At 70.3% G+C, this 448,602-nt stretch carries 431 protein-coding genes, 4 tRNA genes, 8 pseudogenes and 1 riboswitch (1 of these 444 cut by a window edge); of the genes and pseudogenes, 188 read left to right on the top strand and 255 right to left on the bottom strand.

Features of this window, described 5'->3' with window-relative positions; genetic code table 11:
- From HMPREF1529_RS06860 to HMPREF1529_RS06850, 3 genes are all read left to right on the top strand, one after another.
- Positions 1-59 carry the final stretch of a GNAT family N-acetyltransferase gene (locus tag HMPREF1529_RS06860; protein WP_005049708.1) on the top strand. Its footprint begins 586 nt before the window's first position, so the window shows 59 of its 645 coding nt (coding positions 587-645); its start codon lies off the left edge, out of view; it ends in the stop codon at positions 57-59.
- 87 nt (positions 60-146) lie between these two features.
- A complete protein-coding gene (locus HMPREF1529_RS06855; RefSeq protein ID WP_005049707.1) occupies positions 147-317 on the top strand; it encodes a CsbD family protein in 171 nt (56 codons plus the stop codon).
- A 44-nt stretch (positions 318-361) separates the two neighbouring features.
- Positions 362-694, top strand: coding sequence for a DUF1622 domain-containing protein (locus HMPREF1529_RS06850; protein WP_084675228.1), 333 nt, complete (start codon positions 362-364; stop codon positions 692-694).
- 15 nt (positions 695-709) lie between these two features.
- Here the strand turns inward: HMPREF1529_RS06850 and HMPREF1529_RS06845 are convergent, their stop codons facing one another.
- The 3 genes from HMPREF1529_RS06845 to HMPREF1529_RS06835 all read right to left on the bottom strand — a co-directional run bounded on the left by HMPREF1529_RS06845 (position 710) and on the right by HMPREF1529_RS06835 (position 3,088).
- Positions 710-1,072, bottom strand: a complete 363-nt coding sequence (locus tag HMPREF1529_RS06845; protein ID WP_016464256.1) for a DUF2834 domain-containing protein — start codon at positions 1,070-1,072, stop codon at positions 710-712.
- 44 nt (positions 1,073-1,116) lie between these two features.
- Entirely contained in the window at positions 1,117-2,694 is a 1,578-nt protein-coding gene (locus HMPREF1529_RS06840; RefSeq protein ID WP_016464255.1) for a molybdopterin-dependent oxidoreductase, read from the bottom strand.
- Between the two features lie 82 nt (positions 2,695-2,776).
- A complete protein-coding gene (locus tag HMPREF1529_RS06835; protein ID WP_016464254.1) occupies positions 2,777-3,088 on the bottom strand; it encodes a hypothetical protein in 312 nt (103 codons plus the stop codon).
- Positions 3,089-5,081: 1,993 nt separating this feature from the next.
- Here HMPREF1529_RS06835 and HMPREF1529_RS06830 point away from each other — a divergent pair.
- Together HMPREF1529_RS06830 and HMPREF1529_RS06825 are read left to right on the top strand one after the other, a co-directional pair.
- A complete protein-coding gene (locus HMPREF1529_RS06830; RefSeq protein WP_016464253.1) occupies positions 5,082-6,401 on the top strand; it encodes an HNH endonuclease signature motif containing protein in 1,320 nt (439 codons plus the stop codon).
- A 42-nt stretch (positions 6,402-6,443) separates the two neighbouring features.
- Positions 6,444-6,770, top strand: a complete 327-nt coding sequence (locus tag HMPREF1529_RS06825; protein ID WP_016464252.1) for a hypothetical protein — start codon at positions 6,444-6,446, stop codon at positions 6,768-6,770.
- A 22-nt stretch (positions 6,771-6,792) separates the two neighbouring features.
- Here HMPREF1529_RS06825 and HMPREF1529_RS06820 read toward each other — a convergent pair whose 3' ends face one another.
- Positions 6,793-8,664: a DUF2207 domain-containing protein gene (locus tag HMPREF1529_RS06820; protein ID WP_016464251.1), complete on the bottom strand. Its 1,872-nt coding sequence runs from the start codon at positions 8,662-8,664 to the stop codon at positions 6,793-6,795.
- Between the two features lie 50 nt (positions 8,665-8,714).
- Here HMPREF1529_RS06820 and HMPREF1529_RS06815 point away from each other — a divergent pair, with 50 nt between their 5' ends.
- Entirely contained in the window at positions 8,715-9,143 is a 429-nt protein-coding gene (locus HMPREF1529_RS06815) for a MarR family winged helix-turn-helix transcriptional regulator (RefSeq protein WP_005049698.1), read from the top strand.
- 19 nt (positions 9,144-9,162) lie between these two features.
- On the opposite strand, the gene HMPREF1529_RS06810 is transcribed toward HMPREF1529_RS06815, so the two are convergent.
- The 3 genes from HMPREF1529_RS06810 to HMPREF1529_RS06800 all read right to left on the bottom strand — a co-directional run bounded on the left by HMPREF1529_RS06810 (position 9,163) and on the right by HMPREF1529_RS06800 (position 12,412).
- A complete protein-coding gene (locus HMPREF1529_RS06810) occupies positions 9,163-10,194 on the bottom strand; it encodes a DUF2804 domain-containing protein (protein WP_016464250.1) in 1,032 nt (343 codons plus the stop codon).
- Positions 10,195-10,311: 117 nt separating this feature from the next.
- The gene (locus HMPREF1529_RS06805; RefSeq protein WP_016464249.1) at positions 10,312-10,767 is read right to left on the bottom strand and encodes an Hsp20/alpha crystallin family protein; all 456 of its coding nucleotides are present in this window, start codon (positions 10,765-10,767) and stop codon (positions 10,312-10,314) included.
- A 139-nt stretch (positions 10,768-10,906) separates the two neighbouring features.
- Positions 10,907-12,412 (bottom strand): L-serine ammonia-lyase, iron-sulfur-dependent, subunit alpha, encoded by a 1,506-nt coding sequence (locus HMPREF1529_RS06800; RefSeq protein WP_005049694.1) that lies wholly within the window; start codon positions 12,410-12,412, stop codon positions 10,907-10,909.
- Between the two features lie 66 nt (positions 12,413-12,478).
- Between HMPREF1529_RS06800 and HMPREF1529_RS06795 the strand changes: the two genes are divergently transcribed.
- A complete protein-coding gene (locus HMPREF1529_RS06795) occupies positions 12,479-14,368 on the top strand; it encodes an amylosucrase (protein WP_016464248.1) in 1,890 nt (629 codons plus the stop codon).
- 16 nt (positions 14,369-14,384) lie between these two features.
- Here the strand turns inward: HMPREF1529_RS06795 and HMPREF1529_RS06790 are convergent, their stop codons facing one another.
- From HMPREF1529_RS06790 to HMPREF1529_RS06775, 4 genes are all read right to left on the bottom strand, one after another.
- Positions 14,385-14,909 carry a DUF4395 domain-containing protein gene (locus HMPREF1529_RS06790; protein ID WP_016464247.1) on the bottom strand — a complete coding sequence of 175 codons (525 nt, stop codon included), beginning with the start codon at positions 14,907-14,909 and terminating at the stop codon, positions 14,385-14,387.
- A 142-nt stretch (positions 14,910-15,051) separates the two neighbouring features.
- A tRNA-Arg gene (locus tag HMPREF1529_RS06785) sits at positions 15,052-15,124 on the bottom strand.
- A 40-nt stretch (positions 15,125-15,164) separates the two neighbouring features.
- Positions 15,165-15,767, bottom strand: a complete 603-nt coding sequence (locus tag HMPREF1529_RS06780; RefSeq protein WP_005049690.1) for a hypothetical protein — start codon at positions 15,765-15,767, stop codon at positions 15,165-15,167.
- Between the two features lie 61 nt (positions 15,768-15,828).
- Complete coding sequence (locus HMPREF1529_RS06775; RefSeq protein ID WP_005049689.1) at positions 15,829-16,209, bottom strand: DUF5684 domain-containing protein; 381 nt, start codon at positions 16,207-16,209, stop codon at positions 15,829-15,831.
- A gap of 156 nt (positions 16,210-16,365) precedes the next feature.
- Here HMPREF1529_RS06775 and HMPREF1529_RS06770 point away from each other — a divergent pair, with 156 nt between their 5' ends.
- Complete coding sequence (locus HMPREF1529_RS06770) at positions 16,366-16,566, top strand: hypothetical protein (protein WP_005049688.1); 201 nt, start codon at positions 16,366-16,368, stop codon at positions 16,564-16,566.
- 74 nt (positions 16,567-16,640) lie between these two features.
- On the opposite strand, the gene HMPREF1529_RS06765 is transcribed toward HMPREF1529_RS06770, so the two are convergent.
- From HMPREF1529_RS06765 to HMPREF1529_RS06755, 3 genes are all read right to left on the bottom strand, one after another.
- Entirely contained in the window at positions 16,641-17,621 is a 981-nt protein-coding gene (locus tag HMPREF1529_RS06765) for an aldose 1-epimerase family protein (RefSeq protein WP_005049686.1), read from the bottom strand.
- A 16-nt stretch (positions 17,622-17,637) separates the two neighbouring features.
- Positions 17,638-18,468 (bottom strand): sulfurtransferase, encoded by an 831-nt coding sequence (locus HMPREF1529_RS06760; protein ID WP_005049684.1) that lies wholly within the window; start codon positions 18,466-18,468, stop codon positions 17,638-17,640.
- Between the two features lie 72 nt (positions 18,469-18,540).
- The gene (locus tag HMPREF1529_RS06755) at positions 18,541-21,582 is read right to left on the bottom strand and encodes a carbohydrate binding domain-containing protein (protein ID WP_016464245.1); all 3,042 of its coding nucleotides are present in this window, start codon (positions 21,580-21,582) and stop codon (positions 18,541-18,543) included.
- Between the two features lie 484 nt (positions 21,583-22,066).
- On the opposite strand from HMPREF1529_RS06755, the gene HMPREF1529_RS06750 reads away from it, so the two are divergent.
- Both HMPREF1529_RS06750 and HMPREF1529_RS06745 read left to right on the top strand, forming a co-directional pair.
- Positions 22,067-23,686 carry an MFS transporter gene (locus HMPREF1529_RS06750; RefSeq protein WP_036282792.1) on the top strand — a complete coding sequence of 540 codons (1,620 nt, stop codon included), beginning with the start codon at positions 22,067-22,069 and terminating at the stop codon, positions 23,684-23,686.
- Positions 23,687-23,696: 10 nt separating this feature from the next.
- The gene (locus tag HMPREF1529_RS06745) at positions 23,697-24,542 is read left to right on the top strand and encodes an NAD-dependent epimerase/dehydratase family protein (RefSeq protein WP_016464244.1); all 846 of its coding nucleotides are present in this window, start codon (positions 23,697-23,699) and stop codon (positions 24,540-24,542) included.
- 42 nt (positions 24,543-24,584) lie between these two features.
- Here HMPREF1529_RS06745 and HMPREF1529_RS06740 read toward each other — a convergent pair whose 3' ends face one another.
- The 6 genes from HMPREF1529_RS06740 to HMPREF1529_RS15345 all read right to left on the bottom strand — a co-directional run bounded on the left by HMPREF1529_RS06740 (position 24,585) and on the right by HMPREF1529_RS15345 (position 29,896).
- Complete coding sequence (locus HMPREF1529_RS06740; RefSeq protein WP_016464243.1) at positions 24,585-25,217, bottom strand: response regulator transcription factor; 633 nt, start codon at positions 25,215-25,217, stop codon at positions 24,585-24,587.
- On the bottom strand, positions 25,211-26,320 hold the full coding sequence (locus tag HMPREF1529_RS06735) for a sensor histidine kinase (protein WP_016464242.1): 1,110 nt from the start codon (positions 26,318-26,320) through the stop codon (positions 25,211-25,213). The genes HMPREF1529_RS06740 and HMPREF1529_RS06735 overlap by 7 nt, the downstream gene beginning before the upstream one ends.
- Positions 26,321-26,330: 10 nt before the next feature.
- On the bottom strand, positions 26,331-27,098 hold the full coding sequence (locus tag HMPREF1529_RS06730) for an ABC transporter permease (RefSeq protein ID WP_016464241.1): 768 nt from the start codon (positions 27,096-27,098) through the stop codon (positions 26,331-26,333).
- 3 nt (positions 27,099-27,101) lie between these two features.
- Positions 27,102-28,034, bottom strand: a complete 933-nt coding sequence (locus HMPREF1529_RS06725; RefSeq protein ID WP_016464240.1) for an ABC transporter ATP-binding protein — start codon at positions 28,032-28,034, stop codon at positions 27,102-27,104.
- A gap of 87 nt (positions 28,035-28,121) precedes the next feature.
- Positions 28,122-28,718 (bottom strand): PadR family transcriptional regulator, encoded by a 597-nt coding sequence (locus HMPREF1529_RS06720; RefSeq protein WP_016464239.1) that lies wholly within the window; start codon positions 28,716-28,718, stop codon positions 28,122-28,124.
- A gap of 95 nt (positions 28,719-28,813) precedes the next feature.
- Complete coding sequence (locus HMPREF1529_RS15345) at positions 28,814-29,896, bottom strand: FUSC family protein (RefSeq protein ID WP_016464238.1); 1,083 nt, start codon at positions 29,894-29,896, stop codon at positions 28,814-28,816.
- Between the two features lie 82 nt (positions 29,897-29,978).
- Here HMPREF1529_RS15345 and HMPREF1529_RS06710 point away from each other — a divergent pair, with 82 nt between their 5' ends.
- Positions 29,979-30,680: a GTP pyrophosphokinase gene (locus tag HMPREF1529_RS06710; RefSeq protein ID WP_016464237.1), complete on the top strand. Its 702-nt coding sequence runs from the start codon at positions 29,979-29,981 to the stop codon at positions 30,678-30,680.
- 25 nt (positions 30,681-30,705) lie between these two features.
- On the top strand, positions 30,706-31,287 hold the full coding sequence (locus HMPREF1529_RS06705; protein WP_016464236.1) for a J-domain-containing protein: 582 nt from the start codon (positions 30,706-30,708) through the stop codon (positions 31,285-31,287).
- Between the two features lie 176 nt (positions 31,288-31,463).
- Here HMPREF1529_RS06705 and HMPREF1529_RS06700 read toward each other — a convergent pair whose 3' ends face one another.
- Positions 31,464-32,441, bottom strand: coding sequence for a Gfo/Idh/MocA family protein (locus HMPREF1529_RS06700; RefSeq protein ID WP_016464235.1), 978 nt, complete (start codon positions 32,439-32,441; stop codon positions 31,464-31,466).
- Positions 32,442-32,662: 221 nt separating this feature from the next.
- On the opposite strand from HMPREF1529_RS06700, the gene HMPREF1529_RS06695 reads away from it, so the two are divergent.
- On the top strand, positions 32,663-33,973 hold the full coding sequence (locus HMPREF1529_RS06695; protein ID WP_016464234.1) for an O-acetylhomoserine aminocarboxypropyltransferase/cysteine synthase family protein: 1,311 nt from the start codon (positions 32,663-32,665) through the stop codon (positions 33,971-33,973).
- 76 nt (positions 33,974-34,049) lie between these two features.
- The gene (locus HMPREF1529_RS06690) at positions 34,050-34,649 is read left to right on the top strand and encodes a flavin reductase family protein (RefSeq protein ID WP_005049661.1); all 600 of its coding nucleotides are present in this window, start codon (positions 34,050-34,052) and stop codon (positions 34,647-34,649) included.
- A gap of 27 nt (positions 34,650-34,676) precedes the next feature.
- On the opposite strand, the gene HMPREF1529_RS06685 is transcribed toward HMPREF1529_RS06690, so the two are convergent.
- The 6 genes from HMPREF1529_RS06685 to HMPREF1529_RS06660 all read right to left on the bottom strand — a co-directional run bounded on the left by HMPREF1529_RS06685 (position 34,677) and on the right by HMPREF1529_RS06660 (position 41,005).
- Positions 34,677-35,672, bottom strand: coding sequence for a class I mannose-6-phosphate isomerase (locus HMPREF1529_RS06685; RefSeq protein WP_005049660.1), 996 nt, complete (start codon positions 35,670-35,672; stop codon positions 34,677-34,679).
- An 11-nt stretch (positions 35,673-35,683) separates the two neighbouring features.
- On the bottom strand, positions 35,684-36,889 hold the full coding sequence (locus tag HMPREF1529_RS06680) for an ADP-dependent glucokinase/phosphofructokinase (RefSeq protein ID WP_016464233.1): 1,206 nt from the start codon (positions 36,887-36,889) through the stop codon (positions 35,684-35,686).
- Between the two features lie 28 nt (positions 36,890-36,917).
- Complete coding sequence (locus HMPREF1529_RS06675; protein ID WP_005049651.1) at positions 36,918-37,784, bottom strand: ketose-bisphosphate aldolase; 867 nt, start codon at positions 37,782-37,784, stop codon at positions 36,918-36,920.
- A 36-nt stretch (positions 37,785-37,820) separates the two neighbouring features.
- Entirely contained in the window at positions 37,821-38,666 is an 846-nt protein-coding gene (locus HMPREF1529_RS06670) for a carbohydrate ABC transporter permease (RefSeq protein ID WP_016464232.1), read from the bottom strand.
- 1 nt (position 38,667) lies between these two features.
- Positions 38,668-39,597: a carbohydrate ABC transporter permease gene (locus HMPREF1529_RS06665; RefSeq protein WP_016464231.1), complete on the bottom strand. Its 930-nt coding sequence runs from the start codon at positions 39,595-39,597 to the stop codon at positions 38,668-38,670.
- A 106-nt stretch (positions 39,598-39,703) separates the two neighbouring features.
- Positions 39,704-41,005, bottom strand: coding sequence for an ABC transporter substrate-binding protein (locus HMPREF1529_RS06660; RefSeq protein WP_016464230.1), 1,302 nt, complete (start codon positions 41,003-41,005; stop codon positions 39,704-39,706).
- A gap of 179 nt (positions 41,006-41,184) precedes the next feature.
- On the opposite strand from HMPREF1529_RS06660, the gene HMPREF1529_RS06655 reads away from it, so the two are divergent.
- Together HMPREF1529_RS06655 and HMPREF1529_RS06650 are read left to right on the top strand one after the other, a co-directional pair.
- A complete protein-coding gene (locus HMPREF1529_RS06655; protein WP_005049647.1) occupies positions 41,185-41,988 on the top strand; it encodes a DeoR/GlpR family DNA-binding transcription regulator in 804 nt (267 codons plus the stop codon).
- 28 nt (positions 41,989-42,016) lie between these two features.
- Positions 42,017-42,373, top strand: coding sequence for a DUF7882 family protein (locus HMPREF1529_RS06650; RefSeq protein ID WP_005049643.1), 357 nt, complete (start codon positions 42,017-42,019; stop codon positions 42,371-42,373).
- 5 nt (positions 42,374-42,378) lie between these two features.
- Here HMPREF1529_RS06650 and HMPREF1529_RS06645 read toward each other — a convergent pair whose 3' ends face one another.
- The 3 genes from HMPREF1529_RS06645 to HMPREF1529_RS06635 form a co-directional block, all read right to left on the bottom strand.
- The gene (locus HMPREF1529_RS06645; protein WP_232212074.1) at positions 42,379-42,675 is read right to left on the bottom strand and encodes a hypothetical protein; all 297 of its coding nucleotides are present in this window, start codon (positions 42,673-42,675) and stop codon (positions 42,379-42,381) included.
- A 102-nt stretch (positions 42,676-42,777) separates the two neighbouring features.
- Positions 42,778-43,104 (bottom strand): DUF7882 family protein, encoded by a 327-nt coding sequence (locus HMPREF1529_RS06640; protein WP_005049636.1) that lies wholly within the window; start codon positions 43,102-43,104, stop codon positions 42,778-42,780.
- 38 nt (positions 43,105-43,142) lie between these two features.
- The gene (locus tag HMPREF1529_RS06635; protein WP_005049635.1) at positions 43,143-43,418 is read right to left on the bottom strand and encodes a hypothetical protein; all 276 of its coding nucleotides are present in this window, start codon (positions 43,416-43,418) and stop codon (positions 43,143-43,145) included.
- Positions 43,419-43,564: 146 nt separating this feature from the next.
- Here HMPREF1529_RS06635 and HMPREF1529_RS15820 point away from each other — a divergent pair, with 146 nt between their 5' ends.
- A complete protein-coding gene (locus HMPREF1529_RS15820) occupies positions 43,565-43,720 on the top strand; it encodes a hypothetical protein (RefSeq protein WP_016464229.1) in 156 nt (51 codons plus the stop codon).
- A gap of 30 nt (positions 43,721-43,750) precedes the next feature.
- On the opposite strand, the gene HMPREF1529_RS06630 is transcribed toward HMPREF1529_RS15820, so the two are convergent.
- Positions 43,751-44,857 carry a fatty acid desaturase family protein gene (locus HMPREF1529_RS06630; RefSeq protein WP_005049633.1) on the bottom strand — a complete coding sequence of 369 codons (1,107 nt, stop codon included), beginning with the start codon at positions 44,855-44,857 and terminating at the stop codon, positions 43,751-43,753.
- A 163-nt stretch (positions 44,858-45,020) separates the two neighbouring features.
- Between HMPREF1529_RS06630 and HMPREF1529_RS06625 the strand changes: the two genes are divergently transcribed.
- The 4 genes from HMPREF1529_RS06625 to HMPREF1529_RS06610 all read left to right on the top strand — a co-directional run bounded on the left by HMPREF1529_RS06625 (position 45,021) and on the right by HMPREF1529_RS06610 (position 47,482).
- Positions 45,021-45,938, top strand: a complete 918-nt coding sequence (locus tag HMPREF1529_RS06625) for an ROK family protein (RefSeq protein WP_016464228.1) — start codon at positions 45,021-45,023, stop codon at positions 45,936-45,938.
- A 59-nt stretch (positions 45,939-45,997) separates the two neighbouring features.
- On the top strand, positions 45,998-46,450 hold the full coding sequence (locus tag HMPREF1529_RS06620) for a hypothetical protein (RefSeq protein ID WP_016464227.1): 453 nt from the start codon (positions 45,998-46,000) through the stop codon (positions 46,448-46,450).
- Between the two features lie 88 nt (positions 46,451-46,538).
- A complete protein-coding gene (locus HMPREF1529_RS06615) occupies positions 46,539-46,946 on the top strand; it encodes a DUF4383 domain-containing protein (RefSeq protein ID WP_016464226.1) in 408 nt (135 codons plus the stop codon).
- A complete protein-coding gene (locus HMPREF1529_RS06610; RefSeq protein WP_016464225.1) occupies positions 46,943-47,482 on the top strand; it encodes a hypothetical protein in 540 nt (179 codons plus the stop codon). The genes HMPREF1529_RS06615 and HMPREF1529_RS06610 overlap by 4 nt, the downstream gene beginning before the upstream one ends.
- A gap of 70 nt (positions 47,483-47,552) precedes the next feature.
- Here the strand turns inward: HMPREF1529_RS06610 and HMPREF1529_RS06605 are convergent, their stop codons facing one another.
- Positions 47,553-48,680 (bottom strand): Gfo/Idh/MocA family protein, encoded by a 1,128-nt coding sequence (locus tag HMPREF1529_RS06605; RefSeq protein WP_016464224.1) that lies wholly within the window; start codon positions 48,678-48,680, stop codon positions 47,553-47,555.
- Positions 48,677-49,501, bottom strand: a complete 825-nt coding sequence (locus HMPREF1529_RS06600; protein WP_016464223.1) for a sugar phosphate isomerase/epimerase family protein — start codon at positions 49,499-49,501, stop codon at positions 48,677-48,679. Before HMPREF1529_RS06600 ends, HMPREF1529_RS06605 begins: the two co-directional genes overlap by 4 nt.
- A gap of 135 nt (positions 49,502-49,636) precedes the next feature.
- Here HMPREF1529_RS06600 and HMPREF1529_RS06595 point away from each other — a divergent pair, with 135 nt between their 5' ends.
- Positions 49,637-50,254 carry a TetR/AcrR family transcriptional regulator gene (locus HMPREF1529_RS06595; protein ID WP_016464222.1) on the top strand — a complete coding sequence of 206 codons (618 nt, stop codon included), beginning with the start codon at positions 49,637-49,639 and terminating at the stop codon, positions 50,252-50,254.
- 9 nt (positions 50,255-50,263) lie between these two features.
- Here HMPREF1529_RS06595 and HMPREF1529_RS06590 read toward each other — a convergent pair whose 3' ends face one another.
- Positions 50,264-51,163, bottom strand: coding sequence for a LysR family transcriptional regulator (locus HMPREF1529_RS06590; RefSeq protein ID WP_016464221.1), 900 nt, complete (start codon positions 51,161-51,163; stop codon positions 50,264-50,266).
- A gap of 84 nt (positions 51,164-51,247) precedes the next feature.
- Between HMPREF1529_RS06590 and HMPREF1529_RS06585 the strand changes: the two genes are divergently transcribed.
- On the top strand, positions 51,248-52,405 hold the full coding sequence (locus HMPREF1529_RS06585; RefSeq protein ID WP_157533868.1) for a TDT family transporter: 1,158 nt from the start codon (positions 51,248-51,250) through the stop codon (positions 52,403-52,405).
- A 9-nt stretch (positions 52,406-52,414) separates the two neighbouring features.
- Positions 52,415-53,293: a PhzF family phenazine biosynthesis protein gene (locus tag HMPREF1529_RS06580; RefSeq protein ID WP_016464219.1), complete on the top strand. Its 879-nt coding sequence runs from the start codon at positions 52,415-52,417 to the stop codon at positions 53,291-53,293.
- Here the strand turns inward: HMPREF1529_RS06580 and HMPREF1529_RS06575 are convergent.
- The 3 genes from HMPREF1529_RS06575 to HMPREF1529_RS06565 are packed head-to-tail and all read right to left on the bottom strand — an operon-like array spanning position 53,288 to position 56,841.
- Positions 53,288-53,560, bottom strand: coding sequence for a hypothetical protein (locus tag HMPREF1529_RS06575; protein WP_016464218.1), 273 nt, complete (start codon positions 53,558-53,560; stop codon positions 53,288-53,290). The two genes, HMPREF1529_RS06580 and HMPREF1529_RS06575, sit on opposite strands and share 6 nt — an antisense overlap.
- 37 nt (positions 53,561-53,597) lie before the next feature.
- Positions 53,598-54,857: a cation:proton antiporter domain-containing protein gene (locus tag HMPREF1529_RS06570; RefSeq protein ID WP_016464217.1), complete on the bottom strand. Its 1,260-nt coding sequence runs from the start codon at positions 54,855-54,857 to the stop codon at positions 53,598-53,600.
- 7 nt (positions 54,858-54,864) lie between these two features.
- Positions 54,865-56,841 (bottom strand): bifunctional lysylphosphatidylglycerol flippase/synthetase MprF, encoded by a 1,977-nt coding sequence (locus tag HMPREF1529_RS06565; protein ID WP_232212073.1) that lies wholly within the window; start codon positions 56,839-56,841, stop codon positions 54,865-54,867.
- Between the two features lie 164 nt (positions 56,842-57,005).
- Between HMPREF1529_RS06565 and HMPREF1529_RS06560 the strand changes: the two genes are divergently transcribed.
- The 3 genes from HMPREF1529_RS06560 (at position 57,006) to HMPREF1529_RS06550 (ending at position 59,455) form a co-directional block, all read left to right on the top strand.
- Entirely contained in the window at positions 57,006-57,680 is a 675-nt protein-coding gene (locus HMPREF1529_RS06560; RefSeq protein WP_016464215.1) for a response regulator, read from the top strand.
- Entirely contained in the window at positions 57,677-58,792 is a 1,116-nt protein-coding gene (locus HMPREF1529_RS06555) for a sensor histidine kinase (protein ID WP_016464214.1), read from the top strand. Before HMPREF1529_RS06560 ends, HMPREF1529_RS06555 begins: the two co-directional genes overlap by 4 nt.
- A gap of 150 nt (positions 58,793-58,942) precedes the next feature.
- Positions 58,943-59,455: a DUF2076 family protein gene (locus tag HMPREF1529_RS06550; protein WP_016464213.1), complete on the top strand. Its 513-nt coding sequence runs from the start codon at positions 58,943-58,945 to the stop codon at positions 59,453-59,455.
- A gap of 30 nt (positions 59,456-59,485) precedes the next feature.
- Here the strand turns inward: HMPREF1529_RS06550 and HMPREF1529_RS06545 are convergent, their stop codons facing one another.
- Positions 59,486-59,977: a GNAT family N-acetyltransferase gene (locus tag HMPREF1529_RS06545; RefSeq protein ID WP_005049618.1), complete on the bottom strand. Its 492-nt coding sequence runs from the start codon at positions 59,975-59,977 to the stop codon at positions 59,486-59,488.
- A 128-nt stretch (positions 59,978-60,105) separates the two neighbouring features.
- Here HMPREF1529_RS06545 and HMPREF1529_RS06540 point away from each other — a divergent pair, with 128 nt between their 5' ends.
- On the top strand, positions 60,106-60,408 hold the full coding sequence (locus tag HMPREF1529_RS06540; protein WP_016464212.1) for a hypothetical protein: 303 nt from the start codon (positions 60,106-60,108) through the stop codon (positions 60,406-60,408).
- Between the two features lie 14 nt (positions 60,409-60,422).
- Here the strand turns inward: HMPREF1529_RS06540 and HMPREF1529_RS06535 are convergent.
- The 6 genes from HMPREF1529_RS06535 to HMPREF1529_RS06510 all read right to left on the bottom strand — a co-directional run bounded on the left by HMPREF1529_RS06535 (position 60,423) and on the right by HMPREF1529_RS06510 (position 64,914).
- Positions 60,423-60,514, bottom strand: a tRNA-Ser gene (locus HMPREF1529_RS06535).
- Positions 60,515-60,615: 101 nt separating this feature from the next.
- Complete coding sequence (locus HMPREF1529_RS06530) at positions 60,616-61,917, bottom strand: LCP family protein (RefSeq protein ID WP_051120824.1); 1,302 nt, start codon at positions 61,915-61,917, stop codon at positions 60,616-60,618.
- A gap of 35 nt (positions 61,918-61,952) precedes the next feature.
- Positions 61,953-62,037: transfer RNA gene (locus HMPREF1529_RS06525), tRNA-Ser, on the bottom strand.
- Between the two features lie 97 nt (positions 62,038-62,134).
- Positions 62,135-63,064, bottom strand: a complete 930-nt coding sequence (locus HMPREF1529_RS06520; RefSeq protein ID WP_005054555.1) for an HAD family hydrolase — start codon at positions 63,062-63,064, stop codon at positions 62,135-62,137.
- Positions 63,061-64,341, bottom strand: a complete 1,281-nt coding sequence (serS, locus tag HMPREF1529_RS06515; protein WP_005054557.1) for a serine--tRNA ligase — start codon at positions 64,339-64,341, stop codon at positions 63,061-63,063. The genes HMPREF1529_RS06520 and serS overlap by 4 nt, the downstream gene beginning before the upstream one ends.
- Before the next feature lie 81 nt (positions 64,342-64,422).
- Positions 64,423-64,914 carry a hypothetical protein gene (locus tag HMPREF1529_RS06510; protein WP_005054560.1) on the bottom strand — a complete coding sequence of 164 codons (492 nt, stop codon included), beginning with the start codon at positions 64,912-64,914 and terminating at the stop codon, positions 64,423-64,425.
- Positions 64,915-65,015: 101 nt separating this feature from the next.
- Here HMPREF1529_RS06510 and HMPREF1529_RS06505 point away from each other — a divergent pair, with 101 nt between their 5' ends.
- The 3 genes from HMPREF1529_RS06505 (at position 65,016) to HMPREF1529_RS06495 (ending at position 68,538) form a co-directional block, all read left to right on the top strand.
- Positions 65,016-66,035: a diacylglycerol/lipid kinase family protein gene (locus HMPREF1529_RS06505; protein WP_016464211.1), complete on the top strand. Its 1,020-nt coding sequence runs from the start codon at positions 65,016-65,018 to the stop codon at positions 66,033-66,035.
- Positions 66,036-66,097: 62 nt separating this feature from the next.
- Positions 66,098-67,444: a cryptochrome/photolyase family protein gene (locus HMPREF1529_RS06500; protein WP_016464210.1), complete on the top strand. Its 1,347-nt coding sequence runs from the start codon at positions 66,098-66,100 to the stop codon at positions 67,442-67,444.
- A gap of 14 nt (positions 67,445-67,458) precedes the next feature.
- Positions 67,459-68,538, top strand: coding sequence for an LLM class flavin-dependent oxidoreductase (locus HMPREF1529_RS06495; RefSeq protein WP_016464209.1), 1,080 nt, complete (start codon positions 67,459-67,461; stop codon positions 68,536-68,538).
- 17 nt (positions 68,539-68,555) lie between these two features.
- Here the strand turns inward: HMPREF1529_RS06495 and pheA are convergent, their stop codons facing one another.
- Positions 68,556-69,539, bottom strand: a complete 984-nt coding sequence (pheA, locus tag HMPREF1529_RS06490; RefSeq protein ID WP_005054570.1) for a prephenate dehydratase — start codon at positions 69,537-69,539, stop codon at positions 68,556-68,558.
- 23 nt (positions 69,540-69,562) lie between these two features.
- Here pheA and HMPREF1529_RS06485 point away from each other — a divergent pair, with 23 nt between their 5' ends.
- Together HMPREF1529_RS06485 and pgm are read left to right on the top strand one after the other, a co-directional pair.
- Complete coding sequence (locus tag HMPREF1529_RS06485) at positions 69,563-70,192, top strand: hypothetical protein (RefSeq protein ID WP_232212072.1); 630 nt, start codon at positions 69,563-69,565, stop codon at positions 70,190-70,192.
- Between the two features lie 33 nt (positions 70,193-70,225).
- Positions 70,226-71,869, top strand: coding sequence for a phosphoglucomutase (alpha-D-glucose-1,6-bisphosphate-dependent) (gene pgm / locus HMPREF1529_RS06480; protein WP_016464206.1), 1,644 nt, complete (start codon positions 70,226-70,228; stop codon positions 71,867-71,869).
- Positions 71,870-71,947: 78 nt separating this feature from the next.
- On the opposite strand, the gene HMPREF1529_RS06475 is transcribed toward pgm, so the two are convergent.
- Together HMPREF1529_RS06475 and HMPREF1529_RS06470 are read right to left on the bottom strand one after the other, a co-directional pair.
- Positions 71,948-74,923, bottom strand: a complete 2,976-nt coding sequence (locus HMPREF1529_RS06475) for an RICIN domain-containing protein (RefSeq protein WP_016464205.1) — start codon at positions 74,921-74,923, stop codon at positions 71,948-71,950.
- 314 nt (positions 74,924-75,237) lie between these two features.
- Positions 75,238-76,335: a glycerate kinase gene (locus tag HMPREF1529_RS06470; protein ID WP_005047659.1), complete on the bottom strand. Its 1,098-nt coding sequence runs from the start codon at positions 76,333-76,335 to the stop codon at positions 75,238-75,240.
- A gap of 85 nt (positions 76,336-76,420) precedes the next feature.
- Between HMPREF1529_RS06470 and galE the strand changes: the two genes are divergently transcribed.
- Positions 76,421-77,398: a UDP-glucose 4-epimerase GalE gene (gene galE, locus HMPREF1529_RS06465; protein ID WP_016464204.1), complete on the top strand. Its 978-nt coding sequence runs from the start codon at positions 76,421-76,423 to the stop codon at positions 77,396-77,398.
- A 139-nt stretch (positions 77,399-77,537) separates the two neighbouring features.
- Here the strand turns inward: galE and HMPREF1529_RS06460 are convergent, their stop codons facing one another.
- Positions 77,538-77,951 carry an alpha-L-arabinofuranosidase C-terminal domain-containing protein gene (locus HMPREF1529_RS06460; protein ID WP_005047663.1) on the bottom strand — a complete coding sequence of 138 codons (414 nt, stop codon included), beginning with the start codon at positions 77,949-77,951 and terminating at the stop codon, positions 77,538-77,540.
- A gap of 64 nt (positions 77,952-78,015) precedes the next feature.
- Positions 78,016-79,026 carry a LacI family DNA-binding transcriptional regulator gene (locus HMPREF1529_RS06455; protein ID WP_016464203.1) on the bottom strand — a complete coding sequence of 337 codons (1,011 nt, stop codon included), beginning with the start codon at positions 79,024-79,026 and terminating at the stop codon, positions 78,016-78,018.
- A gap of 55 nt (positions 79,027-79,081) precedes the next feature.
- On the opposite strand from HMPREF1529_RS06455, the gene galT reads away from it, so the two are divergent.
- Genes galT through HMPREF1529_RS06435 form a run of 4 tightly spaced genes read left to right on the top strand, consistent with a single transcriptional unit; the run spans position 79,082 to position 83,079 of the window.
- Positions 79,082-80,278 carry a galactose-1-phosphate uridylyltransferase gene (gene galT, locus HMPREF1529_RS06450; RefSeq protein ID WP_016464202.1) on the top strand — a complete coding sequence of 399 codons (1,197 nt, stop codon included), beginning with the start codon at positions 79,082-79,084 and terminating at the stop codon, positions 80,276-80,278.
- Positions 80,275-81,474: a galactokinase gene (galK, locus tag HMPREF1529_RS06445; RefSeq protein ID WP_016464201.1), complete on the top strand. Its 1,200-nt coding sequence runs from the start codon at positions 80,275-80,277 to the stop codon at positions 81,472-81,474. Before galT ends, galK begins: the two co-directional genes overlap by 4 nt.
- A 46-nt stretch (positions 81,475-81,520) precedes the next feature.
- Entirely contained in the window at positions 81,521-82,372 is an 852-nt protein-coding gene (locus HMPREF1529_RS06440) for an alpha/beta fold hydrolase (protein ID WP_016464200.1), read from the top strand.
- Positions 82,369-83,079 carry a YdcF family protein gene (locus HMPREF1529_RS06435; protein ID WP_016464199.1) on the top strand — a complete coding sequence of 237 codons (711 nt, stop codon included), beginning with the start codon at positions 82,369-82,371 and terminating at the stop codon, positions 83,077-83,079. The genes HMPREF1529_RS06440 and HMPREF1529_RS06435 overlap by 4 nt, the downstream gene beginning before the upstream one ends.
- Here HMPREF1529_RS06435 and HMPREF1529_RS06430 read toward each other — a convergent pair.
- From HMPREF1529_RS06430 to HMPREF1529_RS06415, 4 genes are all read right to left on the bottom strand, one after another.
- Complete coding sequence (locus HMPREF1529_RS06430; protein ID WP_016464198.1) at positions 83,052-84,569, bottom strand: carboxylesterase/lipase family protein; 1,518 nt, start codon at positions 84,567-84,569, stop codon at positions 83,052-83,054. The genes HMPREF1529_RS06435 and HMPREF1529_RS06430 overlap by 28 nt on opposite strands.
- Positions 84,511-85,419: a DNA-methyltransferase gene (locus tag HMPREF1529_RS06425; RefSeq protein WP_016464197.1), complete on the bottom strand. Its 909-nt coding sequence runs from the start codon at positions 85,417-85,419 to the stop codon at positions 84,511-84,513. Before HMPREF1529_RS06425 ends, HMPREF1529_RS06430 begins: the two co-directional genes overlap by 59 nt.
- Positions 85,416-86,465, bottom strand: a complete 1,050-nt coding sequence (locus tag HMPREF1529_RS06420; protein WP_016464196.1) for a lipoate--protein ligase family protein — start codon at positions 86,463-86,465, stop codon at positions 85,416-85,418. Before HMPREF1529_RS06420 ends, HMPREF1529_RS06425 begins: the two co-directional genes overlap by 4 nt.
- A gap of 63 nt (positions 86,466-86,528) precedes the next feature.
- On the bottom strand, positions 86,529-87,410 hold the full coding sequence (locus HMPREF1529_RS06415; RefSeq protein ID WP_016464195.1) for an alpha/beta fold hydrolase: 882 nt from the start codon (positions 87,408-87,410) through the stop codon (positions 86,529-86,531).
- Positions 87,411-87,469: 59 nt separating this feature from the next.
- Here HMPREF1529_RS06415 and HMPREF1529_RS06410 point away from each other — a divergent pair, with 59 nt between their 5' ends.
- The 4 genes from HMPREF1529_RS06410 (at position 87,470) to HMPREF1529_RS06395 (ending at position 92,574) form a co-directional block, all read left to right on the top strand.
- Complete coding sequence (locus HMPREF1529_RS06410; protein ID WP_016464194.1) at positions 87,470-89,089, top strand: DHA2 family efflux MFS transporter permease subunit; 1,620 nt, start codon at positions 87,470-87,472, stop codon at positions 89,087-89,089.
- Between the two features lie 78 nt (positions 89,090-89,167).
- On the top strand, positions 89,168-89,620 hold the full coding sequence (locus tag HMPREF1529_RS06405) for a MarR family winged helix-turn-helix transcriptional regulator (protein ID WP_036282783.1): 453 nt from the start codon (positions 89,168-89,170) through the stop codon (positions 89,618-89,620).
- Complete coding sequence (locus HMPREF1529_RS06400) at positions 89,617-90,969, top strand: MFS transporter (RefSeq protein WP_016464192.1); 1,353 nt, start codon at positions 89,617-89,619, stop codon at positions 90,967-90,969. The genes HMPREF1529_RS06405 and HMPREF1529_RS06400 overlap by 4 nt, the downstream gene beginning before the upstream one ends.
- A gap of 186 nt (positions 90,970-91,155) precedes the next feature.
- Entirely contained in the window at positions 91,156-92,574 is a 1,419-nt protein-coding gene (locus tag HMPREF1529_RS06395) for an HNH endonuclease signature motif containing protein (RefSeq protein ID WP_232212100.1), read from the top strand.
- A 99-nt stretch (positions 92,575-92,673) separates the two neighbouring features.
- Here HMPREF1529_RS06395 and HMPREF1529_RS06390 read toward each other — a convergent pair whose 3' ends face one another.
- Positions 92,674-93,306 (bottom strand): TetR/AcrR family transcriptional regulator, encoded by a 633-nt coding sequence (locus HMPREF1529_RS06390; RefSeq protein WP_232212071.1) that lies wholly within the window; start codon positions 93,304-93,306, stop codon positions 92,674-92,676.
- Between the two features lie 13 nt (positions 93,307-93,319).
- Here HMPREF1529_RS06390 and HMPREF1529_RS15595 point away from each other — a divergent pair, with 13 nt between their 5' ends.
- Positions 93,320-93,496 carry an SDR family oxidoreductase gene (locus HMPREF1529_RS15595; protein ID WP_232212070.1) on the top strand — a complete coding sequence of 59 codons (177 nt, stop codon included), beginning with the start codon at positions 93,320-93,322 and terminating at the stop codon, positions 93,494-93,496.
- Between the two features lie 24 nt (positions 93,497-93,520).
- Here the strand turns inward: HMPREF1529_RS15595 and HMPREF1529_RS06385 are convergent, their stop codons facing one another.
- Positions 93,521-94,522: a LacI family DNA-binding transcriptional regulator gene (locus HMPREF1529_RS06385; protein WP_016464189.1), complete on the bottom strand. Its 1,002-nt coding sequence runs from the start codon at positions 94,520-94,522 to the stop codon at positions 93,521-93,523.
- An 85-nt stretch (positions 94,523-94,607) separates the two neighbouring features.
- Between HMPREF1529_RS06385 and rhaI the strand changes: the two genes are divergently transcribed.
- From rhaI to HMPREF1529_RS06370, 3 genes are read left to right on the top strand one after another with little or no spacing between them, the layout of a single operon-like run.
- Positions 94,608-95,774, top strand: a complete 1,167-nt coding sequence (rhaI, locus tag HMPREF1529_RS06380; RefSeq protein ID WP_016464188.1) for an L-rhamnose isomerase — start codon at positions 94,608-94,610, stop codon at positions 95,772-95,774.
- A 1-nt stretch (position 95,775) separates the two neighbouring features.
- Positions 95,776-97,812: a bifunctional rhamnulose-1-phosphate aldolase/short-chain dehydrogenase gene (locus HMPREF1529_RS06375; RefSeq protein WP_036282779.1), complete on the top strand. Its 2,037-nt coding sequence runs from the start codon at positions 95,776-95,778 to the stop codon at positions 97,810-97,812.
- Positions 97,809-99,230, top strand: coding sequence for a rhamnulokinase (locus tag HMPREF1529_RS06370; RefSeq protein ID WP_016464186.1), 1,422 nt, complete (start codon positions 97,809-97,811; stop codon positions 99,228-99,230). Before HMPREF1529_RS06375 ends, HMPREF1529_RS06370 begins: the two co-directional genes overlap by 4 nt.
- On the opposite strand, the gene HMPREF1529_RS06365 is transcribed toward HMPREF1529_RS06370, so the two are convergent.
- Both HMPREF1529_RS06365 and HMPREF1529_RS06355 read right to left on the bottom strand, forming a co-directional pair.
- The gene (locus HMPREF1529_RS06365) at positions 99,231-99,812 is read right to left on the bottom strand and encodes a DUF1349 domain-containing protein (protein ID WP_016464185.1); all 582 of its coding nucleotides are present in this window, start codon (positions 99,810-99,812) and stop codon (positions 99,231-99,233) included.
- Positions 99,809-101,727: pseudogene (locus HMPREF1529_RS06355) on the bottom strand (beta-galactosidase). The gene HMPREF1529_RS06365 and the pseudogene HMPREF1529_RS06355 overlap by 4 nt, the downstream one beginning before the upstream one ends.
- 201 nt (positions 101,728-101,928) lie before the next feature.
- Here HMPREF1529_RS06355 and HMPREF1529_RS06350 point away from each other — a divergent pair.
- Together HMPREF1529_RS06350 and HMPREF1529_RS06345 are read left to right on the top strand one after the other, a co-directional pair.
- Positions 101,929-102,531 carry a TetR/AcrR family transcriptional regulator gene (locus HMPREF1529_RS06350; RefSeq protein WP_016464182.1) on the top strand — a complete coding sequence of 201 codons (603 nt, stop codon included), beginning with the start codon at positions 101,929-101,931 and terminating at the stop codon, positions 102,529-102,531.
- A gap of 45 nt (positions 102,532-102,576) precedes the next feature.
- Positions 102,577-102,933, top strand: a complete 357-nt coding sequence (locus HMPREF1529_RS06345; protein ID WP_016464181.1) for a hypothetical protein — start codon at positions 102,577-102,579, stop codon at positions 102,931-102,933.
- Positions 102,934-102,976: 43 nt separating this feature from the next.
- Here the strand turns inward: HMPREF1529_RS06345 and HMPREF1529_RS06340 are convergent, their stop codons facing one another.
- Both HMPREF1529_RS06340 and HMPREF1529_RS06335 read right to left on the bottom strand, forming a co-directional pair.
- The gene (locus HMPREF1529_RS06340; protein WP_016464180.1) at positions 102,977-103,315 is read right to left on the bottom strand and encodes a hypothetical protein; all 339 of its coding nucleotides are present in this window, start codon (positions 103,313-103,315) and stop codon (positions 102,977-102,979) included.
- Entirely contained in the window at positions 103,312-103,638 is a 327-nt protein-coding gene (locus tag HMPREF1529_RS06335) for a DUF7882 family protein (RefSeq protein ID WP_016464179.1), read from the bottom strand. Before HMPREF1529_RS06335 ends, HMPREF1529_RS06340 begins: the two co-directional genes overlap by 4 nt.
- A gap of 150 nt (positions 103,639-103,788) precedes the next feature.
- Here HMPREF1529_RS06335 and HMPREF1529_RS06330 point away from each other — a divergent pair, with 150 nt between their 5' ends.
- Entirely contained in the window at positions 103,789-104,277 is a 489-nt protein-coding gene (locus tag HMPREF1529_RS06330) for a MarR family winged helix-turn-helix transcriptional regulator (RefSeq protein WP_016464178.1), read from the top strand.
- Here the strand turns inward: HMPREF1529_RS06330 and HMPREF1529_RS06325 are convergent.
- A complete protein-coding gene (locus HMPREF1529_RS06325) occupies positions 104,262-104,753 on the bottom strand; it encodes a MarR family winged helix-turn-helix transcriptional regulator (RefSeq protein ID WP_016464177.1) in 492 nt (163 codons plus the stop codon). The two genes, HMPREF1529_RS06330 and HMPREF1529_RS06325, sit on opposite strands and share 16 nt — an antisense overlap.
- Before the next feature lie 75 nt (positions 104,754-104,828).
- On the opposite strand from HMPREF1529_RS06325, the gene HMPREF1529_RS06320 reads away from it, so the two are divergent.
- Genes HMPREF1529_RS06320 through HMPREF1529_RS06310 form a run of 3 tightly spaced genes read left to right on the top strand, consistent with a single transcriptional unit; the run spans position 104,829 to position 108,914 of the window.
- The gene (locus HMPREF1529_RS06320; RefSeq protein WP_157533864.1) at positions 104,829-106,439 is read left to right on the top strand and encodes a carboxyl transferase domain-containing protein; all 1,611 of its coding nucleotides are present in this window, start codon (positions 104,829-104,831) and stop codon (positions 106,437-106,439) included.
- Positions 106,440-106,443: 4 nt separating this feature from the next.
- Positions 106,444-108,426 carry an ATP-binding protein gene (locus HMPREF1529_RS06315; RefSeq protein ID WP_016464175.1) on the top strand — a complete coding sequence of 661 codons (1,983 nt, stop codon included), beginning with the start codon at positions 106,444-106,446 and terminating at the stop codon, positions 108,424-108,426.
- A complete protein-coding gene (locus HMPREF1529_RS06310; protein WP_016464174.1) occupies positions 108,423-108,914 on the top strand; it encodes a MaoC family dehydratase in 492 nt (163 codons plus the stop codon). The genes HMPREF1529_RS06315 and HMPREF1529_RS06310 overlap by 4 nt, the downstream gene beginning before the upstream one ends.
- A 9-nt stretch (positions 108,915-108,923) precedes the next feature.
- On the opposite strand, the gene HMPREF1529_RS06305 is transcribed toward HMPREF1529_RS06310, so the two are convergent.
- Genes HMPREF1529_RS06305 through HMPREF1529_RS06290 form a run of 4 tightly spaced genes read right to left on the bottom strand, consistent with a single transcriptional unit; the run spans position 108,924 to position 113,014 of the window.
- Complete coding sequence (locus tag HMPREF1529_RS06305) at positions 108,924-109,514, bottom strand: TetR/AcrR family transcriptional regulator (protein WP_016464173.1); 591 nt, start codon at positions 109,512-109,514, stop codon at positions 108,924-108,926.
- Positions 109,515-109,557: 43 nt separating this feature from the next.
- Positions 109,558-110,403 carry a transglutaminase family protein gene (locus HMPREF1529_RS06300; protein WP_016464172.1) on the bottom strand — a complete coding sequence of 282 codons (846 nt, stop codon included), beginning with the start codon at positions 110,401-110,403 and terminating at the stop codon, positions 109,558-109,560.
- Positions 110,400-111,332 (bottom strand): alpha-E domain-containing protein, encoded by a 933-nt coding sequence (locus HMPREF1529_RS06295; protein ID WP_016464171.1) that lies wholly within the window; start codon positions 111,330-111,332, stop codon positions 110,400-110,402. Before HMPREF1529_RS06295 ends, HMPREF1529_RS06300 begins: the two co-directional genes overlap by 4 nt.
- Complete coding sequence (locus HMPREF1529_RS06290) at positions 111,326-113,014, bottom strand: circularly permuted type 2 ATP-grasp protein (RefSeq protein ID WP_016464170.1); 1,689 nt, start codon at positions 113,012-113,014, stop codon at positions 111,326-111,328. The genes HMPREF1529_RS06295 and HMPREF1529_RS06290 overlap by 7 nt, the downstream gene beginning before the upstream one ends.
- A 176-nt stretch (positions 113,015-113,190) precedes the next feature.
- Here HMPREF1529_RS06290 and HMPREF1529_RS06285 point away from each other — a divergent pair, with 176 nt between their 5' ends.
- Positions 113,191-114,726, top strand: a complete 1,536-nt coding sequence (locus HMPREF1529_RS06285; protein ID WP_016464169.1) for a molybdopterin-dependent oxidoreductase — start codon at positions 113,191-113,193, stop codon at positions 114,724-114,726.
- 13 nt (positions 114,727-114,739) lie between these two features.
- On the opposite strand, the gene rocD is transcribed toward HMPREF1529_RS06285, so the two are convergent.
- Both rocD and ddaH read right to left on the bottom strand, forming a co-directional pair.
- The gene (gene rocD, locus HMPREF1529_RS06280) at positions 114,740-115,963 is read right to left on the bottom strand and encodes an ornithine--oxo-acid transaminase (RefSeq protein WP_016464168.1); all 1,224 of its coding nucleotides are present in this window, start codon (positions 115,961-115,963) and stop codon (positions 114,740-114,742) included.
- A complete protein-coding gene (gene ddaH, locus HMPREF1529_RS06275) occupies positions 115,960-116,802 on the bottom strand; it encodes a dimethylargininase (RefSeq protein WP_016464167.1) in 843 nt (280 codons plus the stop codon). Before ddaH ends, rocD begins: the two co-directional genes overlap by 4 nt.
- Positions 116,803-116,908: 106 nt before the next feature.
- Between ddaH and HMPREF1529_RS06270 the strand changes: the two genes are divergently transcribed.
- Complete coding sequence (locus HMPREF1529_RS06270; RefSeq protein ID WP_016464166.1) at positions 116,909-117,670, top strand: hypothetical protein; 762 nt, start codon at positions 116,909-116,911, stop codon at positions 117,668-117,670.
- 160 nt (positions 117,671-117,830) lie between these two features.
- Here the strand turns inward: HMPREF1529_RS06270 and HMPREF1529_RS06265 are convergent, their stop codons facing one another.
- Both HMPREF1529_RS06265 and HMPREF1529_RS06260 read right to left on the bottom strand, forming a co-directional pair.
- On the bottom strand, positions 117,831-118,016 hold the full coding sequence (locus HMPREF1529_RS06265; protein ID WP_016464165.1) for a GNAT family N-acetyltransferase: 186 nt from the start codon (positions 118,014-118,016) through the stop codon (positions 117,831-117,833).
- 36 nt (positions 118,017-118,052) lie between these two features.
- Entirely contained in the window at positions 118,053-121,778 is a 3,726-nt protein-coding gene (locus HMPREF1529_RS06260; protein WP_016464164.1) for a proline dehydrogenase family protein, read from the bottom strand.
- A gap of 137 nt (positions 121,779-121,915) precedes the next feature.
- On the opposite strand from HMPREF1529_RS06260, the gene HMPREF1529_RS06255 reads away from it, so the two are divergent.
- Positions 121,916-122,797 (top strand): LysR family transcriptional regulator, encoded by an 882-nt coding sequence (locus HMPREF1529_RS06255; protein ID WP_016464163.1) that lies wholly within the window; start codon positions 121,916-121,918, stop codon positions 122,795-122,797.
- Between the two features lie 19 nt (positions 122,798-122,816).
- Here the strand turns inward: HMPREF1529_RS06255 and HMPREF1529_RS06250 are convergent, their stop codons facing one another.
- On the bottom strand, positions 122,817-123,377 hold the full coding sequence (locus tag HMPREF1529_RS06250) for an acyl-CoA thioesterase (RefSeq protein WP_005047748.1): 561 nt from the start codon (positions 123,375-123,377) through the stop codon (positions 122,817-122,819).
- Between the two features lie 143 nt (positions 123,378-123,520).
- Here HMPREF1529_RS06250 and HMPREF1529_RS06245 point away from each other — a divergent pair, with 143 nt between their 5' ends.
- Positions 123,521-124,039 carry a GNAT family N-acetyltransferase gene (locus HMPREF1529_RS06245; RefSeq protein WP_005047751.1) on the top strand — a complete coding sequence of 173 codons (519 nt, stop codon included), beginning with the start codon at positions 123,521-123,523 and terminating at the stop codon, positions 124,037-124,039.
- Positions 124,040-124,194: 155 nt separating this feature from the next.
- On the opposite strand, the gene HMPREF1529_RS06240 is transcribed toward HMPREF1529_RS06245, so the two are convergent.
- The 3 genes from HMPREF1529_RS06240 to HMPREF1529_RS06230 are packed head-to-tail and all read right to left on the bottom strand — an operon-like array spanning position 124,195 to position 127,566.
- Positions 124,195-125,766: a cytochrome b/b6 domain-containing protein gene (locus HMPREF1529_RS06240; RefSeq protein ID WP_016464162.1), complete on the bottom strand. Its 1,572-nt coding sequence runs from the start codon at positions 125,764-125,766 to the stop codon at positions 124,195-124,197.
- Entirely contained in the window at positions 125,766-126,755 is a 990-nt protein-coding gene (locus HMPREF1529_RS06235) for an electron transfer flavoprotein subunit alpha/FixB family protein (RefSeq protein ID WP_005047756.1), read from the bottom strand. The genes HMPREF1529_RS06240 and HMPREF1529_RS06235 overlap by 1 nt, the downstream gene beginning before the upstream one ends.
- 34 nt (positions 126,756-126,789) lie before the next feature.
- Positions 126,790-127,566, bottom strand: a complete 777-nt coding sequence (locus HMPREF1529_RS06230) for an electron transfer flavoprotein subunit beta/FixA family protein (protein WP_016464161.1) — start codon at positions 127,564-127,566, stop codon at positions 126,790-126,792.
- Between the two features lie 153 nt (positions 127,567-127,719).
- On the opposite strand from HMPREF1529_RS06230, the gene HMPREF1529_RS06225 reads away from it, so the two are divergent.
- Positions 127,720-128,238 carry a MarR family winged helix-turn-helix transcriptional regulator gene (locus HMPREF1529_RS06225; protein ID WP_016464160.1) on the top strand — a complete coding sequence of 173 codons (519 nt, stop codon included), beginning with the start codon at positions 127,720-127,722 and terminating at the stop codon, positions 128,236-128,238.
- Here HMPREF1529_RS06225 and HMPREF1529_RS06220 read toward each other — a convergent pair.
- Together HMPREF1529_RS06220 and HMPREF1529_RS06215 are read right to left on the bottom strand one after the other, a co-directional pair.
- Complete coding sequence (locus HMPREF1529_RS06220) at positions 128,225-129,001, bottom strand: enoyl-CoA hydratase-related protein (protein ID WP_016464159.1); 777 nt, start codon at positions 128,999-129,001, stop codon at positions 128,225-128,227. The two genes, HMPREF1529_RS06225 and HMPREF1529_RS06220, sit on opposite strands and share 14 nt — an antisense overlap.
- A 4-nt stretch (positions 129,002-129,005) precedes the next feature.
- Positions 129,006-130,160, bottom strand: coding sequence for an acyl-CoA dehydrogenase family protein (locus tag HMPREF1529_RS06215; protein WP_016464158.1), 1,155 nt, complete (start codon positions 130,158-130,160; stop codon positions 129,006-129,008).
- A 172-nt stretch (positions 130,161-130,332) separates the two neighbouring features.
- Between HMPREF1529_RS06215 and HMPREF1529_RS06210 the strand changes: the two genes are divergently transcribed.
- On the top strand, positions 130,333-131,151 hold the full coding sequence (locus HMPREF1529_RS06210; protein ID WP_016464157.1) for an ROK family transcriptional regulator: 819 nt from the start codon (positions 130,333-130,335) through the stop codon (positions 131,149-131,151).
- Here HMPREF1529_RS06210 and HMPREF1529_RS06205 read toward each other — a convergent pair.
- The 6 genes from HMPREF1529_RS06205 to HMPREF1529_RS06180 all read right to left on the bottom strand — a co-directional run bounded on the left by HMPREF1529_RS06205 (position 131,085) and on the right by HMPREF1529_RS06180 (position 138,336).
- Positions 131,085-132,254, bottom strand: coding sequence for a thiolase family protein (locus HMPREF1529_RS06205; protein WP_016464156.1), 1,170 nt, complete (start codon positions 132,252-132,254; stop codon positions 131,085-131,087). The genes HMPREF1529_RS06210 and HMPREF1529_RS06205 overlap by 67 nt on opposite strands.
- Positions 132,255-132,260: 6 nt before the next feature.
- Positions 132,261-133,463, bottom strand: coding sequence for a bifunctional 2-methylcitrate synthase/citrate synthase (locus HMPREF1529_RS06200; protein WP_016464155.1), 1,203 nt, complete (start codon positions 133,461-133,463; stop codon positions 132,261-132,263).
- A 1-nt stretch (position 133,464) separates the two neighbouring features.
- On the bottom strand, positions 133,465-134,367 hold the full coding sequence (gene prpB, locus HMPREF1529_RS06195; RefSeq protein ID WP_016464154.1) for a methylisocitrate lyase: 903 nt from the start codon (positions 134,365-134,367) through the stop codon (positions 133,465-133,467).
- Positions 134,367-135,893: an MmgE/PrpD family protein gene (locus HMPREF1529_RS06190; protein WP_016464153.1), complete on the bottom strand. Its 1,527-nt coding sequence runs from the start codon at positions 135,891-135,893 to the stop codon at positions 134,367-134,369. Before HMPREF1529_RS06190 ends, prpB begins: the two co-directional genes overlap by 1 nt.
- Entirely contained in the window at positions 135,890-136,519 is a 630-nt protein-coding gene (locus HMPREF1529_RS06185; RefSeq protein WP_016464152.1) for a GntR family transcriptional regulator, read from the bottom strand. The genes HMPREF1529_RS06190 and HMPREF1529_RS06185 overlap by 4 nt, the downstream gene beginning before the upstream one ends.
- A 107-nt stretch (positions 136,520-136,626) precedes the next feature.
- Positions 136,627-138,336, bottom strand: coding sequence for a PucR family transcriptional regulator ligand-binding domain-containing protein (locus tag HMPREF1529_RS06180; protein WP_232212069.1), 1,710 nt, complete (start codon positions 138,334-138,336; stop codon positions 136,627-136,629).
- Between the two features lie 73 nt (positions 138,337-138,409).
- On the opposite strand from HMPREF1529_RS06180, the gene HMPREF1529_RS06175 reads away from it, so the two are divergent.
- The 3 genes from HMPREF1529_RS06175 to HMPREF1529_RS06165 are packed head-to-tail and all read left to right on the top strand — an operon-like array spanning position 138,410 to position 142,723.
- The gene (locus HMPREF1529_RS06175; RefSeq protein ID WP_016464150.1) at positions 138,410-139,897 is read left to right on the top strand and encodes a CoA-acylating methylmalonate-semialdehyde dehydrogenase; all 1,488 of its coding nucleotides are present in this window, start codon (positions 138,410-138,412) and stop codon (positions 139,895-139,897) included.
- A 25-nt stretch (positions 139,898-139,922) separates the two neighbouring features.
- Positions 139,923-141,290 carry an aspartate aminotransferase family protein gene (locus HMPREF1529_RS06170; RefSeq protein WP_016464149.1) on the top strand — a complete coding sequence of 456 codons (1,368 nt, stop codon included), beginning with the start codon at positions 139,923-139,925 and terminating at the stop codon, positions 141,288-141,290.
- Positions 141,287-142,723, top strand: a complete 1,437-nt coding sequence (locus HMPREF1529_RS06165) for an aminobutyraldehyde dehydrogenase (protein WP_005047782.1) — start codon at positions 141,287-141,289, stop codon at positions 142,721-142,723. The genes HMPREF1529_RS06170 and HMPREF1529_RS06165 overlap by 4 nt, the downstream gene beginning before the upstream one ends.
- Here HMPREF1529_RS06165 and HMPREF1529_RS06160 read toward each other — a convergent pair.
- Positions 142,704-143,300 carry a TetR/AcrR family transcriptional regulator gene (locus HMPREF1529_RS06160; RefSeq protein WP_016464148.1) on the bottom strand — a complete coding sequence of 199 codons (597 nt, stop codon included), beginning with the start codon at positions 143,298-143,300 and terminating at the stop codon, positions 142,704-142,706. The genes HMPREF1529_RS06165 and HMPREF1529_RS06160 overlap by 20 nt on opposite strands.
- Before the next feature lie 109 nt (positions 143,301-143,409).
- Here HMPREF1529_RS06160 and HMPREF1529_RS06155 point away from each other — a divergent pair, with 109 nt between their 5' ends.
- From HMPREF1529_RS06155 to HMPREF1529_RS06135, 5 genes are all read left to right on the top strand, one after another.
- Complete coding sequence (locus HMPREF1529_RS06155; protein WP_016464147.1) at positions 143,410-144,456, top strand: agmatine deiminase family protein; 1,047 nt, start codon at positions 143,410-143,412, stop codon at positions 144,454-144,456.
- Positions 144,453-146,165, top strand: a complete 1,713-nt coding sequence (locus HMPREF1529_RS06150; protein ID WP_016464146.1) for an amidase — start codon at positions 144,453-144,455, stop codon at positions 146,163-146,165. Before HMPREF1529_RS06155 ends, HMPREF1529_RS06150 begins: the two co-directional genes overlap by 4 nt.
- On the top strand, positions 146,162-147,538 hold the full coding sequence (locus tag HMPREF1529_RS06145; protein WP_016464145.1) for a pyridoxal phosphate-dependent decarboxylase family protein: 1,377 nt from the start codon (positions 146,162-146,164) through the stop codon (positions 147,536-147,538). The genes HMPREF1529_RS06150 and HMPREF1529_RS06145 overlap by 4 nt, the downstream gene beginning before the upstream one ends.
- Positions 147,539-147,724: 186 nt before the next feature.
- On the top strand, positions 147,725-148,207 hold the full coding sequence (locus HMPREF1529_RS06140; RefSeq protein WP_016464144.1) for an Lrp/AsnC family transcriptional regulator: 483 nt from the start codon (positions 147,725-147,727) through the stop codon (positions 148,205-148,207).
- Entirely contained in the window at positions 148,204-149,586 is a 1,383-nt protein-coding gene (locus HMPREF1529_RS06135) for an aspartate aminotransferase family protein (RefSeq protein ID WP_016464143.1), read from the top strand. Before HMPREF1529_RS06140 ends, HMPREF1529_RS06135 begins: the two co-directional genes overlap by 4 nt.
- An 87-nt stretch (positions 149,587-149,673) precedes the next feature.
- Here HMPREF1529_RS06135 and ald read toward each other — a convergent pair whose 3' ends face one another.
- A complete protein-coding gene (gene ald, locus HMPREF1529_RS06130) occupies positions 149,674-150,747 on the bottom strand; it encodes an alanine dehydrogenase (RefSeq protein WP_016464142.1) in 1,074 nt (357 codons plus the stop codon).
- A gap of 141 nt (positions 150,748-150,888) precedes the next feature.
- Between ald and HMPREF1529_RS06125 the strand changes: the two genes are divergently transcribed.
- The 6 genes from HMPREF1529_RS06125 (at position 150,889) to ppsA (ending at position 159,014) form a co-directional block, all read left to right on the top strand.
- Positions 150,889-151,362: an Lrp/AsnC family transcriptional regulator gene (locus tag HMPREF1529_RS06125; RefSeq protein ID WP_232212068.1), complete on the top strand. Its 474-nt coding sequence runs from the start codon at positions 150,889-150,891 to the stop codon at positions 151,360-151,362.
- A 220-nt stretch (positions 151,363-151,582) separates the two neighbouring features.
- Entirely contained in the window at positions 151,583-152,941 is a 1,359-nt protein-coding gene (locus HMPREF1529_RS06120; protein ID WP_016464140.1) for an APC family permease, read from the top strand.
- A gap of 79 nt (positions 152,942-153,020) precedes the next feature.
- A complete protein-coding gene (locus HMPREF1529_RS06115; RefSeq protein WP_016464139.1) occupies positions 153,021-153,938 on the top strand; it encodes an ABC transporter ATP-binding protein in 918 nt (305 codons plus the stop codon).
- Positions 153,935-155,551, top strand: coding sequence for an ABC transporter permease (locus HMPREF1529_RS06110; RefSeq protein WP_016464138.1), 1,617 nt, complete (start codon positions 153,935-153,937; stop codon positions 155,549-155,551). Before HMPREF1529_RS06115 ends, HMPREF1529_RS06110 begins: the two co-directional genes overlap by 4 nt.
- A gap of 148 nt (positions 155,552-155,699) precedes the next feature.
- A complete protein-coding gene (locus tag HMPREF1529_RS06105; RefSeq protein WP_016464137.1) occupies positions 155,700-156,518 on the top strand; it encodes a pyruvate, water dikinase regulatory protein in 819 nt (272 codons plus the stop codon).
- Between the two features lie 63 nt (positions 156,519-156,581).
- Positions 156,582-159,014: a phosphoenolpyruvate synthase gene (gene ppsA, locus HMPREF1529_RS06100; RefSeq protein ID WP_016464136.1), complete on the top strand. Its 2,433-nt coding sequence runs from the start codon at positions 156,582-156,584 to the stop codon at positions 159,012-159,014.
- On the opposite strand, the gene HMPREF1529_RS06095 is transcribed toward ppsA, so the two are convergent.
- The 3 genes from HMPREF1529_RS06095 to HMPREF1529_RS06085 form a co-directional block, all read right to left on the bottom strand.
- Positions 158,954-159,712: an MBL fold metallo-hydrolase gene (locus tag HMPREF1529_RS06095; protein WP_016464135.1), complete on the bottom strand. Its 759-nt coding sequence runs from the start codon at positions 159,710-159,712 to the stop codon at positions 158,954-158,956. The two genes, ppsA and HMPREF1529_RS06095, sit on opposite strands and share 61 nt — an antisense overlap.
- Before the next feature lie 157 nt (positions 159,713-159,869).
- Positions 159,870-160,280 carry a GNAT family N-acetyltransferase gene (locus tag HMPREF1529_RS06090; RefSeq protein ID WP_016464134.1) on the bottom strand — a complete coding sequence of 137 codons (411 nt, stop codon included), beginning with the start codon at positions 160,278-160,280 and terminating at the stop codon, positions 159,870-159,872.
- A gap of 44 nt (positions 160,281-160,324) precedes the next feature.
- Positions 160,325-160,582, bottom strand: coding sequence for a hypothetical protein (locus HMPREF1529_RS06085; RefSeq protein ID WP_016464133.1), 258 nt, complete (start codon positions 160,580-160,582; stop codon positions 160,325-160,327).
- A 57-nt stretch (positions 160,583-160,639) separates the two neighbouring features.
- Between HMPREF1529_RS06085 and HMPREF1529_RS06080 the strand changes: the two genes are divergently transcribed.
- On the top strand, positions 160,640-161,185 hold the full coding sequence (locus HMPREF1529_RS06080; protein ID WP_016464132.1) for a ribonuclease H family protein: 546 nt from the start codon (positions 160,640-160,642) through the stop codon (positions 161,183-161,185).
- Here the strand turns inward: HMPREF1529_RS06080 and HMPREF1529_RS06075 are convergent.
- The 4 genes from HMPREF1529_RS06075 to rlmN form a co-directional block, all read right to left on the bottom strand.
- Positions 161,182-161,544, bottom strand: coding sequence for a VOC family protein (locus HMPREF1529_RS06075; RefSeq protein ID WP_016464131.1), 363 nt, complete (start codon positions 161,542-161,544; stop codon positions 161,182-161,184). The two genes, HMPREF1529_RS06080 and HMPREF1529_RS06075, sit on opposite strands and share 4 nt — an antisense overlap.
- Before the next feature lie 191 nt (positions 161,545-161,735).
- Positions 161,736-162,224, bottom strand: a complete 489-nt coding sequence (locus tag HMPREF1529_RS06070) for an NUDIX domain-containing protein (protein WP_016464130.1) — start codon at positions 162,222-162,224, stop codon at positions 161,736-161,738.
- A gap of 34 nt (positions 162,225-162,258) precedes the next feature.
- Positions 162,259-163,272: an aldo/keto reductase family protein gene (locus tag HMPREF1529_RS06065; RefSeq protein ID WP_016464129.1), complete on the bottom strand. Its 1,014-nt coding sequence runs from the start codon at positions 163,270-163,272 to the stop codon at positions 162,259-162,261.
- A gap of 197 nt (positions 163,273-163,469) precedes the next feature.
- Entirely contained in the window at positions 163,470-164,702 is a 1,233-nt protein-coding gene (gene rlmN / locus HMPREF1529_RS06060; RefSeq protein ID WP_016464128.1) for a 23S rRNA (adenine(2503)-C(2))-methyltransferase RlmN, read from the bottom strand.
- 172 nt (positions 164,703-164,874) lie between these two features.
- On the opposite strand from rlmN, the pseudogene HMPREF1529_RS15590 reads away from it, so the two are divergent.
- The 4 genes and pseudogenes from HMPREF1529_RS15590 to HMPREF1529_RS06040 form a co-directional block, all read left to right on the top strand.
- Positions 164,875-165,624 (top strand): annotated as a pseudogene (locus HMPREF1529_RS15590) (PRD domain-containing protein); the annotation flags it as partial.
- Positions 165,625-165,697: 73 nt separating this feature from the next.
- Complete coding sequence (locus HMPREF1529_RS06050) at positions 165,698-167,566, top strand: beta-glucoside-specific PTS transporter subunit IIABC (RefSeq protein WP_016464126.1); 1,869 nt, start codon at positions 165,698-165,700, stop codon at positions 167,564-167,566.
- Between the two features lie 25 nt (positions 167,567-167,591).
- Complete coding sequence (locus HMPREF1529_RS06045) at positions 167,592-169,013, top strand: glycoside hydrolase family 1 protein (protein WP_016464125.1); 1,422 nt, start codon at positions 167,592-167,594, stop codon at positions 169,011-169,013.
- On the top strand, positions 169,010-169,840 hold the full coding sequence (locus HMPREF1529_RS06040) for a Cof-type HAD-IIB family hydrolase (RefSeq protein WP_016464124.1): 831 nt from the start codon (positions 169,010-169,012) through the stop codon (positions 169,838-169,840). The genes HMPREF1529_RS06045 and HMPREF1529_RS06040 overlap by 4 nt, the downstream gene beginning before the upstream one ends.
- Positions 169,841-169,870: 30 nt before the next feature.
- Here the strand turns inward: HMPREF1529_RS06040 and mmuM are convergent, their stop codons facing one another.
- Positions 169,871-170,743: a homocysteine S-methyltransferase gene (gene mmuM / locus HMPREF1529_RS06035; protein WP_016464123.1), complete on the bottom strand. Its 873-nt coding sequence runs from the start codon at positions 170,741-170,743 to the stop codon at positions 169,871-169,873.
- 73 nt (positions 170,744-170,816) lie between these two features.
- On the opposite strand from mmuM, the gene HMPREF1529_RS06030 reads away from it, so the two are divergent.
- On the top strand, positions 170,817-171,455 hold the full coding sequence (locus HMPREF1529_RS06030; protein WP_016464122.1) for a LysE family translocator: 639 nt from the start codon (positions 170,817-170,819) through the stop codon (positions 171,453-171,455).
- A gap of 61 nt (positions 171,456-171,516) precedes the next feature.
- Entirely contained in the window at positions 171,517-172,380 is an 864-nt protein-coding gene (locus HMPREF1529_RS06025) for a Cof-type HAD-IIB family hydrolase (protein ID WP_016464121.1), read from the top strand.
- A 41-nt stretch (positions 172,381-172,421) separates the two neighbouring features.
- Here the strand turns inward: HMPREF1529_RS06025 and HMPREF1529_RS06020 are convergent, their stop codons facing one another.
- From HMPREF1529_RS06020 to HMPREF1529_RS06005, 4 genes are all read right to left on the bottom strand, one after another.
- Positions 172,422-173,249, bottom strand: coding sequence for an SDR family oxidoreductase (locus HMPREF1529_RS06020; RefSeq protein WP_016464120.1), 828 nt, complete (start codon positions 173,247-173,249; stop codon positions 172,422-172,424).
- Positions 173,246-174,031: an enoyl-CoA hydratase/isomerase family protein gene (locus HMPREF1529_RS06015; protein WP_016464119.1), complete on the bottom strand. Its 786-nt coding sequence runs from the start codon at positions 174,029-174,031 to the stop codon at positions 173,246-173,248. The genes HMPREF1529_RS06020 and HMPREF1529_RS06015 overlap by 4 nt, the downstream gene beginning before the upstream one ends.
- A complete protein-coding gene (locus HMPREF1529_RS06010; RefSeq protein WP_016464118.1) occupies positions 174,028-174,789 on the bottom strand; it encodes an SDR family NAD(P)-dependent oxidoreductase in 762 nt (253 codons plus the stop codon). The genes HMPREF1529_RS06015 and HMPREF1529_RS06010 overlap by 4 nt, the downstream gene beginning before the upstream one ends.
- 96 nt (positions 174,790-174,885) lie before the next feature.
- Complete coding sequence (locus HMPREF1529_RS06005) at positions 174,886-175,293, bottom strand: hypothetical protein (RefSeq protein ID WP_016464117.1); 408 nt, start codon at positions 175,291-175,293, stop codon at positions 174,886-174,888.
- A gap of 52 nt (positions 175,294-175,345) precedes the next feature.
- On the opposite strand from HMPREF1529_RS06005, the gene HMPREF1529_RS06000 reads away from it, so the two are divergent.
- Positions 175,346-176,071 (top strand): aminoglycoside 3'-phosphotransferase, encoded by a 726-nt coding sequence (locus tag HMPREF1529_RS06000; protein ID WP_016464116.1) that lies wholly within the window; start codon positions 175,346-175,348, stop codon positions 176,069-176,071.
- A gap of 123 nt (positions 176,072-176,194) precedes the next feature.
- Here the strand turns inward: HMPREF1529_RS06000 and glpK are convergent, their stop codons facing one another.
- The 3 genes from glpK to HMPREF1529_RS05985 all read right to left on the bottom strand — a co-directional run bounded on the left by glpK (position 176,195) and on the right by HMPREF1529_RS05985 (position 180,361).
- Positions 176,195-177,709 (bottom strand): glycerol kinase GlpK, encoded by a 1,515-nt coding sequence (gene glpK / locus HMPREF1529_RS05995; protein ID WP_016464115.1) that lies wholly within the window; start codon positions 177,707-177,709, stop codon positions 176,195-176,197.
- 47 nt (positions 177,710-177,756) lie between these two features.
- Complete coding sequence (locus tag HMPREF1529_RS05990) at positions 177,757-178,515, bottom strand: MIP/aquaporin family protein (RefSeq protein WP_016464114.1); 759 nt, start codon at positions 178,513-178,515, stop codon at positions 177,757-177,759.
- Between the two features lie 118 nt (positions 178,516-178,633).
- Positions 178,634-180,361, bottom strand: a complete 1,728-nt coding sequence (locus HMPREF1529_RS05985; RefSeq protein ID WP_016464113.1) for a glycerol-3-phosphate dehydrogenase/oxidase — start codon at positions 180,359-180,361, stop codon at positions 178,634-178,636.
- A 155-nt stretch (positions 180,362-180,516) separates the two neighbouring features.
- On the opposite strand from HMPREF1529_RS05985, the gene HMPREF1529_RS05980 reads away from it, so the two are divergent.
- Positions 180,517-181,503, top strand: a complete 987-nt coding sequence (locus HMPREF1529_RS05980) for a sugar-binding transcriptional regulator (RefSeq protein WP_005047847.1) — start codon at positions 180,517-180,519, stop codon at positions 181,501-181,503.
- Here HMPREF1529_RS05980 and HMPREF1529_RS05975 read toward each other — a convergent pair.
- From HMPREF1529_RS05975 to HMPREF1529_RS05965, 3 genes are all read right to left on the bottom strand, one after another.
- A complete protein-coding gene (locus HMPREF1529_RS05975; RefSeq protein ID WP_005047850.1) occupies positions 181,484-182,278 on the bottom strand; it encodes an energy-coupling factor transporter transmembrane component T family protein in 795 nt (264 codons plus the stop codon). The two genes, HMPREF1529_RS05980 and HMPREF1529_RS05975, sit on opposite strands and share 20 nt — an antisense overlap.
- Positions 182,275-183,657, bottom strand: a complete 1,383-nt coding sequence (locus HMPREF1529_RS05970; protein WP_005047851.1) for an ABC transporter ATP-binding protein — start codon at positions 183,655-183,657, stop codon at positions 182,275-182,277. Before HMPREF1529_RS05970 ends, HMPREF1529_RS05975 begins: the two co-directional genes overlap by 4 nt.
- Before the next feature lie 91 nt (positions 183,658-183,748).
- Positions 183,749-184,405: an ECF transporter S component gene (locus HMPREF1529_RS05965; RefSeq protein WP_005047853.1), complete on the bottom strand. Its 657-nt coding sequence runs from the start codon at positions 184,403-184,405 to the stop codon at positions 183,749-183,751.
- Positions 184,398-184,507: riboswitch (TPP riboswitch) on the bottom strand. It overlaps the preceding gene by 8 nt.
- Before the next feature lie 33 nt (positions 184,508-184,540).
- Between HMPREF1529_RS05965 and HMPREF1529_RS05960 the strand changes: the two genes are divergently transcribed.
- A complete protein-coding gene (locus HMPREF1529_RS05960; RefSeq protein ID WP_232212066.1) occupies positions 184,541-185,950 on the top strand; it encodes a D-alanyl-D-alanine carboxypeptidase in 1,410 nt (469 codons plus the stop codon).
- A 17-nt stretch (positions 185,951-185,967) separates the two neighbouring features.
- Here HMPREF1529_RS05960 and HMPREF1529_RS05955 read toward each other — a convergent pair whose 3' ends face one another.
- Genes HMPREF1529_RS05955 through HMPREF1529_RS05935 form a run of 5 tightly spaced genes read right to left on the bottom strand, consistent with a single transcriptional unit; the run spans position 185,968 to position 190,976 of the window.
- Positions 185,968-187,563, bottom strand: coding sequence for an SLC13 family permease (locus HMPREF1529_RS05955; RefSeq protein WP_016464111.1), 1,596 nt, complete (start codon positions 187,561-187,563; stop codon positions 185,968-185,970).
- A gap of 32 nt (positions 187,564-187,595) precedes the next feature.
- Entirely contained in the window at positions 187,596-188,543 is a 948-nt protein-coding gene (locus HMPREF1529_RS05950; RefSeq protein ID WP_016464110.1) for a J domain-containing protein, read from the bottom strand.
- A gap of 8 nt (positions 188,544-188,551) precedes the next feature.
- On the bottom strand, positions 188,552-189,079 hold the full coding sequence (locus HMPREF1529_RS05945) for a hypothetical protein (protein WP_016464109.1): 528 nt from the start codon (positions 189,077-189,079) through the stop codon (positions 188,552-188,554).
- The gene (locus tag HMPREF1529_RS05940; protein ID WP_016464108.1) at positions 189,076-189,912 is read right to left on the bottom strand and encodes an LssY C-terminal domain-containing protein; all 837 of its coding nucleotides are present in this window, start codon (positions 189,910-189,912) and stop codon (positions 189,076-189,078) included. Before HMPREF1529_RS05940 ends, HMPREF1529_RS05945 begins: the two co-directional genes overlap by 4 nt.
- A complete protein-coding gene (locus tag HMPREF1529_RS05935) occupies positions 189,909-190,976 on the bottom strand; it encodes an enoyl-CoA hydratase/isomerase family protein (protein WP_016464107.1) in 1,068 nt (355 codons plus the stop codon). Before HMPREF1529_RS05935 ends, HMPREF1529_RS05940 begins: the two co-directional genes overlap by 4 nt.
- A gap of 123 nt (positions 190,977-191,099) precedes the next feature.
- Here HMPREF1529_RS05935 and HMPREF1529_RS05930 point away from each other — a divergent pair, with 123 nt between their 5' ends.
- Together HMPREF1529_RS05930 and HMPREF1529_RS05925 are read left to right on the top strand one after the other, a co-directional pair.
- Positions 191,100-192,188 (top strand): ATP-binding cassette domain-containing protein, encoded by a 1,089-nt coding sequence (locus tag HMPREF1529_RS05930; protein ID WP_036283036.1) that lies wholly within the window; start codon positions 191,100-191,102, stop codon positions 192,186-192,188.
- Positions 192,185-193,009, top strand: a complete 825-nt coding sequence (locus HMPREF1529_RS05925; protein ID WP_016464105.1) for an ABC transporter permease subunit — start codon at positions 192,185-192,187, stop codon at positions 193,007-193,009. The genes HMPREF1529_RS05930 and HMPREF1529_RS05925 overlap by 4 nt, the downstream gene beginning before the upstream one ends.
- A gap of 7 nt (positions 193,010-193,016) precedes the next feature.
- Here the strand turns inward: HMPREF1529_RS05925 and HMPREF1529_RS05920 are convergent, their stop codons facing one another.
- Positions 193,017-193,406 (bottom strand): hypothetical protein, encoded by a 390-nt coding sequence (locus tag HMPREF1529_RS05920; protein ID WP_005047872.1) that lies wholly within the window; start codon positions 193,404-193,406, stop codon positions 193,017-193,019.
- Positions 193,407-193,531: 125 nt separating this feature from the next.
- Between HMPREF1529_RS05920 and HMPREF1529_RS05915 the strand changes: the two genes are divergently transcribed.
- Complete coding sequence (locus HMPREF1529_RS05915) at positions 193,532-194,509, top strand: acetylxylan esterase (RefSeq protein WP_016464104.1); 978 nt, start codon at positions 193,532-193,534, stop codon at positions 194,507-194,509.
- Positions 194,510-194,530: 21 nt separating this feature from the next.
- On the opposite strand, the gene HMPREF1529_RS05910 is transcribed toward HMPREF1529_RS05915, so the two are convergent.
- The 5 genes from HMPREF1529_RS05910 to HMPREF1529_RS05890 all read right to left on the bottom strand — a co-directional run bounded on the left by HMPREF1529_RS05910 (position 194,531) and on the right by HMPREF1529_RS05890 (position 198,216).
- Positions 194,531-195,325 carry a uroporphyrinogen-III synthase gene (locus HMPREF1529_RS05910; RefSeq protein WP_005047876.1) on the bottom strand — a complete coding sequence of 265 codons (795 nt, stop codon included), beginning with the start codon at positions 195,323-195,325 and terminating at the stop codon, positions 194,531-194,533.
- 233 nt (positions 195,326-195,558) lie between these two features.
- Positions 195,559-195,831, bottom strand: coding sequence for a hypothetical protein (locus HMPREF1529_RS05905; protein ID WP_005047879.1), 273 nt, complete (start codon positions 195,829-195,831; stop codon positions 195,559-195,561).
- A complete protein-coding gene (locus HMPREF1529_RS05900; protein WP_005047881.1) occupies positions 195,821-196,231 on the bottom strand; it encodes a phage holin family protein in 411 nt (136 codons plus the stop codon). The genes HMPREF1529_RS05905 and HMPREF1529_RS05900 overlap by 11 nt, the downstream gene beginning before the upstream one ends.
- Position 196,232: 1 nt before the next feature.
- Positions 196,233-196,628, bottom strand: a complete 396-nt coding sequence (locus HMPREF1529_RS05895) for a hypothetical protein (RefSeq protein WP_005047884.1) — start codon at positions 196,626-196,628, stop codon at positions 196,233-196,235.
- 109 nt (positions 196,629-196,737) lie between these two features.
- Complete coding sequence (locus tag HMPREF1529_RS05890; RefSeq protein ID WP_016464103.1) at positions 196,738-198,216, bottom strand: protoporphyrinogen/coproporphyrinogen oxidase; 1,479 nt, start codon at positions 198,214-198,216, stop codon at positions 196,738-196,740.
- A gap of 71 nt (positions 198,217-198,287) precedes the next feature.
- Here HMPREF1529_RS05890 and HMPREF1529_RS05885 point away from each other — a divergent pair, with 71 nt between their 5' ends.
- Complete coding sequence (locus tag HMPREF1529_RS05885) at positions 198,288-201,134, top strand: ATP-binding protein (RefSeq protein WP_016464102.1); 2,847 nt, start codon at positions 198,288-198,290, stop codon at positions 201,132-201,134.
- On the opposite strand, the gene HMPREF1529_RS05880 is transcribed toward HMPREF1529_RS05885, so the two are convergent.
- The 3 genes from HMPREF1529_RS05880 to HMPREF1529_RS05870 form a co-directional block, all read right to left on the bottom strand.
- Positions 201,116-201,949: an ABC transporter permease gene (locus HMPREF1529_RS05880; protein ID WP_016464101.1), complete on the bottom strand. Its 834-nt coding sequence runs from the start codon at positions 201,947-201,949 to the stop codon at positions 201,116-201,118. The two genes, HMPREF1529_RS05885 and HMPREF1529_RS05880, sit on opposite strands and share 19 nt — an antisense overlap.
- Positions 201,946-202,965: a daunorubicin resistance protein DrrA family ABC transporter ATP-binding protein gene (locus tag HMPREF1529_RS05875; RefSeq protein WP_036282767.1), complete on the bottom strand. Its 1,020-nt coding sequence runs from the start codon at positions 202,963-202,965 to the stop codon at positions 201,946-201,948. The genes HMPREF1529_RS05880 and HMPREF1529_RS05875 overlap by 4 nt, the downstream gene beginning before the upstream one ends.
- A 98-nt stretch (positions 202,966-203,063) precedes the next feature.
- The gene (locus HMPREF1529_RS05870; RefSeq protein WP_051120823.1) at positions 203,064-203,327 is read right to left on the bottom strand and encodes a hypothetical protein; all 264 of its coding nucleotides are present in this window, start codon (positions 203,325-203,327) and stop codon (positions 203,064-203,066) included.
- A gap of 47 nt (positions 203,328-203,374) precedes the next feature.
- Between HMPREF1529_RS05870 and HMPREF1529_RS05865 the strand changes: the two genes are divergently transcribed.
- Complete coding sequence (locus HMPREF1529_RS05865) at positions 203,375-203,941, top strand: HhH-GPD-type base excision DNA repair protein (protein ID WP_016464098.1); 567 nt, start codon at positions 203,375-203,377, stop codon at positions 203,939-203,941.
- A gap of 160 nt (positions 203,942-204,101) precedes the next feature.
- Here the strand turns inward: HMPREF1529_RS05865 and HMPREF1529_RS05860 are convergent, their stop codons facing one another.
- Together HMPREF1529_RS05860 and HMPREF1529_RS05855 are read right to left on the bottom strand one after the other, a co-directional pair.
- Positions 204,102-204,827 (bottom strand): GNAT family N-acetyltransferase, encoded by a 726-nt coding sequence (locus HMPREF1529_RS05860; RefSeq protein WP_016464097.1) that lies wholly within the window; start codon positions 204,825-204,827, stop codon positions 204,102-204,104.
- 193 nt (positions 204,828-205,020) lie between these two features.
- Positions 205,021-206,409, bottom strand: a complete 1,389-nt coding sequence (locus HMPREF1529_RS05855) for a glycine--tRNA ligase (RefSeq protein WP_016464096.1) — start codon at positions 206,407-206,409, stop codon at positions 205,021-205,023.
- Between the two features lie 124 nt (positions 206,410-206,533).
- Here HMPREF1529_RS05855 and HMPREF1529_RS05850 point away from each other — a divergent pair, with 124 nt between their 5' ends.
- On the top strand, positions 206,534-208,105 hold the full coding sequence (locus HMPREF1529_RS05850; RefSeq protein ID WP_198013026.1) for a class I SAM-dependent methyltransferase: 1,572 nt from the start codon (positions 206,534-206,536) through the stop codon (positions 208,103-208,105).
- Between the two features lie 147 nt (positions 208,106-208,252).
- Here the strand turns inward: HMPREF1529_RS05850 and HMPREF1529_RS05845 are convergent, their stop codons facing one another.
- Positions 208,253-208,936, bottom strand: a complete 684-nt coding sequence (locus HMPREF1529_RS05845) for an NUDIX hydrolase (protein WP_016464094.1) — start codon at positions 208,934-208,936, stop codon at positions 208,253-208,255.
- Between the two features lie 89 nt (positions 208,937-209,025).
- On the opposite strand from HMPREF1529_RS05845, the gene HMPREF1529_RS05840 reads away from it, so the two are divergent.
- Together HMPREF1529_RS05840 and HMPREF1529_RS05835 are read left to right on the top strand one after the other, a co-directional pair.
- Complete coding sequence (locus tag HMPREF1529_RS05840) at positions 209,026-210,054, top strand: SPFH domain-containing protein (protein WP_016464093.1); 1,029 nt, start codon at positions 209,026-209,028, stop codon at positions 210,052-210,054.
- A gap of 1 nt (position 210,055) precedes the next feature.
- A complete protein-coding gene (locus tag HMPREF1529_RS05835; protein ID WP_016464092.1) occupies positions 210,056-210,943 on the top strand; it encodes an NAD(+)/NADH kinase in 888 nt (295 codons plus the stop codon).
- 14 nt (positions 210,944-210,957) lie between these two features.
- On the opposite strand, the gene HMPREF1529_RS05830 is transcribed toward HMPREF1529_RS05835, so the two are convergent.
- The 3 genes from HMPREF1529_RS05830 to HMPREF1529_RS05820 form a co-directional block, all read right to left on the bottom strand.
- Complete coding sequence (locus tag HMPREF1529_RS05830; protein WP_442852579.1) at positions 210,958-212,382, bottom strand: sugar porter family MFS transporter; 1,425 nt, start codon at positions 212,380-212,382, stop codon at positions 210,958-210,960.
- Positions 212,383-212,517: 135 nt separating this feature from the next.
- The gene (locus HMPREF1529_RS05825) at positions 212,518-213,297 is read right to left on the bottom strand and encodes a bestrophin-like domain (RefSeq protein ID WP_232212065.1); all 780 of its coding nucleotides are present in this window, start codon (positions 213,295-213,297) and stop codon (positions 212,518-212,520) included.
- A gap of 43 nt (positions 213,298-213,340) precedes the next feature.
- Positions 213,341-213,712 carry a DUF4870 domain-containing protein gene (locus HMPREF1529_RS05820; RefSeq protein WP_036283032.1) on the bottom strand — a complete coding sequence of 124 codons (372 nt, stop codon included), beginning with the start codon at positions 213,710-213,712 and terminating at the stop codon, positions 213,341-213,343.
- Between the two features lie 133 nt (positions 213,713-213,845).
- Here HMPREF1529_RS05820 and HMPREF1529_RS05815 point away from each other — a divergent pair, with 133 nt between their 5' ends.
- A complete protein-coding gene (locus HMPREF1529_RS05815) occupies positions 213,846-215,213 on the top strand; it encodes an SPFH domain-containing protein (protein WP_036282765.1) in 1,368 nt (455 codons plus the stop codon).
- A gap of 172 nt (positions 215,214-215,385) precedes the next feature.
- Here HMPREF1529_RS05815 and menC read toward each other — a convergent pair whose 3' ends face one another.
- The 5 genes from menC to HMPREF1529_RS05790 all read right to left on the bottom strand — a co-directional run bounded on the left by menC (position 215,386) and on the right by HMPREF1529_RS05790 (position 218,880).
- Complete coding sequence (menC, locus tag HMPREF1529_RS05810; RefSeq protein WP_016464088.1) at positions 215,386-216,525, bottom strand: o-succinylbenzoate synthase; 1,140 nt, start codon at positions 216,523-216,525, stop codon at positions 215,386-215,388.
- Positions 216,526-216,761: 236 nt separating this feature from the next.
- Entirely contained in the window at positions 216,762-217,184 is a 423-nt protein-coding gene (locus HMPREF1529_RS05805) for an organic hydroperoxide resistance protein (RefSeq protein WP_005047915.1), read from the bottom strand.
- 55 nt (positions 217,185-217,239) lie between these two features.
- Positions 217,240-217,692 carry a MarR family winged helix-turn-helix transcriptional regulator gene (locus tag HMPREF1529_RS05800; protein WP_016464087.1) on the bottom strand — a complete coding sequence of 151 codons (453 nt, stop codon included), beginning with the start codon at positions 217,690-217,692 and terminating at the stop codon, positions 217,240-217,242.
- A gap of 55 nt (positions 217,693-217,747) precedes the next feature.
- Entirely contained in the window at positions 217,748-218,143 is a 396-nt protein-coding gene (locus tag HMPREF1529_RS05795) for a hypothetical protein (protein WP_016464086.1), read from the bottom strand.
- Positions 218,140-218,880: a hypothetical protein gene (locus HMPREF1529_RS05790; protein WP_016464085.1), complete on the bottom strand. Its 741-nt coding sequence runs from the start codon at positions 218,878-218,880 to the stop codon at positions 218,140-218,142. Before HMPREF1529_RS05790 ends, HMPREF1529_RS05795 begins: the two co-directional genes overlap by 4 nt.
- Before the next feature lie 91 nt (positions 218,881-218,971).
- Here HMPREF1529_RS05790 and HMPREF1529_RS05785 point away from each other — a divergent pair, with 91 nt between their 5' ends.
- Both HMPREF1529_RS05785 and HMPREF1529_RS05775 read left to right on the top strand, forming a co-directional pair.
- The gene (locus tag HMPREF1529_RS05785) at positions 218,972-220,372 is read left to right on the top strand and encodes an MFS transporter (protein WP_016464084.1); all 1,401 of its coding nucleotides are present in this window, start codon (positions 218,972-218,974) and stop codon (positions 220,370-220,372) included.
- Between the two features lie 201 nt (positions 220,373-220,573).
- Positions 220,574-221,752 (top strand): cobalamin-independent methionine synthase II family protein, encoded by a 1,179-nt coding sequence (locus tag HMPREF1529_RS05775; protein WP_016464083.1) that lies wholly within the window; start codon positions 220,574-220,576, stop codon positions 221,750-221,752.
- 24 nt (positions 221,753-221,776) lie between these two features.
- Here HMPREF1529_RS05775 and HMPREF1529_RS05770 read toward each other — a convergent pair whose 3' ends face one another.
- Complete coding sequence (locus HMPREF1529_RS05770; protein ID WP_016464082.1) at positions 221,777-222,385, bottom strand: TetR/AcrR family transcriptional regulator C-terminal domain-containing protein; 609 nt, start codon at positions 222,383-222,385, stop codon at positions 221,777-221,779.
- 127 nt (positions 222,386-222,512) lie between these two features.
- On the opposite strand from HMPREF1529_RS05770, the gene HMPREF1529_RS05765 reads away from it, so the two are divergent.
- The 3 genes and pseudogenes from HMPREF1529_RS05765 (at position 222,513) to purU (ending at position 226,472) form a co-directional block, all read left to right on the top strand.
- Entirely contained in the window at positions 222,513-223,982 is a 1,470-nt protein-coding gene (locus HMPREF1529_RS05765) for an APC family permease (RefSeq protein WP_016464081.1), read from the top strand.
- Positions 223,979-225,563: pseudogene (locus tag HMPREF1529_RS16485) on the top strand (amidohydrolase). The gene HMPREF1529_RS05765 and the pseudogene HMPREF1529_RS16485 overlap by 4 nt, the downstream one beginning before the upstream one ends.
- A gap of 27 nt (positions 225,564-225,590) precedes the next feature.
- Complete coding sequence (gene purU, locus HMPREF1529_RS05755; protein ID WP_016464077.1) at positions 225,591-226,472, top strand: formyltetrahydrofolate deformylase; 882 nt, start codon at positions 225,591-225,593, stop codon at positions 226,470-226,472.
- Between the two features lie 24 nt (positions 226,473-226,496).
- On the opposite strand, the gene HMPREF1529_RS05750 is transcribed toward purU, so the two are convergent.
- The gene (locus HMPREF1529_RS05750) at positions 226,497-227,444 is read right to left on the bottom strand and encodes a serine hydrolase (RefSeq protein WP_232212064.1); all 948 of its coding nucleotides are present in this window, start codon (positions 227,442-227,444) and stop codon (positions 226,497-226,499) included.
- Between the two features lie 89 nt (positions 227,445-227,533).
- Entirely contained in the window at positions 227,534-229,531 is a 1,998-nt protein-coding gene (locus HMPREF1529_RS05745; RefSeq protein WP_016464075.1) for a M13 family metallopeptidase, read from the bottom strand.
- A gap of 178 nt (positions 229,532-229,709) precedes the next feature.
- Between HMPREF1529_RS05745 and HMPREF1529_RS05740 the strand changes: the two genes are divergently transcribed.
- A complete protein-coding gene (locus HMPREF1529_RS05740) occupies positions 229,710-231,029 on the top strand; it encodes an MATE family efflux transporter (RefSeq protein ID WP_016464074.1) in 1,320 nt (439 codons plus the stop codon).
- A gap of 12 nt (positions 231,030-231,041) precedes the next feature.
- Here HMPREF1529_RS05740 and HMPREF1529_RS05735 read toward each other — a convergent pair whose 3' ends face one another.
- A complete protein-coding gene (locus HMPREF1529_RS05735) occupies positions 231,042-231,707 on the bottom strand; it encodes a TrmH family RNA methyltransferase (protein WP_016464073.1) in 666 nt (221 codons plus the stop codon).
- A gap of 259 nt (positions 231,708-231,966) precedes the next feature.
- Here HMPREF1529_RS05735 and HMPREF1529_RS05730 point away from each other — a divergent pair, with 259 nt between their 5' ends.
- Both HMPREF1529_RS05730 and HMPREF1529_RS05725 read left to right on the top strand, forming a co-directional pair.
- On the top strand, positions 231,967-233,235 hold the full coding sequence (locus tag HMPREF1529_RS05730; RefSeq protein ID WP_016464072.1) for an Nramp family divalent metal transporter: 1,269 nt from the start codon (positions 231,967-231,969) through the stop codon (positions 233,233-233,235).
- 22 nt (positions 233,236-233,257) lie between these two features.
- On the top strand, positions 233,258-233,902 hold the full coding sequence (locus tag HMPREF1529_RS05725) for a metal-dependent transcriptional regulator (protein ID WP_016464071.1): 645 nt from the start codon (positions 233,258-233,260) through the stop codon (positions 233,900-233,902).
- A 117-nt stretch (positions 233,903-234,019) separates the two neighbouring features.
- On the opposite strand, the gene HMPREF1529_RS05720 is transcribed toward HMPREF1529_RS05725, so the two are convergent.
- Positions 234,020-234,955: an SDR family NAD(P)-dependent oxidoreductase gene (locus tag HMPREF1529_RS05720; RefSeq protein WP_016464070.1), complete on the bottom strand. Its 936-nt coding sequence runs from the start codon at positions 234,953-234,955 to the stop codon at positions 234,020-234,022.
- 68 nt (positions 234,956-235,023) lie between these two features.
- Between HMPREF1529_RS05720 and HMPREF1529_RS05715 the strand changes: the two genes are divergently transcribed.
- The 7 genes from HMPREF1529_RS05715 to HMPREF1529_RS05690 all read left to right on the top strand — a co-directional run bounded on the left by HMPREF1529_RS05715 (position 235,024) and on the right by HMPREF1529_RS05690 (position 240,759).
- Positions 235,024-235,833, top strand: a complete 810-nt coding sequence (locus tag HMPREF1529_RS05715; RefSeq protein ID WP_005051875.1) for an HAD-IIA family hydrolase — start codon at positions 235,024-235,026, stop codon at positions 235,831-235,833.
- Entirely contained in the window at positions 235,830-236,891 is a 1,062-nt protein-coding gene (locus HMPREF1529_RS05710) for a LacI family DNA-binding transcriptional regulator (RefSeq protein ID WP_005051873.1), read from the top strand. Before HMPREF1529_RS05715 ends, HMPREF1529_RS05710 begins: the two co-directional genes overlap by 4 nt.
- Before the next feature lie 161 nt (positions 236,892-237,052).
- Positions 237,053-238,366, top strand: coding sequence for an MFS transporter (locus tag HMPREF1529_RS05705; protein WP_005051871.1), 1,314 nt, complete (start codon positions 237,053-237,055; stop codon positions 238,364-238,366).
- A gap of 27 nt (positions 238,367-238,393) precedes the next feature.
- Positions 238,394-239,203 (top strand): alpha/beta hydrolase family protein, encoded by an 810-nt coding sequence (locus HMPREF1529_RS05700; RefSeq protein WP_016464069.1) that lies wholly within the window; start codon positions 238,394-238,396, stop codon positions 239,201-239,203.
- The gene (locus HMPREF1529_RS05695; RefSeq protein ID WP_016464068.1) at positions 239,200-240,417 is read left to right on the top strand and encodes a GDSL-type esterase/lipase family protein; all 1,218 of its coding nucleotides are present in this window, start codon (positions 239,200-239,202) and stop codon (positions 240,415-240,417) included. Before HMPREF1529_RS05700 ends, HMPREF1529_RS05695 begins: the two co-directional genes overlap by 4 nt.
- A gap of 34 nt (positions 240,418-240,451) precedes the next feature.
- Positions 240,452-240,580 (top strand): hypothetical protein, encoded by a 129-nt coding sequence (locus tag HMPREF1529_RS16395; protein WP_016464067.1) that lies wholly within the window; start codon positions 240,452-240,454, stop codon positions 240,578-240,580.
- Positions 240,577-240,759, top strand: a complete 183-nt coding sequence (locus HMPREF1529_RS05690; protein WP_016464066.1) for a hypothetical protein — start codon at positions 240,577-240,579, stop codon at positions 240,757-240,759. Before HMPREF1529_RS16395 ends, HMPREF1529_RS05690 begins: the two co-directional genes overlap by 4 nt.
- Positions 240,760-240,893: 134 nt before the next feature.
- On the opposite strand, the gene pyrE is transcribed toward HMPREF1529_RS05690, so the two are convergent.
- On the bottom strand, positions 240,894-241,469 hold the full coding sequence (pyrE, locus tag HMPREF1529_RS05685; protein WP_016464065.1) for an orotate phosphoribosyltransferase: 576 nt from the start codon (positions 241,467-241,469) through the stop codon (positions 240,894-240,896).
- Between the two features lie 149 nt (positions 241,470-241,618).
- Between pyrE and HMPREF1529_RS05680 the strand changes: the two genes are divergently transcribed.
- The 3 genes from HMPREF1529_RS05680 to HMPREF1529_RS05670 all read left to right on the top strand — a co-directional run bounded on the left by HMPREF1529_RS05680 (position 241,619) and on the right by HMPREF1529_RS05670 (position 245,773).
- Positions 241,619-243,175, top strand: a complete 1,557-nt coding sequence (locus HMPREF1529_RS05680) for a Re/Si-specific NAD(P)(+) transhydrogenase subunit alpha (RefSeq protein ID WP_016464064.1) — start codon at positions 241,619-241,621, stop codon at positions 243,173-243,175.
- Between the two features lie 32 nt (positions 243,176-243,207).
- Positions 243,208-244,617 (top strand): Re/Si-specific NAD(P)(+) transhydrogenase subunit beta, encoded by a 1,410-nt coding sequence (gene pntB, locus HMPREF1529_RS05675; RefSeq protein WP_198013043.1) that lies wholly within the window; start codon positions 243,208-243,210, stop codon positions 244,615-244,617.
- 316 nt (positions 244,618-244,933) lie between these two features.
- Positions 244,934-245,773 carry an exodeoxyribonuclease III gene (locus tag HMPREF1529_RS05670; protein ID WP_016464062.1) on the top strand — a complete coding sequence of 280 codons (840 nt, stop codon included), beginning with the start codon at positions 244,934-244,936 and terminating at the stop codon, positions 245,771-245,773.
- A 16-nt stretch (positions 245,774-245,789) separates the two neighbouring features.
- Here the strand turns inward: HMPREF1529_RS05670 and HMPREF1529_RS05665 are convergent, their stop codons facing one another.
- Positions 245,790-246,212 (bottom strand): VOC family protein, encoded by a 423-nt coding sequence (locus HMPREF1529_RS05665; protein WP_016464061.1) that lies wholly within the window; start codon positions 246,210-246,212, stop codon positions 245,790-245,792.
- A gap of 93 nt (positions 246,213-246,305) precedes the next feature.
- On the opposite strand from HMPREF1529_RS05665, the gene HMPREF1529_RS05660 reads away from it, so the two are divergent.
- Both HMPREF1529_RS05660 and HMPREF1529_RS05655 read left to right on the top strand, forming a co-directional pair.
- Positions 246,306-247,604, top strand: coding sequence for a sensor histidine kinase (locus HMPREF1529_RS05660; RefSeq protein WP_016464060.1), 1,299 nt, complete (start codon positions 246,306-246,308; stop codon positions 247,602-247,604).
- On the top strand, positions 247,601-248,317 hold the full coding sequence (locus tag HMPREF1529_RS05655) for a response regulator (protein ID WP_016464059.1): 717 nt from the start codon (positions 247,601-247,603) through the stop codon (positions 248,315-248,317). The genes HMPREF1529_RS05660 and HMPREF1529_RS05655 overlap by 4 nt, the downstream gene beginning before the upstream one ends.
- Positions 248,318-248,379: 62 nt before the next feature.
- On the opposite strand, the gene HMPREF1529_RS05650 is transcribed toward HMPREF1529_RS05655, so the two are convergent.
- Positions 248,380-249,747 (bottom strand): hypothetical protein, encoded by a 1,368-nt coding sequence (locus tag HMPREF1529_RS05650; protein WP_232212062.1) that lies wholly within the window; start codon positions 249,745-249,747, stop codon positions 248,380-248,382.
- A gap of 251 nt (positions 249,748-249,998) precedes the next feature.
- Here HMPREF1529_RS05650 and HMPREF1529_RS05645 point away from each other — a divergent pair, with 251 nt between their 5' ends.
- Positions 249,999-250,883, top strand: coding sequence for an ABC transporter ATP-binding protein (locus tag HMPREF1529_RS05645; RefSeq protein ID WP_016464057.1), 885 nt, complete (start codon positions 249,999-250,001; stop codon positions 250,881-250,883).
- Positions 250,880-251,968 (top strand): ABC transporter permease, encoded by a 1,089-nt coding sequence (locus HMPREF1529_RS05640; protein ID WP_005051855.1) that lies wholly within the window; start codon positions 250,880-250,882, stop codon positions 251,966-251,968. Before HMPREF1529_RS05645 ends, HMPREF1529_RS05640 begins: the two co-directional genes overlap by 4 nt.
- 10 nt (positions 251,969-251,978) lie before the next feature.
- Here the strand turns inward: HMPREF1529_RS05640 and HMPREF1529_RS05635 are convergent, their stop codons facing one another.
- On the bottom strand, positions 251,979-253,292 hold the full coding sequence (locus tag HMPREF1529_RS05635; RefSeq protein ID WP_016464056.1) for a cation:proton antiporter domain-containing protein: 1,314 nt from the start codon (positions 253,290-253,292) through the stop codon (positions 251,979-251,981).
- A gap of 108 nt (positions 253,293-253,400) precedes the next feature.
- Entirely contained in the window at positions 253,401-253,868 is a 468-nt protein-coding gene (gene rraA, locus HMPREF1529_RS05630) for a ribonuclease E activity regulator RraA (RefSeq protein ID WP_016464055.1), read from the bottom strand.
- Positions 253,869-254,053: 185 nt separating this feature from the next.
- Between rraA and HMPREF1529_RS05625 the strand changes: the two genes are divergently transcribed.
- Positions 254,054-254,635 carry a nitroreductase family protein gene (locus tag HMPREF1529_RS05625; protein ID WP_016464054.1) on the top strand — a complete coding sequence of 194 codons (582 nt, stop codon included), beginning with the start codon at positions 254,054-254,056 and terminating at the stop codon, positions 254,633-254,635.
- Between the two features lie 100 nt (positions 254,636-254,735).
- Here HMPREF1529_RS05625 and HMPREF1529_RS05620 read toward each other — a convergent pair whose 3' ends face one another.
- Positions 254,736-256,958, bottom strand: a complete 2,223-nt coding sequence (locus HMPREF1529_RS05620; RefSeq protein WP_016464053.1) for an ATP-dependent Clp protease ATP-binding subunit — start codon at positions 256,956-256,958, stop codon at positions 254,736-254,738.
- 141 nt (positions 256,959-257,099) lie between these two features.
- On the opposite strand from HMPREF1529_RS05620, the gene HMPREF1529_RS05615 reads away from it, so the two are divergent.
- The 5 genes from HMPREF1529_RS05615 to HMPREF1529_RS05595 are packed head-to-tail and all read left to right on the top strand — an operon-like array spanning position 257,100 to position 260,530.
- Complete coding sequence (locus HMPREF1529_RS05615) at positions 257,100-257,393, top strand: type VII secretion target (protein WP_016464052.1); 294 nt, start codon at positions 257,100-257,102, stop codon at positions 257,391-257,393.
- Positions 257,390-258,796: a hypothetical protein gene (locus HMPREF1529_RS05610; protein WP_016464051.1), complete on the top strand. Its 1,407-nt coding sequence runs from the start codon at positions 257,390-257,392 to the stop codon at positions 258,794-258,796. The genes HMPREF1529_RS05615 and HMPREF1529_RS05610 overlap by 4 nt, the downstream gene beginning before the upstream one ends.
- Positions 258,793-259,386, top strand: coding sequence for a hypothetical protein (locus tag HMPREF1529_RS05605; RefSeq protein ID WP_005051840.1), 594 nt, complete (start codon positions 258,793-258,795; stop codon positions 259,384-259,386). The genes HMPREF1529_RS05610 and HMPREF1529_RS05605 overlap by 4 nt, the downstream gene beginning before the upstream one ends.
- Positions 259,387-259,394: 8 nt before the next feature.
- Positions 259,395-259,964, top strand: a complete 570-nt coding sequence (locus HMPREF1529_RS05600) for a hypothetical protein (RefSeq protein WP_016464050.1) — start codon at positions 259,395-259,397, stop codon at positions 259,962-259,964.
- An 11-nt stretch (positions 259,965-259,975) separates the two neighbouring features.
- Positions 259,976-260,530, top strand: coding sequence for a hypothetical protein (locus HMPREF1529_RS05595; RefSeq protein WP_016464049.1), 555 nt, complete (start codon positions 259,976-259,978; stop codon positions 260,528-260,530).
- Between the two features lie 9 nt (positions 260,531-260,539).
- On the opposite strand, the gene HMPREF1529_RS05590 is transcribed toward HMPREF1529_RS05595, so the two are convergent.
- The 10 genes from HMPREF1529_RS05590 to HMPREF1529_RS05545 form a co-directional block, all read right to left on the bottom strand.
- Positions 260,540-261,523: a GlxA family transcriptional regulator gene (locus tag HMPREF1529_RS05590; RefSeq protein WP_005051835.1), complete on the bottom strand. Its 984-nt coding sequence runs from the start codon at positions 261,521-261,523 to the stop codon at positions 260,540-260,542.
- A 200-nt stretch (positions 261,524-261,723) separates the two neighbouring features.
- A complete protein-coding gene (locus tag HMPREF1529_RS05585) occupies positions 261,724-262,776 on the bottom strand; it encodes a LacI family DNA-binding transcriptional regulator (protein WP_016464047.1) in 1,053 nt (350 codons plus the stop codon).
- On the bottom strand, positions 262,773-264,161 hold the full coding sequence (locus HMPREF1529_RS05580) for a glycoside hydrolase family 13 protein (protein WP_016464046.1): 1,389 nt from the start codon (positions 264,159-264,161) through the stop codon (positions 262,773-262,775). Before HMPREF1529_RS05580 ends, HMPREF1529_RS05585 begins: the two co-directional genes overlap by 4 nt.
- A 2-nt stretch (positions 264,162-264,163) precedes the next feature.
- Positions 264,164-264,985, bottom strand: coding sequence for a carbohydrate ABC transporter permease (locus tag HMPREF1529_RS05575; RefSeq protein ID WP_016464045.1), 822 nt, complete (start codon positions 264,983-264,985; stop codon positions 264,164-264,166).
- Complete coding sequence (locus tag HMPREF1529_RS05570; RefSeq protein ID WP_005051828.1) at positions 264,982-265,926, bottom strand: carbohydrate ABC transporter permease; 945 nt, start codon at positions 265,924-265,926, stop codon at positions 264,982-264,984. The genes HMPREF1529_RS05575 and HMPREF1529_RS05570 overlap by 4 nt, the downstream gene beginning before the upstream one ends.
- Positions 265,927-265,934: 8 nt before the next feature.
- The gene (locus tag HMPREF1529_RS05565; RefSeq protein ID WP_232212061.1) at positions 265,935-267,188 is read right to left on the bottom strand and encodes an ABC transporter substrate-binding protein; all 1,254 of its coding nucleotides are present in this window, start codon (positions 267,186-267,188) and stop codon (positions 265,935-265,937) included.
- Positions 267,189-267,224: 36 nt separating this feature from the next.
- Positions 267,225-268,952 carry a glycoside hydrolase family 13 protein gene (locus tag HMPREF1529_RS05560; protein WP_016464044.1) on the bottom strand — a complete coding sequence of 576 codons (1,728 nt, stop codon included), beginning with the start codon at positions 268,950-268,952 and terminating at the stop codon, positions 267,225-267,227.
- A 71-nt stretch (positions 268,953-269,023) separates the two neighbouring features.
- Complete coding sequence (locus HMPREF1529_RS05555; RefSeq protein ID WP_016464043.1) at positions 269,024-270,898, bottom strand: alpha-amylase family glycosyl hydrolase; 1,875 nt, start codon at positions 270,896-270,898, stop codon at positions 269,024-269,026.
- A 178-nt stretch (positions 270,899-271,076) separates the two neighbouring features.
- Positions 271,077-272,177, bottom strand: a complete 1,101-nt coding sequence (locus tag HMPREF1529_RS05550) for a glycosyltransferase (RefSeq protein WP_016464042.1) — start codon at positions 272,175-272,177, stop codon at positions 271,077-271,079.
- A 1-nt stretch (position 272,178) separates the two neighbouring features.
- Positions 272,179-273,390 carry a glycosyltransferase gene (locus tag HMPREF1529_RS05545; RefSeq protein WP_016464041.1) on the bottom strand — a complete coding sequence of 404 codons (1,212 nt, stop codon included), beginning with the start codon at positions 273,388-273,390 and terminating at the stop codon, positions 272,179-272,181.
- A gap of 119 nt (positions 273,391-273,509) precedes the next feature.
- Between HMPREF1529_RS05545 and HMPREF1529_RS05540 the strand changes: the two genes are divergently transcribed.
- From HMPREF1529_RS05540 to HMPREF1529_RS05525, 4 genes are read left to right on the top strand one after another with little or no spacing between them, the layout of a single operon-like run.
- A complete protein-coding gene (locus HMPREF1529_RS05540) occupies positions 273,510-274,115 on the top strand; it encodes a hypothetical protein (protein WP_016464040.1) in 606 nt (201 codons plus the stop codon).
- Positions 274,112-277,315 (top strand): GH92 family glycosyl hydrolase, encoded by a 3,204-nt coding sequence (locus HMPREF1529_RS05535; protein WP_016464039.1) that lies wholly within the window; start codon positions 274,112-274,114, stop codon positions 277,313-277,315. Before HMPREF1529_RS05540 ends, HMPREF1529_RS05535 begins: the two co-directional genes overlap by 4 nt.
- Before the next feature lie 28 nt (positions 277,316-277,343).
- Positions 277,344-278,081 (top strand): potassium channel family protein, encoded by a 738-nt coding sequence (locus tag HMPREF1529_RS05530; RefSeq protein ID WP_016464038.1) that lies wholly within the window; start codon positions 277,344-277,346, stop codon positions 278,079-278,081.
- Between the two features lie 4 nt (positions 278,082-278,085).
- A complete protein-coding gene (locus tag HMPREF1529_RS05525) occupies positions 278,086-279,447 on the top strand; it encodes a DUF2252 domain-containing protein (protein WP_036282758.1) in 1,362 nt (453 codons plus the stop codon).
- A gap of 9 nt (positions 279,448-279,456) precedes the next feature.
- Here HMPREF1529_RS05525 and HMPREF1529_RS05520 read toward each other — a convergent pair whose 3' ends face one another.
- From HMPREF1529_RS05520 to dnaK, 4 genes are read right to left on the bottom strand one after another with little or no spacing between them, the layout of a single operon-like run.
- Positions 279,457-279,897, bottom strand: a complete 441-nt coding sequence (locus HMPREF1529_RS05520) for a heat shock protein transcriptional repressor HspR (protein WP_005051817.1) — start codon at positions 279,895-279,897, stop codon at positions 279,457-279,459.
- A 2-nt stretch (positions 279,898-279,899) separates the two neighbouring features.
- Positions 279,900-280,883, bottom strand: a complete 984-nt coding sequence (locus HMPREF1529_RS05515; protein WP_005051816.1) for a DnaJ C-terminal domain-containing protein — start codon at positions 280,881-280,883, stop codon at positions 279,900-279,902.
- A 15-nt stretch (positions 280,884-280,898) separates the two neighbouring features.
- On the bottom strand, positions 280,899-281,495 hold the full coding sequence (locus HMPREF1529_RS05510; RefSeq protein ID WP_005051815.1) for a nucleotide exchange factor GrpE: 597 nt from the start codon (positions 281,493-281,495) through the stop codon (positions 280,899-280,901).
- A 12-nt stretch (positions 281,496-281,507) separates the two neighbouring features.
- Positions 281,508-283,394 carry a molecular chaperone DnaK gene (gene dnaK / locus HMPREF1529_RS05505; RefSeq protein ID WP_016464036.1) on the bottom strand — a complete coding sequence of 629 codons (1,887 nt, stop codon included), beginning with the start codon at positions 283,392-283,394 and terminating at the stop codon, positions 281,508-281,510.
- Positions 283,395-283,612: 218 nt separating this feature from the next.
- Here dnaK and HMPREF1529_RS05500 point away from each other — a divergent pair, with 218 nt between their 5' ends.
- Positions 283,613-285,004, top strand: coding sequence for an MFS transporter (locus tag HMPREF1529_RS05500; RefSeq protein ID WP_016464035.1), 1,392 nt, complete (start codon positions 283,613-283,615; stop codon positions 285,002-285,004).
- Position 285,005: 1 nt separating this feature from the next.
- On the opposite strand, the gene solA is transcribed toward HMPREF1529_RS05500, so the two are convergent.
- From solA to HMPREF1529_RS05455, 10 genes are all read right to left on the bottom strand, one after another.
- Positions 285,006-286,166: an N-methyl-L-tryptophan oxidase gene (solA, locus tag HMPREF1529_RS05495; protein WP_016464034.1), complete on the bottom strand. Its 1,161-nt coding sequence runs from the start codon at positions 286,164-286,166 to the stop codon at positions 285,006-285,008.
- A gap of 54 nt (positions 286,167-286,220) precedes the next feature.
- Positions 286,221-287,357 carry a tyramine oxidase subunit B gene (locus HMPREF1529_RS05490; RefSeq protein WP_016464033.1) on the bottom strand — a complete coding sequence of 379 codons (1,137 nt, stop codon included), beginning with the start codon at positions 287,355-287,357 and terminating at the stop codon, positions 286,221-286,223.
- A gap of 26 nt (positions 287,358-287,383) precedes the next feature.
- Positions 287,384-288,400: an ABC transporter permease gene (locus HMPREF1529_RS05485; RefSeq protein ID WP_016464032.1), complete on the bottom strand. Its 1,017-nt coding sequence runs from the start codon at positions 288,398-288,400 to the stop codon at positions 287,384-287,386.
- A 46-nt stretch (positions 288,401-288,446) separates the two neighbouring features.
- The gene (locus HMPREF1529_RS05480; protein ID WP_016464031.1) at positions 288,447-289,946 is read right to left on the bottom strand and encodes a sugar ABC transporter ATP-binding protein; all 1,500 of its coding nucleotides are present in this window, start codon (positions 289,944-289,946) and stop codon (positions 288,447-288,449) included.
- Between the two features lie 19 nt (positions 289,947-289,965).
- Positions 289,966-290,721, bottom strand: a complete 756-nt coding sequence (locus tag HMPREF1529_RS05475; RefSeq protein ID WP_016464030.1) for a sugar ABC transporter substrate-binding protein — start codon at positions 290,719-290,721, stop codon at positions 289,966-289,968.
- Entirely contained in the window at positions 290,700-290,852 is a 153-nt protein-coding gene (locus HMPREF1529_RS16070; RefSeq protein WP_016464029.1) for a hypothetical protein, read from the bottom strand. Before HMPREF1529_RS16070 ends, HMPREF1529_RS05475 begins: the two co-directional genes overlap by 22 nt.
- Positions 290,853-290,995: 143 nt before the next feature.
- On the bottom strand, positions 290,996-292,645 hold the full coding sequence (locus HMPREF1529_RS05470) for an amidohydrolase (protein ID WP_016464028.1): 1,650 nt from the start codon (positions 292,643-292,645) through the stop codon (positions 290,996-290,998).
- A 184-nt stretch (positions 292,646-292,829) separates the two neighbouring features.
- On the bottom strand, positions 292,830-293,420 hold the full coding sequence (locus tag HMPREF1529_RS05465) for a TetR/AcrR family transcriptional regulator (protein ID WP_016464027.1): 591 nt from the start codon (positions 293,418-293,420) through the stop codon (positions 292,830-292,832).
- A gap of 6 nt (positions 293,421-293,426) precedes the next feature.
- Positions 293,427-295,259 carry a DEAD/DEAH box helicase gene (locus HMPREF1529_RS05460; protein WP_232212060.1) on the bottom strand — a complete coding sequence of 611 codons (1,833 nt, stop codon included), beginning with the start codon at positions 295,257-295,259 and terminating at the stop codon, positions 293,427-293,429.
- 26 nt (positions 295,260-295,285) lie between these two features.
- Entirely contained in the window at positions 295,286-295,795 is a 510-nt protein-coding gene (locus HMPREF1529_RS05455; protein WP_016464025.1) for a DUF427 domain-containing protein, read from the bottom strand.
- A gap of 36 nt (positions 295,796-295,831) precedes the next feature.
- On the opposite strand from HMPREF1529_RS05455, the gene HMPREF1529_RS05450 reads away from it, so the two are divergent.
- Complete coding sequence (locus HMPREF1529_RS05450) at positions 295,832-296,428, top strand: LON peptidase substrate-binding domain-containing protein (protein WP_016464024.1); 597 nt, start codon at positions 295,832-295,834, stop codon at positions 296,426-296,428.
- A gap of 9 nt (positions 296,429-296,437) precedes the next feature.
- Here HMPREF1529_RS05450 and HMPREF1529_RS05445 read toward each other — a convergent pair whose 3' ends face one another.
- The 4 genes from HMPREF1529_RS05445 to HMPREF1529_RS05430 form a co-directional block, all read right to left on the bottom strand.
- Complete coding sequence (locus tag HMPREF1529_RS05445) at positions 296,438-296,635, bottom strand: hypothetical protein (RefSeq protein WP_232212059.1); 198 nt, start codon at positions 296,633-296,635, stop codon at positions 296,438-296,440.
- Between the two features lie 180 nt (positions 296,636-296,815).
- Entirely contained in the window at positions 296,816-298,468 is a 1,653-nt protein-coding gene (locus HMPREF1529_RS05440) for a BCCT family transporter (RefSeq protein WP_016464022.1), read from the bottom strand.
- 90 nt (positions 298,469-298,558) lie between these two features.
- A complete protein-coding gene (gene dcd / locus HMPREF1529_RS05435; RefSeq protein WP_016464021.1) occupies positions 298,559-299,164 on the bottom strand; it encodes a dCTP deaminase in 606 nt (201 codons plus the stop codon).
- 40 nt (positions 299,165-299,204) lie between these two features.
- The gene (locus tag HMPREF1529_RS05430; RefSeq protein ID WP_016464020.1) at positions 299,205-299,795 is read right to left on the bottom strand and encodes a TetR/AcrR family transcriptional regulator; all 591 of its coding nucleotides are present in this window, start codon (positions 299,793-299,795) and stop codon (positions 299,205-299,207) included.
- 162 nt (positions 299,796-299,957) lie between these two features.
- Here HMPREF1529_RS05430 and HMPREF1529_RS05425 point away from each other — a divergent pair, with 162 nt between their 5' ends.
- The 3 genes from HMPREF1529_RS05425 to HMPREF1529_RS05415 are packed head-to-tail and all read left to right on the top strand — an operon-like array spanning position 299,958 to position 301,791.
- Positions 299,958-300,554 (top strand): DUF6230 family protein, encoded by a 597-nt coding sequence (locus HMPREF1529_RS05425; RefSeq protein ID WP_016464019.1) that lies wholly within the window; start codon positions 299,958-299,960, stop codon positions 300,552-300,554.
- Positions 300,545-301,057, top strand: a complete 513-nt coding sequence (locus HMPREF1529_RS05420) for a DUF6114 domain-containing protein (RefSeq protein WP_016464018.1) — start codon at positions 300,545-300,547, stop codon at positions 301,055-301,057. The genes HMPREF1529_RS05425 and HMPREF1529_RS05420 overlap by 10 nt, the downstream gene beginning before the upstream one ends.
- Positions 301,054-301,791: a hypothetical protein gene (locus tag HMPREF1529_RS05415; RefSeq protein WP_016464017.1), complete on the top strand. Its 738-nt coding sequence runs from the start codon at positions 301,054-301,056 to the stop codon at positions 301,789-301,791. The genes HMPREF1529_RS05420 and HMPREF1529_RS05415 overlap by 4 nt, the downstream gene beginning before the upstream one ends.
- A 46-nt stretch (positions 301,792-301,837) precedes the next feature.
- On the opposite strand, the gene HMPREF1529_RS05410 is transcribed toward HMPREF1529_RS05415, so the two are convergent.
- On the bottom strand, positions 301,838-302,674 hold the full coding sequence (locus tag HMPREF1529_RS05410) for an alpha/beta fold hydrolase (RefSeq protein ID WP_016464016.1): 837 nt from the start codon (positions 302,672-302,674) through the stop codon (positions 301,838-301,840).
- A gap of 153 nt (positions 302,675-302,827) precedes the next feature.
- On the opposite strand from HMPREF1529_RS05410, the gene HMPREF1529_RS05405 reads away from it, so the two are divergent.
- From HMPREF1529_RS05405 to HMPREF1529_RS05395, 3 genes are all read left to right on the top strand, one after another.
- Positions 302,828-302,901, top strand: a tRNA-Gly gene (locus HMPREF1529_RS05405).
- A gap of 34 nt (positions 302,902-302,935) precedes the next feature.
- Positions 302,936-303,814 carry a hypothetical protein gene (locus HMPREF1529_RS05400; RefSeq protein ID WP_016464015.1) on the top strand — a complete coding sequence of 293 codons (879 nt, stop codon included), beginning with the start codon at positions 302,936-302,938 and terminating at the stop codon, positions 303,812-303,814.
- A gap of 124 nt (positions 303,815-303,938) precedes the next feature.
- Positions 303,939-305,099 (top strand): low temperature requirement protein A, encoded by a 1,161-nt coding sequence (locus HMPREF1529_RS05395; RefSeq protein ID WP_016464014.1) that lies wholly within the window; start codon positions 303,939-303,941, stop codon positions 305,097-305,099.
- Here the strand turns inward: HMPREF1529_RS05395 and HMPREF1529_RS05390 are convergent.
- The 3 genes from HMPREF1529_RS05390 to HMPREF1529_RS05380 form a co-directional block, all read right to left on the bottom strand.
- Entirely contained in the window at positions 305,072-305,731 is a 660-nt protein-coding gene (locus tag HMPREF1529_RS05390; RefSeq protein WP_232212057.1) for a peptidase M23, read from the bottom strand. The genes HMPREF1529_RS05395 and HMPREF1529_RS05390 overlap by 28 nt on opposite strands.
- An 88-nt stretch (positions 305,732-305,819) precedes the next feature.
- Complete coding sequence (locus HMPREF1529_RS05385) at positions 305,820-306,707, bottom strand: EamA family transporter (protein WP_016464013.1); 888 nt, start codon at positions 306,705-306,707, stop codon at positions 305,820-305,822.
- Positions 306,708-306,742: 35 nt separating this feature from the next.
- Entirely contained in the window at positions 306,743-308,005 is a 1,263-nt protein-coding gene (locus HMPREF1529_RS05380) for a serine hydrolase domain-containing protein (protein ID WP_016464012.1), read from the bottom strand.
- A gap of 147 nt (positions 308,006-308,152) precedes the next feature.
- Between HMPREF1529_RS05380 and HMPREF1529_RS05375 the strand changes: the two genes are divergently transcribed.
- Both HMPREF1529_RS05375 and HMPREF1529_RS05370 read left to right on the top strand, forming a co-directional pair.
- On the top strand, positions 308,153-308,464 hold the full coding sequence (locus HMPREF1529_RS05375; protein WP_005051782.1) for a DUF2470 domain-containing protein: 312 nt from the start codon (positions 308,153-308,155) through the stop codon (positions 308,462-308,464).
- Between the two features lie 83 nt (positions 308,465-308,547).
- Positions 308,548-309,207: a biliverdin-producing heme oxygenase gene (locus HMPREF1529_RS05370; RefSeq protein WP_016464011.1), complete on the top strand. Its 660-nt coding sequence runs from the start codon at positions 308,548-308,550 to the stop codon at positions 309,205-309,207.
- Positions 309,208-309,235: 28 nt separating this feature from the next.
- Here the strand turns inward: HMPREF1529_RS05370 and HMPREF1529_RS05365 are convergent, their stop codons facing one another.
- Positions 309,236-310,621 carry an AAA family ATPase gene (locus HMPREF1529_RS05365; RefSeq protein ID WP_036282757.1) on the bottom strand — a complete coding sequence of 462 codons (1,386 nt, stop codon included), beginning with the start codon at positions 310,619-310,621 and terminating at the stop codon, positions 309,236-309,238.
- A gap of 47 nt (positions 310,622-310,668) precedes the next feature.
- Between HMPREF1529_RS05365 and HMPREF1529_RS05360 the strand changes: the two genes are divergently transcribed.
- Positions 310,669-311,766, top strand: coding sequence for a hypothetical protein (locus tag HMPREF1529_RS05360; protein ID WP_016464010.1), 1,098 nt, complete (start codon positions 310,669-310,671; stop codon positions 311,764-311,766).
- 20 nt (positions 311,767-311,786) lie between these two features.
- Here HMPREF1529_RS05360 and HMPREF1529_RS05355 read toward each other — a convergent pair whose 3' ends face one another.
- The 6 genes from HMPREF1529_RS05355 to HMPREF1529_RS05330 form a co-directional block, all read right to left on the bottom strand.
- A complete protein-coding gene (locus HMPREF1529_RS05355; protein ID WP_036282754.1) occupies positions 311,787-313,775 on the bottom strand; it encodes a cytochrome c oxidase assembly protein in 1,989 nt (662 codons plus the stop codon).
- Positions 313,776-313,874: 99 nt separating this feature from the next.
- Positions 313,875-314,153 carry an HU family DNA-binding protein gene (locus HMPREF1529_RS05350; protein WP_005051774.1) on the bottom strand — a complete coding sequence of 93 codons (279 nt, stop codon included), beginning with the start codon at positions 314,151-314,153 and terminating at the stop codon, positions 313,875-313,877.
- Positions 314,154-314,513: 360 nt separating this feature from the next.
- Positions 314,514-314,819: a 30S ribosomal protein S14 gene (gene rpsN, locus HMPREF1529_RS05345; protein ID WP_005051773.1), complete on the bottom strand. Its 306-nt coding sequence runs from the start codon at positions 314,817-314,819 to the stop codon at positions 314,514-314,516.
- A 4-nt stretch (positions 314,820-314,823) separates the two neighbouring features.
- Positions 314,824-314,994: a 50S ribosomal protein L33 gene (gene rpmG / locus HMPREF1529_RS05340; protein ID WP_005051772.1), complete on the bottom strand. Its 171-nt coding sequence runs from the start codon at positions 314,992-314,994 to the stop codon at positions 314,824-314,826.
- Positions 314,994-315,230 (bottom strand): 50S ribosomal protein L28, encoded by a 237-nt coding sequence (gene rpmB, locus HMPREF1529_RS05335; RefSeq protein WP_005051771.1) that lies wholly within the window; start codon positions 315,228-315,230, stop codon positions 314,994-314,996. The genes rpmG and rpmB overlap by 1 nt, the downstream gene beginning before the upstream one ends.
- A 211-nt stretch (positions 315,231-315,441) precedes the next feature.
- Positions 315,442-316,686 carry an MFS transporter gene (locus tag HMPREF1529_RS05330; protein WP_016464008.1) on the bottom strand — a complete coding sequence of 415 codons (1,245 nt, stop codon included), beginning with the start codon at positions 316,684-316,686 and terminating at the stop codon, positions 315,442-315,444.
- Positions 316,687-316,769: 83 nt separating this feature from the next.
- On the opposite strand from HMPREF1529_RS05330, the gene HMPREF1529_RS05325 reads away from it, so the two are divergent.
- Positions 316,770-317,642, top strand: a complete 873-nt coding sequence (locus tag HMPREF1529_RS05325; protein WP_005051768.1) for a LysR family transcriptional regulator — start codon at positions 316,770-316,772, stop codon at positions 317,640-317,642.
- Between the two features lie 4 nt (positions 317,643-317,646).
- On the opposite strand, the gene HMPREF1529_RS05320 is transcribed toward HMPREF1529_RS05325, so the two are convergent.
- The 8 genes from HMPREF1529_RS05320 to HMPREF1529_RS05285 all read right to left on the bottom strand — a co-directional run bounded on the left by HMPREF1529_RS05320 (position 317,647) and on the right by HMPREF1529_RS05285 (position 324,645).
- Positions 317,647-318,318, bottom strand: coding sequence for a DNA-3-methyladenine glycosylase (locus HMPREF1529_RS05320; protein WP_016464007.1), 672 nt, complete (start codon positions 318,316-318,318; stop codon positions 317,647-317,649).
- The gene (locus HMPREF1529_RS05315) at positions 318,315-319,739 is read right to left on the bottom strand and encodes an Ig-like domain-containing protein (RefSeq protein ID WP_016464006.1); all 1,425 of its coding nucleotides are present in this window, start codon (positions 319,737-319,739) and stop codon (positions 318,315-318,317) included. The genes HMPREF1529_RS05320 and HMPREF1529_RS05315 overlap by 4 nt, the downstream gene beginning before the upstream one ends.
- The gene (locus HMPREF1529_RS05310) at positions 319,729-320,529 is read right to left on the bottom strand and encodes a TIGR03943 family putative permease subunit (protein WP_016464005.1); all 801 of its coding nucleotides are present in this window, start codon (positions 320,527-320,529) and stop codon (positions 319,729-319,731) included. Before HMPREF1529_RS05310 ends, HMPREF1529_RS05315 begins: the two co-directional genes overlap by 11 nt.
- Positions 320,522-321,532, bottom strand: coding sequence for a permease (locus HMPREF1529_RS05305; RefSeq protein WP_016464004.1), 1,011 nt, complete (start codon positions 321,530-321,532; stop codon positions 320,522-320,524). Before HMPREF1529_RS05305 ends, HMPREF1529_RS05310 begins: the two co-directional genes overlap by 8 nt.
- On the bottom strand, positions 321,522-321,944 hold the full coding sequence (locus HMPREF1529_RS05300) for a Fur family transcriptional regulator (RefSeq protein ID WP_005051758.1): 423 nt from the start codon (positions 321,942-321,944) through the stop codon (positions 321,522-321,524). The genes HMPREF1529_RS05305 and HMPREF1529_RS05300 overlap by 11 nt, the downstream gene beginning before the upstream one ends.
- 69 nt (positions 321,945-322,013) lie before the next feature.
- Positions 322,014-322,874, bottom strand: coding sequence for a metal ABC transporter permease (locus HMPREF1529_RS05295; RefSeq protein WP_016464003.1), 861 nt, complete (start codon positions 322,872-322,874; stop codon positions 322,014-322,016).
- Complete coding sequence (locus HMPREF1529_RS05290) at positions 322,871-323,677, bottom strand: metal ABC transporter ATP-binding protein (protein WP_016464002.1); 807 nt, start codon at positions 323,675-323,677, stop codon at positions 322,871-322,873. The genes HMPREF1529_RS05295 and HMPREF1529_RS05290 overlap by 4 nt, the downstream gene beginning before the upstream one ends.
- Positions 323,678-323,706: 29 nt before the next feature.
- Entirely contained in the window at positions 323,707-324,645 is a 939-nt protein-coding gene (locus HMPREF1529_RS05285; RefSeq protein WP_016464001.1) for a metal ABC transporter solute-binding protein, Zn/Mn family, read from the bottom strand.
- A 161-nt stretch (positions 324,646-324,806) separates the two neighbouring features.
- Between HMPREF1529_RS05285 and HMPREF1529_RS05280 the strand changes: the two genes are divergently transcribed.
- On the top strand, positions 324,807-325,433 hold the full coding sequence (locus HMPREF1529_RS05280) for a manganese efflux pump MntP (RefSeq protein ID WP_005051751.1): 627 nt from the start codon (positions 324,807-324,809) through the stop codon (positions 325,431-325,433).
- A 74-nt stretch (positions 325,434-325,507) separates the two neighbouring features.
- A complete protein-coding gene (locus HMPREF1529_RS05275; RefSeq protein ID WP_005051750.1) occupies positions 325,508-325,738 on the top strand; it encodes a hypothetical protein in 231 nt (76 codons plus the stop codon).
- Between the two features lie 13 nt (positions 325,739-325,751).
- Here HMPREF1529_RS05275 and HMPREF1529_RS05270 read toward each other — a convergent pair whose 3' ends face one another.
- The 5 genes from HMPREF1529_RS05270 to HMPREF1529_RS05250 all read right to left on the bottom strand — a co-directional run bounded on the left by HMPREF1529_RS05270 (position 325,752) and on the right by HMPREF1529_RS05250 (position 331,125).
- Entirely contained in the window at positions 325,752-326,378 is a 627-nt protein-coding gene (locus HMPREF1529_RS05270; RefSeq protein ID WP_005051749.1) for a MarC family protein, read from the bottom strand.
- A gap of 31 nt (positions 326,379-326,409) precedes the next feature.
- Positions 326,410-327,732: a dihydrolipoamide acetyltransferase family protein gene (locus HMPREF1529_RS05265; protein WP_016464000.1), complete on the bottom strand. Its 1,323-nt coding sequence runs from the start codon at positions 327,730-327,732 to the stop codon at positions 326,410-326,412.
- 124 nt (positions 327,733-327,856) lie between these two features.
- Complete coding sequence (locus HMPREF1529_RS05260; protein WP_005051746.1) at positions 327,857-328,834, bottom strand: alpha-ketoacid dehydrogenase subunit beta; 978 nt, start codon at positions 328,832-328,834, stop codon at positions 327,857-327,859.
- Positions 328,834-329,961, bottom strand: a complete 1,128-nt coding sequence (locus HMPREF1529_RS05255) for a thiamine pyrophosphate-dependent enzyme (RefSeq protein WP_016463999.1) — start codon at positions 329,959-329,961, stop codon at positions 328,834-328,836. The genes HMPREF1529_RS05260 and HMPREF1529_RS05255 overlap by 1 nt, the downstream gene beginning before the upstream one ends.
- 93 nt (positions 329,962-330,054) lie before the next feature.
- Complete coding sequence (locus HMPREF1529_RS05250) at positions 330,055-331,125, bottom strand: histidinol-phosphate transaminase (RefSeq protein WP_016463998.1); 1,071 nt, start codon at positions 331,123-331,125, stop codon at positions 330,055-330,057.
- 79 nt (positions 331,126-331,204) lie between these two features.
- Between HMPREF1529_RS05250 and HMPREF1529_RS05245 the strand changes: the two genes are divergently transcribed.
- Positions 331,205-331,606, top strand: coding sequence for a phage holin family protein (locus tag HMPREF1529_RS05245; RefSeq protein WP_016463997.1), 402 nt, complete (start codon positions 331,205-331,207; stop codon positions 331,604-331,606).
- A gap of 16 nt (positions 331,607-331,622) precedes the next feature.
- Here the strand turns inward: HMPREF1529_RS05245 and HMPREF1529_RS05240 are convergent, their stop codons facing one another.
- A complete protein-coding gene (locus HMPREF1529_RS05240) occupies positions 331,623-332,951 on the bottom strand; it encodes a hypothetical protein (RefSeq protein WP_016463996.1) in 1,329 nt (442 codons plus the stop codon).
- Entirely contained in the window at positions 332,948-333,199 is a 252-nt protein-coding gene (locus tag HMPREF1529_RS05235; RefSeq protein ID WP_016463995.1) for a hypothetical protein, read from the bottom strand. Before HMPREF1529_RS05235 ends, HMPREF1529_RS05240 begins: the two co-directional genes overlap by 4 nt.
- Before the next feature lie 128 nt (positions 333,200-333,327).
- Here HMPREF1529_RS05235 and HMPREF1529_RS05230 point away from each other — a divergent pair, with 128 nt between their 5' ends.
- Entirely contained in the window at positions 333,328-333,831 is a 504-nt protein-coding gene (locus HMPREF1529_RS05230; protein WP_036282749.1) for a low molecular weight protein-tyrosine-phosphatase, read from the top strand.
- A gap of 10 nt (positions 333,832-333,841) precedes the next feature.
- Positions 333,842-335,278: an adenylosuccinate lyase gene (purB, locus tag HMPREF1529_RS05225; RefSeq protein WP_016463993.1), complete on the top strand. Its 1,437-nt coding sequence runs from the start codon at positions 333,842-333,844 to the stop codon at positions 335,276-335,278.
- Between the two features lie 18 nt (positions 335,279-335,296).
- On the opposite strand, the gene HMPREF1529_RS05220 is transcribed toward purB, so the two are convergent.
- The 4 genes from HMPREF1529_RS05220 to HMPREF1529_RS05205 form a co-directional block, all read right to left on the bottom strand.
- Complete coding sequence (locus HMPREF1529_RS05220; RefSeq protein ID WP_005051738.1) at positions 335,297-335,632, bottom strand: hypothetical protein; 336 nt, start codon at positions 335,630-335,632, stop codon at positions 335,297-335,299.
- On the bottom strand, positions 335,629-336,321 hold the full coding sequence (locus tag HMPREF1529_RS05215; protein ID WP_016463992.1) for a hypothetical protein: 693 nt from the start codon (positions 336,319-336,321) through the stop codon (positions 335,629-335,631). The genes HMPREF1529_RS05220 and HMPREF1529_RS05215 overlap by 4 nt, the downstream gene beginning before the upstream one ends.
- A gap of 109 nt (positions 336,322-336,430) precedes the next feature.
- Positions 336,431-336,868 carry a hypothetical protein gene (locus HMPREF1529_RS05210; RefSeq protein ID WP_016463991.1) on the bottom strand — a complete coding sequence of 146 codons (438 nt, stop codon included), beginning with the start codon at positions 336,866-336,868 and terminating at the stop codon, positions 336,431-336,433.
- Between the two features lie 12 nt (positions 336,869-336,880).
- Positions 336,881-337,861, bottom strand: coding sequence for a Gfo/Idh/MocA family protein (locus HMPREF1529_RS05205; protein WP_016463990.1), 981 nt, complete (start codon positions 337,859-337,861; stop codon positions 336,881-336,883).
- A 67-nt stretch (positions 337,862-337,928) separates the two neighbouring features.
- Here HMPREF1529_RS05205 and HMPREF1529_RS05200 point away from each other — a divergent pair, with 67 nt between their 5' ends.
- Positions 337,929-338,852, top strand: coding sequence for an NADP-dependent oxidoreductase (locus HMPREF1529_RS05200; protein ID WP_016463989.1), 924 nt, complete (start codon positions 337,929-337,931; stop codon positions 338,850-338,852).
- A gap of 25 nt (positions 338,853-338,877) precedes the next feature.
- Here the strand turns inward: HMPREF1529_RS05200 and HMPREF1529_RS05195 are convergent, their stop codons facing one another.
- Positions 338,878-339,246 (bottom strand): sterol carrier family protein, encoded by a 369-nt coding sequence (locus HMPREF1529_RS05195; RefSeq protein WP_016463988.1) that lies wholly within the window; start codon positions 339,244-339,246, stop codon positions 338,878-338,880.
- A 54-nt stretch (positions 339,247-339,300) separates the two neighbouring features.
- Here HMPREF1529_RS05195 and purD point away from each other — a divergent pair, with 54 nt between their 5' ends.
- Entirely contained in the window at positions 339,301-340,575 is a 1,275-nt protein-coding gene (purD, locus tag HMPREF1529_RS05190) for a phosphoribosylamine--glycine ligase (protein ID WP_016463987.1), read from the top strand.
- Positions 340,576-340,798: 223 nt separating this feature from the next.
- Here purD and HMPREF1529_RS05185 read toward each other — a convergent pair whose 3' ends face one another.
- Together HMPREF1529_RS05185 and HMPREF1529_RS05180 are read right to left on the bottom strand one after the other, a co-directional pair.
- Positions 340,799-342,283 carry a DHA2 family efflux MFS transporter permease subunit gene (locus tag HMPREF1529_RS05185; protein ID WP_016463986.1) on the bottom strand — a complete coding sequence of 495 codons (1,485 nt, stop codon included), beginning with the start codon at positions 342,281-342,283 and terminating at the stop codon, positions 340,799-340,801.
- A complete protein-coding gene (locus HMPREF1529_RS05180) occupies positions 342,280-342,912 on the bottom strand; it encodes a PadR family transcriptional regulator (protein ID WP_005051721.1) in 633 nt (210 codons plus the stop codon). Before HMPREF1529_RS05180 ends, HMPREF1529_RS05185 begins: the two co-directional genes overlap by 4 nt.
- Before the next feature lie 92 nt (positions 342,913-343,004).
- Here HMPREF1529_RS05180 and HMPREF1529_RS05175 point away from each other — a divergent pair, with 92 nt between their 5' ends.
- From HMPREF1529_RS05175 to HMPREF1529_RS05155, 5 genes are all read left to right on the top strand, one after another.
- The gene (locus HMPREF1529_RS05175; protein WP_016463985.1) at positions 343,005-343,331 is read left to right on the top strand and encodes a hypothetical protein; all 327 of its coding nucleotides are present in this window, start codon (positions 343,005-343,007) and stop codon (positions 343,329-343,331) included.
- Positions 343,332-343,375: 44 nt separating this feature from the next.
- A complete protein-coding gene (locus HMPREF1529_RS05170; protein ID WP_016463984.1) occupies positions 343,376-343,744 on the top strand; it encodes a PH domain-containing protein in 369 nt (122 codons plus the stop codon).
- A 40-nt stretch (positions 343,745-343,784) separates the two neighbouring features.
- The gene (locus HMPREF1529_RS05165; protein WP_016463983.1) at positions 343,785-344,732 is read left to right on the top strand and encodes a phosphoribosylaminoimidazolesuccinocarboxamide synthase; all 948 of its coding nucleotides are present in this window, start codon (positions 343,785-343,787) and stop codon (positions 344,730-344,732) included.
- Positions 344,733-345,058: 326 nt separating this feature from the next.
- A complete protein-coding gene (locus HMPREF1529_RS05160; protein ID WP_016463982.1) occupies positions 345,059-346,414 on the top strand; it encodes a uracil-xanthine permease family protein in 1,356 nt (451 codons plus the stop codon).
- Between the two features lie 185 nt (positions 346,415-346,599).
- Positions 346,600-347,901, top strand: coding sequence for an ISL3 family transposase (locus tag HMPREF1529_RS05155; RefSeq protein WP_016463282.1), 1,302 nt, complete (start codon positions 346,600-346,602; stop codon positions 347,899-347,901).
- 296 nt (positions 347,902-348,197) lie between these two features.
- Here the strand turns inward: HMPREF1529_RS05155 and HMPREF1529_RS05150 are convergent, their stop codons facing one another.
- From HMPREF1529_RS05150 to HMPREF1529_RS05130, 5 genes are all read right to left on the bottom strand, one after another.
- A complete protein-coding gene (locus HMPREF1529_RS05150) occupies positions 348,198-349,211 on the bottom strand; it encodes a LacI family DNA-binding transcriptional regulator (RefSeq protein WP_016463981.1) in 1,014 nt (337 codons plus the stop codon).
- Positions 349,212-349,214: 3 nt separating this feature from the next.
- Complete coding sequence (locus HMPREF1529_RS05145; protein WP_005051708.1) at positions 349,215-350,723, bottom strand: GH1 family beta-glucosidase; 1,509 nt, start codon at positions 350,721-350,723, stop codon at positions 349,215-349,217.
- A 29-nt stretch (positions 350,724-350,752) separates the two neighbouring features.
- Positions 350,753-351,658, bottom strand: a complete 906-nt coding sequence (locus HMPREF1529_RS05140) for a carbohydrate ABC transporter permease (protein WP_005051706.1) — start codon at positions 351,656-351,658, stop codon at positions 350,753-350,755.
- Complete coding sequence (locus tag HMPREF1529_RS05135) at positions 351,655-352,755, bottom strand: carbohydrate ABC transporter permease (RefSeq protein ID WP_005051704.1); 1,101 nt, start codon at positions 352,753-352,755, stop codon at positions 351,655-351,657. The genes HMPREF1529_RS05140 and HMPREF1529_RS05135 overlap by 4 nt, the downstream gene beginning before the upstream one ends.
- A gap of 88 nt (positions 352,756-352,843) precedes the next feature.
- On the bottom strand, positions 352,844-354,118 hold the full coding sequence (locus HMPREF1529_RS05130; RefSeq protein ID WP_016463980.1) for an ABC transporter substrate-binding protein: 1,275 nt from the start codon (positions 354,116-354,118) through the stop codon (positions 352,844-352,846).
- A gap of 344 nt (positions 354,119-354,462) precedes the next feature.
- Between HMPREF1529_RS05130 and purS the strand changes: the two genes are divergently transcribed.
- The gene (purS, locus tag HMPREF1529_RS05125) at positions 354,463-354,708 is read left to right on the top strand and encodes a phosphoribosylformylglycinamidine synthase subunit PurS (protein WP_016463979.1); all 246 of its coding nucleotides are present in this window, start codon (positions 354,463-354,465) and stop codon (positions 354,706-354,708) included.
- A complete protein-coding gene (purQ, locus tag HMPREF1529_RS05120) occupies positions 354,705-355,412 on the top strand; it encodes a phosphoribosylformylglycinamidine synthase subunit PurQ (RefSeq protein WP_005051698.1) in 708 nt (235 codons plus the stop codon). Before purS ends, purQ begins: the two co-directional genes overlap by 4 nt.
- 22 nt (positions 355,413-355,434) lie before the next feature.
- On the opposite strand, the gene HMPREF1529_RS05115 is transcribed toward purQ, so the two are convergent.
- From HMPREF1529_RS05115 to HMPREF1529_RS05105, 3 genes are all read right to left on the bottom strand, one after another.
- Positions 355,435-355,866, bottom strand: coding sequence for a DUF1761 domain-containing protein (locus tag HMPREF1529_RS05115; RefSeq protein WP_016463978.1), 432 nt, complete (start codon positions 355,864-355,866; stop codon positions 355,435-355,437).
- Between the two features lie 105 nt (positions 355,867-355,971).
- Positions 355,972-356,526, bottom strand: coding sequence for a nucleotidyltransferase family protein (locus HMPREF1529_RS05110; protein WP_016463977.1), 555 nt, complete (start codon positions 356,524-356,526; stop codon positions 355,972-355,974).
- Positions 356,523-357,614: an XdhC family protein gene (locus HMPREF1529_RS05105; protein ID WP_016463976.1), complete on the bottom strand. Its 1,092-nt coding sequence runs from the start codon at positions 357,612-357,614 to the stop codon at positions 356,523-356,525. The genes HMPREF1529_RS05110 and HMPREF1529_RS05105 overlap by 4 nt, the downstream gene beginning before the upstream one ends.
- A gap of 143 nt (positions 357,615-357,757) precedes the next feature.
- Between HMPREF1529_RS05105 and HMPREF1529_RS05100 the strand changes: the two genes are divergently transcribed.
- From HMPREF1529_RS05100 to HMPREF1529_RS05075, 6 genes are all read left to right on the top strand, one after another.
- Complete coding sequence (locus tag HMPREF1529_RS05100; protein WP_016463975.1) at positions 357,758-358,561, top strand: FAD binding domain-containing protein; 804 nt, start codon at positions 357,758-357,760, stop codon at positions 358,559-358,561.
- Complete coding sequence (locus HMPREF1529_RS05095; protein ID WP_016463974.1) at positions 358,558-361,314, top strand: molybdopterin-dependent oxidoreductase; 2,757 nt, start codon at positions 358,558-358,560, stop codon at positions 361,312-361,314. The genes HMPREF1529_RS05100 and HMPREF1529_RS05095 overlap by 4 nt, the downstream gene beginning before the upstream one ends.
- A 74-nt stretch (positions 361,315-361,388) precedes the next feature.
- Positions 361,389-362,483 (top strand): ABC transporter substrate-binding protein, encoded by a 1,095-nt coding sequence (locus HMPREF1529_RS05090; RefSeq protein WP_016463973.1) that lies wholly within the window; start codon positions 361,389-361,391, stop codon positions 362,481-362,483.
- A 22-nt stretch (positions 362,484-362,505) separates the two neighbouring features.
- Positions 362,506-363,318 carry an ABC transporter ATP-binding protein gene (locus HMPREF1529_RS05085; RefSeq protein ID WP_016463972.1) on the top strand — a complete coding sequence of 271 codons (813 nt, stop codon included), beginning with the start codon at positions 362,506-362,508 and terminating at the stop codon, positions 363,316-363,318.
- A 2-nt stretch (positions 363,319-363,320) separates the two neighbouring features.
- A complete protein-coding gene (locus tag HMPREF1529_RS05080; protein ID WP_016463971.1) occupies positions 363,321-364,127 on the top strand; it encodes an ABC transporter permease in 807 nt (268 codons plus the stop codon).
- A gap of 2 nt (positions 364,128-364,129) precedes the next feature.
- On the top strand, positions 364,130-365,020 hold the full coding sequence (locus HMPREF1529_RS05075) for an ABC transporter permease (RefSeq protein WP_016463970.1): 891 nt from the start codon (positions 364,130-364,132) through the stop codon (positions 365,018-365,020).
- A gap of 141 nt (positions 365,021-365,161) precedes the next feature.
- Here HMPREF1529_RS05075 and HMPREF1529_RS05070 read toward each other — a convergent pair whose 3' ends face one another.
- A complete protein-coding gene (locus HMPREF1529_RS05070) occupies positions 365,162-366,538 on the bottom strand; it encodes an amidohydrolase family protein (RefSeq protein WP_016463969.1) in 1,377 nt (458 codons plus the stop codon).
- Positions 366,539-366,631: 93 nt separating this feature from the next.
- Here HMPREF1529_RS05070 and HMPREF1529_RS05065 point away from each other — a divergent pair, with 93 nt between their 5' ends.
- Positions 366,632-367,249 carry a TIGR00730 family Rossman fold protein gene (locus HMPREF1529_RS05065; RefSeq protein ID WP_016463968.1) on the top strand — a complete coding sequence of 206 codons (618 nt, stop codon included), beginning with the start codon at positions 366,632-366,634 and terminating at the stop codon, positions 367,247-367,249.
- 130 nt (positions 367,250-367,379) lie between these two features.
- On the opposite strand, the gene HMPREF1529_RS05060 is transcribed toward HMPREF1529_RS05065, so the two are convergent.
- The 7 genes from HMPREF1529_RS05060 to HMPREF1529_RS05030 form a co-directional block, all read right to left on the bottom strand.
- Entirely contained in the window at positions 367,380-368,684 is a 1,305-nt protein-coding gene (locus HMPREF1529_RS05060) for a Zn-dependent hydrolase (RefSeq protein WP_016463967.1), read from the bottom strand.
- Positions 368,681-369,991, bottom strand: a complete 1,311-nt coding sequence (locus HMPREF1529_RS05055; RefSeq protein WP_016463966.1) for a pyridoxal-phosphate-dependent aminotransferase family protein — start codon at positions 369,989-369,991, stop codon at positions 368,681-368,683. Before HMPREF1529_RS05055 ends, HMPREF1529_RS05060 begins: the two co-directional genes overlap by 4 nt.
- The gene (locus tag HMPREF1529_RS05050; protein WP_016463965.1) at positions 369,988-371,571 is read right to left on the bottom strand and encodes an AtzH-like domain-containing protein; all 1,584 of its coding nucleotides are present in this window, start codon (positions 371,569-371,571) and stop codon (positions 369,988-369,990) included. The genes HMPREF1529_RS05055 and HMPREF1529_RS05050 overlap by 4 nt, the downstream gene beginning before the upstream one ends.
- Positions 371,572-371,935: 364 nt before the next feature.
- Positions 371,936-373,045 (bottom strand): acetamidase/formamidase family protein, encoded by a 1,110-nt coding sequence (locus HMPREF1529_RS05045; protein ID WP_016463964.1) that lies wholly within the window; start codon positions 373,043-373,045, stop codon positions 371,936-371,938.
- Positions 373,042-374,487: an allantoinase AllB gene (allB, locus tag HMPREF1529_RS05040; protein ID WP_016463963.1), complete on the bottom strand. Its 1,446-nt coding sequence runs from the start codon at positions 374,485-374,487 to the stop codon at positions 373,042-373,044. Before allB ends, HMPREF1529_RS05045 begins: the two co-directional genes overlap by 4 nt.
- A 37-nt stretch (positions 374,488-374,524) precedes the next feature.
- Entirely contained in the window at positions 374,525-375,334 is an 810-nt protein-coding gene (locus HMPREF1529_RS05035) for an aspartate/glutamate racemase family protein (RefSeq protein ID WP_016463962.1), read from the bottom strand.
- The gene (locus HMPREF1529_RS05030; protein ID WP_016463961.1) at positions 375,331-377,001 is read right to left on the bottom strand and encodes an NCS1 family nucleobase:cation symporter-1; all 1,671 of its coding nucleotides are present in this window, start codon (positions 376,999-377,001) and stop codon (positions 375,331-375,333) included. The genes HMPREF1529_RS05035 and HMPREF1529_RS05030 overlap by 4 nt, the downstream gene beginning before the upstream one ends.
- Positions 377,002-377,221: 220 nt before the next feature.
- Between HMPREF1529_RS05030 and HMPREF1529_RS05025 the strand changes: the two genes are divergently transcribed.
- From HMPREF1529_RS05025 to hpxO, 4 genes are all read left to right on the top strand, one after another.
- Positions 377,222-377,848 carry a helix-turn-helix domain-containing protein gene (locus HMPREF1529_RS05025; RefSeq protein ID WP_016463960.1) on the top strand — a complete coding sequence of 209 codons (627 nt, stop codon included), beginning with the start codon at positions 377,222-377,224 and terminating at the stop codon, positions 377,846-377,848.
- Positions 377,849-377,850: 2 nt separating this feature from the next.
- Positions 377,851-378,357 carry a 2-oxo-4-hydroxy-4-carboxy-5-ureidoimidazoline decarboxylase gene (gene uraD, locus HMPREF1529_RS05020; RefSeq protein ID WP_016463959.1) on the top strand — a complete coding sequence of 169 codons (507 nt, stop codon included), beginning with the start codon at positions 377,851-377,853 and terminating at the stop codon, positions 378,355-378,357.
- Positions 378,354-378,674: a hydroxyisourate hydrolase gene (gene uraH / locus HMPREF1529_RS05015; RefSeq protein WP_005051657.1), complete on the top strand. Its 321-nt coding sequence runs from the start codon at positions 378,354-378,356 to the stop codon at positions 378,672-378,674. Before uraD ends, uraH begins: the two co-directional genes overlap by 4 nt.
- Positions 378,675-378,908: 234 nt before the next feature.
- Entirely contained in the window at positions 378,909-380,102 is a 1,194-nt protein-coding gene (hpxO, locus tag HMPREF1529_RS05010; RefSeq protein WP_016463958.1) for an FAD-dependent urate hydroxylase HpxO, read from the top strand.
- 171 nt (positions 380,103-380,273) lie between these two features.
- On the opposite strand, the gene HMPREF1529_RS05005 is transcribed toward hpxO, so the two are convergent.
- The 6 genes from HMPREF1529_RS05005 to HMPREF1529_RS04980 are packed head-to-tail and all read right to left on the bottom strand — an operon-like array spanning position 380,274 to position 387,379.
- Positions 380,274-381,707: a MinD/ParA family ATP-binding protein gene (locus HMPREF1529_RS05005; RefSeq protein WP_005051649.1), complete on the bottom strand. Its 1,434-nt coding sequence runs from the start codon at positions 381,705-381,707 to the stop codon at positions 380,274-380,276.
- Between the two features lie 47 nt (positions 381,708-381,754).
- Positions 381,755-383,248: a sucrose phosphorylase gene (gene gtfA / locus HMPREF1529_RS05000; RefSeq protein WP_016463957.1), complete on the bottom strand. Its 1,494-nt coding sequence runs from the start codon at positions 383,246-383,248 to the stop codon at positions 381,755-381,757.
- 35 nt (positions 383,249-383,283) lie between these two features.
- Positions 383,284-384,243 carry an alpha/beta hydrolase gene (locus HMPREF1529_RS04995; protein WP_016463956.1) on the bottom strand — a complete coding sequence of 320 codons (960 nt, stop codon included), beginning with the start codon at positions 384,241-384,243 and terminating at the stop codon, positions 383,284-383,286.
- Complete coding sequence (locus tag HMPREF1529_RS04990; RefSeq protein WP_016463955.1) at positions 384,240-385,064, bottom strand: carbohydrate ABC transporter permease; 825 nt, start codon at positions 385,062-385,064, stop codon at positions 384,240-384,242. Before HMPREF1529_RS04990 ends, HMPREF1529_RS04995 begins: the two co-directional genes overlap by 4 nt.
- On the bottom strand, positions 385,064-386,026 hold the full coding sequence (locus HMPREF1529_RS04985; protein ID WP_016463954.1) for a carbohydrate ABC transporter permease: 963 nt from the start codon (positions 386,024-386,026) through the stop codon (positions 385,064-385,066). The genes HMPREF1529_RS04990 and HMPREF1529_RS04985 overlap by 1 nt, the downstream gene beginning before the upstream one ends.
- A gap of 3 nt (positions 386,027-386,029) precedes the next feature.
- Positions 386,030-387,379 carry an ABC transporter substrate-binding protein gene (locus tag HMPREF1529_RS04980; protein ID WP_016463953.1) on the bottom strand — a complete coding sequence of 450 codons (1,350 nt, stop codon included), beginning with the start codon at positions 387,377-387,379 and terminating at the stop codon, positions 386,030-386,032.
- Between the two features lie 149 nt (positions 387,380-387,528).
- Between HMPREF1529_RS04980 and HMPREF1529_RS04975 the strand changes: the two genes are divergently transcribed.
- Complete coding sequence (locus tag HMPREF1529_RS04975; protein ID WP_016463952.1) at positions 387,529-388,599, top strand: LacI family DNA-binding transcriptional regulator; 1,071 nt, start codon at positions 387,529-387,531, stop codon at positions 388,597-388,599.
- 1 nt (position 388,600) lies between these two features.
- Here the strand turns inward: HMPREF1529_RS04975 and HMPREF1529_RS04970 are convergent, their stop codons facing one another.
- A complete protein-coding gene (locus HMPREF1529_RS04970) occupies positions 388,601-389,119 on the bottom strand; it encodes an adenine phosphoribosyltransferase (RefSeq protein WP_016463951.1) in 519 nt (172 codons plus the stop codon).
- A gap of 84 nt (positions 389,120-389,203) precedes the next feature.
- Here HMPREF1529_RS04970 and HMPREF1529_RS04965 point away from each other — a divergent pair, with 84 nt between their 5' ends.
- The 4 genes and pseudogenes from HMPREF1529_RS04965 (at position 389,204) to HMPREF1529_RS04950 (ending at position 394,270) form a co-directional block, all read left to right on the top strand.
- Entirely contained in the window at positions 389,204-390,886 is a 1,683-nt protein-coding gene (locus HMPREF1529_RS04965; RefSeq protein WP_036282744.1) for a glycoside hydrolase family 13 protein, read from the top strand.
- 1 nt (position 390,887) lies between these two features.
- Positions 390,888-391,892 carry a LacI family DNA-binding transcriptional regulator gene (locus tag HMPREF1529_RS04960; protein WP_016463949.1) on the top strand — a complete coding sequence of 335 codons (1,005 nt, stop codon included), beginning with the start codon at positions 390,888-390,890 and terminating at the stop codon, positions 391,890-391,892.
- Between the two features lie 256 nt (positions 391,893-392,148).
- Positions 392,149-393,371, top strand: a pseudogene (locus HMPREF1529_RS04955) (amidohydrolase).
- Complete coding sequence (locus HMPREF1529_RS04950) at positions 393,368-394,270, top strand: hypothetical protein (RefSeq protein ID WP_016463947.1); 903 nt, start codon at positions 393,368-393,370, stop codon at positions 394,268-394,270. Before HMPREF1529_RS04955 ends, HMPREF1529_RS04950 begins: the two are co-directional and overlap by 4 nt.
- Positions 394,271-394,356: 86 nt before the next feature.
- On the opposite strand, the gene HMPREF1529_RS04945 is transcribed toward HMPREF1529_RS04950, so the two are convergent.
- Entirely contained in the window at positions 394,357-395,457 is a 1,101-nt protein-coding gene (locus HMPREF1529_RS04945) for a VanZ family protein (RefSeq protein WP_016463946.1), read from the bottom strand.
- A 72-nt stretch (positions 395,458-395,529) separates the two neighbouring features.
- Between HMPREF1529_RS04945 and HMPREF1529_RS04940 the strand changes: the two are divergent.
- From HMPREF1529_RS04940 to sufU, 3 genes and pseudogenes are all read left to right on the top strand, one after another.
- A pseudogene (locus HMPREF1529_RS04940) lies at positions 395,530-397,584 on the top strand (APC family permease).
- Positions 397,585-397,644: 60 nt separating this feature from the next.
- Positions 397,645-398,916, top strand: a complete 1,272-nt coding sequence (locus HMPREF1529_RS04935) for a SufS family cysteine desulfurase (protein ID WP_016463943.1) — start codon at positions 397,645-397,647, stop codon at positions 398,914-398,916.
- A gap of 1 nt (position 398,917) precedes the next feature.
- Positions 398,918-399,379, top strand: a complete 462-nt coding sequence (gene sufU, locus HMPREF1529_RS04930) for a Fe-S cluster assembly sulfur transfer protein SufU (protein ID WP_005051616.1) — start codon at positions 398,918-398,920, stop codon at positions 399,377-399,379.
- A gap of 46 nt (positions 399,380-399,425) precedes the next feature.
- Here sufU and HMPREF1529_RS04925 read toward each other — a convergent pair whose 3' ends face one another.
- The 3 genes from HMPREF1529_RS04925 to HMPREF1529_RS04915 are packed head-to-tail and all read right to left on the bottom strand — an operon-like array spanning position 399,426 to position 402,087.
- Positions 399,426-400,223 carry an alpha/beta fold hydrolase gene (locus HMPREF1529_RS04925; protein WP_005051613.1) on the bottom strand — a complete coding sequence of 266 codons (798 nt, stop codon included), beginning with the start codon at positions 400,221-400,223 and terminating at the stop codon, positions 399,426-399,428.
- 47 nt (positions 400,224-400,270) lie between these two features.
- Entirely contained in the window at positions 400,271-400,573 is a 303-nt protein-coding gene (locus HMPREF1529_RS04920; RefSeq protein WP_016463942.1) for a DUF427 domain-containing protein, read from the bottom strand.
- Positions 400,570-402,087 carry an MATE family efflux transporter gene (locus tag HMPREF1529_RS04915; RefSeq protein ID WP_016463941.1) on the bottom strand — a complete coding sequence of 506 codons (1,518 nt, stop codon included), beginning with the start codon at positions 402,085-402,087 and terminating at the stop codon, positions 400,570-400,572. The genes HMPREF1529_RS04920 and HMPREF1529_RS04915 overlap by 4 nt, the downstream gene beginning before the upstream one ends.
- Before the next feature lie 142 nt (positions 402,088-402,229).
- On the opposite strand from HMPREF1529_RS04915, the gene HMPREF1529_RS04910 reads away from it, so the two are divergent.
- Complete coding sequence (locus HMPREF1529_RS04910) at positions 402,230-403,150, top strand: DUF808 domain-containing protein (RefSeq protein WP_016463940.1); 921 nt, start codon at positions 402,230-402,232, stop codon at positions 403,148-403,150.
- Positions 403,151-403,267: 117 nt separating this feature from the next.
- Here the strand turns inward: HMPREF1529_RS04910 and HMPREF1529_RS15580 are convergent, their stop codons facing one another.
- From HMPREF1529_RS15580 to HMPREF1529_RS04890, 4 genes are all read right to left on the bottom strand, one after another.
- Positions 403,268-405,373: an HAD-IA family hydrolase gene (locus HMPREF1529_RS15580; protein ID WP_016463939.1), complete on the bottom strand. Its 2,106-nt coding sequence runs from the start codon at positions 405,371-405,373 to the stop codon at positions 403,268-403,270.
- A 256-nt stretch (positions 405,374-405,629) separates the two neighbouring features.
- The gene (locus tag HMPREF1529_RS04900; RefSeq protein WP_016463938.1) at positions 405,630-408,515 is read right to left on the bottom strand and encodes an aminotransferase class III-fold pyridoxal phosphate-dependent enzyme; all 2,886 of its coding nucleotides are present in this window, start codon (positions 408,513-408,515) and stop codon (positions 405,630-405,632) included.
- A 168-nt stretch (positions 408,516-408,683) separates the two neighbouring features.
- Positions 408,684-409,100 carry a hypothetical protein gene (locus tag HMPREF1529_RS04895; protein WP_016463937.1) on the bottom strand — a complete coding sequence of 139 codons (417 nt, stop codon included), beginning with the start codon at positions 409,098-409,100 and terminating at the stop codon, positions 408,684-408,686.
- 56 nt (positions 409,101-409,156) lie between these two features.
- The gene (locus tag HMPREF1529_RS04890) at positions 409,157-410,035 is read right to left on the bottom strand and encodes a LysR family transcriptional regulator (RefSeq protein WP_005051594.1); all 879 of its coding nucleotides are present in this window, start codon (positions 410,033-410,035) and stop codon (positions 409,157-409,159) included.
- 83 nt (positions 410,036-410,118) lie between these two features.
- On the opposite strand from HMPREF1529_RS04890, the gene HMPREF1529_RS04885 reads away from it, so the two are divergent.
- The 3 genes from HMPREF1529_RS04885 to HMPREF1529_RS04875 all read left to right on the top strand — a co-directional run bounded on the left by HMPREF1529_RS04885 (position 410,119) and on the right by HMPREF1529_RS04875 (position 412,743).
- Positions 410,119-411,351 carry an MFS transporter gene (locus HMPREF1529_RS04885; RefSeq protein ID WP_232212055.1) on the top strand — a complete coding sequence of 411 codons (1,233 nt, stop codon included), beginning with the start codon at positions 410,119-410,121 and terminating at the stop codon, positions 411,349-411,351.
- Positions 411,352-411,373: 22 nt separating this feature from the next.
- Positions 411,374-411,550, top strand: a complete 177-nt coding sequence (locus tag HMPREF1529_RS16065) for a hypothetical protein (protein ID WP_016463935.1) — start codon at positions 411,374-411,376, stop codon at positions 411,548-411,550.
- Positions 411,551-411,693: 143 nt separating this feature from the next.
- The gene (locus HMPREF1529_RS04875; protein WP_198013024.1) at positions 411,694-412,743 is read left to right on the top strand and encodes a zinc-binding dehydrogenase; all 1,050 of its coding nucleotides are present in this window, start codon (positions 411,694-411,696) and stop codon (positions 412,741-412,743) included.
- 25 nt (positions 412,744-412,768) lie between these two features.
- On the opposite strand, the gene HMPREF1529_RS04870 is transcribed toward HMPREF1529_RS04875, so the two are convergent.
- The gene (locus HMPREF1529_RS04870) at positions 412,769-413,443 is read right to left on the bottom strand and encodes a Type 1 glutamine amidotransferase-like domain-containing protein (RefSeq protein WP_016463933.1); all 675 of its coding nucleotides are present in this window, start codon (positions 413,441-413,443) and stop codon (positions 412,769-412,771) included.
- 68 nt (positions 413,444-413,511) lie between these two features.
- Here HMPREF1529_RS04870 and HMPREF1529_RS04865 point away from each other — a divergent pair, with 68 nt between their 5' ends.
- Complete coding sequence (locus HMPREF1529_RS04865; protein ID WP_005051583.1) at positions 413,512-413,940, top strand: NUDIX hydrolase; 429 nt, start codon at positions 413,512-413,514, stop codon at positions 413,938-413,940.
- Positions 413,941-413,965: 25 nt separating this feature from the next.
- On the opposite strand, the gene HMPREF1529_RS04860 is transcribed toward HMPREF1529_RS04865, so the two are convergent.
- Complete coding sequence (locus HMPREF1529_RS04860) at positions 413,966-415,474, bottom strand: SDR family oxidoreductase (protein WP_005051581.1); 1,509 nt, start codon at positions 415,472-415,474, stop codon at positions 413,966-413,968.
- Between the two features lie 75 nt (positions 415,475-415,549).
- Positions 415,550-416,224 carry a hypothetical protein gene (locus tag HMPREF1529_RS04855; protein ID WP_016463931.1) on the bottom strand — a complete coding sequence of 225 codons (675 nt, stop codon included), beginning with the start codon at positions 416,222-416,224 and terminating at the stop codon, positions 415,550-415,552.
- A gap of 75 nt (positions 416,225-416,299) precedes the next feature.
- On the opposite strand from HMPREF1529_RS04855, the gene HMPREF1529_RS04850 reads away from it, so the two are divergent.
- Positions 416,300-416,920: a TMEM175 family protein gene (locus HMPREF1529_RS04850; protein ID WP_016463930.1), complete on the top strand. Its 621-nt coding sequence runs from the start codon at positions 416,300-416,302 to the stop codon at positions 416,918-416,920.
- 3 nt (positions 416,921-416,923) lie between these two features.
- On the opposite strand, the gene HMPREF1529_RS04845 is transcribed toward HMPREF1529_RS04850, so the two are convergent.
- Together HMPREF1529_RS04845 and HMPREF1529_RS04840 are read right to left on the bottom strand one after the other, a co-directional pair.
- Positions 416,924-417,259, bottom strand: a complete 336-nt coding sequence (locus HMPREF1529_RS04845) for a hypothetical protein (RefSeq protein ID WP_005051574.1) — start codon at positions 417,257-417,259, stop codon at positions 416,924-416,926.
- Positions 417,260-417,450: 191 nt separating this feature from the next.
- A pseudogene (locus HMPREF1529_RS04840) lies at positions 417,451-417,999 on the bottom strand (alpha-amylase family glycosyl hydrolase); the annotation flags it as partial.
- 197 nt (positions 418,000-418,196) lie between these two features.
- On the opposite strand from HMPREF1529_RS04840, the gene lgt reads away from it, so the two are divergent.
- Positions 418,197-419,111 (top strand): prolipoprotein diacylglyceryl transferase, encoded by a 915-nt coding sequence (gene lgt / locus HMPREF1529_RS04835; RefSeq protein WP_016463928.1) that lies wholly within the window; start codon positions 418,197-418,199, stop codon positions 419,109-419,111.
- Between the two features lie 342 nt (positions 419,112-419,453).
- Here the strand turns inward: lgt and HMPREF1529_RS04830 are convergent, their stop codons facing one another.
- The 6 genes from HMPREF1529_RS04830 to HMPREF1529_RS04805 all read right to left on the bottom strand — a co-directional run bounded on the left by HMPREF1529_RS04830 (position 419,454) and on the right by HMPREF1529_RS04805 (position 426,198).
- Positions 419,454-419,789 carry a DUF6804 family protein gene (locus HMPREF1529_RS04830; RefSeq protein ID WP_016463927.1) on the bottom strand — a complete coding sequence of 112 codons (336 nt, stop codon included), beginning with the start codon at positions 419,787-419,789 and terminating at the stop codon, positions 419,454-419,456.
- A complete protein-coding gene (locus HMPREF1529_RS04825; RefSeq protein WP_016463926.1) occupies positions 419,786-420,829 on the bottom strand; it encodes a zinc-binding dehydrogenase in 1,044 nt (347 codons plus the stop codon). Before HMPREF1529_RS04825 ends, HMPREF1529_RS04830 begins: the two co-directional genes overlap by 4 nt.
- 43 nt (positions 420,830-420,872) lie before the next feature.
- Positions 420,873-422,006, bottom strand: coding sequence for a DUF998 domain-containing protein (locus tag HMPREF1529_RS04820; protein WP_016463925.1), 1,134 nt, complete (start codon positions 422,004-422,006; stop codon positions 420,873-420,875).
- 440 nt (positions 422,007-422,446) lie between these two features.
- A complete protein-coding gene (locus HMPREF1529_RS04815; RefSeq protein WP_016463924.1) occupies positions 422,447-423,022 on the bottom strand; it encodes a dihydrofolate reductase family protein in 576 nt (191 codons plus the stop codon).
- 77 nt (positions 423,023-423,099) lie between these two features.
- Positions 423,100-424,371 carry an alpha-hydroxy acid oxidase gene (locus HMPREF1529_RS04810; RefSeq protein ID WP_016463923.1) on the bottom strand — a complete coding sequence of 424 codons (1,272 nt, stop codon included), beginning with the start codon at positions 424,369-424,371 and terminating at the stop codon, positions 423,100-423,102.
- Between the two features lie 48 nt (positions 424,372-424,419).
- Positions 424,420-426,198 (bottom strand): L-lactate permease, encoded by a 1,779-nt coding sequence (locus HMPREF1529_RS04805; protein ID WP_016463922.1) that lies wholly within the window; start codon positions 426,196-426,198, stop codon positions 424,420-424,422.
- Between the two features lie 144 nt (positions 426,199-426,342).
- Between HMPREF1529_RS04805 and HMPREF1529_RS04800 the strand changes: the two genes are divergently transcribed.
- Positions 426,343-427,098 carry a FadR/GntR family transcriptional regulator gene (locus tag HMPREF1529_RS04800; RefSeq protein ID WP_016463921.1) on the top strand — a complete coding sequence of 252 codons (756 nt, stop codon included), beginning with the start codon at positions 426,343-426,345 and terminating at the stop codon, positions 427,096-427,098.
- On the opposite strand, the gene HMPREF1529_RS15570 is transcribed toward HMPREF1529_RS04800, so the two are convergent.
- Positions 426,984-428,216, bottom strand: coding sequence for a serine/threonine-protein kinase (locus HMPREF1529_RS15570; protein WP_016463920.1), 1,233 nt, complete (start codon positions 428,214-428,216; stop codon positions 426,984-426,986). The two genes, HMPREF1529_RS04800 and HMPREF1529_RS15570, sit on opposite strands and share 115 nt — an antisense overlap.
- A gap of 5 nt (positions 428,217-428,221) precedes the next feature.
- Positions 428,222-428,485 (bottom strand): DUF6458 family protein, encoded by a 264-nt coding sequence (locus HMPREF1529_RS04790; RefSeq protein ID WP_016463919.1) that lies wholly within the window; start codon positions 428,483-428,485, stop codon positions 428,222-428,224.
- Between the two features lie 141 nt (positions 428,486-428,626).
- Between HMPREF1529_RS04790 and HMPREF1529_RS15565 the strand changes: the two are divergent.
- Positions 428,627-429,145 (top strand): annotated as a pseudogene (locus HMPREF1529_RS15565) (arsenate reductase/protein-tyrosine-phosphatase family protein); the annotation flags it as partial.
- 23 nt (positions 429,146-429,168) lie between these two features.
- On the opposite strand, the gene HMPREF1529_RS15560 reads toward HMPREF1529_RS15565, so the two are convergent.
- Entirely contained in the window at positions 429,169-430,128 is a 960-nt protein-coding gene (locus tag HMPREF1529_RS15560; protein WP_084675221.1) for an IS481 family transposase, read from the bottom strand.
- Between the two features lie 591 nt (positions 430,129-430,719).
- Between HMPREF1529_RS15560 and HMPREF1529_RS04775 the strand changes: the two genes are divergently transcribed.
- Together HMPREF1529_RS04775 and HMPREF1529_RS04770 are read left to right on the top strand one after the other, a co-directional pair.
- Complete coding sequence (locus HMPREF1529_RS04775; protein ID WP_036282655.1) at positions 430,720-431,949, top strand: IS110 family transposase; 1,230 nt, start codon at positions 430,720-430,722, stop codon at positions 431,947-431,949.
- Between the two features lie 26 nt (positions 431,950-431,975).
- Entirely contained in the window at positions 431,976-432,293 is a 318-nt protein-coding gene (locus HMPREF1529_RS04770) for a hypothetical protein (RefSeq protein ID WP_016463917.1), read from the top strand.
- On the opposite strand, the gene HMPREF1529_RS04765 is transcribed toward HMPREF1529_RS04770, so the two are convergent.
- Entirely contained in the window at positions 432,260-432,925 is a 666-nt protein-coding gene (locus HMPREF1529_RS04765; RefSeq protein WP_016463916.1) for a DUF4386 domain-containing protein, read from the bottom strand. The two genes, HMPREF1529_RS04770 and HMPREF1529_RS04765, sit on opposite strands and share 34 nt — an antisense overlap.
- Positions 432,926-432,993: 68 nt before the next feature.
- On the opposite strand from HMPREF1529_RS04765, the gene HMPREF1529_RS04760 reads away from it, so the two are divergent.
- Positions 432,994-433,677, top strand: coding sequence for a TetR/AcrR family transcriptional regulator C-terminal domain-containing protein (locus HMPREF1529_RS04760; RefSeq protein WP_232212054.1), 684 nt, complete (start codon positions 432,994-432,996; stop codon positions 433,675-433,677).
- A 123-nt stretch (positions 433,678-433,800) separates the two neighbouring features.
- Here the strand turns inward: HMPREF1529_RS04760 and HMPREF1529_RS16390 are convergent, their stop codons facing one another.
- The 8 genes and pseudogenes from HMPREF1529_RS16390 to HMPREF1529_RS04725 all read right to left on the bottom strand — a co-directional run bounded on the left by HMPREF1529_RS16390 (position 433,801) and on the right by HMPREF1529_RS04725 (position 438,666).
- Positions 433,801-433,932 (bottom strand): hypothetical protein, encoded by a 132-nt coding sequence (locus tag HMPREF1529_RS16390; protein ID WP_269634098.1) that lies wholly within the window; start codon positions 433,930-433,932, stop codon positions 433,801-433,803.
- 31 nt (positions 433,933-433,963) lie between these two features.
- Positions 433,964-434,671 (bottom strand): GNAT family N-acetyltransferase, encoded by a 708-nt coding sequence (locus HMPREF1529_RS04755; protein ID WP_016463914.1) that lies wholly within the window; start codon positions 434,669-434,671, stop codon positions 433,964-433,966.
- A 199-nt stretch (positions 434,672-434,870) separates the two neighbouring features.
- Entirely contained in the window at positions 434,871-435,209 is a 339-nt protein-coding gene (locus tag HMPREF1529_RS16260) for a hypothetical protein (protein WP_005051528.1), read from the bottom strand.
- A 15-nt stretch (positions 435,210-435,224) separates the two neighbouring features.
- A pseudogene (locus HMPREF1529_RS16255) lies at positions 435,225-435,392 on the bottom strand (AAA family ATPase); the annotation flags it as partial.
- A 302-nt stretch (positions 435,393-435,694) separates the two neighbouring features.
- Positions 435,695-437,131 (bottom strand): Mu transposase C-terminal domain-containing protein, encoded by a 1,437-nt coding sequence (locus HMPREF1529_RS04740; RefSeq protein ID WP_016463913.1) that lies wholly within the window; start codon positions 437,129-437,131, stop codon positions 435,695-435,697.
- A gap of 9 nt (positions 437,132-437,140) precedes the next feature.
- On the bottom strand, positions 437,141-437,707 hold the full coding sequence (locus HMPREF1529_RS04735) for a recombinase family protein (RefSeq protein ID WP_016463912.1): 567 nt from the start codon (positions 437,705-437,707) through the stop codon (positions 437,141-437,143).
- 315 nt (positions 437,708-438,022) lie between these two features.
- On the bottom strand, positions 438,023-438,373 hold the full coding sequence (locus HMPREF1529_RS04730) for a DsrE family protein (RefSeq protein ID WP_016463911.1): 351 nt from the start codon (positions 438,371-438,373) through the stop codon (positions 438,023-438,025).
- On the bottom strand, positions 438,373-438,666 hold the full coding sequence (locus tag HMPREF1529_RS04725; protein WP_016463910.1) for a metal-sensitive transcriptional regulator: 294 nt from the start codon (positions 438,664-438,666) through the stop codon (positions 438,373-438,375). The genes HMPREF1529_RS04730 and HMPREF1529_RS04725 overlap by 1 nt, the downstream gene beginning before the upstream one ends.
- Positions 438,667-438,962: 296 nt before the next feature.
- Here HMPREF1529_RS04725 and trxA point away from each other — a divergent pair, with 296 nt between their 5' ends.
- On the top strand, positions 438,963-439,331 hold the full coding sequence (trxA, locus tag HMPREF1529_RS04720) for a thioredoxin (RefSeq protein ID WP_016463909.1): 369 nt from the start codon (positions 438,963-438,965) through the stop codon (positions 439,329-439,331).
- 10 nt (positions 439,332-439,341) lie between these two features.
- Here trxA and HMPREF1529_RS16245 read toward each other — a convergent pair whose 3' ends face one another.
- Positions 439,342-439,608, bottom strand: a complete 267-nt coding sequence (locus tag HMPREF1529_RS16245) for a hypothetical protein (RefSeq protein WP_232212106.1) — start codon at positions 439,606-439,608, stop codon at positions 439,342-439,344.
- On the opposite strand from HMPREF1529_RS16245, the gene HMPREF1529_RS04715 reads away from it, so the two are divergent.
- The 7 genes from HMPREF1529_RS04715 (at position 439,489) to HMPREF1529_RS04685 (ending at position 445,610) form a co-directional block, all read left to right on the top strand.
- Entirely contained in the window at positions 439,489-440,889 is a 1,401-nt protein-coding gene (locus HMPREF1529_RS04715; protein WP_232212098.1) for an MBL fold metallo-hydrolase, read from the top strand. The two genes, HMPREF1529_RS16245 and HMPREF1529_RS04715, sit on opposite strands and share 120 nt — an antisense overlap.
- 23 nt (positions 440,890-440,912) lie before the next feature.
- Entirely contained in the window at positions 440,913-441,683 is a 771-nt protein-coding gene (locus HMPREF1529_RS04710) for a sulfite exporter TauE/SafE family protein (RefSeq protein WP_016463907.1), read from the top strand.
- 17 nt (positions 441,684-441,700) lie between these two features.
- On the top strand, positions 441,701-442,222 hold the full coding sequence (locus tag HMPREF1529_RS04705) for a DUF4395 family protein (RefSeq protein WP_036282995.1): 522 nt from the start codon (positions 441,701-441,703) through the stop codon (positions 442,220-442,222).
- A 23-nt stretch (positions 442,223-442,245) separates the two neighbouring features.
- Positions 442,246-442,617 carry a rhodanese-like domain-containing protein gene (locus tag HMPREF1529_RS04700; RefSeq protein WP_016463905.1) on the top strand — a complete coding sequence of 124 codons (372 nt, stop codon included), beginning with the start codon at positions 442,246-442,248 and terminating at the stop codon, positions 442,615-442,617.
- A gap of 198 nt (positions 442,618-442,815) precedes the next feature.
- Positions 442,816-443,412: a recombinase family protein gene (locus HMPREF1529_RS15810; protein WP_036282733.1), complete on the top strand. Its 597-nt coding sequence runs from the start codon at positions 442,816-442,818 to the stop codon at positions 443,410-443,412.
- A gap of 6 nt (positions 443,413-443,418) precedes the next feature.
- Complete coding sequence (locus tag HMPREF1529_RS04690; protein WP_016463903.1) at positions 443,419-444,801, top strand: Mu transposase C-terminal domain-containing protein; 1,383 nt, start codon at positions 443,419-443,421, stop codon at positions 444,799-444,801.
- Positions 444,801-445,610 carry an AAA family ATPase gene (locus HMPREF1529_RS04685; protein ID WP_016463902.1) on the top strand — a complete coding sequence of 270 codons (810 nt, stop codon included), beginning with the start codon at positions 444,801-444,803 and terminating at the stop codon, positions 445,608-445,610. Before HMPREF1529_RS04690 ends, HMPREF1529_RS04685 begins: the two co-directional genes overlap by 1 nt.
- A 147-nt stretch (positions 445,611-445,757) precedes the next feature.
- Here the strand turns inward: HMPREF1529_RS04685 and HMPREF1529_RS04680 are convergent, their stop codons facing one another.
- The 3 genes from HMPREF1529_RS04680 to HMPREF1529_RS04670 all read right to left on the bottom strand — a co-directional run bounded on the left by HMPREF1529_RS04680 (position 445,758) and on the right by HMPREF1529_RS04670 (position 448,377).
- Positions 445,758-446,324: a phosphatase PAP2 family protein gene (locus tag HMPREF1529_RS04680; RefSeq protein WP_197461886.1), complete on the bottom strand. Its 567-nt coding sequence runs from the start codon at positions 446,322-446,324 to the stop codon at positions 445,758-445,760.
- A 119-nt stretch (positions 446,325-446,443) separates the two neighbouring features.
- Positions 446,444-447,136 (bottom strand): DedA family protein, encoded by a 693-nt coding sequence (locus HMPREF1529_RS04675; protein WP_016463900.1) that lies wholly within the window; start codon positions 447,134-447,136, stop codon positions 446,444-446,446.
- Positions 447,133-448,377, bottom strand: coding sequence for a COG4705 family protein (locus tag HMPREF1529_RS04670; protein ID WP_232212053.1), 1,245 nt, complete (start codon positions 448,375-448,377; stop codon positions 447,133-447,135). The genes HMPREF1529_RS04675 and HMPREF1529_RS04670 overlap by 4 nt, the downstream gene beginning before the upstream one ends.
- Between the last annotated feature and the right edge of the window lie 225 nt (positions 448,378-448,602).

Genomic DNA, 448,602 nt, shown 5'->3' with positions numbered 1-448,602 from the left:
TCGGCATGCTCCGCCCTCCCGCGGCTCGCACCCCGCGGGCGCACGCCGCACGCGCCTAGTACGGAGACCGCGCCCCGTCAACCCACTGCCCTCAGGCGTGCCGACTTCGTAGCGTCGAGACAGGAGTTCGCAGAAGGGAAGACACCATGGGTCTCGACGACAAGATCAAGAACGCAGCCGAAGACATCGGCGGCAAGGTCAAGGAGGGCGTCGGCAAGGTGACGCACAACGAGAAGCTCGAAGCGGAGGGCGAGGCCGACCAGGCCAAGGCCCGCGTGAAGAAGGCCGGCGAAGACGTCAAGGACGCGTTCAAGTAAGCCCCCGACCGACGCCCCCGCTCCTCGGCGAGCGGGGGCGTCGGCTGTGCGCGGACGGCGTCTGCTCACCGCGCCGCGACGCCTACCTCGTGCTGCGCAACACGCTCGGCGCCGCGATCCTGCTCGGGCTCGAGGTGCTCGTGTCCGCCGACCTCATCCGCACGATCACCTCGAAGCCTTCGATCGAAGACGCGGTGGTCCTCGGACTCATCGTCATCATCCGGACGGTGCTGTCCATCTCGATCCAGATCGAGATCGAGGGCACCCTCCCGTGGCGCCGCGCGCTGCTGACCAACGGCGGCCAGGTGCTCGCTCGCTCGATCGCGCGTGAGCGCGGGGCCGCACGGGCGGATGAGGCACCCTCCGCGACCGCCTGAGCCCTCCCCGCCGCCTCAGGTCGAGGCCGCGGCGCCAGCGGTCGGCGGCATCCGGCGCACCGCCAACGCCCGCTCACGCATCGCCAGGAACAGCGGGAAGACGACCGCGAACGCGGTCACCAGCGATACGACCACATACAACCAGGGACGACGCATCCCCAGCCGTCGTCCCTCGACGATGATCAGGATGCTGCCGGCGATCGCGGCGACCATGATGTCGACCCCGATCGATCCGACGGCGGGGCCCGACTGCACGAGGTCGAGCAGGTAGTTGCGCATGAGCACGACCGACCACACGTTGAGGGCGAACGTGCCGACCAGTCCGGCGATCGCCAGCACGAGGTAGGTGATCGCGAGCGGGGTCCAACGAGGTGTCATGCCGACATTCTCACGCGTGGGGCTCCGTCGCGGCGGACGAGCGCTCACGACGACACGGTGACGAGAACCCGGTGCCACCCCGTCGACCCGTTCGGGGCGACGGGGGCGCGCTGTTGCTCCTGCAGCTGGCCGTTCTTGTTCCAGGCGCGTACCGCGATGTAGTGGGTGCCGGGCGCGGCATCCCATTCGTACATCCACTGCACCCAGCTCTCGTCGTTCACCGGCGTGGAAATGGTTGCCGGGATCCAGCCGGTGTCGTCGATGTTCACCTCGACGCGGGCGACCCCGGTCGGCTGCGCCCATGCCATGCCCGCGACGGGGACCCGCCCCGGGGCGACGGGACTGCCGACCTTGGGCACGTCGACACGCGAGGAGAGCTTGATGGGCGCCTCGGCACTGTATCCCCGCGGCGTCCAGTACGCCTCGTCGGCCGCGAACGTCGTCACCTTCAGCTCGGTGAGCCACTTCGTCGCCGAGACGTATCCGTAGAGCCCGGGGACGATCATCCGCACCGGGAAGCCGTGCTCGGCCGGCAGCGGCTCACCGTTCATCGCGACCGCCAAGATCGCGTCGAGCCCGTCATCGGTGAGTGCCGACAGCGGCGTGCTCGCGGTGTAGCCGTCGATGCTGCGGGAGAGCACCATGTCGGCACCGGCGTGCGGTCCTGCCATTCGCAGGATGTCGCGGACCGGCACGCCGAGCCAGCGCGCGTTTCCGACCAGTCCGCCGCCGACCTCGTTCGAGACGCAGGTCAGGGTGATGCCGTACTCGTCCAGGCCCATGCCGACCAGATCGTCGAAGCTCAACTCGACGCGGCGCTCGACCATGCCGTCGACGACGAGACGCCAGGTCGACGGGTCGATGGCCGGCACGGTGAGCGCCGTGTCGACGCGGTAGAAGTCGGCGTTCGGCGTGAACAGCGGCGAGAGACCGGGAACGTCGAGCTCGGCGCCGGCGGGCACCGTCAGCGTTCGACGAGGCGCGGGCAGCTTCAGCGCATCGCGGATCGCGTCGACCGATGAGGTCGCTGCCGTCACGACGCGGGCCGTGACACCGACGATCACCGCGGAGATTCCCGCAACGCCTGCGAGGCGGAAGAAGCCGCGCCGGCCGAGGGCCTGTGCGTCGTCCGGGGCGGCGTCGATCGCGTCGGGGGCGGGCACGGGTCGCCGCCAGCGCCGCAGGCGGCGACCGAGCAGGACCAGGACGACGGATGCCGCGACCGCGCCGATCACAGGAGGAACGAACGACAGGGGCGTGACCCCGGTGCGCGAGACGACGGCCGCGGTGGACAACAGGCCGGCGATCGCGACGACCACCACGCCGAGGGGACTGCGCAGGTATTCGAGTACTCCGCCGATCGCCGAGGCGATGACGACGGCGAGACCGAGCCCCGCGAGGAGGGCGATCTTGTCGTTCGCCCCGAACGTCGCAATCGCGAACTCCTTGAAGGGCTGGGGAACGATGTCGATCACGAAGCCGCCGACCGCCAGGATCGGGCTGGCGCTGCGCGCGACGAGCAGCGCCAGCACCTCGGCGACACCGAGGAACACCGCCCCGCTGACGACACCCGCGAGCGCGGCGAGGGCGAGCGACGCGCGCCGTCCGGTGTGCGTGGTCACGATGATCTCCTGCCGCCGGGGTCGGGGTACCTGTGTTGTTCGGCACGGGCCGGAGATCGGATGGGTTCGGCGACCGGCGACCTCAGCGGGAGAGGTCCGGCGGGTCGGTGAAGGAGACCGGCGTGCCTGCTGCCCGCGCGTAGGCGATCTCCGCCGCCGTCGATGCACCGATGTAGCCGCCGGGATTGACGACGAGCACACGGTCGGCGAGATCGATCTTGTGCCGGTGGAGCGCATCGAGGACGGCCTTCTGCTCTGCGCTGACGGCGCCCTCCATCTCGCCGGGGGCGAGGACGATGACGCCCTGGAGGGCGAGGTCACGGTTCGCGTCGCGCATTTCGGCGACGAAGCGCGAGGAGCCGCAGATGCAGACGATGTCGGGGCGGACGGGCATGGCTCAGTGTCCCATCGCGGCGCTTCGCGACCCCCTCGCGCAGGGCTTCGCCGTCGCCGTGCGCCGCGGCGGGCGCTGCTGTCCGATGACAGTGATGTTGTCGTCTGTGCCATTGATTCTGTGTCGGAGACCTGCCGGACTTCGCCGGGCCTCTCCGAGCCGAGATCCACGAGTTGGGGGCGCCCGTGCCTTTGAATCTGTGATCTGTCGATACGGCAATACGAACCTCGGCGTGGGCCATTTCTTGGTTTGGCGAGCCTAGACACCGTCTCGGGAACTGGGGGCTTCAGCGAACCCCGCGCGTCGCGACGTTGATAGTTCCCGGGTCGTACGGAGAACGAGATATCCGCCGGAGATGTAGCCCACCGCAGGAAGGACTGCAAGTGCGGTCCAGGGCATGAGGGACATGCCGAGGACGACAAGGAGCATGCACCCAGCGGGAAGGGTCAACGACCACCGATCAGGGGTAAGCACGGATCGATCTGACAGGAGCATCACCGCTGCCGCAGCGGTCGACGCGCCATGGATTGCGATCGCAAGTTGGGAGGGCGCTGGCCCCAAAGGAGAGGCGAGAAGTATCTGAGCAGCGTTCACTGCCACAAGGAGCAAGCCGGAGATCGCCGCGATCAGGAAGGCGAGACGCCCGCGCGCGCGGTACGACAGCCCGACTGCGAGAAGCCCAACTGCGATGAGAAGTGTCGGAGCGAGAGCGACCACTGCTGCCGTGACCCGCGGTGCGGCGACCGACGGAAACACGAGCTGGGTGAGAACGACTCGGAGTACCTCGAGGGCGCCACCGACGATCACGGCGATTGCGCCCCAACGACGATGCCTCATAGCCGCACTCTGGCAAGGTCACCAGCGAGAATCAACAGCAAATCCATACGCTCCCGAGGTCAGGACGGGCCTCGGCCCCGGATCGATGCTCGCAGGGCGGTCGACTTGGCGTTGATCGACTGTGAGTCGCAACCATGTGCGGCCGGATGCCATCACCCCAGAATCCGAAATCGCTAGAAGACGGTGAGGTCCGGAGGTGGTTGCCCATTCAGTAGGCGACTTCGCGGAACGGCAAGTCCGGGCTGGTACGGCAGGATCTGGATCCGTACGGTGCTGAGGTGGCGCAGCAGGCAGGTGCGGTGTCGTTGCGAAGCGGCGATGAGCGCCTTCTCGAGCGCGGCGGGGCGTTTGTTGTGGGCACTCTGGCGCATGCCAAATGCGGTTTCGACGGCCGCCTTCCCCCGGGCGACGATGCTCTCCGAGGCGGGTGTTCGTGGAGCCACTCATGATCGTGATGCCTTCGGCTTCCTGTGCCCAGACCTGCTCGGCGAGACTGAATCGCGGACTGAGCAGGTAGCTCGCGAATGAAGGGTCGGTGAGCACGGTGGCCAAACGGACGGCCTCGGGGTAGGCGATGAGGAGGACGGAACTCACGTCGAGCGCCTCGACACCGATGGCAGACATGCGGTCTTCAATCCGCGCGCCCGTGAGCTCGTCGATCGCCCAGCGCCGGATGAGCGTTGCGGCCAGTTGCAGTTCCCCGGTCGCGAGTCCGACGCCCCTCTTCCAGAGCGCACCGGACAGGCAACGCTCCGAGTGCGCGTAGTCCGGGAAAGCTAAATGGCGCAGACGACGTGATCAACGTCATCGCCACAAGATCAATAGCACAGACACAGAATCACTGTCATCGGACACCGGCGCTGCCACCTTTCGACTTTCGTATGAAGTCACGAAAAGGTAACGGAAACCCCTTGTGGCCGTTATCTGGCCGTTATAGAGTGCTCGCACGGTAGTTGTTTTGCTGTGGCAGTTACCGGCATGTGATTGCAGGACACTCTTGGTGCAAGGGACAAGGGCCGGTCGGAAGCCTCTCCGACCGGCCCTTACTCTTGCGCCGATTCCTCCCCACACAGAGGCATCCGAGGGTTGTCCACAATGCGCCGTTGACCAGGCCTTATACCGCTCTGATGTCGGAGGTCGAGGGCAGAATTGAGTCATGGCCACCACCGAGTCCCCCACCGCACGCGAGGAGCGCGCGGTCGTCGGCGACATCGTCGAGGCCCTCGTCGACAGGCGTCGACGCATCGCGTCGCTGCAGGCCGAAGAGGCGGTGCTGCTGCACGCGGCGCAGCAGCATGCACTCACGCAGCGCAACGCCGCCTGCGCCGATCACGATGCTCCGGACGACATCACGATCCGGTCGATCGCCGCCGAGATCGGCGCGGCGACCCGGCAGTCCGATCGCACGATCCAGTCGCGGATGGATGAGGCCTCGACCCTCGTGACACGCTTTCCCGCGACGCTCGATGCGCTCACGAGCGGACGGATCAGCCGCGCGCACGCGGCGGTGATCGCGGATGCCGGGGCCCGCCTGACCGACGACGGCGCCCGCGCCGCCTATGAGACGGCGGTCCTGCCGGTGGCCGAACGCGAGACGGTCGGAAGACTGCGTCCCGTCGCCCGACGCCTCGCCGACGCCCTTCATCCGACGCCGATCGGTGAGCGCCACCACGACGCCCGCCGCCAGCGCCGTGTCTGGATCCACGACGGCGACGACGGTATGGCCGAGCTCGGACTCACCGGCCCAGCCCCTCTCGTTCACGGCGTCTACGACCGCCTGACACAGCTCGCACGCGCCGCCCTCGACGCACCTCGCCCCGCAGCAGCGGACGACGACACGATCATGGCGACCGCGGATGCCGCCTCCGCGAAGGCTCCCGACACGCGACGCGTGGATCAGGTTCGCGTCGACGTCGCGCTCGATCTCCTGCTCTGCGGACACGCCACCGCCGAGGCGAGCAGCGAGAGCATCGCCGCGGCCGATGCGATCCGTGCCCGCATCCAGGTCACGATTCCCGCGATGAGTCTCCTCGGCGCCGCGGATGCGGCGGCCGACCTGACCGGATACGGCCCGATCGACCCCGACCTCGCGCGGCAACTCGCGGGTACAGCCGCCGGGTGGGATCGGTTGTTCACCAGCCCGACGACGGGGGCCGTCCTCGCGATCGACCGCTACCGCCCGTCTCGCGACCAACTGCGCATGCTCCGCGCCCGCGACGAGCACTGCCGCTTCCCCGGATGCCGCCAGCCGCTCCCCCGCTGCGACGTCGACCACACCGTCGCACGCGAACACGACGGCCCGACCGCGGTGACCAACCTGGCGCACCTGTGCCGACGACATCACACACTGAAACACCATTCCGCCTGGCGGGTCCGCCAACGAGCGGACGGCACCCTCGAATGGACCAGCCCCACCGGGCGCGTGCACGATGACCGCCCCGCGCGCACTCTCGTGTTCGAACCACCACCGTTCTGAATCACAATGGGGAGGACCCCATCCCCGTGATGGAATGTCACCATGCCCGACGACGCCATCTCCCTGACCATCGACGGCACTCCCGACCTTCCGAGCGCGATCCTGCAGGCGCTGTATCGGATCACGGGCCGTTCGACGATCGAGCTGCGCCGCAGCATCCAGCAGGGCGAGCCGCTCTTCATCGCCGCCCTGTTCGGGCGCGAGCACATCGACGTCGTTCCCCGCCTCGAGAAGACCATCGCCTACCTCGACGAGCTGGGCCTGCCCTTCCTCCTGCACGAGCGGATCGACGGCGAGCGCACCACCATCGACGTGACGACACTCCGCAGCATCCTCGAGGCCGACATCGGCGACGACGACACAGCCTGACGCCGGCTCTTCAGACGGCGGCTCAGACCCCGCCGCCTCCGCCTCCGCCACCGCCACCGCCGGCAGAACCGCCTCCGCCCGACCCGCCCGAGCTCGACGACGACGACATCGCGGCGCTCGAGAGCGAACCGATCCCGGCGGAGAACGACGATGCGTCGAAGGCCCCGGATCCGTAGTACCAGTACGGTCCCGTCGCGCCCACCGCCGTGTACAGCACCGCAAGCTCCGCAGACCACTGCTTCTCCTGGCCGAACACGACCGCATACGGCAGCAGCTTCTCGTACAGATCCAGCTTCTGGCGCGGGTCGTTCACATCCACCGCGACGCGCTCGGCACCCGCCGGCGACTGCAGCATCCGAATGCGGTCGGCCTCGGCCCAGCGGATGAACTCCTCCAGTCCCCGCAGGTGATCGCGGGTCTCGGCCCCGAGCGCCGTCAGCGGCTTGCGGGAGCACACCCCGATCACCACGACCGCGATCGCCACGCTGATGCCGATCACCGTCCACGGAAGGACGGGCTGCACGTAGGCCGCGATCGCCACGAACCCCAACCCCAGAGCCAGTCCCGCACTCGCGACGGCGAGCAGGATCGGCAGCCAGCGGGCGCGAAGCGGCACCGCCCGCCGCAGCCCGCGTGCGGCCAGCTCCGTCTCCGCCGCCGCGAGGATCTTCTGCGCGACCTTGGAGAACCTGGTGTCCTGCTTTCCGAACTGGTACTGCGCGCCCGGCGCCCCGCCCGGGAAGAGTCCGTCCAGCAGCATCATCCCGTCGCCGTCCGCCTTCGACCGGTCGACGAGCTCCGCGATCAGCTTCGGCTTGCCCCAGCCGCGCCCGTCGGACTCCAGGATGCGGATCGACCCGCGCACCGCCTGCTCCAGCACTTCGGCCGGGATCGCCTTCGACGACTGCCCGAGCAGCACGGCGCTCTCGAGCGCGTCGACGATCCGTGGGGGGTCGTACTCCGCGATGATCGTCGGGCGACCGGGTTCATCGGCCAGCTCGCGTCGCCGCGCACGCAGACCCAGAGCACCCGCGCCGACGGCGAGCAGCCCCGCACCCAGCTGCCCCCAGCCGAACGGGGAGGCAAGATATCCGGAGTCGAAGGTCGCGAACGTGCCGTCCGCGAACCCGACGGCGATCGTGAGGGTCTGGTGCGGCTGCACGTCGTCGGCGACGGCGGTGATGACCGTACCCGCGCTGCCGCCCGCGGCATCCGGGGTCGACGAGATCGACGCGCACGATTCCTTCGCGTCCTGCACTCCCTGATAGCAGGACATGCGCCCCGTCAGGGATGCCGCCAACGACGCGTCCAGGTGCAGCCGAGCCGTCACACGGCCGAACGACTGTCCCCAGTCGACGCCGTTCACATCCCAGTAGAACTCGAGGCCGGAGTCACCGAACACCCACGTCACGTTCTCGAGCGTGTACGTGAGGACGAAGGTCTGCGCGCCGCGCAGGAACTCGTCCGACCGCGAGACGACCGAGAACACACCGTCCTGATCCTCCACCTCGCTCGGGCGCGGCGTGCCGTCGCCGTCCGTCACCGAGATGAGTTCGGGGCGGAGGGGCTGACCGTTGTACGAATCGGGAATCTGCCGACGGATGCCGTGATTCTGATCCGCATCCGGGAACTGCGCCACGATCGTCTCGACGACCCGCAGCCGGCTGGTTCCGTCGGCGGCCCGCGTCAGGGTGTAGTCGGCCGTCATCGACGAGAACGAGAAGTCGTCGACCCCCGCCGCGGCGACGGAGGCGACGGATGCCGGGGGTGCGACCTGTGCGGCCGCCGTCGCGGGTCCAGCCCATGCGGGGCTCGCTGTCCCGGCCGCCAGCGCGACCGCGACACCGGCGATCGCGAGTGCGGCTCCGACGATCCGTGCACGCGCGCGCCCCATGGGCTTCAGCCTATGGGGCGCCGTGCGAGTGGCGCACTACAGTTGACGCCATGACCGACCGCCGTCTCGCCATCTCCGCGTGGGAGAGTCTCTTTCGCGCGCAGCACGAGATCCTGCGCGAGATCAGCGGAGATTTCGGCGAGGACGAGCTGACCCAGGCAGAGTACGACGTGCTGCTCACCGTCGTCCGCGGTGACGACAACAGCGCGCGCCTGCGCGATGTGACCGCCAACATGCTCATCAGCCAGCCGAGCGTCTCACGGCTCGTCGACCGCATGGTCGCACGCGACCTCATCAGCAAGTGCGTCGACCCGCTCGACGGGCGCGGCGCGATCGTCCGTGCGACCGAACGGGGCGCGGCCGCGTTCCGGCGACTCGCGACAGTGCACGGTCGATCGATCGCCGAGCGGATGTCGGTGCTCAGCGACGACGAGCTGGCACAGTTGCAGCAGCTGACGGCGAAGCTGCGCGGCGCCTGACCGTCTCGTGCCGCCCCGGCTACCACCGGTTGCGGACGTCCTCTGCGAAGCCTTCGATGCCGTCGAATGCGATCACGCCGCCGTCCACGGCGAACGTCCCGGACCAGGTGCCGAAGCACTGGTCCGTGCGCGAGGAGACCACGCCGAGGTTCATGGCGGATGTCTTGTCGTAGAACGGGGTGAACACGGCATCCAGCCCTCCGCCGTGCACCCGCCAGGGGTGAAGCGGCGCGGCCAGATCGTAGATCCAGGACACCGGTTCGGAGATCTTGTGCAGCGTGCCGTCGAGCACGACGCCGTTCTCCGTCGACCCCGTCCCGTCGGTCCATCGTCCCCCGACCTGGATGCCGAGGCTGCGCCCGTCTGCGAGGGTGCCCGATCCGGCGCCCCAGTTCCATGACACGTCATAAGGCCAGCGCCCTCGCCCGTGATCCAGCACCGCCCACGATCCCGCCGGCACCTCGTAGTCGACGCCGTCGAGCGTCAGCACACCGGATGCCGGGAGCGCGACATCCTTCACGGTGTACTGGAACCGGCGCGACGACCACGGCACCACGACCGCCAGCAGCTCGTGTCCGGGCGGGCGGCGCACCGTGATGTCGAAGGACGCGTCCGGGATCTCGGCGTGCAGACGCCAGAGCGACCCGCGCTCGGCCGGCGTGATCGTGGCGGCGAGGTCGGCGTGCCGCGCAATCGTGATGCCGGTGCCCAGCGACGCGGGCAGGGACACCTCCCGCGACGGCAGCACCGTGACGCTGCGGCCCCACGAACGCGTCGTGGCCCGATCGTGGATCCACACTTCGTGCACGGCGGCGTAGTCCAGCGACGACACCGTGAGCGACACGATGTGCGTGGGCGTCATGACGTTCCAGTACTCCCACCTCTTGTTGCGACCCCACGTTCGGACGAAGCGTCCACGTCCGATGCCGCGGGTGTCGACGAGCGGCGAGCGGGCGAAGCCGATCGCCGCCGGGTTGAGGCGGCCGTCGGGGCCGGTGAGGGAGACGGGTTCGGTGATCTCGCGCTCGCGCGCGACGGGGGGTGCGGTCATCGGCATCCTTGCTGACGTTCCGAGTGCTGGTACTTCCGGCGGGTGCTTCGACACTAGCGTGCGCACGCGAACCGCCCCGGTCCTCGCGGACACGGGGCGGCTGCGCGCGGTGCGGGACTACTGCTCGACCGGCTGCGGCTCCTGCGCGGATTCATGCGCCTGGATCGTCGGCGCCGCACCATCGGCGACGACCTGAACCTTGCGCGGCTTCGCCTTCTCGCTCACGGGGATCGTGACCGTCAGCACGCCGTTGCTGTAGGTCGCGGCGATGCCATCGGTATCGATTCCCTGACCGAGGTTCAGCTGGCGGAGGAAGCTCGCGGTCTCACGCTCGCGCGTGATCCACTTCACGCCGTCGCCCTCGCTGAGGGTGCGCTCGGCACGAATGGTCAGCAGCTGGCCGTCCACATCGATGTCGACCGAGCCCGGGTCGATTCCCGGAAGGTCGGCGCTGAGCACGTAGTGGTCGCCGTCGCGGTAAAGGTCCATCGGCATCCGGCGGGGTCCCCGGCGCGTGTCGAAGAGGCCCGACGCGATGCGGTCGAGGTCACGGAACGGGTCATACGTGGCCATTGTTCTCTCCTTGTCGTGTGTCACTGTGATGGTCTGTCAAAGTTGAGCCTCATTGACTCAACTACCATCAGATTAGCACTCGCCCCATGAGAGTGCCAATGGTTCACGCATGGCGAACACGAGCGGTTGCGGGCGCCGTTCAGCACTCCACGACGTTGACGGCGAGTCCGCCCTCGCTGGTCTCCTTGTACTTGGTCGACATGTCGATGCCGGTCTGACGCATCGTCTCGACCACGGCATCCAGCGGTACGTAGTGCGTGCCGTCGCCACGCAGCGCGAGGCGCGCGGCGGTGACCGCCGTGGATGCCGCGATCGCGTTGCGCTCGATGCAGGGGATCTGCACGAGTCCGCCCACAGGGTCGCACGTCAGACCCAGATGGTGCTCCATCGCGATCTCGGCGGCGTTCTCGATCTGGCGGTTCGTGCCGCCCATCACCGCGGTCAAGCCGCCGGCCGCCATCGCGCACGCCGAGCCGACCTCGGCTTGACACCCGCCCTCGGCTCCCGAGATCGAGGCGTTGGCCTTGAAGAGCGAACCGAGAGCCGTGGCCGTCAAGAGGAATCGACGGATGCCGCGACGACGGTTCGCCTCGGCGAGCTCCTGCGCCGTGGCGATGACGCCCTCGGCTCGGTGGGCCGCATCGCCGGATTCGCCGCCCTCCGGACCGTGCAGCCCGAGAAGCGCCGAGCCGACGAGTTCGCCGTAGGGAGTGACCGCGTTCTCCGCCCCGATGCCCGCATCGGCGAGGAAGCGCCACCAGTACATCGCGACGGCCGGAAGGATGCCGGCAGCACCGTTCGTCGGCGCCGTCACGACCCGACCACCGGCGGCGTTCTCCTCGTTGACGGCCAGCGCGAACGCGCCGAGCCACTCACCGGGAAGCTCGCGCCCCGTCGCCTCGACGCTCTCCAGCTGCGCGCGGATCGCGCCCGCACGCCGCTTCACCTTCAGCATTCCCGGCAGCACCCCGTCGGCGTGCAGGCCCGCATCGACGCACGCCGCCATGGCGTCCCAGATCGCGTCGAGCCCGGCCGCGACGTCTGCTTCCGGTCGCAGCGCCTCCTCGTTGCGCCGGGCGACCTCCGCGATCGTGAGCCCGTAGGTATCGCAGACGTCCAGCAGCTGCGCCGCCGTCGCGTACGGCAGCGGGAAGGATGCCGCGGCCACCGCATCCGACTCGCCCTCGCGCCGGATGAACCCTCCACCGATCGAGTAGTAGGTGTCTTCGCGCAGCGCGATTCCGTCGGCATCACGCGCGACGAGGGTCATCGCGTTGGGGTGTCCGGGAAGACGCGTCCGCGGTGCGAGCGAGATGTCTGAGCGTGAGAAAGGGATCGGGATGCGACCATCCAGGAGGAGGTGCGCCCCGTCGACCCAATCGGTCCAGGCGCCCCGCACGTGCGCCGGATCCACGGTCTCGGCCGCGAACCCCTGCAGGCCCGCGACGACCGCGTCGGGCGTGCCGTGTCCGATGCCGGTGGCGCCGAGCGAACCGTAAAGGGCGCACTCCACCCGGAAGAGCCCCGGCAGATCCCCGACGCGGCGCGCGAAATCTCGGGCCGCGCGCAGCGGGCCCACCGTATGGGAGCTCGATGGTCCTACCCCGATGGAGAACAGGTCGAACGCCGAGACGTACGCACTCACGTGTGTGAGCCTACGCCGCCCGCCGCGCCGGGCCCTGCCCGATACGCTGAGACCGGAGGGCGAACCATGACCGCACTGACCACGTCCGACGCCGATCGCGTCGCGGCGCTCGAGGCCTGCGAGGCGGCAGGGCGCCTCGACGACGCGTTCCTCACCCGGTTCGATGAGCAGTTCCCGCGGTTGCACGGCCTCTTCACCCGCCTCTACGGCGAGCGCACCGACGGCCGCGAGCAGCTGGCGGCCACGGTGGCGGCGGCATCCGCCTCGTGGAATGCGCGCCCCCTCGACCTGAAGGTGCACGACGCGCAGCGCGCCGCCGCCCCCGAGTGGTTCCAGTCCGAGCGCATGCTGGGCGGCGTCTGCTACGTCGACCGCTTCGCCGGCAACCTCGCCGGCGTGCGCGAGCTGATCCCCTCGTTCCGCGAACTCGGGCTGACCTACCTGCACCTCATGCCGCTGTTCGACGCCCCCGCCGGCGACAACGACGGCGGCTATGCCGTCTCAAGCTACCGGCGCGTCAACCCGAGCCTGGGCACGATGGCGCAACTGGCCGAGCTGGCGGCAGAGCTGCGGCTGGCGGGCATCTCGCTCGTACTCGACTTCATCTTCAACCACACCAGCAACGAGCACGAGTGGGCTCAGAAGGCCGTGGCGGGCGACCCCGACTACGCCGACTTCTATCTGATCTTCCCCGACCGACAGATGCCCGACGCCTACGAGCGCACGACGCGCGAGATCTTTCCCGACGATCACCGTGGATCGTTCGTGCAGCTCGAGGACGGCCGCTGGATCTGGTCGACCTTCTACCACTACCAGTGGGACCTCAACTACGCGAACCCCGCCGTCTTCCGCGCGATGGCGGGCGAGATGCTGTTCCTGGCGAACCAGGGCGTCGAGGTGCTCCGGATGGATGCCGTGGCCTTCATCTGGAAGCGTCTGGGAACGTCCTGCGAGTCGCTGCCCGAAGCCCACCTGCTGCTGCAGGCGTTCAACGCGCTGCTCGCGATGGCCGCCCCCGGCATGGTCTTCAAGTCGGAGGCGATCGTCCACCCCGATGAGGTGGTCAGCTACATCTCACCCGAGGAGTGCGAGCTGTCGTACAACCCGCTGCAGATGGCGCTGACGTGGGAGGCGCTCGCCACGCGCGACGGCCGGCTCCTGCAGCAGGCGCTGGATCGACGCCACGCGCTGCCGGCCGGCACGGCATGGGTGAACTACGTCCGCAGCCACGACGACATCGGGTGGACGTTCGCCGACGAAGACGCGGCCGAGCTCGGCATCGACGGCCACACCCACCGACAGTTCCTCAACCGCTTCTACACGGGCCGCCACGAGGGAACGTTCGCGCGCGGCGTCGCCTTCCAGGAGAACCCCGTCACCGGCGATGCCCGCGTCACTGGGACGACGGCGTCCCTGGCCGGTATCGAAGCGGGAGATCCCGGCGGGGAGGATCGCGTGATCCTCGCGCACGCCCTGGCCCTGTCGACCGGCGGCATCCCCCTGCTGTACCTCGGGGACGAGGTCGCACAGCTCAACGACTACTCCTACGCCGACGATCCGGTTCGCCGTGGCGACACCCGCTGGGTGCACCGCGGCCATCGTCCGCGCGATGCCTACGCGCAGCGCGACGACGACACCACGCCGGCCGGGCGGGTGTTTCGCCGACTCACCAAGCTGATCTCGGTGCGCCAGCAGTCTCCGGAGCTCGCGGGCAACGCGCTCATCCCCTTCCATACCCCGCACCCCGCCGTGGTCGGCTACCAGCGCCCCGGTGAGACCAGCACGCTGCTGGTGCTGGCGAACGTCGGCGACGCCGAGGTCACGATCGATCCGCTCACGCTGTCGGGCTTCGAGCGCACCGCCTTCGACCCCGTACACGACGCGAGCGTCGACCTCGACGAGGGTCTTGCACTGCGCCCGCACGGGTTCGTGTGGCTGCGCGTCACGTCCGTCTGACGGGCGCGCTCGTCCCTCAGGCGCCCAGCAGCCCGCCCCGCGGGCGGAACACGCCGGCACGGGCGAGCGCGAGGTAGAGCAGGCAGCCGAGGCACACGCCGAAGGCGGCGTTGAGGAACGCGGCGATGAATGCGAGGGCCGCGGCGATCGGCAGGGCCCACGCGACGCCCGCGACATGCAGCACGAGGCCGACCGTCACGACGACGAATCCGATGACCTGCGCGAAGCGCGGAGGACGCGGGTCTTCGAGGTCGACCGGCGGCTGCAGGCGCGGACGGATGGCGACCCGGTACAGCGCACCCCACGGCGCCGTCCGCGGAGCGGCGAAACCCCACACGAAGAGGAGGTCGACGACGAGCAGCAGCAGGAACGCCGGATCGGCGAGCCTCTCGGCGAAAGTCGCGGCCTCGCGCACAGACGTTCCCAGCAGAGCGAGGAACGTACCGGCCAGCAGAAGCACGGCGGTGATGGATGCCGCGAAGCGCGGACCCCGGGGATCGATACCGGCGGGGCGGACGGAGGCGGGAACGGAAGTGGCCACGCAGATACGTTAGGTCGCCGCGCAGGCGTCGGGGCCGGGATCGTCACACTTCTTCACGCACGCGCGATCGCCGATGCCGCCGGAGAACGAGAAAGGCCCGCGGCATGCCGCGGGCCTTTCTCGTTACTGTCTCAACACAGTGTGCGCCCGAAGGGACTCGAACCCCTAACCTTCTGATCCGTAGTCAGATGCTCTATCCATTGAGCTACGGGCGCAGTTTCCGGCACCTCTGGGAGGGCCGAGGACCAGCTTAGCCTACGCGCCGGGATGTGACGAATCGGGGTCCTGCTGCTTCTGCTGAGCCGCGACGCTGCGCCGATGGGCGCGAAGTTTCGGAAGGTCCACGAGCCGCAGTGCCTGCATCCGCGCCGTGCGCATACGCTCGTAGTCCGGGTCGAGATCGGGGCGCGCGGCCTCGATCCGCAGCGTCCGATCGATGTTGCCGGCCACCTCTGCCCACGCGGCATCCCGCGCGTCCAGGACGAGCTTGCGCAGCTCTTCGGTGTCGTCGGCGCGACGCCGCAGCTCATGGGCGACGTGCAGCGACTGCTTCTGGCGGCGGCGGAGGTTGCGCACATCGCGACTGCGATAATCGTGCGTGCCGTCCGAGTCGGTGTGGCGGCCGCGGGCAGCGCGACGCTGCCGTTCGGTGCGCGCCGCATCGTCCTCCGCTTCCGCGGCGAGGGTCTCCAGGGCTTCCTTGGCCTCGGGGAGATACCGATCGAGGTCGAAGTCTTCTCCCTCGGCGAGGATGTGGACGAGGATCGTGTTCTTCAGGCTCAGCCGCGTCGCCGCGGACGCGATGTACAGCCCCTCCGCGACCACGTCACGGGTGCGTACGCGCTTCTCGTTGACCACGGCATCCCCTCCCCTCGATCCTAGGGAAGACCGACGCCGGGACGGAATGCGCGACGGGCGCTCAGGCCGGCGACGTGTACCGATCGGAGCTGAAGCCGATGATGAAGAACCCGATGGGGGCGAACAGCAGCAGCAGCACGATCGAGAAGAAGGCGCCGTGGCCGAAACCGCGGCCGATGCGGATCGCCACGATGATGAAGAAGATGACGTTGACGATCGGAACGATCGCCAACAACCCCCACCACGCCGAGAATCCTGCGATCTTCATCTGGATGAACCAGTTCACGATGGGGATGAGGGCGAGGATGCCGGGGTATCCGGCCTTGCTGAACACCTTCCACATCGCCACCGCGAGCAGCACGTAGTAGACGACGAACAGGACGAGACCGGTGCCGCCGCCGAAAGCCGCCTGCCACTGGTCCAGAGTGCCGGTGTTGTTCACGGCGCCGTCCTCGGGGTCGTGCGCGCCCGCCCACCAGCGCAGGCTGCGGCGATCGCGCAGGCTGCGGTTAGCACGGGCACGGCACCGGCGGCAAGCCCTTTCATGTGGCGCAGAGGGTTCGTACCGTGGAAGTCCGACCTGATGAAAGGAGTCGCCATGGGATTCATCGACGACGCGAAGGACGCGGCCGAGACGGCCGGCCGGAAGATCAAGGAAGGCTTCGAGGACACGGTCGACCGTGTCTCCGACAAGATCGACGAGGCGAAGGCCGACGCCGAGGTCAAGAAGGCCGAAGCCGAGCGCGACTCCGTCCACAAGCGCAACGAGATCAAGGAAGAGATCCGCGGCGACCACTGAGTCGTCTCCTCACGCCGAAGGGCCCCGACACGTCCGTGTCGGGGCCCTTTCGCGTGAGAGGGCGACTGCCGCAGTCAGATACCGACGGCGGCGATGCGCCAGGATGCCGAGACCGATCCGCCGGCCGGGATGACGATCAGGCCCGCGTCGTAGTCGTAGCGATCGGCGTTGAAGGCGTCCGGAGCGCAGGTCATCGGCTCGACGGCGAGGCCGGCGCGGTGACCGGGATCGGGGCTGCCGTCGGCCAGCGGCGGGCGGTCGGCCGTGTGGATCTGCACCCAGGGGCATGCCTGATCCCAGACCATCTCCACGCCGGTACCGGACGGGTCGACCAACCGCACGGTCGCCACACCGTCCGCGCGGGACAGCCCGGTGAACGCGTGATCGATCTCCACATCGCCGAGCACCCGCGGCGCGCGCCAGTCGAAACGATCCGAGCCGGCGACCTCGGCGAGCGCGATGGGAGCGAGCTGGTGGTCGGTGACCTCGAGCACCCGGTCGGCGGGCAGCGTCAGCGTCCACCCGTCCAGCGGCGCAGAACCGGCCACCAGATACGGATGCGGACCGGTGCCGAACGGCGCGGCATCCGCGCTCTCATTCGTCGCCGCCACGGTCTGGGTGAGACCGTCGGCACCCAACCGGTAGGTCGTCTCCACACGCACGCGCCACGGGTAGCCGGACTGCGGCACGATCACCGCCGCCAGCGTGACCGCGTCGGCGGTGTGATCGACGACGGCGAAGTCGAGCCAGACGGCGAGGCCGTGCAGCGCATTCGGGCGGCCGATGTCACTGAGCGCGAGTTCGTAGCTGTGCCCGCCGAAGGAATACGCGCCGTCGACGACGCGATTCGGCCAGGGGGCGAGAGTGGCACCGCGGAAGGCGGGGCGCACCTCGTCGGCAGCGAAGGGCACGACGAGGTCGCGCCCGTCGAACGTGAGCGCACGCAGCGACGCGCCGACGCTGGCGATGTGCGCTTCGTAGGCTCCGTGACGGAGGGTCACGTCGGTCCCCGAGGCGGGAACGGACGCGGTGGTCGGGGCAGGTGTCTGTGGCATCGTCAACATCGTAGTGTCAGGGGTGGTCGCCGGTGGCGACCGGCCGGTCGGGAGTATTCGACCACTGGCTCCAGGAGCCCGGGTACAGAGCCGCGTCGTGGCCCGCGACCGCGAGCGCCAGAACGGCGTGGGCAGCGGTGATGCCCGAGCCGCAGTAGACACCGACGGACTGTCCCTCCAGATCGGCGTAGCGGGAACGCAGCACGTCGGGGGCGAGGAGCCGGCCCTCGGCATCCAGGTTCTCGGTGGTCGGCGCGTTGCGGGCGCCCGGGATGTGTCCGGCGGCGGGGTCGAGCGGTTCGACGTCGCCGCGGTAGCGCTCCGGTGCGCGGGCGTCCAGGAGCACGCCGCTGTATGCAAGGGATGCCGCGGCGTCGATGTCGAGCCTGCGGCGCTGTCCCGCATGCAGCGTCACGGCGCCCGGCGTGGGGGTCACGTCGCCGGTCTCGAGGGCCCCTCCGGCGGCGCGCCACGCGCGGAGCCCGCCGTCGAGCACCCGGGCGGGAACGCCGGCGTCCGTGAGCATCCACCAGGCGCGGGCCGCGGCGAACGAGTTCCAATCGTCGTAGACGACGACGGTGTCGCCGTCATCGATCCCCCATCTGCGCACGGAACGCTCGAAGTCAGCCGGAGATGGAAGGGGATGACGCCCCTCGCTCGCAGCCCCGTGCACGGCGAGCTCGCCGTCCATGCGGACGTAGACGGCACCGGGCACGTGGCCGTCGCGGTACGCCTCCGCACCGTCGGGGGCGTCGAGACGGTAACGCACATCGAGGACGACCGGCGGCGTGAGAGAGCCCAGCTGGGCCTTCAGCTCGGAGGGGGTGATGAGGGGAGACATGCTCATGGGAGAGAGGTTACGCGCGAGCACGTACGGGCGGACGCCGACTTCTCGGCATCCGCCCGCACGCTCAGGGGATCAGTCCGAGACGCGGCTCAGGTGGCGGCGGCGCCAGATCACGGCCCCACCCGCCAACAGGAGCAGCACCCCGGCGAACGCACCTGCAGCCAGCCCGCCGGACTGACCGCCGGTCGCGGCGAGGTTCGAGCCGCCCGCCGCGGGTGCCGGCGTCGACGCACCTGGGCCCGTGCCCGGATCGCCGCCCGCGTCGCCGGCGGCGAGCACGGTGATCGCCGCGGACGCGACGACCTCACCATCGACCCGCACCTGGATGGTGTGGGTGCCCGGTTCGAGGTCGGACGGGATGACGACCGGCGCGGAGAACGCGCCATCGACGACATCCGCCTCCGCGAGCGCCCGGTAGGTGCTGGCCACACCGACCTCGACGCGCGGAACGGTGAAGTCGCTGCCCGTCACGGTGAGCGCGCCGCCGGCACGAACCTCGGTCGCGCTCAGGGCGATCGACGGGTCGTTATCGACGGGCGCCTGCGCGGCCGTGAACGTCCAGTTGTCGACCTCGAACAGCGGACCCGTGGCCTCGACCGCCGCGGACTCGGGCTGGGCGAACACGAAGAACACGTCGTGCGTGCCCGTCGCGCCGGTGACATCGGCGGTGACCGTGGTCCACTCGCCGGCCGTACCCTCCACCGGGAGCGTCGCGACGACCGGGCCGTCGACGTTGTCCAGGCGGACCTGCACCGAGGCGCCTTCGACCAGCGGCTTCACGCGCGCCGACACCGTCGCCGCGCCCTCGCCGAACGCGACCTGCGACAGCGCGGCGAAGTCACCGTCGTCGATGCTGGACAGCGCCATGTTGCCGTTGCCGTTGTGCTCCGGGAACTCGACCGAGGGCTGGGTCGTCGCCGTCGTCTTCACGCCGAGCTGCCAGGCCAGTGTCTCGGCCTCGAACGTACGGTACGGGTCGAAGTCTTCGACCTGCGCAACGCCGGCGCGCGTGCCGACGATGGGCTTGATCGTGCCGTCCGCATTGAACTCGAGCTTGTCGATGTGCACCGAGCGGTACCCCTGCGTCTGTCCCGCCGTGCCGAGGGCCTGCGCCCACGCGGCCCCGCGCGTCTGCGCGTGGTACGTGAAGTAGGTCTCGCCCTTGTAGGTGAACATGTCGGAGTGGTTGTTGCCGCCGTTGCCCGGTCCGAAGAACGTGCTCGGGTTCTGGAAGGCCACACCGGCGTACGTCGAGGCCGGCAGCTTCATCGGGTCATCGGTCATCATGTAGGCGATACCGCCGCGCGACGGATACTGCCCCGGGACCTCGTTCACCTGGAAGTTCGACGAGTACGAGTAGTAGTACTTGCCGTCCCGCTTGAAGATGGACGACGCCTCGAACATGCCGGGGCCGTCGATCTCGACGGGGTCACCGTCGAGGGTGACCATGTCGTCCTTCAGCTTCACGACGCGCGTCGACTTCGGGTTCTGCGGTCCCTGGACGTTGGCGCCCGAGCCGATCTGCGAGTTGCCGCCGAAGTACAGGTACGCCTGACCGTCGTCGTCGATGAACACCTCGGGGTCGAACAGCCACATGCCGGCGGGGAAGCCCCCGTTGTTGACGTAGTCGCGCGAGACGGTGTCGGGGATGATCTTCTTGCCGAGCGGATCGGTCCACGGTCCGAGCGGCGAACCGCCCACGACCACGGCGGTGCCGGTGCCGCTGTCGCAGAAGTACAGGTAGACCTTGCCGTCCTTCTCGATCGCCGCGGGCGCCCACGAGTTGCGCGCCCACGGAGCCGCGCCGCCCTCGCGAGCGATCGGCACGGAGCCGTGATCGACCCAGTTGACCATGTCGGTCGTCGACATGACGTTCAGCGTCGTGATCGCCCCGTACCCGTTCGACGCCGTCGGAAGCCCGTTGGCGTCCTTCGAGTTGGCCTCGTACTGCTGCGTGTCGTTGGTCGAGTAGATGTAGAGGCGACCGTTGTAGATGAGGTGGTGCGGGTCGGCGCCGAACTTGTGGCCCACCAGCGGGTTGTGGTCACCGATCGGCTTGGTCTGCACCTTCTCCAGCGAGGTGAAGCCGGGGCCGGCCGGAGCGTCCGAGATCTTGACGAGCGAGATCTCGTCGACCTGGAAGTCCTGGAGCGCGTTGGAGTTCCACGGGGTCTCGACGAACAGCCAGTCCATGCCGGGGTGGCGCTGGTCGGCGACGAAGTCCTTCGAGAACGATCCCCACTCGCCCTTGGTGAAGCTCTGACCACGATCGTCGCAGCCGTTGAAGTTGGCCGGGCAGAAGGTGAAGTTGAACTGCTGGGTGTCGGGGCCCTCGGTGTACTTGAGTTTCGCGCTCAGGCGGTAGCCCGCCCCGGCCTCGAGCTTGCCGGTGACACTGGCGAACGGACCGGATTGCGTGTTCGTGCGGCCTGTGACCTTCAGCGCGTTCAGGCCGCTCGCGGCATCCGTCGTCAGCGCCAGCGTGCCGCCGCGTGGAGCCTGCCACCCGGTGAAGCCGTCGACGAAGCGACCGTCGGGCAGCAGGTTGCCGGGGACGACCGGCACTTCCGGCACCGTGGGCGTCGTCGGCGTCGTGCTCTGAACCGTCAGTGATGCATCGTCGACGACGAAGGAGGCGACGGTCGTGTCCCACGGCGTCTCGACGAAGAGGTAGTCGTACGTGTCGACGGCCGGGGTGAAGGTCTTCGTGAGCGTGAGCCATTCACCCGACGTCGCCGTGCCACCGACCACCGGCGCGCACGCGCTGCGCGAGGCCGTGCAAAGGGTCACGTTGACGTTATGCGTCGCCGGCGTGCCGGTGTATTTGATCGACAGCGACAGATCGTAGGACCGATCGGTCTTCAGCTGCCCGGTCACGGTCGCGGCCGGCCCGGACTGGAACGCCGTCCGGCCGGAGATCTGGATGGCCCCGGTGCCCGTCCGGGCATCGCTGCTGGCCGCAAGCGTGCCGCCGAACGGTGCGCTCCAGCCGGCGATGCCGCCTTCGAACGTGCCGTTGCTCAACAGCTCGGTCGTCGCCGCCGTCGCCGGCGAGGTCGCGAGCGCCGACAGGACCAGCGCGCCGACGCCGGCGAGTGCGCCGAGACGGCGCACTCGCCGGCCGCGGAGAGGGTGTGGGTGGTTTTTTGTGATGACTCACGTCGATGACTCCTTTGATTGGGTACCTCGGTGCGCCCATCGGCAGGAGCCTCGACGTTCAGTGTGAGCACGCCTCGCGGGGTGTACACTTTCGCCGTTCCAGACCGAGGCGGCTTCGCCGCCCGTGCACAGTCGGGAACACTCCGACGACTCCTCGGACGGTGGGCGCACGCGAAGTGCAGTGCGAGAACGTGCCGGCATGCACGCTCTCCCGATCCCTGTCCGGGGAGTCGTCCGGTCTGTGCGAAGACGGCGGTGCTCGGGTGAGCGACACTGCCCCCGACATCCCGTTCGGATGGAACGTTCGCGATGTTACCGGTACCACAAAGGAGCGGCAAGCCCGCTCCCGCGGTTTCGATGCCCGTTTCGATGGGTTATCGATAACAGCCCCCACCCCGCCTCATAGACATCAACCGGGTCTCGGGTGCATACTTTCAGTATGACTGAAGGTATCGTCGACGCAGCGCCGTCCCGGCGCGAATGGATGGGCCTCGCGGTCCTCGCCGCCGGACTCGGCATGATCGTGCTGGATGGGACGATCGTCGGTGTCGCCATGCCCGACATCATCCGCGACCTCACACTCGACCTGACCGACGCGCAGTGGGTCTCGAGCCTGTACGCGGTGCTGCTCGCGGCGCTCCTGCTGTCCACCGGCAAGCTCGCGGACCGCTTCGGCCGCAAGCTCCTCTTCCTGCTCGGCATCCTGGTCTTCGTCGGCGGCAGTGTGTGGGCTGCGGCATCCACGACGGGCGGGGCGCTCATCTCGGCGCGCGCCGTGCAGGCCGTCGGTGCCGCGTTCATCATGCCGTCGACGCTCTCGACGGTGAACGCCGTCTTCCGGGGCCGCTACCGCGCCGCCGCCTTCGGGGTGTGGGGCGCGGTCATCTCGGGCGCCGCAGCGATCGGACCGCTGGTAGGAGGCGCGCTCACCCAGTACGCCTCGTGGCAGTGGGTGTTCCTGGTGAACCTGCCCTTGGGCGCGGTTGTCTTCGCGCTGGCACTGTGGGCCGTGCCCGAAACGCGAGGTGCCGGCTTCCGCCGCGGCGCCGACGTCGACGGCGCGTTGCTGTCGGCCATCGGTTTCGGCTCGCTCGTCTTCGCCGTCATCGAAGGACCCGATCTGGGCTGGTGGACGCCCAAGACCGACCTCGTGATCGCCGGCTGGGCCTGGCCCGCGTCGGCCCCGGTCTCGATCGTGCCCGTCTGCCTGGCCGTCGCCGCCGTCGCACTGACGCTGTTCGTCTTCTGGGAGCGGCACCGCGAACGCGTGCAACGCGACGCCCTGCTCGATCTGCACCTCTTCTCTCTGCGCACCTTCTCGTGGGGCAATGTGACCGCCGCCATGGTCGCCGTCGGCGAGTTCGCGATCATCTTCGTCCTCCCTCTCTACCTCACGGCGGCGCTCGGACTGTCGATCATGCAGACGGGTCTGGTCCTGGCCGCCATGGCGTTCGGGGCGTTCGCGTCGGGAGCGGCAGCACGACATCTCGCCGCGCGGTTCGGCTCCCCCGGCACCGTGCTGATCGGCCTGGCCCTGGAAGTCATCGGCATCGTGATCCTCGCCGGGATCGTCGCCGCCACGACGCCGGGGTGGGTCATCGCCCTGCCGCTCGTCCTCTACGGCCTCGGCCTCGGCCTCGCCTCTGCCCAGCTCACGGGCACGGTGCTGCGCGATGTGCCGGTGGAGATCAGCGGCCAGGGCTCGGCGACGCAGTCGACCGTCCGCCAGATCGGCACGGCGCTCGGCACCGCGTTCGCCGGGGCGGCACTGTCGGTCTCGCTCGCGCTGACCCTTCCCGGAGCATTGACGGATGCCGGGATCACCGGCCCCGCGGCGTCACAGCTCGCCGACGCGACGCGGACGTCGGCGGGCACCCTGATCTCACAGCTGCGCGCGGAGGGCTCCGCCAGCATGCTCGGAGCACAGACCGATGCCGCCGTGCACGCCCTTTCGGCAGGGTTCGCCGACGCGACCCGCTGGTCACTGCTGCTCGCATCGGTGTTCCTCCTGCTGGGTCTCGTCGGCGCCGCGCAGCTGCGGCGGTTCGCCCGGCGTTAGGCTCGGACCCATGCGCATCGCCGTGACCGGAGCATCCGGAAAGCTGGGAACCGTCGTCGTCCGCGAACTGCGAGCGGCGGGCCATGACGTCGTCGGAATGGACGTCGTCGGCACCCGCGGCGCCGGCTTCGTGCAGGTCGACTTCACCGACTACGGGCAGACCGTCGACGCCCTGCAGGCTGTCAACGACCAGCATCACGGGCTCGACGCGGTCGTGCACCTCGCCGCCATCCCGGCTCCCGGCATCCGCTCCGACGTCGCCACCTTCCACAACAACATCGCGGTCACCTTCAACGTGATGTGGGCGGCGATCCGGCTGGGCATCACCCGCATCGTCACCGCGTCGAGCGAGACCGTGCAGGGCCTGCCGTTCGACGTGCCGCCGCCGTACCTGCCGGTCGACGAGGAGTACGCCGCCCGCCCCGAGACGGTCTACTCGCTCGTGAAGCACCTCGAGGAGACCATGGAGAAGGAGCTCGTGCGGTGGCACCCCGAGGTGTCGATCACCGCGCTGCGCTTCTCGAACGTCATGGTGCCGGCCGACTACGCCGAGTTCCCCTCGTTCGACGCCGACGCGACCCTGCGCAAGTGGAACCTGTGGAGCTACATCGACGCCCGAGACGCCGCCGCCGTCATCGGCCGGGCGCTGGAGGTCGCGCCGGCCGGGTTCGACCACTTCCTCATCGCGAACACCGACACGGTCATGAGCCGCCCGAACGCGGAACTGGTCGCCGAGGTGTTCCCCGACGTCGAGGTCCGCGGCGACCTCGGCGTCAACGATTCGCTCTTCTCGACCGCGAAGGCGCAGCGACTGCTGGGCTGGACCCCCCAGCACTCCTGGCGCGACGAGGTCTGAGCCGCGCGCGGGGCGAACGCCGACGGAAGCAGAGTGCGGCCGCTACAGCCACCCCTTGTCCTGCGCGATCCGCACGGCCTGAGCCCGGTTCGACGCGCCGAGCTTGCCGATCGCGGCGGAGAGGTTGTTGCGAACCGTGCCGGCCGACAAGTACACCTCTGCGGCGATGGCGGGGGCATCGCGGCCGTCGGCGGCAAGGCGGAGGATCTGCCGCTCCCGTTCGCTGAGTGGGTTGGCACCGTCGAACAGGCTCGCCTCGGCGAGCTGCGGGTCGACGACCCGCAGCCCGGCATGCACTCGCCTCACCGCGTCGGCGAGGTGCTCGACCGATGCGTCTTTCACGACGAATCCGGCGGCCCCGGCATCCAAGGCGGCGCGAAGATAGCCCGGTCGGGCGAACGTCGTGACGATGAGCACCCGCGTATGCGGGCTCGCCGCCCGGATCGCCAGGGTCGCCTCGATCCCGTCCCGACCGGGCATCTGGATGTCCATGAGACAGACATCGGGCTGCTCGGCCTCGACGATGCGAAGGGCCTCGTCGCCGTCGCCGGCGACACCGACCACCCTCATGTCCGGCTCGAGATCGAGCAGCGCGGCCAGAGCCCCGCGGAGCATCGCCTGGTCGTCGGCGAGGACGATCCGAATGCCCCCGGCCCGATCTTCGACGCTCACCACGTCACCTCCACGCTCGTGCCGCCCGCACCTGCGGCCGTGATCGACAGCCGCGCCCCCGACATGGCGGCGCGCTCCCGCATCCCCCGCACACCGTTGCCCTCGGGTCCGCGTATGCCGCGCCCGTCGTCGGCCACGACGAGGCCGCCGGGACGGATACGGACCGACACGGCGGAGGCGGAGGCGTGGCGAAGCACGTTCGTCGTCGCCTCCCGGAGGATCCAGCTCGCAGTGAGAGCCTGTGCGGGCGAGAGCGCCTCGGCATCCCCGTGCACGACGAACCCGACACCCGCGGCGCGCAGCACGTCACGGCTCGTCGCCAGTTCGTCGGCGAGCGTCGCACTGCGGATGCCGGCGACGGTCTCCCGCACCCCCGACAGCGCCTCCGCGGTGAGAGCCTCGATGTCGGCGAGCTCGGCGTCGGCGCGCTCGGGATCGGTGGCGATGAGTCGTCGCGCGAGCTGCGCTTTCACGCGCACGACGGTCAGTGAATGGCCGATCAAGTCATGCACGTCGCGCGCGACGGCCTCCCGTCCCTCGCTCGTCGCGAGCTCGACTTCGAGCTGCTGCGCCTGCACGGAGCGGACGATGAGCGCCGTCGTGACGGTGTTGACGGTCGCCAGGAGCACGATGATCGCGAGCACCGCCACGTAATCGACGCCATCCGGCAGCAGAAGCACCGTCGCCGCCGCGACGCCGATTCCGCCCGCGACCGTCGCCCAGTGGGCCGGACGGGTGAGGCCGTAGGACGCGAACGACATGACGAACGGAACGAAGCTCAACGCGTTGCCCGACACCGCGGGGATGGTGAGCGCGGCGCACACGATCAGCGCGCCGAACGCCACCCACTGGATCGGCCTCGGCGGCGTGAGCAGCCCGCCGCCGTCGCCGCTCATGCCGTTGAGGAAGGCTGCGATGTAGATGAGCACGAAGGCGACGAGCGCGACCCAGCCTGTCACGATCCAGCCGGCATCGGCGGCCGATCGCAGCAGGCCGAGAATCGGGTAGATGAGGAAGACGAGCCACACGACGGCCATGACCCAGCCGTAGCGTTCCCAGACCGAGTCGGGGCCCCGCTCCCGCACGCGCCCTGCCTCGCGACTCATGCTCTCGACCCTACCGACGGGCGCGAGAGCGCTTCACGCCGACTCCGACCAGCGCGGCGAACACGACCAGCCACACGACGATGTTGAGGGCGATGCCCCACGGCTGATCGGTCTGACCGGTGGTGAGGACACCGTCGGTGAGCGGCCAGCGCGCGAGCGCCACCACACCGTACATCGGTGTGAACCGGGCGATGTCGAGCATCGTGCCGTCCAACGGCATGAAGACGTTTCCGAAGAATCCGAAGAAGGTCAGCGAGATCGAGGCGAGCGTCGCCGCGCCGTCCGAGCGGAACACGAGCCCCATCCCCAGCCCGTAGAGCCCGAACAGCAGCGCACCGCCGAGAACGAGAACCGCGGAGGCGGCCCAGCGCCATCCGTCCGACGCCTCCGCTCCCGTGGCGGCGCCGACCACGAAGACGAGCGCCACCGCGAGCGTCGCCGCCGCCAGCGCGGTGATCAGCTTCGTCGCCGCGTACCCGGCGGTGCGCAGCGGCGTCATGGCCAGCTGGCGTCCCCATCCCTGCGCCGCCTCGACAGCCGCCGTCGACGTCGCCGAGGTCATCGCCACCGCCGCACCGTAGGCCGCCATCGACACCATGACGTAGAAGCGGACGTTGCCGTGTCCGGCCGACATCCCGCCATAGGCGGCGCCCGCACCGAACAGCAGGTACATCCCCACCGGCATCGCGAGAGTGAACGCGAGCGTGTACGGGTTTCGCACCTGACGCAGCGCCTCCACGCGCAGCATCGTGGGCGAGATCGTGAACGCGTGAGCCATGGGTCAGTCCTCCGTCAGCGCCGTGAAGGCAGTCTCGAGTGTGGGAGCCGTGACCTCGAGGTCGTGGGCGCCGGCACGCAGCAGGGCGAACGCCGCGGCGTCGGCGTCGACGGCGCGCAGGTGAACGCGCCCGCCCTCCTCGCGCAGGTCGGTGACACCGTTCGTCGCAGCGAGAACGCCGACCAGCGCCGCGGCGCCGTCGGCGGGAAGGGCCGCGGCCACCGTGCGGGCGCCGAGGCTCGCCCGCAGCTGCGCCGTCGGAGCGTCCGCGACGATCCGCCCGCGGTGCATCACGACGGTGCGTTGCGCGAAGTGCTCCGCCTCTTCGAGGTAGTGGGTGGCGAAGACGATCGTGCGCCCGGCATCCGCCTGCGCTCGCATCACGTCCCAGAACCGCTGGCGCGCCGTCACGTCCATGCCCGCGGTCGGCTCGTCGAGCACGAGGATCTCGGGATCGGCCACGAGCGCCAGCGCGAAGCGCACCCGCTGCTGCTCCCCGCCCGAGCACTTCGACACCCGACGCCGAGCGAGTGGCTCCAGCGCCGTCTGCCGCATCACTTCCGGCACTCGTTGCAGGGCCGCACGCCCGTGCAGCGAGGCGATCACCTCGACGCTCTCGCGCACCGTGATGTCGCCGAGCAGCCCTCCGGTCTGCAGGACGGCGGCGATGCGACCGGATGCCGCGGCATCCGCCGCCCGCTGCCCGAGCACCCGCACCGTGCCCGCGGTGGGCTCGACCAGCCCGAGCAGCATGTCGAGGGTCGTGGTCCTGCCGGCGCCGTTGGGTCCCAGCAGGGCCACGATCTCGCCCCGGTGAACGGTGAGGTCGATGCCGTCGACCGCGCGCACGGTGCGCTCGCCCAGACCGAAGGAGCGCTCCAGGTCGTCGAGGCGGAGGACGACGGATGCGAGGGTGGCGGCGCGTGCGGTGGTCACACATCCACTCTGATCGCGCACGCCCGGAACGTCAGGAGGGCGCTGTCACGAGCGGAACATGACACGTGTCACGTCTCGGTGCGCCTCTCACGGAGTCGCGGCGGCGCTCCGCGCCGGCCGTCCCCGCTTGGGCCGCTCGGACGAAAGCCCCTGCGCAAGCGAGGCGATCGACGGGCTGGACAGCCGCTCTTCGACGTGTGCGAGCCAGCGCACCTCCGACTCGGCGGTGAACAGCGACGCCGACAGCGGCAGCGCTCCGACCACGGATGCCGGATCGTCGACATCCACGCCGGCGTAGCGCGCCGTCAGTTCGTCGAGCCGCCCCTGAGATGCCGCACGCTGCGCGCGCACCAGGTACAGCACATCGACTCCGGGCAAGGTCGCTGCGAGAGCGACCTTCACCGCCAGTTCGTCGCGGGCTGCTTCCCCCCGCTCGACAGGAGTGTCGAACCATTCGCGCACGGCCGCCGACCCGTCGTCCGTGATGCGCCAGTACACGTGGCCCTGGGCGTCGACGTCGTCTTTGGAGACGAGCCCGTCGCGCTCCAGGCGCTCCAGGGTGTTGTAGATCTGGCCGACGTTCAGCGAGCTCGCCCCGGTGCGTCGCGTGAACTCGGCGCGCAGCTGATACCCGTAGCACGGCGCTTGATCGAGGATCGCCAGCAGGTTGTGACGCACCGACATCTGTGCTCCCCCGACCTTCCAGTATGTAATTTCTCAGTATATGCATACGCGGAAAATCGGCCCGCGCAGGGCGTGCGGCTGGCGGCCGCCAGCCGTCAGTCCCCTGCGCGAAGCCGCACCGCGAGCGCCGCGGCCGTCCCCACCGCCGCCCCGACCACGGTGTCGACGATCCGTTCCAGAGCGAGCGGCAGCGTCTCGGCCGCGCCCGTCGCCGCGCCGATGAGCAGCAGCACGAGCGGCGTGATGAACACCAGCGCGAGCGCGTAGTGGCGCACCACCACCATCTCGATGGCGAACTGCAGCGCGCCCAGCAGCAGTCCGAGCGCCCAGATGGGCAGCGGCACGAACGCCAGCGCGAGATAGAGCCCGCCGCCGACCACGGTGCCGACGGTGCGGTGGATGCCACGCGTCGTCGCATCCCGCCGCCCCACCGGCAGCCCGACCACGGCCAGTCCCGCACACACGATCCAGTACGAACGAGCGGGGTCCACGACTGCGGCCGCGGCCACCCCCGCGACGGCGACGATCGCAGCGCGGAGCGTCAGCGTCTGGGCGAGCGCCGACCATCGCAGAGGAAAGAGCGTCCCCAGCGAACGCGGCTGCTCCCGGCGGTACCGCGGCAACAGCAGCGGCGCCGCGACGACCAAGCAGGCGAAAGCCCCCGAGGCGGCGACGATGGCCAGGTAGATCGCCGGATCGACGACGCGCACACCCCCGTGGGGCGAGGTGATCTGGGCCGACAAACCGAACACGAGCACGAAGAACACCGGTCCGGGCGGCCCGAGCGAGACCGCACCCGCCAGCGCCGATGCGACGATCGCCGTGACCAGCACCCCGCCGAGCATGAACGGCACGCCGCCCCCGGCCGCGAGGGTTCCCGCCGCGGCGCACACCCACAGCGCCAGCGCCACCAGCGGCGCGACGCGGGCACGCTCGCGCGGGCGCAGCCAGCCGCCGTAGATCACGGCGAAAGCCCCGGTCGCCGACAACAGGGCGAGGTGCGGATACCCGGATGCCGCGAGCGCCACGATCGGCACGGTCATCGCGAGCCCCGCCTGCAAGGCCAGCGGCCAGCGCCGGCCGCGCGCGGGCCCGAAGGTCGCGAGGCTCCGCGCGACGTGGGCCGCCTCCGCGCGCACGCGGGCGCCGAAGCGGGGCGACGGGGTGGACGACGACATCCCCTCATTCTCCCTCGCCGCTCGGGCCGACTCCCCCGGTTCGCACAGCCGGCGCCGAGGAGGGCTGGCTACGGTCGAGACCATGGAAGCGATTTCGCAGCCCCTGTCCATCTCGACCGACGAGGGAGTGACGACGTTCTCGGCCGAGCAGCTGCGGATGATGCGCGACGAGTTCCAGCGTTTCCTGCTCGAGTACCAGTTCGGCCTGCGGGAGGTCGAGACCAAGCTCGGCATCCTCCGCGACGAGTTCCTGCTGATGCACGACTACAACCCGATCGAGCACGTCTCCAGTCGGGTGAAGTCGGCCGACAGCCTCGTCGACAAAATCACGCGCAAGGGTGTCGATCCCAGCTTCGACGCGATCCGCGCGGCCATCACCGACATCGCCGGCATCCGGGTGACGACGAGCTTCACGAAGGACGCCTACCGCCTGTTCGACCTGCTCACGCAGCAGGACGACATCACCGTGCGGGAGGTGAAGGACTACATCGCCCACCCCAAGGCCAACGGCTACAAGAGTCTGCACGTGATCGTCGAGGTTCCCGTCTTCCTCTCGTCGGGCCGGGTCGATGTGGCCGTCGAGGTGCAGTTCCGGACGATCGCGATGGACTTCTGGGCGAGCCTCGAGCACAAGATCTACTACAAGTACGCCGGCGCGGTTCCCGACGGTCTGCTCGCCGAGCTCAAGGAGGCGGCAGACTCGGCATCCCTTCTGGACGCCCGCATGGAACGCCTGCACGGTCAGCTGCACGGGCCGGCGTCTGCGACGATCCAGGCCGTCTGAGTTCTCTGCCGCATAGCCTGGACGCATGAGCGAGGACCCGCGCCTGGAGGCGGCGCGCTACCGGATCGCGCGGGAGGCACGCGCATCCGGGGACAGCACCGCCGCAAATGGCGCCGACGATGCGCCTCCGACCGCGCGGGGCACGCCCACCGCCCACGAACGCGCCATGTACGTCGAGACGGCCATCCAGCAGGCGATCCGCCGCGGAGACTTCGACGACCTGCCCGGCGCCGGCAAACCGCTGGAAGGCCTCGGCGATCACCACGACCCCGACTGGTGGATCCGCCGCAAGATCCAGAACGAGCGTCTCACCGGCCTCGGACCCGCCGCGCTGATGCTGCGCACCGAGGATGCCGAGTTCACGCAGACCCTCGACGCCCTGACGCGCGACGCCGACGTGCGCGCCCACGTCGAGGACTTCAACCGCCGCGTGATCGAGGCTCGCCGCCAGCTCCAGGGCGGTCCGCCCGTCGTGACGGCCACCCGCGACGTCGACGCCGAGGTCGCCGCGTGGCACGAGCGTCGGCGGCAGCGCACCGCGGCGGCATCCATCCCGCCGTCGGAGCCCGAGCCTCGACGCCGGCGCGGTCTGTTCCGCAGGCGCTGAGCCCGCCCGGCCGGGCCCGCGCCGGATGACAACGGATGCGGAGACGGGCAACAGATGCGGAAAGGAGAATGCCCCCGCATCCGAATCCGTTGACGGTTTCCGCATTCGCGTGCGCCGACGCCGACGCCAGCGCCGGCGCAGTGCCGGATGCCGGGAGCCGAGTGCCGGGTGCTGGCTCAGCCGATCGCGGCTCGCCAGTCCTCGAGCAGGCGCGCCGTGGTGCGCGTCTGCGCCCACAGCATCTCGGGGGCCTCGGTGCGGCCGTCCCGCAGCGCCAGGATCGTCGCATCGGCCTCGACGGCCATGGGACTGGACGTCTGCGTGTGGATCCGCTCGACGGTGCCGTCGGGGCGGCGCAGCACGGCGTCGGCGGTCGAGACCACGCGACTGCCCCAGACGTTCTCGATCTCGAGCACACCCTCCGTTCCGTGCACCACCGCACGGCGGGGAAGGTCCGCGGTGATCGCGGTGGCGATGCGCGCCTCGAACCCGCCGAACGCGACGGTGGCCCGGGCCTGCTCATCAACAGCGCCGACGACGCCGTCGGCATCCACGATCACGGGCGGGCGGTCGATGCCCGCCCATGCGGCCAGCCCCACGGCGAGGGATGCCGGGTAGCACCCGACGTCGAGCATCGCGCCGCCGGCCGTCGCCGGGTCGAACAGACGCCCATCGTGCGCGTCGGCGGTGAAGCCGAGCGTCGACTCCACCGACCGCAGCTCGCCGATCGCGCCCGACGAGATGAGCTGGCGAAGACGCTCCGCGAACGGACCGAAGCGGTACTTGAACGCCTCGACGACGGGAAGCCCGACGCGCGCAGCATGGGCGAGCACGGCCTCCGTCTCGGCGACCGAGATGCCCAGCGGCTTCTCGCACAGCACCGCCTTGCCCGCATCGAGCGCGGCGTGGGCGAGCTCGGCGTGGGTCGTGTGGACGGTGCCGATGTACACGGCATCCACGTCGTCGCGCGCGAGCACCTCGTCGTACGTGCCGGCGACCGACGCACCGTGGCGGTCGGCGAACTCACGCGCCCGGATGCCGTCTCGCGCACCCACCGCGTGCAGAACTCCGTGTTCGGCGTGCGGCAGCGCCGCAAGGAAGTCGCCCGTGATGACGCCGGCGCCCAGGACCGCCCAGCGTGCTTTGTCGCTCATGGTTCCACGCTAGCGGCGCCGGGCCGCGCGCCGGTGTCGCGCGGATGCGGATGCGGATGCGGTCAACGGAAGCGGAGATTGCGCGGCGTATGCTCCGAATCCGTTGTCGCTGTCCGCATCCGTGCACGTGGCGCCTCCGCCGACGGACGACGCCGGCCGTCGCAGGGATGCCGCGAAGTGTTACGGCCGATCCGTCACAATCGCCCGCGCCGCCCTAATCTGTGCTGGTGAGCACGCAGCCCGAGAGCGCCGACTACGGTTTCGACACCCGACAGGTGCACGCGGGCGAGGTCGATGAGCGCAACCACGGTGCGCGCATCACCCCCATCTACCTGACGGCCGCCTACCGCTTCGACTCGTTCGCCCAGGCCGAGGACCGCTTCACGGGAGCCGAGACGGGTCAGCTGTACTCGCGCAACCTCAATCCGACGCACGAGGTCGCCGAGCGCCGCATCGCCTCCCTCGAAGGCGGGACGGGCGCGATCGTCGTGGGCTCCGGCCAAGCGGCGATCTCGGCGTTGCTGCTCGGGCTTGCCGGCGCGGGCGAACGCCTCGTATCCACCGCCAGCATCTACAGCGGCACGCGCATCCTGTTCGACCGCACCTTCGCCCGGCTGGGCGTGTCGACCGACTATGTCCGCGACCCGTCCGACGAGGCCGAGTGGGAGCGGCGGATCACGCCGCAGACGAAGGCGATCTTCGTCGAGACGATCCCCAACCCGAAGAACGACCTCGTCGACGTCGCCGCGGTCGCTCGCATCGCACGGCGGCACACGATCCCACTGATCGTGGACAACACCGTCGCGACCCCGTACCTCATCCGCCCACTCGAGCACGGCGCCGATGTCGTCGTGCACTCCTCGACGAAGTTCCTCACCGGGCACGGCGCCGCCCTGTCGGGTGTGATCGTCGACGGCGGCCGCTTCGACTGGGCCGGCTCGTCCCGCGACTACCCGGGGCTGACCGCGCCGGCCACCCCGGGCCGCCCCGCGCTCGTTGACAGCCACGGCGAGCGCGCACTCGAGGCCTACCTGCGCTTCGGCATCGTCAACGACCTCGGCGCCGCTCTGTCGCCGGTCAACTCGTTCCTGCTGCAGCAGGGCATCGAAACCCTGTCGCTGCGCATGGCGAAGCACCTCGAGAATGCCGAGATCGTCGCCGCGTGGCTGGCGACGCACCCCGCCGTGGAGAGCGTCGACTTCGCGGCTCTGCCCTCGAGCCCCTTCCACCGCATCTCGCGGGAGCGTTTCGGCGGCCACGCCGGATCGGTGTTCGCTTTCACCGTCCGGGGCGGACGGGCCGCCGCGGAGCGCTTCTTCGACAGCCTTCGCCTCATCAGCCGCATGACCAACATCGGCGATGTCCGCTCGATGGCCCTGCATCCGGCGACGACGACGCACGTCTCGTTCCCTCCCGAAGAGCGCGAGCGTCTGGGCATCGGCGATGGGCTCATCCGCCTCTCGATCGGCATCGAGACGGCATCCGACCTCATCGCCGACCTGGACCGGGCTCTCGCCGCAGCCTCTTCCTGACGGTTGACGGCTCCGGACATGTCGCCGTATTGCGTCTGACGGAGCCGGCCTGCGCCAGGGCGTTTACCGTGGATATATGACCTCGTCGCCCACCGCACCGATCGCCGTGCCGGTCGATGCCCCCGCGCACCACACCACCGACCTCACCTCACCGGGCTTCTCGTCGTCGCTGTCGGCCGACGAGTTCAAGGCGCTCTTCCGCGGCCACCCGGGCGGCGTCGCCGTCATCACCGCCGACGCCGGCGACGGACCGGTCGCGCTCACCGCGACGAGTGTCGCGAGCGTGAGCGCCGAGCCTCCCCTGCTGATCTTCTCGGTGTCCGCCCTGTCGTCGTCGGCCGCCGTGCTCGCGAAGGCCGAGACGGTCGTCGTCCATCTGCTCGACGCCCACGACCTCGACCTCGCCCGCCTCGGCGCCACCAGCGGCGTCGATCGCTTCGACGGGTCGCAGCCGTGGTCGCGTCTGGTCACCGGTGAGCCGGTCTACCACGACGTGCGCGCGTGGGTGCGGTGCGCCGTCATCGAGCGGATGGATGCCGGCGGCTCCACCGTGTTCGCGGCGCACGCGCTGCAGTCCCAGCTCGAGCGCGACGTCGCCCCGGGCGAGCCCGGCGACGCACTGGTCTACCACAACCGCACCTGGCACCGCCTCGGCGAGCACTCGCGCATCTCCTGACCCCGCCCGGGCACCGAACGCGACAGGTTACGGCGCCGGTGGCCGCGCGACCAGAAGCTCACCGCGGCCGCTGGCGACCACATCGCCCTCTGCCGCCGCGATCAGCCACGTCGTTCCCGCCCCGGCCTCAGCGCCGCCGATCACCACCTCTCCCGCCGTGACGACCACGACGGCGAAGCCCGCAGCGACGATGGCCGCGCCGTCGAGGACGTGACGCTCGAGGCGGAAGTACTCGTCCGCCGCTGCAGGAAGCACCGACCCCTCGTTCTCGGCCGGCGCCGGGTGGACGAGCCCGGCGATCTCGGCGGCGCTGCGCGCCCGACGGTTGACGGCGGTCAGGGCGCGGTCGAAGCCGATCCCCACGTGTCCATCGGCTGCTCCGTCCAGCGCGAAGCCGCGCCACTCGAGCAGGATCGAGAGGTCTTCGGGCTGCTGCAGCTCGAGCAGCAGCACCCCTTCGCCGATCGCATGCAGCTCTCCGGGCGGCACCCACACCACGTCGCCCGCGTGCACGTCCACGCGGTGCAGCAACGCCAGCATCTCGTCGGTCTCCTGACGCGCCACCATCCCTGCCAGGCGGTCGGCGTCGATGTCGTCGCGCAGCCCGAGGTGCACCGCTCCGCCGGAGAGGATGTACCAGGCCTCGGCCTTGCCGTGCGCGCGGCCGAGATGAGCGGCCGCGAAGGCATCGTCGGGGTGGGCGTGCACCGGGAGGCGCTGGCCGGCATCGAGGAGCTTCACGAGCAGACGCGTATCGGCGCCCCACCGTTGCGCGTGCGCACGGCCCAGCCAGTGCACGGGGTCGGCCGTGACGGCGTCGCGCAGCAGGATGCCGGCACCGCCCGGACCGTCGGGGAGCACCGTCAGGCCCGTCCGCGCCTCGCCGGCCACGGTCGTCGTGGAGGCGATCCAGTCCTCCGGCTCGCGTCCGGCCGGTGGCGGCTCGGCGCGGAACGCGCAGATGCGGGCGCCGCCGCGGTAGAAGCGGTCCGCGGGGCGGTTCGAGGGCAGCCGGATCGGCATGACGATCGCCGTCAGCGCGCCGACACCGCGTCGGCGGCGGCACGCGTGACCGACAGGAATCCGCCGACGAAGCTGTCGCCGAGACCGATGGTGGTGGGCGTCGCCGTGTCGACCACGACGGCGGCCACCCCCGCGGCATCGGGCCGGGACGCCTCGATCGCCGCCACGACGCGGACGCCGTCCGGATGCCGCGGCAGTCGCCCGGTGTCGTCGAGGTCGGCCGCGTCGAACACATCGCCGAGACGGTAGCGCGTCCCCGAGACCCGCACCGCCGCCTCGAGGGCGGAGCGGTGGCGCCGCGCGCGGGGGCCGACCGCGATCGACCAGAGGCGCGTGTGCACGACGAGCGCCGGCACCGGGATGAGCCGGTGCGCCTCGGCGAGTGCGGCGTCGACCTGCGCGGGATCGCGCAGGTCGACGGCCCGACCGACGTACTCCTGCAGCTCGTCTTCGTTCATGCCGTAGACGTCGATGCGCGACAGCAGGCGATCGCGGGCGATCGCGGCGAACTCACGGCGATAGAACCCGGCATCCTCGTAGTAGACCAACGCCTCGGCCGGAAGATGCCCCATCGCCGCCCACAGGTCGTCCAGACGCGCGGCCAGCAGGTCGGCATCCTGCATCGTGTTGAATCCCGACACGAGGAAGGCGTCGGCGTCGCGCAGGCGCTCGCCGAGCTGGGGGGCGATCGCCATCTCGCGGTTGGGGCGATCGTTGGCGACGATCACGCGGTTCGCCGACGGTGCCACGATCTCCCCGTCGGCGAGCGCGACGACGGCCCTCGCGGGGTACTGCACGATCAGGTGCGGGTCGAGGGTGTCCGCCGCGGCGGAGCACACCCAGTCGATGATCGGCGGCATGAGCCGTCGCACGTTGTCGTCGATGCTCACGAGGTGCTGCGTGCTCGGGATGCCGAGGTTCGCCAGCGCGATTCCCGCGCGCACACCCGTCCCGCCCAGCGTCACCGCCGTGTCGAAACGCGCCGCGAAGGCGTCGAGCAGGTCGGAGGAGGCGGCGAACCGCTCCCCTCCGACGCCGCGTTCGAGCAGACCGAGGATCGCGACGATGAGCGCACGCTCGTCCTCGATGGGCGCCGCGCTCACCAGCTCGTCCCGCCGCACGCCGTAGTGACGGGCCAGAGTGCTGATGACCGCGGCATCCCACCGGATCTCGTAGTCGACGGTGCCGCCGAGTCCGAGGACGAGTCGCGCGCTCATGGTGTCGATGATCTCCCGCCGGCCTCGGTCAGTACAGGTCGGCCTTGCCGGCGGCACCGAACAGGTCGATCTTCTCGGCGGCCGTCACCTTGAGGGCGGCGATCGGCTCGGGCTGGATGGCGTTCGGCTCGCGCAGACGCTCATCGGTGCCGAGGATCTCGCGCATGCGGTTGTGGTAGCTCACCTTGATGTCGCTGGAGATGTTGATCTTGTTGATGCCGAGCGAGACGGCGCGGGCGAGCTCCGCGTCGGGGTTGGCAGAGCCGCCGTGCAGGACGAGGGGGATCTTCACCGCGGCCTTGATCTGCTCGAGCAGGTCGTGACGCAGTTCCGGGTTCTTGTCGGACGGGTAGAGCCCGTGCGAGGTGCCGATGGCGATCGCGAGGCTGTCGACGCCGGTCTCGGCGACGAAGCGCACGGCGTCGTCGACGTTGGTGTAGATGATCTCCGCGGCGCCCGACTCGCCGTAGCTGTCGTTGGCGCCGATCGTGCCGAGCTCACCCTCCACCTGGATGCCGACGGCGTGCGCGGCCTCGACGACCTTGCGGGTGAGCGCGACGTTCTCTTCGAACGGCAGCAGCGACGCGTCGATCATGACCGACGTGAAACCGGCCTGGATGGCGACGATCATCTGCTCGTACGTGCCGCCGTGGTCCCAGTGGATCGCGACGGGCACGGGCGAGCGGTGCGCGCGCTCGCGGATGGCGACGATGAGGTCGGTCGTCACGTGCGAGACCTCGTCGGGGTGGATCGCGATGATGACGGGCGCGTTCTTCTCCTCGCTGATGTCCATGACGCCGAGGAACATCGCCCAATCGCTGATGTTGAAGGCCGGGATGGCGAAGTTGTTCTGGTTGGCGATGTCGAGGATGGACTTGCCGGTGTACAGCACCACGGTGGATTCTCCTGTGTTCGGTGGGGTGGGGTTCGGTCAGCTCTTCACCGAGCCGGCCGTCAGGCCGCTGATGAAGTAGCGCTGGAAGAAGAGGAAGAGGATGAGCACGGGGATCGAGCCGAGCACGCTCATCGCCATGATCTGGTTCCACTCGTAGGAGTGCTGACCCATGAGCAGCTGGATGCCGATGGGGACGGTGCGCATGTCGATCGTGCGGGTCAGCGTCAGGGCGAACAGGTACTCGTTCCACGCGATCATGAACGTGTAGATGCCCACCGACACGATGCCGGGCACCGAGATGGGCACGAGCACGCGCCACAGCGCAGTCATCGAGCCCGCGCCGTCGACGCGGACGGCTTCGTCCAGCTCACGCGGCAGGGTGTTGAAGTAGCCGGTCATCATGATGATCGCGTAGGGCAGCGTGAAGACCATGTAGGTGAGGATCAGGCCGGGATACGTGTTGTACAGGCCGAGGCCCACCATCAGACCGAAGTAGGGAATGAGCAGCGTGATCGGCGGCACCGCCTGCACGCTCACGATGATGACGTTGAGCACACGCTTGCCGCGGAACTCGAACCGGCTGAAGGCGTACGCCGCCTGGATGGCGACCAGCAGCGTCAGCACCGTCACGGCACCGGCGACGATGTAGCTGTTGAGGAAGAAGCGCATCGTCTCGGGGTTGGTGAAGATCGCGATGTACGCGTCGAACGAGAACGTGTCGGTGATCAGTCGTGGCGGCAGCTCGAAGATCTCGGTGTTCGACTTGAACGAGTTCGACAGCATCCACAGCACGGGACCGGCCGCGAACACCGCCCCGAGGATGAGGCCGAGGTAGATGCCGGCACGAGCGGTGCGCCGACGGGTCTGCACGGACATGGCCATCTCAATCCCTCGCCTTCTGGTGCCGCACGTAGAACACGGCCAGGACCATCGACATGAGCAGGACGAGCACGGCGGCGGTGGCCGCGAGCGAGAAGTCGTACGTGGCGAAGGCCAGTTTGTAGGTGTAGGTGCTGAGCACCTCGGTCACATCGATCGGGCCCCCGCCGGTGGTCATCCAGATGAGGGCGAACTGCTGAGAGGTCCAGATGAGGTCCAGCAGCAGCAGGCTCACGATGATGGGGCGCAGCTGCGGCAGGGTGACGTTCCAGAAGCGCTGCACGCTGCTCGCGCCGTCGACGGTGGCCGCCTCGTACAGGTCGCTGGGGATGCCCTGCAGGCCGGCCAGCAGGCTCACCATGAAGAAGGGGTAGCCGGCCCAGATGTTGATGAAGGTCACGGTGCCGAGGGCGAGCTGCGGGGAGGCGAGCCACTCGATCTGAGACTGGAGCAGGAAGTTGATGACGCCGTTGGGGGCGAGCAGCATGCGCCAGAGCACGGCGATGACGGCGACGGTGAACAGCCACGGCAGGACGTAGAGGCCGCGGAAGACGGCGCGGGAGAAGCCGCCGATGAGCGGGCTGTTCAGCATGAGGGCGAAGCCGAGTCCGAGCACGAGGTGCGCGGCGACGCTGACGACCGTGAAGACCACCGTGTTGGAGGTCGTCTTCCAGAAGGTCGCATCGCCGAGGACGGCGAGGTAGTTCTCCAGCCCGACGAACTCGCTGTGCTTGCTGAGGATGACGTTGCTCTGCAGCGAGTAGCCGATGACCATGACGATCGGGACGATCATCAGGACGAGCAGCAGGATCAGCGTCGGCGCAAGGAAGCCGTAGGACTCCGTGGTGCGCCGCAGTTGACGACGACGACGCGAGTGGGCGACGCCGGTCACCAGCACTTCGGTGTCCATCGAGACGGGTGTTTTGAGGGTCATGAGACCGCACGGCTCCTTGCGGGGTTCCGGGGGCACCGGAGGGGTGGGTGGACGGGTGCCGCACCGCTGTCGCTCAGCGATGCGGCACCCGGGTGGGCGGGACGACTCAGAACGCCGCGGCCCAGGACGTCTGCGCGTTCTTCAGCGCGTCGCCCATGGACTGCTGCCCGTCGAGGGCCGTCTGCAGCTGCTGGCCGAGCTGGCGCATGAGGTCCTCCGCGGTCGGCAGACCCGTGAACTCGTTCGCGGGATACCCCGCCTTGTAGATGTCGAAGGCCTTCTTGAACAGTTCGTCGCTGCCCGAGAAGTCCGGGGTGGACTGCGTGTTCCCGGGGAACGCCTTGGCGAGGGTCGACAGCTTCGAGTTGGTGTCCTTGCTCATCAGGAACGACACGAGCTTGAATGCGGCATCCTTGTGCGCGGAGTTCTCGGCGACGCCGATGCCCCACGACGCGTACGGGATGCCGCGCTCTCCGGTGTACCCGTCGGCGGCCGGGATGGCCGAGATCGAGAACTTCAGGTCCGGGTTCGACTGGCGGATCAGGTTGATGTGGGCGAGCGAGTCGATCATCATGCCGACGCGGCCGTTGGTGAACTCCTCGACCTTGTCCTGCTCCTTCATGGTGAAGGATCCGGAGGCGATGACGCCGTCCTTCCACAGCCCGTCGATGTAGTCCATCGCAGACGTCACGTCCTTGTTGGTGAGGTCGGGCTTGCCGTCCTTCAGCATCGAGCCGCCCGACGCCCACACCCAGGACATCACGTCGTTCTGCACGCCGTTCGGCGCCTCGAGCGACAGCGGGAGGACCCAGCCGGAGACGTCGCCGCCGAGCGCCTTGACCTTCTTCGCGGCGTCGGCGAACTCGGTGCGCGTGGACGGGGGTGCGGCCACACCGGCCTTGGCGAGGAGGTCGTCGTTGGTGAACATCGGGTAGACGAAGTTGACGACCGGGATCATGTAGGTGTTGCCGTCGACCTTGATCTGGCTGGCGAGCTGGCTCTCGTCGTAGGTGCTCTGCGTCATCAGGTCGGTGAGGTTCGCGATCACACCCTTGGAGGCGAAGTCGTTGACCCACGCGCCGTCCAGGCCGACGACGTCGGGCATGGTGCCGGATGCCGCGCCGGCGAACAGCTGCTCCTTCGTCGATGCGTACGGGCCGCTGACGAGCTTGACCTTGACGCCCGGGTTCTCGGACTCGAACTGGTCCATCAACGCGCGGAACTGCCCGTCGGGCAGCTCCGGCTCCCACCACTGCGCGAACTCGATCGTGACATCTCCGCCGGCGCCGCCGCTGCCGGACGGCGACGCGCTGCTGGAGCAGCCCGCCATCGCGACCAGCGTCACTGCCGCCGCAACCGCGCCGAGAACCGTGCGGGCCGTGCTGTGACCCCGCCCCACTCTGGACATCGTTTCTCCTCTTTGAGTTTGTGCGCCCTCCGCACCACTGCGGATTAATGCGTCTTTCAGCACCATTATGCCGTCTTTTGCCGCTAGGTCAAGAGGTTCTCTCCGCAAACTGCCATCTTCTGCTGTCTTATGCCGGTTATGGGCGCGAAAACGGCATGCGCTGTGCTAGGGATGAAGACATGGACAAAGCAGCCTCGCGTGGCCGTCGACTTCCCGCCGGCCGCAAAGCCGACCTCGCGGCCTATGTCGCCGAGCAGGGGCAGGTCACGGTGGCCGAGCTGTCGGAGCACTTCGACGTGTCGATCGACACCGTGCGCCGCGACCTCGACCAGCTCCATCGCGAGGGCGCTCTCATCCGCACACACGGCGGCGCCGTGAGCGCCACCGACGGCGCACTGCGCGACCGCGGTCTCGACGTGCGCCTGCGCGTGCAGGTGGAGGAGAAGGAGAAGATCGCCCGGCTCGCGGCCGAGATGGTCGACGACGGCGCGGTCGTCATGCTCAACGCCGGCACGACGACGCTCGCCGTCGCCCGTGCCCTCCGAGGACACCGTGATCTCACGATCGCGACCAACAATCTGAGGATCCCCGCGGAGATCGCCCCGTCGGCGTTTCGCGACCTCTACGTGTTCGGCGGAGCCGTCCGCACGATCACGCAGGCCACGACCGGCCCGGTGACCTTCGCGATGGCAGCGGGCGGGCGCGAACTCGACATCCGCTGCGACCTCGCGCTGGTCGCGGTCGGCGCCGTCGACGAGTCCGGGTATTCGACGAGCAACCTCGGCGACGCGACCATGATGGCGGAGATGATCGACCGCGCCGACCGGACGGCGGTGCTCGCCGACTCCTCCAAGCTCGGGCGTCGGCTCTTCGCCCAGGTCGCCCCCCTCGAGGGCGTCGATTACCTCATCACCGACGCTCCCCCACCTCCCCCTCTCGCGAACGCACTGGTGCAGGCCGGCGTGAGTCTCGTCGCTCCCTGATCGCCGCGGCACGGCCTACAATCGCACCGTGGGCACGATCTATTACGGGGGCTCGGCTACTCCGATCCATATCGAGGACAGGGTGCTCGCACACCTGAAGGTGGTCGTGGCCACCAAGCTCCGCCGCGGCGAGAGCTTCACCGTGTCGTGGCAGCACCCCGACGGCGAGACGCGAGGCCGCAGCACCATCTGGCTGCATCCATCGATCCCGTTGCGCTTCGTCTTCGACGATCCCGAGCCCACGGAGCTGAACCGTGCGTGGATCGAAGAGCTGGCCCAGTCAGCGAGCACGTCCGGCGGCATCCAGCTCACCGAGGAGCAGATCGAGTCGGTCGACGGTGACGCGGACAACGCTCCCCAGACGGTCGCCGTCGCGGACGACTGATCGCCTCAGAAGCCGCGCGCCGGAGGGAAGTGCGGGATCGGAACCGGCCGGCGCGATGTCGACTGTTCTTGCGCGCGGAGGATCTCCTCACCTCTCTCGACGCATTCCTCCAGCGACGACAGGCGTGATCGCCGAGCACCGCCTCTGATCCAGACCGTCTCGAACCCGCCGTCCGTGCGCTCGATGTAGGCCACGACGAACTCGGCGTCACGTGCGCTCACGCGCCGGTCGCACAATCGCCAGGCATCCTCATCGATCGGGAGGAGTTCGAGGTGGCCGCCGACATGCGCTGTCTGCGTCATCGCCGTCATCATCGTCACCGCCTTCTCACCCACTGTCGGGGAAGCCAGCCGGCGGGGCGAGGGGATTGACAGGCCCCCGCGCCCGTGCGACGCGCGAGACCGTCAGCCGGTCAAGACCTCACCGGAGTATGGTCCCTCGGGCTCGGGGACGATCTGCAGCCCCGCCGTCGAGTTCGCGGCGTGCGTCAGCGCCTCCAGCCACGCCCGGTTCAGTGCAGGCTGGCGACTGCCGTGATACGAGTACACGATCGACGCGTGCGGATGGAGCCAGATGGCCGTACGCCCATCGCCGAGGCTCGTGTCGTTGCGCCACGTGAACGTGAATGTCTCGCCGCGGCGGAGCTTCTGACTGATGACGACCTGCAGGTGCGCGAGCACGCGATCGTCGAACTCCGCTTTGACACTGCCGTCGTAACTGAACCGTCCCACCGCTCCACAGTAACGCGCGCCCCGATCGACTCGAGCCGCTAGGCGAGCGCCGCCGTGCGTCGGGAGATCTCCGCGCACGCCCGGTCGGCGCCCAGGATGTCGGAGGCGAGCGAGGTCGTCGCGTCCAAAACGGCGACGGGGATGCCGCTGCCGAGGAGCATCCGGCAGACGCTGAGGGCGCCGTCATCGATGCTGGGGAACTCGACGATGTCGGTGGAGCCGGTCTGGTTCAGGCGTTGCGCGTACGTCAGCACCGCATCCGCGACGTCATCGGTCGTGAGGATGCGATGCCCCTCGATCAGGATGTCTTTCACGGTTCGACCTCGCCGGGGATCGTCAGTACGTGGGATGGTGATCCTCAGTACAGCCGAACCGGCCGGCCGCGACGAGGGGCTTGACAGCCTCCCGCGACGATGTCAACCCCCCGCGCCCGCGCGCGCGACGAGGGCACACTGAGCGCATGGCACTCGCACTCATCCTTCTCATCGTCGGTATCGTCCTGATCCTTCTCGGCGTCTTCGTCGAAGCGGCGAAGTTCCTGCTGTGGATCGGACTGGTCATTCTGCTCATCGCGATCATCGCGTGGCTCATGCGCGTCGTGAAGCGCAACGCCTGACGCGACCGCAGCCGGCGCCGCCGTGGGCCGTCAGGCGCGGCGGTAGCCGGCGACCATCGGGCAGTCGAACGGATCGCGCGCCGCGAGCCCCACCCGGTTGAGGTAGTCGATGACGATGGCGTACGAACGCCAGACGCTCGTCTCGGTGTACGGGATGCCGGCGCCCTTGCAGTAGTCACGCACGACGGCACGAGCGCGCGAGAGGTGCGGGCGCGCCATGCTCGGGAACAGGTGGTGTTCGACCTGGTGGTTGAGGCCGCCGAACATCCAGGTGGCCCACCAGCCGCCGTTGATGTTGCGGGACGTGCGCACCTGCTTGGTGAAGAAGTCCAGTCGGGCGTTCGCATCGATGACGGGCATGCCCTTGTGGTTCGGGGCGAACGATGCCCCCATGTACACGCCGAACACGGCGAGCTGGACGCCGAGGAAGGCGAAGGCCATCCCGAGCGGCAGGAGCAGGAAGACGGGGACGATGACGACCGCGAGTCGCGTCGTGATGAGCGCGAGCTCGAGTCCGCGCTTTTTCACCGGCTGCCGCGACAGCAGGTGGCGGATGCCGTGCGCGTGCAGGTTGAGCCCCTCCAGCGTCAGCAGCGGGAAGAAGAACCAGCCCTGGCGGCGGGTGATGAACCGGCGGATGCCGCGGGCCTGGACGGCATCCTCGACGAGGAACGAGATCGTGTCGACCTCGATGTCGGGGTCCTTGCCCACGCGGTTGGGGTTGGCGTGGTGGCGGGAGTGCTTGGAGTCCCACCACGAGTAGCTGATGCCGACGACGCCGGCGGCGAGGATGCGCGCAAGGCGATCGTTCGCCGGCCCCGAGGACAGGATCTGCCGGTGCGCCGCCTCGTGGGCGAGGAACGCGACCTGGGTCAGCACGATGCCGAGCGCCGCCGCGATGAGCAGCTGGAACCAGCTCTGGCCGAGCAGGACGAAACCGGCGACGCACCCGGCGAGGCAGAGGGCCAGCGCCGCGCCGACGAGAGCGTAGAAGACCGGAGCCCGGCGCAGCAGCCCGAGTTCCTTCACCACCTGCGACACCTGGGTGTACGAGCGCGCGACCGGCGGGAACGTCTCCGACGTCGCGTACGTCTGCCGGATCGGGCCGAGAGTGGATGCGGGGGTGAGTGTGGCCATGACCGGCTCCGTTGATCGGCGGTCCATCGCGGGAGACGATGCCCGTGGGGCGAAGCCAAAGGCGGATGCCGATCGCTGGTGCCGACACTACGCTTACGTCTATACGGCGCCCGGCATACTCCCGGCTCCGCCCCCCCTCTCGACGACTCCTCAAGGACGCGGCATGACTCTGGCACTGGCGATCGATCTCGGCGGCACAAAGATCGAGAGCGCCCTCGTCGACGCGGACGGCGCGATCGTCGAGGGCTCGCGCCACCGCACCCCGACCGGCGCGGGCGCCGCCACGGACGTCACCGTTCTCGAGCGCGGACTCACGGAGGTGATCGACGGATGCCGCGCGCACCCGCGGTGGAACGAGGTCGTCGCGGCGGGCATCGGCGCGGCCGGGCCGATCGACATCACCGCCGGCACCATCGCGCCGATCAACCTTCCCGCGGCGCACGGATTCGCCATCGTGGCGGCGGTGCGAACCGCAAGTGGGCTGGACGCCGTGACGCTGCGCCTGGACGGCACGTGCATCGCCCTCGCCGAGGCGTGGCGGGGTGCCGCACGCGGGGTGCGCAACGCGATCGTGTTCGTCGTGTCGACGGGTGTCGGCGGCGGCATCGTGTCGGATGGGCGGCTCGTCGCCGGTGGTTCGGGCAACGCGGGACACCTCGGGCAGATCCTCGTCGCCGACGTCGACGGCGAGCCGGCGGCATCCACCCTCGAGCAGCGTGCCTCGGGACCGCACACGGTCGCCTGGGCGCGCGCCCAGGGCTGGGCGGGCACGACCGGCGAGGAGCTCGCGGTCTCGTACCGCGCGGGCGAGGACGTGGCGGTCGCGGCGGTCGCGCGGTCCGCGCACGCGGTGGGCGTCGGTCTCACGAGCGCGGCGACCCTGCTGGATCTCGAGCTGGCGGTCGTCGGCGGCGGGTTCTCGTTCGTGGCGGACGACTATCCGGACCGCATCGAACGCGTCGTTCGCGACAGCGCCGTCAACGCCTACGCCGGGCGGTTGAAGGTCGTGCGTGCCGGGCTGGGCGGGGATGCCCCGCTCATCGGCGCCGGCGCACTCGTGCACCGCGCCGACCTGCTCTGAATCCGCCCCCTGCGCTCCGACGCCCCTCGACGTCTTGACGATGTCGAGGGTCGGTGCCGGTGCGCGCACTGTTCCTGTCCGAACCCCCGTTCCACTTCGGCGTCCACGAGCCGGCTCCCGATCTCCCCTCGCGCATCCAGGCGCTCGTCGACGCGGGAGATCGCGAGGAGGCCGTCGTCCTGTTCCAGCGCGAGGCGGTCGGACTTCCCGACGCGATGATCGCGCAGTTCCGCGCGACCGACGCCTTCGCCGGTGTGGTGCCGCTGGCACAGTCGACCGTCTACGACGCGACACTCGCGCGCGAGCTGTCCACGCCGACCGATGCCATGCTCGCCGTCGACGTCCCGGTGACGATCCTCTGCGGTGAGCAGACCTTCCCGTTCCTCAGCGCGGCTGCCGAGCGCCTCGCGGCGGCGATGCCGCACGCCGAGCTGATCGTCTCGCCGGAGTCGGTCGGTCATCGACTCGATGCGCAGGCGGCGACACGGATCGTGGCGGCGCGGCTCGCCTGACGCGCAGCCCGCCCGCCAATCCGTTCGGCGTCGCGCCTCGAACAACCTCCGTCACGACACCGGTCGCGACCCGAACAGGAGGTCCGTCATGAACTCGTCACCGAACCGTCTCGTCGCCACCGTCTTCGGCGCCGTCTACCTCGTCGTCGGCGCCCTGGGCTTCGCCGTCACCGGCGGCGTGGGATTCCTCGCCACCGACGGCGGACTGCTGCTGGGGATCTTCGCCGTGAACCCGCTGCACAACATCGCGCACCTTCTCATCGGTGCCGCGCTCGTGATCGCGGGCCTGAGCGGCGTGCGCGCCGCCAAGACGGTCAACGCCACCATCGGCGCCGCCTATCTGCTGCTGGGCGTGGTCGGCTTCTTCCTCGTCGGCACCTCGGCGAACATCCTCGCCCTGAACGTCCCCGACCACTTCCTGCACCTCGCCAGCGCGATCGTGCTGCTCGGTGTGGCTCTCGGCGCCGAGCGCGGCGCGCGGTCGGTCACGGCATGAGCGCGCCCTCCCGCGCGGCGGCCGCTCCGGGAGCCGGCCTGCGCGCCTGGACCGTGCCGCTCGCGTGGGGGGCGGGCCTGGTCTCGATCGGCATGGGCGCGGCCGCCATCACGGGTGAGGCGTCTTCGGGCGCGGCCCGCGGGTCGGGAGTCGTCCTCGCCGTGGCGGGACTGCTGTGGCTGGCCTGGGGTGCGGCGGCGCTGAGCGCCGGCCGCCTGCTCCTGCCCCGGACCGCGGCGGCGTCGACGCTCGTCACTGTCTTCGGCGTCGCCGCGCTTGTCGTTCTGACCGGGGGCCGCGCGAGCATTCTGGCCGCCGCGGTCGCGGTCGTCCTCCTGCTGACGGCGGCCGTGATGATCATCACCGACGCTCGCCGGCGCGTGGCACCGGCCGGCGCGATCCGCACGGTTCCCCTGCTGCTGGCCGCCGCCCTCGTGGCCGTCGTGGCCACACCGGCACTCGGCGCCGTGCAGGACGCGGCGCTCGTGCGCCCCGACGGCACCGTGATGGTCGTCGATCCGCACGCCGGCCACTGACAGGCGACGAAGAGGGGTGGATGCCGGTGCTCCCGGCATCCACCCCTCTCGGTGTGCGCGTGGCCGCGGCTCAGGCCAGCGTGCTCTGGAAGGGGTCGAACCCCTCGGGCAGAAGCGGCACGTCGGCGACGGTGCTGCCGATCGTCAGCGTCTCGCCGGTACCGGCGGACTCCTGCGCCGACAGCATGACGTCGAGCACGTGATAGCCGAGCTCGCCGGTCGCGACATGGGGACGTCCCTCCGCGATGGCGCGTGCCATATCGAGCACGCCGAGACCGCGACCGACGACGGTGCCCTCCTCGGGCACCTCGACCCACTCCTGCTCGAACCGCATGCCGTCACGGATCACGCCGAGCGGCTTCACGTACGCGATGCGTCCGGTGAACGCGTTCGGGTCGGGCAGCACGATCGTGCCCTCCGAACCGTGGATCTCGATCACACCGTGTCGCTCCAGCGCCGAGTCGAAGCTGAGCAGGTGGGTGCCGTGCTGTCCGCCCGCGAAGGAGGTCAGCACCTGGACGGTCGAGGGCACCTCGACGGGGAAGGTCTCCCCCGCGCGCGGTCCGGTGTGGATCTGGCGCGTCGTCTGCCAGCGCGAGCCGCGCGCCGTGACGCCGGCCACGGGTCCGAGCAGGCTCACGAGCGCCGAGAAGTAGTACGGCCCCATGTCCAGGAGCGGTCCCGCGCCCTGGGCGAACAGGAACGCGGGCTCCGGGTGCCACAGGTCGGGCCCCTGCGTCTGGAACGACGTCTGCACGAACAGCGGCGTGCCGATGACGCCCTCGCGGATGGCGCGCTTGGCGGTCTGGAAGCCCGGGCCGAGGATCGTGTCGGGGGCCGACCCGATGCGCACACCGGCCGCCTCGGCTTGCGCGAGCAGTTCACGCGTGCTCTCACGGTCCAGGCCCAGCGGCTTCTCGGTCCACACGTGCTTGCCGGCGGCGACGGCGGCCTTCGACACCTCGACGTGCACCGCCGGGATCGTGAGGTTGACCACAAGGTCGACGTCGGGATTCGACAGCACGTCCTCCCCCGTGCCCCAGCTGGGCACGCCGTGCTCCTCGGCCTTGGCCTGGGCGCGTTCGGGCAGGAGATCGCCCACGGCCACGACCTCGACGTCGGGGAACGAGGTCAGGTTCTCCAGGTAGGTCTGGCTGATGACTCCGGTGCCGATGACACCGACGCGCAGGGCGCTCACTGGACGTACCCCCCGTCGCGGAGGAAGGCGTAGCTGGCGGCGATGTCCTCGAACACGTCTCCGGGGGCCTTGTCGTACTCGATCACGGCGTAGCGGATCGCCGTACCGACCTTCAGCGCCTCCGCGAGAGGAACGTCGGCGGTGCCGGCGTGGCGCTGGTCGAGGCTGTCCGACCCGAAGGAACCGGCGCCGGGAGCCCAGGGGTTGGATGCCGGGACGACGCCGTCCTTGACGTGCACCGCGACGAGGCGGTCGCCGAGCGCGGACACGAGCGCGGGCACGTCCTGGCCGCCGGTGAGCGCCCAGAAGAGGTCGAGCTCGAGCTGGACGCGCTCGTCGGTCAGCGCGACGAAGCGCTCGTAGGCGGTGGCGCCGTCGAAGGAGGCGACGAACTCCTGGGCGTGGTTGTGGTAGCCGACGCTGAGGCCGAACTCCGCCGCCTTCTCGGCGGCGCGGTTGAGCCGGTCGGCGATGTCGGCGACACCGTCGGCCGTCAGCCAGCGCTCGGGAGCGACGAACGGGTCGATGACGGTGGTCATGCCGATCTCCGCCGCGGCGGCGAACACGACCTCGGGTGCCGGGGTCGGAATCTCGCCGTCCGGGGTCCAGAGGGTGTCGGACAGCAGCGGTGCATGTCCGGTGGGCGAGGCGAGTCCGCTGGCGTCCAGCGCGGCGCGGATCTGCGTGGGGCGGGAGACGAAATCGAACGCCTCCACGTTGCGCAGGCCGATCGCGGTGAGCTTGTCGAGTGAGCCTCCCATGTCGGCGGTGAACTCCTTGGCCAGCGTGTAGAGCTGGACGGAAGCGACGGGCAGTGTCATGACGTGCGTCCTTCGAACCTCGTTGTCTCGTGTGTGCGGCGTCGGCGGCGCATCGTCCGCGTGGCGCTGAGGCGACGGTATCACAAAACCTCCACATGGAGGTTTCTTCTTCGAGGATCGGCTAGGTTGGATGCCGTGAGCACGACGGACGGCACGGGCGACGAGGCGGTGATCGGGCGCCGCGGCCTGCAGCCGAAGGGGGTGGCGCGGCGCCAGGAGATCCTGGACCGCGCGATCGAGGTGTTCCGCGAGCGCGGGGCCGACGGCACGTCGCTGCGTCGCATCGCCGAGGCGATCGGCGTCTCGCATGCCGCTCTGCTGCACTACTTCGACTCTCGGGAGCAGCTGCTGGTCGCCGTCTACGCGCATGCCGAGATCCGGCGCAACGCCGCTGCGGACCCGATCGTCACCCCCGGCGTCGACACGATGATCGCTGCGGCGATCGCGAACGTCGACGTGCCGGGACTGGTCCAGCTGTATACGACGCTGCTGGCGGCCTCGCTGGAGGCGGGCAACGACGTCGGCCGAGAGTTCTTCTCGGCCCGCTTCGAGCGCGTGCGCGACGAGCTCACGTCATCGTTTCGTCGGCAGCAGGCCGATGGCGACATCCGCGACGACGTCCCCGCCGAGGACCTCGCGGCGCTCTTGATCGCCGCCTCCGACGGCCTGCAGATCCAGTGGCTGCTCGAGCCGTCGATCGGACTCAGCGAGACCCTCCGCACGTTCGGGCGCCTGCTGCAACCACCGCGCTGAGCGCAGCGGTCAGCCGATACCGAGCGTGTCGGCGATGACGGCGAGCAGGCGGGATGCCGCGGGCTCGGGCTCGCGACCGGCCCAGACGGCCGCGACCGGGCGCGTGATCACCTCACCGTCCATCTCGACGCGGACGAGGCGCCCCGAGTGGAGATCGTCGCGCACGGCGAGCGCGCTGACCGCGGCCGGCGCGAAGCCGGTGGCCGCGGTCGTGCGCACGGCCGACGAGGAGGGCAGTTCCGCCGCGGGAGCCGCCGTCAGGGGGGTGCCCGCGGCATCCAGCGCCGCTTCCAGAGCGCGGCGCGTGCCGCTGCCGCGCTCCCGCAGCACCAACGCGGTGCCGGCGACCTCCGCCGGATCGAGGCGGCGCCGCTGTGCCCATGGGTGCGACGGCGAGACCACGATCACGATCTCGTCCCGCGCGATCACGACGTTCCGCAGGTCCGTCGGCATATCCGGGGTCTCGATGAAGCCGAGATCCGCACCGCCGCGGCGCACCCGAGCGATGACGGCAGCGCTGTTCTCGGCATCCAGCCGAACGCCCGGCGCCGCCGGGTCCCGCTCCCGCCACGCCGCCACCCACGCGGGCAGCAGGTGCTCGGCGACCGTGAGGCTGGCGGCGACCCGCAACGTCCCCCGGCGCCGCTCCCGCAACGCGCCGACCGACTCGTCGAAGCGGTCGGCGGCGGCCATCACCTCCCGACCCCACCCCTCGACCAGCTCGCCCACGCGCGTGAGCCGCGAGCCGCGCGCAGAACGCTCGACCAGCACCGCACCGACGTCGCCCTCCAGCGCCCGCAACCGCGCAGACGCGGCCTGCTGGGTCACGCCCAGACGGCGCCCCGCCGCCGTCAGACTGCCGGTGTCGGCGAGTGCCGTCAGAAGACGCAGCGCCTCAATGTCGACCACGAACCCTCCAGCCACAAGCCGAGTTTGTACCCTGCCAAAGATACGGCTCTTCCGCGGCAGCGCAGAGCCCACGACGCTGGTGACATGACGATGTCGACTCCACGCACACGACGCCTGTTCCGCGATGTCCCCGGCGGGCGGATGCTCGTGTCGGCGATCACGCCCAACTGGTTCGCCTCCGTCATGGGTACCGGCATCGTCGCCACGGCGGCAGCGACGCTTCCCGGCTCAACCTCGGCGCTGCGGGTGCTCGCCCTGGCCGCATGGCTGGTCGCCGCGGCGCTGCTCATCGTGCTCCTCATCGCGTCGGCGCTGCACGCGGCATGGTTCCCCGAGATCGCACGCAGCCATCACCTGCACCCGGTGATCGCGCACTTCTACGGCGCCCCGGCGATGGCGCTGCTGACCGTGGGCGCAGGCGCCGTCCTGGTCGGCGCGTCGATTCTCGGCGAGACACTGGCCGTCGCCGTCGACGCGGTGCTCTGGACGGCCGGAACCATCCTCGGGCTCGCGACGGCGGTGGCGATCCCCTACCTCCAGTTCACTCGGCACGAGGCGACGGCCGACGCCGCCTTCGGCGGATGGTTGATGCCCGTCGTGCCGCCGATGGTGTCGGCGGCGACCGGAGCTCTGCTGATCGAGCATCTGCCTGCGGGACAGGCGCGCCTGACGATGCTGGTGGCCTGCGGACTCATGGTCGGCGTGGCCTTCCTGTCGACGCTGGCGATCCTTCCCCAGCTGTGGTCCCGGCTGGCCCAGCACAAACTCCCCGCGCCGGTGATGGTGCCCACCCTGTGGATCGTTCTGGGGCCGCTCGGTCAGTCGGTCACGGCGGCGAACCTATTGGCCACCCACGCGCCCGCCGCCGTCGGAGCGAGCGGAGCCGCCACCGTGACCGCCGCGGCGGTCGTGCTGGGCGTTCCGGTCTTCGGATTCGCCCTGCTGTGGCTCGCGATCGCGGCGGCGATCACGGTGCGCACCGCGCGCGCCGGCCTGCCGTTCACCCTGACATGGTGGTCGTTCACCTTCCCCGTCGGCACCTGCGTCACGGCGGCGAGCGGCCTGGCGCTGCACACCGGCTCGACGATGCTCGCGATCATGGCGTACGCGCTGTTCGCCCTGCTGCTGGCGGCATGGTTCACGGTCGCGGCACGCACCTTCCATGGCGCGATCGTCACCGGGCGACTGCTCGTCCCCGCGGCATCCTCGGCACCGGCCCCGACCGGCTTGGCGCGCCCGTAGCCTGAGAGGATGGCCGCACCCGAGATCCTCCGCTACACCGCCTTCAGCTCTGACCCCGCCGGCGGCAACCCGGCGGGCGTGGTGCTCGATGCCGGCGGGCTGGACGATGCCGACATCCAGCGGATCGCCGCCGAGGTCGACTTCGCCGAGACCGCCTTCGTGACCGGGATGCGCGAGGACGGGGCGCGCGCGGTGCGCTACTTCTCCCCCATCGCCGAAGTGCCGTTCTGCGGGCACGCCACGATCGCCACGGCCGTTGCCCTGGCCGAGCGCAGCGACGCCGATGCCATCGTCTTCGACACCCCCGTCGGCGACATCCGCATCGAGATCGAACGCGGCGCCGGCGGCATCCGCGCGGCCTTCACGAGCGCTCCGACCTCCGTGCGCGCCCTCGATCCCGATGACCGGGACGCGATCCTCCTGCTGCTCGGGCTCAGCAGCGACGAGCTCGACTCGACGCTGCCACCGCGCATCGCCGATGCGGGCAATCCGCATCCGGTCATCGTGCTGGCCGACCGCACCCGCTTCGATGCGTTCACGTTCGACCCACACCGCGTGCGGGCCCTCATGGATGCGCGCGGTTGGCCCGCGACGATCACCGTCGCGCACCGCGTGGCGGAGGATCGTTTCACCGTGCGCAACCTGTTCCCCGTCGGGCGGATCACCGAAGACCCCGCCACCGGCTCCGCGGCCGCCGCACTGGGCGCCTACCTGCGCGAGCTCGACGCCGTGCGCGTGCCGGCACGCGTCGCGATCGAGCAGGGCCTGCACGTCGGTCGCCCCGGCCTGCTCGTCGTCGACATTCCGGCGACGGGGCGCGTCCGCGTCTCCGGCGTCGCCGTGCCGATGACGGACGCCACCCGCCCGCGCGTTACCGCCGACTCATGAGAGCTGCGAGCGCGTCCTCGAGCACGAGAGCCTGGTGCACCTCGGTCGCCTGCGCATAGGACCCGCGAGCGCCACGAAGACGGCACCGACCACGTCGACGTACCCGACGACAAGGCCGTCGGCGATGACGCGGTAGCGGTCGATATCGTCGATGACCAGCCGATACGCCTCGTCTGCGCCGGCGGCGGGAGCGTCCGCACCGGGACCGGGTCGATGGCCCTCCTCCGGTCGCTCAGCGCGACGGGACGGCGTGGTGTCGATGGTCATGGTGCGCCTCCACCCCCGCCTCGCGCACATCACCGGATCACGCCGGGGGCTTGACGGATGCCGCCGCGGCACCTACCGGGGGCGGTGCGGCATCCGCTGCGCGTGCTCCCCACAGGCGCCGAACGAGCAGAGGCCCGCCGATCCCGTGGATCGCGACGCTTCCCAGCACGACCATGCAGGTCGCCGCCAGCACGAGAAACCCCTGCTCGCCGGGCAGGGCGTTCGCGGCGATGAGCCCGAACACGATGGATGCCGCGCCGCGCGGCCCCACCGCCGCGACGAAGATCCGCTCCTGGCGAGATGCCTCGCTTCCGAGCAGGGCGATGCCGACGGGGATGATCCGCCCGATGGTGAGCGCGACGAGCGCCAGGGCGATCGCCGGCCACCAGTCATATGTCTCGCTCAGCAGCACGACGGCGGCGAAGCCGAAGGCCAGCCACAGCAGCAGATTGGTCAGCCACGACACATCCTCCAACAGCGTGAGCTCAGCGCGGTCGAGCCCCTTCTCCCCGCGTGTTAGCCGGATGGCGATACCGGCGACGAACACCGCGACGAAGCCGTTGCCGTGGAGCATCACCGTCGCCGCGAAGACGATGAGCGGAGCGGCGATAAAGGCGATGCGCATGCTCTGCGGCTCGGTCCACCCGCGCTCGTCGGCGAAGCGGGTCACGCCGCCGATCGCTGCGCCCACCGCGGCACCGACGAGCACGGCGATGAGCCCGGCGGGGGCCGCGACGGCGAAGGCGCGCCCGGCGTCGCCCGTGGTTCCCGCCGAGGCGAATGCGAGCGCGGCGAGCAGGAGCGGAGAGACGAGGCCGTCGTTGTAGCCGCTCTCGACACTGAGCCAACGCCGCACGCGCGCGGGTATCCGCTCGTCGCGGACGAGCGACGTCTCCGGCGAGAAGTCGGCGGGCACTGAGATGCACGCGATGGCCAGCACGACGGCGACCGACAGGCCGAGCGGGAGAACCAACCCGACCGCCAGAACGAGCACGAGCGACAGGGGCAACCCGATCCCGAGCAGGCGCGCCGGCACGCCCGTGAACTGCGAACGCACCGACCCGCGCACGTCCAGCGCATCGACGAACAGCAAGAACGCGAGGACGATCTCCGCGAGGAAGAGCGTCGCTTTCGACTCCATGAAGAGGATGCCCTGGGTGGGCAGCACGGCCCCGGCGATCAGACCGAGCCCGGTCATCACGATCGGCCCGTTCACCGTCGCTCGCCGAAACGTCCGGCTCCACAGCGACCAGATCAGCAGCGCGACACCGGTGACGAGCAGGAAGGTCGTCAGCACAGTGCCCTCACGCCATCGCCTTCAGCGTCGCGACGATTCCGCGCAGGCGCAGGCCGGGAACATAGGCGCGCACCAGGGCCGATCCGATGCGCCCGAGCTGGAGACCCTCGGGGTAGCACATCCACAGCGGCCGATGCTCGGCACCGAACTTCGCCTTGAACCTCTCCAACGAGGAGAACCCGTAGGCCGGCTCCAGCGCGCGCACCACCCGGCGCGAGAGCCGCCCGGGCACGGCGCCCTCGTGCGGAGCGAGCGGCGTACCGGACAGGCTGATCGTCGGGATGCCGTCGGCCTCCGCCTGCCGGATGGTCGACACGATCGCGAACTCCATCGCTCCCGGCATGGCCGCGTCGGCGCGGCGCATGACATCCAGCGTCCATCCCACGACGACGCCCGCGCGGCGACGGGGAAGCCAGCTCGTGACGGCGTGGACGTGGCCGTCGGCGCCGATGACGAGCATCAGGCGCACCTCTTCGTCCTTCAGTTCGGCAAGACCCCCGAGCGTGAAGCCCATTTCCGGAAGTGCTTTGTCCTGGGCCCAGCGCCCGCAGATGAGGTCGACCTGCGCACGCGCAGCTCCGTCGAGATCGACGTAACGAGTCCACACGGCATCGACCGACTCGCGTGCGGCACGGTTGACGGCGGTCCGCAGGTCCTGGCGCCGCTTGCCGGAGAGGCTGAAACCGGCGGTCGTGAGCACCGCTTCGGTGCCGACGGGCATCGCGGACCAGCCCGCGCCGGCGAGATCGGCAGCGGTTTCGGCGTGGACGCTGTAGAAGACCGGCATCCATCCCCGCTGCTCGCAGAAGTCGGAGAATGCGCGGATGGTGGCGGCGCGGTCGGTGCAGATCGGGTCGCCGACCGTGATGGCCACGCCGCCGCGCACCCGATACGCGACCACCGCACCGTCGGGGCCGACCCACACGGAGTTGCCCGCCCAGGTCGCCATGTGGGCGAACGTGCCGGTTCCGAAGGCTCGCGCGGCGTTCCGCGCGGCGGCGCGGTCTTCCGCGGTCGCTGCCGGAGCCGCGCGCCGGACGATCGCACGCCCGCCGATCACCACGATCAGCGCGGCCAGCGCGGGAAGGACGCCGGCGAGAGCGATGACGATCTGCCACTCCATCTCGCCGCCGCTGATTCCGGACCACCAGAGCTCGCCCTCGACGAAGGGCGTGAGCAGCACCTCGACGAACACCACCGCAGCGACCGCGAAGAGCACGGCCCCGGCGAGCACGACGCCCACGACACGACCGAGGTCGATCAGCAACGCGCTGACCAGAAGGAGCGCGGCGGCCAGGGGCGCCAGGGACGCATCGACCGCGGCACCCGTCCAAGCCAGGATCCCGCTGGCGTCGGGGGTCACCGCCGCCAGCGCGAGGGCGCTGGCCATGACGACGAGCGCGGACGAGACGATGCGCCGCCACGTGCTGCGTGCTCCGGCCGGCCAGGGGCGCACCGCCGCCGACGGCGCCCACCACGCCGCCGCCGCGAGCCCTGGCAGCACCGCCGCCGCCCGGGCGAGATCGGAGGCATGGCCGTTCACCAGGAGCATCGCGACGATGACCGTGAAGGCCGCCCAGCGGACACTTCGTCGCGTCGCGGGACGCAGCGATCCCGAGGCGACCGTCACCAGAAGGGCGGTCGTGACCGAGGGGACCCACGGCTGATACTGCAGGGCCGTCACCGACAGCTCCTCCCCGAACGCGGCGAGGGTGGACAAGACGCCCCAGGCGAGCAGGACGGCCGTCGCGGTGCCCGCAGCCGCCACGAGCGCCGCCCGAACGCTTCCCATCATGCGCTCGACGATCACCAGCATCACGATCAGGCCGAGCCACGACAACACGCTGAAGACCGCCCCGTCCAGCGCGACCTCTCCCGCTGCGGTGACGTGGGCGACTCCCATCCCCAGCGCCCCCGCGGCGACGGCGAGCGACACAGGGTGGCGCAGCAGAGCGCGCGCAACGGCGAAGAGGACGGTTTTCACACCATCGAGCCAACCCTGGTCTGCGCGTCGACGCATCGGTCGGCAGGTGTCATCCGCCCCCGCCGATCGGCGGGTTGCCCTCCCGGCGGATGGCGGAACGTCCATCGATGTGAACGCCGCCGCGGGCACCATGATCTAGGTTCTGAGGGAGGGAGGTGGCGTCGATGATCCGTGTCGTCATCGTGGACGATGAAGCGCTCGTGCGAAGCGGCTTCACGCTCATCCTGAACGCGACACCCGACATCCGTGTCGTCGCCAGCGCCACGGGCGTCGATGCGCTCGAGGTGATCAAAGCCGAGAAGCCCGATGTCCTGCTGCTGGACATCCGCATGCCCCAGGTCGACGGCCTCACTCTCCTGAACGTTCTGAGCGCGCTGCCCCACCGACCGGCGATCGCGATGCTGACGACGTTCGACGCCGACGAGTACGTGCTCGCCGCGCTCAACGCCGGCGCCTCCGGGTTTCTGCTCAAGGACACCGAGCCCGATCAGCTCGCCCAGTACGTGCGCGCTCTCGCCGCCGGCGGCGTCGTGCTCGCCCCGCGCGCGTCGCGTCGCCTTCTCGACACGCAGCCCGGCCGCCTGGCGATGGATGCCGAGGCCGAGCGCGTCGCGACGCTCACCGTCCGTGAGCAGCAGGTGCTCACCCTCGTCGCCGAGGGGCTGTCCAACGCGGAGATCGGAGGCCGGCTCTACCTCAGCGCCGGGACCGTCAAAGACCACGTCAGCGCGATCCTCGCGAAGTTGGGCGTCGCCGGCCGCGTGCAGGCGGCGCTCGCAGCGCAGCGTGCGGGTCTGCTCGACACGCAGGACGGCGCCGAGCGGGGCGACACGGTGTGAACGCCATACGGGCTTTGTGGCGGCGGATCCCGCCGATCGTCGTCGATCTTCTCGCCGTCGCCGTGGCGGCCGCCGACGCGTACCTCTCGGCCAACACGGACGACCCCCTGACGCTCGGTGTCTGCATCCTCGGGTGTGCCGCACTGCTGCTGCGGCGGCGCTGGCCGGCGCTGGCATTCGTGCTCACCCTGCCGGCGGCGCTCATCGCGAATGTGCTCGCCGCCCCCGTCATCGCTCTGTTCAGCCTGTCGGCGCGCACGCGGACCCGGGGCCTGCTGGTTCTGGCCGGCGCGGCGTTCGCGGCGGCCGAGGCCATCGGGTGGCCGATCGTGGATCAGCTCATCGTCGACCAGAGCTGGACCGCCGTCACCTTCGTTTACCAGGCGGCAACCGCGGCGGCGCCCATTCTGCTCGGCCAGTTGCTGCAGACGACGGAGGATCTGCACGCCCGTCTCGAGGAGATCGAGGCGACCAAGCGCCATGAACGTGAGCTGTACGCGCAGACCGTCCTCGCTCAGGAGCGCAACCAGCTCGCCCGCGAGATGCACGATGTCGTCTCGCATCAGGTCAGCCTGATTGCGGTGCAGGCGGCCGCTCTCCAGGTGACGGCGACGGATGCCGCGGCGCGGGAGGGCGCGGCATCCATCCGGTCTTTGAGCTCGACAACCCTCGAGGAGCTGCGCTCGATGGTCATGCTACTGCGCGCGGCCGGCACCCGCAGCCCCGGGCTTGCGCCGCAGCCGACGATCGCGGAGCTGCCCTCACTGCTCGCGTCGACCGGCATGCCGTTGGCGGTCACCGGCGCCCTGCCCGACGATCTGGGGCCCGCAGCGCAACGCGCCGTCTATCGCACCGTGCAGGAGGCGCTGACCAACGTGCGCAAGCATGCGCCCGGCTCCCCGGTCGCCGTCACGTTCTGGCAGGACGATCGGTCGTGCGGCGTCACGATCACCAACGGCGCGATGACCGAGCGCCCTCTCGATCTGCCCGGCGCGGGTCTGGGGCTGCGGGGCCTCCGCGAGCGCGCCGAGATCCTGGGCGGGACCCTCGACGCCCATCCTCTCGATGACGGTTTCCTCGTTCGGCTGACACTGCCGCGCCGCGCGGACTGATCCGTCCCCGCCGCCGGGCGGCGGGCGCCAGCCAGCCGGCGACGGTTCCCGGCCGTTCGGCGGATGGGCCCGCGTCCCACCGCGACCGAGCATGGAAGAGCGCGGTCACGACATCCGACGCCGGATCCGCGCCGAACGAAAGGACATGCCATGCAGACTTCGGATGTGCGACTGATCGTCGATCTCGCCGACGCGGTGCGCGGTGCAGGACCGATCCAGAAGGATGCCGAGGCGGCGCGCCTCATCGATCAGCTGATCGGCACCCAGCCGGATGCTCTCTACTTCCTCGTGCAGACCGTGCTGCTGCAGAAGGAAGCGCTCGCCGCCGCGGCAGCACCCGCCGGCACCACGCCTCCGGCAGCCCCCGCGGCCGCCGCTCCCGCCGCTCCCGCCGCGGCGGAGGAGACCCCGCGCGGACGGTGGGGAGGCATCTTCGGCGCCCGGCGTGACGGCGGAGCGGACCAGCCGGCATCCGCCGGTGGCGGTGGCGGTGGTAGCTTCCTGCGCACCGCTGCCGCCGGGGCGGCGGGCGTCGCGGGTGGTGTGCTGCTCGCACAGGGCATCTCCAGCATGTTCACCCCTCCCCCCGCCGAACCCGCACCGTCTGCCGACAGCGGCTACGACGACGGTGACGACGGGTGGGACATGGGCGACGTGTTCTGACGGAGACCGTCCGCCGGCGCGGTGGAGATGTCACCCCCGGCCGGCATCCTCCACCGCGAGGTCCTTCTGCAAGAACACCTGCGCCGTGCCGTCGCCCTGATCGATACGTGCGCTCTCTCGATAGCCGAGGCTTTCGTACAACGAGATGTTCTGCGTGCTGAGCGATCCGGTGAACAACTCGGCGCGACGGCATCCGCTCTCGGCACCGCGCTGTTCGACGGCTTCCAGCAGTCGCGAGCCGATGCCTTCGCCTTGCTGGTCGGGCGCGATCGCGATCCGCCCGACCAGCAGCAGCTCGCCATCGGCGACGGCGCGCGCGACACCCACCAGTCGTGTGCCCGCGATGGCGACGCAGCCGAGGTTCTCGCGCAGTTCGAACTCGACCTCCTCCAGCGTCTGGGTGAGCGGCGCCATATCCGGGTCGCCGTAGATGAGTGCCTCGGCGACGAATGCCGCGCGCTGGACGGTCAGCACCTCGCCCGCGTCGGAGGGTGCGATCGGTCGGATGGTGAACGGGGGCATGAGGTCCATCCGAACCCGACGGAGCACGGCAGGTCAAGCCCCTCGACGCCGCAAGAGCATCCGTGAAGGGCGAATCGGCCGACATCAACCCCTCTCGCTCGGACGGCTCCGGCACATAGCGTGCTCACATGAAACGAGTCACGTACGACGATGCGACCTACCTGATCGCCGCGGACGCGGCCGAGGCGCTGAGTGAGTATGCGCGCGTGCTGGCTCACGCCGGCTCGGCGGACGCGGTAACCCTGCGGTGCCTCAGCTCCGACGGCGACGCCGTACAGGCGACCTTCCTGCTGCACGCGCACACCCCGCTGCTCGTGGAACCGACGTCCTGCGAGCTCGACGCCCCTGACAACGGCGACGCCATCGGGGAGCTGCGCGACCGCATCGATCGGATGCAGCATCCGGCGAGCCGTGGGAACGAACAGCCATGACTCGACTGCTCACATGGCGGAGACGGAGGGATTTGAACCCTCGGTCCCCGTAAGGGGACTCCACCTTAGCAGGGTGGTGCACTAGGCCTGACTATGCGACGTCTCCAGGCGTTCCCCGGCCGGAGCCGCGCGAACGCACCCCGCAATCATAACGGGTTCGCACCGCCCTGCCGAACCGGATGCCGCGGCATCCGGTTCACGGCACGATCAACGCTGGGCGACGGTGCAGGTGACCTGGGCAGCGGTCTGCCCAGTGATGGACGACGGCAGCTGCACGGCCTCCTGCGTCGGCGTCGGCGCCGCGGCGGTCGCCCCCGCGTCGCCGGTGGCCGTCGGGCTGGGGGTGGCGCCCGGATAGGCGGGCGTGGGTGTCGCCTCACCGACGACCTCGGTGCCGTAGCCGTCGCTGGTCGAGCCGGTCAGCTGGATCGGCTGGTTGTTCGCGAGCGCGTCGAAGAGCACCTTGGCCGCCGAGGTGACGGGGTCCACGCGGGAGCCGCCGGTCGCGTACACCGTGGGGTACTGCACGAACGCGATGTCCTGGTAGGGGACGCTCCGCACGGCCATGGCGATCTGCACCATCCGCTGCGGGTTCGCGAGCGTCGAGCTCAGCACCACCTGCGGCGGATCCGCGGTCACCTGCGAGATCGCGGTGTTGGCGAGGTTGAACAGCGTTGCGGGGTTGCCCAGCACGCCCTCGGACTGCAGCTTGCGCACGAGCGAGCTGAGGAACTGCTGCTGATTCGAGATGCGCCCGAGATCCGATCCGTCGCCGATGCCGTGGCGGATGCGCAGGAATTGCAGCGCCTGCGCACCCTGCAGTGTGTGGGTGCCCTTTGTGAGACTGAGGCCGGTGTTGCCGTCGCTGATGTCATCCGCGACGCAGACATCGACCCCCCCGATCGCGTCCGACAAGGCGATGACGCCGGTCCACCGCGTCGCGGCGGCGAACTGGATGTCGATACCGGTCAGCTTCTCGATGGTCGCGACGGTGCAGGACAGGCCGCCGTACATGTACGACGCGTTCAGCATCTGGCCGCTCATCGCGGAGTACTGGGTACCGTCCGGGCCCGTGCACGAGGGAATGGGCACGATCATGTCGCGCGGGAACGACACCACCGTCACGCGGCGCGGCGCGTCGGAGATGTGCACGAGCATCGTGACATCGTTGCGCTCACCCTCGGTGTCGTGGTTCTCACAGGCGCCGGACAGCGCGGCGTTGGGCCCCTCGCACGAGTCGGTGCCGACGACGAGCATGTTCACGCCGCCCTCGATCTCGCCGAGCGTGGGCGGAAGCTGAGTGTCGTCCCCACCGATCGAGACACCGGCCGCCTGGACGGCGCGGGCGGCATCCCACACATAGAACGCACCGACCGCCGTCGTGCTGACGACCGCCACCGCGACGATCGCCGCGAGGATCGCGAGAACCTGCGTGAGCGGGTGCGGTGATTTCAGGATGCCGTGGCGGGCGACGGGCTGCCGACGAGGGCGCTCGGGGCGTGGACTCACGGGGGACCTTTCGACAGCGGGCACGACCGCTTCTGCGGAGGGTGTGGGATTCGAACCCACGGGACATCTCTGCCCACCGGTTTTCAAGACCGGGTCCATCGGCCGCTCGGACAACCCTCCCTGACGGATGCCGCGGCATCCCTCAGACAGGCGACGAGTCTAGTCGACGCACGATGCCCATCATCGCGCCTCGTCCTGGGCGGTGGCTGAAAAGGTGTCAGAGATCGCGCAGGATGTCGGCGACGCCGCCGGCGTGAACCGAGGCCGCGACCTCGCCCGCTTCGCGGCGCACCTCGTCGGGCCCCTGTCCCATCGCGATGGCACGGCCGCCGTGATCGAGCGCCCAGCGGAACATCCCGAGGTCGTTGCGTCCGTCACCCATCACGAGCACGCGGTCGGGCTCGACGCCGAGCCAGGTGCGCACGCGCTCCAGCGCGGTCGACTTGTCGACGCCCTGCGGGGCGATGTCGAGCCACGCCGACCAGCCCACGGCGTACGACACCTTGTTGAGGCCGATGCGTTCGACCAGGGCCAGGAAGTCTTCGTCGGTGTCATCGGGCGAGACCACGACGACACGGCAGACGGGCTGCGCGACGAGCTCGGCGAAGTCGACGCGGCGCGCGTGCGCGAGGTTCCAGTCGTCGAGACGTTCGGTGTAGAGCCGCTCGCCGTCGGCGAGTTCCACCATGTACTTGGCATGCGGCAGGTGCGCACGCAGCAGCTCGACGACCTCCGACGGATCGAACGTCTCGACGTGGAAGCGCTCGTAGCGGCCTTCCTCCGCGAAGTCGCCCCCGACGCGCTTCATGATCACGGCGCCGTTGGAGCAGACCGCGTACTCCGGGGCGAGCTCGAGCACGTGCTGGATACCGCGGGTGCCCTCCCAGCTGCGACCCGTGGCGAGCATCACCTCGTGTCCGGCTCGATGAGCGTGAGCGATCGCGTCCACGACGCCCGGGCTGAGGGTCTCGTCCTCCAGCAGCACCGTGCCGTCGACGTCGAGCGCGATGAGGAGGCACTCCGTGGCGACGGCGGGGTTCTCGGCATCCGTCGCCAGGTCGTCGACGAGGTGCGCGGCCTCCGGCGCGTCGACGACCTCGATCGCCCCCGTGGGCGGCAGACGGTCTTCGGCGCGCGCGCCGCTCATGCGATCGGCTCCGCCACCTCGAGGCCGCCGAGGTAGGGACGCAGCACCTCGGGGATCACCACCGAGCCGTCGGCGCGCTGGTGGGTCTCGAGGAGAGCCACGATCCATCGCGTCGTCGCGAGCGTGCCGTTGAGCGTCGCGACGGGAGCGGTCTTGCCCGCGCCCCCACCCTCGACGGCCGGGCGGTGACGGACGTCCAGTCGGCGCGCCTGATAGGTCGTGCAGTTGCTCGTCGAGGTGAGCTCGCGGTACGCGCCCTGCGTGGGTACCCAGGCCTCGACATCGTACTTGCGGGCGGCGCTGGATCCGAGGTCTCCCGCCGCGACGTCGATGACGCGGTAGCTGAGGCCGAGGTCCTGCAGCATCTGCTCCTGCAGCGCGACGAGGCGCAGGTGCTCCGTCTCGGCATCCTCGGGCGTCGTGTAGACGAACATCTCGAGCTTGTTGAACTGGTGCACCCGGATGATGCCGCGGGTGTCCTTGCCGTACGAGCCGGCCTCGCGGCGATAGCAGGTCGACCAGCCGGCGTAGCGTTTGGCGCCCGCGGTCAGGTCGAGGATCTCGCCCATGTGGTAGCCGGCGAGCGGCACCTCGCTGGTTCCGACGAGGTACAGGTCGTCGGCCTCGAGCTTGTAGACCTCGTCGGCGTGCTGCCCGAGGAAGCCGGTGCCGCGCATGACCTCGGGCCGCACGAGCGTCGGGGGGATCATGGGGATGAACCCGGCATCCACCGCGCGCTGGAGGGCCAGCGACATGAGCGCGTACTCCAGGCGCGCGCCGATGCCGGTGAGGAAGTAGAAGCGACTGCCCGAGACCTTCGTGCCGCGCTCCATGTCGATGGCGCCGAGCTTCTCGCCGAGGGCCAGGTGATCGAGCGGCTCGAAGTCGAAGGATGCCGGTTGCCCGTGGGTTCGCACGGTGACGAAGTTCTCCTCACCCCCGGCCGGAACGCCGTCGATGACGATGTTCTCGATGCGCGCGAGGGCCGCGTCTGCCGCCTCTTCGGCGGCCGTCACGGCCTGCTGCGCCGCCTTGACGCGGTCGCTGAGCTCCTTGGCCTGGGCGACGAGCGCCGGCTTGTCCTCCTTGGGCGCGGCGGCGACGGTCTTGCCGTGGGCGTTCTGCGCGGCGCGCAGCTCCTCGAAGGCGGTGATCGCGGCGCGTCGTGCACGGTCGGCCTCGATCGCCTCGTCGACCGTGTCGGGCGACTCGCCGCGGGCCTGCTGCGAGCGCTTGACGAGGTCCGGGTTGTCACGGAGGAGAGCGAGATCGATCACCCGACAAGTCTAGTTCGCGGCATCGCGCGCGCTCAGCCGTCGGGCATGTCGCCTCGAGGAGTCGCCACACACGAAGTGTTCCTAGAGACGATGCTTCGCCGCGAGGCGGAACACGAGGATCAGCGATGACACGATGTACGCGGCCATGCCTCCCGCGGAGGCGAAGAGAAGCCATGCGTTCACGGGTTGCGACGGATCCCACGGGAGCACGAGTGCTGTCGCGGCGATCGCGACCACAGCAAGCAGGGTCATGCCGAAGTGGACGGCGTCGGCGCGTTGCGCGCCGCGAAGCGCGCCGCTGCGAGCTATCCCCGCAGCCGCGATCCCTGTGGCGGATGCGAAGAGGGTGAGGACCAGGGCGGTGCCGATCCAACCGTAGGCCGTGAGCTGTGCGGTGGTGGGTTCGCACGTCGCGAGCAACGGCGCGAAGCTCCATCGCACGCTCTCGCAAGACGGATTCCTGAACACCGCCATGGCGACGAGGGAGTTCCCGAGCGGGATCGCGAGGCTGAGGAACAACGCGATCCACCCCGTCCAGCGAAGGGCGGGGTGGATCTGTGGTGTCTGCTCCATCCCTCCGTTCTACCGTCCATCGCCACGGCACCAGTGAAGGCCGCGGCGGCACGACCCGCCCGCCCCGCCGCTGGTGTTCAGCTCCGGGTATGTTTAGCCGCATGGCCCCCGCTGACGCTGCCGCCCCTTCCGACGACGGTTCGCGCCGTCGCGCGGCGCTCGTCTACAACCCGATCAAGGTCGAGGTCGACGAGCTGCGCGATGCGGTGACTCGGCACTCGGCTGATGCGGGATGGGGTGAGCCCTTCTTCTTCGAGACGACCGTCGACGAACTCGGCGACGGACTGGCGCGCGAGGCGATCGCGGCGGGAGCCGACGCGGTGCTGGTCGCGGGCGGCGACGGCACGGTCCGCGCGGTGAGCGAGGCGATGGCGGGCACCGAGGTGCCCCTGACGATCGTGCCGAGCGGCACGGGCAACCTGCTCGCCCGCAACCTGCAGCTTCCACTCGCCGATCCCGACGCGATGATCGCAGCGACCTTCGAGGGCGACGTGCAGGCGATCGACGTCGGGTTCGCGGTGATGGTTCGTCCCGACGGCGAGCGCGAGGAGCGTGCGTTCGTCGTGATGGGCGGCATGGGTCTGGATGCCGCGATGATCGCCAACACCAGTGGCGACTTGAAGAAGAAGGTCGGCTGGGTCGCGTACGTCGACGGTGCCGCACGTTCGCTCGTGAAGGCGAAGCCGTTCTCGATCATGTACCAGGTCGCGGGCCACCGGATGCACCGCGCACACGTGCAGAGCGTGCTGTTCGCGAACTGCGGCTCGCTGCCGGCCGGGCTGGAGCTGATCCCGGAGGCGTCGGTCGCCGACGGACAGCTCGACATCGCGATCTTCCAGCCCAAGACCGCGTTCGGCTGGCTCGCGGTGTGGCGCCGCGTCGCGTGGGACAACAGTGTGCTGCGCCGGTTCCGCGCCGGCCGGCGGATTCTGCGGCTGCGCACGCGCGACAACTCCATCCGGTATGCGCGAGGCACCGGCATCCAGATCGCGGCCGGCGTCGCCACCCCCGTGCAGCTGGACGGCGACGAGTTCGGCGAGGCTACGGCCGTCGACGTGCGCATCCACGCCGGCGCGCTCCGGATCGCCGTACCCACCGGGCACACCTCCCCCACGCACTAGCCCGCCGGACACCGCATACGCAAGGGCTCGCCGCAGCCCGACGCACCCGGCACGATGGAGCCATGCCGGCATCCCCGAGCCTCGTCTGGTTCCGCGACGACCTCCGCCTCGCGGACAACCCTGCTCTGCGCGCGGCCGTCGATCGCGGCGAGCCCATCATCGCGGTCTCCGTGCTCGACGAGCAGTCCGCCGGCGTGCGTCCCCTCGGCGGCGCCGCCCGGTGGTGGCTGCATCACTCCCTCACCGCGCTCGGCGAGCGCCTGCGCGAGAAGGGCACCCGCCTCGTCCTGCGCCGCGGCGCCGCATCCGAGGTCATCCCTTCACTCGCCCGCGAGGTCGGCGCCGGCGCGGTGTTCTGGAACCGGCGGTACAGCGCGCCCGAGCGCGAGGTGGATGCCGGGCTCAAGACGTCGCTGCGAGCGGGCGGCCTCGAGGTGAGCTCGTTCGCGGCGTCGCTGCTGTTCGAGCCATGGACCGTCCGCACCGGCGCGGGCACCCCCTACGGGGTGTTCACGCCGTTCTGGAAGGCGTGCCGGCAGCTGCCCGCTCCGCGCGAGCCCCTGCCGGAGCCGCGCGAGCTGCGCGGGGTGTCGAGCTACCCGGCATCCGACGACCTCGACGACTGGGGCCTCCTGCCGACGAGACCGGACTGGGCGGGCGGGCTGCGCGAACGCTGGACACCCGGCGAGCTGGCCGCGCGCCGCCGCCTGCGGGAGTTCCTCGCCGAGGATGTCGCCGACTACGACCGCGCCCGCGACGAACCCGCCGGAGGCGCGACCTCGATGCTGTCGCCGCGGCTGCGCTGGGGAGAACTCAGCCCCCACCAGGTCTGGCACGCCGCGGTGGCGTCGGGAGCCCACGTCGGAGGCTTCCTCTCCGAGGTCGGCTGGCGCGAGTTCGCCTGGCACACCCTTTTCCATGCCCCCGACCTCGCGGCGAAGAACCTGAAGTCCGCGTACGACGCCTTCCCCTGGCCCCGGCTCAAGCCCTCCCTGCTGCGGGCGTGGCAACGGGGCGAGACGGGCGTGCCCCTCGTGGATGCCGGGATGCGCGAGCTCTGGGTGTCGGGCTTCATGCACAACCGGGTGCGGATGGTGACGGCATCCTTCCTCATCAAGAACCTCCTCATCGACTGGCGCCGCGGCGAGGAGTGGTTCTGGGACACCCTCGTCGACGCGGATGCCGCGAGCAACCCCTTCAACTGGCAGTGGGTCGCCGGCTCGGGAGCCGATGCCGCCCCCTACTTCCGCATCTTCAACCCGGAGCTGCAGGCGAAGAAGTTCGACCCCGACGGACGGTACGTCCGCGAGTGGGCGCCGGATGCCGCGGACAGGGAGCCCCTCGTCGATCTGAAGGCATCGCGCGACGCCGCGCTGGCGGCCTACGAGGCCGTCAAGAACGCCCGGTGAATCCCGGCTGTGGAATGCGGCGGGCGGTCGCGGGGTTGTCTCCGTCGATGTCTCCCGCGCTCTCTGTTCTCGACCTCGTACCCGTCCGTACCGGCCAGACCAGCACGCAGGCGGTCGCCGCCTCGCTGGCTCTGGCACAGCGCGCCGATGATCTGGGCTACCGCCGCTACTGGTTCGCGGAGCACCACAACATGCCGGCTGTCGCGTCGACCACCCCGCCCGTGCTGATCGCCGCCGCCGCCGCACGCACGTCGCGCATCCGGGTCGGCTCCGGCGGCGTGATGCTGCCGAACCATGCGCCCCTCGTCGTCGCGGAGCAGTTCGCCGCCCTCGAAGCCATCGCTCCCGGCCGCATCGACCTGGGCCTCGGGCGGGCTCCGGGAAGCGACCCGGTCATCACCCAGTTGCTGCGCATGAGCGGCACCTCCAGCGACGTCGACCGCTTCCCCGATCACGTGCGCGACATCGGCGCACTCATGTCGCCCGAGGGTGCGACGGTGCGCCTCACGGGCCGCGCCGGCGACGACGACCGCTACGGCATCCACGCGACGCCGGCGGCGACGGGCGCGCCCGAGGTGTGGCTGCTCGGATCGAGTGACTACTCGGCGCAGCTCGCGGCCGCATTCGGGCTGCCCTACGTGTTCGCCAACCACTTCTCGGGCGAGGGCCTCGAGCGGGCACTAGACCTCTATCGCGGCCAGTTCCAGCCCTCGGCGCACCTCGACGCGCCCCGCACCTTCCTCACCGCCAACGCGGTCGTCGCCCCCACCACCGCCGAGGCCGAGGAGCGCATGCTGCCGCAGGCACGGATGATGGCGCGTCTGCGCGGCGGGCGCCCGCTCACGGCTCTGGAGAGCGTCGAGCAGGCCGCGGCGGCGGAGGCGGAGGACCGTCTCGCCGGCCCTCTTCTCGACGCGCTGCGGCGGCGCTGGTTCGTCGGCACCGGCGACGACGCGCGCGGGGCGATTTCGGCCTTCGCCGATCGCCACGGCGTCGACGAGGTCATGGTCTCGCCCGTGTCGGGTGCGTACGACGAGGAGGCGATGGATGCCGCCGCCGGCCGTATCCAGACCCTCGAGCTGCTCGCGGCCTGAGGCGCGCGGCGGGAGGCTCAGGCCTCCGGTGCGCCGGAGATGAGCGCGCGCAGCCAGTCGCGGGCCTCGACGAACACCTCATCCGAATAGCGCTCCGGATAGTGCACGATCGCGCGGTCGGCACGCGGATAGGAGCCCAGATAGATCATCTTCGGGCTGAACCGCCGCAGGCCCAGCAGCGCGTCGGCCATGCGCTCGTCCTGGATGTGCCCGTCCGCGTCGATGACGAACCGGTAGCGCCCCAGGGCGTCGCCGATCGGTCGCGAGGCGAGCAGCGACAGGTTGATCCCGCGCGTGGCGAACTGCTCGAGCATCTCCATCAATGCGCCCGGGTACTCCTCGGGCAGCTCGACGATCAGCGAGGTCTTGTCGGCGCCGGTCGGCGCGGGCGGCGCCACGGTGCGGCCCACCAGCACGAAACGGGTGACGGCGTTGGCATTGTCGCCGATCTCCTCGGCGAGCAGCTGAAGGTCGTGGTGTTCGAGGATCGCGGGCGGCGCCACCGCGGCATCCGCGTCGCTCACACCCTCCAGCATGTCCACGGCCGAGGCGACATTGCTCGACGCCGGCAGGTGCGCATGGTCGGGCAGATGCGCCGACAGCCACCGCAGGCACTGCGCGTAGGCGACCGGGTGCGCGGCCACGAGGGTGACGTCTTCGATGCGGGTTCCCGGGCGGGCGACGAGCACGAAGTTCACGCGGACCAGATACTCACCGATGATTCTCAGCCCGGGCATCGTGGCCAGCGCATCCTGCGCCGTGGACACTCCGCCGTCGACCGAATTCTCGATCGCGATCATCGCGGCATCCGACCGGCCCTCGACGACATCGGCGAGCGCTTCGGCGACATTGCGCACCGGACGCCAGATCTGATCGCGCGCTTCGGGCACCTGCGCCAGCGCCGCTTCGGTGAAGGTTCCGGCCGGTCCGAGATAGCTGTAGGTACGGCGCGCGGGCACGGATGCCGCAGACGCCCCGGTCGGCGAAGGCGCGGAAGTCACGGGTGACAGCCTACGCTGAAGGGGTGATCCGCCGATTCTCCCCCCTCGCCGTCGTCACCGCCGCCGTCCTCGCGCTCGGGTTGAGCGCATGCGCCCCCGTCGAGGAGAAGCCGGCGACCCAGCCCACGCCGACCGGTTCTGCGAGCGCCACCCCCACGCCGACGCCGAGCGCGACACCGTCACCGTCGCCCACGGCCGACCTCGCCTGCCTCGTCGGCGCGTGGCACATGGGCCAGGACCAGGTCACCGCGTTCTACAACGACGTGAACTCGCTCATGGCGGGATCCGGTGCGAAGTTCACTCCCGTCGGCACCGCGGATCTCATCCTCCGCAAGGACGGGACGTACAAATGGACCCCGGCCGAGCAGGTCACCGCGAACGTGTCGGGAACGACCATCCTGATCAACTTCAAGGGCTCGATCACGGGAACCTACACGGTCACCGGCAACGGGATCGGCAGCCAGACCCAGGACACGTCGGGCTTGGAGATCGTCGCGACGATCGACGGCAAGGGCACGGATGCCGGCGCCATCAGCCAGCAGATCTCGGTCGCGCCGATCAGCGACGCGAAGTACGGGTGCAAGCCCGACACGCTCACGCTCATCAACAAGCTGTCCGACAGCACGGCGACATCGGTCCTGCACCGAGAGTGAGCACGGGCGCCGCGGCAGTGACAGACTGTGGACATGAGCCGCGCAGGACAGCCAGCCGAAGCCTCCGACCTCGTCGACATCGATGAGCTCATCGCCGCCTACTACGATCTCAAGCCCGATCCGGCCGTCGCCGAACAGCGGGTCGCCTTCGGCACGAGCGGTCACCGCGGCTCGTCGCTGAGCACGAGCTTCAACGAGGACCACATCCTCGCCACCACCCAGGCGATCGTCGACTACCGCACGGCACAGGGCATCCGCGGTCCCCTCTTCCTCGGTCGCGACACGCACGCTCTGTCTCTTCCGGCGGAGCGCACGGCCGTGGAGGTTCTGGTCGCCAACGGTGTGGACGTGCGCACCGACTCCCGCGACGCGTGGGTGCCGACCCCGGCGCTCAGCCACGCGATCCTGACCTACAACCGCGATCTGGCCGCCGACGACCCCGGCCGGGCCGACGGCATCGTGGTCACCCCCTCGCACAACCCGCCCCGCGACGGCGGCTTCAAGTACAACCCGCCCCATGGCGGCCCGGCCGACACCGATGCCACCGGCTGGATCGCGGATCGCGCGAACGCCCTCATCGCCGCCGGTCTCGACGGCGTGCGCCGCACGCCCTTCAAGGACATCGACGCCGACACCCTCGGTTCGTACGACTTCCGCGAAGGGTACGTCTCCGATATCGCCACCATCATCGACGTCGCCGCCATCGCGAAGGCGGGCGTGCGCATCGGCGCCGACCCGCTGGGCGGCGCCTCGGTGGAGTACTGGCAGCTGATCGGCGAGCGCTACGGGCTCGACCTGACCGTCGTGAACCCCGAGGTCGACCCGACATGGCGATTCATGACGCTCGACTGGGACGAGAAGATCCGCATGGATCCGTCGTCGCCGTCCGCGATGGCGGCCCTCGTCGCCCGACGCCACGAGTACGACATCCTCACCGGCAACGACGCGGACGCCGACCGCCACGGCATCGTCACGCCCGACGCCGGCCTCATGAACCCGAACCACTACCTGGCCGTAGCCATCGACTACCTGTGCGCGCACCGTCCGCAGTGGCAGACGGATGCCGCGGTCGGCAAGACGCTCGTGTCGTCGATGATCATCGACCGCGTCGTGGCCTCCCTCGGCCGCCGGCTGCTCGAGGTTCCCGTCGGCTTCAAGTGGTTCGTCCCCGGTCTGCTCGACGGCTCGGTCGTGTTCGGTGGCGAGGAGTCCGCCGGAGCGTCCTTCCTCCGCTTCGACGGCTCGGTGTGGACGACCGACAAGGACGGCATCCTGCTGTGTCTGCTGGCGGCGGAGATCCTCGCGGTGACCGGCAAGACCCCGTCGCAGCGCTACGCGGAGCTGGAGGCGGAGTTCGGTGCCTCCGCCTATCAGCGTGTGGATGCCCCCGCGACGCCTGCTCAGAAGGCAGCCCTGTCCAAGCTCGCCCCGGAGGCCGTCACCGCGACGGAGCTCGCCGGCGAGCCGATCACCGCGAAGCTCTCGCACGCGCCGGGCAACGGGGCTGCGATCGGCGGCCTGAAGGTGCAGACGGAGCACGCCTGGTTCGCCGCTCGTCCTTCCGGCACCGAAGACGTCTACAAGCTGTACGCGGAGTCGCTGCGGGGCGAGGAGCACCTGCGCGACGTGCAGGCCGAAGCCCGCGCCGTCGTCGCGGCCGCGCTGGGCGACGCCTGACACGCGGCGACGCCTGACCGCACGAACGACAGCGGCCCCGGCCCCTCACAGAGAGGGACCGGGGCCGCTTCCGCTCACTCAGCCTCGCGCGGGACGCCGACGCAGGACCAGCGCCGCTCCGGCGAGGACCAGGAGCATGGCGATGGCCAGAGCCACACCGAACGGGGCCGTGGCGCCGGTCGTCGCCAGCGCCGTCGGCGCGGCCGTCACCGTGACCGCGTAACACCCGATCACCGCTCCGGAGGCGTCGGTCACCGCGAGGCGGTGCGCGCCCGCCGGGGCATCTGTCGGAACGGTCACGGCGATCGTTCCCGCTGCCGAGACGGTTGCGGTGCCGAGGGCTCGCGGCGTCGAGAACAGCCACGCACCGACCGAACTTCCCGCACGATCGGTCCCGACCTGGATCGACACGGTGCTGCCGGCGGTGATGGTCGCGGGGCCCGAGATCGCCCCCTGCAGCGCCGCCGTGAGGTCGTCCTCACCGGGCGCGCCCGGTCCGGCGGGTGCCGACGGGGACGGCGATGCAGAACCGCTCGGGGACGGCGTCGGCGTGGTCGGCGCATCCTGGCCCGTGACGGCGTCGGAGACCGCGGTGGCCGCCGTGAACCCGTCGGCGGATGCCGTGAGTGCGACGCTCAGCGCGTGACCGACGTCGGCGGTCGTCACGGTGTACTGCGCCGACACCGCTCCGCTGATGGGCACGCCATCACGACGCCACGCGTACGTCACCTGCGCCGTCGACGGGTCGACCGTGCCCGCGACCGCCGTCAGGCTCGCGCCGACCGTGGGGGTGCCGGTGATCGTGACCCCCGAGACGACGACGTCGCGCGCGACGGCGACCGTGTACACCTTCTGGGCACCGGAGACGGCGGTGACGCGGACCATCGCCCCCCGCGTCGGCGGGCTGGACGATCGCGACCGTCGCATCCTCACGATCAGGTGCGTGTTCGGGTAGGCGTTCATCACGACACGGATCTGATCGGCCGATGCCGCGCCGACCGGGACGTCGACGGAGGGATCGCCGGTCGCCGGGGTTCCGACGGTGATCGTGTCTCCGGTGACCCGGGGGCCCGAGCCGAGTCGATAGTCGACGTGCATCGTCCGGGCCCACGAGGTGCCGCCGTCGCGCTTGAAGTACACCTTCACGTGCGGGACGGGAACCGCAGCTGACAGGGGGTAGGTCAGCGTGTCGGCGGCGTTGTCCTCCCTCGGCACCGTGACGATGACGCTGAGCGTGGCCGGGAGCGTGCCCCCGCCTGCGACGCTCGCACTGCCGCTGATCGAGACGATGCCCGGCTGCGCGAACGCGGCATCCGTCACGCCCGACCACGACCAGGTCACCGGCGCCGAGGCCGTCGCTCCGCCGGCGCGCACCTCGAGAGGCACCGTCGTCGGCGCCACGGCGGCGACCGTGCCCGCGGAGGCTCCCGTGTGCGTGGTGAGCGAGACGGGCAGTGCCGCCGTATAGGCGCCGACGTCGACCACCGCCCGCACGGTGAACGGCGTACCGAACAGATCGGTGCCGCTGCCGGCGACGATGGTGGTGCCCGGGGCCCAGTCGTGGCCGTCGAGGCTCCACGTCACGGCCGCCGTGCGCGTGCCGCCGCCCACATAGCGGATCGGCACCGTGGCGGGCAGCACCGGCGCGACGCCCGCCGCGGTCGTGACCGTCACGTCGGGCACACTCTGCACCGCGGTCGGGGCGAGCGTCCAGGCCTGGTTCGCACCGTTGTTCGAGGTCCACAGCCCCACACTGGTGCCGTCGGCCGTGCCGGCGCCGTTGACGTCGAGCACGCGGGTGGCCGCGACGTTCAGCAGCGAGAATCCGCGGCCGTCCAGCGTCGCGGGAATCCACTGCGCCGCCGGGTTCGCTGCGGCCTGTTCCGGCGTCGCGCTGATCACCGTCAGGTTCGTCCCGGACGATGCCAGGTAGCGCCCGTCGGCTGCCCGCAGCAGCACGCGCTGGCGGTCGGAGCCGGCGCCGGTGAGCGAGGTCGCCGTCCAGGTCTGCGCCGTCGCGGCATCCGCCGTCGTCGCCGCACTGCGGATGGTGAGCGCCGTCCCCTGCACGGTGAGGGCCTTGCCGCTATGCACGCCGAGGAGCTGGTAGAGCGCACCATCCTTCACCTGCGGGGCGGACGCGGCCACGGCGGAGCCGCGAACGAGCGCGTTCTTCTCGACATCGTCGGCCGGAGACTGCGTCGTGACGACCGGCGTCACCGTCGCACCCGGCGCGAGGGATGCGAAGTTCGACAGGTCCAGCCGCACGGTGCGCGCGGTGGTCTCGGTGTTGACGTGCACGAGGTTCACGCCGGTCCCGGATGCCGTGACGGCAGCGGTGGTCTGCGTGTCGTTGGTGGGGACGATGTGATCGCCGGGGCGGATGAAGTGCGTGAAGTTGCGCACCGTGTTGTACTTCGCGTTGGTGACGACCATGCGCGAGGGGTCGGCGTCACCGTCGGCGAGACGCCGCTTCGAGTTGCCGTCGGCGTTGCAGTCGAAGTCGACGATGCCCAGGCCGTTGTCGATGTTGGTCTGGTTGAAGCCGGCCTTCGAGGTGTCCCAGTCGCCCTCGACCTCGCTCATCCACAGCGGCTTGTCAGCGGTCTTGGCGATATCGCGCACCATCGTGCGGTCGGAGGTGCCGTAGGTGTGCACGTTGAGCTGGGCGACGGCATCCTTCGACGGCTGCGACCACCCGTTCCAATCGGTGACGAAGGTCGAGGGGTTCGTCTCGTCCATCGCGGAGATCGGCACCTTCGTGGTGGTGCCGGGGGCGGCGAGGCGTGCGGCGAGCGCCTGGATCATCTGGTCCTGGCGCTGCGGGCCGATGTGCGCCCCCTCCTGGCGGCTCGCCGAGCTCGGCCAGGTCGCACCCTGCGGGATGGTCGTGCCCCAGTAGTTCGTGTTCGGCTCGTTGAACGGGTCGAGCGAGTCGAAGGTGATGCCGTAGGTCTGCTCGGCGGTCGCGTTGTTGATCCCGCCGGAGCGCGGTCGCCGTACGTCGAGGTGATCGGTCCGGAGCCGTCGCTCTTGCCGAGATCGGGATTCCACCACCCCTCCACGGCGCCGCCCGGCCGGAGGTAGGACGGCACGTCGGTCGCGTTGCCGCCGCCGATGTTGTAGCGGGCGATGTTGAGGTTGAGCCCCTTCTCGCCGAACACCTTGTCCAGGAGGTCCTGGCGAACCGCCTCCGGGTAGCCACCGGTGGCGTTCGCGAACCAGACCAGGCTGGTCCCCCACCCTTCGAAGGGCTCGGAGGCGTAGGCGGGGTTGGGGGTGATCGTCACAACGGGGGGCGCAGATGCCGCTGCCGTCGCGATGTTGACGTCAACACGCGACGTGCGCGGCGCGGCGGCGCCCCCTCATCAGGCCACGCGTGCGACGCCCGCTGCGAGCCGCGCCCCGGCGGCGCGCAGCCACCGTGCGGGATCGGCGAGCGCCGCGTCCGCCGACCCGGCGAGGTCGGTGAGCGCGATCGCCGCGCAGAACGCGGTCGCATCCGCCGCGGGGGCGACCCGTCCGGCGACGAGCGCCGTCGGCACTCCGGCCGCACCGGCCGCCGCGGCGACCACGGAGGGGGCCTTTCCGGCCGCGGACTGATCGTCGTAGGCCCCCTCACCCGTGACGACGAGATCGGCGGTCGCGGCGGCCTCGACCAGCCCCACGAGGCGGGCGATCTCCTCGGCGCCCGAGACGAGCCGCGCACCCCAGGTCAGCAGGGCGAAGCCGGTGCCTCCCGCCGCGCCCGCGCCGGCCACCATCGGATCGAGCGGGAACAGCGACGCGGCGTGCGTGAGACCCGCCTCTGCGCGGGCGACGTCGTCGATGCCCTTCTGCGGACCGAAGACCGCGGCCGCACCCGAGGGACCGAGCAGCGGAGTGGTCACATCGGAGAGCACGACGATGCCGCCGGCAGGAGGCTGTCGCAGCGCAGCGGTGTCGACGTGGGCGATCGCCGCCAGCCCGCCGGCGCCGTCGGGCACCGCGGCTCCGGCGCCGTCGACGAACCCGGCACCGAGCGCCGAGAGCATACCGACGCCGAGATCGGTGGACGCGCTCGATCCGATGCCGAGGACGAGGCGCTCCACACCGTGCTCGAGCGCGGCGGCGATCGCCTCGCCGAACCCGCGCGTCGACGCGTCCCAGGGACGCAACCGGCCGCCGAGCAGTTCGATCCCGCTCGTCGCCGCGAGCTCGACGACCGCGGTACTGTCCGGCAGCAGCAGCCATGCGGTGTCAACGGGCGTTCCCGCGGGCCCGGTGACCGTGAGCGGCATTCGCGTCGCGCCCGGGACGGCAGCGGCGAACGCGTCCAACGTCCCCTCTCCCCCGTCGGCCATCGGCCGCAGCACCACGTCGTCGGCCGGTCGCACCGACCGCCACCCGTCGCGCAGTGCGGCGGCGGCCGCGGCGGCGGGGATCGAGCCCTTGAAGCTGTCGGGGGCGAGGACGACGCGGGTCATGGGCGCGATGCTACGCGTTCACCGGCCCGCGGCATCGGGCACCGGCCCGCATCGGGCACCGGCTCGCATCGGGCAGGATGGACACATGACGTGGCTTGTGACCGGCGGAGCGGGATACATCGGTGCGCACGTGGTGCGCGCCCTGCAGGCGGCGGGCATCGCCCCGGTCGTCGTGGACGACCTTTCGAGCGGCCACGCGTCGTTCGTGCCCAAGGGCGTGCCGTTCGTGGAGGGCACGATCCTGCATCGCGCGCTGTTGGCCGACACGATGCGCGAGCACGGCGTCACGGGCGTGATCCACGTCGCCGGATTCAAGTACGCCGGCGTCTCGGTGCAGCGCCCGCTGCACACCTACGAGCAGAACGTCGAGGGCACCCGCGTGGTGCTGGCGGCCATGGCGGATGCCGGTGTGCACAACATCGTCTTCTCCTCATCGGCCGCGGTCTACGGCACCCCTGACGTGCCGCTGGTGACCGAGGACCTGCCCAAGCGCCCCGCGTCGCCCTACGGCGAGTCGAAGCTCATCGGCGAGTGGCTGCTGCGCGACCAGGGCGTCGCCACCGAATCCGATGAGCACCCGCTGCGCCACACGTCGCTGCGCTACTTCAACGTCGTCGGCTCCGCCGACCCGGCCGTGTACGACACGAGCCCGCACAACCTCTTCCCAATCGTGTTCGAGAAGCTGCTCGCCGGCGAGACCCCGCAGATCAACGGCGACGACTACGACACCCCCGACGGCACGAACGTGCGCGACTACGTGCACGTCGGCGACATCGCAGCCGCCCACGTCGTCGCGGCACAGCGGCTCGAGTCGGGCGCGCCCATCGAGACCGCCTACAACCTCGGCTCGCAGAACGGGCTCAGCGTGAAAGAGATCATGGATGCCATGGCGCGCGTCACCGGCATCCCCTTCACCCCCGTCATCGGTCCGCGCCGCGCCGGCGACCCCGACCGCATCGTCGCGACCGGCGAGCTCGCCGCGCGCGACCTCGAGTGGCAGAACCGGTACACCGTCGACGAGATGGTGCGCACCGGCTGGGAGGCGCGCCGCAACGCGCGCTGATCCCGGCGCGGCGCTGCGTTTCGACTCTGCGTTTCGACTCGCTGCGCTCGCTCAACGAACGGCGCTCGCTCAACGAACGCGGGAAGCGGTGCTTTCCGGTCGTTGAGCGAGGAGCGCAGCGACGAGTCGAAACGCCGTCTCAGGCGGTCAGGCGGATGACCGCCCACGAGACGGCCGGCAGTGACACGCGCAGCTCGTCGCCATGACGGATGACCTCCAGCGACTGCGGCCTCACCCGGTAATCGGCATCGGTGATCATCCACGACTCGACGACGGCGAGGGATGCCGCGTCGAGCTCGCGCAGATCGATCACGAGCTCCGCGGCATCCGACACCGAGCGGTTCACGAAGAACACGCTCGTGCCGGCGTCGTCGGTCGTGGCGACCGCGTTGACGGCGGAGACGTCGCCGAAGCGCGCGCTCTGCACGCGCGGCGCGCCGTCGATCTCGACCCGCCGCGCGGTGCCGCGGCCGAGGCGGGACGTGAGCGAGAAGGGGTAGAAAGTCGTCTGGCGCCGCGCGGGACCGCCGGGCTCCGGCCGCCGGTGCTGCAACCGCAGGCCGCGGCGCTGATCGACGCCGTCGCCGTCGACTGACCTCGCGAACGTCGCCCCGCGATCAGACCGGCGCGGGGCCCGTGCTGTCGCGCACGATGAGGGGAGCCGGCATGACGGCGCGGGTCGCCCCGGTCGCCGACGTGGACTCGAGGTCGTCGCCCTCGTCGAGAAGAGCGGCGACGGCCTGGGCGCCGAGCCGGTCGAAGTGCTGGCGCACCGTCGTGAGAGGAGGGCGGTAGTTGGCCGCGTCGTCGACGTCGTCGAAGCCGACGACGCTGACGTCTTCGGGCACCCGCGCACCGTGCTCGGCGAGGGCGCGCAGCGCCCCGAGGGCCATCTGGTCGTTGGCGACGAACAGGGCGGTGCCGACGGCGCCGTCGCCGATGAGCGTCTGGGCTGCCTCGTAGCCGGATGCCGAGGTCCAGGAACCGCGCACGAGCGCGCCGACGGGACGCCCCGCCGCCTCGAGGGTGTCGCGCCATCCGCGCTCGCGCTCGGCGGCCGCGTAGGAGGTCGTCGGCCCGGCGATGTGCGCGACCGTGGCGTGCCCGAGTGCGAGCAGGTGCGCGGTCGCGCCGGCCGCTCCCCCGGCATGATCGGTCTCCACGCCGGCGAACCGGTCGTCGGGCGCCGAGTCGACGACGACGAGTCGAAAAGCGGTCGGCAGATCCGCCGAGCGGACGAGAGCGGAGGCTTCGTTGATGACGACCACGCCGTCGACTCCCTGCTCGTTGAGCCGCTGGAGTGCTTCGGCGGCGTCTCCGGAGCCGAGGGTGACCACGGCGACGTCGTGCTCGCGTTCGGCGGCGGCATCGGTCACCGCCTCGAGCATGAGCGAGTTTCCGACGGTCGCGAGCGTGGAGACGACGACGCCGATCGTGCCGGACCTTCCCGTGCGCAGGGCCCGGGCGGCGCGATGGATGCGGTAGCCGCTGCGTGCCATCGCCTCCTCGACGCGGGCGCGCGTGGCGGGATCGACCCGCGGGCTGGCGTTGACGACGCGTGAGACGGTCTGCGCCGACACCCCCGCGATCCGTGCGACATCCGCCATCGACGCGCGTTTGTGTGCCATCCCGACCTCCGTGTTGACGATAGCACGCACATAGCCGTATCGTGTTATCGTGAACATGCCGGAGCCGCCTCCTCACCTCGCCCCCGCGACACCGCCGACGGCCCCCGCGACGCCGCTCGGGGCGGGCGTCGTCAAGCGCGCCACCCACCTCGCCGACGGGCGCGATCTCATCTACTTCGACGACCCCGACACGACCCTCGGACCCGATCGAGCCCTCGACACGCGCAGCCTCGACCCCCGCCCGGCAACGGCGACCATGCGCCAGGACATCCTCACGGGAGACTGGATCTCCGTCGCCGCAGCGCGGCAGAACCGCGCGTTCCTGCCGCCCGCCGAACTCGATCCGCTGGCGCCGCAGACGGCGACCAACCCCTCCGAGATCCCCTCCCAGTACGACGTCGCCGTCTTCGAGAACCGCTCCCCCTCCTTCGGTCCGGCACTGGCCGAGGCGACCGGAGACGCCCCCGCGGCATCCGATCCCCCGCGCGGACTCGACGATCTCGCGCACCTCGGCCTCGGCCGCACCCGGACGAGCGTCGGCCGCTGCGAGGTCGTCTGCTTCTCACCCGAGCGCAGCGGCTCGTTCGGCACGCAGACTCCGACACGCGCACGCACGGTGATCGAGGCGTGGGCCGACCGCACGGCGGCCCTGTCGGCACTGCCCGGCGTGCAGCAGGTGTTCCCGTTCGAGAACCGCGGCGAGGCGATCGGCGTCACGCTGCAGCACCCGCACGGCCAGATCTACTCGTACCCGTACATCACGCCCCGCACGACCCGCCTCCTCGACACGATCGACCGCACCGCGCCCGATCTGTTCGCACGCATCCTCGCGTTCGAGCAGGAAGGCCCCCGCGTGCTGCTGCGGGGTGAGCACTGGACCGCCTTCGTGCCGTTCGCCGCACGCTGGCCGATCGAGGTGCACCTGCTCCCCCACCGTCACGTGCCGGACTTCGCCGCCCTCGACGACGCCGAGCGCGACGAGCTCGCACCGATCTATCTGCGACTGCTGCGCGGCATCGACGCCCTCTACGGCGACCCGACGCCCTACATCGCCGCGTGGCATCAGGCACCCGTCCACGCCGGTCGTGACACGGTGCGCCTGAACCTGCAGATCACGAGCCCGCGCCGCGCGGCCGACAAGCTCAAGTTCCTCGCCGGATCCGAGGCCGCCATGGGCGCCTGGATCGGCGACGTGCCCCCCGAGACCGCCGCCGACCGGCTGCGTTCCGCCATCGAAGGAGTCCAGCTGTGACGACCACGGCCACACCGCGCACCGATGCGCACGACCTGTTCGGCGAGCTCACCGGCGCGGAGCCCGCGGGTTACTGGTCGGCTCCGGGACGGGTGAACCTGATCGGCGAGCACACGGACTACAACGACGGCTTCGTCTTCCCCTTCGCCATCGACGGCCGGACGATCGCGGCGCTGGGCACGCGCGGCGACGGGCGCATCCGTGTCGTGTCGACGTTCGATCCGGTGCCGGTGGAGGTCCCTCTCGCCGACCTCGATGCTCTGTTCCCCGCCCGCCGCGACGAGATCGTCGAGTGGGCGCGTTACCCGCTCGGGGTGGCGTGGGCGCTGCGGGATGCCGCGCGTGCCGCCGGCCGCGACGCTGACGCCCTCACCGGGGTCGACATCGCTCTGGCCTCCGACGTCCCCGTCGGCGCAGGGCTCTCGTCATCGGCGGCGATCGAGGGCGCCACGGCATCCGCTCTCAACGACGTATGGCAGCTCTCCCTCTCGCCGGTGGATCTCGCCCAGGCCGGTCGCCGCGCCGAGAACCTGGCGGTGGGAGCCCCCACCGGGATCATGGACCAGATGGCGTCGATGCTCGGCCGCGCCGACGCCGGCATCTTCCTCGACTGCCGGTCGCTGGATGCCGATGTCGTGCCGCTCGGGTTCGCCGACGCCGGTCTGGAGGTGCTCGTCATCGACACCCGCGTGAGCCACGCGCACTCCACCGGCGGCTACGGCGAGCGCCGCGAGGCCTGCGAACGCGGAGCCGAGATCATGGGCGTCGCGGCCCTGCGCGACCTCGTGCCGGCCGACCTGGACCGCGCCCGTGCGCTGATGGACGACGTGACCTTCCGGCGCGTCCGCCACGTCGTCACGGAGGACCAGCGTGTGCTCGACGCCGTGCGCCTGCTGCGCGCGGAGGGACCGCGGGCGATCGGCGCGCTTCTCGACGCCTCGCACGCGTCGATGCGCGACGACTTCGAGATCTCCACGCCCGAACTCGATCTCGCTGTGGAGACCGCGCGCGCGGCAGGGGCCGTCGGCGCACGCATGACCGGCGGAGGCTTCGGCGGCGCCGCGATCGCGCTCATCGATCGCGCTCTCGTCGAGGAGGCGGCCGCCCGTGTCGCCGCCGCGTTCGCCGCCGCCGGCTTCGGCGCGGCGCACGTGTTCACCGTGCACCCCTCTGACGGCGCGCACCGGGACGGGTAGCGTCGAGGGCGGGAGGCCGACCCGCGGCATCCCGGAAGGAGCGCTCGTGGCCTACATCACCGTCGGGACCGAGAACTCGACCGACATCGAGATCTTCTACACCGATCACGGTCCGTCTGAGGCTCAGCCGGTGGTGCTGATCCACGGCTTCCCGCTGAACGGCGAATCGTGGGACCTGCAGCAGCGCGCTCTGCGCGACGCCGGGTACCGCGTCATCTCATACGACCGCCGGGGCTTCGGGGCCTCGAGCAAGACGGCCTCGGGCTCCGACTACGACACCTTCGCCGCCGACCTGCACGCGCTCATCGAAGACCTCGACCTCGACGACGTCGTTCTCGTCGGCTTCTCGATGGGAACGGGCGAGATCGCCCGCTACCTCTTCCGCTACGGAACGGCGCGCATCGCGAAGGCGGCCTTCCTGGGCTCGCTCGAGCCGTTCCTGCTGATCACGGACGACAATCCCGACGGCGCCGGCGACCAGGCCTTCTTCGACGACACCGCGGCGGCGGTCGTCGCCGATCGTGCCGCGTTCCTCACGGGCTTCTTCCGCGACTTCTACAACCTCGACGACCTCCTCGGTCGGCGGATCTCGCAGGAGGCCGTCGACGCCTCCGTGCAGGTCGCGAACCAGGCCGGCAACGCCGCGATCGCCGCCGCTCCCCTGACGTGGCCGACAGACTTCCGCGGCGACATCCCGGCGATCACCGTCCCGACGATGATCCTGCACGGCACCGCCGACAACATCCTTCCGATCGACAAGACGGCCCGGCGCTTCAAGGATCTGATCCCGGAGGGCACGGCGCTCACCTACGTCGAGATCGACGGCGCCCCGCACGGGCTGCTGCGCACCCACGGCGCCGAGGTGAACGAGGCGCTGCTCGCCTTCCTGAGCACATGAGACCCCTCGGGTGGATGCCGTGGCTCGCGGCGGCGGGTGCGGCCGTGCTCGCGTTCGGTGAGGTGCAGGCGTGGCGCACCTCCCGCCGCGCCTACCCCGCCAGCCCGACCATCGGCCCGACCGACGGGCGCGATGTGGTGCTCGTGCTGGGCTTCCGCTCGCGCGAGGACGGTCGCCTCAACGCTCTGCAGGCGTGGCGGACGCGCATCGCGGTGCGCTCGGCCCCACCCGCACCCGGGGCGTTGTTCGTCTTCTCGGGCGGCACCGTACGCGGGAGCGAGCCGGAGGCGGTCGTGATGGCGCGCCACGCGACCCTCCGCCTCGGCGTGGAACCGGATGCCGTCGCCATCGAGGCGGCGGCCGAGAGTACACGGGAGAACCTGTCGTTCAGCCTGCCGTGGCTGCGCGAGGCCCGCACCATCCGCATCGCCTCGAACACGGCGCACGCCCACCGCGCTCGCGGCTACCTGCGCGAGCTCGACCCGCGGCTGTGGGAGCGCCTGCGCCGCACCCGCGACTTCCGCCCGCTCGAGCTCGGCCCCCTCCGACTCGCGCTCACCTTCTACGACGCCGTCGCAGCGCGGTCGGCCGGCCGCGCCGCCGCCATGGCAGCCGCGAACCGACCGGTCGAAGGCGCGCGTGCGCGTACCGGTGCGGACGACGGTGCGTTCGCGGGTGGTCAGCGCAGCGGTGCGACCGACGCGTAGGCGCCGACCCGCTCCGAGACCGGTACGTCGTAGATCCGCGCCGGCTGCGCCGCACTCCACCTGTCCCATCCGGGATCGCCGCCGGCGATGAAGGCGACCGCGTCGGCGTGCACCGCGTCGGCGAGCGTCTGCGGCGGCTCGTCGCCGGCCAGCGGGGCGATGCCCTCGGCATCCAGGCAGTCGAAGAAGAAGGGCACATCGAGGCAGTGCTCGGCGAATCCGAAGCGTCCCGACGGCCACGAGAAGCGGTACATCCAGGTGGGCGCCGCACCGCGCGCATCGGCGAGCTGCACATTCTTCTCCCGGAACATGTGGTCGGTGAGGTAGCGGCCGGCCACACGCGCGGTGCCGTGCGCGACGACGTCGCGGTTGGCCGCGAGGTAGGCGCGGCGGCGCCCTCGCTCCAGTCCGAGACGGCCGAGAACGATGCTCGCGGGCACCCAGCGCAACGCCCGGGGCGCGCCCGCGAAGATCATCGTGAACTCGTCGTCGGCCGTGCCCAGCACGAGCGGCTTGTCCGCCCCCACCCCCGCCGCGAACGAGGCGCCCGTCGCGCGCGGCAGCAGCTCGCCGTCGATCTCGGGACCGAGAGCGAGGCCGGCTGCCAGCGTCTGCGCTGCCGCCTTCGGGTCGATCGCGGTCGCCTGCTTCTGCAGGGCGAGCAGTCGTTCTTCGGGGATCGATGCGAACCCGTCGCGGTCGGCGGCCACCCCGGCTGCGGCCGCGATGGCGGCGGTGAGGGTGCGAGCCCGCTCGGGCTCCACGTCGCCGAGAGCGCCCGACAGCGACCACGCCCGGTAGAACAGGTGCTGTGCCGACGGCATCCCGAGGAGGGTCAGCACGGCACCGCCGCCGGCCGACTGGCCGGCGATCGTCACGCGCGCGGGATCGCCGCCGAAGGCCGCGATGTTCTCCTGCACCCACTCCAACGCCGCGAGCCAGTCGCGCACGCCACGGTTGGACGGCGCACCGTCGATGTGGCCGAAGCCGTCCACGCCGAGCCGGTACGAGATCGTCACGGTCACGGCGCCGTCGCGCGCGAAGGCACGTCCGTCGTACCAGGGGCTGGCGGGCGAGCCGGAGAAGAAGCCTCCCCCGTGGATCCACACGAGCACCGGAAGTCCGCCGGCCCCCGGGTCGGGAGTGAAGACATTGACGTTGAGTGTGCCGTCGCCGGGGATGCTGGGCTCGGGGATGAGGGTGATCCCGGGGTCGCCGCGCTGCGCCGTCGCCCCGAACGCGCCCGCATCCCGTGTGCCCTCCCACGCCGCGACGCGCACCGGCGCGGCGAAACGCCGCTCTCCCACCGGCGCCTCCGCGAACGGGATGCCGAGGAACGCGGCCGATCGGCTCCCGTCCGCCGCTGTCCGCCAGCGGCCGCGCACACGTCCGGCGGTGATCAGGATCTCGGGATCGCTCTGCACGGTCTGATCATGGCACGGGCTGATCACGGCACGGGCGACCGCGGCCCGGCGCCACGATGTGCGCATGCGGCATGCGCCGGCGCATCACCGCGATCGCCTCGGGGTTGTCATCGACGAGCACCGCGTCGCGCCCCAGCGCACTGCACACCGCTCCCGTGGTGCCGCTGCCGGCGAACAGGTCCAGCACGCGGTCACCGGGTCGGCTGGAGGCCTGAACGATCCGGCGAAGGATGCCTTCCGGTTTCTGCGTGGGATAGCCCGTCTTCTCGCGACCGCTGGTCGGCACGATCGTGTGCCACCACACGTCGGTGGGAAGTTTGCCGCGGGCCGCCTTCTCGGGCGTGACGAGACCGGGCGCCATGTAGGGCTCGCGGTCGACGGCATCCGAGTCGAACCAGTATCCGCGCGGGTCCTTCACGTAGACCAGGATCGTGTCGTGCTTCGTCGGCCACCGGCGACGACTCTTCGCGCCGTAGTCGTAGGCCCAGATCAGCTCGTTGAGGAAGCACTCGCGCCCGAAGAGCGCATCGAGCAGCACCTTCGCGTAGTGGGCTTCGCGATAGTCGAGATGCACGTAGAGGGTGCCGTCGGCGGCGAGCAGTCGCCACGCCTCCCGCAGGCGCGGCTCCAGGAACTCCCAGTAGTCGTCGAAACGGTCGTCGTAGCGGCGCAGATCGCCGCGCAGGCGCGCGTAGCTCGTGCCGCGAAAGCCGGTCTTGACCTCGCCGCGCACGCCCCCGCGGTCGGCGGACTCGATCGCCTTGCCCTGGAGCCGTCCCGTGTTGAACGGCGGATCGAGGTAGATCAGGGTGAACGCGGCATCCGGGAGTGCGCGCGCGACCGCGAGGTTGTCGCCATGGTGGATCTCGACGGCGCCGGGAACGTCGACGGTGCCGGATGCCGGTGCGTGGGTCACGGAACGCGGTGCAGCCACGCGTCGGTGGAGAACTTCTCCTCGACGAGCGCCTCGGCCTCGGCATATTCCTCTTCGGTGATATAACCGGGCTCGGCGCCATAGAGCGTGGAGAACGTCTGCATGAACCGCTCGATGATCGCCTCGCGCGGCAGTCCCGTCTGGCTCCGCAGCGGGTCGACGCGCTTGGCCGCCGAGACGGTGCCCTTGTCGCTGAGCTTCTCGCGGCCGATGCGCAGCACCTCGGTCATCACCTGACCGTCCATGTCGTACGACAGTGTCGCGTGATGCAGTACGCCGCCGTTCGCGAGCCGCTTCTGCGCGGCGCCGCCGATCTTTCCGGCCGGCGAGGCGATGTCGTTGAGCGGCTGGTACACGGCATCCACGCCGAGCGAGCGCAGCGCCTGCAGGGCCCAGTCGTCGAGGAACGCGTAGGAGTCCGCGAAGGTGAGGCCGGCGACGAGCGCGGCGGGCACGTAGAGCGAGTAGGTGACGATCGAGCCCGCCGCCATCAGCATGGCGCCACCGCCGGAGATGCGCCGCACGACGTCGAATCCGTGCCGCGCCGCGCCCTCGGGGTCGACCTCGTTGCGGTACGACTGGAACGAGCCGATCACGACGGCCGACTCGTTCCACTCCCAGATACGCAGGGTCGGCTTGCGTCGCCCCTCGCCCACCCGCGTCGTGAGCACCTCGTCGAGCGCGAGGTTCATGGCGGGCGAGACCGCCTTCTCGTGCACGACCTCCCACTCGAAGTCGCGCCAGCCGGGAGCGGTCACGAGCGCCCGGCGCACGGCCGTGCCGACCGACTCGGGCGTGAACCCGAGCAGCTGCGCACCGTCGGGCAGCGCCCCGCGGACGGCGGCCGCGATGCCCGCGGCATCCGTCTCCACGGGAAGCCCGGTGACGGCGGCGTCGATGTCGGCCAACGCGTCGTCGGGCTCGAGGAAGAAGTCCCCCGCGAGGTGGAAATCGGCGATGCGCCCGCTATCGACCTCGAGGTCGACGACGACGAGCTTGCCGCCCGGAACCTTGTACTCCCCGTGCATGACTCCAGCGTACGAGGTCGAGGCAGCCCTCCGGCGCACCGTCGGCGCGACGCGATCGGGCTGTCACGCCGCGTGCAGCAGGTGCCGGTCGATCCATGCGATCAGGTCCGCGATCACCTCGTCGCGTGTCACGTCGTTGAACACCTCGTGGCGGATGTCGGGGTAGATGAGTGTCGTGACGTCGGTGAGGCCGGAGCGCCGCCGGTACGCCTCGGCGAGACGGTGGATGCTGCGCGGACCGCCGACGGTGTCGTCGCGCCCGATCATCAGCAACAGCGGCACGTCGCGGGGAAGGTTCTTCGCGGGCTTGCCGATCAGGCGCAGCGTGTCGAGCGGCCCGAAGAGCTTCGCGAGCGGCTCCGAGGTCGTCAGCGGGTCGTCGAGGAACGCGCGGCCGACCGCGAGGTCGGAGGACAGCCACTCCGATCCCATCGCATCGGGCGCCTTCCACGGCGCGTTGAGGTCACCCGAGTTCAGGGCTCCGGGCCAGCGCAGGGCCGAGCCGGTGAGGACGACGGCGTCGTAGTCCCGCGGATGCCGGTCGAGCAGCATCTGCGCGAGGAACGAGCCCCACGAGTGCCCGACGAGGATGAGGGGCAGCCCGGGGTGGTCGGCGCGGATGATGCTGCTCAACTGAGCGCAGGCCGCGACGGCGGCCCGAAGCCCACCGGGGCCGAGTCGACCCAGCCGGCGCACGTCGCCTCCGTGCTGCTCCAGGCCGGTGCGCCCGTGCCCGCGGTGATCGTCGGCGTAGACGAGATAGCCGGCGGCCGTGAGCGCCTCGGCGACGTGGGCGTAGCGGCCCGCGTGCTCCCCGACGCCGTGGAGGATCTGCACGACGCCGCGGACGCGGGCGGCGTCGCCGCCCGGCTCGTAGACGTCGTAGATGGTGCGGATGCCGTGAGGATCGATGAAGGAACGTTCCTCGCGCTGCGCCGCTGCCATGGCCCGAGTCTAGGACCGGCGGTTGGCAGCCGGAAAATTGCTAGATAAGCTAGCTATTCATGAAGGACGTCACGTCACGCCGCTGGATCGGCCTGGTCTTCATCAGCCTCGCGGTCGCGCTGATCATCGTGGACTCGACGATCGTCAACGTCGCGATTCCGGCGATCGTCGACGACCTGCGGATCACCTCCACACAGGTGCAGTGGGTGCAGGAGGCGTACACGCTCGTGTTCGCCGCGCTGCTGCTGCTGTTCGGGTCGCTCGCCGACCGCATCGGACGGCGACGCCTGCTGCTGATCGGCGTCGCATTGTTCACGGTCGCGTCGGTGATCGCCTCGTTCGCGCCGACGGGCGACCTGCTGATCCTCGCCCGTCTCGTGCAGGGCGTCGGCGGTGCGATGATGCTGCCCAGCACGCTGTCGCTGCTGAACGCGACCTTCCAGGGTCGTGAGCGCGGCATCGCCTTCGCGGTCTGGGGGTCGACGATCGGCGGAATGGCGGCGGTGGGGCCCCTCCTCGGCGGCTGGCTGACGACCTCGTTCTCGTGGCGGTGGGCCTTCGGCATCAACATCCCCCTCGGCGTGATCATCGCGATCGGCGTGCTGTGGGCGGTGGGCGAGTCGCGCGCCCAGAACGCGCCCGCGATCGACGCGCTCGGCGCGGTGCTGTCGGTCCTCCTCTTCGGAGCGCTCGTCTTCGGACTGATCGAAGGCCGCACCCTCGGATGGTGGGACGTCGACGCCCCGTTCACCGTCGCCGGCTGGAGCTGGCCGTTCTCCGTCTCGCCCGTACCGGTCGCCTTCGCGCTGGCACTGTTGGCGGCGGTGGGCTTCGTGACGTGGTCGCGGCGCCAGGCGCGTCGGGGACGACCGACCCTGCTCGATCCCCGCCTCTTCTCCATCGCGAGCTTCCGCAGCGGCAACATCGCCGCGCTCGTCGTGGCGCTGGGCGAGTTCGGGATCATCCTGTCGCTGCCGCTGTGGCTGCAGTTCGTCCTCGGATTCGACGCCCTGCAGACCGGCCTCATCCTCATCGCGCTCGCCGCGGGCTCGTTCGTGGCCAGCGGGTTCGCGGGAGCCTCCAACGGCAAGGTCAGCGCGGTGCTGATCGTCCGCGCCGGACTCGTCGCCGAGATCGTGGGCGTGGTCGCGGCGGGCCTCGTCGTCGGCGCGGATGCCGGGACGCAGTCGGCCTGGCTGTGGCTGCTGCCCGCGCTGTTCGTCTACGGCTTCGGCGTGGGACTCGCCACGGCGCAGCTGACCGGAGTCATCCTGCAGGACGTGCCGGTCGAGCTGTCCGGACAGGGGTCGGGGACGCAGTCGACGGCCCGACAGGTCGGCTCGGCGCTGGGGATCGCGATCCTCGGAACGGTGCTGTTCACCGGCACCGCCGGCATCCTGTCGTCGTCGCTCGACGACCGCGGCCTGCCGCCGCAGCAGCGCGATCAGATCGTGTCGGCCGTCGTCGACAGCTCCGGCGGCGCCATCGCGGGCCTCGCCGCGAACCCGGCGACCGCGCCGATCGCCGCTGACGCGAAGGCGGCGTTCTCCGATGCGACGCGACTGTCGGCGTTCACCGCGGCCGGCTTCCTGGTGGTGGGACTTCTCGCGACCATTCCGCTGGGCCGCGAGCGGCGGCGAGGCGAGACGGATGCCGAGGAGCCGCCCGTGCGGAGCTGAGAACCGGCGCCGGCGGCATCCGCCTGACACCGTCCACGTGATACTTAGCAAGACTAATGAGCTATGCTAAGTATCAGCATGAGCACCGACAGCACGCCCGCACCCGCCGCACCCGCCCTGTCCTCACCCGCCGCAGATCTGCGCATGGCGACCTTCCGTCTGGCACGACGACTTCGCTCCCAGCGGGCGGTCGACACCATGAGCGACGCGCAGTTCGCCGTGCTCGCCGCCCTGTCGGTGCACGGGCAGCACACCCTCGGCGAGCTCGCCGACCGGGAGCGCGTCTCGGCGCCGTCGATGAACCGCACGGTCAACTGCCTGGAGGAGTCGGGCTACCTCACGCGCACCACCGACACCGACGACCGTCGCAAGGTCAACATCGCGCTCACCGACGCGGGCCGCTCGGTCGTGGAAGAGACCGTCCGGCGCCGCGACTCGTGGCTCGAAGACGCCTTGGCAGAGTTGACGCCGTCGCAGCGCGACGTGCTGCGCTCCGCCGCCGAACTGATGCGGGAGGTGGCCGCCAGATGAGTTCGTCCCCCCGCGCATCGAACGCGATGTTCCGCTCGTTCTCGGTCTTCAATTATCGCATCTGGTTCATCGGCGCACTGGTGTCCAACATCGGCGCGTGGATGCAGGCCACGGCTCTCAGCTGGGTCGTGCTCACGCAGCTCACGCACAACGACGCCGGGGCGATGGGCGTGACGATGGCACTGCAGTTCGCGCCTCCCCTGCTGCTGGTGAGCGTGACGGGCTGGGTCGCCGACCGGTTCGAGCGGCGGCGGCTGCTGATGGTGACGCAGAGCTCGCTGCTGGTGCTCGGTGCGACCATCGGCATCCTGATCCTCAGCGGCGTCATGACGCTGCCCCTCATGTACGTCTTCGCCTTCGCGCTGGGCCTCGTGGCCGCCTTCGACAACCCGACGCGCCAGGCGTTCGTGTCCGATCTCGTCGACCGCGAGAACGCCTCGAACGCGGTGGCGCTGAACGCGGCATCCTTCAACGGTGCCCGGATGATCGGGCCCGCCGCCGCCGGCGTCGTCATCGTCGCGGTCGGCACCGGCTGGGTCTTCCTGGTCAACGCGGTGACGTTCCTCGCGATGATCGTGGCCCTGCGACTGATCCGTTCCGACGAGCTCGTGCCGCGCATCACCGCGCCCGGCGCGTCGCGCCTGGCCGACGGCTTCCGCTATGTCGGCAGCCGCCCCGACCTCATCGTGACGTTCGTGATGGTGTTCCTGCTCGGCGCCTTCGGCATGAACTTCCCCATCTTCGCCTCGACGATGGCCCTCGAGTTCGGACGGGATGCCGACGGCTACGGGCTGCTGAGCTCGATCCTGGCCATCGGCTCACTCGCCGGGGCCCTGCTGGCCGCCCGGCGGGATCGTGCGCGGATGCGTCTCGTGATCGTGGGCACCGGCATGTTCGCGGTCGCGGGAACGGTCTCGGCGTTCATGCCGGACTACTGGCTGTACGCCATCACGCTGATGTTCACCGGGTTCTCGGTGGTCACGACGCTGACGACGGCCAACGGCTACGTGCAGACGACGACCGATCCGGCGCTGCGCGGGCGCGTGCTCGCGCTGTACATGGCAATCCTCATGGGCGGCACGCCGATCGGCGCTCCCATCGTCGGCTGGGTGGCCGCGGAGTACGGGGCGCGTGCCGCCATCCTGCTCGGGGCCGCGGCGGCATTCGTCGCCTTCGCCGTCGGCTTCGGATGGCTGCTGTGGTCGGGGCGCCTGCACCGTCACGAGTCGCGCCGCTTCGCCCTCTCGCTGGACGAGACCCGGCCCCTGTCGATCGTGACCCCGGAGGAGTTCAGCGACGAAGTGGCGGGAACGACGCCGATCTCGCTGCCCGATCCGACACGGCGGTAGCACCACCACGAACCGGCCTCTGCCGCCACCCATCATGCATCGCACCCCGTCGCGAATCACGACATGTGCCAATTGTCGATTGCAATATTCGAATCTTTGTTCTATTATTGAAGGAGAGAAGCCCCGCGTATCCCCCCGATCCTGATGCGGGTTCTGCGCTTCCGGCCTGTCCGGAGCGAGGGGATGATGCACGTGAGCGCGCACCGGGAAGACGTGGCCGACATTGGCCGTGTGCTCGATACGCCGTGGCCGGCGCTGGACCGGCTGGTCGCCGATGTGCTGGATGCGCGGCGGCGGATAGCCGAAGTCCAGGCCGAGGAAGCTCGACTGCTGGCCGACGCGGTCGGACTGGTCGCGGATCGGACCGCGTTGCTGCGACAAGAGGCTCAGCAGCAGGGCAGCTCACTCCTCCGGTCGAGCGACGCGGACCTGCCGCTTCGCGAAGTGGCGCTGGAGTTGGGCATGGCGATGCGCGCCTCAGACCGGGGCGTGCAGCGACGGATGTCCGAGGCGTATCTGCTGACCACGCTGTTTCCTCGCACCCACGCGTCATGGGCCGATGGCGAGATCGACGCCGGCCATGCCTGGGCCATCGCGCGAGCGGGCGCGGTGCTGCGGACGAGCGAGGATCGCGCCCGCTTCGAAACCCTCGCGCTCGAGGCGGCACGGACGGAATCTCCCTCGCGAATGACCCAGGCGGCGAAAGCCATCGCGGCGACCATCGACCCGGCGGCGTTCGACGAGGCCGTGCACCGGGCAGCGGACGAGCGATCCGTGCGCCTTTTCGACCTCGACGACGGCATGGCCAGACTCATCGCCGACCTGCCCGCGCCGATCGCGTACGCGATCTACGACTCGCTCACGACACGCGCGCGGACGATCGTCGACCGGATCGACACCGACACCGACACCGACACTTCCAAGGATGCGTGCGGCGAGCCCCGGCGAGCCCGAGGCGACGATGCCGACACCGTCGTCACCAGCCGATCCGCCGACGCGGAGCGCCGCACCCTCGCGCAGGTTCGCGCCGACGTCTTCGGCGACCTGCTGCTGACCGCAGCACCATCGACGACCGCCACCGGTGCGGGCGTGGACGCCATCAGCGCTCGCATCCAGGTGACGGTCCCCGCATTGACTCTCGCCGGGGACCCCGCGGGCGGACCTGCCATGCTGGCGGGTCACGGACCCATCGACCCGGCGATCGTCCGCCGACTCGCGGGGCTGGCACCCGGCTGGGATCGTGTGTTCACCGATCCGCACACCGGCATCCCGGTCGCCGTCGACCGCTATCGCCCCAGCGCGGAACTCTCCCGCTACCTCGCCGCGCGCTACGAACGGTGCCGCGCGCCCGGTTGCACCCGGCCGGCCCACGGATGCGACCGCGACCATACGACCGCAGCGGCAGACGGCGGCGCGACCGCCCACGAGAACCTGGCGCACCTCTGCCGACGCCACCACACGATGAAACACCACACCGCCTGGCGTGTGCGGCATCTCGGTGGCGGAACACTCGAGTGGACCGGCCCCACGGGGCGCCGCTACACCGACCGGCCACCGTCACTGGTGAGGTTCGTTCCCGCGACCGAGGATCCGCCCCCGTTCTGAGCGAGATGGGCACATGTCAGCGAGCAGTCACCGCTTGCGCGACGACGCGCACGACGGCGGGCACGTACCCGGGCGCGTCAGCAGTGACGGCAACCCGCTTCACAGCGAGGCGACCGCGCCGGCACCCTCGCCGTTCACGAGGGATCCGGCGGCGCGCGCGTCGAGCAGCTGCTCGAGCGCGTCGAGGTCGTACCCGCGCACGTAGCCGCGGAAGAACTCTGCCAGGGCGTCGGCCATATCGGTGGACGTCGGATCCAGCAGCCACTGCACCTGCAGCCCGTCCATCATCGCCGTGGTCGCGACGGCCGCCCGATACGGATCGATCTCGCGGATCAGCCGCCCCTCGTCGGCGATCCTCCGAAACGCCACCGTGATGCTCTCTCGCACGTACTCGTATCGGCGCAGGAAATACTCGTGGGCCGGGTGCGACGGCGACGTCGCCTCGGCCGACAGCGTGCAGAAGAGCTCGATGACACCCGGGATCGACGCGTTGTACCGCGCGAGTTTCACCAGCGCGCGCAACGTCTCGACGCCGTCCGCGTCGTCGAAGTTGACGATCTGGCGCGATTGTTCGTCGCGATGGTCGAGCACGGCCAGCAGCAGTGTGCTCTTGTTCTTGAAGTGATGCAGCAGTCCCGCTTCACTCATCCCGACGCGTTGAGCGATCTCCCGCAGCGATCCGGCGCGGTACCCGCCTGGCATCCGGGTGAACACCGTCGTCCCTGCGTACACGGAGACCTCCCTCGTGTCGACCATCACGAGCGACCCGCGCGCACGCGACGCGATCATCGGCCGCATCCCGCTCGGCCGGGCCGGTACCCCCGACGATGTCTGCGGGATCATGACGTTTCTCGCGTCGGACGACGCGGCCTTCGCGACCGGAGCTATCTTTGCCGTCGACGGCGGGATGACGACCCTCTGACGGGTGCCGTTTCTCACGCGCTCTTCACGCGTCGGTGGAGTCTCGCCTCACCAGTTCGGGGCGGAAGCGCACGGCGCGCGTCGCGGTGGAATCCGCGATCACCTCGAGCAGCAGCTCCACCGCGGTCGCCCCCATCCTCCGCGCCGGCTGGCGGACGGAGGAGAGCGGCACGACGGCCGTCGCCGCGAAGTCGATGTCGTCGTAGCCGATGAGGGCGAGCTCTTCGGGAACCCGGATGCCGCCGAGAATCGCCGCCCCCTGCAGCAGCCCGACAGCGAGGAGATCGTTGGCGCAGAACACGGCATCGGGCCGTTGCGCGGGCGGGCGGGCAGCGAGCGCGTCGCCGACGCGGCGCCCGGCACGCACCGTGAGAGCGTCGACGTCGATGACCTCGAGCGCGGCATCCGGCGCGGCGGCGAGCGCCCGGTGAGCGCCGGCGAGCCGGTCGGCGACCTGGCGCACGTCGGCAGGCCCGCCGACGAAGGCCAACCGACGACGTCCGAGCGAGAGCAGGTGAGCGGCCGCGAGGAATCCCCCCTCGACGTCATCGACCGCGACGGAAGGCGCACCGAGGTCGTGGTCTTCCGCGTCCACGAGCACCACCGGGATGCCCGCGGCCCGCAGCCGCTCGAGACGCGCGGCGTCACGCACGGTCGGGGTGAGTAGCACGCCGTTGACGCGCTGCTCACGGAACAGCTCGAGGTAGGCCTCCTCCCGGTCGCGCAGATGATCGCTGTCGCCCAGCAGCACCGCGAGCCCCTCGGCCGCGGCGCGCTCCTGCGCCCCGCGGGCGACCTCGGCGAAGAAGGGATTGGCGATGTCGAGCACGACGAGACCGATCGAGCGACTGCGGCCGGCGCGCAGCTGGCGCGCCGCGTCGTTGCGTACGAACCCGAGACGCGCGATGGCCTGCTGAACGCGGGCGACGGTGTCGGCGGCGACCTTCTCGGGCCGATTGAGCACATTGGAGACGGTGCCCACCGAGACGCCGGCGGCGGCGGCGACGTCTTTGACACTGACGCCCATCTTCCCTCCCTGCCGACCTTGACGAATCGTTTCAACGACACTAGCGTTTGAAACGATTCAAGTCGCTGTCGAGAGAAGTCCGAGCATGACGTCGCTGTCACCAGAGAACCTGTCCACCCTCGCCGAACAGGCCATCGAGCTGCCCTCCTGGGCATTCGGCAACTCCGGCACCCGCTTCCGCGTCTTCGCCACGTCGGGCACACCGCGAGACCCCTTCGAGAAGATCGCGGATGCCGCCCAGGTGCACCACCACACGGGCCTCGCCCCGAGCGTCGCGCTGCACATCCCCTGGGACGCGGTCGACGACTACGGTGCGCTGCGCCGCCACGCCGAGGACCACGGCGTGCGCCTGGGCACCGTCAACTCGAACACCTTCCAGGACGAGGACTACAAGTTCGGCGCGCTGACGCACCACGACGCGCGCATCCGCCGCAAGGCCGTCGACCACCACCTCGCCTGCATCGACATCATGGATGCCACGGGCTCGCGCGATCTGAAGATCTGGCTGGCCGAGGGGTCCAACTACCCGGGCCAGAACGACATGCGCGCCCGCCAGGATCGCCTCCACGACTCGCTGCAGGAGATCTACGCGCGCCTCGGCGACGACCAGCGCCTCGTGCTGGAGTACAAGTTCTTCGAGCCGGCTTTCTACCACACCGACGTTCCCGACTGGGGCACCTCCTACGTGCAGGTGGCGGCGCTGGGCGAGAAGGCGATGGTGTGCCTCGACACCGGCCACCACGCCCCCGGCACCAACATCGAGTTCATCGTCATGCAGCTGCTGCGCCTCGGCCGGCTCGGCTCGTTCGACTTCAACAGCCGGTTCTACGCCGACGACGACCTCATCGTCGGGGCGGCGGACCCCTTCCAGCTCTTCCGGATCCTCGTGGAGGTCATCCGCGGCGGCGGTCTGAACAGTCCCGATGTCGCATTCATGCTCGATCAGTGCCACAACATCGAAGACAAGATCCCCGGCCAGATCCGCTCGGTGCTCAACGTGCAGGAGATGACGGCACGCGCACTCCTGCTCGATCGGGAGGCGCTGAGCGCTGCGCAGGCGGCGAACGACGTACTGGCGGCCAACGCCCTCATGATGGACGCCTTCCAGACCGACGTTCGACCGCAGCTGGCCGCGTGGCGTGAGGGGCGAGGACTTCCCGCCGACCCGATGGCCGCCTACGCGGCATCCGGATACGCAGAACGCATCGCTGCCGAGCGCGTCGGCGGCGCGCAGGCGGGATGGGGTGCCTGAGATGACGAACCCCACCGTCGCCGCGCTCCTCGCCCGCAGCAACCGCCTGGGCGCCGACCCCGCGAACACGAACTACGCCGGCGGCAACACGTCTGCCAAGGGCACAGACATCGACCCCGTCACCGGCGCGCCGGTCGATCTGCTGTGGGTCAAGGGGTCGGGCGGCGATCTCGGCACCCTCACCGAGAGCGGGCTCGCGGTGCTGCGCCTCGATCGCCTGCGCGCACTCGTCGACGTCTACCCCGGCATCGAGCGCGAAGACGAGATGGTCGCCGCGTTCGACTACTGCCTGCACGGGCGCGGCGGGGCGGCCCCCTCGATCGACACCGCCATGCACGCGCTCGTGGATGCCGCGCACGTCGACCACCTGCATCCCGATGCCGGCATCGCGATCGCCACCGCCGCCGACGGCCCGGCCCTCACCCGCGCGATCTTCGGCGATCGCGTGGTCTGGGTGCCCTGGCGGCGCCCCGGCTTCCAGCTGGGAATCGACATCGCCGCGATCAAGGCCGAGAATCCGCAGGCGATCGGCACGATCCTCGGCGGCCACGGCATCACGGCGTGGGGCGAGACCAGCGCTGAGGCCGAGCGCAACTCCTCCATGATCATCGGGGAGGCCGCCGCCTACCTCGCCGAACACGGCGATCCGGCTCCGTTCGGAGGAGTTCGGGACGGCTACCACGCGCTTCCCGTCGCGGAGCGGCGTGCCCGTGCGGCAGCGCTCGCGCCCACCATCCGCGGTCTCGTCTCGACGGAGCGTCCGATGCTCGGTCACTTCACCGACAGCGACACCGTGCTGGACTTCCTCGCGTCCGCGTCGGCGCCGCGCCTGGCCGCGCTGGGCACCAGCTGCCCCGACCACTTCCTGCGCACCAAAGTGAAGCCGCTGCTGTTGGACCTGCCCGCCACCGCCTCGCTCGATGATCAGCTCGGCCGCCTGCACGAGCTGGTCGATGACTACCGCGTCGACTACCGGTCGTACTACGACGCGCACGCCGATGCCGACAGCCCCGCGATGCGCGGCGCCGACCCGCTCATCGTGCTGGTGCCCGGCGTCGGCATGTTCTCTTACGGCGCCACGAAGCAGACGGCGCGCGTGGCGGGCGAGTTCTACGTCAACGCGATCAACGTCATGCGCGGGGCCGAGTCGGTCTCCACGTACACCCCGATCTCGGATGCCGAGAAGTTCCGCATCGAGTACTGGGCGCTCGAAGAGGCCAAGCTCCAGCGGATGCCGAAGCCGAAGAGCCACCAGGGTCGCATCGCGTTCGTCACGGGAGCGGCTTCGGGCATCGGCAAGGCGATCGCGAGACGCCTCGCGGCGGAGGGCGCGTGCGTCGTCGTCGCCGACCTCGACCTCGAGAAGGCCCAGGCCGCCGCGGCGGAGCTGGGCGGGCCTGATGTCGCGATCGGCGTCGCGGCGAACGTCGCTGATGCCGCGGCCGTTCAGGCTGCGATCGACGAGACGGTCCTCGCCTTCGGCGGCGTCGACCTCGTCGTCAACAACGCCGGGCTCTCGCTCTCGAAGCCGCTGCTGGAGACCACCGAGAACGACTGGGACCTGCAGCACGACGTCATGGCCAAGGGCTCGTTCCTCGTGGCGAAGGCCGCAGCCAAGGCCCTCATCGAGCAGGGGATGGGCGGAGACGTCATCTACATCTCGTCGAAGAACTCCGTGTTCGCCGGGCCGAACAACATCGCCTACTCCGCGGCCAAGGCCGACCAGGCGCACCAGGTCCGCTTGCTCGCGGTCGAGCTCGGCGAGCACGGGGTGCGCGTCAACGGCATCAACCCCGACGGCGTCGTGCGCGGCTCGGGCATCTTCGCCGCCGGCTGGGGCGCCAACCGCGCCGCGACCTACGGCGTCGACGAGAAGGACCTCGGCCAGTTCTACGCCAACCGCACGATCCTCAAGCGCGAGGTCGTCCCCGAGAACGTCGCCGACGCGGTGTACGTCCTCACCGGGCCGGAGCTGTCGCGCACCACCGGCCTGCACGTCCCGGTCGACTCGGGTGTCGCGGCCGCGTTCCTGCGATGAGCGGCACTGCGCGGGCGGTCGCCGCGATCGATCTGGGGGCGACCAGCGGGCGGGTCGTGCTCGGCCGGGTCGGCCGCAGCATCCTCGACGCCGAGACGGTGGCGCGATTTCCGGACGATCCGATCCGTCTCGGCAACGGCCTGCACTGGAATGCCGCAGGTCTCTATGCCGCATCCGTGCGGGGGCTGCGCGAGGCGTTCCGCGCCGAGCCGCAGCTGACGAGCATCGGGGTGGACTCGTGGGCGGTCGACTACGCGCTGCTGCGGGAGGGCCGCCTGCTCGGCATCCCGTTCCACTATCGCGATGAGCGCACCGCGCGCGGTGTCGCGTCGGTGGAGGCCACCATCGCGCGCGACGAGCTGTTCGCCCGCAACGGGCTCCAGTTCCTGCCGTTCACCACGGCGTACCAGCTGGCCGTTGAGCTGCCCGAGCTGGTGGCGGTCGCCGACACACTGCTGCTGATGCCCGATCTCATCGCCTTCTGGCTCACCGGCGCGCGCCGCGCCGAACTCACCAACGCGTCGACGACGGGTCTGCTCGATGCTCGACACCGACGCTGGGACGACGAGCTCGTGGCCGCTCTCGGACTGCCCCGCGCGCTGCTTCCCGCCCTCATCGCTCCCGGCGAGCGGATCGGCGAGCTGCTGCCCTCCGTCCAGGCGGTCGTGGGCGGTGCGGCTCCCGTCGTCGCGGTGGGCTCGCACGACACGGCATCCGCGGTCGTGGCGGTCCCCATGCGCGCCGATGCCGCCGCGTACATCTCGTGCGGAACGTGGGGGCTGGTCGGCGTCGAGGTCGCCCATCCCGTCCTCACCCCCGCGGTGCGCGCGGCGAACGTCACCAACGAGGGGGGCGTCGACGGGCGCGTGCGCCTGCTGCACAACGTCATGGGGCTGTGGATCCTCAGCGAGAGCGTCCGCGGCTGGTCGCGCGGCGGAGAGGAACTCGATCTGGGGACGCTGCTGGCCGCCGCGGCGCAGGTCCCGGCATCCGCCGCGCCCGTGTTCGACGTCGACGACCCCCGCTTCCTCGCCCCCGGCGACATCCCGGCCCGCATCGACGCGTGGTGCGACGAGCACGGCGTGGCCCCGCCTCGCACGCGTGCCGCCTACGTCCGCGCGATCGTCGAATCGCTCGCGCAGGCCTTCGCGGATGCCGTGGCGACGACCTCCCGGCTGGGCGGCGTGGACGTGCGCACCGTACATCTCGTCGGCGGGGGTGCGCTCAACGAACTGCTCTGTCAGCGCACGGCCGACCGGTGCGGCCTGCCGGTGGTCGCGGGACCGGTCGAGGCGACGGCGCTCGGCAACATCCTGGTCCAGGCGCGCACGGCTGGCATGATCACCGGCGAGCTGGAGGAGCTGCGAGACCTCGTCGCGCGCACCCAGCAGCTGCGACGATACGAACCGCAGGCGTGATCAGTGCAGCGACGCGTCGGCGTCGGTGCGCAGCCACTCGGTGAACACGACCTCGAGGCCGGCACGCGTCGGCGCACACACCATCGGTCCCGCCTGCGCGTCGAGGTCGCCGCGGAACGGAGCGACCCGTACCAGTCGCATCGGCTCGCCGTCGACACCGGCGCGCACCGTGAGGGCGTCCTCGCCGCGGCTGACTCGTACGCGCAGTGGCCGCCCCGCCCACTCCGGTACGGCGCCGACCGACCAGTCCGACATCGTGTCGGTCACGACGGCGCCGACCCCGAGCACACCGTCGGCGTTCTCGACTCCGGCTTTCATCCAGCGTTCCTCGTCTGCGCGAACGAACAGTCCCGCCTGATCGAACTGCGCCGTGAAGTCGGCCTCGAAGACGACCTCCATCGCCGTGCCGACCGGCAGCGGCGCGATCAACGCGTGCTCGGTGTCGTGGATGAAGCCGTACGCGGTGCGACGCCACGCATCGCTGCCTTCGACGGCCGTGACGACCAGCGCGTCGCCCCGCGCGCTCACGGCAGCCGGCGGGGTCGTCCACGTTCCGCCGTCCCAGGCGATGCGCTCCCTCATGCGTCCATCCTGCCGTGCCCGGCACCGACGGCGGCGGCATCCGCCGGGCCCGCGTGCAGGGTCAGCACCTCGACCCCGCGCGGCGCGACGCGGGCGACATCGATGACGACCTCCTCGTCGGTGCGGTTGACGAGGAACACGTGCCGGATCGCCTCGTCCCTGCGGACGATGACCTCGAGCCGGCCTCCCGCCGCGAACGGGTCGGCTGCGAGCGCGTCGATCTCACCGGCGAGACGCTCGAGCAGAGCGCGGGTGCCCTCCCGGCCGAGGTCGGCGGAGACGTAGGTCGCCGACCCGGCGCCGACGCGGCGGTGGGTGACGGCCGGCATCCCGGCGAGGTCGCCCGCCGCGTAGGTGTCCAGCACCTCGACGTCGGCGCCGACGCGGGCGATCCGCTCGCTCCAGTGCGCCGCTCGGGCGCCGGAGGTGAGCAGGGACGACTCCTCGGGCAGAAGAGGCACGAACTCTTCCACCGTCACGCCGAGGACGTCGCGCAGGGCACCCGGGTAGCCCCCGAGCCACACCCGGTCGTGCTCGTCGACGATGCCGGAGAAGTACGTCGTCACGAGATGGCGCCCGCCGCGACGACATCCTCCAGCCGGGTGCGCAGCGCGTCGGGCACGACGTGCAGCATCGGCGCGATGACCACGTCGTAGTCGTCGAGGGATGCCGAGACCGGAACGACGTCGGCACGCACGCCCAGATCGAGCAGAGCCCGATACCAGGCCAGCGTCTCGTCGTCGTAGCGGATCGCGTCGGTGGGGTGCGAGTCGCGCCCACTGACCCACCAGGACTCGTAGTCGAAGACGACGGCGACGCGGGCACGCTCCCGGCGCGTCCCCGTGACCGCCGACAGCTCACCCAGGCGCGCGCCGAGCGCGGCGACGTCGCGGAAGACGCGGCTGTGCTCGCCGGCGTGCGGCACCATTCCGGAGTGGTAGCGCTCGCCCCCGGCGCGGGACTGCCGCCACTGGAAGAAGCACACCGCATCGGCGCCGTGCCCGACGTGGGTGAGCGCGTCGCGCAGCAGCACGCCCGGCCGCTTGGGCGGGTTCACCTCGCGCCAGTTGATCGCGCTCGGCGCATGCTCCATGAGGAACCACGGCCGCCCCTCGGCGATGTTGCCGGTGAGGTTCGCCCAGAAGGAGAGGTCGTCACGGCCTGCCTCCCCGGGACGCAGGTAGTGGTCGTTGGAGACGAAGTCGACGTCGCCCGCCCACGAGGGGTAGTCGATGTCGCGCACGTTCTGGGCGACCATGAAGTTGGTCGTGAACGGGATGTCCGGTGTCACCTCGGCGAGCACGGCGGCCTCGGCGCGGAGGTGATCGCGGACGGCATCCGAGGAGAAGCGCTCGAAGTCGAGCCGCTGGCCGGGATTGCGGTGCGTGGGCGCGGTGCGCGGGGGCAGGATCTGATCCCACTCGGTGTAGTGCTGCGACCAGAAGGCCGTTCCCCACGCGTCGTTGAGAGCATCGAGCATGCCGTAGCGCTGCCGAAGCCAGCCGCGGAAGGCGCGGGCGGCGTCATCGGAGTAGTCGTAGATGTTGTGGCAGCCCAGCTCGTTCGAGATGTGCCAGGCGATGATCGCAGGATGCTCGCGGTAGCGCTCGGCGAGGGCGCGCACCAGTCGCAGCGCGTGCTCGCGGAACACGGGAGAGGTGGGCCGCCAGTGCTGGCGGGCACCCGGCCACAGCACGGTGCCGTCCTCGGTGTGCGGAAGGATCTCGGGATGCCGCTGCGACAGCCAGGCCGGAGGCGAGGCCGTCGCCGTGGCGAGGTCGACGTCGATGCCGTTCTCGTGCAGCAGATCGATGACCTCGTCGAGCCAGGTGAAGTCGTATTCGCCCGGACGCGGTTCCAGCAGCGCCCAGGAGAAGATGGCGAGCGACACGACATTCACGCCGGCCTCGCGCATCAGACGCATGTCCTCGGCCCAGACGTCGCGCGACCACTGCTCGGGGTTGTAGTCGGCGCCATAGCGCATGCGCCGCGCCCCCGTCGCTCCGTCTCGGACCCAGCGATACTCCCGTGCCTGCGTTGCCATGACGGCATCCTATCTCGAATATCGTGCACATGCACGGTTTTTTCAACGGGCGCCACGGTACGCTGTCATGCCATGACGACCCCGACTCCGGCTCGCCGCGGTCCGTACGCGAAGTCGGCCGAACGGCGCGCGGAGATCATCGCGTCGGCGACGGCGATCTTCAGCGCCCACGGCTACCGCGGAGGTTCGCTGCGCCAGATCGCCGCCGAGCTGGGGCTCGGCCTGACGACGGTCATGCATCACTTCCCGACGAAAGTGTCGCTGCTGGCAGCCGTCTTGGAGCAGGAGGATGCCGCAGACGCCGACTTCCTCGCACGCACCCGTCGCGACGGCCTCATCCCGACCGTGCTGGGTATCGTCGAGCGCAACCTCGATCGCCGAGAGCTGGTGCGCATGTTCTCCATCGTCTCGGCGGAGGCGACCTACCCGGGACACGAGGCACACGACTGGCTCCGGCAGCGCTACGCTCGCGTCGTCGCCGACTACGCCGCCGCGATCGCGGCCGATCGCGCCGCCGGGAGGATCGATCCGCCAGTCAGCGACGACACCGCCCTGGCGGCTCTGGTCATCACGGGGTGGGAGGGCATTCAGATCCGCTGGCTCGCCGATGATTCGGACCCCGTGGCGGCCATGTCCCTGCTTCTGTCGAGTGCACTGCGACCACGGGCGGCATAATGGGTTTGTGCCTTCCGGCACGCTGAAGCCGAGAATCGAGGCCGCATGCCCTATCGCAATCAGGAAACGGTCGCCTCATGGGTGCGCGATTACCTCGAGGACCGCAACGTCGAGGCCTCCTCCGTATCGGTTCTCGAGAAGGACTTCACTCCGGGACCGGACTCCGGCCTCGTCGTCGTCGCCTTGAGCAACGCGTCCACGGTCACCTACATCCAGCCGGTCATCGCCGACGGCCACCCGCGGTGGATGGTGACGTTCGAGCCCCGGACCGAGGGTTTCGACCTCGATGCCACGGGCGTTGCGCGACTGTCAGCAGATCTGTCCGACCTCGCCGAGTTGTGCGGCTACCTGCAGGGACGCACCGAGCAGGCCATCGCCGAGGCAACCGCCGCCGAAGTCTGAGCATCGCAAGGCCCCTGGGATCTCGCGGTCGAGATCACGCGGTCTAGATCAGAGGAGTCGTGAGGACGGCGGTCGCCAAGGCTCCCAGCGCGACGACACCGCTCACCGTTGCCGCCGTCTGCCACAGCACCTGCGCCCGCGGCGACGACTCGACACCGGATTCGGGCCGCACCGCGTGCGCGGTGAACACAGCGCGCTGGGCCTCCGCAAGGCTCCCGTAGCGGCCCACCGGGGTCGATCGCGAGTCGAAGCCGACGAAGTGACCGTCGGGCGTGGCCTCCACACAGCCCACGTAGTCGCCGGCACGCGAGGCGACGAAGAAGCCCTCGCTGACGCGAGCCCAGGTGACGCGCCCCGGCGACGCGGGAGCGATGATGCTCATGCGACGGCCGCCAGCTCCGCGCGCGACGGGGCGGTGGTCAGCGCACGCTCCATCACCACTCCAGCCGCCGAAGCCGCCGCCTGGGCGATCTCGTTCACGCGTGCCGGATCGAGGCGGATCGGCTCCGCGTCGTCGAACTCGAAGCGCAGGGGAATCGCGCTGTGCACCCACAGAGCCGTCCGACCGTCGGCGGGCGACGAGAACGACAGGCTGAAGCCCTCCGACCTGCGGAGCTTGGTCATCGCGACCATCCGCAGATGGGCGAGGTCGACATCTTCGATCTCGATCGCGTCGGAGCTGTTGCCGTAGTACATGCGTCCCATCGTGACTCCCCTCGGTGTGGTGCGTTGCGCCCGGTCGGTTACGAGAAAGGTTATTCCGCAAATAAGTAGTTAGTCAAGCGAGATAATTCATGAGCTATATTGGTGGCACCGTAGCTTTTCGGCGACGACTTCTTCTGGGAGGTGAGCGAGGTGACGACCGCACACACGTCCGACGCAACCTCCGTGCTGGACGCCCTGGCGCGTTTCAGAGCGGCCGACGCGCAGATGCATCAGCGCGTGCGCACCCATGCCGCCCTCGGCGAGAACGAGCTGCGCATCCTTCAGTACGTTCTGGCCTGCGACCGCGCGGGCACCGACGTCAAGCCGAGCGAGATCTCGCGCCACCTCGGCATCAGCTCCGCGTCGACGACAGCACTCCTCGACCGGCTGGAGCGTCTCGGGAGCGTTCAGCGCGTCAACCATCCCACCGACCGGCGCAGCATCCTCATCGCTCCGACCGCGCGCGCGGCAGCCGAGGTCGCGACCTTTGTCGACGCCTTCGAGGACCGCGTGGCGACAGCCATCGACCGCCTGTCCGAGGAAGGACGCGCGGCCGTGGCCTCGTTCCTGGATGCCGCGACCGACGCCGCCGACGAGATCGCCGACCCTACGATCGCCCGCGACTACGCGTCGATGTGATCGACCGCGACGCGCATCGCGTCGAGGAAGCGGATGACCGTGTCCCGCTGATCCTCGTCCATCTCGCGGACGACGGCCATCATGCGCTCGTGCATCGCTGAGAGCGTGTGACGCACCTCGTCATCGGACTTCTCACTGGAACGGATGAGCACGCTGCGGCGGTCACCCGGATTGGGGGTCCGCGTGATGTGACCCGACTTCTCGAGCCGGTCCAGCAGGGCGGTCGTGGACGCGGACGTGATCCCGAGATAGCGGCTCACGGTGACGGGCGTCACATCCTCTTGGCGCAGGCGCGCGCGTGCGAGGAAGCGGAGGACGAGAAGCTCGTTCTCGCCCATGTCCATCGACTGCTGGGTCCTTCGCCGCATCGCGACCTCGGCGGCCCGGTAGGAACGCATGGCTTCCATGACCGACGTCGAACGCGCATCGTCATCCACGTACCAGTACGACGGCGACTGCTCGGCGGACGTGCTCATCGCAACATTGTGCCGCACGATCGCGCACGGACCCCAGATCAGCCGCGACGGTGGACATTCCCCGCCGCAGGCGCTATGTTCCTGATTGGGTTACTGCTTGATAACCGAAACGAGGATGCCGTGTCGACGACGACGGACGGGTACCGCGGGCTCGTGGCGACGCTGCGCGCCGCGCGCGAGACGGCCGCGCAGGGCGGACCCGAGAGCGCGCACCGGCGGCACATCGCCCGCGGCAAGCTGCTCGCTCGCGACAGGATCGATCTGCTGCTGGACCGGGCCAGTCCTTTCCTCGAGCTCGCCCCCCTCGCCGCGCACGGTCTGTATGACGGCGACGCCCCCGCCGCCGGGGTCATCGCCGGCATCGGTCTCGTCCACGGGCGCCACGTGATGGTCGTCGCCAACGACGCCACCGTCAAAGGCGGTACGTACTACCCGATGACGGTGAAGAAGCACCTGCGCGCTCAGGAGGTCGCCGCCGAGAACCGCCTCCCGTGCATCTACCTCGTCGACTCCGGCGGCGCATTCCTCCCTCTCCAGGACGAGGTGTTCCCCGACCGCGACCACTTCGGCCGCATCTTCTTCAACCAGGCTCGGATGTCGCGCGACGGCATCGCACAGATCTCGGCCGTGATGGGATCCTCGACCGCGGGCGGCGCCTACGTGCCCGCGATGAGCGATGAGACCGTGATCGTGCGCGACCAGGGGACGATCTTCCTCGGCGGGCCGCCGCTCGTGAAGGCCGCGACCGGCGAGGTCGTCACCGCGGAGGAACTCGGCGGCGGGGTCACCCACTCCCGCATCTCGGGCGTCACCGATCATCTCGCCGAGAACGATCACCACGCCCTCCAGATCGTTCGCGACATCGTCGCAACCCTGCCGCGACCCGCTGCCTTGCCCTACGACCGCGGCCCGGCCGATCCGCCCCTCCACGACGCCGAGACCCTCTACGACGTGGTGCCGGTCGAGCTGACCTCGCCCTACGACGCGCGCGAGATCATCACCCGGATCGTCGATGGCAGCCGGTTCGCCGAGTTCAAGCGCGAGTACGGCGAGACCCTCGTCACCGGCTTCGCCCACATCCACGGCCACCCCGTCGGCATCGTCGCCAACAACGGCGTCCTGTTCGCCGAATCGGCGTTGAAGGGGGCGCACTTCATCGAGCTGTGCGACCAGCGCGGCATCCCGCTGCTGTTCCTCCAGAACATCACGGGCTTCATGGTGGGGCGCGAGTACGAGCACGGCGGCATCGCCAAGCACGGCGCCAAGATGGTCAACGCCGTCGCCTGCGCCCGCGTGCCGAAGCTCACGGTCGTGGTGGGCGGATCGTTCGGCGCCGGGACCTACTCCATGTGCGGGCGCGCCTACTCCCCGCGCTTCCTCTGGCTGTGGCCGGGGGCGCGGGTATCGGTCATGGGCGGCGCACAGGCGGCATCCGTGCTCTCGACCGTGCGGGGCGAGCAGCTCAGCGCCGCCGGAACCGCCTGGACCGAAGATGAGAAGGCGGCATTCGAGGCACCCATCCGCGCGCAGTACGAGCGCCAGGGCAGCCCCTACTACTCCACCGCCCGACTCTGGGACGACGGCGTGATCGAGCCCGCGCAGACGCGCGACGTGCTCGGACTCGCTCTCGACGTGGTCTCCCGCGCTCCGATGACCGACGCCGGCTACGGCGTCTTCCGGATGTGATCGCATGACCACCATCACGAAGGTCCTCATCGCAAACCGCGGCGAGATCGCCGTGCGCATCATCCGCACCCTCCGACGGCTCGGCATCCGCTCGGTCGCTGTCTTCAGCGACGCCGACGCCGGCGCCGTGCACGTCCGCCTGGCCGACGAAGCGGTGCGTCTCGGGCCCGCCCCCGCCGCTCAGAGCTATCTGTCGATCGAGCGGGTGCTGGATGCCGCGCGACAGACCGGCGCCGAGGCCATCCACCCCGGATTCGGCTTCCTCGCCGAGAACGCCGCGTTCGCGAGCGCGTGCGCGGATGCCGGCATCGTCTTCATCGGCCCGAGCCCCGAGGCGATCGAGATCATGGGCGACAAGATCTCGGCCAAGCGGACGGTAGAGGCCAGGGGCGTACCCACGGTTCCGGGCCTGGCCCGCCCCGGCCTCACCGACGAGGAGCTGATCGACGGCGCTGCCGGAGTCGGCCTCCCCGTCCTCATCAAGCCCTCCGCGGGCGGCGGCGGCAAAGGGATGCACGTCGTCGAAGAGGAGGCGCAGCTGCCGGCGGCCGTCGCCGCCGCGCGACGCGAGGCCGCCGGCTCCTTCGGCGACGACACGCTCTTCCTCGAGCGGTATGTCACGACGCCCCGGCACATCGAGGTGCAGGTGCTCGCCGACACCCACGGCAACGTGGTTCATCTCGGCGAGCGCGAGTGCTCGCTGCAGCGACGGCATCAGAAGGTCGTCGAGGAGGCTCCCTCTCCACTGCTGGATGCCCCGACGCGGGCCCGCATCGGGGCCGCCGCGTGCGAGACGGCGCGCAGCGTCGGATACGTCGGCGCCGGCACGGTGGAGTTCATCGTTCCCGGCGACAGGCCGGACGAGTTCTTCTTCATGGAGATGAACACGCGCCTGCAGGTGGAACACCCGGTCACCGAGCTCATCACCGGCCTCGATCTGGTGGAGCTGCAGGTCAAGATCGCCGCGGGCGAGCCGCTGCCGTTCCGCCAGCAGGATGTGCACCTGAACGGCCACGCCATCGAGGTGCGCGTCTACGCCGAGGATCCGCAAGCGGGCTTCCTGCCCACCGGAGGCCGCGTCGAGCGGGTCGTGCACCCCTCGGGTCCCGGCATCCGCGTCGACACCTCCCTCGAGGACGCCCTCGACGTCTCCACCGACTACGACCCGATGCTCGCGAAGATCATCGCGTGGGCGCCGAACCGCGAAGAAGCGCGGCGTCGCCTCGTGGGAGCCATCGAGCAGACCGCGATCTTCGGATTCGAGACGAACCTCACCTTCCTGAGACTGCTGCTCGAACGCCCCGACGTCGCCGCCGGCGAGCTCGACACGGGCCTCATCGCCCGCGTCTTCGACGACCTGCCCTTTCCCGAGACCTCGGAGCGTACCTTCGCGGAGGCCGCCCTCATCATGCACGCGCAGCCCGAGACCGCGACCGGTCCGACCGGCCCGACAGGACCTTGGGCGCGTGCCGACGGGTGGCGGCTCGGTCCGGCGGCGCCGAGCGTGTTCGACCTCGAAACCTCTGCGCGGCGGGAGCGGGTGCGGGTGTGGGCGTCGCCTCTGCGCGTCGCGGTCGGTGACGGCGAACCGCGAGCCGCCACGGTCACCCTCGACGGAGGACGGGCAACGGTCGTCATCGACGGTCTCGGACGCTCCTTCGCGTTCGCGTCGGGATCGGGCGAGCTCTGGCTCCAGGCTGACGGCGACGCGGTCCACGTGCGCACGCATCGCGCGGTGCACGGGCGGGACCGCGCAGCCGACGCCTCCCCCACGCTCACCTCCCCCCTCCCGGGAACCGTCGTCGTGGTGGCGGTCGACGAGGGCGCCCACGTCGAGGTGGACGAGCCGATCCTGGCGGTGGAGGCGATGAAGATGGAGCACGTGCTGCGCGCCACGGTCGCCGGCACCGTGCGGCTGCAGGTCGCCGCCGGCGATCAGGTCGCCCGCGGCAGTATCGTTGCCACGATCGAGCGGGAGGACGCATGAGCGACGACATCGCTCCAACACGGATCGAGCAGCGGGGGCTCTACTTCGAGGAGTTCGTCGAGGGGGCCCTCTACGTGCACGCCCCCGGGCGCACCGTCACGGAGGCCGACAACGTGCTATTCACGACGCTCACCATGAACACGCAGTCGCTGCACCTGGATGCCGCGTGGGCGGCCGACACCGAGTTCGGGGAGCGCCTGGTCAACAGCATGTTCACCCTGTCGACGATGGTCGGCCTCTCGGTCGCCCAGCTCACGCAGGGAACGATCGTGGCGAACCTGGGCTTCGCTCAGGTGACGTTCCCGGCACCGGTGCGCGTCGGCGACACCCTCTACGCCGAGACGGTCATCGCCCGAAAGCGCCTGTCGTCGTCCCGACCGGGGCAGGGCATCGTGGAGTTCGCCCACACGATGCGCAACCAGCGCGACGAGGTCGTGGCCACCGCAACCCGCACGACCCTCATGCGGTGCCTGCCCGCGGCGCCGTGATGGGCGTGATCACCCCTCGACCAGGGCCCGGTGCGCCATCGCGGTGAGGATGCCGGCGGCCTCCTCACCGCTGGCGGGCGCGCTGTGGGGCGTGGAGTTGAGCAGTCCGAAGACCCCGAGCAGCCGCGTTTCGCGTTCGGCCGCACTCAGGCGAGGGACGGCCGCGGCGAGCACCGCGTCCCAGTCCTGGACGTATTCGCGCTGCAGCCGGCGTACACGCTGGTTCGTCTCGGCATCGAGTCCGGCGAGCTCTCGGTCCTGGATGCGGATGATGTCGGGGGCCGCGGTCGCGAAGCCGATGTGGAATGCGATGAGCTCATCCAGCGCAGCACGCGCCGCCGCGGCATCCGTCACCGGGGTGACACCGACGATCTCGCGGGCTCCCTGCAGCAGCCGCTCGCTCGCATCGAGCAGCAGCTCTGCGAGGATCGCGTCCTTGCTCCGGAAGTGCTTGTACAGGGCCGGGCCGCTCATCCCGACGGCTTCGCCGATCTCGACGGTGGTCACGGCGGCGAATCCGCGCCGCGCGAAGAGCGCGGCGGCCTCGCTGAGCAGGCGTGCGCGACGGTCCGCTTTCTGCGAGCTGCGCCACGTCGTCACCGGTTCAGCCTACCCAGCCGTCCCGAAGTCATCTCCGGAGGTCTCACGCCTCCCGGGTGATGGCGACCTTCACGTGGAGGTTGCTCTTGAACGGGCCGGCGTAGACGCCCCGCAGCGGCGGGACGTCGTTGTAGTCGCGGCCGCGGCCGACGAGCACGTGCCGGTCACCGATCTCGGCGTTGTTGGTCGGATCGAACCCCTGCCACCCGCCCGAGAACCATTCCACCCACGCGTGGGACTCGCCGGTCACGGGCACGCCGACCTCGGCATCCGGCTGCGGATGCAGGTACCCCGACACGTAGCGCGCGGGGATGCCGACTTCGCGGAGGGCCCCGAGCGTGATGTGGGTGATGTCCTGACAAACGCCCTTGCGCTCGGTCCACGCCTCCGCACCGGTCGAATGCACGCCGGTGATGCCGTGCATGTACTCCATCGCGTCGCCGACGGCGGTCGCGATCTCCAGCGCCGCGCGGGCGGGTTCGTCGTGACGGGCGGCGATGGCGCGGGCGAGATCGGCGACCTCGGGATGCGGGCTCGTGCGGGTCGACTGTCCGAGCATCTCGACCGTGCCGATCGAGCGCGCGCTCTCGGCTGCGAGCCGCTCCCAGCTCAGCTCGGGGAACTCGAGCGGACGCGGGCGCACCTCGACGAGCGAGCGGGCGGTGATCTCCAGCGACCGGTGGCCGGCGAGCACGTCGAAGGCGGCGACGCGGGTGCCGAAGTAGTCGAGGTAGTAGTTGACGCTCGTCGACGGGTCGATGTCCAGTTGCGAACTCAGCACGAACTGGCTGTCGGTGGAGATGGGCAGCATCCGTGCCTCGTTGTACGACGCACCCACGTCGCCCTGATAGGCGAAACCGGTGGTGTGCTCGATCCGCAGCCGCATCATGATGTCTCTCCGATCCAGCTCGGCTCGGCGTGCGTGGGGAAGAAGCGCCCGCGAATGGCCTCCGATGCCTCCCGCGTGACCTTCTGGACGCGCTCCATATGATCGGGCAGCTCGCTCAGGATCTCGCCGATGGGACGGTATTCCAGGTCGTTGCGGATGCGACCCAGCGCCCGCAGCACGGTGTTCGAGTGGCCGACCCGATCGGCCACGGGGTCGATCTCACGCATGCACGCCTCGGCCTGGGCGATCGAGTAGATGATCGAGCGCGGGAACAGCCGGTCCAGCAGCAGGAACTCGGCCGCGTTGGACGCGCTCGGCATCCCGCGGTACGTGCGCAGATACGCCTCGTAGGCGCCGCACGAGCGGAGGATCGTCGTCCAGGACGGCCCGGATGCCTCGGTCAGCGCACGCGTCGCGAGAAGTCGTGCGGTCATGTCCGTGCGCTCGATCGCGCGCCCCAGCGTCAGGAACTGCCACGCCTCGTCCCGGCTCGTGGAAGAGTCGGAGATGCCGACGGCGAGCGCCGAGCGCTCGCGCACCCACTGGAAGAACTCGTGCACCTTCTCGTTGTGCAGGCGCCGCGGCATCCGCGAGTTGGTCGTGTTCAGCGTCTCCCACAGCTCCGTCGAGACGATCTCACGCGCCCGACGGGCGTTCTCGCGGGACGCCTGCACGGCGTACGCGATGCTCGACGGGTTGGCGCGGTCGACGGCGAGGCTGGTGAGCACGTCGGAGCGGGTCACCTCGACGGTGGGCGGCGGCGGCACCGAACCCATGACGCCCATGAGCGAGCGGCACGCGGTGTCCTCGTCGATCCAGGGGTCCTCCAGCAGCAGCTGGAGGTGCACGTCGAGGATGCGAGCGGTGCCGTCGCTGCGCTCGATGTAGCGTCCGATCCAGAACAGGCTCTCGGCGATCCGGCTCAGCATGGCGTCACCTCCTGCGCATCGCGTCCCTGTTGCTGCTGCTCCTGCTGCTCCTGCGTGCTCAGGGGACGATCCTGCGGCGAGTGCGACTGCTCGCCCTGCGCGTCGTAGATGATCGGGATCGCCTCGGTGACGGAGGCCTGATCGGCGACCAGCCCCGCCAGTCCGCCCGCGGTCTGCACGACGCGATCACCGCGGTGCGGGGCGTCGCCGCCGACGATCCAGGTGTCCTTGGACCCGCCGCCCTGCGAGGAGTTGACGACGAGCTGGCCTTCCGGCAGCGCCACGCGCGTGAGTCCTCCCGGCAGCACCCACACCTCGTCGCCGTTGTTGACGGCGAACGGGCGCAGGTCCGCGTGGCGCGGACGCATTCCGTCCTCGACGAGCGTCGGGATGGTCGAGAGCATCACGACGGGCTGCGCGATCCAGCCGCGCGGGTCGCGGATGAGCTTCTTGCGCAGCTTCTCCAACTCCGCCGGCGAGGCATCCGGGCCCACCACGAGACCCTTGCCGCCCGAGCCGTCGACCGGTTTCACGACGAGCTCGTCCAGCCGGTCGAGCACCTCTTCGAGGGCGGCCGGCTCTTCGAGCCGCCACGTGTCGACGTTCTTGAGGATCGGCTCCTCCGCGAGGTAGTAGCGGATGAGGTCGGGCACGTACGTGTAGAGCAGCTTGTCGTCGGCGACGCCGTTGCCCACGGCGTTCGCGATGGTCACGTTGCCCAGACGCGCGGCGAGCATGAGGCCGGGAGCACCCAGCATCGAGTCGGCGCGGAACTGCAGCGGGTCGAGGAAGTCGTCGTCCACACGACGGTAGATGACGTCGACGCGGCGCGGTCCACGGGTCGTGCGCATGAAGACCTTGCCGCCGACGCACTGCAGGTCGCGGCCCTCGACGAGCTCGACGCCCATCAGCCGCGCCAGCAGCGTGTGCTCGAAATAGGCCGAGTTGTACACACCCGGCGTCAGCACGACGACGTTCGGATCGTCGATACCGGGCGGGGCCGAGGCGCGGAGGGCCTGCAACAGCTTGTTCGGGTAGTCGCCGACGGGACGCACCCGCATCGAGACGAACAGCTCGGGGAGCGTCTGGGCCATCACCCGACGGTTGGAGATGACGTAGCTGACGCCGGACGGCACCCGCACGTTGTCCTCCAAGACCCGCATCTCGCCGTTCTCGTCGCGGATGAGGTCGATGCCGGCCACCTGGATGCGCACACCGTTGGCCGAGTGGATGCCGGCGGCCTGGCGGTAGAAGTACTGGCTGGAGGCGATCAGGGCTGCCGGCAGCACGCCGTCGCGCACGCAGTGCTGATGGCCGTACGCGTCATCGAGGAACGCCTCGAGGGCACGCACCCGCTGCTGCACGCCCTTCTCGATGTGCGACCACTCGTCGTACCGGATCACGCGGGGCACGGCATCCAGCGGGAACGGCCGTTCCTCACCGGCGAAGTCGAACGTCACGCCCTGCGCGAGGTACGAACTGGCGAGCGACTCGGTGCGTCCGCGCAGCTCCTCCTGCGTCATCTTGGCGAGCGCCTGATACAGCTCGCGGTACGCCGGACGGGACGTCGCTGCGGCGCCGGCGGAGGCGGGCGCGGCGAACATCTCGTCGAAGGCCGCGACGCCGGAGACGGTCTTGCGCGGAGCCAGCGTCGAGCCGTATCCGTCGAACAGGTCACCCATGCCATGAGCCTAGCCCGGGCCGTGTTTCCTGAGTGTGACGACGGATGCCGCGGCTTCTGCCTCCAGACGCCGACCCGGCACAGGCAACCTGCCCGACCCAGGCACACCTCCATCCCACCTGCCTGTCCTCGGCAGATTGCCTCTCCTCGGCGGCATCCGCGACTTATGATCAGCGCATGCGCACGGGATCACGAGCTCGAGCCGCGCTCGCCGGAGCCGCCGCGGCGGCCTTCGGAGCGGGCCTCGCAGAGCTCACCGGCGCCATCGTCGGCGCGAGCCCGATCACCGCCGTCGGCGGAGCGCTCATCGACCTCGCACCTCCCTGGGGCAAAGACCTCGCGATCGCCCTGTTCGGCACCGGCGACAAGGCGGCGCTGGTCACCGCGGTCGCCCTCGGGCTGCTCCTGCTGGGCGCGGCGGCGGGCCTGCTCGCCCGCCGTTCGATGGGAGCCGCGCAGACACTGGTCGTCGTGCTGGGTCTCGTCGGCGCCGGAGCGGCCGTCACCCGGGCGGATGCCGCGGCCCTCGCCGTCGTGCCGCCGGCGGTCGGCGCCGGGGCGACCCTCCTCGGGCTGAGCCTGCTCGTCCCGCGGGCTCTCGCGGCCGCACCGCCACGGGCCGTGCCGGACGCCGCGATGCCTGCCGGAGCCACCCGCCGCACCTTCCTCCTCTGGACCGCCGGCGCGGCGGCGACGGGTGCCCTGGCCGCCGTCGGCGGGTGGGCGCTGCAGACGGGGGCCCGTGCCGCCACCGCGGTCCGTGCGGCGATCACCCTTCCGCGCGCGACGACGACCGTGAGCGTGCCGGACGGCGCCGATCTCGGTATCCCGGAGCTGGCGCCCGTCATCACCCCCACGAGCGCGTTCTACCGGATCGACACGGCGCTCGCGGTGCCGCAGATCGATCCGGCGACCTGGCGTCTGCGCATCCACGGCAAGGTCGACACCGAGGTGGAGATCGGCTGGGACGAGCTGCTCGCCCTGCCCCTCGAAGAGAGCGTGACCACTCTGACGTGCGTGTCGAACGAGGTGGGCGGCGACCTCATCGGCACCGCACGCTGGCTCGGCTACCCGATCCGTCACCTCCTCGCGCGCGCCGGCGTGCAGGCGGATGCCGACATGGTGCTCTCGACGTCGATCGACGGCTTCACCGCGGGCACCCCGCTGGAGGCGCTCACCGACGAGCGCAATGCGATCCTCGCCGTGGGCATGAACGGCGAGCCGCTGCCGATCGCGCACGGCTTCCCCGTGCGGATGGTCGTGCCGGGCCTGTACGGCTACGTGTCGGCGACGAAGTGGGTGACCGATCTGGAGGTCACGCGCTTCTCCGATGCGCAGGGGTACTGGACGCCGCGCGGATGGTCGGAGCGGGGCCCGATCAAGCTCGCGAGCCGCATCGACGTCCCCCGCCGGGGCGCCGCGGTGACGGCCGGCGACACGGTGATCGCCGGCGTCGCCTGGCAGCAGCACGTGGGCGTTCGCGGCGTTCAGGTGCAGATCGACGGCGGCGACTGGCAGGACGCGACGCTCGCCACCGCGATCTCGGCCGACACGTGGGTGCAGTGGTCCCTCCCCTGGCGGGCGACGGCGGGGCCGCACACGATCGTGGCACGCGCGATCGGGACCGACGGCCAGCCGCAGACGCAGACGGTCGCCCCACCGGCGCCGGACGGCGCGACCGGGTGGCCCCGGGTGTCGGTCACGGTGACCTGAAACCGCGCGGCTCTCAGCTCTCGAGGACGAGCCGCAGCTGCTCGACGGCCCAGTCGAGCTCGGTCGCACGGACCACCAGCGGCGGCGCGATGCGGATCGTCTGACCGTGCGTGTCCTTCACGAGCACCCCGCGCGCCAGCAGCCGCTCGGCGATCTCGCGTCCCGTTCCGCGCGCCGGATCGATGTCGACGCCGGCCCAGAGCCCGGCGACGCGGATCGCGGTGACGCCGTTGCCGACGAGCGGTGCCAGCGTGGCCTCCAGGTGCTCACCGAGCGCGGTGGCGCGCGTCTGGAACTCCCCCGATGCCAGCATCTGCACCACCTGCGCACCGATGGCCGCCGCGAGCGGGTTGCCTCCGAACGTGGACCCGTGCTCACCGGGACGGATGACGCCGAGCACGTCGCGGTCGGCGACCACCGCCGACAGGGGCACGATCCCGCCGCCGAGCGCCTTGCCCAGCAGGTACACGTCGGGCACGACCTGCTCCCGGTCGCAGGCGAACGTCGTACCCACCCGCGCGAGCCCGGACTGGATCTCGTCCGCGATGAACAGCACGCCTTCGCGGTCGCACACCTCCCGGATGGCGCGGAGGTACCCGTCGGGCGGGATGACGACGCCCGCCTCACCCTGGATCGGCTCGACCAGCACCGCGGCGGTGTTCTCGTCGATCGCGGCGGCGATGGCATCGGCATCCCCGTACGGCACGCGGACGAACCCGGGGGTGAACGGGCCGAAGCCGGCGCGCGCCTGCTCGTCGTCGCTGAAGCCGACGATGGTCGTCGTGCGACCGTGGAAGTTGCCGTCGGCGACGATGATGGTCGCGGCATCCGCAGCGACGCCCTTCGTGCGGTACGCCCACGCGCGGGCGACCTTGATCCCTGTCTCGACCGCTTCGGCGCCGGTGTTCATCGGCAGCACGAGGTCTTTGCCGCAGAGTTCGGCCAGCGCCGCGGCGAACGTGCCGAGCTGGTCGTTGTGGAAGGCGCGACTGGTCAGCGTCACCCGTCCCAGCTGCGCAGTCGCGGCGGCCAGGAGGGCTGGATGGCGATGCCCGAAGTTGAGGGCGGAATAGGCGGCCAGCAGATCGAGGTAGCGCTTGCCCTCGACGTCGGTGACCCAGGCCCCCTCACCCCGGGCGATGACGACCGGCAACGGGTGGTAGTTGTGGGCGACGTGCTCGTCCTCGGCCGCGATGAGGGCGGCGGAGGACTCGTCGATGGAGATGGCGGAGCTCATGTGTTTCCTCGCAGTTCGAGCGTGCAGCATTTGATGCCCCCGCCGCCGAGCAGCAGCTCCGACAGGTCGACGGGGACGGGAACGTAGCCCCGCTCACGCAGTTGGGCGTCGAACCCGGTGGCGCGCGGCGAGAGAAAGACGTTCCGCCCGTCGGATGCCGCGTTCAGGCCGAACACGGCGCCGTCCTCGTCCGACACGAGGATGGCATCCGGGTAGCGCTCTTCCAGCACCCGCAGCGACGCCTCGTCGAACGCGGAAGGCAGGTAGGCGATGTTCGCGGCATCCACCCCGCCCACACCCTCGACGGGATCGAGTACGCAGATCGCGGTGTCGAGGTGGTAGAACCGGGGATCGATCAGGCGCAGCGAGACGACCTCGCGGCCGAAGACGTCGGCGAGCTCGCGGTGGCTGTCGCCGACGGAGCGGAATCCGGTGCCGGCGAGGATCGTGTCACCGACGAGGAGGAAGTCCCCCTCGCCCTCCTGCACCTCGACCGGTTCGATCACCTCGAAGCCGGCGGCAGCGAACCAGTCCATGAACGGACGCTCCTCGCCGCGCCGTTCCGGCACACGAAAGCGCACTCCCAGCGCCCGGCCGTCGACGACGAAGCCGCCGTTGGCCGTGTAGACCATGTCGGGCAGCCCCGGCAGCGGGTCGATCAGTTCGACCTCGTGTCCGAGGGCGAGGTACGTGTCGTACAGCGTCTGCCACTGACGCACGGCTTTGGCCGTGTCGGTCGGTCGCGCCGGCTCCATCCACGGATTGATCGAATAACGCACCGTGAAGTGCTCGGGTCGGCACATCAGGTACCGGCGGTGATGGGCGATACGCTCGGGCATTCGAGATCCTCGTTCCTCGCCATCCCCATTGTGCCAGAGCGGCCTCGGCATCCGCCGAGGGTGTCAAGGCCATTGCGGGGTTCATTCCGCTGAGTAGATTCGTCCCATGGCCCGTCGCACGGGGGAGGAAACGCGCGCACTGCTGTTGCGCGTCGGCATGCAGATGCTGCTGGAGCGCGGCGTGGCGGCCGGCGTGCAGCACATCCGCCTGCAGGAAGTGCTGCGACGGGCCGGACTGACCACCGGCGCGGCGTACCGCCTGTGGGCCGATCAGAACGACTACCAGCGTGACCTCGCGGTGGCGATGGTGCGTCTGCGCATCCGCAGCGACCCCGCCGAGTATCCGCGCGGCGCGGTCGAAGACCTCGTCGCCGCAGGTGCAGAGGGTGACGACGTGATCCGTGTCGCGTCCGCTGCACACGTGCAGAGCATCACGGTCGACGCGGACGGCCCGTCCCACGATATCGAGACACAGCAGTTCCTGGTGGCCCTGGCTCTGCGGGCGGCCGCCGAGACCTGGCCGGAGCTGCTGGAGGCGACGCGAGAGCGTCGCCAGGGATCCACCGCAGCCTTCGCACAGTTCTACCTCTGGCTGATGGAGGCCTACGGCCTGCGCCTGCGCAGTCCGCTCACGATCGAGGGCTTCACCGAACTGCTGGCAGCGATGTCGGAGGGCTTCGCGTTGCGGGCGATCGAGGGCACCCCGCACCCGACCGTCGTGGCGACCGCATCCGACGACGTCCCCGAAGGCACGTGGACCCTGTTCGGTCTGGGCGTGCACGCGCTCGTCAAGGGGCTGATGGTGTCGGTCGAGACGGACGAGCGCGAACCCGAGGACGAGGACCGCGGGAGCTCTGGGGTCGAGTGAATCCCCGGCCCCAGAGCGACACTCCCCCCGGCGTGTCACAAGACGGTCGGATCGGACGCGCTCATGCGCGTGAGCCGATCGCCGTCTGGCGCTCCCCAGATGCGCCAGGATCATGCTCGCGTGCGAAACCTTCCATCGCCAGAAAGATAAGTTGTTTCTCTTATCGACCGCGCACGCGCAGTCCGCTCACCTCCGTGATGAGACGTTCGTCGGTTTCGGTGGCCGTGCGCGAGATGCCCTCGGCATCCACGTAGTCATAGCTGACCGTGGAGATCTCCCCCGTCCGCACGAAGCCCAACCGCTCGTACAGGCGTCGCGCGGCGGGGTTGTCCACAGCGACCGCCATGCTCAGCTGCGCGTGGCCACGCCTTCGCAGCGCCCGTCATATGACCTCGGCGCTCCAGTCGTCGGGGTTGCCGAAGCGGTGCGCGGTGATCGACACGGCCTGTTCGCGCAGGAACGGCAACAGTTCGATACGGCCGGCGGTGGTGACCTCTCCGGCGTACACGGGGATATCGACATCACCCTCGGTCGCGGTGACGAGTGCGTCGTGGATGCCCGCAACGGATGCCGAGGGCCCGACCAGCCGCACGCGCGGCGTCTCGCCGTCGGCGCGCGCTACCTGCAGTCGCTCGATCCACTGCTCGTCCGACTCGACGAACACGGCGACGTCGAGGTCGCCGAGCGCACGGCGCACTCCGGCCGGCAGCCCCACCGGCGCGCTGATGGTCATCGCGCCACCGGCGCGCACCCCGGCGACGACCACGCGCAGCAGAGCCTGCCACGCGGCATCCTTCGTCGCGCGCACCGCGACTTCGACGGGACGGTACCGGAAGAGGTTCCGCTCCACGCCCAGCCGCGACACGTCCTTGACGCGGCCGAACTCGCGGTCCCAGGCGACGGCGTCAGAAAGCGCCCCGCGACGCAGCCACTCGAAGGCCTCGTAGTCCAGCGACGGCTGGGCAGACTCGATGAGAGACGTGATGCGCCCATCCAGCCCGCGCAGGTGCAGCGTCGAGGACGGCGCACCTCCGCCCGAGGGACGCCACGAGCCGAGCCCGATCAGATAGTTCGGACCCCCGGCCTTGGTGCCGGCGCCCACCGAGGAGCGCTTCCAGCCGCCGAACGGCTGACGCTGCACGATCGCGCCGGTGATGCCGCGGTTGACGTAGAGGTTTCCGGCCTCGACCTGATCGAGCCACAGCTCCAGGTCGACCGGGTCCTGCGTGTACAGGCCCGCGGTGAGACCGTAGGCGACCGCGTTCTGCAGTTCGACGGCCTCCGACAGAGAGGAAGCGTGCATGATCCCCAGCATCGGGCCGAAGAACTCCTCGAGATGCGTGCGCGATCCCGGGCGCACCCCGACCCGGATGCCGGGCCGCCAGAGGCGCCCGGCGAGAGCGGCGGTGTCGCCGTCGGCCGAGCCGTCGATGAGCTCGGGCGCGACCAGCCAGCTCTCCCCCTCCTCGAGCGTGGTGAGGGCCCAATCGAGCTTGCCGCGCGGTGTCTCGATCACCGGCCCGACTTCGCTCAGCGGATCGGAGGGCGCTCCCACGCGCAGCGAGCGGACGGCGTCGATGAGCTGGCGCGCGAACCGCTCGGAGCGCGCGACCGGCCCCACCAGGATCGCGAGCGAGGCGGCGGAGCACTTCTGTCCCGCGTGACCGAAGGCGCTCTTCACCAGATCGGATGCCGCGAGGTCCAGGTCGGCGGACGGCATGACGATCATGGCGTTCTTGCCGCTCGTCTCGGCCAGCAGCGGCAGGTCGCGCCGCCATGAGCGGAACAGCTGCGCCGTCTCCCACGAGCCGGTGAGGATGACGCGATCCACGTCGGGATGCGCGATCAGCTGCTGACCCTGTTCCTTCTCGTCGATGTCGACGAGGGCGAGGATGTCGCGCTCGATGCCCTCGGCATCCAGCGCCTCCCACACCGCCTCGGCGACGACGGCAGCGCAGCGCCGCGCCTGCGGGGCGGGTTTGAACACGACGCCCGATCCCGCCGCGAGCGCGGCCAGCACCCCGCCGGCGGGGATCGCGACCGGGAAGTTCCACGGCGGAGCGACCACCGTGAGCGCCGCAGGCACGAAGACCGCACCGCTCACCCGGTCGAGCTCGCGCGCCGTCGCGGCGTAATAGTTTGCGAAGTCGACCGCCTCGCTGACCTCGACGTCGGCTTCGGCGAAGACCTTGCCGGTCTCGCTCGCGGCGACCTCGATGAGCTCGCCGCGGCGGCTCTCGAGCGCCCGCGCCACGGCCCGCAGAATCTTCGCGCGGTCATCCGCGGGCACGGCGCCCCACCGCACGCCGGCGGACCGCACCCGCGCGACCGTGTCTTCCAGCGATGCCGGGTCGTCGATGCGCGCTGCGGCGATGGTCGACTCTCCCGCCGTCGACGCGGCGACGCGGGCCAAGATCTCGTCGGCCCAGGCGCGGTTGGCCGGCAGCGCGGGGTCGGTATCGGGCGCGTTCGCGAACCCGGGCGCCCCCTCCGCGGCGGCAGATTCGCGCAGGTCGAAGACCGCGGTGTCGACGAAGGACTCGCCGTCGCCGCGTCCGTCGGCGATGCCGAGCACCACCTGTGTCAGATCGCCGTCGGCGGCGCCCTCTGCCATCTCGGGGGCGGGTTCCGGGCGGGTGAGGGCAGGGCGTCCGGCGGCGGCGGCAACGCCGTCCAGACGCGCCTGCGTCCGCTGAGGACCGACGGGAAGGGTGGGGTCGGCGGCCCGGTCCAGCGAGGCGAGGAAACGGTCGCGCTCCCGCGCGAACATCGCCGGATCATCGGCCAGGTCGAAAGCGGCGGAGAGGAAGTTGTCGCTCGATGCGTTCTCCTCCAATCGGCGCACGAGGTAGCTGATGGCCACATCGAACTCGTCGGGCCGCACGACCGGCACGTACAGCAGCACATGGCCGACCTCGCGCGAGACCGCCGCCACCTGTCCCTGCGCCATGCCGAGGAGCATCTCGAACTCGACGTCGTCCCGGACGCCGCGCTCCCCCGCCAGCAGCCACGCGTACGCGATGTCGAAGAGGTTGTGGCCGGCGACGCCGAGGCGCACCGCGCCGGAGTTCTCCGGCCGCAGCGCCTCGTCGAGGCATCGCAGGTAGCTGGCGTCGGCGTCGAGCTTGCTGGCGTGGGTCGCCAGCGGCCAGCCGTGCATGACGGCATCCACCCGTTCCATGGCGAGGTTCGCGCCCTTGACGAGTCGCACCTTGATGCGGGCGCCTCCGCCGTCCACGCGCTGCTGCGCCCAGGCGGTGAGCTGCCGCAGAGCCGGCAGGGCGTCGGGGAGATAGGCCTGCAGGACGATGCCCGCTTCGAGCTCGCGCAGCCGCGGATCCTCCAGCAGCCGCGTGAACACCGCGATCGTGAGGTCGAGGTCGCGGTACTCCTCCATGTCGAGGTTGATGAACGTCTGCGCCGACTCGGGCCCCGGCGAGGAGGAGGCCGTCAGGTACAGCGGGAGCAGGCGCTCGACGACGCGCTCGACGACCTCGTCGAAGGCCCACATCGAGATGTGGCTCGCGATGGCCGACACCTTGACCGAGACGTAGTCGACGTCGTCGCGGCGGATGAGATCGTGGATGCCGTCCAGGCGGCGCAGCGCTTCGGCCTCGCCGAGCACGGCCTCGCCCAGGAGGTTCAGGTTGAGGCGCGCACCCGAGGCGCGGATGGCCGTCAACGCCGGGCCCAGCTTGTCGGGGCGGGCATCGACGATGAGGTGGCCGACCATCTCGCGCAGCGCGCGGCGCGCGAGCGGCACCGTCGGCGCCGGAAGGAGCGGCCCCACGGCACCGGCGGTGCGCACCGCGGCCCGCAGGTACCAGGGCAGGAACTCGGGCACCAGCGGCGCGACGCGCTGCAGGTTCGCCGCGGCGGCGCTCAACGACTCGGGACGCATGACGCCGTCGACGAAGCCGATCGTGAACGGCAGGCCGTGGGGGTCCTTGAGCACGCCGGCGAGCCGTTCGGCGGCGGGATCGACGTCGGCCGCCGCGGACTCGTCCACCCAGCGTCGCGCGAGGGAGACGGCGCTGTCGGCGAGCCGGGATGCCGAGGGGGGCGTGGTGGTGTCGTCGGTCACGTCTCCAGAGTGCACTGTCTGCATGCGTCCAGCGTGAGGCACGCATATGATTCGGCAAAAGCGATGATCTTTGACGGATATCGTTCGATGACAGCGATGTTTTCTCCGGCGCGACCACGACGCAGCCGAGACGACGGCGACGGGTGACGGAAGGAGCGCGCGTGTTCGAGTTGAAACGCCTCCGACTGCTGCACGAACTCGCCCAGCGCGGCACGATCGCCGCCGTCGCACAGGCCTTGGCGTACAGCCCGTCCACGATCTCGCAGCAGTTGTCGCAGTTGGAGCGCGAGGCGGGAGTGGCGCTGCTCGCTCCGGATGGACGCCGCGTGCGGCTGACCGCGCACGGCGAGACGCTGGCCGCCTACGCGGCGCGCGCCCTCGATGCCGACGAGGAGATCCGCGGCGAACTCGAAGACACCCGCCTCGGGATCGCGCCGGTGCGTCTCGCCGTGCTGCAGACGGCCGCCCGCGCTCTCGTGCCCGCAGCCCTGACCCTGCTCGCCGAGCGGACGCCGGGCCTGCGCGTGGAGATCTCCGAGCTGCCGCCCGAAGAGGGGTTGTTCGAGCTCGGAGCGCGCGGCTTCGACCTCGCGATCGCCGAGCAGTACCCCGGGCTCACTCGCCCCCACCGATCGGCGCTCGATCGGGATCTGCTCGGCGTCGATCCGATCCGACTGGCGACGGCGGGGGCGAGCGGACCGCTCGCCGAGCTGGCCGAACGTGCCTGGGTGATGGAGCCGCGCGGCACGGCGGCACGTGAGTGGGCGCTGCAGCAGTGCCGCGCCGCGGGATTCGAGCCCGACGTGCGCTTCGAGCTCGCCGACCTCAGCGGACATGCCGAGCTGATCGCCGCCGGTCACGCCGTCGGACTGCTCCCGGATCTGCTGTGGGCGGGCGGCGCACCCCGGGTGCACCTGAGCGCGCTTCCGGGTGACCCGGCCCGCGAGATCTTCACGGCCGCGCGCCGATCCAGCCGCAGCCGTCCCGGCATCCGCAGTGTCCGCGAGGCTCTCGCCGACGCTTTCGTCGCCCGTCGGGTCTGACACGAGCGGTGCCGCGGGCTCAGTCCCACGCGCTCGGGGCGGGCGCTTTCGTCGAGGGCAGCGCACTGTCGCGGGCCCAGTCGGCCACCCACTGCGGCAATGGCGGCAGGTCGTCCGGACGCGCGAGCGCCTCGAAGAGTTCGTCGGTGTTCACCACGCCGCCGGTGCGCCGCAGGAAACGCGCACGGACGATCATCTCGGCATAGACCTCGCCGTCGACGACCGCGCGGTGCATCTGATAGACGGCTTTGTCGTCGTGGGCGTAGAGGCGCGACTCGACGGTGAAGCGCTGCCACAGCTGCAGCGACTTGCGGAAGGTGACCGTCTCGCTGGCCACGACCGCGTACCAGCCCTGCGCGTTCATCGCATCCCAGATGCCGGTGCGGATGAGCAGGTCGAAGCGTCCGAGATCGAACAGCGACGCGTACCGCCCGTTGTTCATGTGGCCGAGGAGGTCGATGTCGGTCGGGAGCGTCCGCAGCCTGATGCGCCCCACGGTGCGCGGCGGCAACGGGCCGCGCCGATGCAGCAGCACCTTCGCGCGCCAGATCGTCAAGAGGGTCCGCCACCATACATTCACGAAGCGCGATGCTAGCGGGTTCCCCGATGAGTGTCCGGCATCTGTTGTGGGAAACCCACAGTCCTCTGCACAGGGTCCGGAGGGGGTTGGCGCACGGCATCCGTCGATTTCGTGAATCCGAAGGGCCGCCGTAGAGTCTGGCCATGGAAGCCCCCACCGACATCTCAGCGCAGACCGACACCGTCGTCCGTCCCGTTCGTGACGTGGATGCCGAGGCCCTCGGACGGGTCCACGCGACGTGCTGGCACGAGACCTACGACCACCTCATCAGCAAGGCTGCTCTGGAAAACGTCTCACCCAAGCGCCTCGCCGAGCTGTGGACGCACTGGGCCCACCAGGGTCCCGAGTTCAAGATGTTCGCCGCCCTCGTCGGCGGCGAGATCGTCGGCTTCGTAGGATCCGGCCCGGCGCGCGACCGCGATGCCCCCCGCACGCGCGAGCTCTACTTCATCTACCTGCTCGACCAGTTCCACGGCACCGGCATCGGGCAGCAGCTGTTCGATGCCGCCGTCGAGCCCGACGAGGAGCTCTACCTCTGGGTCGCCGAGGACAACCCGCGCGCGCACCGGTTCTACGCGCGCAATGGTTTCGCCCTCGACGGCGCCAGCCACACCGAGCCGTTCTTGGGCGAGACGCTCACCGAGGTCCGCTTCGTCCGCTGACCGCCGTCACTGTCGCCGCGCCCGTCCGTGGCGCTCACCAACTCCGCAGATTCTGACGAACTCCGCATCCACATCGCCGATCGGATGCGGAGTTCGTCGCATTCTGCGGAGATGCTCGGCTGAGCGGCGGCCACTGTCGGGGCGGCGATCGCGCGTCAGCGCCCGCTGACCGTGCCGAACAGCCGGGCGATCGGGGCGAGCACGAGGGGCCGCGCCGCGACCCATGCGGCGGCGATGACGACCAGCGAGACGACGAACAGCCAGAAGCCGGTCCAGTTGTCGGCGTAGGCCGTCGGGTCGACCGAGCCCTGCGCGGCGTACATGTGGTTGAGGTTGCGCAGCGCCCCGGTCGCGAGCACCAGCACGACGTGGATGATGATGAACACGACGAAGAACAGCATCACCGGGAAGTGCACCTTCCGAGCCCACTCGATCGGGTAGGCGGCGCTGAGCTTGAGGTTCTTCTTCGGCCACATCCCGCTCATGCGGAACCCGGTGATCGCGGCGAGGGGGGCCGCGATGAACACGGTCGAGAAGTAGGCGAGCTGCTGCAGCGCGTTGTAGTTGACCCAGCCGTTCTCGGTCGGCCAGTCCAGCGACACGTACTGCAGCGCGGCGCTGAGCGCGTTGGGGAACACCTCCCAGCTCGTCGGCACGATCCGCATCCACTGGCCGCTGGCGAACAGCAGCACGATGAAGACGGCGCCGTTGACGAGCCACAGTATGTCCAGCGCCTGGTGGAACCAGATCGTCAGGCTCGTCTTGCCCTTGGGGTTGTTCTTCGGGGCCCAGAAGACGCTCGGCCGCTTCTCGCGGCGGATCGTGAGCCCGGAACGGATGATTAGCACCATCAGGAACACGTTGAAGAAGTGCTGCCAGCCGAGCCACGCGGGGATGCCGACGGGCGCGCCGTCCGGCAGGTGATACTCACCGGGGTAGGTCGCGAGGAACTCGCGCATGCCGTCAAGGCTCAGCAGGAACCGCACCGCGAGCACGGCCATGCCCGCCGCGAACAGGAGCCCGATCCCGCCGACGATGACGGTGCCCGCCCACTGCGTCCTCGTGAACGGGCCGATCCGCTGCAGTTCGGGTTTCGGCTGCGGCCGGCGCGACGCGGAACGCCCGGCCCAGGCGGTCTGCGGTACGGTCAGCGGCGCACGCGGACCCTCGGCGACGGCGGGAACGAGAGGGCGGTCGGCGGCGGGGGCGACCTCCGCGGAGGCATTCTCCTCACCGGGCGCCGACGCATCGACGGCGGCCGCGGCAGCCGGGGTCGAGGCAGCCACCACGATGTCGGCGGGTGGCCAGGCGTTGCCGCCCGTGACGCGGGGCAGCCCGCGTCGCACCGATGGGGCGCCGTCGTCCGCGGCGGATCGGGGCGTCGGAGCGGAGACCGCGGCCGCATCCGCGTGCGCCGCCTCGGTGTCAGCGGCAGCCGCGACGACGCCGGTGGGCCACGGCTCGCCTCCGGCGACGCGCGGCAAGCCCCGGCGTACGACGGTCTCGCTGCCGCGGGAGGGTGCGGAGGCGGCCACCGCGGTCGCCTGCTCCCCCGAGTTCGTCGGTGCGACAGCGGACGGCGCCATGCCTACCTCGGCGACAGTGCTCTCTGCGACAGGGGCCGCCTCCACGGCGACCTCCGCGGGTGCACTCGCGGCCGGCGGCCACGGCTCGCCCCCGGCGATGCGCGGCAGCCCGCGACGCATCGACGATCCGCCGGTCGCCATCAGGCCTTCCTGGCGTCGAGGGCGGCGATCAGCTGCGGGACGACCGTGAACACGTCCCCCACGATGCCGAAGTCGGCGATGTCGAAGATGGGAGCGTCGCCGTCTTTATTGATCGCGACGATCGTCTTCGCGGTCTGCATGCCGGCTTTGTGCTGGATCGCTCCCGAAATGCCGAGAGCGACATACAACTGCGGAGAGACCGATACGCCGGTCTGACCGACCTGGTGCGAGTAGGGGATGTACCCGGCATCCACGGCGGCGCGCGAGGCGCCGACGGCCGCGCCGAGGGCATCGGCGAGCTGCTCGACGAGTGCGAACTTCTCGGCCGAGCCGAGTCCGCGTCCGCCCGAGACGACCTTTGCGGCGCCGCGCAGCTCGGGCCGGGACGATGCCGCAACCTCGGCCTCGAAGCCGGTGATCCGCGCCGCCGGGGCGCCGGAGGCGGCGACCTCCAGCGGCACGACCCGCGGCTCGGTGACCGCGGCGGCACGGGCATCGACCGCGCCCTGGCGCACCGTGACGACGAGAGGGCCGAAGGTGGCGGCGCTCGTGACGTTGTACGCCCCGCCGTAGACGGAGTGCTGTGCGAGCACGCCCTCGTCGTCGCGGGAGACGCCGACGACGTCCACGGCCAGAGCCGCGCGCGAGCGCGCCGCGTACCGCCCGGCGATGTCGCGTCCCTCGATGGAGTTCGAGACGAGCACGGCATCGGGCTTCACCCGCTCGGATGCCGCGGCGACGGCATCGACCAGGGGCACCGTCAGGGATCCGTCCGCGCCGCCGAGTCCCGCGGTGAGCACGACCGCGGCGCCCAGCGCACCCGCCGCCGCGGCGAGGGCGGCATGCGCCTTCTCGTCGGCGACGATGAGCGCGACCGGCGTGCCGATGCCAGCGGCGGCACCGAGCAGTCCGGCAGCCGAGCTGGCCAGCTCGCCGCCCGGCGTGACATCCAGCAGGACGAGAATCGAGTCCGAGGCGACATCCACCATCACGTTCTCCACCGTCTTCTTCCCAGGGCCGTTCTCAGGCCAGTCGGTTCTCGACGAGGAAGGCCGCGAGCTTGTCCGCGGCGTCGCCCTCGTCGACGATCTTGATTCCTGCGCCGCGCGGGGGCTTTTCGGCGACCGCCGTCATGATCGATTGGGCGGCCACGGACGGGGCGACGTCGACGCCCAGGTCGGCCAGCGATACGGTCTCGAACGGCTTCTTCTTGGCCGCCATGATGCCCTTGAAGTTCGGGAACCGGGCATCCGGCAGAGCTTCGGTGATCGAGATCACAGCCGGCAGGGTCGCGCTCACCTGCGCAGTGCCGAAGTCGGTGGCGCGCGTGCCGGTGATCTCGCCCTCGCCGATCGTGACCGCCGACAGCGCGGTGACCTGCGGCACCTGCAGGTGCTCGGCGATCATCGACGGCAGCACGCCGCCGGTGCCGTCGGTGGAGAGGTTGCCCGTGATGACGAGGTCGAACCCGATGCGACGCACCGCGGCGGCGAGCACGACCGCGGTCACGCCCAGATCGGCGCCGGCCAGCGCCGGGTCGACGACCTGAAGCGCGGATGCCGCGCCCATCGCGAGCCCCTTGCGGATGGTGGCCGCGGCCTCCTCCGCTGCCATCGAGACGACGGCGACCTCCGTGCCGGGGTGGGCGTCGGCATACGACAGAGCCACCTCCAGTGCGCGCTCCCCGATCTCATCGAGCACGCGCTCAGAGGCCGAGCGCTCGGCGAGACCGGTCTCGAGGTCGAGCTTGCGGTCGCCGTAGGTGTCGGGGACTTCTTTGACCAGCACCACGATCTTCATCGGTTCTCCTTGCGACGCATTCATTCTAGAAGGTGCGACTCAGTATCGCATCCGTTGAGACTCAGGATCATCCGTGGGGCGGATCGAGGTCCGCGCTAGCGTGAGACCAGCGCGCACGGCACTCCGGGCGCCGAGCCGTTCGAGGAGATGCCCGTGAGCCGCACGCCGTCGTCGCCACGCGATCCGATCGCAGAGGCCCGCCGCCAGTGGGTGGCGCACGGCTGGGTCGACGCCGCGGCCGGGATGACGGCGGTGACGAGCATCATGCGGGCGCAACAGATTCTGCTCGCGCGCGTCGACGAGGCCCTGAAGCCGTTCTCGCTCACGTTCGCCCGCTACGAACTGCTGACGCTGCTGAGTTTCACCCGTGACGGACGGATGCCGCTGTCGTCGGCGGCGAGCCGCTTGCAAGTGCACCCGACGAGCGTGACGAACACCGTCGACCGCCTCGAAGCGGCCGCGCTCGTCGCGCGCGAGCCGCACCCCGGCGATCGTCGGGCGACCCTGGTCGCCCTGACGAGGGCGGGGCGTGACCTCGCGGCTCAGGCCACCGCAGCGCTCAACGACGCCGTGTTCGCCGCGCCCGGCCTGACAGCCGACGACGTGGAAGACCTCGTCGCGATCGTCGCCCGACTGCGCCGGTCGGCCGGCGACGTCGTCAGCGATTCGTGAATCGCGGCGGACGCTTCTCCCGGAAGGCGGCCATGCCCTCCTTCTGGTCGTCGAGCGCGAAGAGCGACGTGAAGACCTGCTTCTCGAAGCGCAGCCCCTCGGCAGCGCTGGTCTCCAGCGAGGCCCGCAGCGACTCCTTCGCGGCGTAGAGCACGGGCAGCGATTTCGCGGCGATCTGCTCGGCCATCGCCTCCGCCTCGGCGAGCAGGTCGGCGGCGGGCACGACGCGGGAGACCAGACCGGCCCGCTCGGCTTCGACGGCATCCATCATCCGCCCGGTGAGCACGAGCTCGGCCGCCTTGTAGTAACCGATCGCGCGCGGCAGACGCTGCGTGCCGCCGAGGCCGGGGATGACGCCGAGCGTGATCTCGGGCTGACCGAAACGGGCGGTGTCGGCAGCCAGAATGATGTCGCACGCCATCGCCAGCTCGCACCCGCCGCCGAGCGCGTACCCCGCGACGGCGGCGATGACGGGGGTGCGCACACGCGAGAAGGCCTCGAGACCGACGAAGGGGTTGCGCAGCGCCATCTCGACGGACGACGCGTCCTCCATCTGCTTGATGTCGGCTCCGGCGGCGAAGGCGCGCTCCGAGCCGGTCACGACGATGCACCCGATCTCTTCGTCGGCGTCGAATGCGACCGCCGCGGCGGCGAGTTCGTCGACCAGGGTCGAGTTGAGCGCGTTGAGCGCCTCGGGCCTGTTCAGGATGATCCAGCCGACGCGGCCGCGGGTGGAGACGAGGATCGTGGAGTAGTCGCTCATGTGCTCATGCTCCCAGAACGTCGCGGCCGATGATCACCCGCATGATCTCGTTCGTGCCCTCCAGGATCTGATGCACCCGCAGATCGCGCACCACCTTCTCGATCCCGTACTCCTGCAGGTAGCCGTACCCGCCGTGCAACTGCAGCGCCCGGTTGGCGACCTCGAAGCCGGCGTCGGTCGCGAACCGCTTGGCCATCGCGCACTGCACGGCGACATCGTCGGCCCCGTTGTCGATGGCGCGGGCGGCGTCGCGGACGAGCGCGCGGGCCGCCTGCAGCTGCGTGGCCATGTCGGCGAGCGCGAACACGACGCTCTGTCGTTCGGCGAGCGCCTCACCGAACGTGAAGCGTTCGTGCACGTAGCGCACGGCACGATCGAGAGCCCACTGGGCACCGCCGACGGAGCAGGCCGCGATGTTGACCCGACCCCCGTTGAGCCCGCTCATCGCGATGCGAAACCCCTCGCCGACGCTACCCAGCAGAGCGGATGCCGGGACCCGCACCTCGTCGAGGATCACCTGACGAGTGGGCTGCGCGTTCCACCCCATCTTGCGCTCGTTGGGTCCGAAGCTCAGGCCCTCGGCATCCGCCGGCACGAGGAAGGCGCTGATCCCGCGCGCGCCGGGCTCGCCGGTGCGGGCCATGACGGCGTAGACCGCCGCCTCTCCGGCGCCAGAGATGAACTGCTTGACCCCGGTGAGCACGTAACCGTCGCCGTCGGCGATCGCACTGGTGGTGATGGCCGCGGCATCCGAGCCGGCGCCGGGCTCCGTCAGGCAGTACGCGCCGAGGTCGCGCAGGGTCGTCAGCCGCGGCAGCCACTCGTGACGCTGCGCCGAGGTGCCGTGGGTGTCGATCATCCACGCGACCATGTTGTGGATGCTGATGTACGCGGCGATCGTGGGATCGCCCATCGACAGCTGTTCGAAGACGAGTGCGGCATCCTCGCGCGCGAGGGCCGTGCCGCCGACGTCCTCACGCACGTACAGCCCGCCGAGGCCGAGCTCGCCGGCCTCGGCGAGCTCCTCCCGCGGGAAGTGCTTGTCGCGATCCCATTCCAGCGCGTGCGGTTCCAGCCGCGTCCGGGCGAAGTCGCGCACGGCCTCGAGGATGGCTCCCCGCTCATCGGCGGAGAGGGAGGGGGCCACAGTCATGCTCATCGCGTCACGTCCTTGTGAAACAGATCGACAGCCGGAGGTGTGCCCGGTAGGGCACGGCGATCATTTTACATGGACGTCCTAGTATCTTGCGCGACGCTCCGATCGCCTTCCTGCGGGCACCCGGCTGTCCCGCGTACTAGCGTGAAGGCGCAGCGACCACGGGAGGAGGGCGATGATGCTCAGCACGCGCGGCTCGAATCTCCTCGGCGTGGGCAACTACAACCAGGCCCTGATCCTCGACCTCATCCGGCGCTCCCCCGACGGCATGAGCCGGGTGGAGCTCGCCGAGAAGACCGGACTGTCTGCGCAGACCCTCACCAATGTGACCCGCCGGCTCACGGCGGAGGGGTTCATCGCCGAGGCGGGAAAAGTCGGGACGGGCCCCGGCAAGCCCCGGACGATGCTCGCGCTCGAACCCTCGGCGCGCTTCGCGATCGGCGTGCACCTGGACCCTGCGGTGACCACGGTGGTGCTGCTCGACCTGGCAGGTCGCATCGTCCAGCACCGGGAGATCCAGCCGACCGGCGCCTCCAGCCGCCGACAGCTCCAGGCGATCAGCGCGGTCGCCGGCGACCTCGTCGACTCGTTGCCCGATCCGACTCGCGTCTTGGGTGTCGGCATCGCCGCACCCGGCCCCCTCGACACGGATGCCGGCCTGCTGCTGAACCCGCCCCTGCTGCCGGAGTGGTCGGACACGCCGCTGCGGGAGGAGCTGGCGATGACGACGGGACTGCCCGCGCTCTTGGAGAAGGACGTGATCGCCGCCATGGTCGGCGAGCTGTGGGTGACGCCGGCCGGCGATCTGGGCGACGCGCTGTTCTTCTACTACGGCGCCGGCGCCGGTGTCGGCCTGTCCCTGGACAGCACTCCTCTGCGCGGAGCGAGCTCCAACGCCGGGGACATCGCCCACCTGATCGTCGACCCCTACAGCCGTTCGATGATCGTGGCGTTGGCCATGCCGCCGCCCTCGCACATGGTCTGCAGCCCGTAGCGTCCCCCGGTGGCCTCGAGGTGCGCGAGAAGCGTGCCGAGCAGACGCGTACCGCTGGAGCCGAGCGCGTGCCCGAGGGCGATCGCCCCTCCCCAGGGGTTGAGCTTGGCGGCATCCGCGCCGAGTTCGGCGGCCCACGCGAGCGGCACCGGGGCGAACGCCTCGTTGACCTCGTACGCGTCGAGATCGTCGATCGTCAGCCCGCTGCGCTCGAGCACGCGGCGCGTCGCGGGAATCGGACCCGTCAGCATCATCAGAGGGTCGTCACCGACGACGGCGAACGCGTGGAAGCGCGCACGCGGCGTCAGCCCCAGCTCGAGCGCCTTCTGCTCGCTCATGATGAGCGCGGCGGAGGCACCGTCGGTCAGCGGCGAGGAGTTGCCCGGCGTGATCCGCCACGCGATCTCCGGGAAGCGCTCGGCCATCGCGTCCGTGCGAAACGCCGGCGCCAGCGCAGCCAGCCCCGCGACGGTTGTTCCCGCTCGCACCGTCTCATCGACCTCGACACCGTCGATGGACAGCAGCTGCGAGGCGAACCTGCCCTGTGCCTGCGCCTCGGCGGCGCGTTCGTGCGACTCGGCGGCGAACGCGTCGAGCTCCTCGCGCGAGAATCCCCACCGCGCCGCGATCAGCTCGGCCGACACGCCCTGGTTGACGAGCCCGTCGGGATAGCGGGCGTGCAGGCCCGGCGAGAACGGCGAGCCGGCCACCGACGCCGCGACCCCGAGCGGCACGCGGCTCATGGATTCGACGCCGCCGGCGATGACGATGTCGTACTGGCCGGCCATGACGCCCTGCGCCGCGAACTGCGCCGCCTGCTGACTCGACCCGCACTGCCGATCGATCGTCGTCGCCGGAACCCGCTCATCGAATCCCGCGGCGAGCACCGCCTGACGCGCGATGTTCATCGTCTGCTCGCCCACCTGGCTGACGCAGCCGAGCAGCACGTCGTCGATCTGCGCCGACTCCAGGCCGTTGCGCTCGAGGGTCGCCCGCAAGACGGAGGCGGCGAGGTCCACGGGGTGGATGCCGCTGAGGGCGCCACCCGGCTTGCCGCGGCCGGACGGGGTGCGGACGGCGTCGACGATGACGGCGGTACGCATGAGCGCTCAGCCCTCGGCTTCGGCGGCGCGGAGCGAAATCGTCGAGGTGCCGGCCTCGTCGACGAACCCCTCGATGTGGCGCTCGTCCACGCCGCTGTAGGCCGACAACGGACGGATGAGCGCGTTGGATGCCGCCTGCTCCATGATGTGCGCGGTCCACCCGACGACCCGCGCCGCAACGAACAGCGGGGTGAAGGTCAGGGTGTCGAAGCCCATCAGGTTGTACGCGGGACCCGACGGGTAGTCGAGGTTCGGGTAGATGCCCTTGCGGGCGACGAACTCGCGCTCGAGCGTCGCGTAGAGCGCCTCGACATCGGGGCGGTCGTAGTACGCGATGAGCGTGTCGAGCGCGGCCTTCATCGTCGGCACGCGCGAGTCGCCGTGCTTGTAGACGCGGTGACCGAAGCCCATGATCTTGCGCTTGTCGGCGAGTGCCCGATCAAGCCACGGCGCCACGTTGTCGGCATCCCCGATCTCGTCGAAGATGTGCAGCACGGCTTCGTTCGCACCGCCGTGCAGCGGTCCCTTGAGCGCGCCGATCGCACCGACCACGGCCGAGTAGAGGTCGCTGAGGGTCGAGGTGATCACCCGCGCCGTGAAGGTCGACGCGTTGAACGAGTGCTCCGCGTACAGGATCATCGAGCGGTTGAACGCGTCGACGACCACCGGGTCGAACTCCTCGCCGAAGGTCATCCACAGGAAGTTCGCCGCGTAGTCGAGGTCGTCGCGCGGGGCGATGAGCTCCTGTCCGCGGCGACGACGCTGACCGTACGCGACGATCGCGGGGAGGGCGGCGAACAGACGGATGCTGCGGGCCAGGTTCTCCTCTCGAGAACCGCTCGCGTCGAGCACCGATCCGGTGCCGGCGAGATCGCGCGCACCGAGGACGCTCACGGCCGAGCGCGCCTCGTCCATCGGATGCGCCTCCATCGGGGTCAGGTCGATGACGGCCCTGACGTCGTCGGCGAGCGCACGGTGCTGCCGCTCGGTCGCGCGCAGCTCGGCGAGCTGATCGTCGGTGGGCAGCTCGCCGTTCCAGAGCAGGTACGCGACCGCTTCGGCGGACTGCGTGGCGGCCAGCTCGTGCACGGGGTAGCCGCGGTAGAGCAGTGAGTTCGTCTCCGGGTTGACCTTGCTGATGGCGGTCGCGTCGGCGACGACACCGGCGAGGCCCTTGTGGATCTGGGGCTGGATCTGCTGGTCGCTCATGTCACTCCTTCGTGATCTGGAAGTTGAAGACGTCCGAGTCGAAATGGTTGTACGACTCGTAGTCGATCAGGTCGTACAGGTCGGCGCGGTGCTGCATCTCACCCAGACGCGAGGTCAGATGCCCCTCGTCGTTCAGCGTATCCAGCGCACGGGATGCCGCGCCCATCGCGATCCGCAGCAGCGAGACGGGCCAGATGACGATCTGCACGCCCGCGCCCCGGAGCTGGTCCACGGTGAAGAGGTCGCTCTTGCCGAACTCGGTCATGTTCGCGAGCACCGGCACGTCGACGGCGGCGCACACGGCCTCGAACTCGCTCAGGTCGCGCATCGCCTCGGGGAAGATCGCGTCGGCTCCGGCATCCACGAGCGCCTTGGCGCGATCGATGGCGGCGTCCAGGCCTTCGACGGCACGGATGTCGGTGCGCGCCATGATGAGGAAGTTCGGGTCGCGGCGGGCGTCGACCGCCGCGCGGATGCGCTGGAGGGCGGTGCCGGTGTCGACGACCTGCTTGCCGTCGAGGTGACCGCAGCGCTTCGGGTTCACCTGGTCTTCGATGTGGGTGCCAGCCAGCCCCGCGTCTTCCAGGGTCTGGATGGTGCGGGCGACGTTCATCGGCTCGCCGAAGCCGGTATCGGCGTCGATGATCGCCGGGAGCTCGGTCATGCGGGCGATCTGCTGGCCGCGCCCGGCGACCTCCGTCAGCGTCGTCAGGCCGATGTCGGGAAGGCCGAGGTCGGCGCTCAACACGGCCCCGGAGATGTAGACGCCCTCGAAGCCCTTCTGCTCGATGAGCCGTGCCGACAGGGGATTGAACGCGCCGGGAAAGCGCACGAGCTCCCCCGCCCGCAGCCGCTCGCGCAGGACGCGCCGCTTCTCGGATGCCGGGGTCTGGCTGTACAGCATCAGAACAGCCCCTTCGGGCTCGCCGCCGTGGCCAGCACGCCGTCGCGGGCGACGATGTTGAGCTCTCGCACCTCGTCGGCGGTCAGCTCGGGCAGTCGCTCGGCGAGAGCGAGGAACCGCTCGATCTCGGCCGAGGCGAGCACGGGCTCGGCGAGCAGGCGGAACTTGCGCACGTAGTCGGCGCGGGCGAACGGGCGCGCGCCGAGCGGGTGGGCGTCGGCGACGGCGATCTCGTCGACGAGCGTCGAGCCGTCCGTGAGCCGGATCTCCACGCGGCCGCCGAACGCCTTCTCGTCGGGGTCTTCGGAGTGGTAGCGACGCGTCCACTCGGCATCCTCCGCCGTCGTGATCTTGTGCCACAGCGCCACCGTGTCTTCGCGGGCGGCGCGAGCGGGCAGGTAGGAGTCGACGTGGTGCCAGCCGCCGTCCTGCAGCGCGACGGCGAAGATGTACGGGATCGAGTGGTCGAGGGTCTCGCGGGAGGCCTTCGGATCGTACTTCTGCGGATCGTTCGCTCCCGAGCCGATCACGTAGTGGGTGTGGTGGCTGGTGTGCAGCACGATGCTCTCCACGTTCGCGGGGTCGGAGAGCTCGGGGTGGCTGCCGTGGAGCTTTCGGGCCAGATCGATCCACGCCTGTGCCTGATACTCGGCGGAGTGCTCCTTCGTGTACGAGTCGAGGATCGCGCGCTTGGGTTCGCCGGGGGCGGGCAGGGGCACGTCGTACGCGCCATCCTTGCCGTCGAGCATCCAGGCGATGACGCCGTCTTCGCCTTCGTAGATCGGCGACGGAGAGGTCTGCCCGCGCATCGCCCGGTCGACGGCTTCGACCGCCATCTTGCCGGCGAAGGCGGGGGCGTGCGCCTTCCACGTGGAGATCTCGCCCTTGCGGGACTGACGGGTGGCCGTGGTCGTGTGCAGCGCCTGCGCGACGGCCTGGGCGATGGTGTCGGCGTCGAGTCCGAGCAGGGTGCCGATGCCGGCGGCCGCCGACGGACCGAGGTGCGCGACGTGGTCGATCTTGTGCTTGTGCAGACTGATGGCGCGCACGAGGTCCATCTGGATCTCGTAGCCGGTCGCGATGGCGCGCACCAAGGCCGCGCCGTCGACGCCGACGTGCTGGGCGACGGCGAGGATCGGCGGAATGTTGTCGCCCGGGTGCGAGTACTCCGCGGCGAGGAAGGTGTCGTGGTAGTCGAGCTCGCGCACGGCCACCCCGTTCGCCCACGCCGCCCACTCGGGACTGGTGCGCACCTCGTTCGGCTCGCCGAACACCGTCGCACCCGAACCTCCCCGCGAGACCGGGTGGTCGAGGGCCTGGGCGCGCGCCGCGGTGACGGGGCCCCGGGTGAGGGATGCCGCCGCCACGGACGCATTGTCGATGACGCGGTTGATGATCATCTCGACGACGGCGGGCTCGACGGCGACCGGGTCGGCGGCGACCTCGGCGATCTTGTGTGCGAGCTGGTCTTCGCGGGCGAGGTTCTCTTCGCTCCGGTGCACACGGACGTGGTGGATGACGGTCATGGGGTTCCTTCCAACGAGGCGAGGATGGCGACGAGCGCGTTGTGCAAGTGGACGTGGGTGGCGTGCGCGGCGAGCTCCGCGTCGCCTGCGGCGACGGCGGATGCGATCAGGCGGTGCTCGGCGACGGATGCCGCGAGCCGCGCCGGATTGTCGCGCGCGAGCCGGCGGACCCGGACGAGGTGGGTGCGCACGGTCTTCAGGGCCGCGGTCAGATAGTCGTTGGCGACGGCCGCGTCGAGCGTTTCGTCGAAGCGCGCGATGAGCGCGTAGTAGGCGTCGGGGTCGGCCGCGGCATCCGTGCGGGCGAACTCCCCGGCCAACGCCGCGAACAGCGCTCCCTCTGCCCCGCCGGCGGCGAGGCGCGCAGCCGTCTCCTCCAGGGCGCGGCGCACCTCGAAGAGCTCACGGATGTCGCCCGCATCGATGTCGCTGACCACCGTCAGTCGCGGCGACGGCTGCACGACGAGGCCGTCGGCGAGGAGGCGCCCGAGTGCTTCGCGCAGCGGCGTGCGGCTCACGCCCAGGCGGACGGACTGCTCGACTTCGGCGAGCACCGTGCCGGGCGCCAGATCGCCGGACTGGATCTCGTCGAGGAGCACCCGGTAGGCACGGTCACTGGCACGCACGCGGTCTCCTCTCGACACCCATAGTGTATACATCAGCGAGGCTGCGAGGAAGCGATGACCGCTTTCGGTGCCCTAATGCATACAGAAGGCAACAGCCGCGTGCGGATTCACCCGGCCGCGTGCAGCCGATGGGTCAGCACGGCGACGTGGAGAGCGGCGACCTGCTCCCCATCGTCGAAATCGACGCCGAGAAGGTCTTCGAGCAGGGCGATGCGCTGATAGAACACCGACCGCGACAGGTGCGCCGCTTCGGCGGCCGCCGTGCGGTTGGACGGATGCGCGAGCAGCGCCGTCAGCACCTCGAGAAGGTCGCCGCCCCGAGCGCGACCGTCGGCCAGCACCGGATCGAGCATCCGCTCCGCGTGCGCGACGAGGCGATGATCGTCGCGGAGCGCCGCCACCACCCGGGTGAGGGGACGCTCGGCCACGCGCCGGCCGTCCGCGCCGCGGCGGGAAGCGCCGCGCAAGCTGTCGTCGGCACCGACGAGGTCGATCGTCTCGCGAAGGCCCGCGACGAGCGTTCCGACCGCGCGCTCGTACTCGGCCGCGGGCTCGAGCGCGGGGATGACCGCGCCCGGGCCGAGCACGACCCGCGCCCGCGCCGACGTCGACCCCGCCCGCAGGGCATCTTCGAGTGCGACGGCGAAGGCGTCGGCACGGTTGTCGGCAGCGCTCGTCGCGCGGCCCGCGACCGCCAGGATCAGCGGCGTGCGCACCAGCGCCGACCCGTCGTCGAGGGTCGTGCTCGTGCCGCACACGACGCGCACGCCGATCGCCGCGGCGGCGATGTCGGCGGCGGCCGCGACCGTGACCGCGTCGCCGCCCCGGCCCGACGACACGAGGGTGACCACCGCGAAGGCCACCGTGCCGACGAGGGGCATTCCCGCGGCATCCAATCGCGCCGCCACCGCGGACAGACTGGTGAATCGTCCGTCGATCAGCGCGTCGACCACGCGCCGACGCCCCAGCCGCGACCACTCCTCGCCGCCGGAATCGGCGAGCCTGCCGAGGGCGAGCGCGGTGGCCGCCTGCTCGAGCACGGCGTCGCGTCCGGCGAGGTGGGCGGCGCCGGGCAGCGCCACGAGCCATCCCCAGCGGATGCCGCGGGCCTCCACCGGCACGATCGTGCGCCCCTCCCGGTCGGGCGCCGCGGCGGCGGCGCGGGACCGACGCGCCCAGTCGCGGAGCGTGCGGGTCTCGGCGGCACCGCCGACGTGGGCGACGACGACCTCGTGCCCGACGCTCTCCAGCACCACCGGGGCGGCCAGCGTGAGACCGACCTGCTCGACGATGAACTCCGTCGGCGCCCCGCGCAGCGCAAGTCCCGTGAACAGGGTGCGCACCGCGTCGCGGGCTTCCAGAGCCGCCGTCTGGTCGGCGATGATCCGGCGGTGCACGGCCTCGGTGATGGTGACGAACTTCACCTCCCGGTGCAGCACGATCAGCGCGATGTCGGCGCTGCGTGCGGCATCGGCCAGCACCGCCGGCACGTAGCGGTAGTGGGCGCCCAGCTCGAGCACGATGCCCGCAGCGCCCACCTCGGCCAGCTGCGCGACGAAGTGCGCCAGCCGTCGCGGATCGTCTGGCCATCCCGAACCGGTGGACAGGAGCAGCTCTCCGCCTTCGAGCAGTCGCGCGACATCCGCACTGTCGGAGACGTGCACCCAGCGCACGGACGCCTCCAACGCGGCTCCGCCGACCACGACGACCGGGGCGCCGGGCGCGAAGGCGTCGAGGGCCAGCACCTCGGAGACGGTCGGCAGAACGGCGGCCGGACGTTCTGTCCGAGAACCGTCCACATCGCGACGATCAGACACCTGCGTCTCCCCCCTGTTCTCCGTCAGCATAAGCATGTCACGACCCGGTCGAACTGTCCGAACAGGAGCCCTCATGGACCTCATCCGTCATCACATCGCCGGCCAGTCCGTCGGATCGACCGAACGCACCGGCCCCGTCTACGACCCCGCGACCGGTGCCGTGCAGGCCGAGGTCGCCTTCGCCTCGACCGCCGAGACCGATGCCGCGATCGCGGCGGCCGCGGCGGCCCTTCCGGCCTGGCGCGCGACGAGCCTCATCAAGCGGGCGGACGTCTTCTTCCGCCTCCGCCACCTGCTGGTCGAACGCGCCGACGAGCTCGCCGCGATCATCACCGCCGAGCACGGCAAGGTGCTCTCGGATGCGAAGGGCGAGATCAGCCGCGGCATCGAGAACGTCGAGTTCGCCGCCGGGCTCGTGCACCTGCTGAAGGGCGAGCATGCCGAACAGGTGTCGCGGGGCGTCGACGTGCACTCGGTGAAGCAGCCGGTGGGCGTCGTGGGCGCGATCACGCCGTTCAACTTCCCCGTCATGGTGCCGCTGTGGATGACGGCATCCGCCATCGCCTGCGGCAACACGGTGGTGCTCAAGCCGAGCGAGAAGGACCCCTCCGCCGCCCTCTTCCTGGCGCGTCTGTACGAGGAGGCGGGCCTTCCCGCCGGCGTCCTGAACGTCGTGCACGGCGACAAGGTGGCCGTCGACGCGATCCTCGACTCCCCCACCGTCCGTGCCGTCAGCTTCGTCGGCTCGACCCCGATCGCCCGCTCGATCTACGAGCGGGCCGCCGCGGCCGGCAAGCGCGTGCAGGCTCTCGGCGGCGCGAAGAACCACATGGTCGTCATGCCCGACGCCGATCTGGATGCCGCGGCCGACGCCGCCGTCTCGGCCGCCTACGGGTCGGCCGGCGAGCGCTGCATGGCCGTCTCGGTCCTCGTCGCGGTCGGAGACGACGTCGCCGACGCCCTCGTGGCGAAGGTCGCGGAGCGCATCGCCGGGCTGACCATCGGGCCGGGCACGGATGCCGCGAGCGAGATGGGACCGCTCATCACCCGCGAGCACCGCGACAAGGTGGCCTCCTACGTCGCCGACGCCGCCGCGGAGGGCGCGACGGTCGTCGTCGACGGCACCGCACAGCGCTTCGAGGGCGATGGCTTCTTCATCGGCGTCTCGCTCGTCGACCGGGTCGCCCCCGGCATGAAGGTCTACGACGAGGAGATCTTCGGCCCGGTGCTCTCCGTCGCCCGCGTCGCGACGTACGACGAGGCGGTCGCTCTCATCAACGCGAGTCCGTTCGCGAACGGCACCGCGGTGTTCACGCGCGACGGCGGCACCGCCCGCCAGTTCGAGTTCGACATCGAAGTCGGTATGGTCGGCATCAACGTGCCGATCCCGGTGCCGGTGGGCGCGTTCTCGTTCGGCGGGTGGCGCAACTCCCTGTTCGGCGATTCGCACATCTACGGCCCGGAGTCGATCCACTTCTACACGCGGAGCAAGGTCGTGACGACCCGCTGGCCCGACCCCAGCGAGAGCCAGATCAGCCTCGGCTTCCCGAGCAACCACTGAGTCCGCGGCATCCGGAGGAGACATCATGAGCACCATCGACCCGATCGCCGACCCGGCGGCAGACGCCGCCGTCCGCGGCGACGACCGCAGCCACGTCTTCCACTCGTGGAGCGCGCAGGCGCTCATCGACCCGCTGCCGGTCGCGGGAGGTGAAGGCGCGACGTTCTGGGACTACGCGGGAAACCGCTACCTCGACTTCTCGTCGCAGCTGGTGAACCTCAACCTCGGCCACCAGCATCCCGACCTCGTCGCGGCGATCCAGGAGCAGGCGGGGCGCCTCGCCACGATCCAGCCGTCGATGGCCAACGACACGCGCGGCGAACTGGCCCGCCGCATCAGCGAGATCGCTCCCGACGGCTTCTCGAAGGTGTTCTTCACCAACGCCGGAGCCGATGCCAACGAGAACGCGGTCCGCATAGCGCGTCTGGTCACCGGCAAGCGCAAGGTGCTGGCGATGTACCGCAGCTACCACGGCAACACCTCGACCGCCATCACCCTCACGGGCGACCCGCGCCGGTGGGCCAACGAGCCGGCCGACGCCTCCGTCGTGCACTTCTTCGGCCCGTACGCCTACCGGTCGCCGTTCCACGCGGACTCGCCGGAGCAGGAGGCGGAGCGTGGGCTCGCCCACCTCGAGCAGACGATCATCCTGGAAGGCGCCTCGACGATCGGCGCCATCATCATCGAGTCGGTCGTGGGCACCAACGGCGTGCTGATCCCGCCGCCGGGCTACCTGCAGGGAGTGCGCGAGCTCTGCGACCGCTACGGCATCGTCTACATCGCCGACGAGGTCATGGTCGGCTTCGGGCGCCTGGGCACCTGGTGGGGCTTCGAGAACTTCGACGTCGTGCCCGACCTCATCACCTTCGCGAAGGGCGTGAACTCGGGCTACGTGCCGCTGGGCGGCGTCGTCATCTCCGACCGGATCGCCGCGCACTTCGACACGGTCTCCTTCCCGGGAGGGCTGACCTACTCCGGTCACCCGCTGGCCTGCGCCCCGGGTGTGGCGACCTTCGAGGTCTTCCGCCGCGACGGCATCCTGGAGCGCGTCCGCGACCTCGGCGAGCGCGTCGTGCGCCCGCGACTGGAGCAGATGGCCGCGCGGCATCCGTCGGTCGGGGAGGTCCGCGGTCTGGGCCTGTTCTGGGCGATCGAGCTCGTGCGCGACCGGCGCAGTCGCGAGCCGCTCGTGCCGTTCAACGCGTCGGGGGCGGATGCCGCCCCGATGGCCGCGTTCGCGGCGGCGTGCAAGAAGGCGGGCCTGTGGCCGTTCACGCACTTCAACCGCGTGCACGTGGCGCCGCCGCTGATCATCTCGGAGGACGATCTGGTGCGCGGCCTCGACGTCATCGATCGCGCGCTGGAGGTCACCGACGCCGAGGTGGCGTCGTGACCGCGTCGACGGCGGTGCTCCGCAACATCATCGACGGCGTGCCGGTCGCGTCATCGGGTGCGGCTCTGCCGCTCGTGAGCCCCGTGACCGGCGAGGTCTACGGCCACGCTCCGGTCTCGACGGCGGAGGAGGTGGATGCCGCGTTCGCGGCGGCATCCCGCGCCTTCGACACGTGGAAGCGGACGACGCCCGCCCAGCGCCAACTGCTGCTGTTCCGCCTCGCGGACGCGCTGGAGGCGCATGCGGAGGAGTTCGCCGATCTGGAGTCGCAGGACACCGGAAAGCCGCGCGCGAGCCTCGTCGCCGACGAGATCGTGCAGTCGGTGGACCAGCTCCGCTTCTTCGCGGGCGCGGCCCGTGACCTCGACGGGCGGGCGGCGGCGGAGTACGCGGAGGGCTTCACGTCGTACGTCCGCCGCGAGCCGATCGGTGTGGTCGCGCAGGTGACGCCGTGGAACTACCCGCTGAACATGGCGGTGTGGAAGATCGGGCCGGCTCTCGCGGCGGGCAACACGGTCGTGCTGAAGCCGAGCGAGACGACGCCGCAGACCACGGTGCGCCTCGCCGAGCTCGCCGCCGGAATCCTTCCCGCGGGGGTTCTCAACGTCGTTCTCGGCGACCGGGAGACCGGTCGGATGCTGGTGGAGCACCCCACCCCGCAGCTCGTCGCGATCACCGGCTCGGTGCGCGCGGGTATGCAGGTCGCCGCCTCGGCCGCGCGGGACCTCAAGCGCGTGCACCTCGAGCTCGGCGGCAAAGCGCCGGCGCTCGTGTTCGCCGACGCCGACCTCGACCGGGCCGCCCGCGGCATCGTGGAGGCCGCGTTCTTCAACGCCGGCCAGGACTGCACCGCCGCGACGCGCGTGCTCGTGGATGCCGCGGTGCACGACGAGCTGGTCGCGAAGCTCGTCGCCCACACCCGCGATCACGCGAAGACCGGCGCGCCGGATGATCCGGAGGCCTTCTTCGGCCCGGTGAACAACCCCGACCAGCTCGCGCGGGTGCAGGGGTTCGTCGACCGGCTGCCGTCGCACGCGTCGATCGCGATCGGCGGGCGCCGGCAGGGCGACACCGGCTGCTTCTTCGAGGCGACGATCGTCACCGGCGTCCGCCAGGACGACGAGGTCGTGCAGCAGGAGATCTTCGGCCCGGTGCTCACGGTGCAGCCGTTCACGTCGGAGGAGGACGCCCTCGCGCTGGCCAACGGGGTACCGTACGCACTCGCGGCATCCGTCTGGACGCGCGAGCACGCGCGGGCGCTGCGGTTCTCCCGCGACCTCGACTTCGGCTGCGTCTGGATCAACGCGCACATCCCGTTCGTCTCCGACATGCCCCACGGCGGCTTCAAGCACTCCGGGTACGGCAAGGACCTCTCGGTCTACGGCTTCGAGGACTACACCCGCCTCAAGCACGTCATGGCGAGTCTGGACTGAGCGTCTCTGCCTCGATGCCCAGCAGCCCCGCGGCCGCACGGAGCACGGGCGCGACCGGCGCGATCGCCGGCCCCCAACCCACCAGCGCGTGCGCGCTGAGGCCGTCGATCATCGCGAGCAGATGCCACGCGAGGGGCTCCGGGTCGGCGGCGGGGATGGCCCCGTCCGCCATCCCCCGTGCGACCTCCTCCGCGATCACGGCGCGCCAGGCATCCATCGCCGTGCGCACCCGATCGGCCAGCGGAGCGTTGCGCGTGCCCAGCGCCCACGCCTGCACCCAGACCAGGGTGACGTCGCGGCGAGCGGGATCCAGGGTCGTCCGCAGCAGCGCACCGATTCGCACGGGAGCGGCAGCGTCGGGAAGCAGCGCGCGCACCTCGTCGAGCTCGGCCGAGACGATGTCGAAGAACGTGTCGGCGACCAGGTCGTCCATGCTCGGGATGTAGTGGGCGACCAACCCGGAGGCCACACCCACCCGCGCCGCGACGGCGCGCAGCGTGACCGCGTCCAGTCCCTCGGCGAGCGCGATCTCGCGCGCGGCGCCCGCGATCTGATCGCGCCTCTGATCGGCGCTCATCCGCGCCCGTCCGGCAGTTGACGTCGACGGCATCCGCTCGCTACCCTCCGATGAGTTGATCATGTGATCAATAAGCTACTCCAGGACCGGACGAGAGTCGAGGATGCCGATGGGCTGGCGGATGCCGAGCGAGACCGCGCCGCACGCGCGCACGTGGATGGCCTTCCCCGTGGAGGGACCGACCCTGGGCGACACCGACGCCGAGCGCGAAGAGGGCTACGCCGCCTGGACGGAGGTCGCCGCGGCCATCGCCCGCTTCGAGCCGGTGACGATGGTCGTCGACCCCGCCGAGACGGCGCGCGCCCGGCGGATGCTGCCCGGCGACGTCACGATCCTCGAAGCGCCCGTCGACGAGTTCTGGATGCGCGACCACGGCCCGACGTTCGTGATCGACGACGAGCGCCCCGGCGTCCTCGGCGCGGTCGACTGGATCTTCAACGGCTGGGGCGCACACGACTGGGCACGCTGGGAACGCTCCGCCGAGCACGCCCGCATCGTCGCGGCCGAGGTCGGCGCGGAACTCATCTCCTCGACCCTGGTCGCCGAAGGCGGCGGCTTCCACGTCGACGGCGAGGGCACGGTGCTGCTGACCGACACGGTGCAGCTCGACCCGCGGCGCAACCCCTACGCCGACCGCGCCCGGGTCGAAGCGGAGCTCGCCCGCACGCTCGGCACGACGACGGCGATCTGGCTGCCGCGCGGCCTCACCCGCGACTACGACGATTTCGGCACGAACGGCCACGTCGACATCGTTGCGACCTTCCCCTCCCCGGGTCGCGTGCTCCTGCACACGCAGCGCGACGCGGCGCACCCCGACCACGCCGTCAGTGCCGCGCTCCGCGAGCTGCTCGCCACTCAGACCGATGCCGCCGGACGCCGTCTCGAGGTCGTCGAGCTGCCCGCGCCGGCGACCCTGCGCGACGGCGAGGGCTTCGTCGACTGGAGCTACGTCAACCACCTCGTCGTGGGCGGCGGCGTCATCGCCTGCGGCTTCGGCGAGGACAAAGCGGACGCCGAGGCCCGCGCGATCCTCGCCGATGCCTACCCGGGGCGCGAGATCGTCACCGTCGACGCACGCCCGATCTTCGCGCGCGGCGGCGGCATCCACTGCATCACGCAGCAGCAGCCGGCCCTGCCGCGCGGGGTGACCTCGTGATCGACGTCGTCGACGCCTCGATCGCCGAGCTGCGCGCCGCCCTCGACGACGGGCGTGCGACGGCCGTCGAACTCGTCGAGGCCTACCTCGCACGCATCGACGCCTACGACGGACCCGACACCGCGACCGCCCTCAACGCGATCGTCGTCCGCAACCCCGACGCGCTCGCGGAAGCCGCGGCATCCGACGAGCGCCGCGCCCGCGGCGAGACCCTCTCACCCCTGGACGGCATCCCCTACACGGCGAAGGACAGCTACCTCGTGCGGGGACTCACCGCCGCGGCCGGCTCCCCCGCCTTCGCCGAGCTGATCGCCCAGCGCGACGCGTTCACGATCGAGCGCCTGCGGGCGGGCGGGGCGATCTGCCTGGGCCTGACGAACATGCCGCCGATGGCCAACGGCGGCATGCAGCGCGGCGTCTACGGACGGGCGGAGAGCCCGTACAGCGCCGACTGGCTGACCGCGCCGTTCGGCTCCGGATCGTCGAACGGGTCGGGCACGGCGACCGCGGCATCCTTCGCGGCGTTCGGACTCGGCGAGGAGACGTGGTCGAGCGGCCGCGGGCCGGCGAGCAACAACGCACTGTGCGCCTACACGCCCTCGCGCGGCGTCATCTCCACGCGCGGCAACTGGCCGCTCGTGCCCACGATGGACGTCGTCGTCCCCCACACCCGGACGATGGCCGACCTGCTCGAGGTGCTCGATGTGATCGTCGCGGACGACCCCGACACCCGCGGCGACTTCTGGCGCACACAGCCGTGGATCCCGCTGCCGGCGCCGTCCGCCGTGCGCCCGGACGACTACCGTGCGCTCGGCGCGGGCGCGTCGGTGGCGGGCCTGCGCCTCGGCATCCCTCGGATGTACATCAACGCCGACCCGGATGCCGGGACCTCCTCCGCCCCGGGCATCGGCGGCCCGACCGGCCAGCGCATCCAGACCCGCGCGTCGATCATCGCGCTGTGGGAGCAGACGCGGGCTTCCCTCGAAGCGGCGGGGGCGGAGGTCGTCGAGGTGGATTTCCCCGTGGTCAGCACCTACGAGGGCGACCGGCCGGAAGCGCCGACCATCGCGACGCGCGGATTCGTCTCGCCCGCCTACCTGCGGCGCGAGATCGTCGACCTGTCGGCGTGGGCGTGGGAGGACTTTCTCGCCGCGAACGGCGACCCCGCGCTGTCCTCGCTCACGAACGTCGACGGCGCGCGGATCTTCCCGCACCCCGAGGGGGCGCTCCCCGACCGCTACACCGGGTTCGATGACGACATCGCGACCTACCCCGACTGGGTGCGGGAGAACCCCGGCATGACCTGGCGCGACATGCCGGAGCTCGAAGACGGGCTGAGGGGCCTGGAGCGCACCCGGCGGGTCGACCTGGAGGAATGGATGGACGGGCTCGGCCTCGACGCGGTCGTCTTCCCCGCCGTCGCCGACGTCGGACCCGCCGACATGGACGTGAACCCGGCCTCCGCCGAGCTCGGCTGGCGCAACGGCGTCTGGGTCGCGAACGGCAACCTCGCGATCCGTCACCTCGGCATCCCGACGGTGACGGTGCCGATGGGGCTCATGGACGACATCCGGATGCCGATCGGCCTCACGATCGCGGGACGCGCGGGCGATGACGTCGCACTCCTGCGCCTCGGCTGCGCGATCGAGACACTCACCCCCGAACGACCGGTGCCGCCGCGCACCCCCGCACTGAAGGACCGCACATGACCGGCGCCGCCCGCATGCACGATGTCACCCCCGAGACGCGCCGCATCGTCGACCTCGTGCTCGACTACTCCCGCGAACGCCTGCTCGCGCAGGACACCCCGCTCGACAAGCCGCTGCCCGCCGCCGAGCTCAGCCGACTGGCGGGGCGGACGATCTCCGAAGAGGGGGTCGGCGCCGAGCGCGCGCTCGGGGTGTTCACGCACGTCCTGGCCCCGGCCTGCATCACGACCGACGACCCGCGGTATCTCTCCTTCATCCCGACCGCGCCCACGAAGGCGGCCGCGGCGTTCGACCTCGTCGTGTCGGCGAGCGCGCTCTACGGCGGCTCCTGGCTGGAGGGCGCCGGCGCCGTGCACGCCGAGAACGAGGTGCTGCGCTGGCTGGCCGACGAGTTCGGCCTGCCGGCATCCGCGGGCGGCGTCTTCGTGCAGGGCGGCACGCTCGGCAACCTCTCCGCCCTTGTCGCCGCGCGGGAAGCGGCGCGCGCGCACCGCGCCGACACCGGCGCCGCCGCGCCGACCCGCTGGGCGGTCGTCTGCAGTTCGCAGGCGCACTCCTCGATCGCCTCGGCGGCGCGGGTCATGGACGTCGACGTCATCACGGTGCCCACGGATACCGACGGGGTGCTGCGCGGCGACGCCGTCGCGGAGGTGCTCGTCGACGTACACGAGCGGGTGTTCGCCGTCGTCGCGACCGCCGGCTCGACCAACTTCGGCATCGTGGACGACATCGCCGGCGTCGCCGCGGCAGCCCACGCCCACGACATCTGGCTGCACGTCGACGGCGCCTACGGCCTCGCCGGCATGCTCTCACCCCTCGCCCGACACCTGTACGCCGGCGTCGAACAGGCCGACTCGGTGATCGTCGATCCGCACAAGTGGCTGTTCGCCCCCTTCGACGCCTGCGCTCTCATCTACCGCGACCCCGAGCAGGGCCGGCGTGCGCACACGCAGCACGCGGAGTACCTCGACACCCTGACCGACCGCTCCGACTACAGCCCGTCCGACTACGCGGCCCACCTCACCCGCCGCGCCCGGGGGCTCCCGCTGTGGTTCTCGCTCGCCACCCACGGCGCGGCTGCGTACCGCGAGGCGGTCAGCGCCTCGATCGTGCTCGCCCGGCGGATCGCCGACGAGATCGCGGCTCGGCCCGGGTTCTCCCTCGTGCGCGAGCCGCAACTGGGCGTCGTGGTGTTCGAGCGCGACGGCTGGACGCGCGCCGAGTACGAGGCGTGGTCGCAGCGCCTCCTCGACGTGCAGCACGCCTTCGTCACGCCGTCGAGCCACGAGGGCCGCGCCAACGCCCGGTTCGCGATCCTGAACCCCCGCACCACGTTCGAGGACCTCACCGGCATCCTCGACACCATGCGCTGACCGGGCGGCCCAATGGATGCGGCGGACGTCAACGGATGCGGAGACGGCGGCTGACGGCATCCGATTCTGCTGCACGTTTCCGAATCCGGTGAGGTCGGAGGGGCGGGGCGCGGCGGGCAGGCGTCCGTCGCGAACTTCTGATTCAGTCTTGATTATTCACTGCGGCGATTGATATCGTCGCCGATCATGCCCCAAACGACGGAAACCGCACCCTCGCGTCGACAGACCCTGGATGCCGCGTCCAAAGCGATCATCGAGCAGCTGCAGGAGGACGGGCGCCGACCGTACGCCGAGATCGCGAAGGCCGTCGGTCTCAGCGAAGCAGCGACGCGCCAGCGCGTGCAGAAGCTCGTGGACCAGGGCGTGATGCAGATCGTCGCCGTCACCGACCCACTCCAGCTCGGCTTCGCCCGCCAGGCGATGATCGGCATCCGCATCGCCGGCGACACCCGCGGCATCGCCGCGCAGCTGTCGACCCTGCCGGGGATCAGCTACGTGGTGTCGACGGCGGGATCGTTCGATCTGCTCGTCGAGGTCGTCTGCGAGAACGACGACGACCTCATGGACCTGCTCAACGAGCAGATCCGCGCCCTTCCCGAGGTGGTCTCGACCGAGACCTTCGTCTACCTCAAACTCCACCGTCAGCTCTACAACTGGGGGACACGATGACCATCGACGACGCCGACCTGCAGGCCAAAGCCCGCGACCACCTCTGGATGCACTTCGCACGCCAGTCGGTGATGACCGAGGGCCCCGGAGTGCCCATCATCGTCAAGGGCGAGGGCCACCACATCTGGGACTCGCGCGGCAAGCGCTACATCGACGGGCTCGCCGGCCTGTTCGTCGTCAACGCCGGCCACGGCCGCCGCCGCATCGCCCAGGCCGCCGCGAAGCAGGCGGAGGAGCTCGCCTTCTTCCCGCTCTGGTCGTACGCCCACCCGTCCGGCATCGAAGCCGCCGACCGTATCGCCAACCTCGCGCCGGGAGACCTCAACCATGTCTTCTTCTCCACCGGCGGCGGAGAGGCGGTCGAGACCGCGTTCAAGCTCGCCAAGCACTACTGGAAACTGCAGGGCAAGCCCACCAAGCACAAGGTCATCTCCCGGGCCATCGCGTACCACGGAACGACGCAGGGCGCCCTCGCAATCACCGGCCTGCCGGTCATGAAGCACATGTTCGAGCCGGTCACCCCGGGCGGCTTCCGCGTGCCCAACACCAACTACTACCGCGCGGCGGAGTCGGGCTTCGGCGGCGGCACGCCGGAGGAGTTCGGCCTGTGGGCCGCCGACCGCATCGAGCAGATGATCCAGTTCGAGGGACCCGAGACGGTCGCCGCCGTGTTCCTCGAACCTGTGCAGAACGCCGGCGGCTGCTTTCCCGCCCCGGCCGGCTACTTCCAGCGGGTGCGCGAGATCTGCGACCGCTACGACGTGCTGCTCGTCTCGGACGAGGTCATCTGCGCCTTCGGACGCCTCGGCCACTACTTCGGGGCTCAGGCCTACGACTACCAGCCCGACATGATCACGTTCGCCAAGGCGGTCACCAGCGGGTACGCGCCGCTGGGCGGCACGATCGTGAACGACCGCGTCTACGAGCCGTTCGCACACGGCGACCTGTCGTTCCCGCACGGCTACACCTTCGGCGGACACCCCGTCTCGGCGGCCGTCGCGCTGGAGAACCTCGATGTGTTCGAGGAGGAGAAGCTGCTCGAGAACGTGCGCGAGAACTCACCCGTGTTCCGCGCGACGCTCGAGAAGCTGCTCGACCTGCCCATCGTCGGCGATGTGCGCGGCGACGGGTACTTCTTCGGCATCGAGCTCGTCAAAGACAAGGCCACGAAGGAGACCTTCGACGACGACGAGTCCGAGCGGCTGCTGCGCGGCTTCCTCTCCAAGGCGCTGTTCGACGCGGGGCTCTACTGCCGCGCCGACGACCGCGGCGACCCCGTGATCCAGCTCGCCCCGCCGCTGACGATCGGCCCGGCGGAGTTCGATGAGATCGAGCAGATCCTGCGCTCCGTGCTCACGGAGGCCTGGGCCCGGCTCTGACCGGGATCACGAGCTCCGCAGAATGCGACGAACTCCGCATCCGATCACGCGATCGGATGCGGAGTTCGTTCGTATCTGCGGCGTTCGTCAGGCCAGGATGCGGGTGTCGATCACCTCGCCGCCGCGGATCGACAGGCCGGCCGCCAGCGAGGCGTCAGCGGCGAGCGCGGCGTCGGTGCCGAGGTCGGCGAGCGCGAGCGTGTAGCGCAGCGTCGCGTTCGTGAGCGCGAGGGTCGAGGTCAGCGGCACGGCCCCGGGCATGTTGGCGACGGCGTAGTAGATCGCATCGTGCACCCGGTAGGTCGGGTCGGTGTGCGTGGTCGCGTGCGTGCCCTCGAAGCAGCCGCCCTGATCGACCGCGATGTCCACGAGCACCGAGCCCGGGCGCATCCGCTCGACCATGTCGAGCGTGACGAGCTTGGGCGCCGCCGCGCCCGGCACGAGCACCGAGCCGATGACGAGGTCGGCGTCGGCGACGAGGTCGGCGATGGTCGAACGGGTCGACACCCGCGTGTCCACACGGCCGTCGAAACGCTCGTCGAGGCGGCGCAGCTGCGGGATCGACAGGTCGACGATCGTGACGTGTGCACCCAGTCCCACGGCCATCTGCGCGGCGTGGGTGCCGGCGACGCCGCCGCCGATCACGACGACCCGCCCGCGCGGGGTGCCGGGGACGCCTCCGAGCAGGATGCCGCGGCCACCGGCCGGGCCCAGCAGCTGCTGCGCACCGACCTGCACCGACAGTCGCCCGGCGATCTCGCTCATGGGCGCGAGCAGGGGCAGCGAACGGTCGGGCAGTTGCACGGTCTCGTACGCGATCGCGGTGGTGCCGGCATCCAGGAGCGCCTGCGTGAGCGCCGGCGCGGCCGCCAGGTGCAGGTAGGTGAACAGCGTCAGGTCCTTACGGAGGAATCCGTACTCCGGCGCGATGGGCTCCTTGACCTTGACGAGCAGGTCGGCGGCGCCCCAGACGTCGGCGGCGTCGTCGACGATCTCGGCTCCCGCGGCACGGTAGGCGTCGTCGCTGAAGCCCGACCCGACGCCGGCGCCGCTCTGGATCAGCACACGATGGCCGTGCGCCGAGAGCTCGTCGACGCCCGTGGGCGTCATGCCGACGCGGCGCTCGCTGTCTTTGATCTCTGCGGGAACACCGATGATCATGGGCGGGACTCCTTCAAAATGGTCCGCGGAAAGGGGAGTGGAGCGGTGCAGCGCGATCACGATGTCAGCCCGCTCGATGCACGACAAGCGCATCCGAAGATTCAGTGAAATCAGTCTTTCCGATCGAACTATGCTCGGCACATGGCCGTTTCTTCCGCAGATACATCGATGGATGCCGCTGATCTCCTACTCATCGACGAATTGCGCCGCGACGCCCGCCAGCCGCTGAGCCGCCTCGCCGCGACACTGGGATTGGCGGCATCCACCGTGCACGCGCGCATCTCGCGGCTCGTCTCCCGCGGGGTGATCCGCCGCTTCACGGTCGACGTCGACCCCGCCGCGCTGGGCTATCGCACGGAAGCGCTGGTGTCGGTACGCATCCGCCCGGGGGCGCGCGCGCAGCTGACCCGGTTCGCCGAGGAGCTGCGCACCCACCCCGACGTCGCCCAGTACTTCTACGTCGCCGGCGCGGAGGACTTCGTGATCCACTTCCGCGGGCGTGACAGCGCCGACCTGCGCTCCTTCGTCACCGACCACCTCTCCACGCACTCGATCGTCGCGGCGACCAACACGAGCCTCATCTTCGAGCGCACGGACGGGCTGCGCGGGGTCTGAGCCCGCACCCTTCGTCCGCGAACGGACGATCCCCGGTCGAATCGTCCGAATATGGCGCCGACGCGTCATCAGCGGTGACGGCGACGCTACACACACGAAACAGGCCGACCCTAGTATTTCGAGCACCCGAAACACCTCATCATCAGGAGGAATCACGAACGAGTCACTCGCCGCCACGTCGGCATCCTCTCGCTCCGCCACCCTTGCCCGCTCGCTGGGGGTGTGGTCGATCGTCGGCCTCGGCCTCGGCTACATGACGCCCACGGTCGTGTTCGACACCTTCGGCAACGTCGCCGTCGAGACCAACAACGTCGTGCCCGCCGCGTACGCCCTGGCCCTCGTGGTGATGGGCTTCACGGCGATCAGCTACGGCAAGATGGTCGGGGTCATCCCGAGCGCCGGCTCCGCGTACACGTACGTCCGCGAATCGATGCACCCGAGCCTCGGGTTCCTCGTCGGCTGGACGTCACTCATCGACTACCTGCTGCTGCCGATGGTCAACGCTCTGATCCTCCGCAGCTACATGGAGGCGCTCTTCCCCGACATCCCCGGCTGGGTGTGGGTCGTGAGCTTCACCGCGGCCGTCACCGGGATCATCTACCTGACGATGCGCGGCACCTCGAACGTCAACATGATCCTGCTGATCTTCTCGATCGTCGTCATGGCGGTGTTCGTCGTCATGGTCATCGTGCAGCTGGTGCAGGGCGCCGGCGCGGGCACGGTCGCCTCGGTGCAGCCGTTCTTCCACCCGGAGGTCGAGTTCGGCGCGGTGCTGGCCGGCGCGACCATCGTCTGCTTCTCGTTCATCGGCTTCGACGCCGTCACGATGTACGCGGAGGAGGCGAAGAACCCGAAGACCATGCCGCGCGCGATCCTGCTGACGGTGCTGGTCGGCGGCGCGATCTTCCTCGTCGCGGCCTACTTCACGCAGCTGCGCTTCCCGTCCAGCGACGCGTTCCCACCCGAGGCGATCGCCGACTCGACGCTGCCGGAGATCGGCTCGCAGGTGGGCGGCATCGTGCTGCAGTCGGTGCTGACGGCGGCGGGTTTCGCCGCCACGCTGGCGTCGTGGCTCGCCTCACACGCGTCGGTCGCCCGCATGCTGCTGGTGATGGGCCGCAACGGCGTGCTGCCGAAGCGTCTCTTCGGCTACATCAGCCCGCGCACCCACACGCCGGCGTTCACCGTGGTGCTGGTCGGCATCGTGAGCCTGGCGGCCATCGCGTTCACCCTCGACCAGATCGTCGACTACATCAACTACGGCGCCCTCATCGCGTTCACGTTCGTGAACATCTCGGTGATCGCCTGGTTCGCCGTTCGCCAGGGACGCCGTCGCACACCGCGCGACATCATCAACTACATCGTGATGCCCGCGATCGGCATGGCGCTCACGGGGCTGTTGTGGGTCAACCTCGATGACCACGCGCTCGTCGTCGGTCTCATCTGGACCGGCCTCGGGCTCGTGTACCTCATCTTCCTCACCCGTGGCTTCCGTCGCCCCGTGGTGTCGTTCGATGAGAACCAGCCGGTCACCGGCTTCAACAAGATCGTCGAGCCGGGGCCGCGCTCCCAGATCTGAGCGCCGTCCCCGACGCACCGGGGGAGAGGGCGGGTGTCGCATCTACCGCGGCACCCGCCCTCGGCGTAGCATCCGGCGCATGACCGCCGTCATCCGCACGGACGCCCTCACGAAGCACTACGGCCGCGTGCACGCCCTCGACGGGCTCGACCTCACGGTCGACGAGGGCCAGGTGCACGGCTTCCTCGGCCCCAACGGCGCCGGCAAGTCCACCACCATCCGCATCCTGCTCGGGCTGGCGCGGCCGACGTCCGGCACGGCGACCGTGCTCGGCGGCGACCCATGGGCGGAGGCCTCCCGCCTGCACCGCCGCATCGCCTCCGTCCCCGGCGACGTGAGCCTGTGGCCGAACCTGTCCGGAGGCGAGGCGATCGACCTGCTCTGCCGCCTGCGCACGGGCGGCAGAGGGGCGGACGCCGAGGTGCGACGCCGGCTCTGCGCGGACTTCGATCTCGACACCCGCACGAAGGGCCGCGCGTACTCGAAGGGCAACCGTCAGAAGGTGGCGCTCGTCGCGGCCTTCGCCGTCCCCGCCGACCTGTACGTCTTCGACGAGCCCACGAGCGGCCTCGACCCCCTCATGGAGGTCGTCTTCCGTCAGGAGGTCGCTCGTGTGCGGGATGCCGGGGCCACCGTGCTGCTGTCCAGCCACATCCTGTCGGAGGTCGAACTGCTGTGCGACCGCGTGTCGATCGTGCGCGGCGGGCGCATCGTGGATGCCGGGACGCTCGCCGAGATGCGCCACCTCACCCGGACGGAGGTGTCGTTCGTCGCGACGGATCGTGCGACGCTCGCGGCGGCGCGCGCGGTGCCCGGCGCCGAGGACGTCACGCAGGCCGCGGGCCGCATCTCGCTGACCCTCGCGAGCGACGCCGTCGCGGCGGCCCTGCCGCGCCTGGGCGCGCTCGGCGCCGAAGGGTTGCGGGTGGCTCCCCCGTCGCTCGAGGAGCTGTTCCTCCGCCACTACAGCGCACAGCCGGCCGGGGGATCGCGGTGACGACGCTGGCTCCGCTCCTGCGCCAACGCCTGCGCCGCGATGCCGTGCAGCTGAGCGTGTGGATCGGGGGCACCGCCGCCCTCGTCGCGGCCGGCTACCCCGGCGTGCGCGGCTCGTACGGCGACGAGCAGGAGCGCGTCGCGCTGTTGGCGACGGTGATAGCCAATCCGGTGATCCTGCTCTTCCGCGGGCTGCCGTCGGGGGCGGGCGAAGCGCAGATGGTCGCGTTCCTCCTGCTGCCGTGGCTGCTGCTGCTGGGAGCGCTGATGAGCTCGTTCCTCGCGGTGCGGCACTCCCGCGGCGACGAGGAGGAGGGCCGTCTGGAGCTGGTGGCGGCGACGCCGGCGGGCCGGTCCGTCCCGCTGGCGGCGACGGTGGTGCACGGGGCGGTCGCCGCGGCGGTGCTGGGGGTCGTGGTGAGCGCCGTGTTCGTCGCCAGCGGCGCTCCCGCGCTCGGATCGGCGCTGGTCGGGGCGGCCTGCCTCGTCGTGGCGCTCGTCTTCCTGGGCGTGGGGCTGGCGGCGGCGGAGCTGCTGCCCACCGCGCGCGGCGCGAACAGTCTGTCGGTCTGGGTGCTGCTCGGATGCTTCGTCGTCGCGGGCGTCGGCAACGCGCTCGGCACCCCGAGCGACGACCTCACGCGCATGACGAGCTCGGGCCTGGCCTGGGCGTCGCCGTTCGGCTGGGCCGAGAACGTGCGCCCCTTCGACGCCGACGATCCCCGGCCCCTGATCCTCGGCGCGGTGGTCGCAGCGGTCCTGATCAGTGCGGCGGCGGCGCTGCACGCCCATCGCGACCTCGGGGCCGCCTTCCTCCCCGAGCGGCGCGGTCGCGCGCACGCGCGGCCCGCCCTCGCCTCCCATCTGGCGCTCGTCGCCCGCCAGAGCCTGCCCTCCGTCATCGGCTGGACGGCGGCGGGGGTGCTCGTCGGCGTCCTCTCGACCTCGCTGGGCTCCGTGGCCGACCGGATCGGCGACGACAACCCGGCGGTCACCGCCGTCCTGCAGGCCCTCGGGGGCGCCGGCGCGGATCTCGCGCGGGGCATCGTTGTGGTCTTCTTCGTGATGCTGGGCGTCTTCGCGGCGTGCGCGGCGACGCAGACCGTCGTCCGCGCCCGCCAGGACGAGACCCGCGGCACCGCCGAGCTGCTGCTGTCGTCGGGGGTCGCGCGCCGGCGGTGGCTGGGCGATCACGTCGTCGTCGCGCTGGTCGCGGCGACGCTCACCCTCGTCGGCGGCGTCCTGGGGGCCGCCGCCGGCGCCCAGGCGGCGAGCGACGGCGCGGGGCTGGTGCGGGATGCGGCGATCGCGGGGGCGGGTCAGCTGGTGCCCGCCTGGCTGTTCGCGGGGCTGGCCGCCGTCCTCGTCGTGGTGCTGCCGCGACTCGCGCTCCCGACCGCGTGGGCCCTCGTCGCGATCGGCGCCGTCGTGGCGCTCTTCGGCCCGCTCTTCGGGATGAGCGCGGCGCTCGTGGACGTCGCGCCGTTCGCGTCCGCGCCGGTGCCGACGTCCGACGGCGTCGATCTCCGCGGCATCCTGCCCCTCGCTCTCGCCACCGCCCTCGCCGTGGCCGCTGCCCTGCTAGCGATGCGGCGCCGCGAGCTGCGCGCCTGAGGGCCGCACCCGATCGCGACTTCCTGACAGAGCCGTAAGAACGGAAGTTCTTTACGCGCCGAGCGCGCAGAGGGAAGGGTCATCTTTCGTAGCCTCGGAACAACCGGTCGATCGGCCGGTCTCCCCCGAGGCGACGAGGAGCACCCGCGTGACCCCCACGACGCCCCGCGCCGCCTACTTCGTCTCCGACTCGACGGGCATCACCGCGGAGACGTTGGGCCGTGCCCTGCTCGTCAACTTCCCGGGCGTCTCCTTCCGCCATCACACCGTGCCGTTCGTCGACTCGGCCGAGGGTGCGGCCGCGGTCGCCCGCGAGATCGACAGGGCAGCGGATGCCGGGATGCAGCCCATCGTGTTCCACACCGTGCGCTCGCCCGCGGTCGCACGCACGCTCGGTGGTGCTCGCGCCACCCACATCGACCTCCTGAGCGGCCACCTCACCGAGCTCGAGGCGGCGCTCGGTACGACGGCATCCGAACAGCTCGGCTCGTTCCACACCGTCGGCGACACCGAGCAGTACTTCGCGCGGATGCGCGCGGTCGAGTACGCCATCGAGCACGACGACGGGCAGAGCATGCGCGCCCTCGATCAGGGCGACGTGCTGATCGTCGCACCATCGCGCTGCGGCAAGACGCCGACGACCATGTACCTGGCGCTGCAGTACGGACTGCTCGTGGCGAACTACCCGCTGACGGACGACGACTTTCCCACCGAGGGACTGCCGCGAGCGATCGCCCCCTACGCGGCGCGCTGCTTCGGGCTGACCACGACGCCGCTGCGACTCAGCCAGGTGCGCCACGAGCGCAGGCCCGACTCGACGTACGCGAGCCTCGCGCAGTGCACCCTCGAGCTGCGCCGCGCCGAAGACCTCTACCGGCGCACCCACATCCCGTTCGTGAACTCGTCGACCAAGAGCGTCGAGGAGATGTCAGCGGTGATCATGCAGTCCCTCAAGCTCCGCACCTGACTCTTCCGCTTCCCCTTCCACCGCACACACCGCGCACACCGCACCCACCGAAAGGCTCGACACATGAGCAGCATCCTCTGGTTCGATCAGCTCGGCATGGCCGACCTCCCCGCCGTGGGCGGCAAGAACGCGTCTCTGGGCGAGATGGTGTCGCACCTGTCCGCCGCCGGCGTGAGCGTTCCCGGCGGCTTCGCCACGACCGCCGACGCCTATCGTGAGTTCCTCGCCGAAGGAGGGCTGCGCGAGCGCATCGCGGCGGCGATCGCCGAGGTCGACGTGGAGGATGTCGCGGCCCTCACCCACGCCGGCACGCAGATCCGGGCGTGGGTGGAGGAGCAGCCCTTCCCCGCGGAACTGGAGTCCTCGATCCGCACCGCGTACGAGCGGCTGACGGCGGAGCACCCCGGCGCCTCGTTCGCGGTGCGCTCCTCGGCGACCGCCGAAGACCTCCCCGACGCCTCCTTCGCCGGGCAGCAGGAGACCTTCCTCAACGTCGCAGGCATCGACAACGTGCTCGCCGCCATCCGTTCGGTGTTCGCGTCGCTGTACAACGACCGCGCCATCGCGTACCGCGCCCACCACGGGTTCGACCACGACGAGGTGGCCCTGTCGGCCGGCATCCAGAAGATGGTGCGCTCCGACGTGGGCGCGGCGGGCGTCATGTTCACCGTCGACACCGAGTCGGGCTTCGAGAACGCCGTGTTCATCACGAGTTCGTACGGACTGGGCGAGGCCGTCGTGCAGGGCGCGGTCAACCCCGACGAGTTCTACGTCTCGAAGGTGGCCCTGCGCGCAGGGCGCCCGGCGGTGCTGAAGCGCTCGGTCGGAGAGAAGGCCATCGCGATGCGCTACACCGATGCCCGCGAAGCGGGCGCGTCGACCAGGTTCGAGGATGTCCCGGCATCCGAGCGCCGACGGTTCTCGATCGATGACGCCGACCTGGTCGAGCTCGCACGCCAGGCGCTGATCATCGAGGAGCACTACGGCCGGCCGATGGACATCGAGTGGGGCAAGGACGGCATCGATGGACGGCTCTACATCCTGCAGGCCAGGCCTGAGACGGTCGTCTCTCGGGTGGAGGCCGGGGTCATCCGCCGCTTCGTGCTGGGCGCGCGGGGCGAGGTGGCCACGGCGGGCCGCGCGATCGGTCAGCGCATCGGCGCAGGGCCCGCGCGGGTGCTGCGCAGTCTCGACCAGATGGCCGAGTTCCAGCCGGGCGAGGTGCTCGTCGCCGACATGACCGATCCCGACTGGGAGCCGATCATGAAGCGCGCGAGCGCGATCATCACCAACCGCGGCGGGCGGACGTGCCATGCGGCGATCATCGCACGCGAGCTCGGCATCCCCGCCGTCGTCGGCACGGGGGATGCCACGGCCACCCTCGCCGACGGCGATGAGGTGACCGTCTCGTGCGCGGAGGGCGACACCGGGTTCGTCTACCGCGGCATCCTGCCCTTCGAGGAGGAGGTGACGCGGCTGGACTCGATGCCGGAGGCACCGGTGAAGATCATGATGAACGTCGGCACGCCCGATCAGGCCTTCTCGTTCTCACGGCTGCCGCACCGCGGAGTGGGGCTGGCGCGGCTGGAGTTCATCATCAACCGGCAGATCGGCATCCACCCGCGGGCGCTGCTGGAGTTCGACGCACTGGAGGGCGAGCTGCGCGACCGTGTGGCCGACGCGACGGCCGCCTACGACGCGCCGCGCGACTTCTTCGTGCGCCGAGTGGCGGAGGGCGTGTCGATGATCGCGGCGGCGTTCTGGCCGGAGCCGGTGATCGTGCGACTCAGCGACTTCAAGTCGAACGAGTACGCCAACCTCGTCGGCGGCGAGCTGTACGAGCCGCACGAGGAGAACCCGATGCTGGGCTACCGCGGCGCGTCACGGTACATCTCCCCCGACTTCCGCGCGTGCTTCGACATGGAGTGCGAGGCGCTGCGGTTCGTGCGCGACGAGATGGGCTTCACGAACGTGCAGGTGATGGTGCCGTTCGTCCGCACCGTCGGGGAGGGCCATGCGGTCGTCGAACTGCTCGCCGAGAATGGCCTGCGCCGCGGCGAGAACGACCTCAAGGTCATCATGATGTGCGAGCTGCCGTCGAACGCACTGCTCGCGGATCAGTTCCTGCAGTTCTTCGACGGGTTCTCGATCGGCTCGAACGACATGACCCAGCTGACCCTCGGGCTCGACCGCGACTCGGGGCTGGTGGCGTCGACGTTCGACGAGCGCGATCCGGCCGTGCTGCGCCTGCTGTCGATGGCGATCGCCGCCTGCCGCGCGGCGGGCAAATACGTCGGCATCTGCGGGCAGGGACCGTCGGATCATCCCGATCTGGCCGAGTGGCTCGTCGCGGAGGGCATCGAGTCGGTGTCACTCAACCCCGACACCGTCGTCGAGACGTGGCTGCGGTTGTCGAAGGCCGGCGGGACGTCGGGTCAGAACGCCAGCGGCACGCCCGCCACCGGCACGAGCAGCCTGTCGGCGAGCCCCGCGTAGGCGAACTCGCGCTCGAGGCGCTCACGCGTCTCGGTGAAGTGGTGCCACCCCTCGGCGTGCACCGGAACGATGATCGCCTCCCCCAACGCTCGCGCTGCCTCCACGGCGGTGCGGGCGTTGAGGGTGAGGTCGCCGTCGCCGAAGCGGCCCACGTTGGCGGCGCCGGTGAACAGGACGGCGATGTCGATCGTGCCGATGCGTTCGACGATCTCGGCGACGAGCGCGGTGTCGGCATTGTCGCCGGAGACGTAGACGACCGGGTGACCGGGGGCGCGCAGGACGAACCCCGTGACCGGTCCCGACAACTCCTCGGCACCCTCGGGCCCGTGCAGGGCGGGGACGGCAGTGATCTCGACGTCGCCGACGGTCGAGGTCTGCCACGACTCGAGGCCGTGGACGCCGGGGATGCGAGCCGACGCCGCGGGCGTGGACAGCACGGCACCGGCGCGCGGGAGGAAGGCGCGACCCGCGGCATCCAGGTTGTCGGGATGCTGATCGTGCGAGAGCAGCACGACGTCGATCTCGCCGACCTTGTCGGGACCGAGGGCCGGACCCGTGAGTTTGTGGAGCGTCACCGACCCCGAAGGATAGTCACCCGGCTCGTCGAACGTCGGATCCGTGAGCAGGCGGATGCCGGCGTACTCGATGATCGCCGTGGGACCGCCGACGAGAGTGAGCACGGGGCGCGGAGTGGTCATGGTGCCATTCTCGTCGCCCCGACGCGCCGCCAGGCCCGACGAACTCCGCAGGATGTGACGTACTCCGCACCCGATCACCCAGATGGATGCGGAGTTCATCGGTTTCTGCGGAGTTCGTGCCCCGCGATCCTGCGAATAAACCCGCTCACCGCACGGATCAGCCGCCGAGAACCATCATCCGCTCGGGATGCGGCAGCGGCACGAAACCGACTTTCTCGTAGACGCCGTGAGCGTCGGCGGTCGCGAGCATGGTCCGATTCAGTCCCCACGGCCGAACCGTGGCCGCGATCGTCTCGGCCAGCAGCGTGCCGACACCCTCACCGCGCGCGGAAGGCGTGACGAACACGTCGCAGACCCACGCGAACGTCGCGGCATCCGTGACGACGCGCGCGCAGCCGACCAGCATGCCGTCGGCATCCAACGCCCCGAAGTTCAGCGACGCCCGGGCGGCTCGCTCGACGAGCTCACGGCTGCGCCCGAGCGCCCAATACGCCTCCTCCGAGAGCCAGCGGTGGACGATGTCCAGATCGATTTCGTCCAGCTCTGTCGTCACGCGCAACGTGGTCATCCGGCCAGTGTATGGGCGCTGCAGAGGCGACCGTGACCGAGCGCCTATGTCACGATCGTCCAGCCGAACCGCCCCCGGAAGTCATCGAAGCACGCCGGGCAGACCCACGTCCGGTTGTCGTCCGCCGTGACCCATGCCTCCGAGAAATCGGCGTGGCTGGTCTCATCGTCAGAGATCTCCGCCCAGCAGAACTCGCAGTGGTCATGGTCCCAACCGGGTCGGTACGGCACCCACCGCGCGAGGCGCAGGGGCCGGCCGACGAGAGACGCCTCCTGTCCCGTCAGCCGCCAGTCCTCGCCCACGCGATCACCCTACGTCTCGCGGCATCCGCCGTCGGCCCCATCGAGTACCGTCGAACGGTGACTTCCGCGACCGACCCGACCGATTCGTACACCGTGGCCACCGACGGCGCCTGCAAGGGCAACCCGGGACCGACCGGCTGGGCGTGGGTCGGGGAGGACGGGCATTGGGCGGCCGGTGCGATCCCGGTGGGGACCAACAACATTGGTGAGCTCATGGGCCTGCTGAAGGCCATCGAGGACCACGCCGACATCGCACACCTGATCGTGCAGGCCGACTCGAAGTACGCGATCGACACGTACTCCTCCTGGATGGACGGACACCGTCGGCGCGGCTGGAAGACCTCGACCGGAGCACCCACCAAGAACCGCGACCTCCTCGAGCAGCTGATCGAGGTGCGCGACGCCCGGCGAGCGGCGGGCCTGCCCGACGTCGTGCTCGAGCACGTCCGCGGCCACCAGGGGCACGTGCTCAACGAGTGGGCCGACGAACGTGCCGTCCGCGGTGCCGAGCATGCGGCGAAGGGCACCGCGAGTGCCTGGTCGTCGCTGGGCGGCCTGCACCCGCAGCTCGACGTGTCTGCGGCGCCGAAGAAGAAGCGCTAGTCCTCGGTCGTCCCCTCGAACAGGCCGATGTGGTTGCCGTCGGGGTCGACGATCACCGCCCACCAGCTCTTCGCGGTGATCGGCTCCTTCCCCATGGCGACGGTCCCTCCCGCCGCCTTCGCCGTCGCGATGGTGTCGTCGATCGAATCGACCTCGACGTATGAACGCGGCTGGGTGAACCCGTCGCTGCGCGGCGCGAGTCCGCCACCGCTGATGCCGTTGGGGGCCGACCACATCGGGTAGCCCTCGAAGCCCGGCGGCTCCGCGATCTGCCAGCCGAACAGCTCGGAATAGAACGCCGCGGCCTGCGCCAGATCCGCGACCGGGATGTCGATGTGCGTGATGTCGCCGTGTGCCATGAGTGCCCCTTCCATCGCGCACAGTCTTCGCCGCCTGTGGCGCGGGCGCAAGAGGTCGCCGCACCGGCGCATGTGGCCGCTCGCGTTCCGCACCGCCGCGGTTCACAACTCCGGAAATGCGGGGCTCCAGGGTGACCTCACCGTCCCGACACGTTTGCGGCACCGCGAAACTCCGGAGTTATGAACACCGGTCAGCCGAGAAGCCCCTCGAGGGCGTCGAGCGCCGACCGCTGACCGGCCACCACGCGCCGACGGGCGTCGGAGAGCGGCATCCACTCGACACGATCGACCTCCGGAAAGCACTGGCGACGCCCCGACCGGGGTGGCCACTCCATCTCGAACTCACCGAAAACGAGCGCGGCGCGGTCGGCATCGGAGGTCAGGAATCCGGTACCGTCGCCGCAGAACACCGTGACGGTCTTCGCCCCCGAGGAGTACGCGAACGTGCCGAGCTCTACGTACGGCACATCGGGAGGGGCGACACCGAGCTCTTCGCGGAACTCGCGCGCCGCGGCATCCCACGCCGACTCCTGCGACGGGTCGAACTCTCCCTTCGGGATCGACCACGCCCCCTCGTCCCTGCGCGCCCAGAACGGACCGCCCATATGTGCGACGAGCGCCGACACCGCGCCGTCCGGTTCTCTCCGGTACAGCAGGATGCCGGCGCTCATCGTGGCCATGCGCGTCAGCCGCCGTGTCTCACCGTGAGACGGCTCAGAGCGGGCGCGAAGCGGGCGAGACCTTGTAGGTCTCCTCGGGGTCGGTGACCGCGGCGGGCGCGAGGGCCTCATCGATCGCCGACATCACCTCGGCGTCGAGCACGACACCGGACGCCTTGACGGAGTCCTCGAGCTGCTCGGGACGCGAGGCACCGACGAGTGCGGCCGACACGTTCGGGTTCTGCAGCACCCACGCGATCGCCAGCTGCGGCATGGTGAGGCCCGCCTGCTCGGCGATCGGCTTGAGCTTCTGCACGGCGGCGAGCGTGTCGTCGGTGAGGAAGCGCTTGATGAAGTTCGCCCCGCTCTTCTCGTCGGTCGCGCGCGAGCCGGCGGGAACGGGCTGTCCAGGCAGGTACTTGCCGCTCAGCACGCCCTGCGCCATCGGCGACCAGACGATCTGCGAGATGCCGAGCTCCTCCGAGGTCGGCACGACCTTGCCCTCGATGACGCGCCAGAGCGCCGAGTACTGCGGCTGGTTGCTCACGAGCTGGAAGTTCAGCTCCTTCGCGAGCGCGGCGCCCTCGCGCAGCTGCTCGGCCGTCCACTCGCTCACGCCGATGTAGAGCGCCTTGCCCTGGCGGACGATGTCGGCGAACGCCTGCATCGTCTCTTCGAGCGGGGTCTCGTAGTCGAAGCGGTGCGCCTGGTACAGGTCGACGTAGTCGACGTTCAGACGGCGCAGCGACCCGTGGATGCCGTCGAAGAGGTGCTTGCGCGACAGCCCCTGGTCGTTCGGTCCCTTCTTGCCGATCGGCCAGTAGACCTTCGTGAAGACCTCGTAATCGGTGCGTTCGAGGCCCTTCAGGGCGTCGGCCAGCACGACCTCGGCGGCCGTGTTGGCGTAGGCATCGGCCGTGTCGAACGAGGTGATACCGAGATCGAGTGCCTTGTGAACGGTGGCAATGGCGGCCTCATTCTCCACCTGGGAGGCGTGGGTCACCCAGTTGCCGTAGGTGATCTCCGAGACCTTGAAGCCGCTGTTGCCGAGATAGCGATAGTTGACCATTGGTCCACGCTACTGCCGCCGCCTATGGGCGGGGTCAGGCTTGACAGGGTGGTGCGGCCCCGGCATCCACCCCCGCGTGCACCGAACTGCAAGGGATGCCGAGCGACACGCCGCCGCTGGCCACCCCACACCGGCGGGTCGGGCAGCCGGCCTTGCAGTTCGGGTGCCGCGCGAGGTGCCGCGCGCGGCCCGCCGGGTCAGTCGACGGGAACGGATGCCGCGACGGCGCGGTCTTCCTCGGTGGCGACGAGCTGGCCGCAGGCCCCGTCGATCTCCTTGCCGCGGGTGTCGCGGAGGGTGGTCGGGATGCCGGCCTCGTTGAGGCGGCGCACGAACTCGCGCTGCACATCCTTTTCGGACGCCGTCCACACCGATCCGGGCGTGGGGTTCAGCGGAATCGGGTTCACGTGCACCCAGCCGCGGCCGCGCTCGTTGAGCTTGGTGGCGAGCAGGTCGGCGCGCCACGCGTGGTCGTTCATGTCCTTGATGAGCGCGTACTCGATCGAGACCCGGCGACCCGTCTTCTCGAAGTAGCCGCGCGCGGCATCCAACGCCTCATCGACCTTCCAGCGCGAGTTGATCGGGATCATCTCGTCGCGAAGCTGATCGTCGGGAGCGTGGAGAGACAGCGCGAACGTCACCGGGATGTCCTCGGCGGCGAGCTTGTTGATCGCCGGTACGAGGCCCACGGTCGACACCGTGACGCCGCGCGCGCTCATCCCGAGCCCGTGATCCTTGTCGACCATCGTGCGGACGGCCTGCATCACCCGGTTGTAGTTGGCGAGCGGCTCCCCCATGCCCATGAACACGATGTTCGTGACGCGCTCGTCGACGTGCTCGGCGGGGCCCAGCTCACCGGCGCGGATCGCCGCGTTGGCACGGACGACCTGCTCGATGATCTCCGCAGCCGACATGTTGCGGGTGAGCCCCGCCTGACCGGTCGCGCAGAAGGGGCAGTTCATACCGCAGCCGGCCTGGCTCGACACGCACAGCGTGATGCGGCCGGGGTAACGCATGAGCACCGACTCGACGAGGGCGCCGTCGTGCAGCTTCCAGAGGAACTTGATCGTGTCGCCGCGGTCGGTCTCGAGCCGTCGCACCTCGGTGAGCAGATGCGGCAGCAGCCCCGTGACGAACTCCTCCCGACCGGATGCCGGGAGGTCGGTCATCGCGGCGGCATCCGACGTGTAGTGCTGGAAGTAGTGCTTCTCGACCTGCTTCGCCCGGAACCCCGGCAACCCCAGCTCCTTGACCTTCTCGACGCGCTCCTCGGGCGTCAGGTCGGCCAGGTGCACCGGCGGCATCCCCCGCTTGGGCGCGGCGAACTGCAGCAGCGGTTTGCCGTCGGCGTCGAGCCGCTGGGTCCAGCCCTCCGCGCGCGGGCGCACCTGACGGGGACGGGTGGTGCGCACGGGGCGGGGCTCGGTCATGACTCCAGGGTACCGAGGCCGCCTGGATGCGCGGCGGGTTCTCGCACGGGCGCGGGCATGCGGCTCACCCCCGAGGGAGAGAACTCGCCCTCACGACTTCTAGACTTCTCGGCATGAGCACCCCGACGCCGCGGCATCCGCTCGGCGCACCCCTGCGACGCACGCCGTCCCGGTGCACAAGGTGCTCAACAACAACGTCGTCATCGCCATCGACGAGTCGGGGCGCGAGCGCGTGCTGATGGGACGGGGCCTCGCGTTCGGGCTGAAGCCCGATGATGTACTCGACCCGGCCAAGGTCGAGAAGACGTTCATCCTCGACAACGGCGCCGACGGCGAGCGCGAACGACGACTGCTGGCGGACGTGCCGTATCCGATCATCGAGGCGGCGACCCGGGCGGTCGACGAGGCGGAGCGCCGCCTCGGGCGCGATCTCGGGCGGCGCTTCACGATCGCCGTCATCGACCACGTCGCCTACGTGATCGAGCGGCTCGACAAAGGCATGCGGATCACGACGGCATCCATGCCCGAACTGCGCGTGCTCCACCCGCAGGAGTTTGCGACCGCCGAGCACATGGCCACCTCCATCGCCACGAGCCTCGACCGGGAGCTGCCCGCCGAAGAGGCCGTCTTCCTCACGACGCACCTGCTCAACGCCACGCGCGACGAGCCGAACGGCACGGCCGCGCTGCTGTTTCGCCGGGTGCAGCACGTCGTGGAGGTCGTCGAGCAGTCCCTCGGTGTGCGCCTCGACGTCGAGGGTCCCGACTACGCCCGCTTCATCCTGCATGTGCAGTTCCTGCTGCAGCGTCTCGTGAGTCGCACGATGCTGGCCAGCGGCGACACCTCCTTCTTCGAGTTCGCCAAGCACAGCTACCCCCGCTCCTACGAGATCGCCGAGCATGTGAAGGCGTACGTGCGCGGCGCGACCGGGTCGGATCTCACCGATGAGGAGCTGCTGTACCTCATCGTCCACGTCGAGCGTTTGAAGAGCCCCGATGGCGGATTACGCAAAGACCGCGGCCGGCGTCCTCGCCGGCGTCGGCGGCGAAGACAACGTCACTTCACTCGTGCACTGCGCGACGCGCCTGCGCTTCGTCCTCAAGGACGAGAGCAAGGCGGATGCCGGGGCCGTCAAGGCGGTTCCGGGCGTCATCACGGTCGCCCAGGCCGGCGGCCAGTACCAGGTGGTCATCGGCAACGACGTGCCCGAGGTGTTCGCGGAGATCGGCAAGATCTCCCGCGTCGGCGGTGGTCAGGACAGCGCCGCGGCGGAAGGCCCGAAGGGCAACCTCTTCAACCGCTTCATCTCGATGATCTCGTCGATCTTCACCCCGGCGCTGTGGACCCTCGCGGGCACCGGCCTGCTGAAGGCGTTCCTGCCGGCCGCCGCCACCTTCGGCTGGATCGACGCCGCGTCCTCGACCTACATGGTGCTCAACGCGCTCTCCGACGCGTTCATCAACTTCCTGCCGATGGTGCTCGCGATCACGGCTGCCCGGTACTTCAAGGCCAACGAGTGGACCTCGCTCGCCATCGCCGGCGCCCTGGTCTACCCGACGATCGTCGCACTCAACGGCGCCCCCGACCTCACGTTCTTCGGCATCCCGTTCACGATGGTCAGCTACGTCTCCAGCGTCATCCCGATCATCATCATCGTGTGGTTGCAGAGCCACGCCGAGAAGTTCCTCTACGCGAAGCTGCCGTCGGCGATCCGCCGGTTCGTCACTCCGATGATCGTCGTACTGATCGCCGTCCCGCTCGTGCTCGTCGTCATCGGCCCGATCTCCGACCTCCTCTCGCGCGGTCTCGGCGGGGCCATCGGCTGGGTGTGGCAGGTCGCCCCCTGGGCCGGCGGCGCCATCATGGGCGGCCTGTGGCAGGTGTTCGTCATCTTCGGGCTGCACTGGGGCTTCGTGCCGCTGTTCCAGGTCGAGCTGCAGACGACGGGTCACATCCTCCTGCTCGGCCCTCTCTTCGCCGCCGTTCTCGCTCAGGCCGGTGCCGTCGCCGGTGTGTGGGTGCGCGCCAAGAACAAGAACCTCAAGTCGCTCGCGGCTCCCGCGACCCTGTCCGGCTTCCTCGCCGGCATCACCGAGCCCGCGATCTACGGCATCAACCTGCCCCTCAAGCGCCCGTTCGCCTTCGGCGTCGTCGGCGGTGCCCTCGGCGGCGCGATCATCGCGCTCGGAGGCGTCTTCTCGCAGGCCTTCGTCGTTCCTTCCGGCCTCGCCATCACCGCTCTGCTCGGCAACGGCAACATGGTGATGCTCGGCCTCGGCCTGCTCGTCGCAATCGTGCTCCCGTTCCTGCTCGTCGTGATCGTCGGCTTCAAGGAGCCCGCCGATGACGCCGTCGCGACGGCCGCCCCCACCCCGGTCGCCGCGAACGACGTCACGGTGCTCGCTCCCGTCGACGGCACCGTCATCCCGCTGACCGAGGTGGCCGATGCGGCCTTCGCCGATGGCGCTCTCGGTCAGGGCGTCGCGATCCAGCCGCGCTCCGGTGCCGTCTACGCACCGTTCGCCGGCACCGTCGTCGCCGCCTTCCCGACCGGTCACGCGTTCGGCCTGCGCCACGCCGACGGCACCGAAGTGCTGATCCACATCGGCCTGGACACCGTCAAGCTCGGCGGCGCCCACTTCTCCGTGAAGGTGACCACCGGACAGCAGGTGGCCGCGGGCGACATGCTCGTCGAGTTCGACGGCGACGCCATCGAGAAGGCCGGCTACGACCTGACCACGCCTGTCATTGTGACCAACCCCGACCTGTACCCCGCCATCGCGGATGCCGCGACCGGCCCGATCGCCCACGGTGAGCCCCTGTTCACCGCCGTGTCGGTCGACTCGGTCGCCGCCACGAAGTGACAGCGGACCCGCAAGGAGAATCATCATGAGCACCACCGCATCCCCCTTCCCCGAGGGCTTCCTCTGGGGAGGCGCCACCGCCGCCAACCAGCTGGAGGGCGCATACAACGAGGGCGGCAAGGGGCTGTCGGTCCAGGACGTCATGCCCCGCGGCATCGTCGGCCCGCGCACCGCCGCCCCCACCGAGGACAACCTGAAGCTCGTCGGCATCGACCACTACCACCGCTACGCCGAGGACATCGCGCTGTTCGCGGAGATGGGCTTCACGACCTACCGGTTCTCGATCGCGTGGAGCCGCATCTTCCCGAACGGCGACGAGACCGAGCCCAACGAGGAGGGCCTGGCGTTCTACGACCGCCTTCTCGACGAGCTCGACAAGCACGGCATCGAGCCGCTCGTGACGATCTCGCACTACGAGACGCCGCTGCACCTCGCCGAGACGTACGACGGATGGACGGATCGCCGCCTCACCGGCTTCTACGAGCGCTACGCTCGCACGCTCTTCGAGCGCTTCGGCTCCCGCGTGAGGTACTGGCTGACGTTCAACGAGATCAACTCGCTGCTGCACGCTCCGTTCATGTCGGGGGGCATCAACACACCGAAGAGCGAGCTCAGCGAGCAGACGCTCTACCAGGCGATGCACCACGAGCTGGTCGCCTCGGCGCGTGCCACCCGCATCGCGCGGGAGGTCGCACCGAACGCCCGGATCGGCTGCATGGTCCTGTCGATGCCCGTCTACCCGCTGACCCCGTCGCCCGCCGACGCACTGGCGGTCATGGACTTCGACCACTCGAACCTGGTCTACGGCGACGTGCACACGCGCGGTGCCTATCCGGGCTACTTCCTGCGGACTCTTCGCGAGAAGGGCATCGAGCTCGAGATCACCGACCAGGATCGTGAAGACCTGCAGAACACGGTCGACTTCGTCTCGTTCAGCTACTACATGTCGGTCGCCGCCACCGCCGACCCCGCCAAGAAAGTCGCCGGCGAGGGCAACATCATGGGGGGCGTGCCGAACCCGACGCTCGAAGCGAGCGAGTGGGGCTGGCAGATCGACCCTGTGGGGCTGCGCATCGTGCTCAACCAGTTCTGGGACCGGTGGCAGAAGCCGCTGTTCATCGTGGAGAACGGTCTGGGCGCCAAGGACGAGCTCGTCGAGATCGACGGAGTGAAGACGGTCGTCGATGACTACCGCATCGCGTACCTGAACGACCACCTCGTGCAGGTCGGAGAGGCGATCGCCGACGGCGTGAACGTGCTGGGCTACACCTCCTGGGGATGCATCGACCTGGTCTCGGCATCCACCGCCCAGCTCAGCAAGCGATACGGCTTCATCTACGTCGACCGCAACGACGACGGGTCGGGCACCCTCGATCGCTACAAGAAGAAGTCCTTCCACTGGTACGCCGACGTGATCCGCACCAACGGCGGAGCCTTGACCGTATGACCCGCCCCTCCTCCGCGACGGTCGGCTCCGCCCGGACACGTGCGATCTTCCTGGACGTCGACGGGACGATCATGCACGGCGGCCGCCACATCCCGCCCACCGCGGTGGAGGCGATCCGCGCCGCCCGTGCTCGGGGACACCTGGTGTTCCTGAGCACGGGGCGCGGCACGGCCGAACTGCACGACGAGCTCATGGACATCGGCTTCGACGGCGCCGTGACCAACGGCGGCGCGTTCGCCAGCCTCGGCGGGCGGATCGTGTCCGCCACCCTGTTCACCCCCGACGAGGTCGCGCGCTTGCAGCGCTATCTGGTCGACAACGACCTGCACGGATACTTCCAGTCGTACGACCAGCTGTTCGGCTCGGCGGAGCTGTCCGCACTCTTCGCCGAGAGGTTCGGGGCCGCCGGCCTTCCCGGCAAGGTCTTCCGCGAGCCGCACGAGATCGATCCGACGCTCCTCGCGAAGCTCGTGTTCGTAACAGACGACGAGGATGCCGCGGCGCGCGCGCTGACCGAGCTGGCGGATGACTTCGAGGTCGTCGGGGGCACCATTCCGGTCGCGTTCGCGGCCTCGGGCGAGATCGCTCCCCGCGGCGTGCACAAGGGAGCCGCGATCCGCTCACTGCTCGCCGAGCTCGACCTCGACGCACGCGATGCGATCGGCATCGGAGACAACTGGAACGACGTCGAGATGTTCGCCGCGGTCGGCACCGCCGTCGCGATGGGCAATGCGGTCGACGGCGTGAAAGCGCTCGCCGATCAGGTCACCGCCGCGATCGACGAGGACGGCCTTTCCCTCGCGTTCTTCCGTAACGGCCTGGTCTGACCCGAGGCGCCGGACGCAGCGCGGTGATCGTCAGCGCAGCGACGCCGCCAGCGCCGCGATATGCGCCGGAGTCGTGCGGCAGCAACCGCCGACGAGTCGGGCCCCGGCCGCGATCCACGCGCTCGCCAGCGCGGTCGGCACACCCCCCTCGCCCACCCAGGTGCGGGCCTCGGCATCCCAGCGCTCACCGGAGTTCGGATAGGCGATGCCGGCAACGCCCGATGGCACAGCCGCGAGGGCGGGTGCCACCGCCTCGGGCGGGCAGCAGTTGACGCCCACGGCGACGACACCGGCGACCTCGGCCGCGTCGGCGAGCGCGGCGGCGAGATCCGCACCCACGAAGCCACTGCTGGCTGCGGAGAGGCTGATCCACACCGGCAGATCGGGGCGACCGAGACGGTCGAGCTCGGCGGCGAGCGCCTGCACCTCGAGTCGGCTCGGAATCGTCTCGATGGCGAGGGCGTCGGCCCCGGCATCGGCCAGCACCTCCAGCCGGCGGCGGTGGAAGGTGCGCAGCGTCTCGACGTCGACGTCGGACGCGCCGGTGTACTCGCTGCCGTCGGCACGGACGGCCCCGAATGGGCCCACGGATGCCGCGACGAACGCATCGCCCGCGCCCTTCGCGAGCGCGACGCTGCGGCGCAGCAGGTCGTCGACCTCGTCGTCGTCCATGCCGATGCCGTACGCGAGCTGATACGAGGACGTGACGAGCACGTCCGCGCCGGCATCCACGAACTCGACGTGGGCGGCACGGACCTCTTCGGGGTCGTCGCGCAGCAGCCGCGCCGACCACAGGCGACCGCTCAGGTCATTGCCGCGCGACTCGAGCAGCGTGCCCAGACCGCCGTCGAGCACGAGGGGACGGTCGCGGAGTGCGGAGCGCAGGTCTACGGAGGGAGCCATCGCTGCCACCGTAGCCGCTCTGGGCGAGAGGCGTGGGCGAGGAGGGGGCGCACCGCGCCCCTAGACTGACGCCATGGTGCCCTGGGAGAACCTGCTCGCGTTCACGCTGACGGCGCTGGTGCTGATTCTCATCCCCGGCCCGGCGGTGCTGTTCTCGGTCGGTCGCACCCTCGCGCTCGGGCGCACCGGCGGGCTGCTGAGCGTCGCCGGAGTGAGCCTCGCGCTCATCCCGATCGTCGCCCTCGTCGCGGTCGGGGTCGGCGCGCTCGTGGCGCAGTCGATCGTGCTGTTCACGATCCTCAAGGTCGTCGGCTCGCTGTACCTCGTCGCCCTCGGCATCCAAGCGATCCGCCACCGCAAGAGCGCGGCAGCGGCGCCCGATCTGACCGGGCTGCCGCGCGGGCACGCCCGTCAGCTCTGGCAGGGCTTCGTCGTGGGTGTCACGAATCCGAAGACGCTCGCCTTCTTCGTCGCGGTGCTGCCGCAGTTCGTCGATCTGAAGGCCGGCGCGGTGCCGCTGCAGCTCCTCGAGCTCGGCCTGGTGTTCGCACTGCTCGCGGTCGTATCCGATTCGATGTGGGTGCTCGCCGCCGCCGCGGCACGAACGTGGTTCGCGCGCTCGCCGACGCGCATCGAGCGGCTGACCGCGACCGGGGGCGGAATGATGATCGGGCTCGGCGGCATCCTGCTCGTCACCGGGCCGAAGCACTGAGGTTCGGCCCGGCGGCGGACGCGACACCGGACGTTCAGGCGCACCGGGGAGAATGGATGCCGTGAGCTCCTCGTCGATATCCCCGTCCCGCCGCCGCATCATCTTCATCGACATCGACGGGACGATCCTCGAACACGGGGCCCAGATGTCGGCCTCGACGCCGGTCGCCATCGCCGCCGCACGCGCGAATGGTCACCTGGTGTACCTGTGCACGGGTCGCGCCGCCGGCGACATCAACCCGAAGGTTCGCGCCATCCCCGTCGACGGCGCCATCACCAACGGCGGCGCCTTCGCCGTGCGGGGCGACGAGCAGATCGTCGCGCACCTCATGCCGCGCCCCCTCGTCGACCGGATGATCGCCTATTTCGAGGAGCACGGGGCGCACTACTTCCTGCAGACCGACGGCACCGTCTACGTCAGCCCCGGCGTGCTCGAGCACGCCCGCCGCTTCGTGCGGACCCATGCCCCGGTCGACGAACGCGCGGCGGCCGCCGCTTCGGAGGACGTCGCCCTCCTCAACCACTACCGGCCGCTCGACGAAGTCGACCTCGATGCCGTGGTCAAGGCCACCTTCCTCAGCACGGCCAGCGACACGCTCACCCGCGCCGCCGACGAGCTGGGGCCGCAGTTCCACGTGATCCCCGGTTCCATCCCGCTGCCCGGCGGCTCGAACGGCGAGATCTGCCAGCAGGGCGTCAATAAGGGCGCGGCGATCACCGAGGTGCTCGCGGTACTCGGGATGGATGCCGCCGACGCCATCGGCATCGGCGACAGCTGGAACGACGTCGAGATGTTCCATGTCGTCGGCACCTCGGTCGCGATGGGCGGTGCCGATCCCGAACTGCAGGCGATGACCGACATGGTCACCACCGGTGTGCTGGAGGACGGCGTCAGCAACGCCCTGACGCGCCTCGGCCTCATCTGAGACCGCGTCTCGACGCGCAGCGACGCGTCGAACCGAAGGACTCAGAGGAAGATGTCGGGGAACAGCTCGTGGTCGGGCGTCCCCGGCGTCGCGGCATACTTCGCGAAGTCGGTGACGCCCGCGTCGCGCAGCACCTGCTCCACGATGAGCGTCTGGCCCGTGTACTCCCGCGCCGGACGGGTGAGCACTTCGTACGCCGCGTCGGCGTAGACCTCGGGGGTGCGGCTGACCTTCATCATCCGGTCGCCGCCGAGGGCGAACTGCACGGCGGCCGTGGCGATCGTCGTCTCCGGCCACAGGGTGTTGGCCGCGATGCCGTCCTTCGCGAACTCCGCCGCCATCCCCAGCGTCGCCATCGTCATCCCGTACTTGGCGAGGGTATAGCCGGTGTGGGCACCCAGCCAGCGCGGCGTGATGTTCAGGGGCGGCGATAGCGACAGGATGTGCGGGTTCTCGGCATCCTTCAGGATCGGTACGGCCGCACGGCTGAGCATGAACGTGCCGCGGACGTTGACGTCCTGCATGAGGTCGTACTTCTTCGCGGCGAGCTCGAGCGAGCCCGACAGATCGATCACCGAGGCGTTGTTCACGACGATGTCGATGCCCCCGAACTCGCCGTGGGTCTTCATCACCGCCGCGGTGATGTCGTCGTCGTTGCGCACGTCGCCGACGATCGGCAGTGCTCGCCCACCAGCCGCCTCGATCTCGGCCGCGGCGCTGTGCACGGTGCCCTCGAGCTTGGGGTGCGGAGTGTCGGTCTTGGCCATGAGGGCGATGTTGGCGCCATCGCGCGCAGCCCGCAGTGCGATGGCGAGGCCGATGCCACGGCTGCCGCCGGACATGAGGATGGTCTTTCCGGCGAGGGTCATGCGCGTTCCTTGTCAGAGGTCGGAGAGGTGGATGCCGCGGCGAACGCGGCGACACGGGCCTTCGCCTGCGGGGTGTCGAAGCTGGCGCCGATCGTACGGGCTTCGTCGTCGAGGTTGTCGGCGAAGGCGCGCCGCGCGCCGGCGCGCACGAGGCGCTTGGCCTGCCCGAACGCGGCCGTCGCGCCGCCCAGCCAGAACCGGGCGAGCTCCGCGGCGCGAGCCCCCGGATCGTCGGCGATCTCGGTGATGAGACCCCACTCCAGCGCCGTGGGGGCATCGATCGTGACGTCGTCGAGCAGCATCCGCAGCGCACGCGTCTGCCCGATGGCCGCGGGAAGAAGCGTCGAGACGCCGAGGTCGGGGGTCAGCCCGATGTTGGCGTACTTGCTCACGAACCGCGCACGCGGTCCGGCGACGACGTAGTCGGCGGTGAGCATCAGGCCGAGTCCCCCACCGGCGACGGCGCCCTGCACCGCCGCGACGATCGGAATGTCGGACGCGACGAAGGTACGGATGCCGTCGTGGATGATGTGGGCCATGGCCGTGATGTCTTCGCCGCCCGAGCCGGAGGACGCCATCTCGACGACGTCGCCGCCGGCGCAGAAGGCGGGGCCCGCGGCATCCAGCACGATCGCGCCGACCGCCGGATCGGCGGTGATCTCGTGGGCGAGGTCGCGCCAGAGCGCGCCCATCTCGAAACCCATGGCGTTCAGCGACGCGGGGCGGTTGAAGGTGAGCCGCGCGAGCGCGCCGTCACGGGTGTGGATGATCGAGGCGGTCACTTCGGCGCCATCCGGATGGCACCGTCGAGACGGATCGTCTCACCGTTGAGATAGCCGTTGCGGACGATCTCGGCCACCAGACTCGCGTACTCGTCCGGCCTGCCGAGCCGGGCCGGGTAGGGCACCTGCTGCCCGAGGCTCTCCTGCGCGGCTTCGGGGAGACCGGCGAGCATCGGCGTCTCCATGATCCCGGGGGCGATCGTGACCACGCGGATGCCGTAGCGCGCCATCTCACGGGCGATCGGCAGCGTCATCGCGTGCACACCGCCTTTGCTCGCGGAGTAGGCAGGTTGGCCGATCTGACCGTCGAACGCCGCGACCGACGCGGTGTTCACGATGACGCCGCGGTCGCCGCCGTCGGCGGGCTCCGTCTTCGCGATGGCGGCGGAGGCCTGCGCGATGACGTTGTACGTGCCGATGAGGTTGACGCGGATGATGCGTTCGAAGTGGGCGAGGTCGCTCGGCGACCCGTCGCGCTCGAGCACCTTGGCGGGCGGCGCGATGCCGGCGCAGTTGACCACGACCCGCAGCGGTCCCTGCGCCGCGGCGGCCTCGACGGCGGCGGCGATCTGGGCCGGGTCGGTGACGTCGGCCGCCGCGAAGGTGCCGCCGAGTTGCGCAGCGCGGTCAGCGCCGGCCGAGGAGGCGAGATCGACGATCACGACGTGGGCGCCCGCATCGGCGAGCCGTCGTGCGGTGGCGAGGCCGAGGCCGCTGGCCCCGCCGGTGACGAGCGCGGATGCGCCGGCGATGTCCATGGATTCTCCTTCGAAGTCCGGGCCGGTCCCGCCGCTCAGCGACGGATCATGCTACTGAGTGCCAGCATACGCGGTACTACGTCTCACCATGCCATCTCAACGTGGGCGGAGGATCTCGCCCAGTCGCGACAGCAGGTCGTCGGGACGTGCGAGCCGCACCCGCGCGTAAGGAACGGCGACCACGTGATCGACGAGACGCGCCGCCAGCGTGGCATCCCGCCGCCGATATCCCGAGAGGTAGTGCGCCGTCGCGCGCCACTCCAGGACCGCGCCGTCGTCGGTCGTGACCCGGACGGGAAAGGTCGGTGTCTCGGCGATATCCCCCGACGAGCCGCCGAAGATGCCCTCGATCAGTGGAACGAGGGTGTCGCCGAGAGCGGGCTGGAGGCCGTCGGGACGCAGACGAACGTGGCGAGCCGCGGCATCACCGAGAGCCACAGCCGGCCCATCGGTGTCCTCGAGTGCGGTGAGCGCGCCGACACGGCGGGCGACGGAGGTGGGCACGCTTCATCTCACCACGGACACACTCGCGTGCGCGAGAGGCAGGATGGGTGCCGTGAGCATCCCCGGCGACGACATCGAGGTTCCCCCGTCCGTGCGCCGGCTCGCGGGAGGCGCCCTCCTCACGCCGGTCTGGCGCAACGCGATCGGCGGAGTCACCTTCTGCACCGACGACGGTCGCTACATCAAGTACGGACCGCGGAACGCGGAGACGACGATGGCCGGCGAAGTGGCGCGGCTGGCCTGGGCGGGCGCGTACACACCGGTGCCGCAGGTGCTGGTCCACGGCGCCGACGACCGGCACGAGTGGATGGTGACCCGGGCGATCCCGGCGCGATCCGCCGTCGACCCGCGGTGGGTCGGCGAGCCGGCGACCGCGGTGGCCGCCGTCGGCGCGGGGTTGCGGGCCCTGCACGACGCCCTCCCGGTCGCGGACTGTCCGTTCGACTGGTCGGTGCCGGCGCGCGTCGCCGCAGCCCGCCGCCGCGGCGTCCGCCTGCCCCTCGCGCTCACCGAGGGCCCCGTCGTCGACCGGCTCGTCGTGTGCCACGGCGACGCCTGCTGCCCGAACACGCTCATCGGGGGCGACGGACGCTGGAGCGGACACGTCGACCTCGGGGCGCTCGGCGTCGCCGACCGGTGGGCCGACATCGCGGTCGCCGCCATGAGCACCGAATGGAACTACGGGCCGGGCTGGGAGCACGCCCTGCTCGACGGCTACGGCATCGACGCGGATGCCGAGCGCATGAGCTTCTACCGCGACCTCTGGAACGCGACGTAATCCTCCGTGTTCCCGCCGGCACGGGACCGCCCCCGCACGCGAGATCGGGGTCGCATACGGCCGTCATTCCTCGCGAGAGGCGACCGTATGCGACCCCGATCCGGGTGTCGCGCGGAGGCGAGATCAGTTCACGTCGGCGTCGACCCAGTCCATCGACTTCGTGACGGCCTTCTTCCAGAGGCGCAGCTGGCGCTCACGCTCGGCGACATCGTCGTTCGGCGTCCAGCGCTTGTCCTCCTGCCAGTTCGCCCGCAGCTCGTCGAGGTCGTTCCAGAAGCCGACCGCGAGTCCCGCCGCATACGCCGCGCCGAGCGCCGTCGTCTCGGCGACGACGGGGCGGACGACCGGCACACCGAGGATGTCGGCCTGGAACTGCATGAGCGTGTCGTTGGCGATCATGCCGCCGTCGACCTTCAGCTCCGTGAGGTCGACGCCCGAGTCCGCGTTGACGGCATCCAGCACCTCGCGTGTCTGGAAGGCCGTGGCCTCCAGCGCGGCACGGGCGATGTGGTTGCGATTCGCGAAGCGGGTGAGACCGACGATCGCGCCGCGGGCGTCAGGACGCCAGTACGGCGCGAACAGGCCAGAGAAGGCGGGCACGAAGTACACGCCGCCGTTGTCCTCGACCTTGGCGGCCAGCTCCTCCACCTCGGGGGCGGAGGAGATGATGCCCAGCTGGTCGCGCAGCCACTGGATGAGCGACCCGGTGACGGCGATCGACCCTTCCAGCGCGTAGTGCGCCGGTCCGTCGCCCAGCTTGTAGCCGACGGTCGTGAGCAGGCCGTTCTCGCTCTTCACGATCTCGGTCCCCGTCTGGAAGATGAGGAAGTTGCCCGTGCCGTACGTGTTCTTGCTCTCGCCGGCATCGAACGCCGCCTGGCCGAAGGTCGCCGCCTGCTGGTCGCCGAGGATACCGGCCACCGGGGTCTCGCGCAGCAGCGAGGTGTCGCGCGCCTCGCCGTAGACCTCGCTGGAGGAGCGGATCTCGGGCATCATCGAGCGCGGCACACCGAAGTCGGCGAGGATGTCGTCGCGCCACTCGAGCGTCTTCAGATCCATGAAGAGCGTGCGCGAGGCGTTCGTGACGTCGGTCGCGTGTACGCCGCCGTCGGGTCCGCCGGTGAGGTTCCAGAGCACCCACGTGTCGGTCGTGCCGAAGATCAGGTCACCGGCTTCGGCCTTCTCGCGCGCCCCCTCAACGTTCTCGAGGATCCAGACGATCTTCGTGCCCGAGAAGTACGTGGCCAGCGGCAGGCCCACGATGTCCTTGTAGCGCTCGACTCCCGCGTCGCCCGCGAGCCGGTCGACGATGGGCTGGGTGCGCGTGTCCTGCCAGACGATCGCGTTGTACACCGGGATGCCGGTGTTCTTGTCCCACACGACGGCGGTCTCACGCTGGTTCGTGATGCCGACCGCGGCGATGTCGTGCCGTGACAGGTTCGCACGGCCGAGCGCGATGCCGATGACCTCGCGCATGTTGTCGCGGATCTCGATCGGGTCGTGCTCGACCCAGCCGGCGCGCGGCATGATCTGCTCGTGCTCCTTCTGGCCGACGGAGATGATCGAGCCCTTCTTGTCGAAGACGATCGCGCGGCTGGAGGTGGTGCCCTGGTCGAGGGCGATGATGTAGTCACTCATGAGTGGACGTCCTTGTCTAGGTGTCTGTGTTGAGGATCGGGAACGGATCAGATGTGCGCGAGGTGCAGCAGCGCCGGGGCGGCGAGCGCGGCGATCGTGCCACCGAGCAGCGGGCCGACGACGGGGACCCACGCGTACGACCAGTCGCTGGAACCCTTGCCCTTGATCGGCAGGATCGCGTGCGCGATGCGGGGACCGAGGTCACGGGCGGGGTTGATGGCGTAGCCGGTCGGGCCACCGAGCGAGGCGCCGATGCCGACCACGAGGAGGGCGACGGGGACGGCGGTGAGCGGGCCGAGGGCGCCCGGCGTGCCGATCTGGACGTCACCGTAGTCGGCGAACGCGAAGATGACGAACACGAGCACGAAGGTGCCGATGACCTCGGTGACCAGGTTCCAGCCGTAGGAGCGGATGGCGGGTCCGGTGGAGAAGACGCCCAGCTTGGTGGCCGCGTCCGGCTCTTCGTCGAAGTGCTGCTTGTAGGCGAGCCAGCAGAGCACGGCACCGATGAACGCACCGACCAGCTGCGCGGCGATGGCCACGAAGAACTGTGCGACGCCGATCTTCCCGGCGATCAGCAGCGCGATCGACACCGCGGGGTTCAGCTGCGCACCGGAGTACGACGAGACCAGCACCCCCGCGAACACCGCCAGACCCCAACCCCAGTTGATCATCAGCGTGCCGCCGCCGAAGCCCTTCGACTTGGCGAGAATGACGTTGGCGACGACGCCACCGCCGAGCAGGAGCAGCATCGCCGTCCCGACGAGCTCTGAGACGAAGTAGAGCCCGAGATTGATGTCTTGCATGTCAGCATTGACCTTTCTGCAGAGGTTCCCCCGGCGACGCCGCCGGGCGGGAAGAATGACCTGAAGGGGATGCCGGCGTCAGGCCGCGCCGGATTCTAGAAGCGGCTCCTCCTGCCTCTCATGCGCTCAAGGGCGCAAGGTGGGAGGTCTCGACGTCGATGCGGTGCCGCTCCTGGAGCACGCGGGCCGCGTCGTCGATCTGGGCACGAGTGGTATCGGCGTCCCATCCGAGAACCGGGGCCGCCGCCTCGGCGACCTCGGCGAGGGTCTCGGCGGTGACACCACCGACGAAGGCGATGTGCGTGCGGCGCAGGAGCAGATCGATGAGCGTGACCACCTCCTCGCGCTCGGCCAGGAAGGCGATCTCCTCCGCCGAGTAGCCCGGGGCGTGCTCAAGCGGACGCTGGTTGACCGGCAGCGTTGCGAGCATCTCGGTGGCGTAGGTGCCGTAGCGCTCCAGCATGCGATCGGCGAACGCGGCGCTGTGCGCTCCACGATGGGCCTCGAGCCAGCGCGAGCGGTCGGAGTCGGTGCGCGGGTATCCGGCGCCGCCGCCGATGGCGAGATCGAGCGTCGAGATCCGGCGCGGACGCCCGAGCGCGGCGAGCACCTCGGTGGACAGGTGCTCGGCGAGAGCACGGAAGGTGGTCCACTTGCCGCCGACCAGGCTCATCACCGGAACGCCGTCGGCCCCGCCCAGGCGCGCCTTCTCGATGCGGTAGTCGCGCGACACGAAGCCCGGCGCGAGGTCGTCGTGGCGCGGCAGCGGACGGATGCCCGAGAAGGTGTAGACGATCTGCGAGCGGTCCACCGTGATGTGCGGGAAGACCTGTGCGATGAGGTCGAAGAAGTACGAGATCTCGTCGTCGGTGCAGACGGTCGGGGTCGAGGGGTCGGCGTCGATGTCGGTCGTGCCGACCATGACGCGGCCCTTGAGCGGGTAGATCAGCACGATCCGACCGTCGGCCGCCTCGAAGAAAATCTCGTTGCCGCGGGTCGCCTCCAGCAGCTCCGCATTCTCGAGGACGATGTGCGAGCCCTTCGTGCCGCCCATGAATCGGGTGGGGGTGCCCAGAGCGTCATTGGTGATGTCGGTCCAGGGGCCGCTCGTGTTGACGACGACGTCGGCGGTGAAGGGGAACTCCTCGCCGGTGACGGCATCGTGGATGATGACCGCCTTCCCGTCAGCGCCGACGACGGGCGCGTAGTTCGCGGCGCGCGCGGACTCCTCCCGGGCGCCGTCGCGCAGCACGTCGAGCGCGAGCCGCTCGGGGTCGTGCATCGAGGCGTCGTAGTAGGTCGCGGTGTAGCGGAACCGGTCGTCGAGGTCGGGGAACAGCTCGCGCGAGCGGCGACGGCCGTGGAAGCGGTGGCGCGGCACGGCACCCCCGTCGCGCGAGAAGGTGTCGTACATGACGAGACCGAGCTTGATCAGCAGCGCACCGCGCTCGCTCGGCTTGCCGCGGCCGTGCGTGACGAGCAGACGGAAGGGCGCAGTGAGGATGCCCGAGATGGTGCGGTGGATCGGAATCGTCGTGGGCAGCGGGCGCACGAAGTGGGGCGCGTTGCGCACGAGCCGGTTGCGCTCGGTCACCGACTCCTTCACGAGGCGGAACTCGCCGTTCTCCAGATACCGCACACCGCCGTGGATCATGTGGCTGGATGCCGAGGACGCGCCGCTCACGTAGTCGTCGCGTTCCACGAGGGCGACGTCGACGCCCTGCAGCGCGAGGTCGCGGAACGTCGCGATGCCGTTGATTCCACCCCCGATGATGAGAACTTCCGCGTGGGGGCGGTCCTTCAGGGCCTGGATGTTCGGACGGATCGTCGCCTTCGACTCGGTCATCGCTCTTCCTTCCGCGGCTTCGCAGTGTCTCGCCGCGCGTTTTTCACGGTGGAACGGATCTACACTGAAACGTCGGTGAACGAACGCGCAAACGATCTGAACATACGTGCATCGTAGCCCGCACTCTGCACGAATGTGCATGATCAGGAGGACCCGTGAGCATCGAGACCGACGCCGAGGCGCGAGCCCGTGACGCGCTGCACGCCGCACAGCTGTATTACGTGCAGGACCAGACGATGGAGCAGATCGCCGCCGAGATGAAGCTGTCGCGATCGTCGGTCTCGCGCCTGATCGCGCACGCCCGTGAGATCGGCCTGGTGGAGATCACGGTTCATTCGCCGCAGGAGGCCACGAGCGTCGTCGCCCGCCGACTGTCCGAGCGCTACGGCATCTCCGTGCATGTCGTCAGCACGCCGCCGCGCTCGACCGACGCCGAGCGTCTGGAGCGCACCGCGCGCACCGCGGCGCACGTCCTGTCGACCACGCTCGACCCGCAGGCGAGCATCGGCATCGCCTGGGGCGCGACGGTGTCGGCGATCGCCCGCCACCTGCCCACCAAACGGTTGCACGAATCGCAGATCGTGCAGATGAACGGCGCCGCGAACGAGTCGACCTCCGGCATCAGCTATTCGGGTGCCATTCTGGAGCGCTTCGGCCAGGCGTTCGGCACGGACGTCCAGCAGTTTCCCGTTCCCGCCCTGTTCGACGACCCGCACACGAAGCAGCTGTTGTGGCGCGAGCGCTCCATCCGCCGCGTTGTGGACGCGCAGGCGCGCGTGCAGGTGTTCGTCTTCGGGCTGGGCTCGCCGCAGGCCGACGTTCCCTCGCACGTCTATGCGGGCGGCTACCTGACCGGGGAGGACCTGCGGATGCTGCTGCGCGACGGCGTCGTCGGCGACTGCGCCACCGTGTTCTACCGGCTGGACGGCTCGACCTCGGGCATCGAGCTCAACGACCGCTCGAGCGGGCCTTCCTTCGACGTCATCCGCCGCATCCCTCGTCGCCTGTGCGCCGTGTCGAGCCTGTCCAAGATCGATGCGCTGCGCGGCGCGCTGGCGGCGGGGCTGATCACCGAACTGGTCGTCGAGGAGGCGCTCGCCCGCCGCATCGTGGAGCTGCCGCTCAACGCGGGCCGAGGATGAAGTTCCACGTGCCCGCAGCGATCGCGACCGACACGGAGAGCGCCGAGATCGCGACGCCGACCGTCACGAGCATCCACTCCCGCCCGCCGAAGCGAGAGACGCGCGCCCACGTGCGGGGGCCGGGGGCGCCGAACCCGCGGGCCTCCATCGCGGTGGCGAGCTTGGAACCGCGCCGGATGGAGAGCACGAGCAGGGCGAACGCCATGCCGGCGAAGCGTCGAATCCGACCCTGATCGGCGATGCCGCGGGCCCGGCGGGCGAGTTCGAGAGCCCTCCAGTCCTCGAGGAACAGTCCGACCATCCGCAATCCCGCCAGCGCACCGAGCACGAAGCGCGCGGGCAGGTGCCAGACCTGGGCGAGCCCGTCGGCCAGATCGGTCGGATCGACGGTGACGAACAGCACGACCGAGGGCAGAGCCACGGCCAGCACACGGAAGAACGTCGCGACGGCGAGCGCGAGCGACCCCTCGCTGATGCGCACGACGAACCACTCGGCATAGATCTGCCCGGACGCCGCACCGTAGAGCGCGATCGTCAGGGCCGTCAGGGGCGCGGCCAGCCACACCGGCCACGTCCGCATCCAGAACTCGCGCCAGCGCAGCCCCGCGAACAGGAAGAGGACGCTCTCCAGCGCGAGCGCGACCGCAGCCGACACCCAGTCCAGCGTCACGATCAGGGGCAGGGCGATCACGGCGCTGGCGGCGAGCTTGGCGACCGGGTTGAGCTGTGCGACGATGCCGGGCCGGGTGCGCGTGTTCGCGGCAAGCAGGCTCATGCCGCCGCCTCCGCACCCAGGGCGAAACGGCGGGCGTGGAGCGCGTCGACGACGGCGTCGTCGTGGGTGATCGCCACGATCGCCGATCCGTCGTCGCGCAGGCGCGCGAGCAGCGCGACCAGCTCCGCCCACGTGCGCGCGTCCTGACCGAAGGTCGGCTCGTCCAGCACGAGCACACGCGGGGCGGTGGCGAGGACGGCGGCGACGGTGAGTCGGCGTTTCTCCCCTCCCGACAGCGTGTACGGGTTGGCGGCGGCCAGCGCGGTCAGCCGCAGGCGCTCCAGGAGCTCGTCGACGCGGGCGGCACAGGCGGCCGCGTCCATCCCGAGCGCGCGCGGCCCGACCTCGAGCTCGCCGCGCACCGACCGGGCGAGCAGCTGGTGCTCCGGGTCCTGGAAGACGGTGCCGATGCGGGTGAGAAGCTCACGTGAGCGCCACGCGATCGGCGCCGGCGCGGCCCCGGCGGCGAGCGGCGTGGAGGCCGACAGCTCGCCGGATGCCGGGCGCAGCAGTCCCGCGAGGGTGAGCCCGAGCGTCGACTTGCCGGCGCCGTTGGGCCCCGTGATCGCGAGCACCTCACCGGCGCGGACCTCGAGATCGATGCCGGTCGCGACCGGCACGCCGCGCACCCGCGCAACGGCCAGCTCCCGCGCGCGCAGCAGCCCCTCCCCCGCGCCGGCAGCGGGCGGGGGAGGAACGGCCGGAGGGATGCCGGGAACCCAGACGCCCGCATCGGCGAGTTCCGCGCCCCGCGCGCCGAGCACGCTCTGCGGGGAGCCATCGGCGAGAAGGCCGTCGGCCCCGAGCACGATCACCCGGTCCACGAGGGGCAGCCAGACATCGACGCGATGCTCCACGACCACGAGCGTCGCCCCCGTGGCGTCGAGGATGCGTCCCACGGCGTCGCGGACGTCGGCGACGCCCACCGGGTCGAGGTTGGCGGTCGGCTCATCCAGCAGCAGCAGCCCCGGGCGCATGGCCAGCGCGCCGGCGAGGGCGAGCCGCTGCTTCTGCCCGCCCGACAGCGCGTGCGTGGGCCGGTCGATGCCGACGTCCAGCCGCACGGCATCCAGTGCGGCGTGCACCCGCGGCCAGATCTCCTCGCGCGGCACGCCCAGGTTCTCGCATCCGAAGGCGACGTCGTCGCCCACCCGCGCCAGAATCACCTGCGCGTCCGGGTCCTGCAGCACGAGGCCCGCCCGTCCGCGCGCCGCCGCGGCCGGTGCCCCGTCGATCAGCAGCGCTCCCGCCGACTCTCCTTCTTCGTCGCCGCCCAGCACCCCGGCAAGTCCCTGGAGCAGGGTCGACTTGCCCGCGCCGGAAGCGCCGAGCAGGAGCACGCGCTCACCCGGGTCGATGCGCAACGAGACGTCGCGCACCGCCCAGGCCCGCCGTGACGCATGTCGCCAGCCCCATCCGTGGGCGCTGACCGCTGCCGGCGCGACCGATCCGCCGAGGTCGACCGCCACGTCAGACGAGGTCGCGGCGTTCGCGCCCCACGGCGAAACGATCCAGCGCACCGGTCGCGGCAAGGCCCCGGGCGAGCACCCACGACAGGGCTCCGGCGATGACGGCGCCCGAGAGGGTGGTGCAGATCATGTAGATCACGGTGAACGCGGCGTCGGCCCCGGCGTACCAGAGGATCAGGTTGTTGATGCCCCCCGCGATCGCCGCGCCGGCTCCGGCGAGGATCGCGACCGGCAGCTTCCACGCCCGGTAGAGGAACAGCAGGAAGACGAGCTCGGCTCCGAGCCCCTGGACCAGCCCGGCTTCCAGAGTGAGGAAGCCGCCCCACTGGTTGCCGACGAGGGCGGAGACGACGGCAGCGAGCGTCTCGGTGTACAGCGCCGCTCCGGGCTTGCGGATGATGAGCGCTCCGAGCACGCCGGCGAACAACCACGGACCGTCCAGCAGGCCCTGCATGCCGGGCAGCAGCGGGTCGAGCAGGCTCTTGGGGCCGAGGTAGCCGATGTTCCAGAGCAGGAAGATCAGGCCCGATGCGACGCCGATGACGCTGGCGACGACGATGTCGACGACTCTCCAGCGCAGACGGCCGACACCGATGCGGGAACGGGATGCCGCGGCATCCGACGAGGTGGCGGTGGACGGGGACGCAGACGCGTGCATATTCTCTCCTCCCTGCGCCGGCATGATCCGGATCAGGTTCGACGGTCGAAGCGTGGATCGCTTCCTCTCAGCCCGGCTCACCGGACTCCCGTGGTTGTGCGCTCGAGTATAGCGGCGAACGGGTACGTTGGGCGGGTGACCTCGGACGACGCGCCCCCGCCGTCGCGCCGCGCGCTGCGGGAGAGCACCGCCCCGACCGACACCATCGTCGTCCGCAATCGCGCGGGCCGCCGCGCGCTCGCCTGGGTCGACGACGAGACCGTCACCGACGCGGTGGACACGTCGGCGGCCTCCACCGCCGCGCCCGACCTGCTGCAGAGGCGTCCGCGGCGTTCGCCCTTGCGCGCCGGCGTGGTCGTGCCGCTGCTCACCGCTGTCGGTGTCTGCGGCGCCTACGCGGCCGCGACGCTCCTGTGGCCGCTGTGGGCCGTGGCGCCGACCGTGCGCGAGATCACGCCCGACGGTCCGGTGGCCACCGCGTCGGCCGTGGCGTGGCCGTCCGCGGGCGCCGGCGCCGTCGGCGTCGCGGGATTCGAGGCCGTCGCGGCATCCTCGAGCGCACCCGTCTCGATGGCGAGCATCTCCAAGGTCGTCACCGTCCTGATGATCCTCGACGAGATGCCGCTGAGCGTCGGACAGCCCGGGCCGGAGTTCACCTTCACCTCGCGGGACCGCCAGACCTACTGGGACTACCTGGCCGACGACGAATCGGCACTGGATGTGCCCGTCGGTGGCACGCTCAGCGAGTACCAGATGCTGCAGGGCATTCTGATGGGCTCGGCGGGCAACTACACCAAGCGACTCGCCAGCACCCTCTGGCCGACCGACGAGGTCTTCGCGCAGGCCGCACGGGCCTGGCTCGACCGGCACGGCCTCGGGGCGATCACACTGTCCGAACCGACGGGAATCGACCCCGCCAACACCGCCGAGCCGGCCGCCCTGGTCACCCTGGCACAGATCGCCCTCGCCCACCCGGTGGTCGCGGAGATCGCCCGCACCCGCACGGTCGAACTGCCCGGCGCGGGCGAGGTCACCAACACGAACGATCTGCTGAGCGATCCCGGCGTCGTGGGCCTGAAGACAGGCAGTCTGGCGGCGTTCTACAACCTGCTCGCCGCGAAGGACATCACCGTCGGCGCCACGCCGGTGCGCGTCTATGCCACCGCGCTCGGCCAGCCCACGGCGGAGGCGCGCGATCAGGAGACGGCGCGTCTGCTGTCCGAGGTCACCGCCGAGGTCTCCACACCCCTCACGCTGCCGGCCGGCACGCTCGCCGGCGTCGTGAGCACCGCCTGGGGGGCGACGGCGAACATCGTGACGGATGCCGACGCGGCCGTGATCCTCTGGAACGGCGCGGCCGCGACCACGACCACGACGCTCGATCTGGGACAGGCCCGCACGGCGAACGCCGCCGTCGGGCAGGTGCTGGTGCGCGGCCCCCTGGGCGGGGCCACCGTCGGGGTGCATCTGACCGCCGACATCCCCGACCCCGACGCGTGGTGGCGTCTCACCCACCCGCTGCAGCTCTGGGGACTCGCGACCTGAGCCCGCCCGCGGCGGCGTCAGAACGGCCAGATCAGCGGAACATAGAGCACAGCCACCGCGAGGTACACGAACATCAGCGGCAACCCGAGCCTGCCATAGTCGCCGAATCGATAGCCGCCCGGCTGCATCACCATGAGGTTCGCGGGCGTCGCGACCGGAGTGAGGAATGCCGCGGCTCCGGCGACGGTGAGCGCCATCATGAACGGCTGCACGCTCACCTCGAGCGACTGCGAGATCGCGACGGCGATGGGGATCACGACCAGGACGGTGGCGACGTTGGAGATGAACTGTCCGAGCACCATCGTCAGCACGCAGAGCACCAGCAGCGCCAGATGGGGTGAACCGGTGCCGATGACGCCGAGAACGGCGCCCGCGACGACGTCGGCGGCGCCCGTCGACACGAAGGCGGAAGACAGCGGGACCATCCCGGCGATGAGGATGACGGTGGTCCACGAGATGGCGCGATAGGTCTGCGGAACGCTCAAGACCCGCGTCAGCACGAGTGCGCCGGCCGCCAGCAGTCCCGCCACGGCCGCGGGAACCAGTCCCGTCGCGAGCAGCACGACCATCACCGCCAGGATGCCGATGGCCCGTTTGGCGCCCCGGCCGAGGGGAACCGCGCGCTGCAGGATCTGGGGAGGTGTGACGGCGATGACGTCGGGCGATTGGGTGTAGCGCATCAGCGCAGCCCACGGCCCCTGCACCAGCATCGCATCGCCCGCGCGCAACACGAGCGATCCGGCGACACCGGTGCCGCGTGAGGCATTCGGCCCGTCCTCCTCGCCGCGGCGGACGGCGAGGATCACCAGGTTCTGCTCGCTCGTGGTCATGCCCGCGGATGCGGTGCGCCCGATGAGGCGCGAACGGGGCGAGACCAGCACCTCGGCGACGCCCTCGCGCACGCTGAACAGGCGGCCGGTGTCGAGGTCGACGTCGTAGCTGTCGCGGAGGGTCTGAGCGTGCGCGCGCGGATCGGGGGCGAGATCGGTCAGACGTTCGGCAGCACGAGACGGCAGCAGCCGTCCTCCGCCGAGCGCGACGATGACGACGGTGCACACCACGAGAGGGATGCCGGCGAGCGCGAACTCGAAGAAGCCGAACTCCCGTCCGCCGGCGGAGACGGCGGCCTCACTGACCACGATGTTCACGGGGGTGCCGGTGAGCGTGAGCAGCGACCCCGCACTGGCGGCGAATGCCAGCGGGATCAGCAGTTTCGACGGGGCGATACCGGCACGTACGGCGACGACGACCACGACCGGCAGCAGTGCGGCGACGGCGCCGTTGATGGAGATGAAAGCGGTGAGAACGGCCGCCAGAGCGCCGATGACGACGGTGAGACGGGCCCTGCCCGCGCCCGCGCGGGTGACGACCTGATGGCCCAGCCAGGCCGTGACACCCGTGGCATCCAGCGCTTCACTCACGACGAACAGCGACGCGATGAACAGCACCGTGGGGTCGCCGAACCCGGCGAACGCCTCGCCGAGGGTGAGCACCCCGGTGGCCCAGAGCGCGAGCGCGACACCCACGGCGACCAGTGCCAACGGCACCTTGCCGCTGACGAACGCGATGACCGCGAGCGCGAGGATCACGAAGGTCCAGCCGGCGGGGTCCATGCCCTCACCCTAGACGGCGAGCAGAAAGCCCCTCAGACGAAGCGCACGGTCTGCTGCAGGCGCGTGCGCACGTCGAACAGCTCGTTGCCGCCGATGTCGCGGGCGCCGGTCAGGCCCCGCCGGAGCACCGTCGCCAACGCCGAACGGGCGACGACCGCCACCGGCAGCGAGCGCACCTTGCCGATCTCCTCGATCGCGCTGACGACGTCGTCGTCGGGCAGCACGACGATCGCGCCGCTGAAGCGGACACGCGCCGCGCGCGCCAGCACGCGCGCCCCCGTGACCAGGTCGGCGATCGGAGAACCCTCGACACCGTCACCGATCAGCTCACCGCGGCGCAGTCGCACCGGCCCACCGAGATCCTCACTGAGCAGAGCGTAGAGGCCGCTCGGTCCGAGCACGATGTGATCGACCTTCACGGACGCATCACGCGGGTCCACGGCGACGTCGTGCCACACCGTGTACCCCATTCCCAGGTCACCGATGACACGCGCACTGGCTTCTTCGGCGAGGGCATCGGCGAGCATCCGCTTCAGCTCGCGCGGGGCCGCGCGCACCAGCGCCGGGTCGTACGGGTCGGGCAGCGCGGTGCCGCGCCCCGCCCACTCGCGGATGAGATCCAGATAGCGCTCGCGGCGCCAGCCCCCGGGTTGACCGAACGAACGCGCCCGCGGGCGCGTGTCGGCCGGGCGCGACGGCGGACGCCAGCTCGTGCCGGCGCCGCTGCCGTCACCGTCCGGACCGTATGACGGCGCCGAGGCGCCGAAACCGTGACCGCGATCGTAGGCGCTCCGGGCATCCGGCGTGCCGACGAGCTCCCACGCGCGCTGCACCTGGACGAAGAGCGCGGCATCACCGCCGGTGTCGGGATGGGTCTGACGCAGCCGCAGGCGATACGCCTTGCGGAGCTCGTCGTCGGCGGCACCCGCGGCGACCCCGAGCACCTCGTAGGCGGACGCGGAAAGGGGACTGTCGAACACGGGACCTCTCAGCGCTTCTCGTTGCGACGGGCGTACGCCGCAGCGCTGCGGCTGGACAGGGCGAGCAGCACGAGGATGTCGAGCGCCAGGGCGGGCAGCGTCGTGAACAGCGTGATCTCCTGATCGCGCGCCCACCAACTCGCGAAGGCGCTGGCGATGGACAGGGTGGCGACGCTCATCACCGCGACGCGTGCGAGGTTGCTGCCGAAGAACAGCAGGATCACGCACACGAGCTGGATCACCACGGCCGCACCGAGCACGACGAGCAGGACCGCGAGAGAGGCGTCGGCCAGATCAGGGGTGACATCGCCGCCGTCGAGATCGAGGACGATCTGGCTCGCGTACCCCGTCCAGTTCACCGCGAGCTCGACCATCGAGGCGATCCCGACGAGCGCGCTCAGCAGCACCAGCGCGGCACCGGTCACCGTCGTCGACGGCCGCGGCATCTTCGGGTCATGGGCGATCGGCTGCAGCAGCCGGGTCACCGGCTCGTAGGACGGCCGCCGCTCGGGCCGCACGTGCCGCTGCCCGCTCATGCGACGGCCTCCGCGGAGATGCGCACGGCGCGCACGTCGACCACGGGCAGGTCGCCATCGGTGCGGATGCTGTCCCCGCCGCCGTTGCGGGCGTGGTAGCCCGTGGAGAAGTCCGCGATCACGTCCACCCGCACGGCCGGCTCGCCGGTTCGGAGAGTGGCGACGATGTGATCGCGCTCGACGTCGGTGTCGGCGTCGATGCGGTGGGTGACCTGCAGGGTGAACAGCGACAGCCCGACCGAGGTGTCGAACGTGCCCGCCGCCAGCCAGTCGACGCGGCGGCCCCCCGGCAGCAGCCACCCGTCCGGACATTTCCAGAAGCGCACGTGGTGGCGCTGCGCCGGGTTGCCGTCGACCTCTTGCTGATAGGCGAAGTCCTGCTGACGGCCGAAGAGGAACAGGGGGCTCACCGGGGCTTCGTGGTAGCTGCGGCGACGCAGGGTCGAGGTGACGATGCGCCAGGACGACGCGAAGGTGACGGGATCGGCCTTGGTCCACCCCGAGGCCCGCATCGCCCGCTCGATCTGCTCGCCGTCTCCCAGGAAGGCGAGGTTCACAGGGTCGCCGAGAAGCCCGTCGCTCGTACGGGCGCGACCGATGAAGTAGTCGGGCACGTAGATCGTCGTCAGGATCCGGTGCAGTCGGGGCAGCACGAGGTAGGCCAGCAGCAGCCAGAACAGCAGGAAGCCGAGGATGCCCCACCACCCGACCGCGAAGCTCTCGGTGAAGCCCAGATAGGCGAGCCAGATGGCCGCCAGCCCCGCGAAGACGAAGAAGAACTGGTCGATCGCGACGCCGATCGACCACCTGCGGTGCGCGCGCGTGCGCGTCATCGCGGCGCCCACAGCGCCAGTGGCGGCTCGAACGCCAGCGCCCGCTCGGCCAGCCCGTCCTCGAGGTCGGCGAGCGCGGCCGGATGCCAGTGCGGGTCGCGGTCCTTGTCGACCAGCTGCGCCCGGATACCCTCGGGCAGATCGGGCTGCGTCTGGGCGAACCACAGCACGAGGCCGTACTCCTGCGCGAGCGCGGCGCGAAGATCCGGCAACCGCCGGGCGGCACGGACGGCGGCCAGCGTGACGGTCAACGCGGTGGGCGCGAGCGCCGCGAGCGTCTCGGCGGTGGCCACGGCATCCGCCTCGGGCCGCGCACGCAGCCGCGCGATGATCTCGGCGACGGTGTCGGCCGCGAAAGCGTCGTCGATCCACGGACGGGCCGCGACGAGCCGAGACGGCCCCGACGTCTCGTCGAACAGCAGCACGATCTCGGCCGGGGTCCCGGGGTCGGCACGATCGGCCAGCGCCGCGCGCAGGTCTCCGATCCGCTCGCTCGGCACCAGCGCATCGGCGAAGCCGGCAGCGAGGGCGTCCGCGGCATCCATCGCCTCGCCGGTCAGCGCGAGGTACTCGCCGAGCCGTCCGGGCGCATGCGCCAGCAGCCACGAGCCGCCCACATCCGGAGTGAAACCGATCCGTGTCTCGGGCATGGCCAGGCGCGAGCGTTCCGTGACGACACGGACCGCCGCATGGCCGGCCAGCCCGATGCCACCACCCATCGTCACACCGTCGGCGACGACGACGATCGGCTTCGGATACGTGGCGATACGCAGGTTCAGGGCGTACTCGGCGCGGAAGAAGTGCGCGGTCTCATCGACCCGGCCGGCGACGATCCACTCGCGAAGGCCCCGCACGTCTCCCCCGGCGCACAGGCCCCGCTCGCCCGCACCGTCCAGCAGCACCACCTCGATGTCGGCGTCGTGCTCCCAGCGGTCCAGGGCGGCGGAGATCGTCTGGATCATGCCCAGGTCGAGTGCGTTGATAGCCCGCGGACGGTTGAGGGTCAGGTGGCCCACTCCCCGGACGGTGCGGACCAGCACGGTGGGTTCGGCGGCATCGCTCACGCTCGCAACGTTACCCGCGCCGTCGGTCTCGGCGCCTCCCGCGCGGGCACCCGGCCGGCGCGGGCCGATCGGGCAGGATGGAGGCAACGGCCGACGATGGTCGGCGATGACGAGAGGATGACGATGCCCGAAGGACACCTCCTCGAGTTCCGTGGGGTCACGAAGACATTCGGCGCGGTTCGCGCCGTCGACGACTTCACCGCCCGCGTCGAGCCCGGCAGGGTCACCGGCTTCCTCGGCCCCAACGGCGCGGGCAAGACCACGTCGTTGCGCATCCTGCTCGCGCTCGTGCGCGCCACCTCGGGCAGCGCCACCATCGGCGGCCGGCGCTACTCGGAGCTGCGCCATCCCCTGCAGACGGTGGGCGCCGCGCTCGAGGCCTCCAGCTTCCATCCGGGTCGCACCGCCGCCGGCCACCTCACCGTCGCCGTGCAGGCCGCCGGGCTCCCGCGCGGACGAGTGGACGAGGTCCTGGGCCTCGTGGGGCTCGCCGACGCCGCCGGTCGCAAGGTGGGCGGTTTCTCGCTCGGCATGCGTCAGCGCCTCAGCCTGGCGTACACCCTGCTCGGAGATCCCGGCGTGCTGGTGCTCGATGAGCCCGCGAACGGCCTGGACCCCGAGGGGATCAAGTGGCTGCGCGGCTTCCTCGGCCAGCTGGCCGGCGAAGGACGGACGGTGCTGGTGTCCTCGCACATGCTCGCCGAGGTGCAGCAGACGGTGTCGGCGCTGCTGGTCATCTCCCGCGGCCGGCTCGTGTACGAGGGTGACATCGGCGACCTGGTCGGCGCGGACGACGTGGCGACGGTCATCGATGCCCCCGACCGCACGGCGCTGGCGAATGCTCTGGATGCCGCGGGCATCGCGTACACGCCCCTGCGCTCCGGCTTCACCGTGCGCGGCGCCGAGCCGGCCCATCTCGGTGCCATCGCTGCGGCGGCCGGAGTCGCCCTGTCGCACCTGCAGCGGCGCGGTCCGGTGCTGGAGGAGGTGTTCCTCGAACTGGTGAACGGCACACGGGTGCAGGCGCCGACGCCGGCGGCTCCGGCGGCACCGGCTCCGGACCCGCTCACGCCGCCGCTCACGGCCGCTGCCGTTCCCGCCGCGACCGCGCCGGAGGACGCGGAGCCGGGCGTCGAGGACGCCGAGTACATCCACGCGGTCGAGGACGACCCCAGCGACACGGTCGCCGCCGAGGAAGGAGACCCGCGATGAGCCTCGTCAACGCGTCCCGTTCGGAACTCACGAAGCAGTTCACCACGGCGATGTGGTGGGTTCTCGCCGTCGTGCTGCTCGCCTATGTCGGCGTGACCGCCGGCGGCCTGTCCGCCGTGTTCGGCGCGGTCGCAAGCGGCACGCTGCCCGGCGGCACGACGAGCGGTGCCGGGGTGTCGCCGACGAGCCTACCTCCGCTCATCTACAGCCTCGCCACCTCGGTCGGCTACGTCTTCCCGCTGCTCATCGGCACGCTGCTCGTGACGAACGAGTTCCGGCACAAGACGCTGACGCCGACTCTCCTGGCCACGCCGCGACGCGGGGTCGCCCTCGGCGGCAAGCTGGCCGCCGGAGTCGTCATGGGCGTGCTGTACGCCGCCGTCGCGCTCGTCGCGGCGGTTGGGATCGGCGCGGCGGCGCTCGCGGCGTTCGGAATCGACACGCGGCTGGGCGAGACCGACACCTGGGCGATGATCGGGCGCATCGTGGCGAGCTTCGTCCTGTGGACGCTGATCGGCGTCGGCGTGGGCACGCTGGTGCGCAATCAGGTCGCCGCCGTCGTCGGCGTGCTGGCGTTCACACAGTTTCTCGAGCCCATCGCGCGCACCGTGGCGACGCTGGTCGACGGCGTGTCGGGGGTGACCGCCTACCTGCCCGGCGCGGCATCGGACGCCCTCGTCGGCTCCAGCATCTACGCGACGATGGGGGCAGGCGGGGCCGCACCCCTCGCATGGTGGGGCGGCGGCGTGGTGCTGCTGGCGTACGCCGCCGTGTTCCTCGGTCTCGGCTACCTGACGAGCTGGCGCCGCGACGTGGCCTGATCGGCCGTCAGGAGTCGGCGAGTTCGACGACGTCCGACGCGTCGTCGCCGTCGAGCCGCAACGCCTGGACGAGGGCGACGCCGTGACGAGTCGTCAGCACGAGACGCTCGAACTCGGCATCCTCGGAGAGATCGACGACCACCGCCGGGCGACGTCGGCGCACCAGCACGAAGTCGTTGCCGCTCGCGGAACGCCAGGTTCCCATCGCGACGGTGCCGCGCACCTGCGTGCCGGGGCTGGGCACTCCGCGCAGCCAGGTCCAGGCGTCGTCGGTCAGCTGCACCCGGAGGATGTGAGACCTGTCGACGCGCACGCTCTCCGATCGCCGCGACAGGGCGCGTTCGACGCCCGACAGCACGACCTCGAGCTGCGTCGAATCGAGCAGCAGGGTCACCATGACTTCAGTCTGCCAGCGCGACCATGTGCGGATGCTCACAGCCCCGCAACGATCCGGTCTCGGCGCGGGCGATATCGTGGAACGTCGGCCGCGATGCGCCGGCGTCACCCGACACGGAGTCCCCGATGCCACGATTCGATCTCGACCTCCCCGCCCTCGAAGCGTTCCGTCCCGCGGTGCGCGAGCCGGCCGACTTCGACGAGTTCTGGGCGCGGACGATCGCGCAGTCGCGCGCCGTCGGCGGTGAGATCGTCGTCGAGCCGGTGGAGACCGTGCTGAGCACCATCGACGTGTTCGACGTGACGTTCCCGGGGTTCGCCGGCGAACCCGTGAAGGCGTGGCTGCACACGCCCCGATACTCCGACGACGCCGCGGCACTGCCGACGGTCATCGAGTTCAACGGGTACGGCGGAGGTCGCGGGCTTCCGACCGAGCGGCTCGGCTGGGCCTCGGCCGGCTACGCGCATCTGTTCATGGACACGCGTGGGCAGGGATCCACCTGGGGCGCTCCGGGCGCGACACCGGATCCGCACGGCACGGGACCCTCGACCAACGGTTACATGACCCGCGGCATCGAATCGCCCGAGGACTACTACTACCGCCGCGTGTTCACCGATGCGGTGCGCCTCATCGACGCCGCCCGCACCCTTCCCCGGGTGGATGCGGCGCGCATCGCCGTCACCGGCGGCAGCCAGGGCGGCGGCATCACGTTGGCCGCGGCAGCGCTGAGCGAGGACCTCGTCGCGGTCATGCCCGACGTGCCGTTCCTCTGCCATTTCGAGCGCGCGATCGGGATGACCGACCGCGAGCCGTACCACGAGGTGGTGCGCTACCTGTCGGTGCACCGGGGCGCCACGCAGCGGGTGCTCGACACGCTCTCCTATTTCGACGGCGTCAACTTCGCTCGCCGCCTGAGTGCGCCCGCGCTGTTCTCCGTCGGCCTGCTCGACCCGGTGTGCCCTCCCTCGACCGTTTACGCCGCCTACAACCACATCGACCGCGGTGACAAGCAGATCCGCGTCTACGACTTCAACGAGCACGAAGGCGGTCAGGCCTTCCAATGGGAGGAGCAGGCGCGCTTCCTCGCGCAGATCCTCGGCTGAGGTCCGCGCGCGGACCGCGCGTCAGAGGTGGAACTCGTCCTTGGCGTGCGGCAGGGGGAAGTTCGACACCGCGGTGATGAGCCCCTCGACGGTCTGCTCCCGCGCCACCGCGCTCACACCGAGACCCACCTTGCGGGCGTCCTTCGCGGTGCGCGGTCCGATGGCGGCGATCACGGTGGCGTCGGGGATCTCCGGGAACTGCAGCCGTACCTGTTCGGCGACCGAGCCGCTGGTGACGAGGATCGCGTTGATACGGCCGCTCGCGACGTCGTGGGCGATCCGCTCGGTGACCGGCACACCCACCGTGCGGTAGGCGACCACGCTGCGCACGTCGTGCCCCGCCTCGGTGAGGCGGCGCGTGAGCACCGGCTTGGCGATCTCGCTGCGCAGCGTCAGGATGCGCCGCGGCGCGGGCTCGAGCTCGATCAGCTGCGAGGCCATCCCGGCCGCCGAGTTGTCCTCGTCGGGGACGAGGTCGACGCGATAGCCGACCGCGGCGAGCGCCGCGGCCGTCGTCTCGCCCACCGCGGCGACGCGAGTGGAAGCGGGGATGACGGCGCGGTAGGCGTAGAGGACGTCGACCGTGGTGGCGCTGGTGAGGGTCACCCAGTCGAAGGCGCCGGCGGCGAGATCGGCGAGCGCCTGCTCGAGCGTTGCCTGATCGGTCGAGGGCGCGAAGTTGATGAGGGGAGCGATGACCGGCACAGCACCCTGCGCCCGCAGCGTCGCCGCCACGGAGTCACCCCAGGGCCCCCCGCGCGGAACGAGCACACGCCACCCCTTGAGGGGCTTGGCGGCGTGCGGATCAGGAATCATGCTCGACTTTCGTGATGCTCAGTCGGGACGCACGGTTTCGCGCATCCGGCAACGGCGCTCGTGCACGCGCGAACGCGATGGCTGCGCGGCTCGGGTCGTCGTTGCCGGCAGCTTGCGCACCATTGCCGCTGCCTGAGACACGAGCATACCCCGGGCGACGCATAGCTCGAACACGGGGTTGACAGCGCCCGCGGCGCGGGTCAGAACGCGCGCGGGCGCGCCCCACGGGGGACTCAGCGCGTGTAGGCGCGGACGATTCCCCAGACGGCCAGTCCCACGAGGGCAGCCGCACCGAGCACGGCGAGCGAGGCCTGCGTGGGATTGCGCCGCGCGAAGCGACGCGCGTCGGCGACCCCGCGATCGGTGGCCTGCGCGACCCGCTTGGGCACGTTCGCCTTGACCTCGATCGCCGCCAGGGCGGCCTTCAGCTCCGCACGGGCGCTCTCCACCGGATCGGTGATGCCGAGGGCGACGGCGGTGCGCGGAATCAGCTGGTCAGAACTCATCGGCCACGTCCTTCACGATGCGCGCGTCGACCTTCACGGCGTCGACGGGGTTGGTCGAACGACTCAGATGCTTGAAACGCAGGAGCCCCAGCCACGCGAACACGGCGGCTCCGACGAGCGCGATGACGACGACGATGAGGCTGGCGAGCCACGCCGGCATCCACGACGACAGGCCGATGATGGCGAAAGCGGCCAACGCCGGCAGCGACCAGAAGAGGAAGAACAGAGCGACGATGAACCAGACACCGCCCATGCCGGCATCCTTGCCCGCCTTCTTGGCCCACGTCTTGGCCGAGTCGATCTCGGCGACCACCAGGTTGCGGACGAGCTCCGGCACCTCGCCGACGAGAGTCAGCAGGCTGTCATCGGCGCGGTCGCGGAATCCCCGAGGCGTCGCCATGTCAGTCGTCCGCTGCCTTCTTGGCCGCGGCCTTCGCGTCCGCGACGGCCTTGTCGGCGGCCTTCTTCACTTCTGCGGCCGTCTTCTCCGCTCCGCGGGTGACCTCGTCGGCCGAGGCCCGGCCCGCGCGGATCGCGGAGTCGAGCTTCTGCCCCGGAGTGCCGTTGCGGCTCGCCGCACGGGTGACCTTGATCGCTCCGTCCCACAGGGCGCTCGGCAGAGCGAGGGCGGCGCTCTTGCCGAGGTCCTTGACGGCGGCGACCTGCTTCTGCACCGGGGCGGTGTTCCAGATCTTGAGGTATCCCGCCTTGATCTGCTCGTAGCGCTCGCGGCCGGCGCGCGACCCGAGCACGTAACCCGCGGCGAGTCCCACGACGATTCCGATCTTGCCCTTCATGGCGTCTCCTCACGTCCGTGCCGGGAGTGCTTCGTGACTCCAGGGTAGTCGCAATATTCCGATTCCGGCATCCTCCGGTCACGGGGCTGTCCCTGAAGAGGGCCGTGTGCTAGAAGGAGCCCCACAGCACCTCGTGACGGACGCGTTCCACCTCGGCGAGGGTGTCGGCGACGATGGCGGATACGCCCCCGCCGGCGAGGTCCTCGCCGACCGCGATGAGACCGTGCCGGCGACCGATCGCCGCACGGGTCGCGGCGGTGCGCTGGGCGTGACCGAGGACGGATGCCGGCGGTGCGAGCGTCGCACGCCGTTGCGCGGCCGCGCGAACGCCTCCGATTCCGGGCCACAACTGCGCAGCGTCGGCGGCAGCGCGTGCGATGAGGTCCGTGGCATCGTCCGCCGGTGCCGCATCGAAGGTCAGCCGAAGCACCCGCCGACCGGGCCCGGCGTCGGCACGCACGCCCGCCCACGCGGAGCCGACGTCGATGACGGATGCCGCCGCCATCGCCCCCGGCACGGGATAGATCGTCGCGGGAGCGTCGAAGGCGGCGGTCCCGGCATCCATCACGAGGGTCACGACGTCGCGCACGGGCAGGGGCGCAGCCTCGAGGACGATGCCGTGATCGCGCACGAGCGCGGCGGAGGTCGCCGCGCCGGCGGCCAGCACCACGATGTCCGCGGGCAGCGGCTGGGCGGGTTCTCCCGCGGCAGCCGGGTCGGTCGGCTCAGCCGGGCCTGTTGGCTCAGCGGGGTCGGCGGGCGCGAGATGGACGAGCCAGCCGTCCGGCGTCTGCGTCAGGCTGTCCGCCCGGACGTTCACGCGCAGGTCGGCGTCAAGCAGCAGCAGCCGCTCGGTGAGGGCGGTGACGAGCTGCGTGAGCCCCCCGCGGAGCCGTGCTCGCCGCGGGCGTCTCGCCTCGGCATCGTCGTCCGGCAGCAGTTGGCCGACGGCACCGGCGAGCGATCCCGCGCGGGTCAACGCGGCGCTCAGGCCGGGGACGGCCAGGTCCACATCGATCCTGTCGGGGTCGACAGCCCACGTGCCCAGCGTGAGCGGAGCGACCAGCCGGTCGCGGACGTGCGCTCCCATGCGCGAGCGCACGAGCGCGCCCAGGCTCCGCTCGCGACCGATGGTCAGCGGCGGCCGCAGGCGATCGAGGTAGGCGCGCCAGACTCCGCGCCCGCCGATGAGCCGGCGCACGGGCTCGGCCCAGACGTTGGCCGGGATCCCGGCGCGGTTCGGTGGCAGCGTGACCACGCGGGGGCCGCCGGGAGTGGCCAGCGCCACACCCACCGAGCCATCGCGCGCCGGTTCGACCTCGGCGCGCAGTCCCAGCTCATCGAGGAGCCCGGCGAGCGCGGGCGCCGAGAGCGAGAAGGCTTCGGGAGCCAGATCGACGGTGATGCCGTCCAGCTCATCCGTCTCGATCCAGCCGCCGAGCCGCGGCGCCTGTTCGAGGAGCGTGACGGGCATGCCGATGCGGGCGCACTCCCAGGCGGCGACCAGACCCGCGATCCCCCCGCCGATCACCACGACCCGGGTGGTGCGGGCACGGGCGGCGAGGTCGGCTGCAGGCTTGTCGGACACGCCCCCATCCTTTCACCGGGCCACGGACATGCGCCGGAAGAGGCGTGGCGCCTCGGACCTAGAGTGGAGCCGTGCGGCTCACCTACTTCGGCGGACCGGCGTGGGATGCCGGGGCTCTCCCGGCGCGCGGTCGGGGGCAGGAGAGCCTGCTGTTCCGTCTCGCGGTCGACGCCGGCGCGGCGGTGTCCGTGCGCGCACTGTCGGACGACCTGTGGCCCGTCGATGCGCCGGATGATCCGCGCGCAGCCGTGCAGTCCCTCGTCTCTCGACTGCGCCGCGCCCTCGGCTCTGAGGCGATCGAGGCGGTGTCCGGCGGCTATCGCCTCACGCTCGGCCGGGATGAGATCGACCTGACCCGCTTCCAGGATCTCGTGGCGGCGGCTCGCCGCGCGGACGACCCGGCACGGGCGGCTGCGCTGGCGCGCGATGCGCTCGGCCTCTGGACGGCCGACCCGTGGGTTCCGGATGACTTCGACTGGGCGCGGCGCGATCTGCTCGAAGACCGGGCGCACGCCGAGCGTCTCGCCGGCGGTGACCACGCGCCGGTCGGGGCGGGCGCCGTGGGTGGCGAGCGCATTCCGGCGGCGCTGACGCCGCTGATCGGACGGGCCGACGAGATCGCCCTCGCCGAGGCCCAGCTGACCGATGAGCGGCTGCTCACCCTGATCGGCCCGGGCGGTGCGGGAAAGACGACCCTCGCGCTGGAGATCGCCCGCCGTCACTCGCCCGCGGTGTTCGTCGAGCTGGCACCGGCCGATGCCGGCGGAGTCTGGGATGCCGTCGCCACCGCTCTCGGACGGGGCGTCCGCCTGTCCGACGGCACCGTCGGCCAGGCCCAGGGCTCCCGCGAGCGCGCCCTCGCCGCCCTCGCCGGCCGGCCTCTGCTGCTCGTGCTCGACAACGCCGAGCACGTCGTGGCCGATGCCGCCCAGGTGGCGGCCGAGGCGCTGCGCGTGGCGCCGGCCCTGCGGCTGCTGGTCACGAGCCGTGAGCCGCTGGGGGTCCCCGCCGAGGCGTTCGTCAACGTGGGTTCGCTGCCGGAGGCGGATGCCGTGACCTTGCTGTCCGCACGCATCCGCGCCGCTCGCGGGTACGCGCCGGACGCCGGTGAGAGGGCGGCCGTCGCCCGCATCGCACGCCGCCTGGACGGGCTGCCGCTAGCGCTCGAGCTGGCCGGAGCGAAGGCGCGGGTGCTGTCGATCGCCGAGATCGAGGATGGCCTCGCGGATCGATTCGCGCTCCTGGACCGAGGACCTCGCACGGCGGAGCCGCGTCATCAGACGCTGCGCGCCGTCATCGACTGGAGCTGGAGCCTGCTCGACGAACCGGAACGCGATGCACTGCTCGCTTTGGCCGTCTTTCCCGACGGCATCTCCGCCGGCGACCTCCGGGAGGTCACGGCAGCGTTCGGCCTCCGCGAGACGGCGATCGACGACCTGGTCGACCGTTCGCTCGTGCAACGCTCACGCGGCCGCTACCGGCTGCTCGAGACGGTGCGCGAGTACGGACTGGACGCGCTCCACCGATCGGGCCGGCTGGAGATCGCCCGCGAGCTTCAGGCGACCGTGATGGCGCAGCTCGCGCTCGCGCAGGACCGCGCCCTGCGGACGGCGACGGCACGCCCGGCGATCGCTTGGTTCGACGCCAACGAGGAGAACCTCGCCGCCGCGACCCGCTTCTGCGCCGGCCGCGGCGAGCTGGAGGTGCGCCTGGCACGGGCGCAGCTGTGGATCTGGCAGCTGCGTGAGCGGTTCGACGTGCTGACGTCCGTGCTGAACGCGACCGCGGCCCCCGCGGACGCTCTCGCCAGCGAAGCCGACGTCGTGGTGGCGGCCATGGCGATGCTCATGCGCACCATGCTCGACCCCACGACCGCGCACCTGTCCGCGCAGAGCGTCGCGCGCATCGCCGACGCGGCGCGGGATCACGATTCGGAGCTGGCGGCAATCCTGCCCGTCGTCCTCCGCGGAGCTCTGCGGGCCCGCCAGGAGCGGCGTGGAGACGAACCGTGGTCGACGTACCTGCGGCTGGATGAGAGCGAGCTTTCGGACGGTCCCGTATGGAGCCGGGCGTTCGCAGCGGTCATGAACGCGGCCACCGCGCAGAACAACGGCGACATCGATACGCTCGGCGAGGCGAGCGGTCGCGCGCTGGACGCGTTCCGGCGGCTCGGCGACGCGTGGGGCACGGCCCTGGCCAGCCAGATGCAGTCGGAGTGGCTCATGCTGCAGGGACGACTGGAAGAGTCGCTGCGCATCGCCGACGAGTCGACGCAGGCTCTCGTGGGTCTGACCTCCGTCAGCGATCTGCTGCAGCAACAGGCGCTCTCGGTCTCGCTGCTGCTCCGGCTCGGTCGCGACACCGAAGCCCGCGAGCGCGTCGATGAGATGCTCGCCCGCGCTCAGGCCGACGGCTCGGAGCGTGCCGTCGCGCAGGCCGCCGCGACGGCGGCCGCGCTCGAGCTGGTGCGCGGCGACGGGGCTGCGGCGCTGCGGGAGCTGGAGCGCGCGGGCAGCCTCGAACAGCAGCAGGCGCTGGCGGGATTTCCTGCACAGGTCGCGGCGTGGCAGGAGAGCAAGCGCGCCCTGGCGCTGCTGCTGACCGGCGACGCAGCAGCGGCCGCGGACGCCCTGCGCCGCGCGGCACCGGTCGCCGTCCGCACGGGCGATCAGCCGATCATGTCGGATGTCGCGGTCGCCTTCGCCCGATGGTTCCTGGCGGCAGATCGCCTCCCCGACGCGGCGGCGGCACTCGCGGAAGCCGACCGGCTGCGCGGGCGCGCCGACCTCAGCGACCCGATCGCCCTGCCCGTGCGCGATGCGGTGAGCTCCGCGGGGCCGGATGCCGCGGCATCCGATCCCGCGGAGCTCACCGCACTGGTCGAACGTCTGGACGGGCGTCAGGCCTTTCGCATGTAGGCGCGCACCGTGAGCGGTGCGAAGACGACGACGATGACGGCGGCGCCCAGCAGCGACGCCCAGAAGTCGCCGGCGATGACCCCGGAGTTCGCGAGGTCGCGCACGGCGGTGACCAGGTGCGAGATCGGGTTGATGCTCGCGAACCACGCGAGCGGGGCCGGCAGAGAGTCGATCGGGACGTACGCGTTCGACAGGAACGTCAGCGGGAAGAGGATGAGCATCGAGATGCCCTGCACGCTGGAGGCGGTGCGGGCGATCACGCCGAAGAACGCGAAGATCCAGCTGATCGCCCACGAGCAGGCGATGACGAGCAGTCCTGCCGCAACGACCGAGCCGAGGCCCCCGGCAGGGTGGTAGCCCATGAGGAAGCCGACCACGAACGTGATGGTCGTCGCGATCGCATAGCGGAGGGTATCGGCCAGCAGCGCGCCCGACAGCGGCGCGATCCGGGCGATCGGCAGGGAGCGGAACCGATCGAACACGCCCTTGTCCATGTCTTCGCGCAGCTGCGTGCCGGTCACGACCGAGGTGGTGATGACGGTCTGAACCAGGATGCCGGGGATCAGCGCCGGCAGGTAGCTCTCGACGTTGCCGGCGATCGCGCCGCCGAAGATGTAGGCGAACATCAGCGTGAAGATGATCGGCTGCACCGTCACGTCGACGAGCTGCTCGGGCGTGCGACGGATCTTCACCAACCCGCGGTAGGCCATGGTCAGGGTGTTCTCGACGCTCTGGCGCAGGCTCGTGCGGTTGGAGAGCCGGCGCTCGGATGCCGGAGTGATGGGTGTCAGCGTGGTGGGGGCGATGGTGGTCATGCGCGAACCTCCGTGATGGCGGTGGGGGCGTCGCCGGACGCGGAGTCGGTGGCCGCGGCATCCGCCGGTCGACCCGTGATGGTCAGGAACACCTCGTCGAGCGTCGGCTTCTGCACGCTCATCTCGGTGAGGTGGATGCCGGCCTCGCGCAGCGTGATGAGCAGGTCGGTGACGCGGTCGGGGTCGGTCATGGGTGCGGTGATGCGCGCCGCTTCGGGCGAGAGGGTGCCGCGCACCCCGAGCACCTGGCCGATCGCGCGCAGGGTGTCATCGGCGTCGGCGGGATCGGACACCCGCAGGACCAGCGACGAGGTGCCCACGGAGGCCTTCAGATCGTCGGCCGTGCCTTCGGCGACCACTCGGCCGTGGTCGATCACGGCGATGCGGTCGGCGAGCTGGTCGGCCTCGTCGAGGTACTGCGTGGTGAGCACAACGGTGGAACCGGTCGCGACGAGCTCGCGGATCGTGTCCCACATCTGCCCGCGCGTGCGCGGGTCCAGGCCCGTCGTGGGCTCGTCGAGGAAGATCAGCGGAGGCTGGGCCAGGAGGGATGCCGCGAGATCGAGCCGGCGCCGCATGCCGCCGGAGAACTTCTTCAGCCGCCGCCGCGCGGCATCCGTCAACGAGAAGCGTTCGAGCAGGTCCTCGGACTTGGCTTTGGCTTCGCTGCGCGACAGACCCAGGAGCCGGCCGAAGATCATGAGGTTCTCGGTCGCCGACAGCGTCTCGTCGACCGAGGCGAACTGGCCCGTGACGCCGATGAGCTGGCGCACGACGTTCGGCTCGCGCATCACGTCGTGGCCGAAGATCTCGGCGCGGCCGCCGTCGGGCCGCATCAGCGTCGCCAGCATGTTGATGGTGGTGGTCTTGCCGGCACCGTTGGGTCCGAGCACGCCGTAGACCGTGCCGGCTTCGACGGCCAGGTCGACGCCGTCGACAGCGCGGTTGTCGCCGAAGACCTTCACGAGGCCCTCCGCGCGCACCGCGAGGGTGGATGGTGAGGTGGAAGTGGTCATGGCATCCACTGTGCGCCGGGGGCACTGTCGCGCTGCTGTCACGAGCAGGATGGCGCTGTCACGGCGCTGTCACGGGACGGTCGGCGCCCGCGATGCGCTCAGCGACGGCCCAGCACCGCGACGACGGCGCGGTGATCGCTGCCCGGGCGGGTGTCGGTGATCACCTGGAAACCGAGCACACTCCACGACGATCCCACCAGCACTGGTCGATCGGCGACGCGAGCCACGTCGACACCGTCGACGGCCTGAGCGACGAGCGGCATCCGCTGCAGGCCCAGGGCCTGCGGCCAGACCAGGAGCACCAGCACCCCGACCAGCAGGGTCACGACCAGTCCCCGCCAGGATGCCGTGCGCCCACTCACACGTGCCAGTCAACCACCATCGCCGGGGCGGGTGACACACTCGAAGGATGAGCCTGCACATCACCGACGACCCGGCCGCCGACACCCTGCTCACCGACAACCCGCTGGCGCTGCTGATCGGCATGCTCCTCGACCAGCAGGTCGCCATGGAGACGGCGTTCAGTGGTCCGTTGAAGATCCAGGAGCGCATCGGCGCCGTGGATGCCGCGACCATCGCCGGCTACGACCCCGACGCCCTCGTCGCCGCCTTCCAGCAGTCGCCGGCGGTGCACCGCTACCCCGGTTCGATGGCCGGTCGCGTGCAGACCCTCTGCCGCACGCTCGAGGAGGAGTGGGGCGGGGATGCCGCGGCCCTGTGGACCGAGGGCGACCCCGACGGGCCGACCGTGTTGAAGCGGTTGAAGGCCCTCCCCGGCTTCGGTGAGCAGAAGGCCAAGATCTTCCTCGCGCTGCTCGGAAAACAGTACGGCTTCACCGGCGCCGGCTGGCGCGAGGCCGCGGGCGCGTACGGCGAAGACGGCTCCTACCGCTCGGTGGCCGATATCGTCTCCCCCGAGTCGCTCGCCAAGGTGCGCGAGTTCAAGAAGGCAGCGAAGGTCGCGGCGAAGGGCTGACGGCCGGCGAGGCGCGTTTCGACTCCTCGCTACCCTCGTCGCTCAACGACCGGGAGTTGCGCACGCCCCGGTCGTTGAGCGATTGCAGCGCGTCGAACCGCGGCGGCACCCCCGGTCGTTGAGCGAGCGCAGCGAGTCGAAACGCCCCGAGCCCGCGGGCTCAGCCCTGCACGAACAGGTAGCCGCGCTCGTCGTCGAAACCGCCGATGACGAGCCCGCGACCGTAGTGCGAGAGCATCTCCTCGCGCACGCGCAGACGCCACGCCGCCGCCTCGGCCGCATCGGTGCGGCGCAGAGACTCGACGTCCTGGGGGATCTGGACGGTCGCGACGACATCCGCGGCATCCGGCTCACGCACCGGAGCCGACGCGAGCGCCCACGCGACCAGGAGGCGGTCGCTGTCGACACCCTGGCCGTTCTGGTCGAGCTCGGCGCCGTCGTAGGCCGAGCCGTACTGGTCGACGAGGTACTCCACGAAACGCACGCCGATCGTCTTGGCGTTGAAGTGGGCGTTGCGGCGCACGAGCGGGTCGAAGGTCCAGGTGACGGTCCCGATGTCGCGGGCGATCGCCCACTGGCGCTGCTGCTGCTTGAGCAGGCGTCCGAACCCGCGACGCTGGTACTCCGGCAGTACGCCCGTGACGTGGGAGTGCATGGCGTGCTGCTCCGGCGGGGAGAAGAACGCGACGGAGGCCCCGACGATGCGGTCGCCGTCGTACAGGCCGACCACGTAGTTGCCCGAGTACTGCAACGCGCGCATGAGCGGCGCGGGCATGGGGTCGCGGCCTCCCCAGATCTCCACGATCACCCGGTGGGCGGCGAAGATCTCGTCGAGCGTGTCGAGGTCGCGGATACTGAGGGTGGACTCGGATGCGCCGGATGCCATGCCTCCACGGTAGCCGTTCTCTCGCGCTCGGCCGCGTGCCCCTGGCCGCGAGACACGCGCGGCGCACCGAAACACCGGTGCACAACGCGCATCTCGGTGCGGTGCCGGTGTCTCGCGGACCGGACCGGACCGGACCGGAGCGGCGGCGGCGACGCGGCGGCGGCGCGGACGCCGGATCGACGGATGCCGAGGCTCAGGCGCCCCGCAGGCGCGAGCCGAGGTAGCCCACGAGCGCGTCGAGCGCGATGCGCTCCTGCGCCATCGTGTCGCGGTCGCGCACGGTCACGGCGTGGTCATCGAGCGAGTCGAAGTCGATCGTGACGCAGAACGGGGTGCCGATCTCGTCCTGACGGCGGTAGCGGCGTCCGATGGCGCCGGCGTCGTCGAAGTCGACGTTCCACCCCTGAGCCCGAAGATCGTCGGCCACCTCGCGCGCCAGCGGCGACAGGCGCTCGTTGCGCGACAGCGGCAGCACGGCCACCTTGACGGGCGCCAGGCGCGGATCCAGCGCAAGCACCGTGCGAGTGTCGGTGCCGCCCTTGGCGTTGGGCACCTCCTCCTCGCGGTACGCGTCGACGAGGAAGGCCATCATGGCGCGGGTGAGCCCGAACGAGGGCTCGATGACGAAGGGGGTGTACTTCTCGCCCGACGCCTGGTCGAAGAAGGTGAGCGACTGCCCCGACGCGTCGGAGTGGCTCTTCAGGTCGTAGTCGGTGCGGTTGGCGACGCCCATCAGCTCGCCCCACTCCTTGCCCGGGAAGCCGAAGCGGTACTCCACGTCGATCGTGCCGGCGGAGTAGTGCGCGCGGTCCTCCTCGGGAACGTCGAACCGCTTCATGTTCGCCGGGTCGACGCCCAGGTCGACGAACCAGTTCCAGCACGCCTCGACCCAGTGCTCGAACCACTCCTGCGCCTCCGCGGGCGGCGTGAAGTACTCGATCTCCATCTGCTCGAATTCGCGGGTGCGGAAGATGAAGTTGCCGGGGGTGATCTCGTTGCGGAACGCCTTGCCGACCTGACCGACACCGAACGGGGGCTTGCGGCGCGACGCCGTCAGCACGTTCGAGAAGTTCACGAAGATGCCCTGCGCCGTCTCGGGGCGCAGGAAGTACAGGCCCGACTCGTCGTCAACGACGCCGAGGTAGGTCTTCACCAGACCGGAAAACGCCTTCGGCTCGGTGTACTGACCCTTGGTGCCGCAGTTCGGGCAGGGGATGTCGGCGAGACCGTTCTCGGCGGCGCGGCCCTTTCGCGCCTCGAAGTCCTCGATGAGGTTGTCGGCGCGGAAGCGCTTGTGGCAGTGCAGGCACTCCACGAGGGGGTCGGTGAAGGTCGCGACGTGCCCGGAGGCCTCCCAGACGCGCTTGGGCAGGATGATGCTCGAGTCGAGGCCGACCATGTCGGCGCGTCCCCGCACGAACGTCTGCCACCACTGGCGACGGATGTTCTCCTTCAGCTCCGTGCCGAGGGGGCCGTAGTCCCAGGCCGACCGCGATCCGCCGTAGATCTCCCCGGCCTGGAAGACGAAACCCCGGTGACGGGCGAGGGCGATGACTTTGTCGAGGCGGGACTGCTCGGCCACAGGTGGCTCCAATGGTCGTGTCGCGAATGCGAAAAGGGTGTGGATGCCGACAGTTCCGGCATCCGTCGAGTCTAGTCTTCCGCCGCTGCGGCTTCCCGGCCGGCCCGTGACTAACGTGGGACGGGTGAGCGCACCTCGGCCAGAGATCCAGCACATCATCATCCCGGGGCGCCACCACCTGCTGACGCGGTTCCAGGCCACTTACCTCGGCGAACTGCTCGCCGGTGCCGCTCGCGACGAGGCGGGCGAGCCGATCGCGGTCGCCGCCGACGCGGTCGTCGTCTGGGCGGTCACGAGCGCGAACCACTCCGCGACGCGGCGCAACCCGTTCCCGGGGCACCGGCGGGAGGCGGCGATCGAGATCCTCGCGCACGTCGAGCGGATCCCCTCGATCGTCGTGCCGGTCGTGGATGTCGCCCCCACGCCCCGGTTCGCCGAGATCACGCTCAAGGAGATCGGCTACGCGACCGCGCAGGGGGTCATCCCCGCGCCCGAGACCGCGATCATCGCCACGTCGACGCCACAGGTCGCGGACATGTACCGCGCCCGCGGCTACCGCGTCGCGCCGATGGAGCGTGACCACCCCGACTCCCCGCGCACACCCTGGCAGCTGCTCGACGAGCTGATGACCGGATCGGACGCCTGGCGCGCGGATGCCCACCCGGCGAGCCTCGACATCGTCGACCGCTACGGACTGGCCGCGCAGGCACGCGAGATCGCCGCCGATCCCGTCATCGGCGACGAGGGCGGGCTCACCCAGACGCGCGACTACCGCACGTACAGCCGTTCGTTCGAGGACGCCGCGGAGCGCAAATGGGCGCAGGCGCGCCCCTGGATCGTGCCGGGCCGCGTGGTCGACCTCGGCTGCGCGACGGGGGCCATGCTCGAGCTCGCGTCGCGCGAACCGGCCCTGGCCGAATCGGATCTGATCGGGGTGGAGATCGCTCCGGAGCTGTTCGCGGCCTGCGAGCACAAGAAGTCCGAGGGCGCGTTCGCGAACCCGAACACGTTCTTCTACCGGCGCAACATCCTCGCCGGGCGCCTGTTCCCCGATCGCAGCATCGCGACGACGCTGAGCTTCGCGCTGACCCACGAGATCTACTCCTACGGCGACAGGATGCGGTCGCTGCGCGCGTTCGCGGCGGCGATCGCCGCCCAGACCGTGCCGGGCGGCGTGTGGATCAACTCGGACGTCTGCGGCCCGGCCGACCCCGATCGCGTCGTTCGCTTGCGCATGCAGGACGGCGACGTGACGACGCCCGCGCGTGAGCTGTCCGGCTCTAACGACGAGATCGCCGCGTACCTCGACGCTCTGCCGGTGGGCAGCAGGGTCGCGCAGTTCGCGCAGGACTTCCGCACGCTCAGCGGGGCGGCCTGGGAGTACGAGGTGCGCGACGAGCGGACGATCGAGCTGCGTCTGGCGGATGCCATGGAGTTCCTCGAGACCGTCTCGTACACCCGCAACTGGCTGTCGGAGATGCACGAGCAGTTCTGCGCCCTGTCGTGGGCCGACTGGCGAGAGCTGGTCGCATCGGTGGGGCTCGAGATCGACGAGCGCTCGGGGCCCTGGCGCAACGACTGGCTCGTGGAGAACCGGTTCGCGCCCGCGGCATCCCTTCTTGGGCTCGACGACGAGCCGCTGGACTGGCCCGACACGCACATGCTGCTCGTCGCGCGCCGCCCGCTCGACGCCTGAGGCGCGCGGCGCGGGCGGCGTCGGCCGCGTCGTCTTCCGCGTCGTGGATTCGGATCAGGTCAACAGAATCGGATGCCGCGCGCGCCGGCATCCGCATCCGTTCACATCCTCCGAATCTGTTGACGGGCCGTGCGGCGGCCCGGCCGCTCAGCGCTCGGGACGGGTGAACGGCGGTTGCAGCTGGCCCACGGGGCCGCGGCGGAACAGCTGCGCGGGGCGCCCACCGTCGCGGGCCATGCCGCCGGTGGGATCGACGAAGCCGGGAGCTCCGGTGATCTTGCGGTGGAAGTTGCGCGGGTCGACGGGCACTCCCCAGACCGCTTCGTAGACCGCGCGCAGCTGCGCGATCGTGAACTCGGGCGGACAGAAAGCCATCGCGAGCGCGGAGTACTCGAGCTTCGCACGCGCCCGCTCGAGGGCGTCGGCGAAGATCGCGACGTGGTCGAACGCCAGCGGCAGCACGCCGCCCTCGACATCCGCGACCGGCCACCAGCGAGCAGAGCGGGCATCCGATCCCGCCGCAGGTTCGCCCAGATCGGGCGCCAGGGCCAACCAGGCGACCGTCACGACGCGTCCGCGCGGATCGCGATCCGGCGCACTGTACGTGCGCACCTGCTCGAGGTGCACGCCGCTGGTCACCCCGGTCTCCTCGGCGAGCTCCCGGTATGCGGCGGTCTCGGCATCCTCGTCGGACAGCACGAACCCGCCCGGCAACGCCCACATCCCCGCCGCCGGCGCGATGCCGCGCTCTACGAGGAGGACATGGAGCGCGCGGTCGCGGATGGTCAGCACGACGAGGTCGGCCGCGACCGCGAAGGAGAAGGGGTCCACGCGCTCAGACTACCTCAAATCGTCATCTTGACGATAACTACCACGAGGGGTTATCGTCAAAATGACATTAACGAGAGAAAGGGGACATCATGGCCACCATCACCCACCGCCCGTTCGTCCGCCACCTGAGCACGACACCGACCATGCACGTCACCCACTTCCGCCGCGGCGGCATCCGTCACACCGGCGCCGGCCAGGCGTTCTGGTTCCGCCCGCTGGATGCCGCGATCAGCGAGGTGCCGCTCGACGACCGCGAGCTGTCGGTCGTCGTGAGCCTGCGCACCGCCGACCTGCAGCAGCTGTCGGCGCCGGTCACGGCGACGTATCGGATCACCGATCCCGAACTCGCCGCCCGCCGCATCGACTTCTCCATCGACCTGGCCACCGGAACGTGGACGGAGCAGCCGCTCGACGCGATCGCCGCTCCCCTGCACGGTGCGACGACCGCCGCCGTCGTGCACCTGCTGCAGCCGCGTACCCTCGACAACGCGCTGCGCGCCGACCTCGCCGAACTCGGCGCCGCCGCGACCGCCATGCTCGCCGCCGACGCGCGCCTGACCGACCTCGGCATCGCCATCGTCGGGGTGCGGTTCTCATTGCTGCGCGCCGAGCCCGACGTCGAGCGTGCCCTGCAGACCCCCGCCCGCGAAGCGATCCAGCAGGATGCCGACAAGGCCACCTTCGCCCGCCGCGCCCTCGCGGTCGAGCGCGAGGCCGCGATCGGCGAGAACGAGCTGTCCAACCAGGTCGAACTGGCCCGCCGCCAGGAGGAGCTCGTCCAGGCGCGGGGACGCAACTCGCGCATCGAGGCGGAGCAGGCGGCCGCGGCGGCCGCGATCGCCGTGGATGCCGAGGCCGAGCGCATCCGCACGAACGCACAGGCGCGGGCCGACGCCGACCGTGCGCTGGGCGAGGCAGCCGGCGCCGCCGAACAGGCACGCATGGCGGCGCTGCTCGACGTGCCCGTCGAGGTGCTGACCGCCCTGGCGATGCGCGAGCTGGCTGGCAACCTCCCCAGCATCGACCACCTGACTGTCACGCCCGACCTACTCACCGACCTCGTGGGACGCCTCGGCGGTCGGGCCGCCGCGCAGACGGCCCTGGCGACGGGACGCTGAGATGGTCGCCCCTCGAGCGGTCATCGTGCACCGGGCGAGCGAGCTCACCGAGCTGCTCGCCCGGCACGGCACCCGCGGCCAGGTCGCCTTCTTCCTCGATCAGCGGGGCCAGAGCCTCGCCGCCGTGGAGAAGCGGCACGAGCGCACCCGCGCCGCCCTCGCCGAGGTCTCCGCCGGGCTTCCCCTGGACTGGCGGCGGGCCATGGTGGAGCGCAGCGAGCTGTCGCGCTTCGTCTTCGAGCCCGACGACGTCGTCCTCGTCGTCGGGCAGGACGGGCTCGTCGCCAATGCCGCCAAATACCTCGGCATCCAACCCGTCATCGGCATCGACCCCCTCCCCGGCGTCAATCCCGGCGTGCTCGTGCCCCACACACCGTCGGCCGGCGTGGCTCTCGCCGTCGCGGCATCCGAGGGAACGGCCGCCGTCTGCGAACGCGTCATGGTGCAGGTGCGCACCGACGACGGTCAGTCGCTCACGGCTCTCAACGAGGTGATGATCGGCCAGCCCGGCCACCAGTCCGCCCGCTACACGCTGGAGGTCGACGGCCGCAGCGAACGGCAGTCGTCGTCGGGCGTCATCGTCAGCACGGGGACGGGGTCGACCGGGTGGTGCGCCTCGATCGCCCGCATCCAGGCGCCACGGCTTCCCCTTCCGACTCCCACCGAGAGCGCGCTCGCCTGGTTCGTCCGCGAAGCGTGGCCGTCGCCGAGCACCGGTGCCGATCTTTTCGCGGGCAGGCTCGACAACGGCGAGCTCACTCTTCGGGTCGAGTCCGACCGGCTCGTCGCCTTCGGCGACGGTATGGAGGACGACCGACTGGTTCTCTCCTGGGGGCAGCGGGTGAGCGTGGGGGTCGCCGAGCGGACGCTGCGCACCGTCACCGGGTGAGCGGACGGGCGGAGTTAGCGGGCCCGCGCGGCAGCCTTCGGCTTGCGAACGAAGAGGGTCTCACTCTGCTCGAGCGCCATGCCCTTCGTCTCGGGGATCTTCCACAGCACGAAGACGAACGACAGCGCGGCGAAGAGCGCATACATGCCGTAGGTGAACGGCAGCGAGAACGCCGCAAGCTGGGGGAAGGTCCACGACACGAGGAAGTTCGCGATCCACTGGGCACTCGCCGCGACACCGAGGGCCTTGCCGCGGATGCGGCTGGGGAAGATCTCCCCGAGCAGCACCCAGACGATGGGGCCCCACGAGGCGCCGAACCCGACGACGAACAGGTTGGCGGCCACGAGCGCGATCGGACCCCACGCACCGGGCAGGGTGACCTCGCCGTCCACGGTCTGCGCGAACGCGAAGGCCACCGCCATCGTGCCCAGCGACAGGGTCATCACCAGCGAACCGGTCATCAGGATCGGCTTGCGTCCCACGCGGTCCACGAGGAAGATCGCGACGAGGGTCACCAGCACGTTCGTCACGGACGTGAAGACGCTGATGAGCAGCGAGTTGCTCTCATCGAATCCGACCGCACGCCACAGCGTCGTCGAATAGTAGAAGATGACGTTGATGCCGACGAGCTGCTGGAAGGCCGACAGCAGGATGCCGATCCAGACGACGGGCTGCAGACCCAGCACCTTTCCACGCAGGGAGGCGCTCCGGTTCTTGCGGTCGTCTTCGATGCCGCTGATCAGCTCGTTCATCGTCTTGTCGAGGTCGGCGGCGGGAACGAGTCGCTCGAAGATCGCGCGCGCCTCGTCGTTGCGTCCCTTGGCGAGCAGGAATCGCGGAGACTCCGGCATTGTAAGGGAGAGGATGCCGTAGACCGCGGCCGGGATGACACCGATGAGGAACATCCACCGCCACGCTTCGAGGGCCCACCACAGCACGTTGTCGGCACTGCCGGCGGCACCGGCGAGCACCGCGTTGCTGAGCAATGCGGTGAAGATGCCGATCGTGATCGCGAGCTGCTGCAGAGAGGCGAGACTGCCGCGCACCTGACGCGGTGCGACCTCGGCGATGTAGGCGGGAGCGACGACCGACGCGATGCCGATGCCGATGCCGCCCAGGACGCGCCAGACGATGAGGTCGGGAACGCTGAAGGTCAGCGCCGAGCCGATCGAGCTCGCGAGGAACATGGCGGAGCCGAGGAGCATGACGCGCAGCCGGCCCCAGCGATCGGAGAGGGCTCCGGCGATGATCGCCCCGAGCGCGCAGCCGAGCAGGGCGACGGCGACGACGAACCCGGTGAGAAGAGCGTCCTTCGTGTAGGTGGACTCGATGGAGGAGACCGCACCGTTGATCACCGACGAGTCGAAGCCGAACAGGAACCCGCCCACCGCGGCGGCGACCGAGAGTGCCGCCGCCCTTCGCCCATACGGGCTCTTCATCGAGAACGTGCCGGCGGGGAGGGAGTCGGTCGAGGTCACTGGAAAACGATAGACCCGCCTCGCCCGGCAGAGGGCGCCCTCGCCGAATGTGCCCTGCGCGTGGTAGAGGCAGCGTCGCCGCCGCCGCGGATGCCGCTAGGGGACGCGCTGGAAGAGGCCGTCCAGCAGCGACTGGTAGTAGGCCGGGGTGACGGAGATCGGCCCGGAGTAGGGGCGGTCGAAGCTCGCGACGGCGTAGAGCAGCAGGGCGACGAAGACGGCGATGAGCCCCGCCATGATGAGGTGGATGCGGAGGTTTCGCACCTGGATGAGCGACAGCAGGATCGCGTTCAGCAGCGCCCCCACCCAGAGCACCGTCCACAGGATGCTGGGGAGGCCGAGATCCGTCACCTCGATCCGCTCGCGCCGCTGTCCGACGAACGCCTCGAAGGACTGCAGCGTCTGGGCCTGGACGTTGATCTCGCGGGCGTTTCCGGGGATGAAGCCCGTGATCGCCCGCTGGATGGCCGTCACGTCGGCATCCCCGCTCACCGGCTCGATGAGCTGCGCCTGCTGCGGCCAGTCGACCTCGATGACGTTCCGCGTGTACGTGACGAGCGCGTCCCGGAGCTCGGCCCGTTGCGGCTCGGGAAAGTCCTCCGCAGAGCGGTACAGCACAGCGATGGAGGAGGACTCATCGAGAGCGACCTGGTCCACATCGGCGTACGTGGAGTAGGAGGCGGCGGCGATGAGCGCGAGCGTGACGCCGTAGAACACCCCATAGGCGCCCACCGCGTAGCTGAGGACGCGATCCCACTCGGACTGATCGTGCGCCATGCGTGCGACCCACCGCCGCAGTGCCAGCAGAATCAGGCACGACAGGCCGACGAAGCCGACGCAGAAGACCGTCATCCCCAGCCACAGGGGCGCGTCCATCAGCGCGACGATCATGGTTCGGTGGAGCGTCGTCGGGCGCGGGTCAGCTGACGAACGAGATCGAGAGCGGGTAGGTGTACCACTCCCCCTTGTTCGCCGTCACGGCGGCGATGATCGAGAAGACGATGTTCACCACGTAGACGGCGAGAAGGATCACCAGTCCGATGCCGATGATGGAGAGCACGGTGCCGACCAGGGACGCGATCAGCATGGTGAGCTGGAAGTTCAGCGCGGTGGCCGTGTGTGCCCGCACGAACGGGCCGCGGTCCTTGAGGACGAGGTATCCGATCAGCGACGGCAGGAAGTAGAAGATGCCGCCGACGTGGATCAGGGTCGCCCACATCTTCTCGTCGGACGGGTTCATCGGCTGCGGGCCGGGCTGGGCCGCGGGCTGCGGGTACTGCGGAGTGGTCATGCGATCAGCGTAGGGGTCCGACGACGCCGACGCCGAGGGGGTTATCCCGAGATCCGCGCCGTCCTCGGCATCCTTGTGTCGCATTCGATACGGTCGAAGGACATCGGCAACACAAAGGAAGTGGGTTCGTTACGTGGATATTCTCGCCGCCGGAGGAGCACTGGTGATCGTCGGCATCGTCGTCGTCGCCGCCATCGTTCTCCTCGTTTTCCTCCTCATCATGGTCCGCGCCTGGTACAAGGTCGCCAAGGCGGACCAGGCCCTGGTCATCGTGGGAAAGAACCAGAAGAGTGCCAGCGGCGAGTCGTCGCGCATCTCGGTCATCACCGGCGGGGGCGCCCTGGTCAACCCGCTGACGCAGCGCGCCGAGATGATCTCGCTGCGCGCCCGGCAGATCAAGATGGAGCCGACGGCGCAGGCGTCCAACGGCGTGACGGTCAACGTCTCGGGCGTCGCACTGGTCAAGATCGGCTCCGACCCCGAGTTCGTCCGTCGCGCGGCGGAGCGTTTCCTCTCGCAGGACGGCGCGATCGAGCAGTTCACGACCGAGCAGCTCGAGGGCGCGCTGCGCGGCGTGGTCGCGACGCTGACCGTCGAGCAGCTCATGAAGGACCGTCAGAAGCTGTCCGACCAGATCGCCGAGGGCATCAAGAGCGATCTGCTGGCCCAGGGCCTCATCCTCGACTCGTTCCAGATCCAGGGTGTCACCGACAAGAACGGCTACATCGACGCCCTCGGCGCCACGGAGGTGGAGCGCGTGCGCCGCGAGGCCGAAGTCGCCCGCATCAACGCCGCGCGCGAGGTGCGTGCGCGCCAGATCGCCACCGAAGAGGCGAACCTCGTCGAGCAGACCGCGTTCGACAAGAACTCCGCCGCCGCGGCCGCCGAGGTCGGTCGCGCCCGCGCCGAGGCCGAGCAGGCCGAAGCACTCGCCCGCGCCGAGCGGGAGCAGGCGGTGCTGCTGCAGGGCGCCGAGAACAAGCAGGCGCAGCTGGATGCCGATATCAAGAAGGTCGCCGACGCCTCCCTCTACGAGCGTCAGCGCGCCGCGGACGCCGCGGCCTACGGCGAGGTCAAGGCGGCGGAGGCCCGCGCCCAGATCGCCGCGCAGGAGGCGGAGGCGACCCGCCTGCGCGCCCAGGCCGAGGCCGACGCGGTGCGCCTCGTCGGAGAGGCCCGCGCCGCGGCCATCGAGGCCGAGGCCGAGGCCCTCTCCAAGAATCAGGAGGCTCTTCTCGCCCAGCGCGCGCTCGAGGCGCTGGTGCCGATGATGACCGAGTTCGCGCGCGGCTTCGACAAGGTCGGCTCGATCACGGTGCTCGGCGGTGAGGGCGCGTCCAGCCATATGGCCGCCGAGTCGGCCTCGAGCATGCGGGCGAGCTTCGACGCGATCCAGGCGGCCACCGGCATCGACCTGCGCCAGGTCATCCAGGGCCAGGCCACGGGCCGCGGCATGGCGCAGGGGTTCCGAGAAGAGCAGCCGGTCACGACCGAGAGCTGACGCGTTTCGACTCCTCACTGCGCTCGTCGCTCAACGACCGGGGAAGCCTCACGCCCCGGTCGTTGAGCGAGCGCAGGCAATCTGCCCGGGGCAGGCCGACTCGCCGCGATTTCGCCTGTTCTCGGCCGATTGCCTCCGGTGGGCGGCGCTTTCCGACCGCTCGCCTGCGCGGTCAGCGTCGCAGTTCGACGCGCGCGACGGTCGCGTCTTCGAGCGCGACGGGATCGATCTCGACGCCGATGCCGGGCGCGGTCGGCACACGCACGTGCCCGTCATCCAACACGATCGGCTCGCGCACGATGTCGCGCGCGTAGAAGCGGTCGGATGCCGAGAGGTCGCCGGGCAGCGTGAATCCGGGGAGCGCGGCCAGCGCCGCGTTGGCCGCGCGGCCGATGCCGGTCTCCAGCATCCCTCCGCACCAGACAGGCACCCCCGCCTCGCGGCACAGATCGTGCACACGCACGGCCTCGAGGTAGCCGCCGACGCGGCCCGCCTTGATGTTGATGATCGCGGCGGCGCGCAGGGCGAGCGCATCGCGCGCCGCCTTGGCCGACACGATCGACTCGTCGAGGCAGATCGGCGTGCGAAGACGCGCGGCCAGCGCGGCATGGTCGACGATGTCGTCCTCCTGCAGGGGCTGCTCGATCAGTAGGAGGTCGAAGCGGTCCAGCTCGGCGAGGGTGTCGGCATCCTCGAGCGTGTAGGCGGAGTTCGCATCGACCTGCAGCGCAATCGCCCCGAACGCGTCACGTACCGCCGCGGTGTCGGCGACGTCGCGCCCGGGCTTGATCTTGATCTTGATACGCACGTAGCCGTCGTCGAGGTAGCCGCCGACGGCGTCGACGAGGGCCGACGGGTCGCGTTGGATGCCGACCGAGACACCGCTCGGCACGCGGTCGACCGTGGCACCGAGGTACTCGCCCAGCGGGCGCCCAGCGGCACGGAGGGCCGCGTCGAGAACGGCCAGCTCGAGCCCCGCCTTGGCCATGCGATGCCCGACGAACGGCGCGAGGACGGTCGATACCTGCTCGGGCGCGACACCCTCCGCCGCGGCATCCAACAGCGCCGGCGCGAGGAAGCGCTGGGTGACGTCCCACGCGCCCTGCGTGTACTCGCTGGAATAGAGGGGCGCCTGCTGGGTGACGATCTCTCCCCACCCGTCGCCGTCGCCGGTGCGAACGCGCACCACGATGACCTCGCGTACGGTCTCGGTGCCGAACGACGTCGTGAACGGCGAGACGAGCGGCAGGTGGAGCACCCGCAGCTCGACGGCGTCGATGCGCACGGGCGCGGCGGGGCGGACGATCGGCATGCGCTCAGGCTACGCCGCGCGCCCCGCGGGCACCCGGACGGCGCGCGCCGCCGGGCCTGCTCAGCGGGGCGCTCGCAGCAGGGCGAAGCGCGGGGCGACGTAGGTGCTGCGACGCGGTGGCCGCGGCAGCAGGGCTTCGGTGATGGCGGTGATGAAAATGCGCACGGCATCCGTCCTCTCAAGGTCTTCACTCAAGAGATGACGGATGCCGTGCGATATGACGCAGGTTCGCGAAATCAGTCGTCGACGACGGTGACGTTGACCTCGATGTTGCCGCGCGTGGCGTTCGAGTACGGGCACACCTGGTGCGCCGCGTCAGCGAGCTGCTGAGCCACGGCGAGGTCGACGTCGGGGATGTTGACCTCGAGCTCGACCGCCAGCTGGAAGCCCCCCTGGCCGTTCGGGCCGATGCCGACCCGGGAGCCGACGCTCGAGCCCTCGATGCTCACCTTCTGCGCGCGGGCGACGCTCTGCAGCGCGCTGTGGAAGCATGCCGCGTAACCGGCGGCGAAGAGCAGCTCGGGGTTGGGCGCCTCACCGGCACCGCCCATCTCCTTGGGGACGCGCACGTCGAAGTCGAGGATGCCGTCGGTCGTGCGGACGTGTCCGTTTCGGCCGCCACCGGTGGCGAGGGCTTCGGCGGTGTAGAGGGTTTCCATGGGTGTTCCTTTCGTGGAGGTGGGAGGGGCCGCAGCGACGTGCGTGGACCGGCGCTCAGGCGGCCGCGCGCAGGTCGGCGGCGAGCGCGCGCATGTTGGCGGTGATGGCGGCGAGCTGGTCGAGCAGGTCGCCGAGGTTGCGCCCGCTGTCGACGAAGGCCGGGACGAGGCAGCCGGCCGCGGCGACGACCTCGGCGTGCACGTCACGACCGGCGGCGGTGAGAGCGACCCGCACCACGCGCTCGTCGGCGGCATCCCGCCGGCGCGAGACCAGCCCGCGGTCCTCGAGCCGCCGCAGCAGGGGCGACAGGGTGCCGGAGTCCAGTGCGAGCTCCTCGCCGAGGCCGCTGACGGTGCGCTCGCCCGTGGCGAGCACGACCATCGCGAGGTACTGCGGGTAGGTGAGCTTCCAGGGCTTCAGCAGCTCGCGGTAGGCCTGCGTCGTCGCGTGCGAGGCGGTGTACATAGCGAAGCAGACGAACTCGTCGAGTGTGGCGGGAGCGGGCATGCGAAAAGCATTGCACACAATTCAGTTGTGCACAATATTTCGCGTGAGGCGCTCCTCAGCGCGACAGGGTGAACCCGTCCGGATCGCCCGGCCGCGGCGGACGCAGCTGCGGCGGCAGGGGCCACGGCAGCACGATGCCCTCGTGCGGCCGGCTCATGTCGCCGTAGTCGTCGACCTTGACGACGATCCGCGCCGGCGTCACCTCGACGAGCCGGACCCGCACCGGCGTGCCCTCGCCGCGCTCGAGCATCCAAGGCTCGGCAAGGAAAGCGAGGCCGCGCTGCTCGAGCGCCTCCTCGGCATCCAGCCACTCGACGGATGCCGCGACCACCCGCCCCAGCACGTCGATCGCCGTCCACGCGTCGCCGTCGGGCCGGATCCACCCCAACCGCTCGCCGTCGTCGCGACGGTGGGGAGTCCAGTCGTCGGGAACGGCCCCGCCTCCACTCACGACGCCACCCCGGGGCGCACGAAGAGGTAGCCGCGCTCGTCGAACCCACCCACCGTGAAGCCGTCCTCGGTCAGCCCGAGGAACGCCTCCCGCACGCGGTACCGCCAGTCCAGTGCCTCACCCGGGGCATCTCGGCGGAGCCGTTCGATGTCGGCGGGAACCTCCACGGTGGTGACGATGTCCTGCTCGCGCGGCGGGGCGGCGGGCGCATCCAGGTCCCAGACGGCGAAGATGCGGTCGGTCTCGTCACCGCGGTTCACGCCGTCGTCCATCGCGCCGTAGTGATCCACGTAGTACTCCCCCACCCGTGCGCCGAGCACGCGAAGGTTGAACGAGGCATTGCGGGCGACGAGCGGGTCGAACGTCCACGTGATCCGGTGGACGTCCCGCGCCAGCGCCCACTCGCGCTGGTGCTGCTTCAGCAGCCGTCCGAGCCCCCGCCCGCGATGGCCGTCGACGATGCCGGTGATGTGCGAGTGCAGCGAACGGTCGTCGGGGGCGGCGAAGAAGCCGACCGAGGCCCCGATCATGCGCTCCGATGCGGAGCCGGCGCCGGCGTAGAGGCCGACGGCGTAATTGCCGACGTGCGCGAGCGCACGCAGGAGGTTCGGCGGCATGCCCGTGCGGTCACCGCCCCACACCTCGCTGAGCACGGCGGATGCCGCCGCGATCTGCTCCATCGTGCGAAGGGGCCGGATGCGAAACCCGTCGAGGGTCCGGCTGTCGAGGTCCGCCATGCCGTCACCCTATGCCGGAGCCACCGCATCAGGCGGCCGATAGCCTGAAAGGATGCCCGCTGATGACGATGCCCGACGACGATTGACCCGGATGCCGCCGCAGGGCGCGATCGTCGCCGTGCTGGCCCTGGCTGGACTCGCCTCGTCATTCATGTTCACGCTCGTTGTTCCCATTCAGACGCGCCTGCCGGATCTGCTGCACGCGAACCGCGACGACACCGCATGGGTGGTCACCGCGACACTGCTCGCGGCCGCCGTCATCACGCCCATCGCCGGACGCCTGGGCGACATGTACGGCAAGCGGCGCATCGTCCTGGTGCTGCTGGCGACGCTGGTGGTCGGGTCGGTGATCGCCGCCGTGTCGACCGGACTGATCTGGCTGATCGTCGGCCGCGCCCTACAGGGCGCGGTGACCGGCGTGATCCCCCTGGGGATATCCATCCTGCGCGATGTGCTCCACGAAGACCGGGTCGACCCGGCCATCGCCCTCATCAGTGCGACTCTCGGCGTCGGAGGCGCGCTCGGGCTTCCCATCAGCGCGCTGGTGACGGAGAACGCCGACTGGCACGCGCTGTTCTGGACGGCCGCGGTCCTCGGCGCCGTCGTGTTCGTCCTCGTCCTTCTCGTCGTCCCCGTGAGCGTCCTGCGCACCGCGGGCCGTTTCGACTACGCCGGTGCGCTCGGGCTGGCGGTGGGGCTTCTCGGCATCCTGCTGGCGATCTCGCGCGGCGACGCCTGGGGCTGGGGGTCGGCGGCGACGCTCGGCTGTGGCCTCGGCGGGGTGGCGGTGCTGCTCGTGTGGGGATGGTACGAGCTGCGCATCCCGGAGCCTCTGCTGGACCTGCGGGTCGCCGCCCGACGCCCCGTCCTGCTCACCAACATCGCCTCGGTCGCGATGGGCTTCTCGCTCTTCTCTTCCAACGTCTCCTACCCGCAACTGCTGGAGCTGCCCGCGCCGACCGGGTTCGGGCTCACCCTGCTGGCGGCGAGCCTGGTGATCATGCCCTCCGGCCTGGTGATGATGGTGCTCTCCCCGTTCTCCGGGCGCCTCGCGAGCACCGTCGGCCCGCGCCGCCTGCTCATCCTGGGCGCGATCGCCCTCATCGCGGCGTACGGCTTCAGCCTCCTTCTCGCGTCCGCCGTCTGGCACATCCTCATCGCGAACCTCCTGATCGGCGTGGGGATCGGCTTCGGCTACGCGGCCATGCCCATGCTCATCATGCGCTCGGTCCCCCAGAGCGAGACGGGCGCCTCGAACGGCCTGAACGCCCTCTTCCGCTCACTCGGGACGAGTTCGGCGGCGGCGGTGGTCGGCGCCGTGCTCGCGAGCATGTCGAGCGTGCAGGACGGACGCACCGTTCCCACGGCCTCCGCCTTCCAGGTGTCGTTCTGGCTGGGACTGGTCGCCGCGGTGATCGCACTCACGGTCGCCGCCTTCATCCCGCTGCGCCCCGCCGCCGAGCACCACCCGGCGCTGCCGAACGGTCACTAGCGGCGCGCGCTGACCACGGCATCCGCGTTCCGGTGCCGTGTCACCCGGTGTCACACAGCCTCACGCACGCCCGTCGCGCCGTATCCTGACGACGGCTCGAAAACCGGAAGCCTCCGCCTTGAGCAGCCGGTGACCGTCGCCGCTGCAAGAGCCTTCTGACACCCGCCCGCGTCGTGGGCCATCGTCCTCAGGAGGAGAACCATGTCCGTCGCCACCACCACCTCCGGCAGCCTGCCGCGCACCGCCGCCCTCATCGAGGCGAACGCCGCCCGCAGCCTCGCCGACGACGGCTTCACGCTGCTGTCGACGCCCGAGTTCGAGACGCTCACGGCCCAGGCCGTCGCCGACGTCGTCGAGCGCCAGCGGGCCGCCGGCATCACCCTGGTCGGCGACGGCGAGTTCGGCAAGGCCATGTCGAACGCCGTCGACTACGGCGCCTGGTGGTCGTACTCGTTCCAGCGGGTGAGCGGCCTGTCGCTCACCGAGATCAACGCCTTCAACGAGCCGCCGGTGCGCTCCGAGCCGGGCGCGATCCGCCTGACGAGCTTCCTCGATCGCCGCGACCGCCAGCGGTTCCCCGCCGTGTACGCCGAGGCCGTCGAGGCCGGACGCACCGCGACCGCCTTCCCCACGACCACCGGACCGCTCGCGTACCGGGGCCAGGATGCCGTGGCCTCCGACATCCGCCACCTCACCGCGGCGCTGCGACCGGGCGAACAGGGTTTCCTCACCGCGATCGCGCCCGGATCCGCGGCGCGCGTGCGCAACGACTACTACGCCACCGACGAGGAGCACATCTTCGCGTGGGCCGAGGCGCTGCGCGAGGAGTACCGGGCGATCGTCGAGGCGGGTCTCATCCTGCAGCTCGACGACCCCTCGCTCGCCGAGAACTTCGACCAGATCTCCCCGGAGCCTTCGATCGCCGACTACCAGGCGTTCACGAAGATCCGCATCGACGCGATCAACCACGCCATCGCGGGGCTGCCCAAGGAGCAGGTGCGCCTGCACCTGTGCTGGGGGTCGTGGCACGGCCCCCACACCACGGACATCGAGCTGCGCCACATCCTGCCCGTCGTGCTGCAGGCGAACGTCGGCTCGATCTCGTTCGAGGCGGGCAACGTCCGCCACGAGCACGAGTTCGGCGCGTGGGCGGATGCCGCCGTGCCCGATGACCTCGTGCTCGTGCCCGGCGTCGTCAGCCACGCCACGAACGTCGTGGAGCATCCCGAACTGGTCGCGCAGCGCATCCGCCGCTTCACCGATATCGTCGGCGCCGACCGGGTCATCGCGTCGACGGACTGCGGCCTCGGCGGCCGCATCCACCCCGACATCGCCTGGGCGAAGCTCGAGACGCTCGGCGCGGGCGCGCGCTGGGTCTGAGCCGCGGGACCGGATGCCGGGGCGTCAGCCGCGCGCGGCGCGATCGATCGCGTCGAGCAGGGCCTGCAGGCCGAGCTCGAAGGCCGCATCCAGGCGCGCGTCGGCATCCGTCCATGCGCTGCTCGCCGCGGCGAGCGCGCCCGTCGCGGGAGACGTCCGCCACACCTCGGACGGGGCGGCACGTTCGAGCGCGACGCCCAGGGCGAAGCTGTCGAGCGCTTCGAGGTAGACCGAGACGGCGTGCGGGGCGAAGCCGGCGGCGTGCAGCGCCGCCGCCATCCGCTCGTAGATGCCGAGCACCGTCTCGGAGGTGATCGGGGTGCCGACGAGGAGGGCGACCAGACGCGGGTGGGCGGCGTAGCCGGCGCGCATCGAGCGGAGGATCGCCTCCAGCTCGTCGCGCCAGGGTCGCCCGCCCTCCGGCGCGGGGGGCGGGAAGTCACGCGCCATGCGATCGCGGATGAGGTCGACGAGGTGGTCGAGTCCGCCCACGTGGTAGTAGAGCGAGGGCGCGGCGACGCCGAGCCGTTTGCCGAGGGCTCGCATCGAGAAGGTGTCGCCGCTGTCGATGAGCGCGAGCGCCTCGTCGACGATGCCCTCGATCGAGAGCCGCGCCACCGATGGTCTGCCCACACGCACCTCCCGAAACAAGACAGTTACACAGCGTACTTGTCGGCGACGCATACGAGAGACATACTGCCTAACACCGTTAGATAAACCCGGCGCATCGACCGGGGCAGACTCACCCTTTGGAGGACACATGTCAACGGCGACGCCCACACCCTCCGCGACCGCGGAACCGTCCGGTGCCATCGGCACCCTGAAGAAGAACTCCCTCGACGCGAGGGGCATCACGTTCCTCGTCGTCTCGGCCGCCGCCCCGCTGACGGTCATCGCGGGAACCGTCCCGCTCGCCATCCTCATCGCCGGCCCCGCAGCCCCCACGGCCTACCTCGTCGTCGGCGTCGCGCTGGCGATCTTCGCCGTCGGTTTCATGGCGATGACCAACCGCATCTCCCGCACCGGCGGCTTCTACACCTACATCGCCGCCGCCCTCGGCAAGCACATGGCCCTCGGCGCCGGCATCCTCGCCCTCGTCTCCTACAACGCCATGCAGATCGGCATCTACGGCCTGTTCGCCGTGAACGCCAAGGCCATGCTCGCCACGGTCTTCGGCATCGACGTGCCGTGGCCCGTCCTCGCCGGCGTCGCTCTGGTCGGCGTGTGGGCGATGGGCTTCACCGGTATCGACATCGGGGCGCGCGTGCTGGGTGTGCTGCTCGTCGCCGAGACCATCGCACTCGCGGTGCTCGGCGTCGCGATCCTCGTCACCGGGGGCAGCCCCGAGGGCTTCGGCACGGGCGTCTTCGCCCCCGTCAACGTCTTCACGCCGCAGTTCGCGGTGGTGCTGGGCCTCGCCTTCGCCGCCTTCATCGGCTTCGAGTCGACGGTGCTGTACCGGGCCGAGGCGCGCACCCCCCACCGCACGATCCCGCGCGCGACCTATATCGCCGTCGCCGCCATGACGCTGTTCTACTTCGTGCTGACGTGGCTGCTCGTCCAGGCGTACGGCGAGAGCGCCGTGCAGGCCTTCATCGGCGAGAACGGCGTCGAGACGTTCCTGTTCGCCACCGCGGGCAGCCGGCTCGGCCAGGTCGCGACGAGCGTGTTCCTGCTGCTGATCGTCACGAGCGTCTTCGCCGCGCTGCTCGCCTTCCACAACTCGATCAACCGGTACACGTACGCCCTCGCCCGTGACGGCGTGCTGCCCGCCGCGCTCGGCCGCACCCGTCCGCGCAACGGCACGCCCTGGGTCGCCGGCCTCGCCCAGTCGGTCCTCGCCGCGATCATCGTCGGCGGCTTCGCCCTCGCGGGTGCCGACCCCTACCTCCAGCTGCTGATCTGGGTCAACACCCCGGGCGTCGTCGGCGTCGTCGTGCTGCAGATCCTGGCCGCGGCATCCGTCGTCGTCTTCTTCGTCCGCCGCGCCAGCCGCGCCGACCGGCCCTGGTACGCGGTGCCCGCGGGCATCGCCGGCGGCGTGCTGATGCTCGTCTTCCTCGTGCTGATCGTCGTCAACATCGGCGTCCTGACCGGCGCCGACGACACGACCAACGCGGTCATCATCGGTGTCATCCCGGTGGCGTTCCTCGTCGGGCTCGTGCTCGCCGAGGTGCTGCGACGCGCTCGACCGGCCGCCTACGCGGGCATCGGCGGTCCGGAACAGTGACCGCGGCCGACCTCGTCGTCGTCGCCGACGCGCTCCATGGCACGACCGGCGAGGCTCTGGCCGTCGCGGACGGGCGGATCGTCGCGATCGGCGACCGTCGTGACGCCTCCGAGTGGGGCGGCCGGGGAACACGCACCGTGCATCTGCCCGGCGTCGTCCTCCCCGGCCTCGTCGACGCCCACGCGCACCCCGTTCTCGGTGCGCGGGTGTCGCGCGGGCTCGACCTGCAGGGTGTCCGCACTCTCGGCGAGCTCCGGACGATCCTGACGCGCGCCTGCCGCGAGGCCGCACCGGGTTCTTGGGTGCTCGGTTGGGGGCTCTCCCACGATGTGTGGGAGGGCGCCCCGATCTCCGCCGCCTCTCTGGGCTCCGCGGTCGACGGCACCCTCGTGCTGCTGCGGATGTTCGACGCCCACTCCGCCCTCGCCAGCTCCGCGGCGCTCGCCCGGGCGGGCGTCGACGGTCCGCGCACGTTCCCCTCGGGCGCGGGCGTCGCGGTGGATGCCGAGGGCACCCCGACCGGGGTGCTGCAGGAGCACGAGGCGATCAACCTGGTCGAGCGACTCGTGCCGGTCGAACCGCTGGCCGACGTCGCCGAGCGCCTCGCCGGCCACCTGGAGCGCATGGCCGCGGCGGGTCTGACCGGCGCGCACGTCATGGACTTCGAGGGCGACCCGGCAGCCCTCTACGCGGCGGTCGAGGAGGCGGATCGGATGCCGCTGCGCCTGCGGATCCACCCGTGGGTCGACCCGTCGACGACGGAGCAGGAGTGGGACGCGCTCATCGGCGCCACCGGATCGGGCGGCAGGCTCTGGCGGCTGCACGGCGTCAAGTTCTTCCTCGACGGGACGATCGACAACGGCACGGCGTGGCTGACCCACGCCGACTGCCACGGACAGTCGGTGCGCAGCACCTGGCCGTCGCCGGCGCGCTACGCCGCGGCGATCGCGCGCTTCGCGGCGGCCCGGGTCCCCACGGCGACCCACGCGATCGGGGATGCCGCGGTGCGCCACGCCGCGGCATCCATCGCCGCCGCGCGTGCCGCGCACCCCGGCTCGCTGCACCGGATCGAGCACCTGGAGCTGACCGGCGACGACATCGTCGACGCCGTCGCCGGCAGCGGCGCGATCGCGAGCATGCAGCCCACCCACTGCACGCGGTTCATCCGCGCCGACGGCCGCGACAACTGGAGCGCGCGTCGGACGGGCGCGGGCGGGGCAGTCGTGGCGCACCCGCGCCCTCGCCGATCGCGGCGTGATGCTCGCCTTGGGCTCGGATTGGCCGATCGCACCGTTCGACCCGCGGGAGATCATCGCCGAGGCCCAGACGCGCCGGCACGGCGACGCCCCGCCGGTCGGAGCTGCCGAGGCGTTGTCGGCGGCGCAGGCGCTGGCCGGATACACGACCGGCGCGGCCGCCGCCGCCGGGCACGCGGCCGACGAGGGTCGGCTGGCGGTGGGCATGCGCGCCGACCTCACGGTTCTCGCCGCCGATCCGACGCAGTGCGCACCGGAGGACGTCCCGGCCCTGTCGGTCAACGCCACCGTGGTCGACGGGCGGGTGCGCCACCTGCGCGGGTGAGGCGCGCCGATCGGGCAGAATCGATCCATGCCTCCCGTGCACGATCCCCACCTCCCCGCCGACCACGCGTGCCTCATCGTGCACGGCAGCGACAAGCCCGGCATCGTCGCGGCCGTCTCGGCGATGATCACCCGCATCGGCGGCAACATCGTGGCATTCGACCAGTTCTCCGACGACCACCGCGGCGGGGCGTACTTCCAGCGCGTGGTGTTCCACCGCCCCGACTTCGCGCTCGAGCGCCCCGCGATCGAGATCGATATCGCCCGCACCCTCGCCGACTTCGAGCTGGAGTGGTCGCTGACCGACCAGTCGGTTCCCAAGCGGATGGCGATCCTGGCGAGCACGCAGGACCACTGCCTGCTCGACCTGCTGTGGCGCCACCGCCGCGGCGACCTTCCGGTCACCATCCCGATGGTGATCTCGAACCACACCACGACGGCCGAAGACGTCCGCAGCTTCGGCGTGCCGTTCTTCCATGTGCCCTCGGTCGCGGGGCCGGACAAGTCGGCGTCGGAGGAGGAGATCCTGAAGCTGCTCGTCGGCAACGTCGACTTCGTCGTGCTCGCGCGCTACATGCAGATCCTGTCGCCCGAGTTCCTCGAGCGGCTGGGGGTGCCGGTGATCAACATCCACCACTCGTTCCTGCCGGCCTTCATCGGCGCGGAGCCCTACAAGAAGGCCAAGGCGCGCGGGGTGAAGCTCATCGGCGCGACCTCGCACTACGTCACCGGCGACCTCGATGAGGGCCCGATCATCGAGCAGGACACCGTGCGCGTCACCCACGCCGAGTCGTCGGCGGAACTCGCGCGCCGCGGTGCCGACGTCGAGCGCCAGGTGCTCTCCCGCGCGGTGCTGTGGCACGCCGAGGACCGCGTCATCCGTCACGGCAACCACACGATCGTCTTCTGACGCGGTGCTGCCGGCGGGAAACCGTCAGTACACGTACTCCATGAGGTCGAGGCCGAGGGCGCGGAACGCCTCGTGCGCGCGCAGCCGATGCGCGACCGACAGGTCGTCGAAGCAGACGATCAGCGCGTAAGCGGCGCCGGCGCGGGGCCCGGCGATCACTCCGGCCTCCGCGCGGATGCCGTCGCCACGCCCGGTCTTGTTGACGAAGAGCAGCCCGTGGCGGTCGTCGTCGTGCGCGAACGGGTCCAGCGCGGTGCTCGCCGCGACGAGCGCCAGATCCTGGTTGAGGCTGAGCCACTCCGACACCTGCGCGCTGACCGCGGGCGAGACGACCTGCGCGTTCACGAGACCGGCGAAGAGGGTGACGAGTTCGCCCGTCGAGGCGAGGCCCACGTGTGGGGCGTCATCGAGGCCGCGCTCGTCGCGGAAGCCGTCGATCAGCGCCGTCTTGACGAGCCCGATCTGCTCGACACGGGCCCGCACGGCGTCGAGGCCGACCCGATCGAGCAGCGCATTGGCGGCGGCCGCGTCGGAGGCCGCGGCGGCGAGCACGGCCAGGTCGCGCACCGGCAGCGCGGGCGCAGCCAACCGATGCCAGAGGCCGCCGACCGTGACCGGCGGCACCGAGCTGCGCTCGATGATCTGCAGCGGATCGAGCGTGCCCGCGTCGATCTGCGCGGCGACCTCGATCAACAGCGGCACGACGCCGATTCCCGCGACGGGCAGCACGAGGTGCGCGTCGCCCGCGAGCACCGTCTCGCCCGAGTCCAGATCCGTGACGCACACCGAGACCTGCGCCCCCGCTGCGGCGACGGCGTCGAGCGCGGCGAGCGCGGCCGAGAACGAACGGGTACGGCCCGACGAGCGCCGGGGCGAGCGTCGCGTCGAGGGCCGTTCGCCCCGCGCCTCGCCACGCAGCGGTGCGCGCACCTCACCGCGACGTGGTGACGATGCTCGACCTGCACTGTCCACGCGAGATGCTCCGTTCTCGATGTTGTCGCTGCCGGCGGTGTCGTGACCCGGGCGCCGCGCCGACGATCGCCGGCCCGGCGACGCGGTGGTCACCAGATGGTGACGCGCTGGTCGGCGTCGAGCCACAGCGCGTCGGTCTCGGTGACGTCGAACGCGCGGTAGAACTCGTCGACGTTGCGAACGATCTGGTTGCAGCGGAACTCGTTGGGCGAGTGCGGATCGATGGTCAGGAGGCGAATCGTCTCGGCCTCGCGGCCCTTCTGCTGCCAGATCTGCGCCCAGCTGAGCAGTAGCCGCTGGATGCCGGTATACCCGTCGATCACGGGACCATCGGCATCCTCGTCGGTCGTGTCGGCGCCGAGCGAGAGGCGGTAGGCCTTGATCGCGATGCCGAGCCCGCCGAGGTCTCCGATGTTCTCGCCGATCGTGAGAGCGCCGTTGACGTGGTGCTCGGCGGCGAGGCCCTGCGGCACGAGGGCGTCGTACTGAGCGATGAGGGCGCCGGTGCGCTGCTCGAAGGCGGCACGGTCGTCATCCGTCCACCAGTCGCGGAGGGCCCCGGTGCCGTCGAAGGCCGATCCCTGGTCGTCGAAGCCGTGGCCGATCTCGTGGCCGATCACGGCGCCGATGCCGCCGTAGTTGGCCGCGGCATCCCGATCCAGCTCGAAGAACGGGTACTGCAGGATCGCGGCGGGGAACACGATCTCGTTCATCAGCGGGTTGTAGTAGGCGTTGACCGTCTGCGGGGTCATGTACCACTCGTCGCGGTCGATGGGGGCGCCGAGCTTGGCGATCTGCCGTTCGTGTTCCCACGCGTTCGTGCGGCGGACGTTGCCGATCAGATCGGCGGCGTCGACCTCCAGCGCCGCGTAGTCCTTCCACGTCACGGGGTAGCCGACCTTGGGCGTGAACGCGGCGAGCTTCTCGAGGGCGCGCCCGCGGGTCTCCGGCGTCATCCACTCGAGCGTCTCGATCGAACGCCGGTAGGCCTCGATGAGGTTCGCGACGAGCTCGTCCATCGCCTCTTTGGCTGCGGGCGGGAAGTGACGGTCGACGTAGACCTTGCCCACAGCCTCACCCATCGCCGCCTCGACGAAGCTGACGCCCCGCTTCCACCGTTCGCGATTGACGGGAACGCCCGTGAGCTCGGTGCCGTAGAACGCGAAGTTCGCATCGACGAAGTCGGACGACAGGAACGCTGCGGAGGCGCGCACGATGTGCAGGCGCAGCCACGCCTTCCAGTCCTCGAGGCGGTCCTCGACGAGCAGCGAGCCGAGCCCTTCGAAGTAGCTGGGCTCGTTCACGTTGATCTCGGCGAAGCCGTCGCGGCGGCCGGGGGCGACGGCATCCAACCACGGGGTGAGATCGACGCCGACCAGCTGCTGCACGTCGTCCCACGTCATGAGGTTGTACGTGGCGACGGCGTCGCGGGTGCGCACGTTGTCCCAGTGGTGGCTCGCCAGCTCGGTCTCCAGCGCCAGCACGCGATCGGCCTGCTGCCCGGCATCCTCACCCTGCGCACCTACGCCTGCGAGACCGAGAACCGTCTGCACGTACTCGCGGAAGGCGATGCGGGTCTTGTCGAAGTTGTCGAGGCGGTAGTAGCTCTCATCCGGCAGCGACAGACCGGACTGCACGAAGAACGCGACGTAGCGCTCGGGGTTTCCCGGGTCGGGCTCGATGTAGACGCCGATCATGCTGCCGACGCCCTCCCGCTCCATCTCGCCGACCGTGCGCAGCAGCGCCGGGATGGAGTCGATGGCGTCCACGCGTGCCAACTGGGCCGCGAGGGGCTCGGCCCCGAGCCGCTCGATGCGCTCGGTGTCCATGAAGCTCGCGAACAGGTCGCCGATCTTGCGCGCCTCCGTGCCCGGCTCCGCCGTCGTCGACTCCTCGATGATGGCCCGCACGTCCTTCTCGGCCTGCTCGGCGATCAGGTGGAACGAGCCCCAACGCGCCTTGTCGTCGGGGATCTCCGTACGTTCCAGCCAGGCGCCGTTCACGTGACGGAACAGGTCGTCCTGAGGACGGATGCCGGGGCTCAACGCGGACAGCTCGATACCCGAGCGAAGGGTGGGGGCGGTCATGCCGTACAGGATACGCGCCGGTCCTGTCCGCGCGATCCGTGTTCACCCGCCGTTCGCCCACCCCCGATCGTTGCGCGGCATCCCTCCCCCCGGTCGTTGAGCGAGGAGCACCGCGACGAGTCGAAACGCCCCGCCCCGACCGACGCGCCGCGTCGGCGCCCGCCCGTAGGCTCGACGCATGGCCGCGCCCACCCTCAACCGTGAGATCCTCCGGCTGGCGGTGCCGGCCCTGGGTGCGCTGGTCGCAGAGCCCTTGTTCCTCATCGTCGACGCGGCTCTCGTCGGCCATCTGGGAGTGGTGCCGCTCGCGGGCCTCGGCATCGCATCGGCCGTGCTCCAGACGATCGTCGGACTCATGGTCTTCCTCGCCTACTCGACCACACCCGCGGTGGCGCGTCGCTTCGGCGCCGGTGATCATGCCGACGCGGTGCGAGCCGGCGTCGACGGCCTCTGGCTGGCTCTCGGTCTGGGCGTCGTGCTCGCGATCGCCGGATCGCTGGCGACACCCGCGCTCGTGTCGCTGTTCGGCGCGGCGCCCGATGTCTCCCACCAGGCGCTCATCTACCTGCAGCTGTCGATGTGGGGCCTTCCCGCCATGCTCATCGTGTTCGCGGCGACGGGCCTGCTGCGCGGCATGCAGGACACCGTCACGCCGCTGTGGATCGCGGGGATCGGCTTCGCCCTCAACGCGGCGCTGAACGCCCTGTTCATCTACGGGTTCGGGTGGGGCATCGCCGGGTCGGCGGCCGGGACCGTTGCGGCGCAGTGGGGCATGGTCGGCGCCTACGCGGTCGTGATCGGCCGGCTGGCGCAGCGCCACTCGGCATCCCTGCGTCCGCAGCGCGACGGACTGCGCGGATCCGCCGCGTCGGGAGGCTGGCTGTTCCTGCGCACCGTGTCGTTGCGCGCGGCGTTCCTCGCGACCGTGTTCGCGGCGACCGCTCTCGGCACCGACGAACTGGCCGGATGGCAGGTCGCGTTCACGATCTTCTCGACCGCCGCCTTCGCGCTCGACGCGTTGGCGATCGCCGCGCAGGCTCTCATCGGCCGCGGTCTCGGAGCCGGCGATGAGCTGTTCGTCCGTCGTGTACTCGGCCGCACCGTCGCGTGGGGAGGGTGGTTCGGGGTGATCGTGGGCGCTGCGATCGCGGCGCTCTCCGGCGTGATCGGACTCGTGTTCACCGGGTCGCCCGAGGTCGCCGCTCTCGTGCAGCCCGCTCTCCTCGTGCTGGCGGTGGCGCAGCCGGTGTGCGGTGTGGTCTTCGTGCTCGACGGCGTGCTGATGGGAGCCGGCGACGTGCGCTACCTCGCGGCGGCGGGCGGCCTCAACCTCGTCCCGTACCTGCCGGCCCTCGCGGTGCTGTGGCTCGCGCGTCCGACCGGGGCCATCGGCCTGATGTGGCTCGCCGTCTGCTTCTTCGGGGTCTACATGCTGGCGCGGCTCGCGACGCTCGCCTGGCGCGTGCGGCGGCCGGAGTGGGTCACCGCCGGGGCGTGAGCGGCCGGGGCGTCACGCCCAGCGGCGGCACCACTCGTACATCACGACCGCGGCCGCCGCGCTCGCGTTGATCGAGCGGGTCGAGCCGTACTGGGTGATCTCGACGACGGCGGATGCCGCGGCGACCGCCTCGGCGGACAGCCCCGGCCCCTCCTGACCGAACAGCAGCACGCACCGCTGAGGGAGCTCGGCGCGGTCGACCGGCACCGACCCGTCGACGTTGTCGACGGCGATCACGGGAATCTCGGCATCCTCGGCCCAGGCCGTGAAGGCGGCGACGTCTTCGTGGTGCCGCACGTGCTGGTAGCGGTCGGTCACCATCGCACCGCGACGGTTCCACCGCCGCTTGCCGATGATGTGCACCTCCGCGGCGCCGAACGCGTTGGCGCTGCGGACGATCGAGCCGATGTTCATGTCGTGCTGCCAGTTCTCGATGGCGACGTGAAACGGATGCCGGTGCTCATCGAGGTCGGCCACGATCGCGGCCATCGTCCAATAGCGGTAGCGGTCGACGACGTTCCGGCGATCACCGTCGGCGAGCAGGTCGCGGTCGTAGCGGGGATCGTCGGGCCACGCGTCGGGTCCCCCCGGCCACGGCCCGACCCCGACGGGGAGCTGCGGCTCGAGCTCGGCACTGTCCGGGGCGGCCGCATCCGGCGGCAGCACGGACTCGGTCATCGCTCCAGGCTACCGACGACCTCGCCGACTCGCCTTCCGTATTCAGTCCGCACGGACGCGCCGCGGGCGATCGGTCCGTTCGTTCTGCGACCTCGTCGCGCTGCCGGACCACGCGGGACTGAGTACGGAACACGTCCGCGTGGGGCCGCCTCAGCCGCGCGTCAGGACGAGGCGTCGATGCGGAGGAGTTCGGAACGCGCTCAATATTTCGGTCACCCGAAATGTCTGGTAATTTTTCGGTGTGCCGAAAAGTCCCGGGGTGACCATCGAGGCGCCCGTCCGCGCGGCGACCGTGCCCTCCCGGACCCGGCGCGCGGCATGGCTGCTCGGTCCGGCGCTGGTCGCCGGCGTCGCCTACCTCGACCCGGGCAACGTCGCGAGCAACATGACCGCCGGGGCGCGGTTCGGCTACCTGCTGGTGTGGGTCGTCGTGCTCGGCAACGCGATGGCGTGGCTCATCCAGTACCTGTCCGCGAAGCTCGGCATCGTGACGGGGCAGAGCCTCGCCGAAACCCTCGGCGAGCGCCTTCGTCATCCCTGGGCGCGCCGCGCCTACTGGCTGCAGGCCGAGCTCGTCGCCGTCGCCACCGACGTCGCCGAGGTGATCGGCGGCGCGGTCGCCCTCTGGCTTCTCTTCGGCGTCCCTCTGCCCCTCGGGGGCCTCATCACGGGAGCCGTCTCGATCGCACTGCTGCTCATCCAGCAGCGCCGCGGCGCGCGCAGCTTCGAGTTCGTCGTGATCGGCCTGCTCGTCGTGATCTCGATCGGCTTCACCTACGGCGTCTTCATCGCCCCGCCGGATGCCGCGAGTGTCGCCGGCGGCATGATTCCGCGATTCGAGGGGTCGGAGTCGGTGCTGCTCGCGGCATCCATCCTGGGCGCGACGATCATGCCGCACGCGATCTACGCCCACAGCGCCCTCGCCCGCGACCGGTTCTCCTCCGCCGGCGCGCGCCCCGTCGATCGTGCCGTCACGACGCCGCGGCTGCTGCGCGCGACCCGCTGGGACGTGACGATCGCGCTGGTCGTCGCGGGCACCGTGAACCTCGCGATCCTGCTGCTCGCGGCCGCCAACCTCGCCGGCGTCGACGGGACCGACAGCCTCGAGGGCGCATACGGCGCCCTGGCGGCGGGACTCGGCGGCGTCGTCGCGACGATGTTCGCGGTCGGCCTGCTCGCGAGCGGCCTGGCGAGCACTGCGGTGGGCGCCTACGCCGGCGCGGAGATCATGCACGGCCTGCTGCGTGTGCGGGTGCCGCTGATCGCGCGGCGCCTCGTCACGCTCGTGCCGGCCATCGTGATCCTCGCGCTCGGGGCCGATCCGACCTGGGCGCTGATCCTCAGCCAGGTGGTGCTGAGCTTCGGCATCCCGTTCGCACTCGTGCCGCTCGTCGCGCTCACCGCCCGCCGCGACGTGGTGGGGCCGTACCGCAACCGCTGGTGGACGACTCTCGCCGGCGTCGCCGCCTCGGTGTTCCTCATCGCGCTCAACGCCTTGCTGCTGTGGCTGGTCTTGATCGGCGGATAGTTCCGGCCGGTAGCCTGAGAGCGTGGCTGCGAACTCCGTCGCGATCGACGACTACCTGAAGACGATCTACCACCACACCGAGTGGCAGCCCGCGCTCATGACGTCGTCGCAGCTGGCGGCCGAGCTGAAGCTCGCCCCGTCGACGGTCACCGAGATGGTGCAGAAGCTCGTCGCCCAGGGCCTCGTCGACCACCGCCCGTACGGACCGGTGGCCCTGACCGAGCGGGGTCGGCTGCGCGCGGCATCCATCATCCGCCGCCACCGTCTCATCGAGACCTGGCTCGTGCAGGAGTTCGGCTACGCGTGGGACGAGGTGCACGACGAGGCCGAGGTGCTCGAGCACACGATCAGCGATCGCCTGCTCGCCGGCATCGCGGAGCGGCTGGGCCATCCTCGCTTCGACCCGCACGGCGACGCGATCCCGGATGCCGACGGCAACGTGCACCGCCTTCCGTTCGTGCTGCTGTCGACCGCCGAGGTCGGGCACGCGGGCGAGGTGCTGCGGGTCAGCGACCGCGATCCCGAGCTTCTGCGGGCGCTGGAGGGCGCCGGCATCGATGTGGGGCACCGTCTCGTGGTCGCCGGAGCGGACGTGGTCCGCGTCGATGACGGTGCGACGGTCGCCCTGCCCGCCGGCGCGGCCGGGGCGGTCTGGCTGACCGCCTGACGGCGTCAGCGCGCCACCGCGACGCCGCAGATTCGGATCAGTACAACGGATGCGGGCCGCGGCGGTCGCGGCATCCGCATCCGTTCGCGGCATCCGCATCTGTTCACATGCTCCGCGTCAGCGCCGCCAGAGGCGCCGCGGACGGCTGGCCTTGAGGTAGGGCCAGGTGATGCCGGTGGCGTGCTCGCAGTAGTCCCAGAGTCGGGTCGCGATGTCCTCGCGCCGGGCCAGCTTGCTGGCCTGCCCGAGCGTGGGCGCGCCGGCCACCAGACGGGACGGTCCCCAGAACTGCCCACCGACCGCCTCCGGATCGACGAGCGCGCGCACGAGCGGCCACGCCCCGCGCTCCTTGGACTGCGTGATCGGGGCCTGCAGATTGTCGACGAAACGCGTCATCCGGGACGGCTCGTTGATCCCCAGGATGCCGCGCGTGCGGCCGCTGATCGCGTACCCGGGGTGCGCGAGCAGACTCGCGATCGGCACGTTCGCGGCGCGGAGGCGCCGGTCGGCCTCAAAGCCGAGGGCCGTCGTCGCGACCTTCGACTGCACATAGGCCCGCCACGGCGAGTAGTTCGTCTCCAGCTCGGGGTCGACGGGGTCGTAGTTGCCCATCGCGGTCGACATCGACCCGACCCACACCATGCGGCCGCGACCGGCGGCGAGCGGCAGCAGCAGCTCACCGGCGAGCGCGTAGTGCCCGAGAGCGTTGGTCGCGAAAACCACCTCGTGCCCGTCGGCGGTCGTCTCGCGATGGCGCGGCGGGTGCACGACGCCGGCGTTCAGCAGCAGCCCGTGCAGCCCCGCACGACCGCGCACCGTCGCGGCGGCGGCACGCACCGAGCCCAGGTTGCTCGTGTCGAGCAGAAGGGTCGTGATCTCGGCATCCGGCACCTGGCGCCTCACCGCGATGCGCGCGGTGGCCAGCTTGTTGGGGTTGCGCCCGGTCATGATGACGTGGGCACCGGCACCGGCCAGCTGCAACGACGCGAAGAAGCCGAGCCCGGCCGTCGATCCGGTGACGAGGTACCGTCTGCCGGACAGGTCGGGGAGCATCATCGGGTCCCAGTCGTCGCGTGCCACGCGTCGAGACTACGGCCGGATCGCCCCGCTAGGCTGGCCCCATGCGGACACGCGCCGATATCGAATGCTGGCTCACCGACATGGACGGCGTCCTCGTCCACGAGAACAAGCCGATCCCGGGGGCTGCCGAGCTTCTCGCGCAGTGGCGCGATGCGGGCACACCGTTCCTCGTGCTGACGAACAACCCGTTCTACACACCGCGTGATCTGAGCGCGCGCCTGCGCATCTCGGGCCTGGAGGTGCCGGAGGACCGCATCTGGACCTCGGCGCTGGCGACGGCCGAGTTCCTGCGCTCGCAGCATCCGGGCGGCACCGCCTTCGTCATCGGCGAAGCCGGCCTGACGACCGCCCTGCACGAGGCGGGATACGTCCAGACCGAGACGCAACCCGACTACGTCGTGATCGGCGAGACGCGCAACTACTCGTTCGACCGCATCACCCAGGCGATCCGCTTCATCAACAACGGGGCGCGCTTCATCATCACGAACCCCGATGCGACCGGGCCGACCCCCACCGGTATCGTGCCGGCGACCGGCTCGTTCGCCGCGCTCATCACGCATGCGACGGGCAAGGCCCCGTACGTGGTCGGCAAGCCGAACCCGATGATGTTCCGCTCCGCGATGAACCGCATCGGGGCCCACTCGGAGAACACCGGCATGATCGGTGACCGCATGGATACCGACGTCGTCGCCGGCATCGAAGCCGGACTGCACACGATTCTCGTCCGCACCGGCATCTCCGACGACGCCGAGATCGAGCGCTACCCGTTCCGCCCCGACGAGATCCTCGACTCGGTCGCCGACCTGCTCGCCGACGAGCCGGCGGAGTCCGAGATGCCCGAGGGGCTGTGACGGAGCGCAGCTCCGGCCGGCGGGTCACCCTCACCGAGGTCGCAGAGAGGGCGGGCGTGTCGCGCTCGGCGGCCTCGTTCGCGTTGAACGGTCGCCTCGACCAGCGCCTGTCCGTCGAGACGATGGCCCGCGTCCGCCGGGCGGCCGACGAGCTCGGCTATCGCGCGAACGTCACCGCGAAGACCCTGCGCACGGGCCGCTCCGGCACGGTCGCGCTGGTCTCGGACTTCGTCAGCTCGACCTCCTTCGCCAACTCGATGGTGCGCGGCGCGCTGGAGCGCCTGCGCGAGGCGGGGCTGCTGCTGTTCACCGTCGACACGCAGGGGGATGCCGAGATGGAGCGCCGCTTCCTCGACGACCTCGTCGCGCGCGACATCGACGGCATCCTGTACGCGTCGATGTTCACGCGGCGCGTGACGCCCCCGGCGTCCGCTCGGCACACCGCGCTGGTGCTCATGAACTGCGAGGCCGACGACGCGGCGATCAGTTCGATCGTCCCCGACGAGCGTGCCGCGGGCGCGACCGCGGCACGGCTGCTGCGGGAGGCCGGTCACGATCGCGACATCTGGTTCGTCGGAACGCTCGCGCCCGGCCGCACCGGGGGCAGCGCCTGGCACGAGTGGGGTCCAGTCGCGCTCCCTCGTCGCCTGGAGGGCATCCGCGCACAGCTCGCCGCCGCGGGCACGCAGCTCGCCGGCGAGGTCGCCGTGGACGACGACTGGACGGTGCACGACGGGCGGGATGCCGCGGAGCGCCTGCTCGCGTCCGGCGTGCGCCCGCGCGCCGTCATCTGCGTCAACGATGCCGTCGGGGTCGGCGTGTTCCAGGCCCTCCGCCGAGCGGGGCTGCGGGTGCCCGACGACGTGTCGCTCGTCTCCTTCGACGGCGGCGTGCTCGCCGAGGCGACCGATCCGCAGTTGGTCTCCCTGCGCCTTCCGCAGGCGGAGATCGGCCGTCGCGCCGCCGATCTGCTGCTCTCCCCCGACGAGGGCGTGCGCCACGAGCTCGTCGAGATGCCGGTCAGCGCCGGCGCCTCGATCGCCGCGCCGCGGTTCTGACGGGCGGCATCCGGAGTCGGATTTATCCGGCCGATGGGGCGAAACTCCTGCTTGCCCCGGTGGCTATATCGGTATAGCTTGAGACGCGACGGCGGCGGAGCCTTCGGGAACACCGCACTGTCGTCCACCTTCGTCACCCGCACGTACAAAGGAGTATGACCATGAGCGCACCCCTCGCTCGCACCGCCCCCAACCCCTGGTGGGTGGGCTTCGTCTGCGGAATGGCGACGTTCGTCGACGCCGCCGCGACCACCGGCATCGCCGTCGCCCTCGTCCTCTTCCAGTCGTTCGCCCCCGGGACTCCCGGACTCACGCCCGATCAGGTCGGCCTGCTCACGGGCGTGCTGACCGCGGGCGTCGCGATCGGCTCGCTCGTGGGCGGGCGCCTGGCCGACCGCTTCGGCCGTCGCCGCGTCTTCCTCGTCACGATGACCCTCATCGTGCTCGGATCGCTGACGCCGTTCTTCGGCGTCTCCTTCGGGCTGCTCCTGCCTGGCATCGCACTCATCGGCCTCGGCGTCGGCGCCGACCTGCCCGCCGCCCTCGCCTCGATCTCCGAGGCGGCCACCGACCGCAACCGGGGCAAGATCCTCGTCTTCTCCAACCTGCTCGGCGGCTTCGGCATCCTCCTCGCGGTGCTCATCGGCATCTTCTTCGGATCCCTCGGCGAGGCCGGTGGGCGCATCATGTTCGCGGCCTTCGGCGGCGTCGGCCTCGTCGTCCTCGCGCTGCGGCTGACGATCCCCGAGTCGGCCGACTGGCTCGCGGCCCGCGACGAGCGCCGCAGCGGCGTGCAGACCGTCCGTGCCGAGCGCGGCCGCCTCCGCGACTTCGGTCGCCCGCAGTACCGCCGCCCCTTCGTGACCCTGCTCGTCTACTACACGCTCGCCTCGATCGCGATCAGCGTGGCCGGAAGCTTCGGCACCTTCGTGGCGGTGAACGTCGCCGGCATCCCGGTGAACGAGTACCAGACCTGGACCCTGCTGGCGATGCCCGCCGCGATCCTCGGCGCCGTCTGGTTCATGGCCGTCGCCGACACGACGTTCCGCATGAGCTACTACGTCGCCGGCGCGATCGCGGTGGTCGTCGCGAACCTGGTGCCGGTGGTGTTCGGCTTCACGCTGCCCGCCCTCATCGTCTCGGTGGTCGTGACGACCTTCGCCGGCGCGTTCTGTTTCGAGACGATCATGAAGGTGTGGACGCAGGAGTCCTTCCCCACCATGCTGCGCTCCACGGCGCAGGGCACCGTCTACGCCGTCGCGCGGTTCGCCACCGCCGCGTTCAACGTCGTCACCCCGGCCCTGCTGCTCCTGAACCCCAGCGCCGTCTACGTGGCCGTCTCGGTGGTCGCCGCCGCCGGCTTCCTCATCGGCTGGATCGGCTTCCGCCGTGGCGTGACGAACGCGTTCGACGTCGAGGCGGACATGCTGCCGGCATCCGACACGGACGCGCCCGCCGCGACACTCGCCCGCTGATCCGGCTGCCCTGACGAAAGAACTCCCATGCGACTCGTTCCCTTCGAGACCACCGTCCGTGCGCTCACGCTGCGCGGCACGCACTACCTGCCGGATGCCGCGGCGGGCGCCGGCCCGGCGCCGCATCCGACCGTCGTGCTGCTGCACGGCTTCGGCGGATCTCGAGTGGAGACGACGGGGGTCTTCGTGACGCTCGCTCGTGCGCTGGTCGGGGCCGGTTTCGGGGTGTTCGCCTTCGACCGGGCCGGGCACGGCGAGAGCGACGGGGAGTTCTTCGACACGACGGCGTCGGGTGACGTCGCCGACACGGCCGCCGTGCTGTCGGCGATCCGGCAGGCCGACGAGGTGGATGCCGACAACCTCCATCTCGTCGGCATGAGCCTCGGCTCCGTGATCGCCGCGGTCGTCGCGGCGGAGGCGGGAGCCGGCGGCATCCGCTCGCTGACGATGTGGTCGACGGCTGCCGTGTTCGTCGACGACATCCGCTCGGGACAGATCCAGGGGCGCTCGCTCGCCGCGCTCGACGGGCCGGACGGGTTCTTCGACTTCCTCGGGATGCGACTGGGCCCGGCGATGCGCGCCGACGCTCTCACGTTCGATCCGTATGCGCGAGCCGCGGCCTACGACGGTCCGGCCCTGCTGCTGCACGGCACGGCCGACTTCGTCCCGGTGCGCTACGCCGAGCGCTACGCCGACGCGCACGTGTTCGGCGAGCGCGCCGAGGTCGTCGTCGTCGAGGGGGCCGATCACGGGTGGGCCGAACTGCCCCAGCGTGACGAACTGATCACCCGCACCGTCTCGTTCATCACGGCCCACTCCGAGAGGACCGCATCGTGACCACCCCCCTCATCCCGTCCCGCACCGGCATCGGCGAGGTCGTGCGCCTCGGAGACGCCGAGGTGCTGCTGGAGGGCCACCTCGACCTCGACGACAGTCGCGGCATCCGCCCCCTGCGCCTGCCGCGGAGCACGTGGGCGCACTTCCCGCCGAACGGGGAGATCCTGCGCGCGATCACGGCCAACGCGAGCGGTGTGCGCGTGCGCTTCACGACGGCCGCGACCACGCTGAGCCTGACGCTGCGGTGCACGCAGCTGTTCTTCGCCGAGCTCGCCGGACCGGTCAACGACGTGGTCGTCGAGGTCGACGGCGAGCCGGTGCACGTCGTGCGCGCGCCCGTCACCGACGTCCGTCGGCTCTCATGGACCGGGGACGCCGCGACCGATGAGCCGCTGACCGAGCCGGCCACACTGGAGGTCGCGCTGGGCGGCGCGGGCGGGCCGGGTGCGCGTGCCGTCACCGTGTGGCTGCCGCAAGGGATGATCGTCGACCTGCTCGATCTTCGCGCCGACGCCCCCATGATCGCGGCAGAACCGTCGCACGCACCCGTGTGGATCCACCACGGCAGCTCGATCAGTCACTGCGTCGAGACACCCTCGCCGACCGGGGTCTGGCCCGTCATCGCGGCGCGCACGAGCGACCTGTCGCTCGTCAACCTCGGCTTCGGCGGACAGTGCATGCTCGACCCGTTCGTCGCCGACACGATCGCCGTCACGCCCGCCGACGTCATCACGCTCAAGGTGGGCATCAACATCGTGGGGGCGCGGTCGCTCGATCAGCGCACGTTCACACCCGCAATGCACGGCTTCCTCGACCGCGTGCGCGCCGGGCATCCCGACACCCCGATCGTGCTGGTGTCGTCGATCCTCTGGCCCGGAAGCGAGGACACACCGGGGCCCTCGGACGTGGAGTTCTTCGACGACGGTCACGTCCGCTGCTACGCCGCCGGAGACGCCGCCGACGTCGCCCGCGGTGCGCTGACCATGACCGAGTCGCGGCGACAGCTGGCCGAGGTGGTGCGGGTGCGCGCGGCATCCGGTGAGCGGATCGCGTACCTCGACGGGCTGAGCCTGTACGGCGCCGACGACGAGGAGCGCTACACGCTGCCCGACAGCCTGCACCCCGACACGGAGCTCTACGCCGAGATCGCGGCACGCTTCTCCGCCGCTGTCTTCGGTGCCGACGGGCTCGTGCCGCGCGCCGGGCTAGGCTGAGACTGCCCGCCTCCGCGCGGGCGGAGGAGACAACGTGAACGCGACCGAGCAGACCCTGCTGTTCGCCTCGACCGGCATCGTGCTGGCCGGGACGCTCGTGGTGTTCGTCGTGCAGTTCCTCCGCGGTCGCCGGCGCGACGGCGGCGACGGGAGCGACCAGTGATCGCCATCGTCTTCGTCGTGACCGCGATGGTGCTGCTGATCGTCGCGCTGGTGCTCTTCGTGCGGGGCCGCCGCGATGCGCCGCAGGGGACCCCCCTGCCGAACGGCCGCGGCATCCTGTTGCTGACCCTCGCGGGCCTCGTGCTCGCGCTGGCGTCGCAGCTGCCCGTCTTCCGCTGAGCGCGCCGTCGTCCGGTCGCCGCCGGCGCTCCCAGAATCGGATGCCGAGAACGGATTCGGATCTGTCGGCCGGCGGCATCCGAATCTGCTGCTCATCTCCGCATCCGGTTCACGGCCGGGGGCAGCAGCGGGCCCTACTGCGCCTGCAGGCCCAGGTCGTCGAGGTCGATGATCGAGCGCCACTCGTAGCCGGCGGCCTCCACCGCCGCCTGGGCTCCGGTCTTGCGGTCGACGACCGTCACGACCGCGACGATCTCGGCGCCCGCCGCGGCAGCGACCTCGGCGGCCTTCAGGGGCGAGCCGCCCGTGGTGGAGGTGTCCTCCACGATGACGACGCGCTTACCGGCCACCTCGGCGCCCTCGATCTGGCGACCGCGGCCGTGGTCCTTCGGCTCCTTGCGCACGACGAACGCATCGACGGGGGTGCCGGCGGCGACCGACGCGTGCATGACGGCGTTCGCGATCGGGTCCGCCCCCAGGGTGAGTCCGCCGACGGCATCCACGTTCAGGTCGCGCACCGCGTCGAGCACGAGCCGGCCGATCGCGGGGGCCGCGCGGTGGTCGAGCGTGAGCTTGCGCATGTCGACGTAATAGGTCGCCTTCTTGCCGCTGGACAGCGTGAAGTCACCGTGGAAGACGGCCTCGGCGGCGATGAGGTCGATGAGGGCGCGGCGCTCGGACTCGAGCTCGGGCGTGGAGGCGGCGGTCATGCACACGAGTCTACGGAAGCGAAGAACCGGGATTATTTCCGCAGCGTCTCCGCCCGCGGCATCCGTTCCGCGCTCTAGAGTCGGGAACGTCACCCGGCGCGGTGCCCCGGCGCGCCCGGAGGCCCGCCGGACCCGATCGAAGGAGCACCATGGCCCGCATCGGCATCGTCCGCGAGCGGGACGGCGAGACCCGCGTCGCCGCCTCCCCCACCACCGTCGGCAAGATCCGCGCGCTCGGCTACGACGTGAGCGTCGAGTCCGGCGCCGGCGCCGCATCCTCCTTCCCGGATGCCGCCTACACCGCCGCCGGTGCGACCATCGCCACCCGCGTCGAGGCCTGGGGCGCCGATGTCGTCCTGTCGGTCGCGGCCCCCACGGATGCCGAGATCGCGCTCCTGCAGCCGGGGGCGACGGTCGTCGGCATCCTGAGTCCCGCGCTCAGCCCCGACCTGCTCGCCGCCCTCGCCGCCCGCGGCGTGACGGCACTCGCGATGGATGCAGTGCCGCGCATCTCGCGCGCGCAGTCGATGGACGTGCTCAGCTCGATGGCCAACATCGCCGGCTACCGCGCGGTCGTCGAAGCGGCGAACGAGTTCGGCCGCTTCTTCACCGGGCAGGTCACCGCCGCCGGCAAGGTGCCGCCCGCCAAGGTGCTGGTCGCCGGGGCCGGCGTCGCGGGTCTCGCCGCGATCGGCGCAGCCTCGAGCCTCGGCGCGATCGTCCGCGCCACCGACCCGCGCCCCGAGGTCGCCGACCAGGTCGCCTCGATCGGCGGCACCTACCTCGAGGTCGTCGTTCCCGACGAGCAGAAGGAGGTCTCAACCGACGGCTACGCCAAGGCCACCAGCGCCGCCTACGACGCCGCTGCCGCGAAGCTCTACAGCGACCAGGCCGCCGACGTCGACATCGTCATCACGACGGCCCTCATCCCGGGTCGCGCCGCCCCGCGCCTGCTCACGGCCGCCGACGTCGCCGCCATGAAGCCCGGCAGCGTCATCGTGGACATGGCTGCCGGCCAGGGCGGGAACGTCGAGGGCTCCGTCGCCGGCGAGCGCGTCGTCACCGCGAACGGCGTCATCATCCTCGGCTACACCGACCTCGCCGGACGCCTCCCCCAGCAGGCGTCGCAGCTCTACGGCACCAACCTGCTGAACCTGCTCACCCTGCTCACCCCCGGCAAGGACGGGCAGCTCGTCATCGACGACACCGACGTCGTGCAGCGCGCCGTCACCGTCACGCGGGGCGGCGCCGTCACGTGGCCACCGCCCCCCGTGCAGGTCTCGGCCGCGCCCGCGAAGCCCGGGGCGGATGCCGCGGCATCCTCTCCCGCTCCCGCCCCCAAGAAGGGGCTCTCGGCGGGCGCGAAGACCGGCCTGATCGTCGCCGGCGTCGCCGCCCTGTTCCTCGTGTGCGCCGTCGCGCCCGCGCCCCTGCCGCAGCACATCCTCGTGCTGACCCTCTCGGTCGTGATCGGGTTCTACGTCATCGGTAAGGTCGCCCACGCCCTGCACACGCCCCTGATGAGCGTCACGAACGCGATCAGCGGCATCATCGTCGTCGGCGCGATGAGCCAGATCGTCGTGCCGAACCCCGTCGTGCAGGTGCTCGCCGCGATTGCGGTGCTCCTGGCATCCATCAACATCTTCGGAGGCTTCGCGGTGACCCGTCGCATGCTCGCCATGTTCCAGAAGGGTGACCAGAAGTGACCGACGCCTACATCGGAGACCTCGGCGCCGTCATGCTCGCCCAGTCCGTGTCCACCGCTGCCTACATCGTCGCGGCGCTGCTGTTCATCCTCGCCCTCGCTGGCCTCAGCAAGCAGGAGACCGCCCGCCGCGGCGTCGTCTACGGTATCGCCGGTATGACGATCGCCCTGCTCGCCACTCTCGTGCTCGTCATCGCGAACGGCACCCTCGTGGTGGACGGTGCGTCCGCCGCGCTCGGGATGACGCTTCTCGTGGCCGCGGTCGTGGTCGGCGGCACCATCGGCCTCTGGCGGGCGCGCGTGGTCGAGATGACCGGCATGCCCGAGCTCATCGCGCTGCTGCACTCCTTCGTGGGACTGGCGGCCGTGCTCGTCGGCTGGAACGGCCACCTCTACGCCGAAGGCATCGCGCCCGAGCTCATCGGCATCCACCACGCCGAGGTGTTCATCGGGGTCTTCATCGGCGCCGTCACCTTCACGGGATCGATCGTCGCCTTCCTGAAGCTGTCCGGGCGGATGTCGTCGAAGCCGCTGATGCTGCCCGGCAAGAACGCCCTCAACATCGGCGCCCTGGCACTCTTCCTCGTGCTGACCGTCTGGTACGTTGCGACCCCGTCGATCTGGCTGCTCGTCGCCGTGACCGCGCTGGCCCTCGCCCTCGGCTGGCATCTGGTGGCCTCGATCGGCGGCGGCGACATGCCCGTCGTCGTCTCGATGCTCAACAGCTACTCCGGCTGGGCCGCGGCCGCCGCCGGGTTCCTCCTGAACAACGACCTGCTCATCGTCACCGGCGCCCTCGTCGGCTCGTCCGGTGCGTACCTGTCGTACATCATGTGCAAGGCGATGAACCGGTCGTTCCTCTCGGTCATCGCCGGCGGATTCGGCATCGAAGCTCCCCGCAGCGCCGACGCCGAGGAGGGTGAGCACCACGAGACGGATGCCGCGGCCGTCGCCGAGCTCCTCCGCGATGCCCGGTCGGTCATCATCACCCCCGGGTACGGCATGGCCGTCGCCCAGGCGCAGTACCCCGTCGCCGACCTCACGAAGCGGCTGCGCGAGCGGGGCGTCGAGGTGCGCTTCGGCATCCACCCCGTCGCGGGGCGCCTGCCGGGCCACATGAACGTGCTGCTGGCCGAGGCGAAGGTGCCGTACGACATCGTGCTGGAGCTCGACGAGATCAACGACGACTTCGCCGACACCGACGTGGTGCTGGTGATCGGGGCGAACGACACGGTCAACCCGGCCGCGGCCGAAGACCCGGGCTCGCCCATCGCGGGCATGCCGGTGCTGCACGTGTGGGAGGCGCGCAACGTCGTGGTGTTCAAGCGATCGATGGCCTCGGGCTACGCCGGGGTGGCGAACCCGCTGTTCTTCCGCGACAACACGCAGATGCTGTTCGGCGACGCCAAGCAGCGGGTGGAGGACATCCTGCGGGCGCTGTGACCCACCGCCCGCGTGGGTGGGCGTTCCGTATTCAGTCTGATTGCCACCGGCGGGCGCCGCCCAGCCCACGATTCCGCCGGTCGGGCCAGCTTCATGCCCGTGCAGACTGAATACGGGACATGAGGGTGCCCGCGCCCTTCGGCGGCCTGCACAGCCGGCTCCTCCTCAGGACGTGTTCCGTATTCAGTCTGGTTGCGATGCGGCGTGGTGACGCAGCGCGCCAAGACGGGCCGGAGCGGGATGCCGCGGGCCGCGGAGACTGAATACGGAACGGCGGGGCGCCGACCCCAGCGCGGGGGCCAATACGCTGGATGCCATGCGCATCGCCACCTGGAACGTCAACTCGATCCGCGCCCGCGTCGTCCGCACCGTCGACTTCGCCGTCCGCGAGGGCATCGACGTGCTGGCGATGCAGGAGATCAAGTGCAAGCCCGAGCAGTTCCCGTACGAGGCGTTCGAGGCGGCGGGCTACACCGTCGAGGCGCACGGTCTCAACCAGTGGAACGGCGTGGCCATCGCCAGCCGTGAGCCGATCGAGGACGTGCAGATCGGCTTCCCGAACATGCCCGGCTTCGCGAAGGGCCACGACGGCCCCGGCGCTCCGCTCGAGGCGCGCGCACTCGGCGCGACCATCGGCGGCGTCGAGGTGTGGAGCCTCTACGTGCCCAACGGGCGCGGCCTCGACGATCCGCACTACCGCTACAAGCTCGACTGGCTCGAAGCGCTCCGCGGCTACACCGCAGACACGCTCGCGGCCGATCCCGACCGGGCGCTCGCGCTCACCGGCGACTTCAACATCGCCCCCACGGATGCCGACAACGGCGACCCGACGGTCGTCGAAGGCGTCACCACGCACGTCTCCGTCCCCGAGCGGGCCGCCTTCCAGGCGCTCCTGGATGCCGGGCTCTCCGACACAGTCCGTCCGCTCGTGCCGACCGGCTACACCTACTGGGACTACAAGCAGTTGCGCTTCCCCCGCAACGAGGGCCTGCGCATCGACTTCATCCTCGGCTCGCACGCCTTCTCCGACGCGGTGACCGCGGCCGCCATCCACCGCGACGAGCGCAAAGGTGAGATCCCGAGCGATCACGTCCCCGTCGTCGTCGACCTCGACCTCGAGGGCCCCGATGACGACGACCGCCCGATGATCTGGTGACCGGGCCCGCCGCGCATCACGCGGTCTCTGCCGGAGGACCCTGCTCGGCCGCGACGGGGTCCATGTACAGGAAGCCGAGGCTGTTGCCGTCGGGGTCGTCCAGGTCGCGGCTGTACATGAAGCCGTAGTCCTGAGCGGGGTGCGGCTCGGTGCCACCGGCAGCCACCCCAGCCTCGACGATCGCGTCGACGTCGGCACGCGAGTCCCGCGCGAACGACAGCGACACCTGTGCCCACTCCTTGGGCTCTCCGAGGGGCTTGTCGGTGAAGGTCGCGAAGAACTCCCGGCGCAGCACCATGAAGAAGATGTCGTCCGACCAGACGACGCACGCCGCATTCTCGTCGGTGAAGTTCGGGTTGATCGCGCAGCCGAGTGCCCGGTAGAAGGCGATGCTGCGGTCGAGGTCACTCGTCGGAATGTTCACGAAGATGCTCGTCATACGCAGAGCATGCACCCGCGGCGCGATGACGTCGAGGCCCCTCTCCGTCCCACGGGGGATGCCGCGGCATCCGGCTCCCCCTAGCGTGGAAGGATGAGCTCGGCCGCCCTCATCCGCACGACCACCCCCGCGCAGCGTCGCAACGATGTGTGGCTCGCGCTGGCGCTGCTGATCAGTGCCGTGATCAGTGCGTGGCTGGGGAAGGTGGCCGGCTTCTACGGCGAGAGCACGCCCGCGTTCGGCTGGGCGCTCGTCTACGTCGCGGCCCTCACCCTGCCGCTCGCCGTGCGCCGGCGCTTTCCCGAGCTGACCCTCGTCGTGGTCGCCCTCGCCTTTTTCGTCGGGGTGTCGGTGCGCATCCCCGAGGTCTATGTCGGCAATGTCGCGCTGTTCATCGCGATGTACACCGTCGGCGCGTGGGTCGGCCACCGGCGTCGCGCGACGATCGTGCGGCTCGCCGTGATCGTGGGCATGTTCGTCTGGCTGCTGGTCGTGATGTTCCAGAGCGCGATCGACCCGGACGGCGACGGACCGTCGCGTGCGGGGCTCTTCTCCCCCTTCGCGGCTTACATGATCATCCAGCTGCTCGTGAACGCCGCCTACTTCGGGGGCGCGTACTACTTCGGTGAGCGCGCGTGGGCCGACGCCCGCTCGCGCTCCGTGCTCGAGGACCGGACGGCGGAGCTGGAGCGAGAGCGGGAGCTGACGGCCGCGCAGGCCGTCGCCCTCGATCGGGTGCGCATCGCGCGCGAACTCCACGACGTCGTTGCCCACCACGTATCGGCCATGGGCGTGCAGGCGGGGGCGGCGCGCACCGTACTCGACGACGACACCGCCGCAGCCCGGGAGGCGTTGGTGACGGTGGAGACGTCGGCGCGCGAGGCGCTGACCGAGCTTCGTCAGCTGCTCGAGACCCTCCGCACACCCGACGCCGAGACGCCGGCTGCATCGACAGTGCGTCTGGATTCGATTCCCGAGCTCGTCGCCCACGCGAATGAGAACGGCATGCCCACGACCTTCGCCGTGGTCGGCGCTCCGACTGATCTGCCCGAGCTGGTGCAGGTGAACCTGTACCGCATCGCGCAGGAGGCGCTCACGAACGCGCGGCGTCACGGTGGGCCGGATGCCGCGGCCGACGTCCGTCTGCGCTTCGACGACGATCACGTCGAGCTGGAGGTCGCCAACCGCGGCCGTGAGCACGTCGCCGGGCGGGCGGGGCTCGGCATCGTCGGGATGCGCGAACGCGCAGCGGCATCGGGCGGAACACTCGAGGCAGGGCCGCGGCCGCGGGGCGGGTTCCTTGTGCGCGCCCGCGTGCCCGCGCGGCTCGGAGGAGTCTCGACCCGAACATCACCGCCCCGCGCGGCACGGACCGCGGAGGCAGGGCGATGAGTGAGCCGGTGCGGGTGCTTCTCGTCGATGATCACGCCGTCATGCGAGCCGGCTTCCGCATGATCCTGGAAGCGCAGCACGACATCACGGTCGTGGGCGAGGCCGCGACGGGATCAGAGGCGGTGGCAGCGGCGTCCGCTCTCCACCCCGACGTGATCTGCATGGACGTGCAGATGCCCGACATGGACGGGCTCGAAGCGACCCGTCGCATCGTCGCCGATCCGTCGGTCACGGGTGTCGTCGTCATCGTGACCACGTTCGACCGTGACGACTATCTCTTCCAGGCGCTGCACGCGGGCGCGAGCGGCTTCCTCCTGAAGAATGCCGGCCCGGAGGAGCTCGTCACCGCCGTGCGCGTCGCCGCTGCGGGCGACGCGCTCCTGTCACCGGCGGTCACCCGCCGCGTCATCGAGCGGTTCGCGGCGTCACCGACCGACCCCGTCGACGCGCCCACCGCCTCGATGGCGGCATCCAGGGCGACGAGCTCGTCCGTCGCGGCGCCACGCACGGCCGCGGCGACGATCGAGCTCACCGAGCGCGAGGATGACGTCCTGCGTCTGCTCGCCGAGGCGTACAGCAATGCCGAGATCGCCGCCGCCCTGTTCATCGGGGAGGCGACCGTCAAGACGCATGTGTCGAACGTGCTGCAGAAGCTCGGCGCCCGCGACCGCGTGGCCGCCGTGGTCTACGCCCACCGTCACGGCATGGTCTGACGCGAACTGCCGGCCTCGCACCACCCCGGGGCGGAGCGAGGCGGGTGACCCGCCGTGTCAGGTCAGCGAACGGCGACCGGGATCGACCCCGTGGTGGCCGTCGTCGCGGCGCGCGCCAGGCGCTCGCGCAGCGAGACCAGAGTCGCGTCGGGACGCCACAGCACCACGAGGCTCCAGCCGAACATGCCGACCAGCAGCACGTTACGAGCAAGAAGCACGCCGGCGGCGAACGGATGAGCATCGATCAGCGGCAAGTACAGCACCGGGAACACGAGGGTCGTCAGAAAGCACGTGACCGCCAGCCAGACGGCGATCGACGTCCACGCCTTGCGGTCGATCAGCAGGCCGGCGGCGACGACGGGGGCAAGCCACAGCATGTACTGCGGCGAGCCCACCTTGTTGAACACGATGAGAGCCGACGTCAACGCGAACGCTCCGCGAAGGATCAGGTGCTGCTCGCCGATGCGGGACAGGGCGCCCGCCTGGAGCGCACGACGACGCGCACGCCAGAGCAGGACGAGGATCACCATGAAGGCGATCGGCATGGCGTAGCCGACCAGCACGCCCGCGGCGGTGGCGCCGGGACCGGCGACCTCACGCGTCGCCAGGACGTAGTTCTGGTGGATCTGAGCCCCGGGAAGACCCAGCACCGTCGCCCACACCCAGGGGGTGGCGACGGGAGCCTCGAGCTGCAGGGCGCGGTCGCCCTGGATCGTGGCGAAGCTGAAGAGGTTGGAGGCGCCGCCGAAGGCGACCACCACGCCGGCTATGGCGGCGCTCAAGGCCAGTCCACCGGCGATGATGCGCATGCGCAACGACGAGACGGCGACGGCGGCGGCGGCCAAAGCCGCCGGGGCGACCTTGATCCATGTCGCCGCGGCGATCAGCACCCCCGCGATGAAGGGGCGACGGACGAGCCAGACGAGACCGGCGATGGCCAGCGGCGCGGCGAAGCCCTCGAGGCGCAGCATCGAGACGGGCGCGAGCAGCACCTGGATGGCCAGCCAGTACCAGGCCGCGACGTAGCCCTTGCGGTTGCGAAGGTTGTCGGTGAGAGCGAGGACGGCGAAGAAGTTCGCCGCCACCATCATGAGCAGCCAGACGAGCTGGTAGTTCCAGGGGCCCGCGACGATCGCGGCCATGATCGGCGCGAGAGCACCGGCCGGGTAAACCCACGGCATGTCGATCACGGGCCAGTGCCCGTGGGCCGCCTGCTCCGCCCACAGGCGGTACAGCGGCAGGTCGCCCTCCGTGCCGCCGAAGATCATGACCTTCAGCAGAGCAAGGAAGAAGAGGGCGTGCACGACGGCGAAGCCGATGAGCAGGCCACGACGGGTGAACGCGAAGTGCAGGGCACGGGGCCACCACTCGCGGGCACGGTCGGATACACGGGCGCCGAGGGCGCGGGTCACCTCAGGAGCGCTCGTCACTCGACAGAGTTTAGGAGAGCTCGCCTGAGCAAATGGTGGACGCGGTGTTACCCATTGCTGGGAATTCACCGAGTGCCCCGCGCTCCTGCGCCGTGAGAACTGCGGAACACACACTCCCCCGCATGGGGGATGCCGAGGCCCGGCAGATGCCGCCGCGCAGCGGATTGCGCTACGGATTCCCGCCTCAGGGGGGAGGTTTGCGGCATCCGCGCTTCCTAACGTGGAGTCAACGGCAAGTCGAGGAGGAGAACATGCTCGAACTGAACGGCATCACCAAGAGCTACGGCGTGAAGCGGGTGCTCGACGACGTGAGCTTCCGGGTTCCGTCCGGGCGCCTGACCGGATTCGTGGGCGGCAACGGCGCGGGCAAGACGACGACCATGCGCATCGTGCTCGGCGTGCTCGGCCGTGACAGCGGCGAGGTCACCCTCGACGGCGCCCCCGTCACCGCGGCCGACCGACGCCTCTTCGGCTACATGCCGGAGGAGCGCGGGCTGTACCCGAAGATGCGGGTGCTGGAGCACATCGTCTACCTCGCCCGTCTGCACGGGTTCGACAAGGTCGAGGCCACCGGCCGCGCCGAGGCGCTGCTCGTCGAACTCGGTCTCGGCGAGCGCCTGCGCGACAACGTCGAGACCCTCTCGCTGGGCAATCAGCAGCGCGCGCAGATCGCCGCCGCTCTCGTGCACGACCCGCAGGTGCTCATCCTCGACGAGCCGTTCTCGGGCCTCGATCCGCTCGCCGTCGACGTCGTCGCGGGCGTGCTGCAGGCCCGGGCGGCCCAGGGTGCGGCCGTCCTGTTCTCGTCGCACCAGCTCGACGTCGTCGAACGGCTCTGTGACGACCTGGTCATCATCGCGGACGGCACGATCCGCGCCGCCGGTACCCGCGACGCTCTCCGGGCCGCGCACGCTCAGCACCGCTACGAGCTGATCTCCGGCGGCGATCTCGGCTGGCTCCGTGACGAGCCCGGCGTGGACGTTCTCTCGTTCGACGGTGGCTACGCACTGTTCGACGTCGATGGGGATGCCGCCGCGCAGCGGGTGCTGCAGCGCGCGGTCTCCGCGGGCGATGTCGCCAGTTTCTCGCCTCAGCAGCCCTCTCTCGCCCAGATCTTCAAGGAGGTCATCCAGTGAACGTCAGCGCTCCATCCTTTGCCCAGAGCACGTGGCTCGTCGCCGAGCGCGAGGTGGGATCCAAGCTCCGCAGCAAGGCGTATCTCATCTCCACCGGCATCCTCTTCGTGCTCGCGCTCGTCGGTGTGCTGTGGGGAGGCTTCTCGGCGCAGTCCGACAGCCGGACGCCGGTCGCCGTCACCGCCGACACCGCCGCATCGGTCGCCGACAACCCGCTCGTGAAGACCACCGAGGTCGCCGATGCCGACGCCGCACGCGCGCTCGTGCAGGACGGCACCGTTGACGCCGCGCTCATCCCCGGCGGCGCCGCGCCGTTCGAGTACACCGTCGTCGCGAAGGAGACGGCCCCGTCGTCCCTGCTGCAAGCGCTGAGCCTCACCCCGCAGGTGGAGCTGCTCGACCCGTCGAGCGTGCACCCGGGACTGCGCTACCTCGTCGCGCTCGGATTCGGGCTCATCTTCTTCATGGCGGCACTGACCTTCGGCTCGACGATCGCGCAGTCCGTCGTGGAGGAGAAGCAGACTCGCGTTGTCGAACTGCTCATCTCCGCCGTCCCCGTGCGGGCGCTGCTGGCCGGCAAGGTCATCGGCAACACGATCCTCGCGATGGGCCAGATCATCGGCCTCGCCGCGATCGCGATCATCGGCTTCACCGTCACCGGGCAGAGCAGCCTGCTCGCCGGGCTCGGCGCCCCCATCGCCTGGTTCGCCGTCTTCTTCCTCTTCGGCTTCATCCTGCTCGCTGCGCTGTTCGCCGCCGCGGCGGCGATGGTGTCGCGGATGGAGGACATCGGCTCGACCACGACGCCGCTGACCATGCTGGTGATGGCGCCGTACTTCCTCGTCATCTTCTTCAACGACAACCCGCTGGTGATGACGATCATGTCCTACGTGCCGTTCTCGGCCCCCGTCGGCATGCCCGTGCGCATCTTCCTGGGTGACGCGCAGTGGTGGGAGCCGCTGCTGTCGCTCGCCATCATGCTGGTCACCTGCGCGGCGGCCATCTGGGTGGGCGCGAAGATCTACCAGAACTCGCTGTTGCGGATGGGGGCGCGCGTCAAGCTCTCCGAGGCCCTCGCCGGATGAGCCCGTCGGGTCAGTGATCGGCGGATGCCGGTGCCGTCGCGGGCTGCGCGAGCACCGGCATCCGTCGATTGACGAACTGCGGAACGGCGATGCCGTGCAGCAGGATGCTGCCGACGACGGTGAACACCATGATCGCGAGGACGTCGTACGCCTCCGCGTCGGGCAGCTTGTTGAACGCCAGCAGCCCGAACACGATCGTCGCGGTGCCGCGCGGACCGATCACTCCGATGAGAGTGCGCGACCCCCACGGGATGGGCGATCCCAGCATCGACACGTACACCGGCACGATGCGGAACAGCGTGAGCGCCAGGGCAACGAGCACGAGCAGACGCCAGTCCACGCCGTTGACGATGACAACGGTGGTCATGGCCCCCAGGACGAACCACACGATGTTGGCGGCGAGGGTGCCGGCTTCTTCGACGAGAAGGATCTCGGCGTGCGGGATGGTGCGCTCATCGGTGCGCCTCGTCCGTGCGATGCGGTAGACGATGCCGGCCACGAAGGCCGCGACGAAGCCGTTCGCCGCGACGTCGCTGAGTGTCGCGACGCCGAAGGCGATGAGCGGAACGAGAAGCATGACGTAGCGGATGCCGGGGGCGTCGGCCCAGCGCCGGCGCGACGCCCAGCGCACGCACAGGCCGAAGGCTCCGCCGACGATCGCTCCGACGAGGATGGCGATCGCGGTGGCCGGAACCGCCCCGAAGAACGCCTCGAAGAACTCACCCAGCCTCTCCTCGAGCTGCGACTGGTTCTCGGGCGACAGGTTGTCGGAGTTGACCGCCGCCAGGATCGTCGGCCAGGCGATCGCCGCGGCCAGTGCCATGCCGAACACCGGCGAGACCAGCCCGTCGTTGTAGCCGCTCTCGACATTCAGGATCTGGCGCACGCGGGCGGGGATGCGCGGCGAGCGCAGCAGCGTCGCCGCCGGCGCGAAGTCGGTCGGCATGATCACGCACGCGATGACGATCAGGATGAACAGGCTGAGGTGGGGCAGCAGGAACAGTCCGCTCACCACGACCGCCAGGATCGACAGCGGCAAGGCCACGAGCACCAGCCGGGCGATCGTCCTTCCTTCGCCGCCGAAGACGCCGCCGCTCACCTCACAGGCGTCGACGAAGAGGAGGACGGCGAGGATCAGCTCGACCACGTGCTCAGCGGCGTCGCTGCCGACGGCATCCGAGAATCCGCTCACGTCGATGAGCACGAGCGCGGCACCTGCCAGCGCCAGCACGGCAGGACCTGCGACCCCGGTGCGCTCGAAGCGGTGCGCGACGGTCGACCACAGGCCGATCACGACGAATCCCAGCAGGAAGATCAGCGGCACCGTTCACCCTCTCCTCGGCCGTGTCGGGCGGGCGCGCAGCCCGTTCGGGGATCAGTCTGCCAGTCGGCGTCGACGCTGCGTGTCAGCGCGGCCTGTCAGCGCGGCCTGTCAGCGCTCGACGAGCACGCCGTCGGCATCGGCCCACACATGGGCACCCGGGCGGAAGACGACGCCGGCGATCTCGACGGGAACGTCGAGCTCTCCCGTCCCTTCCTTGGAGCTCTTGCGCGGATTCGAGCCGAGCGCCTTGACGCCCAGCGCGAGCCGCCCGATCGCCTCACGGTCGCGGATCGCGCCGTGCACGATGATCCCCGCCCAGCCGTTGTCGACCGCGGAGGCCGCGATCAGATCGCCCACGAGCGCCGACGCGAGCGAGCCTGCGCCGTCGATCACGAGCACGGCACCGGCGCCCGGTGTCGCGAGTGTCGCCTTCACCAGCGCGTTGTCGCGGTGGCACCGCACGGTGCGGATCGGGCCGTCGAACGCGACTCTGCCGCCGATGTCCTGCAGCTGCAGCGCGAGGGAGTCCAGCGCGTCGCCGCGCTCGTCGTACAGGTCGGCGGTGGGAGTGGTCATGACGCCACGCTAACGAGGCTCGAGGCCCCAGTCCCCCGCCATGAGCGCGGAAGTTCCGGCATCCTTCCGCCGCCAGCAAACTCGTAGGCCCTCGCGGGAACAACACTCCCGGTGCATACGGTTGCATCGAGCGGGCCGAAGGCGTCCCCCGACAACCGTTACCCAACTTTTTTCAGGAGACGATCATGAGCACCATCGCCGCTCACCCCGCCGACACCGACGCGCCGATCCTCGACGTGCTCGCCGAGCGCTGGAGCACCCGCATCTTCGACCCCGCGACGCCCATCGACGAGCAGGCCCTGGCCAGCGCGCTCGAGGCGGCCCGTTGGGCGCCGTCGGCGAACAACTCGCAGCCGTGGCGCTTCGTCGTCGCTCGCCGCGGTTCGGCCGCACACGCGCAGATCGTCGACGCGCTCATGGGCTTCAACCAGTCCTGGGCCGCGGATGCCGCCGCCCTCGTCGTCTTCGCCTCGGCCGCCGCGCTCGACGGCAAGCCGCTGCCGTGGGCCGCGTACGACACCGGCCAGGCCGCCGCTCACTTCACGGTCCAGGCGCACGCGTCGGGGCTGCACACCCACCAGATGGGCGGGTTCGACCGCGACGCGATCGCGCAGGCGTTCGGCTTCGGCGACGACCTCGTGGCCGTCACCGTGATGGCCGTCGGCGCCCTCGGTGACATCGAGGCCGCTCCCGAGGCGCTGCGTGAGCGCGAGCTCGCCCCGCGCGTGCGTCGCCCCATCGCGGACTCGCTCGTCGTCAACGACTGACACACGTTCGCGCCTGCGCCACTCCGCGAGAAACCACTCCCCGCACGAGAAACACGTGCAGGAGTGGTTTTTCGCATGCGGAGTGGTTTTTCGGGGCGGGTTAGTCGTCGAGCAGTTCGGCCTCGATCACGTCGTCGTCGGATGCCGCGCCATCCGCGCTCTCCTCGGGCGACGCTCCGGCGCTGGTGAGCACGAGGCCCGAGCCGTCGGCGGCGACGTCGACACGCACCAGGTCGCCGTCGCGTACACCACCGGACAGCAGTGCCATCGCCAGCCCGTCCTGGATCTCGGACTGGATGAGGCGGCGCAGCGGCCGGGCGCCGAAGATCGGGTCGTAGCCGCGCTCGGCCAACCAGGCACGGGCGTCGGGTGTGACCGCGAGCGTCAGCCGGCGATCGCGCAACCGTCGCTGCAGCGCGTCGACCGACAGCTCGACGATCTGCGCCAGGTCGTCCTGGCTGAGAGCCTGGAACATCACGATGTCGTCGAGCCGGTTGAGGAACTCGGGACGGAATGACGTGCGCACAAGAGCCATCACCTGCTCCCGCTTCTGCGCGAGCGTCAGCGTCGGGTCGATGAGGATCGGCGAGCCGAGGTTCGAGGTCAGCACCAGGATCGTGTTGGTGAAGTCGACCGTGCGTCCCTGCCCGTCGGTGAGGCGACCGTCGTCGAGCACCTGCAGCAGGATGTCGAAGACCTCGGGGTGCGCCTTCTCGACCTCGTCGAGCAGCACGACAGAGTACGGGCGGCGACGCACGGCCTCGGTCAGCTGGCCACCCTGCTCGTAGCCGATGTATCCCGGAGGGGCGCCGACCAGCCGCGCGACGGCGTGCTTCTCGCCGTACTCGCTCATGTCGATGCGCACCATGGCGCGCTCGTCGTCGAACAGGAACTCGGCGAGCGCCTTGGCCAGCTCGGTCTTGCCGACACCGGTGGGCCCGAGGAACAGGAACGAACCCGTCGGCCGGTTCGGGTCGCTGATGCCGGCTCGCGAGCGGCGCACGGCATCGGACACCGCCTTCACGGCATCCTTCTGCCCGATCAGACGCTTGCCGAGTTCGGCTTCGAGGTGCACGAGCTTCTCGCTCTCGCCTTGCAGCAGGCGTCCGACGGGGATGCCGGTCCAGGCAGCGATGACGGCGGCGATATCGGCATCCGTCACCTGATCGCCGACCATCCGCTCCCCGCCCTCGGCGGCCTCCGCGTTCTCGGCCTGCGCGACCTGCCGCTCGAGCGCCGGAATCTCGGCGTAGTACAGCCGCGATGCCTTCTCGAGGTTGCCCTCGCGCTGCGCGCGCTCGGCCTCCACGCGCGCCTGGTCCAGGAGCGTCTTGAGGTCACCGACCGCGTTGAGCGAGGCGCGTTCGCGCTCCCACCGGGCCTGCAGCTCGTCGAGGCGGGCCTGTTCGACCGTCAGCGTGTCGCGAAGGGTCGCCAGACGCTCCCTCGATGCGGCATCCTTCTCGCGCTTGAGAGCCAGCTCCTCGAGCTTGAGCCGGTCGACGTGACGACGCAGCTCGTCGATCTCCAGCGGTGCGGAGTCGATCTCCATGCGCAGCCGAGAGGCGGCCTCGTCGATCAGGTCGATCGCCTTGTCGGGCAGTTGGCGCGACGGGATGTAGCGGTTCGACAGGGATGCCGCGGCCACCAGCGCCCCGTCGGCGATCGCGACCTTGTGGTGCGCCTCGTAGCGTTCCTTGAGGCCGCGGAGGATCGCGACGGTGTCCTCCACGCTCGGCTCGCCGACATAGACCTGCTGGAACCGGCGCTCAAGCGCGGCATCCTTCTCGATGAACTCGCGGTACTCGTCGAGCGTCGTGGCACCGATCAAGCGAAGCTCGCCACGCGCGAGCATCGGCTTGAGCATGTTGGATGCCGCGACCGACCCCTCGCCGCCTCCCGCACCCATGAGCACGTGCAGCTCGTCGATGAAGGTGATGATGCGCCCCTCGGACTCGGTGATCTCCTTGAGGACGCTCTTGAGGCGCTCCTCGAACTGTCCGCGGTACATCGCACCGGCGACGAGCGCGGAGATGTCGAGGGAGACGAGCTCCTTGTCCTTCAGCGACTCGGCGACGTCGCCCGCGACGATGCGCTGGGCGAGGCCTTCGACGACGGCGGTCTTGCCGACGCCGGGCTCGCCGATGAGGACGGGGTTGTTCTTCGTGCGGCGCGTGAGCACCTGGCTGACACGTCGGATCTCGCTGTCGCGGCCGATCACGGGGTCGAGCTTGCCTTGGCGCGCACGGTCGGTCAGGTTGATGCCGAACTGTTCGAGGGCGCTCTGCTGCTCCTCCTGACCGGGCTGCGGTTGTGCGTTCATCGCTTCTCCTTGAAATCTTCGAGGCTCAAACTTGAGCCCTCTGGACTCAACTTTATCAAAACGTGATGCGCGCGGCAAGCGGTGCGGCGATGGGCAGTCCTCCCCATCGCGACGATTCCGGGGCTCACCTAGAGTGACGGCGTGGCCGATCTCGTCGTCAATACGGAGAACCTCCGAAACCTCGCGAACCAGCTCGCGACCGTCCACGGCACCCTCACTGCCGCAGACGGCGACGCGCGCGACCTGTCGGGGATGATCCCGCACGCCGGACTCGCGTCCGCCGTGGACGAGTTCACGTCAGGATGGGACCGGCGCCGCAAAGACCTCGCCGATCGCGTGGACCAGCTCCAGAAGCGCGCCGACGGTGCCGCCGATGCGTTCGAAGGCGTCGACAGCCAGCTGGCCGACAAGCTCACGGAGGGGAGCAACGGATGAGCATGACACCCATCGGCGGCGACGTCGCCGGCATTCGCGGACACGCCTCGCGGTACAGTTCCACGGCCCGCGCAGTGTCAGAGGCGGTGGAGATGCTGCAGGCGGTCATCGACGCGTCGCAGCAGGAGACGAGCGACGCCGTCGACGCCCTGGCCGGCACGATCGGCGACACGAAGACCTACCTCGCCCGCATCCGCGAGCGCTACGAGGTCGCGGGCTCCGCGCTGAGCACCTTCGCGAACGAGCTCGAGCAGGCGCAGCAACAGGCGGCATCCGCCATCGCGGCGCACGACGACGCGCAGCGTCGGCACAGCTACGCGCAGCGCCATCTCTCGGAGGCCCGCGACGCGACCCAGCAGACCGTCGACCCGGGCGAGCTCGCCGAGGCGACGGATGCCGCGCGGCGCTACTCCTCGATGAGCACGACGGCCGCGACGGACCTCTCCCACGCTCAGGCCGCGTACGACGCCGCGCTCGAGCGCGTGCAGCGCGCCGGCGACACCGCGGCATCCACGATCTCGCAGACGGTGTCCAGCGATGAGCTCAACGATTCGTGGTGGGACAACGTCCTGGACTGGGTGAACCAGAACGCGGAGTGGCTGAAGGTCGTCAAGGACATCCTGACGGTCGTCACCGCCATCGTCGGCGTGCTGTCGATCTTCTTCCCCGTGCTCGCACCGATTGCGCTGGGGCTCGCCGTCCTGTCGATGGGTCTCAGCTTCCTCTTGGCCTCGTCGGGCGACGGGTCATGGTTCGACTTCGCGCTGGATGCCATCGGCGTGTTGACCTTCGGTGTCGGCAGCGCCGCACTTGCCGGCATCAAGCTCGGCACGGTCGCCCTGCGCGGCGGCCGTGCGGCCACGCTGGCGGTGCGCAGCCCGGGGATGGTCTGGGGCAACGGCGCTCGCCAGGTCATCGGCAATCTGCTCGATCGGGGCCTGGTCGGCTCGGTCCGTCAGCCGATGCGGATGGTGGCCGAGGAGAGCGCGAGCGTGCTGTCTGCGCGGCCGAACTTCGCGCAGGTGGTCACGCACTGGGGCGACGACGCGATGAAGGCCATCCGCGAATCGGACAGCATCATCATCTCGGAGTTCGACCAGATCGCGTCGCAGGCACGGCTGGGCGCCGGGGGCGCCATCGACAACCTCGTGACGAGCAGTGTCGACAGCCTGAAAGGCGTCGTCGGCACGATGGGCAAGATCGGCTCGTCGCTCGACGCCTACAACATGGTCGGAATCGGGATCAACCGCAGCGACCAGCTGGTGGACTGGGTTCAGGACCAGAGGGGAGTCCAGACGCCGCTGGGCACCCTCACCAGCGGCCTCAACGAGGCGTACGGATTCGTTCCGGGGCTGTTCGAGGCGCCGATGGGGGCAGCGTGGAGCCTGCCCTCGCTCAAGTGAATCTCCCACGTCGGGTCGCGTGGGAGGCCCGCTTCGGCGACGGCCTGTTCCTCGCCACCATCCTCTGGATCATCTTCGGTGCGCTCCCGACGATCGGCTTACTGGTAGGACAGCTCGTGACCGGCTCGTTCGCGAACACTGGCAACGTGCCCGACAGCTTTCCCGCCTTCATGCCGCCGTGGTGGGCGGCATACCCGATGACGCTGCTGCTCGTGGCGCTGACACTAGGTTCGCTGCCGCTGCCGCTGCGGGGCCTGCGGGCAACGACGCGGAGCACACTTCTGACGGTGCTCGTGCTGACCTTCAGCACGACGCTCTACATCGCCGCGGCCGCCGCGGCGGCGGAAGCCCACCAGGGCCGACTCAACTTCTTCGGGGTCGACAACCTCGTGTTCATCCAGTTCTTCCTGATCATCATCACCGTCGCACGCATGCTGCTGAGCGGAATGCGCCTGGTGCCGCGAACGTGGCGGGAGTACATCGACGAGGACGGTACGGTGGTGCCGCCGAAGGAGATCGTGCGTCGCGCCCCGCGCCGCCCGTGGGACTGGAATCGCAACCGGGCGCGGCGCCGTCCGCCGCGACAGTGAGGGACACCATGAACGAGATCGCGCCCCCGCGCTACCGGCTCGTGCTGCCGCCGGGCTTCCTGCTCATCCCCGTCGCCCACTCCACAGACGACGACATCGCCGACCTCGTCCGTCGGCATTATCGGGACCTGCCGCGCGACAGCTACGGCCCGCAGATCGACCGGACCGCCGCTCAGCTCGTCGCCTCCGCACGCAGCGCCCGCGAGGCCGGCGTGCTCGACCTCATCGTGCCGATGGGAGTGCCGTGGCGCGCGCCGGTGTCGCTGGCGATCGCGATCAGCACCGGTCCGGCACCGGATGCCGACGAGACGGAGCCCTCGGCATCCGAGGTCAGCGAGACCGTGACGACATCCGCGGGTGAGGCCGTGCGGGCGACCGCGAGGTTCGCCGTGCCCGCGAGCGCCGACGAGATGGCACCGCTCATGCGGGTGCGCTTCCACTGGCCCATCCCGGGCAGTGACCGGCAGCTGCTCGCCGTCTGCACGATCAGCGGCACGGTCGACCCGCAGCTCGCGCCGATCGTCGACGCCCTCGCGGAGCTGGGCGATCTGCTGCTGCAGACGCTCCGGTGGGACTGAAAGGAACCCTCATGGCCATCGACATGGATTACGACCTCGACCGCTGGGTCTACGTGCCGAACCTCTTCCCCTGGGAGTCGTTCGGCGACGAGGAGCAGTGGGCGGATGCCGTCGCGCGCGCCTTCGGCGGCGAAGGGCGGACGGCCGCACCGGCGGAGCTGGTCGACTGGCTGCGCGCGTACCTGGTCGGCGCGGTGCGCAGCAACCGGTCGGGAACGATCCGCTTCGTGCATCTGCCGAACATCACCGCGCCGCACGCGATCGTCGACGTCTACGACATGCCGCATCGCGACGATGTCGCGCTGGTCGACCTCACGCACGAGACGCAGGGGCCCGCCGTCCGGGAGCCCGAGGTGGTGCCGTTCGACTCGGAGCGTCTCGGAGCGGGGATCAAATCCACCCGGTGGGTGCGCACCGAGGCCGACACGATCGTCCGGGCGACCAACTGGGTGTGGCGAACCGCCGAGCGCGACATCGTCGTGATGACCGCCAGCTCCGACCTTCCCCTCTCCGAGGCTCTCGACCCAGTGGTCGACGAGCTGGCCCGCACGATCCGCCTGGCCTGACGCGGGCGGTCAGGAGGCCATCGCCTCCAGCTGCGCGGGCGGCGTCGTGCACGTGAAGCGTGCGCGGTAGGCGGTGGGCGTGAGCGCCAGGGTGCGCGCGAAGTTCTGCCGTAAGACGGCCGCGGAGCCGAACCCGCACGCCGACGCGATGGCATCCAGGCCCAGATCGGTCTGCTCGAGCAGACGCTGCGCGTGGATGATGCGCTGGCGTCCCAGCCAGGCCGCCGGCGTCGTGCCGTAGTCGGCTTTGAATCGACGGGCGAAGGTGCGCGGTGACATGTGTGCGCGGGCGGCGAGCTGGTCGACCGACAGATCGAGGGTGAGGTTCTCCAGCATCCACTCGGTGACCGGCGTCAGCGACATCGAGGTGGATTCGGGCAGCGGCTTGGCGATGAACTGCGCCTGCCCGCCGTCGCGCTGGGGCGGCACCACCATCCGCCGCGCGATCGTGTTGGTCATCTCTGCGCCGAGCTCGATGCGCAGCAGATGCAGACAGGCGTCGAGGCCGGCCGCCGTGCCGGCGCTCGTGATGATGCGCCCGTCTTGCACGTACAACACGTTGGGGTCGACGTCGATGTTCGGGTACATCTCAGACATCGTGTCGGCGTAGCGCCAGTGCGTCGTCGCGCGTCGCCCGTCGAGAACGCCCGCGGCGGCCACGACGAACGCGCCGCTGCAGACCGTGAGCACCCACGCCCCGCGCTCGACGGCGCGGCGCACCACGGCGGACACGCGTTCGTCGACGTGCGCCCACTGATCGCGCGGGATCGGGGTGATGACGACGAGATCGGCCTCGTCCGCGAACGAGAGGTCGTCGTCGACGTTGATCGAGAAGCGCAGGTTGCTCGGCACCGCGCCCGGGTCGGGGGCGACGACGCGGAAATCGAAGTTGGGGATGCCGTCGTCCGACCGGTCGAGGCCGAACGCCTCGCACGCGAGTCCGAACTCGAACGGCGCGAACCCGGGCTGGACGACGCAGGCGATGGTCTTCATGGCAGGAATCCTACTCCTTTGTGCAGTCCTGCCACTCGCGACACTTTGGCTACGTGCATATGTTTTCTGCCATGCTCATCTTCTTCCTCGTTCTCGCACTCGTCATCGTCGTATCGGTCGGCGCAACCGTTCGCGCCCTCATCACCGACGACTACCGGCCAGTGCCGACCGACCGGTCGCGCCTGCCGTGAGGCAGCCGCCTACCCGGCGGGCGCCGGGCCCGTGGACTCACGAACCAGCAGCGCCGTGCTCAACCGCCGCTGATGCACGTCGATGGTCGTCTCGTCTGACGCGGCGATAGCCTCCACGAGATACTCCGCCGCCAACCTGCCCTTCGAGACGATCGGCTGGCGCACTGTCGTGAGAGTCGGGCGCGTCCATCCCGCTTCGATGAGGTCGTCGAATCCCGAGACGGACAGGTCGCGCGGAACGTCCACCCCCGCGTCTCGCGCACCGTCGAGCACGCCCACGGCCAGGATGTCGCTGAACGCCACGATGGCCGTCGGACGACGAGATGCCTCCCACGCGCGACGGAATGCGGACGCGCCGCCGGCACGCGTATTGGGCGCTTCGACGATGTCGATCCCGTCGTCCAACAAGTCGATACCGACCTTCGCCAGCGCGCGGACCGCCCCGTCCAAACGCTGTCGGACGGCGCCCCGCCACGCCGCGCGGCCCCCATCGGCCTCCGTCTCGAAGGCGACGAAGGTGAATCGGCGATGTCCGAGACCGACGAGGTAGTCGACGACTTCCTCCATCGCCGCACCATCGTCGATGTCGACGCGGGAGACACCATCGTGATCCTCACTGTCGACAAGCACGAAAGGCACTCCCCGCTGTTGCAGCGCCGTCACTTCGCCCCGATCGAACTCCAGACCGCAAACGATGAAGCCATCCACGGCCGCGTAGGGGATGGCTTTGAGCATCGATCCGCGCAGGGGCGGAGCCAGCAGCAGAGTGAAGCCCTCGCGCTGACACACCTGCCCGATCCCCTGCATGAAGAGCGTGTAGTAGGGGTTTTCCAGAACACGGTCGAGTTGCTGCGGCAGCAGCAGACCGAGGCTGTCGGTACGGCGCCGACGCAGCATCCGGGCGGCCGGATCCTGGGAGTACCCGAGCTCGGACGCCGCGGCGAGAATGTTCTCGAGCGTCGTCGCAGAGAGCTTCCGCGGGTCGTTGTAGGCCAAAGAGACGGCCGACTTCGAGACCTTGGCGCGGTCCGCGACGTCCTGCATCGTCGGTCGCCGGTTCATGCGCCGGCCCCGCCGAATGGGCGGCGTGCCATCAGCGCGCCGCCGGCGCGAATGCGCCAGTTCCGGGCCGAGACGTCTCCGTCGACGTCGACGACCGTCCAGTCCTGATCTCCGCGCAGCTCGGCGTGCGTCGCCGGGTCGACGTCGATGCCCTGCCCCCGATGCACGATCGCCACCACCTGCTCATCCTCCCAGAGACGCGACACGAGAACGGTGTCGGCATCCAGCGCTGATACCTGCTGCGTTCCGCGACGCAGCGCCGGCCACTGCGCTCGCCGTCGCGCAAGCGCACGGACACCCTCGTACAGGGCCGTCGACCAGCGCTCGCGATCCCACACCATGCCCGCTCGGCATCCCGGATCGTTCTGCCCGCGCATGCCGACCTCGTCGCCGTAATAGACCATGGGCGCTCCCTCGGCGGCGAACAACAGCGTGAATGCAGCGAGAGTCGACTGCTCGTCATCGCCGTGTCGCGTCAGCAGGCGTTCCGTGTCGTGGCTGCCGAGCAGGTTGAGCATTCCGCGATGGAATCCCTCCGGGATGCGAGCGCGCAGGCGGTTCATTCCCTCCGCGAACGCGAAGCCGTCGATCGTACGATCCGCGGTGAAGCCGAGCACCAGGTCGCGCAGGGTGTAGTTCATGGTCCCGTCAGCGAGGTCACCCGTGAGCCACTGCTCGGGCTCGCGCCACTCCTCCGCGACGATGTAGAGGTCATCATCGCGGTCCTTCACGATCCGGTGGAATTCGCGCCAGAAGCTCTGGTTGATGAAGTAGGGGACATCGAGCCTCCACCCGTCGATTCCCTGGTCGATCCAGTAGCGCGCCACATCGCCGTGGTGCGCGCGCACCTCGGGGTTGTAGGCGTTCCACTTGGGGAGGTACCAGCAGCCGGAGCACGTGCGGTAGTTGGGGTTGCCCTCCTCGACGTTCACCGGAAAGCCTTCGACGGAGAACCAGTTCACGTAAGGGGAGGCCGCCTCACGCTCGACGACGTCACGGAATGCCCAGTGTCCGTCGCCGCAATGGTTGAGCACGGCATCGAGCACGACGCGGATGCCGCGCGCGTGAGCATCGTCGATGAGCGATCGGAACGCATCGAGGTCGCCGAGACGATGGTCGATACGAAAGTAGTCGACCGCGTCGTAGCGATGGTTGGTACCTGCCTCGAAGATCGGCGTGAGGTAGATCGCGTTCGCTCCCACTGCGGCGATGTGATCCAGGCGTGCGCGGATGCCGGCAAGATCCCCCCCGAAGAAGTTGTCGCGCGTCGGCTCGGCATCCCAGGCCACCACGTCCGGCGGGTTCAGCGACGGATCCGCGTTGGCGAAGCGGTCGGGGAAGATCTGGTAGAAGACGGCATCGGCGAGCCAATCGGGAGCGGGCATGGTCAATCCTTCAATCCGGTGGTGGAGATGCCGCGAACGAGCGCGCGCTGGAAGACGAGGAACACCACGATGGCCGGGATCGTCGCCGTCAACGTGCCGGCCATCAGATAGTTCCAGCTCGTGCCGTAGCGACCGACGAACGACGAGAGCCCGATCTGGATCGTGCGGAAGTCATCGGTGTTGGTGACGAGCAGCGGCCAGAGGAAGTCGTTCCACGCGAAGAGGAAACTGAAGATCGCGAGGGTGGCGAACGCGGGCCTCGACAGTGGCACGATGATGCGGAAGAAGGTGCCGATCCGGCTGCAGCCATCGATGCGCGCGGCATCCTCGAGCTCGGTCGGAATCGTCGAGAAGTACTGGCGCAGCAGCACGATGCCGAACACGTCGGCCAGGCGCGGCACGATCAATCCGGCGTACGAGTCGATCCATCCAAGATCGGCCACGATGGCGTACGCGGGGATCACGGTCACGAACGTCGGGATCAGCAGCATCGCGAGCAGGACCACGAAGAGCGAATTGCGTAGCGGGAAACGCAGGCGCGCGAACGCATAGGCCGCGAGCGCGTCGAGGACGAGGTGTCCGAGCACGATGCCCACGGTCATGATGATGCTGTTGAGGTAGTACTGGGCGAACGGCGCAGCCTGCCAGGCTCTGACGTAGTTCTCCCAGTGCCACGAAGTCGGCAGGATCGATGTGTTGGTGTAGGTCTCCGCACGACTGAGTAGCGAAGTCGTGAACATCCACAGGAACGGGACGACCACGACCACGGCTCCCAGAACCAGGACGATGTGGCGCGCCGCGCGTACACCGAGCGATTGCCTCATCGCGTGTCCTTCCCCGAGCCGCTGACCCGCCACTGCACGAGGGTCACCCCGAGCACGAGCAGCAGCGTCACGAACGCGATAGCTGTGCCGTAGCCGAAGTCCCCGAGCCGGAATGCCGTGCGGTACATGAACATCCCCAGCACGTCCGTGCCGCCGCGCGGGCCACCTTCGGTGAGGACGTAGACCAGGTCGAACGCTTGGAAGCTGGTGATGAGCGCCTGGACCACCACGAAGAACGTCATGGGCGACAGCAGCGGAATCGTCAGGAACCGCAGCCGCTGTCGTGCCGACGCACCGTCCAGCTGTGCGGCCTCGTAAATGCCGTGTGGGAGGGCCTGCATCGCCGTCAGATACAACACCGCGTTGAACCCGATGTTCTTCCAGACCGTCAACAGGGTGAGTGCCCCCAACGCGAGCCAGCGGTCCTGCAACCAGTCCGGCCCGTCGATGCCGATCTGAGCAAGGAGCGCATTGACGAAGCCCGACGGGTCGAGCATATAGCGCCAGACGATGGCGGCCGCGACCGAAGACGTGACCGCCGGAAGGAAGTAGATCCCCCGGTAGAGACCGCGCCCGCGCAAGGGCGCGTCGAGCAGCAGGGCCACCGCGAGCCCCGTGACGACGCTCAGGACGCAGACGCCCGTCGCGTAGAGCACGGTGACGAAGAGGCTGTTCCAGAACTCGGGATCCTGCGACAGCCGGAGGTAGTTGCCGACACCGATGAACTCCTTCGTGGGGTCGAAGCCGTTCCAGGCCGTGAGACTGATGTACCCGGCCGAAACGATCGGGTAGAGGACGAAGATCGCCAACACGACGAGGGCGGGCGCGAGAAACAGCGCCGCCGTGAACACCTGCTCGCGGTCGTAGCGATGCCTGACGCGGGGGTGGGACCCGCCCGACGTCGCAGACGTCGGACGGGTCCCTCGGGTCGTGATCGTCACCGCAGCTCTCAGCCCTTTGCGATGACGGCGTTGACGGCTTTCTCTGCCGCTGCCAACGCGTCCGACACCGTCGCCTCGCCCGCGAGCGCCTTCTCGATCTGCTGCGCGAACGCGAGCGAGATCTGGGGGTAGAGGGGCGTATTGGGCCGGGCGTGAGCGACAGCCATCTGCTCGACGAACGGTCGCAGCAGGGGCTGAGTCTTATCCACCCAGCCGAGGTAATCCGAGCCCGTGGCTACCGAGTTCAGCACGGGGAGCATGCCGGTCTTCTCGCTCCAATCGGTGACCTGCGCGGGCTGGAGGAACCATCCCAGGAAGTCGGCCGCCGCCTTCGTCTTGGCGTCGGAGTTCTGGAAGACCATCGCCTGCTCGCCGCCGAGATTGGTCGCCGGGGCACCATCCTTCGGATACGGCACCTGCGCGGCGCCGAACTCGAACGGCGGGTCGGCGGCCCAGATGCCGACCATCCACGAGCCCTCCTGCGCGGACCCACCCTGCCCCTTCTCGAACTCGCCCCACCGGGCGTAGGGGCTGGCGCCGGAGGAGATCAGATCGACCCAGTACTGCAGGGCCTTCGCACCCTCTGGGGTGTTGAAGGCCGCCGCCGAGTTGTCGGCAGTGAGGAACTCGCCGCCCGCCTGCCACAGGTTGACCTGGAAGTTCCAGGTCAGACCCTCGCCGTTGTCGCCGGCCTGCGTATACAGGTCGTACCCGGGCATGCCGGTGGCGTCGAGGATCTTCTTCGCGTCAGCCTTGAGCTCATCCCACGTGGTCGGGGGCTTGTCCGGATCGAGGCCCGCCTTCTGGAAGAGGGTCTTGTTGTACATGTAGCCGAGGTTGTTGGCCGAGACAGGAACGGATACCTGCGACCCGTCGATCGTGCCGAAGCCGGTGAGCGCCGGATTGATGTCCGAGAGCGTGTCGGCGGGCAGGAGAGTGGACAGATTCGCAAGCGATCCGATCTGCGCGATCTGCGGGACCCAGACGAGATCGCCGATTGCGACATCGGGAAGCGTCTTCGAGGTCGCGGACGCCCGGAGCTTGGTGAGGAAGTCGGCGTTTGGGACGTTCGTGGTGACGATCTTCACACCTGGATGAGAGGCGTTGTAGGAATCGACCATGGCATCGAAGGTGTCGGCGTTCGTGCCGTCCCAGTAGTGCCAGATCGTCACGGTGGTGGTGTCGGTGGCCGCGCCGGTCGACGAGGAACAGCCGGCGAAGGCGAGGGTGCCGGCCACCCCCACGGCGAGTGCGGCGGTCATTCTGCGGTGCATCATTGCTCCAATCGGGTGGTGTTCTCAGTGGTGTTCGGGGGAGGTCGAATCGGACGTAGCCGGCGAGCGCACGGGCAGCGCGTACCAGGCCGTGCTGTCCGAGGCAACGTTGTCTGGTGCGGCCGGAGCCGTGGCGAGGATGCGCTCGCCGGTGGGCCAGATCTCGGGGACGACGAAAGCGTCCGGCCCCGTGTTGACGACGCACAGCGTGCAACCGCGTTGGAACGCGAGCACGTTACTCACGCCGGTCTCGAGCCAGAGGAGCGGGTCGGTCGGCGCAAACCGTTCGCGGCGCCGCCGGAGAAGCGTGCGGTAGAGCGAGAGCATCGAATCGGGGTCCACGTCCTGCGCCGCTCGCGCGTAGGCTCCGAACCACGCCGGCTGCGGAAGCCAGGTGGCGCTCGCCCCGCTTCCGAAGCCGAAGTCGCCGGGGTCCTTCGTCCAGGGCAGCGGGACGCGACATCCGTCTCGGCCAAGATCCGCGCCCTCGGAGCGGAGCCAGATCGGGTCCTGTCGCGATGCCTGCGGCAGATCGAAGACCTCCGGAAGCCCCAACTCCTCGCCCTGATAGAGGTACACGGCGCCGGGCAGCGCCAGCAGCATCGCGACCGCCGCGGCAGCGCGGCGAGACCCCAGAGCGATGTCGACCGATCCGGTGCGGCGTGCCGCCGAGATCATGTCTGACGGATCGACCGCGTCCAGCAGCTGGGCCTGCCCATATCGGGTGACGGTGCGGTGCACGTCATGGTTGGACAGCGTCCAGGCAGGCGGGCCCTCGGATGCGGCGAGCCCCGTCGAGATCGCCTCCCGGAGGCGGGCCGCGTCCCACGGCTGGACGAGGAGATCGAAGCTGAACGCCTGATGCAGCTCGTCCGGTCTGAGGTAGGCCGAGAGTCGGCTCGCCGAAGGCACCCAGACCTCACCGACGAAGTACTTCGGGTCGGGGTAGGCATCGCCCACCGCCCGCCAGTCCCTGTAGATCTCGTGCACTTCCGGCTGGTCCCACATCGCTGCATTGTGACCGCCGGTGCCGTCGTCGGCTCCGGGCCAATCGGGCAGCCCCAGCGCTTTGACGTGGCCGTGCGCGACATCGATCCGGAAGCCGTCGACCCCGCGATCGAACCAGAACCGCATGACGTCGCGGAAGTCCTCGGCAACGACGGGGTCACGCCAGTTGAGGTCGGGTTGCGCGGAGTCGAACGAGTGCAGGTACCACTGGCCCGGTTGCCCGTCGGCTTCGACGATGCGCGTCCACGCAGATCCGCCGAACACGCTCAGCCAGTTGTTGGGCGGGCGCTCGCCGTCAGGCCCGGCGCCGGCGGCGAAGTGGAAGCGTCGACGCTCTCGGCTGCCCGGCCCCGCCCGCAGGGCCGCTTGGAACCAGGCATGCCGGACGGAGCAGTGGTTGGCGACCATGTCCATGAGGACGCGGATGCCGAGGCGATGGGCGTGCGCCACCAGCGCGTCGAAATCCTCGAGCGTGCCGTAGGTGGGGTCGATCGCACGGTAGTCCGCGATGTCATAGCCGTGATCAGCCTGGGGCGAGACATAGCAGGGGTTGAGCCAGATGGCGTCGCAGCCGAGGGCGGCGATGTCGGTGAGACCGGCGATGAGTCCGCGGAGGTCACCGATGCCGTCTCCGTCGCTGTCGCGGAACGACCGCAGGTACACCTGGTAGACGACGGCCCCCTGCCACCAGGCAGGGGTGGGAGTGGCGGTGTCGGTGACGACGCGTGGTTCGAGAAGAGTCATGGAGATTCCTGAGGTGGTGCCCGGGCGGCGCATATGGCGGCCGCACCGCCCGGGCGGCTGTGTCCTTCCGCTCAGAAGGTGGGATAGATGTCGATCGTGCTTCCGCCGGTGCCGGTGAAGTTGCCTCCGCTGGACCAGGTCGCGTCGTCGATCAGCGGTTTGAACTGGAACGTCTGTCCTGCGGGGATGCGCTCGAGTTCGAACTCCCACACGTCACTGGCGACGTTCCTGGCGCCGCGACCCGCGGTCCAGGTGAAGGGATAGGCGTCGCCGCGGATCGCGATCGAGTGGCCGAGCCCGGTGTTGTAGTGCACGCGGATCTTCGTCGTGTTGCGCGCGGCGGGCGCGTAGGCCGATACGGGCGTCCCCGGTGCGTACACCTTCGACTCGTGCTCACCGAGGCTCACGGTGATCTGCTTGCCCGTGGTGCCACCGGCGGTCACCGTGACCGTGTCGGAGGTGTTCATGAGGTTCGTGAGCACCGTGCCGACGGGCAGCGAGCTCTCGGCGCGCAGCGGGATCGTGCGGGTCTGCGTGTTCCATGAGTTGGACGAGATCGTGATGGCCTCCGCGCCCGTGGAATCGACCCGGCGCGAGAACCCGTAGACGTTGGTGTCCGCCCACATCTCGCGCTGAGTGCCGACCTGCAGGGCCGGGTACGCCTTCTTGATCGCGGTCAGACGCTGGATGTGCGTGTAGATCGGAGAGGTCTGGCTGAAGCTGGACATGTCCTTGCGGTTGTCCTTGTTGGCGATCGGCACCTCACTCGCATTTCCGTTGCCGTTATCGGCCTGCTCGGTGCCGTAGTAGATCACCGGCACGCCGCGAGAGGTCAGCAGGAACGTGAGCGAGGAGCGCAGGCGCTGATAGTTGTCGTCCGCCCAGGTCAGAAAGCGCGCCCGGTCGTGATTGTCGAGGAAGGTCTCGAGCCGGTTCGGATTCTGGTACTTGTAGTCCTGCGCGAACAGGGTGCTCAGTCCCGTCATGCTCGTGTCAGCGGCGAAGGCGCTGCGGGCGGCGAAGAAGTAGGGGAAGTCGAGGACGCCCCACTCGTAGTTCTGATAAGGCGCGACGTAGTCGACATCGCCGACGAAGACCTCACCGAACGTGGGAACGCCCATTGCCGTCTGGAAACTTGCCAGCCACGACTGGGGGATGGAGCGCGCGGCATCGACACGGATGCCGTCGAAGCCCATGTCGACCCAGTCCTTGTACGTGTTGATCAGGTAGTTCGACACCGTGGGGTTCGACTGGTCGAGATCGTCGAGTCCACCCAGGTCGCAGTTCTCGATCTGCGTCTGGGTTTCTGTGCCGTTGAACAGGCAGTCGCCGTTGTGATGGAAATAGGCCGGGTTGTCCAGCGGCGACGCGGGCTTGTAGGTGCTCGGGGAGTAGGTCGTCGCCGTACCCGCGAGGTAGTCCGCTGTGTGGTTCGGGACGACGTCGAGGATCATCTTCAGGCCTTTGGCGTGCGCCGTGTCGATCAGGGTCTGAAGTTCTGCGGTGCTGCCGAAGTGCTGGTTGGGCGTGGCGAAGTTCTTGGTGAAGTAGCCGTGGTAGCTGGCCTCCAGCCCGTCGCGCGACAACGGCTGTTGCTCCGACACCGGCGAGATCCAGATGGCCGTCACGCCGAGCCCGGCGATGTAGTCCAGCTTCTGGGTGAGGCCCTTCCAGTCTCCGCCGTGGTAGAAGCCGAGATCCGACGGGTTGTACTCGCCGGTGCCCTGGTTGTTGTTCGTCGAGTCGCCGTCGGAGAAGCGGTCGACGAGGACCTGGTAGATGACGTCGCCTTCCGCGAGCGGGCCGGGCGACGGGACCGTGGTGGTGGCGGCGGCGGGTGCACTGAGCGCGGGGGTGATGAGCAGAGCGGCCACGAAGGTGGCGATCGCCCCGAGGCCGAGCACCTTTCGACGTTTCGTCGGAACGGTGGTGTCTTCACGGATCATGCGGTGGACTCCTTACGACATCGCTGTCGGAGTGCGTACCGGCCGCCAGGCTTGCACGTGTTTACTGGATCGATGCAACACCCCCGAGCCCGCCGCTGTCAAGATGCAGTTCCTGACGCTGTTTCGACTCTGCGGCGCGCCTGCCTCGACCACCGGCGGACCCGGGGCCGGCGGGGTGTCAGCGCCGGCGCGGGAGGCGGTCGAACGCGTCGAGCAGCACGTCGGCCGAGCGCTGCCACGAGAAGCGCGCGATATGCACCGCTCCCGCGGCGATCACGGCGTCGCGACGCGCGGGATCGTCCAGCTCGCGCACCGCGGCGGCGAAGGCTGCGGCATCCACGCCGGGCGCGTACAACGCGCCGTCACCGGCGACCTCGCGGAAGATCGGCATGTCGGTGACGACAGCGGGCACACCCAGCGCGAGCGCCTCGGCGACCGGCAGGCCGTAGCCCTCGTCGAGGGATGCCGAGACCAGCACGGCACGGTCGGCGAGCAGCGCCGCATACTCGGCATCCGTCACGCCGTTGTGGAAGCGCACCGCTCCCCCACGACCGTCGATGAGGCGCTCGAGCTCGGCACGTCGAGCGGGCGAGATGCGCGACAGCAGGTGGAGCGTCCGCCCGGGCAGTTCCGCCATCGCCCGAATGAGGGTCTCGACGTTCTTGTACCCCATGAACGAGCCCATGTAGACGAGGTTGTCGGCACCGGACTCGACACGCTCACCCGCCGGAAGCAGCTCGGCGAGGCGCTGCGGCGCGTTCGGGATGACGACGACGGGTCGCTTCGTCAAGCGCACGCGGGCGAACTCTGCCGCGCTCGTCTCACTGACGGTGGCGACCAGATCGGCGGCATCGAGGGTGAGCCGCTGCGGAACGTAAGAGAGATGGAACAGCCGCCAGCCGACCCGGACGTACCACGGCAGGTTCCGCGGCGGCGTCCGGTGCCGGTAGTAGATCGTGTCGTGCAGGGTGAGGATCAGTCCGAAGCGGCGCCCGAGCGCGCCGATCGTCTGCATCGGCGAGAACACGGCATCCGGGCGATACCTGTTCAGCAGCAGTGCCGTGAACGGCTCGCGCACCGCGGTGGGCGCGTGAATCCGCAGCACACGTGCGCCCTCCGGCAGGAGAGCTCGCTGCGCCTCGTCGTGGATCAGGAACACGACCTCCACACCCCGCGCGGCTGCGCCACCGCCGACGGCCGCGGCGAGCTCGGCCGAGTACCGGCTGATGCCGTCGTGGAAGTCGGTGCGGATGTACCGCGCGTCGAACAGCAGGCGCATGTCAGCCGCTGAGGGGCTCGCCGCGGTAGAGCTTCTCGAACGTGTCGAGGGTCTTCTCGATGTCGTGGATCTCCACCCCGTCGAGCGACGCCTGCTGCATCCTCAGGTACTCCTCCGGCGAGGCCGTCAGCACGCGACGCAGCTTGTCGGCGAGGTCGTCGACGTTGCCCGGCTCGAACAAGTACCCGTTCTCCCCGTCGTGGACGAGATGCGGCAGCGCCACGGCATCGGCGGCGACGATGGGAAGACCGGAGGCCATCGCCTCCATCGTCGCGATCGACTGCAGCTCAGCGATCGACGCGATCGCGAAGACATCGGCGCGCGTGTACGCGGCGCGGAGGTCCTCCTCCTCGACGCGGCCGTAGAAGGTGACCCGCTCCTGGATGCCGAGGCGTTGCGCGGTCTGCTCCAGCGCGCGGCGCTGGTCGCCGCCCCCGACGATGTCGAATGCGATGTCGGGCAGTTCCGGCGCGAGCTTCGCGATCGCCGCGAGCGTGACCTCGACGTGCTTCTCGGTGGTCAGCCGGCCGACGAACAGCACGCGGTTGTGGGGCCGCGGGGCGAGGTTCGGCGTGTAGTTGCGCTTGTCGATGCCGCAGCTGATCGGGATGACACCCGTGATGTCGATCGTGTTCTCGAGGAACTCCGCGGCCTTGCGCGTCGGCGTGGTGACCGCGCGCGACATGTCGAAGGTGCGCTTCGCGTCGTCCCAGGCGAGCTTGACGACCACCTTGTCCAGCAGAGGCGGCAGCGTCGTGAAGTCGAGGATGTTCTCGGCCATGACATGGTTGGTGGCGATCACGGGGATGCCGCGCTGGCGTGCGATGCGGGTGAGCGCACGCCCGAGGACGATGTGCGACTGACTGTGCACGACATCGGCCGGCACCTCGTCGAGGAGTTTTCGGGAGTAGTGCTTCGCGAACCACGGCAGCACGAAGCGCAGCCAGTCGTGCGGAGGCCAGCGCCAGCCGGGCGGTCGATGCACCGTGATCCGCTGGCCTTCGATGACCTCGTGGAAGGTGCCGTGCACAGAGTGCTTGACGCTCGGCGTCATGACGTGGACGTCGTGGCCCCGTCCGGCAAGGCCCGCGGCGAGGCGCTCGGCGAAGCGGGCAGCACCGTTGACGTCGGGGCTGAACGTGTCGGCAGCGATGACGATCGTGAGCGGCCGAGGAGCGGGGTTCGGATCGTCGGGTGTCGCGGAGTCGGTCACGGGGTGCGAGGCCTATCTGTGCGGCGGTGGCAAGACCGCGGATCGCGGAGCCACCCCGGGAAGTCTACCCGAGGGGCCTGTTGCGGCAGGGAAGGACCCGTCCCGCGTAACGTGGTGTCATGGCCCGACTGACCGCCGATGCCGACCAGACGCGCTGGGTTCCCGTCACCGACTCGTTCGGGCTGCGGGGACGTCGCGCCCGCAAGAAGGCGATCCGGATGCTGCTGGGTCAGGCCAACGGCATGCTGGGCGCCGAGGCGCGCCCGGGCGGTGCGTTCGCAGCCTGGGCGATGAGCCAGGCGGCGCCCGCGCTCATGCGTAAGGCCGCCGGACGCGTCCTCGTGTGGGTGTGGAGGTCCGACCCCGAGCTGGTCGTCGTCATGGCGCAGATCCAGCAGCTCACCCCGCAGTTGCGGACCGCGCGCGCCATGATGCCGATGGAGTACGACGACACCGAGGACTTCCGCGGCACGTACCTGGGGACGGGAGAGCGGCTGGTCATGCCGACTCCGCCGACCCGGGACGGTGCCGCGACGCCGCCGCCGTTCGCGACCTACACGTGGGACACCGGGACGCATCTGATCACCGTGACGGCGACCGGGGGCGATCGGGAGCGCTTCGGCACGGTGATCCCGGCGGTCGACGAGCTCGCCCGATCGCTGCGGGTCGTCGACGACGTGGTCGCCGGCGAAGCGGGGCCGGTGCTGCGGATCGACCCCGCATGATCTTCCTGGAGCCGGCGGACGGCCCCGCCGATCCGCCCTCGTCGCGCCCGCACGCAGGCGTCCTCGGGGGCCGGGTGTTCCGTTTCGGCTTCCGGCCGGGCGAGGGTGCACAGCGCGTCGCGGTGCCCGGGCTCGACGCGGTGGTCTGCACCGTCGACACGGTGCTGCACTGGGCGTTCTACGCCGACGGGGATGCCGCGGTGCACGCACCGTGGGCGCCGCTCGCGGTGACGGTCGACGCCCGCGTCGGCGAGGAACGTCTCAGCGACGATGTCCGCGTGCGCGACCGCTACGGCTTTACTCTCGATGCCGAGAGTCAGTTCGCGGCGGCGTGGAGCATGCCCGAGCAGTGGAACGCCGACACCGTGAGCCTCGCTCCCTTCGCCGGGCGGACCGTGGCGGTCGAGATCGTCCTGGGGACGACGGCGCTCGCGCCCGACGCCCGCACCCCCGAGGAGGTGACCGGGTTCGTCGAGGTGCGGATCGAGGAGGCACCGGCATCCACCCCTTCGCCGGCCGAACGCGTGGACACCCGGCGCGGCTCGCACGCCGGCGACCGCTTCTCGCGCGGCAACACGATCCCCGCGGTCGCGGTGCCGCACGGGTTCACCTTCCTCACCCCGGCGACCGATGCCCGCGACCAGCGCTGGCCGTACCGTCCCTTCGTCCACGACGACGAGCGCGGCCGGCGCCTCGAGGCCGTGCAGTTCTCGCATCAGCCCAGCCCGTGGATCGGCGACCGCGGAGTGCTGCAGGTCATGCCCTTCGACGGCATCCCCGTCTCGGCGCCGACGGCGCGGCGACGCTGGATCGCACCGGGCAGCGAACGCGCCCACCCGCATGTCTGGTCCGCGACACTCGACGGCGACCTGCGCGTCCAGGCGACGGCGACCGACCACGTCGGACTCTTCCGGGTCGAGGGCCGCGACCCCGACGCCGACGTCGGCTTCGTCATCGACCAGCCGGGAGCCCACGGCGCCGTCGCCGCCCACGGTGACAGCGTGCAGGGCTGGGTCGGCGAGGCCGATCCCCGGTGGGGCAACGGGCCGCGGACGTTCTTCGCGGGTGTCGTGCGGGGGGCTCGGGTTCACGCGGGACGCCTCGACGACGACGGGCGGGGCGAGCGCGCCGGCTTCCTCGCCGGCACGGGCTCCCTCGAGCTGCGCATCGCGATCTCGTTCATCTCCGTCGAGCAGGCGCAGCGCTCGCTCGCTCTGGAAGCGCCCGCGGGGGTGACGTTCGACGACATCCGCGACCGCACGCGCAGCGCCTGGGACGCGGTGCTCGACCGTGTGCAGATCCCGCCGCTCCCGGCATCCGAGCGCCCCTTCCGGGGCCTCGCCGACGCCGACACACGCGCACAGCTCGCGTCGGCGCTGTACCGCCTGCACCTGTACCCGAACGCTGCGCAGGAGAACGCCGGATCTGCCGAGAGCCCGCAGTGGGTCTACGCCGATCCGTTCGCCCCCGCCGGCGCGCACACCGATACGCACACTGGAGCGCCGATCGTGGCCGGACGCCTTCCGGTCAACAACGGTTACTGGGACACGTACCGCACCGCATGGCCGATGATGAATCTCGTCGACCCCGTTCGGGCTCGTGAGCTGCTGGACGGCATCCTCGAGCCGCAGCGACGGCACGGCTGGATGCCGCGGTGGACGGCACCCGGCTACGTGGACGCGATGGTGGGCACCTCCAGCGACCAGATCCTCGCCGACGGCGAAAGGTGGGGACTGCTCGACGACGCCGAGACCGCCCTGTCGTCCGGGTGGCGCAACGCCGCCGAGCGCGCGCCCGACGCCCGCCGGGGACGCAAGGGCATCGGACGGGGGCGTTTCCTGGGGTTCATCCCGCGCGACATCCACGAGGGCATGAGCTGGAGTGTCGAGAACGCCATCAGCGATGCCGCGCTGGCGCGGCTGGCGCAGCGCCTGGCGGCGGCCTCGGCGGGCGAGGACGCCGCACGCCATGAGGCGTTGTCGCGCTGGCTGGGAAACCGCGCTCTCGCCTATCGGCAGTTGTTCGATCCGGCCGTCGGGTTCTTGCGCGGACGCGACGCCGACGGCCGCACGGCGGGCGGACGCTTCGACCCGCGCGTCTGGGGCGGCGACTACGTCGAGACGAACGCGTGGGGGATGTCCGTGAGCGCCGTGCACGATCCGGCCGGACTCGCCGAGCTGTACGGCGGGCCGGCGGCGCTGCGCGCACACCTGGACCGCCTGTTCGCCGAGCCCGAGACGGCCGAGCGCGCATTCTCTGGGGCGTACCACCGGGTCATCCACGAGCAGCGGGAGGCGCGCGCACTGCGCAGCGGCATGTGCGCTGTCTCGAACCAGCCCGCGCACCACATCCCGTACATGTACTCCGCGACCGACGAGCCCTGGCGGGCGGGCGCGGTGGCGCACGCACTCGCGCGACGCCTCTTCACCGGCGGGCACATCGGCCAGGGCTTCCCGGGCGACGAGGACAACGGCGAGATGAGCGCCTGGTGGCTGTGGGCCGCGCTCGGCCTCTACCCGCTCGATCCCGCGTCGGGCTCCCTTCTGATCGGTTCGCCCCTGTTCGACGACGTCACCGTCCGCCGTTCCGACGGCTCGCGGATGCGCATCCGCAGCCGGCGGGCGCACGCCGACGCGCACGTGCTGCGCTCCGCGCACGTCAACGGAATCCCCCTGCGCTCCGCCGCGCTGCCGGTCGATGTCCTCGGCGCCGACGTGGACATCGAGCTGGAGTTCGACGACGCGCCGGGCCGGGCGCTCTGGGCGGGCCCGGCGACGACGAGCGAGATCGCGCCGTGGCATGCGGATCTCACCGCCCGTGGCGGCGTTGCCGTCCGCACCCGTGGCATCTGGCACGCGGCGCGGCTCTTCGACGACGGGGCCCCGCGGGGCGACCGCGGCACCCGACTGCGGGCGGGAACCTGGGCGGGCTGGGTCTTCCCGCGTGCGATGACAGTGACCGATGCGACCCTCACGTCCGTGGATGCCGCCGACGCCGACGCACTGGAATGGGAGGCGAGCGAGGACGGCACGTCCTGGCATCCGGTCGCCGTCTCCGCCCGCGTCGCGCTGCACCCCGACCGGACGACCCCGTTCCGCTTCACCCCCGCGGTCACGGCGCGCGGCGTGAGAGTGCGCGCCCGCCAGCCGGTGCGGCTGCGGCAGATCGAGCTCTTCGACCTCGGCGACGCGCCCGGATGATGCCGGCGACGCCCGCTATCGTGGCCGCATGAGCGAGAGTGCGCGCCCCCGGCCGACGCTGTCGCCGCGTCTGCTGCGGTGGGAAGATCGCACCGCGTGGCCGATGTTCGCGCTGTCGCTCGCTTTCTTCGGGGCCTGGATCTGGAGCCTCGGCGACGACACGCTGAGCGCGACGCACCAGAATGTCCTGCTCGCCGTCGTGGGCGTCGCCTGGCTGATCTTCATCGCGGACTTCCTGGTGCGTCTGGCCATCTGCGGGTCGCGGCGCGAGTTCCTGCGCACCCGCTGGATCGAGGCGGTGTCGCTGGTGGTCGTCTACCTCCGGCCTTTCGTGATCCTCGCCTACCTCTGGCGACTGCCGTGGTTCCGCACGAGCCGCTCGCGGCAGCGGCTGCGCCTGATCATCCTCGTCTCGCTGTTCACGCTGCTGTTCGTCGTCACGGCGTCGGCGCTCGTGTGGATCGCCGAACGGCACGACCCGCACGCGAACATCCTCACCTTCGGAGATGCGGTGTGGTGGGGGTTCGAAACCGTCGCGACCGTCGGCTACGGCGACTTCGTGCCGGTCACCCCGCTCGGCCGCACGATCGCGGTCGGCCTCATGATGGGCGGTCTGGTCGTGCTCGGCGTGACCAGCGCGACGGTGGTATCCGCCCTGACCGACCAGATGCACCGCGTCGGGGAGCGCCTCGCCCACGAACGCGCGGGGGCATCCGGCGAAGAGGCGTCACCGGATGTCGCCCCGGACGCTCCAGTGTCATCATGAGCGCATGACGAACGCCGTGTGGACGGTTCCGCTCTCCCGGCAGAGCGCCCACGAGGAGGGCCGCCGCCGGCGTCGGGAGCTTCCGCGCAGGATGCTGGCCGAGCTTCCGACCCGCACGCGCGATCCCCTCGGCATCCTCGCCGCGCAGAACGCCGCACGCGTGCCCGAGCTCGTGCCGCTGCGGGAGGAGCGGATGTCGGCGAGCCCGTTCGCGTTCTACCGCGGCACCGCAGCGCTCATGGCCGACGACCTCGCTGCCGGGCCTCGCAGCGACATCCTCGTCGCCTCCTGCGGGGATGCACACGTCGCGAACTTCGGGTTCTATGCGTCGCGGCAACGCACACTCGTCTTCGATCTGAACGACTTCGACGAAGCGGCCTGGGCCAGCTGGGAGTGGGACCTCAAGCGGCTCGTCACGAGCATCGTCGTGGCCGGTCAGGCGACCGGCCGTGACGACGCCGTCACGCAGGATGCCGCGCGTGCGGCGGTGCGGCGCTACGCGCGCGCCCTCAGCGCGGGCGATACGGCGACGCCGCTCGACCGCTTCTACCAGCACTTCGACGCCGCCGGCTCACTGACCGCGATGGACAAGGCGTCGCGCAAGGTGCTGCGCGCCGCCATCGCCGACGCGGAACGGCGCACCGGCGACAAAGCAGTCCGCAAGATGACGCTCGTCGGCGCGGACGGACGGCTGCGCTTCGTCGAGCAGCCGCCGACCATGACCCATGTCGACGAGCAGACCGCCGCCGGGGTCGACGCCGCGCTGGGGCAGTACATCGCGACGACCCGGGCAGATGTGCGTCTCCTGCTGTCGCACTACGCGTTCTCCGACATCGTCCGCCGCGTTGTGGGTGTGGGCAGTGTCGGCACGCGCTGCTTCGTGACGGTCCTCGTCGACGGCGACGGCGCCGCCCTGCTGCTGCAGGTGAAGGAAGCGGGTCGCAGCGTGCTGGAGCAGTACGGCCACTGCCCGCAGCCGGAGGAGATCTCGACGTTTGTCGCCGCGCATGGCGAGGGCGCCCGTGTCGTCGGCATCCAGCGCATTCTCCAAGGGTCGTCGGATCCCTTCCTCGGCTACTTCCGCGGTCCCGCCGCCGACTACTACGTGCGACAGTTCCGTGACATGAAGGGGAGCATCGACGCCGAGACGCTCGAGGACGGCCCGTTCCGCCGGTACGCGCAGGCGTGTGCGACCGTGCTCGCCCGCGCTCACGGGCAGTCGCCGAACGCCGCGCGCATCGTGGGCTACCTCGGTGCGGGCGGCGCCGCGGCCGAGGCGATCGTCGAGTGGGCGTACGGCTACGCCGCGCTCTCCCGCGCCGACTACGGAGCCTTCGTCGAGGCGACCTCCGGCCGCACCGCGTAACGGCGCCTGTTACTCGAGGTCGGTCTCCGACGGCGGAAGCGGACGCCAGAGCACCACCTCGGTCGCCCGGCGCACGCGCGTACCATGACGCAGCGTGACCACCGATCCCGTCGCCCCCGCCGCGAAGACGCGGGAGCGACGGGCCAGTTCCTCCTGCAGACGCTGTTCGAGATCGGCGACGCGGCGTCGCAGACCGCGCGCCTCGTTCTCCAGCTCGATGAGTCGGGCGATGGCCGGAAGGCTCATCCCCTCGGCGGACAGCGCGGCCACTTCGCGCAGCTGCTTGACGTGCCGCAGCGAGTAGCGCCGCGATCCGCCTTGCGTGCGCCCGGGAACGACGAGTCCCAGCCGGTCGTACTGACGGAGGGTCTGCGGGTGCATGCCGGCAAGCTCCGCGGCGACGGCGATCGCGAAGATCGGCGCTTCCTCATCGGGTTGCTCGTCGGCCATGCTCACTCCCGAGCCTTGGCCATGAGGTCGGCGCGCGGGTTCTCCTTCGGCTCCAGCTCATGGAAGCGCTGAAGCGCTTCCATCGCCTGATCGTCCAGATGCGACGGCACCGCGACCTGCACCTCGGCGAGGAGGTCTCCGGTGCCCTTCGCGGTGTGCACGCCGCGACCCTTGACCCGCAGCACGCGCCCGGAGGGCGTGCCCGGCGCCACACGCAGCTTGACCGGATCTCCGCCCAGGGTCGGCACCTCGATCGTGGCGCCGAGCGCGGCTTCCGTGAAGGTGACCGGAACCGTGACGCGCAGGTTCAGTCCGTCGCGGACGAACACCGGGTGCGGGCGCACCGAGACGCTCACGACGATGTCGCCGGGCTCACCGCCGTCGGGCGATGGGCGCCCGCGGCCACGCAGACGGATCTTCTGGCCGTCGGCGACGCCGGCGGGGATCTTCACCTTGAACGGCTTGCCATCCTCGCCCGCGAGGGTGATGGTCTCACCCTTCACCGCGGTCTGGAAGTCGAGCGTCGTGCGTGCCGTCACATCGGCACCGCGCTGCGGGCCGCCGTAGCCGCGGAATCCACCGGTGGACTGCCCGAATCGGCCGGAGCCGAAGCTGCCGCCTTGGCCGAACATCGAGAACAGGTCGTCGAAGTCGGCCGACTGGGCCGAGCCGCGCGACTGGCCGAATCGGCTGAAGACGTCCTCGAAGCCGCCGCTGCCGGCGCCGGGCGCCTGGAAGCGCGCACCCCCGGCGCCCATCGCGCGGATCTGGTCGTACTCCTCGCGCTGGCTCTTGTCGGAGAGCACGGCGTACGCCTCGCTCATCTCCTTGAACTTCGCCTCTTTGGCAGGATCACCCTGCGTCGAGTCGGGGTGGTACGTGCGGGCAAGCTTGCGATACGCCTTCTTCAGGTCGGCCTCGGACACGTCCTTGGAGACGCCCAAGACCTTGTAGAAGTCCTTGTCGAACCAATCCTGACTGGCCATGGACACCTCCTCCCGTCAGTCAGCGGAACCGGCGACGACGACCTTGGCCGGTCGCAGCTCGATGGTGCCCAGGCGGTAGCCGACCTCGACGACGTCGAGGATCGTGCCGTCCTCCACCCCTCCGGGGTTCGGGGCGTGGAAGATGGCCTCGTGCTGCTGCGGGTCGAACGCCTCGCCCGCCACACCGTAGGTCTCCACCCCGAGGCGTGCGACGACGGCGCGCAGCTTCTCGGCGATGGCCAGTAGCGGCGACCCGTCGACCAGGTCGCCGTGCTTCTCGGCACGGTCGAGATCGTCGAGCACGGGCAGCAGCCCCTTGGCGACCGATCCCTTGGCGCGGGCGATCTCCACCTCGCGCTGGTCCTCGGTACGACGGCGGTAGTTGGCGTACTCGGCCTGTACCCGCTTGAGATCCAGAATCAGATCGCGGTCCTCGGGCGAGGCCTCCGCGACGGCGGCCTCGTCGGTCTGTGCGGCGTCGAGGATGTCGTCGACGGTCAGGTCATCGCCCTCACGCTGGTCCCCCTGCGAGTCGGGGCCGGAGGCGTGTGCCTCCGACCCCTCGTCACCGGGGACTTCGTCGATGGGCTCTTCGAAGTCCTTGTTCGTCATGGTTCGATTCTCTTACTTTCCGGTTCCCGGCTTCTTGTCGTCCTCGTCCTCGACGACCTCGGCGTCGATGACGTCCTCCTCGGGGTTCGGCACGCTGCCGTTGCCCGGGTCGGCGACCGTGGGGTCGGCCGGCTCGCCGGCGGCCTGCGCCGAGGCGTAGATGGCCTCGCCGAGCTGCTGCTGCGACGCGTTGAGCTTGTCGAACGCGTTCTTGACGGCATCCTCGTCATCACCGGCGAGCGCGGTCTTCAGCGCATCCACGTCGGCCTGGACGGAGGTCTTCACCTCGGCGGGGAGCTTGTCCTCGTTGTCCTTGATGAGCTTCTCGATCGAGTAGGAGAGGGTCTCGGCCTGGTTGCGGACCTCGGCGGCCTCGCGGCGCTTCTTGTCCTCGGCGGCGTGCTCCTCGGCCTCGCGCACCATGCGCTCGATGTCGTCCTTGGGCAGCGACGAGCCGCCGGTGATCGTCATCGACTGCTCCTTGCCGGTGCCCTTGTCCTTCGCGGACACGTGCACGATGCCGTTGGCGTCGATGTCGAAGGTGACCTCGATCTGCGGGATGCCGCGGGGCGCGGGCGCGATGCCGGTCAGCTCGAAGGTGCCGAGCGGCTTGTTGTCACGCGTGAAGTCGCGCTCGCCCTGGAAGACCTGGATGGCGACCGACGGCTGGTTGTCGTCGGCGGTCGTGAAGGTCTCGCTGCGCTTGGTCGGGATGGCCGTGTTGCGCTCGATGAGCTTGGTCATGATGCCGCCCTTGGTCTCGATGCCGAGGCTCAGGGGGGTGACGTCGATGAGCAGCACATCCTTGCGCTCACCCTTGAGGACACCGGCCTGCAGGGCGGCGCCGACGGCGACGACCTCGTCCGGGTTCACGCCCTTGTTGGGCTCCTTGCCGCCGGTGAGCTGCTTGACCAGCTCGGTGACCTGCGGCATACGGGTCGATCCACCGACGAGCACGACGTGGTCGATGTCGCCGACCTTGATGCCGGCCTCGGCGATGACGTCGTTGAACGGCTTCTTCGTGCGGTCGAGGAGATCCTTGGTGAGGTCCTCGAACTTGGCACGCGTCAGCGTCTCCGACAGCGACACGGGGCCCGAGTCGGTCAGCGAGAGGTACGGCAGGTTGATGGAGGTGCTGCTGGAGCTGGAGAGCTCCTTCTTCGCCTGCTCGGCGGCCTCCTTCAGACGCTGCAGGGCGATCTTGTCGCCCGAGACGTCGACGCCGGTGGTGTCCTTGAACTGCTTGATGAGGTAGTCGACGACGCGCTGGTCCCAGTCGTCACCGCCGAGGCGGTTGTCACCGGCGGTGGCGCGCACCTGGATGGTGGAGAAGTCGTCGTCCTTGCCCACCTCGAGCAGGGACACGTCGAACGTGCCGCCACCGAGGTCGAAGACGAGGATGAGCTCGTCCTCCTTGCCCTTGTCGAGGCCGTACGCGAGGGCCGCCGCGGTGGGCTCGTTGATGATGCGCAGGACGTTGAGGCCGGCGATCTCACCGGCATCCTTGGTGGCCTGACGCTCGGCGTCGTTGAAGTAGGCGGGGACCGTGATGACCGCGTCGGTCACGCTGTCGCCCAGGTACTCCTCGGCGTCGCGCTTGAGCTTCTGCAGGATGCGCGCGGAGATCTCCTGCGGCGTGTACTGCTTGCCGTCGATCGCCTGCGTCTTCCAGTCGGTGCCCATGTGGCGCTTGACGGAGGACAGCGTGCGGTCGACGTTCGTGACGGCCTGGCGCTTGGCGGTCTCGCCGACGAGCACCTCGCCGTCCTTCGTGAAGGCCACGACCGACGGGGTCGTGCGGAAGCCCTCGGCGTTGGCGATGACCTTCGGCTCGCCGCCCTCGAGGACGGAGACGACGGAGTTCGTCGTCCCGAGGTCGATACCCACTGCACGTGCCATTGTGTTCCCTTTCGTGAAACGGATCTGAGGAAGTCTGCGGGGTTGAGTCTTAACGGCTCAACTTCGATGTGTTCCACGATAGTCGCGGCATCCCCGACTGTCAAACGCAAGTTGATATGAATCGGCTCAACTTTTCGACCGGATGCCGGGAGTAACGTGACCTGCACGCGCGACGACGCGCCACCCGGTGTTCACCGAAGGGACATAACGTGACGAACATGTCACTGCCCGACCTGCCCGCTCCCGACTCCCTCGCCGCCACCGGCGCCCGAGCCACCGCCGCAGACCGGCGGGGCGTTCTCGCGTGGGCGCTCTGGGACTGGGGTTCCGCCGCGTTCAACGCGGTCGTGACGACCTTCGTGTTCAGCACGTATCTGTCCAGCAGCTACTTCATCGACCCGGCGATCGTGGCCGCGGCCGGCGGCGACGACAAGAACCCGGCGCTCGTCGCGGCGAAGGCCGACAACGCATCGCTGATCGGGGTCGCGCTGATGATCGCCGGCATCCTCGTCGCCCTGCTCGCCCCCGTGCTCGGGCAGCGCTCCGACGGCTCGGGCCGGCGCAAGCTCTGGCTCGGCATCAACACGGGCATCGTCGTGCTCGCGATGGCCGCGATGTTCTTCGTGGAGGGCACGCCCGGCTACCTCGTCGTCGGGGCGATGCTGCTGGCGGTGGGCAACGTCTTCTTCGAGTTCGCGGGCGTCAACTACAACGCGATGCTCGTCCAGGTCTCCACGCGCCAGACGATGGGACGCGTCTCCGGCTTCGGGTGGGGCATGGGCTACGTGGGCGGCATCGTGCTGCTGCTGATCCTGCTCGTAGGCTTCATCGGGCTCACCTCCAGCCCCGGGCCCCTCGGCATCACGACCGACGGCGGACTGCACATCCGCCTCGCGGTGCTCGCCTCAGCGGTGTGGTTCGGGGCCTTCGCGATCCCCGTCCTCGTGCGGGTGCCGGAGATCCCGGCATCCGATCGGCGCGTGAGAGTCGGCTTCTTCCGCTCGTACGCGCTGCTCTGGGGCACCCTCCGCGGTCTCTGGCAGGGCAACCGCCAAGTGCTGCTGTTCCTGCTGTCCAGCGCCGTGTTCCGCGACGGCCTCACGGGCGTGTTCACGTTCGGCGCGATCATCGCCGCGCAGGTGTTCGGCTTCAGCTCGGCGCAGGTGCTCTACTTCGCCGTCGCCGCGAACGTCGTCGCGGGAATCTCGACGATCTTCGCCGGTCGCCTGGACGACCGCTTCGGACCGAAGAACGTCATCCTGGTCTCGCTCGTCGGACTCGTCGTCGCGGGCACCGCGGTGCTGTTCCTCGGCACCGCGCAGCTCGGGTTCTGGATCGTCGGGCTCGTGCTGTCCATGTTCGTGGGGCCGGTGCAGTCGGCATCCCGTTCGTTCCTCGCCCGCGTCACCCCGGAGGGTCGCGAGGGCGAGATCTTCGGGCTCTACGCCACGACCGGTCGCGCCGTGTCGTTCCTGGCCCCAGGCCTGTTCGCCCTGTTCGTCTCCCTCAGCGGCGACACGCGCCTCGGCATCCTCGGGATCGTCATCATCCTCCTGGCCGGTCTGCTGCTGATGCTGCCCGTGAAGACCGCCCAGGTCGAGATCCGCTGAGTCATCCCGCCGCGTCGTGCTGGCGATGCGCGGCGATCGTGAACAACGGGTTCTGCCAGTCGCTCCGGCCCTCGATCGCGAGCTGGGCGAGTGCCTCTCCCCACACCGGTGAGAACTTGAAGCCGTTGCCGCTCAGCCCGGTGGCGATCACGATGGCTCCGTCGGCGACGGTGTCGATGATCGGAAGCCGCGCAGCGGTCTGGGAATCGGGATGCACAGACCAGCGCACCGGGTCGGGCACGAGATCGGGGATCATCCGCTGGGCCTGCTCCCCGATCCACCACAACTGGTCGGGCGTGAGCTCCGTGAATCGGTCGGCGTAGTCGCCCACCTCGGGAAGGATGACGTGCGGGCAGATCTTGATGCTGAAGCCGTCGAGCGTGGGGACTCCGAAGGCGTGCACGTCGCCGAGGTCGCGCATGAAGCCGGGGAAGCGATCGGGCGTGAACCACTCGATGTGGCGCGGCATCAGCCACGTCAGCCCGAAGGATGCCACGGTCACCAGATCGGCGAGCTCGGGGACGAGTCGCGTCGTCCAGGAACCGGTCGTGACGATCACCCGGTCGGCGATCACCTCGCCCCGCGCCGTCAAGATCCGCACGCCGTCGCCGGTGGAGACGACATCCAGGACCTCCACACCGGTCCACACCTGTGCACCGAGGCGCTCCGCAGCCTCGATGCCGGAGAGCACCGATGCCTCCGGCCGCGAACCGCCGCCGAGCGGGTCGAGGATGCCGACGTCATCGCTCTCGATCGCGAACTGCGGGTAGCGGCGACGGAGCCCGTCGGCGTCGAGGACCTCGGCCTGCAGATCGAACTCGTCGATCGCCCGCAGCGTCGCCGCGATGTCGGGATGGTCGCCGGGTGCGAGGCTCAGCGCACCCGCCTCCAGAAGCAGCGTTCGCCCGCTCTCGGACTCGAGCTGATGCCACAGTTCCCGCGAACGCAGCAGCGCGGGGGTGAAGAAGCGCCCCTCCTTCGCGGCGACGCGGAACAGCCGTGATTCCCCCGTGTACGAACCGGCGGCGTGCAGGGGCCCGTACTGCTCGATGCCCAAGACGGTCTTGCCGGTTCCGGACAGCGCGAGCGCCGTCCGCCACAGCGCCATCGCGCCGATGCTCCCGAGCCCGACGACGGCCACATCCACTCTGGTCTGCGACATTTCCGATCCTCTTTCCTGTGTTCTGTTCGTCCAGGTCTTCTCCGGCGATGCGGCTCAGGCCAGCGCCGGCGTCTGCCACAGGTTCAGGCTGACGCCGATGCCCCGCTCGACCGCACGCCGGTAGAGGACGGTGCCCCACGCGACGTCCTCCACCGGCATCCCGCCGACCGAGAGGATCGCGATCTCCTCGTCGTCGCGTCGCCCGGGGGCTGCCCCCGCGGCGATCGCGCCGAGGTCCTCGAGGGCTGCGGCATCCATCCGCCCCTCGGCGATGAGGTCCATGAACTTGCACCCGATCACCGGGACGTGGTGGTGCGCGGGGGCGGGGAGCTCGTCGGCCCACGCTTCGTAGAGGCCGATGTTGTCGGCGACCTTGCGCACGTCGGCCGCCTCCATCGCCTCGTCGATGTCGGCGCTCGCGGGCATGCTGAGGAACGCCCCCGGCTTGACCCACTCGCGCTTGACGAGGGGGTAGGTCGACGGGTCGCCGGTCTCACCCGAGGTGCAGAAGGTGACGATGTCGCTTCCGCGCACGACGTCTTCGATCGTGTCGACGGCGACGACGTCGACCTGCGGGTACTCGTCCGCGGCCCAGGCTCGGAAGGCCTCGAGGCTGCGGGTCGAGCGGCCCTTCACCTTGACGGTGCGGATGCCGGGGCGGACGGCGAGGAACGCCGCGAGCGACGTGCGTGCCATGACCCCGGGGCCGAGGATGCCGACGACGTCGACGTCTGCCCGCGCGAGGTGACGGGCGCCCACGCCCGGGATCGCGCCGGTGCGGTAGGCCGACAGGAGGTTCGCCGACATGAACGCCAGCGGCGCTCCGGTGTCGGTGTCGTTCAGTGTGAACATGAGGATGGAGCGGGGAAGGCCCTTCTCGCGGTTCGCGATGTTCGACCCGTACCATTTGCAGCCACTCGTGCCGAACGAGCCGCCCAGGTAGGCGGGCATCGCCATGAAGCGGCGGTCGGCCGTGGGCTTCGGCATCGCGGGGAACGGCGAGTCCTCCGGGAAGACGATCATCGCCCCGTGCGAGTCGTTGTTGGCGCCCGCCATGCGGTAGTCGCCGGCGTGCAGGAGCGTCAGCATCTCCTCCATCGTGTCGACGCAGGCGGCCATGTCGGTGACCCCCGCGCGGATCATGTCGGGCTCGGACAGGTAGAGGAAGTCGATACGAGGTGACGTGCTCATTGTGGTTCTCCGGGGTGTGTCAGGGGTCAGGTGGAGGTGGCGGGGGTCTCGCGCGCGATGCGCTGGGCTTCGCGCGCCTGGAGCCTCAATCGCAGACGGTGCGTGCCGGCGCCGATCGCGATCGCGGCGACCAGGGCCACCCCGCTCGCAACGTTCTGCCAGAAGCTCGTGACGCCGAGCTGGACGAGGCTGTTGTTGAGGATGCCGAGGAACAGCACTCCGACGAGGACGCCGAACATGCTGCCCTCCCCGCCGGTGAGGGCGACGCCCCCGAGGAGGATCGCGGTCAGCACGGTGAGCTCGAAGCCGAGGCCGAGTTGGCCGGCCGGGGCGGAGTTGAGCCGCGCGACGGTGATGGCCCCGGCGAGCCCGGCGGCGGCGCCCGAGACCAGGTACAGGATGAACGGCATCCGTTTCACATTCACGCCGGACAGGTGGGCCGCACGGGGGTTGACCCCGATCGCGTAGACGTGCCGCCCGGCCGGGGTGAACACAAGGAAGAGGGCGCCGATGACGAGGCCCGCCGCGGCGATCCAGACGGCGATCGGCACCGCCAGGAACGTGCCGACGCCGAGCAGGCCGAAGCCCCCACCGAAGTTGTTGGCTCCGAGGGGATTGACCAGCTGCGCGACACCGCGCACCGCTGTCAGCGTGCCGAGCGTGGTGATGAAGGCGGACAGCCCAAACAGAGGACTGGCGATCGCGTTGATCAGCCCCACCGCGAGTCCCACACCGACGGCAGCGAGCACTGCGAGGGCAGGCGATCCGTGCCCTCCGGCCATGATCGACCCGGCGACGATGCCGCCGAGGGCGAGCGTGGAGCCCACCGAGAGGTCGATATAGCCGGCGATGATGAGCATCGCCCCGGGAATCGCGACGATCGCCACGATGGCTCCGTCGAGAAGGATGCCGCGGAGGTTCACCCAGTTCAGCAGGGTCCCTCCGGTGGCGATCGCAACGGCGACGATCATGACGACGAGGAGGACGAACAGGGGGTTGGCGACGAGCGCGTTCGCCAGACGGTGACGCAGGGTGGGTTCCATGAGGAGCGGGCTTTCTGTGTGACGGTGGTGACCGCGGCGACGGCGCTCAGGCCGCGGAGCTCTGGGAATGGATGAGGGCGAGGAGGTGCTCCTCGCTGCTGACGCGGGCGTCGATCTCATCGATCGGTCGGCCCTTGTGCATGACGAGGACGCGGTGGGCGAGGGCGATGACCTCTTCGGGCTCGTTCGTCGCGAAGACGACGGCCGCGCCGTTGTCGGCGGCGAAGGAGCGGATGACCTCGTAGATCTCGGACCGTGCGCCGACGTCGACCCCTTGAGTCGGGTCGTCGAGCAGGAGCACGCGCACGTCGCTGGTCGGGTTGACCCACCGACCGAACAGGAGCTTCTGCTGGTTGCCGCCGGAGAACCGGGCGGCGGCGAGACGCGGCGTCGCCGGGCGCAGGGAGAGATCGGCGGCGGCGCGCGCGAACACGTCCGCCTCGCGGCCTCGCCGCCGCACGCCGCCGCGAGACAGTGTCTGCATCGCCCGTACGACGAGGTTGTCCATCGCCGGCAGTGTGCCGAACAGGCCCTGCGTCGTCCGATCCCCGGGAACGAGCGCGATGCGCGAGGACAGCGCCGTCTCGGGGGAGGAGAGCCTGGCCGGCCGGCTGTCGACGAGCACCTCCCCCGAGTCGTGCCTACGCGCGCCGAACAGCATCTCCAGCAATCTCGTGCGGCTCGATCCGACGAGGCCGTAGAGCGCGACGATCTCGCCCGGGCGCACCGCGAGATCGATCGGCCCGAGTCCCGGACCGCGGAACTCCCGCACGGTGAGCACCGCGGCGGCATCCTCGTCGATCGGCGAGGGGGCCGGATGCTCGCCGGCGTGACCGTCGCTGATCGCCGCGACGAGCTGAGGCTTGGTGAACGTGCGATCGGACGCCGTCCAGACCACCCGACCTCCGCGGAGCACGGTGACCCGGTCCGCGAGACGCATGACCTCTTCCAGCAGGTGTGTCACGTACAGGATCGCGATGCCCTGCGCGGCCAGTGATTCGACGAGCGCGGCGAGGTTGGCCGCCTCCACGGGCGAGAGCGCGGCGCTCGGCTCGTCGAGGACGAGGAGCCGAGCGTCGCGCTGGAGCGCTTTGGCGATCTCGACTAGCTGACGCTGCCCGATGGACAACTCCCCGACGAGGTCGTGCGGCTGGCAGGCCGCGCCGACCCGCTCGAGCGAGAGCCGTGCGAGGCGGTTCTGCTCGCTGCGGTCGAGGACGATACCGCCTCGGGTGAGCTCCTGCCCGAGGAACAGGTTGTCGGCCACCGTGAGCCCCTCGACCAAGGACAGGTGCTGATAGATGACCGCGATCCCGTTGTCGATCGAGGTGCGCGGGGTCAGTGCACCCACACTCACGCCGTCGATATCGATCTCACCGCCCGATGGCGTGGTGCCGCCGCCGAGGCAGCCGATGAGGGTCGACTTGCCGGCGCCGTTGTGCCCGAGGAGCGCGTGAACGCTCCCGGACGCGATCTCGAGGTCGACGTCGTCAAGGGCGAGCGTCGCGCCGTAGCGCTTGGTGAGGCCGGTGATCGTGACGGTCATCGCGTGCTCCGCTTCCGGTTCAGCCGCCGAAGGCGGTGATGAGGGCGTCCAGGCCGGGGTAGTCGGCGGTGACGAGGGCGACGTCGACGTTGAAGACGCCGTCGGGCAGGGTGCCCGCGGCCTTGTCGAGCGGGACGTCGATGACGGCGTTGCCGATCTTGACCGGGTCGATCGTGGTCAGCGCGCGGACGAACTCGCCGCGCTTCATCGCCTGCAGCAGCGAGAGGTTGCCGTCGAGGCCGCCGACGTAGGTCGACGCATCGTTCGCCGCACGGCCCGCTGTGATCAGCGACTGGTAGGCCCCCTGAGCCGCGTCTCCGGCCGCAGCGAGCACGATGTTGACATCGGGGTTCTGCGACAGGACCGAGTTGGTCACCGACATCCCCTGTTCGGGAGTGATGCCCTGCTGTTTGGCGACCACCTGCACGCCGGGCGCGGTCGCGGTCAGACCGTCGACGATGCCCCGGGACCGCTCACGACCGAGCTGAATGGTGTCGTCGATGAGCAGCAGCACCTTGCCCTTGCCGGCCAGGTGGGCGTTGGCCCACTCACCGGCGTTCTTGCCCAGCGCATAGCCCGAGTCGTAGAAGCTGAACTGCAGCGACGCGTCCTGGTTCTGGAGGTCGCCGCCGTACGTCACCCAGATCGACCCCTGACTGCGAAAGCCGGCGGCGATGCTCTCGATGGCGGCCGGATCCATCGGGAAGCTGACCACCGCTCCCGGCTTCTTGGTCAGCCAGGTGTTCAGGTTGCTCACCTGGGCGGACAGGTCCATGTTGTCGTTCGTGAGCTCGTGGTGGCGCCGGTGGCGGCCGGTTCGGTGGTCGTGCCACAGGCGGTGAGTGCGAGAGTCGCCGTGGTGAGGGCGGCGAGGGCGAGGACGCCGCGACGGGTGGAGGTGCGCATGCGTTTTCCTTTCCAGGATCGATGAGGGCGGCGATCGGCGGGCACGCCGAACACCGGTGGTGCCGTGGAGCGGATGGTGCTGTGGTGCGGATGACGCTGTGGTGCGGGTGAAGAGCCCGTGCGAGCGGGGCGGATGCCTCGGGTCAGGCGGGTGCGTACACGAGCGCCCCGGCGAACCAGGTGCCCAGCGTGACGGTGGTGGCAAGCTCGGCCGGCGCGACCGCGAACGGATCGCGGTCGATGACGACGAAGTCGGCGGACTTCCCGGCCTCGATCGAGCCGATGCGATCGGCGAGACCGAGGGCGCTCGCCCCACCACGCGTATAGGCGTAGAGCGCTTCGCGCACGGTGATCGCCTGATCGGCCGCCACCGTTCCCGGCACGAGGCCGTACGGATCGGCGCGCGTGACGAGGCTGCTGATGGCGGCCCACGGGTTGGGGTCGGGAGAGACGGGCCAGTCCGAACCGCACGCCACGGTGGTCCCGGCATCCAGGAGGTCACGGTTGGGATGGATGCGCGCCATCACGTCCGGCTCGAGCACCGAGTCGAGCGCATCCATGATGACGCTCGGCGACCAGAGGGCGGGGGAGATCTCGGCGACCACGCCCAGCGCGGCCAGTCGCGGAACGTCCTCGGGAGAGACGAACTGGCCGTGCGCGATGTGGAAGACGGCATCGATGCCCTCCGCGCGCACCTGCTCGACGGCGTCGAGGACATACCGCACCGAGGCGTCGCCCGTGCAGTGGACCTTGACGCCGATGCCCTGGCCCCCCGCGGTCCGCAGCCATCCGAGCAGTTCTTCCGGAGGCATCGTCGTCGTGCCGTGGAAGCACGCGCCGTGCGGCCCGCCGTCACGGTAGGGCTGGAGGAAGGCGGCCGTGTAGGCGGGCGGCACACCGTCCAGGAAGATCTTCGCGAAGTCCGGCAGGTGGTGCGCCGTACGGAACTGCTCGCGCATAGCGAAGAGGTCGGTCCCCAGCACCGTGGTGCCGAAGATGAAGTCGTTGACGAGCATCGCCGACACAGCCCACGCGGACAGCTCCCCGCGCTCGTCGAGAAGTGCAAGGCCTGCCATGAGGTCCTCGGATGCCGAGGCGTCCATGAACGCCGTGATGCCGCGCTCGTTCATGATCTCGACGCCGCGCCGCGAGCAGCGCGCCCAGAAGTCCGCGCCCGCGGGAGCGGACTCGGCGCGTGCCGCCTCCACGAGTGCTCCAGCGGCCTCGATCAGGACGCCGGTCAGAGCTCCCGACGCGTCGCGGAGGATCTGACCTCCGCGCGGATCGGGCGAGTCGGCCGTGAGTCCCGCCGCCGCCATGGCCGCCGTGTTGGCCCAGCGGTTGTGCAGCGAGTCGTCGGACAGCAGCACCTTCTTGCCGGCGCTGGCCGCGTCCAGCGCCGCGAGCGCGGACGGGTCGGCGAGCGCGGAGAACAGGCCCGATCCCCACGATCCGCCGACGATCCACTCGTCGTCCGGATGCTGCTGCGCCCACGCCGCAATCGTCGCGACGATCTCATCGACGCCGGCGGTGTCGGGGAACGAGCACTCGAACAGCTCCGCCCGCCCCGCCGTCGAGTGGTGGTTGTGGGCGTCGACGAGGCCCGGGATCACGACGGCACCGCCGAGGTCTTCGACGAGCGTCGCGGGCCCGATCAGGGCGGAGAGCTCTTCGTCTGTGCCGACGGCGACGATACGGCCGTCGCGCACGGCGAAGCCCTGCGCGACGGTCTCGGTGTCGTCGAAGGTGTGCACGCGCGCGTTGCGGACGACCAGGTCGACGGGATCGCTCATTCTCACTCCTCGACCGCTGCGGGTTTTTCTTATACAGCGGTAGAGCCAAAATGACATCGCGGCGTCGTCAGTGCAATGCGCAGAAGCGGTCTGGGCCGAGATTTTGCACGGCTGTTACATGCCGAAACGCGATGGGCACACGGCCGGCCTCAGATGACCGCCGTGTGACGATGACCGTGGCGGCTCAGCGGGCCGCGAGCAGCAGGGAGTCGATGAGCGCCGAGAGGCGGTCAGGCGTCGCGGTCTCGGGCATCAGGACCGCCGATGCCTGCACGCCGTTGGTCGTGGCGAGCAGATGATCGATGTAGGCGCGGCGATCACCCGGGACCGAGATCTCCCCGGCATCCGACATCTCCGCCAGAAGATCCGCGAACTCGCTCTCCCACTGGCTCATGAGTTGCAGGTAGAGCGCCCGCATGTCGGGATCGTGCGCGGCGTACTCGAGGAAGGGGATGACGATGCGCGACTCGAGCAGGCGCTCCTCATCGAGGGGGAACAGCTGCTCGAGGAAGGCGCGCAACGCCGCCGCCCCGCGCAGCCCTCGGGCGCGCTCGTCGGCGTAGCGCCGGCTGGTGACGTCGAAGATGTGGCGGAACGCGGCCGCGAGGATCGCCCGTTTGCTGGGGAAGTAGACCGCGAGCGCGCCATTGGCCACACCGAGCTCGTCCGCGAGTCCCCGCATCGTCGTGGCCTCGATGCCGTTGCGGGCGATGACGCGCCAGGTCGCCTGCACGATCTCGGCACGCCGAGCATCGTGATCGACGATCTTCGGCACGACCGGTCAGTCCCTCCGCGGACGACGCTCGCCGCGGTCGCGGTCGTCGCGGTCCGGACGCTTCGCGGAGCGCTGGAAGCGGTCGGGCTTGATCTCGATGAGACGGCCGCTGATGCGAGTGTCCTCCAGTCGCTTCAGGGTGTCGCGTGGAAGGTCGGCGGGCAGTTCGACGAGCGAGAAGTCGGGACGGATCTGGATTGCGCCGAAGTCCTCGCGGCGCAGGCCTCCCTCGTTCGCGAGTGCACCGACGATCTGACGCGGCTCGACCTTGTGCCGACGCCCCACTTCGATGCGGTAGGTCGCGGTAGGCCCGCCCGAGCGACGCCGATCGTCGCGGCGGGGACGATCGTCACGGTCGCCGCGATCACGGTCGCCGCGGTCGTCACGGTCGAACCGTTCACGCCGCGCCGGCGCGGGCTGGTCCTCGTCGAGCAGCAGCGGGGTCTCGCCCTGCGCGACGACGGCGAGCGCCGCTGCGACATCCGCCTCGGGCACGTCGTGGTGGGTGACGTAGTGGTTGATGATGTCGCGAAAGCGGTCGATGCGCTCGGTCTCGGCGAGCGCCGCCGTGATCGCGTCGTCGAAGCGGGTGAGGCGCGTCGCGTTGACGTCCTCGGCGCTCGGCAGCGACATCTCGGTGAGCGGCTGTCGCGTCGCCTTCTCGATCGAGGCGAGCATGCGCCGCTCACGCGGGGTGACGAAGCTGATCGCGTCGCCCGAGCGGCCGGCGCGGCCCGTGCGGCCGATGCGGTGGACGTACGACTCCGTGTCGATCGGCAGGTCGAAGTTGACGACGTGGCTGATGCGCTCGACGTCGAGGCCGCGCGCGGCGACGTCGGTGGCGACGAGGATGTCGAGCTTGCCGTCCTTGAGCTGATTGACGGTGCGCTCGCGCTGCACCTGCGCGACGTCGCCGTTGATGGCGGCCGCCGCATAGCCGCGGGCGCGCAGCTTCTCGGCGAGGGTCTCGGTCTCGTTCTTGGTGCGCGTGAACACGATCATGCCCTCGAAGTTCTCGACTTCGAGGATGCGGGTGAGCGCATCGACCTTCTGCGGGTACGACACGATCAGGTAGCGCTGCGTGATGTTGGTCGCCGTCGAGGTCTTCGCCTTGACGTTGATCTCCTCGGCATCCTTCAGATACGTGCCCGCGAGACGGCGGATCTGGGCGGGCATGGTCGCGGAGAAGAGCGCGACCTGCTTGCCGGCGGGGGTGTCGGCGAGGATCGTCTCGACGTCTTCGGCGAAGCCCATCTTGAGCATCTCGTCGGCCTCGTCGAGCACGAGGAAGCGCAGCTCGGAGAGGTCGAGCGTGCCCTTGTCGAGGTGGTCCATGATGCGGCCGGGGGTACCGACGACGATGTGCACACCGCGGCGGAGCGCCGACAGCTGCTGACCGTAGCCCTGGCCGCCGTAGACGGGCAGCACGTGGACGCCGCGGAGGTGACCCGCGTACGACTCGAACGCCTCGCACACCTGCAGCGCGAGCTCGCGCGTCGGCGCGAGCACGAGCGCCTGCGGCGTCTTCTGCGAGAGGTCCAGCTGCGACAGGATCGGCAGCGCGAACGCCGCGGTCTTGCCCGTTCCCGTCTGCGCGGTGCCGAGGACGTCGCGACCGGCCAGCAGCGGCGGGATCGTCGCGGCCTGGATCGCCGACGGCGTCTCGTAGCCCACGTCCTTCAGCGCTTTGAGGACCGCGGCGTCGAGGCCGAGATCGGCGAAGCCGGGGGTCGACGGCGCAGCGGTGGATGCCGGGGCGGATGCCGAGGAATCGGCGTCGGTCTGGGTGTCGGGCGCGGGCGCGGCCTCGAGGGGATCGGTCAAGCTGTCAGAGGCCATAGACCCACGGTAGCCGCCCGACGCCGTCACCACCCCATCGAACCCGGGATGCCTTTGTACGGCCCGAGGATGTTCGCCGTGATCCAGCCGCCGTAGAAGCCTCCCGGCTGCGGCGTGACGACCTCGCCGTCGACCGTGCACTCGTCCATCGCGGCGGCGTACACGGCGACACGGTCGCGCAGCACTGCGTACCCCGGCGCGGGATGCGGATAGTTCCACGCGGCTCCCGCCCGCGTGATGCCCCCGCCCACGACGTCGAGATAGCGCGCGGCGCCCTTGAACTCGCAGAACGAGGTGCCCTCGGCATCCACGAGGGAGCCGGGGGCGAAGTCGGAGATCGGCAGGTAGTAGACGGGCGGATGGCTGGTCTCGAGCACGCGGACGGCGTCGTGGGTGTCGGCGATGAGCTGGCCGCCGAGGCGGATGGCGACACGCACAGGGACCGGCTCGACGCGCGGCGGACGCGGATAGTCCCAGACCGACTCCTGTCCGGGGCCGGGAACGTCGGGGCGGATCGAGGCGGGAAGGCGAGGCACGCGCCCACTGTACGTCCGTCGGTGTTGACTGGGCGCATGACCGTCATGCCGATGTTTCCTCTCGGATCGGTGCTCTTCCCCCACACGCCTCTGCCGCTGCGCGTCTTCGAGCCGCGCTACCTGCGTCTGATGGGCGAGCTGCTCGACAGCGACGATCCGCAGTTCGGGGTCGTGCTCATCGACCGCGGGCACGAGACCGGCGGCGGCGACCAGCGCTCCGGCATCGGCACGCTCGCCCGTCTGGTCGATGTCGCCGCCGGGGCGGACGCCCTGCAGGTGGTCGCTGTCGGCACCGACCGCTTCACCGTGGACCGCTGGCTGGACGACGACCCCTATCCGCGGGCGGAGGTCACGCTGCAGGAGCCGCTGCCGTGGAACGATGCGCTGACGCCGTTGCGCACGGAAGCCGAGGCCATCGTGCGTCGCGTGCTCGGCCGGTTTCCCGACGCCCCCTGGGGAGCGCACATCGAGCTGTCGTCCGACCCCGTCGCCGCCGCCTGGCAGATCGCCGCGATCGCGCCGCTCGTGGAGTACGACCAGCAACGCCTGCTGCGCGCGACGACGATGGGCGGCCTGCTTCAGCAGATCATCGACCTGACCCTCGAGGTCGACGAGATCTGGCCCGAGGAGTGAGCTGCGACCTCAGCCGCGCGGCCAGGCCGCCGCGAGCTTCGTGAGCAGCCGGGCGAGCTCCGCCGCGCCCTCTGGCACGATCGCGCGCAGGCCCTCGGCGCGGAGGGCGACCCCGATGAGGGCCACCACCCACGCCACCGTGGAGGGTTCGGCCCCCGCGTCCGCCGCTTCGGTCCGCACCGGCACGGCTTCGGACCCGGCGGACACGGTTTCGGGCGCGGCGTCCACATCGATGCCGAACGCGACGGCGACGGATGCCGCGACCGCTCACCCCGCCACCGTGACGCCGAGGGCGCCTACGAGCGCGGCTTCGCGGCCGGATTCACCGAGGGACGCACCGCCGCGAGCGCGTGAGCGTCCCGCGCGTGATCGCGTGCGCCGGCAGGCTCAGCGTGGCGTGCGTCGCCACCATCCCGGCATCCGCACGCCCTGCTCGTTGCCGCGTTCGACGTCGAGCCCGTAGTGCTCGCCGACGTAGTCGACGAGCTGGGCCCGCTGGGCACGGTCGTAGACCCGTCGCTCCCGCCGGAAGGCGATCACCGTCGACCAGCAGATGAGGAGCATGACGACACTGAACGGCAAGGCGATCGTGACCGCCGCCGTCTGCAGCGCCGACAGGCCTCCGGCCAGCAGCAGGGCGACCGCCAGCACCGCAGTCGCGAGCGTGAAGAACACGCGCACCCACCGCTTCGGCTCGACGTCGCCGCCGGTGGCCAGCATCCCCATCACGAGCGCACCCGAGTCCGCCGAGGTGACGAAGAAGATGCCGATGAGCAGGATGGCGCCCACCGTCAGCACCGGTCCGGCCGGCAGGTGGGCGAACAGCTGGAAGAGCGCGCCCTGCAGATCGACCGTCCCGTCGGGTGCGCGCATCGATCCCGGCACCGTCAGTTCCTGGTACAGCGCCGAGCCTCCGAGGACGGCGAACCAGAGGATGCCGACGAGCGTGGGCACGATCAGCACGCCCAAGACGAACTCACGGACCGTGCGCCCCTTGCTCACCCGGGCGATGAAGATGCCGACGAACGGCGCCCACGAGATCCACCAGCCCCAGTAGAACGACGTCCACGAGGCCTGCCACTGCTCGCCGGCCTCGCCCTGGAAGGCGCTGACCGTGAAGCTCAGGCCGACGAAGTTCTGCAGGTAGGCGCCGATCGACTGCACCCACTCCCGCAGGAGGTACTCGGTGTGCCCCGCGATGAGGATGAACACGAGCAGCGCTGCTGCCAGCAGCAGGTTGAAGCTCGACAGCCACTTCATGCCCTTGCCGACGCCCGACAGCACGGACAGCAGCACGAAGATCGTGATGACGCCGATGATGACGATCTGCATCGTCGTGTCGGGAGTGCCCAGGCCGGCGCTGGACAGGCCCGCGCCGATCTGCATGACGCCCAGCCCGAGCGAGGTGGCGACGCCGAAGACGGTGCCGACGAGGGCCAGGGTGTCGATCGCGTTTCCCCACGCCCCGCGTACGCGATGACCGAGGAGCGGCTCCAGCGCCCAGCGGATGGAGATCGGCCGGCGCCGACGGTGGATCGCGTAGGCGAGGGCGACGCCGATCACGACGTAGATCGCCCACGCCTGCACACCCCAGTGCAGGTAGGTCTGGATGAGCGCGCTCTGCGCCAGCTGCGCATCGGTGCCGGTGACGCCCGGGCGCGGTGTGACGTAGTGGCTGAGCGGCTCGCTGACGCCGTAGAACACGAGCCCGATGCCCATGCCCGCCGCGAACAGCAGCGAGAACCAGGCACCGAGGGAGAACTCCGGCTCGTCGTCGTCTTTGCCCAGCTTGATCTCGCCGAAGCGGCTGAAGCCCAGGACGAGCGCGAACGCGACGAAGAACGCCGCGATCAGGACGTAGTACCAGCTGAAGGTTCGGATGATCGCGCCCTGGATGGTCGCGAACGCGGTCTCTGCGGCCGAGGGGAAGATCACCGCGAATGCGGCAACGGCGACGATGATGACGGCGGCGGGCCAGAACACCCAGCGCGCGAGCGGACGGGGGGCGAGCGGATCGGCGGCCGGGGCAGTCTCGGTCATCGTTTCAGGGTAGCCACGCACGCGGCGACGGCCGAGTCCTGGCCCCTTCCGGGCAACTCTGATAAAGCTGCGGCGGCGGTCGGCGCGCGCTCAGGCCCCGCGAGCGCCCGCGTCCGTCGCGCCGACGTCGGTGCGGTGGAAGTTCTGGAACGAGCGCGACGCCGTCGGGCCCCGCTGCCCGTGATAGCGGTTGAGGTAGGGGCCGGTGCCGTAGGGGTTCTCCGCCGCAGAGGACAGCCGGAAGAAGCACAGCTGACCGATCTTCATGCCGGGCCACAGCTTGATCGGCAGCGTGGCGACGTTCGAGAGTTCGAGGGTGACGTGACCGGAGAATCCGGGGTCGATGAAGCCCGCGGTCGAGTGGGTCAGCAGGCCGAGGCGTCCGAGCGACGACTTGCCCTCCAGGCGTGCGGCGATGTCGTCGGGGAGCGTCACCTGTTCGAACGTCGAGCCGAGGACGAACTCGCCCGGGTGCAGGATGAACGCCTCGTCGGGGCGCACCTCGATGAGGTGGGTGAGGTCGGGCTGGTCTTCGGCGGGATCGATGAAGGGGTACTTGTGGTTGTCGAACAGCCGGAAGTAGCGATCCAGACGCACGTCCACACTCGAGGGCTGCACCATCGCGGCATCCCACGGGTCGAGTCCGACGCGGCCGGAGGAGATCTCGGTGCGGATATCGCGGTCACTGAGCAGCACGCGGCCAGCCTACTGTCCGCGGCGGGCGAGCGCGGCGCGCTCAGTGGTCGACGGATGCCGCGATCGCCAGCGCCGAACGCGACAGGAAGGCGACGATCTCGCCGGCGGGCCGGTCGGACTCGAGCCCGAGCTCGATGAGCACGTCCTCCGCGAACGCGACCCAGGCGCGCGCGGCCACCGACAGCAGGGGCGAGTCGGCGTGACCCAGCTCGTGGAAGACCTCGACGATGCGATGCGCGTTCTCGTCGCGGGCCTCATCGACGAGTTCGCGGACGACGGGGTCGCCGCTGGCGACGCCCCGCACCAGCGAGTAGAAGGTTCCGCGGTGGGCGCGAACGAACGCGACGATCCGCTCGATCGTGTCGTCGAGGCGGGCGCGCGGCGGCAGCTCCGCGCGGGGGGCGGATGCCGCGATCAGCGCGTCGCGGGCGGTCGTGACCACCGCGGTGTGCAGGCCCTGGCGCGTGCCGAAGTAGTGGAAGACGAGTGCGCGCGAGACGTCCTCCCGTTCGGCGAGCGCCTCGATGGTCAGCTCGTCCAGCGGCTGCGACGCGAGGAACGCGACCCCCGAGGCGATCAGCTGGGCGCGCCGATCCTCCCGCGACAGGCGCCGCCGCTGCTCCGTGGACATGTCCTCGACCCTACCGACGAGGTGGGCACGGTCCCACGGGCAGTTTTCGTGAGATTTCTCTCACAGTGACGGCATCCTTATTGACTGATTGTCAATTGAGGCGCACAGTCGATGATCGAACGCGTCGGCAGCGGAGCCGGCGCCCCGGCATCCGGAGGATCGATGAGACTCTCGAACCCGACTCGCTCCCGCGCGGGACGCATCACCCTCGCCACCATCCCCGTCGTCCTCGCCTCGACGTTCCTCCTCGGAGGCGTCGCACAGGGCGCCGTTCCGGTCTCGTTCGCGGTCTCCGGCAGCCAGTTCCAGATCAGCGCGTCCAAGCTCGAAGGCACCGGCTTCTCGCAGTACGCGGGCGTGACGCAAGACACCGCGGGCGGCTCGCACAACGTCGCGATCGCCAACATCGCGTCGGCGCAGCTCTACGACCTCTGCCAGTCGGTGATCTCCGACACCCCGCTGGGCAAGGTGGGCGTGCTCATCACGGCGGGCGGCGGCGGCAACCCGGCCACCGCGAGCGACCTGCAGATCGGCATGACCGACCTCAAGGGCGATTCGTCGTTCTCCAACATCCGCATCGGCGTCGACGCCTCGACCGTGAACACGGCGGCGAAGGGCTCGGCGGGCGACTTCGCTCAGGATGCCGACAGCGTCACGATCAACAACCTCCAGCAGATCTCGTGGAGCACGCAGGCCTCGGTCTTCACGCTCACCGGGATGTCGCTGAAGCTGACGGACGGATCGAGCGGATGCTTCTGACACGCCGGGCCGCGCGCACAGCTGAGCCCACTGCCGAGTCTGCATCCGAGCCCGAGGACCGGACAGAGCCGACGCCCACGGCCGATCGACCGGCGCGCGCCTGGCGGAAGGATCGGCCGCTCGTCGGCGGCATCCTGCTCATCGTCGGCGGCCTCGCGATGTTCGGCTCGAGCCAGCTCGACTTCGGGCGCCTGCACATCCACCTCGGCATCGAGGGTCTGCAGGCGGTCGTGATCCCGCTGCTGCTCATCGTGCTGGGCGCCCTCGTCATCGCGACCCCGGCGCACCGCATCCTGTACGGAGTGATCGCGCTGGCCACCAGCGTCTACTCGATCGTGGGGGTGAACCTCGGCGGGTTCCTGATCGGGTTCGTGCTGTCGGCGATCGGAGGCATCCTCGCGGTGTCGTGGATGCCGAGAGCCGCGCGCACGGCGGAGTCGGAGCAGACGGCTGAGGCGGATGCCGAGGAGGCGATCGTTTCCGACGAGGCGGTCACGCGATGACCGCGCGGCGTGCTCGTTCCGCGCTGCGGGCGGCCGCGCTCCTCGCGCTGGTGCCGAGCGTGATCGGCACCGCAGCCCTTCCGGCGGCGGCCGTGGAGACCTCTGGCGCGCAGCCCACCGAGTGGTGCATCCCGATCATCATGCCCTGCCACTCGTCGCCGTCCCCGACGCCCAGTCCGTCACCGTCGGCGAGCGCGTCGGTTCCCGGCATCCCGAGCCTGCCGACCGTCCCCGGTCTTCCGGAGCCCGGGCAGCCCTCGCCGTCTCCGTCGCCGTCGGAAGGTACCACCCCGCCGGCGGTGGCGCCCATCGCCGACGAGCAGGGTCCCGTCTTCACGCAGCCGTCGGCCCAGCTCGGGTCGAAGTCGCTGTCGTTCAGCGGGCTGCGCGGCATCTCGGTCGTGACCGTTCCCCTCGCCGACGGGTCGCGGACGACGGCGTTGAAGCTCGAAGCCGACCGCATCACGATCTCCGGATTCAGCCTGACCGTCCGGCGCGACACCGGCCCCATCTTGACGACGACGGCCGACACGATGACCCTCGACGGGCACGTGGCGGTCTACATCAACTCGCTCAGCGCGACCCTTCCGGGTGGAAAGTTGCTCACGCTGGGCGCCGACACCCCGCCGCCCGCCGAAGGCCTCGACTCGATGTTCGGCGTGACCCTCGGCCTCGTCGGATCGACGGCCGATGCGATCACCTACACGAACACGGTGCAGCACCTGTCGGAGTGACGGGGAGTGCGGCGCCCAGCGCAGCGGGCGGTTCGCGAACGGACGGTCAGGACTGGATGAACGCGAGGATGTCGGGGTTGATGACGTCCGCGTGCGTGGTCAGCATGCCGTGCGGGTAGCCCTCGTAGATCTTGAGGGTCGAGTTCTGCAGCAGCTCGTGCTGCAGAAGCGCGGCGGCCTTGTACGGCACGACCTGGTCGTCGTCACCCTGCAGCACGAGCACCGGAACGGTGATGGCCTTGAGGTCTTCGGTCTGGTCGGTCTCGGAGAACGCCTTGATGCCGAGGTAGTGGGCCTGCGCGCTGCCGGTCATCCCCTGCCGCCACCAGTTGTCGATGACGGGCTGGGACGGCGTGACGCCCTCGCGGTTGAAGCCGTAGAAGGGGCCGGATGCCACAGCCTCGAAGAACTCGGCACGGTTGGCAGCGAGGGCCTCACGGAAGCCGTCGAACACCACCAGCGGGGTGCCCTCGGGGTTGCTGTCGCTCTGCAGCATGATCGGGGGCACGGCGGCGACGAGCACGGCCTTGGCGACGCGGCCCTGGGGCTCGCCGTACTTCGCGACGTAGCGCGCGACCTGGCCGCCTCCCGTGGAGTGGCCGATGTGGACGGCGTTTCGCAGGTCGAGGTGCTCGACGACGGCGCTCACGTCGCTGGCGTAGTGGTCCATGTCATGACCGGTGGCGATCTGCGACGAGCGCCCGTGGCCGCGGCGATCGGAGGCGATCACGCGGTAGCCCTTGTCGAGGAAGTAGAGCAGCTGCGCGTCCCAGTCGTCGGACGAGAGGGGCCAGCCGTGGTGGAAGACGATGGGCTGGGCGTCGGCGCTCCCCCAGTCCTTGTAGTAGATCTCCGCGCCGTCTTCGGTGGTGACGTAGGCCATGATCGGTCCTCCGGGTCGTGTGGATGGGTGCGCTCGATCCGAGCGTGTTCACGCTAACCGCGGCATCCGCTGACCCGTTCCTACATCTGTACAGACGTTCGGGGCCGCGACTTTCGTGGGTATGCTGGACGGGCACGGCCGTCAGGTCGTCATGGGGCTGTAGTTCAATGGCAGAACTTCTGCTTCCCAAGCAGACAGCGCGGGTTCGATTCCCGTCAGCCCCTCCACTCGCTCCCCATCCCGCCTCATAGGCTGGACGTCATGAGCCTCACCGATCCGAAAGCCGCGGCCGCCGAACGGGATCGAAAGCTCGTCGGCTCGCCACGGGCACTGACGGCCACCATCCTCTGGGGGCTCGCCGGCTTCGCCGCCGCAGCGGTCATCGGCTTCGGCATCGGCGGCTTCTTCGACCAGGTGCGCGTCGTGTCGATCAACAGCGTGTTCAGCACCTGGGACGGCGGCATCCCCGTCGCCGTCCGATCGACGGCCCTGCCGGTGGGCATCATCGCCAGCATCATCACGATGGGCGCCTACTCGGCGTGGAACCACCGCTACACGGGCCGGCGCACGTACTACGCCTTCCTCGGCCCGGCATCGATCGTCCTTCTCGGCCTCGCGACCGGCGTGCTCCTCTCGCTGCCGATGTGGGCGACGCCGGATGCCGTGGGCGTCGCCGTCGACCCCGTCTTCCATGAGGACGAGGCCTGGGGCGTCGGCGCGTGGATCATGTACACGGGCATCTGGTGGCTGCCGGGCATCTTCATCGCCCTGGGTCTCACCAGCATCGTCGGCCGCCTGCGCGCGCAGCGCTTCCACCGGCGCAACGCCGACCTGGCCGCCGAACTCCTGACCACCGGCCGCCTGGTCGACGCCGAGGTCACCTCGTCGCCGCAGCTGTCGACGGAGGCGATGGCCGCCTCGCGCGCCGCGGTCTCCCTCACGTTCGCGTTCGATGACGGCCAGGGTGCGCGCCGCTGGGTCACCTGCCTGGCCCTCCTGCCGCCGCGCGAAGTGCCCGCCGAGGGCGCGTCGCGCCCCCTGGTGTTCGACCCCCGCACGCCCTCCGACGTGAAGCGGATCTTCGTCTCTCCGACGGGAGACCTCGAGCCCTCGGCGTTCGTCGCCGTGCGTGCTGCCTGAATCGGACACCGACGCCGACGCGCCTGGTATCTTTCCCCGTGCCGCGCACCGCACGGGGGCGGGTGATCGGGGGATCATGACGCACGACGCCTCTCCTCACCGCACACGCTGGGGCCTGCGACGGATGACAGCGCGCGACGCGCACGAGCAGCACCGCGCCGCCAGCCCGCTCGAGCTCTTCTTCGACCTCGTGTTCGTGGTCGCCGTGTCGCTGTCGTCGCAGCAGCTGCACCACATGGAGGCCCAGGGCGAGCTGGGCGTCGCCGTCATGAGCTACATCATGGTGTTCTTCGCGATCTGGTGGGCGTGGATGAACTTCACCTGGTTCGGCACCTCGTTCGCCGTCGACGATTGGCTGTACCGCGTCATGACCATCCTGCAGATGGCGGGCGTCCTCGTGCTCGCCAGCGGCACCGCCTCCGCGATGGAACATCAGGACTTCACGATCGTGACTCTCGGCTACGTGATCATGCGGTTGGCGATGGTGGGGCAATGGCTGCGCGCGGCGGCATCCGTGCCCGAGTTCCGCCGGGTGTGCCTACGTTACGCGGGCGCAATCGCGCTGGTGCAGGTGGCGTGGGTGCTGCGCCTCCTGCTGCCACCCATGGCCGGAGTCGTCGCGTTCTTCGTCCTCGCGCTCGCCGAGTCACTGGTACCGGTCTGGGCGGAGCGCGACGGCCACGCACCGTGGAACGCCCACCACATCACCGAGCGCTACAGCCTGTTCACCCTGATCCTGCTCGGCGAGTCGATCCTCGCCTCCGCCGGGGCGATCATCGAGGCACTGCAGAAGCAAGAGCACCTCGCCGAGCTCATCGTCGTGTCGGTCGCCGCGCTGGCGATCGCGGCGGGCATGTGGTGGGTGTACTTCTCGCGCGAGCACACCGGACACATCCGCACCCTCGCGTCGTCCATCCGCTACGGCTACTTCCACTACGTGATCTTCGCGGCTGCCGGCGCCTTCTCGGCCGGCATCGAGGTCGCCGTCGACGACATCGACCACGAGACGCGACTGTCGAGCATCGCCGCGCACGCCACTCTCACCGTGCCCGTCGCCGTGTTCATCCTCGGCATCTGGCTGCTGACACTGCGCGTGCAGCTGACGGCGGTCGGCAACACGGTTCTGCTGTGCGGAGCGGCCGCGATCGTCGGCGCCACCTTCGTCCCCTCGACGCTCGGCATGCTGCTGACCGCCGCGGCAGGAACCGTGGCTGCGGTCGTCGGGGTCGAGAAGAGAAGACCGCAGACGAACGCCCGTCAGAGGCAGGTGTCGACGACGGCCTGATCGTCGAGCACGGCGACGATGCGCTCGGCCAGGGGCCAGTACGGGGCGTAGTGCGTCGGATCGCGATTGATCTGCACCCGATGGGCGACCTCCGTCGGCTCCGTGGCCGACCGCTCCGGCTCAGGAACTTTCTCGGCCATGGCACGGTAGAACAGGCTCGCCGCCGTGTACGGGTCGAGCCGCTGCTCACGCGTTCCCCAGCCGTCCTGCTGCTGGAACAGACCGATCGAGGTCGTGCGCGAGCCGTCCGGGTTGGTCACTCCGCTCGTCTCCCAGTCGCCGTAGTCGATGTTCTGCAGACTCGACTCCCCCAGCGCCGTCATCACCGCGATCGTCTGGTCGCGCACAGGCAGTCCGGCATCGCGGCCAGCCGCCACGATGCTGCGTGCGTTGTCGAGCTGCTGCCGCCCGAATCCCTCGGCCTCCGCGCAGACGGCGGCATGGCGAACGGCCTGCCCGATCGCGACCCCCGCCACGCCCAGCCCGACGGCGAGCACGGCCACCACCGCCAAGGCGACCACCCGCCGACGACGCAGCTGCCGCCGCCGTCGGGCGCTGAGCACCGGACGACGGCGAACGGATCGACGCCTCGCCGAGCCGCCGCGGCCGGATGTCGAGGAGCGCGGGGTCACCGCGGCATCCTGTCATGCGCGACTATCCGTCACCCGAACGTCGGCTGATCACCGCCCGGCGGGCACCCGACGATGGGATGGCGCCGCCTCAGCCGATCGGCTCCACGGCATCGCGCACACGGCGCCCGGCGGCGCGCACGGCGCCGATGGATGCCGCGATCACCAGGACGATTCCCACGATCTCCAGCCACGCGAGATGCTGTCCGAGCAACGCCCAGCCGGCCAACGCCGCGACCGCCGGGGCGAGCGACATCAGAATGGCGAACGCCGCCGCCGGCAGGCGCCGCAGCGCGATCAGCTCGAACGCGTACGGCAGCGTCGACGACAGCAGGGCGACCGCGGCGCCGAGCGCGAGCATCTCCGGCCGCAGCAGCGCTGCGCCCGCCTGGACGATGCCGAACGGCAGCGACAGCACGCCGCCGATCGCCATCGCGATGGCCAGCCCGTCCAGGCGCGGGAACGCGGCGCCCACGCGCGCCGACGCGAGGATGTAGATCGCCCAGCTCGCCGCGGCTCCGAGCGCGCACAGCACGCCGAGGAGGTCGAGTCGATCCCATCCGCCGCCGGCCAGGGCGACGACGCCGAGGAGTGCGACGCCGGCCCACAGCCAGGACGAACGACGGCGCCCGGCGATGATCGACAGCGCGAGCGGGCCGAGCACCTCGATCGTGACCGTCACTCCCAGCGGCAGCCGTTGCAGCGCGAGGTAGAACAGCCCGTTCATCGTGCCCAGGACGACGCCGAACACGATGACATCGCGCCACGCGTTCGCCCCGTGCCCGCGCAGCCGTGGCCGCGCGACGGCCAGAAGGATCAGCGCGGAGAACGCGAGGCGCAGCATCACCATGCCCAGGGCGCCGACGTGCGGGAACAGCGTGACCGCGATCGCGGCGCCGCCCTCCTGACACACCAGTCCGGCGACGACGAGGCCGACCGCGGCCGGCGCTCCAGATGCGGGTGTGCGCGCGGCGCTCACACGGCGCTCATCGGCAGCTCACACCGTGCTCGATCTCACGGGATTGGGCAGACCGCAGCGGCGGTGACCTGCGCGGCCATGTCCTCCGCCGTCCACGGCAGCCCCGCCTGCGGGGCGGTGCGTCCCGCAGCCGCCGGCGCCTTCGACGCGATGGCCGCCAGCTCCCACGCGAGACTGCGGACGAGGTCGCTCGACGCCCGTGAGTTGTTCAACGTGACGACGACGCTCATCCCGGTCGTGCGGTCGGCGAACGCGGCCGTCAGCGCACCGGGGACCGAGCCGTACTGCCCGATGAGGCTGCCGGCTTGGTACGCCCCGCCGCGCGCGGTGAACCACGACGGACCGTTCGCCACCGCCGGCAGCGGGTTCTCGAAGCGGCCCGGCGCGTCGTAGGGACGCAGCCCCATCGCCAGCGCCTGCACGTATCGCCCCGTGTCGGTGAGGTCGCTGATGACACCGGATGCCGTGAAGCCGGCACTCGACGACAGGCCGACCACCGGGGTGGGCGCGGTGCACGCCGCGCTGCCATCGGCCGCGGTGCCCGTCCACAGGCCGTCCAGCTCGGCGGTGCCGTTGTCGGGCAGCGACGAGGAGGTCATCCCGTTCGGACCGAACACGTACTGCTGAAAGAGCTGCGCCGCGGTCTTGTTGGTCGCGCGCTCGAGGGCGAAACCCAGCAGCACATAGCTGGTGTCGGAGTCGGCGAACACGGTTCCGGGCTGGGTGGTCGATTCGCGCGACATCCCGAAGGCCATCAGCTCCCGCGGCGTCCAGACACGGGAGGGAGTGGCGCGTATGCGCGCGTCGATGCTCGGATCGTACGGACCGATCCCCGACGTCGAGTCGCAGAGCTGACCGAGCGTCAGGCCGTCCCGAGCGCCCTGGTCCCCCAGGCCCGTCACATATTTGCCGACCGGATCATCCAGCGAGACCACGCCGTCGTGGACGAGCCCGTAGAGCACGTCGCAGGTCATCGACCGCGTCACCGCACCGGCGTGGAAGGTCATGGCGTCGTTCACCGCGGCGCCGCCGGGAGCGACCGTGCCGACGCCCGCGTCCCAGACACCCGCCCACGGAACACGCACGCCTACGATCGCAGCCGAAGCCCCCGAGGCCGCCACCGCACGCTCGACGGCCGTCTGCAACTGGGCCTGCACATCGCCGCCGATGGCGGCATCCACCTGATCCGGCAGTGGCAGCGCTACCGTGTCGGTCGACGAGCACGCGGCCAGCGCGATCGCCACCGCGAGCGTGCCGGCTACCGCCGCAAGACGCCGCGATCGACGAAAAGTCCGCATCCTCACCCCCTGGTCAGTCCTTTCAGCGTAGATCACGATGCGCAGACGACCCGACGCCGTGACGCTCCTGTGACGATTCCGTCGCGGGAGCCATTGCGCCGGCGCAGACCCGTGGCACCGCGCACACCCGCCCCTAAGGTGGGTGCCATGGCGCACACCTTCGACGACGACACGCTGACCGGCGTTCTCGGCCACATGAACGACGACCACTCCGACGACAACCTGCTCATCGCGCGGGCGTTCGCGCCGGAGGTCGACGTCGTGGCGTCCGAGATGGTCACGTTCGACGGCGCGGCCGGTCAGTGGCACGTCACACTGGCCGACGGCGGCGAGGACGTCATCCGCGTCCCCTGGCCCGGCGGGCAGATCAGCGAGCGGCGGGACGTGCGCCGCGAGATCGTCGCGCTGTACGACGAGGCGTGTGCACGACTGGGGATCACTCCGCGCCCGCACGGATGAGCGCAGGGGCCGTCCGGGTACTCAGCGATCCCGCAGAAAACCTTCAGTTTAGGTGAGCCTTAGTTTCAGATACACTGACGGCTGTGACCGAGCCGATCCCGTTCTCCACCGCCCTGCGCGAGCGTTCGCGCACCGCCCACTCCGGCAGCGAGCACGCCGGGTTCATGGACGACCTCATGCGCGGTCGCGGCACGCGCGACGACTACGTCGCGCTCGTCGCCCAGCACTGGTTCATCTACGAGGCCCTCGAGGCCGCTGCCGACGCGATGCGCGATGACCCTGTGGCCGCGCCCTTCATCAGCGAGAAGCTCACGCGCCTGCCCGCCATCGAGGCGGATCTCGCCTTCCTCATCGGCGACGACTGGCGCGAACGCATCGCGCCGCTGCCGACGACGCGCCGCTACGTCGAGCGCATCCGCGAGGTGGGCGCGACCTGGCCGGGCGGCTTCGTGGCCCATCACTACACGCGCTACCTCGGCGACCTCTCCGGGGGCCTGTTCATCGGAAAGCTCATGGCGCGCCAGTTCGGCTTCGAGACGAACGGCATCGGCTTCTACCTCTTCGACGAGATTGCCGACCCCACCGCTTTCAAGGATGTCTATCGCGAGCAGCTCGACGCCGTCGCATGGGATGCCGCGGAGCGCGAGCGCGTCATCGACGAGGTGCTGGCCGCGTACCAGTTCAACACCGACCTCTTCGTCGATCTCGCCACCGCCAAGGCCGCCGCCGCGGCATCCGCCTGACCCCGCGTTTCGACTCCTCGCGGGCGGGTCAGAAGCCCGCGGCGCGGACCCCGGCCATGAACCGGCGGACGTCGGCATCCACGAGGATGTCGCTCGGGCGCAGCGGGCGCGACAGGTAGAGGCCGTCGAGCGAGGTCAACCGCGACAACGCCACGTACGTCTGCCCGGGTGCGAACGCCCCCGAGCCCAGGTCGATGACGGCGCGGTCGTACGTCTTGCCCTGCGACTTGTGGATGGTCACCGCCCAGGCCAGTCGCAGCGGGAACTGCGTGAACTCCGCGACGATCTCGCGGGTGAGCTTTCGCGAGCCCGGGTCATACGCGTAGCGGAACCTCTCCCAGACGGCCGGCTCGACGTCGACCTCTTCACCGTCCAGCTCGACCCGCACCGTCCCCCCGGCGATGCGTGTGACGGTGCCGATCGAGCCGTTCACCCAGCGCGGGCCGTCGCCGCGACCGCCCACATCGTTGCGGAGGAACATGACCTGCGCGCCGACTTTGAGCTGCAGCTCGGTGTCGGCGGGGTACGACGCCTCGCCCCGCCCGAAGTCGCCGCTCACGTCGGCACGCGCCGTTTGCACCGGGCCCGGCAGGGCGTCGAGGTGGCGCTGGTTGATGCGCGACACGATGTCGTTGCGGGTCGCCAGGGTGATGATCGGAGGCTCGCCCTCGACCGGCTCGGGCACCGGACGGGCGCCCGCGGCGTTCAGCATGCCCGCGATCTCTGCGGTCACGACCCCGTGGCGCACGGCGTTGAGCATGGCCTTGAAGCCGTCGTCGGCCTGGCGGTGGATCTGGCGCAGTTCACGGATGTGCAGGGGCGCCCCGACGCGGCCGAGATCGAGCAGCCCGTCGGAGCGGATCGCCGAGCCGTCCGTCGAGGGGCCCGCCCACACCTGGGCGTCGAAGAACCAGAACGAGCGGTAGTGGTCCTGGATGTAGCGCAGCTCATCGCCGCGCGGCGGCACGGGCGAGAGCTGGTAGGGGTCGCCGAACATGATGATCTGCACGCCGCCGAACGGCTCCGAGCGCCGGCCCCGCGCCTGGCGGAGCGAGCGGTCGATGGCATCCATCAGATCGGCGTTGACCATCGACACCTCATCGATGACGAGGGTGTCGATCGCCTTGAGCACCCGCCGCGCGGGTTCGGACTGCTCCAGCTCGCTGTCGGCGATGAGGCCGATCGGCAACCGGAAGAGGGAGTGGATCGTCTGTCCCTCGACGTTCAGGGCAGCCACCCCCGTCGGGGCGCAGACGGCGATCTGCTTCTCGGTGTTCCACGCCAGATGCTGCAGGAGGGTGGACTTGCCGGTGCCCGCGCGCCCGGTCACGAAAACGTGCTCCCGCGTGTCCTCGATGAGGCGGAAGAGCTCCTCCTGCTCGGCGGAGAGGGAGGGGATGCTCACCGGATCCATGCTAGCCATCAGGAAGGGTTTCCTAGACTGGAGCTGTGGACGGGGTGGTGGGTGATGACGTGCGCGCCGCGGAGGCGGGCACGGATGCCGCGACGCGCCGTTCCCCGGCACGCCGCAGAAGCCGCCGACTGGCCCTCGACCTGACCGCCCTGTCTGTCGTCGGCCTGCTCCTGGTGGGCGCGATCGGGGCGGCGACCGCCACGGTGTACCGCGATCTGTACAGCCCCGGCGCCTTCGTCACGCGCTATCTCGATCTGCTCAGCCAGGGGCGCGTACCCGAAGCCCTTGCCCTGCCCGGTGTGCCGATCGAATCCTCCGAACTCACGGATGCCGGGCTTCCCGCCGATGCGAGCGAAGCCCTCCTGCGCCGCGCGGCGCTTGCCCCGCTCAGCGACATCCGGGTGGTCGGCGAGCAGGAATCCGACGGCGTCGAACTCGTGACGGTGTCGTACCACGCCGGCCCGCACTCCGGGACGTCCACGTTCCGCGTGGAGCGGGCAGGGTGGGTCGGACTGGCCCCGACCTGGCGATTCGCGCAGAGCCCGCTGGCGGTGATCGATCTGACCCTGCGCGGTGCCACCGCCTTCTCCGTCAACGGGTTCGCGATCGACACCCGACAGGTGTCGCCCAACGGCACGAAGGCCGATCCCCTGGCGCCGGTCGCGCTGCTGGTGTTCTCGCCCGGCCTCTACTCGATCTCGGTCGACACCCCGGTCTCCTCCAGCCCGGGAGTAGCGGTTCTTTCCGATACGCCGCAGGCCGAGGTGCCCGTAGACATCCAGACGCAGCCGACCTCCACCTTCGTCGATGTCGTACAGGAGCGCGTCGAGTCGTTCCTCACCGCCTGCACGACCCAGCAGGTGCTGCAGCCCACCGGGTGCCCGTTCGGGCTGCAGGTGCGCAACCGCATCCTCGAGCCCCCGGTGTGGTCCATGGTGAACCAGCCCAAGATCTCCCTGCAGCCCGATGGCGCCGGATGGTCGATCGTTCCCGCGGATGCCACGGCGCACGTGGTCGTCGACATCAAGTCGATCTTCGACGGCACGGTGACCCACGTCGACGAGGACGTGCCGTTCCGGGTCGGCGGCACGATCACGATGCTCCCGGACGGGACCGCCTCGATCCAGGTGCAGTCCAGCGGCTGAGACCGACGGGGCCTCCGCCGTCAGCGCGTGACGCGGGCTTCCCGCGCGTCGCGGGCCGCGAGCTGCGCGAGCTTCGCGTTATACGCTTCGAGCTCGGCATCCCCCGTCCGATCCGCATGACGATCGCCCCGACGCTGGGCACGCTCATCGGTGCGACTCCACTGGATCGCCACCGTGATCGCCAGAATCAGGGTCGGGATCTCGCCGATCGACCACGCGATGCCGCCCCCGGTGTACTGGTCCACCAGCGGGGGCTCACCCCACGTGCGCCCCATCGAGCCGAACCACTCGGCCACGAACAGGCCCGACGACATCATGATCGAGATGCCGAAGAACGCGTGCATCGCCATCACACCGATCAGCGTGAGGAGCCGGAACGGGTAGGGGTAGCGCAGCGGCACGGGGTCGATGCCGACCAAAGACTGCACGAACAGGTAGCCCGAGATGAGGAAGTGGGCGACCATCCACTCGTGTCCCAGGTGGTCGTAGAGCGTCCAGCGGAAGAGGTCGGTGTAGTAGAACGCCCAGAGCGATCCGACGAACATCGCGGCCGCGAACAGCGGGTGGGTGACCACGCGGGCGAACGGCGTGTGCACCGCCCAGAGGATCCACTCGCGCCCGCCGCGCGAACCGTCGTCGCGCTTGGCGATGGCCCGGGAGGCCAGGGTGACGGGAGCGCCGAAGACGAGCATCATCGGAATGGCCATCGTCAGCAGCATGTGGCCCATCATGTGCATGCTGAACAGATAGTCCTGATAGGCGTTGATCGGACCGCTCGTCACCCAGAGCAGGGAGAGCATGCCCAGCACCCACAGCAGCGTGCGGTAGATCGGCCAGCGATCGCCCCGGCGGTGCAGACGCCACGCACCGGCGAGGTAGAAGAAGAGACCGAAGCCGACGGCGAACGCCCACAGGATGTCGATGTCCCACTGCGTGAACCAGCGCGAGATGGTCAGTTCGGGGGGCAGAGGCACCTCGGTGAGGATCTCCGCCGGCGTCTTGACGTCGGGAAGGCGCGTGTCGACCGGCGGCGGCGTGCGCGACAGCGCCACCGCCGCCCCGCTGGCGATGCCCATGAAGACGATTTCGAGCGTGACCAGACCCCAGAACCGCCGCGATGAGCGCTCTGCGCTCGGCTTCTCGTCACGCTGGATGCGGGAAATGAGCCCGGTGCGGTACCGCGCACCGAGCGCTCCCATCAGCAGCAGGGCGACCACCTTCACGCCGAGCAGGGCGCCGTAGGCCGACAGCAGGTACTTGGGCTCGACGATGCCGACGGCCGCGCGCGCGACTCCCGAGAGCGAGACGACGACGAAGGCCACCAGGGCGATGCTCGAGTACCGCGCGAGGGCGTCGCCCAGCGCGGCGCCACGCAGCTGGGGTCGCAGCACCATCAGCAGCAGCAGGCCGCCGAGCCAGGCGGCGGCCGCGATGATGTGCAGCGCGAGTGCGGAGACCGCGATGTTGTGGCCGGCGTCGTCGCCGGAATGGCCCTGCGTCGCCATCGGCACGAGGCTGGCGATGGCCAGCGCGGCGACGAACAAGGTCGAGATCCATCCGCGGACGGCGAAGGTGAGCACCGTGAGCGCCGCTCCGGCAAGGGTGGTCAGCGCCCAGGCGCGCCCCGGGTCGGTCGACACGAGAAAGCGCCCCAGCTGGCCGCCGAACTCGGCACCCGCGTTCGGGGTGGCGTTGAAGATGTTGACGAACGTGAAGAAGGCGGTGAACCCGCTTGCGACGGTGAAGAGGGCGGCCGAGATGGATGCCACGTCCAGCGCCGTGTCGAAGGGGCGCTCCCCGGCGCGCAGCGCGAACAGCGCGAGCACGAGGGATCCGATCATGCCCGCCGCCGACAGGTTCACGCCGAGGGTGACGATCGGCAGCCCCCAGCGCACGACCGGACCGGCGTCGCCGACGAGCAGCGGGGCGGCGCCCCCGCCGAACAGGAGCCCGAGCACGAGGGAGACGAGGGCGGCCGCGACGAGGATCGCCGGGCCCACGAAACGCATCACTCGGGTCGGGATCACCCGTCCAGCCTACGCGGCGCCGGACACGCCAAAGGGGGGATGCCGAGCGGCATCCCCCCTTTGGCGTGTGAAGGGCCGTGCTTACTTGACGGCAGCCTTGAGCTTGGAGCCCGCGGTGACCTTGACGCGCTTGCCGGCGGCGATCTTGATCTCCTCGCCCGTCTGCGGGTTGCGGCCCGTACGCGCGGCGGTGGCGACCTGCTCGAACGAGAGGAAGCCGGGGATCGTGACCTTCTCGCCCTTGGCGACGGCCTCAGAGACAGCCGAGAACAGGCCGTCGACGACGCGGCCGACGGTGGCCTGGCTCTCGCCGGTGGCGCTGGCGATGCTTGCGACGAGCTCAGTCTTGGTGATAGCCATTGGGGTTGTCCTCCAGACGGCAGCGGATGCCGCCTTCAGTGAGATCGGACCGGACGGCGAACGCCCGGTTTGGTCGATGGGACCGCACCCGAATATACCTACGATCCCCGGAAATCCGCGGATTTACGCCCTCCTGAGGTCACCTTCCCCGGCGTGTCGGCATCGAATGGTGACGGAAGAGGCTGGTGTGACCGCGGCATCCGCCTGCTGCTCGGTCCAGGATTCGGAGGTCGACACCAGAATCGGATGCCGCGGGCCGCCCCCTCCGCATCCGTTGCCGTTCTCCGAATCCGGTGCCGGATGGGAACGCAGAAGGCCCGCCCCTGACGGGACGGGCCTTCGAGACGTGTGCGTCGGTGCTTACCAGCTCGACTTGGTCACACCGGGCAGCTCGCCCTTGTGCGCCATGTCACGGAAGCGGACACGCGAGATGCCGAACTTCGACAGGTAGCCGCGGGGGCGACCGTCGATGGCGTCGCGACCACGCAGGCGCACGGGCGACGCGTTGCGGGGCAGCTTCTGCAGGCCGACGCGGGCGGCCTCGCGGGCCTCGTCGGTCGCGTTCGGGTCGACGAGGGTCTTCTTCAGCTCGGCACGCTTCTCGGCGTAACGGGCGACGACCTCCTCGCGCTGGTTGTTGCGCGCGATCTTGCTCTTCTTGGCCATGAGATCAGCGCTCCTCTCGGAATTCGACGTGCTTGCGGATCACCGGGTCGTACTTCTTCAGCACGATGCGGTCGGGGTTGTTGCGACGGTTCTTACGCGTCACGTAGGTGTACCCCGTGCCGGCGGTCGACCGGAGCTTGATGATCGGACGAACGTCCTGAGCCTTCTTCGCCATTAGAGCTTCACACCCTTCGCGATGAGGTCCTTGACGACCGACTCGATGCCGCGGGCGTCAATGACCTTGATGCCCTTGGCCGACACGTTCAGCGTGATCTTGCGACCGAGCGAAGGAACGTAGTAGGTCTTCTTCTGCACGTTCGGGTCGAAGCGGCGCTTCGTCCGCCGGTGCGAGTGCGAGATGTTGTGACCGAAGCCGGGAACAGCTCCGGTCACCTGGCACACTGCTGCCATAGTGATTCTCCTTAGTACCGTGACACCGGACGGTGCCACCCAAGATCCCTTGTCTGCATCCCAGGTGGGATCGGACTCCTCCGCCGGTCGTTGAGCGAGCCGGAGGCGAGTCGAAACGTGGTGGGATACGAACTGCGTGCTGGAGTGCGCGCAGACAAAGAGTCAGTCTAGCACGGCCGGGCGTGTCGGCTTGACGTGAGCCCGTCACCGATCAGGCGGCGAGGCGGCGCACCATCCGCGGGGTGGCGACGGAGATCAGCACCAGCACGAGCCCGGCGAAGATGCCGAGGACGACGGGCAGCGCAAGCCAGGCGAGAGCGGCTCCGATCAGCAGGGTCGGCACGGCGAGTCCGACATAGGCGATCAGGAAGATCGCCGCGAGCACCTCGCCGCGGGAGCCCGCCGGCGCGAGAGACCCGGCGACGCCCAGTGACGCCCGGAACATCACGCCCACGCCCGCCCCCGCGACGATGCCGCCGATCACGAAAGCGGCCAGGGCGCCGAGCGCGACGGCGACCGCGACGAGCGCGATCCCGGCACCCATGAGGATCCACGACAGCAGCAGCTGACGACGCAGGCTGAGACGCACGGTGAGCACCTGCGCGACGGCCGCCGACATGAACACGGCGAACGGCACCGCCCCGGCGGCGAGGCGCGACGTGACACCCATGGCCTGGGCCAGCACGGTCGGGGTGAGGGCCATCATGAGGCCGAACACCGCGAAGCCGGTGAACGCCCCGGTGCCCGCTGCCCAGAACGCGCCGCGTGCGGCTGCCGGAATGGCGATGCGCTGCGGACGGTAGCGCCGCCGCTGCCCGCGGTCGACGGTCTCGGGAATCGCCGCTGTGGCCACGAGGGCGATGACGAGCAGCACGAGGAACACCGCATACGGCGTCTCCAGCGGAGCGGGCACCCACGTGATGAGCACCCCCGCCGCGAGCGGTCCGACGGCGAGTCCCCCGATGTTCGCGAAGTTGGAGACGACCGGGGCGATCGTCGAGGACGGCACCGCCACGGCGCGCAGTTCGGCGATGTGCGCCGTGGCGGTGGCGGTCAACCCGCCGATGCCGATGCCGGACACGAATCGGGCGACGATCAGTCCCGTGACGTCCTGCCAGAGCAGGAACATGACGGCGGCGACGATCTCGACGGCGAGCGCGGCGAGGAAGACGAACCGCCGGCCCCACCAGTCGCTGACGTGGCCGACGAGGTAGAGGCTCACGGCGACCCCGACGGCGTACGCGGCGAAGATGACCGTCACCACGATCGGCGAGAAGCCGTCGCGCTGCTGATAGAGCGCGTAGAGGGGGGTGGGGATGGTCGAGAACGCCATCGCGACGGCGAAGGACAGCACGGCCGTCCAGAAGCCGGCGGAGTGTGCCGCACGCGAGCGGCGCGGGGAGGGCGCGGATGCCGGGGCGAGCGCCTCGGCGGCGGGGAGGCTGGTGGTGGTCATGACCTCAGGATGCGCTCTCGGCTGCATCGAGTCCAACGAATTCGAATGATGCATTGCATCGACATCATCGATAGTTTGGCGAGATGGACACCCGCCTTCTGGAGTACTTCGTCGCCGTCGCCGAGGAGTCGAGCTTCACGCGTGCCGCGGCCCGCCTGTACGTCGTGCAGTCGACGGTGTCGGCCGGCATCCAGACCCTCGAACAGCGGATGGGAACCCGCCTCATCGAACGCTCGGGACGGCGCGTCGCGCTCACCGCCGCCGGCGAGCAGCTGCTGGAGCCCGCTCGTGAGATCGTCGACGCGACGAGCCGATTGCAGAGCGCAGCGACCGGCCGCGTCGAGGGCCTGCTGCGCGTCGGCATCTTCGTGAATCTCCCGACCCTGCGCATGCCCGAGCTGTTCGCCGCGTTCCGCGCGCAGCATCCCCTCGTGCGCCTGCGGCTGGTCTCGTCGTCTTCCGGCTCCACCGGCCTCGCCGACGACCTGCGGCGCGGGCGGATCGACCTCGCCTTCATGGGGCTGCCGGCGGCGGAGCTGCCGGACCTGGAGACGGTCGAGCTCGTACGCTCGCCCTTCGTGGCGCTGCTCCCCGACGGGCATGCACTCAGCGCGCTGCCGGAGGTTCCCCTCGATCTCCTGGCGGCCGAATCATGGATCGACGCGCCGCACGGCTTCGGTCACCGCGTGCTCCTCGAACGAGCCCTGACCCGCGCCGGGCTGGTCCGCGAAGTGGCGACCGAGGTCTCCGCCGTCGGCGACATCCCCGCGTTCGTCGCCGCCGGTTTCGGCGTGGCGCTCGTGCCGCAGGTTCTCGTCGTCCCGACGCCGGGCACGGTCGCGGTGCCCGTCACGCCGGTGATCGAGTGGCCGCTCAGCGTGAGCACCCGGCCGCATGCCGGACCGGCGGCGGTGGCGCTGCGCGCGGTCATGGTGCAGCGCTTCGCCATCGGCTGAAAGGTCAGAGCGTCGGGCCCGCCCCACGCCCCCAGCGGAACGGCGAGACGGTCGGGTCTCCCGCGACCCAGAAGCGCCACGGGAACGCGGCCGTTCCCGCGACGCCCGCGACCCCGACGCGGGGACCCGCCTCGATGTCGGAGCGGGTGGCCACCGGCAGCAACAGACGGGCGACGGCGCCGGCCCGCGGGGCGCCCGCGATCGCGTCGATGCCGTCGTGCACGGGATGACGCAGGCCCACGGCATCCCCGAGCCGACCGGGACCGCGTGCCAGATCCCGGGCGGCGCGCGCGGCGGGTCGGCGCGCGAAGGCGACGTGCTCGCCCGCGATCACCTCGCCGGCGCGGAGCAGAACGGCGCCGGCCCGCCCGTCGGGTGCGCAGACGACGTTGACGCAGGAATGGATGCCGTGGCTGAGGTAGACGTAGAGGCGGCCCGGCTCGCCCCACATCGTGGCATTGCGAGCCGTGCGCCCCATCCGCGCGTGGGATCCGGGATCGGGCTCGGCCCCCGTGCCGGCGCCGTGGTAGGCCTCCACCTCGGTGAGGCGCACGGCGACCAGCGCGTCGCCGACGGTGACCTCCAGCACACCGCCGAGCAGGCGCGGCGCGACCTCCACCGGCAGCGCCGCGAGCGCCGCGCGGGTCGCGGGGATCAGACCGGCCCGCTCACTCATGTGCGCGGCGGCGTCTGACACCACGAGATGTCGAAGCCCGCGAGCGCGCCGACCTCGGTTCCCGCCTCCGGGCCGGAGAGGGCCACGACGTGGGTGCGCAGGTGCGTCGGCATCGGCAGCTTGTACCCGTCGTAGGGGTTCGACACGGCATCCGGGGCCACGAGGAACGCGGCGTACCTTCCGCTCGGCGACACGCACGACTGGATGAGGATGTCCTTCGGGTCGACGGAGAAGACCGGTGTCGCCTTTCCCGCGGTGTCGACGACGTTGACGGTGGTCGAGCGCACCGTGAAGCCGTCGACGACGGCCAGCACCCGCAGCGTGTCGCCGTTGCTCATCGGCACCATCTTGTTGGTCTGCCCCAGGGCTTTGTCGGTCGGCGGCAGGTCGACCTGTTTGGCCGTGGCCAGATCGATGGCCGCGGGTCCTTCCACACGCTCGACGATCGCGGTGGTCGTTCCGCGGGCGATGCCGTCGATCGAGATGGCGTTGCCGAGCGTGACCGGGTCGCCACCGGACGGGGAGATGAGGGTGAGGGCTCCGTCGTAGGTGAGCATGAGGATGCTGTCGGTGCCGGGGACGAACCTCCAATCGTCGACGCGGGACTCGCCGCCGCTGCGCTGGATCATCGTCGGCTGCGCAGCGCCCTGCGCGGTGGCGAGCGACGCCGTGAACAGCCGGGCTTCACGGGCGCCGGACGTGCCGACGGTCGCGTCCGTGTAGGTGTAGCCGACGAGGTCGCCACGATCGGCGCTCTGCAGATCGGTGACCGTGCCGTCACCGGGGAGGGGGAGCTCACGCTCGTTCCCCCCGTCGAGATCGGTGACCACGAGGTGCGACTTCTTGTCATCGTCGAGCGTCGACATGACGAGATGGCCGGCGGTGGCGCGGAAGTCCTCGATGTGCGCGTTCGTGTAGACCGGCTCAGGATCCTGACCGGCGAGGCCGGTGCGCAGGATCCGGTCGCCGCCGTCGCCCCGCTGCAGGACGAAGGCCTGCAGCGTCGGGGTCGTGAAGCTCTGTGAGACGGATGCCGTCGGGCCACCGCCGATGCCGCTGACCCCATCGATCGTCACGGTGTATGAGGTGTCGTCCCACAGCGGCTGAGTGAAACGGATGCCGATGCTGCGTCCGGACGTGTCCACGGTGAACGGCGCGGCGGGCGAGACCGTGACCTGGGCCGGGGTGATCTTGGCGAGGGACTGCGTGGTCGTGATGATCAGCCGCGATCCGGCCGCGCTGACCGCGGCATCCGGGTCGACACTCACGTTCGTCACGCGCGGCCCCTGCGCGACCGTGACCGCGGCGCCGGCGAGACCGACGACGGCCAGCGCGGCGACGACGATCGCGAAGCCCGCGAGGAAGGCACGGGAGCGGCGGCGGCGTGTGCGCTCACGACGTGTCGCCCGCTCAGTACTCATACGGATCCCTGGGTTGATCGACCGTCTGCACCGAGGCCGGCTGGATCTGCAGTCGTCCCCCCGCGTCGCGGATCGTGCCCGTCACGGTGACCCACGTGCCGGTGGCCGGGATGTCGCCGGAGGCGACCGGCACACTCGCCGGCTGCGCGTCGATGACACAGTGCGTGATCACCAGACGGGTGAGCCCGAACCCACCGTCGGTGGGGGTCACGAAACCGGTGAGGGTGATGGTGTCGCCGTCGAACGCCTCGGGGTTCGTCGCCGTCGCGAACACGCTCGCCCACTCCCCCACGCCGAACTTCGAGGTGTCGCCCGTGGAGGCCAGCGCCACGGTGTCGGAGCCCTGGAACAGCGGCGGGGCACCCGTATCGCGCTGCATCGCGAGTTCGGCGGACAGCGTCGCCGGCGGGGTCAGCATGATCGCCGCGACCACGCCGACCGACAGGACGCCGCCGGTCACCGTCGCCGTCGCCGCCCACACCCCGCGGCGAGCGTGGTCGTGCCCATGATGGTGCTCATGCCCGCCGCCGGTCGTCGAGCGCGCGGAGCGCGTCGGAGCGTCGTCGCCGTGGTCGTGGTCGTGCCCGTGGTCGGACTCGGCGCCCTTCGGCAGGGCGAAGCTGATCACCGTGCCGACGAGGGCGATGATCGCCATCGGCACCGCGAACCAGTTCGACGAGGGGTTGATGTACAGCGCCAGCTGGCCGTTCAGCCACAGCACCACCGTGACCGCGGCGAGGCCCGCAGCCAGTCCCACCCCGAGCAGGCGCGATCCGATCAGCTCACGCAAGGAGGTTCACCACCGATCCGACGGCCACGGCGAACAGCACGACGATCACGACCAGCCCGGCCAGCACCTTGAAGCGGAAGGTGGTGCGCAGCAGCGCCAGCATCTTCACGTCGACCAGCGGACCGACCAACAGGAACGCGACGATCGAGCCGGGCGTGAAGGTCGACGCGAACGAGAGCGCGAAGAAGGCGTCGACGTTCGAGCAGATCGACACGATCATCGCGAGCGTGATCATCGCCACGATCGACAGCGCCGGGTTGGATCCGATCGCCAGCAGCGCCGAGCGGGGCACGAGCACCTGCACGGCCCCGGCGAGGGCCGAGCCGATCACCAGCGCGGGCATGACGGCGCGCAGCTCGACGACGAACTGGGCCAGGCTCTGTTGCGCCTTGCCCGGGCCGCCGCCGTGGGCCGCATTCTCGAGGGAGATCTCGCAGCTGGCCCGGAACCGGTCGGTGATGAGGCCGTCGGGGTCGGGATGCCGGCTGTACAACCAGCCGATGAGGTTCGCGACCGCGTAGCCGCCGAGAAGGCGCGCGATGAGGATGCCGTCGTCGAAGCCGAACGCCTGGTGCGTGGTGATGATCACGATCGGGTTCACGATGGGCGCGGCGATCAGGAAGGTGAGCGTCTCGGCGACGCCCAGCCCCCGCATCATGAGACCGCGCGCGAAGGGGACGTTTCCGCACTCGCAGACCGGGATGAGCATGCCCAGAAGCGACAGCACCGCGCGCCGGGCCCACGGCGCCCGCGGCATCCACCGTTCGATCGCACCCGCCGGCACCCACACCTGCACCACGATCGACAGCAGCACGCCGAGGATCACGAACGGGAGCGACTCGATCAGGACGCTGATGGAGAGGGTGAGGCCGTCTTGCAGTCGCGTCGGCAACGCGGGGCCCGGGGCGAGGAAGGCGACCGCGATGAGCCCGGCCACCACTGCCGCGCCGATACCGACGACCCCGAGGGCGCGAGCCGGCGCGGCGCGCACCTCAGTCGACACGCTCTCCGACCGGCTCGGCGGCGCGCAGCGCGGAGCACGACGCGCAGAGGCCGAAGATGTCGACGACGTGCTCGGCGGCGGTGAACCCGTGCGCGGCGGCGGTGCGCTGCGCCCACGCCTCGACCTCGTTCGCCTCGATCTCCACGGCGAGGCCGCAGGAGCGGCAGATCAAGTGGTGGTGGTGACCCGTCGTCGAGCACGCGCGATAGATGGCTTCGCCGTCGGGGCTCTGCAGCTGATCGGCCTCGCCGCTGGCGGCGAGCGTCGCGAGCGCCCGATAGACGGTGGCCAGTCCGATGCCGGTGTTCTCGTCACGAAGGGTCGCGTGCAGCGCCTGTGCGCTGACGAAACCGGAGGCATCGGTCAACGCCTCGCGCACGCGGTCGCGCTGCCAGGTGTTGCGCTGGGCCATGCCGGGAGTCTACCCGCGGGGTCTAGGAGCGGGCTGGACGCGTCTGCGCGGTGACGGGGAACCGCGGCGTCACGCCTCGACCGAGCCCCGCCGGCGCACGCCGTCGATGACGCGGCAGAGGAGATAGATGAGGAAGGACAGCGTCGTGATGTAGGGGCTCACCGGCAGCGTCCCGGCGATGGCCAGAAGGATGCCGCCGACCGCCGCCGTCACGCCGAAGCCCGCGGCCAGCAGCGGCACGGCGATCGGACCGGTGGAGACCCGCATCGCCGCCGCCGCCGGCGTCACCAGCAGCGAGAGCACCAGGAGGGCGCCGATGATGTGCACCGCCACCGCCACGACGATTCCCAACAGGATCATGAACGCGAACGAGACCACGGTCGTCGGCACGCCGCGCGCGGCGGCGGACTGCGGGTCGAGCGAGTCGAAGTTCAGCGGCCTCCAGATGAGCAGCAGTCCCACGAGCACGATCGCACTCAAGACGATCAGCACGGTCAGCTGGTCGCTCTGCACCGACACGATCTGGCCGGTGAGCAGGCTGAACCGGTTGGCGCTGCGCCCGTTGTAGAGCGAGATGCACAGGATGCCGATGCCGAGCCCGAACGGCATGAGCACGCCGATGATCGAGTTGCGGTCGCGGGCGCGCGCACCGAGCCAGCCGATGAGCCCCGCGGCGATGAGCGAGCCCACGATCGAGCCCGTGACGACGTCGACGCCGAGAAGGAGCGCCGCCGCCGCACCGGCGAAGGACAGTTCGCTGATGCCGTGCACGGCGAAGGCCATGTCGCGCTGCATGACGAATACGCCGATGAGTCCTCCGACGATGCCGAGCACCGCACCGGCCCACACGGAGTTCTGCACCAGGGCGAGGATGTCGCCGTAGCGCGACATTCCGCCGAACAGCGCGTTGCCGATGTCACCCCAGCTCACGCGACACCTCCCGCGGGTGCGGCGACGGCGTCGCCGTGATGGTGGTGATCGGCATCCGAGTCGGGCGCTCCGACCACGACCAGGCGCCCGCCGACGCGGGCGACGTGCACCGGGGTGCCGTACAGGGCGGTGAGGGTCTCGGAGGTCAGCACCTCGTCGGGGCTGCCGAGGGTGAAGCGTCCGCCGGTGAGATAGAGGATGCGATCGACCTTCTCCAACACCGGGTTGATGTCGTGCGTGACCAGCAGCACGCCGGCGCCGCTGGCGGTGCGGTAGCGATCGATGAGGTCGATCACGTCGCGCTGATTGGCCAGGTCGAGACTGGTCAACGGCTCGTCGCACAGCAGCAGACCGGGCTCGTCGGCAAGCGCCTGTCCCACGCGCAGACGCTGCTGCTCGCCGCCGGAGAGCAGCCCCACGGGGCGGTCGGCGAAGGCCGCGGCCCCGACGGCATCGATCAGTGTCTGCACACGATCGCGGTCGCCGCGGCGGGGCACCGGGAAGCCGAAGCGGTGCCCGTCGACGCCGAGTCGCACGAGGTCGCGTCCGCGCATGGCCGTGTGCCGGGGCAGGGGCCGCTGCTGCGGGATGTAGCCGATGCGACGGTTCCCGGCCCGGTGCACGGGCTCGCCGAGCGCCTCGATCGTGCCCGCGCTGAGGCGCTCAAGGCCCAGAACGGCACGAAGAAGCGTGGTCTTGCCGGCGCCGCTGGGCCCGAGCACCGCGACCAGCTCTCCCGGCTGCAGCTCGAGGTCGAGGCCGCGCCACAGCTCATGGCCGCTGCGCGAGAGCGCAGCGGCCATGATCCGAAGAGGAAGGGGGGAGGCGGGGGTCACGAACCCAGCGCGGTCTTGATCTGCGTAGCCATGTCAGTCATCCACGATACGTAGTTCTGACCCTCGGGGAGCAGCTCCGAGGCCTTGATGACGGGGACCTTGGCCTCGGACGCCTTCGCTTCGGCCTGCGTGGTCTCGGCACCGGCGGCCTGCGCGTTCACGAAGAGGATCTTCACCGAGCCGCTGCCGATCAGCGTGAGCGCGTCCAGGAGCGTCGCGGGCGGGACGTCCTGACCCTCCTCGACCGCCTCGCTGAAGGCGGACGGCGTGACGTTCTTCAGTCCGGCGGCCTCGGCCAGGTACAGCGGGACGGGCTCGGTGACGAAGATCTCGGCACCGCTGTGGGCCTTCGAGATGTCGCCCAGGATCGGCGTGACCTTCTCGTCGATGTCACTGCGCAGCGCCGTGGCGTTGGCGGTGAAGACGCTCGCATCGGCGGGGTCGAGCGTGCCGAGCTGCTTGGCGATCTCGTCGGCGACGGCGGCGATGGTCTGCGGGTCGTAGAAGACGTGCTCGTTGAAGCCGTCGACGGCCGCGGAGGGGTCGGAGCCCTTCCACTCCGGCGAGAAGGTGACGGCGCTGATCAGCGGAGCGGTCGACTTCGCGGCATCCTTCAGCGAGGCCATGAACGGGTCGTACCCGCCGCCGTTCTCGATGAGCAGCTGCGCGTTCTGGACGTCGAGCTGATCGGCCGCGGTCGCCTCGAACTCATGCGGGTCCTTGCTCTCGTCGGCGATGAGCGAGGTGACCTCGACGTGGTCGCCGCCGACCGTCTTGACGATGTCGCCGTACACGTTGGTGGAGGCGACGACACTGATCGTCCCGCCCGAGGAGGCGGAGCCGCTGGGGGACGAGGTGGCAGAGCTGGAGCAGCCGGCAAGGGCGAGGGCGGATGCCGCGACGAGCGCGGAGAGGAGGACGACGGGACGCTTCATGTCCTCAACCCTAGGACTACTGATAATCGTTATCAAAACCAGGGTGGCCGAAATGCTGTCAATTCATAGCTTCCGCTTGCCGTGCCCCACGACTGCCCTCCAGGCTGTACTTCGGCCTCCGTGTCCGACGGCGCTCACGGGCGGCTGTCGCCCGTCCGACCGTGTCGAATCCGGTCACCGTCTTCCCCTTTCGAGGAGCCGTCATCTCTGCCTGGACTCTGTTGTTGTTGGCGCTCGGCGTGTCCGCCGACGCGTTCGCCGTCGCGTTGGGCAAGGGCCTGCAATTGCGGGCACACGTGCTGCGCACGGCGCTCGTGTTCGCGACCGCGTTCGGTCTGTCGCAGGCGATCATGCCGCTGCTCGGCTGGCTGCTCGGTTCGACGTTCGCCGACGCGATCGCGCCGTGGGACCACTGGATCTCGTTCGGTCTGCTCGCCCTGGTCGGCGGGAAGATGCTGTGGGAGGCGCTGAGCCCCGACGCCCCGGTGGATGCCGAGCACCCCGAGCACGTGCACGACATCGAGGCCTTCAGCGGTCGCGAGGTGGTTCTCCTGTCGATCGCGACGAGCATCGATGCCCTCGCCGTCGGAGTGTCCTTCGCATTCTTGAACGTCGACGTCGCGATCGCCGTCACCACGATCGGGCTCGTCACGTTCGCGCTGTCGTTTCTCGCCGTCTTCGTCGGCTACCGCATCGGTACGCGCTTTCGCCGACCGGCGGAGATCGTCGGCGGCCTGGTGCTGATCGGCATCGGCACGCAGATCCTCATCGAGCACCTCACGGCCTGACCGTCGCAAACGGCTGCGGCACCCCTTTCGCGCGCCGGCAACGCGCGACAGACTGTCGGTAAGGAGGTGCCCTCATGCGATTGCTCGACCGATTCCGCGCGTGGCGCACGAACCGCAAAGAGAACCCGTACGTTCCACCCGAAGGCCGGTTCACCGGCAGCGTACTCACGCAGCTCCCCGGCGTCCGCGGTCCGTCGCTCTGGACCGGCAAGCGCGGCGGCCTCGGCGACGTGCTGCAGCCGGCGAACCTGTCGGGAAACTTCCACCCCGTCGTCGATCCCGTCGACGACCCGCGGGCGCGCTGATCCGACCCGGTCCTCAGGCGAGGCCCGGCAGCGCGGCGGTCAGGCCGTGCACGAGGATCTCTACGCCGATGGCCAGGATCAGAAACCCCATCACGCGGGTGATCGCACCGACACCGATCGGACCGAGCTTCTCGGCCAGCGGCGTGCCGTAGCGCAGGAGCACCGCGATCACCGCGGCGATGACGAGGACGGCGACGACGATCCCGACCCGGTCCAGGATGCCGGGATTGCGCGCCGCGAGTCCCACGACCACGCCGATTGCGCCGGGGCCGGCGATGAGCGGCAGCGCCATCGGCGAGAAGCTGATGTCGGTCTTCGCGGCGGCGTGCTCCTTCTCGGCATCCGAGGCGCCCGCGCCCAGCGCGCGCGGCACGACCATGCCGAACCCGGAGTGCATCACGACGAGGCCTCCGGCGATCTGCAGCGCGCCGAGCGAGATGCCGAAGAACTGCAGGATCAGCGTGCCGAGCAGCGCGAACACCGTGAGGATGGCCGCGACGTAGACCCCCGTGAGCCACGACTGCCGGCGGCGGTCGGCCTCGCCGAGGTGAGCGGACAGCCCGGCGTAGGCCGCGACCGCGCCGATCGGGTTCGTGATCGGGACGAGCGCCGCGAGCGCGGCGACGAAGACGGTCAGCATGCCTTCATTGTGGCGCAGCGGATGCCGCGGCTCAGTCCAGCAGCAGCGCCGGCTCCTCCAGGATCGACGCGACGTCGGCGATGAAGCGGCTCATGCCGTCGCCGTCGATGACGCGGTGGTCGAATGAGCCCGAGACCGTGGTGACGAAGCGGGGACGCACCTCGCCGTCGACGACCCACGGCTTCTGGCGGATCGTGCCCATGGCGACGATGCCGGACTCTCCGGGGTTGATGATCGGGGTGCCGGCATCCATGCCGAAGACGCCGATGTTGGTGATCGTGATCGTGCCGCCCTGCTGATCGGCCGGCGTGGTCTTTCCCTCCCGCGCCGTCAGCGTCAGCTTCTCGAGCGCCTTGGCGAGCTCGCGGAGGTTCAGGTCCTGGGCGTCCTTGATGTTCGGCACGAGCAGGCCGCGCGGCGTCGCGGCGGCGATGCCGAGGTTGACGTAGTTGCGCACACGGATCTCGGCCGAGCCGTCTTCCTTGTCGATCCACGCGGCGCCGATCAGCGGCGTGCGCCGCACCGCCCAGATCACGGCGCGCGCCATGATCAGCAGCGGCGAGACCTTGATGTCGGCGAAGTCGGGCGACGCCTTCAGCCGCTTGACGAGCTCCATCGTGCGCGTCGCGTCGACGTCGGTCCACACCGAGACGTGCGGCGCCGTGTAGGCCGAACGGACCATGCCCGAGGCCGTGGCCTTGCGCACGCCCTTGACCGGAATCGCCTCTTCGCGCTCGCCGACCGGCGGTGCGGGGACGGGCGCGGCGGAGACCGGGATCGTCTGCTCCCGCTCGGCGGGCGCGGTGGGCGTCGCGATGTTGCGGAAGACGCTCGCCTGCTCGGCGTGGCGCACGACGTCATCGCGGGTGACCTCACCGGCGGGACCCGTGGGGGTGACCTCGGCGAGGGTGACGCCCAGGTCGCGCGCGAGCTTTCGCACCGGCGGCTTGGCGACGACGCCGACGGAGGCTCGGACGGTCTCGGCGCGCTCGGCCGGGCGCTTGCGGCGAGAGGTTGCGCCGGAGCCCGTGCCGTACCCGACCAGCACGGCGCCGCCGTCGTCGGATGCCGAGGCCGGCTCGGGCTGTGCGGGTGCGGGGGTCTCGGCATCCGCCGCCCCGCCGATCGTGATGATCGGGGCGCCGACCGTGACGGTCTCACCCTCGGGGGCGAGGAGCTCGCCGACGGTGCCGGAGAACGGCGACGGCAGCTCGACCAGCGACTTGGCGGTCTCGATCTCGACGAGCACGTCGTTGACCTCGACGGTGTCGCCGGGTGCGACGCGCCACTGGACGATCTCGGCCTCGGTGAGGCCTTCGCCGACGTCCGGCAGGTGGAAGATCTGCTCGCTCATGTCGTTCTCCTTCAGGGCGTGAGTCCGCGAGACACGTGATGCGCACCGAGACACGGGGCTACGACGCGTGTCTCGGTGCAGGGATGGTGTCTCGCGATCATGGGCGGGGCGGGGCGGGGGGCGGTCAGTAGGCCAGGGCGCGGTCGACGGCCTCGAGGATGCGATCCGCATCCGGGAGGTAGGTGCCCTCGAGCTTGGCGGGCGGGAACGGAACGTCGAAGCCCGACACGCGCAGCACCGGCGCTTCCAGAGCGAAGAACGCCCGCTCCATGACGGTCGCGGCCACCTCCGAGCCCACCGACGTGAACCCGGGCGCCTCCTGGGCGTAGACCATGCGACCGGTGCGGCGCACCGAGTCGAGGATGGGGCCGTAGTCGATCGGCGAGAGCGAGCGCAGATCGATCACCTCGCACGAGGTGCCCTCGCTCTCGGCGAGCGCGGCGGCCTGCAGCAGCGTCGTCACCATCGCACCGTGGCCGACGAGCGTGACGTCGGTGCCGCGGCGCACGAGCCGCGACGCGTGGAGGGGCAGGGGGCGCTCGACCGTGTCGACGTCGCCCTTCATCCAATACTTGGCCTTGGGCTCGAGGAAGATCACCGGGTCGGGCGAGCGCACGGCATCCTGGATCATCCAGTACGCGTCGTTCGCGGTCGAGGGAGAGACGACTCGCAACCCCGCGGTGTGCGTGAAGTACGCCTCCGGGCTCTCCTGGTGGTGCTCGACGGCCCCGATGTGGCCGCCGTACGGGATGCGGATGACGACCGGCATCTGCAGCGCACCCTCGTGCCGGTTGGTCAGCTTGGCGAGCTGCGTCGTGATCTGGTCGAAGGCAGGGAAGACGAAGCCGTCGAACTGGATCTCGATGATCGGACGGAACCCCGCCATCGCAAGCCCGATCGCGGTGCCGACGATGCCCGACTCCGCGAGCGGGGTGTCGAGCACGCGCTGCTCACCGAACTCGGCCTGCAGGCCTTCCGTCACGCGGAACACGCCGCCGAGGCGGCCGATGTCCTCGCCCATGAGCAGAACGTGGTCGTCGGCGGCCATCGCGGCGCGAAGACCCGCGTTGAGCGCCTTCGCCAGAGGCATGGACTCCACCATCAGACTCCTCCCTCCAGCGACGCCTCGTAATCGGCGAGCCAGCGACGCTGCTCCACCATCAACGGGTGATCCTCGCTGTAGACGTGCGCGAACATCGACTCCGGCTCGATCGTGCCGAGCGCGTTGGTGCGCACGCGCACGTCGTCGGCGTAGGCCTGGGCCGCGGCATCCACGTCGTCGAAGAAGGATGCCGCCGCACCCCGCGCCTGCAGATACGCGCGCATGCGGGCGATCGGATCGCGCCGCGCCCACGACTGCTCCTCGTCGGACGTGCGGTACTTGGTGGGGTCGTCGCTCGTCGTGTGGGCGCCCATGCGGTAGGTCATCGCCTCGATCGCGCGGGGCCCCTCGCCGGCGCGCGCCTCGTCGAGCGCGAGCTTGGAGACCGCGTAGCTGGCCAGCACGTCATTGCCGTCCACGAGGATCGAAGGCATGCCGTAGCCCGCCCCGCGGCGGTAGAGAGGCGCCCGCGACTGCGTCGCGACCGGAACCGAGATCGCCCAGTGGTTGTTCTGCAGGAAGAACACCTCGGGCGTGCGGTAGGTGTTCGCGAAGACCATGGCCTCGTGCACGTCACCCTGGCTCGAGGCGCCGTCGCCGTAGTAGACGACCACGGCTTCATCGCGCGCCGGATCGCCCGTGCCGCAGCGCTTGTCGAAGACGAGGCCCATGCCGAAGCCGGTCGCGTGCAGCGTCTGCGACCCGAGAACGAGCGTGTAGATGTGGACGTTGCCGTTCTTCGGGTCGGTCGGGTCCCAGCCGCCGTGCGTCAGACCACGCATCACGCGGATGATGTCGATCGGGTCGACACCGCGGGTGGTGGCGACGACGTGCTCGCGGTACGACGGGAACAGGTGATCCTGCGGCCGGGCGGCGCGCACCGACCCGACCTGGGCGGCCTCCTGACCGAGCGACGGCGGCCACAGCGCGAGCTGACCCTGCCGCTGCAGGTTGGTGGCCTGCCGGTCGAAGGCGCGCACGAGAACCATGTCGCGGTAGAACGTCTCGAGCTCGGCATCGGAGAGAGCGTCGATGAGGGGCAGATACCGCTCGGCTTCGGGCGTGGGGGCGAACGTCCCGTCCGCCGCCAGAACGCGCACGAGGGCCGGGTCGTCAGGCGGGGTCATGTTCCCACGCTAACGCCCCGCGCATGCGTCCGACTGCATGGGATCGACAACGGGAATCGCGATCCGCCGTGCGTCGACCACAACGCGCAGGAACTATGGACGCGCAGCGACGGATGCCGCGACCCGAACGATCGGCTCGATCGCCTCGTGCTCACCGATGGAGATGCGCACACCGTCGCCGGCGAAGGGGCGGACGATCAGACCGGCCTCCTCGAACGCCGCGGCGACCTCGAGCGCACGCGCGCCGGCCGGCAGCCAGACGAAGTTGCCCTGCGCTTCGGGCACGTCCCATCCGGTCGCACGCAGCCGCGCGGCCAGGTCGTCACGGTGCGCGGCGAGGGTGCGCACCCGCTCGAGCAGCTCCCCCTCGGCATCCAGGCTGGCCAGGGCCGCCTCCTCGGCGGCGGCGGTGACCGACAGGGGGATGCCGGTGCTGCGCGCGGCCGCGAGGATGCGCGGGTCGCCGACCGCGTACCCGACGCGCAGCCCGGCGAGCCCGTAGGCCTTCGAGAAGGTGCGCAGCACCACGACGTTCGCGTGCCCGGCGGCGATGACGTCGGCGCCGGCCACGGCATCCGGGTCGGTGACGAACTCGGCGTACGCCTCGTCGAGGATCACGAGCACGTCGTTCGGGACACGGCCGAGGAACGCGTCGAAGTCCGCCTGGGCCACCACCGGGCCCGTCGGATTGTTCGGGCTGCAGACGATGATCATGCGCGTGCGCTCGGTGACGGCAGCGGCCATCGCGTCCAGGTCGTGGCCGCCGGCCGCATCGTTCGCCACGGTGACGGCGGTCGCGCCGGCCACCGTCGCCAGGCTCGGATAGGCCTCGAACGAACGCCAGGAGAAGAGGATCTCATCGCCCGGTCCGCTCGTGGCCTGGGCGAGCTGGAAGAGGATCGACACCGAGCCGGCGGCGATGTGCACGGCGTCGTCACCGACGCCGAAACGCTCCGCGAGGCGGGCCCGCAGACGCGGTGATGAGGCGTCGGGGTAGCGGTTGACGGCGATCGCCGCCTGCACGGCCGCCACGACGCTCGGCAGCGGGGCGAAGGGGTTCTCGTTGCTGGACAGCTTGAACGCTTCGGCGCCGGCCTGCTTTCCCTGCGTGTAGGCGGGAAGGGCGGCGATCTCGGGGCGGATGCGCACGGGCAGATCGGTCACGCGTCGAGTCTACGAGGGGCGCTGCGACCTGGAGTGAAGCCTTTCGTGCGCGGCGTCCGCGTGGAAGACTGTGAGGACCATGCGCTTCATCGTCCGCGTCGTCGTCAACGCCTTCGCCATCTGGGTCGTGACGCTCATCCCCGCCCTCCAGGTCGGGGTGACGCCGTTCGCGCCCGGCGAGACCCTGCAGCTCGTACTGACGCTGCTCGCCGTCGCCGCGATCTTCGCGCTGGTCAACACGATCATCGGCACCGTGATCAAGATCGTCGCGATCCCGCTGTACATCCTGACGCTCGGGCTCATCTCGTTCGTCATCAACGGGCTGCTGCTGTGGATCACGGCGTGGGTCACCAGTTCGTGGGGCTGGGGCCTGACCGTCGAGAGCTTCTGGCTCGGCGTCGTCGCCGCGATCCTCATCTCGCTCATCAACTGGGTGTTCGGCATTCTGCTGCGCCCGCAGGAGAAGAAGCGCCGCAGCTGACGGTCGCGCCTCCTCGTCAGAGCCCTCCTCCTCCCGAGCGCCGTCGTCGATCCGCCGAGCGGGCCTGCTCTCGGTGGGCGCCGTAGACCGTCGAGGTGACGACGGCCGCGCCCGCAAGGGGTGCGAGACGCTCGCGGAGCGCGTCGATGCGCGGATCGTCCGAGGAGTCGACCATCGCCGCCGTCTCGCGGTAGGCGTCGAGCTGGTGCACCGCGAACGTCGCATCGCTCCACCGCGGCATGGGATCGGCCTCGCGTTCGACGACGACACTGTCGCCAGAGCCCGAGACACCCGGAAAGCCGCCGACCGCGAGCGCCGCGACCGGATCGTCCGTGTGCCGGACGGCGACCGAGAGCACACCGTCGGCCTGTTCGGCCTGGACGGGGCTGCCGAAGCTGACCTCGGTCACGACGTCGAAGTCGCCGTCCCGCGCCAGGTAGGCCGCGATCATGCCACCCTGCGAGTGACTGAACACGTGCACGCGATCTCCCGCGACCGCCCCCGCCGCCGTCAGCGCGCGCTCCACCGCGAGGTACGACGACGACTGGGCACCGAAGTACAGCTGGAGGTTGGAGGTCATGTCCCACGGCTCGTCCGCCGCGAACGCGGCGCGGGTTCCCGCGATGTAGGCCACAAACTCGCGCTCGCCGGACGCGTAGCGGTACTCCTCCACGCGCACGCGCGCATCGTCGAGGCCGTCCTGTCCCGGCATCCGATCGATGACGTCGACCAGTCCGCGCGGCGCGGCGTCGGCACCGGTCGCGCGATGCGTGCTGATCTCCTCGACGGATGCCGTCTCTGCCCCGGGCCGCAACGGGGGCGCCGCGGCGGGCACCGTGCCCCGACCGGCGCGGCGGACGGCGGCGGTCAGCTGCGTCAGGGCGGGTCCGAGCGGGCCGTACACCCCGAGCATGAGGGCGCTGTCTCGCATCTGGTCTTCGATGTCGCGGTGACGGCCCTCGATCCACTCGGCCGCGAGCCGCTTCGCCGCCGCCGCGACATCCCCCTCGGCCTGCATCCGTGCCGCCGCGAGCTGCATGACGTCGACGTCGCGTGTGCCGTGGAGCGCGTGCAGCGCCTCCTTCTCGGCGAGGTCGTACGTCTGGGCGAGCGTGTCGAGCGTGCGCGAGAGGTCGGTGGCGATCGCGTGCGCCTCCCGCGCCCGCCCGGCGGGATCGGGAACCCAGAGCCCGGCAGCCAGCGACGCGGTCCCGGCGCCGGCGAGCGCTTCTGCGACCTCATCGAGACGAGCCGAGATCGGCCCGAGGGCGCCGGACAGCTCTCGCAGCGCATCGGTGTCGACCGCGACGAGCCCGCCGGAGCGGATGTCGACGTCGTCGCTCATCCCGCCGCCTCGATGAGCGCCCGCTCGGCCGCCTGAGCCAGGTCACGGTCCCAGGTGTCGATGTCATCGATCGCGACCGCGCTCAGGTGCGCGCAGGCGTCGAGACGCTCCCGGATGGGTTCTGCCGCCGTGGTCGCCCACTGCGCGTCGGCCCGCAGCCCGAGCATCCGCCGATTCGACTCCACGAGAGTCTCACGCGCCTGACGCAGGAGGGCCCGGGCATCGGCGATATCCGCGAGTCGGTCCACAGGACGATCGTCGGCCCGGGCTGCGCAGCGCCGTGCGACGGTCTCGACATCCGTGGACAGGCGCGGCGCGCCGCCCGCGTGGGGAGGAGGTCTTTCGTGCGGCCGTCGACCTGCACCACAATGGGGAGGTGACTGCCCACGCCGCACCGTTTCGCGTCGTGTTCGTCTGCACCGGCAATATCTGCCGCTCCCCCATGGCCGAGATCGTCTTCCGCGACATCGCCGACCGCGCCGGCCTCGGCGCTCGCGTCGTGTCGACCAGCTCAGGGACGGGCGACTGGCACGTGGGCGAACGCGCCGACAGCCGCACCCTCGATGCGCTCGCGCGACGCGGCTACGACGGCGCACGCCACCGCGCCCGTCAGTTCACGCTCGACGACTTCGAGCGCAATGACCTCGTGGTCGCCCTCGATCGCTCGCACGAGCGCATCCTCGCGAGCTGGGCGCGCACGACGACGGATGCCGACAAGCTCGCGCTCCTGCTCTCTTTCGACCCCGAGGCGCACGGCAACCTGGACGTCCCCGACCCGTACTACGCCGGCCCGGAGATGTTCGACGACGTGCTCGGTATGATCGAGAGCGCGAGTCGGGCGCTCTTCCGGCAGCTCGAACCGGCCATCCGTCCGTTGTGAGCCTGTCGTCGTGCGCACCGGCCGCGCGTCGACAGACACCGTGATCGGAGCCCGCGTCGTGACCACCGCGAACACCCTCGCCCACCAGCCCCTCAGCCCGCTTGACGGCCGTTACCGCGGCGCCGTCGCCGACCTGTCGGCGTACCTGTCGGAGGCCGGCCTCAACCGTGCGCGCGTCGAGGTCGAGGTGGAGTGGATCATCACGCTCACCGACCGCGGCCTGTTCGGCTCGACGGCGCTCACGGCCGACCAGAAGGACGCCCTCCGCGAGCTCTACCGGGCGTTCGGCGCGGCAGAGATCGAGTGGCTCGCCTCCACCGAGTCGGTGACCCGCCACGACGTGAAGGCTGTCGAGTATCTCGTGCGCGACCGCCTGCAGACACTCGGCCTGGACGCCGTCGCCGAGCTCACGCACTTCGCGTGCACCAGCGAGGACATCAACTCGGCGTCATACGCCCTGACGGTCAAGCGTGCCGTCGAGAACGTCTGGCTGCCGAAGCTGCGCGCCGTGATCGACGCTCTGGCGGCGCTCTCGCACGAGCACCGGGATGCCGCGATGCTCTCGCGCACGCACGGTCAGCCCGCCACTCCGTCGACGATGGGCAAGGAGCTCGCCGTCTTCGCCTGGCGGCTCGAGCGCGTGGCCGCCCAGATCGCCGACGGCGAGTACCTGGCGAAGTTCTCCGGCGCCACCGGCACCTGGTCGGCCCATCTGGCCGCCGCGCCCGACGTCGACTGGCCCGAACTGTCCCGCGCGTTCATCGAGGGCCTCGGCATCGACTTCAACGTGCTGACGACGCAGATCGAGTCGCACGACTGGCAGGTGGAGCTGTACGACCGGGTGCGTCACGCCGGCGGCATCCTGCACAACCTCGCAACCGACATCTGGACCTACATCGCGATGGGCTTCTTCGCGCAGATCCCGGTCGCCGGCGCCACCGGCTCGTCGACCATGCCGCACAAGATCAACCCGATCCGTTTCGAGAACGCCGAAGCGAACTTCGAGATCTCCGGCGGCCTGTTCACGACGCTGGCGTCCACCCTCGTCACCAGCCGTATGCAGCGCGACCTCACCGACTCCACGACGCAGCGCAACATCGGCGTCGCGTTCGGCCACTCCCTGCTCGCTCTCGACAACCTGCAGCGCGGGCTCACCGAGATTTCGCTCTCCCGCGACGTGCTCCTCGCCGACCTCGACGCGAACTGGGAGGTGCTCGCCGAGGCGATCCAGACGGTGGTGCGCGCGGAGATCGTCGCGGGACGGTCGCAGATCACCGACCCCTACGCCCTGCTGAAGGAGCTCACGCGCGGACGCCGCGTCGGCGGCCCCGAGCTGGCGGAGTTCGTGCGCACGCTCGACATCGGCGAGGACGCGAAGGAGAGGCTGCTGGCGCTCACGCCGGCCGGGTACACCGGCCTGGCGGACGAGCTCGTCGACCGGGTCTGAGCGCGCGTCTCGACGTGCTCAGCGGCGCGGCGCGGCGCCGTCGTCCGTGGCGTCGGGGGATGCCTCGGCATCCGTGTCGTCCATGAGCACACCGTGGTCGATCTCGCCGCCCATCTTCGCCGGATCGATCGCGAGCATGCACAGCGCGATGATGACCAGGGTCGCGATGAAGGCGACACCGGCGACGACCAGAGAGACCACGACGACGTGCACCCGCTCGTCGCCGGTGAGGTCCTGGAAGAACCCCATCGAGACGAGCGTGACGAGGCCGGAGAACACGGCGGCGGCGAAGGCGAAGCCCAGCAGCTGCACCGGCTTGAGCAGATCACGACGGGTGGGACGCGGCTCGCTCATGCGGATCCTCCTGAACGGGTGCCGTCCTCGGCGGCGGGGCGTCGCGGCGAGAGGCCGGCGATGCCGAGGAAGACGGCGATGATGGCGGCATAGCCGCCGAAGAGGCCGACACCGATGGTGATGCCGGTCAGGGTGAAGGAACGCCCGGCTTCGGAGATGAAGTACTCCAGGCTGTACGCGGGGTTCACCAGAAGCAGACCGATGCCGAGCGCGATGGTGAGCGCACCCGCGAGCACGCCGTCGCGACCCTCGTCGCGGCGCTCGCTGCGAAGGACGCCCACGAGGGACGCGGCGCTGCGGCGCTGCCGGATGCCCCCGATGAGCTCGGCGACACCCGCGATCAGCGCCCACGCGATGACGACGACGAAGAACAGCGCCGTCGAACGCAGCCCCGGAATGCCGGTGGCCATCCCCGCGAGCAGGGTCAGCACCCCGAGCAGGATCGGAACAGAACGGCGCTCGCGCGGGAAGACGAGCCACGCACCGATCAGGAGCACGAGCGCGGTGGCGATCGCCCACCCGCTGAAGACGGCGAGACCGACGGATGCCGAGTGGTCGGGCGAGAAGGTCACCATCACGGCGGCGAGGGCCGCGAGGAGGGCGCGACCGAGCTGCACATGACGCACATCGAAGGTGCGGGTCGCTCCTGCGCCGTGGGTACGGGTGGGAGCGGGGGCGTCGTCGGACACGTCGGACTCATCGGATCGGGGACGGTGGAACCCCACCAGTCTAGGTCGTCGCCCGCGCCGACCCGGCGCCGTCCGGCGCCGTCCCCCGGCGAACGCCGGTGGTGCGCGCTCAGCCCACCGATCGGGCGACGAGCTCTCGCAGCGTCTTTTCGACGGCCGGTGTCACGGCGACCACGGCGAACGACGTCGCCCACATGTCACCGTCGTCCAGCAGCGCGTCCTCCTGGAAACCCACCGTGCCGTATCGGGTGTCGAACTTCAGTGCCGGCTGGTAGAAGACCACCACCTTCCCCTCGCGGGCGTAGGACGGGAAGCCGTACCAGGTCTTCGGCGCGAGCTGCGGCGCTTCCTCGGTGACGACGCGGTGCAGCAGTGTGGCCACCTCCCTGTCGGTGCCGGTCAACGCGTCGATCGCCGCGATGCACGCCTCGAGCTCTGCGGCCTGTTTGGCCGCGCCCTTCAGCCCCTTGGTGGCGCGCAGCTCTTGAGCGCGCTGCGCCATCGCCGCGCGCTCATCGGCGCTGAAGCCGCTCTTGGTGTCGCTCATGAGTTTCTCCTGTCACTGGGGCCGCGGGGCGGGGAGCTGCTCGGCACCGGCTCGGATCGCCTCGACGGCGCGCAGCACCTCGAGGCTGCGCCGCTGGTCGGCAGATGCCTCGTCATCTCCACGGACGAGCTGGGCGAAGCGGGCCACCTCGAAGCGCATGTTGTTGTCGGGGCCGTCGATCTCGATCTCCTCGTGCACGCCGGAGAACAGGTCGAGCGTGATCCGGCGCGGCGCGGTGATCTCATCGATCTCGATCGTGCCGAGCTCGCCCTGGATCTCGTTCGGTCGACGCGAGGCGCCGATCTTGGAGAAGGCAATCTGCACGACGAAGCCGTCGTAGGAGAGCACGGCGGCACCCGCGCCGTCGGCACCGGTCGCGATCGTCGCCGTCGCCCCGACCACCGCACCCGGTGCGCCGAACAGCTCGATCGCGGCGCTGAGCGGATAGACACCCAGATCGAACAGCGCTCCGCCCGCGAGAGCCGGGTCGAAGATGTTCGGCGTCTCGCCGGCCAGGACGAGGTCATACCGCGCCGACCGCTGGCTCTGCCCGAACGACACCAGCCGCACCGTTCCCACCTGGGGCAGCAGGGCACGCAGACGGGTCATGCCCGGGTCGTACGCGTTGCGCATGCCCTCGAACACGACGACCCCACGGGCCCGGGCCGCCTCGACGAGGCGCGCGAACTCGTCCGCCGTCGGTGTCGCCGGCTTCTCGAGGAACACGTGCACACCCGCCGCGATGGCCGCTTCGGCCTGCGCGGCGTGGGCTCCGTTCGGCGACCCCACGTAGACGGCATCCACCTCGCCTGAGGCCAGCAGCGCCTCGAGGTCGGTGCTCACGCCGTAGATGCCGAGCCGATCGGCGAACGCGCGACCGCGCGCCGCGTCGCGGGAGAACACCACGTCGATGCGGATGCCGGGCGTCTGCGCGACGGCATCGGCGAACTTCTCGGTGATGGTGCTGGTGCCGATCGTGGCGAGTCTGATCACGCCCCCAGAATAGGCGCGAGGCTCGTCCGCAGGAATGGATGCCGGGCGCGCACGGTTGGGATCGAGCATGAAGGCACTTGTCTATTCGGATTTCGGCGGCAACGACCGCTTCGAGCTCACCGAGCGTGAGGAGCCGCACGTCGGTCCCGACACCCTGGTGGTGAGGGTGGTCGCGGCCGGGATCAACCCCGTCGACTACAAGATCCGCGAGGGCTACCTGCGCGGCCTCATCGACACGCGTCTTCCTGTCGTGCCCGGCTGGGACGTCGCCGGCATCGTCGAGAAGACGGGACTGGACACCCCCGAGTTCGCCGTGGGCGACGCGGTGCTCGCCTACGCACGCGCCGACATCGTCGAAAACGGCTCGGTCGCCGAGTTCATGCCGGTGCCGGTGCGCACCGCGACTCTGAAGCCCGAAGGTCTGTCGTTCGAGGATGCCGCCGCGCTGCCGCTGGCCGGGCTGACGGCGCTGCAGACGCTGGAGCGCGCCGGTGTCGGCGCGGGTCAGACCGTGCTGATCCACGGCGCCGCTGGTGGGGTGGGCTCGTTCGGCGTGCAGCTCGCACGCCGGCTCGGGGCTCGTGTCGTCGGCACGGCGTCGGAGCGCAACCACGCGTACCTCCGCGATCTGGGCGCCGAGCCCGTCGTCTACGGCGAGGGCCTCGTGCCTGCGGCCCGCGAGATCGCCCCCGAGGGGTTCGATGTCATCATCGACTTCGTCGGCGGCTCGACGCTCGACTCGACGCCCGGTCTGCTCGCCGACGGCGGCGTCGTCGCCTCGATCGCCGACGCCCGCGCACGCACCGAGTTCGGCGGCCACTACGTGTGGGTGCGTCCGAACGCATCCCAGCTCGGTGAGCTGGCTGAGCTCGTCGCGGCGGGCGAGCTGCGCGTCGAGATCGCGGCGACCTACCCGCTCGACGAGGCTGCCGCCGCCTACGCCGCTCTCGAAGAGGGCCACACCCGCGGCAAGATCGTCGTCACCGTCTGACCGCGCCCGCCCCGCGGCGGCGGTCTCACGGACGCAGCGGCAGCAGGGGCGCGAGGTCGGCCCGGGTGCCGGACGCGAGAATGCGTCCGGCACCCAGGGCATCGGCCCACGACTCGGCACCGGTCGCGAGCGCGATCCAGGTGGTCGCGTCTGTCTCGACGACATTCGGCGGGGTACCGCGGGTGTGCCGCGGGCCCTCGACCACCTGCACCGCGCCGAACGGCGGCACGCGCACCTCGACGGTGTTGCCGGGGGCCTTCTCTGCCAGCAGCTGGAGCAGGTAGCGCACGGCGGTCGCCATCGCCGTGCGCGGGGGTGTCACGTCGGCATCCCTCGCCGCGGTGACAGCGGCGAGGGCGTCACGACCGTCGGCGGTGGAGATCTTGCGGGCCATGCCTCCACGCTAGCCCGCACTCACGACGCGGCGGCCCGTCGGTAGGCTGGCCGGGTGCGCATTCTCGTCCTCGGTTCCGGTGCCCGCGAGCACGCCATCCTCCTCGCTCTGAAGGGGGAGAACGCGGGCCACGACCTGTTCGCGGCCCCCGGCAACGCCGGCATCGCCGCCGACGCCACGATCGTCGCCGCCCTCGATGCCAACAGCCCCGCCGCGGTGACCGAGTATGCCAACGACCACGACATCGACCTCGTGATCATCGGCCCCGAGGCGCCGCTGGTCGCGGGAGTCGCCGACGCCCTGCGGGAGCACGGCATCCCGGTGTTCGGCCCCGGAAAGGCCGCGGCGCAGCTGGAGGGGTCGAAGGCGTTCGCGAAGCGGATCATGGATGCCGCCCACGTGCCCACCGGTCGGGCGACGCGGGCCACGACCCGCGCCGAGGTCGAAGCCGCCCTCGACGCCTACGGCGCCCCCCACGTCGTGAAGGCCGACGGACTGGCCGCCGGAAAGGGCGTCGTCGTCACCGACGACCGCGACGCGGCGCTCGCGCACGCCGACACGTACCTTCCCACCGGTCCCGTGCTCGTCGAGGAGTTCCTCTCCGGCCCGGAGGTGTCGCTCTTCTTCGTCAGCGACGGAGACACCGTGCGCGCGCTCAGCCCCGCGCAGGACTTCAAGCGCGCGTACGACCGTGACGCGGGCCCCAACACGGGCGGCATGGGCGCGTACTCACCGCTGCCCTGGCTGAGCGACGACTTCGGCAGCGAGGAGGCGTTCGTCGCCGAGGTGACCCGCACGGTCGCCGAACCGGTCATCCGCACGCTGGATGCCGAGGGCACCCCCTTCATCGGTCTGCTCTACGCGGGACTCATCCTGACCGCCGACGGCATCAAGGTCATCGAGTTCAACGCCCGCTTCGGCGACCCCGAGACGCAGGTCGTACTCGCCCGTCTGACCAGCCCCCTGTCACGGCTGCTGATGGCGGCGGCATCCGGCACGCTCGAGGACGAGCCGGCACCGACGTTCGCCGACACGGCCGCGATCACCGTCGTGCTCGCGAGCGAGGGCTACCCCGAGGCGCCGCGCACCGGCCGGGTCATCACGGGACTGGATGCCGCGGCATCCGTTTCGGGAGTGCACCTCGCGCACGCCGCGACGGCGGTGCAGGGCGACGGACTGGTGGCGACGGGTGGACGTGTGCTCAACGTAGTGGCGACGGGCGCCTCGTTCAGCGCCGCGCGCGACCAGGCGTATGCCGCTCTCGAGCGGATCGACCTGGAGGGCTCGCACTACCGACGCGACATCGCCGCCCGCGTCGCCGTCGACTGACGATCCGCGTCGTCGACGGCCCCGCTCAGCGCTTGGTGAGGTGCGGTGCCCGCGGCCGCACCTCTCGCCACCCTTTCGAAGCGCTCGCCGAGAATCGGTGGCGCGATCTGCGGCATCCCTCCCCCGGGAACAGCAGAACGCGCCACCCGTTTTCCCACCACACAGAATCAGTGGCGCAGACGGCGCTCACACACAACCGGGGGCCGCAGAACGCGCCCCCTTTTCAGCGCTTGGTGAGGTGCGGCGGACGCTGCATGAACAGCACCGCGACGACGCCGATCAGCAGCACGATCGCCGGCAACAGGATCGTCTGCGCCATGGCGTTCGAGAAGCCGTCGACGACGACCGCGGGCAGCTGCCCCGTGCCGAAGTCGCCGCCGGCGTTCGAGGCGCCCGGCAGATTCGCCTCGAGACGCGACTGCATGAAGGCTGCGATCGCGGCGGAGCCGAGCACCGAGCCGATCGTGCGCGTCGTGTTGTAGATGCCCGCGCCCGCGCCGGCCTGACGCGGCTCGAGGTTGCGCGTCGCCGTGGTGGCCAGCGGTCCCCACATGCCGGAGTTTCCGACGCCCATCAGGAACGAGGGCAGCAGGAACATCCAGATCGGGGTGTCGGGGTGCATCAGCGAGGAGTACCAGAAGAGCGATCCGGCGACCAGGAGCAAGCCGGGCACCAGCAGCACGCGCGCATCGATGCGATCGAGCAGGCGGCCGGTCAACGGCGACAGCACCCCCGCGGCGACCGCCATCGGCACGAGCAGCAGCGCCGACTCGGTGGGGGTCAGACCGCGCGCCAGCTGCACGAAGAACATGAGCGGCAGCGACATGCTGGTCACCGTGAAGCCGACCGTGGCGATCGTGAAGTTCGACACCGAGAAGTTGCGATCACGGAACAGTGCGAGCGGCACGAGCGGCTCACTGCGGGTCTTCGCCTGCTGCCAGATGAAGAGCGCCATGACGACGACGCCGCCCGCGATCATCGTCCACACCCACGCGGCCCAGTCGAAGTGCTCGCCCTCCTGCAGACCGAAGACGATGAGGAACAGGCCCACCGCGCTCAGCACGACGCCGACGAGGTCGAAGCGGTGGTGGTGCGTCTCGAGGTTCGGCACGAGCATCCACGCGAGGACGAAGCCGATCACGCCGACGGGCAGGTTGACGAAGAAGATCCACTCCCATCCGAGACCGTCGACGAGCAGGCCGCCGGCCAGCGGGCCGACGAGCATGGCGACCCCGGAGGTCGCTCCCCACAGGCCCATCGCCGCGCCGCGGCGCTGGGGCGGGAAGGTGCGGGTGATGACGGCCATCGTCTGCGGCGTCATGAGTGCGGCACCCAGGCCCTGGATCGCGCGGAAGACGATGAGCATCTCGAGCGACCCCGACAGGCCGCAGCCGAGGGAGGCGAGCGTGAAGATGGCGAGCCCGATGAGGTAGATGCGCTTCGGGCCGAATCGGTCTCCCAGGCGACCGGTGATCAGCAACGGCACGGCGTAGGCCAGGAGGTAGGCCGACGTGACCCACACGACGTTGTCGAGGTTGTTGGTCGTCGGGTCGAGGGCTGCCTTGATGGCGGGGTTGGCCACCGAGACGATCGTGGTGTCGACCAGGATCATGAAGAACCCGATGACGAGCGCCCACAGGGCGGGCCACGGGCTGCGTTCGGGGGTGGGCGCGGGCGCGGTCACATCGCGCGTGCGTTGTTCGGTCATGAGCGTGCGGCTTCTCTCTGTGCCAGGTAGCGATCGGTTTTCTCGTGTGTTCCCCACACGAAGTCGGGGTGGGCGAGCCGCTCCAGCAGGGCGGCGAGCCAGTCATGGTCGGCGGAGAGCAGGGCCCGCTCTCGATCGAGCTCGATGAGGTACTGCTCGATCACGCGGGCGGCCTCGGTCGAGTTCTCCCGAGCACGGCGGATGCCGTCGGCGAGCTCGTCCCGCGCACGGGCGAGTTCCGCCCGTCGGGTCGACAGCAGCGCGATGACGTCCTCGCGGGGGAGATTGTGCGCTTCAGCGAGGGCCACCCGGAACTCGACGGGCCGGTCCAGGAGCGGGAGTTCCCGGCGCACCCAGTCCTGGACGGCCTCATGGCCGGCGTCGGTGAGCGTGTACGTGGTGCGCTCCGGGCGGTTGCCGTCGCGGCCGACACCGACTTCGGCGAGCAGAGCGCACTTCTCGAGTCGCGCGACCGTGTGATACATCGTGCCGTTGGTCACCGAGACGATCCGGTCATCGTGCCGCTGCCGCATGAGCCGGATCATCTCGTAGGGGTGCATGTCGTCTTCGCGCAGCAACGCGAGCACCATCACTCCCAAGGGTGTGAGCCGGTCGACAGCGGTCTTCACGGCGTCCTCCTTCGATGATCTCTCGACTACTCCATATCGATTAGTCCACGTGGACTATACGCCGATTTCTCACGGCGCGCTACTGTCTGCTCATGACGGCAGAGGCCCGGGCGGTGTTCGACGACATCGCCGCCGAGTACATGGTGCTCCCGGGCGTCGACATCGGACCCATGTTCGGCAGCGAGGGCCTGCGCATCCGCCGGAAGGTGTTCGCCTTCATGGGCTATCGGTCGGGACTGATCGCGAAGCTGCCCGAAGAGAGGGTCACCGCGCTCGAGCGGACCGGCAGAGCCGAACGCATGACCATGCGCGGCCGCGCGATGCGCGAGTGGGTCTTCGTCGCACCGGATGCCGTGGAGCTCTGGCCCGACGTCGTCGCGGAGGCCTACGCGTTCGTCGACCGCATCACCCCGCGATAACCGCACGACAGCGGGGACCGCCTCCGCCGACGGAAAGGAAGAAGATGGAAACCGCACCGCTGCTGACCTGGACGCTGCAACAAGAGATACCGATTCCCGCGGACGTCCTGCCGCTCTTGACGCAGGGCGAGGACGCCGTCGCATCTTTCAAGACGTTCCGGGACTCGGCGACTTTCACCACGAAGCGGCTGATCGTGCGGGACGCACAGGGACTCACCGGCAAGAAGGTCGAGATCTACTCCCTTCCGTACTCGGCGATACACATGTGGTCATCAGAGAACGCCGGAAAGCTGGACTGGAACTCGGAGATCGAGCTGTGGACGCGCGCCGGCCACATCAAGGTCAAGCTGTCGAAGGGCGCCGACGTCCGCCGGATCGACAGCCTCATCGCCTGGGCTGTGCTCAACCACTGACACGGCGGCGCGCGCTCGCCCACCCCGCGATAATGGACGCGTGACCGACGCCTCCTCGCCTTCCGCCGCGCCCGCCGATCTGCCCGGCTGGACCCACGTCTACTCAGGCAAGGTGCGCGATCTGTACCGTCCCGCGGAGGGTGGACCTGCTCCGGCGGAGCGCATGCTCGTCGTCGCGAGCGACCGGGTGAGCGCGTTCGATCACGTGCTGAGTCCCGGCATCCCAGGCAAGGGCGAGCTGCTCACGACGCTCAGTCTGTGGTGGTTCGATCAGCTCTCCGGTGCCGACGGCGGACGACGCATCCCGAACCACCTCGCCGCCACCCACGCACTCGTAGCCGGGTCGGACGACGCGGTGGATCTGGTTCCGGCCGCCGTCGTGGGTCGGGCGATGATCGTACGCACCCTCGACATGCTGCCCATCGAGTGCGTCGTGCGCGGCTACCTCACCGGATCGGGGTGGAAGGAGTACGTCGCCGAGGGGACGGTGTGCGGCATCCCCTTGCCTGCCGGCCTGCAGGACGGCGACCGCCTGCCCGAACCGCTGTTCACTCCGGCGTACAAGGCGCCGCTGGGAGAGCACGACGAGAACATCTCGTTCGCGCGCGCCGAAGAACTGGTCGGCGCCGAGCGGGCCGCACAGCTGCGCGACCTGTCCCTCGAGATCTACCGCCGCGCGGCGGCGACCGCCGAAGCGAAGGGGCTCATCCTCGCGGACACGAAGTTCGAGTTCGGGGTGGATGCCGACGGCGTGCTCACCCTGGCCGACGAGGTGCTCACGAGCGACTCGTCGCGCTACTGGGATGCCGCCGCCTGGGCGCGCGGGACGACCCCCGCCGAGCGAATGGCGAGCTTCGACAAGCAGATCGTCCGCGACTGGCTCGCCGCGGCCTGGAACGGGCGGGGGACGCCGCCCGAGCTGCCCGCCGAGATCGTGGAGCGCACCGCGGCCAAGTACCGCGAACTGCTCGAGAAGCTGACCGACTGACGGGCAAGCGCGTTTCGACTCGCTCCGCTCGCTCAACGACCGGAGAGGTGAGCGCGCGGCGCAGCCGCGCGGCGAAACGCCCGGACGCGGTGCGCGGCGTCAGACGAAACGTACGGTGTCGCCCGGTTCGGTGCTCGATGCGACTCGGCAGGCCGTGACACCCCCAGCATCTTCCGCGGGGAGAGCACGGCTGAGGCGAGAGCGTCTTTCACGGCGCGCGTCCGCGGCTCACAGCCCGCTCCCAGGTAGCCTGACCTCGGCATCCGCCGACCGCCCCACCCCGCCCACCGCACGGCTGAACGCCCCGCCGAAGAAGGAGCACGAGCATGCCCATCTGGACCCAGCACGGAGACGGCCGCACCGTCGAGCCCGGCGCCGTCGTCAAGCCGCACGAGCGGCTCGGGTGGCCCGCAACGGTCGCGATCGGCGCGCAGCATGTCGTCGCCATGTTCGGCGCGACCTTCCTCGTGCCGCTGCTGACGGGCTTCCCCGTGTCGACGACGCTGCTGTTCTCCGGCGTCGGAACGATCCTGTTCCTGCTGCTGACCGGCAACCGTTTGCCGAGCTACCTCGGCAGCTCGTTCGCGTTCATCGCTCCGATCCTCGCGCTCGGCCCCGGCGACGGCAAGGCGCTCCAGACGGGCGAGCAGATCAGCCAGGCGCTGCTGGGCGTGTTCGTCGCGGGCGTGCTGCTGGCCGGCATCGGCTTCCTCGTGCAGGCCACCGGCACCGGCTGGATCGAAAGGCTCATGCCGCCCGTGGTCTCAGGCGCGATCGTGGCTCTGATCGGCCTGAACCTCGCCCCCGTGGCGTGGACGAACTTCCAGAAGGACGCGCTGCTCGGTGCGATCACGCTGGCCGCCTGCATCCTGTTCGCCGTGTTCTTCCGCGGGTTCCTCGGGCGCATCTCGATCTTCCTCGGCGTCGTCGTCGGCTACGTCGTCGCCGCGATCCTCGGCCGGGTGGACTGGTCCGGCGTCGCGGATGCGGCGTGGATCGGCCTCCCCCAGTTCCACCTGCCGGCCTTCGGCGACCCGCACGCCTGGGCGATGCTGCCGATGTTCCTGCCGGTCATCCTCGTACTGATCGCCGAGAACGTCGGCCACGTCCGCGGCGTCGCGACGATGACCGGCGATCCCTCGATCAACAAGCGCACCGGGCGCGCGCTCATCGCCGACGGCATCGCGACCACGATCGCCGGCGTCGGCGGCGGCTCGGGAACCACGACCTACGGCGAGAACATCGGCGTGATGGCCGCCACCCGCGTGTACTCGACCGCGGCCTACTGGGTCGCCGGCATCGTCGCGATCCTGCTGGCCTTCTCCCCGAAGATCGGCGCGGTCATCTTCGCGATGCCCGCGGGCGTGCTCGGCGGCGTCACGACCGCCCTCTACGGCCTCATCGGCGTCATCGGCATCAAGATCTGGGTCGACAACCAGGTGGACTTCTCGCGCCCGGTCAATCAGTACACGGTCGCCGTGGCCTTCGTCATCGCCATCGCCGGTTTCACGATGAACCTCGGCACGCTCAGCTTCGGCGCGATCGTGCTGGGCACCGTGGCCGCTCTCGTCATCTACCACCTCGGCAACGCGATCGCCCGAGCGCGCAAGACCGGCGCGGACGACGGCGGCCCCATCGTCCCCATCGGCCCGCTCGGCGGCGATCCCGAGAACGTCGGCTGAGACCGGGCGACGCCGGGCGGGCGGGACAGCGGGCGGGACAGCGGGTCGGCTCAGCGAATCGGTGGCGCAAACTGGCTCTTCGCAGTTGAGGGTGTAGCCCGGGACCGCCGGCTGGTTCGCGGATGGGCGTCGAGGTCTTCCAGGATGGAAGTTCTCACGCTCACCATCCGCCGGAAGACCTCGACTTGCACCACCCTACGTTCGCGACCCCTGACCTGACCACGTTCTGCCGTCTTGACGAGCTCGGCCTTCAAGCCGTCGGGCAGCTGCTCGAGCCTGATCGGGCGGTGCTGGAGTGCCGCGTCGTCGAGGACGACCCGTGGTGTCGGAAGTGCGGCGCGGAGGGCGTGCCGCGTGACACGGTGACGCGGCCGCTGGCGCATGAGCCGTTCGGGCATCGGCCGACGACGCTGCTGGTCCGGGTGCGCCGCTACCGGTGCACGCACTGCCGCCGGACCTGGCGGCAGGACACGTCGAAGGCGGCGGCGCCGAGGGCGAAGATCTCCCGCGGCGGGATCGGGTGGGCACTCACGGCGATCGTGGTCGACCACCTCACCGTCTCCCGCGCCGCAGCAGGGCTCGGGGTGTCGTGGCATACCGCGAACACCGCGATCATCGCCGAAGGCAAGCGTCGCCTGATCGACGACCCGGCGAGGTTCGACGGGGTCACCACGATCGGTGTCGACGAGCACGTCTGGCGTCACACACGGTTTGGCGAGAAGTACGTGACCGTGATCATCGACCTCACCCCCGCGAGGAACAAGACGGGCCCGGCCAGGCTGCTGGACATGGTCGAGGGCCGCTCGAAGCAGGTGTTCAAGGAGTGGCTCGCCGCCCGGCCTGCGGAGTGGTCGAGCCGGATCGAGGTGGTCGCGATGGACGGGTTCTCCGGGTTCAAGACCGCCGCGGCCGAAGAGCTCCCCGACGCGGTCCCGGTGATGGACCCGTTCCATGTCGTCCGTCTCGCGGGCGACGCGCTGGACCGCTGCCGGCAGAGGGTTCAGCAGGACACTCTCGGGCACCGCGGTCACGCCGGCGACCCGCTCTACGGGGTCCGCCGCACCCTCCACACCGGCGCGAGCTTCCTCACCGAGAAGCAGACCGCGCGGCTCGACGCGGTGTTCGCCGCCGAGGAGCACGTCGAGGTCGAAGCGACCTGGGGCATCTACCAGCGCATCGTCGCCGCCTACCGCGAACCCGACAAGAACAAGGCGAAGGAGATGATGCGGGCGGTGATTGACTCTGTCAGCAACGGCGTTCCCGCGCTGCTCAAAGAGGTCCGTCGCCTCGGCCGCACGCTGAAGCAGCGCGCCGCGGACATCCTCGCGTTCTTCGACCGCCCCGGAACGAGCAACGGCCCAACGGAGGCCATCAACGGCCGGCTCGAGCACCTTCGCGGCTCCGCCCTCGGCTTCCGCAACCTCACCCACTACATCGCGAGATCACTGCTCGAAGCCGGAGGCTTCAGACCCGCGCTACACCCCTAATTCCGAAGAGCCCGCAAACTGCGGCATCCCGCGCCCGAGAGCCGCAGAACGCGCCACCCTTTCAGCGCCCTCAGCGCGACGGGCACGGAGGATGTCGGCTGAGGCCCGCGTCCCGCGGGATCGTCACGCCCGCGTCGTGAATCGGTGGCGTGATCTGCGGCATCCCTCGCCCGGACACCGCCGAACACGCCACGCGATTCGCCCCACCCCGAGTCGGTGGCGCAAACGGCGGCATCCCGCAGCCGGACACCGCAGAACACGCCACCGGTTCGTGCGAGCGCGCGGCGGATGCCGGGTCAAGCGGAATCGCGGACGATGAGCTCCGTGGGCAGGATCGTCACACGATCGGGGGCGCCGCCGGACAGGATCGACAGCAGCATGTCGGCCATCCGCTCCCCCTGCTCGCGCGACGGCTGCCGCATCGTCGTGAGCTGCGGGTTGACCGTGCGGGCAACGGGCGAATCGTCGAAGCCCACGATCGCGACATCCTCGGGCACGCGGATGCCCGCGCGGCCGAGCGCCGCGAGCGCACCGCGGGCCATGAGATCACTCGCGACAAAGAGCGCGTCGAACTCGACCCCCGCATCGAGGATCCGCTGCATCGCGGCGGAGCCGCCGTCGGCCGTGAAGTTGCCGTCCTCCTCGGCGACCGGCTCGAGCCGGGCGGCGGCGAGGGCATCGCGGAAGCCGACGAGACGGTCGACGCCGGCGGGCATGGTGACGGGGCCAGCGATCGTCGCGATCCGGCGGAAGCCGCGACCGATCAGATACTCCGTGGCCTCACGTCCGCCCGCCACGTTGTCGACGTCGACGTAGTAGTCGCGTTCGCGCTCCCGCACCGGGCGACCGCCGTAGACGACTGGGACGACGTTCGCGATGCGGTCGATGAACGTGTCGCTCGTGTGGTGCGAGACGACGATGGCGCCGTCGACGGCGCCGCTGCGCACGTACGCCGAGGTCTTGTCGCCCGGATCGTCGCTCGCGATGATCAGGTTGAGCACGTACTCCGACCGGCTCAGCCGCGTGTTGATGCCCGACACCACCGATGCGAAGAACGGGTCACCGAAGAAGCGGGTGGTGTCCTCGGGCACGACCAGGGCGATCGCCATCGTGGCACGGCTCGCGAGCGAGCGCGCGGCCCGATTGGGCACGTAGTTCAGTTCCGCGATGGCACGCCGTACCGCTTCCAGCGCCGCCGGGCTCACGGCCGTGGAGCCGTTGACGACGCGGGAGACGGTCGACCGCGACACTCCTGCGGCGGCCGCGACTTCTTCGATCGTCGGGGCGACTCGCGGAGTGTCGATGGTCACGGGCTACCTCTGAAGAGTCGAGATCGGAGCGCCGGAATCCGGGGCAGCCCCGGAGACCGGAACCGCTGCGTCGTCGAGTGCGCGGGCGGCGATGACCCGACGATACTCCAGCGCGCTGTCTTTCGCGGTGCGCACCTGGGTGTCGTAATCGACGTGGACGATCCCGAAGCGCTTGGCATATCCCCAGGCCCACTCGAAGTTGTCCAGCAGCGACCAGTAGAAGTAACCGCGGACGTCCACGCCCGCATCTGCGGCATCGAGGATCGCCTCCAGATGGGCCAGCAGGAACTGCGTGCGCTGAAGGTCGTGCACGCGCGCGACACCGTCTTCCACGACGAGCTCGTCGTCGTACGACGCGCCGTTCTCGGTGACGTACAGGACGGTGCCGGCCGGCTGGGCGTACTCGGCCCACACCCGCTGCAGCAGACGGGTCAGCCCCTCGGGCTGCACCTCCCAGTGCATGTTGGTGCGCGGCAGGCCACGATCGTGCCAGTAGATCCCCTCGTGCGACGGGAAGGGGGATGCCGCGGGCCGGTCGGTGGGCGCATCACCCGGCAGCGGCGGGTGCGGATCGGGTGTACCCCCGACGAGCTCGCCGTGGTAGTAGTTCACCCCGAGAGCATCCAGCGGCTGCGAGATGGTGGCCAGGTCGCCCGGCTGGTTCGCCGCCTCGAGCGCATCGATGGCTTCCGGCGCGACGGCGCGGATGTCCTCGATCACATCGGCGGGGTACTCGCCGCGGAAGATCGGGTCGAGGAACCACCGGTTGAACTGCCCGTCGATACGGCGGGCAGCATCGGCATCCGCGGCATCCGCGGGGTCGACGGCGTCGGCCACCGTGAGGTTCAGCGTGATGCCGAGGCGCAGATCGGCGTCACGCTCGCGCAGTTCCCGCACGACCGCGCCGTGGCCGAGCATGAGGTGGTGCGCGGCGAGTACGCCATCGGTCGCGCTGTAGCGACCCGGCGCGTGGATGCCGGCGGTGTAGCTGAGGAAGGACGAGCACCACGGCTCGTTGAGAGTCGTCCAGTTCTGCACCCGGTCGCCGAGCACGTCATGCACGCTCAGCGCGTACTCCAGGAACTGCTCACTGGTGGAGCGGGCCGTCCAGCCGCCCTTCTCCTCGATCGCCTGCGGCAGGTCCCAGTGGTAGAGCGTGAGCCACGGCAGGATGTCATTCGCCCGCAGTTCGTCGACCAGGCGCTCGTAGAAGTCGAGCCCCTTGCGGTTGACGGGGCCGCCGTCGGGGCGCACGCGCGACCACGAGACCGAGAAGCGGTAGGTGTCCAAGCCCAGGTCCTTCATGAGGGCCACGTCGTCGCGGAAGCGGTGGTAGTGATCGCACGCGACGTCACCGTTGTCGGCGGCGATCACCGCGCCGGGCACGCGGCTGAAGGCGTCCCAGATGGATGCCGTGCGGCCGTCCTCGAAGGCGGCGCCTTCGATCTGGTAGGCGGCGGTGGCCGCGCCGAAGAGGAAGCCCTCCGGGAAGGAGCGGGAGAACTCTGTCATGAGTCGACCTTTCTGAAGCGATCGGGCGCTCAGCCCTTGACCGCGCCTTGCATGATGCCGCTGACCAGCTGCTTGCCGGCGAACACGAACAGGATGAGCAGTGGAATCGTGGCCAGCAGCACGCCCGCGAGCACGATCGAATAGTCGACGAAGTAGTTGGACTGCAGGAGCGACAGCGCCACCGGCAGCGTCGGGTTCTGTCGGTCGAGAACGATGAACGGCCAGAAGAAGTTGTTCCACGCCGACACGAAGGTGAACAGAGCGAGCATCGAGGCGGCAGGGCGTGCGGCCGGCAGACCCACCGTGAGGAACGTGCGGAACGAGGTGGCGCCATCCACGCGTGCTGCCTCGATCAGCTCGTCAGGAACGGCCTGGCGCAGGTACTGCGTCATCCAGAAGACGCCGAACGCGCTGACGAGCGCCGGAACGATGATCGCGCCGAGCTGACCGGTCCAGCCCATGTCGCTGAAGAGGATGTACAGCGGCACGACGCCGAGCTGGGTGGGCACCGCCATGGTCGCGATGACGAAGACCAGGAGCCAGCTGGAGCCTTTGAACTTGAGCTTGGCGAAGGCCCATCCGGCGAGCGTGGAGAAGAACACGACGGAGATCGCGATGAGCCCGGAGCTGATGATCGAGTTCCAGAGAGCGCCCCAGAAGTTGACCGCCGGGTCGTTCACGACCTTCGCCGCGTTGGCGAGGAAGTTCCCTCCCGGGATCCACGACATGTTGGGGTCACGGATGGTGTACGAGTCGCCCGAGCCGATCAGCAGCGACCAGTAGAAGGGGAAGAGGCTGCCGACGAGCACCGCGGCAAGGCAGGCGTAGACGATCCACCCCGGCCGCGATCCCTTGACGGCACGATGACGGGCCTTCTTCTGCGGGGGCAGCTTCTCGTCGACGACGGCGAGGGCGTTTTCGTTGAGGACGCTCATCGCGTCACCTCCGGTGCTTCGATGGTGCGGCGGGACTCGGATGCCGCGACGCGGTCGGCCGCGACCGCGGCGCGGGCGGCGCGGTGCGCCGCGCGCATCTGCGCCCGGGTCAGGGTGTTGCGGCTGCCCTCGTCGCGCACCAGGTTGCGGGTGATGAAGAGGTTGATGACGCCGATCACCAGGATGATGATGAAGAGGATCCAGGCCAGCGCCGCAGCCCGGCCCAGGTTCCACTGACCCCAGCCGAGGTCGTACAGCCAGAGCGAGATCGTCAGCCACTGGTTGTTCGCGCCGCCGGTGCCCGTCTGGTCGTACATGCGCGGCTCGTCGAAGATCTGCAGGCCGCCGATGGTGGAGGTGATGATGACGAAGATCAGGGTGGGGCGCAGGCTGGGCATCGTGATCGCGAAGAACTGCCGCACCTTGCCGGCGCCGTCGACGGTCGCAGCCTCGTAGTAGTCGCGCGGGATCGCCTGCATGGCGGCCAGCAGGATGAGGGTGTTGTAGCCGGTCCAGCGGAAGTTCACCATCGTGGCGATCGCGATGTGGCTCGCGAAGGTGTCGGAGTGCCACATCACCGGCGGGATGCCGATGCTGCTCAGCCAGGTGTTGATGATGCCGTACTGGTCACCGAACATGTTCGAGAAGATCAGGGCGACGGCGACCGGGGCCATGACGTACGGAACGAGCACGCCCATCCGCCAGAACGTCTTGGCGCGGATGTTCTGATCGAGCAGGGCGGCGATGAAGACGGCCGCGACCAGCTGGGGCACCGAGGACAGCAGGAAGATGCTGAACGTGTTGCGCAGCGCCGCCCAGAACTTCGGGTCGTTGATGACCGTGGCGTACTGGTCGAATCCGACGAACGTGCCGGAGTTGCGCACGAGATCCCAGTCCATGAAGGAGATCACCGCGGTGTACCCGATCGGGAAGAGCCCGACGACCAGGAACAGGACGAAGAACGGGGAGATGTACAGGTACGGCGAGAGCTTGAGATCCCACGAGCTCAGCCGGTTGCCGAAGCCGATCCGCTTCGGCTGGCGGGTGTCCGCGGCGCCGGCGGCGCGCACCCGCGTGGAGGTTCTGGTGGTATCCACTCTGGAGTCCTTCGATTCTCGTGGTTGAGGCAGGGAGCGGGCCCGGGAGGGGTCCCCCGGGCCCGCTGTGATGTGTCTGCCGTGGTCCTTACTTGATCGCGGCGACTTCCGTCTGCCACTGGGCCCACGAGGCGGCCTTGTCCTGCGTTCCCTCTTCGACGCGGGTCAGAGCCTTCTGCATGGCGTCGTTGACCTGGAAGTAGAACTGCCCCTTGAAGGGAGAGACCGTCACCGCGTTGGCACGATCGGTGAGGATCTGGCCGGTCGGAGCGTTGTTGAAGAACTCGTTCTTCGCGCTCAGCAGCGTGTCGGACTTCATCGCGTCGACCTGGCTGGGGAATGTGCCGGCCTTCTCGAACGCCATGAGCTGGGTGTCAGGGCTGGTCAGCCAGTCGGCGAGCTGCTGCGCAGCCGCGACGTTCTTGCCGTTGGCCGGAACGGTCAGGTACGAGCCGCCCCAGTTGCCGCCGCCGCCGGGGAAGACGTTGGCGATGTCCCATCCCTTGACGTCCTTGGCGTTGCCGGAGATGACACCGAGCATCCAGCCCGGGCAGAGCATCGTCGCGAAGGAGCCGTTCGTGAGGCCCGCGAACCAGTCATCGGACCACTGGCTGAGGTGTGCGGACTGCGTCTTGGCGGCGTCGAGGACCTGGTTGTAGATCGTCTCGACCTTAGGGTCGATCGCGATCTTGCCGTCCGAGGGGTTCTCGTACGCGGCCTCGACCTGGTTGATCATGCCCTGGTAGGTACCGCCGGCGGAGTCGAAGAACGCCTTGCCCGTGGCGGCGGTGTACTTCGCGCCCGCGTCGAAGTAGGTCTTCCAATCTCCCGTGAGGAGCTTCGCGACCGACTCACGGTCGGTCGGCAGGCCCGCGGCGGCGAACAGGTCGGAGCGGTAGCAGACGCCCTCCGGTCCGATGTCGGTGCCGTACCCGATGAGGTTGTCCTTGGCGTCGGTGGCGGCCTTGACCTTCCAGTCCAGCCAGCGGCTCTTCAGGTCGGCGGGGACCGGCGCGAGCAGGTCGGAGTACTTCATGACCTCGGGAAGCCAGTCGACCTCGATGGCCTCGATGTCCGCGAGGCCCGTCTTGCCGAGCTTCTGGAAGTAGTTGGCGCGCGCGTCGTTGCTCGTCGCTGCCTTGTTGTGAACGATCGTGACGTTCGGGTGCTGCTTCGTGTACTCGGCGAACAGCTCGTCCGAGTAACCGAAGTCGTTGAAGGTCGCAACGGTCAGCGTGACCTTCTCGTTGGGGTCGGCCGTCTTGGCTCCGCCGCCGCCACCGGCACAGCCGGCGAGGACGAGGGCGGAGGTGGTCGCGACGCCGGCCACGAGGCCGATGCGCCGCAGTGCGCGTGTGTTCACGTGTCACTCCTTTGTGGATGTGTTTCAGGTGCGTGGGTTGCGTTCCCGTCTCCCCGCGTTACCGCGTCGCTATCGGAATGGGAGCGCTCTCACCGGACACCGACGACGCTATGGGATCGCTCCCAGGAAAGCAAGGGAGCGCTCCCACGAGTGGATCACGGTTGCGTAACGACGGCCGTGGCAAATCGGCGGAATCCGCTGCGCGGGGCGTCGCCTCACCAACGGATGCCGAGGGCCGGATGCCCGTAGACTGAGGGCGACCCCTTCCCTCCCGCGGCGCGCCGGCTCCGGCATCGATCCGCGGGACGACCCCGCGGCCGTCAGGCGGCCCTCAGGAGGACCGAATGCCCACCATCGTCGTCGATGTCATGCCCAAGGCCGAACTGCTGGACCCGCAGGGCAAGGCCGTCGCCGGCGCCCTCGGCCGTCTCGGCGTGGAGGGCTTCTCGGCCGTCCGCATCGGCAAGCGGTTCGAACTCACCGTGGACGTCGTCGACGAGAAGACGCTCGAGACGGTGCGCACTTTGGCTGACGAGGTGCTCTCGAACGCGGTGATCGAGGACGTGGTGGGCATCGAGGTCGTCGAATGACCGCACGCATCGGCGTCATCACCTTTCCGGGCTCGCTCGACGACGGCGACGCCCAGCGCGCGATCCGCCTCGCGGGCGCCGAGCCCGTGGCCCTCTGGCACGGATCGCACGATCTCGAGGATGTCGACGCGCTCGTGCTGCCGGGTGGCTTCAGCTACGGCGACTACCTGCGCGCCGGCGCGATCGCCGCGCTCGCCCCGATCATGACCGAGGTGAAGGATGCCGCCGCCAAGGGCATGCCCGTGCTCGGCATCTGCAACGGGTTCCAGATGCTCGTCGAGGCACACCTGCTGCCGGGCGGTCTGATCCGCAACGCCCACCAGCAGTTCATCCGGCGCGATCAGCGCCTGCGCGTCGAGAACGCGTCGACCGCCTGGACCTCCGCCTTCGAAACCGGCCAGGAGATCACGATCCCGCTCAAGAACGCGGATGGCGGCTACATCTGCTCGGCCGAGACGCTGAACCAGATCGAGGGCGACGGTCTCGTCGCGTTCCGCTACCTCGGCGTGAACCCCAACGGCTCCCTCGACGACATCGCCGGCCTCACGAACGCACGCGGCAACGTCGTCGGCCTCATGCCCCACCCCGAGCACGCCGTGGAGCCGGGCTTCGGTCCGAACACCCCCGACGCGATGCGCTCGGGCGTGGACGGACTGGGATTCTTCACCTCGGCGATCGCCGCCGTGGTGGGCGCCGCCGCCTGAGCCGCCCTGAGCCCCCTGACCCTCAGACGGTTCCGGCCGGAGGCCACAGGCCGATGACGAGCGCCATCAGCAGCACCGAAGTCAACTCGAACCCGATGGTGAGCACCGTCAGCTGCGACGGGCGCCCCTCGAACGCGTCATGCGTGATGACCCGCGCCGCAGTGAAACCGGCCCAGAGCGTGACCGCCGTCACGAGCGCCGACGCGAGGTAGCCGCCGCTGTAGAAGTGCCATGCGATCGCGACGGATCCGGCCAGCACCCACACCGTGAGGAACGTCACGACTGCCGACACCATCAGCGGGATCGCGGGCGAGCCGCGACGCGCACCCCTGTCGATGCGCGCGAGGCGCGCCCACCGCTCGAGGAAGAGCGCCGGCGAGTACCAGACGGCGCCCAGCGCCATGCTGAGAACCGTGCCGATGAGCACGGCCCAGTAGTTGATCTCGGGAATCATGACGCCTCCTGGTGAGTGAGCCGATACCGTGCCGCGAGGGTATCGCGTCGGCTTCCGCGGCGTACAGGGGCGCTGCCGACGGCGGGCGGAGGGGCAACGTCCGCGTCAGTCGGAGGTGTCGCGGTCGCGGCCGTGCCACAGGTCGGCGCACTCCACCCGTTCAGCGCCGTGCGCCCGCAGGTACGCGCCGGCGCCGCTGTCGCCCGTCAGCGCACCGGCCACCCGCGGCACGTGCGCCCGGCCGATCAGCACCGGGTGGCCCGGGCGACCCCGGTACACGGCCTGACGCAGGGCGTCCGCGTCGGCATCCCGCATCATCCGACGACACGCCGATGCCGGCAGCTCCGGCACATCCACGGGAACGAGGAGCGCAGCGACGGCACCCGACACGCCGGCCGCCTCCAGCCCGAGACGGACGGATGCCGACAGCTCACGGCGCCCGTCGGCGACGCGCACCACGACGGCCCCCGCCGGCACGAGCGGCTCCGCCTCGTCGGCGCCCGTACCCAGCACGACGACGACCGGCTCGCACCCGGCGGCACGGAGGGTGCCGACGGCGAGCGCCAGCCACGGCTCGCCCGCGGCGGTGCGGGCCAGCGCCTTCGGGCCGCCGAAGCGGGTGCCGGCGCCCGCCGCGAGCACGACCCCGCAGATCGTCACGGCCGCCGAGAATACGCCGGGCCGAGGGCGGCGACCGGCGCGCAGACAACGGCGCCTGCCGCCTCGGGTGCCGTCTGCGCGTCGCGGCGGCCGGCGGCGTGAACGGGGCCGGCCAGGACCGATAGCCGTGCACCCGACCCGCCCCGGCGATCGGCGATGATCTCGGCGAGGATCGACAGGGCGGTCTCGTCGGCGCAGACGCCGCCGAGGTCGAGGCCGATCGGGGAGCGCAGGCGCGCGAGCTCGGCGTCGCGCACGCCCGCGTCGCGGAGGCGGCGGAGGCGGTCGTCGTGGGTGCGGCGGCTGCCCATGGCTCCGACGTAGTCGGCGGCAGAGCCGAGCGCGACCCGCAGCGCCGGGACGTCCAGTCGCGGATCGTGACTCAGCACGCAGATCGCCGTCGGCCCGTCGAGCCGCTCGCCGGCCAGATAGCGGTCGGGCCAGTCGACCACGACCTCTGCACCGGGAAAGCGGTCGGCGTTGGCGAAGACCTCCCGCGGATCGACCACGCTCACGCGCTGCCCCATCGCCTGACCCAGGCGGGCGAGCGCGACGGCGAACTCCACGGCGCCCACCACGATGAGCCGCGGGCGCGCGCCGACCTCGACGACGATCGCATCGGCGTGCGGCGCGGCATCCGTCCCCGACGCGGCAGCGGTCCCGTGCTCGACGACACCCGTCCCACGGAGAGCGCCCGACGTCACGAGACGGAAGCGGGTGGGGATGCCGGCGGCATCCCGCTCCGCCAGCAGCGCGAGCTGGGCCGCCGCGGCGCCGCCGGGCGGCACGGGGCGCACGAGCACCTCGACCGCTCCCCCGCAGGTGAGGCCCGCGGCGAGGCCCTCGCCGTCGCTGTAGCCGAAGCTGTCGACCGACACCGCTCCGCTGTCGATCGCCTCGAGACACCGCTCGTAGACGGCGCCCTCGACACACCCGCCGGACACGTTTCCGAACACTGCGGCATCCGAGACGATCATGCTCGCCCCGACCGGCCGCGGCGCGCTGCCCGAGACCGCGACGACCGTCGCGATCGCGAACGCACGACCCTCGCGCACCCACTGAGCCGCCGGGGACAGGATCTCGCGCATGGTCGTCACCGTAATCGCCGCTCGTTGCGAGCCTGTTGCGTGCGCGTGAAACACGGGCGAAACGGCACTCTGTTTCACTCGGACTCGATCCGGTCCGCGCACCCGACGCCGCGGACGGGACGCGAAACAGATCGGAGCGGCACATGGACATCACCAGCGTGCGCTCGTTCCGGACGGCGCGCACCCGCGAGGACCTCCTGCTCGCGCCGGGTGAGACGATCATGGCGGGCGGCACGTGGCTGATGAGCGAGCCGCAGCCGGCAACGACCGGTTTCGTCGACCTCACCGGCATGGGCTGGCCCGACCTCGACGCCGATGCCGAGGGCCTGCGCATCGCCGCGACGTGCACCATCGCTCGGCTCGTCGCCTTCTCTCGGGAGGCTCCGGCGTCGTGGGCCGCCGCCGCGATGATCCCCGATGCCGCGAACGCCCTCCTCGCCTCGTTCAAGATCTGGAACACCGCCACCGTCGGCGGCAACATCTGCCGCGCCTTCGCGGCGGGCGCGATGGTGGCGCTCTGCGTCGGGCTCGACGGGGTCGCCGAGATCTGGAGCGGCGAGGGCGACCGTGAGCTTCCCGTCGCCGAGCTCGTCACCGGCAACGGCACGACCTCGCTTGAGCGCGGCGAGGTGCTGCGCGCGATCCGCCTGCCGGCGAAGGCGCTGCGCTCCCGCGCCGCGCTGCGCAAGATTGCCCTCGCCGAGCACGGCCGTTCGGGAGCCGTCGTCACGGGCCGGGTCGACCCGGACGGCGCCAGCGTCTTCGGGGTGACGGCGGCGACCTGGCGGCCCACGGTGCTGCGCTTCGCTGCGCTGCCGGATGCCGCGACCCTCGCCGCCGCGATCGAGGACTCCTCGGGGTACTACACCGACCCGCTCGGGTCGGCGGACTGGCGTCGCGGTGTCGCCGTCGCACTCGCGGAGGACATCCGGAGGGAGCTCGCATGAAGTGGGTCGTCGACGGCGCCGAGGTGGATGCCGAGCCGCGCCCCGGCCAGTGCCTGCGCACTCTCCTGCGCGAGACGGGCCACACCGAGGTCAAGAAGGGGTGCGACGCGGGCGACTGCGGCGCGTGCACGGTGCTGCTGGACGGCGACCCCGTGCACTCCTGCCTCATTCCTGCCGTTCGCGTCGAAGGTCGACACGTCACCACGGCGGCCGGACTCGCGCCGGGCGACGAGCTGCATCCGGTGCAGGAGGCGCTGGCGACCGGATTCGGGTTCCAGTGCGGGTTCTGCACGCCGGGCATGAGCGTGACGGCCTCGACCCTCTGCGAGAGCGACCTCGACGACCTCGACCGTCGCATGAAGGGCAACCTCTGCCGGTGCACGGGGTATCGCCCGATCCGCGAGGCGATCATGACCGCGGTGCGCGAAACGGGGCGGTCGGCACGCCGCGCGGACGCGGATGCGGAGGCATCGGCATCCGCCGTCGTCGGCCGCTCGGTCGCGCCCCCCGCCGGCCCGCGGCTGACGCAGGGGCGCGAGAGCTTCACGTTCGACCTCGAGCCGGATCACCCTGCGGCCGACGCCCTCGTGCTGCGGCTGGTGACGAGCCCGCACCCACACGCGCGGATCACGGCGATCGACACCACGACCGCCCGCGCGGTGCCGGGCGTCGTCGCGATCTTCACCCACGCCGACGTTCCCGACGTCCGCTACTCCACCGGCCGTCATGAGCACCGCACCGACGATCCCGACGACACCCGCATGCTCGACGACGTGGTCCGCCACGTCGGGCAGCGGGTCGCCGCGGTGGTCGCCGAGACCGCCGAGGCGGCGGATGAGGCGTGCCGGCTCGTCCGCGTGGACTACGAGCTGCTGCCCGCCGTCTTCGATCCGGAGCAGGCGCGCCGGCCGGGAGCTCCCCTGCTGCACCCCGACCGCACGCCCGCCGACCGGGTCGACGAGGCCGGGCGCAACGTCATCGCGAGCGTGCACGCCGGCCCCGACGCCGCCGAGCTCGAGGCCGCACTGTCGGCGAGCACCGTGACGGTGACCGGAACCTGGCAGACCGCGCGGGTCACCCACGCGCAGTTGGAGACCCACGGCTCGATCGGCTGGCTCGATGACGACGGCCGCCTCGTGCTGCGATCGTCGACGCAGGTGCCGTTTCTCGCCCGCGACGAGATCGCGCACATCTTCGGACTGGACCGCGACCGCGTGCGCGTGCACACCGCGCGCCTCGGCGGCGGCTTCGGGGGCAAGCAGGAGATGTTCACCGAGGATCTCGTCGCCCTCGCGGTGCTGCGCACGGGCCGTCCGGTGGCGTTCGAGTTCAGCCGCGCCGACGAGTTCCAGCGCGCCGCCGTGCGGCATCCGATGCGCGTGACGGTCACCCTCGGGGCCGACGCCGACGGACGGCTCACCGCCATGGCGATCGATCTGCTGAGCGACACCGGCGCCTACGGCAACCACTCCCGCGGCGTCATGTTCCATTCCCTCGCCGAATCAACGACGATCTACCGGGTTCCCCTGAAGCGTCTCGACGCGGAGGTCGTGTACACGAACAACGTGCCGTCCGGCGCCTTCCGCGGATACGGGCTCGGGCAGGTGGTGCTCGGGGTGGAATCGGCGATGGACGAGTTGTCCCAGCGGTTGGGCATCGACCCGTTCGAGCTGCGGCGGCGCAACGCCGTGACGCCGCAGGACGACCCGGGGCACGACGACCTGGTGTGGGGCAGCTACGGCTTCGACCAATGCCTCGATCTCGCCGAATCGGCCCTCCGCCGCGGCAACGGCGTCGAGGCCCCCGCGGGGTGGCTCGTCGGCGAGGGCGTCGCGGCGGCGATGATCGCCACGATGGCGCCGTTCGGCCACATCGCGCACACGAGCGTCACGCTCCGCACCGACGGCACCTATCTGCTGCGCGCCGGGACGGCCGAGTTCGGCAACGGCACCACGACGGTTCTCCGCCAGATCGCGGTGACGGACCTCTGCGCCGCCCCCGACGGCATCGAGCTCTGGCACGCCGACACGGATGCGGTCGCCCACGACACGGGCGCCTTCGCATCGGCCGGCATCACCGTCGCGGGCAAGGCGCTCCACGCCGCCTGTCTCGCGCTCGCGGAGCGGCTGCGCGCCCGCGCTGCCGAACTGACCGGCACGGATGCCCCCGAGGCTCGACTTATGCCCGACGGCGTATACACGCCGGTTCGCAATGTTTCCCTTGCTGAGCTGACGGCGGACGGCGAGCTCACCGCCGACGGCAGCGAGCGGGGTGAGCACCGTTCACTGGCGTTCAACGTCCATGCCGTCCGCGTCGCCGTCGATCCCCGCACCGGTGTCGTCCGCATCCTGCAGTCGATCCAATCGGCGGATGCCGGTTTCGTGATGAACCCCGCGCAGTGTCGCGGACAGATCGAGGGCGGGGTCGCGCAGGGCATCGGCAGCGCCCTGTACGAAGAGGTCATGGTCGAGGACGGCAAGGTCACCACTCCCGTCTTCCGGCTGTACCGCGTGCCCCAGTTCGGTGACATCCCCGACACCGAGGTCTACTTTGCCGACACCGCCGACGAGCTCGGCCCGTTCGGCGCGAAGTCGATGAGCGAGTCGCCGTACAACCCCGTCGCGCCGGCGATCGGCAATGCCATCGCCCGGGCGCTCGGCGCCCGTCCCTACGAGCAGCCGTTCCGCCGCGACCGTGTCTGGCGCCTCGCGTCACACCACCGAAACACGAACGGGCAAACGCCGGAAATGTGAGGCACCTATCGTCTCCAGAATCACCGCAGCCCGTTCTGCATCCACAGCACATGACACCGCACCCGGGAGACCCGATGCCTTCACGCTCCACCCGCCGCCGCGGCGGAATCATCCTGGCGGTCGCCGCCGCAGCCGCCCTCGCTCTGTCCGCCTGCTCGTCGGCGGGAGGCGCAGCCAGCCCCTCGGCATCCGGTGAGGCCGCCAGCTACGGCGACATCAGCGTGCAGTACTCGTGGATCAAGAACGAGGAGTTCGCGGGCGAGTTCTACGCCTACGACAACGGCTACTACGACCAGGCGGGCTTCTCCAAGGTCACCGGCGTCGCCGGCCCCGACACGGGTGTCGCCAAGCTCCTGTCCGGCTCGGTGCAGGTCGCGCTGACCGATGCCGCATCCGTCGGCGCCGCCGTGTCGGAGCAGAGCGCTCCGCTGAAGATCATCGCCACGACCTTCCAGAAGAACCCGTTCACGATCCTTTCGCTGAAGAACAAGGGCAACATCGCGACCCCGAAGGACCTCATCGGCAAGAAGATCGGCGTGCAGGACTCCAACGCGTCGGTCTTCAAGGCGCTCCTCGCCGCGAACGGCATCTCGGAGAGCCAGCTGACGATCGTGCCCGTCGACTTCGATCCGACGCCGCTCATGAACGGCGACGTCGACGGCTTCATGGCCTACCTCACCAACGAGGCCATCACGGTCGAGATGGCGGGATACCCGACCACCAACCTCGCCTACGCCGAGAACGGTCTGCCCTACGTCGCCGAGTCGTACGCCGTCACCGACCAGTACCTCGCCGAGCACAAGGACCTGCTGAAGGCCTTCCTCATCGCGGAGATCAAGGGCTGGACCGACACGTTCACCAAGCCCGTCGACGACACCGTGACGGTCGTCACCAAGCACTACAACGACTCCGCCGCGGCGGGCGATCTCACCTTCGGCGAGCTGAACCCCGCCAAGGTCAAGGCCGGCATCGAGGCGCAGGCGAAGCTCATCTCCACCGACGAGACCCAGGCCAACGGCCTGTTCACGATCTCGGACGACCTGAAGGCCCAGACCCTCGCCTCCCTGAAGGCGTCGGGCTGGGAGCTGACGGCCGACCAGCTGTTCGACACGTCGATCATCGACGAGATCTACGCCGAGCACCCCGAGCTCAAGAAGTACCTCCCCTAAAGAGATGTCCGTGTCATCCACGATGGATGCCGGTGCCGGCGCGTCTGCCGCCGGCACCGGCATCCAGATCTCCGGGGTCTCGAAGTCGTTCACGCTGCGCGGAGGGCGCTCGCTGCAGGCGCTGCAGGGCACCGACCTGCACACCGACAAGGGCTCGTTCCTCGCCCTGCTGGGTCCCTCGGGCTGCGGCAAGTCCACGATCCTGCGCATCCTCGCCGCCCTCGACCACCCGACCGACGGCGTCGCGCTCGTCGACGGCGAGACACCCGACCAGCTGCGCGCGAAGAGCGAGCTGGGGATCGCGTTCCAAGACCACGCGCTGCTGCCGTGGCGCAGCATCCGAAAGAACATCGAGCTGCCGTTCGAGGTCGCCGGCCGCAAGGTCGACCGCGCCTACGTCGACGAACTGATCGACCTCGTCGGCCTGCGCGACTTCGCCGACGCGAAGCCCGCCCAGCTGTCGGGTGGCATGCGCCAGCGCGCGTCGATCGCGCGCGCCCTCGTGCTGAAGCCGTCCGTCCTGCTGCTGGACGAACCGTTCGGCGCGCTCGACGACATGACCCGGCAGAACCTCAACCTCGAGCTGCTGCGCATCTGGACCGAGAAGCCGGCGACGACGCTGCTGGTGACGCACGGCATCAGCGAGGCGATCTTCCTCGCCGACCGCGTCGCGGTCATGTCACCGCGGCCCGGACGGGTCAAGGAGATCATCGAGGTGGACCTGCCGCGTCCGCGGACGCCCGAGATGATGCGCACGCCCGAGTTCCACGCGCTCGTGGACCGCGCCTCCGAACTGCTGTTCGGACACGACGGCCGCGCCGAGGCCGAGGCGTAGCCGTGGCTCGCGTGCGCGTGCCCGGCTGGGTCGCGGGACTCGTCGGTGCCGTCGTGCTGGTGGGCGTGTGGTGGCTGTTCTCGCTGACCGCCTTCCGTCCGCAAGACGGGACGAGCTACACTCCGGTCCCCTCACCGTGGGCGGTCGTGGACTGGCTGTTCGTGCAGGGCAACATCGCGGGCGCCTGGGGCGTGTTCCAGCCGACCATCACCGCGGCGGCGATCGGCTACCTCTGGGGCAACGGCATCGCCCTGCTGCTGGCGACGGTCGTGCTCGTCTTCCCGCGCACCGAGACGGTGATCACCCAGATCGCCGTCGTCACCTATTGCCTTCCGATCGTCGCGGTCGGGGGCATCTCGATCGTCGTCCTCGGTGGCGCGAAGAACCCCGGCGACCCGTCGGCGACCGCGATCTTCCTCGCCGCTCTCGTCTGCGTGTTCACGACGGTGGTCGGCGCGATCCTCGGGTTCACCTCCGCCGACAAGGCGGCGCTGGACGTCGTGCGCGTCTACGGCGGCGGCCGGTGGACCCAGCTGCGCAAGGTGCGCCTCGTCGCCGCCCTTCCGGCGATCCTCACGGCGCTGCAGATCGCCGTGCCGACCGCCTTCCTCGGCGCGGTGCTCGGCGATTACCTCGGCGCGATCACGGCGGGCGTCGGGCCGACGCTCATCCGCCTGCAGGGCCAGCTGGACTCGGCCGGCGTCTGGTCGGTGTTCCTGCTGTGCGCCGTGTTCGCCCTCGTCGCCTACGGACTGTTCGGCCTGCTCATCAGACTCGTCACCCCGTGGGTGGCCGGAAAGGCGGTGTGAGCGTGCACGTCATCGACACGACCCCCGCAACACCCGCGGCATCCCACGTGGGCACCGCCGACCCCATCGCCGTCGCGCGCCTGCGCGCCGAGCGGCGCCGCGGGCTGCGCCGCACCCTGCTGCGCTCGCTCGGCAACGCCGGCATCACCCTTCTCGTGCTGCTGCTGCTCTGGCAGGCGATCGTGAGCCTCACCGGCATCTCGCCCTACATCGCCAAGGGCCCGCTGGATGTGTGGACGTTCCTCGTCACGGCGCCGAAGGCGGAGGCCAACCGGGCACAGATGTTCCCGCTGGTCGGCCAGACGCTGCTCGACGCGTGGATCGGATTCGTCGTCGGCATGCTCGTCGCGATCGTCCTGGCCATCGCGTTCAGTCTGTCCAAGGCCATCGAGGCGGGCGTCATGCCGCTCGTGCTGCTGCTGCGCACCATTCCCCTGGTGTCGATCGCTCCGGTCATCATCCTCGTCACCGGACGCGGGACCCCGGCATCCGTCGCCGTCATCGGCACCGTGGTGGTGCTCTTCCCGGCCCTGGCCAACGTGCTGTTCGGGTTGAGCCGCGCCAGCCAGCAGAGCCTCGATGTCGTGCACGTCTTCGGCGGCGGCCGGTTCACGGCGCTGCGCAAGGTCAACCTGCCCGGCGCACTGCCGTCGGTGTTCGCCGCGGCGCGCGTTTCGGTGCCGGGAGCCGTGACCGGTGCGCTGCTGGCGGAGTGGCTGTCGACGGGCACGGGGATCGGCGGGTCGATCCTGAAGTTCAACGCGCAGGCGCAGTTCGCCCAGCTGTGGACCTCGATCGCACTCATCACGCTGATCACGCTCGTGCTCTACAACCTCGTGCAGATCGTGGAGAACATCGTGCTGGCCCGCATGGGCATGGCTGCCGGGCGCTGAGGCCACGCCGGCGCTGACCCCGCCCGCCGAACCGAACTGCAAGGCCGGCGGGCCGACACGCCGTCGGTGGCGGCGCGGATGCCGCGTGTCGCACGGCATCCCTTGCAGTTCGGCCGGGCGGGGGGCAATGCGGGCGGCGGGTCAGTGCGGGTGGCCGCGGAGGGGAATCACGGCGGCGGGCAGCTCGTGCACCTTCGCGGAGGCCTCCTCGGCGAGTGGGTTGGTCGAGACTCCGTCGGCGTTCACGAGACGACCGCCGACGTAGACGGCCTTCAGGTTGCGCGGGCTCATCGCCAGCACGTACGAGCGCACCGGGTGCCAGAGCGGCCCGACGTCGGGGCAGCGCGGATCGACCACGACGAAGTCGGCGAACTTGCCGACCTCCAGCGATCCGACGCGGTCGGCGACGCCCATGATCTCGGCCGATCCGAGGGTGTGCAGGCGCAGCATCTGCTCGGGCATCATCGACAGCGGATCCTTCGTACGCGCCCGCTGTGCGTAGATGCCGATGCGCATGTTCTGCCACGGATCGCTCACGTCGGTGCAGGCCTGGTCGTCGAGGCCGACGCCGACTTTCATCCCCATCGCGAGCATCTCGGGCACGAGCGCGGTGCCCGAGGCGAGACGGCCGTTGGATGCCGGCTGCCACGACATCGCCGCACCCCCGGCCACCGACTGCGCGATGATCTCGGGCGTGGTCTGGATGAAGTGGCCGAACACGAGCCCGAGCTCGAGGGCCCCGGCATCGCGGTAGAGCGCGAACTTCGACTGCTGGTGCTCGACGGCCTCGGGTGACTCGAGGAAGTGGGCCTGGTTGGTCACGCCGTACCGGCGCATCGCCTCGACTTCGAAGGCCGCGGCATCCGGGTGCGGAGACCACTGCACCTGGCCCATGATCGACGAGCCGAGCGCGTAGTCCGCATCGAACGTGCGGGTGTGGGCGACCTCGGCGGCGAAGCGGTCGAACACCTCGTCGGGAGTTCCGGCGGTGACGTCCATGCCGGCGGCATCCACGAAGCGGATGCCGGAGTCGCGCGTGCCCTCCGCCTGACGCCAGTGGTACTCGAGCCCGCGCAGGCCCGCGGTGCCCGTGCGCTTGCCGTCGACCATCGGCTCCCACGCCTGCAACGGGTCGGTGAAGTTGTACGCCGTCGTCACACCGTTCGACAGGAAGTCGAGTGAGCCGTGCAGCGTCGCCCAGTAGAGCTGATCGGCGCTCATGTGCGCGGTGGTGCCGAGCATCGCGTCGCACCAGCCGTAGAGGGTGTCGGCGACGCCGAGCCCGCGCAGGCCGCTCGTGAACAGATGCGAGTGACTCGACACGAAGCCGGGCGCGACGAAGGCGCCCGCGACGTCGAGGGTCTCCTCCGCGGTCGTGCCGACCGGCGGGGTGCCCGCGCCGAGCGCGGCGATGCGGCCGTCGTCGCCCACCAGCATCCAACCGTCCTCGATGTAGCCCGGGTCGTCGGTTCCGGCCGGAACGGTGATGAGACGGGCGTGTGTGACGAGGAGCGACATGCTCTGCACGCTAATGAGGCCATGTTTCCGACCTGTCACGGCTCGGAAACACCCGTGCACGAAGCGGAAACACGGGCGGATTAGCGTCTGGTCATGTCGCGATTCACGGTCACGGTCTTCTGCGGATCCTCCCCGGGCTTCGACCCGGTCTACGTCGAGGCGGCGCGCGCCGTCGGCACGGCGATCGGCCGCTCCGGCATGGCGCTGGTCTACGGTGGCGGCCACGTCGGCCTGATGGGCACGGTGGCGGATGCCGCCCTCGCCGCCGGGGCGGAGGTCACGGGCATCATCCCGCGGGCGCTGCAGGCGCGCGAAGCCGTCAACGAGGATCTGACCGAGCTGATCCTCGTCGACACGATGCACGAGCGGAAGATGCTCATGGCCGACCGCGCGAACGCCTTCCTGGCCCTGCCCGGTGGCCCGGGAACGCTCGAGGAGCTCACCGAGCAGTGGACGTGGGCACAGCTCGGCATCCACGACAAGCCGGTGGGACTGCTCAACGTCGACGGGTACTTCGACCCGCTGCTCGCGTTCGTCGCGAACATGCGCGACCGCGGCTTCACGCACCCCCGCTACACCGACATGCTCGTCGTCGCGACCGAGGCCACTGAGGCGCTGGCACGACTGCGCGACTACGTACCCCCCGCGCGCACCGAGGTCTCACCGGGCGCCGAGATGACCGGCGCGATGGCGTTGCCCGTGCGCCCCTGAGGGCGGTTGCGGGCCGCGGCCGCGTCCGCGTCCGCGTCCGCGAGACACCGGTTGCGCACCGACGCACCGGTACACAGACCGTGTTTCGGTGCACAGGCGGTGTCTCGCGGTCGGAGGACGCGACGGCGGGTCAGATCCGCTCGGTGCCGCGCAGCAGCACGGCTTCGGCGAGGGCGCGGATGCCGTGGGCCACGTCGCCCGCGGAGACGGACTCGTCCGGGTGATGGCTGATGCCGTCGGGGTTGCGCAGGAACAGCATGCCGACGTCGGTCACCGCGCCCAGCGCCATGCCGTCGTGGCCGGCGCGGCTGAAGATCACGGGCGGGGCGTCCGACCGGGACGGAAGGGTCGCGCGGATGCCGCCGGCCACCACGTCCTGCAGGAGCGGCGCACAAAACACCGCCGGAGCGCTGTGCACCTCGCGCGAACGCCAACGCAGGGCTCGCCGGCCCATGATCTCGTCGAGCTCGCGTGCGAGCGCATCCCACACGCGGTCGCGTTCGCCGTCGAACTCGCCGCGCAGATCGAGGGAGAACTGCACCTCTCCGGGAATCACGTTGACCGCGCCGGGGAACGCCTCGAAGCGCCCGACGGTGCCGACGATGTGGTGCTCGGCCGAGCAGATCCGCTCCACCGCGAGCGCGGCCTCGCTCGCGCCCAGCAGCGCGTCGCGACGCATGTCGTAGGGTGTGCCGCCGGCGTGGCGGGCCTCACCCTCCACCACCAGCTGGAACCGCCGCGCCGACGCGATCGACGAGACGACGGCGAGGGGCTCCCCGGCCCGGTCCAGCTCGGGACCCTGCTCGATGTGCGCCTCGAGGTACCCGACCAGCTCATCGGGCCGACGGGCGGCCTCGCCGACCCGCCCCGGGTCGAGCCCGAACTCGAGGAACGCCTGGCGAAGGCTCACACCGTCGGCATCCGCCAGATCCCACCACGCGTCGCTCCACGTGCCGGCGACCGCGGAGGATCCGAGCAGCGCCTTGCCGAACCGGGTGCCCTCCTCATCCGAGAACGCGACGACCTCGATCGCGAACGGCAGCGGCACGGTCCAGCCGTCACCCGTGCCCTCGCCCGCCGGCACGCGCAGCAGACGCACCACCTCCAGCGCCATCAGCACCCCGGCGATGCCGTCGTAACGCCCGGCGTCGAGCACCGTGTCCAGGTGCGAGCCCAGCATCAGCGCGGGAGCCGCCGGATCGCCGATGCGGCCGACCTGGTTGCCCGCGGCATCCTGCCACGTGCGCATGCCCAGCTCGCGCATCCATTCCGCCGCCAGCCGGTTGACACGGGCGTGCTCGGGCGAGAGGTAGACGCGCTCGATGGATGCCGCATCCGCGCTCACCCGCGCGAGCTCCTCACACCGCGCCATCACGCGGCGCGCAGCGGTCGCGATGACGTCGGGCGCGGCGCGCAGGAGGGATGCCGAGCTCACGCCGTCTCCGCCGACACGGCGACGGCCGCACTGGTGCGCGGCGCGTGCAGCGCCACGGGCGCCGCGGCGAACACGTCCGCGGCGGCCTCGACGCCGCCACCGGCCGGAACCGCGGCCCCGAACCGGCGCAACACGCTCTCGAGGGCGGTGAGGGTGGTGAGCACGGCATCCTTCCGGGCGTTGTAACCCATGGTGCCGATGCGCCACACCTTGCCGTGCAGCGGGCCGAACGAGGTGCCGATCTCGATGCCGAAGTCTTCCAGCAGGGCCGACCGCGCGGCATCGCCGGGCACGCCGGCGGGGATCTCGACGGCGACGACGTTGCTCATTTTGTGGGCGACGTCACCGAAGACCACCAAGCCCAGCGCCTCGACGCCGGCGAGCATCGCTCGTCCCGCCAGCTCATGGCGGGCGATGACGGCGTCGCGGCCTTCGAGAAGCAGCAGCCGCGCGCACTCCCGCGCGCCGTAGAGCATGCTCGTCGCCTCGGTGTGGTGGTTGAGTCGGCGCGGACCCCAGTAGTCGAGGATCTGCCCCAGATCGAAGTAGTTCGAGCGCACGAAATCGGCCGACGACTCGTCGCCGGGCTCGCGGATGCCCGCCTCGACCTTCTTCCGCGAGCGGATCGCCTCCACGGCCCGTGCGCTGAGCGTGATCGGCGACGATCCGCTCGGACCGCCCAAACACTTCTGCAGGCCCGCCGTCGCGGCATCCAGCCCCCACGCGTCGGCCTCGAAGGCGTTGCCGCCGAGCGATGCGGTGGCGTCGGAGTAGAAGAGCACACCGTGGCGGCGGCAGATCTCGCCGATGTCCTCCAGCGGCTGCAGCATGGTCGTCGAGGTGTCGCCCTGCACGAGGGCGAGCAGCGCCGGCTTCACCCGCACGATCGCCTCCTCGATGACGGATGCCGGGAACACCTGACCCCAATCGGTCTCGATCGTGTGCACTTCAGCGAGCGCCCGCTCGGCGATCTCGGCCAGCAGGTGTCCGAACCGGCCGAACACGGGGACCAGCACCCGGTCGCCCGGCTTCACGAGCGAGACGATCGCGGCCTCGATACCGGCACGGCTCGTGCCGTCGACCAGCAGGGTCGCCTCGTTGCGGGTGCTCCACACCCCGCGGTACAGCTCCTGCGTCTCGGTCATCGTCGCCGTCATGAAGGGGTCGTACTGGCCGACCAGCGGCGCCGACATCGCGGTCAGCACGCTCGGGTACGCCGAGATGGGTCCGGGGCCCATCAGCAGCCGCGCGGGCGGGGCGATCGGGCCGGGGAGGTTCGTCGGGCCGGGCGAGGAGGTGCTGCTCATACGGATTCCGTTTCGGTGATGCGGGCGTGGAGGGCACGGCCGAGGCGCACGAGGGCGATGTCGGTGCCGGCGCGCGAGACGAGGCTGACGCCGACCGGTGCGGAGCCGCCCGCACCATCGACGGTGAGCAGGGGCACCGACAGGGCGGGCAGGCCGCCCACGGCGGCCGGGGTCGTCAGGCGGAGGGTGTCGGTGCGCACGGCATCCACCTGCGCACCCGTGGCCGAGCGCGAGGGCGCCGGCCCGGGCACGGTCGGCAGCAGCAGCACGGCGTCGCGGACGAGCGCGTGCAGCGTGTCGCGGAGGGGTTGCAGGGCGGCTCGGGCGGCGGACTCGTCGGCGGCGGTGACCGCGGCGGCGGCGCGGAAGCGCTCCGCCACGGCGGGCCCGGTCGAGCCGGGGTGGGCGCGCAGCCAGTCGCCGTTGTTGCGCCAGGCCTCCGCACCCTGCACCGTGCGGAACGGCACGAGATAGTCGTCGAGGTCGCCGAGCGAGACCTGCTCGATCGGCAGAGCGGATGCCGCGATCAGCTCCTCGAACGCCGCCCGCGTGGCCGGCTCGGCGGCGGCGAGCGCCTCGGTCGGCACCCGGAACCGCCACGGGAGGTCGGCGGCGGAGGCCCCGAAGACGGAGTCGGTCGAGTCGGAGCCGTCATAGCTCAGACACCAGTCGGCGACCGCCTGCAGCGTCGCGCCGTCGCGGGTAAGCCACCCGACGGTGTCGAAGCTCTGCGCGAGAGGCAGCAGCCCCTGCCGGGGCACGAGATCATGCGTCGTCCGCAGGCCCCACAGACCCTGATACGACGCAGGCACGCGCACGGAGCCAGCGGTGTCGGTGGCGAGGGCGATGTCGGCGTGGCCCAGCGCGACGGCGGATGCCGGGCCGCTGGACGAGCCGCCCGGGAGGGCGCCGGGCACCGCCGCGTTCGGCGGGGTGCCGTAGTGCGCGTTGTCGCCCGCGATCGAATAGGCGAACTCGTCGGTGCGGGCGATGCCCCGCAGCGACGCGCCGCCGCGCAGCAGGTCGCCCACCGCCGGCGCGCTCGTCGTCTCGGCCCGGGCGGAGTCGAGGTAGGTCGGGTTTCCCGCGCCGATGCGATACCCCTTGATCGCGAAGAGGTCCTTCACGGCGACGGTGAGGCCCGACAGTGGCCCCTCCCAGGCGCCCTGGTAGAGCGGGTCGCCGACAGTCCGCCAGATCGAACGGTCGAAGGCCACCGAGCGCGGGGTGACGTGCGCGGCGGTGATGAGCCACCGCCCCTCGATCTGCTCCCACACCTGGGTCTGCAGGCCGGTGCCGCCCGCCGCGAACCGGGAAACGGCGACGATGAGCGCCACCCCCTCGGCGAGCGGCCGGTACTCGACGCGCTCGATGGTGCGAGCCGACACCCCGCCGCGGGCGCCGCGGAACGCGCTGATGGCGTCGTGTCCGACCAGCAGGCCCGCGCCGTCACCGCGGAGCGTACGGTCACCGGGAGCGAACGCGGCATCCAGGGCGTCGAGGTCATTCGTCAGGATCGCCCGCTCGTACGCCTCGAACGCCGCGCGCAGCTCGTCGGGCATGGTCTGAGCCGCGGTCACGGGCGCCCGCCCCGGTTCATGGCCCCGCCGCGTGCACAACTCCGGAGTTGTCGTCCCGGACGGCCGAAAACAGCCCGGGACGGGCCCGTGGGCACCGAATCTCCGGAGTTGTGAACGGCGGCGGCCGGGCGGGGAACGGCGGCAGCCGGTCGGGGAGCGGCGGCAGCCGGGCGGGGAACGGCGGCAGCCGGGCGGGGAGCGGCGGCAGCCGGGCGGGGAAGGGCGGCGACCCCGCGTGCACGACTCCGGAGTTGTGGTCCCGGACGGCCGAAAACAGCCCGGGACGGGCCCGTGTCCACCGAATCTCCGGAGTTGTGAACGGCGGCGCGCGGAGGCGGCGACATGCCGGGGCGGCGGCGGACGGTCACGAGGCGTCCTCGCCGACCAACCAGGCCGGGCGGACGGCGGCGAAGTCCGCTTCGCGGATGCGGGCGTGCACACCGCAGACGATGTCGACGACCTGCGAGATGTCGAAGTCGGTCGCGGCCGACAGGTACGCGTAGGCCAGGTGCTCGGCCATGCCGTAGCGCGCCTGCAGCAGATCGAGCGCGGCCCGCACGGCCTTGCGCATCGCCTCGTCGAGATCGACGTCGAGCCCCGTGGGCACGAGGTACTCGTCGGTGCGGACGAGCGGGCCGGTCACCTCGCCGAACGACGCGAGCGCCTCCGCGCGCGGCACCACGTCGAAGCGCAGCGTGGCGCGCAGCGACGCCTCGAGCGCGGTCAGCGCGACCTCGCCGTCGCCCTGCGCGAAGTGCGGGTCGCCGACGTACGCCAAGGCGCCGGCCACCTGCACCGGCAGGTACAGCACCGCGCCCTCCACGAGCAGGTTGATGTCGATGTTGCCGCCGTGCGCGCCCGGGGGCACCGAGTGGGGGCGCTCGTCGCCCGCGACGGCGACCCCCATCGTCCCGAGGAACGGGGCGAGCGGGAACCGCACGACGCGCTCGCCCCCGTCGACGAGAGGCAGGATGCCGTTGCCCTCCGACACCGGGGTGAACACGCTGACGTTCTCGGGCCCGCGCGGGAGCACCCCGACGAGGGCCCCCTTGCCGTGCCGGTTGGAGATGACGCCGTACGGCACGCGCGGGGCCAGGTCGACGACGGTGATCTTCAGCAGGTCACCGGGGTCGGCCCCCTCGACGAAGATCGGCCCGGTGACCACGTGCGGCCCGTCGAGCGCGGCGTCGCGTGCGACCGTCGCGGCGATCTCGATCGCGTCGGTGAGCACGTGTGCGGCCGGCACCCCGTGGCCGGTGAAGTACCCCAGGGGGTCCTGGCCCTGATCGGGCAGGATGCCTTCGTGGCTGACGGTGTCGATCGTCACCGTCTCGCCGGCGGCGATCCTCAGCACGGGCGCATCGGCGGCGCACGGCAGCCGTCCCCAGAGCACCGTCTCCGGGGATGCCGGGAGGTAGTGCGCGCCGGCGATTCGGCCCGATCCGGGTTGCAGGATGTCGATGGTCTCGGTCATGATGTCGCTCCTTCGCGCATCGGGTGGGCTGCCGTCGCGGGCGCTGCCCCGGCATCCGCACCGGCCAGCAGCTCGATCCCCGGCCGGGACCGCGCATCGTCGTCGCCCGCACGGTACACGACGGTGCCGCCGACCACGGTGGTCACGACGGCGCCGCGCATGGCGCGACCATCCCACGGTGACAGCTTGTGCCGGTAGAGCAGGCGGTGCGCCTCGACGGTCCACGACCGTTCCGGCGCGAAGACGGTGAGGTTCGCCCGTACGCCCGGCGCGATGACGCCGAGTCCCGGCATCCCGGCGATGCGGGCCGGTCCGGTCGTGAACAGCGGCAGCAGGCTCTCCAGCGGGATGCCGCGGCGCGCCGCCTCGGTCCAGACGCTCGCGAAGCCGGTCTGCACGCCCGCGATGCCTCCCCACGCCAGGCCGAAATCGCCGCCCCCCGCGGTCTTCAGCGCAAGAGTGGCGGGTGAGTGGTCGCTGACGATGGCGTCGATCGTGCCGTCGAGCACGCCCTCCCACAGCAGGTCCTGGTTGGCGCGACCGCGGATGGGCGGGCAGCACTTGAACGCGCTGGCCCCGTCGGGCACCTCTTCTGCGGACAGGGTGAGGTAGTGCGGGCAGGTCTCGACGGTGAGGCGGACGCCGTCGGCCTTCGCCGCACGGATGGCATCGAGCGCCTGTCCGTCGGCGACGTGCACGATGTGGGCGCGGGCGCCGGTGGCGCGGGCCGCGTCGATGACGGCGCCGATCGCCGCCTCTTCGCTCACCGGTGGGCGGCTGCGCAGAAACGTGTCGTAGTGACGTCCGAGCTCTCCCGCCGGCCCCGCGCCGACGTCGATGGCGGCCTCGTGCAGGTGCGCCTCGTCTTCGGCGTGCGCGATGAGCAGGCCGTCGAAGGCGGCGATCTCGGTGAGCGCGGCGTGCAGGCCGGCACGGTCGAGGTGGCCGAACTCGTCGATGCCGCTCGGCACGAGGAAGCACTTGAAGCCGACGACGCCAGCGCCGGCGAGGTGGCGCAGGCGGCCGAGGTTCTCGGGGACGGCGCCGCCCCAGTAGCCGACGTCGACCGCGAGCTTGCCCGCGGCCGCGGCCCGCTTGGCGGCGAGCGCCTCGGGCGTCGTCGTGACGGGCACCGAGTTCAGCGGCATGTCGAACACGGTCGTGATGCCGCCCGCCGCGGCCGCGGCGGTACCGGTCGCGAAACCCTCCCAGTCGGTGCGTCCCGGCTCGTCGAGGTGCACGTGCGAGTCGACGAGTCCCGGCAGCAGCACCTCGTCGGCGCCGAGCACGTAGAGGTCGGAGGATGCCGCGGCATCCGCTTCCGCCGAGCGCCCGGGCAGGGTGACCTCGGCGATCACTCCGTCGACGATCCGCACCTCGGCGGGGCGGAACGCCCCGTCGATCCAGGCGCGTTCGGCCCGGATCACGCTCACATCTGCCACAGCATCGCCTCTCGTGCCCTCGGTTGCGGATGCGGCGTCATCGCGGCGTCCGAAGACACGTCGACGCTATCGAGGCGTCGTTTCGCGGGTGTTTCCGCACGGGCGGGGGCGCGTACTCGCCCCGCCCGCCGGTGCGCACACCCATGCGTGCCATGCCGATCGCGAGCCCCACGGCGGCGGCGACCCCGTCGATGACGGGAGCGTCGACACGCGCCGACAGCTGCGCGCAGAGATCGGCCATGCCGGCGCATCCGAGCACGATCGCATCGACCGGATCGCCGGACGCCCCGGACGATCCGACCGCCCCGAACGCCCCGAGAGCGGGAGGATCCAGCGCGGCCCGGCATTCGCGTTCGATGCGGGCCAGGGTGTGCTCGTCGGGCTCCTCGAGTGCGAGCACGGGGATCTCCACGGCGCGGTACTGCGCGCAGGCGCGGTCCATGCCGTAGCGGGCGACGAGGTCGCGGGCCCGTCCGAGCGTGCGTCCCAGCGTCGTCACGATCGCGAAACGGCGCCCCGCGATCGCCGCCACGTGCATCGCCGCTTCCGCGATGCCGATCACCGGCACCTCGACGAGTTCGCGCGCCGCGTCGAGACCGGGGTCGCCGAAGCACGCGAGCACGTACGCGTCGCTGCCGCCGCTGGCGAGGTCCGCGCGGACGAGCTCCACGACGGCCGCGGCCGCCGCCACCTCGTCGACGTGGCTCTCCACCGCCGCCGGTCCCCGACCGGGCTCGGGGCAGACGGCGACGATCTCGGCATCCGCCCCCGCCACCTCCCGGGCGGCGGCCGCAATGGTCGCGGTCATCGCCCGGGAGGTGTTGGGGTTGATCAGGAGGATCCTCACGGGGTGCCGGGTCCCGCCGTCGTGCCGGTGGCGGCGGCCACGGGGATCTCGGCCGAGATGGCGGGCGGCTCGGCCGCAGCGGTCGCGGCGGCGCCGTCGAGCGTGCCGTCCGAGACGCCGTCGCTTTCACCGTCGAACGTCGGCACCCGCGGGTCGAGCCGCTCGAGCAGCACGAACGAGGCGTACCCGAGGCCGCAGCCGATGAACCAGCTGTAGTCGCTGATCCACGAGATGTCGAACAGTCCCATGTCGGCGAACAGCTTCGGGAAGACCCCGAGGAAGACGGCGGGGATGCCGGCGACCAGCAGCGCCTTCATCGCGTTCGGGTTGAAGCCGCGGCGGTACCAGTAGGGGCCCGTCGGGTCCATCGTGAACATGGCATCCGTCTTGATGCGCTGGCGTCCCGCCACGTAGTAGCCGGCGATGAGGATGCCGAACAGCGGTCCGATGAGGGCGCCGAGAAGGCCCAGTGTGTAGTGGATCGCGTCGTCGTTGGAGTACCAGTTCCACGGCGTCAGGAACACCGACCCGACGGCGGCGATCATGCCGCCGGCACGCCACGAGATCTTCTTCGGGGCGACGTTGGAGAAGTCGAACGCCGGCGAGATGAAGTTCGCGACGATGTTGATGCCGACGGTCGCCGTGACGAACGTCAGCCCGCCGAGGAGGATCGCGAACCAGCCGTCGATGGCCTCGACCGTCTTGATCGGGTCGGTGATGAGCTGGCCGAACACCGGCACGGTCGCCGATGCCGTGATGACGGTGAGCAGCGAGAAGAACAGGAAGTTGATCGGCAGACCCCAGAAGTTGCCGCGCTTGACCGCCGCGAAGCTCTTGCCGTAGCGGGCGAAGTCGCCGAAGTTGAGCATCGGGCCGGAGAAGTACGACACGACCAGCGCGATCGCGGCGCACATCACGGGGATCGACGACCAGAAGTCCAGCTGCTTGGTCGACAGGTTGAACGAGATGTTCTGCCAGCCGGCCTGCGACACGAGGTAGACGGCGAGCGCGATCATCACGACGTAGACGGCGGGGCCGGCGAAGTCGATGAAGCGGCGAATGACCTCCATGCCGTTCCAGAACAGCAGGAACTGCGCGACCCACAGGATGCCGTAGGAGATCCAGCCGAGGGCCGACAATCCCAGGAACGACACGTCCAGCAGCGCGGCCGATCCGGGGATGAACTTGAGGAACACGATGTTCAGCGACTCGGCGGCCAGGAACGTCTGCACGCCGTACCAGGCGATCGCGATGAGGCCGCGGATGATCGCGGGGATGTTGGCTCCGCGGATGCCGAAGATCGCCCGGTTGACGACGGGATAGGGCACCCCCGTCTTCTGGCTGGGCTTGGCGACGAGGTTCGCGAAGTACTGCACGATGACGATGCCGACCAGCAGCGCGATCAGCACCTGCCAGCTCTGCAGACCCAGGGCGAACAGCGAACCGGCGGTGACGTAGCCGCCGACGGAGTGCACGTCGCTCATCCAGAACGCGAAGATGTTGTACGCGCTCCACTTCTGCTTGCGCAGCGGTGCGAGATCCTCGTTGGCGAGGCGCTCGTCGTACTGCGGCTTCATGTTGCCGGCGCCCGTGGGCATGCCGGCGGCTTCGACGATGTCGTAGACACCGGTCGACGGTGAGCTCGACGGTGGGGTCAGAGAGGTCATGGGTACCTTCCAGGGGTTCCGAGTCGGTGACGGAGGTGGGCGGACCGCGACGTGGAGTCCGTGGCCTGGGTGGTGCGTAATGTGAAGTTATTGCTTCACCCTGCCCGCACGATTTCGCTCGTGTAACGGCTGTGTGAAGTTGGCTCTTCACATGTGACGAACACGTGAAGCCCGATCGGGACGCCGCCCGCTCGGCATCCGCGCCCGATACGATCGCGACATGAGCCGCGCCCCCGCCGTCGATCCGCCGGAGCTCGATGCCGACCGTGCCGAGAGCGCGGGCGACGGGGTCGGTGAGCGGCTGCGCGCCCTGCGGGTCGCCCGCGGCATGTCGGCGCGCGACCTCGCTCGCCGGCTCGGCATCTCGCCCAGCGCGGTGTCGCAGATCGAGCGCGGGGTGATGCAGCCGAGCGTTTCGCGCCTGATCGCCATCACCGACGAGCTCGACGTGCCGCTGACCTCGGTCTTCGACCCTTCCGGGTCGCAGGCGCCGACGACACCGACGAGCTTCGGGCTGCGCCGCGCCGAGCACGACACGGCGATCGTGCTGGACGACGGCGTGACCTTCCGCCGCATCTCCCCGGTGCCGACGCCCGGCGTCGACTACTTCGAGTCGACCTACCCGCCCGGTGCGACCGCCCACAGCGACGCCGGACTCTTCCGCCATGAGGGCTACGAAGTCGGCACCGTCGTCTCGGGCGAGCTGACCGTCGACTTCGACGACGAGCGGGTGGTGCTGCGCCCGGGCGATGCGATCAGCTACCCCTGCTCGCGTCCGCACCGACTGCACAACACCTCCAGCGAGCCCGTCGTCGCCCGCTGGCTCGTCGTCCACGGAGCCCGCTGAGCATGGCCGCCGAGATGAGCATCGACGCGTTCGACGCCCTGCCCGCGGATGCCGCGGCATCCACCGTCCGCGTGTGGGCGGCGATCCCGACGTGGGTCGACGCCGTCGTCGCGGCGCGCCCCTACGGCACGCGCGACGCGCTCATCGCCCGGGCGGACGAGCTTGCCCGCACCTGGACGCGCACCGAGCTCGACGCCGCCCTCGCCCACCACCCGCGCATCGGCGAGAAGCCGCAAGGCGCGGGAGCCGAGGCCGCCGCCTCACGTCGCGAACAGGCGTCGATGTCGTCCGCCGGGGCCGCGACGACGGCGGCGATCGCCGACGGCAACGCCGCCTACGAGAAGCGATTCAGCCGGGTCTTCCTCATCCGCGCCGCCGGGCGCACGCCCGAGCAGATGCGCGCCGAGCTCGAGCGGCGGCTCGGCAACGACGACGAGACCGAGGCCGCCGAGGCCCTCGATCAGCTGCGCGAGATCGCGCTGCTGAGGCTGGAGGCGACGATCGTATGACCCACCTGACCACGCACGTGCTCGACGGCTCGGCCGGAGCCCCGGCATCCGGCGTCGACGTGAGGCTCCTCGACGCCGACGGGACGACCGTGGCGAGCGGGCGGACGGATGCCGATGGCCGACTCGCCCTCGGACCCGACGAGCTGTCCGCGGGTACCTACGCGCTGGTGTTCGCGACGGGGCCGTACTTCGCGGCGCGCGGCTCCGAGACGTTCTATCCGTCGGTCACGGTGAGCTTCGCCGTCGCCGACACCCGCCACTACCACGTGCCCCTGCTGCTCAGCCCGTTCGCCTACTCGACCTACCGCGGCACCTGACCCGCCTCACTCGCGACGTCGGGCCCTCCGCAACGTCCGCCCCTCCCCCGCGACGTCCGCCCTCCCCCGCGAGACACGGGCTGTGCACCGAGACACGTCGTGTGCAGCGGTGTCTCGGTGCGTGGACCGTGTCTCGCGGACTGCGGGGGCGGGCAGGAGGGTGGGCGAGAGGGAGGTGGGCGCGGTTACCCCGAGGAAACGTCGCGGTGACACGGCATCCGTAGCGTGGCCGGCATGAAGGTGATCGTCGTCGGAGCGGGTGTCGGGGGAACGAGCGCGGGCATCGCGCTGCAGAAGCTGGGCCACGACGTCGTCATCTACGACCAGATGCGCGAGAACCGTCCGGTGGGAGCAGCCCTGTCGCTGTGGTCGAACGGCGTGAAGGTGCTGAACTGGCTCGGACTCGGCGCCGAGGTCGCCGCTCTCGGCGGCGACATGGCCGACATGGTCTACCTCGACGGGCACACCGGCGAGACCCTGTGCGACTTCTCCCTCGCGCCGGTCACCACCCAGACGGGGCAGAAGCCGTACCCGGTCGCACGCGCCGACCTGCAGGCGCTGCTGATGGAGCGGTTCGGCCTCGACGGCATCCACCTCGGCAAGAAGCTCGTCGGCATCGCCGACGACGGCACGACCGTGACCGCCACGTTCGCGGACGGCACGACCGACACCGCCGACATGCTCATCGGCGCCGACGGCGCCCGCTCGATCGTGCGCGACTACGTGCAGCCCGAGGGCGCGCCGCCGATCGAGCGCGAGTACTCGGGGTACACCAACGTCAACGGGCTCGTGCCGGTCTCGGCATCCATCGGACGCCCGACGGCGTGGACGACGTACGTCGCCGACGGCAAGCGCGCCGCGGTCATGCCGATCGCCGGCGACCGCTTCTACTTCTGGTTCGACATCCCCCAGCCATCGGGTCTGCCGCATGATCCCGCGGCAGGCGTCGCACCGTTGCGCGAGGCGTTCGGCGACTGGGCACCCGGAGTGCAGGAGCTGCTCGCCGCGATCGACCCGGCCGCCTCGCTCAACCGCGTGGAGATCTGGGACATCACCCCGTTCGACACCTGGACGAAGGGCCGGGTCGCGATTCTCGGGGATGCCGCGCACAACACCTCCCCCGACATCGGCCAGGGGGCGTGCTCCGCGCTCGAAGACGCCTTCGCGCTCGGCATCGCGTTTGCCACGAACACGCTGGGCGTGGCCGACACCCTCCGCCGCTACGCCGCGATGCGCGTGGAGCGGGCGGGCGAGCTCGTGCTGCGGGCACGCAAGCGCGCCTGGGAGACGCACGCGTTCGATCCCGCCGTGACCGACGCCTGGTACGAGAGCCTGCGCGGAACCGACGGCACCGGCATCATCCGCGGCATCGTCGGCAACATCGAAGACAGCCCGGTCAACCTCGGCGGCGGCCTGCTCGCGGGCTGAGCGCGCCCCGGCATCCACCCGCCGGGCAGCCCCGGCGTCACCCGCCGATCCGCGGACCGAACTGCAAGGGATGCCGCGCGACACGCCGCGGCATCAGCCGTCCCGCCGGCGCGTCGCCGCGAAAGCCCTTGCAGTTCGGGCAGGCGCGGCGCGGCAGGCGGCGGCGTCAGGTCAGAGACGACGGGCGATGGATGCCGCGACCGTGAGCCACGCGTCGCGGGTCTCGGGCGACAGCGCATCGAAGTCGATGGGACCGCCGTCGACCAGCGCGGCGTCGAAGGGCACGTGCACGACCTCGGCCGTGACCTGCGAGAAGTGGCGTTCGAGGCGCTCGGCGAGCTTGCGATCGGGCTTGGCCGACGGGGCCGCGAGAATCGTGACGGCCTCGTCGATCTTGTGGTCGAAGCCCTTCTCGCGCAGGCCGTCGAGCAGCCAGGCGGCACTGGCCGCGGTGTCTTCGCGCACCGTCGAGACGATGACGAGCTGGTCGGCCGCGGCGACGGCGGCGACCCAGTTCGAGGCGCGCATGTTGTTGCCGGTGTCGACGATGAGCAGGCGGTAATAGCGCGAGAGCACGTCGTGCAGCCGGTCGAAGGCGGTCGCGTCGATGGTGGAGGATGCCGCGGCATCCTCGTCCGAGGCGAGCACGTCGAACCGCGCGTCGACCTGCGTGCGCACGTAGGTGTCGAGCGCCGCGAGGCTCGCGCGGTCGGGCGTCGCAAAACGGTCGAGGTCTTCGAGCAGGTCGACGGCGGTGCGGTGGTGGGGCGCGTTCTGGGCGCGCCAGCCAAGCGTTCCGCGGGTCTCGTTGTTGTCCCAGGCGAGCGTGGCGCCGCCGCGCTGGGTGCCGAACGTCGCGGCCAGCAGCAGCGTCGACGTGGTCTTGTGCGCCCCGCCCTTCGGGTTGAGCACCACGATCGTGCGCGGCGCGTCGAGGCGGCGCTGCACGAGACGCTCGCGGTCGAGACGCGACTGCTCCGCCTTGCCCGGGCGGGGAGAGATCGCGCCGCCGGTCAGACGGCGGACCGCGCCGCGCCATCCCTCGGTCGCACGCGGCCGGGCGCGGTCGGCGCGGGAGTTGAGCAGGTCGTCGACCGTGGGCGTGGCGCGCTGGGCGGGTGTGCGCTGCGCGCCCTCGCGGCGGGTGCCGCCGCTGCGTAGCGGCCCGTCGGTCACCGCCACCGCGGTCGTCGCGGGGGCGGCCTCCGCAGCCGCGGCGGCGGCCGGGGCCGCCGCGACGGGCACGGCGGAGATCGGTGCGGCACCGGTTCCGCCAGCCGCAGGCGACGCCGCCGCGACCGGTGCCGGCGCGGCATCCGCCACCGGCGACGCCGCGGCGATGGGCTCCGCGACCGCGTCGGCCGCCGGCGCGGTCGCCTCGGTGAAGCTGCCATCGGGGCTGACGACGAGCGCCCACCGTGTGGCGCCGTCGACGACGGTCGCGGTGACCGGCTCACCCGCCGACGCGGCCATCAGCCGGATCGACTCGACGATGCGGCTGCGCAGACCCTCCTGCGTCGAGGCGAAGACCTCGTCGACCTCACCGGCGAGGTGGATCTCGGCGGCGGTCTGCGAAGTCACGAGCACGGTGGGTTCGAAAGTCACGCCTCCGAGTATCCCATCCTGTGCTGCACGCCGCCGGGGCGGGGGCCTCACCCGGCGGCGAGCAGGTCATCGACGGTGCGGCGCGTCTCGACATCCATCCCGGCATCCGCGCCCGTCGTCGTCAGCGTGAAGGCGCGCGACGCGACGTCGAAGGCGACCTCCACCCGATGCTCCGCATGCACCCAGCGCAGCACCCCGGCGGTGTCGCCGAGCTCGGCGGTGAACTCGCCGTCGAATGCCGGATGAGCGGCCCGCAGCCGCAGCAGCTCGCCCAGCGCGCGCACGACGGGGCGCTCGAGCTCGGCGTCGATCTCGTCGGGCGTGTAGTGGTGGCGGTTGACGTCGCGGCCCACGCCCGTGGCCTGCAGCAGCTCGACATCGTTGCGGCCGGCGAACAGGCCGACGTAGTACACCTGCGGGATGCCGGGCACCATCAGCTGGATCAGCCGCGCGAGCAGGTAGGCACGATCGTCGGCGCCGACCGCGTCGTAGTAGGTGCAGTTCACCTGGTAGAGGTCGAGGTTCGAGGCGGCTGCGCCGGTGGCGAGGCGACTCGTGCCGCCGCTCGCATCGTGGATCGCCTCGACGAGCGCGTCGATCTGCGCGGGGGCGAGAAGTCCCGGAACGCCGGGCTTCAGATCGCTCTCGCCCACGTCGACGATGCCGATGCCGTCGTGGGTGTCGAGCACGGTGATGGTGTTGGCCGGGCGCACGCTCAGCCATTGCGCGAGCGGGCGGAGGTCCTGCGCGTGGAGGGCGTGCAGCACGAGCGGGGGCAGCGCGAAGTCGTAGACGTAGTCGACGCTGCGGGCGATGTCGATCTGCTGGGTGAAGTGGCCGTGCACCTCCAGCAGCACCTGCATGCCGCGCTCGTGCGCGAGTGTGAGGATGCGCCGGGTGTAGCGATCAGTGGATGCCGTCATGAAGCAGTCGGTGCCGGCTTCCTTGCCCGTGTAGCCGACGGCATCCAGGCGCAGCATGCTCACGCCGGCGCCGGCGAGGGCGTCGATGACCGAGACGAGGTAGTCCCACGCGACCTCCGTGCGCAGGTCGATGTCGACCTGGTCGGCGGTGAAGGTGGTCCATACCAGCCGCTTGCGCCCGCCCAGCTCCATCACCGTGAAGGGCAGGCCGGGCCGCGGGCGGTAGATCCGGGCGAGGTCGTCCTCGCGCGCGCCGTCGGGGAAGACCGCGTCGAGGGTGAGGAACATCGGCGCGAAGGGCGAGGCGTCTCCACGGCGGCGGACGTCCTGGAAGGCGTCCGATTCGGCCGAGACGTGGTTGACGATCACGTCGCTCATGACGACGGCCTCGCCGCTGAGGGCGCGGACGTCGTCCCACGTGCCCAGTCGCGGGTCGATGCGGGTGTGGTCGCTCGGATCGAAGCCGGCGTCGGCGCCGTCGAACGGGGTGAAGTACGGCAGGAGGTGGATGCCGCCGAACATCCCGGACAGGCGCGTCTCGAGCATGTCGCGCACACCGGTGACGGTGCCGGCGAGGCGGTCGACGTAGGTGATCAGCTGCGGGGGGTTGCTGTTCATGAGAGGTCCTTCCAGGAGATCAGGATGCCGCGCGGTCACGCTCGGCGGAGGATACGGCGCAGCCACGCCCGGCGGGTGCGGCGGGCGTCGCGGGAGATCGGCAGCCACGGGGCCATCAGATCGAAGGCGTGGGTTCCGCCGGGCCACACGTGCAGCTCCGCATCTCCACCGGCGCGCCAGATGGCGTCGGCGAAGGCGACGCACTCGTCGCGGAACGTCTCCGCCGAGCCGACGTCGATGAACACGGGAGGCAGACCGCTCAGATCGGCTGCGAGTGCGGCGGAGGCGTACGGCGAGACGGGGCCGTCGCGATCGTCGTCGCCGAGGTAGGCGGCCCACGCCACCTCGTTCGCGGCGCGGTCCCAGGATCCATGACCGGCCATCTGCCGCGCCGAGGGGGAGCTGGAACGGTGGTCGAGCATCGGCGCCTGCAGCAGCAGGCCGATGGGGCGCGGCCCGCCGTGGTCGCGGGAGTAGAGCGCAAGGGCGGCGGCCAGACCGGCTCCGGCGCTGACCCCGGTCACCACGATGCGCTCGCGATCGAGGGCGGCGGGGGCCTCGGGTCCGCTCGCCCAGAGCAGCGCCTGCATCGCATCCTCGAGCGCCGCGGGGTACGGGTGCTCGGGGGCCAGGCGGTACTCCACCGACACGACGGCGCAGCCCACGCGCTCGGCCAGTGCGATGAGGGCGGGCATCTCGGAGTCGGCGTCGCCGGAGACGAGTCCACCGCCGTGCAGGTGCAGCAGCACCGGCACGGGCCGGTGCGCCTCGACCGGCACGCTGACGACGACCGGGACGGCCGACGGGCCGACACCGACCGTGTGCACCGTGCGGGCGAAGGCACCGTGGGCGGTCAGCTCGGCCTCCGTCGCGGCCGCCGCGTTCTGCCGCAGACGGGGGACGTCGTCGGCGGTGATGGACACGACGATGTCGTCGAGTTCGTCGAACGCGCGCGCGACGCCCGGGTCGAGCGGCGGCCTGGCGGCGGGGGTCATCCCTTCACCGCGCCCTGGAGCAGCGCCGCGACGAACTGTCGCTGGAACACCAGGAACACGATCAGCGTGGGCAGCAGGATGAGGATCGAGCCCGCGCACAGCAGCGGGATGTCGGTTCCCCACTGCCCCTGGAAGGCGCCGAGAGCACCGGCCATCGTGCGCTTGGTGGGGTCGTCGACGAGGACGATCGCGAGCAGGAACTGGTTCCAGGTCCACAGGAAGAGCAGGATCGCGAGCGAGGAGATCGCCGGACCCGACAGGGGCACGTGGATGCGCCAGAACAGCTGCCAGGTGGTGGCACCGTCGGTGCGCGCGGCCTCGGTCAGCTCGTGGGGCATGTTGACGAAGTGCGCGCGCATCCACATGACGGCGAACGGCATGAACAGACCGATCAGCGGGAGGACGATCGCCCACTGGGTGTTGAGCAGGCCGTAGCTGCGGATCTGGTAGTAGATCGGCACGATGATGCCCTCGATGGGCAGGGTCAGTCCCAGCACGAAGACGACGAACAGGGTGCGCGAGAACGGAACCTTGAGGTGACCGAGCGCGAAGCCCGCGAGGGTCGCGATGAAGAGGCTCACCGGTACCACGGCCAGTTCGATCAGGATGCTGGAGCCCAGCATCTTCAGCATGTCGGCCGACTGGAAGGCCCGGATGAAGTTGTCCCAGTGGGGCTCGTCCGGCCACGACAGCCCGGACGGGTAGGTGCCGGGGGCGTGCAGGGCGGTCACGAAGAGCGAGATGAACGGGATGATCGTCAGCGCCATGACGACGACGAGCAGGAGGCGGCCGGACCACACCTCGACGGCGGAGGTCTTCATCAGCTCTCGTCCTTTCCGCGGGTGAGCTTGTTGAGCGGCAGCACGACGGCGAGCACGAGGAGGGTGAGCACGACCGCGAGGGCGGATGCCTGCCCGACCTGGCGCTCGAAGAAGGCGAGGTAGTAGATCTCCAGTCCGGGCACCATCGTGCTGCGGCCCGGGCCACCCTGCGTGGAGATGAAGATGATGTCGAAGCTGCGAAGCGCCCCGATGACGGTGATGAGCACCGCGACGCCCAGCTCCTGGCGGATCGCGGGCAGCGTGACCGTGAAGAACTCACGGATGGCCCCGGCGCCGTCGATGCGCGCGGCCTCGTACAGGGCCGGGTCGATCTTGGTCATGCCGGCCAGCAGCAGCAGCATGCAGAGGCCGAGCGAGACCCACGCGCCGATGACGCCCACGGCGGGAAGCGCCGTGTCGAAGTCGCCCAGCCACGCGCGGGTGATGGATCCGAGCCCGATCGCACGGAGGAACTGGTTGATCGCGCCGTCGGCGGCGAGCAGCCACGTCCACATGATGCCGGCCGCCACGAGCGGGATGACCTGCGGGAGGAAGAGGACGGTGCGGGAGACCGAGGCCAGGCGGCTGCCGCCGAGCTTGCGGATCAGGGCGGCCGCGATGAGTCCGACCGTCACGGGGATGATCGAGAAGTAGAGGATGAGCGTCAGCGCGTTGACGATGGGCCCGAGCAGCTGCGCGTCGGTGAAGATGCGCACATAGTTGTCGATGCCGGCCCAGGTCGCCGTGGTGACGCCGTTCCAGTTGTAGAAGGAGTACTGCACCGTCGAGCCGAGCGGCACGAGGACGAACAGCGCGTAGAAGGCCAGCGCGGGGGCGACGAGCGCGAGACCGACGAGCCCCTCCCGCGAGAAGCGCGCGCGTCGCGGGCGCTTCTCGCGGGAGGGAGCCGTCACACGGTCCCGCGCGGCCCGGGTCGCCCCGGGCCGCGTGGACGTGCTCATGGATCAGCCCTTCTTGCTGCTCAGGTAGTCGGTCTGCACCTGGGTCAGCAGGCCGGCCGGGGTCTGCTTGCCCGCGAACAGCTCCTGCAGGTTGGGCGTGAGGCTCTTCGCGTAGATCGAGCCGGTGGCGTTGGCGATGAAGTCCATCGACCCGTTGTTCTGCGACAGCTGGGCGCCGGCGGCGAGCGTCTCCGCCGTCACCGTACCGTCCTTGACGGCGGGCATGAAGGCATCAGCCGGTCCCATGGGGTGCGAGCCGCCCTTCTCGACGGCGATCGTGCGGGCCGTCTCGTTGGTGGCGACCCAGTTGAAGAAGAACGCCGCGCAGTCGGGGTGCGCCGCCTTCGCCGAGACACCGTAGGTCAGCGGTGCCGACATGGCGCCGTTCTGGCCGCCGGCCTGCAGCGGCGGAGCGAGGAAGAAGCCCACGTCGCCGGGCATCTGGGTGTCGAAGTTGCCCGACTCCCAGTCGCCATCGAAGATGAACAGGCTCTGCCCGCTGGTGAACCGGCTGATCATCTGCGAGTAGTCCATCGAGTTCGCGTCATCGGCGAAGTAGCCCGCCTTGATCCAGGAGTCCAGGTGCTCCGCGGCCTTGACGTTCTCGGGGGTGTCGATCGTCGCGCCGTCCTTGAGGAAGATCCAGTTGTTGATCGCGCCGGGCTTGCCGTAGCTGGCCATCAGCGCCTGCAGCGGGAAGGCGAGTCCGCCGGTCGCGCCGCCGTTGAACTGCGCGATGGGCGTGAGGCCGGCATCCTTGGCTTTCTTCAGGTAGCCGTCGAACTCGTCGAGCGTCTTGGGCGCCGCGGTCATGCCGATCTGGGCGGCGAGCTTCTTGTTGTAGAAGACTCCGGTGACCGAGTAGTTCACGCCCATCGCGTAGAGCGATCCGTCACCACGCTGACCCTTGTCGTTGACGCGCAGCTGCTCGAGCTGCGACGACGGCCAGGTGTCCCAGCCGTAGCCGGTCGCGTACGCGTCGAGGTTGTACAGCAGCTTGTCGTTCACCAGGTCGACGATCGTGGGCAGGCGCATGATGTCGGGCGGGGAGTCGACGAGCACGCGGGGCGCGTTCTGCGTGATGACGGCGAACTGGTCTTCGCGGGTGTTGAAGGTGACGTTCGGGAACTGCTTCGTGAACTCCGTCGTCAGCTCCTTGAACAGCGGGAAGCCGGTCTCGACGTAGGCGCTGAGCGTGACCGGGTCAGTACCGCAGCTGAGGGTGACGGCACCGGTCGGCGCCTGGGTGCTGGAGGTGTCGGCTCCGGGAGGGGCACAGGCGGTGAGGGCCAGGCCGGCGATTGCGGCGGTGGCGACGGCCGCGAAGCCGCGCATGCGCGTGGTGTTCGACATCGTTGTCTGCCTTTCCATGCAGTTTTCTCGGTGCGAGGAGGATACTTGCTGCTATACCGATTCAGCTCGCGTGCTAAAACGTACTAGCAGATATCGGTCGGCGCAACCCCCTCATCGACGAGGGCCAGGCCGGCCGGAAGGGGGATCCGATGGCGCGCACACGCGTGACCCTGTCACAAGTGGCCCAGGAGGCCGGAGTGGCGGCATCCACCGCCTCGCTCGTGCTCGCGGGGCGCGCCGACGAGCTGCGGATCTCGGCGACGGCGCAGGAGCGCGTGCGCGACGCGGCCCGCCGCCTCGGCTACCGCCCCAATGCCCTCTCCGCCGGACTGCGCACCGGGACGACGCGCACCTTGGGGTTCGTCTCCGACTCGGTGGCCTCCTCTCAGCTGGCCGGAGAGATGATCCGCGGCTCGATCGAGGCGGCCCGTGCGCGCGGCTACATGGTGTTCGTCGGCGAGACCGGCGGTAACGCGCATCTGGAGCGCGACCTGCTCGACGCGATGTTCGATCGCCAGGTCGACGGGGTGGTGCTGGCCACGATGATGACCCACGCCCGCGCGGTACCCGCGGCCGCAGCCCGGATGCCGACGGTGCTGCTCAACATCGAGCCGACCGACGACGCCGACTACGTGCGGGTGCTTCCGGACGAGGTCGCGGCCGGCGCCGCCGCCGCGCGCCTGCTCGTGGACACCGGGCATCGGCGCATCCATCTCATCGGCGTCGGCGACGACCCGGCGAACGCGCACCCGTTCGGCCTCGCCGCCGCCCAGCGCCTGAGCGGCGCCCTCTCGGTCTTCGCCGAGGCAGGGCGGCAGATCGTGTCGGCACGTCCCACGGTGCAGTGGCTGCCGCCGGAGGGCTTCCGCCTCGTGTCGGACGTGCTCGACAGCGGGACCGATGTCGATGCACTCCTGTGCTTCAACGACCGCCTGGCGATGGGCGCCTACCAGGCGCTCCAGGAGCGCGGCGTGCGCGTGCCCGAGGACGTCTCGGTGCTCTCCTTCGACGACACGTCCTTCGCCCGCTGGCTGCGGCCGGGCCTCACGACCTTCGCCTTTCCGCAGCGCGCTCTCGGCCGCGCCGCCGCGGACGAACTCATCGACCTCATCGAGCGCGGCGCCGCGGCAGACGGCACATCTCCTCCCCCGACGGCGCGCCTGGTCCCGCTGCCGTTGCGGATGCGCTCGTCGGTCGCCGACCGGACCGAGGAGTACTGACCTAGACCCGGAAGACGGAGTGGACGGGCCCGCACACCGCGCGCCCGTGGAGGTCGACGAGCTCCATCAGCACCGCCGTCCCCGCCAGCTGCAGGCCGAGCTCGTCGAGCAGGTGGTGGCCGGCACGCAGGGTGCCGCCCGTGGCGAGGATGTCGTCGACCAGCAGCACGCGCGTACCCGCCGCGAGGTCGTCGCTCATCTCGATCTCGGCCGTGCCGTACTCGAGGGCATAGGAGACGGATGCCGCGGGCCGCGGCAGCTTGCCCGCCTTGCGGATCGGCGCCATCCCCACACCCGCCGCGATCGCGACCGCGCCGGCCAGCATGAACCCGCGCGCCTCGATGCCCGCGACGACGTCGAACTGCCCCGCGAAGGGCTCGATCACGGCATCCACGACGGTGCGGAGGGCCTGCGCGTCGGCGAGCAGCGGCGAGATGTCGCGGAACAGCACGCCCGGCTGCGGGAAGTCGGGGATGCCGGCGATGAGCGATTCGGCGTGGGCGAGGGCCTCGGAAGTCACCGGTCAAGGCTAGTCGCCGCCGGACGCGACCCGTCGCGCGGGAACCGCCGCCGGGTGCGCAAGCGCTTGCGCTACGCTGATGCCATGACGTCGCAGTTGACCTTCTCCCTCCCCGACATCGGCGAGAGCCGCCCCGGCGCCGAATGGTGGCGCACCGCGGTGATCTACCAGATCTACCCGCGCTCCTTCGCCGACGCCTCCGGCGACGGCATCGGTGACCTCTCCGGCGTGACGGCGCATCTCGACGACCTGCGCGCCCTGGGCGTGGACGCCGTGTGGCTGAGCCCCTTCTACCGCTCTCCGCAGAAGGATGCCGGGTATGACGTCGCCGACTACTGCGACGTCGACCCCCTGTTCGGCACGCTCGCCGACTTCGACGAGATGCTCGCCGGCGCGCACGATCGCGGCATCCGCGTGATCGTCGACCTCGTGCCCAATCACAGTTCCGACCGGCACGTCTGGTTCCAGGAGGCGCTGGCCGCAGCCCCCGGCAGTGCCGCGCGCGCCCGCTACCTCTTCCGCGACGGCAAGGGTGAGAACGGCGAGCTGCCGCCGAACAACTGGGAGTCGGTCTTCGGCGGCCCGGCGTGGACCCGCGTCACCGAGGCCGACGGCACGCCGGGGCAGTGGTACCTGCACCTGTTCGACACGAGCCAGCCCGACTTCGATTGGTCGAACCCCGAGGTGCAGGAGGAGTTCCGCGGCATCCTGCGGTTCTGGCTCGACCGCGGCGTCGACGGCTTCCGCGTCGATGTCGCGCACGGCCTCGTCAAGACCGACGGTCTGCCCGACCACCTTCCCGCGGTGGATGCCGACAGCATGGGCGGCTCCGACGACGACGTGCCGTACTGGGGTCAGGAGGGTGTGCACGAGATCTACCGCGACTGGCACCGCGTGCTCGCCGCATACGACGGCGACCGTGCGCTCTGCGCCGAGGCGTGGCTGCCCACCGTCGACCGCACCGCCGAGTGGGTGCGCTCCGACGAGATGCACCAGGCGTTCAACTTCCCGTACCTCATGACCGAGTGGGATGCCGCGGCCATCCGCGAGGTCATCTCCGAGTCGCTGCGCGCGTTCCCTGCGGTCGGCGCCCCGGCCACCTGGGTGCTGTCGAACCACGACGTCGTGCGCCACGCGTCGCGGCTCGCGCTGACCGCCGAGAACCCGCAGGGCCACGGCATCGGTCCCGACTCGCCCGGCCAGCCGATTCCCGAGGTGGGCCTGCGCCGCGCCCGCGCCGCGACGACCGTGATGCTCGCCCTTCCCGGCTCCGCATATCTCTACCAGGGCGAGGAGCTCGGCCTTCCCGAGGTCATCGCGCTGCCGCCCGCGTCTCGGCAGGATCCGACCTGGTTCCGTACCGACGGCGAGCGCTACGGCCGCGACGGGTGCCGGGTGCCGATCCCGTGGACCGCGGATGCCGCCGCCTACGGCTTCAGCCCGACGGGCCAGTCGTGGCTGCCGCAGCCGGCCGAATGGGCCACGCTCGCCCGCGACGCGCAGGAGTCCGACCCCGACTCGACGCTGTGGCTGTACCGCACGCTGCTGGCGACCCGCCGCGCCGAGGGCCTCGGAGCGGCGACGCTGGAGTGGCTCGACGGCTACGGCGACGACGTGATCGCGTTCCGTTCCGGTCGCGTCACCGTGCTCGCCAACGCGGGCTCGACGCCGGTGACGCTGCCCTCGGGCACCGTGCTGGTGGCGAGTGCACCGTTCGACGGCACGGAGCTGCCCGTCGACGTCGCGGTATGGATGGTCGCGGACTGACGTGACCGGCATCGAGGAGGTCGCGCGCGCCGCCGGCGTCTCGACGGCGACGGTGTCGCGCGCCCTCAGCGGACGGGGACGCCTCTCCGAGGCGACGCGCGAGCGCGTGCGCGCCGCGGCCGCCGATCTCGGCTACGTCGTCTCGGCCGCGGCATCCACCCTCGCCTCGGGCCGCGCCGAGAACATCGGCGTGATCGTGCCGCTGCTGGACCGGTGGTTCTTCGCCACCGTGCTCGACGGCATCGCCGCGCAGCTCGCGCCGCGCGGCTACGACATGACGCTGTACAACCTGACCGACGATCCGGCGCAGCGGCGGAGCCTGTTCGAGACGTCGCTGCGCCGCCGGCGCGTCGACGGCCTCATCGTGCTGTCGGTCGAGCTGAGCGCCGACGAGCTGCGCCAGCTGAACGAGCTGCCCGTTCCCGTCGTGGCGCTCGGCGTTCCGCATGCCGAGCTGCGGGGGCTGCGCGTCGACGACACGGCCGTGGGCCGACTCGCCACGCAGCACCTGCTGGAACTCGGCCACCGCGACATCGTGCACCTCGGCTGGAGTCTGCCGGACGATGCGGGCGAGACCCTCGACATCCCCACGCGCCGGCGCCGCGGATTCGCGCAGGCGATGCGGGATGCCGGTGTCGCCGAGCCCCGCTTCGTCACGGCCGACTTCACCGTCGAGGGGGCGCGCCGCGTATCGCGTGAACTGCTCTCCGGCCCCGACGCGCCCACCGCGATCTTCGCCGCATCCGACGAGATGGCGTTCGGCGTGCTGGCGGCGGCGCGCGAACTCGGCATCGAGGTTCCCGGCCGGCTGTCGGTCATCGGCGTCGACGGGCACGAGCTGGCGGAACTATTCGAGCTGACGACGATCGAGCAGTTCCCGCACGCACAGGGCGAGCGCGCCGGACAGACGATCCTCGCGGAGTTGGGCGTCGACGAGCCGGCGGCTGCCTCGGCATCCCTGCCGTTCGAGCTCGTGGTCCGCGGCTCCACCGCGCCGCCGCACTGACCACCGGTTCGCGCCGCCCGCCCTCCCCTGTTCCGTATTCAGTCTGCGCTTCGGGACCTCGGCGCCCGTGCCGCGGAAACACGCGGACCACACCGGATGCCGGGACCGGCCAGACTGAGTACGGAACGGAGAGATGCCGCGACGCGGAGACGCGGAGAGCCGCGACGCGGCGGGATCAGTCCCGGCGACGCGGCGTGAACGGCCGCAGCGCGCGCTCTCGGCGACGGCCGAGTGACCGCCGCGTACTCTCGAAGGCATGAGCATCGACCTCGAAGCCCTCTACATCGACCTGCACCGCCACCCGGAACTGTCGTTCCAGGAGACCCGCACGGCGGGGGTCATCACCCGCGAGCTCGCCGCTCTCGGTCTCGAGTACGTCGAAGGCCTCGGCACCACGGGCGTCGCCACGAGCATCACTGGCACCGCCGCCGGCGACGGACCCGTCGTGTGGCTGCGCGCCGACATGGACGGCCTTCCGGTCGCCGAGCAGACCGGCCTCGCCTACGCCAGCACCGCCCACGGCATCGACCCGGCGGGCACCGACGTGCCGGTCATGCACGCCTGCGGCCACGACATGCACGTGACCGCACTGCTCGGCGCGCTGGAGCGCCTCGTCGCCACCCGCGACGAGTGGTCGGGGACGGTCGTCGCCGTCTTCCAGCCCGCCGAGGAGTACGGTGCGGGCGCGCAGGCGATGATCGCCGACGGCGTGCTCGACCGTTTCCCGAAGCCCGACATCGTGCTCGGCCAGCACCTGACCCCGCTCCCGGCGGGCACGATCGGTGTGCGCCCCGGAACGCAGATGGCGGCCTCGGACGGCCTCACCGTGCGCCTTCTCGGCCGCGGCGGCCACGGTTCGCGACCGCACGCCACCATCGACCCCGTCGTCATGGCGGCGGCGACCGTGATGCGCCTGCAGACCGTCGTCTCGCGCGAGATCGACCCGCGGGAGATGGCCGTCGTCACCGTCGGCTCGATCCACGCGGGACTCAAGAACAACATCATCCCCGCCGAGGCGAAGCTCGAGCTGAGCCTGCGCTACCCCGACGACGCGGCCCGCGCCGACGTGCTCGCGCGCGTCGAACGCATCGTGCGGGCGGAGGCCGCGGCATCCGGAGCGGAAGAGCAGCCGGTCATCACGACCGACCACTCCCTGCCGCCGACGATCAACGACCACGAGGCCACCGCGCGCCTGACCGCCGCGTGGAACCGCGCCTTCGGCGAGGGGACGGTCGTCGACCCGGGCAGTTCACCGGAAGCGAAGATGTCTCGTGGTTCGCCCGCGAGGCGGGCGTGCCGCTCGTGTACTGGTTCTGGGGCGGGCTCGACCCGCAGCAGTTCGCGGATGCCGTCGCGCGCGGCACCGTGAACGAGGACATCCCCACCAACCACTCGCCCTTCTTCGCCCCGATCCTGCACCCCACGATCGAGCGCGGTGTGGATGCGCTCGTCGTCGCGGCACGGGAGTTCCTCCGATGAGCCTCGAGGATCTGTTCGGCCCACAGCCCGACGAGCCGGAGCGTCCGGCCCGCGAGCCGCGTGCGGCTCGCGAGCCGCGGCCGGCGCGCGAGCCGAGGCCTCCGCGCGAACCGCGTGATCCGAAGCCGCCGCGCGAACCTCGCGAACCCCGCACCCCGGGAGGCGGGGGCGGCTCTCGCACGACGCTGATCCTCGGCATCGTCGCCGGCGTGCTGGCGGTGGCCGTCGTCGCCGTGGTCGGCTTCGCGCTGACCCGCCCGTCCGATTCGGCGCAACCGGCCACGTCGGCGACGGCGGTGGCGACGGACGATGCGTCGGCCCCGGCATCCACTCCCTCCTCGACGCCGAGTCCCACCACGACCGCCGCGGCCACGGGCGTGGCGTTCTCGGCGACCGGCTTCACGCTCACGACCGGCGCCGCCGGCCAGCCCTTCACCTACCGATGGGCCGACGAACCCGCCGCCGCCGTCGCGGCCCTGACCGCGGCCTTCGGGGCGCCGCCGACGCAGCGCACGCAGGCGGGCAACGGATCGACACTGCCGGATTACACCGTGTACACGTGGAACGGATTCTCGTTGTTCGAGATGGTCCCGACCGCGACGCTCACGCGAGCGGACTTCTCGCAGCCGGCGTACGCGCTGTTCACCGCGAACGAGGTGGGCGGAGTGCCGATCACGGCGGAGTTCGGCCTGAAGATCGGAATGAGCGCGGCCGAGGTGCGCGCCCTCACACCGGCGCCCGCGAGTGAGACACCCCGCGCCTCGGGCAGCATCCGCTTCGCCTTCGACCCCCAGCGTTCCTCGTTCAAGAACGGCACGCCCTCGTACAGCGTGTTCGCCGACACCGACGGTGCCGACGGCCCGGTCGGGACGATCCTGTACTTCTACGCTCCGCAGTAACACGCAGCCGCGGATCAGACGGGCGCCCTTCCGCTCGGTTCACAACTCCGGAGATTCGACGCCGCCAACAGCCGGCGCCCGGCCGTTCACCCGTTTCGGGACGACTTCTCCGGAGTTGTGAACACCGTCCCGCCGTCATCCACCGCGGCAGCCGGCTCCCGCGCGTCGACGAGCCGCTGGCCGCTCAGCAGCCCCGGCAGTCCCCGGCCGTCGCGCGTCGTGAACACGAGCACGACGGATGCCGCGGCGAACACGAACTGCACGAAGGTCCCGGGCGCCGGCACGAGCCCCAGCAGCAGATAGCCGCCGATGCCGGCGACGAACCGCAGCGGCCGTGCCACCGGGGCCGGCAGCGGCCCGCCGCGGTAGCGCAGTTCGACGGCCAGGTCACCGGGCGTGCGGCCGGTGACGAGCACGACGACGGCCCAGATCGCGATCGGCGTCACCGTCAGGGCGAATCGGCCGGCGGCACCGTCCAGGACCGCGGCGTGGTCGCGGACGATGTACTCGAGGAACACCTGCACGGCGACGGCCGTGCCGTAGCCGACGAGCACGACGCCGAGCAGATCGCAGAACATCGCGAGCAGGCGGCGTCCCCGGGTGACCGGGTGCGGGCGGCTCCCGGCATCCGTCGATCGACGCACCCACCACCGTCGGGGGACGATCAGCGCGACGAGCGAGCCGAGCACGGCACCGACGGTATTGGTGAGCATGTCATCGACGTCGAACACCCGGTACGGGCACGGATACAGTCCCCACACCCCGGTGAGCTGGGTGCTCTCGATCGTGAGCGAGACCAGCAGACCCGTCACGAACGCGACGAGGATGCCGCGACCGCCCAGCACCCGGAGGAAGAAGCCGAGCGGCAAGAACAGCAGCACGTTCAGCGCCAGTTGCAGCACGGCGAAATCGGTGAGGCTGCGGGCGCCGCGGAGGTCGTCGACGAAGGCCGAGATGTTCAGGTTCACGCCCGCACAGACGTAATTCTCGGCGTCGGGGAGGGGAAGCAGCGTGTACGTCCAGATGGCCCAGAAGTAGACGAGGGCGGCGGCCCACAACAGAAATCGGCCGACGGTGAGCCGGCCGCGGCGACGATAGCTGATCGCCACGAACGGTACGAACAGCACGATGCCGACCACGAATCCGATGGCCAGCGCGACGACGCCGGAGTAGAGCTCATTCCCCATGGGTCGATCCTGACAGTCTCGCGGCGTCATTCTCACGCTCGCCGGGATTGCGCGGCGACACGCGACCGCGTAATGTCGCCCGCCGTGACAGACGACAGTCGCGGCCCCGGCGAAGAGACGCCGATCGCCAAGCGCATCCTCATCGGCGAGCCCCTCACGAGCGAAGAGCTCGAAGGTCAGCTGCTCCCCAAGAAGATGGCGCTGCCGATCTTCGCCTCCGACGCCCTCTCCTCGGTGGCCTATGCGCCGCAGGAGCTGCTGATGATCCTGCTGATCGGCGGGACGGCCTTCCTCGCGCTCAGCCCATGGGTCGCGACGGCGGTCGTCGCCCTGCTGATCGTGGTGGTGCTGAGCTACCGCCAGCTGATCAAGGCCTACCCGTCGGGCGGTGGCGACTACTAGGTCGCCCGCACGAACCTGGGCGAGAAGGCCGGCGTCGTGGTGGCGGCGGCGCTGCTGGTCGACTACATCCTGACGGTGGCCGTGTCGGTCGCCTCGGGTGTCGACAACATCATCTCGGCACTGCCGAACCTCGACCCGTTCCGCGTGGAGCTCGCGGTGGGCTTCGTGATCCTGATCATCCTCGTGAACCTCCGCGGTGTGCGCGAAGCATCGACGGCCTTCGCGATCCCGACCTATCTGTTCATCGGCTCGGTCATGCTCATGATCGGCACCGGGCTCGTGCGCTGGATGCTGGGAGACGCGCCGATCGCCGAGAGCGCCCAGTTCGCGGTACAGGCCGAGGATCTCAGCCAGGCGGCGATGATCCTGCTGATCCTCCGCGCCTTCTCGAGCGGCTGTTCCGCCCTGACCGGTGTGGAGGCGGTCTCCAACGGCGTTCCGGCGTTCCGCCAGCCGAAGGTCCGCAACGCGCAGACGACGCTCGTGCTGATGGGTTCGATCGCCATCACGATGTTCGCCGGTCTCACGGTGCTCGCCCTCGTCGCAGGCGTCCACTACTCCGAGGACCCGTGCCGACTCGTCGGCTTCAACTGCGAGGCCCTCGTGCAGCCGAGCCTCATGGCCCAGGTCGCCGCGGCCACCTTCGGTGGCGGCAGCATCCTCTTCTTCCTCGTGCAGGCGGCGACCGCCGCCGTCCTGCTGCTGGCGGCCAACACGGCCTTCAACGGGTTCCCGCTGCTCGGGTCGGTCCTCGCCCGCGACGGCTACGCGCCGAAGGCGCTGAACACGCGCGGCGACCGGCTCGTGTACTCGAACGGCATGATCATCCTGGGCCTTGCCGCGGTGCTCGTGCTCGTGATCTTCCAGGCGAAGCTGACGACGCTGATCCAGCTGTACATCATCGGCGTGTTCGTCTCGTTCTCCCTCGGCCAGCTCGGCATGGTCAAGCACTGGCGACGCGAGCTGCGACTGCTGTCTCCGAAGGCGGCGAAGGCGCGGCGTGAGGCGATCTCCGGTCTGTTCATCAACGCGCTCGGGGCGACCTTCACGATCGTGGTGCTCGTGATCGTGACGATCACGAAGTTCACCCACGGCGCCTACCTCGTGTTCATCGCGATCCCGCTGCTGTCGTTCCTCATGGTCGGCGTCCACCGCTACTACCGCGACGTCGCGCACGAGATCGCGATGGACGACGACGTGCACTACGGCTCGACCGGCGATGTCGCACTCATCCTCGTCGGCACCCTGCAGAAGCCGACGGCGAAGGCCGTCGACTACGCCCTGTCCGCCAAGCACGAGAAGACGCTGGCCGTGCACGTCGCCGTCACGGCGGACGAGGCGCGCGACGTGCAGGACGACTGGCAGTTCCACCACATGCCGATCCCGCTGGTCGTGATCGAGTCGCCCTACCGGCAGTACGCGGCACCTCTCGCCCAGTTCATCGCCGAGTACCGCAAGAAGCACGGCCCCGCGGTCATCACGGTCTACATGCCGCAGTACATCGTCGGTCACTGGTGGGAGACGTTCCTGCACAACCGGCGCGCACGCCGCATCGCCCAGCAGCTCATGCTCGTGCACGGCGTGCAGATCACCCTCGTGCCCTGGATGCTCGACTCGTCGGAGCTGATCTACGGTCGGCGTTCGCGTCCGCTGCCGGGCGATGACCGTCGCGCCGGGCGCCTGCCGAGCTACGGATTGGTCGCGCACACCGACGACGAGTCCTGACATCGTCGCGGCATCCGTCGCACCGGAGCCGCGTCGGATGCCGGGGCGTAGCCTAGAGGGGTGACTTCCGCGACCGCGTCCCCCGCTTCCGCCGCGCCCGTAGCGGCCCTCGACGCCTCCGCGATCAAGGCCGACTTCCCGATCCTCGGCGAGCAGGTCAACGGCCATCCCCTCGCCTATCTCGACTCCGCCGCCACCAGTCAGAAGCCGCTGGCCGTGCTCGATGCGGAGCGCGACTTCCTGACGCACGCGAACGCCGCCGTGCACCGCGGCGCGCACACGCTGGCCGCCGAGGCGACGGAGCTGTTCGAAGACGCGCGAGCCACCGTCGCCGGGTTCGTCGGTGCGCAGCCCGAGCAGCTCGTCTGGACGAGCGGCGCCACGATGGGCCTCAATCTCGTCGCATACTCCATCGGGAATGCGCGCCTCGTGGGACCGGGTGACGAGATCGTCACGACGGCGATCGAGCACCATGCCAACCTCATCCCGTGGCAGGAGCTCGCGGCCCGCACCGGCGCCGTGCTGCGACACATCCCGGCGCACGACGACGGCACGCTCGACATGGATGCCGCGGCATCCCTCATCACCGAGCGGACCCGCGTCGTCGCCTTCACGCATGTCTCGAACGTTCTCGGCATCGTGAACCCGGTCGCCGAGCTCGTCGCCCTCGCGCAGGGCGTGGGCGCGATCACCGTGATGGACGCCTGCCAGTCCGCGCCGCATATCCCGCTCGACCTGCCCGCTCTCGGCGTCGATCTGGCGGTGTTCAGCGGTCACAAGATGCTCGGCCCGTACGGGGTCGGCGGTCTCTATGGGCGCACGCCGGTGCTCGAGTCGCTGCCGCCGTTCCTCACGGGCGGGTCGATGATCACCACCGTGACGCTCGACCGCGCCGAGTACCTGCCGCCGCCGCAGCGCTTCGAGGCGGGCACCCAGCCCGTCGGCCCCGCGATCGGCCTGGCGGCGGCTGTGCGCTATCTCGACGCCGTCGGGCTGGATCGCATCCATGCCCACGAGGGCATGCTGGCCGATCGGATGCGCGCGGGGCTCGTCGAGATCCCCGGCATCCGTCTGCTCGGCGACGCCGCCGGCGTCGGGCGCGTGGGGCTGTGGTCGTTCGACGTCGACGGCGTGCACGCCCATGACGCGGGCCAATTCCTCGACGCGCGGGGTATCGCCGTCCGCGTCGGCCACCACTGCGCCGCGCCCCTGCACACGCGCTACGGCGTCACGGCGAGCGTTCGCGCGAGCACCGCCCTGTACAACACCACCGACGACGTCGACCGTCTCATCGAGGCCGTCGCCGGCATCCGCCCCTACTTCGGAGTCTGACATGAGTGATCTCGACGCCCTCTACCGTGAGCTGATCCTCGATCACTCCAAGCATCCGCAGCACTTCGGTCTCACCGACGAGGGCGACGCGCCCGCAAAGGTCGGCACGATCGGCACCTCGCACCAGAAGAACCCCGTGTGCGGCGACGAGATCACGCTGCGCGCCCGCGTCGACGGGGAGACGATCGCCGACGTGCAGTGGGAGGGCCGGGGCTGCTCGATCTCGCAGGCCTCGGCATCCATGCTCGCCGACCTCGTCGCCGAGGAGGGGCTCAGCCGGGCCGAGGCCCTGCAGCTGATCGAGGGGTTCCGTGAGGCGTTGCGCTCGCGCGGCACGATCGAGCTCGACGAGGAGGTCTACGGCGACGCCGCGGCCCTGTCGGGCGTATCGAAGTTCTCGGCGCGCGTGAAGTGCGCGATGCTCGCCTGGGTCGCCCTCGAAGACGCCATCGCGAAGGCCTGACCCCCCTCCCCCTCCCCGGGGCGGATGCCGAGCGAAGGGGTGGGGGTTACGAACCGAGGAACTCGAGGGCGGCGCTGCGGAACACCCGCGAACCCGGCGCGTTGAAGTGGTGGCGGTCGGGGATCTCGACGAAGCGGCCCTGGGGGCAGGCGGCGGCGAGCGCCTTCGAACCTTCGATGATGCCGTCGAGCGATCCCGTCGCGAACATCACCGGCTGCTGCGGGGCATGCGCGGGGTCGGGATCGACGGTCTTCGACGACCGCATGCCCTCGGCGATGGCGAGGAGCGCCCGCAGGTCGTTGCCCGGCACGCGCTCGGCGAGCGCGATGTAGTTCTGCGTGACCCGGTCGGTCACGGGGGTGCCGTCGGCGATGAGTGCGCGCACCTGATCGAGGTCGAGGCGCGCGAGCGGGATACCGTCGGGAACCCCGCCGAGAACGGCCCGCGGAATGCGGGGGGCGATGTCCTGCACGACCTCCCAGCCCACGCGGGCGCCGAGGGAGTACCCGACGTAGAACGCCTCGTCGACGAGGTAGGTGTCGAGCATCGTCTCGACGTCCCCGGCGAGCTGGCGGATATCGTACGCGCGGGGCTCGTGCGGCTTGTCGCTGGCTCCGTGGCCGCGCTGGTCGAGCGCGAGCACCCGATATCCGGCAGCGGTGAGATCGCGCACCCAGCCCGTCGCGACCCAGTTGTCCTTCGTGCTCGATGCAAACCCATGCACGACGACGACAGTCGGCGCGTCCTCGTCACCCCACGAGTACGTCGCGATGCGGTAGCCGTCCCCGACCATGAGGTACTGCGGGTCGGGCATCTGCGTGAGGTTCTGAAGCGGCGCGGTCACGGCTTCTATCCTGCCGTCGATTCGGCGGGTGTGGTCGCCGCCGCGAGTCAGTCCTCGACGCGGACTTCCTTCCAGAACGCGACGTAGCCCGAGAAGTCCTTGCCGACGCGGGCGATGCCGCTCTCGTAGGGATCGGGGTACGACCAGGCACGGTCGGCCAGCAGCTCGTCACCGGAGCGCACGGAGTAGTACTGGCACTCGCCCTTCCACGGGCAGGTGTAGGGCGTGGGGCTCTCCTGCAGGAGGCCCCAGTTCACGCTCGACGGCGGGAAGTACCAGTTGCCTTCGATGGAGATCAGGTCGTCGCGGTCGGCCTCCGCCACCGTCACATCACCCAGAACAGCTTTCATCGCGTCCTCCGCTTCGCTCGCGTCCCACCCTTCCACCGTCGCACGCGGCCCGCAACGAGGTCGGCGACCGGCTGCTGCGGAAGCGGGATGGGCTGGGTGAGCACGGCATCCACCACCATCGACCCGTCCGTCGGCCCGATGACGGCGATCGGGGTGGTGAACGTCGGTTCTGCGGGGTCGACCGGCATCCGCTCGAGCGCCCGGTGAGCGCGCAGGTACGCGGGGATGAGGATGACGCTGGCGCCGACCCAGGCGAGCGGGTTGCTCCACACGACGCCGACGAACCCGAAGATGTGGCCGAGCACGACCGCCGCTCCCACGCGCATCGCCAGCTCGACGAGCCCGGTCACCGTCGGGATGACGGTGCTGCCGAGACCCTGCAGCGTGCCGCGGAGAATGAACAACACGCCCAGCGCCGTGTAGCTGGCGCCGTTGATGAGCAGCATGAGCGCGGCCATCTGCACGACGGTGTCGCTGCCGTCGCCGACGAACAGGCGCACGAGCGGGGCTCCGAACGTGATGAGCAGCGCGCCGAGCACGACCGCGGCGATCAGCGCCATCCAGATCGCCTGTCCGACGCCGCGACGGATGCGATCGGGGCGGCGCGCCCCCAGGTTCTGGGCGGCGTACATGGATGCCGCGAGCCCCAGCGACTGCAGGAGGGCGACGGCGAGGCCGTCCACGCGCGACGCGGTCGTGTACGCGGCGACCGCGTCGGCGCCCAGGGTGTTCAGCGCGACCTGCACCGTCAGGGTGCCGATCGCGATGATCGACGCCTGGAACCCCATGGGCAGGCCGAGTCGCAGGTGCTCGACGAGATCGGCTCGCGTGATGCGCCAGTCGGCGCGCTGCACGTGGAGCACGGGCAGCCGACGGCGCACGTACACGAGGCAGAGGATCACCGAGAGGGCCTGCGAGACGACGGTCGCGAGCGCCGCGCCGGCCACACCCAGACCGAACGGACCGACCATGAGGATGACGAGCACCACGTTGAGTCCACACGCGATCGTGAGGAACACCAACGGCGTGCGCGAGTCGCCGATCGCCCGGATGATCGCGGAGAGGTAGTTGAAGCCCATGATGGCGCCGGCGCCGACGAAGCTGACCTGGGCGAACACTGTCGCCTCGTCCATGAGCTCGGGCGGCGTCTGCAGCAGGTGCAGGGCGGGTCCGGCCAGCAGCGGCGCGCCCACGGTCAGCACGATCGTCGTGATCGCGGTGAGGATCGTTCCCGCCGCCACCGAGCGGCGCACCGCCGTGACGTCGCGGGCGCCGAAGGCTTGCGCCGTGGGGATCGCGAATCCGCTCGTCAGACCCCAGGCGAACCCGAGCAGCAGAAACAGCAGGCTGCCGGTCGCGCCGACGGCGGCGAGTGCATCGACGCCGAGATGGCGCCCGACGACGATCGCGTCGACGAACTGATACAGCTGCTGCACGACGTTGCCGATGAGCAGGGGCACCGCGAAGGCGAGGATGACGCGCCAGGGGCTACCGGTGGTGAGAGAACGTGACATACGACCGGGTTCGAGACGGGGGCGGAAACGGCGAAAGGCGCTCCTCACGGGAGCGCCGGACTCCAGGCTATCGAATCGATTCGAGGAGCGCAAGCCTCGGCATCCGTCGGTCGGGTGCGACGCGCCCGGTACTGTTGCTGGCATGTCCGTAGGTCTGCTCGCCGTCGTCGATGACATCCTCAGCGCGGCGCTGAAGGCGTCGGCGAAGTCCGCAGGCGTCGTGATCGACGATGCCGCCGTCACCCCGCAGTACGTGCAGGGGCTCTCTCCCGCACGGGAGCTTCCGGTCGTGGGCCGCATCGCCCTCGGGTCGCTCGCGAACAAGTTCCTGATCATCATCCCGATCGCGATGCTGCTCACCGCCTTCGCGCCCGGGGTGCTGCCGTGGCTGCTCATCGTCGGCGGCGGATACCTCTGCTTCGAGGGCGCCGAGAAGGTGCTCGAGTGGTTCGGCTTCCACCACGGCGGCCACGACGACGAGGGCGGGCGCGACGAGAAGCGACTGGTCATGGGCGCGATCCGCACCGACCTGATCCTGTCGACCGAGATCATGCTGATCGGCCTGTCGAACGTCGATCCCGATCTCGACTTCTGGCTGCGCCTGGCCGTGCTCGCGGTCATCGCGCTCTCGATGACCGCGCTCGTGTACGGCGCCGTCGCCCTGCTCGTGAAGATCGATGACATCGGCCTGAAGATGGCCAAGAGCAGTGCGGCGCGCGTGCGTCACACCGGCACGCGCATCGTGCGGTCGATGCCCGCCGTCTTCCGCGTCATCTCAATCGTCGGCACCGTGGCGATGCTGTGGGTGGGCGGCCATCTCGTGCTCGCGAACCTCGGCGAGGTCGGCTGGCACGCCCCGGTCGAGCTGCTGCACGCCGTCGAGCACGCACTCGAGCCCCTCGGCCCGGTCATCGTGTGGATCGGCGACACGGCCGTGTCCGCCGTCGCGGGACTGGTCGTGGGCCTCGTGATCGTCGGCATCGCGCTGGCCATCGGCAAGGCCTTCGGCCGCAACCTCAGCTTCAGCGAGGGGCACCGCGCGCCGCACGGCGAGACCGACTGACGGCGGCGGCCCGCGGTCGAGAAACCACTTTCGCCCCGAGAAATCGTCGGCGCCGTGGTTTCTGAAGGCGGATGTGGTTTCTCGAGGTGAATCCGGTTTCTCGCGCAGGGCGCCCGGTCAGTCGAGCGTGACGACAGCCCCGCCGTCCGCGTCCCGTGACACGTGGATGCCGCGGGCATCGGAGACCGTCCACGTCGGCCCCGCCTCGGCGGCGTGGGGGCCGACGCCGATCACGCGCATGCCGGCGGCGCGTCCGGCGGCGATGCCGTTGGCGGAGTCCTCGACCACGATGCAGCGCGCGGCATCCACCCCGAGCGCCGCGGCGCCGGCGAGGAAGCCCTCGGGATCGGGCTTGCTGCGGCTCACGTCGGCCGCCGCGATCACGACGGGAGGCATCGGCAGGCCGGCGGCCCGCATGCGCGCAGTGGCCAGCTCGGTGGTCGCCGACGTGACCAGGGCGTACGGAACGCCCTCGTGAGCCAGCGCGGCGAGCAGGTCGGCCGCGCCGGCGATCGCCACGACGCCCTCGGTCTGCGCCGTCTCGGTGGCGAGCATCGCGGCGTTCTCGGCGAGGTTGACCTCGTGCGGGCGGTCCGGCAGCAGGAGCGCCATCGAGTCCTGGCCCTGCCGACCATGGATGATCGACAGGGTCCGTGCCGGATCGACGCCGTGATCGAGCGACCACTGGGTCCACAGCCTCTCGACGACGGCGTGCGAGTCGACGAGGGTGCCGTCCATGTCCAGCAGCACGGCCGACGCAGAGGTCGCGATGCGGGGGACGGATGCCGGGACGCGCAGCGCCTCCCACCCGCCGCCGAGCGGCGGCAGGTGCCAGCCGGCCTGGACCGCACCGGACGGGTCACGGCGCACGATCGCGCGATGCGGAGAGGTGGTGTCGACCACGTGCACGAGCACGCTGCCGTCGTCGCGGCGCTCCCCGCGGGTGGAGAGGCGCAGGTGGGCGGCATCGGGTGCACCGTCCACGGCCGGGCCCTCGACGGTGATCTCGTGCCAGAACGGGCCGACCGGCAGAGAGCCGACGCCGGGCAGGGCGAGGCGCCATCCGTCCGCCGCGTCGTCGAGGGCGAGTCCCGCGACGTCGAACGGGTCGGGACTGATCGTGAGTCGGTCACGCTCGGCCCAGCCGTCGCGCGCCGCGTCGAGGGCCGCGGTCGGCGCCGTCGGCACGGTCGGTGCGGTGTCGGCGCCCGTGGCGGCGGGGGTCGCGGCATCCGCTCCGCCTGCCGCGTCCGCGACCTCGACAGCCGCGACGAACGCCCAGAACGCGCGCAGCGTCGCCTGGGTGTCGAGGGTGGCGCCCTGGTAGGCGATGACCAGGTCGTGGTCGGGCAGCACGAGCGCGAACTGGCCGAACGCGCCGTCGAGCCGGAACCCCTCACGGCCGCGCCACACCTGGTAGCCGTACCCGAGGCTCCAGTCGTTGACCTCGCCGTCGGCGGCGATCGGCCCCTCGAACACCGAGGTATCCGACCAGGGACGCGACATCTCCTCGACATACCAGGCCGGCGCGACCTGCACGCCGTCGACCACGCCGCGGGCGTTCAGCATGATGGCCGTGCGGGCGAGATCGTCCACGGTCAGGTGGAAGCCCGAGGCACCGTGCTCGATGCCTCCGTACGGCGACATCCACCGCTCCCCGATGCCGAGCGGGTCGAGCAGGCGCGGGCGCAGGTACGCGGTGAGCGGCTCGCCGGTGAGGGCGGTGACGATCGCGGACAGCGTGTGCGTGGCCGGGGAGTTGTACGCGAAGTGTGTGCCGGGAGCGAACGCGGGCTTCTCCCGCAGGAGCACGAGCGGATCGGTGCCGATGCGCTCGATCTGCTCGGCCGAGTGGCCCGTGTTCATCGTGAGCAGATGACGCACCGTGATGCCGTAGGGGTTGCCCTCGCCCAGGTGGATGCCGGCCGAGTCGTCGAGCCCCAGCCGCCCCTCGTCGGCGAGGAAGCCGATCGCCAGCGCCGTGTACGTCTTGGATGCCGAGTACACGAGCGCCGGCCGCTCCAGCCGGTACGGGGCCCACGCGGCCTCGAAGGCCACCTCGCCGTGGCGGGCGACCAGCAGCGCGTGCGGGTCGAGACCCTCCGCGGCGAGGCGCTCGGCGAGCGCCAGCACGGCGGCTTCGGGGATGCCGAGGTGCTCCGGGGCCCGACGGGCGAGGGGGCGGAACGACCAGGAACGACGGGACTGCGGCGAGGAAGTCATCTCCTCCACTCTACGAGCGCCGCCGTGACGCGCGGACGAGAAGCGCCATCGACTCCGGCACGCCACGGATGCCGGGGCGCGAGCCCGCCAACCCCGGAATCGGTGTCGCAATCTGCGGTTTCGCGCCGAATCGGTGTCGCAATCCGCGGCTACAGCTTCATCGACGCCGCAGAACGCGACCCCGATTCGGCGGCGGGCGGGGCGAGGCGGCGGGCGGCGCGGCGCGGCGGGCGGGGTGGCGCGGCGGGCGGGGCGCTCAGCGGCGCAGCGAGCTGAGCGCGGCGTCGAGCGCCGAAACGAACCGCCGCGCATCGACCTCGGTGAGCACGAGGGGCGGCTTCACCTTCAGCACGTTCTGCCGTTCCGAGGCCGCCTGCACGATGAACCCGTGTCCGAGCAGCAGATCGCACACGCGCGCCGCCTCTTCGCGCGCGGGCTCGAGCGTCTCGCGGTCACGCACCAGCTCGATACCGAGATACAGACCCGTCCCGTGGACGGTGCCGATGAGCGGATGACGAGGCATCAGCGCCCGCACCCCCTCGGCGATGATGGCGCCGACCCGCGCTGCGTTCTGCGGCAGATTCTCCGCGTCGATGATGTCGAGGATCGCCGAGCCCGCGACCGCGCTGACGGGGGTGCCGCCGGCCGAGGAGAAGAACGTTCCTTCGCGGGCGAGGGCATCGACGATTTCGCGGCGCGTGAGGACGGCGCCGAGGGGGTAGGCGTTACCCGCCGCCTTCGCCACCGAGACGATGTCGGGCACGAGCCCCTGCATCGTGCTCCCCCAGAACGAGGATCCCAGGCGTCCGTAGCCGACCTGCACCTCGTCGGCGATCACCAGGCCGCCGTGCGCGCGCACCGCGTCGGCGACGGCGGTGAGATACCCGGCCGGCGGGATGACGCCGCCGGCGTTGCCGAGCACGGGCTCGCAGATGAAGGCGCCCGCGGGGCGGCCCTCGTCGGCCAGGGAGCGCGCGAGGTCGGCGACCTCGCGCGCGTAGGCGGCCCCGGCATCCGGTCCGCGGTGACGGCCGCGATAGGCGTTCGGCGCGTCGACGAGGTGCACCCAGTCGGGACGCGAGTCGGCGGCGTGCGGGTTGTCGAACGCCGAGGTGCTGACCGCGTCGGCGGCGCTCGTCCAGCCGTGATAGCTCTCGCGCACGGCGATCACGTCGCGCCGGCCGGTGGCGACGCGGGCGAGCGTGAGGGCGAGGTCCACCGCTTCCGACCCGCTGTTGACGGGGATGACGGTGTCGAGCGACGGGTCGGGGCTGTGCGCGAGCAGTCGCGCGGTGAACTCCGCGAACGCGTCGTAGAGGAAGCGCGAGTTGGTGTTCAGCAGGTGCAGTTGCCGGGCGATGCGGTCGGCAAAGACGGGATGAGCGTGTCCGATCGCGGTCACGTTGTTGACGAGGTCGACGTAGGCGCGTCCCTGCGTGTCGATGAGGAGGGCGCCCCAGCCGCGCTCGATCTGCGGCGGCTCGGCGTAGAAGCGTTCGGCGGCGGCGCCGATCGCCTCCTCGCGCACCCGTCGGGCGTGCCGCGTCGCCCGCACCGGATCGGCCACGCGATCGGTGCCCAGGATCGCCGACGGGTCTGCCGCGCCCGGGGTCTCGGCTTCGCCCTCGGCATCCGTGAATGCCGCGTCGGCGGCGGCCTCACGCAGACGACGGGTGATGCGCAGGCGGCCGAGCCCCGGTTCGAGCTCGGCGACGCGACCGAGCGGCGCGCCGGGGTGCACGGTGCGCTCCGGCGCCGTCTCGACGACCAGACCCTCGATCCGCAGCACGACGCCGGCATCGCGCACCTCGACCGCGCCGGTGTCGACGGTCAGGATGCCGCCGAACGGCGCGGCCACCTCGGCACCCGGACGGGTCCACAGCTCGACACACCGCGCACGGGTGGCAGCCGGCCGCGTCGTGTCGGTCGACACGCGGCTCAGTCGGCTCTCGCCGTAGCGCAGCACCGCGACGGGGGCGGCGGCGAGCGCGTCGCGGACGAGCTCCTGCTCGATCCCGGGAACCGTCCAGCGGCCGCGATCGAGCTGCGCGCTGCGGATGCCGAGGTCCACGACGGCCGCGGCATCCAGCTGTGCCAGGACGGGACGGTAGGCGAGGCCCGCGCGGTGCGGACGGCCCGTGGCCAGGCGCAGCTGCGCCGTCACCTCGGCGGAGGGCACCCGGGCCGTCCGCGCGAAGACCTGCCACTCGTGCTCGACCCGCTCGCGCGCGTAATCGTTGCCTGGGTCGATGCGCAACTGGCTCCAGCCGCTGACGGCGAGCACGGCGCCGCGGAGCACGACCAGCGGCCAGAGCGCCTCGATCTCGGCATCCGCGAGGCGCGCGCGCTGATCGAAGCCCGTGACGGCGCGGCCGACGATCGCGAGGTCGTCGGTGCGACCCATGAGGTCGGCGAGCAGCATCGCCAGCTCGGCGGCACGCCACGACGTCGCGACATCGCCGAGGTCGATCACCCAGTGCCGCCCGCGCCGGTCGCGCATGACGTTGTCGGCGGTGAGGTCGCCGTGGATCACCTGGCGCGGAAGGTGGGCCGCGACGGCGTCGAGCTCGGCGGCGGCGCGACGGGCGGCGCCCAGGCACTGCTCGCGACGGTCGTCGGGGAGGTCGTCGATGAGCTGCTCGACGACGGCGAGGGCGTTGCCGAGCTCCCACTGCAGGTTGCGGTCGGTGTCCTCGGCATCCATTCCGGCGAGAACGTCGGCGACCTCGGCGACCAGCTCGCCCAGCTCCTCGGCCTGGGCGCCGTCGACGTCGGTGATGTCGGACAGCGGCTCGCCCTCGACGATCTGGAAGCCGGCCACCCGAGAGACCTCCCCGTCGCCGCAGACGATCTGCGTCGTGCGGGCGCCGGATGCCGTCGTCAGCACCTCCGGCGTGAGCAGTCCCTCGGCGCGCAGGCGATCGGAAGCCGCGATGTGCAGGTCGACGGCGAACGCGTCGACCGTCGGGTGGAAGATCTTGACGAGAATGCCCGTTCCGTCGGCGCCGCGCACAAGGAAGTTGCGGTCCTGCTGACTGCCCAGCTCGGTGAGCTCGCCGTCGACGCCGTAGTCGCGCCGCGCGAGCGCGCGGACCTCGTCGAGGTCGACCTGGGGCCGGGCGAGCAGCCAGTTGTCGGTCATCGGGTCACGTCCTTCGGGAGAGGGCGGTCGAGCGGAGATCCCGCCGGTGCGCGCCGCACGGGCACCACGATTCTGGCGGATGCCGCGGCATCCGTGTGTCCGAATCGGCCCCGTCGACCGGTCATCTCGTCCGCCCGTCGATTCCGAGGCTGTGGGGCCTCGCCGCGACTACTGCACCGTCCACCAGGCGATGTCGACGAGACAGAGCTCGCCGTCGACCTCCCGGTAGAAGACGTCGCCCGGATACTGCGCACCCGCGATGACGCGCGACGCAGGGAGCGAGAGGTTGATGCTCCACGTCGGATCATGAGGGGCCATCTCGGGCCAGTGGGCGGCGACGAACCGCTCGGGCTCTTGAGCGGTGACCCCGTCCCAATCCGCCGGGTCGCGGAGGTCGGGGTCGGAGCCCGCACAGACGAGCCCGTCAGCCTCTCGCGCCGCCGCAGCCGTGATCAGCCTCTGGGTCGTGTCGATGACATGCGCGCCGTCGGCACCCCAGATGAGCTCGTTCATCGTGCAGCCGCTGAGCCCGACCGCGAGCGCTGCACTCAAGCCGACGACGACAATCCTCCGCGCCGGCGTCATGCCGCCAACTGTATCGACCACGGATGCGCACCACCACGCCCTGTCCCGCGACCCCCTCACCGCTCCCGCAGCGCGGCGACGAGCTCCTTCGCGTAGCGGGCACCCTGGGCGGTCGTGCTCCAGGCGATGCCGATCGCACGCACGCGCTGCGGCTGCAGCGGGAGATAGACGACGCCCGGGTCGTCGCGGCCCGGTGTGCGCGGCAGGATCGAGACCCCGAGCCCACCGGCGACGAGGCTGCGCATGGTGTCGATCTCGCTGCTTTCGAACGTGACGTTCACGGCGACGTCGGCCTCGTCGAGGATGTCGGTGACGGCGGTGCGGAGCTCGGCGATGCGCGAGAAGCCGATGAAGTCGCGCCCTGCCAACGCACGCACATCGACCGGGCCGGATGCCGCCGCGAGCGGATGGCCCGCGGGGACGGCGATGCACAGCGGCTCTTCGGCGAGCGGCTGCCATCCGATGTCGTCGGAGGTCGCGGAGGTGGCGAGCGGTGCCGTGCTCAAGGCGACGTCGATCGTGTCGAGGGCGAGCCAGCCGTAGAGGTCGCGCGCGAAACCCTGACGCAGCGAGACCCGCACGTCGGGTCGCAGTGCGCGGAAGCGCTGGATGACGTCGGGCACCATCCACCGCGCCACCGAGTGCAGGAACCCGACGCGCAGCAGCCGCCCCTCGTCGGCGATCAGCTCGGCGTGACGGCGGGCCGACTCGACCGCGTCGAGGACGCCTGCCGCGTCGGCGCGGAAGGCGAGGCCGTTCGCGTTCAGCTCGAGCCGTTTGCCGTGTCGGGCGAACAGCGCCATCCCGACCTCGTCTTCGAGTCGCGCGAGCGCGCGTGACACGTTCGACTGGTTGACGCGCAGTTCCGCGGCGGTGTCGCGTGTGTTCTGCGTCTCGGCCAACGACAGGAAGATGCGGAGGGTCTGCTCGTCCATGACACCGATTATGCGCTGAACGCATCAAAAGCGGCTTTCGTTTCATTTCCTGCCCATCCCTGCGCGGGACGACGATGGTCCGCATGGCCGTCACCCTGCTCGATCGCACCCCCACCGGGTCGATCGCGCGCATCGCCGCAGGCACCGCCTCCTACCGACGCGTCGTGGGCCTGCTCGCCGCTGGCGGCCTCGCGAACTTCGCGATCATCTACTTCCCGCAACCGCTGCTGCCGTCGATCGCGGCGTCGTTCGGGGTGGATGCCGGCGCCAGCGGACTCGCGATCTCGGCGACGACGGCGGCCATGCTCCTCGGCCTGCTGCTGTCGGCCCCGCTGTCCGACCGCATCGGGCGGGTGTCCGCGATGAGCGGATCGCTCGTGGTCGCCGGCGTTCTCTCGGTGGCGTGCGCGTTCGCACCCACGTGGGAGGCGTTTCTCGCCCTCCGCGCCGCGGGGGGCCTGGCACTGGCGGTGCTCCCGGCCGTCGCGCTCGCGTACCTGCGGGACGCCGTCCGCGACGACGCCCACGGGCGCGCCAACGCGCTGTACATCTCCGGCACGGCGCTCGGCGGTGCCGTGGGCCGCCTCGCGCCGCTGCCGCTGGCCGCCCTCGGCGGCTGGCAGCTCGTGAGCACCGTGCTCGGTGCGCTGAGCGTCATCGTCGGCGTGCTGGTCTGGTTCGCGCTCCCCCGCGACGGCGCGGCACCGCTGCCCCTGCGGATCGGCGACCTGCTCGGCGGCACCGTCGCGTCGCTTCGCGACCCCGTCATCCTCACCGTGTGCGTGGCGGGAGCGCTCGCTATGGCGACCTTCGTCGGGTTGTACAACGCGGTGCCGTTCCGGCTGGACGGGCCCCCGTTCTCACTCGGCGCGGCAGAGGTGTTCGTCTACTTCGCCTACCCCCTCGGCATCCTCGCGCCGGGCCTGTTCCACCGGATCTCGAGACGCCTCGGCCGCGCGGTCACCTCTCTGCTCGGCGCGATCGCCACGCTCGCGGCGATCGGTCTGGTGTTCTGGCCGAACGTGATCGCCGTGTTCGCCGGTCTGGGGCTGCTCACAGCGGCGTTCCTCGGAACGCACTCGATCCTCAGCGGGTGGGTCGTCGCGCGCGCTCAGGCGGTGGGGCGCAGCACCTCGCGGGCATCGAGCGCATACCTGCTGACCTATTACCTCGGCAGCACCCTGTCGGGCGCGGCATCCACGCACCTGTTCGCGAGCGCGGGCTGGACGGCCGTCGTCCTCCTCGCGGCGGGGCTCACGACGCTGTGCGCGGCGCTCTTCCTCGCGCTGCGGCTGCGAGGTTCAGTCGGAACATAGCGCCGCGTGCGAAAACGGCCCTATGGATGAACCCGAGCACACGCCTCATCACCCCTCCGGCGCCGAGGAGTCAATCCCTGCGCCGGCTCCGCGGCTGCCCTTCAGTCAGCTCGCCATCTGGGGCTTCGTGATCTCCTGCGTGGGTCTGTTCGTGTTCGGGTTCCTCGGAACCGTGGGCGCGATCACCCGTTCCCACTGAGTTTTTCGACCAGCATCCCCCCGTCTGCTCACGACGAGAAAGAACGCCTGACCAGCGGTTCTGGACGGGAGCGCGACCCTGCGGTGCCCACTCCTGGGCGCGGGGTGGGAGAAAGGGTCGGGCGGATGGCGTGAAATGGACTCATGCGAGCAACCGTCATGTTCGGCGCCGGAGACGTCCGCGTCGAGAACGTCCCCGATCCCGTCATCCAGCAGCCGACCGACGCGGTCGTGCGGATCGTCCGCGCGTGCGTCTGCGGTTCGGACCTGCATCCCTATCACTCGATGGGCGACAGTGCGACGGGCCGCCGCATGGGGCACGAGCTCATCGCCGTCGTCGAGGAGACCGGCGCCGACGTCACCACGGTGCGCCCGGGCGACTTCGTCATCGTGCCGTTCGTGTACTCCGACAACACCTGCGTCTTCTGCCGCGAGGGCTTCCAGACCTCCTGCGTGCACGGCGGCTTCTACGGCAACGGGCGGGTCGGGGGCCTGCAGGCCGAGCGCGCCCTCATCCCCCAGGCCGATGGCACGCTCGTGGTCGTCCCCGACGTCGACCCCGACGCGGCATCCGATTCTCTGCTGGCGTCGCTGCTGACACTGTCGGATGTGTACCTGACGGGCTATCACGCCGCGCACCTGGCTCGCGTGCAGCCCGGCCAGACGGTCACGGTCGTCGGCGACGGCGCCGTGGGCCTGTCGGCGGTGCTCGCCGCCCGCACCCTCGGAGCGGAGCGGATCATCCTCATGGGCCGCCACACCGACCGCACCGACCTGGGCGTCGAGTTCGGCGCCACCGATGTCGTCGCCGAGCGCGGCGCGGAGGGCATCGCGCGGGTGATGGATCTCACCGACGGTGAGGGCAGCCACGTGGTGATCGAGGCGGTGGGACACATGCCGGCGTACGAGCAGTCGTACGGTGTCGTCCGCCCCGGTGGGGTCATCTCGCGCGTCGGCGTTCCGCAGTACGAGAGCGCGCCCGTGGGCTTCGCGTCGCTGTTCGGCAAGAACATCACCCTGACCGGCGGCGTGGCCCCCGTGCGCGCGTACCTCGAGGACGCCATTCCGCTGGTGCTGGACGGCACGATCGAGCCCGGCCGCGTGTTCGACCGGATCATGCCGCTCGACGACGCTCCGGCCGCCTACGCCGCGATGGACTCCCGCGAGGCGCTCAAGGTGATGCTGACGGTCTGAGCAGTAGGAGCGCCCGGCGGCAGGCTCACCCGTTGAGCAGCTCCCAGTTGCCCTCGGAGATCACATCGACCACGCCGTCGACGACACGGATCGCCGTCTGGTCGTCGATCGCGTAGGCGCGACCGCGGATACCCTCCGCCCACCGGCGGGCCGCCGCGGTCGTGTTCCCCGTCCAGCCCGGGTAGTCCAGGTGCGGGAAGATCGAGAAGTCGACCAGCCCCAGCGTCTCGTCGGTGCCGCCCGGATGCCGGTCCACGAACTCCGGCCCCACGCGCGGCGTCAGGGCCATACTGCCCGCGCTGATGCCGACCCACACGGTGTCGTGCAGCTCGGGGATCAGATCGGCCAGACCCGACCGGCGGATCCACTCCGCCAGATACACCGCCTCGCCGCCGTCGACGAGCAGCGCATCGGCCTCGCGCACCCACGGCATCCATCGCTCGGGCGCGATCGTCGGCAGGGCAGTGAGCTCGAGCACCCCGACCGAGCGCCACCCAAGTTCGACCGGGCTGTCGATGCCGCCCGGCCACCGGCCCGCCGTGGAGCGCCACACCGTCTCGGGCGAGCACATCGGCTGGCCCCACTGCGCCGTCGGCACGAACAACGCAGAACTGTCCGCGATGGGTGTGCCGAGCATGTCTTCGAGCGCGGTGCGGATGCTGTCGTTGGTCACGCCGCCCGAGGTCAGCAGAAGCTTCATGTGCCCAGTCAACCGTGTGCGGCGGCGCTCGAACAGGGGCCGGGGCGCCGGAGTGTTAGCGTGCGAGGGTGACCTCGACGCCTCCGCCGATCCCCACGACCGATCCGGCTCGCTCGATCCGTGTCTCCGCCGCCGTGATCACCGACGCCGACGGACGGCTGCTGCTCGTGCGCAAGGCGGGGACGACCGCGTTCATGCAGCCCGGCGGCAAGCCGGAGGCGGGTGAGGATGCCGCGCAGACGCTCCTCCGCGAGCTCGCCGAAGAGGTGGGGCTGCGCCTGCAACCGACAGACCTCACGCCGCTCGGCGAGTTCACCGCCCCCGCCGCCAACGAGCCGGGTTTCGCCGTCGTGGCGGACGTCTTCCGCGTCGACATCGGCGACCAGCAGCCGGTGACGGATGCCGAGATCGAGGAGCTCCGCTGGGTCGACCGCGCCGCGGCATCCGCTCTGGAGGTCGCACCCCTCGCGGCGGCCTACTTCCTGCCGGAGGCCTGAGCGCCTCCGACGGAAGCCGACCGGCTCACCATGAGCTCTTGCGGTAGTCCTTGAGGAAGATGCCGAAGAGGTCTTCGCCCGCCTCACCGCGGACGATCGGGTCGTACACGCGCGCGGCGCCGTCCACGAGGTCGAGCGGGGCGTGGAAGCCCTCCTCGGCGAGCCGCACCTTCGTGTAGTGCGGGCGCTCGTCGGTGATCCACCCCGTGTCGACGGCCGTCATGAGGATGCCGTCGGTCTCGAACATCTCGCGCGCGCTCGTGCGCGTGAGCATGTTGAGGGCCGCCTTCGCCATGTTGGTGTGCGGGTGACCGGGACCCTTGTAGCCGCGGCCGAACACGCCCTCCATCGCCGAGACGTTCACGACGTACTTTCGCCGCGCCGGTGACGCCGCCATCGCGGGACGCAGACGCGAGACGAGCAGGAACGGCGCGGTCATGTTCGCCAGCTGCACCTCGAGCATCTCCAGCGGCTCGACCTGCTCGACCGACTGCGTCCAGCTGTTGATGTGGTTCTCGTCGGGGATGAGGCCGCCGGCGTCGATCGCGGTGCCCGCCGCGAGACGCTCGAGCGACGACGACCCGGCGGCCATCGCCTCGGCGGTGAGCTCTTCCGCCGTGCGAGCGGCGGCGGCGAGGATGGGATGGCTCGACACCGACTGGGCCAGCGCGAGCGGGTGGGCGTCGTTGGTGTGGCCGAAGGTCAGCAATTCGGGCAGCGGTCCCTGCGGCAGCGGCGCGAGCTCGGCGTCCACGAGCGGCTTGTACGCCCCGGCGGAGCGACGCACGGTCTGCGCCGCGTTGTTGATGAGGATGTCCAGCGGCCCGTCGGCGGCGACGGCATCCGCGAGGCCGATGACCTGGGCGGGGTCGCGCAGGTCGATGCCGACGATCTTGAGTCGGTGGATCCAGTCGCCGCTGTCGGGCAGTGCCGAGAAGCGGCGGACGGCGTCGCGCGGGAAGCGGGTCGTGATGGTCGTGTGGGCGCCGTCGCGCAGCAGCCGCAGCGCGATGTACATGCCGATCTTCGCGCGGCCTCCCGTGAGCAGGGCACGACGGCCGGTGAGGTCGGTGCGGGCGTCGCGCTTGGCGTGGCTCATCGCCGCGCAGTCGGGGCACAGCTGGTGGTAGAACGCGTCGACGATCGTGTACTGCTCTTTGCAGATATAGCAGGCGCGGGGCTTGATGAGCTCGCCCGCGGTCGGGGCCGCGGTGCGGGCCGCGAGCGGGATGCCGCGGGTCTCGTCGTCGATGCGGTCCGGTGCACCCGTCGCGGTGGCGGCGACGACCGCACGGTCGGCGTCGGCGATGCGCTGACGCTTCTCCTTGCGCGACATGCGCTTGACGTCCTTGTACATCTTGCCGGTCTGGCGGCGCAGGGCGATGTAGGTGGGGTCGTCGCGATCGAGGAGGGATGCCGCGTCGATGACGCGCAGCGCGATCTCCAGCTCGTGGGGGTCGATCGCGATGGGGGCCGGGGTCGCCGCATCGTCCGGGTCGGGAGTGATCTCGGTGTCTGCAGGCGTTTCGGGCACGAGGGATTTTATCGGACGCGGCTGAGCGCGGGCCCGGCGGGCAACGGAGCGGGCGAGGGTCGACGTCGAGGCGCGTCAGCCGGCGATGCCGAGGAGCTGCTTGGCTGCGGCGACGGCCGGGGCGCCGAAGATGCGCGGGTCTTCGTTGAGCGCGCCCGAGCTGATCGAAACCCCCACTCCCGGTACGTCGACGAGCGTGCCGTAGATGCGGAGGTCTCCCGTGGACGTCGTGCCGTAGGCGATGCCGCCCCGAGCCTCGACGGCCGCATCCGCGATGTACTCCGACCCGATGGCGGCGATGTCGTCCTTCTTGGGCACATCGCCGGCTCCGTTGTTGGTCGTCACCGAGATGTCGACGGTGTTCACGTCGTCACCGGTCGTCGACATCCAGGTGCACCGCACGGTGCCGTCTTCGTTGCTCTGGTCGCCGAGTTCGAGTCCGTCGATCGCCGAACCGAGCACAGAGCCCATGGCCGCACAGTCGGGGTAGCGGGCGAGCACGTCGGCGAGCGCCATGGTGGGCGCAGACGGAGCGCTGCCGCCTCCGGCGTCGCCCCCGCCGGTATCTCCCTCCCCGGGAGCGGTCGCCCCGTCCGACGGCGCGCCCGTGCCGCCGCCGACCGCTCCGGACACGGAGACCGACGGCGACGCAGCAGTCCCGCTTCCGGCGGCGCATCCCGCGAAGGCGAAGGCTCCGGCAGCGACGAGGAGGGAGAATGCGGCACGGGAAACGAGGCGGGGGGCTGTCACCCCGGCATCCTAGCCATCCGCGTGAGCCGGCCTCGGAAGTTCTCCACAGGCCCTCTGCCCCGCTAGCCTGGCGCCATGTCCGAAGACCAGATCGACGATGGCGCGCACGGGGCCGCTCAAGGCGAGAAGGCCCTCGACCGGCTCGTCGCGTTCAGCGACGCGGTCGTCGCGATCGCGATCACTCTCGTCGTGCTGCCCCTGGTGGATAAGGCGATGGATGCCGAGTCGGCGTCGGCCTTCTTCGCCGACAACGTGACCGGGATGATCTCTGCGGGGCTGAGCTTCGTGGTGATCGCGGCCTTCTGGCGTGCCAACCACGTGATGTTCGTGCATGCGCGCGGCTACAACCGCCTGGTCGGCCGCCTGCAGACCCTCTGGCTCGCGACGATCGTCTTCCTGCCGGTCGCGACGGCGCTCGATCTCGCCGGACCGGGCACAGACCGGGTCGGGCTGGGGGCCTACGTCGGAACGATGCTGGTGGGCGGAGTGATCCTGCGCGTACAGGCGGTGGCGCTGCAGCGGGCGGGACTGAGCGACCGCGCACCCGCACCGCCGCTGACGCACTGGATCGGCGCGATCTTGATGGCGCTCGCGCTCGTGCTCGTGCTGCTCTTTCCGCAGTACGGCGCTCTCTGGTTGCTCGTCCTGCTGTTGGAGATCCCCCTCGGCCCCCTGCTGAGCCGCCGGTCGCGCTGACGCTTAAGATCCCATCGCCGCCTGGAAGAGTCTGAGCGCAATCAGCAGCCCCGCCACGATGCCCGCGCTGGCGGCGAGCGGAACCCAGGTGAGATCCCTCTCCGTCCGCCACGCGAAGAGAGCCGCCGCTGCGGTGCCGACAAACATCACGACGGCGACGAGGTAGTAGACGGCGCCCGCGAGGTCGGCGCCCGACCAGTCGCAGCGGGGCGCGCATGCGCCCCCGGCGAAGACCGTGCTCCCGACCCAGACCGCGGTCGTGATCGCGAAAACGACGACCTGGATGACCGCGACGGCAAGAACCGATGCGGCCGCACTCCTCCCCGCCCTGGAGTTCATCGGCTCAGTCGCCGCTCTCGGTCAACGCCACGCTCCAGTTGAACACAACGTTCGGGTCGCTCGCGCCGTCCCCGCCCGAACGGCAAGGGATGCCGGGCGACACGCCGCGGCATCCCTCACCCACCCCGCGTGTCGACGGCGATCCCTTGCAGTTCGGCCACGCGACCCCACCCGCAACGCGACCAGCCGGATCAGCCCCCCGTGATCCAGACCGTCGTCTCACCCGGTACGGTGTGGCCGTCGATCGGCGCGCTCGACAGCACGACGCGCTGCCCCGGGGCGAGCGACAGGACGAACGCCGCAGAGCCGAACACCGTGACGACCTCCCACCCGTTCGGGCGGCGGAACCGCAGCACATCGTCGCGGCCGGTCTCTACCCACTCCAGTCGCTCCGGCGCGAGCAGCTCGTGCCGCAGGGCGAGGGCCCGGCGGTAGAGGGTGAGGGTGGATGCCGGGTCGCCCTCCTCCGCCTCGACCGACGCGTCCGCGAACCACGACGGCTGCGGCAGGTGCGCACCCCCCGACCCGAAACCGAACGAGGAGCCCTCGCGGGTCCACGGCAGCGGCACGCGGCATCCGTCACGTCCGTACTGCTCTTGGTGGGTGCGGAAGAAGGTCGGGTCCTGCCGCTGGTCGGCGGGAATCTCCGCCACCTCGTGCAAGCCCAGCTCCTCGCCCTGATAGAGGTACGCCGACCCCGGCAACCCGAGCAGGAACAGCGACGCCGCCCGCGCGCGCCGACTGATCGCGCCGCTCCCCCCGCGCCCCCCGCGCGTCAGTGGAACGCCCATTCCCGACCCGAACTGCAAGGGATGCCGAGCGACACGCCGCAGCATCCGGGCCTGACCCCGCGTGTTGCGGTCGACGCCTTGCAGTTCGGTCACCGCGGAACGGAACCCCGAGCACCCCGGGCCAACTCATACCCGGCAGGCATATCATGTCGGGCGTGCACCTGAGTATCCCGAGCCCCGACCTCAGCTGGTCCAGCTTTCACATCGGCCCGCTGACGATCCACGTCTACGCGCTGTGCATCATCGCGGGAATCATCGCCGCCGTCATCATCACCGAACGACGGCTGCGGGCGCGCGGAGTGCCGGCGGGAACCGTGATCGATGTCGCGCTGTGGACGGTGCCGCTGGGCATCATCGCGGCGCGGATCTACCACGTGCTCACGCACATGGGCGACTACTTCGCGCCCGGCGACAACCCGTGGGCGGTCGTCGCCATCTGGGACGGCGGCAACGCGATCTACGGCTCGATGATCGGCGGCGCGATCGGCATCTACATCGCCACGCGGCGCGCCGGCATCCGCTTCTTCGCCTTCGCCGACGCGCTCGCGCCGGCCCTGCTGGTCGCGCAGGCCATCGGACGACTCGGCAACTACTTTAATCAGGAACTGTTCGGGCTGCCGACGACCCTCCCGTGGGGCCTGGAGATCTCCCCCGACGCGCCGATGTTCCCCGCCGGCGTCGCGCCGGGCACGCTGTTCCATCCGCTGTTCCTCTACGAGATGATCTGGAACCTCGTCGGTGCCGCGCTGATCATCGTCCTCGAGCGCAGAGTGCGTCTCGGCTGGGGCCGCAGCATCGCGTCGTACTTCATCTGGTACGGGCTGGGCCGCAGCTGGCTGGAGGCGATCCGCATCGATCCCACGAGCGATGCGCCCCTCGGCATCCCGGCGAACATCTGGGCCTCGTTCGCCGTCGTGCTGCTGGGCGTCGCGATCTTCGTCGTGCAGACGGTGCGCTATCGTGGCGAGCCCGATACGTCGCCGTTCACCGCCGCGGAGCAGCAACGACAGGAGGCCGAGAAGCTTGCCGTGACCCGCGAGGACGCACCGCAGCCGTCGTGACGAGCGCCGCCCCGCCGCGGGGGTGACGTGGACGCGTCCCGCGGGAGCTCAGCTCGGTGCGTCCGCGCCGAACGCTGCTGCGCCCGGACCGTGGAGGTGCCGCTTCGCGGGATCGACCCAGTTGCCGGAGCCTGTCATGCGGTGCCAACGCTTGTGGAACGCGAGGTCGGTGTCAAGAGACCCGTCAATCTATCCGTGTACAACTCCGGAGTTTTGGCGACGGCGAGCCCCGGAGGGGCGCTGAACCGGCAGACAGCCCGAGATTTCCGGAGTTATGAACGCACGGCCGGAGTAACTCCACCCGAGAGGGCCGGCGCCAGCAGCGGCAGGATGCCGAGGCGCTCAGTCCCGCGGGGTCTTGATCATCGCGCCCGCGACGAGGAACACGATGGCGGCGGCCGGCTGCACGAGCGACCAGACCAAGCCGTCGAACCCGAACGGGATGACGGGGTTCCAGGCCACCGCGATCACGGCGAACACCGCCGCCCACACCCATTGACGCGCCTGCACGGCGAACCAGCCGACGATCAGCGCCAGGATCGCGACGACGAAGAGCACCACGATCCCCCAGCCCGCCGTCAGCAGCACGGGCGCGAGGAACAGCACGGCGGCGGCAAGCAAGGCCGGCGCCAGGGCGTTGCGCTGGAAGGTCGGCTCGGTGCGCTTCGTCCCGCTCATGCGAGAACTCCCGGATCGATCATCGTCATACCGGCAAGCGTGGCACGGTCGAAGGTGGGCAGTAGCGCCGCGGCCTCGGCGAGCGAGATCGTGCGCTCGATGAGTTCCTGCGGACGCAGGCGTCCCTCGGCGATGAGCTCGAGCATCGCCGGATAGTCGACGGCGGCCATGCCGTGGCTGCCGAGCACGTCGAGTTCCCACGCGATCACGCGGGCCATCGGCATTGCCGACAACCCCGTCTCCGACGGAAGCAGCCCGACCTGCACGTGGCGGCCGCGGCGACGCAGGCTCAGCACGGCGTCGGCCGCCGTCTGCTCCGCGCCCACCGCGTCGATCGAGACGTGCGCGCCTCCGCCGGTGATCCGGCGCACGGCATCGGGCACGTCCACCCCGTCGGCGACGACGACGGCATCGGCGCCGAGAGCGGATGCCGCGTCCAGCGCGGCCTGGTTGCGGTCGACGGCCACGACGTGAGCACCGAGCGCGCGGGCGATCATGACGACGCTGAGTCCCACCCCACCCGCGCCGACCACGACGACCCACTCGCCCGGCTGCACGCGTGCGCGTCCGGTGAGCGCGCGGAACGCGGTCGCGAAGCGGCATCCGAGGGCAGCCGCGGCGGCGAAGGAGACGTCGTCCGGAATGCGCACGAGGTTGGTGTCGGCCGCGTGCAGCGCAACGCGCTCGGCGAACGAGCCCCAGTGCGTGAACCCGGGCTGCTGCTGATCGGGGCACACCTGCGCGTCGCCCGCGCGGCACCACCCGCATGCCCCGCAGCCGCAGACGAACGGCACGGTCACCCGGTCACCGACGGCGAAACGCTCGACGCCCGCGCCGGTCTCGACGATCACGCCGGCAAGCTCATGGCCCGGAACGTGCGGCACGGCGATGTCGTCGTGACCCACCCACGCGTGCCAGTCGCTGCGGCACAGTCCGGTCGCCCGCACCTCCACGACCACGCCGCCGGCGGGTGCGATCGGGTCATCGACCTCACGCACCTCCAACGGCGCGCCGACGGCGTCCATCATCACTGCGCGCATCGCGGCCCTTTCGTCCCCTTCACGCTCGTTGGTGCACCCGCGCTCACGCGGCGGCCGGAGCCGCTGCCGCGGGAACGGGAGGTGCCGGCGCGGCGGCGTCCGCATACGCACGCGCCTGGCGGACGAACAGCATCAGCCACGCGAACAGCAGCCCCGCGATGATGAACTCCGACCCGGTGAGGTTGTAGTAGTCGATCGGCACCCAGAGGGCGACGGCGACGATGATGCCCGCGACGACCAGCACCGAGAAGACCGCGATATCGCGGCCGATCCCGGGAACGAGAGTCAGCAGGCATCCGACCAGCACGCCGAAGATGACGACCATTCCGGATGCCGCGCCCACGTGCACAGGGAAAGCGACGGCGTCCGGGACGAACCCGGCCACCATCAAACACAGGCCGATCACGGCGAGCAGCCAGGCGAACAGCCGTGCACGCCGCTGCGCGGTCTCGACATGCGCGCGGAGTCCGACCTCGAGATCGTGGGCGACGAAGTTGGCGAGCGCGGTGATGACGGCGCCGGTCGTGATGAGCGAGAGGTTGAACTGGTAGCCGGCGTAGCCCGACTCGTTGCCCAGTTCGGAGAAGTGGAACCTCCACCAATCGCCCTGTGAGGCGCTGACCATGCTCGCCAGCGTGCCGATGAACAGCACGAGGGTGGCGAGCGAGGCCACGCCCGTGGAGGTGACACGTGCCCCCGAGACCGACGCGACGTAGGTCATCGTGCCGACGGCGGCGGCGACCAGCGCCGCGGCACCGAACGGGTCGATCGTGAGGCCTCGGAAACCCAGCTGGAACAGCTCCGCGACGGCCACGACGACCAACGCCGCCAGCATCATCATCGCCGCAGACAGGGCGATCAGATCGGTTGCCCGTTTGGCGCGCGGCAGGCTGTTGCGCCAGGCGAGATATCCACGGCGCCGTTCGAGCGCGAACGAGACGGCGAACGCCGGACCGGCCGCGATCGCCGCGAGCAGCGCCGCAAGGCTGCCGACGGACTCGCCGCCGCCGAGCGGCATCCGCGCCCCGCCCATGACGAGCACGGTGGTGGCGGCGGCAACGAGCGCGGATCCCAGCGACCAGCGGGTGGCGCGGGACTCGACGCTCGGTGAGAAGCGGGGCGTCTCGGATGCCGCGTGGTGTGTCCATCGCGCGGGGGACGGCCGCCATCTGCTCACGCGTCGAGCTTACTTTCGACCTGCTCGCACGCCGGCCGCCGCCGGGCCAGGACTTCGCTCGCCTGCTGCATCCCACCCATAGCCCGAACTGCAAGGCGGCCGCGGGGACACGCCGCCCGGGCGCGCGTCGCACCGGCGTGTCGCCCGGCATCCCTTGCACTTCGGATGCCGGGGGTGTGGGCGTCGCCCGGGCACGCACGCCCCCGGCGCGCCGCGCGCCGATCCGGGCCACCCCACACCGCCCCGCGGGCACCCCAGGCCATGGCTACCTCCCCCAGCACCCCGGCCCGAACTGCAAGGCGGCCGCGGGGACACGCCGCCCGGGCGCGCGTCGCACCGGCGTGTCGCCCGGCATCCCTTGCACTTCGGATGCCGCCGCCGCATGCCGCCGCTCCCGCCGGCGGTCGGCACGCCTGCAAGCCCCCGCCCACCGCACGCGCTCAGCGCGGGGGCCGCACCACGCGGTAGCGCAACGCCTGGATGCCGCGGGCCCACCGGTGGCTCGAGACGAGTTCGAGGCTCGTCGGACCGACGCCCCGCGGATAGAACGGGGTGCCCCCGCCGAGCAGGATCGGGTACACGACGCTCCGATACTCGTCCACGAGTCCGGCTGCGGCCACCGCGGCCGCCAGTGTCGCACCCCCGATCGCGATCTCCCCGACCTCGTCGTCGTCGCGCAGGCGCGCGATCTCCTCCACGAGATCGCCCTGCAGCAACGTCGTGTTCTGCCCGGGCGCGGCATCCAGCGTCGACGAGACGACGATCTTCGGCAGCTCGTTCCAGACCTCGGCGAACTCGCGCTCGAGCGGATCGAGGGTGGGTGCGACCTCCGGATCCTCCCAGTACCGCATCGTCTCGTAAAGGCGCCGGCCCAGGAAGTGGGCGCTGAGACCACGCACCTCCTCGAGGGCGGCACGGAAGATGTGCTCGTCGGGCGCGCCCCAGTCGAAGCGGCCCTCGGCATCCGTGATGTAGCCGTCGAGGGAGTGCGACATGGAGAAGATGATCCGGCCCACGTTCCGCTCCTTCGCGTCGGTGCTGCGCCCCCGACGCTACCCCCACCCACGGCCGGGCAACACCGGGTCGCTCCGCGTCAACGGGATGCCGAGGTCAGCACGCCCCCGTTCGAGGCCCGCGGCACGAGGCGCTCGAGTTGCGTCACGTGCCGCGGCTCGAGCTCGGCGAGGGTCGACACGCCCAGGAGCTTCATGGTGCGCTCGATCTCGGTGCGGAGGATGTCGATCGTGCGGTCGACGCCCTGACGTCCGCCCGCCATCAGGCCGTAGAGGTAGGCGCGGCCGATGAGCGTGAACTTCGCGCCGAGCGCGACCGCGGCGACGATGTCGGCGCCGTTCATGATGCCGGTGTCGATCATGACCGTGGCATCCTTGCCGACTTCGCGCACGACCTCCGGCAGCAGGTGGAACGGAATCGGGGCGCGGTCGAGCTGACGCCCGCCGTGGTTGGACAGGATGATGCCGTCGACGCCGCGATCGATGAGGCGCTTGGAGTCCTCGACGTTCTGCACGCCCTTCACGACGATCTTGCCGGGCCAGAGGCCGCGGATGACGTCGAGGTCGTCGTAGCTGATCGTCGGGTCCATCGCGGAGTTCAGCAGCTCGCCCACCGTGCCGCCGGTCGTCGACAGCGACGCGAACTCGAGCTTGGGGGTGGTGAGGAAGTCGATCCACCACCACGGCCGGGGGATCGCGTTGATGATGGTGCCGACGGTCAGCTGCGGCGGGATCGAGAAGCCGTTGCGCTTGTCGCGCAGGCGCGCGCCCGCGACGGGGGTGTCGACCGTGAACTGCAGCGTGTCGAAGCCCGCGGCCGCCGCCCGGCGGACGAGAGCGTACGAGATCTCGCGGTCGCGCATGACGTACAGCTGGAACCAGTTGCGCCCGTGCGGGTTGGCGGCCTTCACGTCTTCGATCGAGGTCGTGCCGAGCGTCGAGAGGGTGAACGGGATGCCGGCGGCACCGGCGGCTCCCGCCCCCGCCGTCTCGCCCTCGGTCTGCATCAGCCGGGTGAAGCCGGTGGGCGCGATGCCGAAGGGCAGCGCCGAGGGGCCACCGAGGATCTCCGTCGACATGTCGACCTCGGCGGCGGGGCGCAGGATGTCGGGGTGGAACTCGACGTCCTGGAACGCCTGGCGGGCGCGCGCCAGCGACAGCTCGCCCTCGGCGGCGCCGTCGGTGTAGTCGAAGGCGGCCTTCGGCGTACGACGCTTGGCGATCGTGCGCAGGTCGGCGATCGTGAGGGCGCCCTCGAGACGACGCTTGCGGCCGTCGAGCTCGGGCTTCTTGAACTGCATGAGCTCCAGGAGCTCGGCGGGCTTGGGCAGCTGACGCTTCACGGGTGACATGGCGTGCCTTTCAGGTGGGGACGACGGTGTGTGTTGACGCGGGCCGGATCAGGGCAGCATCCACGAGAGGACGGAGGACTGCAGACCGACGAGCAGACACATGGCGGCGAGCATGCCGATGCTCCACCAGATGACGCGGCGGAGGATCGCCGACTCTTGGCCGACCAGGCCCACGGCGGTGGCGGCGATGGCGAGGTTCTGCGGGCTGATCATCTTGCCGATGACACCGCCGGAGGTGTTGGCCGCGACGAGCAGTGCCGGGTCGAGGCCGGCCTTGAGCGCGGCGCTCTGCTGCAGCGTGGCGAACAGCGCGTTGGCGCTCGTGTCCGAACCGGTCACCGCCGTGCCGAACCAGCCGAGGATCGGCGAGAGGAAGGCGAACAGGGCTCCGGTGCCGGCGATGAACGCGCCGATCGTCAGCGTCTGTCCGGAGATGTTCATGAGGTAGGCGAGGGCCAGCACCGATCCGACCGTGAGCAGCGAGAAGCGCAGCTTGACGAGCGTCTGGACCCAGGTGCGGGCGGCCTCGCGCAGCGGCAGGCGGTAGACGAGCGCCACGACGACGCCGCAGATCACGAGCAGGCTGCCTGCCGACGACAGCCACGGAAGGGTGTAGACGGTGGCGCCGGATGCGGCACCGCTCGAGGTGAGGATGTGACCGTTCAGGCCCGGCCAGGGGATCTTCACGTCGGTCGCGCCGAGGGCCGCCTTGAGGTCGGGGACGAGCTTGGCGAGCGAGAAGACGACGATGACGAGCAGGTACGGGAAGGTCGCGAGGAAGACCGTCCGCGCGTCGAGCGGGACGTCCGATACCGGGACGGCGCCGGTGGTCGCAACGGGGCCGGTGGCGGTGCCCGTCGACGCGGATGCCGAGGACGACCCCGTGGCCGACCCGGCACGGGCCGCGCGCGACCCGGCCCGACGGGTGCGGATGCTGCCGGTGGCCGCCTTCTCGCTGGCGAGCAGGTCGACGGCGGCGGTGGTGAGCAGACGTTCACGGGCGGCCTCGGTGCCGCGCGGCTGCCAGAAGCGCAGGAGGATGACGGCGGCGAGGATGCCGGCGAGCGAGGCGACGATGTCGGTGAGCTCCACCGAGATCCACGTCGCGCTGACCCACTGGGCGATCGCGAACACGACACCGAAGACGACCGTCGCGGGCCAGGTCTCGCGGATGCCGCGCCACCCGTCGGCGAGCAGCACGATGATGAGCGGGACGAAGACCGCGATCAGGGGCGTCTGGTGGCCGACGATGGCGCCGATGTGCCGGTAGTCGATGCCCGTGAGGGCCCCGGCGGTGACGATGGGCGTGCCGACCGCGCCGAACGCGACGGGCGCGGTGTTGGCCAGCAGCACGATGACGGCCGCACGCATCGGCGAGAAGCCGGCGGCCATGAGCATGACGCCCGTGATGGCGACCGGTGCGCCGAAGCCGGCGAGCGCTTCGAGCAGTCCGCCGAAACCGAACGCGATGATGACGGCTTGGATGCGCGGGTCGTCGGAGAGGGCGTTGATCACGCGCCGGAGGTCCTCGAAGCGGCCGCTGCGCACCGTCAGCTCATAGAGCCAGATCGCGTTGAGCACGATCCACATGATCGGGAACAGCCCGAAGACGAAACCCTGCGTGGATGCGAGGAGTGCGAGGTCGATCGGCATCCGGAAACCGAGCGCCGCGACCAGGACGGCGACCGCGAGTCCGGTCAGTCCCGCCCAGTGCGCCTTCCAGCGCAGCACGCCGAGCGCGAGGAACACCGTGAGGAACGGGAGGCTGGCCACGAGAGCGGAGAGCGCGAGGCTCCCGCCGACCGGGGCGAGTTCGGGTGTGTACATCTCTGTCTCTTTTCGTACGCCGTTGTGCGAAGGGCCGAGTGACCGGGGTGCGGATGCGGACCTTTTAGAGGTCTGACCGCTAGCGCAATCTATGTGACTGACCGCTAGGCTGTCAAGAGATTCGAGAGAGGTGGCGCGGATCCGATGGCGGAGAACGCACCCGATTCCCTGTGGCAGCCGGTCAAGAAGGCGCGTGCCCACGAGCTCGTGATCGAGGCGATCGAGGACCGGATCCTGTCCGGTGCCCTGCAGGTCGGTGACGCGTTGCCCCCCGAGCGGGAGCTCTCGACGAGCCTGGAGGTCAGCCGGGCGGGTGTGCGCGAAGCGGTCCGTGTGCTCGAGGCGCAGGGCGTACTGCGTTCCCAGCCCGGAGCCGGCGCCACCGCCGGGACATTCGTGGCGGCCCTGCCGCGCGATGCGCTCACCCGTTTCCTCCGCCTGCACGTCGCGCTGTCGAACTTCACGATCCAGGACGTGACCGACGCGCGCGTCGTGCTCGAGCGTGCCAGCGCGGCATCGGCGTCCCGCCGGCTCGACGACACGGCGCGGTCGCGGATGATCGACGCGCTGGACCGCATGGATCAGCCGCACTCCTCCCGCGACTCGTTCAACGAGGCCGACACACAGTTCCACCTTGCGATCGCCGAGGCCTCGGGCAGTGCCCTCTCGGCCGCGCTGACCGCGGCGATCCGCAGCGCCATGAAGGTGCCGATCCTGCGCGCCGCCGAACGCACCGAGGAGTGGCCCGACGAGGCGCAGCGCCTACGCCGCGAGCACCGCGCGATCTATGCAGCCATCGACGAGGGAGATCCAGCCCGCGCCGCCGACCTCACCGAAGTGCACATCCGTCGCGCGGCATCCGTACTGTTCGGCCTCGAGTCGCCGGACAGTCGCGCATAAGAGGCCGCCGCCTGCGCCTGCCACTCTGTCTCGGTGGCCGGGGCGCTCGCTGCGCAGGCGAGCATGATGGCGCCCAGAATCGTCATCACGGTGACGACGAGAACGACCACGAGCCCGACGTGCGCCCGATTCGCGCTCTGCGGTTCCGCCTGCAGTGGTGAACATCCGAGCGGCAGGAGCAGCTCCGCCACCTCCGCCTCGAGCGTCGGACCGGTGTCGCTGACCGTCGGGAGATGACGACGGTCACGGCGCAGCGGCGGGGATGACGAGTTCGGTGCCCCCAGCGCACGCACACGCTGAACCACCTCTTCCGCCGTGGGCCGCGACGACGGGTCGAGGGAGGTCATCGCGATGAGCAGCGACCTCCATCCTTGGCCGAGCTCTCCGGGAACCTCGGGCTGTCGAGTGAGTCGGGCGAGGATCGTCGCCTGAATCGAGTCGCCAACGAACTGCTTCGTCCCGGTGAGCGCTTCGATGGTGAGCAGACCGAGCGCATAGATGTCGGACGCCGGCACGGTGGGTTCACCTCGCACCTGTTCGGGGGCGAGATAGGAGGCCGTGCCGATCACGACCCCGGGCGAGGTGACGCGGGCTGCGTCGACGAGGTGGGCGACGCCGAAGTCCACGAGAACCGGCCGGAACGGGACGACTCCGTGCCGGATCGGGCGCAGCAGCACGTTCGCAGGCTTGATATCGCGATGGACGATGCCGGCGTGGTGGACGACCGCCAGCGCGCTCGCGAGGCCGATGATGAGCGCGACGACCTCCTCACCGGTCAACGCGTTCTGCGCAAGACGGTCGTGAAGCGTCTGCCCCGGCACGAGCTCCATGACGAGGAAGGAGTTCTCCCCCGAATCGACCTGGGCATCGAACAGAGTGGCCAGCGAGGGGTGATCGAACGTCGCCTGCAGTCGCGCCTCCGATGCGCGGCGCACCGCCGACACCCGGTCGGAGGGATCCACGGAGAAGCGCTTGACGGCGACATCGCGCTCGAGGACCTCATCGCGCGCGCGGTACACATGCCCCATCCCGCCCGCTCCTATGCGCTCGAGGAGGCGGTAGCGGCCGGCGAGCAGCTCGCCCCCCGGAGACTCGGCCCCCTCGACGGCGGCGGGCATGCTGGTCAGGCGAGCGGCTCGCCGTTGTCGGAGGTTCGCCGTGTGGTCACCCGCTCACCGCTGACAGGATCCACCGAGGTGTGCGCCGTCGATACTACCGAGCGACGCCGCAAGACCAGGACCAGGCTGATCGTGAACACGACGGCTCCGGCGATCATGAGGATGTAGCCGACGAGCTCGAGGTTGACGACACCTCCCGCGTCGATGTTGACCGCGAAGGCCAAGATCGCCCCGATCACGAACAGAGCAATACCGCTTCCGATGCCCATATGCGTCCTTCCGAGAATCGCACCCACGAAGGTATTAGCTTTGCCAAGGTGGTGGGACGGTCACCTCGGCGATCGCTCAAAGACTATTGAGGCAATTCGGCGACGCAGCAGGGCTTGTTCCGCGATCCAGGGAGGGGGATAATGCCGGACCTTCATCGGCGATCGGAAGCATTCGCCGCTCTCGCCGACCCGAGTCGACTGCGAGTGGTCGACCTTCTGACCGTCAGCGACCTCTCGCCCGGCGAGATCTCGTCGAGGTTGGGAATGGCCTCGAATCTGGTCGCCTTCCACGTGCGCGTCCTCGAGGAGCGCGGCATCGTCCAACGGATACGCTCGGAGGGGGACAAACGGCGCACGTACCTGCGGTTCGTTCCCGAGTTGTTCGAATCCATGCAGCCGGCGCCAGTCCGCGTCTCGGGAAGAGTCATCTTCGTCTGCACCGCCAACTCCGCGCGTTCTCAGCTCGCCGAGGCGCTGTGGCCATTCGTCAGCGATGTCCCGGCCATCTCCGCGGGCACGAACCCAGGACTCACGGTCAATGAGGCAGCGGTCGCCGCGGCACGCCGCCACGGTTTCGCGCTTTCCCCCGGGGCCCACCCGAAGAGCCTGGACGCGGTCTACGAGAACGACGACTTTCTCATCAGTGTCTGTGACCGCGCTCATGAGCGACTAGCTGTACCCGGTCAGGACGTTGGTGCGGTTCGGCTTATCGGTGGGGTTCCGATGGCTGAGTGGATGCGTCGAGTGTTGTATCGCTCGATGAACGGCGCAAGTGCCGCGGCCCGGGCAGCGTTGGTTTCGAAGGGTTGCCGGTAGGCCCACTCGGTCTGCAGCGTCCGGTTGAAGCGTTCGACTTTGCCGTTCTGCCAGGGGCAGTGCGGACGGATGAACTTCTGCCGGATGCCTCGTTCAGCACAGACCTGCCGCAGTGAGAATCGGTATGCCCAGGCGTTGTCGGTGATCAGCTGCTCGATGCGGGCGATGCCGTGCTCGGCGAAGTACTCGATCGCGCGTTCCAGGAATCCCGCGCAGGTCGGACCCTTCTCGTCCGGGAGGATCTCGGAGTAGGCGAGCCGGGAATGGTCATCGACGAGGGAGTGGACGTAGTCGAACCCGACCGGCGTGTCCCGGTGCCGGTCGGCGACGGCGCGGCCGAGGGAGCGCCAACCGCCGCCGTCGGGGATGCGGCCGAGCTTCTTCACATCCATGTGGACCAGTTCGCCTGGGCGGTCGCGTTCGTATCGGACCGCGGTCGTCTTCGATGCTCGGATCACCTCGCCGGTCATCGGGTCGAGCCGGGACAGGTGCGGCTGACCGCGACGAGCCAGGACCCGTGACGCGGTCCGCGGCGATACTCCGACCGCTGCCGCGAGCTCGTCACGGCCCCAGCGTTGCTCCCGCCGCAACCGGAGCAGTTCAATCTCGACGCGTTCCGGGGTACGTGACGGCGACGACACCGGTCGAGACGACCGGTCGTTCAATCCGGCGACGCCCTCGGATCGATGTCGAGCGATCCAACGCTGCACGCAGCGACGGGAGACACCCATCGCGGCAGCGATATGCGCATGTTTCCAGCCTGCAGCAGCACGCTCAACGATCAGCAACCGACCCCGCGGAGTCAGCCGAGCATTACGGTGGGGCACGAGAACCTCCGGTTTGTGAAGACGTCAGACATCTCCACTCAGCCGGAGGTTCTCCCCATCCACAAGCCCCAACCAGCCACCAACGTCCTGACCCGGTACAACTAGCCGGTCGCGACAACGCGCACTGGTCGATCCCGGACCCGGCTCTGGTGGCGACTGCGGCGGCGTTCGACCGAACCGTCGGCGAGCTCCGCGGCCGACTGGCACGTTTCGCACCCCGAGTGACGGCATCGTGAGGGACGACGCCATCGACACGCCATCCGACTATTGCTCAAGAATGATTGAGCGAATATCATGGTCTCCTCGGGTGACGTCCTCCCCCCAATATGCGACGCATCCGACTCGCCTCACCGCGCATGCCCCGTTACTTTCTTTGTGGCCCGGATGGAGGGATCCTGAGGGTTGACGGCCTGCCGGGCTCGGCATGATTGCTGCCCCCTGTCGAAGTCATGATCTGGGGGGTGTTGTCACCGGGCCTGGTTGGCGGTGTGTGATCGCTGATAGGGGCTGGACCCGAGCTGCTGCTCGAGGCCGTTCGTAACGTGGATGCCGAGACGCGCCGCCTGCGGTTGCCGTCGTTTGCGAAACCGGATGGAGGACGAGGTGGTCACAAGCATCGACAGGTACGACGAGGTCGACGTGTTCGTCGGGCTCGACGTCGGCAAAGGCGAACATCACGCGGTCGCTCTGGATCGGGCGGGCCAGCGGCTCTACGACCGGCCGCTCCCGAATGACGAGCGCAGGCTCAAGGCGGTGCTCGACCAGCTCGCCGCGCACGGCACCGTGCTGCTGGTCGTCGACCAGCCCGCGACGGTCGGCGCGCTTCCCGTCGCGCTCGCGCAGGCCAACGGCGTACTCGTGGGCTACCTGCCCGGTCTGGCGATGCGACGCATCGCTGACCTGCATCCGGGCGAGGCGAAAACCGACGCCCGTGACGCGTTCATCATCGCGGAGACCGCGCGGACGATGCCGCACACGCTGCGGTCGATCCAAGTGACCGACGAGCAGGTCGCCGAGCTCTCCATGCTCTGCGGGTTCGATGACGACCTCGCAAGTCAGATCACTCAAGTCTCGAACCGGATCAGAGGCCTGCTGACGCAGATCCACCCCGCTCTGGAACGCGTGCTCGGCCCGCGACTGGACCACCCCGCGATCCTCGACTTGCTGGCGCACTACCCGTCTCCGGCCGCGATGCGCACCGCTGGCGAGAAGCGACTCGGGAACCGGCTGCTCAAGAACGCGCCCCGCAAAGGCCGCGTCTGGGCGGCTGAGATCCTCACGGCTCTCGGCGAGCAGACGGTCGTGGTCACGGGCACCGGTGCTGCCGCGCTCGTGCTCCCCCGCCTGGCAGAGCAGCTCGCGGCGCTGCGTCGGCAGCGTGACGAGATCGCCATCGAGGTTGAGAAGCTCGTCGATCAGCACCCTCTTCAGCCGGTCCTGACGAGCATGCCCGGAGTCGGCGTCAGGACCGCAGCCCGACTCCTCACCGAGGTCACCACGAAGAGCTTCCCAACCGCCGGGCACCTAGCCGCCTACGCCGGCCTCGCACCCGTCACCCGCCGATCCGGATCCTCGATCCGCGGCGAGCACCCCTCCCGGCGCGGAAACAAGATCCTGAAACGAACGATGTTCCTCTCCGCATTCGCCGCGCTCCGCGACCCCGAATCCCGCGCCTACTACGACCGCAAGATCGCACAGGGCAAACGACACAACCAAGCGCTCATCGCCCTCGCAAGGCGCCGCTGCGACGTCCTCTACGCCATGCTCCGCGACGGCACCCTCTACCAGCCGCACGTCACCGAATCCGCCCTTGCCGCTTGACAAACGACATAGGGGCACCCCCCAGAATGCGCGGTGAGACAATTCTCCTCGGCCTGCTGTACGCGGCCGGGGCGGCCTGCATCGCGGTGGGCGCCGCCCTCGTATCCGGGATCGGCGGCGAGTTGCCCGTCGACGGCCCGACCGACCAGGAACGAGCACGATGGGCGTGGGGTAACGCGCTCCCCGTGATCGGCGCCGTGCTGACGATCAGTGGCGGCGGGCTCCTCGTGGTGTTCCGCGGGCGTCTGGGACTCACGCTGAGGGCGGCTGCCGGGGCCGCGCTGGCAGCGCTGATCCTGGTCGGACTGCTCTACGTGTTCACCTGGGGCCTCTTCAAGGCGTGAGGTGAGTTCGGCAGGCCCCCTTCGTGTGCTGCGCGGATGCCGGGCTCCGACCGTACACCGACGGCGATGAGCCAGACGGCGAACCAGATCTCGAAAGCGAAGACGGGCACCGCGGCGACGCCGGCGGCGACGCCGTTCAGCGGGATCGCTCCGGCGAGCTGCAGCCCGTTGCTGACGAGCACGATCACTCCGCCCGCGATTCCCAGTGCGGCGAGGGCGCGGGGCACGGCCCGCCCGTCCCACAGCAGCCAGCCGAGGATCACGGTGTTGACGCTGATGACGAGGCCTTGACCGAGCAGGAACGCGGCCGTGTGCATCGCCGTAGACTCGCCCTCGGCCGTGGCGTTCACAAGCGCCGATCCGAGCATCGGGAGCGCCCCCGCGACGATCACCGCCGCTTCGAGCGTGCGCAGCAGCGCGAAGCTCGCGGCGCGGGCAGGTCCGCGCGACTGCAGCAACACCCAGAGCAGCACGCCGGTGCCGAGGCACCCGAGTGCGAGCACGAATTCCAGGGCGACACCGGCTCGGAGGAGACCTCCGCCGTAGGCGATCACGGCGGCGACCGAGGTGACATGCGTGACGAGATAGAGGACGCCGGCGAGGCGGGCCTGGCGTCGGGCGAGCTGAGACACGGGGTTCCTTTCGCGGGTGGTATACGGCGTACACCGATTCGGCAACAGACTAGGTGTACGGTGTATACGTGTCAACTGTGCGTCCGCGTCTCGACCTGGAGCGCATCGTCGACGCGGCGACCGCCATCGCCGACGAAGGCGGCCTCGACGCGGCAAGCATGCGTGCGGTCGCCGAACGCCTGGGGGTCACGCCGATGGCGCTGTACAAGCACATCGATGACCGCGCCGCCCTCGTGGACGCGATGCTCGACCGGGTTCTCGCCGGCGTCGCTTCACCCGCGCCGACCGCGTCATGGGACGACGCCGTGCGTTCTCGGATCATGGCCGTGCGCGCCGCACTGTCGTCGCACGCCTGGACCCGGCAGGCGATCGAGACGCGTGAGCGCGCCACGCCTCGCGTCCTCGCGCACATGGACGCGCTCATGGCGGACATGTTCGAGGGGGGACTGTCGGCGGATCTCGTGCATCACGCCATGCATGCGTTGAGCACCCGCATGTGGGGATTCACCCGCGACGTGCTGCCGACGCCGGTTCCCCCCGACGACCCGCGGGAGCGCGCCGCCACGATGGCCGCGTTCGCGACGGCCTACCCCGCGATCATCCGCATGGCCACCACGGCGCCGCACGCCGGGGAGGCCTGCGACGACGACGCGGAGTTCGCCTTCGCCCTCGACCTGCTGCTCGACGGCATCCGCCGCCGGCACGAGCAGGCGTGGACATCGACCGGAGCTGGTGACGCGCCCCGCCGTTGACGTGGAGTCAGGGAAGGCCGCTTGCGCGAGCATGCGTGGGTGCGGGGCGCCTACGAGGACATGGTGGTTCTCGGGCTGTTGCGCGCGGAGTGGGAGCGCAAGGACGGCTGACGTCGCGCCCCGCTACAGAGCGGATGCCGGCGGCACGACCGTGCCCTGATGGAAGCGCAGGCGCGGTGCGGTGCCGCCGACGTCCCACAGTGATGAGTGCCGACTGATCCGCGAGGGCGTCGTGAGCCGATAGGTGACCAGCACCAGCTCGGGCGAGAGCTGACGGAACTGCCACTCATCGGTCTGCGGCGTGACGCGCGAGTCCGCGCTCTCCTCGGCAAGCGCACCGACGATCTGCTCCCGCGTCCAGAGGGTGCCGGAGCGGCCGAGCTCGACGAACGCGGGGGGGCAGCAGGTCATCGACCGTCTCGGCGTCGCGGCGCACGTCGGCATCGAGCAGCGCCGTCTCGGCATCCTTCACCGCGACCCACTGCGGCACTGCGGCGTGACGCACCAGCCGCACGATGTGGATCGGATGCCCGGCCATCACTTGATCGCGTTCGAGCCCGTCGCGGACGAAGCCGTTGCGCAGATAGAACGCTTCGGCGCGGGGGTTGTCGTCCATCATCCAGAGGTAGGCGTCGCCGGCACCGATCGCCGCGTCCAGCAGCAGCTGCCCCGCACCGGTACCGTGGTGCGCCGCCAGGACGTAGATGCCCTCCAGCTCCCGCGACGTCGGCCGATCGTCGTCGCGCCCGTCACCGGCCGTCGCCCAGCCGACGATCCGCCCGTCGACCTCGGCGACGAAGACGTCGGTGACGTCGTCTTCGATGATCGACGCCCACCGCTCGATGCGCGGCTCGACCCGCAACCCGGCGAGGACCGTCGCCGGAAGCTGGCGGACATACGCCTCGCGCCAGGCCTGGACATGAACCGCGGCGATGCCCCGGGCGTCGTCGACGGATGCCGGGCGCACGCGCACGGCCCGGGATGGCGGACTCATGGTCATACGCTCATGCTCGCAGACGGATGCCGGGCGTGCGCCTCAGGCGGTGAGGGCCGAATCGACGATCTCGAACACGGCGGGATCCCACGTGGGGGCCCGCTCCCACGGCAGGTCGAGGCCGTTCGCGAAGAAGATGCTGTGCCGCGGCGGCCAGGACTGTGAATTGCAGCGATAGATGTCGCGGTTGTCGCGTCGTTCAGTGTCCGATGAGGAGGGCTTCCTGGGCGGCGTCGACGGCCTCGGGCGTGAGGTGGGTGTGCCCGTTGATGTCAAGAACACGTCGGATCTGAGTGACGAGGCGATCGGCGAGGCGGAAGTTCCCGTTCGTGGCGCGCACGATCGCGGCGAGGGCGGCGGTGTGAGCGAGCCCTGAATCACCGGGGTCTGGTGCGGGGAGGCGTTGCGTGACGACGGCGGTGAGTTCGTCACTGCGGAGAGAACGGTATTCGTGGGCGAAGCCGACGCGGCTGTAGAGCTGGGGGTAGCGCGCGAGGCGTTTTTCAATGCCGGGCATGCCGATGAGGATGACGCCCATGTGGTGGCGGTCGTAGAAATCGCGGACTTGTTCGAGGCCGGCGGTTTTGAGGCGGTCGGCTTCGTCGATGATAAGCAGTTCTGTGTTCCCGCTGTGTTGGGATTCAGGATGGACGTAGGGGTCGACGTGACCGTACCGGGCATAATCAATGGCCCACGAGACTTGTTGGCACGCGCGGGGCAGGCCCTGGTCGATCTGCTTGATGGTGGCGGCGACGGTGGGGGTGAAGAACGCCGTTCGACTCTGCTGGACGCCCTCGGGGACGGGAGGGAGCAGGCCACCCTTTCGGGCCGATGTAGCGGTGTGAGCGTACGGTGTCGGCGAACTCCACGAATCGTCGGTGCTCTCGGGTGCTGACGAACGCGGGGCGGGTGTCGGTGTGCGGTGGGGGCGCCTGGGTGAATTCGTCGAAGGTGCCGTTGAGGAACCGTCGCCCGTCGTCGTCCGCGCCGACGAGGACGGACACCGGCTTTCCGACGGTCGATTCAGTCGTTGGCATAGGTCCTCAGCCTGTGTCTCTTCGATTGCGGGGCTGGCGCGTCGGGCTCGGAGGGAGAGAGAGGCGCGGCCGCGGGTCGGTGCCGAGTGTCTTCCGGCAGAGAGCTGGCGACGTCGCTGAGGGAGCGGAGTTGCTGCTTCAGCGCCCGGCGCCGGGTGTTCCTTGCGCTCTGCAGGTCGGCGAAGGTGATCGTTTCGGAGGAGCGTTCAGGGGCGATCGCGCGGCATAGGAACGCGCTGTCGCGAAACAGTCGGATCTCGCCGAGGTCGCGGGGGTCGTATCGGACGGTGACGTCTTCACCGACGTAGGCGGCGAGGACGGGCGAAACGTATCGGGTGGAGGCGAATCGGATGCCGTCGCGCTGCACTCGTCTGGTGGCGGTGGCGGTCAGCAACAGCATGTCGAGGTCTTCCGAGTGTGCGGGCATACGCGGGATGAAGCTCCCGCTGCGCCAGCGCGCGTGCGGTGCCGTCCCGGTCGCGGAGTGCGGGCGCTCGTTGTACTCGTCGACGATGAACCGCTCGAGGACGTCGTCGAGCTGGTGCAGGGTCAACATGGGGGCGCTGGTGGGTGTGCCGCCGGTGCCGTGCGGGATGAAGCCAGGTAGGTGCGGGAGCAATTCGGTCGTGATGGTGCGGTAGAACCGCTCGATCTTGCCGCGTCCTTGCGGAACGCCGACCCGCGAGTGAATGAGGCGCACGTGCAGATCCAGACACACCTGTTCGATCCGAGCAGAGGTGAAATCCGACCCGTGATCGCTGTAGAGAACATCGGGGACCCCCGACACCACCCACGAGGCATGTCGTTTCCGGCTCGCGGCCTGGTGAAACGCCAGTGCGGAGCGCTCGGACGTGGGCGCCGAAACCGCTAAGGCGTATCCGGCGACGGCACGGGAGTAGTCATCGAGCACGATCGTCAGCCAGGGGCGCACAGGCGTCTGCTTGTCGTCGAGGATCATCACGTCCAGCAGCGTGTGGTCCATCTGCCATTGCTCATTCGGGGCGGTTGTCGTACGCCGGTAGACGAGCTCGAATTTGTCGCGATAGGCGGCGTCACCGCCCTCAGCGAGAGCTGTCAGGCCCGGGTCGATAGCGTGCACGATTTGGCGAACGGTCGTGTACCCGGGAGCTGGCAAACCTCGATCGCGCGCGATATCGCCGACGCGCCGATGGATGTACGCGATGGTGGGAGCCGGCCGGCGCACGGCCAGCGCCTCGATCGCCGTGACCAGTTCCGTGGGGATACGGGAGGCACCTTTATCTCGGCGAGGCGGTCTTGCGAGCTGCCCCGCACCGATGCGAGCGGCCCATCGTTGCAAGGTTCGCACCGTGACGCCGGAGTGCTCCGCGATCCGCGTCCACGGCACACCGTCGAGGTGTTGGCACACAAGCTCGGCTTTCTGCCGGTCGCTGAGGTGCGCCATGATCCCTCGTCAGGCCCGCTCGACGTGATCGGCCAGGTGCCGGTAGATCGTGGGCCGGGATACCCCGAAGGTGTCGGCGATCTCTTGCACGGTGTGCGCACCCTCGTCGTACATCGCGCGGGCCTGTCGAATCTTCGTCGGCGTCATCTTGAACTTTGGGCCGCCCTTACGCCCCCGAGCTCGCGCCGCCGCCAGGCCATCATGCGTCCGTTCCACAATCAGGTCGTGCTCGAACTCGGCGATCGCGGCGAGCATGTGGAAGAACAACCTCCCGCCCGGTGTGGTCGTATCGATGCCCTGGGACAGCGCTCGAAAGCCCAACCCACGTTGCTGCAGTTCGTCGGCGATCTGCTTGAGGTTGCGGACGGATCGGCCAAGCCGGTCGAGCTTCGTCACGACGAGCGAGTCCCCCTCCCGCAGGTAACCGAGAGCATCGGTCAGCGCGGGTCGCTTCGCCAGGGCGCCAGAGGCGTGCTCGACGAAGATCTTGTCGCAGCCGGCCGCTTCAAGCGCGTCGGTCTGACCGTCGGGGTTCTGCTCGCGCGTCGAGACGCGGGCGTATCCGATCGTGGCCATGCCCTCAGAGTAACGCGAACGCCGCGTCCGTTACATAGTTTGCGGACACGGGTTATGAGACACGACTCGCGGACGTAGCTCTGTGAATAACAGCGCTCCGTGGCGGCGTTCTGACTTCGCTACGTGACGTGTCTACAGCAGCTCGGTTCTCGCAGGGCTCAGGTCGGGGCTGGGCCGCCTTGCTGGAGGGATGCTCGTCGGTGGGACTTCAGAGTTTTGCGCAGAAATGTCGCTCTCGGACTAGTTGCCATCACGCAGAAGAGGTCACAGCTGCGATACCGGTGCGTGCGGATGGCGTGACAGGTGCTGGATGCATCACAGTCGTACGTAGGCGGCGCCTGCCCATTGTTGTTGAGCGAGGTAGCCCACGGCCGCGGCAACGGTTGACACCCCCTCGAGCAAAGAATCAGCGTCCACGTCTTCTCGGCTCATGCTGTTCTGACACGCCAGCACCTGTACGCCCGCACTGCGGATCGTTGCGACGAGATCGTCTCGATAGGCACCGTCCGCGACCAGGCCCCGCACCGCGCCGCCCTGGACGACGAGCTGCACGATGCCGTCGGGACTGAGATCGTCAACGGCGTTTCGGGCAACGCGCAGCGCGGCGGTGAGAACCGCGGCGTCCTCGGCGAAGACGTGGATGACGAGCGTGTTTCGCGTGGTCATCAGGCGAGGGAGAGGAAGAGCTTTTCCAGCTCGTCGGGGTTGGTGACGTTATCCGCCTCCGGCGTGGTCATGCAGTCGCGAAGAGCGGTGGAGATGACGAGGAAGCCGGCCCGATCCAGAGCTTTAGAGACGGCGGAGAGCTGCTGAACGACGTCGCGGCAGTGTGCGTCGTTTTCAACGGCGCCGATCACCGCGGCGAGCTGTCCTTGCGCACGCTTCAGACGGTTGAGCACCTTTCGCTTCGCCTCCTGATCGTGCAGCAGCGAGTCAGGGCCTTGCGGGTCACTGCCCATGAGCGGTTCCTTCCGTCGAGTTGACAACAACTATACCCCCCGGAGTATCCTGGGCGTCCAGGTTCAGATATACCCCCTGGGGTATCACCGGAAAGGGAGAGAACATGTGTCGAGCTACGAAGTGCCGGACCTGTGGGAAGACGACGTGGGCGGGCTGCGGCCAGCACGTGTCTTCGGTACGCGCGTCGGTGCCCGCGTCGCAGTGGTGCAATGGCAACCACACGCGCGGTGAGGTGCAGGCTGCACAGTCGAAGCAGGGCGGGTTCTTCTCGCGCCTGTTCGGGCGGTGACCGACGATGGCCACCACTGAGCTCACGAACGAGACCTTCGGCCCGGCCGTCCAGGCAGACGGGATCGTCCTCATCGACTTCTGGGCGGCCTGGTGCGGCCCGTGCCGCTCGTTCGCTCCGGTATTCGAGGCGGCGTCGGAGAAGCACCCCGACATCGTGTTCGCGAAAGTGGACACCGAAGCGGAAGCTGAGTTGTCCTCGGCTCACCGCATCACCTCGATCCCGACGCTGATGGTGATCCGCGATGGCGTGCTGGTGTACAAGCAGCCCGGTGCTCTGCCTGCCCCGCAGCTCGAGCAACTGATCACCAAAGCCCGCGAGCTGGACATGGATGATGTCCGCCGCCAGATCGCGGCTGCCGAGACGGCTGCCTGACCGTGTGCGCTCAAATCACCTGCCCCTCCTGCGGCAAGCCCACGTGGGCCGGCTGCGGCCAACACATCGACGACGCCCTCGCCGACGTTCCCGAAGACCAGCGCTGCACCTGCGCGCACTGACCCCGCGAAAGCAGATCCCCGTGCTCCTCGAACGCTTGTATGACGACGACCTCGCGCACGCCAGCTACCTGATCGGTTGCCAGCGGAACGGTGAAGCGATTGTGGTCGATCCCCGCCGCGACGTGCAGGTCTATCTCGACCTCGCCGCGAAGCATGGCATGACCATCACTGCCGTCACCGAGACTCACATCCACGCCGACTACCTCTCCGGCACCCGCGAACTCGCTGCCCGCACGGGAGCGACGATGTACGTCTCCGCCGAGGGCGGGCCCGACTGGCAGTACGGTTCCGGATTCGATGATGCCACCCGGATGGTGCACGGTCAGCGCATCACCCTCGGCAACATCGCCCTCGAAGCAGTGCACACCCCCGGCCACACCCCCGAGCACCTTTCCTTCCTCGTCACCGATGGAGCCGCCACCTCCGACCCGGGCTACTTCCTCAGCGGCGACTTCGTCTTCGTCGGCGACATCGGCCGCCCCGACCTGCTGGATGAAGCCGCCGGCGGTATCGACACCCGCTTCCAGGGCGCGCGCGATCTGTTCGCCAGCCTTCGCGACCGTTTCCTCACCCTCCCGGACTACGTCCAGGTGCTCCCCGCACACGGGTCCGGCTCGGCCTGCGGCAAGGCCCTCGGCGCTGTCCCCACCTCCACGGTCGGATACGAGCGACGCTTTGCCTGGTGGGCACCGTACCTGGCCGCCGGCGACGAGCAGGGCTTCATCAACTCCCTCCTCGATGATCAACCTGATGCGCACGCCTACTTCGCCCGGATGAAGCGGCAGAACCGCACCGGGCCCGCTCTGCTGGGCAAGCTCGCACCGCTGCCGCAAATCGACGCCTCCGACCTGTCCGCTGCGCTGGAGGAAGACAGCGTCATCCTCATCGACACCCGCCACCACGCGCAGGTACACCAGGGCACCGTGCCCGGCGCGCTCAACGTCCCCGGCGAAGCGAAAGCCGCCAGCTACGCCGCCTGGGTCTACGACCCTGAGACGGAAACACGCCCCCTCGTCATTCTGGCCGACTCGACTGACGCGGCCGGGCGGTTCCGCGACCACCTGCTGCGGGTGGGGATCGACGCTGTCCACGGCTTCACCGACACCCTCGACGGACTGCGGCTCGTTCAGCCGAAGACCATCGCCCCCACGGACATCGACCAGGTGGAGCACGCCCTCCTGCTCGATGTGCGCAACCGCACCGAATACAACGCGGGACACATCCCCGGTGCCGCCCAACTCTCCGGCGGTCGCGCTCTCTGGCACACCGATGAGCTCCCCAGCTCGGGCGTCATCCTCACTTACTGCCAGAGCGGCGTCCGCAACAGCGTCGTCGCCAGCGCCCTGCGTCGAGCCGGTCACGACGTCATCGAGATCGACGGCAGCTACCGCGCCTGGCTCGCCGCAACGGCGCAGCCCGCCGCGAACGCCGCCTGACCCCTCGAGGAGCCCGACTGACCTTGCCCATCATCACCGCGATGATCCTCGCGACCGTGGTCGGCGTCGCGCTCGGGCTCCTCGGCGGAGGCGGCTCAATCCTCGCCGTCCCCGTCCTCACCCTGATATTGGGCATGGGAACGCGAGAGGCGATCGCGTCTTCGCTCTTCGTGGTCGCAGTGACCAGCGCCATCGCCGTCCTGATACGCGCGCGAACGGGGACCGTGAAATGGGGGGTCGGTGTCGCGTTCGGGGCGACAGGGATGCTCGGCGGGCTCGGCGGTGCATCTCTGGGGCGGTTCGTGCCCGACTCCCTCCTCGCCATTCTCTTCAGCGGCATCATGATCGCCACGGCACTCGCGATGATCCGCGGCCGTCGCACACCCGCCCCACCCGAGCGACCTCGCGCGCGCAGCTCTCATGTCCTGCGCGTCGTGATCATGGGGGTGTCTGTGGGGTTCCTCACGGGGCTGCTCGGGGCGGGAGGTGGTTTCCTCATCGTCCCCGCGCTGCTGATCTTCGGTCTGCCCATCGCCGCGGCCACCAGCACATCACTCCTCGTCATCGCACTGAACTCCACCGCAGGACTCGCCGCACAGGTGTTCGCCACCGCGATCCCATGGGAAACCGTTCTTCCTTTCACCGCCTTCGCCGTTGTCGGCTCCGTCGCCGGGATGCTGCTCGCCAGAAAGTTGTCCGCCCCCACGCTCCGCAAAAGCTTCGGCTTCTTCGTCCTGGGCGTGGGCATCATCATGCTCACAGCGACGATCCTGCGCCTCGCACCTCTTCTATGACCCTCCGGGAATCGCTCATGTCCGTCACCCCCGCTGTCGTCCTCCCGCGCGTTGGTGCCCTCATCGAGGGCTACCAGGGGCCTGTCATCGATGAACGTGCGGTCCGGATCGCGGCCGGTCTCCTGCTGACGCTCGGACTTCTCGCCGCCACCGCCGCACTCGCGTTCGGGACGACTCGCCCGCTGCAGATGTTCGGAATGTTCTTCCTGCTCGACATGCTGACCCGTCTCCTCGTCAGTGATCGGTTGTCGATCACCCTGGCGTTGGGACGACTCGCGAGCCGCTCCCACTTCCCGCGCTGGGTCGGCGCCCCGCAGAAGGCCTTCGCGTGGTGGCTAGCCGTCGGCATCGCCACAGTCTCATGCGTCGCGCTGGGCTCCGGCGCTATCCCCCTCCAGGGGGTACTCGCCCTGTGCGGTGTCTGCTTCATCCTCCTAGCCCTGGAAGCGATCTTCGGCTGGTGCGCGGGCTGCCACCTCCACCGCCGTCTCAGCCGACACCCCACACATCACTGCGCCGACCGCTCCTGCAACCTCTAACCCCAAACCCCCGAAAGGACCCCATGCGTCGCTTCGCCCTCGTTACAGTCACCGCACTCGTCGCCGCCTTCGCGCTCACGAGTTGCACCGCGCCGACCACCGCCCAACCTGCGGTTAGCTCGGATGCGATCGTCATCGACGTCCGCACACCCGCCGAACACGCCGAAGGGCATCTCGATGGGGCACTCCTGCTCGACGTCACCGCCGGCGAGCTGCAAACGGCAATCCCTGACCTGGACCCCCACGCCGACTACGTCGTCTACTGCCGTTCAGGTCAACGCGCCGCAGCCGCCGTCGACCTCATGGAGGACGCAGGCTTCACCCAAGTACGCAACCTCGGCTCGCTCGCAGACGCCGCAGCCGCGACGGGGCTACCGGTCGTTCAGACCGATTGAACCCTTCACCCACGCTCCAACAGCGGAGGATCGGCGCGCGCCTCAAAAACCAGTAGCTTTCTGAGACGCCGGACCAAGTGGCCCTCGACAGCGCCCCTTTGCCCGAAATCTCGGGCCGCGCGTCGTCTCAGAAAGGCGTCTCGCCATAATTCGTCTCAGCAGGGGTCATAAAGGGTGTTTCCGAGTCAGAATGGGCTCGTGAGGCTTCTCGGATACACGCGCGTGAGTACGTCGAGTCAGGACGCGCAGCTGCAGCTCGACGCGCTCGTTGCTGCCGGGGTGCAAAAGCGCGACGTCTTCGCGGATGTCACCTCGGGGAGCAAGACCGCGATCGAGCGGACCGGGATGAAGAAGCTCCTCGAGTACGCCGAAGACGGCGACACCGTCGTCGTCTGGCGAGTCGACCGCCTCGGCCGCTCCCTGATCGACGTGCTGAACACCGTGAATCTGCTGCGCGAGCGCGGCGTGCAGGTGCGGTCGATCTCGGATGGCATCGATCCGTCGACGTCGACGGGCCGGCTGATGTTGAACATGTTGGCCACGCTCGCGGAGTACGAGCGGGAGCTCATCGTCGAACGGGTCAACGCCGGCATCGCAGCCGCCCGAGCGAACGGGACCCGGTTTGGCCGGCCTCTGTCGGACCCGGTCGTGATCGCGGACAAGCTCGCGATTGCCGCGGATGCGCGAGCGCGCGGCCGCACCGCCGAGGACGCCGCTCGTCTCGTCGGGTGGAGTCGCGCGACGCTCTACCGCCATCAGCAGGTCCATGCGGCCCGCGAGAGCGCAGCGATGTAGCGGCTCATGGACGGCCTCGAGCGGTGGCGGATCCTCCGACTTCACGTCGAAGATCAGATCCCCCTCGCGGCCCTCGCCCGCGAGAGCGGCATCGGCACGCGGACGCTCCAACGCTGGCATCAGCTCTACGAGAAACACGGGCTCGCAGGACTCGACGACACCGCACGAAGAGACAAGGGCAGCCGACGCACTGACCCCGCAACCGTCGCCGCCATCGAGCGGCTCGCCCTGACCCGGCCTCGTCCGTCAATCGCGACGCTGCATCGACTCATCGTCGAAGAGTGCCTACGCGAGAGTAGGCCGGCGCCGAGCTACGCGACCGTCCGAGAAATCGTGCAGGCCCTCGACCCCGCACTCGTCACCCTCGCGTTGGAGGGTCCCGCGTCCTACCGCGATCGTCACGAGCTGGTGTTCCGCCGTCGCGCACAACGGCCGAACCAGATCTGGCAGGCCGACCATACCGAACTCGACATCCTCATCATCGGCGCGAACGGGAAGCCCGACCGGCCCTGGCTGACAACCGTCATGGATGATCACTCCCGCGCGATCTGCGGATACATGGTCTTCACCGGAGCGCCCTCGTCACTGAACACCGCGCTCGCGTTGCGGCAGGCGATCTGGCGAAAGACCGACCCCGCGTGGGCGATGTGCGGAATCCCCGATGTGCTGCACGTCGACCACGGCTCCGACTTCACCAGCCACCACCTCGAACGCACCGCCATCGAGCTGCACCTACGGCTCATCTTCTCGACCGTCGGCAGGCCCCAGGGGCGCGGCAAAATCGAGCGATTCTTCGGCACCATCAACACCGAAGTCCTCCCAACCCTCCCCGGCCACCTCGGCCCCGGGAACCGCAACCCGCAGCCCGTGCTCGACCTCCCGGGCCTGGACCGAGCGATCGGCGCCTTCATCGCGACCTACAACCAGCGCACCCATCAGGCGCTCGGCATCTCCCCACGCGACGCATGGGTCGCGGACGGCTGGATACCCCGCATGCCCGACACCCTCAACGAGCTCGACGGCCTGCTGCTCACCGTGCCCACGCATCGGACCGTGCAACGAGACGGCATCCACTTCCAAGGCCAGCGCTATCTCGCGCCCACCCTCGCACCGTTCGTCGGACACGCAGTCACCATCCGCTACGACCCCCGCGACCTCTCCGAGATCCGCGTCTACGACCACGGCACCTTCATCTGCGTCGCCGTCGACGAAGCCCACCCCAACACCCGCCTCAGCCTCCGAGACATCGAAGCCGCCCGCCGCGCCCGCCGCCACGAACTCCGCCGCACCATCAACGACCGCATCCCCACCATCGCCCACCGCGAAGAACCCCACCTCGCGGACTCGACCCCGCCCAAGAAACGACTCCGCACCTACGAGGAGGAGTGATGACCCAGAGCTTCATCGTCACGAAGGAACACCGCCGCTTCACCGAGTTCGCGAACGCGGTGAAGAAGGAACGCACCATCGGCATCTGCCACGGTGACGCTGGAGTCGGAAAGACCAACTCCGCCCGCCGCTACGCCAACTGGGACACCCTCCAGCCTTTCATCACCGCGTGGGGCCCGAGGAGCGAGGACGACGCGAAACACTACGCGCTCGCGCATCGCTCCCGCACCGTGTTCTACACACCCGAGGTCCTCCCGCGACCCAGAGACCTCATGGGAGACATCAGCAGATGGCGTGTCAAAGTCGGCATCTGTATCGACGAGCACCTCCGCACCATCGGGAAAGTCACCGGAGTGAACACCGCCGACACCACACGGTGGGTCGAACTGCTCATCGTCGACGAAGCCGAGCGCCTCACGCCCACCGCGCTCGAGCTGCTTCGCGACGAACACGACCGTACCCATCTCGCGATCATCTTGATCGGCATGCCCGGCATCGACCAACGCTTCCGCCACTACCCCCAGCTCTACAGCCGCCTCGGGTTCTCCCACCGCTACCGCGCCCTTGGCCGAGACGAACTCCTCTTCGTCCTCGACCGACACTGGACACGCCTCGGACGCACCCTCAACCCAGACGACTTCACCGACGCCCAAGCCGTCGCCGCCATCGAACGCATCACCCGCGGAAACTTCCGCCTCCTCGAGCGCTTGTTCCCCCAGATCAACCGCATCCTCAAGATCAACGAACTCGAGACAATCACCGACGACGTCGTCGAAGCCGCCGCCAGCGTACTCGTCATCGGGAGCTGACCGGCGCCACCGAACGATCACAGAACACCGCCATCAAGCGAGCAACTCCACATAGCTCGGCTGCGGGAGGACCGTCTCATGAACGGTCGTCAGTAAGACCGCGCCGCGCGATCAACCGCGAGGTCAGCAAGACAGAAGATCCGTCGATCAGCTGCGCTTCCGATATCGCTCCAAGCGAGGAGCGATGACGTCGACCATGACCCATCGGGCGGTGGGTGCCATCGCGATTGCCCACGCGATGGAGGCCAAGACATCAGTTGGGTAGTGGAGCCCGTCGCTGACGACGGCGAGGCCAACGATGACGGTAGACACAGTGCCGGTGATGAGAGCGATCGACGCCCCACGGGTACCGCGCAGAAGAAACCAGAAGGCGATGCTTAGGGCGGCGATGAAAGCGGTGTGTCCGCTGGGGAAAGATCCATCCACCTGCGCGGGCGTGAATGGGTGGACAAGGGTGAAGATATCCGGTCGAGGTCTGTCCACGACGACCTTGATGGCGGCGGTAGGGAGCCATGTCAATGCAACGATTCCGCCGAAGACGATCGCTGTGCGCACGGATCGAAGAACGGCCGCGATGGTGATGAGGATGAGGAGTGTGAGGAATGCGGCGGGAACGGGCTCGAGCATGAAGTAGATGGCGTCGGCTATTTGTCCCCATGCGCCGGTGTGAGCGCGGTTTAGGGCTTCGACGGCGGGTGCGTCGAAGGGCGCCACCCGGAGGATAAAGCCCAGGGCGGTGAGTAGAAGCCCCGCGACGCAGGCGAGCCATACGACGCGGCGACCGCGTCGTGTGGGCGTGAGTAGGCCGCTCCCAACGGGGTATGTGTGGGCTCTCATGTGTTCGCCTCGTTCGTTCCGGCCCCGTCTGGCGTGGGCCGATTGCGGCGGTTGGTGCTCCATTTGCGGATGACGGCGATGATGACGGGTAGGACGGATACGAGAACGACGACGATCATGAGTGCGTCGATGTTGTTGACGACGAACGGGATGCCGCCGAGAGCGAGACCGATAGCTGTCATGCCGACCACCCAGAGGGTTGCCCCGGTGGTGTTCCAGAGGAGGAATCGCCGGTAGGGCATGTGAGCGGTTCCGGCGGCGACGGGAATGTAGGTGCGAACAATGGGGACGAAGCGTCCGAGGACGAGGGATGCGCCGCCGTACTTATGGAAGAAGTTTTCTGCGTCGTGGAGGCGGTCCGGACGCAGAACGCGTGCACCGTCTTTGAACATGCGTCGCCCGAAGCGTCTGCCGAGCCAGTAGCCCGTCTGATCCCCCAGGATCGCTGCAGGTATTCCGACGAGGAGAACTTGCCACGGTTGGATGCCGAGGGTGCTGGCGAGGACCGCTGCGGTGACCAGAAGAGAGTCACCGGGAAGGAAGGGGAACAGTACGCCCGATTCGATAAAGATGATGAGCGCTATCCCGACGAGAACCCAGGGTCCGAAGGCGTGGAGGATGGCTGTCGCGTCGGGGAGCAAGCTCGCTGTCAGAACGTGGAGGGCAGTATTCACGGGAGAGATCATCATGAGGAAAGGGTGTTGAGAAGGGTGCTGAGGGCGCTTTTCTCGGCTGTGGGATCCGGGGTGGAGGCGCGCACGGATTGGAGAACGGCGTCAATTTGCCCGTCAAGGATGGTCCACCGGGTGCCGTCCAGCGGTTGAAGGGTGGGCTGATCCTCATCCCATGCCTTCTCGAGGTCGGTGATGCGGGTTTGCGCACCTGCGGTATCGCCGGCCATGACGAGACCCAGGGTGTCTTCGACGATGGAGCGATAGTTTGCAACGCTCCCATTGGGGAAGTTGATGGTGGCCGACTCTCCAGGCGCGAGGGTGACGACTGTATTGGGGCCCTCCTCGCTGGCCGCAGCCGTACTGTGAGGCTGTGCGTGCGCCCAGACGAGGACGGCGGCGGCGATGGCAGCGACCGCGGAGAAGTAGATGAGCGTGCCGCGACGGCGGCGAGGTGTTGTCTGTGGCCGGCGGGTCTGGGCGTTCTCCGTGGCATCCGTTCGGGTGATGGTGAGGTACACCAGGGTGGCGAGGATGGCGCCGAGGAAGAAGATGCTCGTGGGCCCGACACCGATTCCCAGGCCTCCGTCGCTGACGGGGAAGCTCATCCAGTCGCCCAGATTCGCGCCAAGCGGGCGGGTGAGGATGTATGCCAGCCAGAAGGCGAGGACCGGGTTGCCTCCCATGCGCCAGCCAACGATCACTGCGACGAGAAGGCCGGCGGGGAGAAGGACGGATACTCCTGGACTCCAACCGGTCAGCTCGAGGATCCCGTCTCCCGCGGCGGTTCCGAGAGCAAACGTCACGAGAATGGCGAGCCAGTAGAAGAGTTCACGGCGGGTGGTGGTGATGCTGTGGATGGATAGGGTGCGTTGACTGGCCCACCATGCGCTGAACACCGCAGCCAGGACGATGGCAAAAACCAAGGTGCTGACACCGAGAGGGACCGCCAGGTCGTCGGTGAGGATATCCGTGTAGAGGGTGCCGGTGACGCTCACAACCACTACGGTCAGCCAGTAGACAAAGGGCACGTAGCGCCGCAACGCCAGCTGCCAGGAGAGGACTGCGGCGAGAACCACCGTGAAGATCACGGAAGTTGCTTCTAGTCCCACCCCGAGGGTGGTGTTGATCCAGTCGGCGAAGCTTTCTCCGACCGTGGTGCAGAGGATCTTGATGATCCAGAACCACAAAGTGATCTCGGGCACCTTGCTCAGCATGACCCGGACAGGTGCGGCTTCAGTCGCGGATGAAGTCGTCATACGCGGGACGCTAGGGATCGCGTTCTAAGAATCGACTCAGAAGTTGCGCTCGCTCGTGCGAGCAGGAAGAGGCGAGCCGTCACAGAGCACGTGTGGGCGGCTGGTGGCCACCCACACGTGCTCAGGTGATCAGTTCGCCGGGGTGGCGGCGACGTCGTCGGCGGTCTCGCCGTCGTTCGTGCCGTCCTCGACACCCTGATCGTCGGCGGTCTCGCCGTCGTTCGT

This window comes from Microbacterium sp. oral taxon 186 str. F0373, assembly GCF_000411455.1.
Classification (GTDB): domain Bacteria; phylum Actinomycetota; class Actinomycetes; order Actinomycetales; family Microbacteriaceae; genus Microbacterium.
This window is presented reverse-complemented; position numbering and strand designations above follow the sequence as displayed.

Bases quoted from the DNA above. Each gene is read 5' to 3' on its own strand.
- HMPREF1529_RS06855 (WP_005049707.1), top strand. From the start codon at position 147: ATGGGTCTCGACGACAAGATCAAGAACGCAGCCGAAGACATCGGCGGC.
- HMPREF1529_RS06845 (WP_016464256.1), bottom strand. From the start codon at position 1,072: ATGACACCTCGTTGGACCCCGCTCGCGATCACCTACCTCGTGCTGGCG.
- HMPREF1529_RS06835 (WP_016464254.1), bottom strand. From the start codon at position 3,088: ATGCCCGTCCGCCCCGACATCGTCTGCATCTGCGGCTCCTCGCGCTTC.
- HMPREF1529_RS06830 (WP_016464253.1), top strand. From the start codon at position 5,082: ATGGCCACCACCGAGTCCCCCACCGCACGCGAGGAGCGCGCGGTCGTC.
- HMPREF1529_RS06825 (WP_016464252.1), top strand. From the start codon at position 6,444: ATGCCCGACGACGCCATCTCCCTGACCATCGACGGCACTCCCGACCTT.
- HMPREF1529_RS06820 (WP_016464251.1), bottom strand. From the start codon at position 8,664: ATGGGGCGCGCGCGTGCACGGATCGTCGGAGCCGCACTCGCGATCGCC.
- HMPREF1529_RS06815 (WP_005049698.1), top strand. From the start codon at position 8,715: ATGACCGACCGCCGTCTCGCCATCTCCGCGTGGGAGAGTCTCTTTCGC.
- HMPREF1529_RS06810 (WP_016464250.1), bottom strand. From the start codon at position 10,194: ATGACCGCACCCCCCGTCGCGCGCGAGCGCGAGATCACCGAACCCGTC.
- HMPREF1529_RS06805 (WP_016464249.1), bottom strand. From the start codon at position 10,767: ATGGCCACGTATGACCCGTTCCGTGACCTCGACCGCATCGCGTCGGGC.
- HMPREF1529_RS06795 (WP_016464248.1), top strand. From the start codon at position 12,479: ATGACCGCACTGACCACGTCCGACGCCGATCGCGTCGCGGCGCTCGAG.
- HMPREF1529_RS06770 (WP_005049688.1), top strand. From the start codon at position 16,366: ATGGGATTCATCGACGACGCGAAGGACGCGGCCGAGACGGCCGGCCGG.
- HMPREF1529_RS06765 (WP_005049686.1), bottom strand. From the start codon at position 17,621: ATGCCACAGACACCTGCCCCGACCACCGCGTCCGTTCCCGCCTCGGGG.
- HMPREF1529_RS06760 (WP_005049684.1), bottom strand. From the start codon at position 18,468: ATGAGCATGTCTCCCCTCATCACCCCCTCCGAGCTGAAGGCCCAGCTG.
- HMPREF1529_RS06750 (WP_036282792.1), top strand. From the start codon at position 22,067: ATGACTGAAGGTATCGTCGACGCAGCGCCGTCCCGGCGCGAATGGATG.
- HMPREF1529_RS06745 (WP_016464244.1), top strand. From the start codon at position 23,697: ATGCGCATCGCCGTGACCGGAGCATCCGGAAAGCTGGGAACCGTCGTC.
- HMPREF1529_RS06735 (WP_016464242.1), bottom strand. From the start codon at position 26,320: ATGAGTCGCGAGGCAGGGCGCGTGCGGGAGCGGGGCCCCGACTCGGTC.
- HMPREF1529_RS06730 (WP_016464241.1), bottom strand. From the start codon at position 27,098: ATGGCTCACGCGTTCACGATCTCGCCCACGATGCTGCGCGTGGAGGCG.
- HMPREF1529_RS06720 (WP_016464239.1), bottom strand. From the start codon at position 28,718: ATGTCGGTGCGTCACAACCTGCTGGCGATCCTCGATCAAGCGCCGTGC.
- HMPREF1529_RS15345 (WP_016464238.1), bottom strand. From the start codon at position 29,896: ATGTCGTCGTCCACCCCGTCGCCCCGCTTCGGCGCCCGCGTGCGCGCG.
- HMPREF1529_RS06710 (WP_016464237.1), top strand. From the start codon at position 29,979: ATGGAAGCGATTTCGCAGCCCCTGTCCATCTCGACCGACGAGGGAGTG.
- HMPREF1529_RS06705 (WP_016464236.1), top strand. From the start codon at position 30,706: ATGAGCGAGGACCCGCGCCTGGAGGCGGCGCGCTACCGGATCGCGCGG.
- HMPREF1529_RS06700 (WP_016464235.1), bottom strand. From the start codon at position 32,441: ATGAGCGACAAAGCACGCTGGGCGGTCCTGGGCGCCGGCGTCATCACG.
- HMPREF1529_RS06690 (WP_005049661.1), top strand. From the start codon at position 34,050: ATGACCTCGTCGCCCACCGCACCGATCGCCGTGCCGGTCGATGCCCCC.
- HMPREF1529_RS06685 (WP_005049660.1), bottom strand. From the start codon at position 35,672: ATGCCGATCCGGCTGCCCTCGAACCGCCCCGCGGACCGCTTCTACCGC.
- HMPREF1529_RS06680 (WP_016464233.1), bottom strand. From the start codon at position 36,889: ATGAGCGCGCGACTCGTCCTCGGACTCGGCGGCACCGTCGACTACGAG.
- HMPREF1529_RS06670 (WP_016464232.1), bottom strand. From the start codon at position 38,666: ATGGCCATGTCCGTGCAGACCCGTCGGCGCACCGCTCGTGCCGGCATC.
- HMPREF1529_RS06665 (WP_016464231.1), bottom strand. From the start codon at position 39,597: ATGACCCTCAAAACACCCGTCTCGATGGACACCGAAGTGCTGGTGACC.
- HMPREF1529_RS06660 (WP_016464230.1), bottom strand. From the start codon at position 41,005: ATGTCCAGAGTGGGGCGGGGTCACAGCACGGCCCGCACGGTTCTCGGC.
- HMPREF1529_RS06655 (WP_005049647.1), top strand. From the start codon at position 41,185: ATGGACAAAGCAGCCTCGCGTGGCCGTCGACTTCCCGCCGGCCGCAAA.
- HMPREF1529_RS06645 (WP_232212074.1), bottom strand. From the start codon at position 42,675: ATGACGCAGACAGCGCATGTCGGCGGCCACCTCGAACTCCTCCCGATC.
- HMPREF1529_RS15820 (WP_016464229.1), top strand. From the start codon at position 43,565: ATGGCACTCGCACTCATCCTTCTCATCGTCGGTATCGTCCTGATCCTT.
- HMPREF1529_RS06630 (WP_005049633.1), bottom strand. From the start codon at position 44,857: ATGGCCACACTCACCCCCGCATCCACTCTCGGCCCGATCCGGCAGACG.
- HMPREF1529_RS06625 (WP_016464228.1), top strand. From the start codon at position 45,021: ATGACTCTGGCACTGGCGATCGATCTCGGCGGCACAAAGATCGAGAGC.
- HMPREF1529_RS06615 (WP_016464226.1), top strand. From the start codon at position 46,539: ATGAACTCGTCACCGAACCGTCTCGTCGCCACCGTCTTCGGCGCCGTC.
- HMPREF1529_RS06610 (WP_016464225.1), top strand. From the start codon at position 46,943: ATGAGCGCGCCCTCCCGCGCGGCGGCCGCTCCGGGAGCCGGCCTGCGC.
- HMPREF1529_RS06600 (WP_016464223.1), bottom strand. From the start codon at position 49,501: ATGACACTGCCCGTCGCTTCCGTCCAGCTCTACACGCTGGCCAAGGAG.
- HMPREF1529_RS06585 (WP_157533868.1), top strand. From the start codon at position 51,248: ATGACGATGTCGACTCCACGCACACGACGCCTGTTCCGCGATGTCCCC.
- HMPREF1529_RS06580 (WP_016464219.1), top strand. From the start codon at position 52,415: ATGGCCGCACCCGAGATCCTCCGCTACACCGCCTTCAGCTCTGACCCC.
- HMPREF1529_RS06575 (WP_016464218.1), bottom strand. From the start codon at position 53,560: ATGACCATCGACACCACGCCGTCCCGTCGCGCTGAGCGACCGGAGGAG.
- HMPREF1529_RS06560 (WP_016464215.1), top strand. From the start codon at position 57,006: ATGATCCGTGTCGTCATCGTGGACGATGAAGCGCTCGTGCGAAGCGGC.
- HMPREF1529_RS06550 (WP_016464213.1), top strand. From the start codon at position 58,943: ATGCAGACTTCGGATGTGCGACTGATCGTCGATCTCGCCGACGCGGTG.
- HMPREF1529_RS06545 (WP_005049618.1), bottom strand. From the start codon at position 59,977: ATGCCCCCGTTCACCATCCGACCGATCGCACCCTCCGACGCGGGCGAG.
- HMPREF1529_RS06540 (WP_016464212.1), top strand. From the start codon at position 60,106: ATGAAACGAGTCACGTACGACGATGCGACCTACCTGATCGCCGCGGAC.
- HMPREF1529_RS06520 (WP_005054555.1), bottom strand. From the start codon at position 63,064: ATGAGCGGCGCGCGCGCCGAAGACCGTCTGCCGCCCACGGGGGCGATC.
- HMPREF1529_RS06510 (WP_005054560.1), bottom strand. From the start codon at position 64,914: ATGGAGCAGACACCACAGATCCACCCCGCCCTTCGCTGGACGGGGTGG.
- HMPREF1529_RS06505 (WP_016464211.1), top strand. From the start codon at position 65,016: ATGGCCCCCGCTGACGCTGCCGCCCCTTCCGACGACGGTTCGCGCCGT.
- HMPREF1529_RS06500 (WP_016464210.1), top strand. From the start codon at position 66,098: ATGCCGGCATCCCCGAGCCTCGTCTGGTTCCGCGACGACCTCCGCCTC.
- HMPREF1529_RS06495 (WP_016464209.1), top strand. From the start codon at position 67,459: ATGCGGCGGGCGGTCGCGGGGTTGTCTCCGTCGATGTCTCCCGCGCTC.
- pgm (WP_016464206.1), top strand. From the start codon at position 70,226: ATGAGCCGCGCAGGACAGCCAGCCGAAGCCTCCGACCTCGTCGACATC.
- HMPREF1529_RS06470 (WP_005047659.1), bottom strand. From the start codon at position 76,335: ATGACCCGCGTCGTCCTCGCCCCCGACAGCTTCAAGGGCTCGATCCCC.
- galE (WP_016464204.1), top strand. From the start codon at position 76,421: ATGACGTGGCTTGTGACCGGCGGAGCGGGATACATCGGTGCGCACGTG.
- HMPREF1529_RS06455 (WP_016464203.1), bottom strand. From the start codon at position 79,026: ATGGCACACAAACGCGCGTCGATGGCGGATGTCGCACGGATCGCGGGG.
- galT (WP_016464202.1), top strand. From the start codon at position 79,082: ATGCCGGAGCCGCCTCCTCACCTCGCCCCCGCGACACCGCCGACGGCC.
- HMPREF1529_RS06435 (WP_016464199.1), top strand. From the start codon at position 82,369: ATGAGACCCCTCGGGTGGATGCCGTGGCTCGCGGCGGCGGGTGCGGCC.
- HMPREF1529_RS06430 (WP_016464198.1), bottom strand. From the start codon at position 84,569: ATGCGCACATCGTGGCGCCGGGCCGCGGTCGCCCGTGCCGTGATCAGC.
- HMPREF1529_RS06420 (WP_016464196.1), bottom strand. From the start codon at position 86,465: ATGCACGGGGAGTACAAGGTTCCGGGCGGCAAGCTCGTCGTCGTCGAC.
- HMPREF1529_RS06415 (WP_016464195.1), bottom strand. From the start codon at position 87,410: ATGGCAGCGGCGCAGCGCGAGGAACGTTCCTTCATCGATCCTCACGGC.
- HMPREF1529_RS06410 (WP_016464194.1), top strand. From the start codon at position 87,470: ATGAAGGACGTCACGTCACGCCGCTGGATCGGCCTGGTCTTCATCAGC.
- HMPREF1529_RS06405 (WP_036282783.1), top strand. From the start codon at position 89,168: ATGAGCACCGACAGCACGCCCGCACCCGCCGCACCCGCCCTGTCCTCA.
- HMPREF1529_RS06400 (WP_016464192.1), top strand. From the start codon at position 89,617: ATGAGTTCGTCCCCCCGCGCATCGAACGCGATGTTCCGCTCGTTCTCG.
- HMPREF1529_RS06395 (WP_232212100.1), top strand. From the start codon at position 91,156: ATGCACGTGAGCGCGCACCGGGAAGACGTGGCCGACATTGGCCGTGTG.
- HMPREF1529_RS06385 (WP_016464189.1), bottom strand. From the start codon at position 94,522: ATGGGCGTCAGTGTCAAAGACGTCGCCGCCGCCGCCGGCGTCTCGGTG.
- rhaI (WP_016464188.1), top strand. From the start codon at position 94,608: ATGACGTCGCTGTCACCAGAGAACCTGTCCACCCTCGCCGAACAGGCC.
- HMPREF1529_RS06375 (WP_036282779.1), top strand. From the start codon at position 95,776: ATGACGAACCCCACCGTCGCCGCGCTCCTCGCCCGCAGCAACCGCCTG.
- HMPREF1529_RS06370 (WP_016464186.1), top strand. From the start codon at position 97,809: ATGAGCGGCACTGCGCGGGCGGTCGCCGCGATCGATCTGGGGGCGACC.
- HMPREF1529_RS06365 (WP_016464185.1), bottom strand. From the start codon at position 99,812: ATGAGGGAGCGCATCGCCTGGGACGGCGGAACGTGGACGACCCCGCCG.
- HMPREF1529_RS06350 (WP_016464182.1), top strand. From the start codon at position 101,929: ATGACGACCCCGACTCCGGCTCGCCGCGGTCCGTACGCGAAGTCGGCC.
- HMPREF1529_RS06345 (WP_016464181.1), top strand. From the start codon at position 102,577: ATGCCCTATCGCAATCAGGAAACGGTCGCCTCATGGGTGCGCGATTAC.
- HMPREF1529_RS06340 (WP_016464180.1), bottom strand. From the start codon at position 103,315: ATGAGCATCATCGCTCCCGCGTCGCCGGGGCGCGTCACCTGGGCTCGC.
- HMPREF1529_RS06335 (WP_016464179.1), bottom strand. From the start codon at position 103,638: ATGGGACGCATGTACTACGGCAACAGCTCCGACGCGATCGAGATCGAA.
- HMPREF1529_RS06325 (WP_016464177.1), bottom strand. From the start codon at position 104,753: ATGAGCACGTCCGCCGAGCAGTCGCCGTCGTACTGGTACGTGGATGAC.
- HMPREF1529_RS06320 (WP_157533864.1), top strand. From the start codon at position 104,829: ATGTTCCTGATTGGGTTACTGCTTGATAACCGAAACGAGGATGCCGTG.
- HMPREF1529_RS06315 (WP_016464175.1), top strand. From the start codon at position 106,444: ATGACCACCATCACGAAGGTCCTCATCGCAAACCGCGGCGAGATCGCC.
- HMPREF1529_RS06310 (WP_016464174.1), top strand. From the start codon at position 108,423: ATGAGCGACGACATCGCTCCAACACGGATCGAGCAGCGGGGGCTCTAC.
- HMPREF1529_RS06300 (WP_016464172.1), bottom strand. From the start codon at position 110,403: ATGATGCGGCTGCGGATCGAGCACACCACCGGTTTCGCCTATCAGGGC.
- HMPREF1529_RS06295 (WP_016464171.1), bottom strand. From the start codon at position 111,332: ATGCTGAGCCGGATCGCCGAGAGCCTGTTCTGGATCGGACGCTACATC.
- HMPREF1529_RS06290 (WP_016464170.1), bottom strand. From the start codon at position 113,014: ATGGGTGACCTGTTCGACGGATACGGCTCGACGCTGGCTCCGCGCAAG.
- HMPREF1529_RS06285 (WP_016464169.1), top strand. From the start codon at position 113,191: ATGCGCACGGGATCACGAGCTCGAGCCGCGCTCGCCGGAGCCGCCGCG.
- rocD (WP_016464168.1), bottom strand. From the start codon at position 115,963: ATGAGCTCCGCCATCTCCATCGACGAGTCCTCCGCCGCCCTCATCGCG.
- ddaH (WP_016464167.1), bottom strand. From the start codon at position 116,802: ATGCCCGAGCGTATCGCCCATCACCGCCGGTACCTGATGTGCCGACCC.
- HMPREF1529_RS06270 (WP_016464166.1), top strand. From the start codon at position 116,909: ATGGCCCGTCGCACGGGGGAGGAAACGCGCGCACTGCTGTTGCGCGTC.
- HMPREF1529_RS06265 (WP_016464165.1), bottom strand. From the start codon at position 118,016: ATGGCGGTCGCTGTGGACAACCCCGCCGCGCGACGCCTGTACGAGCGG.
- HMPREF1529_RS06260 (WP_016464164.1), bottom strand. From the start codon at position 121,778: ATGCAGACAGTGCACTCTGGAGACGTGACCGACGACACCACCACGCCC.
- HMPREF1529_RS06245 (WP_005047751.1), top strand. From the start codon at position 123,521: ATGGAAGCCCCCACCGACATCTCAGCGCAGACCGACACCGTCGTCCGT.
- HMPREF1529_RS06240 (WP_016464162.1), bottom strand. From the start codon at position 125,766: ATGGCGACCGGCGGATCGTCGATGCGTCGCGGGCTGCCGCGCATCGCC.
- HMPREF1529_RS06235 (WP_005047756.1), bottom strand. From the start codon at position 126,755: ATGGTGGATGTCGCCTCGGACTCGATTCTCGTCCTGCTGGATGTCACG.
- HMPREF1529_RS06230 (WP_016464161.1), bottom strand. From the start codon at position 127,566: ATGAAGATCGTGGTGCTGGTCAAAGAAGTCCCCGACACCTACGGCGAC.
- HMPREF1529_RS06220 (WP_016464159.1), bottom strand. From the start codon at position 129,001: ATGAGCGACTACTCCACGATCCTCGTCTCCACCCGCGGCCGCGTCGGC.
- HMPREF1529_RS06215 (WP_016464158.1), bottom strand. From the start codon at position 130,160: ATGAGCATGACTGTGGCCCCCTCCCTCTCCGCCGATGAGCGGGGAGCC.
- HMPREF1529_RS06210 (WP_016464157.1), top strand. From the start codon at position 130,333: ATGATGCTCAGCACGCGCGGCTCGAATCTCCTCGGCGTGGGCAACTAC.
- HMPREF1529_RS06205 (WP_016464156.1), bottom strand. From the start codon at position 132,254: ATGCGTACCGCCGTCATCGTCGACGCCGTCCGCACCCCGTCCGGCCGC.
- HMPREF1529_RS06200 (WP_016464155.1), bottom strand. From the start codon at position 133,463: ATGAGCGACCAGCAGATCCAGCCCCAGATCCACAAGGGCCTCGCCGGT.
- prpB (WP_016464154.1), bottom strand. From the start codon at position 134,367: ATGCTGTACAGCCAGACCCCGGCATCCGAGAAGCGGCGCGTCCTGCGC.
- HMPREF1529_RS06190 (WP_016464153.1), bottom strand. From the start codon at position 135,893: ATGACCGTCATCCACCACGTCCGTGTGCACCGGAGCGAAGAGAACCTC.
- HMPREF1529_RS06175 (WP_016464150.1), top strand. From the start codon at position 138,410: ATGGACCTCATCCGTCATCACATCGCCGGCCAGTCCGTCGGATCGACC.
- HMPREF1529_RS06170 (WP_016464149.1), top strand. From the start codon at position 139,923: ATGAGCACCATCGACCCGATCGCCGACCCGGCGGCAGACGCCGCCGTC.
- HMPREF1529_RS06160 (WP_016464148.1), bottom strand. From the start codon at position 143,300: ATGAGCGCCGATCAGAGGCGCGATCAGATCGCGGGCGCCGCGCGCGAG.
- HMPREF1529_RS06155 (WP_016464147.1), top strand. From the start codon at position 143,410: ATGGGCTGGCGGATGCCGAGCGAGACCGCGCCGCACGCGCGCACGTGG.
- HMPREF1529_RS06145 (WP_016464145.1), top strand. From the start codon at position 146,162: ATGACCGGCGCCGCCCGCATGCACGATGTCACCCCCGAGACGCGCCGC.
- HMPREF1529_RS06140 (WP_016464144.1), top strand. From the start codon at position 147,725: ATGCCCCAAACGACGGAAACCGCACCCTCGCGTCGACAGACCCTGGAT.
- HMPREF1529_RS06135 (WP_016464143.1), top strand. From the start codon at position 148,204: ATGACCATCGACGACGCCGACCTGCAGGCCAAAGCCCGCGACCACCTC.
- ald (WP_016464142.1), bottom strand. From the start codon at position 150,747: ATGATCATCGGTGTTCCCGCAGAGATCAAAGACAGCGAGCGCCGCGTC.
- HMPREF1529_RS06125 (WP_232212068.1), top strand. From the start codon at position 150,889: ATGGCCGTTTCTTCCGCAGATACATCGATGGATGCCGCTGATCTCCTA.
- HMPREF1529_RS06115 (WP_016464139.1), top strand. From the start codon at position 153,021: ATGACCGCCGTCATCCGCACGGACGCCCTCACGAAGCACTACGGCCGC.
- ppsA (WP_016464136.1), top strand. From the start codon at position 156,582: ATGAGCAGCATCCTCTGGTTCGATCAGCTCGGCATGGCCGACCTCCCC.
- HMPREF1529_RS06095 (WP_016464135.1), bottom strand. From the start codon at position 159,712: ATGACCACTCCGCGCCCCGTGCTCACTCTCGTCGGCGGTCCCACGGCG.
- HMPREF1529_RS06090 (WP_016464134.1), bottom strand. From the start codon at position 160,280: ATGACCACGTTGCGCGTGACGACAGAGCTGGACGAAATCGATCTGGAC.
- HMPREF1529_RS06075 (WP_016464131.1), bottom strand. From the start codon at position 161,544: ATGGCACACGGCGACATCACGCACATCGACATCCCGGTCGCGGATCTG.
- HMPREF1529_RS06070 (WP_016464130.1), bottom strand. From the start codon at position 162,224: ATGGCCACGATGAGCGCCGGCATCCTGCTGTACCGGAGAGAACCGGAC.
- HMPREF1529_RS06065 (WP_016464129.1), bottom strand. From the start codon at position 163,272: ATGGTCAACTATCGCTATCTCGGCAACAGCGGCTTCAAGGTCTCGGAG.
- rlmN (WP_016464128.1), bottom strand. From the start codon at position 164,702: ATGACCGAGCCCCGCCCCGTGCGCACCACCCGTCCCCGTCAGGTGCGC.
- HMPREF1529_RS06050 (WP_016464126.1), top strand. From the start codon at position 165,698: ATGGCGGATTACGCAAAGACCGCGGCCGGCGTCCTCGCCGGCGTCGGC.
- HMPREF1529_RS06045 (WP_016464125.1), top strand. From the start codon at position 167,592: ATGAGCACCACCGCATCCCCCTTCCCCGAGGGCTTCCTCTGGGGAGGC.
- HMPREF1529_RS06040 (WP_016464124.1), top strand. From the start codon at position 169,010: ATGACCCGCCCCTCCTCCGCGACGGTCGGCTCCGCCCGGACACGTGCG.
- mmuM (WP_016464123.1), bottom strand. From the start codon at position 170,743: ATGGCTCCCTCCGTAGACCTGCGCTCCGCACTCCGCGACCGTCCCCTC.
- HMPREF1529_RS06030 (WP_016464122.1), top strand. From the start codon at position 170,817: ATGGTGCCCTGGGAGAACCTGCTCGCGTTCACGCTGACGGCGCTGGTG.
- HMPREF1529_RS06020 (WP_016464120.1), bottom strand. From the start codon at position 173,249: ATGACCCTCGCCGGAAAGACCATCCTCATGTCCGGCGGCAGCCGTGGC.
- HMPREF1529_RS06010 (WP_016464118.1), bottom strand. From the start codon at position 174,789: ATGGACATCGCCGGCGCATCCGCGCTCGTCACCGGCGGGGCCAGCGGC.
- glpK (WP_016464115.1), bottom strand. From the start codon at position 177,709: ATGAGTGACTACATCATCGCCCTCGACCAGGGCACCACCTCCAGCCGC.
- HMPREF1529_RS05990 (WP_016464114.1), bottom strand. From the start codon at position 178,515: ATGCAAGACATCAATCTCGGGCTCTACTTCGTCTCAGAGCTCGTCGGG.
- HMPREF1529_RS05985 (WP_016464113.1), bottom strand. From the start codon at position 180,361: ATGACCGAGTCGAAGGCGACGATCCGTCCGAACATCCAGGCCCTGAAG.
- HMPREF1529_RS05975 (WP_005047850.1), bottom strand. From the start codon at position 182,278: ATGAGCCTGCTTGCCGCGAACACGCGCACCCGGCCCGGCATCGTCGCA.
- HMPREF1529_RS05965 (WP_005047853.1), bottom strand. From the start codon at position 184,405: ATGCACGCGTCTGCGTCCCCGTCCACCGCCACCTCGTCGGATGCCGCG.
- HMPREF1529_RS05955 (WP_016464111.1), bottom strand. From the start codon at position 187,563: ATGGACCCCGCCGGCTGGACCTTCGTGATCCTCGCGCTCGCGGTCATC.
- HMPREF1529_RS05945 (WP_016464109.1), bottom strand. From the start codon at position 189,079: ATGAGCGGGCAGCGGCACGTGCGGCCCGAGCGGCGGCCGTCCTACGAG.
- HMPREF1529_RS05940 (WP_016464108.1), bottom strand. From the start codon at position 189,912: ATGACGCGCACGCGCGCGCACCGCAGGTGGTCGATCGGCGTCGCGATC.
- HMPREF1529_RS05930 (WP_036283036.1), top strand. From the start codon at position 191,100: ATGCCCGAAGGACACCTCCTCGAGTTCCGTGGGGTCACGAAGACATTC.
- HMPREF1529_RS05925 (WP_016464105.1), top strand. From the start codon at position 192,185: ATGAGCCTCGTCAACGCGTCCCGTTCGGAACTCACGAAGCAGTTCACC.
- HMPREF1529_RS05920 (WP_005047872.1), bottom strand. From the start codon at position 193,406: ATGGTGACCCTGCTGCTCGATTCGACGCAGCTCGAGGTCGTGCTGTCG.
- HMPREF1529_RS05915 (WP_016464104.1), top strand. From the start codon at position 193,532: ATGCCACGATTCGATCTCGACCTCCCCGCCCTCGAAGCGTTCCGTCCC.
- HMPREF1529_RS05910 (WP_005047876.1), bottom strand. From the start codon at position 195,325: ATGATTCCTGATCCGCACGCCGCCAAGCCCCTCAAGGGGTGGCGTGTG.
- HMPREF1529_RS05905 (WP_005047879.1), bottom strand. From the start codon at position 195,831: ATGAGTTCTGACCAGCTGATTCCGCGCACCGCCGTCGCCCTCGGCATC.
- HMPREF1529_RS05900 (WP_005047881.1), bottom strand. From the start codon at position 196,231: ATGGCGACGCCTCGGGGATTCCGCGACCGCGCCGATGACAGCCTGCTG.
- HMPREF1529_RS05895 (WP_005047884.1), bottom strand. From the start codon at position 196,628: ATGAAGGGCAAGATCGGAATCGTCGTGGGACTCGCCGCGGGTTACGTG.
- HMPREF1529_RS05880 (WP_016464101.1), bottom strand. From the start codon at position 201,949: ATGACCACCATCGCCCCCACCACGCTGACACCCATCACTCCGGCATCC.
- HMPREF1529_RS05875 (WP_036282767.1), bottom strand. From the start codon at position 202,965: ATGACCACTTCCACCTCACCATCCACCCTCGCGGTGCGCGCGGAGGGC.
- HMPREF1529_RS05865 (WP_016464098.1), top strand. From the start codon at position 203,375: ATGAGCCTGCACATCACCGACGACCCGGCCGCCGACACCCTGCTCACC.
- HMPREF1529_RS05860 (WP_016464097.1), bottom strand. From the start codon at position 204,827: ATGGCATCCGGCGCATCCGAGTCCACCCTCAGTATCCGCGACCTCGAC.
- HMPREF1529_RS05840 (WP_016464093.1), top strand. From the start codon at position 209,026: ATGGCCACCATCACCCACCGCCCGTTCGTCCGCCACCTGAGCACGACA.
- HMPREF1529_RS05835 (WP_016464092.1), top strand. From the start codon at position 210,056: ATGGTCGCCCCTCGAGCGGTCATCGTGCACCGGGCGAGCGAGCTCACC.
- HMPREF1529_RS05830 (WP_442852579.1), bottom strand. From the start codon at position 212,382: ATGAAGAGCCCGTATGGGCGAAGGGCGGCGGCACTCTCGGTCGCCGCC.
- HMPREF1529_RS05825 (WP_232212065.1), bottom strand. From the start codon at position 213,297: ATGGACGCGCCCCTGTGGCTGGGGATGACGGTCTTCTGCGTCGGCTTC.
- HMPREF1529_RS05820 (WP_036283032.1), bottom strand. From the start codon at position 213,712: ATGACCACTCCGCAGTACCCGCAGCCCGCGGCCCAGCCCGGCCCGCAG.
- menC (WP_016464088.1), bottom strand. From the start codon at position 216,525: ATGCCGATCGTCCGCCCCGCCGCGCCCGTGCGCATCGACGCCGTCGAG.
- HMPREF1529_RS05805 (WP_005047915.1), bottom strand. From the start codon at position 217,184: ATGGAAACCCTCTACACCGCCGAAGCCCTCGCCACCGGTGGCGGCCGA.
- HMPREF1529_RS05800 (WP_016464087.1), bottom strand. From the start codon at position 217,692: ATGCCCGCTCCCGCCACACTCGACGAGTTCGTCTGCTTCGCTATGTAC.
- HMPREF1529_RS05790 (WP_016464085.1), bottom strand. From the start codon at position 218,880: ATGGCGGACCTCGACAGCCGGACCCTCGACGGGTTTCGCATCCGGCCC.
- HMPREF1529_RS05785 (WP_016464084.1), top strand. From the start codon at position 218,972: ATGCCGCCGCAGGGCGCGATCGTCGCCGTGCTGGCCCTGGCTGGACTC.
- HMPREF1529_RS05775 (WP_016464083.1), top strand. From the start codon at position 220,574: ATGTCCGTCGCCACCACCACCTCCGGCAGCCTGCCGCGCACCGCCGCC.
- HMPREF1529_RS05765 (WP_016464081.1), top strand. From the start codon at position 222,513: ATGTCAACGGCGACGCCCACACCCTCCGCGACCGCGGAACCGTCCGGT.
- purU (WP_016464077.1), top strand. From the start codon at position 225,591: ATGCCTCCCGTGCACGATCCCCACCTCCCCGCCGACCACGCGTGCCTC.
- HMPREF1529_RS05745 (WP_016464075.1), bottom strand. From the start codon at position 229,531: ATGACCGCCCCCACCCTTCGCTCGGGTATCGAGCTGTCCGCGTTGAGC.
- HMPREF1529_RS05740 (WP_016464074.1), top strand. From the start codon at position 229,710: ATGGCCGCGCCCACCCTCAACCGTGAGATCCTCCGGCTGGCGGTGCCG.
- HMPREF1529_RS05735 (WP_016464073.1), bottom strand. From the start codon at position 231,707: ATGACCGAGTCCGTGCTGCCGCCGGATGCGGCCGCCCCGGACAGTGCC.
- HMPREF1529_RS05720 (WP_016464070.1), bottom strand. From the start codon at position 234,955: ATGCTCCCCGACCTGTCCGGCAGACGGTACCTCGTCACCGGATCGACG.
- HMPREF1529_RS05715 (WP_005051875.1), top strand. From the start codon at position 235,024: ATGCGGACACGCGCCGATATCGAATGCTGGCTCACCGACATGGACGGC.
- HMPREF1529_RS05705 (WP_005051871.1), top strand. From the start codon at position 237,053: ATGAGCGCACCCCTCGCTCGCACCGCCCCCAACCCCTGGTGGGTGGGC.
- HMPREF1529_RS05700 (WP_016464069.1), top strand. From the start codon at position 238,394: ATGCGACTCGTTCCCTTCGAGACCACCGTCCGTGCGCTCACGCTGCGC.
- pyrE (WP_016464065.1), bottom strand. From the start codon at position 241,469: ATGACCGCCGCCTCCACGCCCGAGCTCGAGTCCGAGCGCCGCGCCCTC.
- HMPREF1529_RS05680 (WP_016464064.1), top strand. From the start codon at position 241,619: ATGGCCCGCATCGGCATCGTCCGCGAGCGGGACGGCGAGACCCGCGTC.
- pntB (WP_198013043.1), top strand. From the start codon at position 243,208: ATGCTCGCCCAGTCCGTGTCCACCGCTGCCTACATCGTCGCGGCGCTG.
- HMPREF1529_RS05670 (WP_016464062.1), top strand. From the start codon at position 244,934: ATGCGCATCGCCACCTGGAACGTCAACTCGATCCGCGCCCGCGTCGTC.
- HMPREF1529_RS05665 (WP_016464061.1), bottom strand. From the start codon at position 246,212: ATGACGAGCATCTTCGTGAACATTCCGACGAGTGACCTCGACCGCAGC.
- HMPREF1529_RS05660 (WP_016464060.1), top strand. From the start codon at position 246,306: ATGAGCTCGGCCGCCCTCATCCGCACGACCACCCCCGCGCAGCGTCGC.
- HMPREF1529_RS05655 (WP_016464059.1), top strand. From the start codon at position 247,601: ATGAGTGAGCCGGTGCGGGTGCTTCTCGTCGATGATCACGCCGTCATG.
- HMPREF1529_RS05645 (WP_016464057.1), top strand. From the start codon at position 249,999: ATGCTCGAACTGAACGGCATCACCAAGAGCTACGGCGTGAAGCGGGTG.
- rraA (WP_016464055.1), bottom strand. From the start codon at position 253,868: ATGACCACTCCCACCGCCGACCTGTACGACGAGCGCGGCGACGCGCTG.
- HMPREF1529_RS05625 (WP_016464054.1), top strand. From the start codon at position 254,054: ATGAGCACCATCGCCGCTCACCCCGCCGACACCGACGCGCCGATCCTC.
- HMPREF1529_RS05620 (WP_016464053.1), bottom strand. From the start codon at position 256,958: ATGAACGCACAACCGCAGCCCGGTCAGGAGGAGCAGCAGAGCGCCCTC.
- HMPREF1529_RS05610 (WP_016464051.1), top strand. From the start codon at position 257,390: ATGAGCATGACACCCATCGGCGGCGACGTCGCCGGCATTCGCGGACAC.
- HMPREF1529_RS05600 (WP_016464050.1), top strand. From the start codon at position 259,395: ATGAACGAGATCGCGCCCCCGCGCTACCGGCTCGTGCTGCCGCCGGGC.
- HMPREF1529_RS05595 (WP_016464049.1), top strand. From the start codon at position 259,976: ATGGCCATCGACATGGATTACGACCTCGACCGCTGGGTCTACGTGCCG.
- HMPREF1529_RS05590 (WP_005051835.1), bottom strand. From the start codon at position 261,523: ATGAAGACCATCGCCTGCGTCGTCCAGCCCGGGTTCGCGCCGTTCGAG.
- HMPREF1529_RS05585 (WP_016464047.1), bottom strand. From the start codon at position 262,776: ATGAACCGGCGACCGACGATGCAGGACGTCGCGGACCGCGCCAAGGTC.
- HMPREF1529_RS05580 (WP_016464046.1), bottom strand. From the start codon at position 264,161: ATGCCCGCTCCCGATTGGCTCGCCGATGCCGTCTTCTACCAGATCTTC.
- HMPREF1529_RS05575 (WP_016464045.1), bottom strand. From the start codon at position 264,985: ATGAGGCAATCGCTCGGTGTACGCGCGGCGCGCCACATCGTCCTGGTT.
- HMPREF1529_RS05565 (WP_232212061.1), bottom strand. From the start codon at position 267,188: ATGACCGCCGCACTCGCCGTGGGGGTGGCCGGCACCCTCGCCTTCGCC.
- HMPREF1529_RS05560 (WP_016464044.1), bottom strand. From the start codon at position 268,952: ATGACTCTTCTCGAACCACGCGTCGTCACCGACACCGCCACTCCCACC.
- HMPREF1529_RS05555 (WP_016464043.1), bottom strand. From the start codon at position 270,898: ATGATCCGTGAAGACACCACCGTTCCGACGAAACGTCGAAAGGTGCTC.
- HMPREF1529_RS05550 (WP_016464042.1), bottom strand. From the start codon at position 272,177: ATGCGCCTGCTGTTCGACGCGCGGTACATCCGCACCGACTTCCACGAC.
- HMPREF1529_RS05540 (WP_016464040.1), top strand. From the start codon at position 273,510: ATGGCCCGACTGACCGCCGATGCCGACCAGACGCGCTGGGTTCCCGTC.
- HMPREF1529_RS05535 (WP_016464039.1), top strand. From the start codon at position 274,112: ATGATCTTCCTGGAGCCGGCGGACGGCCCCGCCGATCCGCCCTCGTCG.
- HMPREF1529_RS05530 (WP_016464038.1), top strand. From the start codon at position 277,344: ATGAGCGAGAGTGCGCGCCCCCGGCCGACGCTGTCGCCGCGTCTGCTG.
- HMPREF1529_RS05525 (WP_036282758.1), top strand. From the start codon at position 278,086: ATGACGAACGCCGTGTGGACGGTTCCGCTCTCCCGGCAGAGCGCCCAC.
- HMPREF1529_RS05520 (WP_005051817.1), bottom strand. From the start codon at position 279,897: ATGGCCGACGAGCAACCCGATGAGGAAGCGCCGATCTTCGCGATCGCC.
- HMPREF1529_RS05515 (WP_005051816.1), bottom strand. From the start codon at position 280,883: ATGGCCAGTCAGGATTGGTTCGACAAGGACTTCTACAAGGTCTTGGGC.
- HMPREF1529_RS05510 (WP_005051815.1), bottom strand. From the start codon at position 281,495: ATGACGAACAAGGACTTCGAAGAGCCCATCGACGAAGTCCCCGGTGAC.
- dnaK (WP_016464036.1), bottom strand. From the start codon at position 283,394: ATGGCACGTGCAGTGGGTATCGACCTCGGGACGACGAACTCCGTCGTC.
- HMPREF1529_RS05500 (WP_016464035.1), top strand. From the start codon at position 283,613: ATGTCACTGCCCGACCTGCCCGCTCCCGACTCCCTCGCCGCCACCGGC.
- solA (WP_016464034.1), bottom strand. From the start codon at position 286,166: ATGTCGCAGACCAGAGTGGATGTGGCCGTCGTCGGGCTCGGGAGCATC.
- HMPREF1529_RS05490 (WP_016464033.1), bottom strand. From the start codon at position 287,357: ATGAGCACGTCACCTCGTATCGACTTCCTCTACCTGTCCGAGCCCGAC.
- HMPREF1529_RS05485 (WP_016464032.1), bottom strand. From the start codon at position 288,400: ATGGAACCCACCCTGCGTCACCGTCTGGCGAACGCGCTCGTCGCCAAC.
- HMPREF1529_RS05480 (WP_016464031.1), bottom strand. From the start codon at position 289,946: ATGACCGTCACGATCACCGGCCTCACCAAGCGCTACGGCGCGACGCTC.
- HMPREF1529_RS05475 (WP_016464030.1), bottom strand. From the start codon at position 290,721: ATGGACCTGTCCGCCCAGGTGAGCAACCTGAACACCTGGCTGACCAAG.
- HMPREF1529_RS16070 (WP_016464029.1), bottom strand. From the start codon at position 290,852: ATGCGCACCTCCACCCGTCGCGGCGTCCTCGCCCTCGCCGCCCTCACC.
- HMPREF1529_RS05470 (WP_016464028.1), bottom strand. From the start codon at position 292,645: ATGAGCGATCCCGTCGACCTGGTCGTCCGCAACGCGCGCGTGCACACC.
- HMPREF1529_RS05460 (WP_232212060.1), bottom strand. From the start codon at position 295,259: ATGGCCTCTGACAGCTTGACCGATCCCCTCGAGGCCGCGCCCGCGCCC.
- HMPREF1529_RS05450 (WP_016464024.1), top strand. From the start codon at position 295,832: ATGACCGTCATGCCGATGTTTCCTCTCGGATCGGTGCTCTTCCCCCAC.
- HMPREF1529_RS05440 (WP_016464022.1), bottom strand. From the start codon at position 298,468: ATGACCGAGACTGCCCCGGCCGCCGATCCGCTCGCCCCCCGTCCGCTC.
- HMPREF1529_RS05430 (WP_016464020.1), bottom strand. From the start codon at position 299,795: ATGTCCACGGAGCAGCGGCGGCGCCTGTCGCGGGAGGATCGGCGCGCC.
- HMPREF1529_RS05425 (WP_016464019.1), top strand. From the start codon at position 299,958: ATGAGACTCTCGAACCCGACTCGCTCCCGCGCGGGACGCATCACCCTC.
- HMPREF1529_RS05420 (WP_016464018.1), top strand. From the start codon at position 300,545: ATGCTTCTGACACGCCGGGCCGCGCGCACAGCTGAGCCCACTGCCGAG.
- HMPREF1529_RS05415 (WP_016464017.1), top strand. From the start codon at position 301,054: ATGACCGCGCGGCGTGCTCGTTCCGCGCTGCGGGCGGCCGCGCTCCTC.
- HMPREF1529_RS05410 (WP_016464016.1), bottom strand. From the start codon at position 302,674: ATGGCCTACGTCACCACCGAAGACGGCGCGGAGATCTACTACAAGGAC.
- HMPREF1529_RS05400 (WP_016464015.1), top strand. From the start codon at position 302,936: ATGAGCCTCACCGATCCGAAAGCCGCGGCCGCCGAACGGGATCGAAAG.
- HMPREF1529_RS05395 (WP_016464014.1), top strand. From the start codon at position 303,939: ATGACAGCGCGCGACGCGCACGAGCAGCACCGCGCCGCCAGCCCGCTC.
- HMPREF1529_RS05380 (WP_016464012.1), bottom strand. From the start codon at position 308,005: ATGCGGACTTTTCGTCGATCGCGGCGTCTTGCGGCGGTAGCCGGCACG.
- HMPREF1529_RS05375 (WP_005051782.1), top strand. From the start codon at position 308,153: ATGGCGCACACCTTCGACGACGACACGCTGACCGGCGTTCTCGGCCAC.
- HMPREF1529_RS05365 (WP_036282757.1), bottom strand. From the start codon at position 310,621: ATGGATCCGGTGAGCATCCCCTCCCTCTCCGCCGAGCAGGAGGAGCTC.
- HMPREF1529_RS05355 (WP_036282754.1), bottom strand. From the start codon at position 313,775: ATGCGTTTCGTGGGCCCGGCGATCCTCGTCGCGGCCGCCCTCGTCTCC.
- HMPREF1529_RS05350 (WP_005051774.1), bottom strand. From the start codon at position 314,153: ATGGCTATCACCAAGACTGAGCTCGTCGCAAGCATCGCCAGCGCCACC.
- rpsN (WP_005051773.1), bottom strand. From the start codon at position 314,819: ATGGCCAAGAAGAGCAAGATCGCGCGCAACAACCAGCGCGAGGAGGTC.
- rpmG (WP_005051772.1), bottom strand. From the start codon at position 314,994: ATGGCGAAGAAGGCTCAGGACGTTCGTCCGATCATCAAGCTCCGGTCG.
- rpmB (WP_005051771.1), bottom strand. From the start codon at position 315,230: ATGGCAGCAGTGTGCCAGGTGACCGGAGCTGTTCCCGGCTTCGGTCAC.
- HMPREF1529_RS05330 (WP_016464008.1), bottom strand. From the start codon at position 316,686: ATGACCACCACCAGCCTCCCCGCCGCCGAGGCGCTCGCCCCGGCATCC.
- HMPREF1529_RS05325 (WP_005051768.1), top strand. From the start codon at position 316,770: ATGGACACCCGCCTTCTGGAGTACTTCGTCGCCGTCGCCGAGGAGTCG.
- HMPREF1529_RS05320 (WP_016464007.1), bottom strand. From the start codon at position 318,318: ATGAGTGAGCGGGCCGGTCTGATCCCCGCGACCCGCGCGGCGCTCGCG.
- HMPREF1529_RS05315 (WP_016464006.1), bottom strand. From the start codon at position 319,739: ATGAGTACTGAGCGGGCGACACGTCGTGAGCGCACACGCCGCCGCCGC.
- HMPREF1529_RS05300 (WP_005051758.1), bottom strand. From the start codon at position 321,944: ATGGCCCAGCGCAACACCTGGCAGCGCGACCGCGTGCGCGAGGCGTTG.
- HMPREF1529_RS05290 (WP_016464002.1), bottom strand. From the start codon at position 323,677: ATGGCCGCTGCGCTCTCGCGCAGCGGCCATGAGCTGTGGCGCGGCCTC.
- HMPREF1529_RS05285 (WP_016464001.1), bottom strand. From the start codon at position 324,645: ATGAAGCGTCCCGTCGTCCTCCTCTCCGCGCTCGTCGCGGCATCCGCC.
- HMPREF1529_RS05275 (WP_005051750.1), top strand. From the start codon at position 325,508: ATGCGATTGCTCGACCGATTCCGCGCGTGGCGCACGAACCGCAAAGAG.
- HMPREF1529_RS05270 (WP_005051749.1), bottom strand. From the start codon at position 326,378: ATGCTGACCGTCTTCGTCGCCGCGCTCGCGGCGCTCGTCCCGATCACG.
- HMPREF1529_RS05265 (WP_016464000.1), bottom strand. From the start codon at position 327,732: ATGAGCGAGCAGATCTTCCACCTGCCGGACGTCGGCGAAGGCCTCACC.
- HMPREF1529_RS05260 (WP_005051746.1), bottom strand. From the start codon at position 328,834: ATGGTGGAGTCCATGCCTCTGGCGAAGGCGCTCAACGCGGGTCTTCGC.
- HMPREF1529_RS05255 (WP_016463999.1), bottom strand. From the start codon at position 329,961: ATGACCCCGCCTGACGACCCGGCCCTCGTGCGCGTTCTGGCGGCGGAC.
- HMPREF1529_RS05245 (WP_016463997.1), top strand. From the start codon at position 331,205: ATGCGCTTCATCGTCCGCGTCGTCGTCAACGCCTTCGCCATCTGGGTC.
- HMPREF1529_RS05240 (WP_016463996.1), bottom strand. From the start codon at position 332,951: ATGAGCGACGACGTCGACATCCGCTCCGGCGGGCTCGTCGCGGTCGAC.
- HMPREF1529_RS05220 (WP_005051738.1), bottom strand. From the start codon at position 335,632: ATGAGCGAGCCGCGTCCCACCCGTCGTGATCTGCTCAAGCCGGTGCAG.
- HMPREF1529_RS05210 (WP_016463991.1), bottom strand. From the start codon at position 336,868: ATGAGCGACACCAAGAGCGGCTTCAGCGCCGATGAGCGCGCGGCGATG.
- HMPREF1529_RS05200 (WP_016463989.1), top strand. From the start codon at position 337,929: ATGAAGGCACTTGTCTATTCGGATTTCGGCGGCAACGACCGCTTCGAG.
- HMPREF1529_RS05195 (WP_016463988.1), bottom strand. From the start codon at position 339,246: ATGGCCCGCAAGATCTCCACCGCCGACGGTCGTGACGCCCTCGCCGCT.
- HMPREF1529_RS05185 (WP_016463986.1), bottom strand. From the start codon at position 342,283: ATGACCGAACAACGCACGCGCGATGTGACCGCGCCCGCGCCCACCCCC.
- HMPREF1529_RS05175 (WP_016463985.1), top strand. From the start codon at position 343,005: ATGACGGCAGAGGCCCGGGCGGTGTTCGACGACATCGCCGCCGAGTAC.
- HMPREF1529_RS05170 (WP_016463984.1), top strand. From the start codon at position 343,376: ATGGAAACCGCACCGCTGCTGACCTGGACGCTGCAACAAGAGATACCG.
- HMPREF1529_RS05160 (WP_016463982.1), top strand. From the start codon at position 345,059: ATGCCCATCTGGACCCAGCACGGAGACGGCCGCACCGTCGAGCCCGGC.
- HMPREF1529_RS05145 (WP_005051708.1), bottom strand. From the start codon at position 350,723: ATGACAGAGTTCTCCCGCTCCTTCCCGGAGGGCTTCCTCTTCGGCGCG.
- HMPREF1529_RS05140 (WP_005051706.1), bottom strand. From the start codon at position 351,658: ATGAGCGTCCTCAACGAAAACGCCCTCGCCGTCGTCGACGAGAAGCTG.
- purS (WP_016463979.1), top strand. From the start codon at position 354,463: ATGCCCACCATCGTCGTCGATGTCATGCCCAAGGCCGAACTGCTGGAC.
- purQ (WP_005051698.1), top strand. From the start codon at position 354,705: ATGACCGCACGCATCGGCGTCATCACCTTTCCGGGCTCGCTCGACGAC.
- HMPREF1529_RS05115 (WP_016463978.1), bottom strand. From the start codon at position 355,866: ATGATTCCCGAGATCAACTACTGGGCCGTGCTCATCGGCACGGTTCTC.
- HMPREF1529_RS05105 (WP_016463976.1), bottom strand. From the start codon at position 357,614: ATGCGCGAGATCCTGTCCCCGGCGGCTCAGTGGGTGCGCGAGGGTCGT.
- HMPREF1529_RS05100 (WP_016463975.1), top strand. From the start codon at position 357,758: ATGGACATCACCAGCGTGCGCTCGTTCCGGACGGCGCGCACCCGCGAG.
- HMPREF1529_RS05095 (WP_016463974.1), top strand. From the start codon at position 358,558: ATGAAGTGGGTCGTCGACGGCGCCGAGGTGGATGCCGAGCCGCGCCCC.
- HMPREF1529_RS05090 (WP_016463973.1), top strand. From the start codon at position 361,389: ATGCCTTCACGCTCCACCCGCCGCCGCGGCGGAATCATCCTGGCGGTC.
- HMPREF1529_RS05085 (WP_016463972.1), top strand. From the start codon at position 362,506: ATGGATGCCGGTGCCGGCGCGTCTGCCGCCGGCACCGGCATCCAGATC.
- HMPREF1529_RS05070 (WP_016463969.1), bottom strand. From the start codon at position 366,538: ATGTCGCTCCTCGTCACACACGCCCGTCTCATCACCGTTCCGGCCGGA.
- HMPREF1529_RS05065 (WP_016463968.1), top strand. From the start codon at position 366,632: ATGTCGCGATTCACGGTCACGGTCTTCTGCGGATCCTCCCCGGGCTTC.
- HMPREF1529_RS05055 (WP_016463966.1), bottom strand. From the start codon at position 369,991: ATGAGCAGCACCTCCTCGCCCGGCCCGACGAACCTCCCCGGCCCGATC.
- HMPREF1529_RS05045 (WP_016463964.1), bottom strand. From the start codon at position 373,045: ATGACCGAGACCATCGACATCCTGCAACCCGGATCGGGCCGAATCGCC.
- HMPREF1529_RS05030 (WP_016463961.1), bottom strand. From the start codon at position 377,001: ATGACCTCTCTGACCCCACCGTCGAGCTCACCGTCGACCGGTGTCTAC.
- HMPREF1529_RS05025 (WP_016463960.1), top strand. From the start codon at position 377,222: ATGAGCCGCGCCCCCGCCGTCGATCCGCCGGAGCTCGATGCCGACCGT.
- uraD (WP_016463959.1), top strand. From the start codon at position 377,851: ATGGCCGCCGAGATGAGCATCGACGCGTTCGACGCCCTGCCCGCGGAT.
- uraH (WP_005051657.1), top strand. From the start codon at position 378,354: ATGACCCACCTGACCACGCACGTGCTCGACGGCTCGGCCGGAGCCCCG.
- hpxO (WP_016463958.1), top strand. From the start codon at position 378,909: ATGAAGGTGATCGTCGTCGGAGCGGGTGTCGGGGGAACGAGCGCGGGC.
- gtfA (WP_016463957.1), bottom strand. From the start codon at position 383,248: ATGAACAGCAACCCCCCGCAGCTGATCACCTACGTCGACCGCCTCGCC.
- HMPREF1529_RS04995 (WP_016463956.1), bottom strand. From the start codon at position 384,243: ATGACCCCCGCCGCCAGGCCGCCGCTCGACCCGGGCGTCGCGCGCGCG.
- HMPREF1529_RS04990 (WP_016463955.1), bottom strand. From the start codon at position 385,064: ATGAAGACCTCCGCCGTCGAGGTGTGGTCCGGCCGCCTCCTGCTCGTC.
- HMPREF1529_RS04985 (WP_016463954.1), bottom strand. From the start codon at position 386,026: ATGAGCACGTCCACGCGGCCCGGGGCGACCCGGGCCGCGCGGGACCGT.
- HMPREF1529_RS04980 (WP_016463953.1), bottom strand. From the start codon at position 387,379: ATGTCGAACACCACGCGCATGCGCGGCTTCGCGGCCGTCGCCACCGCC.
- HMPREF1529_RS04975 (WP_016463952.1), top strand. From the start codon at position 387,529: ATGGCGCGCACACGCGTGACCCTGTCACAAGTGGCCCAGGAGGCCGGA.
- HMPREF1529_RS04965 (WP_036282744.1), top strand. From the start codon at position 389,204: ATGACGTCGCAGTTGACCTTCTCCCTCCCCGACATCGGCGAGAGCCGC.
- HMPREF1529_RS04950 (WP_016463947.1), top strand. From the start codon at position 393,368: ATGAGCCTCGAGGATCTGTTCGGCCCACAGCCCGACGAGCCGGAGCGT.
- HMPREF1529_RS04945 (WP_016463946.1), bottom strand. From the start codon at position 395,457: ATGGGGAATGAGCTCTACTCCGGCGTCGTCGCGCTGGCCATCGGATTC.
- sufU (WP_005051616.1), top strand. From the start codon at position 398,918: ATGAGTGATCTCGACGCCCTCTACCGTGAGCTGATCCTCGATCACTCC.
- HMPREF1529_RS04920 (WP_016463942.1), bottom strand. From the start codon at position 400,573: ATGAAAGCTGTTCTGGGTGATGTGACGGTGGCGGAGGCCGACCGCGAC.
- HMPREF1529_RS04915 (WP_016463941.1), bottom strand. From the start codon at position 402,087: ATGTCACGTTCTCTCACCACCGGTAGCCCCTGGCGCGTCATCCTCGCC.
- HMPREF1529_RS04910 (WP_016463940.1), top strand. From the start codon at position 402,230: ATGTCCGTAGGTCTGCTCGCCGTCGTCGATGACATCCTCAGCGCGGCG.
- HMPREF1529_RS15580 (WP_016463939.1), bottom strand. From the start codon at position 405,373: ATGACTTCCTCGCCGCAGTCCCGTCGTTCCTGGTCGTTCCGCCCCCTC.
- HMPREF1529_RS04900 (WP_016463938.1), bottom strand. From the start codon at position 408,515: ATGACCGACAACTGGCTGCTCGCCCGGCCCCAGGTCGACCTCGACGAG.
- HMPREF1529_RS04895 (WP_016463937.1), bottom strand. From the start codon at position 409,100: ATGACGCCGGCGCGGAGGATTGTCGTCGTCGGCTTGAGTGCAGCGCTC.
- HMPREF1529_RS04890 (WP_005051594.1), bottom strand. From the start codon at position 410,035: ATGGACGAGCAGACCCTCCGCATCTTCCTGTCGTTGGCCGAGACGCAG.
- HMPREF1529_RS04885 (WP_232212055.1), top strand. From the start codon at position 410,119: ATGGCCGTCACCCTGCTCGATCGCACCCCCACCGGGTCGATCGCGCGC.
- HMPREF1529_RS16065 (WP_016463935.1), top strand. From the start codon at position 411,374: ATGGATGAACCCGAGCACACGCCTCATCACCCCTCCGGCGCCGAGGAG.
- HMPREF1529_RS04875 (WP_198013024.1), top strand. From the start codon at position 411,694: ATGCGAGCAACCGTCATGTTCGGCGCCGGAGACGTCCGCGTCGAGAAC.
- HMPREF1529_RS04870 (WP_016463933.1), bottom strand. From the start codon at position 413,443: ATGAAGCTTCTGCTGACCTCGGGCGGCGTGACCAACGACAGCATCCGC.
- HMPREF1529_RS04850 (WP_016463930.1), top strand. From the start codon at position 416,300: ATGTCCGAAGACCAGATCGACGATGGCGCGCACGGGGCCGCTCAAGGC.
- HMPREF1529_RS04845 (WP_005051574.1), bottom strand. From the start codon at position 417,259: ATGAACTCCAGGGCGGGGAGGAGTGCGGCCGCATCGGTTCTTGCCGTC.
- lgt (WP_016463928.1), top strand. From the start codon at position 418,197: ATGTCGGGCGTGCACCTGAGTATCCCGAGCCCCGACCTCAGCTGGTCC.
- HMPREF1529_RS04830 (WP_016463927.1), bottom strand. From the start codon at position 419,789: ATGAGCGGGACGAAGCGCACCGAGCCGACCTTCCAGCGCAACGCCCTG.
- HMPREF1529_RS04825 (WP_016463926.1), bottom strand. From the start codon at position 420,829: ATGCGCGCAGTGATGATGGACGCCGTCGGCGCGCCGTTGGAGGTGCGT.
- HMPREF1529_RS04810 (WP_016463923.1), bottom strand. From the start codon at position 424,371: ATGTCACCCGTGAAGCGTCAGCTGCCCAAGCCCGCCGAGCTCCTGGAG.
- HMPREF1529_RS04805 (WP_016463922.1), bottom strand. From the start codon at position 426,198: ATGTACACACCCGAACTCGCCCCGGTCGGCGGGAGCCTCGCGCTCTCC.
- HMPREF1529_RS04800 (WP_016463921.1), top strand. From the start codon at position 426,343: ATGGCGGAGAACGCACCCGATTCCCTGTGGCAGCCGGTCAAGAAGGCG.
- HMPREF1529_RS15570 (WP_016463920.1), bottom strand. From the start codon at position 428,216: ATGCCCGCCGCCGTCGAGGGGGCCGAGTCTCCGGGGGGCGAGCTGCTC.
- HMPREF1529_RS04790 (WP_016463919.1), bottom strand. From the start codon at position 428,485: ATGGGCATCGGAAGCGGTATTGCTCTGTTCGTGATCGGGGCGATCTTG.
- HMPREF1529_RS04775 (WP_036282655.1), top strand. From the start codon at position 430,720: ATGGAGGACGAGGTGGTCACAAGCATCGACAGGTACGACGAGGTCGAC.
- HMPREF1529_RS04770 (WP_016463917.1), top strand. From the start codon at position 431,976: ATGCGCGGTGAGACAATTCTCCTCGGCCTGCTGTACGCGGCCGGGGCG.
- HMPREF1529_RS04755 (WP_016463914.1), bottom strand. From the start codon at position 434,671: ATGAGTCCGCCATCCCGGGCCGTGCGCGTGCGCCCGGCATCCGTCGAC.
- HMPREF1529_RS16260 (WP_005051528.1), bottom strand. From the start codon at position 435,209: ATGGGCGTCATCCTCATCGGCATGCCCGGCATTGAAAAACGCCTCGCG.
- HMPREF1529_RS04740 (WP_016463913.1), bottom strand. From the start codon at position 437,131: ATGGCGCACCTCAGCGACCGGCAGAAAGCCGAGCTTGTGTGCCAACAC.
- HMPREF1529_RS04735 (WP_016463912.1), bottom strand. From the start codon at position 437,707: ATGGCCACGATCGGATACGCCCGCGTCTCGACGCGCGAGCAGAACCCC.
- HMPREF1529_RS04730 (WP_016463911.1), bottom strand. From the start codon at position 438,373: ATGACCACGCGAAACACGCTCGTCATCCACGTCTTCGCCGAGGACGCC.
- HMPREF1529_RS04725 (WP_016463910.1), bottom strand. From the start codon at position 438,666: ATGGGCAGTGACCCGCAAGGCCCTGACTCGCTGCTGCACGATCAGGAG.
- trxA (WP_016463909.1), top strand. From the start codon at position 438,963: ATGGCCACCACTGAGCTCACGAACGAGACCTTCGGCCCGGCCGTCCAG.
- HMPREF1529_RS16245 (WP_232212106.1), bottom strand. From the start codon at position 439,608: ATGCTTCGCGGCGAGGTCGAGATAGACCTGCACGTCGCGGCGGGGATC.
- HMPREF1529_RS04705 (WP_036282995.1), top strand. From the start codon at position 441,701: ATGTCCGTCACCCCCGCTGTCGTCCTCCCGCGCGTTGGTGCCCTCATC.
- HMPREF1529_RS04700 (WP_016463905.1), top strand. From the start codon at position 442,246: ATGCGTCGCTTCGCCCTCGTTACAGTCACCGCACTCGTCGCCGCCTTC.
- HMPREF1529_RS04690 (WP_016463903.1), top strand. From the start codon at position 443,419: ATGGACGGCCTCGAGCGGTGGCGGATCCTCCGACTTCACGTCGAAGAT.
- HMPREF1529_RS04685 (WP_016463902.1), top strand. From the start codon at position 444,801: ATGACCCAGAGCTTCATCGTCACGAAGGAACACCGCCGCTTCACCGAG.
- HMPREF1529_RS04675 (WP_016463900.1), bottom strand. From the start codon at position 447,136: ATGATGATCTCTCCCGTGAATACTGCCCTCCACGTTCTGACAGCGAGC.
- HMPREF1529_RS04670 (WP_232212053.1), bottom strand. From the start codon at position 448,377: ATGACGACTTCATCCGCGACTGAAGCCGCACCTGTCCGGGTCATGCTG.